At 65.2% G+C, this 454,387-nt stretch carries 426 protein-coding genes, 4 tRNA genes, 16 pseudogenes and 2 riboswitches (2 of these 448 running past the window's edge); of the genes and pseudogenes, 254 read left to right on the forward strand and 192 right to left on the reverse strand.

What is annotated here, in order from left to right; genetic code table 11:
• On the forward strand, nt 1-1,059 hold the 3' portion of the coding sequence (locus tag ACVWYO_RS13685; RefSeq protein ID WP_457351636.1) for a FecR family protein. 66 nt of this gene lie to the left of the window's left edge; the window shows 1,059 of its 1,125 coding nt (coding positions 67-1,125); its start codon lies beyond the left edge, outside the window; the stop codon is at nt 1,057-1,059.
• 121 nt (nt 1,060-1,180) lie between these two features.
• The gene (locus ACVWYO_RS13690) at nt 1,181-4,216 is read left to right on the forward strand and encodes a TonB-dependent receptor (RefSeq protein WP_457351638.1); all 3,036 of its coding nucleotides are present in this window, start codon (nt 1,181-1,183) and stop codon (nt 4,214-4,216) included.
• A 29-nt stretch (nt 4,217-4,245) separates the two neighbouring features.
• Here the strand turns inward: ACVWYO_RS13690 and ACVWYO_RS13695 are convergent, their stop codons facing one another.
• Nucleotides 4,246-4,620 carry a hypothetical protein gene (locus ACVWYO_RS13695; RefSeq protein ID WP_457351640.1) on the reverse strand — a complete coding sequence of 125 codons (375 nt, stop codon included), beginning with the start codon at nt 4,618-4,620 and terminating at the stop codon, nt 4,246-4,248.
• Nucleotides 4,621-5,081: 461 nt separating this feature from the next.
• Between ACVWYO_RS13695 and ACVWYO_RS13700 the strand changes: the two genes are divergently transcribed.
• The 7 genes from ACVWYO_RS13700 (at nt 5,082) to ACVWYO_RS13730 (ending at nt 13,991) form a co-directional block, all read left to right on the forward strand.
• Nucleotides 5,082-6,326: an HlyD family secretion protein gene (locus ACVWYO_RS13700; RefSeq protein ID WP_457351642.1), complete on the forward strand. Its 1,245-nt coding sequence runs from the start codon at nt 5,082-5,084 to the stop codon at nt 6,324-6,326.
• On the forward strand, nt 6,323-7,696 hold the full coding sequence (locus ACVWYO_RS13705) for an efflux transporter outer membrane subunit (protein WP_457351644.1): 1,374 nt from the start codon (nt 6,323-6,325) through the stop codon (nt 7,694-7,696). The genes ACVWYO_RS13700 and ACVWYO_RS13705 overlap by 4 nt, the downstream gene beginning before the upstream one ends.
• A gap of 433 nt (nt 7,697-8,129) precedes the next feature.
• Nucleotides 8,130-9,374: an NAD(P)/FAD-dependent oxidoreductase gene (locus ACVWYO_RS13710; protein ID WP_457351646.1), complete on the forward strand. Its 1,245-nt coding sequence runs from the start codon at nt 8,130-8,132 to the stop codon at nt 9,372-9,374.
• Nucleotides 9,375-9,881: 507 nt separating this feature from the next.
• The gene (locus ACVWYO_RS13715) at nt 9,882-10,916 is read left to right on the forward strand and encodes an NAD(P)-dependent alcohol dehydrogenase (protein ID WP_457351648.1); all 1,035 of its coding nucleotides are present in this window, start codon (nt 9,882-9,884) and stop codon (nt 10,914-10,916) included.
• 68 nt (nt 10,917-10,984) lie between these two features.
• Entirely contained in the window at nt 10,985-12,334 is a 1,350-nt protein-coding gene (locus tag ACVWYO_RS13720) for a Dyp-type peroxidase (protein ID WP_457351650.1), read from the forward strand.
• 55 nt (nt 12,335-12,389) lie between these two features.
• Complete coding sequence (locus tag ACVWYO_RS13725; RefSeq protein WP_457351652.1) at nt 12,390-12,911, forward strand: hypothetical protein; 522 nt, start codon at nt 12,390-12,392, stop codon at nt 12,909-12,911.
• A gap of 99 nt (nt 12,912-13,010) precedes the next feature.
• Nucleotides 13,011-13,991: a catalase family peroxidase gene (locus tag ACVWYO_RS13730; protein WP_457351654.1), complete on the forward strand. Its 981-nt coding sequence runs from the start codon at nt 13,011-13,013 to the stop codon at nt 13,989-13,991.
• 383 nt (nt 13,992-14,374) lie between these two features.
• On the opposite strand, the gene ACVWYO_RS13735 is transcribed toward ACVWYO_RS13730, so the two are convergent.
• Entirely contained in the window at nt 14,375-14,848 is a 474-nt protein-coding gene (locus ACVWYO_RS13735; protein WP_457351656.1) for a DUF6841 family protein, read from the reverse strand.
• A 686-nt stretch (nt 14,849-15,534) separates the two neighbouring features.
• On the opposite strand from ACVWYO_RS13735, the gene ACVWYO_RS13740 reads away from it, so the two are divergent.
• Nucleotides 15,535-16,455, forward strand: a complete 921-nt coding sequence (locus ACVWYO_RS13740) for a hypothetical protein (RefSeq protein WP_457351658.1) — start codon at nt 15,535-15,537, stop codon at nt 16,453-16,455.
• Between the two features lie 214 nt (nt 16,456-16,669).
• Here ACVWYO_RS13740 and ACVWYO_RS13745 read toward each other — a convergent pair whose 3' ends face one another.
• Nucleotides 16,670-17,404: a hypothetical protein gene (locus ACVWYO_RS13745; RefSeq protein WP_457351660.1), complete on the reverse strand. Its 735-nt coding sequence runs from the start codon at nt 17,402-17,404 to the stop codon at nt 16,670-16,672.
• A gap of 227 nt (nt 17,405-17,631) precedes the next feature.
• Between ACVWYO_RS13745 and ACVWYO_RS13750 the strand changes: the two genes are divergently transcribed.
• Entirely contained in the window at nt 17,632-17,919 is a 288-nt protein-coding gene (locus ACVWYO_RS13750; protein ID WP_457351662.1) for a hypothetical protein, read from the forward strand.
• A gap of 133 nt (nt 17,920-18,052) precedes the next feature.
• Here the strand turns inward: ACVWYO_RS13750 and ACVWYO_RS13755 are convergent, their stop codons facing one another.
• Together ACVWYO_RS13755 and ACVWYO_RS13760 are read right to left on the reverse strand one after the other, a co-directional pair.
• On the reverse strand, nt 18,053-21,067 hold the full coding sequence (locus tag ACVWYO_RS13755; protein WP_457351664.1) for a TonB-dependent receptor: 3,015 nt from the start codon (nt 21,065-21,067) through the stop codon (nt 18,053-18,055).
• A 210-nt stretch (nt 21,068-21,277) separates the two neighbouring features.
• Nucleotides 21,278-21,605 (reverse strand): annotated as a pseudogene (locus tag ACVWYO_RS13760) (integrase core domain-containing protein); the annotation flags it as partial.
• A gap of 232 nt (nt 21,606-21,837) precedes the next feature.
• Between ACVWYO_RS13760 and ACVWYO_RS13765 the strand changes: the two are divergent.
• Complete coding sequence (locus tag ACVWYO_RS13765; protein WP_457351666.1) at nt 21,838-22,593, forward strand: hypothetical protein; 756 nt, start codon at nt 21,838-21,840, stop codon at nt 22,591-22,593.
• A 190-nt stretch (nt 22,594-22,783) separates the two neighbouring features.
• On the opposite strand, the gene ACVWYO_RS13770 is transcribed toward ACVWYO_RS13765, so the two are convergent.
• Nucleotides 22,784-23,491, reverse strand: coding sequence for a hypothetical protein (locus tag ACVWYO_RS13770; protein WP_457351668.1), 708 nt, complete (start codon nt 23,489-23,491; stop codon nt 22,784-22,786).
• A gap of 426 nt (nt 23,492-23,917) precedes the next feature.
• Nucleotides 23,918-24,241, reverse strand: a complete 324-nt coding sequence (locus tag ACVWYO_RS13775; RefSeq protein ID WP_457351670.1) for a hypothetical protein — start codon at nt 24,239-24,241, stop codon at nt 23,918-23,920.
• A gap of 764 nt (nt 24,242-25,005) precedes the next feature.
• On the opposite strand from ACVWYO_RS13775, the gene ACVWYO_RS13780 reads away from it, so the two are divergent.
• From ACVWYO_RS13780 to ACVWYO_RS13795, 4 genes and pseudogenes are all read left to right on the forward strand, one after another.
• Nucleotides 25,006-25,419, forward strand: a complete 414-nt coding sequence (locus tag ACVWYO_RS13780; RefSeq protein WP_457351672.1) for an OmpA family protein — start codon at nt 25,006-25,008, stop codon at nt 25,417-25,419.
• A gap of 714 nt (nt 25,420-26,133) precedes the next feature.
• On the forward strand, nt 26,134-27,636 hold the full coding sequence (gene istA, locus ACVWYO_RS13785) for an IS21 family transposase (RefSeq protein WP_457351674.1): 1,503 nt from the start codon (nt 26,134-26,136) through the stop codon (nt 27,634-27,636).
• Nucleotides 27,637-27,641: 5 nt separating this feature from the next.
• Entirely contained in the window at nt 27,642-28,478 is an 837-nt protein-coding gene (gene istB / locus ACVWYO_RS13790; protein ID WP_457351676.1) for an IS21-like element helper ATPase IstB, read from the forward strand.
• Between the two features lie 104 nt (nt 28,479-28,582).
• Nucleotides 28,583-29,651 (forward strand): annotated as a pseudogene (locus ACVWYO_RS13795) (ISAs1 family transposase); the annotation flags it as partial.
• Here ACVWYO_RS13795 and ACVWYO_RS13800 read toward each other — a convergent pair.
• The gene (locus tag ACVWYO_RS13800; RefSeq protein WP_457351678.1) at nt 29,636-30,355 is read right to left on the reverse strand and encodes a nucleotidyltransferase and HEPN domain-containing protein; all 720 of its coding nucleotides are present in this window, start codon (nt 30,353-30,355) and stop codon (nt 29,636-29,638) included. The pseudogene ACVWYO_RS13795 and the gene ACVWYO_RS13800 overlap by 16 nt on opposite strands.
• 344 nt (nt 30,356-30,699) lie before the next feature.
• Between ACVWYO_RS13800 and ACVWYO_RS13805 the strand changes: the two genes are divergently transcribed.
• From ACVWYO_RS13805 to ACVWYO_RS13820, 4 genes are all read left to right on the forward strand, one after another.
• Entirely contained in the window at nt 30,700-31,218 is a 519-nt protein-coding gene (locus ACVWYO_RS13805) for a GntR family transcriptional regulator (protein ID WP_457351680.1), read from the forward strand.
• Between the two features lie 343 nt (nt 31,219-31,561).
• Complete coding sequence (locus ACVWYO_RS13810) at nt 31,562-31,684, forward strand: hypothetical protein (RefSeq protein ID WP_457351682.1); 123 nt, start codon at nt 31,562-31,564, stop codon at nt 31,682-31,684.
• An 83-nt stretch (nt 31,685-31,767) separates the two neighbouring features.
• Nucleotides 31,768-32,328, forward strand: coding sequence for a lasso peptide biosynthesis B2 protein (locus tag ACVWYO_RS13815; protein ID WP_457351684.1), 561 nt, complete (start codon nt 31,768-31,770; stop codon nt 32,326-32,328).
• Between the two features lies 1 nt (nt 32,329).
• Complete coding sequence (locus tag ACVWYO_RS13820; protein WP_457351686.1) at nt 32,330-34,075, forward strand: asparagine synthase-related protein; 1,746 nt, start codon at nt 32,330-32,332, stop codon at nt 34,073-34,075.
• Nucleotides 34,076-34,115: 40 nt separating this feature from the next.
• Here the strand turns inward: ACVWYO_RS13820 and ACVWYO_RS13825 are convergent.
• The 3 genes and pseudogenes from ACVWYO_RS13825 to ACVWYO_RS13835 form a co-directional block, all read right to left on the reverse strand.
• A pseudogene (locus tag ACVWYO_RS13825) lies at nt 34,116-35,960 on the reverse strand (prolyl oligopeptidase family serine peptidase); the annotation flags it as partial.
• Nucleotides 35,961-37,042: 1,082 nt separating this feature from the next.
• A complete protein-coding gene (locus ACVWYO_RS13830; protein WP_457351689.1) occupies nt 37,043-39,325 on the reverse strand; it encodes a type I restriction endonuclease subunit R, EcoR124 family in 2,283 nt (760 codons plus the stop codon).
• Between the two features lie 23 nt (nt 39,326-39,348).
• A complete protein-coding gene (locus tag ACVWYO_RS13835) occupies nt 39,349-40,281 on the reverse strand; it encodes an IS5 family transposase (RefSeq protein WP_457348219.1) in 933 nt (310 codons plus the stop codon).
• Between the two features lie 85 nt (nt 40,282-40,366).
• Between ACVWYO_RS13835 and ACVWYO_RS13840 the strand changes: the two genes are divergently transcribed.
• Together ACVWYO_RS13840 and lldD are read left to right on the forward strand one after the other, a co-directional pair.
• A complete protein-coding gene (locus ACVWYO_RS13840) occupies nt 40,367-41,080 on the forward strand; it encodes an NAD(P)-dependent oxidoreductase (RefSeq protein WP_457351691.1) in 714 nt (237 codons plus the stop codon).
• Nucleotides 41,081-41,318: 238 nt separating this feature from the next.
• Nucleotides 41,319-42,458, forward strand: a complete 1,140-nt coding sequence (gene lldD / locus ACVWYO_RS13845; protein ID WP_457351693.1) for an FMN-dependent L-lactate dehydrogenase LldD — start codon at nt 41,319-41,321, stop codon at nt 42,456-42,458.
• Nucleotides 42,459-42,501: 43 nt separating this feature from the next.
• On the opposite strand, the gene ACVWYO_RS13850 is transcribed toward lldD, so the two are convergent.
• From ACVWYO_RS13850 to ACVWYO_RS13880, 7 genes are all read right to left on the reverse strand, one after another.
• Nucleotides 42,502-44,811, reverse strand: a complete 2,310-nt coding sequence (locus ACVWYO_RS13850; RefSeq protein WP_457351695.1) for a molybdopterin cofactor-binding domain-containing protein — start codon at nt 44,809-44,811, stop codon at nt 42,502-42,504.
• Nucleotides 44,808-45,272 (reverse strand): (2Fe-2S)-binding protein, encoded by a 465-nt coding sequence (locus ACVWYO_RS13855; protein WP_457351697.1) that lies wholly within the window; start codon nt 45,270-45,272, stop codon nt 44,808-44,810. The genes ACVWYO_RS13850 and ACVWYO_RS13855 overlap by 4 nt, the downstream gene beginning before the upstream one ends.
• Nucleotides 45,269-46,561 carry a c-type cytochrome gene (locus ACVWYO_RS13860; RefSeq protein ID WP_457351699.1) on the reverse strand — a complete coding sequence of 431 codons (1,293 nt, stop codon included), beginning with the start codon at nt 46,559-46,561 and terminating at the stop codon, nt 45,269-45,271. Before ACVWYO_RS13860 ends, ACVWYO_RS13855 begins: the two co-directional genes overlap by 4 nt.
• A gap of 183 nt (nt 46,562-46,744) precedes the next feature.
• Nucleotides 46,745-46,948 (reverse strand): hypothetical protein, encoded by a 204-nt coding sequence (locus ACVWYO_RS13865; RefSeq protein ID WP_457351701.1) that lies wholly within the window; start codon nt 46,946-46,948, stop codon nt 46,745-46,747.
• A gap of 236 nt (nt 46,949-47,184) precedes the next feature.
• Nucleotides 47,185-47,261, reverse strand: a tRNA-Trp gene (locus tag ACVWYO_RS13870).
• 47 nt (nt 47,262-47,308) lie between these two features.
• The gene (locus tag ACVWYO_RS13875) at nt 47,309-49,669 is read right to left on the reverse strand and encodes a putative bifunctional diguanylate cyclase/phosphodiesterase (RefSeq protein ID WP_457351703.1); all 2,361 of its coding nucleotides are present in this window, start codon (nt 49,667-49,669) and stop codon (nt 47,309-47,311) included.
• A gap of 116 nt (nt 49,670-49,785) precedes the next feature.
• On the reverse strand, nt 49,786-51,567 hold the full coding sequence (locus ACVWYO_RS13880; RefSeq protein ID WP_457351705.1) for a fatty acyl-AMP ligase: 1,782 nt from the start codon (nt 51,565-51,567) through the stop codon (nt 49,786-49,788).
• Nucleotides 51,568-51,692: 125 nt separating this feature from the next.
• Here ACVWYO_RS13880 and ACVWYO_RS13885 point away from each other — a divergent pair, with 125 nt between their 5' ends.
• The 5 genes and pseudogenes from ACVWYO_RS13885 to ACVWYO_RS13905 all read left to right on the forward strand — a co-directional run.
• Nucleotides 51,693-52,244, forward strand: coding sequence for a regulatory protein RecX (locus ACVWYO_RS13885; RefSeq protein ID WP_457351707.1), 552 nt, complete (start codon nt 51,693-51,695; stop codon nt 52,242-52,244).
• A gap of 103 nt (nt 52,245-52,347) precedes the next feature.
• A complete protein-coding gene (locus ACVWYO_RS13890; protein WP_457351709.1) occupies nt 52,348-52,938 on the forward strand; it encodes a cold-shock protein in 591 nt (196 codons plus the stop codon).
• Between the two features lie 8 nt (nt 52,939-52,946).
• Nucleotides 52,947-53,438: a DUF192 domain-containing protein gene (locus ACVWYO_RS13895; protein ID WP_457351711.1), complete on the forward strand. Its 492-nt coding sequence runs from the start codon at nt 52,947-52,949 to the stop codon at nt 53,436-53,438.
• Nucleotides 53,439-53,480: 42 nt separating this feature from the next.
• Nucleotides 53,481-53,873: an NADH:ubiquinone oxidoreductase subunit NDUFA12 gene (locus ACVWYO_RS13900; protein WP_457351713.1), complete on the forward strand. Its 393-nt coding sequence runs from the start codon at nt 53,481-53,483 to the stop codon at nt 53,871-53,873.
• Between the two features lie 212 nt (nt 53,874-54,085).
• Nucleotides 54,086-54,301, forward strand: a pseudogene (locus ACVWYO_RS13905) (DUF2155 domain-containing protein); the annotation flags it as partial.
• Between the two features lie 35 nt (nt 54,302-54,336).
• On the opposite strand, the gene aat reads toward ACVWYO_RS13905, so the two are convergent.
• The 5 genes from aat to ACVWYO_RS13930 form a co-directional block, all read right to left on the reverse strand.
• Complete coding sequence (aat, locus tag ACVWYO_RS13910; RefSeq protein WP_457351715.1) at nt 54,337-55,077, reverse strand: leucyl/phenylalanyl-tRNA--protein transferase; 741 nt, start codon at nt 55,075-55,077, stop codon at nt 54,337-54,339.
• A complete protein-coding gene (locus ACVWYO_RS13915; RefSeq protein WP_457351717.1) occupies nt 55,074-55,799 on the reverse strand; it encodes a ParA family protein in 726 nt (241 codons plus the stop codon). Before ACVWYO_RS13915 ends, aat begins: the two co-directional genes overlap by 4 nt.
• A 192-nt stretch (nt 55,800-55,991) precedes the next feature.
• Nucleotides 55,992-56,369, reverse strand: a complete 378-nt coding sequence (locus tag ACVWYO_RS13920) for a hypothetical protein (protein WP_457351719.1) — start codon at nt 56,367-56,369, stop codon at nt 55,992-55,994.
• A gap of 101 nt (nt 56,370-56,470) precedes the next feature.
• Nucleotides 56,471-57,865: a Y-family DNA polymerase gene (locus ACVWYO_RS13925; protein ID WP_457351721.1), complete on the reverse strand. Its 1,395-nt coding sequence runs from the start codon at nt 57,863-57,865 to the stop codon at nt 56,471-56,473.
• Between the two features lie 70 nt (nt 57,866-57,935).
• Entirely contained in the window at nt 57,936-58,442 is a 507-nt protein-coding gene (locus tag ACVWYO_RS13930; protein ID WP_457351723.1) for a DUF1993 domain-containing protein, read from the reverse strand.
• 94 nt (nt 58,443-58,536) lie between these two features.
• Here ACVWYO_RS13930 and ACVWYO_RS13935 point away from each other — a divergent pair, with 94 nt between their 5' ends.
• The gene (locus ACVWYO_RS13935) at nt 58,537-58,863 is read left to right on the forward strand and encodes an Mpo1-like protein (protein ID WP_457351725.1); all 327 of its coding nucleotides are present in this window, start codon (nt 58,537-58,539) and stop codon (nt 58,861-58,863) included.
• On the opposite strand, the gene ACVWYO_RS13940 is transcribed toward ACVWYO_RS13935, so the two are convergent.
• Nucleotides 58,860-59,036: a hypothetical protein gene (locus ACVWYO_RS13940; RefSeq protein ID WP_457351727.1), complete on the reverse strand. Its 177-nt coding sequence runs from the start codon at nt 59,034-59,036 to the stop codon at nt 58,860-58,862. The genes ACVWYO_RS13935 and ACVWYO_RS13940 overlap by 4 nt on opposite strands.
• Before the next feature lie 37 nt (nt 59,037-59,073).
• Between ACVWYO_RS13940 and ACVWYO_RS13945 the strand changes: the two genes are divergently transcribed.
• The 20 genes from ACVWYO_RS13945 (at nt 59,074) to ACVWYO_RS14040 (ending at nt 83,259) form a co-directional block, all read left to right on the forward strand.
• Entirely contained in the window at nt 59,074-60,066 is a 993-nt protein-coding gene (locus ACVWYO_RS13945) for a cysteine synthase A (protein ID WP_457351729.1), read from the forward strand.
• Between the two features lie 50 nt (nt 60,067-60,116).
• Entirely contained in the window at nt 60,117-60,419 is a 303-nt protein-coding gene (locus ACVWYO_RS13950) for a hypothetical protein (protein WP_457351731.1), read from the forward strand.
• A 332-nt stretch (nt 60,420-60,751) separates the two neighbouring features.
• The gene (locus ACVWYO_RS13955) at nt 60,752-61,252 is read left to right on the forward strand and encodes a division/cell wall cluster transcriptional repressor MraZ (RefSeq protein ID WP_457351733.1); all 501 of its coding nucleotides are present in this window, start codon (nt 60,752-60,754) and stop codon (nt 61,250-61,252) included.
• Nucleotides 61,249-62,208, forward strand: a complete 960-nt coding sequence (rsmH, locus tag ACVWYO_RS13960) for a 16S rRNA (cytosine(1402)-N(4))-methyltransferase RsmH (protein ID WP_457351735.1) — start codon at nt 61,249-61,251, stop codon at nt 62,206-62,208. Before ACVWYO_RS13955 ends, rsmH begins: the two co-directional genes overlap by 4 nt.
• Nucleotides 62,208-62,822 carry a hypothetical protein gene (locus ACVWYO_RS13965; RefSeq protein ID WP_457351737.1) on the forward strand — a complete coding sequence of 205 codons (615 nt, stop codon included), beginning with the start codon at nt 62,208-62,210 and terminating at the stop codon, nt 62,820-62,822. The genes rsmH and ACVWYO_RS13965 overlap by 1 nt, the downstream gene beginning before the upstream one ends.
• Nucleotides 62,819-64,558, forward strand: a complete 1,740-nt coding sequence (locus ACVWYO_RS13970; protein ID WP_457351739.1) for a peptidoglycan D,D-transpeptidase FtsI family protein — start codon at nt 62,819-62,821, stop codon at nt 64,556-64,558. The genes ACVWYO_RS13965 and ACVWYO_RS13970 overlap by 4 nt, the downstream gene beginning before the upstream one ends.
• Nucleotides 64,555-65,970: a UDP-N-acetylmuramoyl-L-alanyl-D-glutamate--2,6-diaminopimelate ligase gene (locus ACVWYO_RS13975; RefSeq protein ID WP_457351741.1), complete on the forward strand. Its 1,416-nt coding sequence runs from the start codon at nt 64,555-64,557 to the stop codon at nt 65,968-65,970. Before ACVWYO_RS13970 ends, ACVWYO_RS13975 begins: the two co-directional genes overlap by 4 nt.
• A 118-nt stretch (nt 65,971-66,088) precedes the next feature.
• Nucleotides 66,089-67,489: a UDP-N-acetylmuramoyl-tripeptide--D-alanyl-D-alanine ligase gene (locus ACVWYO_RS13980; RefSeq protein WP_457351743.1), complete on the forward strand. Its 1,401-nt coding sequence runs from the start codon at nt 66,089-66,091 to the stop codon at nt 67,487-67,489.
• Nucleotides 67,489-68,559, forward strand: a complete 1,071-nt coding sequence (gene mraY, locus ACVWYO_RS13985) for a phospho-N-acetylmuramoyl-pentapeptide-transferase (protein WP_457351745.1) — start codon at nt 67,489-67,491, stop codon at nt 68,557-68,559. The genes ACVWYO_RS13980 and mraY overlap by 1 nt, the downstream gene beginning before the upstream one ends.
• Entirely contained in the window at nt 68,556-69,941 is a 1,386-nt protein-coding gene (murD, locus tag ACVWYO_RS13990) for a UDP-N-acetylmuramoyl-L-alanine--D-glutamate ligase (protein ID WP_457351747.1), read from the forward strand. The genes mraY and murD overlap by 4 nt, the downstream gene beginning before the upstream one ends.
• A complete protein-coding gene (locus ACVWYO_RS13995; protein WP_457351750.1) occupies nt 69,938-71,161 on the forward strand; it encodes an FtsW/RodA/SpoVE family cell cycle protein in 1,224 nt (407 codons plus the stop codon). Before murD ends, ACVWYO_RS13995 begins: the two co-directional genes overlap by 4 nt.
• The gene (murG, locus tag ACVWYO_RS14000) at nt 71,158-72,303 is read left to right on the forward strand and encodes an undecaprenyldiphospho-muramoylpentapeptide beta-N-acetylglucosaminyltransferase (RefSeq protein ID WP_457351752.1); all 1,146 of its coding nucleotides are present in this window, start codon (nt 71,158-71,160) and stop codon (nt 72,301-72,303) included. Before ACVWYO_RS13995 ends, murG begins: the two co-directional genes overlap by 4 nt.
• Nucleotides 72,300-73,718: a UDP-N-acetylmuramate--L-alanine ligase gene (gene murC, locus ACVWYO_RS14005; protein ID WP_457351754.1), complete on the forward strand. Its 1,419-nt coding sequence runs from the start codon at nt 72,300-72,302 to the stop codon at nt 73,716-73,718. Before murG ends, murC begins: the two co-directional genes overlap by 4 nt.
• A 122-nt stretch (nt 73,719-73,840) precedes the next feature.
• A complete protein-coding gene (murB, locus tag ACVWYO_RS14010) occupies nt 73,841-74,713 on the forward strand; it encodes a UDP-N-acetylmuramate dehydrogenase (protein WP_457355003.1) in 873 nt (290 codons plus the stop codon).
• Nucleotides 74,710-75,639 carry a D-alanine--D-alanine ligase gene (locus tag ACVWYO_RS14015; protein WP_457351756.1) on the forward strand — a complete coding sequence of 310 codons (930 nt, stop codon included), beginning with the start codon at nt 74,710-74,712 and terminating at the stop codon, nt 75,637-75,639. The genes murB and ACVWYO_RS14015 overlap by 4 nt, the downstream gene beginning before the upstream one ends.
• Nucleotides 75,636-76,619 (forward strand): cell division protein FtsQ/DivIB, encoded by a 984-nt coding sequence (locus ACVWYO_RS14020; protein ID WP_457351758.1) that lies wholly within the window; start codon nt 75,636-75,638, stop codon nt 76,617-76,619. Before ACVWYO_RS14015 ends, ACVWYO_RS14020 begins: the two co-directional genes overlap by 4 nt.
• A gap of 29 nt (nt 76,620-76,648) precedes the next feature.
• Nucleotides 76,649-77,911 (forward strand): cell division protein FtsA, encoded by a 1,263-nt coding sequence (gene ftsA, locus ACVWYO_RS14025; RefSeq protein WP_140850127.1) that lies wholly within the window; start codon nt 76,649-76,651, stop codon nt 77,909-77,911.
• A gap of 111 nt (nt 77,912-78,022) precedes the next feature.
• Nucleotides 78,023-79,480: a cell division protein FtsZ gene (gene ftsZ, locus ACVWYO_RS14030; RefSeq protein WP_457351760.1), complete on the forward strand. Its 1,458-nt coding sequence runs from the start codon at nt 78,023-78,025 to the stop codon at nt 79,478-79,480.
• A 124-nt stretch (nt 79,481-79,604) separates the two neighbouring features.
• The gene (locus tag ACVWYO_RS14035; RefSeq protein WP_457351762.1) at nt 79,605-82,058 is read left to right on the forward strand and encodes an SPOR domain-containing protein; all 2,454 of its coding nucleotides are present in this window, start codon (nt 79,605-79,607) and stop codon (nt 82,056-82,058) included.
• A 28-nt stretch (nt 82,059-82,086) separates the two neighbouring features.
• Nucleotides 82,087-83,259 carry a deoxyguanosinetriphosphate triphosphohydrolase gene (locus ACVWYO_RS14040; protein ID WP_457351764.1) on the forward strand — a complete coding sequence of 391 codons (1,173 nt, stop codon included), beginning with the start codon at nt 82,087-82,089 and terminating at the stop codon, nt 83,257-83,259.
• Nucleotides 83,260-83,317: 58 nt separating this feature from the next.
• Here ACVWYO_RS14040 and ACVWYO_RS14045 read toward each other — a convergent pair whose 3' ends face one another.
• A complete protein-coding gene (locus ACVWYO_RS14045) occupies nt 83,318-83,608 on the reverse strand; it encodes a hypothetical protein (RefSeq protein WP_457351767.1) in 291 nt (96 codons plus the stop codon).
• Between the two features lie 210 nt (nt 83,609-83,818).
• On the opposite strand from ACVWYO_RS14045, the gene ACVWYO_RS14050 reads away from it, so the two are divergent.
• Nucleotides 83,819-85,360, forward strand: a complete 1,542-nt coding sequence (locus ACVWYO_RS14050; RefSeq protein ID WP_457351769.1) for a DUF1800 domain-containing protein — start codon at nt 83,819-83,821, stop codon at nt 85,358-85,360.
• A 3-nt stretch (nt 85,361-85,363) separates the two neighbouring features.
• Complete coding sequence (locus ACVWYO_RS14055; protein ID WP_457351771.1) at nt 85,364-86,524, forward strand: DUF1501 domain-containing protein; 1,161 nt, start codon at nt 85,364-85,366, stop codon at nt 86,522-86,524.
• A 47-nt stretch (nt 86,525-86,571) separates the two neighbouring features.
• Here the strand turns inward: ACVWYO_RS14055 and ACVWYO_RS14060 are convergent, their stop codons facing one another.
• On the reverse strand, nt 86,572-88,488 hold the full coding sequence (locus ACVWYO_RS14060; RefSeq protein ID WP_457351773.1) for a CocE/NonD family hydrolase: 1,917 nt from the start codon (nt 88,486-88,488) through the stop codon (nt 86,572-86,574).
• A 149-nt stretch (nt 88,489-88,637) separates the two neighbouring features.
• Here ACVWYO_RS14060 and argS point away from each other — a divergent pair, with 149 nt between their 5' ends.
• From argS to tatC, 8 genes are all read left to right on the forward strand, one after another.
• On the forward strand, nt 88,638-90,362 hold the full coding sequence (gene argS / locus ACVWYO_RS14065; RefSeq protein ID WP_457351775.1) for an arginine--tRNA ligase: 1,725 nt from the start codon (nt 88,638-88,640) through the stop codon (nt 90,360-90,362).
• A complete protein-coding gene (locus ACVWYO_RS14070; protein ID WP_457351777.1) occupies nt 90,362-91,033 on the forward strand; it encodes an SPOR domain-containing protein in 672 nt (223 codons plus the stop codon). The genes argS and ACVWYO_RS14070 overlap by 1 nt, the downstream gene beginning before the upstream one ends.
• A 69-nt stretch (nt 91,034-91,102) precedes the next feature.
• Nucleotides 91,103-92,110 (forward strand): glycoside hydrolase family 3 N-terminal domain-containing protein, encoded by a 1,008-nt coding sequence (locus ACVWYO_RS14075; protein WP_457351779.1) that lies wholly within the window; start codon nt 91,103-91,105, stop codon nt 92,108-92,110.
• A 66-nt stretch (nt 92,111-92,176) separates the two neighbouring features.
• Nucleotides 92,177-92,920: a segregation and condensation protein A gene (locus ACVWYO_RS14080; RefSeq protein WP_457351781.1), complete on the forward strand. Its 744-nt coding sequence runs from the start codon at nt 92,177-92,179 to the stop codon at nt 92,918-92,920.
• Nucleotides 92,917-93,504 carry an SMC-Scp complex subunit ScpB gene (gene scpB / locus ACVWYO_RS14085; RefSeq protein ID WP_457351783.1) on the forward strand — a complete coding sequence of 196 codons (588 nt, stop codon included), beginning with the start codon at nt 92,917-92,919 and terminating at the stop codon, nt 93,502-93,504. Before ACVWYO_RS14080 ends, scpB begins: the two co-directional genes overlap by 4 nt.
• Nucleotides 93,505-93,530: 26 nt before the next feature.
• Entirely contained in the window at nt 93,531-93,767 is a 237-nt protein-coding gene (locus ACVWYO_RS14090) for a twin-arginine translocase TatA/TatE family subunit (protein ID WP_332794281.1), read from the forward strand.
• Between the two features lie 19 nt (nt 93,768-93,786).
• Complete coding sequence (gene tatB, locus ACVWYO_RS14095; protein ID WP_457351786.1) at nt 93,787-94,239, forward strand: Sec-independent protein translocase protein TatB; 453 nt, start codon at nt 93,787-93,789, stop codon at nt 94,237-94,239.
• Complete coding sequence (gene tatC / locus ACVWYO_RS14100; protein WP_457351788.1) at nt 94,236-95,015, forward strand: twin-arginine translocase subunit TatC; 780 nt, start codon at nt 94,236-94,238, stop codon at nt 95,013-95,015. Before tatB ends, tatC begins: the two co-directional genes overlap by 4 nt.
• A gap of 97 nt (nt 95,016-95,112) precedes the next feature.
• On the opposite strand, the gene ACVWYO_RS14105 is transcribed toward tatC, so the two are convergent.
• The 3 genes from ACVWYO_RS14105 to ACVWYO_RS14115 all read right to left on the reverse strand — a co-directional run bounded on the left by ACVWYO_RS14105 (nt 95,113) and on the right by ACVWYO_RS14115 (nt 97,336).
• Complete coding sequence (locus tag ACVWYO_RS14105; RefSeq protein ID WP_457351790.1) at nt 95,113-95,247, reverse strand: entericidin A/B family lipoprotein; 135 nt, start codon at nt 95,245-95,247, stop codon at nt 95,113-95,115.
• A 309-nt stretch (nt 95,248-95,556) separates the two neighbouring features.
• On the reverse strand, nt 95,557-97,152 hold the full coding sequence (locus ACVWYO_RS14110; RefSeq protein ID WP_457351792.1) for a sensor histidine kinase: 1,596 nt from the start codon (nt 97,150-97,152) through the stop codon (nt 95,557-95,559).
• A gap of 7 nt (nt 97,153-97,159) precedes the next feature.
• Nucleotides 97,160-97,336: a NepR family anti-sigma factor gene (locus ACVWYO_RS14115; protein WP_229839242.1), complete on the reverse strand. Its 177-nt coding sequence runs from the start codon at nt 97,334-97,336 to the stop codon at nt 97,160-97,162.
• A gap of 247 nt (nt 97,337-97,583) precedes the next feature.
• Here ACVWYO_RS14115 and ACVWYO_RS14120 point away from each other — a divergent pair, with 247 nt between their 5' ends.
• The 3 genes from ACVWYO_RS14120 to ACVWYO_RS14130 all read left to right on the forward strand — a co-directional run bounded on the left by ACVWYO_RS14120 (nt 97,584) and on the right by ACVWYO_RS14130 (nt 99,323).
• On the forward strand, nt 97,584-98,390 hold the full coding sequence (locus tag ACVWYO_RS14120; RefSeq protein ID WP_457351795.1) for a response regulator: 807 nt from the start codon (nt 97,584-97,586) through the stop codon (nt 98,388-98,390).
• A gap of 68 nt (nt 98,391-98,458) precedes the next feature.
• Nucleotides 98,459-98,602, forward strand: coding sequence for a hypothetical protein (locus tag ACVWYO_RS14125; RefSeq protein WP_170208011.1), 144 nt, complete (start codon nt 98,459-98,461; stop codon nt 98,600-98,602).
• 76 nt (nt 98,603-98,678) lie between these two features.
• Entirely contained in the window at nt 98,679-99,323 is a 645-nt protein-coding gene (locus ACVWYO_RS14130) for a sigma-70 family RNA polymerase sigma factor (RefSeq protein ID WP_457351797.1), read from the forward strand.
• Nucleotides 99,324-99,344: 21 nt separating this feature from the next.
• On the opposite strand, the gene ACVWYO_RS14135 is transcribed toward ACVWYO_RS14130, so the two are convergent.
• A complete protein-coding gene (locus ACVWYO_RS14135) occupies nt 99,345-99,503 on the reverse strand; it encodes a hypothetical protein (protein WP_457351799.1) in 159 nt (52 codons plus the stop codon).
• Between the two features lie 106 nt (nt 99,504-99,609).
• Here ACVWYO_RS14135 and ACVWYO_RS14140 point away from each other — a divergent pair, with 106 nt between their 5' ends.
• The 6 genes from ACVWYO_RS14140 (at nt 99,610) to ACVWYO_RS14165 (ending at nt 105,797) form a co-directional block, all read left to right on the forward strand.
• The gene (locus tag ACVWYO_RS14140; RefSeq protein ID WP_457351801.1) at nt 99,610-102,291 is read left to right on the forward strand and encodes a [protein-PII] uridylyltransferase family protein; all 2,682 of its coding nucleotides are present in this window, start codon (nt 99,610-99,612) and stop codon (nt 102,289-102,291) included.
• On the forward strand, nt 102,288-102,758 hold the full coding sequence (locus ACVWYO_RS14145) for a peroxiredoxin (RefSeq protein WP_457351803.1): 471 nt from the start codon (nt 102,288-102,290) through the stop codon (nt 102,756-102,758). Before ACVWYO_RS14140 ends, ACVWYO_RS14145 begins: the two co-directional genes overlap by 4 nt.
• Before the next feature lie 222 nt (nt 102,759-102,980).
• Complete coding sequence (locus tag ACVWYO_RS14150) at nt 102,981-104,174, forward strand: M23 family metallopeptidase (RefSeq protein ID WP_457351805.1); 1,194 nt, start codon at nt 102,981-102,983, stop codon at nt 104,172-104,174.
• A gap of 47 nt (nt 104,175-104,221) precedes the next feature.
• Nucleotides 104,222-104,560, forward strand: coding sequence for an iron-sulfur cluster insertion protein ErpA (gene erpA, locus ACVWYO_RS14155; RefSeq protein WP_133189958.1), 339 nt, complete (start codon nt 104,222-104,224; stop codon nt 104,558-104,560).
• A 30-nt stretch (nt 104,561-104,590) separates the two neighbouring features.
• On the forward strand, nt 104,591-105,361 hold the full coding sequence (gene xth / locus ACVWYO_RS14160; RefSeq protein ID WP_457351808.1) for an exodeoxyribonuclease III: 771 nt from the start codon (nt 104,591-104,593) through the stop codon (nt 105,359-105,361).
• Nucleotides 105,362-105,539: 178 nt separating this feature from the next.
• Nucleotides 105,540-105,797, forward strand: a complete 258-nt coding sequence (locus tag ACVWYO_RS14165; protein WP_457351810.1) for a hypothetical protein — start codon at nt 105,540-105,542, stop codon at nt 105,795-105,797.
• A 46-nt stretch (nt 105,798-105,843) separates the two neighbouring features.
• Here the strand turns inward: ACVWYO_RS14165 and ACVWYO_RS14170 are convergent, their stop codons facing one another.
• Nucleotides 105,844-107,001, reverse strand: a complete 1,158-nt coding sequence (locus ACVWYO_RS14170; protein WP_457351812.1) for an N-acetyltransferase — start codon at nt 106,999-107,001, stop codon at nt 105,844-105,846.
• A gap of 126 nt (nt 107,002-107,127) precedes the next feature.
• On the opposite strand from ACVWYO_RS14170, the gene ACVWYO_RS14175 reads away from it, so the two are divergent.
• The gene (locus tag ACVWYO_RS14175; protein WP_457351814.1) at nt 107,128-108,225 is read left to right on the forward strand and encodes a fatty acid desaturase family protein; all 1,098 of its coding nucleotides are present in this window, start codon (nt 107,128-107,130) and stop codon (nt 108,223-108,225) included.
• A gap of 281 nt (nt 108,226-108,506) precedes the next feature.
• On the opposite strand, the gene lptG is transcribed toward ACVWYO_RS14175, so the two are convergent.
• The 10 genes from lptG to ACVWYO_RS14225 all read right to left on the reverse strand — a co-directional run bounded on the left by lptG (nt 108,507) and on the right by ACVWYO_RS14225 (nt 118,831).
• Nucleotides 108,507-109,604 carry an LPS export ABC transporter permease LptG gene (gene lptG / locus ACVWYO_RS14180; protein ID WP_457351816.1) on the reverse strand — a complete coding sequence of 366 codons (1,098 nt, stop codon included), beginning with the start codon at nt 109,602-109,604 and terminating at the stop codon, nt 108,507-108,509.
• On the reverse strand, nt 109,601-110,800 hold the full coding sequence (gene lptF / locus ACVWYO_RS14185; protein ID WP_457351818.1) for an LPS export ABC transporter permease LptF: 1,200 nt from the start codon (nt 110,798-110,800) through the stop codon (nt 109,601-109,603). Before lptF ends, lptG begins: the two co-directional genes overlap by 4 nt.
• Before the next feature lie 90 nt (nt 110,801-110,890).
• A complete protein-coding gene (locus ACVWYO_RS14190) occupies nt 110,891-112,843 on the reverse strand; it encodes an ATP-binding protein (protein ID WP_457351820.1) in 1,953 nt (650 codons plus the stop codon).
• A gap of 50 nt (nt 112,844-112,893) precedes the next feature.
• Entirely contained in the window at nt 112,894-114,156 is a 1,263-nt protein-coding gene (spt, locus tag ACVWYO_RS14195) for a serine palmitoyltransferase (RefSeq protein WP_457351822.1), read from the reverse strand.
• A gap of 4 nt (nt 114,157-114,160) precedes the next feature.
• Nucleotides 114,161-114,403: an acyl carrier protein gene (locus tag ACVWYO_RS14200; protein ID WP_140850099.1), complete on the reverse strand. Its 243-nt coding sequence runs from the start codon at nt 114,401-114,403 to the stop codon at nt 114,161-114,163.
• Between the two features lie 61 nt (nt 114,404-114,464).
• Nucleotides 114,465-115,373 (reverse strand): NAD-dependent epimerase/dehydratase family protein, encoded by a 909-nt coding sequence (locus ACVWYO_RS14205; RefSeq protein WP_457351825.1) that lies wholly within the window; start codon nt 115,371-115,373, stop codon nt 114,465-114,467.
• A 43-nt stretch (nt 115,374-115,416) separates the two neighbouring features.
• Nucleotides 115,417-116,535 (reverse strand): glutamate 5-kinase, encoded by a 1,119-nt coding sequence (gene proB, locus ACVWYO_RS14210; protein ID WP_457351827.1) that lies wholly within the window; start codon nt 116,533-116,535, stop codon nt 115,417-115,419.
• Between the two features lie 42 nt (nt 116,536-116,577).
• On the reverse strand, nt 116,578-117,135 hold the full coding sequence (locus ACVWYO_RS14215; RefSeq protein WP_457351829.1) for a Uma2 family endonuclease: 558 nt from the start codon (nt 117,133-117,135) through the stop codon (nt 116,578-116,580).
• A gap of 30 nt (nt 117,136-117,165) precedes the next feature.
• The gene (gene obgE, locus ACVWYO_RS14220) at nt 117,166-118,206 is read right to left on the reverse strand and encodes a GTPase ObgE (protein ID WP_457351831.1); all 1,041 of its coding nucleotides are present in this window, start codon (nt 118,204-118,206) and stop codon (nt 117,166-117,168) included.
• A gap of 28 nt (nt 118,207-118,234) precedes the next feature.
• Nucleotides 118,235-118,831, reverse strand: a complete 597-nt coding sequence (locus tag ACVWYO_RS14225) for a TetR/AcrR family transcriptional regulator (RefSeq protein WP_457351833.1) — start codon at nt 118,829-118,831, stop codon at nt 118,235-118,237.
• 54 nt (nt 118,832-118,885) lie between these two features.
• Here ACVWYO_RS14225 and ACVWYO_RS14230 point away from each other — a divergent pair, with 54 nt between their 5' ends.
• Nucleotides 118,886-119,746: a metal-dependent hydrolase gene (locus tag ACVWYO_RS14230; protein ID WP_457351835.1), complete on the forward strand. Its 861-nt coding sequence runs from the start codon at nt 118,886-118,888 to the stop codon at nt 119,744-119,746.
• A gap of 146 nt (nt 119,747-119,892) precedes the next feature.
• Here the strand turns inward: ACVWYO_RS14230 and ACVWYO_RS14235 are convergent, their stop codons facing one another.
• The 3 genes from ACVWYO_RS14235 to rplU form a co-directional block, all read right to left on the reverse strand.
• Entirely contained in the window at nt 119,893-120,438 is a 546-nt protein-coding gene (locus tag ACVWYO_RS14235) for a GNAT family N-acetyltransferase (RefSeq protein WP_457351838.1), read from the reverse strand.
• 168 nt (nt 120,439-120,606) lie between these two features.
• Nucleotides 120,607-120,879, reverse strand: a complete 273-nt coding sequence (gene rpmA, locus ACVWYO_RS14240) for a 50S ribosomal protein L27 (protein ID WP_133189925.1) — start codon at nt 120,877-120,879, stop codon at nt 120,607-120,609.
• Between the two features lie 13 nt (nt 120,880-120,892).
• Nucleotides 120,893-121,252 carry a 50S ribosomal protein L21 gene (rplU, locus tag ACVWYO_RS14245; protein WP_457351840.1) on the reverse strand — a complete coding sequence of 120 codons (360 nt, stop codon included), beginning with the start codon at nt 121,250-121,252 and terminating at the stop codon, nt 120,893-120,895.
• 517 nt (nt 121,253-121,769) lie between these two features.
• Between rplU and ACVWYO_RS14250 the strand changes: the two genes are divergently transcribed.
• Complete coding sequence (locus ACVWYO_RS14250) at nt 121,770-124,319, forward strand: TonB-dependent receptor plug domain-containing protein (protein ID WP_457351843.1); 2,550 nt, start codon at nt 121,770-121,772, stop codon at nt 124,317-124,319.
• Between the two features lie 58 nt (nt 124,320-124,377).
• Here the strand turns inward: ACVWYO_RS14250 and hspQ are convergent, their stop codons facing one another.
• On the reverse strand, nt 124,378-124,758 hold the full coding sequence (gene hspQ, locus ACVWYO_RS14255) for a heat shock protein HspQ (protein ID WP_457351845.1): 381 nt from the start codon (nt 124,756-124,758) through the stop codon (nt 124,378-124,380).
• A 147-nt stretch (nt 124,759-124,905) separates the two neighbouring features.
• On the opposite strand from hspQ, the gene ACVWYO_RS14260 reads away from it, so the two are divergent.
• Nucleotides 124,906-124,995, forward strand: a tRNA-Ser gene (locus ACVWYO_RS14260).
• Nucleotides 124,996-125,151: 156 nt separating this feature from the next.
• Complete coding sequence (locus tag ACVWYO_RS14265; RefSeq protein WP_457351847.1) at nt 125,152-126,450, forward strand: tyrosine-type recombinase/integrase; 1,299 nt, start codon at nt 125,152-125,154, stop codon at nt 126,448-126,450.
• On the opposite strand, the gene ACVWYO_RS14270 is transcribed toward ACVWYO_RS14265, so the two are convergent.
• On the reverse strand, nt 126,447-126,869 hold the full coding sequence (locus tag ACVWYO_RS14270; protein WP_457351850.1) for an HIRAN domain-containing protein: 423 nt from the start codon (nt 126,867-126,869) through the stop codon (nt 126,447-126,449). The genes ACVWYO_RS14265 and ACVWYO_RS14270 overlap by 4 nt on opposite strands.
• A 48-nt stretch (nt 126,870-126,917) precedes the next feature.
• On the opposite strand from ACVWYO_RS14270, the gene ACVWYO_RS14275 reads away from it, so the two are divergent.
• The 3 genes from ACVWYO_RS14275 to ACVWYO_RS14285 are packed head-to-tail and all read left to right on the forward strand — an operon-like array spanning nt 126,918 to nt 127,814.
• Complete coding sequence (locus tag ACVWYO_RS14275) at nt 126,918-127,160, forward strand: hypothetical protein (RefSeq protein WP_457351852.1); 243 nt, start codon at nt 126,918-126,920, stop codon at nt 127,158-127,160.
• Nucleotides 127,161-127,185: 25 nt separating this feature from the next.
• On the forward strand, nt 127,186-127,575 hold the full coding sequence (locus ACVWYO_RS14280; RefSeq protein ID WP_457351854.1) for a hypothetical protein: 390 nt from the start codon (nt 127,186-127,188) through the stop codon (nt 127,573-127,575).
• A complete protein-coding gene (locus ACVWYO_RS14285) occupies nt 127,572-127,814 on the forward strand; it encodes a peptidase S24 (RefSeq protein ID WP_457351856.1) in 243 nt (80 codons plus the stop codon). The genes ACVWYO_RS14280 and ACVWYO_RS14285 overlap by 4 nt, the downstream gene beginning before the upstream one ends.
• Here ACVWYO_RS14285 and ACVWYO_RS14290 read toward each other — a convergent pair.
• Complete coding sequence (locus ACVWYO_RS14290) at nt 127,789-128,064, reverse strand: phage fiber-tail adaptor protein (protein ID WP_457351858.1); 276 nt, start codon at nt 128,062-128,064, stop codon at nt 127,789-127,791. The two genes, ACVWYO_RS14285 and ACVWYO_RS14290, sit on opposite strands and share 26 nt — an antisense overlap.
• 432 nt (nt 128,065-128,496) lie before the next feature.
• Between ACVWYO_RS14290 and ACVWYO_RS14295 the strand changes: the two genes are divergently transcribed.
• Nucleotides 128,497-128,784 (forward strand): hypothetical protein, encoded by a 288-nt coding sequence (locus ACVWYO_RS14295; protein WP_457351860.1) that lies wholly within the window; start codon nt 128,497-128,499, stop codon nt 128,782-128,784.
• A 37-nt stretch (nt 128,785-128,821) separates the two neighbouring features.
• Here the strand turns inward: ACVWYO_RS14295 and ACVWYO_RS14300 are convergent, their stop codons facing one another.
• Nucleotides 128,822-129,754 carry an IS5 family transposase gene (locus ACVWYO_RS14300; protein WP_457348219.1) on the reverse strand — a complete coding sequence of 311 codons (933 nt, stop codon included), beginning with the start codon at nt 129,752-129,754 and terminating at the stop codon, nt 128,822-128,824.
• Nucleotides 129,708-130,742, reverse strand: coding sequence for a hypothetical protein (locus ACVWYO_RS14305; protein WP_457351862.1), 1,035 nt, complete (start codon nt 130,740-130,742; stop codon nt 129,708-129,710). The genes ACVWYO_RS14300 and ACVWYO_RS14305 overlap by 47 nt, the downstream gene beginning before the upstream one ends.
• A gap of 131 nt (nt 130,743-130,873) precedes the next feature.
• On the opposite strand from ACVWYO_RS14305, the gene ACVWYO_RS14310 reads away from it, so the two are divergent.
• From ACVWYO_RS14310 to ACVWYO_RS14330, 5 genes are all read left to right on the forward strand, one after another.
• On the forward strand, nt 130,874-131,077 hold the full coding sequence (locus ACVWYO_RS14310) for a helix-turn-helix transcriptional regulator (RefSeq protein WP_457351864.1): 204 nt from the start codon (nt 130,874-130,876) through the stop codon (nt 131,075-131,077).
• A gap of 9 nt (nt 131,078-131,086) precedes the next feature.
• Nucleotides 131,087-131,596 (forward strand): hypothetical protein, encoded by a 510-nt coding sequence (locus ACVWYO_RS14315; RefSeq protein ID WP_457351866.1) that lies wholly within the window; start codon nt 131,087-131,089, stop codon nt 131,594-131,596.
• A 211-nt stretch (nt 131,597-131,807) separates the two neighbouring features.
• Nucleotides 131,808-132,140 (forward strand): DUF6481 family protein, encoded by a 333-nt coding sequence (locus tag ACVWYO_RS14320; RefSeq protein WP_457351868.1) that lies wholly within the window; start codon nt 131,808-131,810, stop codon nt 132,138-132,140.
• A gap of 148 nt (nt 132,141-132,288) precedes the next feature.
• Nucleotides 132,289-133,395 carry a PAS domain-containing protein gene (locus tag ACVWYO_RS14325; RefSeq protein ID WP_457351870.1) on the forward strand — a complete coding sequence of 369 codons (1,107 nt, stop codon included), beginning with the start codon at nt 132,289-132,291 and terminating at the stop codon, nt 133,393-133,395.
• Nucleotides 133,392-133,832 carry a response regulator gene (locus tag ACVWYO_RS14330; RefSeq protein WP_457351872.1) on the forward strand — a complete coding sequence of 147 codons (441 nt, stop codon included), beginning with the start codon at nt 133,392-133,394 and terminating at the stop codon, nt 133,830-133,832. Before ACVWYO_RS14325 ends, ACVWYO_RS14330 begins: the two co-directional genes overlap by 4 nt.
• A 116-nt stretch (nt 133,833-133,948) precedes the next feature.
• On the opposite strand, the gene ACVWYO_RS14335 is transcribed toward ACVWYO_RS14330, so the two are convergent.
• On the reverse strand, nt 133,949-136,000 hold the full coding sequence (locus ACVWYO_RS14335) for an NAD(+) synthase (protein WP_457351874.1): 2,052 nt from the start codon (nt 135,998-136,000) through the stop codon (nt 133,949-133,951).
• Between the two features lie 142 nt (nt 136,001-136,142).
• Between ACVWYO_RS14335 and ACVWYO_RS14340 the strand changes: the two genes are divergently transcribed.
• Nucleotides 136,143-136,529: a winged helix-turn-helix domain-containing protein gene (locus ACVWYO_RS14340; protein WP_457351875.1), complete on the forward strand. Its 387-nt coding sequence runs from the start codon at nt 136,143-136,145 to the stop codon at nt 136,527-136,529.
• Here ACVWYO_RS14340 and ACVWYO_RS14345 read toward each other — a convergent pair.
• From ACVWYO_RS14345 to hpnI, 7 genes are all read right to left on the reverse strand, one after another.
• Nucleotides 136,513-137,031, reverse strand: a complete 519-nt coding sequence (locus ACVWYO_RS14345) for a hypothetical protein (protein WP_457351877.1) — start codon at nt 137,029-137,031, stop codon at nt 136,513-136,515. The two genes, ACVWYO_RS14340 and ACVWYO_RS14345, sit on opposite strands and share 17 nt — an antisense overlap.
• Nucleotides 137,032-137,093: 62 nt before the next feature.
• The gene (locus ACVWYO_RS14350; RefSeq protein WP_457351879.1) at nt 137,094-138,068 is read right to left on the reverse strand and encodes a lysylphosphatidylglycerol synthase domain-containing protein; all 975 of its coding nucleotides are present in this window, start codon (nt 138,066-138,068) and stop codon (nt 137,094-137,096) included.
• Nucleotides 138,069-138,423: 355 nt separating this feature from the next.
• A complete protein-coding gene (locus ACVWYO_RS14355; RefSeq protein WP_457351881.1) occupies nt 138,424-139,326 on the reverse strand; it encodes a ferritin-like domain-containing protein in 903 nt (300 codons plus the stop codon).
• A 14-nt stretch (nt 139,327-139,340) separates the two neighbouring features.
• Complete coding sequence (hpnK, locus tag ACVWYO_RS14360; protein ID WP_457351883.1) at nt 139,341-140,165, reverse strand: hopanoid biosynthesis-associated protein HpnK; 825 nt, start codon at nt 140,163-140,165, stop codon at nt 139,341-139,343.
• On the reverse strand, nt 140,162-140,359 hold the full coding sequence (locus ACVWYO_RS14365) for a hypothetical protein (protein ID WP_457351885.1): 198 nt from the start codon (nt 140,357-140,359) through the stop codon (nt 140,162-140,164). The genes hpnK and ACVWYO_RS14365 overlap by 4 nt, the downstream gene beginning before the upstream one ends.
• Before the next feature lie 104 nt (nt 140,360-140,463).
• Nucleotides 140,464-141,888: a hopanoid biosynthesis associated radical SAM protein HpnJ gene (gene hpnJ, locus ACVWYO_RS14370; RefSeq protein WP_457351887.1), complete on the reverse strand. Its 1,425-nt coding sequence runs from the start codon at nt 141,886-141,888 to the stop codon at nt 140,464-140,466.
• Nucleotides 141,889-141,891: 3 nt separating this feature from the next.
• Nucleotides 141,892-143,049 carry a bacteriohopanetetrol glucosamine biosynthesis glycosyltransferase HpnI gene (gene hpnI, locus ACVWYO_RS14375; RefSeq protein WP_457351889.1) on the reverse strand — a complete coding sequence of 386 codons (1,158 nt, stop codon included), beginning with the start codon at nt 143,047-143,049 and terminating at the stop codon, nt 141,892-141,894.
• Nucleotides 143,050-143,285: 236 nt separating this feature from the next.
• On the opposite strand from hpnI, the gene hpnA reads away from it, so the two are divergent.
• From hpnA to ACVWYO_RS14410, 7 genes are read left to right on the forward strand one after another with little or no spacing between them, the layout of a single operon-like run.
• Nucleotides 143,286-144,281, forward strand: coding sequence for a hopanoid-associated sugar epimerase (gene hpnA / locus ACVWYO_RS14380; protein ID WP_457351891.1), 996 nt, complete (start codon nt 143,286-143,288; stop codon nt 144,279-144,281).
• Complete coding sequence (locus tag ACVWYO_RS14385; protein ID WP_457351893.1) at nt 144,278-145,564, forward strand: glycosyltransferase; 1,287 nt, start codon at nt 144,278-144,280, stop codon at nt 145,562-145,564. The genes hpnA and ACVWYO_RS14385 overlap by 4 nt, the downstream gene beginning before the upstream one ends.
• Entirely contained in the window at nt 145,561-146,403 is an 843-nt protein-coding gene (hpnC, locus tag ACVWYO_RS14390; RefSeq protein ID WP_457351895.1) for a squalene synthase HpnC, read from the forward strand. Before ACVWYO_RS14385 ends, hpnC begins: the two co-directional genes overlap by 4 nt.
• Nucleotides 146,400-147,239 (forward strand): presqualene diphosphate synthase HpnD, encoded by an 840-nt coding sequence (gene hpnD / locus ACVWYO_RS14395; RefSeq protein ID WP_457351897.1) that lies wholly within the window; start codon nt 146,400-146,402, stop codon nt 147,237-147,239. The genes hpnC and hpnD overlap by 4 nt, the downstream gene beginning before the upstream one ends.
• Nucleotides 147,236-148,489: a hydroxysqualene dehydroxylase HpnE gene (gene hpnE, locus ACVWYO_RS14400; RefSeq protein WP_457351899.1), complete on the forward strand. Its 1,254-nt coding sequence runs from the start codon at nt 147,236-147,238 to the stop codon at nt 148,487-148,489. The genes hpnD and hpnE overlap by 4 nt, the downstream gene beginning before the upstream one ends.
• Nucleotides 148,490-148,498: 9 nt before the next feature.
• On the forward strand, nt 148,499-150,448 hold the full coding sequence (gene shc, locus ACVWYO_RS14405) for a squalene--hopene cyclase (protein ID WP_457351901.1): 1,950 nt from the start codon (nt 148,499-148,501) through the stop codon (nt 150,446-150,448).
• Nucleotides 150,445-151,221 (forward strand): phosphorylase family protein, encoded by a 777-nt coding sequence (locus ACVWYO_RS14410; RefSeq protein WP_457351903.1) that lies wholly within the window; start codon nt 150,445-150,447, stop codon nt 151,219-151,221. Before shc ends, ACVWYO_RS14410 begins: the two co-directional genes overlap by 4 nt.
• Here ACVWYO_RS14410 and hpnH read toward each other — a convergent pair.
• Entirely contained in the window at nt 151,141-152,286 is a 1,146-nt protein-coding gene (gene hpnH, locus ACVWYO_RS14415; protein ID WP_457351905.1) for an adenosyl-hopene transferase HpnH, read from the reverse strand. The genes ACVWYO_RS14410 and hpnH overlap by 81 nt on opposite strands.
• A gap of 8 nt (nt 152,287-152,294) precedes the next feature.
• Nucleotides 152,295-153,251 carry a 4-hydroxy-3-methylbut-2-enyl diphosphate reductase gene (ispH, locus tag ACVWYO_RS14420; RefSeq protein WP_457351907.1) on the reverse strand — a complete coding sequence of 319 codons (957 nt, stop codon included), beginning with the start codon at nt 153,249-153,251 and terminating at the stop codon, nt 152,295-152,297.
• Between the two features lie 284 nt (nt 153,252-153,535).
• Between ispH (ACVWYO_RS14420) and ACVWYO_RS14425 the strand changes: the two genes are divergently transcribed.
• Together ACVWYO_RS14425 and ACVWYO_RS14430 are read left to right on the forward strand one after the other, a co-directional pair.
• Nucleotides 153,536-154,141, forward strand: coding sequence for an ABC transporter substrate-binding protein (locus ACVWYO_RS14425; RefSeq protein WP_457351909.1), 606 nt, complete (start codon nt 153,536-153,538; stop codon nt 154,139-154,141).
• 35 nt (nt 154,142-154,176) lie between these two features.
• Nucleotides 154,177-155,214 (forward strand): MlaA family lipoprotein, encoded by a 1,038-nt coding sequence (locus tag ACVWYO_RS14430; protein WP_457351911.1) that lies wholly within the window; start codon nt 154,177-154,179, stop codon nt 155,212-155,214.
• Between the two features lie 180 nt (nt 155,215-155,394).
• Here the strand turns inward: ACVWYO_RS14430 and hpnN are convergent, their stop codons facing one another.
• Nucleotides 155,395-157,989, reverse strand: coding sequence for a hopanoid transporter HpnN (hpnN, locus tag ACVWYO_RS14435; RefSeq protein WP_457351913.1), 2,595 nt, complete (start codon nt 157,987-157,989; stop codon nt 155,395-155,397).
• On the reverse strand, nt 157,986-158,456 hold the full coding sequence (locus tag ACVWYO_RS14440; RefSeq protein WP_457351915.1) for a DUF2141 domain-containing protein: 471 nt from the start codon (nt 158,454-158,456) through the stop codon (nt 157,986-157,988). The genes hpnN and ACVWYO_RS14440 overlap by 4 nt, the downstream gene beginning before the upstream one ends.
• Before the next feature lie 213 nt (nt 158,457-158,669).
• Between ACVWYO_RS14440 and ACVWYO_RS14445 the strand changes: the two genes are divergently transcribed.
• The 7 genes from ACVWYO_RS14445 to ACVWYO_RS14475 all read left to right on the forward strand — a co-directional run bounded on the left by ACVWYO_RS14445 (nt 158,670) and on the right by ACVWYO_RS14475 (nt 165,931).
• Complete coding sequence (locus ACVWYO_RS14445; RefSeq protein ID WP_457351917.1) at nt 158,670-159,350, forward strand: DUF4129 domain-containing protein; 681 nt, start codon at nt 158,670-158,672, stop codon at nt 159,348-159,350.
• Nucleotides 159,347-160,558, forward strand: coding sequence for a hypothetical protein (locus tag ACVWYO_RS14450; protein WP_457351919.1), 1,212 nt, complete (start codon nt 159,347-159,349; stop codon nt 160,556-160,558). Before ACVWYO_RS14445 ends, ACVWYO_RS14450 begins: the two co-directional genes overlap by 4 nt.
• Nucleotides 160,540-161,520 carry an AAA family ATPase gene (locus ACVWYO_RS14455; protein ID WP_457355005.1) on the forward strand — a complete coding sequence of 327 codons (981 nt, stop codon included), beginning with the start codon at nt 160,540-160,542 and terminating at the stop codon, nt 161,518-161,520. Before ACVWYO_RS14450 ends, ACVWYO_RS14455 begins: the two co-directional genes overlap by 19 nt.
• A 109-nt stretch (nt 161,521-161,629) precedes the next feature.
• The gene (locus tag ACVWYO_RS14460) at nt 161,630-162,940 is read left to right on the forward strand and encodes a DUF58 domain-containing protein (protein ID WP_457351922.1); all 1,311 of its coding nucleotides are present in this window, start codon (nt 161,630-161,632) and stop codon (nt 162,938-162,940) included.
• Complete coding sequence (locus ACVWYO_RS14465; RefSeq protein WP_457351924.1) at nt 162,940-163,965, forward strand: stage II sporulation protein M; 1,026 nt, start codon at nt 162,940-162,942, stop codon at nt 163,963-163,965. Before ACVWYO_RS14460 ends, ACVWYO_RS14465 begins: the two co-directional genes overlap by 1 nt.
• The gene (locus ACVWYO_RS14470; RefSeq protein WP_457351926.1) at nt 163,946-164,803 is read left to right on the forward strand and encodes an RDD family protein; all 858 of its coding nucleotides are present in this window, start codon (nt 163,946-163,948) and stop codon (nt 164,801-164,803) included. The genes ACVWYO_RS14465 and ACVWYO_RS14470 overlap by 20 nt, the downstream gene beginning before the upstream one ends.
• Before the next feature lie 123 nt (nt 164,804-164,926).
• Nucleotides 164,927-165,931: an MBL fold metallo-hydrolase gene (locus ACVWYO_RS14475; protein ID WP_457351928.1), complete on the forward strand. Its 1,005-nt coding sequence runs from the start codon at nt 164,927-164,929 to the stop codon at nt 165,929-165,931.
• 5 nt (nt 165,932-165,936) lie between these two features.
• Here ACVWYO_RS14475 and ACVWYO_RS14480 read toward each other — a convergent pair.
• Nucleotides 165,937-166,013: transfer RNA gene (locus ACVWYO_RS14480), tRNA-Arg, on the reverse strand.
• Nucleotides 166,014-166,094: 81 nt separating this feature from the next.
• On the opposite strand from ACVWYO_RS14480, the gene ACVWYO_RS14485 reads away from it, so the two are divergent.
• A complete protein-coding gene (locus ACVWYO_RS14485) occupies nt 166,095-166,859 on the forward strand; it encodes a queuosine precursor transporter (protein ID WP_457351930.1) in 765 nt (254 codons plus the stop codon).
• 43 nt (nt 166,860-166,902) lie between these two features.
• Here the strand turns inward: ACVWYO_RS14485 and purQ are convergent, their stop codons facing one another.
• The 7 genes from purQ to ACVWYO_RS14520 form a co-directional block, all read right to left on the reverse strand.
• On the reverse strand, nt 166,903-167,574 hold the full coding sequence (gene purQ / locus ACVWYO_RS14490; RefSeq protein WP_457351932.1) for a phosphoribosylformylglycinamidine synthase subunit PurQ: 672 nt from the start codon (nt 167,572-167,574) through the stop codon (nt 166,903-166,905).
• A complete protein-coding gene (gene purS, locus ACVWYO_RS14495; protein ID WP_010185224.1) occupies nt 167,571-167,801 on the reverse strand; it encodes a phosphoribosylformylglycinamidine synthase subunit PurS in 231 nt (76 codons plus the stop codon). The genes purQ and purS overlap by 4 nt, the downstream gene beginning before the upstream one ends.
• An 82-nt stretch (nt 167,802-167,883) precedes the next feature.
• Nucleotides 167,884-169,425, reverse strand: coding sequence for a hypothetical protein (locus ACVWYO_RS14500; protein WP_457351934.1), 1,542 nt, complete (start codon nt 169,423-169,425; stop codon nt 167,884-167,886).
• A 6-nt stretch (nt 169,426-169,431) separates the two neighbouring features.
• Nucleotides 169,432-170,211, reverse strand: a complete 780-nt coding sequence (gene purC / locus ACVWYO_RS14505; RefSeq protein WP_133189851.1) for a phosphoribosylaminoimidazolesuccinocarboxamide synthase — start codon at nt 170,209-170,211, stop codon at nt 169,432-169,434.
• Nucleotides 170,212-170,310: 99 nt separating this feature from the next.
• The gene (locus ACVWYO_RS14510; protein ID WP_457351937.1) at nt 170,311-171,168 is read right to left on the reverse strand and encodes a hypothetical protein; all 858 of its coding nucleotides are present in this window, start codon (nt 171,166-171,168) and stop codon (nt 170,311-170,313) included.
• A gap of 159 nt (nt 171,169-171,327) precedes the next feature.
• Nucleotides 171,328-172,542, reverse strand: coding sequence for a kynureninase (gene kynU / locus ACVWYO_RS14515; RefSeq protein ID WP_457351939.1), 1,215 nt, complete (start codon nt 172,540-172,542; stop codon nt 171,328-171,330).
• Between the two features lie 127 nt (nt 172,543-172,669).
• On the reverse strand, nt 172,670-173,530 hold the full coding sequence (locus ACVWYO_RS14520; protein ID WP_457351941.1) for an alpha/beta hydrolase family protein: 861 nt from the start codon (nt 173,528-173,530) through the stop codon (nt 172,670-172,672).
• 113 nt (nt 173,531-173,643) lie between these two features.
• Between ACVWYO_RS14520 and parC the strand changes: the two genes are divergently transcribed.
• Nucleotides 173,644-175,890 (forward strand): DNA topoisomerase IV subunit A, encoded by a 2,247-nt coding sequence (gene parC, locus ACVWYO_RS14525; protein WP_457351943.1) that lies wholly within the window; start codon nt 173,644-173,646, stop codon nt 175,888-175,890.
• Between the two features lie 110 nt (nt 175,891-176,000).
• Nucleotides 176,001-177,716, forward strand: coding sequence for a putative bifunctional diguanylate cyclase/phosphodiesterase (locus ACVWYO_RS14530; RefSeq protein WP_457351945.1), 1,716 nt, complete (start codon nt 176,001-176,003; stop codon nt 177,714-177,716).
• On the opposite strand, the gene ACVWYO_RS14535 is transcribed toward ACVWYO_RS14530, so the two are convergent.
• The 4 genes from ACVWYO_RS14535 to ACVWYO_RS14550 are packed head-to-tail and all read right to left on the reverse strand — an operon-like array spanning nt 177,686 to nt 180,614.
• A complete protein-coding gene (locus tag ACVWYO_RS14535; RefSeq protein WP_457351947.1) occupies nt 177,686-178,909 on the reverse strand; it encodes a CCA tRNA nucleotidyltransferase in 1,224 nt (407 codons plus the stop codon). The genes ACVWYO_RS14530 and ACVWYO_RS14535 overlap by 31 nt on opposite strands.
• On the reverse strand, nt 178,897-179,493 hold the full coding sequence (locus tag ACVWYO_RS14540) for a CoA pyrophosphatase (protein WP_457351949.1): 597 nt from the start codon (nt 179,491-179,493) through the stop codon (nt 178,897-178,899). Before ACVWYO_RS14540 ends, ACVWYO_RS14535 begins: the two co-directional genes overlap by 13 nt.
• The gene (locus ACVWYO_RS14545; protein ID WP_457351951.1) at nt 179,490-180,056 is read right to left on the reverse strand and encodes a DUF1285 domain-containing protein; all 567 of its coding nucleotides are present in this window, start codon (nt 180,054-180,056) and stop codon (nt 179,490-179,492) included. Before ACVWYO_RS14545 ends, ACVWYO_RS14540 begins: the two co-directional genes overlap by 4 nt.
• A gap of 45 nt (nt 180,057-180,101) precedes the next feature.
• Nucleotides 180,102-180,614, reverse strand: coding sequence for a GNAT family N-acetyltransferase (locus tag ACVWYO_RS14550; protein ID WP_457351953.1), 513 nt, complete (start codon nt 180,612-180,614; stop codon nt 180,102-180,104).
• 112 nt (nt 180,615-180,726) lie between these two features.
• Here ACVWYO_RS14550 and ACVWYO_RS14555 point away from each other — a divergent pair, with 112 nt between their 5' ends.
• Entirely contained in the window at nt 180,727-181,134 is a 408-nt protein-coding gene (locus ACVWYO_RS14555) for a dihydroneopterin aldolase (protein WP_457351955.1), read from the forward strand.
• Nucleotides 181,131-181,448: a Rossmann fold domain-containing protein gene (locus ACVWYO_RS14560; protein WP_457351957.1), complete on the forward strand. Its 318-nt coding sequence runs from the start codon at nt 181,131-181,133 to the stop codon at nt 181,446-181,448. Before ACVWYO_RS14555 ends, ACVWYO_RS14560 begins: the two co-directional genes overlap by 4 nt.
• A 129-nt stretch (nt 181,449-181,577) precedes the next feature.
• On the opposite strand, the gene ACVWYO_RS14565 is transcribed toward ACVWYO_RS14560, so the two are convergent.
• Nucleotides 181,578-182,429 carry a hypothetical protein gene (locus tag ACVWYO_RS14565; RefSeq protein ID WP_457351959.1) on the reverse strand — a complete coding sequence of 284 codons (852 nt, stop codon included), beginning with the start codon at nt 182,427-182,429 and terminating at the stop codon, nt 181,578-181,580.
• A gap of 221 nt (nt 182,430-182,650) precedes the next feature.
• Here ACVWYO_RS14565 and ACVWYO_RS14570 point away from each other — a divergent pair, with 221 nt between their 5' ends.
• The 4 genes from ACVWYO_RS14570 (at nt 182,651) to ACVWYO_RS14585 (ending at nt 185,232) form a co-directional block, all read left to right on the forward strand.
• A complete protein-coding gene (locus tag ACVWYO_RS14570; protein ID WP_457351961.1) occupies nt 182,651-183,319 on the forward strand; it encodes an energy transducer TonB in 669 nt (222 codons plus the stop codon).
• Nucleotides 183,320-183,385: 66 nt separating this feature from the next.
• Nucleotides 183,386-184,174 (forward strand): MotA/TolQ/ExbB proton channel family protein, encoded by a 789-nt coding sequence (locus tag ACVWYO_RS14575; RefSeq protein ID WP_457351963.1) that lies wholly within the window; start codon nt 183,386-183,388, stop codon nt 184,172-184,174.
• Between the two features lie 92 nt (nt 184,175-184,266).
• Entirely contained in the window at nt 184,267-184,749 is a 483-nt protein-coding gene (locus ACVWYO_RS14580; RefSeq protein WP_165954502.1) for an ExbD/TolR family protein, read from the forward strand.
• A gap of 54 nt (nt 184,750-184,803) precedes the next feature.
• Nucleotides 184,804-185,232 carry an ExbD/TolR family protein gene (locus ACVWYO_RS14585; RefSeq protein WP_332794201.1) on the forward strand — a complete coding sequence of 143 codons (429 nt, stop codon included), beginning with the start codon at nt 184,804-184,806 and terminating at the stop codon, nt 185,230-185,232.
• 269 nt (nt 185,233-185,501) lie between these two features.
• Here ACVWYO_RS14585 and ACVWYO_RS14590 read toward each other — a convergent pair whose 3' ends face one another.
• From ACVWYO_RS14590 to dcd, 6 genes are all read right to left on the reverse strand, one after another.
• On the reverse strand, nt 185,502-186,359 hold the full coding sequence (locus ACVWYO_RS14590; protein ID WP_457351966.1) for a Csu type fimbrial protein: 858 nt from the start codon (nt 186,357-186,359) through the stop codon (nt 185,502-185,504).
• Nucleotides 186,356-188,674 (reverse strand): fimbria/pilus outer membrane usher protein, encoded by a 2,319-nt coding sequence (locus ACVWYO_RS14595; RefSeq protein WP_457351968.1) that lies wholly within the window; start codon nt 188,672-188,674, stop codon nt 186,356-186,358. The genes ACVWYO_RS14590 and ACVWYO_RS14595 overlap by 4 nt, the downstream gene beginning before the upstream one ends.
• An 87-nt stretch (nt 188,675-188,761) precedes the next feature.
• Nucleotides 188,762-189,499 carry a fimbrial biogenesis chaperone gene (locus ACVWYO_RS14600; protein ID WP_457351970.1) on the reverse strand — a complete coding sequence of 246 codons (738 nt, stop codon included), beginning with the start codon at nt 189,497-189,499 and terminating at the stop codon, nt 188,762-188,764.
• A gap of 16 nt (nt 189,500-189,515) precedes the next feature.
• Nucleotides 189,516-190,070 carry a Csu type fimbrial protein gene (locus ACVWYO_RS14605; protein WP_457351972.1) on the reverse strand — a complete coding sequence of 185 codons (555 nt, stop codon included), beginning with the start codon at nt 190,068-190,070 and terminating at the stop codon, nt 189,516-189,518.
• Between the two features lie 315 nt (nt 190,071-190,385).
• A complete protein-coding gene (locus tag ACVWYO_RS14610) occupies nt 190,386-190,796 on the reverse strand; it encodes a cupin-like domain-containing protein (protein ID WP_457351974.1) in 411 nt (136 codons plus the stop codon).
• Between the two features lie 605 nt (nt 190,797-191,401).
• Entirely contained in the window at nt 191,402-191,956 is a 555-nt protein-coding gene (dcd, locus tag ACVWYO_RS14615; RefSeq protein WP_457351976.1) for a dCTP deaminase, read from the reverse strand.
• A gap of 117 nt (nt 191,957-192,073) precedes the next feature.
• On the opposite strand from dcd, the gene ACVWYO_RS14620 reads away from it, so the two are divergent.
• Entirely contained in the window at nt 192,074-192,745 is a 672-nt protein-coding gene (locus ACVWYO_RS14620) for a hypothetical protein (protein WP_457351978.1), read from the forward strand.
• 43 nt (nt 192,746-192,788) lie between these two features.
• On the opposite strand, the gene ACVWYO_RS14625 is transcribed toward ACVWYO_RS14620, so the two are convergent.
• From ACVWYO_RS14625 to ACVWYO_RS14635, 3 genes are read right to left on the reverse strand one after another with little or no spacing between them, the layout of a single operon-like run.
• Complete coding sequence (locus ACVWYO_RS14625) at nt 192,789-193,244, reverse strand: cytidine deaminase (protein ID WP_457351980.1); 456 nt, start codon at nt 193,242-193,244, stop codon at nt 192,789-192,791.
• A complete protein-coding gene (locus ACVWYO_RS14630; RefSeq protein ID WP_457351982.1) occupies nt 193,241-193,930 on the reverse strand; it encodes a GH25 family lysozyme in 690 nt (229 codons plus the stop codon). Before ACVWYO_RS14630 ends, ACVWYO_RS14625 begins: the two co-directional genes overlap by 4 nt.
• Before the next feature lie 19 nt (nt 193,931-193,949).
• Nucleotides 193,950-194,432, reverse strand: coding sequence for a UPF0262 family protein (locus tag ACVWYO_RS14635; RefSeq protein ID WP_140850035.1), 483 nt, complete (start codon nt 194,430-194,432; stop codon nt 193,950-193,952).
• Nucleotides 194,433-194,543: 111 nt separating this feature from the next.
• On the opposite strand from ACVWYO_RS14635, the gene ACVWYO_RS14640 reads away from it, so the two are divergent.
• Nucleotides 194,544-196,052 carry a replicative DNA helicase gene (locus tag ACVWYO_RS14640; RefSeq protein WP_457351985.1) on the forward strand — a complete coding sequence of 503 codons (1,509 nt, stop codon included), beginning with the start codon at nt 194,544-194,546 and terminating at the stop codon, nt 196,050-196,052.
• Nucleotides 196,053-196,062: 10 nt separating this feature from the next.
• Nucleotides 196,063-197,445, forward strand: coding sequence for an RNB domain-containing ribonuclease (locus ACVWYO_RS14645; RefSeq protein ID WP_457351987.1), 1,383 nt, complete (start codon nt 196,063-196,065; stop codon nt 197,443-197,445).
• Nucleotides 197,446-197,682: 237 nt separating this feature from the next.
• Here ACVWYO_RS14645 and ACVWYO_RS14650 read toward each other — a convergent pair whose 3' ends face one another.
• The 9 genes from ACVWYO_RS14650 to ACVWYO_RS14690 all read right to left on the reverse strand — a co-directional run bounded on the left by ACVWYO_RS14650 (nt 197,683) and on the right by ACVWYO_RS14690 (nt 205,431).
• Nucleotides 197,683-198,438: a phosphoadenylyl-sulfate reductase gene (locus ACVWYO_RS14650; RefSeq protein ID WP_189675401.1), complete on the reverse strand. Its 756-nt coding sequence runs from the start codon at nt 198,436-198,438 to the stop codon at nt 197,683-197,685.
• The gene (locus ACVWYO_RS14655) at nt 198,431-198,928 is read right to left on the reverse strand and encodes a DUF934 domain-containing protein (RefSeq protein ID WP_457351989.1); all 498 of its coding nucleotides are present in this window, start codon (nt 198,926-198,928) and stop codon (nt 198,431-198,433) included. The genes ACVWYO_RS14650 and ACVWYO_RS14655 overlap by 8 nt, the downstream gene beginning before the upstream one ends.
• On the reverse strand, nt 198,921-200,609 hold the full coding sequence (locus ACVWYO_RS14660; protein ID WP_457351991.1) for a nitrite/sulfite reductase: 1,689 nt from the start codon (nt 200,607-200,609) through the stop codon (nt 198,921-198,923). The genes ACVWYO_RS14655 and ACVWYO_RS14660 overlap by 8 nt, the downstream gene beginning before the upstream one ends.
• A gap of 1 nt (nt 200,610) precedes the next feature.
• Nucleotides 200,611-200,907, reverse strand: a complete 297-nt coding sequence (locus tag ACVWYO_RS14665) for a DUF2849 domain-containing protein (protein WP_133189805.1) — start codon at nt 200,905-200,907, stop codon at nt 200,611-200,613.
• On the reverse strand, nt 200,904-201,692 hold the full coding sequence (gene cobA / locus ACVWYO_RS14670) for a uroporphyrinogen-III C-methyltransferase (protein WP_457351994.1): 789 nt from the start codon (nt 201,690-201,692) through the stop codon (nt 200,904-200,906). Before cobA ends, ACVWYO_RS14665 begins: the two co-directional genes overlap by 4 nt.
• 92 nt (nt 201,693-201,784) lie before the next feature.
• The gene (locus ACVWYO_RS14675; protein ID WP_457351996.1) at nt 201,785-201,997 is read right to left on the reverse strand and encodes a hypothetical protein; all 213 of its coding nucleotides are present in this window, start codon (nt 201,995-201,997) and stop codon (nt 201,785-201,787) included.
• A gap of 23 nt (nt 201,998-202,020) precedes the next feature.
• Entirely contained in the window at nt 202,021-202,476 is a 456-nt protein-coding gene (locus tag ACVWYO_RS14680; protein ID WP_457351998.1) for a GAF domain-containing protein, read from the reverse strand.
• Nucleotides 202,469-203,881 carry a succinylglutamate-semialdehyde dehydrogenase gene (gene astD / locus ACVWYO_RS14685; RefSeq protein WP_457352000.1) on the reverse strand — a complete coding sequence of 471 codons (1,413 nt, stop codon included), beginning with the start codon at nt 203,879-203,881 and terminating at the stop codon, nt 202,469-202,471. The genes ACVWYO_RS14680 and astD overlap by 8 nt, the downstream gene beginning before the upstream one ends.
• A gap of 191 nt (nt 203,882-204,072) precedes the next feature.
• Nucleotides 204,073-205,431 carry a protein adenylyltransferase SelO family protein gene (locus ACVWYO_RS14690; RefSeq protein ID WP_457352002.1) on the reverse strand — a complete coding sequence of 453 codons (1,359 nt, stop codon included), beginning with the start codon at nt 205,429-205,431 and terminating at the stop codon, nt 204,073-204,075.
• A gap of 62 nt (nt 205,432-205,493) precedes the next feature.
• On the opposite strand from ACVWYO_RS14690, the gene ACVWYO_RS14695 reads away from it, so the two are divergent.
• The 8 genes from ACVWYO_RS14695 to ACVWYO_RS14730 all read left to right on the forward strand — a co-directional run bounded on the left by ACVWYO_RS14695 (nt 205,494) and on the right by ACVWYO_RS14730 (nt 213,603).
• Complete coding sequence (locus ACVWYO_RS14695) at nt 205,494-206,354, forward strand: alpha/beta fold hydrolase (RefSeq protein WP_457352004.1); 861 nt, start codon at nt 205,494-205,496, stop codon at nt 206,352-206,354.
• 171 nt (nt 206,355-206,525) lie between these two features.
• Nucleotides 206,526-207,287: an SDR family oxidoreductase gene (locus ACVWYO_RS14700; protein WP_457352006.1), complete on the forward strand. Its 762-nt coding sequence runs from the start codon at nt 206,526-206,528 to the stop codon at nt 207,285-207,287.
• On the forward strand, nt 207,284-208,399 hold the full coding sequence (locus ACVWYO_RS14705) for a glycoside hydrolase family 130 protein (RefSeq protein ID WP_457352008.1): 1,116 nt from the start codon (nt 207,284-207,286) through the stop codon (nt 208,397-208,399). Before ACVWYO_RS14700 ends, ACVWYO_RS14705 begins: the two co-directional genes overlap by 4 nt.
• A 46-nt stretch (nt 208,400-208,445) precedes the next feature.
• Nucleotides 208,446-209,033 (forward strand): NADPH-dependent FMN reductase, encoded by a 588-nt coding sequence (locus ACVWYO_RS14710; RefSeq protein WP_457352010.1) that lies wholly within the window; start codon nt 208,446-208,448, stop codon nt 209,031-209,033.
• 12 nt (nt 209,034-209,045) lie between these two features.
• The gene (locus ACVWYO_RS14715; protein WP_457352012.1) at nt 209,046-210,188 is read left to right on the forward strand and encodes a glycosyltransferase family 4 protein; all 1,143 of its coding nucleotides are present in this window, start codon (nt 209,046-209,048) and stop codon (nt 210,186-210,188) included.
• A gap of 64 nt (nt 210,189-210,252) precedes the next feature.
• A complete protein-coding gene (locus tag ACVWYO_RS14720; protein WP_457352014.1) occupies nt 210,253-211,656 on the forward strand; it encodes an NAD(P)H-dependent flavin oxidoreductase in 1,404 nt (467 codons plus the stop codon).
• A 73-nt stretch (nt 211,657-211,729) separates the two neighbouring features.
• On the forward strand, nt 211,730-212,686 hold the full coding sequence (locus ACVWYO_RS14725) for a polysaccharide deacetylase (RefSeq protein ID WP_457352016.1): 957 nt from the start codon (nt 211,730-211,732) through the stop codon (nt 212,684-212,686).
• Between the two features lie 20 nt (nt 212,687-212,706).
• Nucleotides 212,707-213,603, forward strand: a complete 897-nt coding sequence (locus tag ACVWYO_RS14730; protein WP_457352018.1) for a GNAT family N-acetyltransferase — start codon at nt 212,707-212,709, stop codon at nt 213,601-213,603.
• On the opposite strand, the gene ACVWYO_RS14735 is transcribed toward ACVWYO_RS14730, so the two are convergent.
• Nucleotides 213,600-214,625 (reverse strand): bile acid:sodium symporter family protein, encoded by a 1,026-nt coding sequence (locus ACVWYO_RS14735; protein ID WP_457352020.1) that lies wholly within the window; start codon nt 214,623-214,625, stop codon nt 213,600-213,602. The two genes, ACVWYO_RS14730 and ACVWYO_RS14735, sit on opposite strands and share 4 nt — an antisense overlap.
• A gap of 96 nt (nt 214,626-214,721) precedes the next feature.
• Between ACVWYO_RS14735 and ACVWYO_RS14740 the strand changes: the two genes are divergently transcribed.
• The 5 genes from ACVWYO_RS14740 (at nt 214,722) to ACVWYO_RS14760 (ending at nt 219,043) form a co-directional block, all read left to right on the forward strand.
• Nucleotides 214,722-215,576, forward strand: coding sequence for a LysR family transcriptional regulator (locus ACVWYO_RS14740; RefSeq protein WP_457352023.1), 855 nt, complete (start codon nt 214,722-214,724; stop codon nt 215,574-215,576).
• A 94-nt stretch (nt 215,577-215,670) separates the two neighbouring features.
• A complete protein-coding gene (locus ACVWYO_RS14745) occupies nt 215,671-216,114 on the forward strand; it encodes a hypothetical protein (protein ID WP_457352025.1) in 444 nt (147 codons plus the stop codon).
• 106 nt (nt 216,115-216,220) lie between these two features.
• Entirely contained in the window at nt 216,221-216,847 is a 627-nt protein-coding gene (gene recO / locus ACVWYO_RS14750) for a DNA repair protein RecO (RefSeq protein ID WP_457352027.1), read from the forward strand.
• Nucleotides 216,848-216,893: 46 nt separating this feature from the next.
• The gene (gene leuB / locus ACVWYO_RS14755) at nt 216,894-217,946 is read left to right on the forward strand and encodes a 3-isopropylmalate dehydrogenase (RefSeq protein WP_457352029.1); all 1,053 of its coding nucleotides are present in this window, start codon (nt 216,894-216,896) and stop codon (nt 217,944-217,946) included.
• Nucleotides 217,943-219,043 (forward strand): glycosyltransferase family 2 protein, encoded by a 1,101-nt coding sequence (locus tag ACVWYO_RS14760; protein ID WP_457352031.1) that lies wholly within the window; start codon nt 217,943-217,945, stop codon nt 219,041-219,043. Before leuB ends, ACVWYO_RS14760 begins: the two co-directional genes overlap by 4 nt.
• A 280-nt stretch (nt 219,044-219,323) precedes the next feature.
• Here the strand turns inward: ACVWYO_RS14760 and ACVWYO_RS14765 are convergent, their stop codons facing one another.
• On the reverse strand, nt 219,324-220,532 hold the full coding sequence (locus ACVWYO_RS14765) for a carbohydrate porin (RefSeq protein WP_457352033.1): 1,209 nt from the start codon (nt 220,530-220,532) through the stop codon (nt 219,324-219,326).
• A 72-nt stretch (nt 220,533-220,604) separates the two neighbouring features.
• Between ACVWYO_RS14765 and ACVWYO_RS14770 the strand changes: the two genes are divergently transcribed.
• Complete coding sequence (locus tag ACVWYO_RS14770; protein ID WP_457352035.1) at nt 220,605-222,497, forward strand: methyl-accepting chemotaxis protein; 1,893 nt, start codon at nt 220,605-220,607, stop codon at nt 222,495-222,497.
• Nucleotides 222,498-222,526: 29 nt separating this feature from the next.
• Here ACVWYO_RS14770 and ACVWYO_RS14775 read toward each other — a convergent pair whose 3' ends face one another.
• On the reverse strand, nt 222,527-223,861 hold the full coding sequence (locus ACVWYO_RS14775; RefSeq protein WP_457355007.1) for a phospholipid carrier-dependent glycosyltransferase: 1,335 nt from the start codon (nt 223,859-223,861) through the stop codon (nt 222,527-222,529).
• 66 nt (nt 223,862-223,927) lie between these two features.
• On the opposite strand from ACVWYO_RS14775, the gene ACVWYO_RS14780 reads away from it, so the two are divergent.
• The 5 genes from ACVWYO_RS14780 to ACVWYO_RS14800 are packed head-to-tail and all read left to right on the forward strand — an operon-like array spanning nt 223,928 to nt 227,162.
• A complete protein-coding gene (locus ACVWYO_RS14780) occupies nt 223,928-225,133 on the forward strand; it encodes a trans-sulfuration enzyme family protein (RefSeq protein ID WP_457352037.1) in 1,206 nt (401 codons plus the stop codon).
• Nucleotides 225,130-225,528: a Co2+/Mg2+ efflux protein ApaG gene (gene apaG / locus ACVWYO_RS14785; RefSeq protein ID WP_457352039.1), complete on the forward strand. Its 399-nt coding sequence runs from the start codon at nt 225,130-225,132 to the stop codon at nt 225,526-225,528. The genes ACVWYO_RS14780 and apaG overlap by 4 nt, the downstream gene beginning before the upstream one ends.
• Before the next feature lie 46 nt (nt 225,529-225,574).
• On the forward strand, nt 225,575-226,366 hold the full coding sequence (locus ACVWYO_RS14790) for a LysR family transcriptional regulator (RefSeq protein WP_457352041.1): 792 nt from the start codon (nt 225,575-225,577) through the stop codon (nt 226,364-226,366).
• The gene (locus tag ACVWYO_RS14795; protein WP_457352043.1) at nt 226,363-226,890 is read left to right on the forward strand and encodes a GNAT family N-acetyltransferase; all 528 of its coding nucleotides are present in this window, start codon (nt 226,363-226,365) and stop codon (nt 226,888-226,890) included. The genes ACVWYO_RS14790 and ACVWYO_RS14795 overlap by 4 nt, the downstream gene beginning before the upstream one ends.
• Complete coding sequence (locus tag ACVWYO_RS14800) at nt 226,887-227,162, forward strand: hypothetical protein (protein WP_457352045.1); 276 nt, start codon at nt 226,887-226,889, stop codon at nt 227,160-227,162. Before ACVWYO_RS14795 ends, ACVWYO_RS14800 begins: the two co-directional genes overlap by 4 nt.
• Nucleotides 227,163-227,168: 6 nt before the next feature.
• Here the strand turns inward: ACVWYO_RS14800 and ACVWYO_RS14805 are convergent, their stop codons facing one another.
• The 3 genes from ACVWYO_RS14805 to parE form a co-directional block, all read right to left on the reverse strand.
• Nucleotides 227,169-228,359, reverse strand: coding sequence for a hypothetical protein (locus ACVWYO_RS14805; protein ID WP_457352047.1), 1,191 nt, complete (start codon nt 228,357-228,359; stop codon nt 227,169-227,171).
• 94 nt (nt 228,360-228,453) lie between these two features.
• Complete coding sequence (locus ACVWYO_RS14810; protein WP_457352049.1) at nt 228,454-229,773, reverse strand: serine hydrolase; 1,320 nt, start codon at nt 229,771-229,773, stop codon at nt 228,454-228,456.
• Between the two features lie 68 nt (nt 229,774-229,841).
• The gene (gene parE / locus ACVWYO_RS14815; protein ID WP_457352051.1) at nt 229,842-231,824 is read right to left on the reverse strand and encodes a DNA topoisomerase IV subunit B; all 1,983 of its coding nucleotides are present in this window, start codon (nt 231,822-231,824) and stop codon (nt 229,842-229,844) included.
• 161 nt (nt 231,825-231,985) lie between these two features.
• Between parE and ACVWYO_RS14820 the strand changes: the two genes are divergently transcribed.
• Nucleotides 231,986-232,855: an outer membrane protein gene (locus ACVWYO_RS14820; RefSeq protein WP_457352053.1), complete on the forward strand. Its 870-nt coding sequence runs from the start codon at nt 231,986-231,988 to the stop codon at nt 232,853-232,855.
• A 159-nt stretch (nt 232,856-233,014) separates the two neighbouring features.
• Here the strand turns inward: ACVWYO_RS14820 and ACVWYO_RS14825 are convergent, their stop codons facing one another.
• Nucleotides 233,015-233,767, reverse strand: coding sequence for a GcrA family cell cycle regulator (locus ACVWYO_RS14825; protein ID WP_457352055.1), 753 nt, complete (start codon nt 233,765-233,767; stop codon nt 233,015-233,017).
• A 63-nt stretch (nt 233,768-233,830) separates the two neighbouring features.
• Here ACVWYO_RS14825 and ACVWYO_RS14830 point away from each other — a divergent pair, with 63 nt between their 5' ends.
• The 8 genes from ACVWYO_RS14830 to queE all read left to right on the forward strand — a co-directional run bounded on the left by ACVWYO_RS14830 (nt 233,831) and on the right by queE (nt 240,918).
• The gene (locus tag ACVWYO_RS14830; protein WP_457352057.1) at nt 233,831-234,679 is read left to right on the forward strand and encodes an ABC transporter permease; all 849 of its coding nucleotides are present in this window, start codon (nt 233,831-233,833) and stop codon (nt 234,677-234,679) included.
• 54 nt (nt 234,680-234,733) lie between these two features.
• Nucleotides 234,734-235,441: a hypothetical protein gene (locus ACVWYO_RS14835; RefSeq protein WP_457352059.1), complete on the forward strand. Its 708-nt coding sequence runs from the start codon at nt 234,734-234,736 to the stop codon at nt 235,439-235,441.
• Nucleotides 235,442-235,561: 120 nt separating this feature from the next.
• Nucleotides 235,562-236,761, forward strand: coding sequence for an acetylornithine transaminase (locus ACVWYO_RS14840; RefSeq protein WP_457352061.1), 1,200 nt, complete (start codon nt 235,562-235,564; stop codon nt 236,759-236,761).
• A 156-nt stretch (nt 236,762-236,917) separates the two neighbouring features.
• On the forward strand, nt 236,918-237,835 hold the full coding sequence (argF, locus tag ACVWYO_RS14845) for an ornithine carbamoyltransferase (RefSeq protein ID WP_457352063.1): 918 nt from the start codon (nt 236,918-236,920) through the stop codon (nt 237,833-237,835).
• 117 nt (nt 237,836-237,952) lie between these two features.
• On the forward strand, nt 237,953-238,867 hold the full coding sequence (gene hslO, locus ACVWYO_RS14850) for an Hsp33 family molecular chaperone HslO (protein WP_457352065.1): 915 nt from the start codon (nt 237,953-237,955) through the stop codon (nt 238,865-238,867).
• 91 nt (nt 238,868-238,958) lie between these two features.
• Entirely contained in the window at nt 238,959-239,390 is a 432-nt protein-coding gene (locus ACVWYO_RS14855; RefSeq protein ID WP_457352067.1) for a DUF3617 domain-containing protein, read from the forward strand.
• A gap of 180 nt (nt 239,391-239,570) precedes the next feature.
• Nucleotides 239,571-240,281, forward strand: a complete 711-nt coding sequence (gene queC / locus ACVWYO_RS14860) for a 7-cyano-7-deazaguanine synthase QueC (RefSeq protein WP_457352069.1) — start codon at nt 239,571-239,573, stop codon at nt 240,279-240,281.
• A gap of 4 nt (nt 240,282-240,285) precedes the next feature.
• Nucleotides 240,286-240,918 carry a 7-carboxy-7-deazaguanine synthase gene (queE, locus tag ACVWYO_RS14865; RefSeq protein WP_457352071.1) on the forward strand — a complete coding sequence of 211 codons (633 nt, stop codon included), beginning with the start codon at nt 240,286-240,288 and terminating at the stop codon, nt 240,916-240,918.
• Between the two features lie 21 nt (nt 240,919-240,939).
• Here queE and ACVWYO_RS14870 read toward each other — a convergent pair whose 3' ends face one another.
• Nucleotides 240,940-241,617: a hypothetical protein gene (locus ACVWYO_RS14870; RefSeq protein WP_457352073.1), complete on the reverse strand. Its 678-nt coding sequence runs from the start codon at nt 241,615-241,617 to the stop codon at nt 240,940-240,942.
• 38 nt (nt 241,618-241,655) lie between these two features.
• On the opposite strand from ACVWYO_RS14870, the gene ACVWYO_RS14875 reads away from it, so the two are divergent.
• Nucleotides 241,656-242,072, forward strand: a complete 417-nt coding sequence (locus tag ACVWYO_RS14875) for a hypothetical protein (protein ID WP_457352075.1) — start codon at nt 241,656-241,658, stop codon at nt 242,070-242,072.
• 69 nt (nt 242,073-242,141) lie between these two features.
• On the opposite strand, the gene lipB is transcribed toward ACVWYO_RS14875, so the two are convergent.
• Nucleotides 242,142-242,825, reverse strand: a complete 684-nt coding sequence (lipB, locus tag ACVWYO_RS14880) for a lipoyl(octanoyl) transferase LipB (protein ID WP_457352077.1) — start codon at nt 242,823-242,825, stop codon at nt 242,142-242,144.
• A 113-nt stretch (nt 242,826-242,938) separates the two neighbouring features.
• Between lipB and ACVWYO_RS14885 the strand changes: the two genes are divergently transcribed.
• Both ACVWYO_RS14885 and ACVWYO_RS14890 read left to right on the forward strand, forming a co-directional pair.
• Nucleotides 242,939-243,769 carry a hypothetical protein gene (locus ACVWYO_RS14885; protein ID WP_457352079.1) on the forward strand — a complete coding sequence of 277 codons (831 nt, stop codon included), beginning with the start codon at nt 242,939-242,941 and terminating at the stop codon, nt 243,767-243,769.
• Complete coding sequence (locus tag ACVWYO_RS14890) at nt 243,766-244,506, forward strand: hypothetical protein (RefSeq protein WP_457352081.1); 741 nt, start codon at nt 243,766-243,768, stop codon at nt 244,504-244,506. The genes ACVWYO_RS14885 and ACVWYO_RS14890 overlap by 4 nt, the downstream gene beginning before the upstream one ends.
• On the opposite strand, the gene ACVWYO_RS14895 is transcribed toward ACVWYO_RS14890, so the two are convergent.
• The 4 genes from ACVWYO_RS14895 to ACVWYO_RS14910 all read right to left on the reverse strand — a co-directional run bounded on the left by ACVWYO_RS14895 (nt 244,479) and on the right by ACVWYO_RS14910 (nt 247,447).
• The gene (locus ACVWYO_RS14895; protein ID WP_457352083.1) at nt 244,479-245,069 is read right to left on the reverse strand and encodes a GNAT family N-acetyltransferase; all 591 of its coding nucleotides are present in this window, start codon (nt 245,067-245,069) and stop codon (nt 244,479-244,481) included. The two genes, ACVWYO_RS14890 and ACVWYO_RS14895, sit on opposite strands and share 28 nt — an antisense overlap.
• Before the next feature lie 4 nt (nt 245,070-245,073).
• Nucleotides 245,074-245,913: an oxygen-dependent coproporphyrinogen oxidase gene (hemF, locus tag ACVWYO_RS14900; protein ID WP_457352085.1), complete on the reverse strand. Its 840-nt coding sequence runs from the start codon at nt 245,911-245,913 to the stop codon at nt 245,074-245,076.
• Between the two features lie 75 nt (nt 245,914-245,988).
• On the reverse strand, nt 245,989-246,438 hold the full coding sequence (locus tag ACVWYO_RS14905; protein WP_457352087.1) for a tRNA (cytidine(34)-2'-O)-methyltransferase: 450 nt from the start codon (nt 246,436-246,438) through the stop codon (nt 245,989-245,991).
• 76 nt (nt 246,439-246,514) lie between these two features.
• The gene (locus ACVWYO_RS14910) at nt 246,515-247,447 is read right to left on the reverse strand and encodes an IS5 family transposase (protein WP_457348219.1); all 933 of its coding nucleotides are present in this window, start codon (nt 247,445-247,447) and stop codon (nt 246,515-246,517) included.
• 236 nt (nt 247,448-247,683) lie between these two features.
• Here ACVWYO_RS14910 and petA point away from each other — a divergent pair, with 236 nt between their 5' ends.
• From petA to ACVWYO_RS14935, 5 genes are all read left to right on the forward strand, one after another.
• Nucleotides 247,684-248,256 carry a ubiquinol-cytochrome c reductase iron-sulfur subunit gene (petA, locus tag ACVWYO_RS14915; RefSeq protein WP_457352089.1) on the forward strand — a complete coding sequence of 191 codons (573 nt, stop codon included), beginning with the start codon at nt 247,684-247,686 and terminating at the stop codon, nt 248,254-248,256.
• Nucleotides 248,257-248,266: 10 nt separating this feature from the next.
• Complete coding sequence (locus ACVWYO_RS14920; protein WP_457352091.1) at nt 248,267-249,574, forward strand: cytochrome b; 1,308 nt, start codon at nt 248,267-248,269, stop codon at nt 249,572-249,574.
• A 15-nt stretch (nt 249,575-249,589) separates the two neighbouring features.
• Nucleotides 249,590-250,408: a cytochrome c1 gene (locus ACVWYO_RS14925; protein ID WP_457352093.1), complete on the forward strand. Its 819-nt coding sequence runs from the start codon at nt 249,590-249,592 to the stop codon at nt 250,406-250,408.
• Between the two features lie 109 nt (nt 250,409-250,517).
• Nucleotides 250,518-251,054 carry an adenine phosphoribosyltransferase gene (locus tag ACVWYO_RS14930; RefSeq protein WP_457352095.1) on the forward strand — a complete coding sequence of 179 codons (537 nt, stop codon included), beginning with the start codon at nt 250,518-250,520 and terminating at the stop codon, nt 251,052-251,054.
• Nucleotides 251,055-251,147: 93 nt separating this feature from the next.
• Complete coding sequence (locus ACVWYO_RS14935; protein WP_457352097.1) at nt 251,148-251,573, forward strand: hypothetical protein; 426 nt, start codon at nt 251,148-251,150, stop codon at nt 251,571-251,573.
• A 28-nt stretch (nt 251,574-251,601) separates the two neighbouring features.
• Here the strand turns inward: ACVWYO_RS14935 and ACVWYO_RS14940 are convergent, their stop codons facing one another.
• The 6 genes from ACVWYO_RS14940 to ychF form a co-directional block, all read right to left on the reverse strand.
• On the reverse strand, nt 251,602-252,048 hold the full coding sequence (locus ACVWYO_RS14940) for a MaoC family dehydratase (protein WP_457352099.1): 447 nt from the start codon (nt 252,046-252,048) through the stop codon (nt 251,602-251,604).
• A gap of 38 nt (nt 252,049-252,086) precedes the next feature.
• Complete coding sequence (locus ACVWYO_RS14945) at nt 252,087-253,361, reverse strand: alkaline phosphatase family protein (RefSeq protein ID WP_457352101.1); 1,275 nt, start codon at nt 253,359-253,361, stop codon at nt 252,087-252,089.
• 134 nt (nt 253,362-253,495) lie between these two features.
• The gene (locus ACVWYO_RS14950; protein WP_457352103.1) at nt 253,496-255,070 is read right to left on the reverse strand and encodes a hypothetical protein; all 1,575 of its coding nucleotides are present in this window, start codon (nt 255,068-255,070) and stop codon (nt 253,496-253,498) included.
• Nucleotides 255,071-255,119: 49 nt separating this feature from the next.
• The gene (locus ACVWYO_RS14955; RefSeq protein ID WP_457352105.1) at nt 255,120-255,440 is read right to left on the reverse strand and encodes a hypothetical protein; all 321 of its coding nucleotides are present in this window, start codon (nt 255,438-255,440) and stop codon (nt 255,120-255,122) included.
• 35 nt (nt 255,441-255,475) lie between these two features.
• Entirely contained in the window at nt 255,476-255,979 is a 504-nt protein-coding gene (locus tag ACVWYO_RS14960) for a GNAT family N-acetyltransferase (protein ID WP_457352107.1), read from the reverse strand.
• The gene (gene ychF / locus ACVWYO_RS14965) at nt 255,979-257,079 is read right to left on the reverse strand and encodes a redox-regulated ATPase YchF (protein ID WP_457352109.1); all 1,101 of its coding nucleotides are present in this window, start codon (nt 257,077-257,079) and stop codon (nt 255,979-255,981) included. The genes ACVWYO_RS14960 and ychF overlap by 1 nt, the downstream gene beginning before the upstream one ends.
• 184 nt (nt 257,080-257,263) lie before the next feature.
• On the opposite strand from ychF, the gene ACVWYO_RS14970 reads away from it, so the two are divergent.
• Entirely contained in the window at nt 257,264-257,914 is a 651-nt protein-coding gene (locus tag ACVWYO_RS14970; RefSeq protein ID WP_457352111.1) for a hypothetical protein, read from the forward strand.
• Between the two features lie 18 nt (nt 257,915-257,932).
• On the opposite strand, the gene ACVWYO_RS14975 is transcribed toward ACVWYO_RS14970, so the two are convergent.
• Entirely contained in the window at nt 257,933-258,547 is a 615-nt protein-coding gene (locus tag ACVWYO_RS14975) for a TIGR02466 family protein (RefSeq protein WP_457352113.1), read from the reverse strand.
• 65 nt (nt 258,548-258,612) lie between these two features.
• On the opposite strand from ACVWYO_RS14975, the gene ACVWYO_RS14980 reads away from it, so the two are divergent.
• Nucleotides 258,613-259,800, forward strand: coding sequence for a JmjC domain-containing protein (locus ACVWYO_RS14980; protein WP_457352115.1), 1,188 nt, complete (start codon nt 258,613-258,615; stop codon nt 259,798-259,800).
• A gap of 15 nt (nt 259,801-259,815) precedes the next feature.
• On the opposite strand, the gene pth is transcribed toward ACVWYO_RS14980, so the two are convergent.
• The 6 genes from pth to ACVWYO_RS15010 form a co-directional block, all read right to left on the reverse strand.
• The gene (pth, locus tag ACVWYO_RS14985) at nt 259,816-260,385 is read right to left on the reverse strand and encodes an aminoacyl-tRNA hydrolase (RefSeq protein ID WP_457352117.1); all 570 of its coding nucleotides are present in this window, start codon (nt 260,383-260,385) and stop codon (nt 259,816-259,818) included.
• Between the two features lie 107 nt (nt 260,386-260,492).
• Nucleotides 260,493-261,182, reverse strand: a complete 690-nt coding sequence (locus ACVWYO_RS14990) for a 50S ribosomal protein L25/general stress protein Ctc (protein ID WP_457352119.1) — start codon at nt 261,180-261,182, stop codon at nt 260,493-260,495.
• Nucleotides 261,183-261,475: 293 nt separating this feature from the next.
• Entirely contained in the window at nt 261,476-262,339 is an 864-nt protein-coding gene (locus ACVWYO_RS14995) for a TraB/GumN family protein (RefSeq protein ID WP_457352121.1), read from the reverse strand.
• Nucleotides 262,336-263,274: a TraB/GumN family protein gene (locus ACVWYO_RS15000; RefSeq protein WP_457352123.1), complete on the reverse strand. Its 939-nt coding sequence runs from the start codon at nt 263,272-263,274 to the stop codon at nt 262,336-262,338. The genes ACVWYO_RS14995 and ACVWYO_RS15000 overlap by 4 nt, the downstream gene beginning before the upstream one ends.
• Nucleotides 263,275-263,306: 32 nt before the next feature.
• Nucleotides 263,307-263,735, reverse strand: coding sequence for a hypothetical protein (locus ACVWYO_RS15005; RefSeq protein ID WP_457352125.1), 429 nt, complete (start codon nt 263,733-263,735; stop codon nt 263,307-263,309).
• Complete coding sequence (locus ACVWYO_RS15010) at nt 263,722-263,937, reverse strand: helix-turn-helix transcriptional regulator (protein WP_332794359.1); 216 nt, start codon at nt 263,935-263,937, stop codon at nt 263,722-263,724. The genes ACVWYO_RS15005 and ACVWYO_RS15010 overlap by 14 nt, the downstream gene beginning before the upstream one ends.
• A gap of 269 nt (nt 263,938-264,206) precedes the next feature.
• Here ACVWYO_RS15010 and ACVWYO_RS15015 point away from each other — a divergent pair, with 269 nt between their 5' ends.
• From ACVWYO_RS15015 to ppdK, 3 genes are all read left to right on the forward strand, one after another.
• On the forward strand, nt 264,207-265,076 hold the full coding sequence (locus ACVWYO_RS15015; RefSeq protein ID WP_457355008.1) for a glycine--tRNA ligase subunit alpha: 870 nt from the start codon (nt 264,207-264,209) through the stop codon (nt 265,074-265,076).
• Between the two features lie 148 nt (nt 265,077-265,224).
• Entirely contained in the window at nt 265,225-267,660 is a 2,436-nt protein-coding gene (gene glyS / locus ACVWYO_RS15020; protein WP_457352128.1) for a glycine--tRNA ligase subunit beta, read from the forward strand.
• A 78-nt stretch (nt 267,661-267,738) separates the two neighbouring features.
• Nucleotides 267,739-270,402, forward strand: coding sequence for a pyruvate, phosphate dikinase (gene ppdK / locus ACVWYO_RS15025; protein WP_457352130.1), 2,664 nt, complete (start codon nt 267,739-267,741; stop codon nt 270,400-270,402).
• Between the two features lie 42 nt (nt 270,403-270,444).
• Here ppdK and ACVWYO_RS15030 read toward each other — a convergent pair whose 3' ends face one another.
• The 8 genes from ACVWYO_RS15030 to ACVWYO_RS15065 all read right to left on the reverse strand — a co-directional run bounded on the left by ACVWYO_RS15030 (nt 270,445) and on the right by ACVWYO_RS15065 (nt 278,379).
• Nucleotides 270,445-271,068: a hypothetical protein gene (locus ACVWYO_RS15030; RefSeq protein WP_457352132.1), complete on the reverse strand. Its 624-nt coding sequence runs from the start codon at nt 271,066-271,068 to the stop codon at nt 270,445-270,447.
• 78 nt (nt 271,069-271,146) lie between these two features.
• Nucleotides 271,147-272,145, reverse strand: coding sequence for a type II secretion system F family protein (locus tag ACVWYO_RS15035; RefSeq protein WP_457352134.1), 999 nt, complete (start codon nt 272,143-272,145; stop codon nt 271,147-271,149).
• 4 nt (nt 272,146-272,149) lie between these two features.
• The gene (locus ACVWYO_RS15040; protein ID WP_457352137.1) at nt 272,150-273,124 is read right to left on the reverse strand and encodes a type II secretion system F family protein; all 975 of its coding nucleotides are present in this window, start codon (nt 273,122-273,124) and stop codon (nt 272,150-272,152) included.
• A 71-nt stretch (nt 273,125-273,195) separates the two neighbouring features.
• The gene (locus tag ACVWYO_RS15045) at nt 273,196-274,482 is read right to left on the reverse strand and encodes a pilus assembly protein CpaE (RefSeq protein WP_457352139.1); all 1,287 of its coding nucleotides are present in this window, start codon (nt 274,480-274,482) and stop codon (nt 273,196-273,198) included.
• Nucleotides 274,482-275,123 (reverse strand): CpaD family pilus assembly protein, encoded by a 642-nt coding sequence (locus tag ACVWYO_RS15050; RefSeq protein ID WP_457355010.1) that lies wholly within the window; start codon nt 275,121-275,123, stop codon nt 274,482-274,484. The genes ACVWYO_RS15045 and ACVWYO_RS15050 overlap by 1 nt, the downstream gene beginning before the upstream one ends.
• Nucleotides 275,124-275,141: 18 nt before the next feature.
• Nucleotides 275,142-276,836: a type II and III secretion system protein family protein gene (locus tag ACVWYO_RS15055; RefSeq protein ID WP_457352141.1), complete on the reverse strand. Its 1,695-nt coding sequence runs from the start codon at nt 276,834-276,836 to the stop codon at nt 275,142-275,144.
• On the reverse strand, nt 276,836-277,861 hold the full coding sequence (gene cpaB / locus ACVWYO_RS15060; RefSeq protein ID WP_457352143.1) for a Flp pilus assembly protein CpaB: 1,026 nt from the start codon (nt 277,859-277,861) through the stop codon (nt 276,836-276,838). Before cpaB ends, ACVWYO_RS15055 begins: the two co-directional genes overlap by 1 nt.
• A 35-nt stretch (nt 277,862-277,896) precedes the next feature.
• Entirely contained in the window at nt 277,897-278,379 is a 483-nt protein-coding gene (locus ACVWYO_RS15065; protein WP_457352145.1) for an A24 family peptidase, read from the reverse strand.
• A 48-nt stretch (nt 278,380-278,427) separates the two neighbouring features.
• Here ACVWYO_RS15065 and ACVWYO_RS15070 point away from each other — a divergent pair, with 48 nt between their 5' ends.
• From ACVWYO_RS15070 to ACVWYO_RS15080, 3 genes are read left to right on the forward strand one after another with little or no spacing between them, the layout of a single operon-like run.
• Nucleotides 278,428-279,396, forward strand: coding sequence for an alpha/beta fold hydrolase (locus tag ACVWYO_RS15070; RefSeq protein ID WP_457352147.1), 969 nt, complete (start codon nt 278,428-278,430; stop codon nt 279,394-279,396).
• Nucleotides 279,393-280,487, forward strand: coding sequence for an NAD(P)/FAD-dependent oxidoreductase (locus ACVWYO_RS15075; RefSeq protein WP_457352149.1), 1,095 nt, complete (start codon nt 279,393-279,395; stop codon nt 280,485-280,487). Before ACVWYO_RS15070 ends, ACVWYO_RS15075 begins: the two co-directional genes overlap by 4 nt.
• A 45-nt stretch (nt 280,488-280,532) precedes the next feature.
• Nucleotides 280,533-280,706 carry a YegP family protein gene (locus tag ACVWYO_RS15080; RefSeq protein WP_457352151.1) on the forward strand — a complete coding sequence of 58 codons (174 nt, stop codon included), beginning with the start codon at nt 280,533-280,535 and terminating at the stop codon, nt 280,704-280,706.
• On the opposite strand, the gene rnhA is transcribed toward ACVWYO_RS15080, so the two are convergent.
• From rnhA to ispH (ACVWYO_RS15095), 3 genes are read right to left on the reverse strand one after another with little or no spacing between them, the layout of a single operon-like run.
• Nucleotides 280,703-281,197, reverse strand: a complete 495-nt coding sequence (gene rnhA / locus ACVWYO_RS15085) for a ribonuclease HI (RefSeq protein ID WP_457352153.1) — start codon at nt 281,195-281,197, stop codon at nt 280,703-280,705. The genes ACVWYO_RS15080 and rnhA overlap by 4 nt on opposite strands.
• Nucleotides 281,194-282,144, reverse strand: coding sequence for a homoserine kinase (gene thrB, locus ACVWYO_RS15090; protein ID WP_457352155.1), 951 nt, complete (start codon nt 282,142-282,144; stop codon nt 281,194-281,196). The genes rnhA and thrB overlap by 4 nt, the downstream gene beginning before the upstream one ends.
• 3 nt (nt 282,145-282,147) lie before the next feature.
• Nucleotides 282,148-283,104, reverse strand: a complete 957-nt coding sequence (gene ispH, locus ACVWYO_RS15095; protein WP_457352157.1) for a 4-hydroxy-3-methylbut-2-enyl diphosphate reductase — start codon at nt 283,102-283,104, stop codon at nt 282,148-282,150.
• Between the two features lie 104 nt (nt 283,105-283,208).
• Here ispH (ACVWYO_RS15095) and ACVWYO_RS15100 point away from each other — a divergent pair, with 104 nt between their 5' ends.
• From ACVWYO_RS15100 to proS, 8 genes are all read left to right on the forward strand, one after another.
• Nucleotides 283,209-283,886: a hypothetical protein gene (locus ACVWYO_RS15100; RefSeq protein ID WP_457352159.1), complete on the forward strand. Its 678-nt coding sequence runs from the start codon at nt 283,209-283,211 to the stop codon at nt 283,884-283,886.
• A 65-nt stretch (nt 283,887-283,951) separates the two neighbouring features.
• Nucleotides 283,952-284,054: riboswitch (glycine riboswitch) on the forward strand.
• A 162-nt stretch (nt 284,055-284,216) separates the two neighbouring features.
• Complete coding sequence (gene gcvT, locus ACVWYO_RS15105) at nt 284,217-285,470, forward strand: glycine cleavage system aminomethyltransferase GcvT (RefSeq protein ID WP_457352161.1); 1,254 nt, start codon at nt 284,217-284,219, stop codon at nt 285,468-285,470.
• Nucleotides 285,467-285,838, forward strand: coding sequence for a glycine cleavage system protein GcvH (gene gcvH, locus ACVWYO_RS15110; protein WP_457352163.1), 372 nt, complete (start codon nt 285,467-285,469; stop codon nt 285,836-285,838). The genes gcvT and gcvH overlap by 4 nt, the downstream gene beginning before the upstream one ends.
• 126 nt (nt 285,839-285,964) lie before the next feature.
• A complete protein-coding gene (gene gcvPA / locus ACVWYO_RS15115) occupies nt 285,965-287,323 on the forward strand; it encodes an aminomethyl-transferring glycine dehydrogenase subunit GcvPA (RefSeq protein ID WP_457352165.1) in 1,359 nt (452 codons plus the stop codon).
• Complete coding sequence (gene gcvPB, locus ACVWYO_RS15120) at nt 287,320-288,888, forward strand: aminomethyl-transferring glycine dehydrogenase subunit GcvPB (protein WP_457352167.1); 1,569 nt, start codon at nt 287,320-287,322, stop codon at nt 288,886-288,888. Before gcvPA ends, gcvPB begins: the two co-directional genes overlap by 4 nt.
• A 9-nt stretch (nt 288,889-288,897) precedes the next feature.
• Complete coding sequence (locus ACVWYO_RS15125; RefSeq protein ID WP_457352169.1) at nt 288,898-289,401, forward strand: DUF1453 domain-containing protein; 504 nt, start codon at nt 288,898-288,900, stop codon at nt 289,399-289,401.
• A gap of 72 nt (nt 289,402-289,473) precedes the next feature.
• Nucleotides 289,474-290,022, forward strand: a complete 549-nt coding sequence (locus ACVWYO_RS15130; RefSeq protein ID WP_457352171.1) for a DUF938 domain-containing protein — start codon at nt 289,474-289,476, stop codon at nt 290,020-290,022.
• Nucleotides 290,023-290,071: 49 nt separating this feature from the next.
• The gene (gene proS / locus ACVWYO_RS15135; protein WP_457352173.1) at nt 290,072-291,604 is read left to right on the forward strand and encodes a proline--tRNA ligase; all 1,533 of its coding nucleotides are present in this window, start codon (nt 290,072-290,074) and stop codon (nt 291,602-291,604) included.
• 157 nt (nt 291,605-291,761) lie between these two features.
• Here the strand turns inward: proS and trhO are convergent, their stop codons facing one another.
• From trhO to glpD, 3 genes are all read right to left on the reverse strand, one after another.
• On the reverse strand, nt 291,762-292,694 hold the full coding sequence (gene trhO, locus ACVWYO_RS15140) for an oxygen-dependent tRNA uridine(34) hydroxylase TrhO (RefSeq protein WP_457352175.1): 933 nt from the start codon (nt 292,692-292,694) through the stop codon (nt 291,762-291,764).
• A 182-nt stretch (nt 292,695-292,876) separates the two neighbouring features.
• Nucleotides 292,877-293,941 (reverse strand): NAD(P)-dependent alcohol dehydrogenase, encoded by a 1,065-nt coding sequence (locus ACVWYO_RS15145; protein WP_457352177.1) that lies wholly within the window; start codon nt 293,939-293,941, stop codon nt 292,877-292,879.
• Nucleotides 293,942-294,007: 66 nt separating this feature from the next.
• Nucleotides 294,008-295,498: a glycerol-3-phosphate dehydrogenase gene (glpD, locus tag ACVWYO_RS15150; RefSeq protein WP_457352179.1), complete on the reverse strand. Its 1,491-nt coding sequence runs from the start codon at nt 295,496-295,498 to the stop codon at nt 294,008-294,010.
• A 262-nt stretch (nt 295,499-295,760) separates the two neighbouring features.
• Between glpD and rpsL the strand changes: the two genes are divergently transcribed.
• The 35 genes from rpsL to ACVWYO_RS15325 all read left to right on the forward strand — a co-directional run bounded on the left by rpsL (nt 295,761) and on the right by ACVWYO_RS15325 (nt 320,670).
• A complete protein-coding gene (gene rpsL / locus ACVWYO_RS15155) occupies nt 295,761-296,132 on the forward strand; it encodes a 30S ribosomal protein S12 (protein ID WP_019516007.1) in 372 nt (123 codons plus the stop codon).
• A 57-nt stretch (nt 296,133-296,189) separates the two neighbouring features.
• Complete coding sequence (gene rpsG / locus ACVWYO_RS15160; RefSeq protein WP_133189639.1) at nt 296,190-296,660, forward strand: 30S ribosomal protein S7; 471 nt, start codon at nt 296,190-296,192, stop codon at nt 296,658-296,660.
• An 80-nt stretch (nt 296,661-296,740) separates the two neighbouring features.
• The gene (fusA, locus tag ACVWYO_RS15165) at nt 296,741-298,837 is read left to right on the forward strand and encodes an elongation factor G (protein ID WP_189675332.1); all 2,097 of its coding nucleotides are present in this window, start codon (nt 296,741-296,743) and stop codon (nt 298,835-298,837) included.
• A gap of 118 nt (nt 298,838-298,955) precedes the next feature.
• Nucleotides 298,956-300,146, forward strand: coding sequence for an elongation factor Tu (gene tuf / locus ACVWYO_RS15170; protein WP_010185493.1), 1,191 nt, complete (start codon nt 298,956-298,958; stop codon nt 300,144-300,146).
• Between the two features lie 201 nt (nt 300,147-300,347).
• Nucleotides 300,348-300,656, forward strand: coding sequence for a 30S ribosomal protein S10 (gene rpsJ, locus ACVWYO_RS15175; RefSeq protein ID WP_007406109.1), 309 nt, complete (start codon nt 300,348-300,350; stop codon nt 300,654-300,656).
• 232 nt (nt 300,657-300,888) lie between these two features.
• A complete protein-coding gene (gene rplC, locus ACVWYO_RS15180) occupies nt 300,889-301,644 on the forward strand; it encodes a 50S ribosomal protein L3 (protein WP_010185494.1) in 756 nt (251 codons plus the stop codon).
• Between the two features lie 2 nt (nt 301,645-301,646).
• Complete coding sequence (gene rplD / locus ACVWYO_RS15185) at nt 301,647-302,273, forward strand: 50S ribosomal protein L4 (RefSeq protein ID WP_457352183.1); 627 nt, start codon at nt 301,647-301,649, stop codon at nt 302,271-302,273.
• Nucleotides 302,266-302,577: a 50S ribosomal protein L23 gene (locus ACVWYO_RS15190; protein WP_010185496.1), complete on the forward strand. Its 312-nt coding sequence runs from the start codon at nt 302,266-302,268 to the stop codon at nt 302,575-302,577. Before rplD ends, ACVWYO_RS15190 begins: the two co-directional genes overlap by 8 nt.
• 4 nt (nt 302,578-302,581) lie before the next feature.
• Nucleotides 302,582-303,436, forward strand: coding sequence for a 50S ribosomal protein L2 (gene rplB / locus ACVWYO_RS15195; RefSeq protein ID WP_457352185.1), 855 nt, complete (start codon nt 302,582-302,584; stop codon nt 303,434-303,436).
• Nucleotide 303,437: 1 nt separating this feature from the next.
• The gene (rpsS, locus tag ACVWYO_RS15200; RefSeq protein WP_010164582.1) at nt 303,438-303,713 is read left to right on the forward strand and encodes a 30S ribosomal protein S19; all 276 of its coding nucleotides are present in this window, start codon (nt 303,438-303,440) and stop codon (nt 303,711-303,713) included.
• Complete coding sequence (gene rplV / locus ACVWYO_RS15205) at nt 303,713-304,093, forward strand: 50S ribosomal protein L22 (protein WP_457352188.1); 381 nt, start codon at nt 303,713-303,715, stop codon at nt 304,091-304,093. Before rpsS ends, rplV begins: the two co-directional genes overlap by 1 nt.
• Complete coding sequence (rpsC, locus tag ACVWYO_RS15210) at nt 304,093-304,794, forward strand: 30S ribosomal protein S3 (RefSeq protein ID WP_010185499.1); 702 nt, start codon at nt 304,093-304,095, stop codon at nt 304,792-304,794. The genes rplV and rpsC overlap by 1 nt, the downstream gene beginning before the upstream one ends.
• Nucleotides 304,795-304,804: 10 nt before the next feature.
• Nucleotides 304,805-305,239: a 50S ribosomal protein L16 gene (gene rplP, locus ACVWYO_RS15215; RefSeq protein ID WP_010185500.1), complete on the forward strand. Its 435-nt coding sequence runs from the start codon at nt 304,805-304,807 to the stop codon at nt 305,237-305,239.
• 1 nt (nt 305,240) lies between these two features.
• Nucleotides 305,241-305,459, forward strand: a complete 219-nt coding sequence (gene rpmC, locus ACVWYO_RS15220; RefSeq protein ID WP_133189629.1) for a 50S ribosomal protein L29 — start codon at nt 305,241-305,243, stop codon at nt 305,457-305,459.
• 10 nt (nt 305,460-305,469) lie between these two features.
• Nucleotides 305,470-305,742 carry a 30S ribosomal protein S17 gene (gene rpsQ / locus ACVWYO_RS15225; RefSeq protein WP_010185503.1) on the forward strand — a complete coding sequence of 91 codons (273 nt, stop codon included), beginning with the start codon at nt 305,470-305,472 and terminating at the stop codon, nt 305,740-305,742.
• 145 nt (nt 305,743-305,887) lie between these two features.
• Nucleotides 305,888-306,256, forward strand: coding sequence for a 50S ribosomal protein L14 (rplN, locus tag ACVWYO_RS15230; RefSeq protein WP_010164574.1), 369 nt, complete (start codon nt 305,888-305,890; stop codon nt 306,254-306,256).
• Between the two features lies 1 nt (nt 306,257).
• Nucleotides 306,258-306,575: a 50S ribosomal protein L24 gene (gene rplX, locus ACVWYO_RS15235; RefSeq protein ID WP_332794720.1), complete on the forward strand. Its 318-nt coding sequence runs from the start codon at nt 306,258-306,260 to the stop codon at nt 306,573-306,575.
• Nucleotides 306,568-307,161, forward strand: coding sequence for a 50S ribosomal protein L5 (gene rplE, locus ACVWYO_RS15240; RefSeq protein ID WP_029625217.1), 594 nt, complete (start codon nt 306,568-306,570; stop codon nt 307,159-307,161). The genes rplX and rplE overlap by 8 nt, the downstream gene beginning before the upstream one ends.
• Before the next feature lies 1 nt (nt 307,162).
• Nucleotides 307,163-307,468 (forward strand): 30S ribosomal protein S14, encoded by a 306-nt coding sequence (gene rpsN / locus ACVWYO_RS15245; protein WP_010185506.1) that lies wholly within the window; start codon nt 307,163-307,165, stop codon nt 307,466-307,468.
• A 10-nt stretch (nt 307,469-307,478) separates the two neighbouring features.
• Nucleotides 307,479-307,874 (forward strand): 30S ribosomal protein S8, encoded by a 396-nt coding sequence (rpsH, locus tag ACVWYO_RS15250; RefSeq protein WP_010185507.1) that lies wholly within the window; start codon nt 307,479-307,481, stop codon nt 307,872-307,874.
• A 1-nt stretch (nt 307,875) separates the two neighbouring features.
• Nucleotides 307,876-308,409, forward strand: coding sequence for a 50S ribosomal protein L6 (gene rplF, locus ACVWYO_RS15255; protein ID WP_010185508.1), 534 nt, complete (start codon nt 307,876-307,878; stop codon nt 308,407-308,409).
• A complete protein-coding gene (rplR, locus tag ACVWYO_RS15260) occupies nt 308,409-308,768 on the forward strand; it encodes a 50S ribosomal protein L18 (protein ID WP_010185509.1) in 360 nt (119 codons plus the stop codon). The genes rplF and rplR overlap by 1 nt, the downstream gene beginning before the upstream one ends.
• A gap of 2 nt (nt 308,769-308,770) precedes the next feature.
• Nucleotides 308,771-309,517, forward strand: coding sequence for a 30S ribosomal protein S5 (gene rpsE, locus ACVWYO_RS15265; RefSeq protein WP_457352195.1), 747 nt, complete (start codon nt 308,771-308,773; stop codon nt 309,515-309,517).
• Nucleotides 309,518-309,522: 5 nt separating this feature from the next.
• Nucleotides 309,523-309,699: a 50S ribosomal protein L30 gene (gene rpmD / locus ACVWYO_RS15270; protein ID WP_010164564.1), complete on the forward strand. Its 177-nt coding sequence runs from the start codon at nt 309,523-309,525 to the stop codon at nt 309,697-309,699.
• Nucleotides 309,700-309,809: 110 nt separating this feature from the next.
• Nucleotides 309,810-310,352 (forward strand): 50S ribosomal protein L15, encoded by a 543-nt coding sequence (gene rplO, locus ACVWYO_RS15275; RefSeq protein ID WP_140849936.1) that lies wholly within the window; start codon nt 309,810-309,812, stop codon nt 310,350-310,352.
• Between the two features lie 313 nt (nt 310,353-310,665).
• Nucleotides 310,666-312,018 carry a preprotein translocase subunit SecY gene (secY, locus tag ACVWYO_RS15280; protein ID WP_457352198.1) on the forward strand — a complete coding sequence of 451 codons (1,353 nt, stop codon included), beginning with the start codon at nt 310,666-310,668 and terminating at the stop codon, nt 312,016-312,018.
• Nucleotides 312,019-312,046: 28 nt separating this feature from the next.
• Nucleotides 312,047-312,697, forward strand: coding sequence for an adenylate kinase (locus ACVWYO_RS15285; protein WP_457352200.1), 651 nt, complete (start codon nt 312,047-312,049; stop codon nt 312,695-312,697).
• 392 nt (nt 312,698-313,089) lie between these two features.
• Nucleotides 313,090-313,782: a response regulator transcription factor gene (locus ACVWYO_RS15290; protein WP_457352202.1), complete on the forward strand. Its 693-nt coding sequence runs from the start codon at nt 313,090-313,092 to the stop codon at nt 313,780-313,782.
• Nucleotides 313,779-315,134 (forward strand): ATP-binding protein, encoded by a 1,356-nt coding sequence (locus ACVWYO_RS15295; RefSeq protein ID WP_457352204.1) that lies wholly within the window; start codon nt 313,779-313,781, stop codon nt 315,132-315,134. Before ACVWYO_RS15290 ends, ACVWYO_RS15295 begins: the two co-directional genes overlap by 4 nt.
• Before the next feature lie 29 nt (nt 315,135-315,163).
• Entirely contained in the window at nt 315,164-315,748 is a 585-nt protein-coding gene (locus ACVWYO_RS15300) for a Uma2 family endonuclease (protein ID WP_457352206.1), read from the forward strand.
• Between the two features lie 152 nt (nt 315,749-315,900).
• Nucleotides 315,901-316,269 carry a 30S ribosomal protein S13 gene (gene rpsM, locus ACVWYO_RS15305; RefSeq protein ID WP_010185518.1) on the forward strand — a complete coding sequence of 123 codons (369 nt, stop codon included), beginning with the start codon at nt 315,901-315,903 and terminating at the stop codon, nt 316,267-316,269.
• A 55-nt stretch (nt 316,270-316,324) separates the two neighbouring features.
• On the forward strand, nt 316,325-316,714 hold the full coding sequence (rpsK, locus tag ACVWYO_RS15310) for a 30S ribosomal protein S11 (RefSeq protein ID WP_010164557.1): 390 nt from the start codon (nt 316,325-316,327) through the stop codon (nt 316,712-316,714).
• A 95-nt stretch (nt 316,715-316,809) separates the two neighbouring features.
• Complete coding sequence (locus ACVWYO_RS15315; protein ID WP_457352209.1) at nt 316,810-317,874, forward strand: DNA-directed RNA polymerase subunit alpha; 1,065 nt, start codon at nt 316,810-316,812, stop codon at nt 317,872-317,874.
• Nucleotides 317,875-318,043: 169 nt separating this feature from the next.
• Nucleotides 318,044-318,466: a 50S ribosomal protein L17 gene (rplQ, locus tag ACVWYO_RS15320; RefSeq protein WP_010185520.1), complete on the forward strand. Its 423-nt coding sequence runs from the start codon at nt 318,044-318,046 to the stop codon at nt 318,464-318,466.
• A 77-nt stretch (nt 318,467-318,543) separates the two neighbouring features.
• The gene (locus ACVWYO_RS15325; RefSeq protein ID WP_457352211.1) at nt 318,544-320,670 is read left to right on the forward strand and encodes a prolyl oligopeptidase family serine peptidase; all 2,127 of its coding nucleotides are present in this window, start codon (nt 318,544-318,546) and stop codon (nt 320,668-320,670) included.
• Between the two features lie 126 nt (nt 320,671-320,796).
• Here ACVWYO_RS15325 and ACVWYO_RS15330 read toward each other — a convergent pair whose 3' ends face one another.
• Nucleotides 320,797-321,927, reverse strand: a complete 1,131-nt coding sequence (locus ACVWYO_RS15330) for a 50S ribosomal protein L11 methyltransferase (protein ID WP_457352213.1) — start codon at nt 321,925-321,927, stop codon at nt 320,797-320,799.
• Between the two features lie 49 nt (nt 321,928-321,976).
• On the opposite strand from ACVWYO_RS15330, the gene guaA reads away from it, so the two are divergent.
• The 3 genes from guaA to ACVWYO_RS15345 all read left to right on the forward strand — a co-directional run bounded on the left by guaA (nt 321,977) and on the right by ACVWYO_RS15345 (nt 326,014).
• Complete coding sequence (gene guaA, locus ACVWYO_RS15335; RefSeq protein ID WP_457352215.1) at nt 321,977-323,533, forward strand: glutamine-hydrolyzing GMP synthase; 1,557 nt, start codon at nt 321,977-321,979, stop codon at nt 323,531-323,533.
• A gap of 122 nt (nt 323,534-323,655) precedes the next feature.
• The gene (locus tag ACVWYO_RS15340; RefSeq protein WP_457355012.1) at nt 323,656-325,005 is read left to right on the forward strand and encodes an amino acid permease; all 1,350 of its coding nucleotides are present in this window, start codon (nt 323,656-323,658) and stop codon (nt 325,003-325,005) included.
• A 58-nt stretch (nt 325,006-325,063) separates the two neighbouring features.
• Nucleotides 325,064-326,014 (forward strand): cation diffusion facilitator family transporter, encoded by a 951-nt coding sequence (locus tag ACVWYO_RS15345; RefSeq protein WP_457352217.1) that lies wholly within the window; start codon nt 325,064-325,066, stop codon nt 326,012-326,014.
• A 3-nt stretch (nt 326,015-326,017) separates the two neighbouring features.
• Here ACVWYO_RS15345 and ACVWYO_RS15350 read toward each other — a convergent pair whose 3' ends face one another.
• The 3 genes and pseudogenes from ACVWYO_RS15350 to ACVWYO_RS15360 all read right to left on the reverse strand — a co-directional run bounded on the left by ACVWYO_RS15350 (nt 326,018) and on the right by ACVWYO_RS15360 (nt 328,754).
• Entirely contained in the window at nt 326,018-326,695 is a 678-nt protein-coding gene (locus tag ACVWYO_RS15350; protein WP_457352219.1) for a DUF4893 domain-containing protein, read from the reverse strand.
• A 97-nt stretch (nt 326,696-326,792) separates the two neighbouring features.
• Nucleotides 326,793-327,578, reverse strand: coding sequence for a 3-hydroxybutyrate dehydrogenase (locus ACVWYO_RS15355; protein ID WP_457352221.1), 786 nt, complete (start codon nt 327,576-327,578; stop codon nt 326,793-326,795).
• 17 nt (nt 327,579-327,595) lie between these two features.
• A pseudogene (locus tag ACVWYO_RS15360) lies at nt 327,596-328,754 on the reverse strand (patatin-like phospholipase family protein).
• Between the two features lie 152 nt (nt 328,755-328,906).
• On the opposite strand from ACVWYO_RS15360, the gene ypfJ reads away from it, so the two are divergent.
• Entirely contained in the window at nt 328,907-329,833 is a 927-nt protein-coding gene (ypfJ, locus tag ACVWYO_RS15365) for a KPN_02809 family neutral zinc metallopeptidase (protein WP_457352223.1), read from the forward strand.
• A gap of 138 nt (nt 329,834-329,971) precedes the next feature.
• Here the strand turns inward: ypfJ and ACVWYO_RS15370 are convergent, their stop codons facing one another.
• A complete protein-coding gene (locus ACVWYO_RS15370; protein ID WP_457352225.1) occupies nt 329,972-330,988 on the reverse strand; it encodes a DUF2171 domain-containing protein in 1,017 nt (338 codons plus the stop codon).
• Between the two features lie 244 nt (nt 330,989-331,232).
• On the opposite strand from ACVWYO_RS15370, the gene ACVWYO_RS15375 reads away from it, so the two are divergent.
• A tRNA-Ala gene (locus ACVWYO_RS15375) sits at nt 331,233-331,308 on the forward strand.
• 528 nt (nt 331,309-331,836) lie between these two features.
• Here ACVWYO_RS15375 and ACVWYO_RS15380 read toward each other — a convergent pair.
• The gene (locus tag ACVWYO_RS15380) at nt 331,837-332,319 is read right to left on the reverse strand and encodes an NUDIX domain-containing protein (protein ID WP_457352227.1); all 483 of its coding nucleotides are present in this window, start codon (nt 332,317-332,319) and stop codon (nt 331,837-331,839) included.
• Between the two features lie 594 nt (nt 332,320-332,913).
• Between ACVWYO_RS15380 and ACVWYO_RS15385 the strand changes: the two genes are divergently transcribed.
• The 3 genes and pseudogenes from ACVWYO_RS15385 to ACVWYO_RS15395 all read left to right on the forward strand — a co-directional run.
• Nucleotides 332,914-333,828, forward strand: coding sequence for a phytanoyl-CoA dioxygenase family protein (locus ACVWYO_RS15385; protein WP_457352229.1), 915 nt, complete (start codon nt 332,914-332,916; stop codon nt 333,826-333,828).
• Between the two features lie 558 nt (nt 333,829-334,386).
• On the forward strand, nt 334,387-335,496 hold the full coding sequence (locus ACVWYO_RS15390; protein WP_457355014.1) for a glycosyltransferase: 1,110 nt from the start codon (nt 334,387-334,389) through the stop codon (nt 335,494-335,496).
• Nucleotides 335,497-335,606: 110 nt separating this feature from the next.
• Nucleotides 335,607-336,484: pseudogene (locus ACVWYO_RS15395) on the forward strand (IS3 family transposase); the annotation flags it as partial.
• Between the two features lie 63 nt (nt 336,485-336,547).
• Here the strand turns inward: ACVWYO_RS15395 and ACVWYO_RS15400 are convergent.
• Nucleotides 336,548-337,677, reverse strand: a protein-coding gene (locus ACVWYO_RS15400; RefSeq protein ID WP_457349017.1) for an IS3 family transposase whose coding sequence is annotated in 2 segments (ribosomal slippage) — nt 336,548-337,416 and nt 337,416-337,677 — 1,131 coding nt in all. Because the reading frame shifts where the segments join, the coding sequence is not laid out codon by codon here.
• 76 nt (nt 337,678-337,753) lie between these two features.
• Here ACVWYO_RS15400 and ACVWYO_RS15405 point away from each other — a divergent pair.
• Nucleotides 337,754-338,005 (forward strand): annotated as a pseudogene (locus ACVWYO_RS15405) (integrase core domain-containing protein); the annotation flags it as partial.
• Here the strand turns inward: ACVWYO_RS15405 and ACVWYO_RS15410 are convergent.
• Together ACVWYO_RS15410 and ACVWYO_RS15415 are read right to left on the reverse strand one after the other, a co-directional pair.
• Nucleotides 337,964-338,707, reverse strand: a complete 744-nt coding sequence (locus tag ACVWYO_RS15410) for a hypothetical protein (RefSeq protein WP_457352230.1) — start codon at nt 338,705-338,707, stop codon at nt 337,964-337,966. The pseudogene ACVWYO_RS15405 and the gene ACVWYO_RS15410 sit on opposite strands and share 42 nt — an antisense overlap.
• A 21-nt stretch (nt 338,708-338,728) precedes the next feature.
• A complete protein-coding gene (locus ACVWYO_RS15415) occupies nt 338,729-339,007 on the reverse strand; it encodes a glycosyltransferase (protein ID WP_457352232.1) in 279 nt (92 codons plus the stop codon).
• A 424-nt stretch (nt 339,008-339,431) separates the two neighbouring features.
• On the opposite strand from ACVWYO_RS15415, the gene ACVWYO_RS15420 reads away from it, so the two are divergent.
• Nucleotides 339,432-340,496, forward strand: a complete 1,065-nt coding sequence (locus ACVWYO_RS15420; RefSeq protein ID WP_457352234.1) for an acyltransferase family protein — start codon at nt 339,432-339,434, stop codon at nt 340,494-340,496.
• Nucleotides 340,497-340,509: 13 nt separating this feature from the next.
• Here ACVWYO_RS15420 and ACVWYO_RS15425 read toward each other — a convergent pair whose 3' ends face one another.
• Complete coding sequence (locus ACVWYO_RS15425; RefSeq protein WP_457352236.1) at nt 340,510-340,938, reverse strand: hypothetical protein; 429 nt, start codon at nt 340,936-340,938, stop codon at nt 340,510-340,512.
• Between the two features lie 786 nt (nt 340,939-341,724).
• On the opposite strand from ACVWYO_RS15425, the gene ACVWYO_RS15430 reads away from it, so the two are divergent.
• Complete coding sequence (locus tag ACVWYO_RS15430; protein ID WP_457352238.1) at nt 341,725-342,144, forward strand: hypothetical protein; 420 nt, start codon at nt 341,725-341,727, stop codon at nt 342,142-342,144.
• 43 nt (nt 342,145-342,187) lie between these two features.
• Here the strand turns inward: ACVWYO_RS15430 and ACVWYO_RS15435 are convergent, their stop codons facing one another.
• From ACVWYO_RS15435 to ACVWYO_RS15455, 5 genes are all read right to left on the reverse strand, one after another.
• The gene (locus ACVWYO_RS15435) at nt 342,188-343,045 is read right to left on the reverse strand and encodes a glycosyltransferase family 32 protein (protein WP_457352240.1); all 858 of its coding nucleotides are present in this window, start codon (nt 343,043-343,045) and stop codon (nt 342,188-342,190) included.
• Nucleotides 343,046-343,186: 141 nt separating this feature from the next.
• Nucleotides 343,187-344,782: a family 16 glycosylhydrolase gene (locus ACVWYO_RS15440; RefSeq protein WP_457352242.1), complete on the reverse strand. Its 1,596-nt coding sequence runs from the start codon at nt 344,780-344,782 to the stop codon at nt 343,187-343,189.
• 131 nt (nt 344,783-344,913) lie between these two features.
• Entirely contained in the window at nt 344,914-346,338 is a 1,425-nt protein-coding gene (locus ACVWYO_RS15445) for an alkaline phosphatase family protein (RefSeq protein WP_457352244.1), read from the reverse strand.
• A gap of 82 nt (nt 346,339-346,420) precedes the next feature.
• Nucleotides 346,421-348,649, reverse strand: coding sequence for a glycosyltransferase (locus ACVWYO_RS15450; RefSeq protein WP_457352246.1), 2,229 nt, complete (start codon nt 348,647-348,649; stop codon nt 346,421-346,423).
• A complete protein-coding gene (locus ACVWYO_RS15455; RefSeq protein ID WP_457352248.1) occupies nt 348,649-350,190 on the reverse strand; it encodes a lipopolysaccharide biosynthesis protein in 1,542 nt (513 codons plus the stop codon). The genes ACVWYO_RS15450 and ACVWYO_RS15455 overlap by 1 nt, the downstream gene beginning before the upstream one ends.
• 157 nt (nt 350,191-350,347) lie before the next feature.
• On the opposite strand from ACVWYO_RS15455, the gene ACVWYO_RS15460 reads away from it, so the two are divergent.
• Both ACVWYO_RS15460 and ACVWYO_RS15465 read left to right on the forward strand, forming a co-directional pair.
• Nucleotides 350,348-351,598, forward strand: a complete 1,251-nt coding sequence (locus ACVWYO_RS15460; protein ID WP_140849906.1) for a glycosyltransferase family 4 protein — start codon at nt 350,348-350,350, stop codon at nt 351,596-351,598.
• Nucleotides 351,599-351,714: 116 nt separating this feature from the next.
• Nucleotides 351,715-352,977, forward strand: a complete 1,263-nt coding sequence (locus ACVWYO_RS15465) for an O-antigen ligase family protein (RefSeq protein WP_457355016.1) — start codon at nt 351,715-351,717, stop codon at nt 352,975-352,977.
• Here ACVWYO_RS15465 and ACVWYO_RS15470 read toward each other — a convergent pair.
• From ACVWYO_RS15470 to ACVWYO_RS15480, 3 genes are all read right to left on the reverse strand, one after another.
• Nucleotides 352,960-354,186, reverse strand: a complete 1,227-nt coding sequence (locus tag ACVWYO_RS15470) for an acyltransferase family protein (protein WP_457352250.1) — start codon at nt 354,184-354,186, stop codon at nt 352,960-352,962. The genes ACVWYO_RS15465 and ACVWYO_RS15470 overlap by 18 nt on opposite strands.
• A 112-nt stretch (nt 354,187-354,298) precedes the next feature.
• The gene (locus ACVWYO_RS15475; RefSeq protein WP_457352252.1) at nt 354,299-355,309 is read right to left on the reverse strand and encodes a glycosyltransferase family 2 protein; all 1,011 of its coding nucleotides are present in this window, start codon (nt 355,307-355,309) and stop codon (nt 354,299-354,301) included.
• The gene (locus ACVWYO_RS15480) at nt 355,306-356,154 is read right to left on the reverse strand and encodes a glycosyltransferase (RefSeq protein ID WP_457352254.1); all 849 of its coding nucleotides are present in this window, start codon (nt 356,152-356,154) and stop codon (nt 355,306-355,308) included. Before ACVWYO_RS15480 ends, ACVWYO_RS15475 begins: the two co-directional genes overlap by 4 nt.
• On the opposite strand from ACVWYO_RS15480, the gene ACVWYO_RS15485 reads away from it, so the two are divergent.
• The 7 genes from ACVWYO_RS15485 (at nt 356,086) to ACVWYO_RS15515 (ending at nt 363,646) form a co-directional block, all read left to right on the forward strand.
• Entirely contained in the window at nt 356,086-356,463 is a 378-nt protein-coding gene (locus tag ACVWYO_RS15485; protein WP_457352256.1) for a hypothetical protein, read from the forward strand. The two genes, ACVWYO_RS15480 and ACVWYO_RS15485, sit on opposite strands and share 69 nt — an antisense overlap.
• 190 nt (nt 356,464-356,653) lie before the next feature.
• Entirely contained in the window at nt 356,654-358,819 is a 2,166-nt protein-coding gene (locus ACVWYO_RS15490; RefSeq protein ID WP_457352257.1) for a GumC family protein, read from the forward strand.
• 162 nt (nt 358,820-358,981) lie between these two features.
• Nucleotides 358,982-360,217 carry an outer membrane beta-barrel protein gene (locus tag ACVWYO_RS15495; RefSeq protein ID WP_457352259.1) on the forward strand — a complete coding sequence of 412 codons (1,236 nt, stop codon included), beginning with the start codon at nt 358,982-358,984 and terminating at the stop codon, nt 360,215-360,217.
• The gene (locus tag ACVWYO_RS15500) at nt 360,214-361,191 is read left to right on the forward strand and encodes a glycosyltransferase family 2 protein (protein WP_457352261.1); all 978 of its coding nucleotides are present in this window, start codon (nt 360,214-360,216) and stop codon (nt 361,189-361,191) included. The genes ACVWYO_RS15495 and ACVWYO_RS15500 overlap by 4 nt, the downstream gene beginning before the upstream one ends.
• A gap of 51 nt (nt 361,192-361,242) precedes the next feature.
• Nucleotides 361,243-361,818, forward strand: coding sequence for a polysaccharide biosynthesis/export family protein (locus ACVWYO_RS15505; protein ID WP_457352263.1), 576 nt, complete (start codon nt 361,243-361,245; stop codon nt 361,816-361,818).
• A gap of 167 nt (nt 361,819-361,985) precedes the next feature.
• Complete coding sequence (locus ACVWYO_RS15510) at nt 361,986-362,684, forward strand: metallophosphoesterase family protein (RefSeq protein ID WP_457352265.1); 699 nt, start codon at nt 361,986-361,988, stop codon at nt 362,682-362,684.
• Nucleotides 362,685-362,800: 116 nt separating this feature from the next.
• Nucleotides 362,801-363,646: a family 16 glycosylhydrolase gene (locus ACVWYO_RS15515; protein ID WP_457352267.1), complete on the forward strand. Its 846-nt coding sequence runs from the start codon at nt 362,801-362,803 to the stop codon at nt 363,644-363,646.
• A gap of 743 nt (nt 363,647-364,389) precedes the next feature.
• On the opposite strand, the gene ACVWYO_RS15520 is transcribed toward ACVWYO_RS15515, so the two are convergent.
• Entirely contained in the window at nt 364,390-364,866 is a 477-nt protein-coding gene (locus ACVWYO_RS15520) for a PilZ domain-containing protein (protein ID WP_457352269.1), read from the reverse strand.
• A 228-nt stretch (nt 364,867-365,094) separates the two neighbouring features.
• Here ACVWYO_RS15520 and ACVWYO_RS15525 point away from each other — a divergent pair.
• The 5 genes from ACVWYO_RS15525 (at nt 365,095) to ACVWYO_RS15545 (ending at nt 371,241) form a co-directional block, all read left to right on the forward strand.
• Nucleotides 365,095-366,212 (forward strand): IS3 family transposase gene (locus ACVWYO_RS15525; RefSeq protein ID WP_457352271.1). Its coding sequence is split into 2 segments (ribosomal slippage): nt 365,095-365,347 and nt 365,347-366,212, totalling 1,119 coding nucleotides; the frame shifts between segments, so codons are not numbered across the junction.
• A gap of 630 nt (nt 366,213-366,842) precedes the next feature.
• The gene (locus ACVWYO_RS15530) at nt 366,843-367,532 is read left to right on the forward strand and encodes a sugar transferase (protein WP_457352273.1); all 690 of its coding nucleotides are present in this window, start codon (nt 366,843-366,845) and stop codon (nt 367,530-367,532) included.
• A 1,118-nt stretch (nt 367,533-368,650) separates the two neighbouring features.
• Entirely contained in the window at nt 368,651-369,520 is an 870-nt protein-coding gene (gene galU / locus ACVWYO_RS15535) for a UTP--glucose-1-phosphate uridylyltransferase GalU (protein ID WP_457352275.1), read from the forward strand.
• A 129-nt stretch (nt 369,521-369,649) separates the two neighbouring features.
• Nucleotides 369,650-370,498: an oxygenase MpaB family protein gene (locus ACVWYO_RS15540; RefSeq protein WP_457352277.1), complete on the forward strand. Its 849-nt coding sequence runs from the start codon at nt 369,650-369,652 to the stop codon at nt 370,496-370,498.
• A complete protein-coding gene (locus ACVWYO_RS15545; protein ID WP_457352279.1) occupies nt 370,495-371,241 on the forward strand; it encodes an NUDIX hydrolase in 747 nt (248 codons plus the stop codon). Before ACVWYO_RS15540 ends, ACVWYO_RS15545 begins: the two co-directional genes overlap by 4 nt.
• A gap of 10 nt (nt 371,242-371,251) precedes the next feature.
• Here the strand turns inward: ACVWYO_RS15545 and ACVWYO_RS15550 are convergent, their stop codons facing one another.
• The 4 genes from ACVWYO_RS15550 to ACVWYO_RS15565 form a co-directional block, all read right to left on the reverse strand.
• Complete coding sequence (locus ACVWYO_RS15550) at nt 371,252-371,791, reverse strand: hypothetical protein (RefSeq protein WP_457352281.1); 540 nt, start codon at nt 371,789-371,791, stop codon at nt 371,252-371,254.
• A gap of 215 nt (nt 371,792-372,006) precedes the next feature.
• A complete protein-coding gene (locus ACVWYO_RS15555) occupies nt 372,007-372,312 on the reverse strand; it encodes a hypothetical protein (RefSeq protein WP_457352283.1) in 306 nt (101 codons plus the stop codon).
• Nucleotides 372,313-372,368: 56 nt separating this feature from the next.
• Nucleotides 372,369-373,148: a transglutaminase-like domain-containing protein gene (locus ACVWYO_RS15560; protein ID WP_457352284.1), complete on the reverse strand. Its 780-nt coding sequence runs from the start codon at nt 373,146-373,148 to the stop codon at nt 372,369-372,371.
• 75 nt (nt 373,149-373,223) lie between these two features.
• A complete protein-coding gene (locus ACVWYO_RS15565) occupies nt 373,224-373,958 on the reverse strand; it encodes a Bax inhibitor-1/YccA family protein (RefSeq protein WP_457352286.1) in 735 nt (244 codons plus the stop codon).
• 258 nt (nt 373,959-374,216) lie between these two features.
• On the opposite strand from ACVWYO_RS15565, the gene ACVWYO_RS15570 reads away from it, so the two are divergent.
• The gene (locus ACVWYO_RS15570; protein ID WP_457352288.1) at nt 374,217-375,776 is read left to right on the forward strand and encodes a spinster family MFS transporter; all 1,560 of its coding nucleotides are present in this window, start codon (nt 374,217-374,219) and stop codon (nt 375,774-375,776) included.
• Between the two features lie 4 nt (nt 375,777-375,780).
• Here the strand turns inward: ACVWYO_RS15570 and ACVWYO_RS15575 are convergent, their stop codons facing one another.
• The 4 genes from ACVWYO_RS15575 to ACVWYO_RS15590 form a co-directional block, all read right to left on the reverse strand.
• Nucleotides 375,781-376,314, reverse strand: coding sequence for a superoxide dismutase family protein (locus ACVWYO_RS15575; RefSeq protein WP_457352290.1), 534 nt, complete (start codon nt 376,312-376,314; stop codon nt 375,781-375,783).
• Nucleotides 376,315-376,443: 129 nt separating this feature from the next.
• Nucleotides 376,444-377,463, reverse strand: coding sequence for a ferritin-like domain-containing protein (locus tag ACVWYO_RS15580; protein ID WP_457352292.1), 1,020 nt, complete (start codon nt 377,461-377,463; stop codon nt 376,444-376,446).
• Nucleotides 377,464-377,495: 32 nt separating this feature from the next.
• On the reverse strand, nt 377,496-378,494 hold the full coding sequence (locus tag ACVWYO_RS15585) for a ferritin-like domain-containing protein (protein WP_457352294.1): 999 nt from the start codon (nt 378,492-378,494) through the stop codon (nt 377,496-377,498).
• Nucleotides 378,495-378,735: 241 nt separating this feature from the next.
• Nucleotides 378,736-380,484: an aspartyl protease family protein gene (locus ACVWYO_RS15590; protein ID WP_457352296.1), complete on the reverse strand. Its 1,749-nt coding sequence runs from the start codon at nt 380,482-380,484 to the stop codon at nt 378,736-378,738.
• A gap of 312 nt (nt 380,485-380,796) precedes the next feature.
• On the opposite strand from ACVWYO_RS15590, the gene acnA reads away from it, so the two are divergent.
• The 5 genes from acnA to ACVWYO_RS15615 all read left to right on the forward strand — a co-directional run bounded on the left by acnA (nt 380,797) and on the right by ACVWYO_RS15615 (nt 389,093).
• On the forward strand, nt 380,797-383,469 hold the full coding sequence (acnA, locus tag ACVWYO_RS15595; RefSeq protein WP_457352298.1) for an aconitate hydratase AcnA: 2,673 nt from the start codon (nt 380,797-380,799) through the stop codon (nt 383,467-383,469).
• Nucleotides 383,470-384,021: 552 nt separating this feature from the next.
• The gene (locus ACVWYO_RS15600) at nt 384,022-385,407 is read left to right on the forward strand and encodes a helix-turn-helix domain-containing protein (RefSeq protein WP_457352300.1); all 1,386 of its coding nucleotides are present in this window, start codon (nt 384,022-384,024) and stop codon (nt 385,405-385,407) included.
• A gap of 122 nt (nt 385,408-385,529) precedes the next feature.
• Complete coding sequence (locus ACVWYO_RS15605) at nt 385,530-386,342, forward strand: SDR family NAD(P)-dependent oxidoreductase (RefSeq protein WP_457352302.1); 813 nt, start codon at nt 385,530-385,532, stop codon at nt 386,340-386,342.
• Nucleotides 386,343-386,457: 115 nt separating this feature from the next.
• Complete coding sequence (locus tag ACVWYO_RS15610) at nt 386,458-388,053, forward strand: isocitrate lyase (RefSeq protein WP_457352304.1); 1,596 nt, start codon at nt 386,458-386,460, stop codon at nt 388,051-388,053.
• A gap of 173 nt (nt 388,054-388,226) precedes the next feature.
• The gene (locus ACVWYO_RS15615) at nt 388,227-389,093 is read left to right on the forward strand and encodes an ATP-grasp fold amidoligase family protein (protein WP_457352306.1); all 867 of its coding nucleotides are present in this window, start codon (nt 388,227-388,229) and stop codon (nt 389,091-389,093) included.
• 12 nt (nt 389,094-389,105) lie between these two features.
• On the opposite strand, the gene ACVWYO_RS15620 is transcribed toward ACVWYO_RS15615, so the two are convergent.
• Genes ACVWYO_RS15620 through ACVWYO_RS15630 form a run of 3 tightly spaced genes read right to left on the reverse strand, consistent with a single transcriptional unit; the run spans nt 389,106 to nt 390,564 of the window.
• Complete coding sequence (locus ACVWYO_RS15620) at nt 389,106-390,056, reverse strand: aldo/keto reductase (protein ID WP_457352308.1); 951 nt, start codon at nt 390,054-390,056, stop codon at nt 389,106-389,108.
• Nucleotides 390,053-390,262, reverse strand: coding sequence for a hypothetical protein (locus tag ACVWYO_RS15625; RefSeq protein WP_457352310.1), 210 nt, complete (start codon nt 390,260-390,262; stop codon nt 390,053-390,055). The genes ACVWYO_RS15620 and ACVWYO_RS15625 overlap by 4 nt, the downstream gene beginning before the upstream one ends.
• Entirely contained in the window at nt 390,262-390,564 is a 303-nt protein-coding gene (locus ACVWYO_RS15630) for a hypothetical protein (RefSeq protein WP_457352311.1), read from the reverse strand. Before ACVWYO_RS15630 ends, ACVWYO_RS15625 begins: the two co-directional genes overlap by 1 nt.
• A 156-nt stretch (nt 390,565-390,720) precedes the next feature.
• Here ACVWYO_RS15630 and ACVWYO_RS15635 point away from each other — a divergent pair, with 156 nt between their 5' ends.
• The 5 genes from ACVWYO_RS15635 (at nt 390,721) to ACVWYO_RS15655 (ending at nt 397,613) form a co-directional block, all read left to right on the forward strand.
• Complete coding sequence (locus tag ACVWYO_RS15635) at nt 390,721-391,680, forward strand: ArsR/SmtB family transcription factor (RefSeq protein ID WP_457352313.1); 960 nt, start codon at nt 390,721-390,723, stop codon at nt 391,678-391,680.
• The gene (gene metF / locus ACVWYO_RS15640) at nt 391,677-392,621 is read left to right on the forward strand and encodes a methylenetetrahydrofolate reductase [NAD(P)H] (protein ID WP_457352315.1); all 945 of its coding nucleotides are present in this window, start codon (nt 391,677-391,679) and stop codon (nt 392,619-392,621) included. The genes ACVWYO_RS15635 and metF overlap by 4 nt, the downstream gene beginning before the upstream one ends.
• A 114-nt stretch (nt 392,622-392,735) precedes the next feature.
• Nucleotides 392,736-393,782: a homocysteine S-methyltransferase family protein gene (locus ACVWYO_RS15645; protein WP_457352317.1), complete on the forward strand. Its 1,047-nt coding sequence runs from the start codon at nt 392,736-392,738 to the stop codon at nt 393,780-393,782.
• Nucleotides 393,783-393,923: 141 nt separating this feature from the next.
• Nucleotides 393,924-396,602 carry a methionine synthase gene (metH, locus tag ACVWYO_RS15650; RefSeq protein WP_457352319.1) on the forward strand — a complete coding sequence of 893 codons (2,679 nt, stop codon included), beginning with the start codon at nt 393,924-393,926 and terminating at the stop codon, nt 396,600-396,602.
• Between the two features lie 81 nt (nt 396,603-396,683).
• On the forward strand, nt 396,684-397,613 hold the full coding sequence (locus tag ACVWYO_RS15655; protein WP_457352320.1) for a right-handed parallel beta-helix repeat-containing protein: 930 nt from the start codon (nt 396,684-396,686) through the stop codon (nt 397,611-397,613).
• Nucleotides 397,614-397,816: 203 nt separating this feature from the next.
• On the opposite strand, the gene ACVWYO_RS15660 is transcribed toward ACVWYO_RS15655, so the two are convergent.
• Nucleotides 397,817-399,463, reverse strand: coding sequence for an alkaline phosphatase family protein (locus tag ACVWYO_RS15660; protein WP_457352322.1), 1,647 nt, complete (start codon nt 399,461-399,463; stop codon nt 397,817-397,819).
• A 75-nt stretch (nt 399,464-399,538) separates the two neighbouring features.
• Between ACVWYO_RS15660 and ACVWYO_RS15665 the strand changes: the two genes are divergently transcribed.
• From ACVWYO_RS15665 to ACVWYO_RS15685, 5 genes are all read left to right on the forward strand, one after another.
• Nucleotides 399,539-401,578 (forward strand): protein-disulfide reductase DsbD family protein, encoded by a 2,040-nt coding sequence (locus tag ACVWYO_RS15665; RefSeq protein WP_457352324.1) that lies wholly within the window; start codon nt 399,539-399,541, stop codon nt 401,576-401,578.
• Nucleotides 401,575-402,426, forward strand: coding sequence for a subclass B3 metallo-beta-lactamase (gene bla, locus ACVWYO_RS15670; protein ID WP_457352326.1), 852 nt, complete (start codon nt 401,575-401,577; stop codon nt 402,424-402,426). Before ACVWYO_RS15665 ends, bla begins: the two co-directional genes overlap by 4 nt.
• A gap of 89 nt (nt 402,427-402,515) precedes the next feature.
• Nucleotides 402,516-404,009, forward strand: coding sequence for a circularly permuted type 2 ATP-grasp protein (locus ACVWYO_RS15675; protein WP_457352328.1), 1,494 nt, complete (start codon nt 402,516-402,518; stop codon nt 404,007-404,009).
• A 40-nt stretch (nt 404,010-404,049) separates the two neighbouring features.
• Nucleotides 404,050-404,985 (forward strand): alpha-E domain-containing protein, encoded by a 936-nt coding sequence (locus ACVWYO_RS15680; protein ID WP_457352330.1) that lies wholly within the window; start codon nt 404,050-404,052, stop codon nt 404,983-404,985.
• Complete coding sequence (locus ACVWYO_RS15685) at nt 404,985-405,797, forward strand: transglutaminase family protein (RefSeq protein WP_457352331.1); 813 nt, start codon at nt 404,985-404,987, stop codon at nt 405,795-405,797. Before ACVWYO_RS15680 ends, ACVWYO_RS15685 begins: the two co-directional genes overlap by 1 nt.
• A gap of 13 nt (nt 405,798-405,810) precedes the next feature.
• On the opposite strand, the gene ACVWYO_RS15690 is transcribed toward ACVWYO_RS15685, so the two are convergent.
• Together ACVWYO_RS15690 and ACVWYO_RS15695 are read right to left on the reverse strand one after the other, a co-directional pair.
• Nucleotides 405,811-406,614 carry an arginyltransferase gene (locus ACVWYO_RS15690; RefSeq protein WP_457352333.1) on the reverse strand — a complete coding sequence of 268 codons (804 nt, stop codon included), beginning with the start codon at nt 406,612-406,614 and terminating at the stop codon, nt 405,811-405,813.
• Nucleotides 406,615-406,835: 221 nt separating this feature from the next.
• Complete coding sequence (locus ACVWYO_RS15695) at nt 406,836-408,074, reverse strand: threonine ammonia-lyase (protein ID WP_457352336.1); 1,239 nt, start codon at nt 408,072-408,074, stop codon at nt 406,836-406,838.
• A 54-nt stretch (nt 408,075-408,128) separates the two neighbouring features.
• On the opposite strand from ACVWYO_RS15695, the gene ACVWYO_RS15700 reads away from it, so the two are divergent.
• Nucleotides 408,129-409,790, forward strand: coding sequence for an amidohydrolase (locus ACVWYO_RS15700; RefSeq protein WP_457352339.1), 1,662 nt, complete (start codon nt 408,129-408,131; stop codon nt 409,788-409,790).
• Between the two features lie 73 nt (nt 409,791-409,863).
• On the opposite strand, the gene ctrA is transcribed toward ACVWYO_RS15700, so the two are convergent.
• The 3 genes from ctrA to ACVWYO_RS15715 form a co-directional block, all read right to left on the reverse strand.
• On the reverse strand, nt 409,864-410,568 hold the full coding sequence (gene ctrA / locus ACVWYO_RS15705) for a response regulator transcription factor CtrA (RefSeq protein WP_457352341.1): 705 nt from the start codon (nt 410,566-410,568) through the stop codon (nt 409,864-409,866).
• Between the two features lie 108 nt (nt 410,569-410,676).
• The gene (locus tag ACVWYO_RS15710; RefSeq protein ID WP_457352343.1) at nt 410,677-411,741 is read right to left on the reverse strand and encodes an AI-2E family transporter; all 1,065 of its coding nucleotides are present in this window, start codon (nt 411,739-411,741) and stop codon (nt 410,677-410,679) included.
• On the reverse strand, nt 411,738-412,643 hold the full coding sequence (locus ACVWYO_RS15715; protein ID WP_457352345.1) for a LysR substrate-binding domain-containing protein: 906 nt from the start codon (nt 412,641-412,643) through the stop codon (nt 411,738-411,740). The genes ACVWYO_RS15710 and ACVWYO_RS15715 overlap by 4 nt, the downstream gene beginning before the upstream one ends.
• Before the next feature lie 125 nt (nt 412,644-412,768).
• On the opposite strand from ACVWYO_RS15715, the gene ACVWYO_RS15720 reads away from it, so the two are divergent.
• Both ACVWYO_RS15720 and wrbA read left to right on the forward strand, forming a co-directional pair.
• Nucleotides 412,769-413,467 carry a pirin family protein gene (locus ACVWYO_RS15720; protein ID WP_457352346.1) on the forward strand — a complete coding sequence of 233 codons (699 nt, stop codon included), beginning with the start codon at nt 412,769-412,771 and terminating at the stop codon, nt 413,465-413,467.
• Between the two features lie 135 nt (nt 413,468-413,602).
• Nucleotides 413,603-414,205, forward strand: a complete 603-nt coding sequence (gene wrbA / locus ACVWYO_RS15725) for an NAD(P)H:quinone oxidoreductase (protein ID WP_457352348.1) — start codon at nt 413,603-413,605, stop codon at nt 414,203-414,205.
• Here wrbA and ACVWYO_RS15730 read toward each other — a convergent pair.
• Nucleotides 414,195-415,046 (reverse strand): M15 family metallopeptidase, encoded by an 852-nt coding sequence (locus tag ACVWYO_RS15730; RefSeq protein WP_457352350.1) that lies wholly within the window; start codon nt 415,044-415,046, stop codon nt 414,195-414,197. The two genes, wrbA and ACVWYO_RS15730, sit on opposite strands and share 11 nt — an antisense overlap.
• 45 nt (nt 415,047-415,091) lie before the next feature.
• On the opposite strand from ACVWYO_RS15730, the gene ACVWYO_RS15735 reads away from it, so the two are divergent.
• The 5 genes from ACVWYO_RS15735 to ACVWYO_RS15755 all read left to right on the forward strand — a co-directional run bounded on the left by ACVWYO_RS15735 (nt 415,092) and on the right by ACVWYO_RS15755 (nt 421,041).
• On the forward strand, nt 415,092-415,784 hold the full coding sequence (locus ACVWYO_RS15735; protein ID WP_457352352.1) for an RluA family pseudouridine synthase: 693 nt from the start codon (nt 415,092-415,094) through the stop codon (nt 415,782-415,784).
• 32 nt (nt 415,785-415,816) lie between these two features.
• Nucleotides 415,817-415,926: riboswitch (TPP riboswitch) on the forward strand.
• Between the two features lie 30 nt (nt 415,927-415,956).
• Entirely contained in the window at nt 415,957-418,266 is a 2,310-nt protein-coding gene (locus tag ACVWYO_RS15740; protein WP_457352354.1) for a TonB-dependent receptor, read from the forward strand.
• A 4-nt stretch (nt 418,267-418,270) separates the two neighbouring features.
• Nucleotides 418,271-419,413, forward strand: coding sequence for a phosphotransferase enzyme family protein (locus tag ACVWYO_RS15745; protein ID WP_457352356.1), 1,143 nt, complete (start codon nt 418,271-418,273; stop codon nt 419,411-419,413).
• Complete coding sequence (gene pnuC, locus ACVWYO_RS15750; protein WP_457352357.1) at nt 419,413-419,970, forward strand: nicotinamide riboside transporter PnuC; 558 nt, start codon at nt 419,413-419,415, stop codon at nt 419,968-419,970. Before ACVWYO_RS15745 ends, pnuC begins: the two co-directional genes overlap by 1 nt.
• 138 nt (nt 419,971-420,108) lie before the next feature.
• Entirely contained in the window at nt 420,109-421,041 is a 933-nt protein-coding gene (locus ACVWYO_RS15755) for an IS5 family transposase (protein ID WP_457348219.1), read from the forward strand.
• A 250-nt stretch (nt 421,042-421,291) separates the two neighbouring features.
• Here the strand turns inward: ACVWYO_RS15755 and ACVWYO_RS15760 are convergent.
• Nucleotides 421,292-421,594: pseudogene (locus ACVWYO_RS15760) on the reverse strand (integrase core domain-containing protein); the annotation flags it as partial.
• A gap of 65 nt (nt 421,595-421,659) precedes the next feature.
• Nucleotides 421,660-422,382, reverse strand: coding sequence for an IS6 family transposase (locus ACVWYO_RS15765; RefSeq protein ID WP_457352358.1), 723 nt, complete (start codon nt 422,380-422,382; stop codon nt 421,660-421,662).
• A gap of 379 nt (nt 422,383-422,761) precedes the next feature.
• Here ACVWYO_RS15765 and ACVWYO_RS15770 point away from each other — a divergent pair, with 379 nt between their 5' ends.
• Nucleotides 422,762-425,266 (forward strand): TonB-dependent receptor, encoded by a 2,505-nt coding sequence (locus ACVWYO_RS15770; RefSeq protein WP_457352360.1) that lies wholly within the window; start codon nt 422,762-422,764, stop codon nt 425,264-425,266.
• A 64-nt stretch (nt 425,267-425,330) separates the two neighbouring features.
• On the opposite strand, the gene ACVWYO_RS15775 is transcribed toward ACVWYO_RS15770, so the two are convergent.
• The 11 genes from ACVWYO_RS15775 to ACVWYO_RS15825 are packed head-to-tail and all read right to left on the reverse strand — an operon-like array spanning nt 425,331 to nt 438,381.
• Nucleotides 425,331-426,500 carry a DUF3089 domain-containing protein gene (locus ACVWYO_RS15775; protein ID WP_457352362.1) on the reverse strand — a complete coding sequence of 390 codons (1,170 nt, stop codon included), beginning with the start codon at nt 426,498-426,500 and terminating at the stop codon, nt 425,331-425,333.
• A gap of 10 nt (nt 426,501-426,510) precedes the next feature.
• The gene (purU, locus tag ACVWYO_RS15780; RefSeq protein ID WP_457352364.1) at nt 426,511-427,371 is read right to left on the reverse strand and encodes a formyltetrahydrofolate deformylase; all 861 of its coding nucleotides are present in this window, start codon (nt 427,369-427,371) and stop codon (nt 426,511-426,513) included.
• A complete protein-coding gene (locus tag ACVWYO_RS15785) occupies nt 427,371-428,717 on the reverse strand; it encodes a spinster family MFS transporter (RefSeq protein WP_457352365.1) in 1,347 nt (448 codons plus the stop codon). Before ACVWYO_RS15785 ends, purU begins: the two co-directional genes overlap by 1 nt.
• Nucleotides 428,718-428,751: 34 nt before the next feature.
• A complete protein-coding gene (locus ACVWYO_RS15790) occupies nt 428,752-429,183 on the reverse strand; it encodes a sarcosine oxidase subunit gamma (RefSeq protein ID WP_457352368.1) in 432 nt (143 codons plus the stop codon).
• Complete coding sequence (locus ACVWYO_RS15795; RefSeq protein ID WP_457352370.1) at nt 429,176-431,887, reverse strand: 2Fe-2S iron-sulfur cluster-binding protein; 2,712 nt, start codon at nt 431,885-431,887, stop codon at nt 429,176-429,178. Before ACVWYO_RS15795 ends, ACVWYO_RS15790 begins: the two co-directional genes overlap by 8 nt.
• Nucleotides 431,884-432,147, reverse strand: coding sequence for a sarcosine oxidase subunit delta (locus tag ACVWYO_RS15800; RefSeq protein WP_426265339.1), 264 nt, complete (start codon nt 432,145-432,147; stop codon nt 431,884-431,886). The genes ACVWYO_RS15795 and ACVWYO_RS15800 overlap by 4 nt, the downstream gene beginning before the upstream one ends.
• Nucleotides 432,147-433,403 (reverse strand): sarcosine oxidase subunit beta family protein, encoded by a 1,257-nt coding sequence (locus tag ACVWYO_RS15805; RefSeq protein WP_457352373.1) that lies wholly within the window; start codon nt 433,401-433,403, stop codon nt 432,147-432,149. The genes ACVWYO_RS15800 and ACVWYO_RS15805 overlap by 1 nt, the downstream gene beginning before the upstream one ends.
• A complete protein-coding gene (locus ACVWYO_RS15810) occupies nt 433,400-434,548 on the reverse strand; it encodes an NAD(P)/FAD-dependent oxidoreductase (RefSeq protein WP_457352375.1) in 1,149 nt (382 codons plus the stop codon). The genes ACVWYO_RS15805 and ACVWYO_RS15810 overlap by 4 nt, the downstream gene beginning before the upstream one ends.
• Nucleotides 434,541-435,950: an FAD/NAD(P)-dependent oxidoreductase gene (locus ACVWYO_RS15815; RefSeq protein ID WP_457352377.1), complete on the reverse strand. Its 1,410-nt coding sequence runs from the start codon at nt 435,948-435,950 to the stop codon at nt 434,541-434,543. Before ACVWYO_RS15815 ends, ACVWYO_RS15810 begins: the two co-directional genes overlap by 8 nt.
• A complete protein-coding gene (locus tag ACVWYO_RS15820; protein WP_457352379.1) occupies nt 435,947-437,206 on the reverse strand; it encodes a cystathionine gamma-synthase family protein in 1,260 nt (419 codons plus the stop codon). Before ACVWYO_RS15820 ends, ACVWYO_RS15815 begins: the two co-directional genes overlap by 4 nt.
• Nucleotides 437,203-438,381, reverse strand: coding sequence for an aromatic ring-hydroxylating oxygenase subunit alpha (locus ACVWYO_RS15825; RefSeq protein ID WP_457352381.1), 1,179 nt, complete (start codon nt 438,379-438,381; stop codon nt 437,203-437,205). The genes ACVWYO_RS15820 and ACVWYO_RS15825 overlap by 4 nt, the downstream gene beginning before the upstream one ends.
• A gap of 266 nt (nt 438,382-438,647) precedes the next feature.
• Here ACVWYO_RS15825 and ACVWYO_RS15830 point away from each other — a divergent pair, with 266 nt between their 5' ends.
• Both ACVWYO_RS15830 and ACVWYO_RS15835 read left to right on the forward strand, forming a co-directional pair.
• The gene (locus tag ACVWYO_RS15830; protein WP_457352383.1) at nt 438,648-439,538 is read left to right on the forward strand and encodes a LysR substrate-binding domain-containing protein; all 891 of its coding nucleotides are present in this window, start codon (nt 438,648-438,650) and stop codon (nt 439,536-439,538) included.
• A 63-nt stretch (nt 439,539-439,601) separates the two neighbouring features.
• Nucleotides 439,602-440,237 (forward strand): annotated as a pseudogene (locus tag ACVWYO_RS15835) (transketolase); the annotation flags it as partial.
• A 265-nt stretch (nt 440,238-440,502) separates the two neighbouring features.
• Here ACVWYO_RS15835 and ACVWYO_RS15840 read toward each other — a convergent pair.
• The 4 genes and pseudogenes from ACVWYO_RS15840 to ACVWYO_RS15855 all read right to left on the reverse strand — a co-directional run.
• Nucleotides 440,503-441,485 (reverse strand): annotated as a pseudogene (locus tag ACVWYO_RS15840) (IS256 family transposase); the annotation flags it as partial.
• A 68-nt stretch (nt 441,486-441,553) separates the two neighbouring features.
• Nucleotides 441,554-442,276 (reverse strand): IS6 family transposase, encoded by a 723-nt coding sequence (locus ACVWYO_RS15845; protein WP_457352385.1) that lies wholly within the window; start codon nt 442,274-442,276, stop codon nt 441,554-441,556.
• A gap of 51 nt (nt 442,277-442,327) precedes the next feature.
• Nucleotides 442,328-442,543: pseudogene (locus ACVWYO_RS15850) on the reverse strand (IS6 family transposase); the annotation flags it as partial.
• 70 nt (nt 442,544-442,613) lie between these two features.
• A pseudogene (locus tag ACVWYO_RS15855) lies at nt 442,614-442,872 on the reverse strand (IS6 family transposase); the annotation flags it as partial.
• A 126-nt stretch (nt 442,873-442,998) separates the two neighbouring features.
• Between ACVWYO_RS15855 and ACVWYO_RS15860 the strand changes: the two are divergent.
• A complete protein-coding gene (locus ACVWYO_RS15860; protein WP_457352387.1) occupies nt 442,999-443,703 on the forward strand; it encodes a TetR/AcrR family transcriptional regulator in 705 nt (234 codons plus the stop codon).
• Between the two features lie 59 nt (nt 443,704-443,762).
• A protein-coding gene (locus tag ACVWYO_RS15865) for an IS3 family transposase (RefSeq protein ID WP_457352390.1) occupies nt 443,763-444,883 on the forward strand; the annotation gives its coding sequence in 2 pieces (ribosomal slippage) (nt 443,763-444,012 and nt 444,012-444,883; 1,122 coding nt in all).
• Between the two features lie 18 nt (nt 444,884-444,901).
• On the opposite strand, the pseudogene ACVWYO_RS15870 reads toward ACVWYO_RS15865, so the two are convergent.
• A pseudogene (locus tag ACVWYO_RS15870) lies at nt 444,902-445,105 on the reverse strand (DDE-type integrase/transposase/recombinase); the annotation flags it as partial.
• 192 nt (nt 445,106-445,297) lie between these two features.
• Between ACVWYO_RS15870 and istA (ACVWYO_RS15875) the strand changes: the two are divergent.
• Together istA (ACVWYO_RS15875) and istB (ACVWYO_RS15880) are read left to right on the forward strand one after the other, a co-directional pair.
• Entirely contained in the window at nt 445,298-446,800 is a 1,503-nt protein-coding gene (istA, locus tag ACVWYO_RS15875) for an IS21 family transposase (protein ID WP_457352392.1), read from the forward strand.
• A 5-nt stretch (nt 446,801-446,805) separates the two neighbouring features.
• A complete protein-coding gene (gene istB / locus ACVWYO_RS15880; protein ID WP_457354858.1) occupies nt 446,806-447,642 on the forward strand; it encodes an IS21-like element helper ATPase IstB in 837 nt (278 codons plus the stop codon).
• Between the two features lie 99 nt (nt 447,643-447,741).
• Here istB (ACVWYO_RS15880) and ACVWYO_RS15885 read toward each other — a convergent pair.
• Nucleotides 447,742-447,990: pseudogene (locus ACVWYO_RS15885) on the reverse strand (IS6 family transposase); the annotation flags it as partial.
• 126 nt (nt 447,991-448,116) lie between these two features.
• Between ACVWYO_RS15885 and ACVWYO_RS15890 the strand changes: the two are divergent.
• Nucleotides 448,117-448,311, forward strand: coding sequence for a hypothetical protein (locus tag ACVWYO_RS15890; protein WP_457352394.1), 195 nt, complete (start codon nt 448,117-448,119; stop codon nt 448,309-448,311).
• 67 nt (nt 448,312-448,378) lie between these two features.
• Here ACVWYO_RS15890 and ACVWYO_RS15895 read toward each other — a convergent pair whose 3' ends face one another.
• The 4 genes and pseudogenes from ACVWYO_RS15895 to ACVWYO_RS15910 all read right to left on the reverse strand — a co-directional run.
• Nucleotides 448,379-449,359 (reverse strand): 2OG-Fe(II) oxygenase, encoded by a 981-nt coding sequence (locus ACVWYO_RS15895; protein WP_457352396.1) that lies wholly within the window; start codon nt 449,357-449,359, stop codon nt 448,379-448,381.
• Between the two features lie 72 nt (nt 449,360-449,431).
• Nucleotides 449,432-452,671, reverse strand: a complete 3,240-nt coding sequence (locus ACVWYO_RS15900) for a TonB-dependent receptor domain-containing protein (RefSeq protein ID WP_457352398.1) — start codon at nt 452,669-452,671, stop codon at nt 449,432-449,434.
• Between the two features lie 412 nt (nt 452,672-453,083).
• Nucleotides 453,084-454,183 (reverse strand): annotated as a pseudogene (locus ACVWYO_RS15905) (IS3 family transposase).
• Between the two features lie 77 nt (nt 454,184-454,260).
• A pseudogene (locus tag ACVWYO_RS15910) lies at nt 454,261-454,387 on the reverse strand (DDE-type integrase/transposase/recombinase); its annotated part runs 212 nt beyond the window's last position; the annotation flags it as partial.

Below are 454,387 nucleotides of genomic sequence, written 5' to 3' on the forward strand. Positions count from 1 at the left end.
CTTGTCGAACAATCGCGGCGCGAGGACCGTTCCGTCCAGGGCGCTTTGCTGGATCGGTGGCTATCGGCCAGCGAGGAGAACAGGCAAGCGTGGTCGGTGGTCATCGACGTCTGGGACGCTTACGACGGCACCGAAGAAAGCTCCGCGTTCGCAGGTATGCGGGTGGCAGCACTTAGCGCGCGGCCGGAGCGGCGCCGACCTGCGTGGATCCCCTACGCCGCCGCCGCTAGCCTGATCGCGTGCTTCGGGTCCGTCGCGCTGATAAAACTCGGACGATCGCCGAGCTCCGGCGGCAGCGCTGTCCTAGCCCAGCTTGGCGATCCCGCAGCGACCAAGTTCGGGAAGCCAGATTTCGCGACCGGGCGCCGGCAGACCGCGACTTACGCGATGCCCGATGGAAGCCGCGTAACGCTTTCGCCTAACAGCGCCGTCGACGTCGCCTATGCCGACGGACGGCGGCTCGCTCGACTTGTGAGAGGTCGCGCGGCCTTCGACGTCCGTCATGACCCGAGCTCCCCCTTCCAGGTCGCGGTCGGCGATCGCGTGGTGTCCGACGTCGGCACCTACTTCATCACCAGCCTCGACGGTTCTCAGGTCAGCGTTGCGCTCGTCCGCGGAAGCGTCACGGTCGCCAGGGGAAGCAGCCCTGAAGGCGGTTCCGAAAGCGCCGCGGTGACCCTCCAGCCGGGCCAGGAGTTCGTGGCCGGAAAAGGCGATGTGGGCCGGATCCAACCGATCGCATCGTCAAAGCCGCGCCCCACGATGGTGACGTTCGACGGCGAGCGGCTGTCTGACGCGGTCGCCCGGATCAATCTCTATTCTGCCGACAAGATGATCGTCGGAGATCCCAAAGCTGGGTCACTGCGCATCAGCGGCACCTTCAGAATCAACGATTCGGCAACGTTCGCACGGACGCTGTCTCAGCTCCTCCCCGTACGCATCGAGCCGCCTTGGCCCCCACAGCCTCCGCATCGCGTCATTGAACCAATAGCGGCAAGCGTCATTCGGCACAGTCGCGATTCGTGTTCGTGGGAATACGTCGCGAACCGACGTACCTGAGCGGCCGCTTTGCTGCGCCCCTGGTCGCAAGGGAGCATGGACAACAATACCAAACTGCGGATAGGGCGGGCTTTGCGCGGGGGAAGCCGTGATCGCGCGGAGGGCATAAGGGGGCGTCTCTATGGCTTGGACGCGACTGCTGCTTTTCCCGGCCGCGTTGACGGCCGTACTCGCTGCGCATCCGGGGCTGGCAAGGCCGCCAGGCTTCCATTCGAAGCCCGGGCCGCTCGCCGCCGCGCTTACCGAACTAGGGCGCGATGCAGCCGTCAGCCTGCTCTTCGCGCCGGGCGACGTCAGCGACCGTCAGACGTCAGGTATCAAGGGGCAGCCTACTGTCGAGGCCGCCCTCGAGCGTCTGCTAAAGGGCTCGGGCCTGACCTACGAACGGACGCCCGGCGGTTCATACCTGATTCACCGCGCGGCGCAGGTTTCGGCCGCGCAGCAGGCACTTCCGGACATTGTTGTGGTCGGCCGTCGAACCCAGAATGCCGACATCCGCCGCACTCAGAACGACATTCAACCCTATCGCGTCGCCACCGCCCGAGCAATCGTCGCATCGCACACCGATAACGCGGACGAATTCCTTCGGACTCGTGAAACGGGGAACACGACCACCGCGTCCGCAGCGCAGATGCCCGCAGCGACGTTTGCAAGCACCCGGTCTAACATCGATCTTCACGGTCTGGGTTTCGAGCAGACCTTGGTGCTCATCGACGGGCTGCGGATGCCCGGCCTCCCGAGCGCCAGCACCGCCTTCTTTCAGCCCGACCTCAACGCGATTCCGGTCGAGCGTATCGACAGGATCGAGACCCTGACCGCGACGGCGGGCGGCATCTACGGGCCCGGTGCGACTGGCGGAGTGGTGAACGTCGTGCTCAAGCGAGACTATCGGGGAGCGGACTTAACGCTCGACACGTCGCTGCCGGAAGGCGGGGGGGGCGCCCGTCGGCGCGTCGACGCGCGCTTCGGCTTCACGCCCGATGGTGGCGCGACCGACGTGATGGTTGCGGTCGGGCATCAGGTCCTGAGCGATCTCACCGCAGGCGAACGCAAGTTGACAGAGCGTGCCAACGAACTCGCCATCCGCAACAACCCAGCACTGTACGTCGAGAATTTTGGAACCTCGGACGCAGTTCTCGTCTCTGGCACGAACCTCCGCTTAACCAGCGCGTATGGCGGCGCGTCTTTAGGTGCCGACGTGACCTACCTGCCGATCGGAAGCTCAGGCACCCCCGCGTCGGTCGCGGCGCAACTCGTCAAGAATGCAGGAACGCTTCCGCCAGCGCTCTCGTCCGACGCGAATGGTCGCAATGGGAACTTGCTAAGCGCTTCCTCGACTACATCGGTGCTCGCGAGCATCCGCCATCGCTTCAGCCCGAGCATCGAGGCATTCGTCGATCTTGTCCATCTGGAGAATGACGGGCACGCTACCGCACCGGCGCAATATCAAAACGGCACTCTGCTTGCCGGTGCCCCCAATAACCCCTTCAACCAGTCGGTGACGATTACTTTTCCGCTGCCCGGTGTTGGGTTCGCGCTCGCGAATCGTGTCCGTCAGACCCGTGCAACGGCGGGACTACTCGCTAGCCTGCCCGGCGGTTGGCACGCCGATGCAAGCGTCGGTATCGGCCGCGCGAGCATGACCGAAGATGAAATCGGAACTGCTTTGGATATTCAGAACTTCACCCCGGCTCTCGGCCTTGGGGGAGCAATGGCAAGTGGCCTGCCAATTCCCGCACCATTAGGAGACTGGCAATCCTTCCTCGATGCGGTACTCGCCTACAGACTGCCCGAAACACAGCATGTAGCACTCACTAATCATTCCACCGATACTAACCTCCGCCTGGCGGGGCCGATCATCAGGATCGCGGGCGGCGACATTACAGCGACTCTGCTTTTGGAACATCGCCGCGAAGAAATTCCAAGCTCGATTGCCGTAATCGTGTCACCGACCTTGGGGCCCAACCTCTCGCAAGAACCTTTGCCGAACGTAATTGATAGCGTCGATTCCGCTTATGGTGAGGCGCGAGTGCCGCTCGTGAGCTTTGATACCGCCAGTCCTTTTCGCGGGCTCGAACTGCAAGGTGCGGTACGCTTCGATCATAGCCGGATCGATGCGCCAGCCTTTTTCGACGCATCGACGGGCGTTGGCGAGCAGGGAACCGGCCGATATAATACCGTAAGCTATACCGCAGGACTGCGAATGTTTCCGCTCAAGTGGCTCATGTTGCGCGCAAGTGTGGCCACTGGCGGCCTGCCGCCATCCCCCGGGGAGATTGGCACCGGACGCTTTCAAAGTGTAATCCAAGATCCTGCGCGCAACGATCGATATGCCGTGATCGAAGTTTTGGCCGGGGGATCGACGAAGCTAATCGCGGCGAACGGCCGCACCATTGCCGCCGGCGTAGTCCTCAATCCAAACGGCGGCCGGTGGCCGCGCTTGTCGATCGACTATGAGAGACTGGACCTAAGCCATGAAATCTCTTCGGCGTATGGCCTGAACTACTATCTCGCTCATCCGGACGCGTTTCCGGATCGTATCCAACGCGCACCGCTGACCGACGCCGACCGCGCTGCCGGCTTTAGCGTCGGCGAGATCCAGCAGATCGACACGACTGCGATGAACATCGGTCGCGCACGCGTGCAGGCGGTCGACGCGGCATTGGACTGGACGATGCGGTTCGGACTCAACGCAGTGAGGTTCCACGGCGCCGCGACTTGGGAACCGGAGGTCAGCCAGCAAGCTAGCCCCGATGCCCCGTCAGTCGAAACCGTGGGATATAACGGCGGCCCCCTAGAGTGGCGTGCCAATGGCGGCATCGAATGGACGGGCCGCGGTTTCGGCCTCGGTATCGACGGTCAATATTACGCTGGATACAAGGTTCAGGACCTTGCAAACGACCTGATCTACATCCCCGATCTCCAGGGATCGCCTATCATTCCTGCGCAGCTTTATTTCGACCTCGATGCCTCCTGGCATTTGCCACTGCACGGCCGAGTTGGTCCGTTACGCGACGCGATCCTGCGGTTCGGGGTCAGCAACGTCCTCAATCATGCCCCTCCGACCGTGGTTGGTCAGTTCGGCGGTCCTGGCTACAGCTTCTACGGCGACCCGCGCCTGCGGCGGATCAGCCTCAGTCTCACGTCGCGGCTGTGAATGGGAACGTAATACCCGAAGGCTGAGCCTTACGCCCGCACGATCCCGACGACGGATCTGATGCAGCTTTCCGACATTCCGGCCTGCCGCGCTTGGCTCACAGCATCTTCGATCTGGGCCGGCCGTGCGGCACGCAATCGGAACGCCAAACCTCGCAGAGCGTCGAGATGGGCGTCGGCAAATGCGTTCCTGGTTCGAAATCCGAAAAAATTAAAGAGGATGCTGCGCAACTTGCCAGGCATTGGTGCAAACCAGTGCGGGTCCGACATTCCGGTGCGCACCGCGATCGTCTCAAGATCGGAGAGCTTGCACAGCTCCGAAACGACCAGTGTCAGCCGAGGCGGCGGGCCGCCGGCGTACTGGACGGGGAAAGGGTCATACGCCTGTTTTGCTGCCTTAAGCATGCTGCCTCCGGGTCCCCTCCGGGGGGTGGCGGGCCGGCTGGGGGATGCCGGCCCGCCTCACGCCGTGCTAGGCGTGGACAGCGGAGCGGGGGGGGGGGGGGGCGGCTCCGGCTGCACATCCCTTTTCGACGATTGAGGCGGTCTGCGCCATAAGCCGTGCGGGTCGGTTGGCTCATACGAAAGGATGGTCGGAGTACCGGCTGGCCTGATCGATCTTCCATATCAGAACGGCGCATTGATTGTCCGTGGCCGACGCCTCCCGCGTCGGGTCCAGCACAGGAGGACGACAATGCGCACAACCCTTGGGATCCTTGGGCTTAGTCCCTTCGCCAGCTTGGCCCTGTCTCATTTCCTTGGTGACCTGACCATAAGCGTGGTTCTTGTTTTGACCATCGCCGTCAGTCTGCTCGGCATCACCTCGCCGGCAAATGCTAGGGCGGGTCACACCCACTGACATCTGATTGACCGACGACGTCTTTTCTTTGCCCGGCACGAGCGCCGCGCCTTCTTCATTCGAACTACCTTTTGGAGGACAGATGGGCACCGCAACAACAGTCGACGCGCAAGCGCAGGGTTCGACCTCGAATCGACCGGCAGCCGAGTCATCTGTTTCGGCCGAACCTCCGCCTGTGCCCGTCGCTGCTCCGGAAGCACCGCGCTGGCGGCCGGCGCCTCACTCGATAAGGTCCCTTGCGCTGATCATCTGCGTTACGCTGCTCGCCGTCGCTGCGATATTATATGCGTGGCGGCTCGCACCGTTCTCAGCGTCAGTGATCACAACGGAGAATGCCTATGTGCGCGGCCGTACGGCAACCGTGGCGCCTCAGGTCAGCGGCTACGTTACGCAAGTCCTGGTAAAAGACTATCAGGACGTCGAAGCGGGCCAAATTTTGGTGCGCATCGACGACGGCATCTACCAGGCGCGCCTTGCACAGGCGCATGCAAACCTCTCCGCACAGCTAGCAGCGCTCGCCAACAGCCGCCAGGCCCGTGCATCCCGTCAGGCAGGCGTGCAGTCGCAGAGCGCCGGCTTGGCCGGCGCGGAGGCGCAGCTTCTCAAAGCGCGCGCCGACATGGCGCGCGTTGATGATCTGGTCAGCGACGGCTCGGTTTCGCGCCGCGAGCGCGATCAGACTGCGGCCGCGCTGGCGCTCGCCGAAGCGCAGGTGCGCCAGTCAAAGGCCTCTGGTGACATCGCTCGCCAAGACGTGCGGACCGTAGACGTCGGACGCGGTGGACTTGAGGCTCAGGTCGAAGCCGCGCGGGCACAGCTAAGGCTCGCCGAGATCGACCTTGCGCACACCGTCATCCGCGCCGCGGAACCCGGCAGGCTGGGCGAGGTTGGGGTCCGCCTCGGACAATATGTGACCAACGGTTCCGCCCTGCTGTCGCTCGTTCCGCCCGAGCGCTGGGTGATCGCCAATTATAAGGAGGCCCAGACTGCGCGGATCGCCCAAGGCCAGCATGCACGCTTTACCGTGGACGCCCTTGGCGGCGCCACTCTTACCGGCCGAGTAGAGCGTCTTTCACCCGCGGCCGGGTCCGAGTTTGCGGTGCTGAAGCCTGACAACGCGACGGGCAACTTCGTCAAGGTGCCGCAGCGGATCGGTGTGCGGATCGCGGTTGATCCGCATCAGCCGCTGGCGGCGCGGCTGCGGCCGGGGATGTCGGTCGATATGGCCGTTGATACAGGAGGCGGACGATGAAGCGCTTTGCGACGCTCGCAGCGACCGTCTCCCTTCTTGCATCCTGCGCCGGCCCCCGGCCCCAGGCGCCGTCAAGTGCGGCGCTGGCTCCGCCGTCGGCCTGGCGGGACGCCCGGGACGCGGGCAGGGTGCCGGACGCGGCCTGGTGGACGGGGTTCGGCGACCCGGCGCTCGACGCGACCGTGGAGCAAGCCCTCCGCGCCAACGTCGACATCGCGATCGCTGCGTCGCGGGTTGAGGAGGCTCGGTTGCAATTCCGCCTGGCTGGCGCCCAGCGCCTTCCCGACCTGTCGCTCGGCATCGGGGGCGGCTACCAGCGCGATGTCGATGCTTTCGGCGTCGGCATCGACCAGCGCGTCGACAGCGTGCAGGCGACCTTGTCTTGGGACGCGGATCTCTTCGGCAGGCTTGCAAAGGCGAGCGACTCCGCCCGCGCTTCGCTCCTGGCCACCGAAGCTGCGCGCGACGGCGTCCGGTTGGCCGTCGCGGGAGCGGCGGCCAGCGGTTACGTTGGACTGCGGGCACTGGACGCGCGACTGGTGATCCTGCGCGAAACGCTGGCCGCCCGCAGCGAGGCGTTGAGGCTGGCGCGGCGGCGGTATGAGACCGGATATGCCGCCAGCCTCGACCTTAGCCAATCCGAGGCTGAATACCGAAACGCGGAGCAACTGATACCGGCAACCTTGCTGGCGATCCGGCGGCAAGAAGATGGACTGAGCGTCCTCATGGGCACCGCTCCCGGCGGGATCGCACGTGGCTCGGAACTGTCGGCGATCGCCTTCCCCACGTTGCCGAGCGACCTGCCGGCCAACCTGCTCCGTCGCCGACCGGACATCGTGCAAGCCGAACAGCAGCTCGTCGCCGCCGATGCGAGCCTCGACAGCGTGCGTGCGTCGTTCCTGCCGGACCTGCGCCTGTCGGCCTCCGGCGGCATGGTTGGTTCAAGCCTGATCCCGGATCCGATCAGCGTCTTCTCGCTGGGTGCCAGTCTGCTCGCCCCGATCTTCGACGCCGGCCGTCGGCGTGCGCAACAGGGGATCGCCGCTTCCCGGCGGGACGAGGCCGCCTTCGCATATCGACGAACTGCGCTCACGGCGTTCCGCGAAGTCGAGGACGCGATGGCAACCGTCGACCGATCGCGCGAACAGGAGGCCTCGCTGGTCGAGCAGCGCGCCGCACTCGATCGCGCGCTGACGACAGCGACGAAGCGGTATCGCGCAGGCTATTCGCCCTATCTTGACCAGATCGACGCGCAGCGGTCGCTACTTGGTGCCGAACTTGCGCTCGTGCAGGCACGCAACGACAGGTTGACCGGCCAAGTCGCACTTTATCAGGCGCTCGGCGGAGGCTGGAGACCGACTGGATCATAACCGAAAAGACGATCGAGGATCAGGTGCTCCTATCACGGCGGTTTTCTTCGGAACACGTCCAGATTCGATCCGTCGGCTCTGCGGCAGCTCCCGCTCGCACAGGGAACGGAGCGTCGCGTTGACCGCGATCCGTGGGACGCCAACACTGCCGTCTTGACCGCGGCTGCTGACCATCCTGCACTCAGGAGACACGCGACACGCTACACGCCGTCGCGCGCGAGCAAGTTTCACCGAATGGAGCTCTCCTCGAGGTCGGTCGCGTTTGATCTGACGGCACGATGCAGAGGTCGCAGCTAACGTAAGCTAACCTTTGCTCTGACGATTTCTCGTTCGTCTTCCTTACGACCGACCCGAGGACGAGGGTTCAACCTCGTTCAATTTTCGACGCGGGCCGGATGGATAAAGGCATGGCACCTCGAACTTAGGATTCGACATGGCACAGGCAAGGATAATCGTCGTTGGTGCAGGTTTTGCTGGTCTACAGCTAGTGAAGCGATTGCAGGGCGCGCGTGTGTCGATCACGCTGGTGGACCGTCGCAATCACCATCTCTTCCAACCGCTGCTCTATCAGGCGGCGACTTCCATTCTCTCTCCCGCCGAGGTCTCCTGGCCGATAAGGCAGATCCTGCGAGATCGCGGAGACGTCGAGGTCCTTCTAGGCCAAGTGGTCGCGGTCGATCGAAAAACGCGAAAGGTCGAGCTCGCGGACGGCGCGCGAATTCCGTTCGACGTCTTAGTGATCGCAACCGGGGTCGCCCACACCTACTTCGGGCACGACGAGTGGCGCGTTTTCGCGCCGGGTCTGAAGACGGGCGCCGACGCGACCGCGATCCGCAACCGCATTCTATCGTCCCTGGAACTGGCTGAGCGGGCCACCTCGGATGCGGAGCGAAGCCGGCTTATGACATTCGTGGTAATCGGCGGGGGCCCTACCGGCGTGGAACTCGCGGGCATCATCGCCGATCTGACGCATTCCGCGTTTCCCCGCGAATTCAGGCATATAGATACACGTGCTTCGCGCGTCGTCCTGGTAGAGGCCGGGCCCTCCGTCCTTCCTACTTTCGATAGGACGCTGTCCACTTACGCGGAGCAGGTTCTGGTCGCAAAGGGCGTTGAATTGCGGTTAGGCGCTCCGGTCGTGAATTGCGACGACGTCGGCGTCGTGATCGAGCAGGAACGGGTCGCCGCACGCACGATAATCTGGGCTGCGGGGGTGAGGGCGTCGCCGGCCGCCGAGTGGCTGGGTGTTGCAGCCGATCGGGCAGGGCGGGTATGCGTACGGTCGGACCTGTCGATCGAGGGCGATCAGGACATTTTCGTAATCGGCGACACGGCGGCCGTGCTTGGCGCAGGGGGAACTCCCGTTCCAGGTCTCGCGCCGGCAGCGAAGCAGCAGGGCGACTATGTCGCCCGAAGAATCATCGGGAATCTTTCGAAACGGCCGGTCGCGGCGCCCTTCCGCTACAAGCATCAAGGCAGCCTTGCGACGATCGGTCATCGTGCCGCCGTAGCCGACTTCGGGCGGATCAAGCTCAAGGGCTATCTCGCATGGTGGGTATGGGGCGTCGTCCATATCCTTTTTCTCGTCGGCGCACGAAGTCGTGTGGCCGTGACGTTGAATTGGCTTTGGACATATCTGAAGGGGCGTCCCAGCGCCCGCATCCTAGACGAACAATAGGCTGTGGTCCGTGCCTATATGCACTGTGCAGCGTCGTTCTGCCGTTTGCCGATACCTTTTGGCAAGCGTCCGTCCGTTCCTAAGTGGTCGAAGAGGACGCGATCGGCGACATCATAACCGAAGCAGCGCAGGCCGCGGGTAAGGAAGCGCTCCAAGGCTGACGGAAAGAACGTCGAACCGATCGCTGCCCTTTCGGCCGGCGCCGAGGCTCCCGCCCTTATCGAATACGGGAGCTCGTGCGCGCCCGAAGCTAGCGCGTAAACGGCGAGTCGGGCGTCGACTCTCATACTGCCAATGACCGCCCAGCCGCTTTTGGATTCCGATCTACGGCGGCGCAGGACCTTGTCGGGCGCATCTTCATTCAGGGCGTGCCGAGGCCGGGGAGAAAAGCGGCCGGCGAAGCGGGGGTTAGCTGCAATTTACTCCAAAGCCCTAACCCCCCCTCACGTCCCGACCGATCCGACCCCGTGTAGGAAGTCTGCACACACAGCTCAAAGGATAGGCTCGATGCTCGCATATCGGATGGTTCACTCGCAGCAGCCGCCGGAACTGATGGAGGTGCCGAAGCCGACGGCCGGTCCCGGTCAGATCCTCGTCAAGGTCGCGGCCTGTGGCCTGTGCCATACGGATCTAGGCTCGGTCCGAAACCGCACGGATGCCGAGTGGGGAGACCGCAAGCCGCCGTTCACGATGGGCCATGAGGTCGCCGGCTGGGTCTCGGAGATCGGCGATGGGGTCGCTGGCCTCGCGGTGGGCGAGGCTGTTGCCATCGTGCCAATCTGGGGAAGCTGCGGCAAATGTCCTCCATGCCGGCGCGGTGAGGAAAATTTCTGTCTCTATCTGAAGAAGATGATGGGCTGCGGCATCGGCTTCGACGGCGGCCTGGCCGAATTCATGGTCGTAGAGGCGCGCTACGCCGTTCCCATCGGAGACTTTGATCCAGTCCTTGCGGCGCCCCTCACCGACGCGGGGCTTACCACCTACACGGCCATCAAGCCGGTAATTCCGATGCTCGTGCCGGGCGCATCAGCGGTCGTGATCGGCGTCGGTGGGCTCGGGCTTCTGGCGGTGCAGTTGCTGACCCGACTTTCCGGCGCGCGCGTCATCGCCGTCGATAACGACCCCCGGCATCTGGATCTCGCCAAGGCGCATGGCGCCGACGACATCGTCATCAGCGACGCCGAAACGGCGGAACGGATCCGCGACATCACCGCCGGTGCCGGTGCGGCCTTCGTGCTCGACTGCGTAGGAACGGAGACGACCATGCGCACTGGCATAGCCGGTCTGGCACGTCAGGGTCGCCTGACGCTGGTCGGCGCGGCACGTCAGACCGTGCCGTTCGGCCTCCACGATATTCCGTGGGGCGCGCAGTTGGCCACCAGCCTTAACGGGGGCACCACCAATTTGCGCGAACTCGTAAATTTCGCGCGGCTCGGCCGCATCGAGTCGATCGTTGACCGGTATCCGTTGGCCCGCGTCGCAGATGCCTACGACGATCTCGAACACGGAAGACTGACGGGGCGGGCGGTGTGTCTGCCCTAAGTCGGCTGTACGCGATAGGGACCTGAATTTCGCTCAGATCGGTTCGGTAGTCCAACGGGAGATGTTTCATGGCGTCGGATGCACAAGCCTTCGTACCCACTGTAGAAATAGGCGACATCCAGGCGACGATTCTTCGGCCGCGTCCGTCCCCTTACAAGGGCGAATACGTCGTACTCAACGTAGCGGATCCGGTCCAGGGCCGCGACATGCTGCGTCGCATCCTGCCGCATGTGGCGCCGGCCGACAGTTCTTGGGCACCATCTTTGACGGGATGGCTCAGCGTGGCGTTCACCTTTAGTGGACTTCGCGCGATCGGCCTCTCGAACGATTGTCTTGAGTCCTTTCCATTGGAGTTTCGAGAAGGGATGGCGGCCCGGGCGACAGTTTTGGGCGACACCGGCGAAAATTCTCCTGATCGATGGGAATATCCGTTTGGTTCGACCGACGCGCATGTTCTGATTGCCATCTACGCCAAAGACGAAACCGGACTGGAGGCGATGCTAGAGAGAGCCCGGCAAAGCCACCACGACCTGCCTGCGATCGAGGTGCTGTATCGTTTGCCGTTCAGCGAGCTTCCGGACGGGCGCAATCCCTTCGGCTTTAAGGATGGTCTGCACAATCCTCGCGTCGAGGGTGCCTCTGGCGTAGGGCCGCTCGAGGACGGCCCCGTGCTTAAGGCAGGTGAAATCGTCCTCGGCTACCCGGACGAGGACGGTCGGACGGCAACGACTCCGTCGCCCGACATCCTGCGCCGAAACGGCGCCTACGTGGCGGTCCGTAAGTTTCACACGAAGGTTGCGGAATTTCGCCGCTACCTCCGCGAGAACTCGTCGTCTCCCGACGAAGAGGAACTGCTGGCCGCCAAGATGGTGGGTCGATGGCGGAGCGGAGCGCCGCTCGTCCTGGCCCCAGATCGGGACGACGCCGCTCTTGGCGCCGATCCCGAAAGAAATAATCGATTCGGCTACGCGAACGATGACAAGGGTTTGGCCTGTCCGTTCAGCGCGCATATCCGCCGCGTCAATCCTCGCGATGCTCTGAAGGACGATATCGTCGCCGTTGACCGCCACCAGTTCATCCGCCGCGGGACGAACTTCGGCGCACCCCTGCCAGAAGGCGTGACGCAGGACGATGGCGTCGATCGCGGTGGTGTTTTCCTGCTGATCGGCACCGATCTCGGTCGACAGTTCGAGTTCGTGCAGTCGCAATGGATCGCGAACGGCAACTTCATCGGACACGGCCAGGAGCAGGATCCGCTTCTAGGCAACTCCGCTCAGCCGGGTGACTTTACGATACCCCGTCGACCCATCCGCCGACGTCTACACGGTCTTCCACAGTTCGCAGCGGTTCGCGGTGGAGAATATTGCTTCATGCCCGGCCTTCGCGCGCTGCGATGGCTCTCGGAATTGTCGAGCTAACTGCCGTCCATACGCCTCGCTTTCACTTAGAATCGTTTAAACAAGGAGAAGTAAAATGACCGACGCTGCAAATCATAACTCCGCTTCCACCGGCTCGTCGCATTCCAGTCCCGCCGGGATGAACGACAAGGGTCGAGCGATGGGCCAGGCGCATGAGTTCTGTGCCATCTTCCCGCTGAACCCCGGCGGAGCCGAGCGGATCCAAATGCGGTTGGGCGACTACATTACAGCCGATGCTCCGCTTTTGGACAAGGTAGCTACGGTGCACGATCTGCGTTTCGTGCTTATTGACGGAGGTACACGGCTTTTGTTCGCCAGCACATACGACGGAGACTTCGAGCAGTATATCAAGGACTTCGCGACGATCATCCCCGATCACATCGACAAAGAGCTCGAGGATTGCGTAGGATTTCCTGGAGTTCGCAGCCCGGAGATCTGGAAATACCTCGCCGATCATCAAATTGGGTCTTTCGTATTCTACTCCGCCTACCCGAACGTGACGGTTCGCGACGTGTGGAAGGGGCAGAAGGTGATGAAGGCATTCGATCAGCTACTCGACGTAGCTCAAGGCGCCTGACGCCCGACCGGCAGGTTGCCCGGGCGATTTTGGTCGCTCGGGCGTGCTGTCCATACCTGCCCTGGCGAGGCTGATTGAACGAACGCAAGGAGACGGGACATGAATCACGGACAATTTTATTTGGCCACGAAGCTGGTCGACGCCATCCATCAGGATTTCGGCGGATTCCATCCAGGTTATCGCGACGTGCATGCATCGGGCCGCTATTACGCCGCCTCGTTCTGCGCGACTCCAGAAGCCAAAAAGGTAAGTCACGCGCTGCATTTTCAGGGAGACGCAGTTCCTGTCACTGTGCGTCATTCCAATTCAAGGTCCGGCAATCCGTTGGGGCCGGCGACGACGGTATCGATGTCTGTCAGGTTCTATTTGGCAGATGGCACTTCGACCGACCTCGTCGCCCTGGCTATCCCGCTCTTCGTTGCACGTACGCCGGATGAGACTCTGGACTTCCTCACCGCCATCAAACCCGATCCGACTACCGGCAAGCCCGATGGGGCCAAGGTGACAGCACTTCTGCAAGAACGTCCGTGGATCGCGCACGCTGTCAAACTCGCCAAGGGGCTTCCGTCCGCAGTCAGCTTCTCGCAGACGACATTCCACATGCTTCACGCCTTCAGGTTCGTGAACGACGAAGGCACATTTCGCTACGCCCGATATCACTGGGAGCCCGAAGTCGGCGGCCCAGGGCAGACCCTCGAAGAGTTACAGCGGCGTCCGCCTAACTATCTTTTCGAAGAGTATGAGGAAAGGCTGCGTTCGGCGCCGGTCGTCTTCAATCTCGTCCTGCAGTTTGCCGGAGAGGGCGATCCTCTCGATGATCCGAGCGCGCCTTGGCCGGACGACCGCGAACGGCTCGTCGTTGGCAAACTAACAGTTTCTCGCCCAACCTCGGTGGAAGAGATCGGCGACGCTGTCATGATGCACGACCCGACGAAGGTGACGGATGGCATCGAGTTGTCCGACGATCCCATACTGGCCGCCCGCCGGGGCATATATGAGCAGTCGGTCGCATACCGGACCGGCGGATGGAAAGGCCGCCAAGCCGCCTGGGAGCGTGGAGGTATCTGCCCGTTCGGGTAGTGCGAGTAGCGCGACCGGTAACATGCTGAGCTGCCTGCCACATCGGCGAGGATTGGATCGGTCCCGGACGGCACATGCGTAGGCACATTGCAACACATCGTCCGTCCTAGTCGACCCCCAGACACCGCAGGGTACGACACGAATCGAGCGTCGGAACGAGCCCGACTGCATTTACGTGGCGGGACTGATGGCACCTCGAATCGACTTCATATCCGCTCATTACTGCCGGATTGGCGACGGCGGCAGCATGAACCAAAGCTGCTTGCGTGCAACCTCCGCCGATAATGCGCCGCGTCGCGGCGCATTATCGGCGGCATTCGTCTTCGGCGTCCAGAGGTCGCCGCTGTTCATTTCAAACTTACGTCCGGTCAGGCCGTTTAGGCTCAGTCAACAGGAGCTATGGCGTCGATCCGCCAGCCCCTGGCTGTGCAGCAGAGCCCATAGGTCAGTGCGACTTCCAGATCGGCGACGTTTGCGCCGGATCTGATCCACACCGCATCGACCAACGCTAAGTATGAGGACGCATGGCGCACTTCGCATCGGTGCAGGGTCGTGGTCGAGTAGCCACCGTCTCGAAAACGATGCAATTCCCCGCCCAGGCCCAGCGGCCCGAGAAGGTCCTCCTCCGAAAGGAGAAGGATGGCGCGCTCGGCCGTCATCATGCGGAACGGTGCCGCATAGTAGTCAAGCAAACCGGCGATCGACGGACTTCGCGAATTCGCCAGGTCGGCGAACACACCGCCATATTCCTTCAGCACGCGAGCGAGTTCCTCTGATTGGCAACCCGATGATGGGCTGCGCCCGCTATCGTCATTGGCAATGGCCTCTTCGCCGGTCGTCGGTTTATCGCCACACACGGTCATTCTCCTCATTAATAAGCGGTTACGTGTCTGCGCTCGGCTTCGACGTCGCGGAAGTGAGCGGTCGTAAGCGCGTGGCTTGCGGCTCAAGCTGTTGAAGCGCCCGCGATCAAACGGCGCCCACGCGGGCATCGGCGATTCGTTCGCTCCCACAGGCACATTCGGCTCCGGGGCGGACGACCGCGGTCTACTGCTCGCCCGGCGCAAGGCCATTGGTCCTAAGCGCGCGGCAGCCGTCCGCCGTCCTGCGGCGCCTTGTCGAAGGCGTTAGCGACCGCGACGTAAGCGGAGCTCAGAGTGAGGCGCGGACGCCTCGTCGGTCATGCCTCTTTCGACACCACGAAGCCTTGCCATGGCTATGAGACTGCCAACGCCTCGCCGCCGCTGGTCGTGCAGGCTGGAAAGGTCGAACCGCTTTGGCCATAGTCCGCAGCTGACATCGGCTGCGGGCGGGCAGGGCCTCGCTTGCGCATCGTCGTCATTATCGACCGCACGGGCGTCAAGGTCACGTCATTCACGCCGTCCTGGCCGGCAATGACAACAGCCTCTTCGACGGCCGGCGGATCCCCCCATCGACAATTAAATCGGAAATGCGAACAAGAAGCGGTGTGGATCCTCACGTGGATGTCGTCTCGGCTAATGACCAGCGAAAGCGTCCGTGGTCGAACGGGGAACACAGCTTTATGAGACTCGAACTCGCCAGCACGGGACAGGCTGTAGGCAATCCTCGCCGTCAGGTGGGTTTAGGCCGAGCGGCATTCTCCGCGCCGATCTCCTCGGTCGCGGCAGCGCTTAAGAATCAGCCTACCGGATCTTCGCCGATATCGCCTGAAGCCGTGCGTGCTCAGCTCGACCGAGTCGGCCGGCGCGCGTTCGCAAGCTCCGCCAAGCTGTTCGCATTCTGCAGGTTCGTCGTCGAGGAAGCGCTCGAGGGGCGAGGGGATACCCTGAAGGAGCTCGTCATCGGCGATGCGCTCTACCGGGGCGCGCAGCCATACGATCCGCGGATCGATTCGACCGTTCGCGTCGAGGCGCGGCGCCTCCGCAAGAAGTTGGACGCCTACAACGAAGGTCCAGGTGCCGACGACGAGATCTGGATCTCCGTCCCGGTCGGCGCCTACGCGCCGCAATTCGCCGCGAACGGACGGTGGCGGCCGGTCGGTGCCCGCGCGCCGGCGCCGATAAAATCCGAAGGACCCTTGCGTGGCCGGATCGGCCTTGCCGTACTTCCCTTCGTCTCCCTGTCGCCGAGCGAAGTCGACGCTGCCTTCGCGCAGGGTCTCACGGACGAGATCATCTACGCGGCGGAGAATTCGTCTCGGTTCGACGCGACGTCACGTGCCGTAGTTTTCCAATACCGGGTTGGCCGGTTCACGCTTACGCAAGTCGCGTCCGAAACCGGAGCGGACCTCGTGGTGCATGGCACCATCCGTCGCTGCCAGACCATGCACCGGGTCACCATCGAGATGTCCGACCGAACTGGGTGCGTGATGTGGTCGCATCGAACCGACGTCTCGGGCGAATGCGATCTGCAGAGCCAGGAGCATCTCGCGACCGTCATTATGCAGCTGCTTCTAAAAGGGGTCGAGTGCCTCGGCATGTAATCGATTCCGGGTCGCGACAGCCGACGCGATCTAAGCCCATCTCGCTCGTAAATTTCTGTGCCGGGACAGCGCGGCTCGCGCACTCGCTTGAGACGATCGTTTCAACCGCGTCTCTCTGCCACTGCCCATGAAAAATCGGTGGGCGGCCAGTTCCATCGAGCGCCGCTCTTCAAGTGGAGGGGATCGGACCGAGATTCGCCTCGGCGGAGAAGCCTTAGTTGTGCCCGAAGCCGCCGAACGCCGTATACGAGGACAGCCGGGCCATGATCGATGCTTCAATCCTTTCCTGAAGTTCAAGACCGCAACCGCCGGCGATGTCGATGCGATCTGACCAAACGACGTCTCCGACGCGATCAGCTAGTTCGACTGAAATGCGGTGAAAGTCCGGCGTCCGCCTCATGGTGGCGTGGAGGAGAAGGTCGGAGTTCGTCGCGGCAGCGAATTCACCGAGCGAATAGCGCGCGCTTCGTAGCTGAAACATGAGCGCTCGTGAGACGACGCGGAACGGGGCGCCACATGCGGCGGCGTGTATAACTTTATCGGTCACGCCTTCCGCGAAGGCGCTTTCGACTTCGGCGGCGCCAAGGGAGGTGAACGGCAGAACCGCGAGCGACGGTAGGAAGGGGAGAACCGCACACGCCCCGCGTTCGGAGCGCTGCGTCCGGGGCGTGCTCTTAAGTTGGAAGAGGGGGGCGTAGCCGCCGGTTGGGATGAGTATGACGACCTCGTCTTCAGCGCCCATGCCGTCGTAGTAGGCGTCCAGCTTCGTTCGAAGGCGACGGGCCTCGACGCGAACGGTCGAGCCGATGCTAGGATCGTACGCTTGATTGCCGCCGTAGAGCGCGTCACCGATCACCAGCTCCTTTAGCGTGGACCCGCGGCCTTGAAGCGCCTCTTCGACGACGAAGCGGAGGAAGGCGAACAAGCCCGACCTGCCGGAGAGCATCAATGCACGTCCTCGAGCATGCTACGACGAGCCGCCGGCCCAACAGCAAGGCAATCCCAAAAGCTCGCTCCGAAAAATCGGCGAATGCGCGCATGTTCGTTTCGCGCAGGCTGCTTGTTAGTCCTTTCTAATGCAGACGGCGCAGACGCCGCGGAGACGCTGTGCCGGCCATCGCGCCTTCAGACCCGCGGGTCAGTCAAACATGACATCTCCGGCTGAGCTAGCTAGAGATGACACCGGAGGCGCTTGCTACTCTCGGCATAATTTTCGAGATCTTCACTCTCCGGGAGCAAGGGTTGGTCGACCCTGCCGTGTGGAACGTTTGGTGCCGAGACATGGACCGCTTCTTGCTTGCGCCGGCAATGCTTGCCGCGCGGGAGCAGATCGAGCTCGCCTTTGCCAGCGACGAGGCGTTCTTAGCTTGGATTGACGATCGTCAGCGCGACCTAAACAGCCCCGTTCAAGACAGCGCGGTTGACGGGATCAGCATCCAGAAAAAGCGTGGCGATCCGACGTGAAAACGGATTACGCTCGCGTTTTATACGAGATAACTGAGGCAGCGTGGACCTCGCCGGAAGGATAGTAAATAATGGAACTCTGAGCTAGCATAACTGGACCCCGCTTGCTGTTTCAAGTGAAGATGTCCCCGGATTAGAATTGCATCTGAATAACCAGACTGAAACGACGGAGCCGGGGATCGCCATAGTAGCTGTATCCCTGCGTGTTATCCCAGAAATCAAGATAGCGCGGTGGTGAACTGTCCAGCAGATTCAAAATGCCGGCCCGTATTAACAGTGATCCCGCTTCACCATGAATCCCTGTCAGTCCGAAGCGATAACTCACCGCGAGATCAAAATAGAGCTGACACGCTACCCACGGAGAACCCTGAAGTGAGAGAACGTCACCGGGCAGGGCGGATGTCGATTCTAAAACGCTATACCTCGAAAAATACTGTGCATTAAGATCAACTCTGGCTCGTCCGAGCCGCACTTCAATGCCCCCGTTCGCCTTCAAATTCGGCGGCCCATCGGCTAGACCGTTCAAGCGCACCCACGGTTGTCCTGGCGATCCCCGTCGACGTAGATCAAGCGTCCAGGTTGCCGACGTGTACAGCCGGACGCCAAACGTCCTAGCTAGCTCGACCTGCCACTCCGCGTCGGCCGCGAGGGTTTGCAAGACAGAGCGTCCGAGGTTCGCGTCGGTCGCATCGATCGAAACCACAGGCCCAGCGTCAAAGCCCTTGGCGACATCAGCGGATAAAAGAGGGCCGCGGATGACTCGTCCGGGAAAGTCGGCAACGTTCAACAACAAGAAGGTTGGGTCCTGAAGATCGTTCAAGGGGGCCACGATCTCATGGCGTTTAGTTATGCGAGTATAATCGACGGATACACGAGGGCCCCGATCATGTGAGAAGTCGAGAACCCCGCCCGTTGAGAGGGTCGTGGCCTGTTCTGAACGGAGTTTGGGTGAGCCGCCCACAAGTAACGGGACGCCGACCGAATATGTTCCCCCGAGGGATTCGCCCTTCCGAAGGGGATCGCTACCGAAGGCGATCGTCTGTATGGCAGCGATCTGATCGCCAGACGGTGGAAGGCTGCCAGTTGCTAAGCTTGCACGCAAGATCAGGTTGCGTGTGGGAAATGAACGTAGCCCAGCTGTTATGCTCGTTGTGCTGTTCGCATCGTCGCCGTAAACTGGCTCGGCCCCGTGTAGCGAGATAATCGCAGGACCCTCGACATATGTTCTGTCGCCGCGCACCGCGAATTGCGCTTCGAGCCCTCGCACTGCTCGAAATCCGTCGGCGCGAGAGAGGAAGGGTAGACGGAGTTCCGCATGTGCGGAAGTTACCCTCTGAAGTAAGTAGGGCTGAACTACAGGCCCACTAAAATAATCGGTATTGGTAGTCTTCGATGGAGGAACGCGCTCTACGCGTCGCTCGATCAAGATTGTGGCTGTCGCGTCACCACCTGCCAAACGGACGATAGGTCCCGCCAGTCTTGCACTTAGATCCGAAAACCGGTTGACAACATTAGAACTTATAGTGCTGGCCTGACTATAAGCTACGAGACCCTTACGAAAGAGGGTCCAGTCGCCAAAAGGATTCAAAGTTGGTCCGCCATCGGGGCTTGGCAAGCCCGTGCTCAGCCCGTCGAAACCTTCAGAAGATAGCTCGCGCCCCTGATTCGTTGTCTGGCTTTTTGCATACCCTAGCCCCGCATTGACATCGGCCGTCCAGCCGAGAGGAAGTCCAACGATCGTGCCCACCGTGAAGCGAAGAGTTTCGTTTCGCGTACGCAAAGCAATCGGAAAATCCGAGAAGGGAAACGCGACCACTATAGGTTGCTGGAATGGGTTTGTTGGCGCATCCGCGTTAATGACCCCGTAAGGGATACCGTACAGTGTCGTCGAGCGGCCAACGTCCGACAGGTAAATCAAGTCCGAAAAAAGTTCAATGTTCGACCCGAAACGGTGGCGGACGGTAGCAAGTAATGAGGTTGTTACGGCCTGGCTAAGAAGGCCACCAGCGGCCCCCCTCGCGTCAGAAGCGATCTGCGTAGGATTCTCGCCGGCGTTTCTGACCAGCTTGTCTGTGAGGTTCGAGGTAGACAGCTGTGCGCCAAGCGGCAAGTAAGTGGATGTCGATCCGAGTTGAACGCCCGAGAAAGCGGATTTCAGCGTCAGTTTTGAGTTGTCAGCGCTATAGATCGTCACTGCATTGAACGCGGGAAGAAGTTCAAGAAATGATGAGGGATTATTTGCAATCGCCGTAGAGACTGCCTGCTGGTAGAAATCTCGGCTTCCTCTCGCCAGACCGTCCACTTTCGATCGAGACGCTGCGACCATTATGTTCGTGCGTCCATCGTCGGGACTGAAGCCAAGGCGAGCGTCAATGCGGTATCCGGTGCCTCCTTGTAGCCCCGTTGTGCTGCCTGCGCTCACGTCGAAGCCGCGATACTCACGTTTCAGGATGAAATTTACGACACCGCCCGTCGCGCCAGGGCCGTAGATACCCCCCGCCGTTCCCGTCAACTCTTCGACCCTGGCGATCTCGCCAATCGGAAGCGCAGCGACGTCTGGTTGCAGAAACCCAACTGAAGAAGAGGGCAGGCTTGGCATCCTGAGCCCATCGACCAATACGAGAGTTTGCTTCGGCCCTAGCCCGTTCAAATTGATCTCTGAGCGCACACTGCCGCTCTCGCGAGACGGGTTCTGCGCAGGAGATAGGAGTTCGGCGTTCGACGGCGCCCTGGCCTTCAGATAGCTATCGGCATTATCCGCAAAGGAGCCGGCCAGATCCTCGGCGCTATACTCTCGATATGGCTGGATGTCGTTGCGGGTCCGTCGCATGTCCGCGTCTAGCGAGCGACGTGCGGTCACGATGATGTCGGGCACAGCCTGTTGCACAGGCGGTGCCGACGCTCGGCGGATCACGAAGCTGTCTGGTCCCACCTGCGCTGCGGCCAGACCAGAACCCGCGAGCAGCTTTTCTAAAGCGTCTTTGAAGTCTAATCGGGCCTTAAGTCCCGTAGTCACGCGTCCGGCCAAATCTTCCGAGACAAAGATGAGGTCTATTCCCCAGTCGGCCGCGAGTTTGTTAAGCGCCGTTGCCAGGGATCCTCGCTCAAGACGGACTGCTCGCGCCGCCGCATTGACAGGCGTAGGCAATGACGCCGCCAGCGTGAGCGCGACAAATACGAAGGCCCGAATAGCCGCTACCCCTTACGATGCTCCTTCGCCCAGTATCATAACAGCGGTCATTCAATTGTCATATCGGTCATTTGCGTGAACCAGGCTCGGCGACGTTTCCGTTTGTGCTAGCGCTGTCCGCGGACGTGAGCTGCTCCCGCCGAGTGGACCGTGTTGACTGCTTCAGGATTAAGGTCGCGGCGCCATATCCGGGCGGAGGTGGAGCGAAGCGGAACCGGAGTCCGGATAGGGCGGTGAAGCCGCTTTCGAGGGAGCCGTAGCCCAGGCTGCTGCGCGAACTTACCGTGTTTTAGTGCCGCCGCCATGCCCTGATCGACACCTTTGCTTCGGTGAGGCTGTATAGGATCTCGCCGTTGAGCAGTTCGTCGCGCAACGACCCGTTGAAGCTCTTACTACAGCCATTTTTGCATGCTGCTCGCGGTGCAATGTAGGGCGAGTTCGCCCCGATCTAGCCGGTCCATTTCTGAACCGCATTGGGGATAAACTCGGCGTCATTGCCACTGTGACTGAGGCAGCGCGGCTCTCGCTAGATGGATACGCAGAAATCCGCTTAGCGGGCAATCATACCTTGATGTCGTCCGTCATCCATGGGGGCGAGTGGCAACCACGTTTATCCGCAATATGAGGATGCGGTGCCGTGGAGTGGCCGCCGCGGCACCTATCGACTGCGCAACGGCAGGGCCGCGTTCGGCGGCACCGCATGGGGCGCGCGCTTCAAGGAACCGGGTATGACTGAAAATCCAAATGCTTTGACCGGCCCGGCCCTCCGCCGTTTCAAGTCCGACTTTCTCGTCCACATCGATGACGAGGAGCGAGCCGCCGCCTCTCGTATTATCGCTCGGGGATGCGCGGGCGACATAGAGGTCGTTTCAAAGACGCCCGTGGGCCGACACCCAAAATCCGGGGTGACTGCGATATTGTCGGACGACCAGCTTCGGCTTAGGAGATGGGATCCGCAACTCAAGCGACACATTGAATTGCGCCTCGCGGCGCGCCGGCCGAACGACAGCGTCGGCGCCGTGCTGACGTTCCTGCTTCGCGACTGGCAGCGTGCGCTGCAGGGCCCGAGCTCCGGTCGGGACCAGCCATTTCGTGTGGTCGCTGCCACGCGCGAGTCGGTTATCGTCACGGCCATCTTCGAGCGTTTCGCCGAAGGTTGGCGGTTCGCGACGATTCATCCCGGAACTACTTCGGAACCGCCTTCGGTGCACGTTTTGACCAAAGCTGAGGGCCTACTTGTGTTCGTCCCCAACGGGGTCGCGGGAAGGACTAGATCCTTGTCGCCATCCGCCGGCGCACTGCTCACAGACGGCGCGATGCGGCACGTCGTGGGCATCGGCCGCAGCATGTGCAGCTTGGCCATAAGACTCGGAGCGGCTCCGACAATCACCGTGCGCCGCGAGCGGATCGATCCAGCGGAGCGGTTGCGCCATGCAGCGGCCACTGCAAAGCTCGGTCCGTTGATAATTGACGCATTGGGCTGAAGGCGACGAGATCGGGGCGTCGGCCTCCGAGCACCGGACGGCTCGAAACCCGTCCCGACGGGCGAGGCGATGCACTCGCCGCTCCTTTGTTTTGATATAGCGCTACACATGCCAATGCCAAAAACGTTGCCGGCGCCATGCGCCGGGGATCTGTACATTGGTCTCCCTTGCAGGCTTCCTAAGCGAGGCTTCACGCCAGGATGTTGACTGCACGTGCGGCAACCAACGCGATGGTCAATAGCGACACGGCAGACTCAAACATCATCATAAGTTTGGCGCGGCGCGAAAGCGGCAAGGTGTCGGTTGGCGAGAAGGCCGTGGCGTTGGTAAAGGCGAGGTACAGATAATCGATGAAGCCGGGTTTCCATAGCGCAGCCTCTGGGCTGTTCATCGTCATATGCGGGAACAGGAAATCGCATTTGAAATTGTCGACCAGTCCATGAGAGGCCGGACCGCCGCGATCGATTGTCCAGAACCACAAGGCGAAGATTATGACGTTCGTGGCCCAGATATTAAGTGCGTCCAGCAGCAACGTCTGACCGATCTTGGAAGCGTGGCCGTGGAGGAGCGCCAGGACGAGTTCGATCAACGCCTCGAAGTTGATCAGCGTGATCAGCGCGGTCATGATCAGCGCAAGCGAGCGAATCCCACGTCGTGCTCTCGCCACGATCCGCCAATGCGCCTCAGTGCTGGCATCGCGTGCCGATATCTGCGTCCGCGCCGTCGCGACCGCTAGCGGGAGCAACAATCCTAGTTCGAGCCCTGGGGCAAGCCACCGCGGCCCGAGGGTCAAGTCATTGATCATGAGAAGCTGCAGAGACGCGACCACGACTACGGACAAGCGGGCGAGCCAGAAATCCAAAGCGTGGGTGTGGATCGCCTTGAGTGCCGTTGTCATGGATTTGCCTTTTTCATTCTTGCACGCCGCCTGCCGATGCGCCCGCGGCTATGTCGCAGGAGGTCGAAACGCCCGACCGAGGCCAAAGCCGGCAACTCGAAGCCAGCTGGGATCGATGTGAGCAACCCCAAACGCATCGGCGCGAGCGTCATCATTCAAACACCTAACGCCTGGACGCCGGTTGAATTGACGCAGTATGGCCTAGAACGTGGCATGAGATAGGCTTCGCAACTCGATATCGCCGTTGTGTTCATCGACCCCGAAACAGGAATTTGGATTTGCTATCTTCTCGGCCAATGGCGGTGAACGCAGACATCAAGGCTGTCAGGCCCCAACAAATCACCCACAGCTTCATAGCGCTGCGTAAAGGGCGAAGTCCTACATAGCGTCGCGGACGGCTATGAACCGAATGCATGGATACACGGCCTAATCGTCCCGCCCCGCTCCCAGGGGCTGTGCGTTTCGATCGCCCAGAGCGAGTGCGGCTCCGGTGACGATGCCACTGAAGATCAATGCCACGACGATGTCGCGGAACGCCCGGCCGCCATCGTCCCCAGCTTGGAGCGCATCTACGAGCAAATACGCCAAAAATACCACAGATGCGAAGAGCGCCGAGAGCTCCGCTGCGAGCCCGTGCTTCGAAATGATTTGACGGAGCGACTGCATATTTTGGTTCCTATGCCAATTGATGCGGGCACTGTCGCAATCGCTGAGATAAGGGTGAATCAGACGACCGGGTCGGGTCATCATACTTGGGTGTTAAGCGCACCGTCGCTTGTGCACCCCGTCGCATTGACGGTCGGCGCTCTGTGTCGCTAGCTCAGGATGTGCCCTGCATGACTTAGATCGCCTTCTGCAACGGCCGTTCGAAATGGACAGTCGCGAGACGAAAAGACCGGTGCGGCTGACACAAGCGCGGAGGACCTGCGACGCCTTGAAACTTTGCGGCGGTGGACCCCGATAACGTCGGTCAAATTGACAGCCATGATTAAGGCATGGGCGAGTGACGGATCAATCGGCTCCGAGAAAAGGTCGGGGCGCTGGCCCGCCTCACACTATTCCCGGTGCGCGCAGCAAAGCGGGGACGGCCTCCGTATGCATCTTCTCTTCGCCAATAAATCTCATTCTGACGGTTAATCTTGCGGTCGGTCTCATCATACAAAAGTGTGATCAAGACGGCACAGTGCCTAATCGATATTAGCAAATCGAGAGCGCATTGCTCGTGCACGGCCGACGCGTTTGGCGTCGCATGCAAATCGGAGGGCGACATGTGCTCATCTCTCGTAGTTTCGGGCGTCGCTCCCTTGGCGGAAGCAGTAATGCCTAGGGGCCGTGGGAATATTGATAAGGCCAGGATCTCAAAAGTCGGCTCCAGGCTGCCTAAAAGCGCTTTATGTGTTTTAACGGCGCTCGCGATCGTTGCAGTCCAAGGATGCGATAAATCCGCCCCACCTACTAAGCAGGGAGCAACCGGCGATGTGGATAGCATCGTAAGTCTACCAGGTACGGCAGTAATGATCGCGCCGAACGGAACCATAGGCCGCGAATTGATCGACTGGCTCGCGACGCACGACAGGCAACCGCGGCGCTTTGAGCTCGGGGGAAATGAGTTTGTGGGCCGAAAAGTCGAACCGACGATCGAGTCAAAAGCCCGAATAGAACGACTTGCGACAATGATGCAGGCCTATCCAGACGTTCGGCTCCATGTGATTGGATACACCGACGCCAGTGGAGACGATGTCGCAGATAAGGCCGTTTCGAGCGCGCGCGCGGAATGGATAGTGCAAGCATTGCATGACGCCGGCATCCTGAGGTCTCGGCTTAGTTCCGAAGGCCGCGGAGGGAACGAGCCGATAACACCCAATAATGATGCGGTTGGGCGCGCTAAGAATCAACGCGTGGCGATCGTTCTTTCGGTACACCAATGACGGCTCGCCGTGGCCTTCGCCAAAAGGGAACGGCTGTCAGAAACTTTCTTGCAACGACGCTTCATGTCGGTTTTGGCCCGCCTTCGCTCCGACGCTGAGACGCGGCCTTTCCACTGATCTGCGTTTCACAGACCCCTCGCACGAGTTGCGCCAGGATCGTGACGTGATCCACGATCCAGGAGAGTTCCTGGTCCGTGATCTTGAAGTGCGGTGAATATCGCGCTTCGACATAGGCCCGCCGAAGCAGTTCGAAGGCTCGCTGAGCGAAGCGCGTGTCCCGTGGCCAGGCTTCCATCAGCAAGGGCGCCAAGCCCTCCGCAGAGGACCGCAGGGCTGTTCAACGCTAATGGCATGATCAGCATGAGGTCGTTGTAGGACGGGATTTTTGAGGATTCCCAAGCAGATACTTTTCTGACTCAAGGGCGCGGCACTGATGAGGATTGCCTGCTCTTATGCTGCCGACGCTTTTATCGACTTTTGGCGAGATCCCGGACCCGCGTCGCGGGCAGGGCAAGATGTATCCGTGCGGCGCGGCGATCTGGATGAGAACGCGCCGTCAATCAGGATGAGGATCGCGAGGGGCTGCGGCGGCGCAGGGCGTAGCCCGGAGCCGACGTGGCCCCTCGCGATGGCGCGTTCCTAACGGGGCGTTGCCGCTGATGATCAAGGTCGGTCGGGTATCTCCAGCTTCCTCGCTCGCAGAGGAAGCCGCTGATGCCCGGTCGCCACATCAACGATCATCAGATGAGGCTCTATATGAAGTTCCGACACAGTGACGGCGTCGCGACCGCGGCTGCCAAGGCCGGGTTCAGCACGGCGACCGGATATCGCGTTGCTGGCGATCCGCGGTTACCATCGCAGAAGGAGGCGGTTCGGGGACGACGCCGCCCCGATCCCCTGGCCGATATTTTCGACGCCGAGGTCGTGCCGCTGCTGATAGAAGCGCCCGGCCTTCGCACCGTTGCGGTGTTCGAGGAGATGCTGCGCCGGCATCCCGATCTTGGCACTGGGATCCGGCGGACGCTGGAGCGGCGCATCCGCGACTGGCGAGCGGTCCATGGCGAGGAGCAGGAGGTGATCTTCCGCCAGACCCACGAGCCGGGCCGGATGGGACTGTCGGACTTCACCGATATGGCCGATCTCGACGTCACCGTTGCCGGCGTGCGCCTCGACCATCGGCTCTATCACTTCCGTCTCGTCTGGTCGGGGTTCGAGCATGCCCATGTAATCCTCGGCGGCGAGAGCTACGTCGCGCTCGCCCAAGGGCTGCAGAACGCGCTGTGGGCGCTCGGCGGGAGCCCGCTTGATCATCGCACCGACAGTCTATCGGCCGCGTTCCGTAACCTCGATGCTGACTCCAAGTCGGATCTGACCCGCCGCTATGATGCGCTGTGCGAGCATTACGGCATGACGCCGAGCCGCAACACCCGCGGCATCGCTCACGAGAACGGATCGATCGAGAGCGCACATGGTCACCTCAAGAAGACGATCCGCGACGCGCTGCTGATGCGCGGCAGTGCGGCGTTCGACGACCTTGCCGCCTATCGGCAGTTCATCGACGAGGTGATCGCCGCCAAGAACCGCCGGGCGGCAGCACGGATCGATGCCGAGCGCGTTCATCTTCAGCAGCTGCCCGACCGGCGGACCAGCGATTACGAGGAGGTGATCGTCACCGTGACCTCAAGCAGCGGCTTCACGTTGCGCAAGGTGTTCTACACCGTCCCCTCGCGGCTGATCGGGCACCGTCTGCGCGTTCGGCTATACGATGATCGGCTCGATGTCCTCCTTGGCGCGACCAGGCTGATGACGCTCCTGCGCGGGCGATCGGCCGGGAACGGCAAGCACGGTCACGTGATTGATTATCGTCATGTGATCCACTCGCTGCGGCGCAAGCCGATGGCGCTGATCGGCATCGTCTACCGCGAGCAGCTGTTCCCGCGCGAGGCGTATCGGCGGATGTTCGATCGTCTCCTCGAGCAACTGCCCGATCGTGTCGCCTGTCGCACGATGGTCGAGCTGCTCGCGCTCGCGCACGAGCGGGCCTGCGAGTCAGAACTTGCCGATATCCTGGCTGCCGATCTCGATGCCGGTCGGTTGCCGGACATGGCGGCACTGCGCCGGCGCTTCGCGCCGGATCCCGCAACACTCCCCGAGGTCGTCGTCACGCTGGCAGCGCTCAGCACATACGATATCCTGCTGAACGGAGCGGCGGCATGACCAGCATGACCCAGCCGATCGACGCGCAACGTCTGACCCTCATCCTCAACGATCTGCGCCTTCCCGCGATCAAGCACAACTGGCCCGAGATGGCCGCGCGCTCAGACAAGGAGGGTTGGCCCGCCGCCCGCTTCCTGGCCGCGCTCGCTGAACACGAGATCGCCGAACGCGATCGACGCCGCATCGAGCGGCACCTTGGCGAGGCCAAGCTCCCACCAGGCAAAACGCTCGACAGCTTCGCGTTCGATGCCGTGCCGATGATCTCGCGTGCCCAGGTCATGGCGATCTGCGCGGGCGACGGTTGGCTCGAACAGGGCGCCAACCTCATCCTGTTCGGCCCGCCGGGCGGCGGCAAGAGTCACCTGGCTGCCGCGATCGGCCTCGCACTCATCGAGAATGGCTGGCGCGTGCTGTTCACCCGCACATCCGATCTCGTCCAGCGCCTCCAGGTCGCGCGTCGCGAGCTGACGCTGGAGGCCGCCATCGCCAAGCTCGATAAATACCATCTGCTGATCCTCGATGACATGGCCTACGTCACCAAGGACCAGGCTGAGACCTCGGTACTCTTCGAACTCATCAGCGCCCGCTACGAACAACGCTCGATGCTCATCACCGCCAATCAGCCGTTCGGCGAATGGAACCGGATCTTCCCCGATCCCGCCATGACCCTCGCGGCCGTCGACCGCCTCGTCCACCACGCAACCATCTTCGAGATGAACGTCGAAAGCTACCGGCGTCGTACCGCCGTCCAGCGACATACCGGTGCTGGCAGACCGCCGACCTACGCGACAATCAAAACGGTCGAGCAGTCGATGCCCAGCGACAATCAGACCGCCACATAAATCTTGCCAGCGACAATCAGACGCGCCATCCCTGTCGCGCCGCGACAATCAGTTCTCATCCTGATTGACGCGCTTCGCATCCAGATTGTCGCGCTACATATCCGCTCGCTCCGATCCTGCTTTTCACGGTTTTGGCGATGCTGTCTGGCGCTGTGTCCTATCGTCAGGTTCACGCTTTTATCAAAACCCATCTCGACCGGCTGAACGCGGCTTTCGACCTGTCACTGAAGCGGGCGCCTGCCTATTCGTCGGTTCGCTTCATACTGCACGGCCTCGATGGCGCAGCTCTCGAGAGCGCGTTCCGCCGTCACGCAGCGACACTTGGCACTGGAGGGGTAGACGCCGGCGATGCTGCAAAACCAATCTGCGTGGCCATCGATGGCAAGACCCTGCGTGGCAGCTTCGACGCCTTCAACGATCGCAAGGCGGCCCATCTCATGAGCGCCTTTGCCCATGATGACCAGATCATCCTCGCTCATTTGGCAATCGACGAGAAAAGTAACGAAATCCCAGCCGTTCAAGACATGATAGCGACGCTGGGCCGGGACCTTGGGGGATTGAGCGGACGGCTGTTCACAGTCGACGCCATGCACGCACAAAAAAACATTCGCGGCGGCGTTGGCAACGGGCAATCATCTGGTTGCCCAGCTCAAGAAGAACCAGCGAACCCTGTTTGAAGCGGTCAGCACCGTCGCCGCCGGTAACGCCCCGCACGATACAGCCTCCACGCGCGAACTTGCACGCAATCGCCAAGAAGATCGCACCGTTGAAGTGTTCACTGTCGGCGACGCGCTGGCCCGCACCGACTGGCAACCGCTTATCAAGACCGTCGTTCGCGTTTCCAGGCGAACCTTGATCTTCAACACCGCCACCGGAGAATGGAAACCGCGAAGCGAGGTGGCCTGGTATATCACTTCGGCATCCGGCCTGTCAGCCAGTGATTGGCAAACCGTGATCCGGGGGCATTGGGGCATCGAAAACCGAAACCACTATGTCCGCGATGTATCATGCGGTGAGGACAAAAGCCGCATCCGAACCAATCCCGGTATCATGGCGCGAGCACGAAGTTGCGCCCTCAACATCCTGCGCCACAACGGCGTCTCTAACGTCGCCAAAGCCCTTTGGGCAGGCGCACTCGACCTCGATATCCCACTCAATTACAAAGGCCTGTAGTCAGCGTTGAACAACCCTGCAGAGGACCGCAGCCGATTAAGTTTGTGCGACTTCGGGCTGTAGAGTGTCATCACGAGCAACGTGCAATGATAAAGATGTTCGGCGGCTTGGTGCAGCAAGAAAGCAGCCTTATTGTTCAGGTTTTCGCCCTTCGCGAGCTTCGCGAGAAGCAGAAACTCCTCGGCATTGACGAACCACTGACGGAACGATGCATTTGCCTCCTCGATCGCGGCCTCATCCGATAGCGGTTTCGGCCGGTCGAACGGATGGTTCGGTGCTTCATACAGGGCGATCCCGTCGCGAAGGAGGTCGACGAAAAATGGCCGTCCACGCCGAAGCTGGGCATTCACGTCACTCAGGCTATGCACAATGAAATTCACTGATGTGTGGATCGTGCCCGTGATCGTCTGCTCGCGCACCAGATGATCCTCGGCCTGTGCCCAGTACTCCATAACGTCAGCCAGTCCGTCATGATTGACGACCACGAGGATGTCGAAGTCGGAGAAATATCCACCGACCGGATCATCTACCCAATCACCCCTAGCATGCGATCCGAACAGGATGATCTTCAGGATCCTTCCGGCCTTCCGGTGGGGCGCGTTCCGACCAGCCAGTGCGTCCTCGAACTCCGCGACGAGGATCCGAACCACATCTCCGAGTTCTCGCCGCTTGTCGGCCGGCAGGTGATCAAGATCGGTGCGCATCAGCCCCGGTCTAAACGAGATCGATCTAAACGCCAGTCCGACGGTCTTTCGAGCTGGCCGCCTCCGGCTATAAAAAATCACCTTTGACCTGTGACGGCTCCAGCCTAAAAATAGTAGGTGAAGCCACCGGACACTTCCTGCTCCAGCACTCCTTGCCGTCCGCCTGGGTATGTCTGGCCCGAAAGCCCTCTTGCGCTACAGGCGCGGCTAGCTTGCGGCGGCGGCGCAATGATCAAGCGCTGGCTTCGCGATCCTATTGGTCGTCGGTCATTATATTGCCGTCTACGGCGGCCCCAAGTTGGAATCCGTGCGCCCATCCAGTGTCAGCCGATGCATCGTACACGATGGTGACGAAGTCTCGTTTCTCAGGTGGTGCGCATGAGTATGCAGCTCAGTTCGTCCGTGAGGCTATCCGGGCGGGCAGGTGGACTGCCGGAGAAGCGATCGATGTGACCGCGCTCGCCGTCGAACTTCGTATCAGCCCAAGCCCTGTACGCGAGGCGTTGGCCCGCCTTCGCGGCGAGGGCATCCTCGGCACCCGCTACCGGGACGGTTATTCGCTCGTCCTTCTTCAAGCGCACGAATTGGCCGAAGAATACCGGTTCGTGGGGTTAACCGCCCAGGCATTGGCGACCCACCTCGTGCGGCCAGTCGATGTGATGAGGCCGCATCTTGAACGCTACGTTGCGCGGGTGGAGGCCGTGCTCATCTCGCTCGCACTGGCCTCGGACCTTCCTACCGCGGCTTTAAAATTCCATCAGTCGGCGCTCCGCATGAATTCCTATATCGCGGCCGAGCTTCAGGTCATTTCCGACGCCGAACGGAATTTGTCCCATATCGAGGAGCTTATCGGCCGTGGCTAGAAGGCAGAACTCGTCTCGGCCGTTGGGCGTCATTTCGCCGATTGCATTTCGGCAGCGCCTGCGATTGCCCGCCGTGTCTTCGAACACTCGAAGCGACACGAGCGGGCGTTCGAATAGTCGCTTTCCCGATTCGTCTATGTGGAGTCGTCGGCCTGTCCGCGAGCGCGCGAACTCTGCATGTGCCAGGCTGCACCTGACCGCGACGCGCCGTCCGCCTGACCGGTCAGGATCGCCCCATCTTCCGATTGCAAAAAGATTCGGAAAAGCACTCGAAGAGGTGCGGTGGAGGGCGCCCACTCCACCTGCAGCCAATCCCGCTGCGCGACAGAGGTGGAGTAAGCACATGAAGACACGTCAGAACGGTCGGGCCATCAAGCTCGGCAGCGCCCGCGAACTCACCAAGGCGATCGGAGGCACCGACACGCCGGAGCTCGAGAACCCGATGTTCCTTCGCAAGAACGTCTGACGGGACTTGGGGAGGCGTCATCGACGCTTCCCCATAAGCTCAATATGCATTCGCCCCGCTACCGCGCCGTAAACCTCGACGGCTTGACGATCGTCCTCGATCTCGCACGCGATGGATACCTGGCAATCCCGCACGATTCAGCCGTGGGCGATAGCGGAAAGCGGGATGTCGCCGACGTCTTGGGCACAATCGACGACGATGTCCGCTTCATCGATCCGCACGCGATCCGGCGCGGACGCAGAGATCTCGACACCTACGAGCATCGGACCAGCGATCGCCCGGGCTTGGTCGACTGGCTTTCACTGCTCACCGCCTTACCGATTGCGCTGTGGGCCCTTCGGATCGGGCGCCCAGCGAGCTGGATCCCCTACGAAGGCGGATGCGCTCCAGACGCAGACATTGAGACGATCGCGGCGGCCCGACGCTTTCGTTCCATGCGTCCCTTCATACCGAAGCTCTCGAGGTGCCTTCCCCATGCCCTGCTTCTGAGTTCCTACCTGAGCGGGCGCGGTCATCGAAGCGTGTTGGTGATCGCAATTCGTCAGTTCCCCTTTCAAGCCCATTGCTGGGTGCAGGTCGGGGACATCGTGCTCACCGACGATCTCGAACAGACCGCGGCGTTCACCCCGATCGCGGTTGGCTGACATGCGCAACCCGACCGCCATTGCGTTCAAAGCGCAGTCCGGCATGGACGATCGCGTTCAAGTCATCGTTCAGGCAGCGGAGCGATGCCTCGGCGCTACGGAGCGGCGCCAAGGCCAACCCTGTCCGGAGTTGTCGCGGACGATGTCCACGAATGATCCGGTTCTGGCGATCTGCACCGGCGCGCTCTCCATGCGTGTCTTCGGCAGGCTGCATTGTCGCGATCCCCGCCGGATCGAGGAGAAAGTGAAGGGGTGTCTTTCCGTAGTGGAGGCGGCGAGGTTGCTGGTCGATCAGGCGTGGGGAAGCTACGTCGCCTTCCTTGCCGATCCGGATGGCCTATACGCGCTTCGCGATCCTTCAGGAGCGGTGCCGCTTTTCGTGGCCCGCACCGGCGACGTGCAGATGGCATCGACACGGATCACCCAGGCTTTCCTCAAAGCTGTCGGATTGGACTGGAGGGTCGATCTGGACGCGGTCGGAAGGTTGCTTGCGAGCCCCGCGGCGCCCGCCTACCTCTCCGGGCTCGTTGACGTCGAGATCGTCGTGCCCGGTCAGCTGGTCGCCATCGCGCAGGAACCCGTCTCTCATACGATCTGGCATCCTGCGGAATTCGCCAGAGGATCCAAGGCGCTTGCGCCGGAGACATTGGCGGCGGCGGTCGACGACGTCATCGGGACATTGGCTGGAAGCGGGAGGGTTGGAGTCGAACTGTCCGGCGGCCTCGACTCGTCGATCGTCTTCTCGTCTCTTGCCCACCTCGGTCACCAGCCCAAGCCGTTCAACTTCGCAACGGCGGGCAAGGGTGGCGACGAGGCGCATTTCGCGGAGGACGTAGCGAACCGATGGAATATCCCGCTCTACCGGTGTGCAAGCGCTAGCGCTCTGCCCGAATATCGTGCCCTTGAGGGGCTGGAACATGGAGTACAGCCCACGGTGCACGGGCTCGACAGCGTGTTTGCGCAGGCGAGACAGGATCTGGTCGACCGTGAGCGGGTCGATATGATCATGACCGGGCAAGGCGGTGATTCGCTTTTCTTCAACATCCCGACACGGCTTGTCGCCGCGGATCGTCGCCGCGACCTTGGAATTGGCTCCCTACTCGCAGCGAGCACCCTCGATGATGCGAGAAGGGTGAAGGGTTCCATCTGGAGCGTGCTGGCCGCTGCATTTGGAAGGCGGATTGCGGATGATCAGGGCGATGGCAACTGGCTCACGCCGCATCTGCTTGGTCCGGCCGCGGCCGGTTTTCTCGGAGATCTTCCACCTGTCCACCCATGGCTCCAGGCCTGCTCGGAACTTTCGCCCGCAAAGATGCTGCACCTGACGGTGTTGACACATTGCCAGATATTTCACGGGGAACGCCTCTTCGCTCCGACCGTTCCGATGGTTCATCCGCTTCTAGCGCAGCCATTGGTCGAACTTGCGTTGGCGTGTCCCACATACGTGCTGCAAGCAGGGTCTCGCGACCGCGCCTTGGCGCGGGAGACGTTCAGGGAAAGACTTCCGCAGTCGGTTCTCCTGCGCCGCAACAAGGGCGAGGCCTCGGATCACTATGCACGAGCGATCCTGAGCAACCGGGATTGGCTGCGGAGCTACCTTCTCGACGGGAGACTTGTGAAAGCCGGTCTGCTGAATTCTGTAGCAGTCGAGAAGTCCATGGCTCCGGATGCCATTCGTCTCGGCACGGACTACCGCGCGTTCCTCCAGTACGCCAGCATGGAGAGCTGGTTGCGCCACTGGTCGTGACGGTGCCCTCGGTGGTGCCACGCGCCGGCATCTTGTCTTCGAGGAACTTGAGGATCGTCTGCCATTCCAGGCGGATGTTTCCCGGGTTCTGTTGGATGTGGCCATCGCCGTAGAGCCGCAGCAGTGTCACGTCCCGATCAAGGCGGCCAAGGCCGATGAACAGCTGCTCAGCCTGCTCCATTGGAAAGAAGTCGAGCTCAGCTGCTATCAGGAGCAGGGGGACGTGGATTCTATCGGCCTCGAAGAAGCTGCTGGCGCGCCGGTAGCGTTCCGGGGCGGACCAAGGCGCTGCGTCGAACCGGCCTTGCCCCGACTCGTACCAGGCGATGTTTCCGTCGACAGGAGGACCGCCCACGAAACTGATCTTCTGCGCAGGGCCCAGCGACCCGTAGGATCCTGCGAATTCGTTCACTCCGCTTGATGAGATGATCGCGCGATACCGGGTCGAGCGGGTTGCGATCGTCAAGGCGTTGACGCCGCCGTAGCTATGGCCATGGATCGCCATGCGAGAGGGGTCGATGAGCCGGGTGGCCAGCGCCGCGTCGACGGCGGCATTGAGGTCCGCAACGAGAGTCTCCTGTGGATGTCCGACGGGGCCCTCCGGTATGCTGGGCAGTAGGACCGCGTAGCCGTTGGAGGTCAGAATCTGAGGTTTGAAAACCGGAGATAGGTTCTCAGGTCGGGAGAGGGACGGTGGCTTCTCGCCGTACGTGATCCCTTGATAGGGAAAGATGACTGTTGGGAACGGCCCCGTGCCCGGCGGAAGGAGGAGCCAATCGATCAGGATGCTCTCTCCATGCTTCCGCTTTAACGAGATCATCCTCGGCGGAATCACATCGGCGAGACGTGCTGAGATCGTATCGATGAGCCCGGGCGGGGAAGCGGGCGAATTCAGCAGCAAGCGGCTGACCCCGTGGCTATCCGTGGAGAGGCTGACCACGTGCTCCTCGCGCGTCGAGACGGCAAGAACTTCGGCGCCGGCCGGAATTGCTACAGTAACCGGATGGCGGTCTCCAGTGCCAAGTCGGATGTGATCGAGATTGCGGCCGGAGCCTCGTAGGACGAGCACGTCCGGCTGCCGGAAACGGCGGCTTCCGGCGCTGGCGGCATCCTGGAGGTCAAGATCGATGACGCGGGAACGGTCGGTCGCGACCTTTGCCAGAGTGAGGCGCGGGGTGACACGCCACGCTCCGCTGCTATTTGAGAGCCAGACGACGCCGTGAGTCGTAGCGGCCAGCGAGTAGCGTCCAATGGCTGGCTGCGTCGTATCGAGTCCAACGTTGCTCACCAGCCAGCTTTGATCGGCCGATTGCGCTAAAAGATCTTCGTGCGACCACACGATCCTCTCAGGCTTGGATTGTGCGGCGCCCAGCGAAACGAGCCTCGTATCTCGAAGGACGTAGGGTCGGGCCGTCTTCCATGTAGCCCCGTCTCGCCGGGCGATCACCGCCAACTGGCCGCCGTTCGAGAACTCCACGGAAGCGTCCAGGAGATCGCAGTCACTACAGGGTTCAAAGTTTTGGCCGGTGACTATATCCAGCACGCGGAGTCGGCGCCTACGGCTTTGGTTCGAAAAGGTGATCAACTCGCCAGGGTCGGGAGCAACCGTTCCGCTCAGCGATATGACGGCGACATGGCGATGATCGCTCGAGACCTGGAACTCCGAAATCTCGTCGGTGAGGGATACCTTCTGATGGCCGCTGACGTCCACATACAGATACAATGCGTCGCCGACGACTAGCGGCGCCGGGTCGGCGGTAAACTTGTCGCGAAATAGGGGGTTGGATCCGGGCGCCGTGCAGCCGCTATCTGCGACGGCAGGCATTGCCAGCGCGACCGAAACCAACGCAAATGCTTCCGTCCCGATCCTAACCCTCACATGCATCTCCCGACCTGTATGGTCCTGGAAATACCCCGACTATTAGCCTCGTCAATGTCTCGTCTCGTCGATCGCTTATAGGTTCGAACCGCTATTGCCTCATTTTCATACCGTCGGGCCGGCGCTTCCAGCGGGCACTCCGTCTTACCGCGGTTGGTAATTTAGCATTCATGCTCGATGTAAGGATAGGGCGCTAGTCGCGGCCAGCCCGGCCCGGCGTGTATGTGCATTAGGTCGGTCACCACGACGGTCGTTACCTACGATCGGGTCCGGATCGTCCGTCAGCGGCGGCGAACGGCGTGTCATTGCAAAACACAGAAGCGCGTTCGTTGAAGGGGATGTCATGGGCCGACGCCCATCCGTGGCCGTCTAGCGTCCGTGCTAGGCGAGCTGTTCGTGAGAGAACGCGACGTTCTTCGGGGCGGCTTGCGCATGGCAGGGCCCCGCCGTCGGTAAACTTCAAACGCTCCACTACGTCGCGCCGGAGCCCGGACAGTTAGGCAACCGCGCAAGTGAACATGTTTCAGTGCAGGCTGCACGAAGGCAGGATCGACGGGCGACCATCCTATCGCGCGGTGATAGCCCGGTGATGGCCGGAGCGCAGCCCGCCCGTTTCTCAAACCGGGCGGGACAGGCTATCCCACTCTAAAAGCGGGGAAATCTGGTGCTGCCGGTGAGGATTGAACTCACGACCTCAGCCTTACCAAGGATGCGCTCTCTCGCCGCTTGCTTACGGCGGGATCACCGTTTCCGAAGACGCAGTATCTCTAGAATTTGATTGAACGAGCGCGCACATCTGCAAGCGAAAACGAGTTCTACAGCGGTCAAATCCTGTCCCCGATTTGAACCTGCGACACCCCCGTTGGCGAACCGCTTCGCTCATCCCGATACCTTATCAAGTAAGAGCAAGCAAAATTTCCCAATGATTTGAGTGCCCGCTCGGGTGGTGCATGGGGCACCACCTTCTTTATGGCGTTGTAGCAAGGACAAGCGGGCGGTGCCTTGCGGAAGGGCGTTCGGCTGGGTGGGGCGTTTGGGTCTTGCGTGGGGCGCTTTGGGTAGGTCTCTGCTGAGACTGCCGAGTTCTTTTACAATTGACCGCCCACGCCTTTGAATTTTGCGACAAAGTCGGAAACTTTTCGAAACACCGATCCCTTTTTTCCAAGGTAGCCCGGGTGCAAAGGACTCATCCTAGGGAGAATGTCCTTCAATTCGTTGCCGTTCTCGCTCGCATACTCTCGTCTGATGGAATTTGTGAGATAGCGCTTGGCGGCATCCCGATTCAGGCCCTCAGTTGCAACAAGCTCTTCGAACTCACGGCTCTGAACTTCCTGCGCGAATGCAAAGAATGCCTCAATCAAACTGTCTTTGCCATCAAAATCATCGAGGTTTGTTCGCTCAATAAAGTCGACAACCAAGCCTTCCTTCTCGCGATTACCCAAGCTCGCTCGAATTACGCGACGGGTTTCTTCAATCAGAGCCCCTTTGTCATTTGTGATTCGATTTTTCTCGAAAATTAGTTCAAGAATGTAATCGAGGTTGATCTCCTGCGACTTCAGAAGATCGACTTCAAAGACCACATCATCCCAATCAATGGAGGAGTCCTCGACTTCCTTCCCTTTTCGTTCGCGCCTAAGCCAATCACGAATATCGTTGTAGGCCGACTTGTAATCCTGAATTTTTCGCTCGGCTGGCAGAGACACCAAGGCCAATGCGGCAATGCCCGCATCGTCTAAGTGGTGCGCGTCCTTGAACGCCTCTAAAGCCGCCGTGTCAGTCTGGTCGATATTTTGAAAAGCCTTCAGCGCCACAAACTCGTCGAAATTTTGCAGGACATTTTCCGCTCGGAGATATTCGCCAAAGAGCTTTGCAAAATCCTTCTTGTCTGCCTCGGTGACGATTTTATTCGGATCAGAAAAGCGTTGATCCAATTCCGCCAAAATGTTCTTGAGTCCTCGGCTGGCAGTACCGGACACGATGTCCAAGAAGCCTTCCATATATTCCTTATAACTCTTTTCTAGAACCACGTTCTTGGTGTTACTCTCACCAAACAAGGTGATGGCATCGATTGTTGCCTGTTCCAAATCGCGGAATGCGATGATATTGCCAAAGGTCTTGGTCGCGTCAAAAATTCTATTGGTGCGGGAGTAGGCCTGAATCAGACCATGGTAGCGCAGGTTCTTATCGACAAAGAGCGTGTTGAGAGAAGGCGCGTCAAAGCCGGTGAGGAACATGCCGACCACGATCAATAGATCGACTTCCTTTGATTTCACCCGGTTGGCCAGGTCACGATAGTAGTTCTGAAAGCCGTTCCCATCAGTACTGAAACTCGTACCAAACAGTCGGTTGTAATCTATGATGACAGCGTCGAGAAACTCTTTGCCGCTGCTGTCCATCGCCGAGACATCGAAACTCTCGTCGTGGATATCGCCAATAGCATTTTGCTCTTCATTCGCAGCGAATGAAAATATCGTCGCGATCTTGAGCGATCTGTCGGAGTCTTTCTGGAGTTCGTTCAGTTTCTCGTAGTAGAGCTTTGCAGCATCCACGCTGCTGACCGCAAACATCGCATTGAACCCGCCACTGCCGAGATGCATGCGATGAGTCTTTTGACGGAAGTTCTGCAAAATATACCGCGATACCTCCTTGATCCGCTCGGGATGAAGTAAGGCTTTCCTGTTCTCAGCAGCATTTAGCTTGGCCTCATCCTGCTCAGTCTCGATAGGCCGGAATTGCGGGCGGACATCATTGTAGTCGACTTTGAACTTCAAAACCTTGTCGTCCCGGATCGCATCGGTAATCACATAGGCGTGAAGCTCGCTCCCAAATACGCTGGCAGTCGTTTCTGATCCAGACGCGTTCTCTGGAAAGATTGGCGTGCCCGTAAAACCAAATTGGTAGAAGCGCTTGAACTTTCGCTTCAGGTTCCTCTGCGCCTCGCCGAATTGGCTGCGATGACACTCATCAAAGATAAATACTACCTGCTGTGTATAAACCGGCAGGTCGGCCTCACTCTTCATCAGATTGTTGAGCTTCTGGATGGTAGTGACAATGATCTTATTGTCATCCTTGGCCAGATTGCGCTTGAGAGCAGCCGTACTTTCAGAGCCGTTCACACTATCTGGTGAGAAGCGCTGGTATTCTTTCATCGTTTGGTAGTCGAGGTCCTTGCGGTCGACCACGAAGAATACCTTGTCGATCAAATCCAGTTCGGTCGCCAGTCGCGCCGCCTTGAAGCTCGTCAGCGTCTTTCCTGAACCCGTCGTATGCCAGATGAAGCCGCCGCTCTCTGGCTTACTCCACTTCTTTGCGTTATAGGAACTCTTGATCTTCCACAGGATGGGCTTTGTTGCATAATTACGCGAGAGCATGACCGACGTTTTACTTGAAGATGTTATTGGATGCGGACGGTCACCGGCGTTCCTATTTCGGAGAACCGATTGAGAATTGCAGCACGGACTTTGAGCTCGGTAATCTGACGATCGAAGGTGCGGGCGACAACGCGCTGGCCCAGGAGTTTGAAGCAGTGCATTTTGGTCTCGACCAGACTGCGGCGATGATAGCCGCTCCACTTTTTCCAGATTGCGCGACCAAGCCGCTTTGTCGCGCGTAGCGCTCCATTGCGTGCATCGACGCCGGGACCGCCTTCTGCCCATGGTTGCCCGTTGCGGCGGACCGGGATGACCGCATCGGCACCGCGCCCGGCAATAGCGGCATGGCAGTCCCTGGTATCATAAGCGCCATCTCCGCCGACGCTGAGTATCCGCTCGTCTCCGGGAATTTGCGCCAGGAGAACGGGCAGCGTCGGTGCGTCACCAATGGCATTCGTCGTGACCTCAATGGCCCGGATATCCAGCGTCCCAGCATCAATCCCGAGATGCACCTTGCGCCACTGGCGACGGTAGGACGGTCCGTGTTTGCGCGTCTTCCACTCGCCTTCTCCCGTCATTTTGATCCCGGTGCTGTCGACCAGCAGGTGCAGTCCGCCCGAGCTGATCCGCCCGCCGAGGTTGACCTTCAACGTCTTCTGCCGTCGGCACAGCGTCGTATAATCCGGCACCGACCAATCCAGCCCCGCCATTTTGATCAGGCTCGAAACCAACCCCGTCACTTGCCGCAAAGGCAGGTTGAACAGCGTCTTCAGCGTCAGGCACAGCTCTATCGCGCTGTCTGAAAACCGCATCGGGCGACCAGGGCGACCACACGGCTTCGAAAGCCAGTGCATCTCCGGATCAAACCATATTTCCAGCGACCCACGCCGCTTCAGCGCCGCATTATACTCAGGCCAGTTCGTCGTACGATACACAGGTGCGGCAGGTTTGGGCATTACGCCTATCTATACCGCTCGATTCCCTGCGTGAATCCCCGCCATCAGTTTTGCAACAAAGCCCGTCGGCTATGACAATGTCGACGTGACGGCCGCGGCGGCGCGTGGGATCGTCGTCACCAACACGCCGGGTGTGCTCGACGCCGAGGTCGCCGACTTCGCGATCGGTCTGCTGCTGGCGACGATCCGGCGCCTGCCGCAGGCCGATCGCTTCTTGCGCGCCGGACAGTGGCCCGACGGCGCCTTTGCGCTGTCGCCGACGCTGCGCGGGAGGACGGTCGGGATCCTCGGGCTGGGCGGCATCGGCAAGCAAATCGCGCGACGGCTGGAGGGGTTCGACGTCGCCATCGCCTATCATGGCCGCACCAAACAGGCGGGGGTGCGCTATCCCTGGTATCCAAGCCCGATGGAGTTGGCGCAGGCGTGCGACACCCTGATCGCGATCGTGCCCGGCGGGGCGGCGACCCGGCATATCGTGAATGCTGAAGTGCTCGCGGCACTCGGTGCGAACGGGGTTCTCATCAATGTCGCGCGCGGCAGCGTCGTCGATGAGGGCGCACTGATCGCCGCGCTGCAGGATCGGACCATCCTCGCCGCCGGGCTCGACGTCTATGAAGACGAGCCGCATGTCCCGCCCGCCTTGCTCGACCTGCCCAACGCGGTGGTCATGCCGCATATCGCCTCGGCATCCGAGGCGACGCGCAGCGCCATGGCGCGGCTGGTCGCTGACAATCTCATCGCCTGGTTCGCCGACGGCCGGCCGCTGACCGCAGTTCCCGAAACGCCGGTCGCCAAGTGATCGTCTCCTCGACCGCGTAGGGCGCCTGGCATCGACGATCCAGCCGCGCTGCGACTCCCGCTGCGTGGCGCTGGCTGAGGCTGTGCGGTTTGCCACGTGCGGTCTTCGCAAGCGCCGGAACAAGCATTCCAATTCGGCGCTGCGGCTGCCGCACGCGTCACGTCGCGGACGGCGATGAAAGCTCCTAGCCGCGCTGCGGAGCACGATACGACGACGCCGCCACGAAGGACTGCGACAGATGAGCATCATTGCCTCGATCGACGATTATCGCGAGGCCGCGCGGCGCCGGCTGCCGCGCTTCCTGTTCGATTATGCCGATGGCGGCGCGCTCGGCGAGGAGACGATGCGGCGCAATGTCTCCGACCTTGCCGAGATCGCGCTCCGCCAGCGGGTGTTGCAGGATGTCGCGAGCATCGATCTGTCGACGCAGTGGTTCGGCAATCGCGTCCCGCTGCCGGTAGCGCTGGGGCCGATCGGGATCGGCGGCATGTTTCGCCGTCGCGGCGAGGTGCAGGCGGCGCGGGCGGCGGCGCGGCACGACATTCCGTTCACTCTGTCGACCGTCGGCATCTGTTCGCTCGACGAACTGCGCGTCGGCGTGCCCGACGCGCGCCTGTGGTTCCAGCTCTACATGGTGCGCGATCGCGGGTTCATGCGCGATCTCATCGCGCAGGCGCGCGAGAAGGGGGCCAAGGCGCTCGTCTTCACCGTCGACATGCCGACCCCCGGCATCCGCCGCCGCGATCCGCATTCGGGCATGTCGGGCCCGGGCGGCCCCGCCCGGCGCGCGGTGCAGGCGATCGGCAAGCCGAACTGGGCGTGGGACGTCGGCCTGCACGGTCGGCCGCACCAGCTCGGCAATCTCGTCCCCGTGCTCGGCGCGGACAGCGGGATGGACGATTACATCGCGTGGATGGCGAAGAATTTCGATCCGGGGATCCGCTGGGCCGATCTCGACTGGCTGCGTGCCGCCTGGGACGGTCCGTTGGTCATCAAGGGCATCCTCGACCCTGAGGATGCGCGCGACGCGGTGCGCTTCGGCGCGCAGGGGATCGTCGTGTCGAACCATGGCGGGCGTCAGCTCGACGGCGTGCTCTCGACCGCACGCGCGCTTCCGGCGATCGCCGATGCGGTCGGCGATGATGTGACGCTGTTCGCGGACGGCGGCGTGCGCTCTGGGCTCGACGTGGTGCGGCTGCTCGCGCTCGGCGCGCGCGGCGTGCTGCTTGGCCGGGCATGGCTGTGGGCGCTGGCGGCACGCGGCGAGGCGGGCGTCGACGAGATGCTGGCGATGCTGACGCACGAGATGCGCGTCGTGATGACGCTCGCGGGATGCAACCGGATCGAGACGCTCGACCGGACCAACCTCGCCGAATGAGCGCCGTATCGCGCGGCACCCGGCCGGGCGCCGCGCGATGGGGTCAGCGGGCGCGCAGCGCCGCCAGGACCGCAGCCGGCGTTATCGGGATGTGGCGCAGTCGCGCGCCCGTTGCCGCGTAGATCGCATTGCCGATCGCCGGGCCGACGACGGTCGTCGCGGGTTCGCCAAGCCCGACGGGCACCTCCGCGCTGTCGGCGAAGCTGATGTCGAGTTCGGGCACGTCGGCGATGCGGAGCGGCGTATAGGTGTTGAGGTTGGTGTCCTTCACCTGGCCCGCGGCGAATGCGGTGCCCTCGTGCAGCGCCATGCTCAATCCCCACAGCGCGCCGCCCTGCACCTGTGCCAGCGCGCCGTCGGGATCGACGATCGTCCCGGCATCGACCGTAAGGGTCAGCTTCTCGACCCGGACGATCCCGCTCGCGCGATCGACATGGACCTGTGCGACACAGGCGACCCAGGTCGGCATGTCGCGTTCCTGACCGAAGCTGGTCGCGATGCCTAGGCCGGTATCGGCGGGCAATGGGCGACCCCAGCCGGCTTTGGTCGCGGCCTGGCGCACCATCTCGGCCTGGCGCAACGCGCCGCCGACCGCGTTGGGCGCCGAGCCGGCGTTGCGGCCCTTGCCGGTCAGCAGCTTGAGCCGGAACGCCACCGGGTCGGTCTTGGTGTGGTGCGCCGCCTCGTCGATGAAGCTCTCGAGCGCCCAGTTGGTCCAGCCTGGTCCCACCGAGCGCAGCCAGCCCGGGCGGAAGGTGGCGTTGGCGAGATCGTTGGCGACTGCGCGGACCTTCTGGTGGCCGACATCGTACCAATGGTCCGCACCCGAGATCGCGAAGGGGTCGTATTGGCCGCCCTTCTTGGTCTTGGCGAGCAAGGTCGGGCCGGCGATCACCTGTGTCGGCCAGCCGGCGCAAGCGTGATGCTCCATCGCCTGGATCTGGCCGCTGCCGTCGAACTGCATCCGCAACCGCTGCACCGAGGGCGAGCGCACCGAATCGAAGCGCGCATCGTCCTCGCGCGTCAGGATCATCTTGACCGGGCGGCCGAGCGCCTTGGTCGCGAGCGCGGCGGGGATCGTATAGTCGCCGTTGAGCCGCCGCCCGAACCCGCCGCCGAGCAGATAGCTGCGCAGCACGACCTTGGTTTCGGCGACTCCCAAAGCCTTGGCGAGCGTCGGCAGGATCAGGCTCTGCCACTGGTTGCCGGTGTGGATCTCGAACACGCCGTCCTTCTCGAACGCGAGCGCGTTGAGCGGTTCGAGCTGGAAATGCAGCACGGTCGCGGTGGTGTAGATTTGCTCGATCGTGCTCGCCGCCGCCGCGCCGAAATTGGGCGTGCTGTCGTCGTCGGCGATGTCGAGCTGGATGCCACCATCGGCCTTGGCGACGAGCGCGCGAGCATGGTCCTGCAGCGTCTGCTCGGTCATGTCGGCGCCGGGACCGGCGGTCCAGGTGACCTCGAGGAGGTCGGTCGCCTTGAGCGCGGCGTAATAGGAGCTGGCGATCACCATCACCCAGCCGGGCACGGTATCCGACGGATCGTCGAGCACCAGATAGCGCAGATAGCCTTTGACCTTCTTGGCCGCGGCGTCGTCGACCGAGACGACCTTGGATCCGTTGCGCGTCGGCGGCAGCTTCGGGCGGGCGTAGACCATCCCCGGCAGCTTGGCGTCGATGCCGTAGACCGCGGTGCCGTTGGTCTTGGCGTCGATGTCGAGGCCATGCGTCTCGCGCCCGATCAGGCGGCGCTCCTTGACCGGCTTGATCGGCAGCGCCTTGAGCTCGTCAGGCGTGAATTGCCGCGCGACGGTGCCGCTCTTGGCGATGTCGCCATAGGACATGGAACGCCCGCCGGCATGGACCGCGCCACCCTTCGCGGTGCAGCCGGCGGGGTTGGCGCCCATCAGCTTGGCGCCCGCTTCGATCAGCGCGATCCGGCCCGCGGCGCCCGCCTGACTGAACACCGGGAAGGTCTGCCACACCGACCAGCTGCCGCCGGTGACCATCAGCCCCCATTTCGGATCGCTGTCGACATGGACGATGCGGACCTTGTCCCAATCCGCCTCGAGCTCGTCGGCGAGGATGCGCGCGAGCGCGGTGCCGACATGCTGGCCCATCTCGGCGCGGATGATGTTGACGGTGATGATCCCCGTCGCATCGATGCCGAACCAGATCGTCGGTTCGAACTGCGGACCGGTGGCGGCCGCTGGCACGCCGCCGGGCACTGCCGGGTCGATCGCCGCGAGCACGCGCGAGAAGCCGAAGGCGACGCCGGCCGCGCCGCTCGCGACGAGGAAGCTGCGGCGGCTGAACGGCGAGGCGGCGTCGGCGTGCGAGGCGAGGCGGCTCATGGCTTGGCTCCCATCGCGGCGGCGGCCTGCTTGATCGCCGCGCGGATGCGGACATAGGTCATGCAACGACACAGGCTGCCCGTCATCACCGCGTCGATCTCCGCGTCGCTGGGGGCGGGGAAATCCTGGAGCATCGCCGCCGCCTGCATGATCTGACCCGACTGGCAGTAGCCGCATTGCGGCACCTGCAGCGCGCGCCACGCCTGTTGCAGCGGATGGTTCGAGGCCGGGTCGAGGCCCTCGATCGTCGTGACGGCAGCACCCTCGACCGCGGCGAGCGGGGTGATGCACGAGCGCGTCGCGCGCCCGCCGACATGGACGGTGCAGGCGCCGCACATGCCGATCCCGCAGCCGAACTTGGTGCCGGTGAGGCCGATATGATCGCGGATCACCCACAGCAACGGAGTGTCGTCGTCGACGTCGGTGGTCACCGTGCGGCCATTGATGGTGAAGCTGGTCATTGTCCCTCGCCCTGCGCGCGGATGGTGGCGACTTTGCTTTCGAGATCGGTCCAGGCCGGCTTGGCCGTCCGGGTGCTCCGCAGATAGGCGGCGATCCGCGCGACGTCGGCGTTGGTGAAGCCGTGCGCGAAGCCCGGCATCACGATGCCCGGCGCCCCGTCGCGCGCGCTCACGCCGTACAGGATGACGCGGATCAGATTGGTCGGATCGGCGAGGTTGACCGCGCTGTTGAGCGCCAGGTCGGGGCGCAGCGGGTTCAGCTGGCGCCCGTTATAGTGGCATGATGCGCATGCGCTGGCATAGAGCCGGGCAGCGGGGTCGTAGCTCAGCCCGGTGCCGATCGAGTCGGCGGCGAGCGCGTGCGCGATGGCAGCCGTGTCGCGCGCACCCGCTTCCGCCGATCCGTTGCCGCTGGCGAAATAAGTGGCGATCGCGGCGATGTCGGACGCGGGGAGCTGCGACAGGCCGCGCGCCACTGCGCTCATCGGGCCGGCGGCGGTGCCGTGATAGCGGCTGACGCCGGTGCCGAGATAGGCGACGAGTTCGGCCTGCGTCCACGCCGCGGGCGAGGGGTTGGTCTTGCTCAGCGGCGGCGCGATCCAGCCGTCGATCGGCGCGCCGGCATACGCGCGATCCTTGAGCTCGGCGCCAAGCTTGCCGCGCGGGGTATGACAGGCGGCGCAATGGCTCAGCCCCTCGGCAAGATAGGCCCCGCGGTTCCACGCCGCACTCTGCGCGGGTTCGGGGCGGAAGCGACCGGGGGTGAAGAACAGCGTCTTCCACCCGGCCTGCAACAGACGGATGTTGAGCGGGAAGGGAACGGTGTTGGCGCTGGCCTCCTGGCGCACCGGCGGCCGCGTCATGACATAGGCATAGAGCGCGGCGACGTCGCCGTCGGTCAGCTTGGTAAAATGGTCGTAGGGGAAAGCGGGGAACAGATGCGCGCCGTCGCGCGCGACACCCTCGTGCATCGCGCGGCGGAAGGCGGGTTCGGACCATGCGCCGATCCCGGTCGCCGCGTCGGGGGTGATGTTGGTCGAATAGATCGTGCCGAACGGCGTCGCCATCGCATAGCCCCCGGCGAACGGCTTGCTGCCCTTGGCGGTGTGGCACGAGGCGCAATAGCCCGCGCTCGCCAGCACTTCGCCTTGCGCGATCAGCGCAGGCGCGAAGCTGGCGGGGGCGGGCGGGGCGATCTCGGCGATCGCCGGGCGCCAGGCGAAGATGCAGAGGGCGGCAAGCGCGACGGCAATACAGCCGACGATGCCGATCAGCACGCGCTTCAGCACGGCGAACACGATCCCATACACAGCCCTCTTGAATGGATGACGTCCACGGTGGCGTCATCGACCCGTATTCATCTCGCGTCCAGTGGTCCTTTGTAACTACGGGGTATCCGCAGAACCGCGGAGACGGCGGTGGGTCCGGAGCGCTGGGAGCACCGCTGTCGGGGCCATCAGAAGGTCGCGCCGTCATGCTCGAATCGGGCCCGCGTGGCGGTGCTTGCGCGCGTCATTACCCGGTCGCGGATTGCGCAGTGAGCCGAGGGTCTGAAGCCGCCCGCACGCGATCGGTTCGACCAGCCAATCGTCGCGGCCCCCCGATTCGACGTCGGCTGTCGCCTTGCTGCGCTCTTCGTCGCGGTGGTGGGCAGAGGCGACGGCGATCGTGCTCATGCGACCGAACCTAATGCCGCCACCGCAGCCTGCTCTCGCGCAGCCTCCAGCATCGTGCGACCCATGGGTCGACCAGACCCGAGTCAACGCGGGTCCGACGGCGTAGTGGGCTACCATTCTGCTATTTTGAACAGGCCATCCGCCGCTGGCCGACACGCTCGAATTCCGACGTGGGACCGAGGCTTTGTGCGTATCCCGAAGGATGACGCGGCCTAGAGCGAGGATCGCCAGGCGACTGGCAGGGGAGCTCGGACTCGAACCGAGGGCCTTCGGTTTTGGAGACCGACGCTCTAACCAACTGAGCTACACCCCTATCAGGTGGGCTCGTTTAGCGAGAGGTTGCCCGCGCTGCAAGCGTCCTCATGCAGCTTGGCGATCGTGCGCCGCACGTTGTGCCAAAACGCGCGCTTCCTCGACGGGGAGCGGACGGCCGAAATAATAGCCCTGGACCTTGGTGCACCCCAATTGCTGGACCATGACATGCTCGTCCTCGGTCTCGACCCCCTCGGCGGTCGTCGCCATGCCGAGGCTCTGCGCGAGCGCCACCACCGCGCGGATGATCGCGATCGCCTCAGGCACCTTCTTCGAAGCGCCGATGACGAAGCTGCGGTCGATCTTGATCGTCGAGAAGCGCGTGCGGCTGAGATAGCCGAGCGACGAATAGCCCGTCCCGAAATCGTCGAGGCTCAAGCGCACGCCGAGATCGAGGATCCGCTCGAGCACCTTCACCGCGCCGGTATCGTCGCGCATGAACACGCTTTCGGTCACTTCGAGCTCGAGCCGGCGGGCGGGCAGGCCGCTATTTGCCAGCGCCGAGGCGACGACCGCGACGAAGCCGGGGTTATGAAGCTGTTCGGGCGAGACGTTGACCGCGATGCGCGCATCGCCCGGCCATGTCGCCGCCTCGGCACAGGCCGAGCGCAGCACCCATTCGCCGATCGAGCCGATCAGCCGCGCATCCTCGGCGAGCGGGATGAACTTGACCGGTGAGATCGGGCCGAGTTCGGGATGGGTCCAGCGCACCAGCGCCTCGAACCCCGTCAGCAGCCCGCTGCCGGCATCGACGACGGGCTGATAGGTGAGGTGCAGCTCGTCGTTCGTCAGCGCCTTGCGCAGCGCCTGTTCGAGCACGCGGCGTTCCTCGGCGGCGACGTGGAGCTGCGGCTCGTAATGATGGAACTTGCCGCCGCCGGCGTCCTTCGAGCGGTAGAGCGCAAGGTCGGCCGAGCGGATCAGCATCTCGGTGGTGCGGCCGTCACGCGGGCCGGTGGCGACCCCGACGCTTGCGCCGGTGTAGAGCGTGTGATGATCGAGATCGTAGGGGCGGGCGAGCGCGTCGACGATCGTCTGCGCAAGCGTCTCGAGCCGCTGCGTATCGCTCGCGTCGCGCACGACGACCGCGAATTCGTCGCCGCCGAGTCTGCCGATGACCTCGTTTTCGGTCATCAGCGTCGCGAGCCGCTCGGCAACGCGGCCGAGCAGCCGGTCGCCGATCGGATGGCCGAGCGTGTCGTTGACCGCCTTGAAGCGATCGAGATCGATCATCATGAAGGCGCAGCGGCTGCCCCATTTCTCGGCATTGGCCATCGCGCGCGCCAGCGCCTCGTTGACGTGGAGGCGATTGGGCAAACCGGTGAGCGTGTCGAAGCGCGCCATGCGGTTGATCTTTTCCTCCGAGGCGCGCTGTTCGGTGACGTCCGCACCCACCCCGCGAAAGCCGAGGAAGGCGCCCTGTTCGTCATAGCGCGGATTCGCGGCGATCTCGTACCAGCGCTCCTGGTCGGCGACGCAAACCGGCAGGACGAGCCCGCGAAACGCCGCGCGGCCCTTGAGGTGTTCGGCAAGCGTACGCAGCGCGGGCGCGAAATTGCCCGCTTCCCAGGTCTTGCCGGCGAGCACTTCGAGCAGCGATTTGCCGTTGACCCCGGCGGGATCGAGCCCGACCGACAGCGCGAAGCGCGGCGAGGCGCGCAAGACGCGACGGGCCGCATCGGTTTCCCACAGCCAGTCGGCGCCATCCTCCTGCTTGGCCTCGCGCAGCAACAGGCTGACGGTTTCGTCGCGCTCGGCCAGCGCGATCTCGCCCGCGCGGACGATGACCAGCGCGCGTGCGCGGGTGAAGCAGCCGATCATCAGCAGCGTGGTGAACAGGGCTACCGACGCTGCGAGCACCGGCCCTGCGACGCGCAGCACCATCACCGACACAGCGAGGCCGAGGATCCCGAGAAAACTCAGCGTGGCGAGCGGCAGCGCCGCCATCGCCACCGCGGAGGCCGCCATCAGCACCGAGAGCACGATCCACAGCCCGAACGCGGTCCCGACATCGGAATGCGGCGCGAAGACCAGGGGCGGCACCGACCAGATCGCGGCGAGTGCGATGCCCTCGAGCACGGTGTCGCGCACATCGGCGAGCGTCGCGGCGCTGCTTGCGCGCTGCTTGGCGGCAAGCCGACGGAAGGTGATCGCCACCGCGATCGCGGCGACCACCGCACCCCAGCAGGCGAGCGCCCAGAGCGGTGCGATCGTGTCGAGGATCAGCGTCGCGAGCGCCGCGCCGACGAGATTGGTGGCGAGCAGGAACAGCGCCAATTGCCCGCCGCCATGGACCTGCGCCGCGCGGATCGGCGCCCAGTCTGTCGTGTCGGCCGGATCGTACAGCCCGAGCAACGCTCGCGCGTCGATATGCGGCTTGGCGAATTGCGATGTGTTTTCCGTGCTCACCGGCCGCCTATAGCCCGGCGAGCGTTACCGTAAGGTTAGGCGCGCATGCGGGGCGTTGCGGAGAGCGGTGACGCGCCGATAGGCGCGCCGTCCGCTCCCCGCGACCGACGCGATGCTTACGCCGCCAGGTCGTACGGCTTGATATCGCCGTTGAGGTAGAGGTTGCGCGCCTTGGCCCGGCTCAACTTGCCCGAGCTGGTGCGCGGCAGCGTGCGCGGCGGGATCAGTTCGATCACGCAGTTCATGCCGGTTACCGAGCGGACGCGCTCGCGGATTTCCTCGCGCAGGCGGACGCGCTCGGCATCGTCCGAGCTGCGGCACTGGACGAGCACGGCGGGGGTCTCTTCACCGCCCGGCGTGGTGATCGCGAAGGCGGCGATGTCGCCGGCCTTGAAGCCGGGGAGCTGCTCGACCGCCCATTCGATGTCCTGCGGCCAGTGGTTGCGGCCGTTGATGATGATCATGTCCTTGGCGCGACCGACGATGTAGACATAGCCGTCGCTGAGATACCCCATGTCGCCGGTGTCGAGCCAGCCATCGACGAGGCAGGCGTCGGTCGAAGCCTGGTCGCGGAAATAGCCGACCATCACCGAGGGACCCGAGCACCACAGCTTGCCGATCGCGCGCTCGGGAAGCGGCGTGCCGTCCTCCTCGCGGATCTCGACCTTCATGTCGCGCACCGGCCGGCCGCAATTGACGATCGCGCGGTAGCGTTGCGGGCGGTCCTCGCCGGCGGCAACGCCCGAGAGTTGGGTTTCCTCGACCAGTTCGACGCGGATCCCCTCGGCCGGGGGCATGATCGAGACCGCGAGCGTCGCTTCCGCCAGGCCATAGCTCGGCAGGAACGCGCTCGCCTTGAACCCGGCATCGGCGAAGGCATCGACGAAGCTTTGCATCACGTCGGGGCGGATCATGTCCGCGCCGTTGCCGGCGAGCCGCCAGCGCGCGAGGTCGAAGCGCTCGGACGCCTTGGTCTGGCTCGACATGCGTCGCGCGCAAATGTCATAGCCGAAGGTCGGCGAATAGCTGATCGAGGTGCCAGGGTTGCGGCTGATCATATCGAGCCACGCGAGCGGGCGCCGCGCGAAATCTTCGGTCTTGAGGTAATCGGTCGAAACCTGGTTGGCCACCGGCGACAGGAAGCAGCCGACCAGCCCCATGTCGTGATACCACGGCAACCACGAAATGCAGCGATCGCCTTCGATCAGCTGCATGCCATAAGCGTGCGCGGCGAGATTGTTGAGCAAGGCGTGGTGCGTGATCGCAACGCCGTGCGGGAAGCGCGTCGAACCGCTCGAATATTGCAGATAGGCGATGTCGTCGCCCTTGGCTTGCGGCAGCGCGACGTCGGGCGCGTCGCGTGTCGCGAGTTCGGACCAGTCGATGCCGGTGACACCCGCGACCTTGGCGGCATCGGCGCCCATCTGCGCGAGCTCCGGCGGGTAGATCAGCAGCACGGGATCGCAGCTGGCGAGCTGGACGCGGAGCTGTTCAATATAGGAGTCGCGGCCGCCGAACGAGGTCGGCAGCGGCAGCGGCACCGGCCAGGCGCCGGCATAGATGACGCCGAAGAAGAGCGCGGCGAATTCGGGGCTGGTCTCGGCAACGAGCGCGATCCGGTCTTCGGGCTTGATGCCCGAGGCGATCAGACGCCGCGCGGTCTGGAGCGCGTCGCCGCGCAATTCGGCGAACGGATAGGGGCGGGCGAGCGCACCGCGTGCATCGTGAAAATTCAGTCCGCGTTGCCCGCTTGCCGCATAATCGAGCGCTGCCCCCAGCGTTTCGAAATCGGCAAAGCGACGCGCAAGCGTGTCTTGGGTCGGTGTCGCATGCAGCGCAGGCGCTGCCGCCGCGTCCGTCCGCTCGCCCGCCTTAGTATCTATGGTCTTGAAATTCATTGGTCTTTGCGCCCTTGATCGCGGCATCCTGCTCTGGCCGCGCCTCTATGTCTCATCTTCAGCACGCACCCCTGCTTATGCCAAGCGTTCAAAATCGGGGCCGACTATGGCACAATGATGGCGTCATGCGTGAACCAGCCCCCAAACGACCCGCTCGCAAAGAGATACGCGTACCGCCGCCGTTAGATGCGGCGGCGCTCGAACGGCTCGCTTTGCGCTATGTCGAGCGCTTTGCGACGACCCGTGCGCGGTTGACGGCGTACCTCGTCCGCAAGATCCGCGAACGCGGCTGGGAAGGGACGGATGCTGCGCCCGAAGACCTTGCCGAGAAGCTCGCCGGCCTCGGCTATATCGACGATCGCGCCTTTGGCGAGGCGCGCGCGGCGGCGATGGGTCGGCGTGGCCTGGGCAAGCGCCGCGTCACCGGCGCGCTCCACCAGGACGGGCTCGACGAAGCCGATAGCGCCGCGATCGTCCCCGCGGTGGAGGATCGCGCGGTCGAGACCGCGCTGGCGTTCGCGCGCCGCAAGCGGATCGGGCCGTTCGCGCTCGTCGCCGCCGAACGGCCACTGCGCGAGAAGCACATCGCCGCGATGATTCGCGCCGGGCATGATTTCACGCTCGCCCGGAGAATCGCCACGATGGCACCAGGTGACATTTTTGATACGCTTAGTTAATGAACACTGTATAGTTTAAATAAATGTACCGGTTCGGCCCGAACAGCGGAAGACATTGCCTCCCGCACGGACCATGCTAATCATCGTGCCGGGGGTAGTGAAGATGCGAAACGAGACGATTCCGGCGCTTGGGGCACTGGATCGGAAAGAAGATGCGGCGCGCGATGAGGCGATGTCGGATGAGTTTGCGCGCGTCTATACTGGCGTGCTCAAATGGTTCGATATGACGCGCGGGTTCGGCTTTCTCGTCGCTGACGATGCGTCGGTCGGCGACATCCTGATCCATTTTTCGGTCCTGCGTGCGCACAACCGTCGCAGTCTGCCCGAGGGGGCGCGGCTCGAATGTCTCGCCGGGTTGCGCGACCGCGGCCTGCAGGCGACCGAAATCCTGTCGATCGACCTGACCAACGCGATCGAACCGCCGCAGCGCGCGCGCAGCGATTCGTTGCGGAGCGACGTGCTCGGCTTGCTTGACCAGGCCGGGCCGTTCGAGCCGGTGAGCGTGAAATGGTTCAATCGCCTCAAAGGCTATGGTTTCCTGATGCGCGACGGCGATACGGGCGATATCTTCGTCCATGTCGAGACGTTGCGCCGCGCCGGGTTTACCGAAGTCGAGCCCGGTCAGCGGCTCCGCGCGCGGATGATCGCGGGCGACAAGGGGCCGCTCGCCGTGGCGGTCGAAGAGGAAGGCTGAGCGTACCCATGTTGGTTTTGATCCCGCGCGCAGCGGCGCTCGCTTTGCTGCTGGCGACCGCGGGATGCGGCGCGGCGCCCTCCACCCCGGCGGCCGAGGCGGCCGCGGGGACGATCGCCCTGACGATCACCAGCAGCAACGGCGCCCACGCCTTCGCTGTCGAGGTCGCCAAGACCGAAGAGGCGCAGCAGCGCGGCTTGATGTTCCGTACCGACATTCCGCTCGATGGCGGGATGCTGTTCGCGCCCTATCCGCCCAAGGGCCCGCCGCGCGAAGCGAGCTTCTGGATGAAGAACACGCCGAGCCCGCTCGACATCCTGTTCATCCGCCCCGACGGGACGATCGCACGCATCGCCGAGAACACCGTTCCGCAATCCGAAACGCAGATCCCCTCGGGCGAGCCGGTGAGCGCCGTGCTCGAGCTGCGCGGTGGCCGCGCGCTCGATCTCGGGATCAGCGAAGGCGATCGTGTCAGCTGGCCCGGGCCCCCTGCGCAGTGATCGCGGTTGAAGGCGGCGCGAGCCCGCGCTAAGCGCTACGCCATGGGCATCAATCTCAATCCTTTCACCTGGTGGACCGGCGCGAGCTGGGGCACGGCCTTCGGTCTGCGCGGCAAGGCGCGTGTCGGCGAGGATTCGCTCGGCAACGTCTATTACGAAGGCGGCGCCGATACTGCGGGCAACCCGCGGCGCTGGGTGATCTATAACGGCGTCAACGATGCCAGCCGCGTGCCGCCCGAATGGTTCGGCTGGCTGCACCATCAGGTCGCCGATGTTCCCGCGCGCGCCTTGCCGGCGCCACGCGCCTGGCAGATCCCGGCCGAGCCTAATCTGACCGGTACGCTCGCCGCGTATCGGCCGAGCGGTGCGCTCGAAAAGGGCGGCGTGCGCGCCGCCGCGACGGGCGATTACGAAGCCTGGACCCCCGACGCGTGATTTGCCGCGCGCTGGCGGGCGCGCTGCTGGCGTCGATGGTGGCGCTCGCCGTGAGCGGTTGCGGCCCGACCAAGACCGCCGCACCGACGCAGCAGCCGACCCCCGAGACCGCGCTCGATGCCGATACGAGCGCTAGCAACATCGTTACGGTCGATGTCGCTGGCGGGGTCGACCCGAGCTTCGGTGCGACGCCGATGGCGCAGCGCGTCGCGATGCTGGGCCTGCTCAACAAACGGAACGGCGTGGCGCGTGACGTCGTGCTAAAGCCGGGAAATTCGGTGCGGGTCGGTGACGTCGTGATCCGCCTGCGCGCGTGCGAACAGACCGCCCCGTGGGAGCAGGAGCATTATACCGGCGCGTTCGTACAGCTCGACGTGCAAGGCACCGACAAGGTCTGGCGCCGCCCGTTCTCGGGCTGGCTGTTCAAGGAACGCCCGGCGCTGAACGTCGTGCCACATCCGATCTATGACGTGTGGGTCAAAAGCTGCGCGATGACCTTTCCCGAAGGCGGCCCCGACTCGGTTGCAGCGGGCGGGGCGGGCGATGCGAGCGGGAAGCCGCGGTCGAGCGCGAAGAAATCGGCGACGCCCGAGGACGATGCCGACGAACCGATCGCCGAGGATACCGCGGGCGACAGCAACGCCAGATAGGCATCGCGGCTGATCTCGATCGCGCCGAGCGAGGCGAGGTGATCGGTCATGAACTGGCAGTCGAGCAGGCTGAACCCGCCGACGCGCAGCCTTGCGACGAGCCAGGCGATTGCCACCTTCGAGGCGTCGCGCGCGCGGCTGACCATGCTCTCGCCGAAAAAAGCGTGGCCGAGAGCCAAGCCGTAGAGCCCGCCGACCAGCGTCTCGCCGTCCCACACCTCGATCGAATGCGCGAAGCCGAGCGTGTGGAGCGTGTTGAAGACCTGCTCGATCGGCCCGTTGATCCAGGTGTCGGGGCGGTCACCCACCGATTCGGCGCACAGCTGCAGGATCTGTCCGAAGGCCTGATCGGCGGTGACGCGGTAGCGCTCGGCGGCGATCGTCTTGCGCAGCGAATGCGAGAGATGAAACCCATCGAGCGGCAGGATCGCGCGATCATTGGGTTCGACCCAATAGACCTCATCAATGTCGCGCCCGTCGGCCATCGGGAAGACGCCGACCGAATAGGCGCCGAGCACGAGATTGGGGTCGAGCGGCGTAATGCGCGGCTTCACGCGGCGAGGCGGCGCTCGATCGCCTGCCACAATTGCGCAAACGCCTGCGCCCCCGCCGAGCCCGGCGCGAAGCTGCCGACCGCGGCGCGGCGGACGGTGACCTGCTCGACCTGGCTCGCCATCGGGATGACCGGCCAGTCGGGATGGCGCGCGAGCGCTTCGGCATGGAGCTTGCGCCGGCGGTCGACCATCGAATGGACCGGCATCAGTTGGACCTTGGTGCCGAGATGCTTGGTGACCTCGGCCAGCGCGCGTTCGGAGAGCGGGGAGGGGATGACGGGAACGACGATCAGGTCGGCGGCGCGCATTACCTGGTCGCTCGTCTCGGTCAGCCCGGGCGGGCAGTCGAGCAGCACGCGGTCGTAATTCTTGCGCAAGCCGACGAGCAGCTTCTGCAGCCGCTTCTTCTTGTCGAGTTCGTGGAAGAGCAGATCGAGCCCGCGCAGCGACGCATCGGCGGCGAGCAGGTCGAGCCGCGGGACCGCGGTCTGCTCGATCAGCTTTTCGGGTTCGACGTCCTTGGCGAACACCGATTGCGCCTGGTCGCGCACCTTGGTGCCGGCGGGCCGGTTCGACAGGAGGAAGCTCGAGGCGGCCTGCGGATCGAGATCCCAGAGCAGCGTGCGGCGCGACGACAGCGTTGCGGCGCACCAGGCGAGGTTCACCGTCAGCGTGGTTTTGCCGACGCCGCCCTTGAGGCTGTAGATCGCGATCGTCGCCATGAAGGGTCCTTATCGTATCGAACGACCCATCGTGGCCAATCGCCGCGGGAGAGGCAAGGTGTTGGGAGAGTTGAAGCCCCTCCCCTTTAGGGGAGGGGTTGGGGGTGGGGCGGTGTCTCACCGAGAATAACGGCTGCAGTCACTTCCCCACCCCAACCCCTCCCCTGAAGGGGAGGGGCTTAAGAAAGAAACTTACAGGTCGCAGAGCTGCGCAGGCTTGCCCGGCTGGGTGAGCGTGACGGCCTTGGGGTTGCCGGTCAGCACATAGCCATCGGCCTTGAGCGGATCGCCGGCCTTGTCGGCGGTGAGCTTGACCGGGGTCGCGTCGGCCTTGGACTTGACCAGCACCTGCTTGTCGCCTTCGAAGAAGGTGACGTAGACGAGGCTGTTGTCCTTGCAGCGCAGCGTCGCTTCGGACTTGATCGCGGGCGGGAGCTCGACCGGCGCCTTGTTGGCGAGCACCGACGCCATCGGGTCGGGCGTGACCGAGGTCACTTCGGTCGGCTTGCTGTCGCAGGCCGAAAGGGCAAGGAGCGCGAACGCGGCGGTGGGGAAGAGTCGATTGGTCATGCCAGAGGCTTCGCGCACGCAACATTGTGCGTCAAGAGGGTAGTGTTAGCGCGGCGTACACTTTCTTGCGTTGCAATAAATCGGTCATCTGAGGTTCATCTTCATTCATGGAATTCGTCGAGATCCGGGATTCTGCCAAAGGCGATCTTGGTCCCGATCCGGTCGATTCGCTCACCATGCTGGGGACCGAGGCTGACCGCGTTGCGTCCGAACCTCTCGTTGATTCGGTCCATCGCGCGGTTGAGCGCGAGCGTGCGCGTTTCGCGCGCGAGCGGGTCATCGGGGTCAAGCAAGCCGAACAGCGAGTCCTGCTCGCCCGAGACCGGCTCGATTTCGGCGAGCGTCACGCCGACCATGCGGATCTGGAAATCGCCCGGCCGCGTCCGCCCTGCCGCGATCAGCCGCGGGAAGAGCGATTCGAGCGCGGCGAGCACGACGAAACTGTCCTGCGTCGCGGGCAATTTGACCGAGGTGCGCCATGTCGACTTGTCGTCCTCGAAGCGTGCATGGAGCACCAATAGTCGAGCACGGCATTGCTTGCGGCGCAACCGGCTGGTCGCCTTGAAGGCGAGCCGGCGCGCGGTGAGACGAACGGGCACGACGCCGCGCTTGCCCGGAGAAAGGACGTGGCTGTGGCCGATGCTGCGACTTTGCGTGGCCTTTTCGGGCAGGTCGACACCGTGGAGCTGATACCAGAGCCGATCGCCATTGGTGCCGCCCCAGGCGGTGCCGGCGTCGCGCGGGCGGCGCTCGCAATATCGCCGGATGTCGTTGATCCCGTCCTGCGCGAGCCGTCGCTCCATCTTCGCGCCGATGCCGCTGATGTCGCGCAACTGGAGATTGTAGAGCCGCTGTGGCAGGGCGGCGGCTTCGAGCACGACGAGTCCGTCGGGCTTCTGCATGTCCGACGCGAGCTTGGCCAACAGGCGGTTGGGCGCGATGCCGACCGAGCTCGTCAGGCATTCGCCGACATTGGCCAGGATACCCGCCTTGATCCGCCGCGCCAGCGCGGTCGCAGCGGCGACGCTGTTTTCATTGTCGAGCAGGCGACACGCGACCTCGTCGATCGAACAGACCTTGGTGACCGGGATGTGCTTCCAGATCTCGGCGACGATCGCTTCGTGGAATTCGACATATTTGTCGTGGCGGGCGGGAACGACGATCAGCTCGCGGCAGAGCCTTTTCGCCTCCCACACCGGCGTGCCTGTGCGGATGCCGTAGCGCTTGGCCTGGATGCTGGCGGCGATCGCGACGGTGGTGTCGCTGTCGACCGGCGCGACGAGGATCGGCTTGCCGCGCAGTTCGGGCGCGAGCTGTTGCTCGACCGCGGCGAAATAGCTGTTGAGATCGAGGAAGAGCCAGCGCAGCGGGCGGGGCGGGAAGCTATGAAGATCGGCCGCCTGCGGGGCAGGGGCGGGCACGGGTTGGTCGCAATGTTCCGCGCCGTAGGAGGTGACGGCGCGATCGGCGGCCGACTCGGAATATGGCGAGAACATGTCGGGAACATAGCAGTGCTCGCCAGGACACGCCAGCGCTGCCGCCGGCGTGTCCTGGCGTCATCGCAGGTCAGATACCGCCGAGATAATCCAGCTTGCCAAGCGGAACGCCCTTCATCCGGAGCAGGCCGTAAGCCGTCGTCATGTGGAAATAGAAGTTCGGCAACACGAAGGTCTGGACGAAGCCGAGGCCGGTAAAGTCGAAGGTCTGACGCGGCGTCTGCAACGAAACCGCGGCGGCTTCCTTGCCGTCGATCGCATCGCGTGGGACTGTCTTCAGGAACTCGATCGTCTTGGCGATGCGTGCGTGGAGATCGGCGAAGCTCTTTTCCTCGTCGGCCATCACGACATTTTCGACCCCGCCGAGCCGTACGGCCGTGCCCTTGGCGCTGTCGCTGACGCGCTGGACCTGGCTGATCAGCGGCGCCATATCTTCGTACAAACGCGCTTCGAGCAGCTCGGACGGGTCGATGCCTTTCTCGGTGGCGAACGCTTCACCCTTGGCAAGGATCGCGTCGAGCGATTCGAGATTGCGGATGAAGATCGGGATTGTGAGATCGTAGAGCGACGTCGACATGGCATGGTCCCCTTGTGGTGCCGCCAAGATGGGGCGCCCAACGGGGCTTGCAACGGGGCTTGCAACGGGCGCGGGTCAGGATAGCATCGGCGGCATGGCGCATCCGATCACCCGCTTCGCCGATTTCTGGCATCACTATCTGCGCGAGCACGCCCGGCCCGAGACGCGTGCGCTGCATTATGCCGGCACCGCGCTGACCTTTCTGTTTCTCGCGCTCGCGCTGCAATGGGGCGGGTGGTGGTGGCTGGCGCTGCCCGTGGCGGGGTATGGCTTTGCCTGGGGCGCGCATTTCGGCGTCGAGAAGAACCGCCCGGCAACCTTCACCTATCCGCTCTGGTCGCTGGCGAGCGATTACCGGATGTTCTTCCTGTGGCTGAGCGGACGGCTCGGACCGCACCTGCGCGCGGCGGGAGTCGCCTAGCGCGCCGCGACCACGTCGGTGCGGGCGAAATCCTCGCCCGTGACGAGCAATCGCTGGAGTCGGGGGTGGCGGGATTCCGCGGGCTGCGGCCATGGCCGCTGAACCGTCATCGCCACCTCCAGCGCCCACGCCACGTCGCCCCGGCCGGATTTGTCGTCAGCCGGGTCGAGCATCCATTGCAGGGGCGGGCAGGCACGCTATGTCTGCGCGATGCACACCACGCCCACCACGCTCGCGCTCATCGGCAACACCCCGCTCGTCCTGTTGAAGGGGCCGAGCGAAGCGGCCGGCGCCGAAATCTACGGCAAATGCGAATTCGCCAACCCCGGCGCTTCGGTCAAGGACCGCGCCGCGCTCGGGATCGTCGAGGATGCCGAGGCGCGCGGGAGCATCGCGCCGGGCGGCACCTTCGTCGAGGGGACCGCGGGGAATACGGGGATCGGGCTCGCGCTGGTCGCCAATGCCAAGGGCTACAAGACGATCATCGTCATGCCCGAGACGCAGAGCCGCGAGAAGATGGACACGCTGCGCGCGCTCGGCGCCGAACTGGTGCTGGTGCCCGCGGCGCCCTATTCGAACCCGGCGCATTTCGTCCACACTTCGCGCCGGATCGCCGAGGAAACGCCAAACGCGGTCTGGGCCAACCAGTTCGACAACATTGCCAACCGCAAGGCGCACATCACCGGCACCGCCGAGGAAATCTGGGCGCAGATGGACGGGCGAATCGATGGTTTCACCTGTGCGGCGGGGACCGGCGGGACGATCGCGGGCGTCGGCATGGGGCTAAAGGCCAAAAACGAGGCGGTGTGCATCGCACTCAGCGACCCGCACGGCGCAGCGCTTTACGAATATTATGCGCATGGCGAATTGAAGTCGGAAGGATCGTCGGTCGCCGAAGGAATCGGGCAGGGGCGAATCACCGCCAATCTCGAGGGCGCGCCGATCGACACGCAGTTCCGCATTTCGGATGCCGAAGGGATGGAATGGGTGACTCGCCTGCTCGCCGAGGAAGGGCTGTGCCTCGGTCTTTCGTCGGGAATCAATGTCGCCGGGGCGGTTCGCCTCGCGCGTCATCTCGGCCCCGGCAGCCGAGTCGCAACCATCCTGTGCGACACCGGTTTCCGTTACCTCTCAACGCTCTATAACAGAACGTGGTTGGAGGCTAAGGGGCTCGTCGTTCCACCCTGGTTACGGCACGACTGATCGCGGGATCGACAACCGCGTCTTAACGCGTTACATTTATGCCACAGCTTATGAAATTCATCGCCCAGGATCCGGCTCAGACGAGCCAGCGCGCCAAGGTCGGCATGATCGGTCTCGCCGCCGTTTTGCTGCTTATCGGCCTCGCTTCGGCGATTTTCGCGACCGCCAACCATGATCGGCAGGTCGCGGCGATCGGCAGCGCGAGGCCCGACGTCGTTGCCAACATGGTTGCTGCAAACACCACGGATCCCAACGCGCCCAAGGAGCCGCTCGCCGAACTGGGTGTCGCGCCGAGCGCCGCCACACCCGACGGCAATACCACCGAAGCGCCACCCGCCGGCGCCGCGCGCTGAGCGTGGGAGGCGTGGGGATTTTACGGGAATATGCGCCGCAGCCGGGTTTCTGTGCGGGATATCTCGCGCATGTCGCGTCTTCTCTTCGAACACACCGAGAACGATCTGATTTGACCAGAAAAAGTTCGGGGCTGAATCGAAGCGATTGAGCCCGTTTCCCGGGAAATCCCCTCATTTCCCCTTGTGTCCCCGATGAGCCCCATGATACCTGTTCGGTACAGGGACAGATTCATCTCGCCTGCGCTTCATGCGCTGACACTGCAGGCACCGAAATTCGCGACAGATGCGTTTTTCGGTTCGGGAGAGGTTTGTCCGCCGTGTGCGGGGGAAGCGTGGAAGACCGGAGCGATTATCAGGGGGAGGGACTCGGTCTTGTCGACGACAAGGGCCGGGTCGCGATTCCTGCATCGCTGCGGCAGGCGCTCGCCGCCAACAGCCCGCGCGCCGACGGCAAGGACGGCGGCACCGTCATCATCGGCGTCCATCCCGAGCAGACCTGCCTGCGCGCCTATGATCCCGGCTATGTCCGCATCCTCAAGGCCGAGGTCGAGGATCTCCAGGCGCGTCACATCGCCGAACATGGCAAGCCCGATTTCAACCTGAAACGCCGCAACGCGAGCGGCGAGGCGGTGCCGTTCGATGGCTCGGGGCGCTTCATCATGCCCGGCTTTCCGCGCGATTACGCCCAGATCGGCGAGAACGCGTTCTTCTGGGGCACGTTCGACTGGATCGACATCTGGGATCCCAAGACGCTGCTCGACGCGGTCGGCGTCGACGACGCGATGCAGGCGGCGTGCCGCTATCATTGCAAGGCCAAGGGGATCGCGCTGTGAGCCTTGTGATCCACGACGATGCCCCGCACATCCCGGTGCTGATCGACGAAGTGCTCGACGCGCTCGCGATCGAAGCGGGCGAAACGCATGTCGACGCGACCTTCGGCGCGGGCGGCTACACGTCGGGTATGCTTGCGCTGGGGGCGCGCGTGTTCGCCTTCGATCGCGATCCCGCTGCGATCGCGGCGGGCGCGGCACTGGTCGAGGCCGCGGCTGGCGCACTGACCTTGGTGCCGGCGACCTTTTCGGCGCTCGACAGCGAACTCGCCGCGCGCGATGCTGTCCCGGTACAGGGCGTGACGATGGATATCGGCGTGTCATCGATGCAGCTCGATCAGGCCGAACGCGGCTTCTCGTTCCAGTCCGACGGCCCGCTCGACATGCGGATGAGCCAGGAGGGGGAGAGCGCCGCCGACTTCCTCAACACCGCCGACGAAGCCGAGATCGCGCGGGTCATCAAGGACTATGGCGAGGAGCCGCGCGCGCGTCGCGTCGCGCAGGCGATCGTCTACAACCGCCCGATCGCGCGCACCGGGGAACTCGCGCGGATCGTGCGCAAGGCGCTTGGTTACAAGCCGCACGACAAGAAGGATCCCGCGACGCGGACCTTCCAGGCGATCCGCATCCATATCAACCGCGAGCTGGGCGAGCTCGAAGACGGCCTCGCCGCCGCCGAACGCGCGCTCGCGCCCGGCGGTCGGCTCGCGATCGTGACCTTTCACAGCCTGGAAGATCGCATGGTCAAGCGCTTCCTGCGTGAGCGCTCGGGATCGCTGCCGTCGGGGTCGCGGCATCTGCCCGAGGTCGCGGCAAAGCACGCCCCCAGTTTCGAAGAGGTCGGTCGCCCGGTGAAGGCGAGCGAGGACGAGATCGCGCGCAATCCCCGCGCGCGGTCAGCAACACTGCGGACGGCACGACGGACCGGTGCCGCCGCATGGTCAGAAGGAAGTTTGTAATGCTGGGTCTTGCGGGCAAGAGTCTCGGTTGGTTCCTCGCCGGCGTCGCGGTGGCGCTCGGCTTCCTGCTGGTGCCGCTCCAGGTCGCGGCCGAGCGCAAGAAGCTCGACCGGACCGCCGCCGAGATCCTGCGCGCCAAGCGTGACATCCGTGCGCTCGAGACCGAGTTCGACACGCGCGCCAATCTTGCCCAGCTCGACAAATGGAATGCCGAGACCTTGGGGCTGGTCGCCCCGGCGGCGGACCAGTTCGTCGCCGACGAAGCGGCTTTGGCCTCGATCGAACCGACGCAGCGTGGCACGGCGCCGCAAATGGCCTCGTTCGTCCCTGCCGCGCCGTTCGCCGCGACGACCAGCCAGCAGCCGGTGATCCAGCCTGCGGTCGCGACCGCCGTCACCCCTGCCGCGCCGCGCGCCGCCGCCCCCGCGCAACGTGCCGCCCCAGCGCCGGTCACGCGTGCTGTTGCCGCACCCGCCGCCCGCACCGCGATGGCGTCGGTCAGCCGCGAACGACCCCGCGCCGCGGTCGCCTTGCTCGATCGCGCCTTGCTCGACGACAGCGTGATCGGTGATCTGCGCAGCAGCGCGCGCACCGAAAAACAGGGATCCCGATGAGCACGTTGGTCGCACGCCCGGTCCCGGCACGCCGGTCGAACGATCAGCGCCATGCGCTGGTCGCGGTGGCGCATGTGCGGCTGATGATGCTGATGCTGCTGATCGCTGCAGGGTTCTTGCTGGTGATCGGGCGGATCGCGCTGCTCGGGCTGTTCGGCGGCCCGGCGGGCGCGGCGACGCTCGCGATCAATCCGGTGGTGCGCGGCGACATTCTCGACCGCAACGGCCAGCCGCTCGCGCGCACGATCGAGGCATGGACGATCGGCGTACGTCCGGGCGACGTGCTCGGCGACCGGCAGGAACTGGCGGGGCGGCTCGCCGGACTGATGCCCGAGCATGATTCGGCCTGGTATCTCGACCGGCTGACGATGAAGGCCAAGTTCACCTATCTCGACAAGCACGCCTCGCCCGCGATGGTGAACCAGATCCATGCGCTCGGCGAACCCGGCATCGTCTTCGCGCGCGAGCCCGAGCGCCTGTACCCGCAATCGACGATGGCCGCGCACGTGCTCGGCTATATCGGGCCGACCGGCACCGATCCCAAGATCCTCGGTCGCGCCGGCGTCGAGCGCGCGTTCGAGCAGCGGCTGACCGACCCGACGCGGCGCGGCGACGCGATCGCGCTGTCGGTCGATGCGCGCGTACAGGGCGCGATGGAGAGCGAACTCAGCCGCGCCATGGTGATGTTCCAGGCGCGCGCGGCGACCGGGCTGGTGCTCGACGTGCATACCGGCGAGGTGATCGCGATGGCGTCGCTCCCGGTCTACAACCCCAACAAGCTGACCGGCACGAGCAGCGACGCGCTGCGCAACAACGTCACGCAGTCGGTCTACGAGCTCGGCTCGACCTTCAAGCCGATCACGATGGCGACCGCGATCCAGACCGGCACGATCACCTCGATGGCGCGGCGCTTCGATGCGACCGCCCCGCTCAAGGTCGGCAGCTATACGATCCATGACGAGCGCGGCGATCCCAAGCGCTGGCTCAACATCCCCGAAACGCTGATCTATTCGTCCAACGTCGCGACCGCGCGGATCGCCGACGAGATCGGCAAGGACAAGCTTTCGGCGATGTTCACCGCGATGGGCTTTGGCGAGCGCCCCTCGATCGAGCTGCGCGAGCGCGCCGGGCCGATCTGGCCGCGCTATTGGGGCCGCACCACGGTTATGACGACGGCGTACGGCCACGGCATCGCGGTGACGCCGCTGCATCTCGCCAATGCCTATGCGACGATGGTCAATGGCGGCATCTGGCGGCCGACGACCCTGCTCAAGGTCGCGCCGGGCAAAGCCGCGGGGGGGCGGCGCGTGCTGAGCGAACAGACCAGCGCGCGGATGCGCCAGTTGCTGCGGCTCGTCTGCCTCTACGGCACTGGCCGCAAGGGCGATGCGCCGGGCTACCGCGTCGGCGGCAAGACCGGCACCGCCGAGGCGGCGTCGAACGGCGGTTATGATCATCACCGCAACGTCGCGACCTTCGTCGCCGCCTTCCCGATGGATGCGCCGCGCTACGTCGTGCTGGCGATGCTCGATTCGCCGCAGGGCACCAAGGAAACCGGCGGCTGGAAGACCGCGGCGTGGAACGCGGCGCCCGTCGTCGGGCGCGTGATCGCGCGCACGGGGGCGATCCTTGGCGTGATGCCCGATACGCGGCGCGAAGTGAATCTCGCCGATCTGCGGCCGATGCTGAGCCTCGTCGCCGGCGCCACGCCGCCGACCGGCGGAGAAGAGCAATGAAGCTTTCGGCGCTGGTTCCCGGCGCCCCGGACTCGACGGTGACGGGCTTTGCGATCGACCATCGCAAGGTCGCGCCGGGCGTAGTGTTCGGTGCGTTTCAGGGCGCGGTCGTCAATGGCGAGGATTTCGTGCCAGCCGCGGTTGCCGGTGGCGCGATTGCAGTCGTCGCGCGGCCGGAGGCGGCGGTCGAAGGCGCACTGCATGTCGCCGATGCCGAGCCGCGGCGAAAGTTCGCCGAGCTGGCGGCGCGGTATTTCGCGCCCTTCCCTCAAACCGCGGTCGCGGTGACGGGAACCAATGGCAAGACCTCGACCGTCGAAATGGTGCGACAGGTGTGGCGGATGGCGGGCTTCCATGCTGCCTCGATCGGGACGCTGGGGGTGACGACGGGCGACGACCAGGTCTCGACCGGGCTGACCACGCCCGACGTGGTCACCTTCCTGTCGAACGTCGCCGGCCTCGCCCGCGAGGGGGTGAGCCATGTCGCGTTCGAGGCGTCGAGCCACGGGCTGTCGCAATATCGCACCGAGGGTTTGCGGGTTTCGGCGGCGGCGTTCACCAATCTCAGCCGCGATCATCTCGATTATCATGGCACGATGGAGGCGTATCTCGAGGCCAAGCTGCGGCTGTTCTCCGAGGTATTGGTCGAGGGCGGCGTCGCGGTGGTGTGGGCTGACGACCCCATGTCGGCGCGCGTCGTCGCGGTCGCGCGGTCGCGCGGGATCCGGGTGATCTCGGTCGGGGCGCGGGGCGGGACGCTCAAGCTCGTCGGGCGCGTGCCGACCTTGCTCGGGCAGGGGCTCGAGATCGCAGCCGAGGGCAAGACCTACACGATCAATCTGCCGCTGATCGGCGCGTATCAGGCGGCCAATGCGCTGGTCTCGGCCGGGCTGGTGATCGCGGCGGGCGGGGATGTGGCGACGACGCTTTCGGCGTTGTCGCGGCTGCAGCCGGTGCGCGGGCGGCTCGAGCGCGCGGTGATCGCGCAAAGCGGTGCGCCGGTCTATGTCGATTACGCCCATACCCCCGATGCGCTCGAGGCGGCGATCTCGGCGCTGAAACCGCATGCCGCGGGCAGGCTGATCGTGGTGATCGGCGCGGGCGGCGACCGTGACCAGGGCAAGCGCGCGCCGATGGGCGCGATCGCGGCGGCGATGGCGGACCAGGTGATCGTGACCGACGATAATCCGCGGTCGGAGGACCCGGCGGTCATCCGCGCGATGGTGCTCGCGGGCGCGCCGGGCGCGAGCGAGATCGGGTCGCGGCGCGAGGCGATCGGCGCGGCGATCGCAGCTGCGGGGCCGCAGGATATCGTCCTGATCACCGGCAAGGGTCATGAGCAGGGGCAGATCGTCGGCGATCTGGTGCTGCCGTTCGACGATGTCAGCGTCGCGCGGGAGATGGCGGCGTGAGGGGCGGGCAATTTCCTCCCCTCCCCTTCAGGGGAGGGGCCGGGGGTGGGGCCGTGTCTCACCGAGCGTGTCGCCCGTTACGGCCCCACCCCAACCCCTCCCCTGAAGGGGAGGGGCTATGAGCGTCCTCTGGACCTCCGCCGACATCGCCGCCGCCACCGGCGGCACGGCATCGACACCCTTCACCGCCACCGGCGTCACCTTCGATTCGCGCGAAGTCGGCCCCGGCGACCTGTTCATCGCGCTGACCGGCGAGGCGACCGACGGCCACCGCTTCCTCCCGCAAGCCTTTGCCCAGGGCGCTGCCGGCGCGATTGTCTCGCAGCCAGTCGAGCACCCCCACGTCCTCGTCCCCGACACGACCGCAGCCCTCGACGCGCTCGCCCGCGCCGCCCGCGCCCGCACCAGCGCAAAAATCATCGGCGTCACCGGATCGGTCGGCAAGACCGGCACCAAGGAAGCCCTCTACGCCGCGCTCGACCGCGGCGCGCGCGGGGCGGCGCATCGCTCGGTCAAGAGCTACAACAATCATACCGGTGTCCCGCTCAGCCTGTCGCGGATGCCGGCCGAAACGCGCTTCGGCGTATTTGAAATGGGCATGAACCATGCCGGCGAACTCGCGCAGCTGACGCAGCTTGTCCGCCCGCACGTCGCGATCGTCACGACGATCGCCCCGGCGCATACCGCTTTCTTCCGCGATGAAGCCGCGATCGCCGACGCCAAGGGCGAGATCTTCGCCGGGCTCGAGCCGGGTGGCGTCGCGATCATCCCGTACGACAGCCCGCAACGCGACCGCCTGATCGCCGCCGCCGCGCCGCACGCCGCGCGAACCGTGACGTTCGGGCTCGAGCGCGGCGCCGATGTCCGCGCGATCGAGTCGATGCGGCTTGCCAGTGGCGCGACCTTCGTCACCGCGGTGGTGGGGGAGCGCGAGCTCAGCTTCACCATCAGCCAGCCCGGGCAGCATTGGGTGTCGAACAGCCTCGCGGTGCTCGCCGCGGTCGATGCGGTCGGCGGGGATCTCGCCGCGGCGGGCCTCGCGCTGGCCGAACTGGGCGGGCTGGTCGGGCGTGGCGCGCGCTTCACGCTGCCGCTCGGCGAGGGCGAAGCGCTGATCATCGACGAGAGCTACAACGCCAACCCGTCGTCGATGCGCGCGACGCTCGCGGTGCTCGGGGCCGAGCGCGCGACCCGCAAGCTCGTCGTGCTCGGCGAGATGCGCGAATTGGGCGAGCGCTCCGACGGCTATCACGCGGCGTTGGTCGAGCCGATCCTGGCCGCCGGCGTCGAAGCGGGCATTCTGGTCGGTGAAGCGATGGCGCCGCTCGCGAACGCGCTTGAGACGAAGGGCGATTTCGTCCATGTCGCCGACGCCGCCGCGGCGCGCGCCATGCTGACCCAGATGCTGGCGCCGGGCGATGCGGTACTCATCAAGGGATCGAACGGCGTGGGGCTTTCGGCGATCGTCGCCGACCTGCGAAGCAGGATACCGGACACCCTGCGCAGCGGGACACTGTAATGCTCTATTTCATCGCCGACTATCTGGGCTTTCCGGGACTGCTCAACCTGATCCGCTATCAGAGCTTTCGCACCGGCGCGGCGGTTGCGACGTCGCTGTTCCTCGGCCTGCTGATCGGTCCGCGCTTCATCGGCTGGCTGCGGTTGCGCCAGGGCAAGGGGCAGCCGATCCGCAGCGATGGCCCGCAATCGCATCTCGCCAAGCGCGGCACGCCGACGATGGGCGGGCTGATGATCCTCACCTCGATGGTCGCCTCGATCCTGCTGTGGATGGATCTGTCGAGCCCGTATGTCTGGGCGTGTACCTTCGTGACGCTCGGGTTCGGCGCGATCGGGTTCCTCGACGACTATGACAAGGTGCGCAAGGCGAGCACGGCGGGCGTTTCGAGCCGGATGCGGCTGATCGGCGAGTTCGTCATTGCCGGGATCGCGGCGACGCTGATCGTCCACCAGAACGGCACGCATCTGTATCTGCCCTTCTATACCGGATCGGTGATCGATCTCGGCTATTTCTACATCGTCTTCGCGGCGTTCACGATTGTCGCGTTCGGCAATGCGGTGAATCTGACCGACGGGCTCGATGGCCTCGCAACGATGCCGGTGATCATCGCGAGCGTCGCGTTCATGGCGATCGTCTATCTCGTCGGGCGCGCCGATTTCGCGCATTATCTCGGCATTCCGCACGTGCCGCACGCTGGCGACCTCGCGATCTTCTGCGGCGCGATCGTCGGGGCTGGGCTTGCGTTCCTGTGGTTCAACGCGCCGCCCGCGGCCGTGTTCATGGGCGATACCGGGAGCCTTGCGCTCGGCGGAGCGCTCGGCGCGATTTCGGTCGTCGCGCATCACGAGATCGTGCTCGGCATCATCGGCGGGCTGTTCGTGGTCGAGGCGATGTCGGTCATCATCCAGGTGTTCTTCTACAAGCGCACCGGCAAGCGCGTCTTCAAGATGGCGCCGATCCACCACCATTTCGAACAGCTCGGCTGGAGCGAGCCGACCGTCGTGATCCGTTTCTGGATCATCGCGCTCGTGCTCGCGCTGGCCGGTCTCTCGACGTTGAAACTCCGGTGATCGTCTCGCCCCTCTGGCGCGGCAAGAGCTTCGCTGTGCTGGGGCTGGCACGCTCGGGCGCGGCGAGCGTGCGCGCGTTGCTGGCGGGCGACGGGCGGGTCGTTGCGTGGGATACCGATGCCGCCAAGCGCGACGGCATCGCCCTTCCCCTTCAGGGGACAGGTTGGGGTGGGGCCGCGCTGGACGCGAACGCTGCGGCTGCCGCAGACGTCCCCACCCCCAACTCTTCCCCTGAAGGGGAGGGGCTTTTGGCGTTTGCGGATCCTGAAACGACCGACCTTGCCGGTTTTGACGCGCTGGTCGTCTCGCCGGGCGTGCCGCTCAACCGGCATCCGGTCGCCGCGACGGCGCGCGGGGCGGGCATCCCGATCATCGGCGACATCGAACTCTTCGCCCAGGCACGTACCAGCCTTCCGTCGCACAAGGTCGTCGGCATCACCGGCACCAACGGCAAGTCGACCACCACCGCGCTCGTGCACCACATCCTGCAGACCGCAGGCGTGCCCAGCCTGATGGGCGGCAATATCGGGTTGCCGATCCTCGAGCAGGCCCCTCTGCCAGAAGGCGGCGTCTACGTGCTCGAACTGTCGAGCTATCAGATCGATCTGACCTTCAGCCTCGATTGCGACGTCGCGGTGCTGCTCAACCTCACGCCTGATCATCTCGATCGCTACGACGGTTTCGAAGGCTATGCCGCCGCGAAGGCGCGGCTGTTCGAGATGCAATCCGCGACGCACGCCGCGGTGATCGGGATCGGCGACACCCCCTCGGCGCTGATCGCGCGCAGCCTGTCGGCGCGTGGCGAGCATCTCACCAAGATCGCGCCCGGCGTGTGCATGGACCAGTCGCGCTGGCCGAGCCTGCAAGGCCCGCACAACGCTCAGAACGCGCTCGCCGCGATTGCCGTCGCCCAGGCACTGGGCGTGCCAGAGGCGATGATCGACCGGGGGCTTGAAAGCTTCGCGGGCCTGCCGCACCGCATGGAGCGTGTCGCCGTCCGGAACGGCGTGGCCTTCGTCAACGACAGCAAGGCGACCAACCCCGAATCGACTGCGCCCGCCCTGGCCGCGTTCCCGCGGATTCATTGGATCCTCGGCGGGAAGGCCAAGTCGGACGATCTCGACGCCTGCGCGCCGTCGTTCGGCCATGTCGTCCACGCCTATACGATCGGCGACGCTGCGAAGCCCTTCGCCGCGATCCTCGACGGCAAGCTCCCCGTGACGGTAAGCGGTGATCTCGCCACCGCCGTCGCGCAGGCCGCCGCCAACGCGCAGCCGGGCGACACCGTCTTGCTCTCGCCGGCCTGCGCCTCGTTCGACCAGTTCCGCGATTTCGAAGATCGTGGCGACCAGTTCCGCCGTGCCGTCGAGGCGCTGGCATGAGCGAACAGCGGACCCCGCCGCCCAAGCTTTGGAAGGGCATGAAACACCGCGGCGGACGCGGCGATCGTTCGGCGCTCGGCATGTGGTTCTGGGACATCGACCGGATGCTGCTGCTGCTGACCTTGCTGCTCGTCGCGGTCGGGCTGGTCGCGGTCGGCGCGGCATCGCCGGCCGCTGCAACCCGCTATTCGGATGGCAAGCATGTCGTGCCGCCGCTTTTCTATCTGTGGTGGCAGCTCGCCTGGGTCGGCGTGTCGCTGCCCGTCTTGCTCGTCGTGTCGATGCTGCCAGTGCCAGTCGCGCGGCGGATGGCGTTGATCGGCACCGTCGCGTGTCTCGTCTTGCTGATGCTGGTGCCGGTGATCGGCGTGCAGAAGAACGGCGCGACGCGCTGGCTCAACCTCGGCGTGTCGCTGCTTCAGCCGTCGGAATTCCTCAAGCCCTTCTTCATCGTCACCGCCGCCTGGGTGCTGTCGATGCGCGCACAGGATGAGGCGCTCCCGGTGGTGACGATCACCGGCGGGATGACCGCGCTCGTCGCGGTGCTGCTGATGCTCCAGCCCGATTTCGGGCAGACGGTCGTGTTCTGCGCGGTGTGGATGGCGTTGCTGATGATCTCGGGCACATCGCCCAAGGTGATCGGCGGGCTGATCGCGGCGGTGCCGGTCGGGCTCGGCGCGGCGTACATGTTCTACGGAACCGCGCGCGCGCGGATCAACGCCTTCCTGTTTCCCGACGCGGAAGGGATCGGCGCGGCCGACCATTTCCAGACCAACGCCGCGCACGACACGATCACCGCGGGCGGCTGGCGCGGGACGGGGCCGGGGGGCGGCGCGATGAAGTTCCGGCTGCCCGAGGGGCATACCGACTACATCTTCTCGGTGATCGGCGAGGAATTCGGGTTGATCGCGTGCGTCATCATCGCTTTGCTCTTCCTTGCGATCGTCGTTCGCGTGTTCGTCAAGCTGCTCGACGAGCAGGATGAATTCCGGCTGTTCGCAGCGGCCGGCCTCGCGACGCAGTTCGGCGTCCAGGCGCTGATCTCTATGGCGGTCAACACCGGGCTGGCACCGTCGAAGGGCATGACACTGCCGTTCATCAGCTATGGCGGGTCGTCGCTTGTTGCCTTGTCGATCGGGATGGGGTTGCTGCTGGCGTTTACCCGGCGCAATCCGTTCGTTACGCGATCCAAATATATCGCGCATCGGAGCGGCATATGACGGCAAAACATTTCGTATTGGCAGCGGGCGGCACCGGCGGGCACATGGTCCCGGCCGCAGCGCTCGCCGCCGAGCTGATCAAGCGCGGGCATCATGTCGCGCTCGTTAGCGATGAGCGCGGCGTGCGCTTTCCCGGGCTGTTCGAGGGGATCCAGACGCATATCCTCCCCGCCGGACGCCTCACCGGCGGGCCGGTCGGCTATCTGAAGGCGGCGCGCGCGATGCTCAACGGGCGCGCGATGGCGATCGAGCTCTACAAGAGCTTTCGCCCCGACGCGGTGATCGGCTTTGGGGGGTATCCGGCGCTGCCGGCGCTGCTCGGCGCGTTCAACCAGGGCATTCCGACTGCGGTGCACGAGCAGAATGCCGTGCTCGGCCGCGTCAACCGGCTCGTCGCGGGCAAGGTCGATGCGATTGCGACGTCCTACGCCGAAGTCGCGCGGCTCGCGCCGAAGCTGCAGGCAAAGACGCATCTCGTCGGCAATCCCGTGCGCGATGCGGTGCTCGCCTTGCGCGCCAAGCCGTATCCGCTGCTCGAGGAGGACGGCATCTTCCGCGTCCTCGTCACCGGCGGCAGCCAGGGCGCGAGCGTCCTGTCGCAGGTCGTCCCCGACGGCCTTTCGATGTTGCCCGTCGCCTTCCGGCGGCGGCTGCAAGTCACCCACCAGGCGCGGATCGAGGATATCGAGGCCTGCCGCGCCAAATATGCCGAGCTGTCGATTGCCGCTGACCTTGCCACGTATTTGCCCGACATGCCCGAACAGCTTGCCTGGGCGCATCTTGTGATCGCCCGCGCAGGCGCATCGACGCTCGCCGAACTGACCTGTGCCGGACGGCCGGCGATCCTCGTACCGCTGCCCTCGGCGACCGACGACCACCAGACCGCCAATGCGCGCGAGATGACGCTTGCCGGGGGGGCGCGGACGATCGACCAGCGCCACTTCACGCCGGTCGAGCTCGCCAAGCAGATGCAGAAGCTCGGGCTCGACCCCGAAGCGCTGCAGAACGCCGCCGGGCGCGCGCGCGCTTGCGGGCGGCCCGACGCCGTGCGCGATCTCGCCAATCTGGTCGAGAGCCTCGCCGATCCGCTCGGCGACATGCCGATCGGCAAGCCGCAGCCGGTCAAGGCGGCGTTCGCATGAGGGGCGTCGCAACCGATATCGGGACGATCCACTTCGTCGGCATTGGCGGCATCGGCATGTCGGGCATCGCCGAGGTGATGAAGAACCTCGGCTATGCGGTGCAGGGTTCCGACGTGGCCGAGGGCTATGTCGTCGAGGGCTTGCGCGCCAAGGGGATCAAGGTGCTGATCGGGCATCATGCCGACAATCTCGGTGATGCGGCGGTGATCGTGACGTCGACCGCGATCAAGCGCGGCAATCCGGAAGTCGAGGCGGCGCTCGAACGGCGCATCCCGGTGGTGCGGCGCGCGGAGATGCTCGCCGAGCTGATGCGGCTGAAATCGACGGTCGCGGTCGCGGGGACGCATGGCAAGACGACGACGACCTCGATGGTCGCGGCGCTGCTCGATGCCGGCGGGGTCGATCCGACCGTGATCAACGGCGGGATCATCAATTCCTACGGCTCGAACGCGCGATTGGGCGCGAGCGACTGGATGGTGGTCGAGGCCGACGAGAGCGACGGCAGCTTCCTGCGTCTGGACGGGACGATCGCGGTCGTCACCAACATCGATCCCGAGCATCTCGATCACTACGGCTCGTTCGACGCGGTCAAGGATGCGTTCGTCGAGTTCGTCGAGAACGTGCCCTTCTACGGCGCTGCCTTGCTCTGCCTCGATCATCCCGAAGTGCAGAACATCATCCCGCGCGTCCGCGACCGGCGGGTGGTGACCTATGGTTTCTCGGCGCAGTCCGACGTGCGCGGCGTCAACGTCACGCCGATCCCGGGCGGCAACCGCTTCGAGGTGATCGTCCGCCACCGTGACGGGACGAGCCGGTCGATCGAGGGGATCGAGATGCCGATGCCGGGGCGCCACAACGTCCAGAACGCGCTCGCCGCGATCGGCGTGGCGCTCGAACTCGGGATCGACGATGCGACGATCCAGCAGGGGTTCGCCAAGTTCGGCGGCGTGAAGCGGCGTTTCACGAAAGTTGGTGAAGTGGGGGTCGGCGAGACCGGCACCGTCACGATCATCGACGATTACGGGCATCACCCGGTCGAGATCCGCGCGGTGCTGTCGGCAGCGCGCGAGGGTGTCGAGAACCGCGTGATCGCGGTGGTGCAGCCGCATCGCTTCTCGCGATTGGGCGATCTGATGGAAGAATTCCAGGGCGCGTTCAACGATGCCGACATGGTGTTCGTGGCGCCGGTGTATGCGGCGGGCGAGGCGCCGGTCGAGGGGGTCGATGCCGAGGCGTTGGTCGAGGGCTTGAAGCGGCGTGGGCATCGCTCGGCGGCGACGATCGCCGGGCCGGAAGCGCTCGCGAGCGCGCTGGCGAAGGTGGTGCAGCCGGGGGATATGGTGGTGTGCCTGGGTGCTGGCGATATCACGAAGTGGGCGGCCGGCCTGGCGGCTGGCATCGAGGCGGCGAAGTGACCGTGCCCGCTTCTGCTTCCCCCCTCCCGCTTGCGCGAGGGGCTGGGGGTGAGCCTTCTTCAGGCGTCGCCCAAGCTTCCAGGTCATTCCCTCCCCTAACCCCTCCCGCAAGCGGGAGGGGGATTGAAGGGCGTGTTACCGAGTCCGCCCCGCTTGCCCCGCTCGTCTGGTTCAAGTCCGGCGGCGCCGCGCAGTGGCTGTTCGAACCCAAGGACGTGGCCGACCTCAGCGCGTTCCTCGCTGCGCTCGACCCCAGCGTGCCCGTCCTCCCCCTCGGCCTCGGCTCGAACATGATCGTCCGCGATGGCGGCGTTCCCGGCGTGGTGATCCGCCTCGGCAAGCCGTTTGCCAAGGTCGAGACGCGCGACGCGACGACGCTGCGCTGCGGCGGCGGCGCGAGCGGGATCCTCGTCTCGTCGAGCGCGCGCGATGCCAGCATCGGCGGGGTCGAATTCCTGCGGTCGATCCCCGGCACCGTCGGCGGGTTCGTACGGATGAACGGCGGCGCGTACGGGCGCGAGACCAAGGACGTACTGGTCGAGTGCGAAATCGTCCTGCGCTCGGGCGAGCAACAGACGCTCGCGGTCGAGGCGCTCGGCTACACCTATCGCCACTCGACGCTCCCCGCGGGCGCGGTCGTGGTGAGCGCGACCTTCCGCGGCCATCCTGAAGCGCCTGCCGTCATCCAGGCCGAGATGGACCGCATCGCCGCCGAGCGCGAGGCGTCGCAGCCGCTGCGCTCGAAGACCGGCGGCTCGACCTTCAAGAATCCGCCCGGCCACAAGGCGTGGGCGCTGATCGACGCCGCTGGCTGCCGCGGGCTGCGGCGCGGCGATGCGCAGGTCAGCGAGAAGCATTGCAACTTCTTGCTCAACCTTGGCGCGGCGACGAGCGCCGACATCGAGGCGCTCGGCGAGGACGTCATCGCGCGGGTGAAGGCGCAGTCCGGGGTGACGCTCGAATGGGAAATTCAGCGCGTGGGTGAAGAGTCGTGAGTTTGCATGTCGCAGTCCTGATGGGCGGCTGGTCGGCCGAGCGCGAAGTGTCGCTGATGTCGGGCGCGGGCGTCGCCGAGGCGCTCGAATCGCTCGGACACCGCGTGACGCGGATCGACATGGGGCATGACGTCGCCGCCAAGCTGACCGACGCCAAGCCCGATATCGTGTTCAACGCGCTCCACGGGACGCCCGGCGAGGACGGCTCGGTGCAGGGCATGCTCGACCTGATGGGGCTGACCTATACGCATTCGGGGCTCGCTACCTCGGTGATCGCGATCGACAAGCAACTGACCAAGCTGCTGCTCGTCCCCGCCGGCATCCCGATGCCGGGCGGGCGGATCGTCAAGTCGGAGATGCTGTACGACGCAGACCCGCTGCCGCGGCCGTATGTGCTGAAACCGGTCAACGAAGGCTCGTCGGTCGGCGTGGCGATCGTCACCGCCGAGGGCAACTATGGCAACCCGATAGCGCGCAGCACGCCCGGCCCGTGGTCCGAGTTCGACGAATTGCTCGCCGAACCGTATATCCGCGGCCGCGAGCTCACCACCGCGGTGCTCGGCGAAACCGCGCTCGGCGTGACCGAGCTCAAGCCCCTGAGCGGCTGGTACGATTACGAATCGAAATATACCGACGGCAAGACCGAGCACATCTTCCCCGCCGCGATCCCAGACGAGATCACCGCGGCGTGCAAGCAGATCGCGCTCGACGCGCATCGCCTGCTCGGTTGCAAGGGCGCGTCGCGCTCCGATTTCCGCTGGGACGACGAGGCCGGGGTCGACGGGCTGTTCCTGCTCGAGGTCAACACCCAGCCGGGCATGACCCCGCTCAGCCTGGTGCCCGAACAGGCGCGGCATTGCGGCATTTCCTATTCGCAGCTCGTCCAGGCGATCGTCGATGAAGCGCTGAAGGAAAAGGCGCCATGACCACCGGCACGATCAAGCGCGGCACTGCACGCCGCCCCGTCCAGCCCAAGCGGCGCAAGCCGCCCAAGGCGTCGACGGTCGACAAGCTCATCGCGATGCTGCCCGTCAGCGAGGCGACGCTGCACAAGATCGCGACCTGGTCGATCATGGGTGCGGTCGGCGCGGCGCTGCTTGGCGCGGCGACCTATCTCGGCGTGCCCGCGGCGATCGGCAGCGCGATCGGCGAGGGGATCGGCGATGCGGGGTTCCGGGTCACCAACATCCAGATCACCGGTCTCAAGCGGATGGACCACAACGTCATCTACAAGATCGCGGCGAACCAGCCGTCGATGGCGATGCCGCTCGTCAGCCTCGAGAAGATCCGCCAGGATCTGCTTGCGCATAGCGGCTGGATCGAGGACGCGCATGTCTCGCGGCGGCTGCCCGACACGCTGATGGTCAATGTCATCGAGCGCACGCCGAGCGCGATCTGGCAGAATAAGGGCCAGCTCGCGCTGATTTCGGCCAACGGCACCTGGCTCGAGCCGGTCAATCCCAAGGCGATGCCCGATCTGCCGCTGGTGATCGGCGCGCATGCCAACGAGCAGGAGCCGGCGTATCGGCAATTGCTGGATGTCGCGCCGGCGTTGCGCGGTCAGGTCAAGGCCGCGGCCTGGGTCGGCAACCGGCGCTGGACCCTGACCTTCGAAAGCGGCGAGACGCTCGCACTCCCCGAGGGCGACGCGGCGGCGGGCAAGGCGCTGGTCCGCTTCGCGCAGCTCGACGGGGTCAAGCCGCTCCTCGGCAAGGGCTGGCTCGGCTTCGACATGCGCGATCCGACGCGGCTGGTGGCGCGCAAACCGGGGCTGGTCGACAATAAGGCGATCACCGATCCCTCGGCGACGACGCCGGCCGGGACGCCGGTGACGGGGCAAGCGACGCCTGCGGGGAAATCGCACGTGATCGAAGCGAAACAATCGGGGCCAGCAGGCCAGGTTTAGCGTAAGCGGGCGGAACAGGGGACAAGCAGATGGCGAAGACAGCACCGGAAGGCCTCATCACCGCGCTCGACATCGGGTCGTCCAAGGTGTCGGCGATGATCGCGCAGAAGGGTGACGGCGGCGAGTTGATCGTGCTCGGCACCGGCCAGCGCGAAAGCCGTGGCGTCAAGCGCGGCTATATCGCCGATGCGGCCGCGACCGAAGTCGCGGTGCGCGAGGCGGTCGAGCAGGCCGAGCGGATCGCGGGCACCAATATCGAGAATGTGTGGGTCAGCTTTTCGGCCGGCGGGCTGGTGTCCGACGTCGCCTCGATCGAGTTCGAGCTCGGCGGCCACCGTGTCGAGCAGTCCGATATCGATGCGCTGCTCCAGGCTGGCCGGGACTCGATCGATCCGGCGGGGCGGATGGTGCTCCATGCGCAGCCCGCGCTCTATACGCTCGACGGCCTGACCGGGGTGAAGCGCCCGCTTGGGCTGCATGCCGATCGGCTCGGCGTTCACATCCATGTCGTCGCAGCCGACGGGTCACCGGTGCGCAACCTTGGTCTGTGCGTCGCCAATGCGCATCTCGAGGTGAAGTCGATCATCGCCTCGCCCGTTGCGACGGGTATGGCGTGCCTCAGCGACGAGGAGCGCGAACTCGGCGTCGCGTTGGTCGAGCTGGGCGCGGGGATCACCAACGTATCGCTTTTCGCCGGCGGGATGCTCGTCGGGCTGATGTCGATCCCGATCGGCGCGCAGGACATTACCGACGACATCGCCTCGGCCTTCGGCACGCGTCGTGCGCAGGCCGAGCGGATGAAATGCGTCCACGGCTCGGCGAACGCTTCCCCGCGCGACAATCACGAGATGATCGACGTCGCCCCGATCTCGGCCGAGGACGACGCGCATGACGGCACGCGCATCACCAAGGCGCAGCTCATTTCAGTGATCCGCCAGCGGCTCGACCATCTGATCGGCGAAGTCGGCAAGGCGCTGACCGAGCTCAAGTTCGAGGGCCCGGTCGGGCGTCAGGTCGTGCTGACCGGCGGCGGCGCCGAATTGAAGGGGATCGCCGATTATGCGCAGCAGGCGCTCGGCCGCTCGGTGCGGATCGGGCGCCCGCGCGGTCTGACCGCCTTGCCCGAGGCGCATGCCGGCCCGGCCTTCGCGACGCTCGCCGGGCTCGCTTTCTATGCCGCGGCCGATCCGGTCGATCTGCGCGCCTTGTCGGGCAAGCAGCAATTGGTGCATCGCCCGAAAGGTTTTGCGCTGTTCCGGCGCTTGATGGCGGCGGCCCGCGCGAATTATTAAAGATTTGCTACTCGATTGTGCGGTTCGCTCTGGAACGACCGCGAGCGATGGTGCAAGAATACACCCATATTAGTTTCGCGCCGGGGTGTGGGCGCGGTTTGGAGACCGGACATGAGCATCGAATTTTTGCCGCCAGAAGTCGATGAGCTCACGCCGCGCATCGCCGTAATCGGCGTTGGCGGCGCAGGCGGCAACGCGATCGCGAACATGATGCGTGCCGATGTGCAGGGCGTCGAGTTCCTCGTCGCCAACACCGATTCGCAGGCGCTCAAGCAGTCGACCGCGAGCCACAAGATTCAGCTCGGCGCGAAGATCACGCAAGGGCTCGGCGCCGGGTCGCGCCCCGAGATCGGGCGCGCTGCTGCCGAAGAGACGATCGAGCAGGTTACCAAGATGCTCGAAGGCTCGCACATGTGCTTCATCGCCGCCGGCATGGGCGGCGGCACCGGGACGGGTGCCGCACCGGTGATCGCCAAGGCGGCGCGGGACATGGGCATCCTGACGGTCGGCGTCGTCACCAAGCCGTTCGCCTTCGAAGGCACGCGTCGCGCCAAGAGCGCAGAGGCGGGCATCGAGGAACTGCAGAAGTATGTCGATACGCTGATCGTCATCCCCAACCAGAATCTGTTCCTCGTCGCCAATGCGAACACGACCTTCAAGGAAGCGTTCCAGATGGCCGACGAAGTCCTGCAGCAGGGCGTGCGCGGGATCACCGATCTGATGGTCATGCCCGGCCTCATCAACCTCGATTTCGCCGACGTCCGCTCGGTGATGCAGGAAATGGGCAAGGCGATGATGGGCACCGGCGAGGCCGAGGGCGACAATCGCGCGATCGAGGCGGCGTCGAAGGCGATCGCCAACCCGCTGCTCGACGGCGTCAGCATGAAGGGCGCCAAGGGCGTCATCGTGTCGATCACCGGCGGCGACGACATGCGCCTGCTCGAAGTCGATGAAGCTGCGAACCACATCCGCGAACTGGTCGACGAAGACGCCAACATCATCTGGGGTTCGGCGTTCAATCCCGACCTCGAGGGCAAGATCCGCGTCTCGGTGGTCGCCACCGGTATAGAGGCGGAAACCCGTCCCGTTCCCGTGGCGCCCCCGGTGTCGCGCGCGTTCAGCTTCTCGGGCACCAAGAAGACCGAGACCCCGGCCGATGCCGCGCCGGCAAGCGAGCCCGCGCCCGAGCCGGTCGCCGCTGAGGAAGACGAACTCGTGCTCGGCAGCGAGACCGTTGTCGCCCCCGAGCCAGCCGCGCCCGCGCCCGCACCGACGAAGGCCTTCGACGATACGGCGCCTGCTCCGTCGGCGCCGGCTGCCGACGACACCCCGGCCGAGGCGCCCACGCGCCGCCGCTGGCTGTCGCCGGGTGCGCCCGCCGCTGAGGAAGCGCCCGCCGCCCCGTCCGCTCCGGAGCCGGTCGCACCTGCGCCGCGCGTCAAGCTCGGTGGAACGCTGTTCGAGCGCATGTCGAGCGTCTCGCGCGGCGCCGCCCGCGACGAGGAGCCTGCCGCCGAAAAGGATCCGCTCGATATCCCGCGCTTCCTGCATCGGCAGAACAACCAGTAACGATCCCTGGCGGATCACGGCGAGCGGCATCGATGGGCCGCTCGCCGTCACTGTGTGTCGATTGGTCGCAGCGCGGCCGGGCGGTCGCTTGCCGCTTGCGCCATAAACCGCTTTAGGACTGATCATGCGCGCCGTTCGTCTCACCGTCTCTGTATCCGCGCTGACGCTGGCCGCCGCCGCGAGCGCGCAGACCAGCTATCCTTCGCCCTACACGGGCTCGCCCTATGCCAGCGCGCCGTCGCCTTATGCGGTGCAGCCGCTGTCGGATGCCGACCTGCTGGCGAGCCAGATCCGGCTGCTAGCTGCCAACCCGCAGGATCTGCAGGCGCTGGTGCGTGCAGGCGAGCTTGCGCTCAAGCTCGACGACGATACCGCTGCCGCCGCCTTCTTCGCGCGGGCCGAGCGGATCGATCCGCGCAATGCGCGGGTCAAGGCGGGCGAGGGGAGCCTGCTCGTTTCCGCCGAACGGCCGGGCGATGCGCTGCGGCACTTCGCCGAGGCCGAGCGGCTCGGCGGCGACCCGCGCAGTTTTGCGGCCGATCGCGGCCTCGCGTACGATCTTGTCGGCGAGCAGGATCGGGCCCAGCGCGATTACCGCCTCGCCTTGCGCACGGCCGCCAACGACGAGACGCAGCGACGCTACGCGCTCTCGCTCGGCATTTCGGGCAAGCGCGAGCTCGCGCTGACGCAGATCGACCCGCTGCTGCGCAAGAGCGACCGCGGCGCGTGGCGCGCGCGCGCCTTCATCCTCGCGATGGGCGGTGACAAGGCCGGCGCCGAGAAGATCGCGACGAGCATGATGCCGACCGGAATGGCGCAAGGGCTCCAGCCGTTCTTCGACATCCTGCCCAATTTGCGCCCTGCCGACCGCGCGTTCGCGGTGCATTTCGGCGAGGTGCGGCCGAGCATCGATCGCGTCAATGACGCACGGCTCGTTCCCCCGCTCGCAGCGCTCGGTCCCGATCCGACCGCGCCGGTGCAGGTCGCAGCGGTGGTCGCAGCGCCGGTCGTGATCGACGCGCGCGAGGCCCGGCGGCGTGCCAAGGAAGTGCGGCGCAACCGCGGCAAGGTCGAGATCGCGGCTGCCACGACCCCGCCGCCACCGCCGTTGCCGGCGCCACCCGCTTATGGCACGCTCGGGTCGCGCACTGCGCTGGCTGCGAACCTGCCGAGCGGATCGGCGGTGACCTATGTCCAGCGCGTACCGGGGACGTCGCCGACGTCGCCTTACGCGCAGCCGCAACGGGCGCCGACGAGCCCCTACGTTCAGCCGCTTCCGGCGACGCCCTATGGCCAACCGCTGCCCGCGCCGCGCTATGTGCCGAACGCGCCATTGACGAGCACGCAGGCCGCGAACCTTGCGGCATCGCGCTCGCCCGTTTTACCCGCGCCGAGCGTGAAGGTACCCGCGCGCTCTGGCCAGTTTGCCGCGGCGTCGAGCCCGGCTGCGTCCACGGCGCTCCCCGCAACCGCGCTTGCGGGGTCGCCGCTGCCATCCAGCGGATCTGTGGCCGCAGCATCGACTGCGGGGGCGACCGCGGCTCCGGTCGTTCTTGCTTCCTCGGCCAACCCGCTGCCGTTCGCCAACCGCAGCGCCGCGCCGCTTGCCACGCAGCTTGGCGTTAGACCCGTGACGCCGACGCCAGGCGCCGTCGTTGCGCCTCCGAGCGGTAGCGTCATCGGCGTGGGCGTTCCGGTGCAAACGCCGACACCACCGTCCGGCGGCACGCTCGCCGCGGCGGCGGAAAGCTCGACCGTCGTCGCCGCGACGCCGGCACCCGTGGTCGCAACGCCGGTAACGCCGACGTCGGGAACCGCCGCGCCCTTCACGCCCGCCCCCGTCACGCCCGCCCCCGTCACGCCCACCCCCGTCACGCCGACCCCCGTCACGCCGACCCCCGTCACCCCGACACCGGTGGGCAGCGAAGATACGATCCTCGCGGCGATCATCTCCGACATCAAGGTGCCCGCCACCGAGCAGCAGGCTGAGGCGCTGCCGGGCGTGCCGCCTACGCCGATCCAGCGCGCGCGCGCGTCGGCCCCGCTCGCGGATACGACGCGCGCGGATGCGCTTGCGGCCGAGAAGAAGCTGGCCGCCGAAAAGAAGCTCGCGGACAAGAAGGCCGCCGACCAAGCCGCGCTCGCCGAGGCGAAGAAGGTCGCCGCCGACAAGAAGCTCGCCGACACCAAGAAGGCGGCGGCCGACAAGAAGGTCGCCGACGCGAAGAAGGCTGTCGCCGACAAGAAGATCGCGGATGCCAAAAAGGCCGCCGAGGAAAAGCGCAAGAACGATCCCAAGCTGCTCGAGCCGTCGCGCGTGTGGGTCCAGGTGGCGGGCGGCGCGAACGAGAACGACCTGCCCAAGCAATGGTCGAAGCTGCGCAGCGGCAACAAGCAACTCGCCGGTCGCGGTGGCTGGACGACGCCGCTGCGCGCGACCAACCGTATCCTGACGGGTCCGTTCAAGACCGAGGACGAGGCGCAGGCGTTCGTCAACAAGATCGCCAAGGACGGCCAGTCGGGCTTCGTCTTCGTCAGCGATGCCGGCCAAAAGATCACCAAGCTCGGCGGCAAATGACCCTTCGATCGATGGAATACCGACCGTTATGACGCTGCTTGCGCCCTGGGCCTCTCACCCGGAGCGCAGCCGCGGTCGCCTCCATGAAGAACAAAAGGGGAGCGCGCCCGATTCTGCGCGAGGCCCGCGCGACGCCTTCCAGCGCGACCGTGACCGGATCATCCATTCGATCAGCTTTCGCCGGCTACGCCACAAGACGCAGGTCTTCATGGCGCCAGACGGCGATCATTTCCGCGTCCGGCTGACGCACAGCCTTGAGGTCGCGCAGATCGCGCGGACGGTCGCGCGCACGCTTGGCCTCAACGAGGATCTGACCGAGGCGCTGTCGCTCGCGCACGACATCGGCCATCCGCCGTTCGGTCACGCCGGCGAGGACGCGCTGGAAGCCGCACTCGCTGGGCAGGGCGGGTTCGACCACAATGGCAATACGCTGCGTGCGCTGATGACGATCGACAGCCCGTATCCGCGGTGGAACGGGCTCAATCTGACGTGGGAATCGCTTGAGGGGCTGGCCAAGCATAACGGACCCGTGAAGACGCCGCGCTGGGCGCTGGCCGAATGCGATGCGGCGTTTCCGCTCGATCTGCGCAGCTGGTCGAGCCTCGAGGCGCAGGTGGCGGCGATCGCCGACGACATCGCCTATGACAACCACGATATCGATGATGGCCTGCGCGCGGGGTTGCTGACGCTCGATCAGTTGCTCAGCGTTCCGTTGATCGCGCGCGGGTGGGATGCGGTGCGCGCGCGCTTTCCCGATGTCGCGCCGGCGCGACTGGTCGGCGAACTGATCCGCTCGCAGATCGGCGCGATGGTCAACGATCTGGTCGCCGAGACGCGTTCGCGGCTGGTCGGGATCGGCGATAACGCCGATGTGCGCGCGGCGGGGCGCTGCCTCGTCGGTTTCTCGCCCGAAATGCGCGAGGACGAGCGCATGCTGAAACGCTTCATGTACGCCAACCTCTACCATCACCCGCGCCAGATGGAGGCGGCACGTGCGGCCGAGGGGATCGTCACCGGGCTGTTCGGGGCATATCGCGCCGATGCGCGGCTGATGCCGGAGGATTGGGCGGAGCGGGTGCCGGCCGACGAGCCCTGGCGCAGCCGCAACATCGCCGACTTCATCGCCGGGATGACCGACCATTACGCGGTGTCGCGCTACCGCGAGGTGGTCGGGCCGATCGACTTGCCCGAAGGGTTCTGAACCCATTCGGCGAGGCTGTCCGGGCGTGTCGACACTACGACACGCCCGGTCGAATGGCTTAGCGCAGCGCGAGCGCGGTCGAGCTGAGCTTGGTCTGCGCGTTGGGAACCGAGAAGGAGACGGGCACGCCACCCGAAACGCCGGTCACCTGGTCACCGCGCACGTTGAGTTCGAACGCGCTGCCCGACTGGCGACGGCCGCTGATCAGGACGTGGTCGCCCTTGTCGATCGTCTTGTAGGTATAGGTCTCGCCGTCGCGCGTGAAGGTGTGGCTGGACGAATCCTTGGCGAGGGCGGGCGAAACCGTGGCAGCGAGGATGGCCGTTGCGGCGAAGATGGTCTTGAGCATGATCTTCCTTTCGAATTTCGAAGGCCGATTCCGCATCCTCTCCCCGAAGATGAATTGTGCTGATGCCCCTATCATATTGCACTGCAGCATGAGCCCAAGCGCAAAGAATGCGCGACCAGTTGCACGAAACGAACGCGTCGGACTTAACCGGGGATAATTTTGCGACAGGTTGGGTCCATACGGACGCACAACGCAAAGAAGGACGCGATCATGACAAAGGCAAGCATCGCGCTGAACCGGTTTGGTTTGGGCGCACGCGGCGACCAGCCGGTTCCGGTCGACCCGGTCGGATGGCTGACCGGACAGTTCGCGCGCTATGATCCGCATCCCGACGCGATCGCGGCGGCCGCAAGCAGCGCTGCGGTTGCGGCGGGACTTGCCGACTATTTCCGTCAGCAACGTGCCTTGCGGATGCAGCAGGGTGGCCGACCGGGAACCCCTCCCGCCGCGGTCGCACCGATGCCGATGGCCGGGTCGGCACCGGCTGGTCTGCAAATGGGTGCGCAATCGGTCCAGCAGCCGGGGATGACACCACCGATGGTCGCGGCGCCCGCCAAGCCGGTGCGTGACGATGCGATGAAGCAGGCACGCCAGTTCGCCGCGCGTACGGGTCGCGAGGATTATGCCGGCGCGGTCGGCGCGCGCACGACACAGGCGCTGATCACCGAAACGCCGTTCGTCGAACGTCTTGTCCATTTCTGGGCGAACCATTTCGCGGTGTCGGCCGACAAATTGCAGGTCGTCGGGTTGGCTGGCACGCTCGAGTTCGAGGCGATCCGCCCGCATGTGCTTGGCAGCTTCCACGACATGCTGGTCGCAGTCGAACAGCACCCGGCGATGCTGCTCTATCTCGACCAGGCGGTCTCGGTCGGTCCAAATTCGCCGCTCGGCCAGAAGATCGCGGCGCGCGGCAATCGCAAGGTCGGACTCAACGAGAATCTCGCGCGCGAGATTCTCGAACTGCACACGCTTGGCGTACGAACCGGCTACAGCCAGGCCGACGTCACCGAATTCGCGCGCGCAATGACGGGCTGGACCGTCGCCGGGATTGGACAGGGCCCGGGCGCACGCGCAGCGGGGACAGATGGTCTGCCGGGCGATTTCGTCTTTGCCGCGCCGCTGCACGAGCCGGGCGACCGCAGCGTGATGGGCAAGACCTATCCCGCCGGCGGGGTCGAGCAGGCCAGCGCAGTGCTCGCCGACGTAGGTGTATCGCCCGCAACGGCGAGCCACATCGCGACCAAGCTCGCGCGGCATTTCGCGGGCGACACCCCGCCGCCGGCGATGGTCGCGCGGTTGCAGGCGGCGTTCCTCAAATCGGGCGGCGACCTGCCGACGGTGTATCGCGCGCTGATCGCCTCGCCCGAGGCGTGGGTCGAGCAGCCGCTCAAGTTCAAGACACCGTGGGAATGGACGATCTCCTCGATGCGCGCGCTGAACGTCAAGACCGCCGATCCGCAGGCGATGGTCGGGCTGCTCAACCAACTCGGCCAACCGACGTGGAAGCCAGGCCAGCCGATCGGCTATGACGACATCGCGGGCAGCTGGGCCGGCCCCGATGCGGTGCTGCGCCGCGTCGAGGCGGCCGAGCGCTTCGCCTCGCGCGCCGCGGTGACGGACGCCCGCGCGCTCGCTCCCAAGATCCTGCCCGGCGCGGTGAGCCCCGGCACCACCACGGCGCTCGCCAATTGCGAAAGCCCGGCGCAAGCGCTCGCCTTGCTGCTGGTCGCGCCTGAATTCATGCGGAGATAGATCATGTACGCCCCTGTTTTTGATCGACGTTCCTTTATTGGTGCCGGCGCGATGGGCGCGCTGGCGCTTGCGCTGTCGCCGCGAATGGCCTTTGCCAAGGCCGAGACCGACAAGCGCTTCATCTTCATCATCCAGCGCGGCGCGGCCGACGGGATGGGGATCGTCGCGCCGGTCGGCGACCCCGCCTTTGCCGGCGCGCGTGGTGATCTGGCGGCGGATTTCACCACCGCGCCCAAGCTCGACGGCATGTTCGCGCTGCATCCGAGCATGGCGGCGCTGCACGGCCTGTACGGCCAGAAGCAGGCGCTGTTCGCGCATGCGGTCGCCTCGCCGTACCGCGACCGCTCGCATTTCGACGGGCAGAACGTGCTCGAGAGCGGCGGCCTCAACGCCTATCAGGTCAAGGATGGCTGGCTCAACCGGCTGCTCGGCGTGCTGCCGCCGACCCAGGCCAAGGCGATCGCGGTGTCGGCGACGGTGCCGCTCGCCTTGCGCGGCAAGATCGACGTGTCGTCCTATGCGCCCTCGAACCTGCCGCAGGCGTCGGACGACCTGATGCAGCGCGTGGCGATGCTCTATCAGGGCGACAGCCAGCTCCACGGCCTGTGGAGCGAGGCGATGAGCACGCGCCAGCTGACCAGCGATCTGGCGGCGGGCGGCGGCGCCAATGCGGTGGCGACCGGGGCGCTCGCGGCGCGGCTACTGGCGCCCGCCAATGGCGCGCGGATCGCGATGATCGAGACCGGCGGCTGGGACACACATACCCAGCAGCGCCAGCGGCTCGGCGCACAGTTGAAGGGGCTCGACGGGATGATCGGCGCGCTACAGGCCGGGCTGGGGCCGTTGTGGAGCGACACGATGGTGCTTGTCGCGACCGAATTCGGGCGGACCGTCGCGGTCAATGGCACCGGCGGGACCGATCACGGTACCGGCAGCTCGGCGATGCTGCTCGGCGGCGCGGTACGCGGCGGACGGGTGCTGGCGGACTGGCCGGGGCTCCAACAGGCGGCGCTGTTCGAGGGGCGCGACCTGAAGCCGACGCTGCAGCTGGATGCCTTCATCGCCGGCGCGGTGGCGGGCCATTTCGGCGTCGAGCCGGCGCGCGCGATGGCGGCGCTGTTCCCGCTGAGCAAGGGGACGAAGGCGGTCGACGGGCTGGTGTGAACGCCCCGTCACCCCGGCACAGGGCCGAGGTGACGGACATCATTGTCTTACTTCGCCACCACCGGCAGCAGCACCGCGCTCGCCCCCGCGGCACCATGCTCGATCGTTACCGTCGCCTTCTTGTAATCCGCGGGCTTCGCCAGGAAGATGTTGGGCACGAAGGTCTGCGGGTTGCGGTCATAGACCGGGAACAGCGACGACTGCACCTGCACCATGATCTTGTGCCCCGGCAGGAACTCATGGTTCACCGCTGGCAGACGGAAGCGATACTGCTGCGTCTTGCCAGCCGGGATCGCGCTGGGCTTGGCGAAGCTTTCGCGATACCGCCCGCGGAAGATGTCGAGGCTGATCGCCAGCTGATAGCCGCCCATCTTAGGGTTGCTCGCCACTTCGTCGGGATAGACGTCGATCAGCTTGACGACGATGTCGCCGTCGCTGCCGGTGGTCTTGGCGAAGATGTCGGCCCACGGCACGCCCGAGACCTTGACGGTCTTGGTCAGCACCGGCGTCGAATAGCTCATCACGTCGGTGCGGCCGTCGACCGAGCGCTGATCCGACACCAGCCATTCGCCCCAGCGACCATCGTCGAAATTGATCGGACGCGGGAGGTAGGGGACGGGGTTGGCGGGATCGGACACATAGCTGTCGCCGCCGCTCGCCGCGTGGTCGAAGCCGAGGCCCTTGTCGGCCTGGAGGTAGAGCGGGGTCAGCGGCGTATCGCAGCCGGTGTCGCACGACAGTGGCCATTTCGGGAAACTGTCCCAATGGTTCGCGCCGGTGTTGTAGATCGCGGCGGCGGGCAGCGTGACCGCAGGGCCGTCCTTCAGATACTGGTTGAAGAAGGGCAGCACCATGTCTTCGCGATATTGCTGCGCGGTGTCGCCGTTCCACGTCAGCGGGCCGAGCGTGCGCCCTTCGCGATTGACCTGGCTGTGCCGCCACGGGCCCATCACCAGATAGTTGTTCGACTGGTGGCCGGCCTTGACCAGCGCCTCGTAGCTGTGGATCCCGCCCCACATATCCTCGTGATCCCACAGGCCCTGTTCCCACAAGGTCGGGACATTCGACGGGCTCGCGGCGAGCAGCGTGTCGAGCGCCTGGCCCGACCAGAAGCTGTCATAGGCCGGATGCTGGACCATGCGGTTCCAATAGGGGAGCTGGTCGTAGCCCGACTTCTTGGCCCAATCGCCCGCCGAGATGTTCCGGAAATTGTCGTAATCGTCATAGCCGCCCGATGGCGGCGCTTTCCCTGCGCCCTTGTAGCCGGTCTGCGCGCCGAGCCAGCCGATATTGGGCAGGCGGAACGCGCCGTAATGGAACCAGTCGTCGCCCATCCAGCCGTCGATCATCGGGCTCTGCGGTGCGGCGACCTTGAGGGCAGGGTGCGGATGGAGCAGCGCCATCACCACGGTGAAGCCCTCGTACGACGATCCGATCATCCCGACCTTGCCGTTCGACTGCGGCAGGTTCGCCTTGTTCACCAGCCAGTCGATCGTGTCATAGGCGTCGGTCGTGTGGTCGACCTTGGTCTGGTTGAGCGGGCCGATGACGGGGCGGGTGACGACATAGTCGCCCTCCGAGCCGTATTTACCGCGGATGTCCTGATAGACGCGGATATAGCCGCCTTTCACGAACATCTCGTCGGCGAGCGGCAGCGTCGAGAGTTCGCTCGCGCTGTCGCTGCGGTTGGCGCGGCCCTTGGCGTTGTAGGGCGTGCGCGTCAGCACGATCGGTGCGTTGGTCAGCCCCTTGGCATAGACGATCACGGTGTAGAGCTTGGTCCCGTCGCGCATCGGGATCATCACCTCGCGCTTGACGTAATCGTTCTGCGCTTCGGGCGGGCTGAACTTGGCGGGGATGTCACCGCCGACCGCAGCCGCGGTCGGCGCCTTCTGCTGGGCATATACCGGCGTAAGCGCGATCGCGGCGGCGGTGGTGGCAAGCAGAAGGGCGTGGCGTTGCATAAGCGACCTTTCGGAAGGGAGATGGCGTGTCGTACGCTTACTCTTCGGCCGGGATCAACCGTGTCGTAGCAGGATCATACGCCAGGATTTGAAGCCGCCCCCCGTATCCGCTATGCGCCGCGCTCGCAGACACCACCGGACGTGCCCCAATGACCCTCTACACCCGTTTCGCCGCGCATATCGATGCGGTGCTCGATGCCCTTGAAGCCAGCGGCGACCTGCCGGCCGGGCTCAACCGCGCGAACATCACGGTCGAGCCGCCGCGCGACACGAGCCACGGCGATCTCGCCACCAACGCCGCGATGGTGCTCGCCAAGCCCGCGCAGACCAATCCGCGCGCGCTCGCCGAGAAGATCGTCGCGCAGCTGGGTGCCCTCGACGAAGTGGATACGGTGTCGATCGCTGGCCCGGGCTTCATCAACATGAGCCTGACCGACGACACCTGGCGCGCCGAACTCTCGGCGATCCGCGACGGCGGCGACGACTACGGTCGCTCGAACCGCGGTGCCGGCACGACCGTGAACATCGAATATGTCTCGGCCAATCCGACGGGGCCGATGCACATGGGGCATTGCCGCGGCGCGGTCGTCGGCGATGCGCTGGCGGCGTTGCTCGAGTTCGCGGGTCACAAAGTCATCCGCGAATATTATGTCAACGACGCCGGCGGTCAGGTCGACGTGCTCGCGCGTTCGGTTCACCTGCGCTACCGCGAAGCGCTCGGCGAGACCGTCGAGATCCCCGAGGGGCTGTATCCGGGCGACTATCTGATCCCGGTCGGCCAGGCGCTCGCTGCCGAATTCGGCGACGCCTATGTCGGCAAGCCCGAGGAAGCGTGGCTCGTGCTGTTCCGCACCAAGGGGGTCGCGGCGATGCTCGTGCTGATCAAGGCCGATCTTGCGTTGCTCGGCATCCATCACGACCTGTTCTCGTCCGAAGCCGAGCTGCAGGCAGCCGGCAAGCCCGAGGAGGCCGAGGCCGAATTGCGCTCGCGCGATCTGATTTACGACGGCGTGCTCGAAGCCCCGAAGGGCCAGGAGCTCGAAGATTGGGAGCCCGTCGTGCTGCCGCTGTTCCGGTCGACCCAGTTCGGCGACGATCAGGATCGCCCGATCAAGAAGTCGAACGGGCAGTGGACCTATTTCGGCGCCGATCTCGCGTATCATTTCCAGAAGGCGCAGTCGGCCGACGCGCTGATCGACATCTGGGGCGCCGACCATGCCGGGACGGTCAAGCGGATCGTCGCCGCGGTGCAGGCGCTGACCGGCGGCAAGACGCGCTTCGACGTCAAGCTCGTCCAGATGGTGCGGCTGATGCGCGCCGGCGAGCCGATCAAGATGTCGAAGCGCGCGGGCAATTTTGTGACACTTGCCGATGTCGTCAACGAGGTCGGCAAGGACGTCGTCCGCTTCACCATGCTGACGCGCAAGGCCGATGCGCAGATGGATTTCGACTTCGCCAAGGTAGTCGAGGCATCGAAGGACAACCCCGTTTTCTACGTCAACTACGCGCATGCGCGCATCGCTTCGCTCCATCGGCGCGCCGTTGAGGCCGGAATCGTGTGCGATTCGATCGACTTGTCCCAACTTGACACGGAGGATCTGGCGCTGGTGAAGTTCGCCGCGCAATTCCCGCGGATCGTCGACACCGCTGCCGCAGCGCGCGAGCCACATAGAATTGCGTTTTATCTCTATGACTTGGCTGCTACCCTCCACGCATTGTGGAATGTCGGCAACGACCGGCCAGACCGGCGCTTCCTGCTGCCCGATAATCCCGCGATGACGTGTGCGCGGCTTTTCATGGCGGATGCAATCGGGCAGATTATCCGTAACGGGTTGGCAATCATGGGCGTCCAGGCAGTCCAGGAGATGAACTGATGGCAGGCGAATACGAAATGCGCGATGAGGATCGCCTTCCCTGGCTCGAAACGGTCGAGGATGACTATGACGATGGCCCGTCGGTGGTGCGGATCATCGGGCTGATCGTCGCTGCGCTGCTCGTCGTCGCGGCGGTGATTTTTGGCTATCAATATTACAAGCTGCATCAGGGCAGCGACGGCAATGGCGCGCTGATCGCGGCGCAGGAGGGCGACTACAAGGTCAAGCCCGACGATCCCGGCGGGCTCAAGGTCGAGGGCGAGGGCGACAGCGCGATCGCGACGAGCAATGGCGCCGCGACCGGCAACGCTGCGATCGACATGAAGGCACTGCCGGAAGCGCCTGTCGCGGGCAAGAAGGCGCCGCCCGCCAAGGCCGACCCCGGCGCGAGCAAGGCGGTCGCCACGATCCCGTCGGCCGAAAAGGCCTCGGGCGGCGCGCTCGTCCAGCTCGGCTCGTTCGGCAGCGAGGCCGAGGCCGATACCAATTGGCGCACGATCGCAAGGAAGCATGCCGAACTCGCGCCGATGGGCAAGTCGGTGCAGGCGGCGCAGGTCGGCGGCAAGACCGTCTATCGGCTGCGCGTCAATGCCGGCAGCGCAGGGCAGGCGACGAGCCTGTGCGCGAAACTGGCGGCTGCCGGCCAGGCGTGTTTCGTGCCGCGGGGCTGATGCAATGTTCGCCCCTCCCCTTCAGGGGAGGGGCTTATTTTAGCGGCCGCTTGTTGCTAAGCGCGACCCATGAAGCCCGTCATCTTCGGCCTGTCCGGCCTCGACCTCACCGCCGCCGAGCGCAGCTTTTTCACCGCTGCCGATCCGGCTGGCTACATCCTCTTCAAGCGCAACATCGCGAACCGCACGCAGGTCCGCGCGCTGACCGACAGCCTGCGCGCGATCTCGGGTCGTGACGATCTGCCGATCCTGATCGACCAGGAAGGCGGCCGCGTCGCCCGGATGGGTCCTCCCGAATGGCCCGAATTCCCCGCTGGACCGGCATTCGACCGGCTCTACGACATCGCGCCGATCTCGGCGATCGAGGCAGCGCGCGCCAATGCCGAGGCGATCGCCTTGATGCTCGCCGAAGTCGGCATCACCGTCGATTGCCTGCCGCTGCTCGACGTTGCGCAACCCGACACGACCGAGGCGGTCTCGATCCGCACGCTCGGCTCGGAGCCGATGCGCGTCGCGGCGCTCGGCAAGGCGATCCTCGATGGGCTCCAGCGCGGCGGCGTGGTCGGGGTGGTCAAGCATATGCCGGGGCATGGCCGCGCCAGGCTCGACACGCATTATCATCTGCCGACCGTCACCGCCTCTGATGCCGAGCTCGAAGTGGATCTCCAGCCGTTCATGCGGCTCGCCGACGCGCCGATGGGGATGACCTCGCATATCGTCTATCAGGCGTGGGATCCGGCGCGGCCGGCGACGCTGTCGCCTGTGGTGATCGAGCAGATCATCCGCCAGCGGATCGGTTTCGACGGGCTGCTGATGACCGACGATATCGACATGAAGGCGCTGTCGGGCACGGCCGGGGACAAGGCCGCGGGGGCCATCGCGGCGGGGTGCGATCTGGTGCTCGATTGCTGGGCGCGGATGGAGGAAATGGAGGATATCGTCGGACGGCTCGGCGAGATCTCCGCGGTGTCGCGCGTGCGGCTTGATCGCGCGATGGCGAGCGTGGCCGGGGTGCGGGGCGGTGGCGACATGGAGGCACTGATCTCCAAGCGCGATGCGTTGCTGGCGCTCACGTAGAACCGCCCGCGTTCGGCGAGGATCTGAAGGGTGCGCGCCCTCAGCGTCTTTGCTACCGTCACCGCAATGACCGACGACCCCGCAACGCTGACGCTCGATCTCGATGGCTGGGAAGGCCCGCTCGACGTCCTGCTCGCGCTCGCGCGCAACCAGAAGGTCGATCTCAAGGCGATCTCGATCCTCGCGCTGGTCGATCAATACCTGCGCTTCGTCGAGCAGGCGCGTGCGATCAAGCTTGAGCTTGCCGCTGACTATCTCGTGATGGCGGCATGGCTCGCCTATCTCAAATCGGGCCTGCTGCTGCCGCGCGATCCCGAGGTCGAGCCCAATCCCGAAGACCTCGCGCTGCGGCTGCAGCTCCGCCTCGAGCGCCTCAGCGCGATGCGCGAGGCGGGGGCGCGGCTTGTCACGCGCGATCGGATCGGGCGCGACGTGTTCGCGCGGGGCGCGCCCGAGGGGCTGCGCACGCAGCGCAAGGCGGTGTGGCAGGCCGAGATCTACGATCTGATCGCCGCGTACGGCGTGATCACCGCACGGACGCGCCCCGTGATGCACGTCGTGGCGCAGCGCGAGGTGATGACGCTCGAGGCCGCGCTCGAACGCGTCGGGCGGTTGCTCGGCATCACGATGGAATGGCGGACGATCGAAACCTTCCTGCCGCCGGCGGCTGTGGGCCTGTTCCGCAAATCGGCGCTCGCTTCGAGCTTCGTCGCCGCGCTCGAGCTCGCCAAGCAGGGCAGGGCCGAACTTCGCCAGCAATCGCCCTTCGCGCCGTTATACCTGCGGACTCCCGTCGAGCCGCGCGCATGAGCGCGCCCGACCCGATCGTCCGCGCAGTCGAGGCCGTCCTGTTCGCCGCGACCGAGCCGATGACCGCCGATGCGATCCGCACGCATCTCGAGGGCGCCGAGGTCCGCGCCGCGCTCGCCACGCTGCAGGCCGATTATGCCGGGCGCGGGATCGAGCTTGTCCGCCGTGGCGAGCGCTGGCATTTCCAGACCGCGCCCGACATGGCGCACCTGCTGCGCCGAACGCACGAGGAACCGCGCAAGCTCAGCCGCGCCGGCATCGAGACGCTCGCGATCATCGCCTATCACGAGCCGACGACGCGCGCCGAAATCGAGGCGATTCGCGGGGTCGGCATCTCTAAGGGCACCTTGGACGTATTGATGGAAGCGGGCTGGATCAGGCCCGCCGGGCGGCGCGAGGTGCCGGGACGGCCGTTGCTCTATGCGACCACCCCTGAATTCCTCGCGCATTTCGGATTGGCGAGCCGGCGCGACCTGCCGGGAATCGACGATCTGCGCGCGGCGGGGCTGCTCGACCCGGTCGATCTCGCCTTCGAGCGGCTCGACTCGGAAGCGGAGGTGGAAGTTTCCGACGAGGACGACTAGATAGGGTGAAGGTTAGGAGATCGATCATGGGTGGTTTGAGTATTGTACACTGGCTGATCTTCGGCGGGATCGCGATCCTGGTCCTGGGCGGCGGCCGTTTCTCGAACATGATGGGTGATGTCGCCAAGGGCATCAAATCGTTCAAGAAGGGCATGGCCGAGGAAGACGAGCCCAAGCGCGAACCGAGCCGGATTGAAGCCAAGGCGGCAGCGGACCCCGTGTTCGACCGCGACGGCAATCGCATCCGCGATACCGAAGTCTGATAAGCGGCATCGCGCTGCCATGTTCGACGTCGCCTCGTCCGAAGTGATCCTGCTGGGCGTTGTCGCCCTGCTGGTGATCCCGCCCAAGGATCTGCCCAAGGCGATGCGCTTTGCCGGGCATTGGATGGGGAAGGTGCGCGGTGTCGCCAACCAGTTCCGTTCGGGCTTCGACACGATGGTGCGCGAGGCAGAATTGCAGGAAATGGAGAAGAAGTGGGCGGCGGAGAATGAGCGCATCATGCGCGAGCATCCGCCCGAGCCGTCGCAGCGTGCCGCGCTGTCCGGCCATCCTGACCATGGCCCGGAGCACCTCGCGGATGTCGGCTATGACGGCACAGAAGGCGATGCTCCGCCGATGATGGTCGAGACTCCGGCGCTGACTGCGCCGCCGGTCATTGCCGAACCTGCCGGCCCGGGCGCGCACGCCGGCGCGCCGCATCCCGCCGAGCCCGAAACCAAGGCGCATCCGTGAACGCACCCGTCGATGATCTCGAAGCCAGCCGCGCGCCGCTGCTCGATCACCTGGTCGAACTGCGCAAACGGCTGTTCTTCTGCCTCGTCGCGATCCTTTTGGTGTTCATCGGCACCTATGTCTTCTCGCGCGAGATTTTCACCGTTCTGGTGCATCCACTGCTGCTCGCCGGGCAGACCAAGCTGATCACCGTCGGCGTGTTCGACGGCTTTTTCGTCCAGCTCAAGGTGGCGCTGTTTGCCGCGCTGATGATCGCGTTTCCGGTCGTCGCGATGCAGTTATGGGCGTTCGTGTCGCCCGGCCTGTACATGAAGGAGAAACGCGCGCTGCTGCCCTTCCTGTTCGCGACGCCGGTACTGTTCATCATCGGCGCGACGATGGCCTATTTCGTCGCCATCCCTTCGGCCCTGCGCTTCTTCTACAGCTTCCAGGGCAACCTTGGTGGGGTGCAGCAGGAGGCGATGACTTCGGTCGCGTCCTATCTCGATTTCGTGATGCAGTTCCTGTTCGCGTTCGGGCTCGCGTTCCTGATGCCGATCCTGCTGATGCTGGTCGAGCGCGCCGGGCTCGTCACGCGCAAACAGCTGGTCAGCGGGCGCCGTTACGCGATCGTCGGTTGCTTCGCGCTGGCGCTCGTACTCGCGCCCCCAGACGCCGGGTCGATGATCATGCTCGCCGTGCCGTTGGTCGGCCTTTACGAGCTGGCTTTGATCGCGATCTGGTTCACCGAGCGAAAGCGCGTAAAGGTCGCATCGACGGAATTGGTCGAGAGCTGATTGCGCGGGGGGGGGGCGAACCGCCTGCCGCGGACATGAAAAAGGGCTGCTCCCGAACTTCGGGAGCAGCCCTTTGGCTGTGGCCTTGCGGCGAGGCTTACTTCGAGCTGTCGGCGGTCTTGGCGACCGTGTCGCCAGCCGAGCGCACGTCCTTGCCGACGCCTTCGACCGTGTTGCACGCGCCGACCAGCAGAGCGGCGGCGAGGACTGCGAACGTGGTGACCTTACGCATGGTGTAACTCCTGAAAGATGCCGGGCCCGGCCATGAGCCGGCTGCCTCAAGCGATCCAATGATCGACCTGTAAAATCGTTCCGCAACCCGAACGGGCAGGGCGGATGTTTCAACAGCAAATATGCGGGAAAGTAATTGGGCCCGGAAACGCCACCGGGGGGGAGGGTAGCGCGTCCGGGCCCATGTCTTGGATAGCGAGAGCGGGGGGGGGGGCATAAATTCGCTATCCGAATATCAAAACGGCCTTCGCGATAATCGGTTCCCAGAAAAAAACGCCGACATTGCATTTTTTCTGGGGGTCGCGGCGGATCAATCCCGCCCGGTCACCGCGACCGCGATTTCATAGGCGCCGACCATCGGGTCGTAATGCAGCTTCGAGCGCAACTGGCGCGACAGCCCCTCGATGACGCGGCCATAGCGCTCGGCGATCAGCGCGCGGATCCGGTCGTTATCGACCAGCGCGGGCGAATTGATGCGCAGCACGGCACGATCGGGAACGTCGGCGGCGGCGATCGAGATGCGCAGATTGGCGGTCGGGCTTACCGTCATCGCCAGTTCGACGATTTCGGTAATCAAAAAGGCGATCGCGATCGCGACGTCCTGATTGGCAAGATAGGGTGCGATATCGAGCTGAATCGCGATCGGCGCATCCTCGGGTGCGGTCGCCCGGATGTTTGCCGCCAGTTCGCCCAACACCGAGCGGAGCGATAGCCCGCGATTTTCCTCGAGCTCGGCGAAATGGTTGCGATGCACGACGGCAAGGGCGTCGACGCGGCGCTGGATCGAGGCATAGGCCTGCGTCGCCTCGATGCTGCGCGCAGCGCGGGCGTGGAAGTTGATCAGGCTCGAGATGACCTGAAGATTGTTCTTGACGCGATGGTGCACCTCGCGCGTCAGCTTGGTCTGGCGCACCAGCCCCTCAGCGAGCCCGGCTTCGTGCTCTGCGACGGTTCGGCTGATCGTACGGAAGGTCTCGCCAAGTTCGCGGATTTCCTGCGCGGGCAGCGCCTGCATCGTGCCGGGATCGATCTCCTCGCCCGGCACGAAGTTGGCGACGCGGGTGCGCAGCTGCCGCAACGAGCGGATCAGCAGCCGATCGACGACGAACCAGCTGATCCCGGCGGCGGCGGCCCACATGATGATCGGCAGCAACAAGGCGACGAGCACCGGTGAGGTGATTGGCGCGCTCTGGACTTCGGTCGTCAGCGTCAACGCCCCGATGCCGATAACGGTGTTGATCGTCGAACGGCGTTCCAGTGCAGTCCGCGGCGGCAGGGCGTGGAGCAGCAGCGAGTCGCGGTCCAGCACCAGCTGCGCTTCGTACGGTTGTGGTGCGTTGGTCGGCGACGCGGTCGTGGCGAGCACGCGCGTCGGGAAGAAGGCGGCGGCATGCGTATGCCCGGTGGTGCTCGTCGTGGAAAGCGTCAGGCCCTGCTCCGGAATGAGCCGCGCGGAGATCGCGGTGCCGGGCTGCGATACGCTGGGCGCTGTTGCGCGCGGCAGCGCCTCGCCACAAATCACGCGCCCGCTTGCATCGGTGATGACGAACCGCGTCCCGTTCGCAGTCTGAGGCGCGAACACGCCCTGCGCGCGCGCGCAACTTGGCGCGTCGCCGGGATCGATCTCGAGCGCGTTGAGCGAAACCCGCAGCGCGGTCATGTCGCCGACCAGCTCGATCGCAAGTTTTCGCGCGCTTTCGGTGGCGTTGACCTGCATTTGCGCACGCCTCGCCTCGTCGGCGAGCTGTGCGGTTCGAACTGTGGCGAAGAATGCGATGATCGCGAGCGGCAGCAAGCAGATGCCAAGGATCAGGAAAACCTTGGCACCGGTCGGGATCCGGTCGAACACGCCGCCGTGCCGCCCGGACTCAAGAGGGGGGGCGGTGTCGCCAGCGATGTCCGTCATGCAACGCTCAGTCTAATTTGCCCAGAAGGTCGAGCATCTCGGGCGGAATCGTTTCTTCGACGGTGCGTTGATACACCGTCCGCAACGCCGCGCCCATATCGCGGTCCTTGCTCTGAACCTTCGCACCAGGGTTCGACGCACGCGCCGCAACCGGCTTCTTTGAAGATTCGTCGCCCGAACGCAATGCAGTCCCCCTGGGTCACCGGATGACCCGGTAGAGTTGATGTGGTACCGTAACAAGCGGCTCGTAGAGCGACTGTCGGACAATCGCAACGATCGATGTTGCAGCATGAAACCAAATACAGCTTCGTTGGTTCCGGACCCGACGCGATTTAAATTCCGGTTTTTTTGGGTACGAAAACGCGTTGCATTGCCAGGGGGCCGCTTCCACAAGGTCCTCCGCTCATTACCTCAGGGAGACCCCGACAGTCATGTCGCTAGGACAGCAGCTTGCCCCCCATCTTCCGTTCCTGCGCCGCTACGGCCGCGCGCTGACCGGGAGCCAGACGCATGGCGACCGGTATGTACGCGCGACGCTCGAAGCGATCGTTGCCGCTCCCGACGAATTTCCACGCGAAGTCGATCCGCGCCTGGGGCTCTACCGCATGTTCCAGGCGATCTGGACCTCGACCAATTACGACGAGACGCCCGAGAATATGAGCGCGGGGGACCTCGACGGTCAGGAATCGATTGCGCGCGCGCGGCTCGCGCGGATGACGCCCCTGTCGCGTCAGGCGTTGCTGCTCACTGCGATGGAAGGCTTCACGCCCGAGGACGCGGCGTATCTGATCGATGTCGATACCAGCGAATTCGAAACGCTGGTGACCGAGGCACTCGCCGAGATCGAGAAGCAGACCCGCGCACGCGTGCTGATCATCGAGGACGAGCCGATCATCGCGATGGATATCGAGACGATCGTGCGCGATCTCGGCCATGACGTGACCGGCGTCGCCGTGACGCGGGACGAAGCCGTCGCCCTGGCGATGGAGGATCGTCCCGGTCTGGTGCTTGCCGACATCCAGTTGGCAGACGACAGTTCGGGAATCGATGCGGTGAAGGACATCCTCGCCGAATTCGAGGTCCCGGTGATCTTCATCACCGCCTTCCCCGAGCGACTGCTCACCGGCGAACGGCCCGAGCCGACCTTCTTGATCACCAAGCCGTTCCAGCGCTCGACCGTCAAGGCAGCGATCGCGCAGGCGCTGTTCTTCGACCAGGCGACCGTTCCCGTCGTCTAACGGAACCGATTCGCGCCCCTGGGTGTTGGGTTCCATACGATACGGAACCTCAACGACAGGGGGCGCGGATGGCCGACGACGAACAGATCGAGCTGAGCAAGCAAGACGCCCGCGCCGGCTCGACCCCCCATGTCACGCGGTACGTGCTGGGGATTTCGCTGGGCCTGATCATCGTGATCTTCGCGGTGTTGTTGCTTTTTTCTCAACGATAGAAGCGCTTAGCCGCGCGCGTTGGACATTGCTGTCCCGCGCCCCCATTTGTGCTTCGCATAGCCGAGACTGGATCACATGACCGACGCGATCGATCACGATGAAGATGACGCTCCCGAGGCCGTTGTAGAGCATGTCTCGCTCTCCGACCCCGAGTTCAAGGCGCAGCTTGCGCAAGTCATCCCGCACCTGCGGGCTTTCGGTCGATCGCTGTCGGGCAATCGCGATCTTGCGGACGACCTCGTCCAGGAAACGCTGATGAAGGCATGGGCGGCGCGGTTGCGCTTCCAGGCTGGGACCAACATGCGCGCCTGGACCTTCATCATCCTGCGCAACCTGTATCTGAGCCAGATGCGGCGGTCGCGCTTCAAGGGCGAGTGGGATGATCTGGTCGCGGACCGGATCCTTGCTGCGCCAGCGAGCCAGGATAAGCATGTGGAGCTGGGTGACATGCAGCGTGCGCTGCTGCATCTGCCGCAGCCGCAGCGCGAGGCCTTGATTCTCGTCGGCGCGGGCGGCTTCGCCTATGAGGAAGCCGCCGAAATCTGTGGTGTCGCAGTGGGCACGATCAAGAGCCGTGTCGCGCGCGGGCGCGTTGCGCTCGAAGCGGTGATGAACGACAATTCGCTCGCGTCGCGCCGCACGCACAGCAACGAACCCGGCATGTCGGCGCTCGACACGATCATGGGTGAAGTCGACGAGTTGAGCCGCGAGCGGCGCTGAGCGCTGCTACACGGGTGTCGTTCAACGCTGCGGCGTGATCACGTCGATCGTGTTGAGGATCTCGATCATGTCGGCGAACGTGCCACTGGTTTCGGGAGTGCCTGCATAGGCCGACCGCAATGTTGCCGACAGGACATCCGAGCGGTTCGGCGCCGCGACGGCGTAGGCAGCGGCTGGCATCGGGTCTCCGATCAAGGCAAGCGGTATTGACATATATTAACAACGGTCGAGGTCTGCGTTAGTTGCGTGTCATTTGGCCCAGGTTGGTCCAAACATGATCGCACCGATGAAAAAGCCTCTTCCCGATCAAGATGTTGTCGCGGCGGTCGAACGCGCCCGGCAATGGTCGCCATTTCTTGCGCTATTGCTCGAACGGGAGCCGGACTTGGCGCAGCAGCTCGCGGCGGGCGTGCTGCCAACGCTGTCCACGCTCGCGATCGAGGATGCGACGGTGCCGCCCGCGCGTCGGCTGAGGATCGAGCGACGGCGGCTCGCGCTGCGTGTCGCGATCGGCGATCTGTCGGGACGCGAGGATCTGACCGCTGTGACGCGCGCGCTATCGGACTTTGCCGATCGGGCGCTCCACACTGCGATCGTCACCGCGATCGCGGAGCGCACGCCGGGCGCCGCGCCGCTTGGCTTTACTGCGATCGCGCTCGGCAAGCAGGGCAGCCGCGAACTCAATTATTCCTCCGATATCGATCCGATCCTGCTGTTCGACCCCGCGACGCTGCCGCACCGCCCGCGCGAGGCACCCGAGGAAGCCGCGGTGCGGATCGCCAAGCGCGTCGTCGAGATCCTGCAGGCCCGCGATGGCGACGGCTATGTATTGCGGGTCGATCTGCGGCTGCGCCCGTCACCTGAAATCACGCCGATCGCGCTCTCGGTCGATGCGGCGATTTCCTATTACGAATCGCTCGCGCTGCCGTGGGAGCGGGCCGCCTTCATCCGCGCACGGGCAGCGGCGGGGGACGTCGCGCTGGGCGAGCGGTTTCTTGGCGCGGTGCAGCCGTTCGTGTGGCGCCGCGCGCTCGATTTCGGCGCGATCGGCGAGATTCGCGGTATTTCGCGAAGGATCCGCGATCATTATGCGCAGGGTCAGGCGTTCGGCCCGGGCTTCGATCTCAAACGCGGACGCGGCGGGATTCGCGAGGTCGAGTTCTTTGCGCAGATCCACCAGCTGATTCACGGCGGGCGCGATCCGGCACTGCGCCTCGGTAACACGCGCGAGGCGCTTGCCGCGCTGGCGGCGGCAGGATGGGTCGATCCTGCCGAAGCCGATGCGCTGTCCGAATCCTACACGCTGCTGCGCACGATCGAACACCGCGTCCAGATGATCGAGGATCGTCAGACGCACGCGCTGCCGACCGGCGAGGCGCTCGATGGCATGGCCAAGCTGCACGGGCTGGCGGATGCGGGGGCGTTGCTCGATCTGCTGCGCCCGGCAGTGGTGGCGACCGCGCGCAGCTACGACGCGCTCGATCCCGATGAGGGCGACGCCTTGTCGTTCGAGCCCGACCGGCTCGACACGCAATTGATCGAGGCCGGGTTCGGCGGCGAGAGCAAGCTTGCGGCACAGCGAATCGAGCAATGGCGCGGCGGCAGCTATCCCGCTTTGCGCAGTCCCGCCGCGCGTGCAGCACTCGAGGCGGTGTTGCCCGGGCTGATCGCCGCGCTCGGCGGCTCGCCCGATCCGCAGGGCGCGATCGTGCGGCTCGACCGGATGCTCGCGCGGCTGTCGAGCGCGGTCAATTTCTTCCGGCTGCTAGAGGCGCGACCGGCGCTTGCGCGGCTCTTGGGCCTGATCCTGAGCCATGCCGAGACGCTTGCCGAAGACCTTGCGCGGCGGCCCGAACTGATCGACGGGTTGATCGATGCGACCGCGCTCGATCCGGTCGGCGACAGTGCGACGCTCGCTGACGAGATGCGCGGCGGCGCCGATTATCAGCTTCAGCTCGACCATGTCCGCCGCGTCGTCGGCGAGAAGCGCTTTGCGCTCGGCACGCAGATCATCGCCGGCGTGTCCGATCCGCTCGATGTGTCGGCCGGCTATGCGCGGGTCGCCGAGGCGGCGATCACCGTGCTGGCCGCCGCGACGATCGCCGAATTCGCTGGCGTGCATGGCCGGGTTCCGGGCAGCGAACTGGTCATCCTCGCGCTCGGCCGGATGGGGGGCGGGGCGTTGACCCACGCGTCCGATCTCGACCTGATCTATCTCTTTACCGGCGACTATCTTGCCGAATCGGATGGCGCCAAGCCGCTCGGCGCGGTGCTCTATTACAATCGGTTGGCGCAACGAATCAGCGCCGCGCTGTCGGTGCCGACGGCGTCGGGACCGCTCTACGAGATCGACACGCGGTTGCGGCCGTCGGGCACGCAAGGGCCGCTCAGTGTCTCGCTCGACGGGTTCGCCCGCTATCAGCGCGAAAGCGCCTGGACCTGGGAGCATATGGCGCTCGCCCGTGCGCGTTGTGTGTTCGGGAGTGCGGAGGCCGAGGCGGCGGTTGCGGCGATCATCGACGCCGTGCTGCGCGGCGACCGGCCCAGGCGCGACGTCGTCGCCGAGGGCACGAAGATGCGCGCCGACATGGCGGCGCACAAGCCGCCGCTTGGGCCGCTCGATGCCAAGCTGCTGCCCGGCGGGCTCGTCGATCTCGAATTCGCGGTGCATATGGTCCAGCTGCAATGCGGGCAGGGGCTCGATCCCAATCTGCGCCGCGCGCTCGCGGCGCTTCTCGCGGCGGGTTTGGCGCCGCCCGCGGCGCTCCCGGCGCACGATCTGCTGACGCGCTTGCTCGTCACGCTGCGGCTGGTCGCCCCCGATGCCAGCGCGCCGGGCCCGGCGACGCAGGAGCTCGTCGCGCACGCGCTCGGCATGGCGGATTGGGCGGCGGTGGTTGCCTCGCTCGCGGCGACGCGGCAGGAGGTGTCCGCCTGGCTCAAGCAGGTGGAGGAACCGACGCGATGACGACGATCGAACAAGGCGCCACACTCCCCGATCTCGAGCTCGTCCTGCCCGACGGAACGCGGACGGCCCTGCGCGAGCGGATCGGGCGGGTCTTCATTCTGTATTTCTACCCCAAGGACGACACGAGCGGCTGCACGCGCGAAGCCCAGGATTTCAGCGCGCATCGCGCCGATTTCGACGCGCTCGGCGCCGAGCTGCTCGGCGTGTCGCGCGATACGCCCGCAAAACACCAGAAGTTCATCGCCAAATACGATCTGAGCGTGCCGCTGGCGAGCGACGAGGACGCGGTTGTGCTCGAGGCGTTCGGCGTGTGGGTTGAGAAGCAGATGTACGGCAAGACGTATATGGGAATCGAGCGCGCGACCTTCCTGTTCGATGCCAAAGGCGTGCTCGTCCGCGCCTGGCGCAAGGTGCGCGTGCCCGGCCATGTCGCCGAAGTGCTCGACGCCGTTCGCGCGATCGCGTGAAGGTTCCGGCCCATCTGCCGATTCTCTCAGTATAATTGCGGTACAATGAACGGTTCGCCGTGGCGATCAGCCGTTTGGCCGCTCCGGACCTGTCGAACGCTTGCGTGACAGCCGCGCTATCGACCACACACTGTCCGTCCGGGTGCAGGGGGTTGTACCCGGATCGAAAGTGGGGCGGGCGCTGGCATTCTCCGGCAAACGCAATTTGATCGCCGGGGTCCAATGAACCGAATTTCGATCGAGTCTGGTGTGCGACTGGCGTCGCGCCTGAAGGCCTATTTCAAGACTCGCGATTTCATCTTCCATGACGGACGTGATCTCAAGCGCTTCAGCCTGGGCGGTCGCGCACAGGCGATGATGGCCGGGGTCGCGGGCGTAACGCTCTGCTTCTCGGCCTATGGCGTGGCGCAGGCCGCGGTCGGCGCGGCGGCGATGAGCGGGATCGTCGATGCCCCGCTCTCGCCCGAAGCCAAGGTCGCCCAGATGCGCGTCCGCGTCAGCAAGATGCAGGCCGACGTCGCAACGATCAAGGCCGCCGCGCAGGCGCATGCCGCGCGGATCGACCAGCGCCAGGCGCTGCTCGTCGCGGTCGTCTCGGGCAAGGGCGATGTCGCGGCGCTGACCAAGCCGACCCCGACGATCGACCCCAAGGCCGATGCGCTTGCCGCCGATGTCGTCGCTCCGCTGAAGAAGGTCGAGCAGCAGCAGGTCGCGGTCGCGGTGCAGGCGCGCCGCGTTGTCGATCAGCGCTTCGCCAAGGCGGTCGCGCATGTCCGCAGCCTGGGTCTCAACCCGGCGCGGATCGTCGCACGGCAGCCCGCGATGGGTGGCCCGTTCGAGGCCGCTGACAGCGCCGCGACCGAAGCCGATCTGCGCGGCGACACGCAATTCCGTTCGCTGTTCATGACGTGGAAGAAGCTCGACACGCTCCAGCAGGGCGTCATCGCGATCCCCTCGGCGCAGCCCGTCGCGCATCTCAACTTCACCAGCAATTACGGCATCCGCTCCGATCCGTTCCGCGGCACCGCGGCGATGCATGCCGGCGTCGATATTCCGGGGCCAGTCGGCACGCCGGTCTATGCCACTGCCGACGGCCTGGTTGATCGCGCCGAGCGTGCAGGCGGCTATGGCAACATGGTCGAGCTCGATCATGGCAAGGGCATCCAGACGCGCTACGGCCATCTCTCCAAGATCCTGGTCGAATCGGGTACGCGCGTGCATCGCGGTCAGCTGATCGCGCTGATGGGATCGACCGGGCGCTCGACCGGCCCGCATCTGCATTATGAGGTCCGCATCGACGGCCATGCGGTCAACCCCGTGCCGTTCCTGCAGACCGCCGATTATCTGGTCGCAGCGCAGGATAAGTCGATCACGACGATCCCGGTTTCGGTCGGCGGGCCCGCCGCGGCGGACTGACCGCGGCGCTGGTTGCCGTTGTCGCTGCAAAGGCTTATCTTACCGGCATGGCCACACTCGCTCCAGAAATCGCGCTCACGCCCTCCGCAGCCGCTCGTGTTGCGATGATCGCAGGCAAGCAAGGCAAGCCGCCGATTCTCCGCCTGTCGGTTGATGGCGGCGGCTGCTCGGGGTTCCAGTACAAATTCGGTTTTGCCGATTCGGTCGATGCCGACGATGCCGTCGCCGAGCAGGACGGCGTGCGGCTGGTCGTCGACTCGATCAGCCTCGATCTCGTCCGCGGGGCTGCGGTCGATTATGTCGAGGAACTCGGCGGCGCGGCGTTCAAGGTGACCAACCCGCAGGCCGCGTCGGGTTGCGGTTGCGGTTCCAGCTTCTCGGTGTAACGTCCGGCCCCAACCAAGGGGCTGCATCACGTGAAGATCGTTACCTTCAACATCAACGGCATCAAGGCGCGGCTGCCGCGCCTGCTCGAATATCTCGCCGAGCAGCAGCCCGACATCGTCTGCCTGCAGGAACTCAAGACCAGCGACGAGACCTTTCCTGAGGCCGACATTCGGACCGCCGGTTACGGCGTGGTGTGGCACGGCCAGAAGAGCTGGAACGGCGTTGCCATCCTGGCGAAAGGCCAGGACCCGGTCGAGCGCCAGCGCGGCCTTGAGGGCGAGCCCGAGGATGAGCATAGCCGCTATCTCGAGGCCGAGGTCGACGGACTGGTGGTCGCTTCGATCTACCTCCCTAACGGCAACCCGCGGCCGGGGCCCAAATTCGACTACAAGCTGCGCTGGATAGATCGCCTTGCGGCGCGTGCGCGCGTCTTGCTTGCCGGGGAACTGCCCGTCGTGCTCGCGGGCGATTACAACGTCATTCCCAATGACGATGACACCTATTCGGTCCGTGCGATGCAGGACGATGCGCTGATGCAGCCCGAGAGCCGCGCTGGCTTCCGCACGCTGGTGGCGCAAGGGTGGACCGATGCGCTGCGCACGCGTCACCCGGGCGGCGGCGTGTGGACCTTCTGGGACTATCAGGCGGGCGCATGGCAGCGCGACGCTGGGTTCCGCATCGATCACCTCCTGCTTAGCCCGATGGCTGCCGATCGGCTGATCGATGCGGGTGTCGACAAGGACTATCGGGCGCGGGAGAAGGCAAGTGATCATGCTCCCACCTGGGCGATACTCCGCTGAGGTTCGTCACCGAGAATCGGTAATATGCACCTGACCTTGGTACGGAAGGCCATTCATCTGGCAGAAATAATCGAAAAATAAGGGGTAAATACAGTAGTTTAAGTGTTTGGCATGACTAGTGCAGTAGCACAGTTGCGGGCCGCATGGCGGAACCCGCGAACTTTGCGGAGGACTGACCATGACAATCTTTTTGCTTCTCGCCACCAGCGCCCTGAGCATCGCCACTGCCCCCATCGCTGCCGGCGAGGCGCGCCCTGCTGCTGCCGCGACGTCGCAGTTGATCGAGGCTGGCGCGCGTGCCCCGACGGCGCAACGGGTAACGCGCTATTGCGTCGTCAATCAGGTCACCGGTTCGCGCATTCCGCGCCGGACCTGCAAGACGCGCGCCGACTGGCTTGCCGACGAAGGGGTCGATCCGCTTGCCAAGGACGACTGACCGATCGGATGGCGCCGCGAGCCTCGCGGCGCCATCGACCGCGACGTTACAGCGTCTTTTCGAAGATCCAGTAGCGCTTGTTGATCGTGCACTGGATCGCATCGGCGATCGACCGCATCCCCTGATTGTCTTCGAGGATCCAGCCGATCTCGCCACGCGTCGCGCCATAATGCTCGACCGAGGCATCCTTGATGTACTGGATCAGCATGAAGGCGAGCTGGCTGGCGAGCCGGGAAGACTGCAACTCCTTGAGCACGCCCATCAACGGCACGCGCACCGTGCGCACCTTGGGCTTGCGCAGCCATAGCAGGATCTTGGCCCAGCCGAAGGGGAGCAGATTGCCCTTGAGCGGCTTGATCAGCTCGTTGAGGTCGGGAAGGTCGATCATGAACGCGACGGGGCGCCCGTCGACCTCGGCGATGCGGATCAGATCGTTGAACACGATCGGCTTGAGCTTGACGCCGACATCCTTGATCTCGGGGGGGGTGAGCGGCACGAACCCCCAATTGTCGGCCCAGGCATCGTTGAGGATCGCGAGGATGATCGCGGCTTCTTCCTCGAACTTGGTCTTGTCGACGTTGCGGATGCGGATCCGCGGGTTCTTTTCGCCCGACGCGATGATCCGCTGGAGCAGCGGAGGAAAGTCCTTCGTGATGTCGAGGTCGTAGGTCAGCAATTCCTTGACCTTGTGATAGCCCGCCGCCTCGATCCAGCCGCGATATTCGGGTTTGGCGTGGCCCATCATGATCGTCGGGGGATGATCGAAGCCCTCGACCAGCAGGCCCGGCTCTTCCCAGATCGACATGCTGATCGGCCCAAGCGCACGCGTCATGCCCTGCTCGCGCAGCCAGCCCTCGGCCGCCGAGATCAGCGCCGCCGCGATCGTCGAATCCTCGGCGTCGAACAGCCCCCATTGCCCGCACCCCGGGCCGAAGCCCTTGGCCGGATCCATCGTCAGCGCGAGCGTGTCGATATGCGCCGAGATCCGCCCAACCACCTTGCCGCCCCGCTCGGCGAGGAAAAGCTGTGCGATCGCATGGCTGAACCAGCCATTCTTCTCGGGCGTGATCAGCCCGAGCGCCTCGCCCTTGAGCGGCGGCACCCAATTGGGATCGTTGGCGTAAAGCCGGAACGGCAGATCGACGAAGCGCTTGCGATCGGCCTTGCTGTCGATCGGCCGGATGGTTAGCGGGGCAGGGGCCATGAGCGGTTCACCTTGAGGAGATCGCGCCGAGCCCTTCCCGGTCCGGCGGGCCGCTGTCAAGCAATCGCTCGGCTCCCCCCTGTTTTGCCACCATCTAGCCACTATCTTCTTGCAATGGCTCCCTCCATGAACGCTTCGATTTCCCTGGACCTGCGCGCTGCGGCGCCAACCGTGGCCCCGCGTGTAGCGCTGTCGAGCATCGCCGACGACCGCGCGATGCTGCGCACGGTGGCCGAGTTGACGCGCGATCTCAACGCGCCGCGCCCGCTCGTCTATTGGACCGACTTCCTGCTCTCGGCCGGGATCGGTTATGCCGGGTTGGCGATCGCGATGACGACCCTGTCGCTTGGCATCGGGCTCGTCGCGGCTTTGGTCGCGATCCTTGCCTTGTACCGCGCGGGCAGCTTCATCCATGAAATCACGCATATGCGCCATGCGTCGGTGCCGGGCTTCCGGCTCGGCTGGAACATGATCGCAGGGGTGCCGCTGCTGGTGCCGAGCTTCATGTATGAAGGCGTGCACAACCTCCACCATGCGCGCACGCGCTACGGCACGGTCGAGGATCCCGAATATCTGCCGCTTGCGCTGATGAAGCCGTGGACTCTGCCGGTGTTCATCCTGACGGCACTGCTCGCGCCGATCGCGTTGCTGGTCCGCTTCGGCGTGCTGAGCCCCTTGTCGCTGGTCGTGCCGGGGCTGCGCCGGACGCTGATCGAGCGGTATTCGTCGCTGTCGATCAACCCGTCGTTCCGCCGGCGCATGCCCGAGGGCGAAATCGCACAGCAGATGCCGCGGCTCGAAATCGCGTGCAGCGTGTGGGCGATCGTCCTGATCGGCGTGATCGCGACGGGGGTGCTGCCGCTGCACCAGGCTCTGATCTTCGGCGGCATCTTGTCGGTCACCTACGTTCTCAATCAGGTCCGCACGCTGGTCGCGCATCTGTGGGAGAATGAAGGGGAGACGATGACCGTCACCGCGCAATATCTCGACACGGTCAATGTCCCGCCGCCTGCCTTGCTGCCGGTGCTGTGGGCCCCGGTCGGCCTGCGCTATCATGCGCTGCATCATCTCATTCCCGGTGTGCCCTATCATGGGCTAGCCGAGGCGCATCGTCGCCTGTCGGCTGCGCTGGCGCCTGAGTCGCCGTATCACAAGGCGAGCTATAAGGGCCTGCCGGGGCTGGTCTCGCGGCTGGTGCGTAGCACGATGGGACGCCGCGCCTGATACGCCGTGTCGTTCAGGCATCTGACGCACGATCAGGCTGAGCGTGTCGATTCCCTGTTCTTGCAGACAGCGCAGCCGCTAAACGGGCTCGAGGCGAGCGGGGTGGGGAGCGCTCGATAGCGCGTCTGACACGGTTGAAGCGGTCTGATTACCGCGCCCCACGACCGACCTATCCTGCCGCGTGGCATGGCTGACCGCGGCAGCAGGCGGCAGGTCACGCCTGAAACGCCGACCGGCGACCGAAACGCCGGGTCTCGTCGTGCTCCGCAATCGGTGTGCGCCTATTCCTCGGTCCGGATCAACACCGCTTCGCCGATCATCAGGAACAGCAAAAACGGCGCCCATGCCGCAAGGAAGGGCGGGTAGGCGCCAAGATTTCCCATCGCCAGCGCGAAATTGTCGGCGACGAAGTAGAAGAAGCCGAGCATCATCCCGATCACCGCGCGGACGAACAGCTTGCCCGAGCGCGCCAGTCCGAACGCCGCAACCGCTCCCAGAAGCGGCATCAGCATCGACGAGAGCGGCCCCGACAGCTTGTGCCACATCGCACCCTCGAGCGCCTTGGTCGGGCGTCCACCCGCCTTGAGATCGGCGATCGCGGCATGGAGGCCGCCGAACGACAGGCCGTTGGCGTCGATCGTCGCGAGCGTGAACTGATCGGGCCGCACGTCGCGGCCGATGACGAGCGAGGGAAGGCGGGTCAGCTTGCCGCTTGCCACGTCGAAGCGCGTCGCCGGGCCGACCTTCCAGCCATCGGACACGCGCACGCCCGTCTTGGCCGAGACGACCGCGACGAGGCTGCCGCCCTCGCGGTCGAACAGCGTGATCCCGCCAAGCTTGGCGGCATCGCCATGCCCGCGCACCTGCTCGACTTGGATCAGATCGTCGCCGTCGCGCACCCAGACATTGGCGCGGTCGCCGCGGTCAATCGGCATCGGGCCGTAATCGACCTTCTGCCATTGATTCAGCGTGGCGGTCGCGCGGCTGACGATGCGGTCGTTGAAGCTGAACGAGATGATCGCGACGCCAAGGCTTGCCACGAGCAAGGGGGCGAGAATCTGGTGCGCCGACAGGCCCGATGCTTTCAGCGCGATGACTTCGCTGTTCTGGTTGAGCGTCGACAGCGTGATGATCGTGCCGAGCAGCACCGAGAAGGGCAGGAAGGTCGCGATGATCTCTGGGATGCGCAGCGTCAGGTAGCGCGTGATCTCGGCTTGGCCGTTGCCGGCATACGCGAGAATGTGGCCGCTCTCGCTGAGCAGGTCGAGCGCCTGGAGGACGAGCACGAACATCGCCAGCACCGCGAAGGTGCGGATCAGGAACATCTTGCCCATGTAGAGCGAAACGGTGCGCGACGGGAACAGCTCGAACGAGATCATGCCTTGGCGCCCTTATCGCGACGACCGGGGAGCAGCGTGCGGACGACTTTGCCGAGCTTCGAGAAGACGCGTTCAAGCGCGCCGATCGGTTGCCCGCCGGGGACATAGGCGATCGTGTAGAACATCCACAGCGTCAGCCCCGCAAACACCGTGAACGGGATCCAGATTGCCAGCACCGGATCGATCTTGCCGAGCCCGCCGACCGCCTGCGCATATTCGTTCACCTTGTGATAGGCGACGATCATGATGATCGCGAGGAACACGCCGAGCGCCGAGGTCGAGCGCTTCGGCGGGATGCCGAGCGCGAGCGCGAGCAGCGGCAACAGCAGGATCGACAGCACTTCGGCAGTGCGGAAGTGGAAGGCGGCGCGGCTGGTGTCGCGCAATTCCTTGTCGGCCTTGCGGTCACTGCCGATTCGCGCGAGCTCGGGCAGCGTGCGCTCGAGATTCTCGCCGCCGCGGACACGGAAATTCTCGGTCTTGGGCAGCGGGATCGGCAGGTCGTTGCTGCTGAAGCGCAGCACGCGCGGCGTCGCCACGTTGGCCTCGGTGCGGACCAGCGTCCCGTTGGTCAGTCGGAAGATGATCTCATCGGGATTGTCGGTCGCGAAGAATTGGCCGGTTTCCGCCGTCACCGCGATCGAGCCGCCTTTGTTGTCGTCCTTGCGCAGGAATATCCCCGACAGGCGGCGGCCATTGTCATGGCTCTGTTCAATCCGAAGCGTCATGCCGTTGCCGAAATGTGTGAATTCGCCAACCTTGATCGACGCGCCGAGCGCGCCGGTGCGCAGCTCGAAGCGCAGCTTCTCGTAATTGTACCGCGCGTCGGGCTGGACGAAGCCGACGATCGCGAAATTCAGCAGGCAAAGCGCCACCGCGTACATGTAGGGGACGCGCAACATCCGCGGATAGCTCATCCCGACCGCCCGCATCACGTCGAGCTCGGATGAGGTCGCCAGTTTGCGGAACGCGAGCAGCGTGCCGAGCAGCAGCCCGACCGGGATACCGAGCCCGAAATATTCGGGCAGCAGATTGGCGAGCATCCGCCACACCACGCTTACCGGGCCGCCCTCGGTCGCGACGAAATCGAACAGCCGCAGCATGCGATCGAGCACGAGCAGCATCGCGAAGATGACCAGCGTCGCAAACAGCGGCACCGCGATCAATCGCACCAGATAGCGGTCGATGGATTTCATGAGCTGGGGCGAAAGGCTTCTGGCCGGAGGGAAGGGAACACCCGCATCGCGCGGCTATATCGAGCCGCAGTCGCCGCGTCAGCTACCAAATCACTCTGCTGCGACACGCTCGGCCGTGGGCGCAGGACGCGCGGTGATCGCCGCCGCGACGGCGCGCTCGAGGGCGATGAGCGTGAAGGGCTTGCGCAGCACGTGATGCCCGCCGAACTCGGCCTCGCCGCCCGCTTCGCCAGCATAGCCGGTGACGAACAGGATCGCGAGCTCGGCGTGGTTTGGCAGCAGCGCAGCGACCATTTCTGGGCCGGTCTGCCCCGGCATCAGCACGTCCGAAACGAGCAGGTCGACATGCCCGGCTTGCGCGAGCATCGCCGGCGCGGCGAGCGGATCGTCGCACGCGATCGGGCGATGGCCGAGTTCTTCGAGCGCGCCCATCGTCGCGGCGAGCACGCGAGGGTCGTCCTCGACCACCAGAATGTCGAGCGCGGGCTGCTCGACGGCGGCGACGGGCTTGGCCTCCGGGCGCGGCGCGGCGGCCGCGTCGGCGTGATAGCGCGGGAGGTAGATCGTCACGGTCGTCCCTTCCCCAACGACCGATTCGAGACCGACCTGGCCATCGGCCTGGCGCACGAAGGCAAAGACCTGGCTCAAGCCCAGCCCCGTGCCCTTGCCGGCAGGCTTGGTGGTGAAGAACGGCTCGAACACGCGTTCGAGCAGATCGGCGCTCATCCCGCAGCCCGTGTCGGCGACGCGCAGCGCGACATAGTCGCCGGCATGGCACGTTCCGACTGCGCCCTCGGTCAGCGTAACGCCCGCCGCGGTGATCGTCAGCGTGCCGCGACCGTTCATCGCGTCGCGCGCGTTGACCGCAAGGTTGAGCACGGCGTTTTCGAGCTGGTGCCGATCCGAGCGCACCAGCCAGGCGGCGTCCTGCGCGGCATCGACCGCGACCGAGACCCCGTCGCCGAGCGTGCGGTCGAGCAGGTCCGACATGCCGAGCACCAACGCGACCGGCTCGATCGGTTCGGTGCGCAGCGCCTCCTCGCGCGAGAAAGCGAGCAACTGGCGCGTCAGTGCGGCGGCGCGATTGGCGCCCTCGGTGGCATTGTCGATATGGCGGCGCGCAGCGTTCGAATCGGCCCCGAGCTGGCGCTTGGCCAGTTCGAGTCCGCCGAGCACGACCGCCAGCATATTGTTGAAATCATGCGCGATGCCGCCGGTGAGCTGGCCCACCGCTTCCATCTTCTGCACTTGGCGCAGCTTGCTTTCCTGCGCGAGCAGTACCGCCGACGCGCGTTCGACCGCCGCCTCGAGTTCGATCGCGCGGTCGCGCTCGGCATCGGCCTCGTCGCGCGCGATTGCGCGCTGGCCGAGCGCGGTGACCGTCAGCCAGCCGAGCGCCACCGCGCCGACAAGCAGCAGGATGCCGAGCACCGACAGCGTGCTGGCAAGTCCGCTCGACCGCGCGACCGATCGCATCGCGTCGCCGGTGCGCTCAGCCAGCAGCGCGCGCTCCTGCGTCCCGATCTTGTCGAGCAGATCGTCGATCTCGGTGAGCGATGCAGACTGGCGCGCCCTGTAATATAGCGGGATCGCCTGGCCGTTGCGCTTGTAGAAGGTGTTGAGCGCAATCGTCGACAGCTCGGCGCCGCGCGCATCGAAGGCGCGACGCAGCGGGGTGATCAGCGCTTGCTGTTCGCGATTGTCGCGCGTGATCCGGTCGAGCCGCGCCAGTTGCTGCCCGGCCAATTGCCAATCGGCCGAATAGGTCTGTCCGAGATTGGTATCCGCGCTGATGACATAACGCCCGAGCGACGCCTCGGCGCGCGCGATCGTTCCCGACACGTTCGCGGAAAGGATCATCACCTCGTAGCTGTGCGTCTGAAGTTTGAGCGCGCGGTCGCGCTGGCGATTGGCATCGCCGAGCGTCAGGATCAGCGCGACGAGCACGAAAACGCCCAGCGCCGCCACCACCACCAGCGTGATGGTGCGCCAGATCGACCGCGACGAATCCTCGTCGCTCGCTTCGCCCGCTGTCCCGCTCATCGGACCAGTCTAACCTATGGCAAGACTCGTGGATAGGCTCGGGCGGGGGTTCAGCCGATCACACCCAGGCTTCGGCCCGCTGCCTCGAACATCTTGAGCACGGTGGTGATCTGTGCGGGCGTATGCTCGGCGCAGAGCGAGCAGCGCAGCAGGAAGGTGCCGGCAGGCGTCGCCGGCGGGCGCGCCATGTTGACGTAGAGCCCGCCGTCGAGCAGCGCCTGCCACATCGCGACGGCGCGTTCCTGATCGTCGAGGATGATCGCGATAATCGCGCTGTCGGGATTTTCGGTGCCGAGCTGGAAGCCGAGCGCCTTGAGACCGCCATGCAACGAGCGCGCATTGTCCCACAACTGCGCGCGCTTCTTGTGCGCATGCTTCAATTTGCGGATCGAGGTCGCTGCGGTCGCGACGACCGACGGCGGCAGCGATGCCGTGAAGATGTACGGACGGCAGGCGAGGCGGATCGCCTCGAACTTGGGGTGGTTCGACACGCAGAAGCCGCCGACCGTGCCGACCGACTTGGAGAAAGTGCCGATGATGAAATCGACATCGGCCTCGCAGCCCTGGTCCTCATACACGCCGCGACCGTTGGGGCCGTAAAAGCCCATCGAGTGCGCCTCGTCGCTCAGCACCATGGCGCCGTGCTTCTTGGCGACCGCGACCATTTCCTTGAGCGGGGCGATATCGCCGAGCATCGAGTACACGCCTTCGAGGATGACGAGCTTGCCGGCGTCCTTGGGCAGGCGCCCGAGGCGCTTGTCGAGATCGGCGACGTCGTTGTGGCGGAAGCGGACGATCTCGGCATTGCCCTGCTTGCAGCCGTCATAGATCGACGCGTGGCTGTCGGCGTCGAGAATGACGTACTCGCCCTTGCCGGCGAGCGTCGAGATCATCCCGAGATTGGCCATGTACCCGGTCGAGAAGACGATCGCGCCCGACACGTCGTAGAAATCGCGCAGCGCGTCTTCGACCTCGATATGGTCGCGGAAGGTGCCGTTGAGCATCCGGCTGCCGTTGGTGCCCGAACCGAACTGATCGAGCGCGTCCTTACCCGCCTGGATCACCTCGGCGTCGAAGGTCATGCCCATGTAATTGTAGGTGCCGAGCAGGATCGTGTCCTTGCCGGCGATCACCGCCTCGGTCGGCGACTTCACCAGCTCCATCACGATCGCGAACGGATCGGTGACGCCGGTGTCGATCAGCGCCTGGCGTTCGGCGATCAGCGCGTCGAATTTCGACATCAGGTCGCGTTCCGGCGCGATCTCGACGGGATCGACGGGCAGCTTCTCTGCGACAAGGCCGGCATCGGTCATCGAATCACCCCTTCAACTTGGCAACGGCATCGACGAGCTGGCCGACGGTTTCGATCTCGGCCTGCATGTTCATCGTGATGATGATCTCGAATTCGTCCTCGATCGCGGCGACGAAATCCATCACGGTCAGGCTGTCCCATTCGAGGTCGCCCTGGAAGGTCGTCGCGTCGCTCAGCGTCACGCCCTTTTTGTTGAAGGGTTCGATCTGTGCCGTGACGGTGTCGTAAATGGCCTGGCGGTCGCTCATGGTCGGTCCTTGATAACTCATCTCATCGATGCCGCATAAATACGGCAGCTTTGCAGCAGGCCTATAGCAAGCCGCTCGCGCGATACCATGCCACCGTCTCGGCAAAGCCGGTGGCGGTATCGACCTTGGGGCGCCACAAAGCGGGATCGGCGCGTTTGGCAGGATCGGCGACCCAGTCCGGATGCGACAGATAGCCGACGCGGTCCAAGGTGAGCTTCGCGCCCTTGCCGCGCAAGGCGCCGTCGATCTTCGCGCCGAGCATCAGGACCGCCTTGGGCAAAGCGATCGGCATGACGCTACGGCGTCCGGCAGCGATGCCCATTGCGCGGACCATTTCGGCGTGGCTCCAGCCGTGCGGGCGGCCGTCATCGGGCTCGATGATGAGCCGTGGGGTCGCATGCGTGGCGAGCACGATCAGCAGATCGGCGATATCGTCCGCAGCGATCAATGAGGTCCTGCCGCCCGGGGGCAGCAGGGCGATGCCGCGTGACGCCATGCGGAACAGGTCGCGCATTTCCATGTCGCCCGGGCCGTAGATCGCGGGCGGACGGACCACCACCCAGTCGAGGGTCGAGGCAGCGAGGACGCGTTCCGATTCGGCTTTCGACCAGCCGTAATTGGACAACAAGGGTTCGCGCCCGGCGATCGACGAGACATGGACGAAACGGCGAACGCCCGCCTGTGTCGCCGCGTCGATCATCGCCTGTGTGCCGGCGATGTTGCCCGCGGCGAAGCCGGCGCGGTCAGGCGCGTTGACCACGCCGGCGATGTGGACGACCGCATCCGACCCCATGACGAGGCGGTCGAGCGCATCGGGCGTGTCGAGCGCTCCTTCGATCCAGGTCACGCCCGCGCGCGGAGGTTGCGGGCGGCGGGTGAGCGCGCGGACGTCGTGCCCCGCCGCGAGCGCAAGCGTGATCGCGTGCGATCCGACGAAGCCGGTGCCGCCGGTGATGGCCAGGACGCTCACGAAATCGGGTCTCCCTGGCCGATATCGGCCGAGTCGCGAAGGCTCACAGCAGCGCCATGTGGTTGCGATGGATCAGCGCCGTGCGAGGGGCATAGCCGAGGATCGCGGCATGCTCGGCACTGCGCTTGCCGGTGATGGCGGCTGCGTCGGCCATGTCATATTCGCTCAACCCGCGCGCGAGCGTGCGCCCGTCGGGGCCGACCACGGTGACCAGATCGCCGCGCGCGAAGCTGCCCGACACCGTCGTCGCGCCCGCCGCGAGCAAGCTCTTTCCGCCGACCAGGGCGGCGGCGGCACCGGCATCGATCACGATTTCACCCTTGGCCGTCAGCCCGCCCGCGAGCCACGCCTTGCGCGCAGGTGCAGCTTTCTCCGCGACGAACACCGTGCCGCGCCCGCTCGTGTCATAGGCGGCGAGGGGATGGTCGATATGCCCCGACACGATCGCGAGATGCGCGCCGGCCGCGGTCGCGATCCGCGCCGCGGCGATCTTCGAGACCATGCCGCCCGACCCCATGCCCGAGCCCGACCCGCCATCGGCCATCGACTCGATCCGCGCGTCGATCCGCTCGACGCGCGGGATCAGTATCGCGTGCGGGTTGGTGTTGGGGTTGGCATCGTACAGCCCGTCAATGTCCGACAGCAGGATCACGCCCTGCGCGCCCGCCGCCTGCGCGACGCGCGCGGCGAGCCGGTCATTGTCGCCGAAGCGGATCTCGGCGGTGGCGACGCTGTCATTCTCGTTGATCACCGGCACGACGCCGAGCGACAGCAACCGTCCGAGCGTCGCCGAGGCATTGAGATAGCGGCGGCGATCCTCGAGATCGTCGAGCGTGACGAGCATTTGCGCCGCGGTCAGGCCCTCGGCGCCGAGCAGTTCGGCCCAGACCTGCGACAGCGCGATCTGCCCGGTTGCGGCGGCCGCCTGTGCATCCTCGAGGCTGGCGCGACCGCCCTTGGGGAGCTTCAAGCGCCGCGCACCGAGCGCGATCGCGCCCGAGGAGACCACCGCGATCTCCTGCCCCGCGCGGGCGCGCGCGGCGATGTCGGCGACGAGGCTCGCGAGCCAAGCGCGCCGCACCGTGCCATCGGGCGCGACGAGCAGCGACGAGCCGACCTTGACGATCAGGCGCGGCGCGGAGGTGGGGGAGAAAGCGGACATTGCGCTTGCGTTAGCGCGTGGCGGCGCGCGCGCCAATCGCGTTCAGTCGCGCGCAAAGATCTCGTCGTGCGGGATCGTCAGACCGAGCGCGGGCAGCGGGAGGTCGATCGCGAGGTCATGGGTCACGTCGTTCCACCCGCCTGGCCCTGTCCGCTGAACGATCCGCAGGCGTTCGACACCGATGTCGACAAACACGATCGTGTCGATGCTCGGCAGCGCCATATATTCGTTCAGCTTGACGCGCAGATCTGTCCGAGACGTTCCATCGGACAGAACTTCGAATACCACCCGCGGGTCATCGAAGGCGGTGTCACGGTCGTTGGATGGGTCGCCTCGTCCGCAATAGACGCTTACGTCAGGATATCGCACCGACCTGTCGTGCGTCCGCGCCGCCATGTCCGATGCATAGGCGCTGCACCCGCTGCCCCGCAAACCCACGCGAAGTGCTGCGCCAATATTCACTTGCACCTGGGCATGACGGGCTGTCCCGCCCGCCATCATCCGGATCACACCGTTGTCGAGTTCGGCCTTCTGATCGCCGAAGTCGATCTCGAGGAATTGCTCGGCAGTCAGCAGCGGGTAGACGGGTTGCGTGCCCATAGTCGTCTTATACCAGACCCCGCACCCGGTTCAAACAGGCGACCATTCCCCCGGCGTGTCATCGTCACGCGCGGGCGCGCCCTCGGGCGGGCCGATTTCCTCGATCAGCCGCTCGACCACCGCCTCGATACCCGTGCCGCCTGCGCCCGACATCGGCAGGACATCGGCCTTGCTCGCACGCTTCAGCTTGGTGACGAGCTTCTTGACCTCGGCGGGTTCCAAGGCGTCGATCTTGTTGAGGCCGATCACCTGCGGCTTATCCACAAGTCCCGCACCGTACGCGTCGAGTTCTCCACGCACGATCCGGTAGTTACCCACAGGGTCTTCCTCGGTCGCATCGACCAGGTGGAGCAGCACCTTGCAGCGCTCGATATGCCCGAGGAAGCGGTCGCCGATCCCCGCGCCGTCGGCCGCGCCCTCGATCAGGCCGGGAATGTCGGCGATCACGAATTCGCGATTGTGGCGGCTCACCACGCCCAATTGCGGGCGCACGGTGGTGAAGGGATAGGCGCCGACCTTGGCCTGCGCGTTGGTCACCGCGTTGATGAAGGTCGACTTGCCGGCGTTCGGCAGCCCGACGAGACCCGCATCGGCGAGCAGCTTCAGGCGGAGCCAGATCCACATCTCTTCATACGGCCAGCCGGTGCCATGCTGGCGTGGCGCGCGATTGGTCGAGGTTTTGTAGGTCGCGTTGCCGCGCCCGCCATCGCCGCCGCGCAGGAAGACGACTCGCTCGCCCGGCACGGTGAAGTCGGCGAGCACCTCTTCCTTGTCCTCGCTCAGCACCTGCGTGCCGACGGGCACGCGGATGAGGAGGTCGTCGCCGCCAGCGCCGGTGCGATTCGAACCCGACCCGCCGTGGCCGCGCGGGGCCCGGAAATGCTGCGTGTAGCGGAAGTCGATCAGCGTGTTGAGACCGGGGACGGCCTCGAAAATGATGTCGCCGCCCTTGCCGCCATTGCCGCCGTCGGGGCCGCCATATTCCATGAACTTTTCGCGGCGGAAGCTGACGGCGCCCTGGCCACCCGCGCCCGACCGGACGAAGATCTTTGCTTGGTCTAGAAAATGCATCGGCGGCCCTTAGCCGAAGATGCGATTTTTAGCCAGTCGCCGCGAGAGCCGGTGCGCGCGCCGAGATGAGCTGTTCGAGCGCGAGCTCGCGCGCGGTCCCGAGCGGCAGGCCAAGCGCCTTCGCCATCGGCCCGCCGAGCAGCGAATCGCCGAGCGCCATCAGCACCAGTTGCAGGGTTTCCTCATGGATCGGCTTGCCCCCCACCATGTCGGGATCGGCGGCGAGATCGTCGACCAGCCGGTGGATCGCCTCGAGGATCGGGTCGAGCGCATCCTCGTTGCCGGTCAGGATCATCCAGCTCGCCATCGCGCCCGCGCCCTGCGCGAAGGCGTCGAAGGTCATGTCGACCACGACGCGGGGATCCTGCTCCCCGGCGCGGGCGCGCTTGGCCGCAGCCCCAATCTGCGTGGTGATCGTGTCGGCGAGGTGGGTGATCAGTGCCTTTTGCAGATCGGCTGCCGAGCCGAAATGGTGGAGCAGATTCGCGTGCGTCCGCCCGATTCGCGCAGCGACGGCTTTGAGCGTCACGGCTTGCGGACCTTGTTCGACGAGCAAGGCACGGGCGGCTTCGATCGCGGCATCGCGCGATTCTTCGGGGCTAAGGCGTTTGCGGACTATTGACACTGGTGTAAGTAACGCTTAATTCGAGACCTGTTGTCCTGCTGTTTGGAGGTTTTCGTGGCGAAAGCAACCAGTCCCGCCGATCTGACCATCACTCCGCGCGACCTGCGCTTCGGCCGCGGGGTCCAGATGCGTCGCTGGTGGCTCAACGACGATCCGTTCGCGACCGCTTTCTACAACGCGCTGTCGGTGACCTTTCCGAAGGGCGAGGGCTTCTTCGTCGACAGCGTCCGCACTTTCCGCGAGGGCACGCCGCCGCGACTCCACGCGGAGATCCAGGCCTTCATCAAGCAGGAAGTGATCCACACGCGCGAGCATGTCGCGTTCAACCGCCATGTCACCGACCAGGGATATGACACCAAGCTGCTCGAACAGCATATCGACCAAGCGCTTGCGCTGACCAAGGGGCGTCCACCGATCGCGAGCCTTGCCGCGACGATGGCGCTCGAACATTTTACCGCGATGCTGGCGCACGAGCTGATCGCCGATCCGCGCCATCTCGCCGGCGGGGACGAGCAGGCCGCGGCTTTGTGGCGCTGGCACGCTGCCGAGGAGATCGAGCACAAGGGCGTCGCCTACGACACTTGGCTGCATGCGACGCGCGAGTGGAGCCGTGGCAAGCGCTGGAAGATCAAGGCGCTGGTGATGATCGGCACGACGCAGAAGTTCTTCGCCGGACGCTACAAGGGAATGCTCGAACTGCTACGGCAGGACGGGATCACCGGCTGGCGCGCGCATCGCGGTATCGTCTGGTACGCGCTCGGTAAGCCGGGCATGGCGCGCAAGATCCTCGGCGCATGGCTGGCGTTCTTCCTGCCGGGCTTCCACCCGTGGAAGCATGACGATCGAGCGCTGATTGCGCTCGCCGAGAGCGACTATGCCGCTGCGGTGCTGCCACGCCTAGCGGTCGCGGCCTGAGTCGGCGCGCGCAAATTTTCCACCGTTCGGTCTGACCCTGTCGAAACATGCTCTCCCCCCGCGACGCCGCTATGCGTGGAGGGTAGGGCTTCGACGGACTCAGCCCGAACGGGGAATGGTGCGTGGGCCTTGGTTCATGGTTGCGCTCAGGCCGCCAAGCTAAAAACCGGCGTTCGTGCCGCTATTGCAAGGTCGAGCTCCAGTGTCGCGCAGGGCACGGCGTGGCCGCGCGCGACGCTATGGCGCATTTCCTCGCCGGTCCGCTCGAAGCCGAGCTTGGCCAGAACCCTGCCCGAGGCGGGATTGTCGAGGAAATAGCCCGACTGCAGCCGCTTCAGCCCCAGCGCGTGGCGCGCCATGCCCAGCATCGCCTCGCCCGCCTCGGTCGCATAGCCGCGACCCCAGGCGTCGGGCGTCAGCCAATAGCCGAGTTCGTGCCCGTCCGCGCGCCCTTCGATCGACATCGCCCCGATCACCGTCGGGTAGGCGCCGTCATGGCTCAGGATCAGGCAGGTCGCGTCGGTGGGGGTGCGGGGGAAGGCGAGCCACTCCGCGGCGTCGGCCTCGGTATAGGGCCAGGGCAGCCGCGCCAGCTTCATCGCCACGCTCTCATGTGCGATCGCGCGCGTCAGCGCAGGCGCGTCCTCCGGCCAAGGGGGGCGCAGCGTCAGTCTCGGGGTCCGAGCGAACATGTATACTCTCCTCGTCGCCGCCCTTTGCCCGTCTTGCGTGACGAACAGAGGACAATGGGTGGGGGAGGGAGCATGAAAAAAGGGAGCCGGGGCGACCCGTCTCCCTTGTTCGGTCCGCTTGCGCGGTCCCGGGTCGCCCTGGTGGGCAACCCGTCCGGTTACCCGATGTTATTCAGCTGCAATCGCTGCCGGCATTTCTACCGAGCAGAATTTGCGACCGAGCTTGCCCTGGTGGAAGGTCACGCGACCTTCGGTCAGCGCGAACAGGGTGTGGTCCTTGCCGATGCCGACATTGACGCCCGGGTAGAATTTGGTGCCGCGCTGACGCACGAGAATGTTGCCCGGAATGACGGCTTCGCCACCGAACTTCTTGACGCCAAGGCGACGGCCGGCCGAATCGCGACCGTTGCGCGAAGAGCCGCCTGCTTTCTTATGTGCCATCTGGGATTACTCCTTACGCCTGAGCGGCCGGGGCTTCTGCGCCCGTCGCTGCGGTGGACTTCTGCTCGGCCTTGTGGTCGCCGATCGCGGTGATGCGCAGGATCGTGTGACGCTGGCGATGACCGTTCTTGCGACGATAGTTGTGGCGACGACGCTTCTTGAAGACGATGACCTTATCGGCCTTCGCCTGCGCGATGATCTCGGCCGTGACCGTCAGGCCTTCGAGCGATGCCATCTCCGAGCCTTCGCCCGCCAGCAGAATGTCTGCGAGCGTAATCGACGCCCCAGCTTCACCGTCGAGCTTCTCGACGACGATCTTGTCTCCGGCGGCAACGCGATACTGCTTGCCGCCTGTGCGCACGATTGCGAACATGGCCCTCATCACTTTCAAAAATACCTGTGCCCCACGCTCGGCACGCCGGGCGCGGGAAAGAAGCGCCAGCTATGCGAGACGGCGCGCGCTGTCAACCGCGCAGACGATGGGGGGCACATTCGAAACGTTGCCGAAACGCCATAGTAGGTCCGGAATCGTACCAATCGGACGCGGTGTCGGCGCGATCCGTGAACTTTATGTTGCAATGCGAAACGACCTATGGCGTCATCTGCCAAGGTAGAAAAACCGTCCATGATTCCCGGGATCGTGAAGGTCCCGGTATGATGACGGCATGACTACCCGACAGGCGGAGAGCAGATGCGTACCACGGTGTTCGCGGAAATGGCGGCGCGTGAACGATATGGCTTCGAAGTATAGTGTACTGTCGCGATTAGCGGCAGGCGAAACTGCGTTCGTCATTGTGAGGCGGCGTCTTGAGGTGCGTATTGATTTGAAAGCATAAAAAGTATTGGGAGCGGATGACTGGGAGCCACCGACTTTTGGGGGACTCACACTCATGCACAAGACATCGATTTCGCTCTTGGCGCTGGCCGTTGCTAGTGCAACCGCGGCGCCTGCTTTTGCCGCCTCCGACAAGCCCGACGCACTTGCGCCGGCTGCCCCCGATTCGGTGGCGCCGGGGCCAGAGGAACCATCCGACATCATCGTGACCGGAACGCGCCGGACCGGCACGACCGCGGCCGAAAGCGCGACTCCGATCAAGGTGCTCGGGTCCGACGAGCTTGGCCGAGTCGGTCAGCCCAATCTCAACCAGGTGCTGACCCAGTTGGTACCGTCGTTCACCGCGCAGGCCTTTGGCGGAGATACCGCCAATCTCACGCTGTCGGCGCGGTTGCGCGGGTTGAGCCCCAATCACACGCTCGTCCTGGTCAACGGCAAACGCCGTCACGGCACGGCAAATCTTGCAGTCCTCGGCGGACCCTATCAGGGCGCGGCAACCGCCGATCTCGATCTGATTTCGCCTGGCGCGATCGCGCGAATCGAAGTGCTCGAGGATGGCGCTGCCGCGCAATATGGCTCGGATGCGATCGCCGGCGTCATCAACATCATCCTCAAGGACGATTCGAGCGGTGGCTCGGGCTCGGCTACTGCGGGCAAGAATTACGACGTGGGCGGCACGACCTATGCCGGTACGCTGCACCTCGCCTCCAAGATTGGCGAGGATGGCTTCGTGAACGTGACGCTGTTCCATCGCTTCCACGATTTCACGCAGTCCGGGGGACTCGACCGCCGCGTTACCGATGCGAGCGGCACGCTGCTGACCACCACCACCAGCCCTGCGCTCAGCGCAGCGCAACAGGCGTTGTACCGCACGATTCCGGGCTTCCCCTATGTCAACAAGATCAACGGCGACGCCAAATCGTGGCTGACCAACGCGCAATACAATGCCGGCTACAATTTCGGCGACGTAACCGCCTACAGCTTCGGCACGTTCAGCAAGCGGATCGCCAGCGCCTATGAAAATCTGCGCGTGCCCGATCGCGTCATTGCCTCACCCGTACTGGGCGTTGCCGGAACGCTCGCGACGCCGGGAGAATTGATCCCCTTCCCGAACGGCTTCAACCCGCGCGAAGGAGTTCGCGAGGAGGACTTTGCCGTCACCGGCGGCCTGAAGGGACACATGGGAGCGGTCAAGTTCGATCTCAGCACCACCTACGGCCAAGACAAGAACCTCATCTACACGCTCGATTCGTACAATCGCTCGCTGTTCATCGATACGCACTTCTCGCCGACGACCTTCTACGACGGATCGTTCAAGGCCACCGAACTGACGGCGAATGCGGACTTCTCGACCGATCTCGATGTCGGGATCGCGACCCCGCTCAACATCGCCTTCGGTGGGGAATATCGCAGGAACACCTATGCGATCGGATCGGGCGATGCCGCGTCGATCTACAAGGAGGGCGGGCAATCCTATCCCGGCTTCCGCCCATCGGATGCCGGCAAGCATTCGCGCGAGAACCAGTCGCTGTATCTCGACGTATCGGCCTCGCCGGTCGAGGCGCTGAAGCTCGATGGCGCGGTCCGGTACGAACATTATTCGGACTTCGGCAGCAAGGTCATCTTCAAGGGGACGGGGCGCTACGATTTCAGCCACGCCTTTGCCCTGCGCGGAACGGTATCGACCGGCTTCCGCGCCCCCACGCTCGCCGAATCCTATTATTCGGCGACCAACGTCTCGCCGACCTCGGCGTTCGTGCAGTTGCCCGCCAATTCGGCGGCGGCCAAGCTGATCGGTTTCCAGAACCTCAAGCCCGAGAAATCGACCAACCTCAGCGCCGGCGCGGTGTTCCGCACGGGCAAGCTGACCGTCACGCTCGATGCCTATCAGGTGACGATCAAGGATCGCATCCTCGGCACCGGATCGATCTTCGGCAGCGGCGGCGCGACCAATTTCGCGGTGGTGCGGCAGGCGATCGTCGCCAATGGCAACGTGCTTGACCCGACCGTGACGCAGACCGGCATCAACATCTTCACCAACGGCGCAGACACGCGCACCCGCGGACTTGAACTGACGGCCAGCATTCCGAGCGATTTCGGCAGCGCGGGGAGGGTCAATTGGAGCCTGTCGGGCAATTACAACGAGACCAAGGCGACCAAGATCCTCGCCGCCCCGGCCTCGCTCGGCACCACGGCCTTGTTCGACAAGGGCGCGTTGAGCTTCCTCGAGACCGCATCGCCCAAGTTCAAGGCAATCGCCTCGGGCTTCTACACGCTCGGCCGCTTCTCGGCGACCGCACGCGGCACACTCTATGGCAAGACTTCGGCCTATTACAGCCCGGACGGCGGCACCTTCTACAAGCAGACGGTCGGCACCGCGGTGATCGCCGACCTCGAACTGTCCTATAAGCTGCTTACCGGGATCGAACTGACCTTCGGTGCGAACAATCTGTTCAACAAGCGCCCCCCGACGGTCTCGCTCGTTCCGGGTACGACCAACACCACGCTCGTCAACGGCGGCAACGTGATCGACGCGCCGCTGTCGTTCAGCCCCTATGGCATCAACGGCGGCTATTATTACGGGAAGATCGGCTTCAAATTCTGATCGATTCGCCAGCACGGAAAGGGGGCCGAACTGGCCCCCTTTCTACGTCAGCGGTCGATCAATGGCGGTGTTCGCGCCGCAGCGGGTATTTCCCGTCCTCATACTCGCCGAACAGACCCGAGATCGCGGGATGATCGACCGGCTCGTCGAGATCGTCGGGTACCAGATTCTGCTGGCTGACATAGGCGACGTAGCTCGACTCCATGTTCTCGGCGAGCAGGTGGTAAAAGGGCTGGTCCTTGCGCGGCCGGATGTTCTCGGGGATCGCCTCATACCATTCGTCGCTGTTGGCGAAGACCGGATCGACATCGAACACCACGCCGCGGAAATCGAACATGCGGTGGCGCACGACGTCGCCGATGGCGAAGCGCGCATGGCTGATCGGCGCGAGCGGAATCTCGGCGGAAAAGGGCGGGGAGGTAATCGGGGTGCGGTGCATGGGTATAACTTAGGCCCTGTTCCGCGCTGCACAAGAGAATGCTGCGGCAAACGCTTGCGCTCCCCGAGCGACTGCGTTAGTGGCCCCCGCTCACCGACCGGTGCCGCTTCGTGGGTCTCCCTCACAGACGGCATCATATGACCTCGCGGAGAGGTGGCAGAGTGGTCGAATGTACCGCACTCGAAATGCGGCGTGCCCTCACGGGTACCGTGGGTTCGAATCCCACCCTCTCCGCCAATTTCCCTTTCCAAGTGGTTCGGGACGGTCCCTTAGGGGCTGATTTCTGCCGTTGTTCCTGTTATAGTCTGTCCCAATCAAGCGCGACCAGAACCGGCCAAAACCGGGGTACGGTGGAGCATTTTACGGGGTACGAGATATGCAGGTCGGGGTATCATGCTGACGGACGCGGCGGTGCGGAAGGCCGAGCTGCGAGACAAACCTTACAAGATCACCGACGGTGGCGGCTTATTCCTCTATGTGGCCCCGACCGGGCTCAAGTCCTGGCGCATGAAGTTCCAGCTTCATGGTAAGGAGAAGCTGCTGACGTTCGGGCCATACCCCGACGTTAAGCTCTCCGAGGCGCGCGATCGACGCGACGTCGCGCGCCGCCAGCTGCGCGAGCATCAGGACCCGTCAGGTGTGCGCAAGCGCGCGCAGGAGGAGAGGGAGCGCGAGAAAGCGGAGCTGGCTAAGCTCGTCACATTTGAGCAGGCGGCGCGCGATTGGTACGCCTTGCAGAAGGTGCGCTGGGTGCCGGTCCATGCGGAGGACGTGATTACCAGCCTCGAGCGCGACGTCTTCCCTATCCTGGGCGGCAAGCCCCTCGAGAAGATCGATGCACAGGCCGTTCTTGCAGCCCTGCGGCTGGTAGAGGACCGCGGCGCGATCGAGACGGCGAAACGCCTCAGACAGCGGATATCAGCGGTGTTCGCTTACGCGATATCCGAGGGCATCCCGACCAACGACCCCGCCGCTTCCCTTGCGGCAGCGCTGAAGCCGCTTCCGAAGAAGGGAAAGCAGCCGGCGCTCGTTGACGTTGACGACGCCCGGGGCGTGCTCATTGCAGCTGAGGCTTCGGCCGCATCGCCGGTCACCAAGCTGGCGTCGCGTCTGCTGGCGCTGACACAATCGCGTCCCGGCATGGTCCGTGGAGCTACCTGGGCGGAGTTCGAAAACATTGATTTCACCGGCATGTCGCATGGCCCGTTCCTGCCGATCTGGCGGGTGCCGGCGGACCGTATGAAGCTGACCGCTGATCTGAAGGACGAAGCTGCATTTGAGCATATTATCCCGCTCTCATGGCAGGCCGTGGAGGTGCTCCTCGCAGTCCACCGTCTGACCGGCCGAAACCGGCTCGTCTTTCCCGGCGAGCGCCACAGCCACCGTCCGCTGAGCGAGAACGCGATCGGCTATCTCTACAATCGGGTCGGCTATCACGGTCGGCACGTTCCGCACGGCTGGCGTTCGTCATTCTCGACCACGATGAACGCGCTTGCGGTCAAGCTTAGGCGCCCCGAGGATCCGCCGATTATCGAAATGATGCTAGCTCACGTCCCGGAGAACAAGGTCAAGGCGGCCTACGACCGGGCCGGGCACATGGAACGGCGCCGGGAGCTAGGGCAGGAATGGTCGGATATGCTCATGAAGGGTATGGGAAAGGCGAACGATTTATTGGCGGGCGCGCGGCGCTAAGCTCCCCATTCGTCGGGCTCGGGATCTGGATAGAACTCTTCTCCCACGTGCCCGCTCTCGTCGGACGATTGGCGCACCGGCCGGGGCGAGGGCAGGGTGGGCGCACCGCCGCCGAACCGCACGCGGATCACAGCCGCCATCACGCCCGGCTGCTGATAGATCGCCACATACTCCTCGCCAGCCAGGATCTTGCCGCCGATCCACGGCGCCCGCTCGGCGGTCAGGTAGCCCAGCTGCGTACCACGCTCGGTGAAGACCGCGACCGCGTGCTTGTCGTGCTTGTTCTTCGGCTCGCGCCGCAGCTCGATCGGATCGCCCGGCGCGCATAGCATCATCTCAAAACGACGGTCGCCTTTCGATTTGCGATCGTTGTCGTAGCCGATACCGACCACCGCTAGGCTCAATTCTCGCTCGTCCATGATGCTGCTATATCGTCAGCTTCGACCGCAAGCGAATCGGAGCACCTGATGCCAGGATACGACCATGTTGAGGATCGCCTGCCCGATCGCGAGCCTTTCGGCCGGTGGCTCCTCGCTCAGAAAGACCGCGGCGACTGGATCGACGAACTCGCATTCGCTGCGCGCGGCGATCGAACCTTTCCCAAGGATGGAGACCCTGAGACCGTTCGCGCCCATCTACGTTCGCAGCAGGCCGATGGTGACGTATTCCAAGCCGTTGACGACGCCGAGAGTGAGTGGCTGAGCGTGTGATCCCCAACGGTTTCGGAATGGAAGCATGAGATCCAGTCGATGGTCTGCTGAAGAAGATGCAGAATTGCTACGGCTCGTCGAGAGCGGCACTAAAAATCCAGGGATTGCACGAGACCTCGACCGAACTCAGATGGCCGTGTCCGCACGCATGGCCACGCTAGGCATTTATCGTGGAGAGAAAAATCGAAAAGTGTCTGGCGTGGCTGCCGAACATATCCGGATTGTTGAGCGCCGTTCGGTGAAGGCTGACGAAAAGATCGTGGCGAGCAATCCAGTAAAGCGCGGAAGAGGCCGCCCGCTCGGTTCGAAAAATAAGGGCGCTAGAGTGAAGGTCGCACTTGATCGCTTTGGAGCCGACGGACCCGACCGAGAGGGGCGCATCAACGCCGTTTTGCAGAAGGCTGAGGGGTTGTGAAACCCGGCCCGATCGGCACGCCCGGCGAAGTGCTCGAGCGGTTAGCAAAAGACCATGGGCAGAGCTTGGCAGCGCTCTCGCGCATGCTCCGCCGGCGCGACGGTTATCTGGCCACGTTCGTTCGTGAGGGATACCCGGCCCTGCTGGCGAAACCCGACCGGGCGCTCCTCGGCGCGTTCTTCCGCGTGCCGGAGTGGTGGTTCGGCGAAGATCCTATCGAGGTCGAACCGGACAAATGACGTTCTCGCCGAGTGTCTCCCCGAGCGCGGTCGTCGCACTCAGATCGAGCCGCGCCCACGATCGCCCAGCGATGCCACCGCGGACCCGATAGGTGGTCACCGGGCTTACAGTGACGATCTGGTCGACGATCAGGCCGTCAGTTGGGACGATCTGGGCAGAGATGACGGTATCGCCTTCGATCAGTGCCGGTGCCCAATCGTGCGATGCGAACAGCACCTCATCGGGATATTTCGTGGAGATGCTCAGCATGGTTCCGACCTCGTGGTGCGAATGCGCTTTGGGGAAATGGTGCGGTTGCGAGCAAGCGGGATCGGCACTGCGATGACCGCGCCGCTCGCCCTGCCAGCCAGGGCATAGGCCGTCTGCGTCGGAAGGGCACCGATCGCCGTTGCCGGTCCCGCCGCGCGCCCCGCCACCGGGTTGATCGTTGCAGTCACAAATGATCCGGCGGCGCTTCCCGTTGCCGCGACCGACGCAATAGGCGGGGAGGCGGCTACGCTTGGCAGTGCGCCGGCCGCGACTGCCCCGGATGCCGCCGCCGCCGACCCGGCGGGCGGATAGGCAACAGCCACCGCAAACGATCCGGCGGGCGCCGCGCTACCGCTTACCGTAGCCGCGGGGGACGACGAGGCGGCGCTACCCAGCGCGCCGGACGCTCCTGCGCCACCGCCCGCGCCGCCGATGAGAGGCGAGGTCGTCGCACCAGCCATTGGCGCTGCCGCCACGGTCCCGCTCGCTGCGGTGGCGGTCGGCGGAGAGGCGGTGGCGCCCGGCATTGCCGCGCGGCGCCACCGCCTGCCGATCCGGACGCCGCGCCAGCGGTCTGGTTGGCAAAGGTCCCGGCTGCACCCGACGATCCTGATACGGCAGCCGCTGGCGCCAGCGCCGCGCTGGATGGCAGAGCGCCAGCCGCGCTGCCCCCCGCTGCGGCGCTCGCTGCTATCGGTGTTGAAGGGCTTTGTTGCATAATTACGCGAGAGCATGACCGACGTTTTACTTGAAGATGTTATTGGATGCGGACGGTCACCGGCGTTCCTATTTCGGAGAACCGATTGAGAATTGCAGCACGGACTTTGAGCTCGGTAATCTGACGATCGAAGGTGCGGGCGACAACGCGCTGGCCCAGGAGTTTGAAGCAGTGCATTTTGGTCTCGACCAGACTGCGGCGATGATAGCCGCTCCACTTTTTCCAGATTGCGCGACCAAGCCGCTTTGTCGCGCGTAGCGCTCCATTGCGTGCATCGACGCCGGGACCGCCTTCTGCCCATGGTTGCCCGTTGCGGCGGACCGGGATGACCGCATCGGCACCGCGCCCGGCAATAGCGGCATGGCAGTCCCTGGTATCATAAGCGCCATCTCCGCCGACGCTGAGTATCCGCTCGTCTCCGGGAATTTGCGCCAGGAGAACGGGCAGCGTCGGTGCGTCACCAATGGCATTCGTCGTGACCTCAATGGCCCGGATATCCAGCGTCCCAGCATCAATCCCGAGATGCACCTTGCGCCACTGGCGACGGTAGGACGGTCCGTGTTTGCGCGTCTTCCACTCGCCTTCTCCCGTCATTTTGATCCCGGTGCTGTCGACCAGCAGGTGCAGTCCGCCCGAGCTGATCCGCCCGCCGAGGTTGACCTTCAACGTCTTCTGCCGTCGGCACAGCGTCGTATAATCCGGCACCGACCAATCCAGCCCCGCCATTTTGATCAGGCTCGAAACCAACCCCGTCACTTGCCGCAAAGGCAGGTTGAACAGCGTCTTCAGCGTCAGGCACAGCTCTATCGCGCTGTCTGAAAACCGCATCGGGCGACCAGGGCGACCACACGGCTTCGAAAGCCAGTGCATCTCCGGATCAAACCATATTTCCAGCGACCCACGCCGCTTCAGCGCCGCATTATACTCAGGCCAGTTCGTCGTACGATACACAGGTGCGGCAGGTTTGGGCATTACGCCTATCTATACCGCTCGATTCCCTGCGTGAATCCCCGCCATCAGTTTTGCAACAAAGCCGTGTTGAAGTGCTGGTCGGGATCGCGCCGCTGATAGTCGCGCCCGCCATGGCAATCGCCAGGATCGCCGATGCCACTGCTGCGGCGAAACCGCCCTGTGCCGAAGCATTCGAGGATGCGGAGGTGACGGCCGTCGTCATGCCGCGCGGCTCGATCGCGGCCCAGGTCGGCGTGCGCGTCTCGCTCGTCGTGTTCGGCTCGGCCGGCGCGTTGAGATAGCTGTCGTCGGCAAGCCATGCGCTATACCCGGCGTCGGTACCGAATGCGGCCTTATAGGCGCGACCGGACCACCCGCACGCATTGTCGCCGGCCGCCCAGGTCACCGAGCTGTGCGCGACGCGTACCGTGTTCGGCGCGACCAGGGTGGCGCCGGTGATCGCCGTAGGGGTGAACCCGTCATTGCGCTCGCTGCCGGCGGTATAGGCGTTGTACGTCAGGGTGAGGCTGTCGATCGTCGCGGTGAAGACCGAGGTGGCATTGCGCGCGATCTCAAACCCGCGGGCTGGCATGCTGGCCGGCAGGATCAGCGTCGTCGCGTTCGGCGGCAGGTCGAACACGAAGTCGGTGTAGGCCTTCCCCGCGGTCGCCACGATGCGGTTGAGCTTCGCGCCTTGCCAATAGGCGACGGCGCTGTCTTGTACCCCCTTCGCCTTCAGGATGCCGAGCATGCGTCGGGCGATGTGCCGATCTTCGCCGACATAACCGACGGCGCTTTGATGCGGGCTGTTCGACGGATTGCTGTTGGCCTGGAACACCGCGAACGGGCTGTCGACCGCGAGCGCGAAGCGCGTCGGCATCTGCTCGGCCGCCGCGATCTGCGCCATGCGGATCAGGTCGCCGGAAAAGCCGACGCTTGGCCCGGTGAGCACGTAGAGCCCGAGCACCGACGCATTGCCGATCGAGCGCAGATAGGTGTTCTCGCGCACAAGGCGTACCCTGCGATCTCGTATCCTGGCCTCGAGCCCGGGCGGCAAGACGGCGACAACTTCCGCACGAACCAAATCACGACCGTGTCGATGGAACGACATAGCGACGCGATAGGGGAGGGCTTCGTGCAATGACTGATCGCAGCAGAGACAACCTGATGCGCCTGCGCGACGTGCTGACGCGCACGAAGCTTTCCCGAACGACCATCTACCGAAAAATCGCCGCGGGCACGTTTCCGCCGTCCACGCCGATCAGCGAAGGGCTGGTAGCGTGGTACGAAAGCGATATTAATGCTTGGGTGTCGAACCCAATGGGGTGGAGCGTCATCGCTTAGGAGACTGAAATGGCATTTTTTACAGATCGTTACGGCTACCAATATCAGGTTGCGAACGTAACGCGCATTGCCCGGCTGAACGAAGCAAGAGACCCGACTAAGACGGCGCAATTGCGATATCATCAGGTCATGATGAGCGACGGAGAAAGCATAGAAGTCGATGAGTTCACCGTTGACGAGATCACCAAAGCACCGATCCATATCATTCCCGCGATACCGGGCACCTTCATTCTTGGAGGCATCGACGACAACGACAACGACCCGTCTTCCGTGTGGCAGGTCCCGGTCATTGCGTGGTCATTTGGGCAGGACAATGAGGTAAAACCTTGGACGGCTGATGGGCCCGATGACGGGTTATCACAGCCAGGGCCTCTACTGTTGCCAAACGGCCTGGTGATTGAGCAGGGCAACCGTAGCTACCGGTCCATCGAAGAATGGTTCGAGGTGGAGAAAAAGCACCAAGCAGAACTGGCAGCCAGAAAGGCGGCGCCGCCATCGATAGCTGATGACGGCGAGTGAAATAGCCGAGGTTGCGAATCAGACCCCAGTGTGACAGAGGGACCCGCGTTCTGATCCCGCGATGGTACAAAATCGGGTAGGGGTACAGGTTGGGGTATCGCATTAACGCACCGCCCTAATATCCACGCAGAACTGCCGTTTATTCGCTCTGGTGGGGCGGGCACCCTCTCCGCCATTTCCTTATCTGCAAGACAAGGCTAAAGCCCGCCACATGGCATCCTACAAAGAACCTTCCTTCAAAGACCGCGCCGCCCTGTCGGCCGACGCCAAGCAGCGCGCCCTCGAGAAGTTGAAGGCCAAGCCGCCTGTCGACCCCGCCGTCGTCGCCGCCCGCGCGGCTGCGCGCGAAGCGAAGGAAGCCGCCGAAGCCAAGAAGCGCGAAGAGAAGAAGGCCGCGCTCGAGCATGCCCGGCTCGACAAGCTCGCCAAGGCCGCTGCTGCCGAGCAGGCGATCAAGGATGCCGAGCAGGCCGCGATCCAGGCCGAGATCGACAAGAAGGCAGCGCGGGATGCGCGGTACGCTGCGCGGAAAAGCCGCAAGTAAGCGCGGGTTGAAAGCCGCGCGCTCGGTTCTCCGCGCGAACGGCACGCGCCGCGCGCCGGCCGTCGTGCGTGCCAGCGGCAGGAACGCTTTTTCTTAACCGACGTTACATTTCGGCGCGAAGCCATCCGGGCCTACGCCGGAGGCAGCTTTGAAACAACGCGACGACTGGCATCTTACCGACGCGCTCGATTACGAACATGGCAGGGGCGATCCCTTCGCCGCCGCGGTCCGCGCTACCCGGATGCCGATGGTCATCACCGACCCGGCACAGCCCGACAATCCGATCGTCTTCTGCAACGTCGCGTTCCAGCGGCTGACGGGCTATGCCCGCGAGGAAATCGTCGGACGCAATTGTCGCTTCCTGCAGGGGCCCGACACCGACCCCGCCAAGATCACCGCGATTCGCGAAGCGATCAGGGCAGGGCACGCGATCGATGTCGATCTGCTCAACTATCGCAAGGACGGCACGACCTTCTGGAACGCGCTGTATTTGTCCCCGGTGCGCGACTCGGATGGGGTCGTGCGGTTCTTTTTCGCATCGCAGTTCGACGTGACCGACCGGGTCGAGGCGCAGAACATCATCAACGATCAAAAGCTGCTGGTCGAGCGCGAAGTCGAGCGCCGCACTGCCGACCTGCGCGCCGCGCTCGACGCGAAGACGTTGCTGCTCCACGAAGTCGACCACCGCGTCAAAAACAATCTGACGATGATCGGATCGCTGCTGCGGCTGCAGGTGCGAACGATCGATGACCCGTCGGTCGCGGCCAAGCTCGATTCGATGCTCGAACGCGTCGATGCGCTCGCGGTGGTGCATCGCCAGCTCTATCAATCCTCCGACATCGCGCGGTTCGACATCGGCAGTTTCGCCGAGAGCTTGGTGTCCGATGTCGTCGGCTCGAGCGGACGAGGCGGCATTGTCCTCGATATCAAACCGCAGCCGCTGTTCATCGACGCCGAGAACGCGTCGGCGCTTGGCCTTATCCTCAATGAAATCCTCACGAACGCCGTCAAGCACGCCTTCGCCGAAGGGCGGGCGGGGCATCTCAGCCTCAGGGTCGAGGGCGAGGACGACCATGGGATCATCAAGATCTGCGATGATGGCCCGGGCATGCCGTCGGCGCAGCGGAGCAGGAGCATCGGCACGTCGCTGATCACCCGGCTCGCGCGTCAGGCGCGCGCCGAGGCGACGTGGAGCGACAACCAGCCGGGCACCTGTGTGACGATCACCTTTCCCCGCAGCGAGACACCGTCATGAGCAACGTCATGGAAGTCCTGATCGTCGAGGACGAGATGCTCCTCGCGATGGATATTGAGGCGATGATCGAGGACAGCGGGCATCACGTGCTGGCCGAGGCGGCGAGTTTGCAGGACGTCGAGGCGCTGCCCGAGTCGCTCAATCCGCAGCTCGCCTTCGTCGACATCCATCTCGCGCAGAATTCGAACGGCCTCGATGTCTGCGCCTATATCCGCAGCCACTGGCCCGATGCGCTGATCGTTTTGGTCACAGCGAACGTCGCGAAGATCCCCGCCGATTTTTCGGGGGCGCATGGCGTCATTGCGAAGCCGTTTTCTCATGCCGGCGTGGTCAATGCGATCAAATATCTGGCCGCGGGGGTGTTCGATCCGCCGCCCAGCATCCCGCGCCCCACCAGCCTTCTCGCATCGCCGCATCTCAAGGCGCGCTGGGGGTAGCGCACGGTCTTCCCGATGGAGCGGACGGGGTTTGTGATGTCGGTCGAGTGACGCCGTTTCACACCGCTTGCACGCGTATTCCATCGCCGCGCGCACTCCGGAGGACGGGCCAGACTTTACGGCAATCCGCGCGCCAGTTCGTCGAGCCACACCCGCGCCGCGCCATCCGACGGTGCGCGCCAGTCGCCGCGCGGGCTGAGCGCCCCGCTTGACGAGACCTTCGGGCCGTTGGGGATCGCGGAGCGCTTGAACTGGCTCGTCGCGAAGAAGCGGTGGAGGAATTTCTCGAGCCAGCCGGCGATCGTCGGCAGATCATAAGCGACGCGCCCCGCCGCGGGGAAATCGCGCGGCCAGCGGCCTGCGCTCGCATCGCGCCAGGCGTGGAGCGCGAGGAAGGCGATCTTCGACGGCGCCAACCCGTGGCGCACGACGTGATGCAGGAAGAAATCGTTGAGCGCATACGGCCCGATTCGCGCTTCGGTGCTCTGGATCGCGCCGTCGGCGCCGGCCGGCACGAGTTCGGGCGAAATCTCGGTGGCGAGGATCGCCGCGAGGATCGCGTCGGTCGCGCCGTCATACTGATTCGTGCGGATGCACCAGCGGATCAGGAACTGGATCAGTGTCTTGGGGACGCCGGCATTGACCGCATAATGGCTCATCTGGTCGCCGACGCCGTAGGTGCACCAGCCCAAAGCGAGCTCGGACAGGTCGCCGGTGCCGACTACCAGCCCGCCGCGCTGGTTGGCGAGGCGGAAGAGGTAATCGGTGCGCAGGCCCGCCTGGACGTTCTCGAAGGTCACGTCATAGGTCGGTTCGCCGTCCGCGAACGGGTGTCCCATGTCGCCGAGCATCTGGCGCGCGGCGGGGCGGATGTCGATCTCGGCACCCGTGACACCAAGCGCGCGCATCAGCGCCCAGGCGTTTTCCTTGGTGCCGTCGCTGGTCGCGAAGCCCGGCATGGTGAAGCCGAGGATATGGTCGCGCGGGCGGCCCAGGCGGTCCATCGCCTTGGCGGCGACGATCAGCGCGTGGGTCGAATCGAGCCCGCCCGACACGCCGATGACGAGGCGTTCCGCGCGGGCAGCTTCGAAGCGCTTGAGGATGCCTTCGACCTGGATGTTGAAGGCCTCGTAGCAATCCTCGTCGAGCTTTTCAGGCGTGTTGGGCACGAACGGGAAGCGGCGCTGTTCGCGCAACAGGCCGATGTCGGCGAAATCGGGCTGGTGGGTGAAGCCGATCCGGCGGAAGCGCGTCTCGGGATCGCCGGCGAGCCGCGCCGAATCGTTGAAGGTCCCGACGCGCATCCGCTCCTGCGCGATCCGCCCGACGTCGACGTCTGCCAGTACGAGTTCCGAGTCGCGCCCGAAGCGCGTCGATTCGGCGAGCAGGTCGCCGAGTTCGTGGACCATGCCCTGGCCGTCCCAGGCGAGATCGGTCGTGCTCTCGCCCGAACCGGCGGCGGAGAAGACATAGGCGCACACCGCGCGCGCGGATTGCGAAGCGCAGAGCATCGCGCGTTCGCGCGCCTTGCCGACGACGATGTTCGATGCCGACAGATTGCAGCAGATCAGCGCGCCGGCGAGCGCGCCCATCGTCGAGGGCGGGGTCGGCGCCCAATAATCCTCGCAGATTTCGGCGTGGAGCACGAAATCGGCGAGATCGTCGGCGGCGAAGAGCAGGTCGGTGCCGAACGGAACAGTCTGCCCGGCGAGCGTGATGTCGCTGATCGGCAGGTCGGCGCCGCTCGCGAACCAGCGCTTCTCGTAATATTCGCGGTAATTGGGCAGGAAGGTCTTGGGCACGACGCCGAGGATCCGCCCGCGCGCCATCACCACCGCGCAATTGTAGAGCCGGCCGTTGCGGACCAGCGCGGCGCCGAGCACGAGGATCGGGCGTAAAGCTGCGGTCGCCTCCGCAACCGTGGCGATCGCCGCCTCGGTCGCGCGCTGCTGCGCGGTCTGCAAATGCAAATCGTCGATTGCGTAGGAGGTGATGTTGAGTTCGGGGAAGACGAGCAGGTCGGCGCCTTGCGCATGGCCTTGCTCGGCGAGCGTGATTGTCGCTGCGGCATTGGCAGCGCAATCGCCGACGGTTGCGCGCGGGGTCGCCGCGCCGACGCGGATCAGCCCGTGGCTGTGGATCGAATGGAACGGGTGCGCCTTCTCCATGACGACAGCGCTTAACGGGCTTTGCTTTTGAAAGCGACACCCTGCACGGTCGGTTGGCCATGACCGAGAAAGCCGACCATGCAGAGCAGTGCGCACCCCCCTCGCCGAAAGATCGTCACGGCGCGCGAGACGTGATCGGCGAATGAGCCGGATCGGCCGCCTCAAGATCAAGGCGCAGCTCTATTGCGGCGACGAGCTGGCGATGGGGCCAGGCAAGGCCGACCTGCTCGACGCGATCGCGCGCGAAGGGTCGATCTCGGCGGCGGCGCGCGCGATGGGGATGAGCTATCGGCGCAGCTGGTTGCTGGTCGACAGCATGAACCGCTGCTTCGTCGAGCGGTTGGTCGAAACCGTTGCCGGTGGCGGGGCAGGGCGCGGGGCTTCGCTCACGCCGACAGGGGCGGCGGTGCTCGTCGCCTATCGCGCATTGGAGGCGGCGCTTGCCGAATCGGCGGGGCGCGGGGCGTTGGCCGAGCTCGATGCGTTGCTCAGGATCGTGCCGCTGCCGCCGGTCAGGGACGACGCGTGATGAGCACCGGCGCGGCGGCAGCCTTGCTGCCTGCGATCTGGAGCGTGTAGCGGCCCGGCGCGAGCTTGAAATCGACCATCTTGGCGATGCCGCTGCACGCCGCGCCATGCGCATGCGCGAGCGCGGTCTGCGCCGTGCGGCCCTTGACCACGTCGATCCACCCCGGAGTGCCGAGCAGCACGCGGTAGGTGCCAGTGCGTGCGATGGTGAAGCTCGCCATGCCGCCGAGGCTGGTCGGCTCGCCCGGCTTGGACGGCGTGAACGGGTAACGGACGGTGTCGCTCGGCGCGAGCATCAGCTCGCTGCGGCGGCCGATCGTCAGGCGCGTGCGGACGAGCGTGTTGCGGTCGGTCGCAGCGGCAAGGCTCGGCCCGGTCTTCCACGCCGCGAGATCGGCGGGCAGCGGCGCGGCGGGGCTGGGGCACGTCTCGGGCGCGTGGTGAATCGGTGCCGCCTGCGCGGCGACGAGGACGGGGGCGAACAGCAGGAACAGGGAACGCATCGGGTGGTCGCCTTGGCCGGAGGATCGCCCGGGCTATACGATCGCCCGAGAAGCCAAGCAATTCACGAGACGACGCGTCGCGCCTCGCCGACCTGCCAAGCGAGCAACGCCGGCACCGCGATGATCACGTCGCGCGCACGCTTGAGCAGCGACAGCGCGAGTGCGGTCGCGGGCGGGAGGCCGACGAGCGGGCCGATCAGCACATAGGCTGCCTCCTGCACGCCGATCGCGCCGGGAATCGCGAAGGCGACGCTGCGCAGCGTGAAGATCAGCGCCTCGATCATCAGCACCGCCCACAGCGGGACGTGCGAGCCCATGAACTGCAGCGCGATCCATGCACCGGCAGCACTCGCCAGCCAGGCGGCGAGGTTGAAAACGAAGGCGGTAAGGACGCGACGGGGCTCGCGATAGATCGCATCGAGCTGGTCGCGCACCGCCGCCATCGCTGCCACCGATCCCGGGAGCATCCGCGCGCCGAGCGAGCCGGCCAGCCGCAGTACCGGCTTCTGCGCGAACACGAACAGCGCCATCAGCGCGACCATCGCCGCCACCCCGCCGAGCGCGAGCGGCACGAGCCCCTGCTGCACCGGGGCATGCGACAGGATCATCAGCAATACCGCGACCCCGCCGAGTGTGAAGATCAGCTGTGCGGCCATCTCGGTCGTCATGTCGGCGATCATCGAGGCGTAGATCACCGGCTGCGGCACCCCGAAAGCGGCGAGCGTACGTGCGCCGACGACGAGGCCGCCGAGCTGCGAGAAGGGGAGGATGTCGGTTGCCGCCTCGCGCGTGGTCCGCGCCCAGACGAACAGCCACAGCCGATCGCTCGGCTGGTCGGTCGCGACCGCGAGCCAGGCCATGCCGAGCAGACCGAGCACGCCGCCTGACCAGATCACGAAGGTCGCCATGCCGATCCAGCCGATCGACGCCATCGCGGCCAGGACTTGCCCGATCCCGACGGTTCCGACGGTCCCGGCGGCAACCGCGAGACCGACGATCGTCGCGAGCAGAAGGCCGATGCGGGCGGACCGGTTCATGGCGTGCCCGATACTGGTGCGCGGCTACCTTCGTCACCCCGGGCTTGTCCCGGGGTCCACCGGGATGCGCGGCCTGCAGGCTCAGCGGGCGCGGCACGGTGGACCCCGGCACGCGGCCGGGGTGACGAGTTTTGGGGGGCGGGGGCGCAGTCTTTCGGGCGGCCCGCATGGGCTGGCCGGGCAAGGGTTCGCGCAGCGGCGCAGAGGCGCAGAGAGGGTGTGTGTGCGTTGCGCGGAGCGCTTTCCTTCAGGCCGGAAAGGGCAAGGTCGCTCCGCGAAACGCGCGACCCCTCTGCGCCTCTGCGCCGCTGCGCGAACCCTTCAACCCAAGCCACGTATCGCCACCTCGAAAGATTTAAGCCGCTGTGGCAGCTTTCTTCTTTCCCATAAAGCGCAACACCAGTCGAATCGCACCCGGAACGAACTTCGGACGGATGAGCCGCGCGTCATAGACCGACAAGCGCCGGTCGTTCTCGGCAAGGCAGATCGCCGCGAGCTCGGGGAATTCGATCTCGACGCCCAGCTCCTTCGAGCCGTTGAGCGTGAAATTGTTCTCCTGTGCCTTGGTATTGTCCTCACCCATGCCCTTGGCCATGTCGATCCGTTCCCAGATCAGCGCGATCCACACCGCCCAGACTTTCAGCTCGAACCACGGGCGCCGCCACAGCGGCATGGTGCGGCGATGCCACGCGACCCAATTGACGAAGAACAGGATGTGCCGCCCTTCCTCGCGCATCACCGGCTCGAACGTCTCGACCAGTTCGTCGGGGAAGAAGCCGGTGTCCTTGGCGACCTTGAACAGGCCGAAGCCGAAGAAGCTGTCGATGCATTCGGAAAAGCCCGTGCGCATGAAGGCGAATTCGGCGTCGCGCGGGACCTTATACTCTTCCTCGGGCTGGAGAACGATGCCGTAGAAGGTGACCATGTCGGCGAGCACGATCTTGTGGCGGCTCTCCTCGTACGCGTTCATGTCGATCGCATCGCGCAGCAGCGGGTCGTGGATCTGCTGGCTGTACGTCTTGACGTTCATGCCGGCACGGCCCTCGGTCGCGACCGCGATGTCCCAGATCGGCAGCGAGACGATGCGTTGGCGCGTCTCCTCGTCGATCACCGGCCAGTCGATCAGCGCGGGGCGATACGGATCGTGCGTGTCGAGCATCGTGCGGCAGAACAGAGTCTTGTGCGCATCGCTGCCGAGCGGGACGCGCGCGCCGGGGGCGGGGCCGGCGGGGGCCATGGATTTGGGGATGAAGTTCATCGGGTATCTCCCGGTTACAGATCGGCAAAACGCGCCAGAGTGATGTTACGCCGTGCGACGATCGCGCGGGCTTCGGGGTCGAGCAGAGCAGCGAGCTCGGCCTCATATTGGTAGCCCGGTGCCGACAGCGGATACGGCCCTGTCGCCGGGTGAAGATAGATCTCGCTCACCCCATCGGGAAGATGGTCGAGCACGCCGCGCAGCCGCTCGGCATGCATCGCGCCCGACCAGGCAAGCCCGAAGACGCGGTCGGGGACCTTCACGCCACGCTTGCGCGCCGCGACCTGGACAAGCTGCGCGAAGGGCCGCGCGATGTCGAAGCCGGTGACGGGCTCGAACTTGGCCAGCGTCGTGCGATCCTCGACCGGCGCGCGCATCGCCGTCATGCCGTGGCGCAGGCCGACCTCGAGCAGCACGCCGACGATCACCGGGTGCAGATGCATGTGCTTGTGCGTGTTGACGTGGTCGAGCGGGAGGCCGGTGGCCTCGAACAACGCGAATTGCGCTTCGATCTCCGCCTCGAGCTGGCGGCGAACCGATTTGAGGCCGACAAGTTTCAGCGCGACGGGGAGCGACTCGATCCGGAACTTGCCGTGCGCATCGACCAGGTCGGGGATCTGCGCTGGCGGCAGTGCGGGTGGCGTCTCGGCGAGCGCGACGTGCAGTCCCACCCCGAGCGTCGGCGTACGGCGTGCCCGCTCGACGGCATCGGCCGCACCTGCGCCCGTCACCATCAGGCTGGTGACGGTCAGCACGCCCTCGCGGTGCGCCTGCTCTACTGCGGCGTTGACCTCGGTCGACACACCGAAATCGTCGGCGGTGACGATTGCGGTCTTCACGCCGGAGCGAACCCGTAGAACGCCGGGTCGGCGAGCACTGCGTCGGCGACGTTCTGCGGATTGGGCACCGCGATACGGCGCAGCACCGCGATCATCGCGGTACGGTCGCGTGCGCGGACCGCGTCTTCCCACAGCTCGGTCCGGCCCGTCGCGGCAAGCCGCTCGTTGACCGTCATGCCTGCCAGTGTCGTCATACCCAAAACCACAATCTACTCTGCGGAAGACCCGTCTTTGTCGGCCTCGAACGGGGGCTTCGACAGGCTCAGCCCGAACGGGGCGGGGATTGTCCCCGCCCGCGTTATGCGGGCTCTTTGCGCCGACGCAGGAAGTCGAAGAATTCGACGCCTTCGCGCAGGCGGCGCTTCATCATCTGCCAGTCGGTCAGCATCTCGCGGACGATGTCCCAGATCTTCGACGGGCGGAAATAGAAGCGCTTGTAGAATTCCCCGACCTTGTCGAAGATCAGCGCCGACGGAAGGTGCGGATAGGACAGCTGCGCGATCTGCGTGCCGCCGTCGGTCAGCAGGTGGTCGCCACCGTCGAACCAATTGTTTTCGACCGCCTGCTTGTACAGGAACGTGCCCGGATAGGGTGCCGCCAGCGACACCTGGATCGTGTGCGGATCGATCTCCTTGGCGTAGTTGATCGTCTCCTCGATCGTCTCTTCGGTCTCGCCCGGGAGCCCGAGGATGAAGGTGCCGTGGATGACGATGCCGAGTTCGTGGCAATCCTTGGTGAACTGCCGCGCGACGTCGACGCGCAGACCCTTCTTGATGTTGTGCAGGATCTGCTGGTTGCCGCTCTCGTAGCCGACGAGCAGCAGGCGCAGGCCGTTTTCCTTCAAGATCTTGAGCGTCTTGTACGGCACGTTGGCCTTGGCGTTGCACGACCAGGTCACGCCGAGCTTGCCGAGCTCGATCGCGAGCTCCTCGACGCGCGGGAGGTTGTCGGTCAGCGTGTCGTCGTCGAAGAAGATTTCCTTGTTCTGCGGGAAAGTCTCCATCACGTACTTCACTTCCGCGATCACATGGCCGATCGAGCGCGTGCGGTAGTTATGCCCGCCGACGGTCTGCGGCCACAGGCAGAAGGTGCAGCGGCTCTTGCAGCCGCGGCCGGTGTAGAACGAGACGTACGGGTGGAGCAGATAGCCGCCGAAATACTTCTCCATCTGCAGATCGCGCTTGTAGATCGGCGAGACGAAGGGGAGGCTGTCCATGTCCTCGATGACCTTGCGGTCCTTGTTGTGGATGATCGCGCCGTCGTCGTCGCGCCAGCTGATCCCTTCCACTTCGCGCAGCGGCATGCCGTTGGCGACATCGACGATCGTGAAATCGAACTCGTTGCGCGCGACGAAGTCGATCGCGGTCGAGGTCTCGAGCACCTTGGTCGATTCGACCGCGGCCTTGGCGCCGATGAAACCGATCTTGATCCGCGGGTTGCGCTGCTTGATCAGCTCGGCGGTGTGGACGTCCTGGCGGAAGCTCGGCGTCGAGGTGTGGAGGATGACGAGGTCGCGCTCGTCCATCTCGTGCGCGATGTCGTCCCACGACTGGTCGTGCGCGGGGGCGTCGATCAGCTTCGAGCCCTCGACCATCGCGGCCGGCTGGGCGAGCCAGGTCGGGTACCAGAACGACTTCACTTCGCGCTTCATCTGGTAGCGCGCACCCGCGCCGCCATCATAACCGTCGAACGAGGGAGCCTGGAGAAAAAGGGTCCGCAACATGTCTTAGTGCTCCGTGGCCGCTGCGATGCGGCCGTCCTGCTTCATTGTAAGGGTCGCCCCGCGCCAATCAACCGACCGGACGAAGAAGCTGGTGATATAGACCGCAAAAGCGGCGAAATCATGCAGCAACGCCATTCCGAACGACGCGACCCGCGTCCCTACCGCTGCATCGACACTTCGCACAACCACCCAGCGCGCGAAAATTGCTGCGAGTGCGAGGATCAGCCCGGCGGCGGGCCAATAGAGGGCGGCGAGCAAGGCAAGCGGGAGCGGAAGGCCGACCACGCTGCCGACATAGGGCCAGAAGGTGAGATCGCGCACCGTCGCGGCCCAGCGCAGCTCGTGACGCCATACGGCGCCGAAGCTGGCCTCGTCGCAGGCGTGTGCGACGAGGAGCGGCGGCACTCCAACGGTGAGGCCAAGCGCGCGGACGCTTGCGCCGATCGCATAATCGTCGGCGAGCACGTCGGCGAAGCGCGCGAAGCCGCCGATCGCGTCGAGCGTCTCGCGCCGCAGCGCGATCGTCGAGCCCATGCACGGCGTGGCAAGCTGCTTGGCGACGCCGAAGGTCGCGCCGATCAGGAACTGGTAGCTCACACCGGCGGCCGCCATGCGCGACCAGCAGCCGGCATCGCCGCGCCCGTGATAGAGGCAGGTGACCGCGCCGACCCCGGGGGCGTGGAGCGCCGCGAGGACTTGCGCGACATAATCCGGCGCGACGGCGATGTCGCTGTCGCTGAGGATGACGATCGGGTGGCGCGCGACGCGGTCCATGTTGATGAGGTTCGACAGCTTGCCGCTCGCGCCGTGGCTGGTGGCGTCGATGACGAGGTCGATCGCGGCGTGCGGGTGCGCGGCTTGCAGCGCTGCGACGACCGCGATGGCGGGATCGTCGGCGCGCTGGATGCCGAGGACGAGCTGGAGCGGGCCGTCGTGGGTTTGCGCGAGGAAGGTCGCGAGGTTTTCGAACAGGCGTGGTTCGGCGCCGTACAGCGGCTTGAGCAAGGTGACGGCTTCGCGGCGCACTGATGCTGGGCGCGCAGCGGCGAAAAAGCGGCGGAGTGCGCGCGCGGCGGCGAGCAGGAAGCCGACCCCGCAGGCGGCCAGCAGGACCGCCAACCAGCCAAGCGCTGCGCCGAAAAGGATCAGGAAAGGCTGCACAAGGATGGCCCTTACGCTGGTCGATAAGAGCGGGCTAGGCGGGGCGGGTGAAAAGCGCGTCATGGATTCGCGGTCCGCTGCGTCTCTCGCTGCCGTCTCTTCGGCGTTCGCAGCTGTCACTCTGGCACAAGGCCGGGGTGATGGCCGGATTAGGGACGAGTCCGCAGGTCACGGTGCTCCGGGGTAACGGGGCGCGGCCCATTGCGGCGCCCTACGGCCACTCGTAAAGCGCGCGGATGGACAGCGACATCACACTGGTAACAGGCGTTTCCGGCTTCGTCGGCTCGGCGGTCGCGCTCAAGCTTGCGGCCTCGGGTGCGCGCGTGCGCGGGCTGGTGCGCGCGAGCAGTGCGCGGACCAACCTTGCCAACTTTCCCGGCGAGCTGGTCGAGGGCGATGCGCGCGATCCCGTAGCGATGGCGCGGGCGATGGCAGGCGTGCGGCAGCTGTATCACGTCGCTGCCGATTATCGCATCTGGGCGCGCGATCCCGAGGAGATCGTTCGTAACAACCGCGCGAGCGCCGCGACGGTGATGGAGGCAGCGCTTGCCGCCGGCGTCGAGCGGATCGTTTACACAAGCAGCGTCGCCACGCTGCTGCCGGATCATGGCCGCCCGTCGGACGAGACGCGTCCCGCAACGCCCGAGCAGGCAGTCGGCGCATACAAGCGCAGCAAGGTGGTCGCCGAGCGGCTGGTCGAGGCGATGGTCGCTGAGCAGGGGCTGCCCGCAGTGATCGTCAATCCCTCGACCCCGATCGGCCCGCGCGACGCGCGGCCTACGCCGACGGGGCGGATCATCGTCGAGGCGGCGAGCGGGCGGATGCCGGCGTTCGTCGAGAGCGGGCTCAACCTCGTCCATGTCGACGACGTCGCCGAGGGGCATATCGCGGCGATGGCGCGTGGTCGGATCGGCGAGCGCTATGTGCTGGGCGGGCAGGATGTCGCCTTGCGCGAGATGCTCGCGACGGTGGCCGGGATCGTCGGCCGAAAGCCGCCGACCGTGCGCATTCCGCGTGCCCCCCTGTTTCCGCTGGCATGGGTCAACGAGCAGGTCGCGCGGGTGACGGGGAAGGACCCGTTCCTGACGCTCGATTCGCTGCGGATGGCGGCGCATGACATGTATTATTCGAGCGCCAAGGCCGAGGCTGAGCTCGGCTATCGCGCGCGGCCTCATCAGGAGGCGCTGGCCGAGGCGATCGCGTGGTTCGCGCAGGCGGGGATGCTGGCGTGAGTGTGCTGGGGGTGGCGCTGCTGTCGCTCGCGATCTGGCTGGTGCTGGTGTTTGCGCGGGACGGGTTCTGGCTGACGCGCGAGCGGGACAGCCTTCCTCCCCTCCCGGGAAGCGCGTCAGGTGAACAGCGCCCAGCGCTGTTCAGGTCAGGCCGGGGGCCTGACCGACCTGATGCTGGGCCGGGGGTGGGTTGGCCTAATGCGGGCGTCGACCTCTCCACGGGCCGGCCCACCCCCAGCCCCTCCCTTCCAGGGGGGGGCGGAGCATCGGCTTGGCCATCGGTCACGGCGATCGTTCCCGCACGCGACGAGGCGGAGGTGATTGCCCGGTCGATCGGCAGCCTCGTCGCGCAGGACTATCCGGGCGATTTCCGCATCGTGCTGGTCGATGATTCGAGCAGCGACGGCACCGCCGACATCGCGCGCGCGCTGGGGTCGGAGCGGGTGAGCGTCGTCCCCGGCGCACCGCTCGCGCCCGGCTGGACCGGCAAACTATGGGCCGTATCGCAAGGCATCGCCGCCGCCGGCGACACGGCCGATTACCTCCTCCTCACCGATGCCGACATCGCGCACGCGCCCGACACGCTGCGCAGCCTCGCCGCGCGTGCGGTCGAGGATGACCGCGTGCTCGTCTCGTTGATGGCACGGTTGCGCTGCGAGAGCGTGGCCGAGCGCGCGCTGATCCCGGCGTTCGTGTGGTTCTTCCAGATGCTCTACCCCTTCGCCGAGGTGAACCGCCGCGGCCGCGTACAGGGTGCGGCAGCGGGCGGGGTGATGCTCGTCGAACGCCGCGCGCTCGAGGCGGCAGGCGGCATCGCCGCGGTGCGCGCGGCGCTGATCGACGATTGCGCGTTCGGCGCGCTGCTCAAGACGCAAGGCGCGGTCTGGCTCGGACTGACCGACCGCGCGGTCAGCATCCGGCGCTACGATACATGGGGCTCGGTCGCGGCGATGATCTCGCGCTCGGCCTATGCCCAGCTGCACTATTCGCCGCTGTTGCTTGCGGGCACGACGCTCGGTCTCGCGCTGACCTACCTCGCGCCACCGGTGCTGGCGATTGCAGCGCGCGGGCCGGCGCAATATGCTGCGATCGCCGCGTGGGCGCTGATGGCGCTGGCGTTTCAGCCGATGTTGCGCTTCTACCGCCGCTCGCCGATCTGGGGACTGCTTTTGCCGGCCATTGCCACTTTCTATGCGGGCTGCACGCTGCTCTCGGCGTGGCAGCATGTCCGCGGGCGCGGCGGGCTGTGGAAGGGCCGCGTCCAGGCGGATCTCGCGGCATGACGCAGGCGGCCGAACTCGCCTCGGGCAAGGGGCATAAGGACGAGAATTTCCCGGTCGCCTCGGTGCTGCTCAAGCCCGAGCATCGCGCGCCCGTAATGGCCTTCTACCGCTTCGCGCGCGGCGCGGACGACGTTGCCGACAATCCGGCGGTCTCGGCGGACGCGAAGCTCGCGCTGCTCGGCGCCATGCGCGCGACGATCCTGGGCCAGAGCGATGCCGACGCCGCTTCGGTCGCTCTGCGCACGACGATGGAGTTGCACCGGATCAGCCCGCAGCACGCGCTCGACTTGCTCACCGCGTTCGAGCGCGATTGCACCGTGAACCGCTGCGCCGACTGGGCGGCGCTGATCGACTATTGCCGCTATTCGGCGATGCCGGTCGGGCGCTACGTGCTCGACGTCCATGGCGAGGACCATGCGACCTGGCCCGCGTCCGATGCGCTGTGCGCGGCGTTGCAGGTGATCAACCACACGCAGGACTGCGCGAAGGATTATCGCGCGATCGGGCGGGTCTACCTGCCGCTCGACCTGATGGCGCAGCACGGCGCGCGGCTTGAAGACCTCGAAAAGCCTGTCGCCACACCGGGCCTGCTGGCGACGATTCGCGACCTGGCTGCGCGCAGCGATGCGTTGCTCGACGAATCGGCGGGGTTCGCCGGGCAGATTCACGATCGCCGCCTCGCGGTCGAGGTCGCGATCATCCACCGGCTCGCGGTGAGCCTGACGCAGCGGCTGAAGACGCGCGATCCGCTGTCGCAGCGCGTCCACCACCGCCCGTACGAGGCACTCGGTCTCGCGGCGTTGGCGGCGGCATCACAAATGGTTAAGGGGCGGGCATGAACCCCAAGGCGACCCCCGCGCAGCTCCAGGCGCAAGTCTCGGGCAGCTCCTTCTACGCCGGCATGCGCGTGCTGCCCAAAGTGCAGCGCGAGGCGATGTACGCCGTCTATGGGTTCTGTCGCGAGGTCGACGATATCGCCGATGACGAGGTCGGCGACCGGCCCGAGCGCGCCGCCGCGCTCGATGCGTGGCGTGCCGATATCGAGTCGCTCTATGCCGGCGGCAATCCCGGGCGGGCGGTTCTGGTCGCCGAGGCGGTGCGCCGCTTCGCGCTCGACAAGGCCGATTTCCTCGCGGTGATCGACGGCATGGCGATGGATGTCGAACGCGACGTCCGTTGGCCGCCGATGGCCGAGCTCGAACTCTATTGCGACCGGGTCGCCTCGGCGGTCGGGCGGCTGTCAGTCAAGATCTTCGGGATGGAGGACGCGGTCGGCATCGCACTGGCGCATCATCTCGGGCTCGCGCTGCAATTCACCAACATTTTGCGCGACGTGGACGAGGATGCGGCGATCGGGCGCGTCTATCTGCCGCGCGAGGCGTTGGTCGGGGCGGGGATCGAGTTGCTCGATCCGATTACCGTGGTCGGCGATCCGCGCGTCGATGCGGCGGCGCGCGTGCTCGCCGCCAAGGCGCACACCCATTTCGCCGCGGCGCAGGCGATCCTTGCGCAGCGTCCGCGCGGGCATCTCATCGCGCCGCGGCTGATGGCGGCCGTCTATGCCCCGATCCTGACGCGGATGGAGGCCGAGGGCTGGGCTCCGCCGCGCACCCGGATCAAGGTCAACAAGCCCGCGCTGATCTTCACCGTCCTGCGGTTGATGCTGTTCCGTTGAGCGCGCGCGTTCGCATCATCGGCGCGGGGATGGCGGGGCTCGGCGCCGCGGTCGATCTCGCGCGCGCCGGCATCGCCGCCGAGCTGATCGACGGGGCGGCGCAGGCTGGCGGGCGCTGCCGCTCGTATCACGATCCGCAACTCGGCCGCACGATCGACAATGGCAACCATCTCGTCCTGTCGGGCAATCGCGCGGTGAACGAGTACCTCGCGGCGATCGGCGCGAGCGATCGGCTGAGCGGTCCGCTCCATGCGGATTTCGCGTTTGTCGATCGCCAGACGGGCGCGCGCTGGGCGGTTCGCGTCAATGACGGGCGGCTGCCGTGGTGGATCTTCCGCGACGGCCGGCGCGTGCCGGGGACGCGGGCGGGGGACTATCTGCGGTTCGGCGGGCTGCTCGGCGGTGGGACGAGTGAGACCGTCGCCGATCGCGTCGCGCTGCGCGGCGCGGTATGGGACAAGTTGATCGAGCCGATCCTGCTCGCGGTGCTCAATACGGCGGCGGCGGACGGCTCGGCGCGGTTGACCGCGGCGGTGATGCGCGAATCGCTCGCGATGGGCGGACGCGCGAGCCGGCCGCGGATCGCCGAACCGACGCTGGCGGCGGCGTTCGTCGATCCCGCGCTGGCGTGGCTTGAGGGGCAGGGGACTTCGCTGACACTTGGACGGCGGCTGCGCGCGTTGAAGTTCGCCGACGACCGCGTCGTCGCGCTCGATTTCGGCGCGGGCGAGGAGCCGCTGGCATCGGGCGACTCGGTGATCCTCGCGGTGCCGCCCTGGGTTGCCGAGTCGCTGGTGCCGGGTCTCGTCGTGCCCGATGCCTTCCGGTCGATCGTCAACGCGCACTTCGCCTACACCCCCCCGGCGGGGGTCGCGCCGATGCTCGGGGTGATCGGCGGGATGGCGGAATGGATCTTCGCGTTTCCTGACCGGTTGTCGGTCACGGTCAGCGCCGCGGACCATCTCGTCGATACCGATCGCGCCGAACTGGCCGCGACCTTCTGGGCGGATATCGCCGCGATCCACGGGCTCCCCGCAACGTTGCCGCCATGGCAGATTGTCAAGGAAAAGCGCGCGACCTTCGCCGCCACTCCCGAGCAGGATGCCAAGCGCCCGCCCGCGCAAACGCGCTGGCGCAATCTCTTCCTCGCGGGCGACTGGACGCAGACCGGGCTGCCCGCGACGATCGAGGGCGCTTTGCGATCGGGCGAAACCGCTGCCCGCTTGGCGCGTGGGCACGCTCTCGGCTAAGGGCGGGGCATGACTATCGAGACGATCGACCGCGCGAGCCTGGTGAACGAGGCGGACGCCACCGCGAACCGTGCCGCGGCGGCTTTGGGCGAGCTGCAGCGCGCAGACGGGCATTGGGTGTTCGAGCTCGAGGCCGATGCGACGATCCCGGCCGAATATGTGTTGCTGAAGCATTATCTGGGCGAGCCGCGCGACGCCGAGATCGAGCGCAAGATTGGCAACTATCTGCGCCGCATCCAGTCGGCGAGCCATCACGGCTGGGGGCTGTTCCACGGCGGGTCGTTCGACGTGAGCGCGAGCGTAAAGGCGTACTTCGCCCTGAAGATGATCGGCGATCCGGTCGATGCGCCGCACATGGTGCAGGCGCGCGCCGCCATCCACAAGGCGGGCGGCGCGGCGGCGGTCAACGTGTTCACGCGGATCCAGCTCGCGCTGTTCGACTGCGCCGATTGGAAGACCGTGCCGACGCTCCCGGTCGAGCTGATCCTGCTGCCGCGCTGGTTCCCGGTGCATCTGTCGAAGATGTCGTATTGGGCGCGCACGGTGATCGTACCGTTGCTCGTGCTCGCAGCGAAGAAGCCGGTCGCGCGCAACGTGTCTGGTGTACGAGTCGACGAGCTCTACACCCACAAGCGTGTGCCGCTGGAGAGCCGGGCGGCGGGGACCAAGCGCGCCTGGACGGCGTTTTTCGGCGGGGTCGATGTCGTGCTCAAGGCGGTCGAGCCGCTCTGGCCCAAGCGGACGCGGCGGCGCGCGATCCGGGCGTGCCTGACCTTCGTGACCGAGCGGCTCAACGGCGAGGACGGATTGGGCGCGATCTATCCGGCGATGGCGAACAGCGTGATGATGCTCGAGTGCCTCGGCTGCCCGGCCGATGATCGTATGCGAATGATCGCGCGCGAGTCGGTCGAGCGCTTGCTCGTGATCAAGGACGACGAGGCCTATTGCCAGCCGTGCGTATCGCCGGTGTGGGATACCGCACTTGCCGCGCATGCGATGCTCGAGGCGGGCGGGGATGAGGCCGAGGCGCGGGCGATGGCGGGGCTGGCCTGGCTCAAGCCGCTGCAGGTGCTCGACGTGAAGGGCGATTGGGCGGAGGAAAAGCCCGACGTCCGTCCCGGGGGCTGGGCGTTCCAGTACAACAACGCGCATTATCCCGATCTCGACGACACCGCTGTCGTGGTGATGGCGATGGACCGCGCGAAGGATCGCGGCGGCTTGCCCTATGACGAGCCGATCGCGCGCGGGGTTGAATGGACCGTGGGGCTGCAGAGCAAGGATGGCGGCTGGGGCGCGTTCGATGCCGACAACAGCTATCATTACCTCAACAACATCCCGTTCGCCGATCACGGCGCGCTGCTCGACCCGCCGACGAGCGACGTCACCGCGCGCGTCGTGTCGATGCTGGCGCAGCTGGGCGAGACCGATTCGCCGCGGATGAAGGCGGCGTTGGCGTTCCTCGAAAAGGAGCAGATGGCGGACGGCAGCTGGTTCGGGCGCTGGGGGGTGAATTACATCTACGGCACCTGGTCGGTGCTGTGCGCGCTCAATGCAGCGGGGCTCGATGCGAAGCATCCGATGATGCGCAAGGGCGCCGACTGGTTGCTCCACATCCAGAACCTCGACGGCGGCTGGGGCGAGGATTGCGAGAGCTATGCGCTCGATTACAAGGGCTATACGCCTGCGCCCTCGACCGCGTCGCAGACGGGGTGGGCGCTGCTAGCGCTGATGGCGGCGGGGAAGGTCGATCATCCCGCGGTCGAGCGCGGCGTGCGGCATCTGATCGCGACGCAGGCGGCGGATGGGCTGTGGGGGCAGGAGAAGTATACCGGCGGCGGTTTCCCGCGGGTGTTCTACCTGCGCTATCACGGGTATCCGGCGTATTTCCCGCTGTGGGCGGTGGCGCGGTATCGGAATCTGAAGCGCTCAAATGCGGGCCGGCCGGCGTTCGGGATGTGAGCCTGCTCGTCGCCTGCGGGCTGCACCGCGAGGCGGCGATTGTTGCGCGGCCGGGTGTCGTGGTGGTCGCTGGTGGCGGGGACTCGGCGCGGTTGGAGCGCGAGTTGGAGGCTGCTGTTGCTGGGGCGACCGCGATCCTGTCCTGCGGCGTCGCGGGCGCGCTCGACCCGGCGTTGCGCGCGGGGGATGTGGTCGTAGGCCCCCTCCACGACAGCCGTCACCCCGGACCTGTTCCGAGGTCCACCGTGCCGCAAGATTTACCGCCCGAGCACGCGCGACACGGTGGACCCCGGGACGAGCCCGGGGTGACGGAGAGGGGGGCTGGGTGCGAATTCATCGGATGGTTGGCGCGCCATCTTCCCGAGGCGCAAGCTGGCACAATCATCGGTGCCGATACGATCATCGCTTCCGCCGCCGAAAAAGCCGCGCTCTATGCGCAAACCGGCGCGATCGCCGTCGACATGGAATCGCACATCGCAGCCCGTGTGGCGGCGCGGCACAACCTGCCTTTCGCGATCCTGCGCACCATTTCCGACAGCGCCGACCACGCGCTCCCGCCGGCAGCGCTCGTCGGCATGAGCCCCGATGGCAGCGTCGCGCTCGGCGCCATCCTCAAGTCGCTGGCGAAAAACCCCGGGCAACTCCCCGCGCTCCTCCGCACCGGCCGCGATGCCGGTGCGGCGTTCCGCAGTTTAGGCCGCGCGCTGGGTGCGCTTGAAGCCGTCGGGATCGGCCGCCTTGATCTTCGCGAGCTCGGCCTCGACATGCGTTGAGTGGACGTCCTCGGCCTTGCGCGCATGGCTGAGGTCGATGTCGGGCGCCATCGGACCCTCGGTGCGGATGCCCTTGCGGCCGACGGTGAACATCTTGAGCGGGTTGCGCACGGCATCCGCCGCAGCGGTGCCCTCGAAGCCGCAATGCACCATGCAGTTCGAGCACTTTTCATACTTGCCGACGCCGTACTGATCCCAGTCGGTGCCTTCCATCAGCTCGGCGAACGTCGGCACATAGCCCTCGCCGACGAGGTAGCACGGCTTCTGCCAGCCGAAGACGGTGCGCAGCGGCATCGACCACGGCGTGCACTCATAGGTCTGGTTGCCCGCGAGAAAATCGAGGAACAGCGGCGAGTTGGTGAAGCTCCACGCGCGTGCGCCATCGCCGCGCGCGAAGACGTCGCGGAAGAAGTTCTTGGTGCGCTCGCGCGTCAGAAAATGCTCCTGGTCGGCGGCGCGCTCGTAGGAATAGCCCGGCGAGATGGTGATCTCGACGCCGAGCTCTTCCATGATGTCGAAGAACCCGGCGAGCCGCTCGGCGGAAGCGCCCTCGAACACGGTGCAATTGACCTGGACGCGGAAGCCCTTCGACTTGGCGAGCTTGATCGCGTCGATCGCGATCTCGTACGTCCCGTCCTGGTCGACGGCGTGATCGTGCATGCCCTTGTCGCCATCGAGATGGATCGACCAGGTGAAGTAGGGCGACGGCTTGTAGTCGTCGATCTTCTTCTTGAGCAGCAGCGCGTTGGTGCAGAAGATCACGAACTTCTTCTTCGCAATGTAACCCTCGACGATGCGCGGCATGTCGCGGTGGAGCAAAGGCTCGCCGCCCGCGATCGACACGGCGGGCGCGCCGCAATCGTCGATCGCTTCCATGCACTGCTCGTACGACAGGCGCTGGTTCAGGATCGCGTCGGGATAGTCGATCTTGCCGCAGCCGGGGCAGGCGAGGTTGCAGCGCAGCAGCGGCTCGAGCATCAGCACGAGCGGGTATTTGCCGCCCTTGATCTGGTTCTTGAGCGTGTAGGCGCCAATGCGCATCAGCGGAGCGAGGGGAAGCGTCATGGCTGTTCCTATGCGCCGACGGCGGCGCGTTTGGTAGGGGCAGGGTCGCGCAGTTCGCGCGGCAGGCCGAATTCGAGCGATTCGACCACGCCCGAAAGTTGCGTCACCTCGACCGGGCCGAGCTTGCGCAACGCCGCGATCACGCTTTCGACGAGCTCGTCGGGGGCGGATGCGCCTGCCGTCAGGCCAACGCGCTCGACGCCTTCGAACCAGGCCGGATCGATCGCGCTGCCATCGGCGACGAGATAGCTCGGCAGGCCTTCGTCAGCCCCGAGATCGCGCAGCCGGCTCGAGTTCGAGCTGTTTTCGGAACCGACGACGAGGATCAGGTCGGCGACCTTGCACAGATCGCGCACCGCGCTCTGGCGGTTCTGGGTCGCGTAGCAGATCTCCGACACGTCGGGGCCGATGAGATTGGAGAACCGCTCGCCGAGCGAGGCGATGACGCTCTTGGTATCATCGACGCTGAGCGTGGTCTGGGTGATATAGGCCATCGGCGTATCGGTCGGCAGGTCGAGCGCGGCGACATCGGCCTCGGTCGAGACGAGATGCACCGGCGCATCGACCTGGCCGCGCGTGCCGACGACTTCGGCATGGCCTTCATGGCCGATCATCACCAGCGTGCGGCCATCCTTGGCGTAGCGGCGGCCCTGCAGGTGCACCTTGGTGACGAGCGGGCAGGTCGCGTCGAACACCGGCAGCTTGCGCGCCTTGGCTTCGTCCTCGACCGACCGCGCGACGCCGTGCGCCGAGAAGACCGTCATCGCGCCCTCGGGCACGTCGGACAATTCCTCGACGAACACCGCGCCCTTCGCGCGCAGCGTATCGACGACGTGGCGGTTATGGACGATCTCGTGGCGGACATAGACGGGCGCGCCGTAGCGATCGATCGCCCGCTCGACGATTTCGATAGCCCGTACGACCCCAGCGCAAAAACCGCGTGGGTTGGCGAGAATGACCTGCAAACATCGTTCCTTCCGTCCGCTCGAATGCCGAACCGGGCACGAACGCCCTACAGCATTCGCGCGAATTCGTCATCTATGCCTCCCAGATAGCGATCTTAGCCGCGTTGCAACATGAGGGGAACGGAAAAAAGCCGTCGATGCGGGGCGTTGGTCCGACGAACGCGGTGCAACCGGTCCGCAATGCGGCGCGTTCATCGGCGCTACAGCCGTTTGTGCTAGCGACGGGTCGGTGCTACCGGCGCTCCCCGAGCGGGCCTTCCGGAATTTTCCAACAGGAGCTTTCGATGACGACTTTCCTGCGCATGATCGTGCCTGCCGCGGTGCTGGCGATCGCCGCACCGCTTTCCGCCCAGGCCGGTGACCCGGCACGCGCTTCGGTGCAAACGCTCGACGACGGGCTGCTCGCGATCATGAAGGGCGGGAAGGCGCTCGGCGCGGCGGGGCGCGCCGCACGCATCGCGCCGGTGGTCGACCAGACGTTCGATGTGCCGCTGATCACGCGGCTGTCGGTCGGCGCCGACTGGCTGAAAGTCGCGCCCGCCGACCAGACCGCGCTCGTTGCGGCGATGCGGCGGCTGACGGTCGCCCAATATGCGGCCAACTTCGACAGCTATGGCGGCGAGGCCTTCACGATCAATCCCACGGTTGAGATGCGCGCCGGCGACAAGGTCGTGCGCACGACGCTCGCCGCGCCGAAGGGCGATGCGGTCCCGATCGACTACCGGATGCGGCAGAGCGGCAGCAGCTGGCGGATCATCGACGTCTATTACAAGAACGGCATCAGCCAGCTCGCCACGCGCCGCGCCGATTTCGCGAGCATCTTCGCCAAGGGCGGTGCGAAGGCGCTGATCAGCCATCTCAACGCGCTCTCGGCCAAGGGCGGACGCTGAACTTGCGGCTGGGGGGCTCGAGCAGCGCGGTAGCGATGGCGATCATGCTGTTCGCCGCACCCGCGGCAATGGCGCAGGCCGTCGCCGCACCGGTGTCGGTGGCGTCTGCAAGCGCCGGTACGGCAGCGAAGCCCGCCGTGGCGCCCGAGGCGCATTCGCGGCATCACCGGACCAAGGGCGATCCGCTCGAGGGTTTCAACCGGACGATGTTCTCGATCCACCAGTTCCTCGATCGGATCGCGTTCCGGCCGATCGCGATGGTCTACAAGGCAGTGTTCCCCAAGCCGCTCCGCGCCGGCATCCGCCATGTCTTCTCGAATATCGGCGAGCCGTTGGTGTTCGCGAACGATGTGCTGCAGCTGAAGCCGAAGCGCGCGATCAAGACGGTTGGGCGTTTCGTGGTCAATTCGACGATCGGGATCGGCGGGCTGCTCGATGTCGCGAAGACGTCCGAATTCAAATTGCCGCATCACGACAACAGCTTTGGTACCACGCTCGGCCACTATGGCTTGGGGCCGGGGCCGTATATCTTTCTGCCGCTGGTCGGACCGAGCGATTTTCGCGATTTCGGCGCCGGCATCGCGCAGGGGCAGACCTATGCCTTCACGATCGGCACGCCGTTCGACTATGCCGAATATCGCGTTTCGGAAGCGGTGCTGACCGGGCTCGACATGCGCGTCGAGGCGGATGGTGCGCTCAAGGCGTTGCTCGGCAGCGCGATCGACCCGTATGCGACGCTGCGCTCGGCCTATCTGCAGGATCGCGCGGTGAGCATCGCCGAAACGCACGGCGCCAAGGCGACGGCGGCGAAGGCGCTCGACGATCCGCTGACCGACCCGGCGGCGGATCCGCTGACGGATCCGGCAGCAGGGGCTGCGCCCGCGGGGGCGACTCCGGCGGGCAAGCCCGCGGGGGACGATTTCCCTGCCGATCCGGCGGCGCCGACGGCTAACCCTGCGCCGCCGGCTGCAGATAAGCCGGCGGTCGACGATTTTCCGGCTGATCCCGCAGCGCCGGTGAGACCGACGCCGTCGGTTTCCGCCACCCCGGCGACGGCTGTCACCCAGCAGTAGCGCCACCGCGTTTCGTGCGCGGCCGCCAGCCCCAAAGCCCCTCTCCTGCTTGCGGGGGGCTAGGGGAGGGGCGTGCCGCGGGCGCAGCGCAAAGGATCCAGATCGTTCGCCCCCCCCAGCCCGTCGCGCCTGCGGGGAGGAGGGTCGGGCCTTCACCTGGAGCGGTAAAGGGCGCCCCGGCTACGCCTTCTTTGCCCGCGGCGGGCCGAGCAGCGCGGGTTCGAAGATCAGCGCGCAGACCAACGTCCAGGCCAGCGAGATCATCAAGATCTTGCCCATGCTCGCCGTCCCCGGATGGTGCGACAACCACAGGCTGCCGAACGCGCTGCCGGTGGCAAGCGCGCTGAACAGCACCGCGCGCGCAAGGCTCGACTGCAGCAGATCGGTCGCGCCGGCGCGCCACGCCATCACGAAATAGATGTGGAACGCGACGCCCACGCCGAACAGCAAGGGGAAGGCGATGATGTTGGCGAAGTTGATCGGCTGCCCGATCAGCACGCAGCTCCCGAGCGTCAGGAAGCCCGACAGCACGACCGGGGCGAGCGTGAAGGCCACCTCCTTCACGTCGCGCAGCACGACGAACAGCAGGCCGCTGACAAGTACGAGCGCGAGGATCCCCGCCTCGACGAACGCCCAGGCGACGGTGCCGGCAGCTTCCTGCGTCGCCACCGGCAGACCGCTCGCGGTCGGCGCGACCGCACGCACCGCCGTGGTGAAGCGGCGCAGCACGGCATTGTCGTTGCTATTGCCCTTGGGGAACACCTGCACGAGCGCGCGGCCGTCCTTCGACACCCAATCGCCCGCGATTTCCGGCGGCAGCGTCGCGCGCGTCACCGGCTCGGCCTGCAGCATCGCGCGGATCTGGTCGAGCATCGTGCCGAGCGGGGTGACGAGCAGCGCGGTCGCCTTCGTCCGCTCGGGCGGCGCGGCGCGCGCCAGGCGATCGAACGCCGTGGCGAGCCGGCGCGCATCGGCGGCGGCGCTCCCTGGATGCGCGGTCGCGCTCGCGCGCAATTCGCCCGCGGTCTTCATCAGCGCGCCGATCGAGTCGACATCGCTCGGCGGGGGCGTCACATCGAACGGGTTGACCGTCGTGTCGAGCAGCAATGCGGCATCCTGGATCACTGCGAGCTTGGCCGCTTGGTCCTCCGGCACGAATCCATCGACCGACACAGCCTCGGCGACCTCGGGCAGTGCGCTGAGCTTCGCCGCAAGCGCCTTCGCCGCATCGGCGTTGGGCGCGAGCACGTTGATCGTGTTGGGCGTGCGCAGCGGATCGCGCATCAGGTCGGTCAGCGCGAGCATCGCCGGGCCGTCCTTGGCGCACAGGTGGAGCGGGTTGAAGTCGAACTGGACGAAGGGGAGCAAAGCGATGCTTCCCGCCATCGACGCGGCAAACGCCCACAGCACCGTCTTGCGATGCGTATGCAGCCAGCGGTCGAGCGGGGCTGCCTCGCTGAAGCCGACCTCGCGCCGCGGCGTACCGGGCTTGAGCAGCATCAGCATCGCGGGCAGCAGCGTGACGCTCGCCACGAGCGCGACGACCATCCCGAGCCCGGCGATGATCCCGAGTTCGGCAATGCCGATATAATCGGTCGGCAGGAACGCGCCGAAGCCAAGGAACACCGCGCCAGCCGCAAGCGCCAGCGGCGCGCCGAGCGCGGTCGCGGCGCGCTGAAGCGCGGCGCCGGTATCGGCGCCGTCGAGCCGCTCGGCATTGAAACGCACCGAGATCTGGATGCCGAAATCGACGCCGAGCCCGACGAACAAGGGAATGAACGCCACCGAAATCAGATTGAGCGCGCCGACCGCGAGCAGCCCGAGCGCGGTCGTCAGCACGAGCCCCGCGACGATCGTCACGACGATCCCTGCGACGATCTTCACCGATCGCGTCGCGAACCACAGCGTCAGCAGCATCGCGGCGGCCATCACCAGCCCGACGAACCCGATATTCTCCTCGAGCGTCGCGAACTCCTCGTCGGCGAGCGGGACCTCGCCGGTCGTGCGCACGGTCACGCCATGCGCGGGGTCGAGCCCGAGCTTGCTGGCTTCCGCGACGATCGCGGCGACGGCGTCTTCGCCGGGCTGCAGCGCGCCGTAATCGAGCTTGGGTTGCGCAAGGATCAGCCGGCGGCGCGGCGGCGTGGCGCCGGCGTCCGGCTCGGCGAACAGTTCCTGCCACGAGAAATAGGCGGGCTTGCCTGCCGCCGAGGCGTCGAGTGCCGCAGCCATCGTCCGCATCGGCCGTGCGATCCGCGACAGCGGCACGTCGCCGCGATCGACCCCGCTGAGCATCGTCGAGAAAGCGCTCGCGATTCCGCGCAGCGAGGGATCGCTCGCGAGCGGACCGAGCAGCGGCTGCGCGCCGATCAGCGCCTTGGTCGAGGCCTGGACCTCGGCGGTCGAGCCGAACAACAGCCCCTCGCGGTCGAAAAAGGCGCCGCCATCGGGGCGCTGGACGCGGCGGAAATGCGTCGTGTCCGCGGCCAGCGCGGCGGCGAGCTTGGCGGTGGCCGCTTCGGCGAGTTCGGGCGTCTTGCCATCGACGATCACCAGCAGCACGTCGGACAGCTGCGGGAACGCGGTCTCGACCGCCTTCTCGTTTTGCCGCCACGCGATCTTGGGCGAGATCAGCGCTGCGGTGTCGGTGGTCATCGCGAAATGACCCGCGGCATAGACCGCCGCGCCTGCGACGAGCGCGAGGCACAGGCCGAGCACCGCGAACGGACGCCGCACGCCAAGCGCGACGAGCTGCTGGAGCAAGCGGGCGATCACTTGGCGGGCGCGTCCGGGCCCATGAAATAGCGCAGCTTCAGCCGGATCGTCCGATCCTGCCCGTCATAGTCGAACACGGCTTCCTCCCATTTCGGCGCAGCAAGCTTGATCTTCGCATCGTTGGAGAAGCCCACGCCTTCCTTCGGCACGCCGAACAAGGCGCGGTCGAGCTTGTTGTTTCCATTCTGGTCGTAAAACACTTCGGCAGCATAGCGCCCCGGCTTGAGACCGCTCACCGTGACGACGGTCTCACCGACATGCGCCGGCGCTTCGCCCGAGATCGGGCAATCCTTGAGATACTGTGCCTGGGTGCAGAGATCGACATGGACGCGACCGGTACGCGCGCGGATGTTGTCGACCGCAATGTGGAGCTGCCCGCTCGACCCCTGGCCGGCGGTCAGCGCGAACAACGGCAGCGTGGCGATCAGGAGTTTCCGGAGGCGCGGTAGCGAAGAGATAGGATGCATGGCGGCCCTTTAGACCAGATTGAGACCGGAATGGAACCGGCCGGACACGGTCGTCTGGTGGAGGCGCGCTGAACCCCGGCTTAAGCCGCGCTGCGCCGCAACATAACGAGGCGCGCGGCGGCGATTGGCGATTGCGCGGCGGTCGGGTTGCTCTACTCTTGGGCGGCGCACCGTTGCGGCCAGGGGATTGAGGTGAGGGAAGGGATATCGCAGGTGGCGCCCGCCCCCGATCGCTTTGCCGCCGCCCATGCCGCGCTCAAGGCCGATCCCGCGGTCCAGTTCACGCTCCAGCGCGCGCCGCCGCCGCCCCAGCCGCCCGAGTGGCTGGTGCAGTTCGGCAAATGGCTCGGCAAGCTGTTCGAACCTGTCGGGCGCGCGCTGCTGTGGCTCGCTGGTCGCATGCCGCCTTGGCCTTATGCACGGATCCTGTTGTGGGGTGTGCTGGGGCTGGTCGCGATGGCGATCCTGTGGGCGGTGTATCAGCGCGTGCGGCATGGCGAATGGCGCTGGCCGCGCATCGTGCGGCGGTGTCCTACCCCATCGCAGCCCGTCGAAAGTGCGTGGGCGCCCGACGAAGCGCCAGTCCATGAATGGCTGCGCGAGGCCGATCTGCTCGCGGCGGAAGGGCGTTATGCCGAGGCGGTGCATCATTTGCTGCGCCGCTCGGTCGACGATATCGCGCGGCGTCGCCCACAGCTTGTCCGTCCGGCGTTGACCAGCCGCGAGTTGAGCGCATCGAGCGCGCTCCCGCTTTCGGCGCGCGACCTGTTTGCGGGGATCGCGCGGCTGGTCGAGCGCAGCCTGTTCGGCGGGCGCCCGGTCGACGCGTCGGACTGGACGCAGGCGCGCGCCGCCTATCGCGACTTCGCGCTGCCGGGAGCATGGCGCGGATGAGTGACGTGACCATCGGCGGGGCAAGCGGGACGGGCGCGTTCAGCGTGCGGACGGTCGCGATCCTGCTCGCGGTCGGCATCCTCGCGTTCATCGGGATGCTCGTGCTTGGCGCTTATGCGCCTGATCTGCGCTCGGGCCGCGACGGGCGCGCGCATGCGCTTTCGAACGCCGCGATCGGCTATAGCGGGATCGTGCGGCTCGCCGAGGCGACCGGACGCAACCCGGAGATCGTCCGCAATCCGCGGCAGCTGGCGGGCGAGGATCTCGTCGTGCTGACGCCCGAATCGGGCGCGACCGACATGACCAAGGCGCTTGCCGCGCGCGGCACCAAGCCGACGCTCGTCATCCTGCCGAAATGGCGCACGTCGGTCGATCCGACGCATCCCGGCTGGGCGCGCTTCGTCGATTTCCGCGATGTCGATGATGTCCAGCGCGTCCTCGCGCCGCAATACAAGCTCAAGGTCACGCGCTATGCGAGCGGCGGGCACCCGCTGCGCGCCCTGTCGTGGATGCCCGGAACGATTGCGTTTGCCGCGCCGCGCCCGGTGCAGACGATCGCCGGCGCCGACCTGCGCCCGATCCTGACCGACGCCGAGGGGCATATCGTGCTGGGCCAGATCGGCGGCGGGCCGCTCTATGTGCTCGCCGATCCCGATCTGCTGTCGAACATCGGCATGCGCAATGCAGCGCAAGCGCGCGCGGCGCTCGACCTGCTCGACTGGCTCAATGCGACCGGCGCGACGACGATCACCTTCGATGTCACGCTCAACGGCTTCGGCGCGACGCCGAGCCCGCTCAAGCTGCTGTTCGATCCGCCGTTCCTCGCGATGACGCTGACGCTCGCGGCGGCGGTGCTGCTCGCCGCGATCCAGGCGACCGCGCGCTTCGGCCCGGCGCGGCGGCGCGCGCGCGCGATGGCGTTCGGCAAGACCGCATTGATCGACAATGCCGCCGCGCTCGTCCGCAAGGCCGGGCGGCAGGGGCGGCTCGGCCCGCGCTATGTCGATCTGGTGCGCGAGCGCGCAGGCGGGGTGTTCGGCGTGCCGACGCGGCTGCAGGGCGCGGCGGTCGACGCCTATCTCGACGGCCTGCGCGGGCGGGCGCGCTTCAGCGCGCTGACGGCAGAGGCACAGGCGGCGCGCGATCCGCGCGCGATGCTCGCGGCGGCGCAAGCGCTGCATCATTGGTTATGGGAGAAGACGCGGTGACATTCGAAACGGTCGAAGACGTGGCGGCGCTCGGCGTGGCGATCCGCGACGAAATCGGCAAGGCAGTGGTCGGGCAGGAACAGACCGTCGAGATCCTGCTCGTCGCGTTGTTCGCGGGCGGGCACGTGCTGCTCGAAGGCCCGCCTGGGACTGCCAAGACGCTGCTCGCGCGCAGTTTCGCAAGGGTGGTCGGGCTCGATTACGGGCGGATCCAGTTCACGCCGGATCTGATGCCGGGCGACATTATCGGCGCGAACCTGTTCAACTTCCAGACGAGCAGCTTCACGCTGACGCGCGGGCCGATCTTCACCGATCTGCTGCTGGCGGACGAGATCAACCGCACCCCGCCCAAGACGCAGGCGGCTCTGCTCGAGGCGATGCAAGAGCGCACCGTGACGATCGACGGGCAAAGCCTGTCGCTCGGCGAGCGCTTCATGGTTGTCGCGACGCAGAATCCGATCGAGCAGCAGGGTGTGTACCCGCTGCCCGAGGCGCAGCTCGATCGCTTCCTGTTCAAGCAGACGGTCGATTATCCGAGTGCTGCCGAGGAGCGCCGGATCATCGCCGCGCACGGCAGCGCTGCGCACGCGATGGAGCCCGCGGAATGGGGTGTCGCGCGCGTATCCGATGCGGGCGTGATCGGTGCGGCGGTCGCGGTGGTCGGACAGGTGCGGCTCGCCGACGAGGTGATCGACTACATCACTGCGCTGATCCGGGGTACGCGCGACGTTGCCGATCTCGAGAGCGGCGCGTCGCCGCGCGCGGGCGCGATGCTGGCGGGCGCGGCACGCGCGCGGGCGGCGCTCGACGGGCGCGATTTCGTGATCCCCGACGATGTGAAGGCGCTTGCGCCGGCATTGCTGCGGCACCGGCTGATCCTGTCGCCCGCCGCCGAGATCGACGGTCGCGCGATCGAGGACGTCGTGAGCCACATCATCGAGACGATCGAAGCCCCGCGGTGATCCTGCGCGCCGTACCTGTCCGCCACCAACCTTCGGCGTGCGAGATCCCCCCGTGTGCAGGGATGACGGATGGGGTGCGCCGTTTTGCCGTGTGTCGGGCAATCGCGCGGTGATCTACCCCACACGCACCGCGGTCCTCGCCGCAGCAGCCGGCGCGCCCGTGACGTTGCTGATCGCCGTCGCCCTGCCCGGTCGCTGGTATGTCGGGCTCGCCTGGCCGATCGCGGTGTTGCTGCTCACCGCATTCGATGCCTTGCGTGCCCGGCGCACCGGGACTGCCAGCCTCTCGGTGCCGACGACCGCTCCGGTCGGCGCCACCGTCGATGCGACGATCCGCGTCGCGATTACGGGCGGGCGTCCGCCGCGCAGCGCCGAGGTGGCGCTCGATGGCGGACCGTTGCTCGCGCTCGAGAATGACGGGCGCCTCTGGCTCACGCTGCACGACGGCCGCGGCGAAGCGCTGCTCCCGCTCACCACGCTGCGGCGCGGCACCGCGCGGATCGACCGGATCTGGCTGCGGTGGCGCGGGTCCTTCGGGCTGGCGTGGCAGCAGCGGATTCTCCCGACCGACGTGACGCTCCCGATCCTCCCCGACATTCGCGCGCTCCACGACCGCGGCGCGCAGATCTTCCAGCGTCACGCGCTGTCGGGGCTGCTCGCGCAGATCGACCGCGGCGACGGCACCGACTTCGATGCGCTGGTCGAGTTCCGCTCGGGAATGGACCGCCGTTCGATCGACTGGAAACAGTCGGCGCGGCAGACCAAGCTCCACGCCAAGGAATATCGCAGCGAGCGCAACAACCAGATCGTCTTCGCGATCGATGCCGGACGGCAGATGTCCGAGCCCGTCGCCGGCCTGCCGCGCGTCGATCGCGCGGTATCGGCGATGCTGCTGACCGCGTGGATCGCGTTGAAGCTCGGCGACCGCGTGTCGCTCCACGCGTTCGATTCGCGCCCGCGCATCGCCAGCGGGCTGGTATCGGGGATGCCCGCCTTCGCCAATCTCCAGCGGCTCGCCGCGGCGATCGATTATAGCGGCGAGGAAACCAATTACAGCTTCGCGCTGACCACGCTCGCCGCGCGGCTGACGCGGCGCTCGATGATCGTTTTGTTCACCGAATTCACCGATCTGACCTCGGCTGACTTCCTCGTGCGCGCCGCCGCGCGGTTGCTCGACGGGCATCTCCTGATGGTCGTCGTGCTGCGCGACGAGGAGGTCGAGCGGCTGGTCGATGCGGCGCCGGCGAACCCCGACGACGTGACGCGCGCGGTGACCGCCGCCGCGTTGCTGTGCGATCGCAAGCTCGTGCTCACCCGGCTGCAGCATCTCGGCGTGCATGTGATCGAAAGCGCGCATGACCGCGTCGGCGAGGAGCTGGTCGCGGGCTATGTCGCGCTGAAACGCAGGAACCTGCTCTGATGGCCACCGCTCTCCTCGCCGGGCAACCCGCCTTAGTCAACGCCAGCCGCTTCCGCGCAGCGCATGATGCCGACTGGCAGCGGCTCGAGACGCTGGTCACGCGGATCGAGAAACGCTCGATCCGGGTGCTGAGCGACGACGATCTGCTGACGCTTCCCGTGCTGTACCGCACCGCGCTGTCGTCGTTGTCGATCGCGCGCGAGACCTCGCTCGACCGTGCCCTGGTGGTCTATCTCGAGCAGCTGTGCACGCGCGCTTATTTCCAGCTGTATGGCGTGCCGACCTCGGCGGTGCGGCAATTGGGCGTTTTCTTCACGCAGACATGGCCCGCCGCGGTCCGCGCGCTGTGGCGCGAGACGCTCGTCTCGCTGCTGCTGACGGTGGCGGGCGCGGTCGTCGGCTATCTGCTGGTGCGGTCCGATCCCGGCTGGTTCTTCGGGCTGGTCGGCCAGGGCATGGCGAGCGGGCGCGATCCGTCGGCCTCGGTCGAGACGCTGCGGGGTACGCTCTACGGCAAGCACAACGACATGCTGACGATCTTCGCCGCGTACCTCTTCACGCACAATGCGCAGATCGCGATCTTCTCGTTCGCGCTGGGTTTCGCCTTTGCGGTGCCGACCGCGCTGCTGATCGCGTATAACGGCCTGATGCTCGGTGCTTTCCTTGCAGTGTTCGTGCCCAAAGGGCTCGGGTTCGGCTTTGCCGGCTGGATCCTGATCCACGGCACGACCGAATTGTTCGCGATCATCCTGTCGGGCGCGGCGGGGTTCCGCATCGGCACCGCGATCGCCTTTCCCGGGCGCGCGACGCGGGGCGACGCGGCGGTGCAGGCGGGGAAGACCGGCGCGACGGTGATGGGCGGGGCGGTCGTGATGCTGCTCGTCGCAGGGCTGCTCGAAGGGATCGGGCGGCAGACGGTGACGAACGATCTCGCGCGCTATGCGATCGGCTTGGTGATGCTCGTCGGCTGGCTGCTCTATTTCTACCTGCCGAGGAGTCGCCGCGATGGCGTGGTTCCGGCGTAACGCGCGCAAGGCGCCGCTGTCGCTGCGGCGCAGCTTCGTCACGCCCGAGGGTGTCGATCTGCGGATCGAACTCGGCAGCGCGGGCGAGCGCGCGGGGGCTTTCGTGATCGATGTGTTGGCGATTCTCGTCGTGCTGATCGTCGCGACGATCGCGATCGCCTATCTCGCCTGGTCGAGCCGTCAGAGCGCGTTCGCGGTGCTGTGGCTGCTCGGCTTCTTCGTGCTGCGCAACGGCTGGTTCGCGCTGTTCGAGCTGAGCGGGAGCGGCGCGACGCCGGGCAAACGCCTGCTCGGCCTGCGGGTCGTCGCGCGCGACGGGGCGCGGCTGACCGGCGGCGCGGTGATCGCGCGCAACGCGATGCGCGAGATCGAACTGTTCCTGCCGCTCAGCTTTCTCGGCAGCCAGGCGGCGCACGGCTGGGCCGATGGGGCGATGACGCTGTTCGCGCTTGGCTGGAGCGGCATCTTCCTGTTCTTTCCGCTGTTCAACCGCGACCGGCTGCGTGTCGGCGATCTGCTCGCGGGCACGTGGGTGGTGCATACGGTGCGTGGCAAGCTGGGTTCCGATCTCGTCGTCCCGGTCGAGCGCGAGCGGCGCGTGTTCAGCGAGGCGGCGCTCGGGTTGTACGGTGTGTACGAGCTGCAAATGCTCGAGGAGGTGCTGCGCGGCGGGAGCGAGGAGGCGATCGTCACCGTCGCCGCGACGATCCGGCGCAAGGCGGGGCTGCCCGATGACCGCGACGACCGCGGCTTCCTGACCGATTATTATGCGGCGCTGTGCGGGCGGCTGGAGCGCGGGCTGCTCGTCGGGCGACGTCGGGCGGACAAGTTCGCGTGACCCGACCCCTTTCGTCACCCCGGCCTCGTGCAGCGGCCTAACGTGCCGCGGGCGCGTGCCCGTGGCCCCTGGAACACGCCCGGGGTGACAGAGCCGTGTTGAACCCTGATCGAGGCGTACATCTTGCCCCGTAACCGATACTATTCCGGCCCGCCGAGCGACCATTTCGACGGCGTGCGCTTCTTCAACCCCGGACAGCCGTCGAGCGATGCCGGGCTCGGCGCGGTGCTGCGCTGGAAGCTGGCGAACGGCGTGGCGCGCTGGCCGGCGTCGGTGCCGGTGGTCGCTTCCAAACCGGTCGCGCGGCACGACGGTCTGCGCGTCACGATGGTCGGGCACGCGTCGCTGCTGATCCAGGCGGCGGGGGTCAATATCCTGACCGACCCGGTGTGGTCGGAGCGCGCGAGCCCCTTCTCGTTCCTTGGCCCCAAGCGCGTCACCGCGCCGGCGATCGCATTCGAGGATCTGCCGCCGATCCACATCGTGCTGCTCAGCCACTGCCATTACGACCATCTCGACCTCGCCACGCTGCGCCGGCTCCACGCCACCCACGCGCCGCTGATGGCGATGCCGCTCGGCACCGATGCCATCGTCCGCGCAGCGATTCCCGACGCGCGCTGCGTCGTCGGCGACTGGTGGGACGGCCTCGCGCTCGGCGATGGCCTCGCGACGACGCTGACCCCGGCGCGGCACTGGGCGAATCGCTGGCCGACCGACGTGCGGATGGCGCTGTGGGCGGGGCATTACGTCACGACGCCCGTCGGGACGGTGTGGTTCGTCGGCGACACGGGCTATGGCGACGGCGCGATCTTTCGCGCGATCCGCGAGCGGCTCGGCGCGCCCGACGTCGCGTTGATCCCGATCGGCGCGTACGAGCCGCGCTGGTTCATGGCCGAGCAGCATGTCGATCCGGCCGAAGCGGTGCGGATCTTTCAGGATGTGGAAGCGGGGCAGGCGCTCGGCATCCATTGGGGCACGTTCCAACTCACCGACGAAGCGCGCGATGCGCCGCGGCTGGCGCTGGGCGCAGAGCTTTCGACTGCGGGGATTGCGGCATCCCGTTTCGTCGCGGCGGAACCGGGCGGCGTGTACGACATGGATCGACGGGGGAGCGGCTCGGCCGCCTGAGGCTTTGGCGCGCCCGGAGGGAGTCGAACCCCCGACCGAGGAGGTAGAAGCTCCTTGCTCTATCCAACTGAGCTACGGGCGCGCGCTGGCTTCGCCATTAGCGCGGATTGCGCGCGCGCGAAACCGGCTTCATAGCTTCGGTTCGATCAGGGGGCGAAACGACATGGCCGGTTTGAAGACGATTACCGCCGACGAAACGCGCGGTCGCGAATTCCGCTATTTCGATTTCGTGATGGTCGCGTTCGTCGTCATCCTGCTGCTGTCGAACGTCGTCGGCGCGGGCAAACGCTCGGTGATCGACCTGCCCTGGATCGGGCCGTGGCCGTTCGGCGCAGGCATCTTGTTTTTCCCGGTCAGCTACGTGATCGGCGACATCCTGACCGAGGTGTACGGCTATGCCCGCGCGCGGCGTTGCGTCTGGGCCGGGTTCGGCGCGCTGATCTTCCTTGCGCTGATGGAGCAGATCGTCGTTGCGCTGCCACCCGCGGGGGCGTGGAACGGGCAGGCGGCGTATGAATATGTCTTCGGCCGCTCGATCTTCGTCGATCCTGCCGCGGCGACGGGGCTGCGCATCATCCTCGCCTCGGTCACCGCCTTCTGGGTTGGCGAATTCGCCAACAGCTTCGTGCTCGCCAAGCTGAAGATCCTGACCGAGGGTCGGATGCTGTGGACGCGGACGATCGGGTCGACCGTCGTGGCGCAGGGGTTCGACAGCCTGATCTTCTATCCGCTGGCTTTCTACGGCGCGCCCGATTGGCCGGTCGAAGCGATGCTGGCGGTGATGGTCAGCCAGTTCGTGCTCAAGGTGTCGTGGGAGGTGCTGCTCACGCCCTTCACCTACCTCGTCGTCGGCTTCTTGAAGCGCGGCGAGGGCGTCGACGTGTACGACCGCGGGACCGACTTCTCGCCGTTTCGGGCGCGGGTGTAGCAGGCGTGCGGCCCGCTCCCTTTGGGGGGAGCGGGGAAGTGGCTTACGCTCCGACGGTCTCGAACAGCCCCTCGAACATACGCCGACCGTCATTGCCGCCATGCGCTGCGGTTTCGATACGGCGCTCGGGGTGCGGCATCAGGCCGAGCACGTTACCCGCCGCGCTGAGCACGCCGGCGATGCTGCGCGCCGATCCGTTGACCGGACCGGCATAGCGGAACGCCACCCGCCCTTCGCCCTCGAGGCGGTCGAGCGTTTCGTCGTCGGCCGAGTAATTGCCGTCGTGATGCGCGACCGGATAGATGATCTGCTCGCCGGCAGCATAGCGGCTGGTGAAGACGCTCTGGCTCGTGCCGACCGTCAGCGTGACCTCGCGGCAGACGAAATCGAGTCCGGCATTGCGCATCAGCGCGCCCGGCAGCAGGCCCGCTTCGGTAAGGATCTGGAAGCCGTTGCAGATGCCGAGCACCGGCACGCCGCGCCCCGCCGCCGCGCTTACCGCGCGCATGATCGGCGACCGAGCGCCGATCGCGCCCGAGCGGAGATAGTCGCCATAGGAAAAGCCGCCGGGGACGGCGACAAGGCCGATGTTGTCGGGCAGCTCGGTCTCGGCGTGCCACACCATGGTCGGCGCGGTGCCGCTGACCTGCTCGAGCGCAGTCGCGATGTCGCGGTCGCAGTTCGAGCCGGGGAAGACGAGGACCGCGGTCTTCATACGCGCTCGACGCGATAGTTTTCGATCACGGTGTTGGCGAGCAGCTCGCGGCACATCGCATCGACGCGCTCGTCGGTGGTGTCGTCGGCGACGTCGAGTTCGATCAGCTTGCCCGCGCGGACGTCGTTGACGCCGGCGAAACCAAGGGTGCCGAGCGCCTTGTGGATCGCGCGGCCCTGCGGATCGAGCACGCCGGGCTTCAGCGTGACGAAAATGCGGAGCTTCATGGGGCTTGTCCTGGCTACGATCGGTGAGCGCGCAAGCCTATGGCGACCTGCGGCCCGTGTCGCAAGCTTTCAAGCGCGGCGTTTACTCGGCGTTGGGCACGGCCGGTGCACCGCTGAACCAGTGCGGCAGGCCGATCGTCGTGGCGATTCCGTAGCGGGCGAGCGCGGGCTTGGGCCACGGGCCGGTCAGATAGAGCGGCGCGAACCCGCCATCATCCTTGCCCGCGAGCAAGGCACGGACATGCGCGTCACCGAGCCAGCGTTCGTCGCCGGTGAAGGGACGGCGCAGCGCGACCGCATGGACCCGGCCGGAGACGAGGATCTGGTGATAGTCGAACGAATTGCGCAGCTCGCCCGTCGTGTCGGCCATCCACGCGGTGGCGAAATAGGTCGGTGTCCACTCGGCGCCATTGGGGGCGGGGAAGATCACCATCCGGGCGGGGGCGCTCGGCCCGACTCGGACGGGTTCGAGCCGGATCGTCAACGCAAGCATTACGGGTGCGAGCGCGATCAGGAGGACCGGGCGGCGGCGGGCGTCGAGCAGGAAGCGCAGCGCGAACAGGCCGAACAGCGGCAAGACCCATTTGAAATAGTGGAGATTGTTGAAGCGCCACAGACCGGTCGGCAGTAGGTCGACATAAGCGAGCATCAGCACGCTGTAGATCGCCCCCGCAGCGGCGACGGTGAGCGTGACCGGTCGTCGCGCGGGCGGCGTCGCGACGCAGGCGGCGACCAGCCCCGCGCCACCGAGCAGCAGCCACGGCGCATATTCGAGCAACCCCATCCCCTCGCCGAACCAGCCGCGCGGATCGACCAGCACGACATAGGCCTTCCAGCCGAGCCAGGCGAAGTTGAAGCCGTATTGCGCCGAGTAGAGCATGTAGGGACTGGGTCCGACGCCGTAGATCCGGACGTAGAGCGTGGCGACGAGGCCAAAGGCGATCGCGAAGCTGGCGGCCGCGATGCCAGCCGCGCGCCAGTTGCGCGAGCGGTAGAGCGCTGCCGCCGCCGAGAGTGCGATGATCGCGCCGATGATCGCGTCGCCAGGTCGCGCGAATGGGATCAGGCCGAGCGCGATGCCAAGGATGGCGGCGGGCCAGCGCGAGGACAGCACCGCGGCTTCGCCAGTGCCCGGAAAACCTCCCCACAACTGCGCCATCGCGCCGAGCCCGAGCCACAGCAATGCCGCCGACGGTGTCGTCGTCCAGGGCTCGATCCACAGCTTCGCGATGCCGAATTGGGCGAGCGTCGTCGCGGCAAACAGCAGTGCCGCCCCCCAGGTGGGCACGCCGAATGCGCGCGCAACGCTCCTGAAACCGGCAAAGGCGAGCAGATAGCAGGCCAGATCGATCAAGAAGAACGGCTGGCTCGGCCACACCGACAGGAACGGCATGCCGAGCAGCGGGTAGAGCAGGGGATAATAATGCACCGCAGGGTCGAAATTCCCCGCCGGCAGCGCGCTCGCCGAGCGCACATACAGCGCCTGGTCCTGCCAGTCGTGCCAGTAGAGCAAGGCCGGGTCGCGCAGGCCAGGAAGCCCGACCACGCGCCACACCGTCAGCAGATACGCCAGCGCGAGCGCAGCGAACGGCCAGACCGCCCGCGCCAACGCCCGCGCGCGCATCCGCGCTTACTTGCCCTTGTTCAGACGATGCTGCTCGAGATCGAGCACTGCACCGTCGGTCTCCTCGGTCAGCAGGCCGAGCCGGCGCGCGACTTCCTGATAGGCCTCGACTTCGCCACCGAGATCGCGACGGAAACGATCCTTGTCGAGCTTCTCGTTGGTGGTCATGTCCCACAGGCGGCAGCCATCGGGGCTGATCTCGTCGGCGAGCAGGATGCGCGGATAGTCGTTGTCCCACACGCGCCCGAATTCGAGCTTGAAGTCGACCAGCCGGATGCCGATCCCGGCGAACAGCCCGCACAGGAAATCGTTGATGCGGATCGCGAGGTCGGCGATGTCGTGCATCTCCTCCTGGCCCGCCCAGCCGAACGCGGCGATATGCTCGTCGGTGATCATCGGATCGCCGAGCGCGTCGTCCTTGTAATAATATTCGATGATCGTGCGCGGCAGCTGCGTGCCTTCCTCGATCCCGAGGCGAGTCGAGATCGAGCCCGCTGCCACGTTGCGCACGACGACTTCGATCGGGATGATCTCGACCTGGCGGATCAGTTGCTCGCGCATGTTGAGCCGGCGGATGAAGTGCGTCGGCACGCCGATCAGCCCGAGCAGCGTGAAGATGTGCTCGGAAATCCGGTTGTTGAGCACGCCCTTGCCGCTGATCGTGCCCTTTTTCTGGGCGTTGAAGGCGGTGGCGTCGTCCTTGAAGTATTGGATCAGCGTACCCGGCTCTGGACCCTCGTAGAGGATCTTGGCCTTGCCTTCGTAAATCTGGCGGCGACGTGCCATAAATGCAGCAACCCTCAAATGAGCGGCCCCGGCGACGCGGGCAAACGCGGGCCGGGGCGATAAGCTGCAGCCCATACCGGAACGCAGCGGAGCACGCAATCAATCGCTGACCGGCACGATCTTTCGCGGCCGCGGCCGCCAGCGGCGCCACACCAGCACGGCGACGATGGCCACCAGCCCGGGCGGGCCGAGCAAAGCGAGCAAACCGAGCAGCACCGCAAGCGTGAACTGCGCCGATCCGATCGCGGTGTCGGCGGCGCTGGTCAGCGGCGCGCTCGGGTCGAAGCCGCGGACGGCGGGGCCGGCGCCATAGTCGAACACCATCGGCGTTACCGCGAGGCTCTCCTGCTGCGCGGCCTTGGTGTCGCGTGTCGCGGCTGCACTCTGGTCGAGTTCGGCCTGCCGGGTGAGCAGGTCGCTGCGCTGCTCCGGCTTGAGCTTGGAATTGCCGAGCAGCGCCTCGTTCTGCTTGCGCTGGTCGGCGAGTCGCGCCGCGTCGGTCTCGAGCCGTTTGATCGCTTCGCTGGCATCGGTGCCGCTGATCTCGACATCGACCAGCTTGCCCGATTCAGCCGTGACACTCGTGATGGCGTCCCGTCCGAAGCCGCGCGCGAGACCGGGATCGAGCTTGAACGCCAGCATCGCCTCGACATTGTTCTCGCCGAGCAAACGATAGCGCATGCCGGTGATGCGGCAGCGTGACGGGCCAAGCTTCTCGCATGCCTGCGCATGCGCTTCCTGGGCGCGCGCGATCTTTGCGGCCGGCATGCGGAAGGCATAGCGATAGGCGAACGCCACCCCGGGGGCGGCGGTGAGGACGATGCCCGGTGCCGATGGTTCGGGCGGCGAGGTGACGTCGGCGGTTATCACCGCCTCGGATCGTTGCTCGCGCGACTCGGGTTTTTGGGAGCAGGCTGCCAGACCCAGGCACAAGGTTACCGCCGCCAGCTTCCGCATCGTCGCTCTCCCATGATTTCGATACACCATCACATTAGGCGGAAATACGGTCAAGCATTTTGCCACATTCTCGCCACATTTCGGCGCGGCACAGCGCCGTAGCTGCCGCGACAACGGTTGCTGCGGACTGGGAGAGAGCGGGGTGAGTCCAGATGGAGGTCAGGTGACGGCGGCGCGCGTCGCGAACCGGGGATTGTCGGCGGCGCCACTTTCCAACACCGCGCGCAGGATCTCGCCCGCCTGCCAGATATCCTCGAAGCCGAGGTACAGTGGGGTCAGCCCGAAGCGGACGACGTCGGGGGCGCGGAAGTCGCCGATCACGCCGCGTTCGATCAGCGCCTGGCACAGCGCATAGGCCTTGGGGTGGCGGAAGCTGATATGGCTGCCGCGCGCGCTCGGGTCGGCGGGCGAGACGCATTCGAGGCCGAGGCTTGCACCGATCGCGGCGAGCGCGTCGAACAAGGCGGCGCTCTTGGCGGCGACCTGCTGCTGGTCGACGTCGCGCCACAGGTCGATCCCGGCCTCGAGCCCGGTCATCGCCAGCATCGAGGGGGTGCCGGCGAGCCAGCGCTTGATGCCGGGAGCTGGGCTGTAGGCGTCGCCGAACTCGAACGGCGCGGCATGGCCCATCCAGCCCGACAGCGGGCTGGCGAGCTGCTCCTGCAGTCGACGCGAGACGAACAGGAAGGCGGGCGCGCCGGGGCCGCCGTTCAGATATTTATAGCCGCAACCGATCGCGAGATCGGCGCCCGCACCGCCCAGATCGAGCGGAATCGCGCCGACGCTGTGGCTGAGGTCCCACAAAGCGAGCGCACCCGCGTCGTGGGCGCGCGCCGTCCAGGCCGTCATGTCGAAGCGTTCGGTGGTCGTGTAGTGGACGTGGGTCAGCATCAGCAGCGCGGTGTCGCCGTTGATCGCTGCCGGAAGATCGGCGCGTGCGACCGCGTTGAGGCGCGCGCCGGAGACGCAGCCCGCCGCGCCTTCGGCGATGTGGAGATCGGTCGGAAAATTGCCCGTCTCGCTGACGATCGTCGTGCGGGGCGCCGCGTGGCGGAGTGCGGCGACGAGCAGTTTGAACAGGTTGACCGAGGTCGAATCGGCGACGATCACTTCGTCGGGCTCGGCACCGATCAGCGCGGCGATCTTGCCGCCGATGCGCTGCGGCGCGTCGATCCAGCCTTCGTTCCAGCTGCGGATGAGACGCTCGCCCCATTGCCGCTGCGCCATGTCGGCGAGCGCCGGCGCTGTGACGCGGGGGAGGGGGCCGAGGGAGTTGCCGTCGAGATAGATCACGCCCTCGGGGAGCGCGAAGCGGTCGCGATAGGGGCGGAGCGGGTCGGCGGCGTCGAGCGCGCGGGCTTCGTCGCGGGTCATGCAGGGGCCTTGCTGGAGGGGTGGTGTTCGAAGGCGATCGCCGAGGCGGAGCGCAACCGACTCCCCTCCTTTTCGGGGAGGGGAGGCGCGATGCGGTAGGCGGCTCGAATCGTGAGGCGCAGCATGCTCACGTCTTCAGCCCCGCCTTGATCAGCGCCTTCGCCCGCGCCCAGGCGGTGCTTTCGGGCGCGACCAGTTCGACATGCCCAGTCCGCTCGACCAGATGCAGCGTCGCCTGATCTCCCTTGGCCTGCGCCTGCGCGACATAGGCGCTCCCGAACCGCAGCGGGACGATCCGGTCCTCGCGCCCGTTGACCAGATCCTGCGGCACGCCGAGCGGCAGCAGCCGCGGAACCGAGGTGTCGGCATAGACGTCCGTCCGCGCGCCCGGCTGGCCGACGAGCCGCGCCACCACTTCGACGCCGCAGCCATTGTCCGGGCTCGCCGCGGTCGCCTCGAGATCGGGCAATCCGCCCAGGCCGACGACATGCGCGATCGCCAGCGGGTGCGCGGTATGCAGCGGGCTCGTCGGCGCGATCCGCGATCGCGCCGCCAGCCACAGCGCGAGATGCCCACCCGCCGAATGGCCGACGCCGACGATCCGCCTGGTCTCGAACGCGAAGTCCGTCGCATGCGCCCGCAACGCATCTGCTGCCGCACCCGCATCGAGGAAGGTCCCCGGATATCCGCCACCCGGCCGATCGACGCCGCGATATTCGATGTTCCACACGCCGATCCCGTCGCGCCGGAGATCGTCGGCGATCCAGTTCATCAGCGTCCGGTCCGCGATGCTCGTGGTCCAGCAGCCGCCATGCACCATTACCACGACCGGATGCGGGCCCGGCCCGGCGGGGCGCCAGACATCGACGATCTGCAGCGCATCGGGGCCGTAGGCGATCGTCGCATCGGGCACGGGCCGCGCGCGCCCGATCAGATCGGGCCAGGTCAGCAGCGGGCCGGCGGCATCGGGTGGCTGGGTCTCGGACATCGCGCCGGTCTATAGCCGCGGCAAAGCGAGCGGAAGACACCGCTGCATGCCTCCGCCGGTAAACGCCGCGCTGGCATCTCGCCACCGGCGAATAGCGCTGCTATCGCCGGAGGATGCCAACCGATGTGACCGATCCCTTCAACGCCATCGTCGACGCGCCGTTCGATAGCGCGCTGAGCGATCGCTATCTCGTCTATGCGCTGTCGACGATCACCGCGCGCTCGCTGCCCGACGTGCGCGACGGGATGAAGCCGGTGCACCGCCGTCTGCTGTGGGCGATGCGCCAGCTCCGGATGGACCCGAGCACGCCGTACAAGAAATCGGCGCGCGTCGTCGGCGAGGTGATCGGCAAATACCATCCGCACGGGGATTCGTCGGTCTATGACGCGATGGTCCGCCTCGCGCAGGACTTCTCGGTTCGCTATCCTTTGGTCGAAGGCCAGGGCAATTTCGGCAATATCGACGGCGATGGCGCGGCCGCTTTCCGCTACACCGAGGCGCGGCTGACGCAGGTCGCGATGGATCTGATGGCGGGCCTCGACGAGGACGCGGTCAACTACAAACCGACCTACAACAACGAAGAGCAGGAGCCCGAGCTTTTCCCCGGCGCCTTCCCCAATCTGCTCGCCAATGGCGCGGCGGGGATCGCGGTCGGCATGGCGACCAACATCCCGCCGCACAACGTGGCCGAACTCTACGACGCGGCGATCATGCTGATCGATCAGCCCGAGGCCGACAATGCCGCAATGCTGCAGCATATCCAGGGTCCCGACTTCCCGACCGGCGGGCTCGTCGTCGATTCGCCCGCGGCGATCGCCGAGGCCTATGCGACAGGGCGCGGCGGCTTCCGGCTGCGCGCGCGCTGGAGCATCGAGAAGGAGAAGGGCGGCGGCTGGAACGCGATCGTCACCGAGATCCCGTACGGCGTCCAGAAGGGCAAATTGATCGAGCAGATCGCCGGGCTGATCAATGACAAGAAGCTGCCGATCCTCGCCGACGTCCGCGACGAATCGGATTCGGAAATCCGCGTCGTGATCGAGCCGCGCAGCCGCTCGGTCGAGCCCGACATGCTGATGGAGAGCCTGTTCAAGATGACGGACCTCGAGGTCCGCTTCAGCATGAACCTCAATCTGCTCGACGCCGACCGCACCCCGCGCGTGATGAGCCTGCGCGAGGCGCTGCTCGCGTGGATCGCGCACCAGTTCATCGTGCTCCAGCGCCGCACCGCGCACCGGCTCGACAAGATCCGCGACCGGATCGAGCTGCTCGACGGCTATATCATCGCCTATCTCAATCTCGACCGCGTGATCGAGATCATCCGCACCGTGGACGAGCCCAAGCCGGTCATGATGGCCGAGTTCGAGCTCAATGACCGCCAGGTCGAGGCAATCCTCAACATGCGGCTGCGGAGCTTGCGCCGGCTCGAGGAAATGGAGCTGCGCAAGGAGCGCGACGGGCTCGAGAACGAGCGCTCGGGGCTCGAGGCGCTGCTCGGCAGCGAGGCGCGCCAGCGCACGCGGCTCAAGAAGGATTTCGGCAAGCTGCGCGAGCGCTACGGTCCCGAGACCAAGCTCGGTCGGCGTCGCACCACCGTCGCCGAGGCGGCGCCGGCGCGCGATATCCCATTGGAGGCGATGATCGAGCGCGAGCCGATCACCGTGATCCTGTCGCAGCGCGGCTGGATCCGCGCGATGAAGGGGCATCTCGATGCCGCCGGCGTGGCGGCGGTGAAGTTCAAGGACGGCGATGCCGCGGCGTTCGACTTCACCGCGCAGACCACCGACAAGATCATGATCGCCGCCGAGAACGGCCGCTTCTACACGCTCGCGGCCGATCGCCTGCCGGGCGGGCGTGGCTTTGGCGAGCCGGTGCGCCTGATGATCGACCTCGATGGTGATGTCGGCATCGTCCACATCTTCCGCGCGAGCATCGCCGAGAAACTGCTCGTCGCGGCGACCGACGGGCGCGGCTTCCTGGTGCGCATCGCCGACATCGTCGCCGAGACGCGCAAGGGCAAGACGGTCGTCACGCCGCGTCTCGGCGCGAAACTGAAGCTTGTTCGCCCGGTCGACCCGGCGCACGATTATGTCGCGGCGATCGGCGACAATCGCCGGCTGCTCGTCTTCCCCTTGAGCGAGCTTGCCGAATTGGCGCGCGGACAGGGCGTCCAGCTGATGCGCTTCCGCGACGGCGGCCTGTCCGACGCGATCACTTTCGTCTTCGCCGAGGGGCTGAGCTGGCCGATGGGCGGCGAGAGCGGGCGCACGCGGACCGAGACCGATCTCGGACCGTGGCGCGCGGCGCGCGGCGCCGCCGGACGGATGCCGCCCAACGGGTTCCCGCGCGACAACCGCTTCTAGATTGCTGCCCGGATACATCGCGTTGCAAATCTTCGGCTTTTTTGACGCAAGTGCCTGAAAACTGTCGCGGATAAGAGGGATATTAACGAATCGACCCTATCGCCGGGACAATGGCGCCGACATCCCAATCCGTGCTGACACATCCCACTCCGCCGGTGCTCCCGGCGGCGCTGGACCCCTATCCGACCTCGGTCGCGATGGCGGCGCGGATGATCGACCTGCTGCCGATCCCGGCGGCGATGGTCGCGCTCGGCGATTCGGGGGTCGTCGTCCAAATCGCCAATCGCGCGTACGAGATAGCCGGCCTCGGCATGAACGACCGGCGGCGCTCGCTCGTCGCGCAGATCGAAGCGCAGATCGTTGCGTTTATCGAGGGCGATACGCTGCGCAGCGAATTCCCGATCGAGTTCGGCGACAAGGTCGATTGCCACTATTACCACGTGACACTTGCGCGGCTCGAGCGGAACCCGCTGCACCGCTGCATGCTCGCTCTGGTCGACCAGACCGCCGAACTTCGTACCGAACATAATCTCCGGCGCGAGATGCTGACCGACAGCCTGACCGGTCTGCCCAACCGCGCCGGGTTCAGCGACCGACTCGAGATGCTGCTCGAGGATCCAACCTCGCGTGAGACCTACGCCGTGCTGGTGATCGACCTCGATCGGTTCAGTCGGGTCAATGCTTGCCTCGGGTCGATGGCGGGCGACGAACTGCTCATCACTGTCGCGCGGCGCCTGAAGGGCGCCTTGCGCGCGCAGGACGTGCTCGCGCGCACCGGCGGCGATGAATTCGGCATCCTGCTCACGCTGGAGGATGGGATCGGCGATGCCGAGCGCGTCGCGCGGCGGATCCAGGGCGCACTGGCGACGCCGTTCCGACTGTCCGATTTCGAGATCCGCGTCGCCTGCTCGATCGGCATCTCGTTCGGCGCGGTCGAAATCGAAGATGCCGAGGAATTGATCCGTCACGCACAATTCGCGGTCAAGCGCTCGAAGGCGACGGGCAAGACCGAAGCCTATCAGACGCAGGCGTTCGACATCGCGCGCGAACAGTTCGGCATGGAAACCGCGCTGCGCCGCGCGATCGAGCGCGGCCAGATGCGGCTGACCTACCAGCCGATCCGCGATCTCTCGACCGGGCAGCTCGTCGCATTCGAATCGCTCGCGCGCTGGCGCGACGAGGCGGGGATCGAATATTCGCCCAACGATTTCATCCCGGTCGCTGAAGAATCAGGACTGATCGTGCCGCTCGGTCGCTGGGCGATCCAGGAAGCCGCAGCGACGCTTGCCGGATGGGATGCGCGCTGTGGTGGCCATTGCGGCGTGCGCCTTGCGGTCAACCTCTCGGCGATCCAGCTCCAGCGCGATACGATCGCGCCGGTCGTCGAGGCCGCGCTGCAAACGTACGGCCTCGAGGGATCGCGCTTCACGCTAGAACTGACCGAAAGTGCGCTGGTCACCGACCCCGACCGGATCGCGGGGATCATGCACGCGCTGAAGCGACTCGGTACGACGATCGCGATGGACGATTTCGGGACCGGCTATTCCAACCTCGCCTATCTCCAAAAGCTGCCGATCGACGTGCTCAAGATCGACCGCAGCTTCGTCACGGGGATGCTCGCGGATCGCGACAAGATTGCCATCGTCCGTGCGATTCTGTCGCTGGCACAGGCGCTCGGCATGAAGACGACGGCAGAGGGGGTCGAAACCAACGAGCTGGCACAGACGCTCGCCGCGTTGGGCTGTACCTTCGGGCAAGGCTATCTCTACGCCCGGCCGCTCGAGGCTGAAGATGCCTATGCGATGCTGGTCGACAGCCGCCACTGAGCGACCGCTGCATCGGCGATCGCGTCCGCCCGGGCCGCGTCAGGGAAATTCTCGGCGACCCACTGATCCTCGACCAGCTTGAGCAAGCGCGCCACGTCGGGCCCCTTGCCGACGCCGCGCTGAACCAGCGCACCCCCGGTCAGCGGGAAGCTCGGGATCGGCCACGCCATGATATCGCGCGCGCCGATCACCGCATCGAAGGGTTCTTCCACCGTCAGCAGCCAGCGATCGATCGCGCCGTCGCGGCCGAGCCGATAGGCGAGCGGGTGTGGCGATCCGGTCGGGTCGGTCAGCGCCGAGACGATCCGCTTGCGCTGCGCGTTCGACAGTTTGAGCCGCGCCCCGACATTTTCGCCAAGCGCGGGATCGCGGGGCAGGACGGCCGCCAGACGGCGGAGCGGATCTGGCGCGAGTTCGGCCTGCGCCTCGGTGGCGGCGACGCGCGCGAGCCGTGCGACTCCGGTCGCGTCGATCTCGGGCAGCACCGGCCGCAGAATGCCGCGCGCGATCATCAGCTCGAGCGTCGCGACGGCGTTGGGCGCGACGAGCAGTTTGAGAAATTCCGCCGCGATCCGCTCGCGCGACAGCGCCATCAGATCGTTGGTGCGCTGCGTGCAGGCGTCGAGCGCCGCCGCATCGGGCGTGTCGCCGAAGCGGGCATGGAAGCGGAAGAAGCGCAGGATCCGCAAATGATCCTCGGCGATACGCTGCAGGGGATCGCCGATGAAGCGCACGCGCCGCGCCGCGAGATCGTCGAGCCCGCCGAAATAGTCGAAGATCTCGCCGGTCGCCGGGTCGGCATAAAGCGCGTTGATCGTGAAATCGCGCCGCGCCGCATCCTCACGCCAATCGTCGGTGAAGGCGACCGTCGCGTGGCGGCCATCGGTTGCGGTGTCGCGGCGCAGCGTCGTCACTTCGATCGGAACGCCATCGGCGAGCACCGCGGTGATCGTGCCGTGCGCAAGGCCGGTCGGGACCGCCTTGATCCGAGCCCGCGCAAGCAGGTCGACCACGTCCTCGGGGGCGTGAGCGGTCGCCAGGTCGACGTCGGAAACGTCGCTGCCGAGCAGCGTATCGCGCACCGCGCCGCCGACATAGCGCGTCTCGCCGCGTGCCGCGCCGAGCACGGCGCACAGGTCCGAAAGGCCCGCCCGCGTCCGCCACGCGGCGTCGGGCAGCGTCACCCGTTCCATCGCAACCGGCGCGACAGATTGACGATCATCGCCGCGGTCGCGCCCCAGATCCGGTGGCCGTCCCAGTGGATCTCGTAGAAATGGCGGTTGCGGCCCTGCCACTCGACGCTTGCCTCGGTGTGGTTGCCCGAATCGAGCAGGAAACCGAGCGGCACTTCGAACACTTCGGCAACTTCGGCAGCCGCGGGGGTGAAGACGAGATCGGGCGGCACGACGCCGATCACGGGGGTCACCTCGAACCCGGTGACGGTGCGATAGCGATCCGCCTCGCCGACGATCGTGACGCGGTCGCGCGGCAGCGCGATCTCCTCCTCGGCCTCGCGCAAGGCGGCGGCGATCGCATCGGCATCGCCCGAATCGACGCGGCCACCCGGGAAGGCGACCTGTCCGGCGTGGCGCGACAGCGTATCGGTGCGCCGCGTCAGGATCACGCCGGGTTCGGCGCGATCGGTCACTGGAACGAGCACTGCGGCCTGGGCGAGCGGGGTGGCGATCGACTCGACGTCGACATGATCGCCGGTCAGCAGCACGGTGTCGGCATGGCCGACCGCCATCGCCTGGCGGAGGCGTTCGACGAGCGTCATGCCGTCGGCTCCAAGGCGAAGAACGAGCCCGAACTCCAAACCCCTGGTGGTGCGTCACCGCCGTCGATCGCGCGCTGGGCGAGTTCGTAATAGACCGTGCGCGCGACCACCGCGTCGAGCCCGCCGCGGACATGAAGATAGGGACGGGGACCGTCGTCGCGCGGTTCGAAGCGCAGCGGATGCTCGGCATCGGCGGTGACGAGGTCGCCGGTATTGAGCCGGAAGGTCAGCATCGCGGTGGGGCCTTCGCCCGATGCCTTGAGTTCGACCGCGACGAACGGCGCATCCTCGACCTCGATATCGAGCTTCTCGACCGGGGTGACGAGGACATAGCTGCCATCGCTCTCGCGCCGCAGGATCGTCGAGAACAGGCGGACCATCGCCGCGCGTCCGATCGGCGATCCCTGGTGGAACCAGGTCCCGTCGCGCGCGATGCGCATTTCACTGTCGCCGCAATGGGTCGGGTTCCAGCGCTCGACCGGCGGGAGCTTCTGCTCCTCGGCAAGGCGGGCGATGTCGGCGAGCGACAAAGCGGAAAGGTCGGGGATCGGCTCCATGGGCATGGGCGCGCGGTAGGACAGGTGCGCGGTCGCGTAAAGCCGCCAGCGTCAGACCAAAGCGGCGATCCGGGGCGCGAGCACGCCCGAGCCGACCGGAACGTTCGCGCCGCGCGCGAGCAGGCGGTGCCGCTCGACCGGTCCGGGGACGCGCCAGTCCGCGGTGCGCGAAGCGTCGAAGCCGAAGAAGCGGCTGTAATATTCGGGATCGCCGATCAGAGTGAGCGCATCGCCGAGTCCCGCAGCGTCCGCCGCCGCCAGCGCGCGCGTCGTCAGGGTCCGGCCGATGCCGGCCTGCTGCCGGTCGGGCGCAACCGCGACGGGGCCGATCTGCACCATCGCGACGTCATGGCCATCATCGCCTGCAAAGCGAATCGGCCAGCACTGGATCGTGCCGATCAGCGCACCCTCTTCGAGCGCCGCGAAGCTCAGCGCCGGGATCGCGCGCATCCCCTCGCGGATCTTGTACGCGGTGCGGCCATGGCGGTCAGTCCCGAAGGCGCGGTCGAGCAATTGCTCGACGGCGGCGGGCGCGACAGCGGCAATCGGCAAGACCTCGATCACGGGCGTTGATCCTTCAAGACCCGGGCACCGGGCGGTCGGGCGCTTTACCCGCGATCGGCCGGAACGCAAGCGGCATGACGGGGCAAAGCTTCCTTGGACGGCGACATCTGCTATGGCGCGCCGCGATACGACCAGGATTGGGATCGATTTGACCGACCGTTTGACGCTCAACGTGCACGACCTCGAAGTGATGGTGCTGACCGGCATCTATTCCGAAGAGACGCATCTGCCGCAGCCGCTGCGCATCTCGCTGACGGTCGACCTGACGGTGCCCGATCGCTTCGACCCCGAGACGCCGCTGAGCGAATCGAAGAACTATCTCGATCTCAAGCACGCCGCGACGACCGCGCTGCCGCAGGGGGTTCATTTCAAGCTGGTCGAGGCGGTTGCCGACCATATCTGCGAGACGCTGTTCCTGCAGGACACCCGCGTAACCCGTGTCGAGGTCGCGATCGTCAAGCTCGCCATCGCCGAGGCGGGCGAATCGATCGGCATCACCTTGGTGCGAAACCGCCGGTGAGGGCGGCGCTCGCGGCGGCGCTCGCGGGACGGGCAGCGGTAATTTTCGGCGACGATCTTGGCGCGGTCGCGGCGGTGCGTTCGGCGCCGCGCGATTCGGGGATGGTCCTGCTGGTGATCGACGGCCGCGTCGCGGCGCTCGATCGCGCGATGTTGCGCGCAGCGGTCGCGCCGCTCGCGGTCGAGCTGGCGCCGGCAACGCGGCTTGCGGCGCTCGATGTGGGCGCGAATGCCACCCGTACCGCGGTCGCGGCCGCGGCGGACTATCTCGTCAGTGCGCGATCGACGACCGGGCAGGTGCTCGAGATCCGCTAGCGGTTGACGAAACCCCCAACCGGGGCTCGCCGCAAACCGCCTCCGGCCTGCTCAGACGGTGCGGCACGATGGGCCCCGAAACCCGGCATGTGTGCCGAAAAGGGACTGGCTCTCTTGTCAGGTCAGACCCTAACGCCGCCCCCCGCGATCGCACGCGCCCAGCTCCCGCACGACCAGCGCATAGTCCTCGCGCGCGATCGTCGCATCGTCGCCGCTTTGCGGAACCGAGGTGTCGGGCAAGGTCGCCGGCAGCGTGCAGGCGAGGCGATACCATAACAACGTGTCGCGCGCCGGTGGCGGGGCGGATTGGTCGACCACTTCGCTCAGCGCGATCACCCAATGCGGCGGCTGATCGGGCTTGCGCTCGATGTCGAACGAGATCGGGCGGCTGTCGGCGGTCGTCAGGAAGATCTGCGTCTGGCCCGAACCGGGCAGGTCGCCAGGCGTGTGGACCGCATTGCCGATTCCGGTAATGGTCGGTGGCGCGTCGGCGGCAAGCACCTCGCGGACGATTCGGCGGGTGAGGGCGTCGCCCGCCGGGGTCCAGCTGCGCTGCCCGTCTGGGCGGACGAGCTGCACCTGCCCGGCATTCGCCGAGACACCGCGCGCGAACAGCAGGACGCGCGCCTTTCGATAGCTCGGTACGCGGCCGCGCGCATCGAGCGGCAAGTCGAGCGTGTAGCCGAGCCGCGGCGGGACCGCATTCGTGCCGCGAATCAGGGCAGTGACATCGGCCTCGACATAAAGTCGGACAATATTCGGCGGAAGATTCGGCGCGTCGACGGGTTTGAGCCGCAGCTGGCTGCGGACCGTCGCATCGACGATCACCGGCGCTGCTACGGTCAAGTCGGCGTAATCGGCGTAGAATAGTGCCGGGGCCGCAACATCCGTCGGTTTTGCGCGGGTTTGCTGGCCGGCGCAAAGCGTTGCCGGCAGGCCGAGCAGGGCGGCCGAAAGCGTGATTTTGAGCATATTTCGCATGGCGCGGGACTAGCCGTTAACAAGTTTTTTAAACAGAAATAATTCTGCCACGGTGAGGTTGTACGTTTGTTGCGTGAGACAAAGCGTTTGCGTCGTGGTTTTTGGCGCGATAGAGGTTGTGGTCTGTCCAGGATACACTAGCCCATGACAGGCCGGATAACGAGCGGACGTTACGGATCGGCTTGGACCGTCGTGCCGGAATAGAGGAGTTTCGTTTCTGAATGGCATACGCTGATCGCAATACGAGTGGCAGCAAAGTGGTGTCGATCGTGATCGTTTCGGTCATTGTCGCGCTGTTCGCGTGGGGTTTCGTGAACGGGCTGACCTTCAAGTACATCAAAAAGGTGACCGAGAAGCTTAACACCTTCGACGTCGTCGAACCGCCGCCCCCTCCACCAGACAAGCCGCCCCCCCCGCCGCCCGAACAGCCGCAGCTGCAGACCCCACCGGTCGTGTCGCCGCCGCCGATCGTCCGCGTCCAGTCGCCGCCGCCGCCGATCGCTACGGTCGTCACGCCGCCGCCGGCTGCGCCGATCACCGTTCGCGCTGCTGCGCCTGCTCCTGTCCCGGTCGCGGCACCCCCCGCACCCGTGGTCAGCAAGGCCGCGGGCCCCAAGGGCGATCCGTCGCAGTGGGTGACCACCGACGATTATCCTTCCGACGCGCTGAGCGCAGAGGCGCAGGGTACCAGCAAGATCAAGTGGGAAATCAATACCGCCGGTCGTGTTGAGAACTGCGTCGTCACCGCCTCCAGCGGCAACTCGTCGCTCGATCGCGCTGCCTGCTCGAACATCACCCGTCGCGGGCGCTATTCGCCGGCGATGGACCAGAGCGGCAACCCGATCCGTTCCGCTTCGTCGCGCAACGTCGTGTGGCGCTTGCCCGAATAAACCAACCTAGCCGTGTGGCCCCGCGGAGGGGCCCATGGTCATCTTGTCGAGAAGGAAGTCCCCCCAATGTCCACCATCATCCTTACTGCCGGTGCCTCTGCCGCCGACAATTTCGGCTTCTTGAACGCCATGAAGCAGGGCGGCCCCGTCACCTGGACGACCGCTGCGATCCTCACGATCTTCCTGTTCTTCACGCTCTACATCTTGTTCACCAAGATCTTCGAGCAGCAGAAGATCATCAACCAGGGCCGTCGCGTCCGTGCGACCTTCTGGGCGTCGAACTCGCTGCGCGAAGGCGCTGCCAAGCTCGAGAAGAACTCGGCCTACAAGCAGATCGTCGACGACGGCATCGAAGCCCAGGAGCAGCATTCGCGTCTGACCGATCCGGTCGAAGCGCATGACTGGCTGCACGGCTCGCTCGCTCGCTCGGAAGCGATCATCAACTCGCAGCTCGGTGGCGGTCTCGCCTTCCTCGCAACGGTCGGCGCAACCGCACCGTTCGTCGGTCTGTTCGGTACGGTTCTCGGTATTTACCGCGCCCTGATCGGCATCGGCCAGGCTGGCCAGGCATCGATCGACAAGGTCGCAGGCCCGGTCGGTGAGTCGCTGATCATGACCGCCTTCGGTCTGGTCGTCGCGGTTCCGGCCGTGCTCGCCTTCAACTGGCTGCAGCGTCGCAACAAGGCGATCGCCGAGCATCTCTCGGCCTTCTCGAACGACGTGCTGGGCTATCTCGCTTCGAACGGTGCGGTTCGTCCGCAGGCGCCGGGCAAGAAGGCTCCGGTTGCTGCAGCGAAGCCCGCTGTGACCACCACGACGGCTGGCCAGGCCGGCGGCGTGCAGACCCGCGTCTAAGAGTACCGAACGGGGCCGCCGCTCGGCGGCCCCGCTTCCTTCGCCGCCCGGTATGTAGGGCGGCCTGACCGATACGAATAGGATGGCCTTTCATGGCGATTAGTACAGGTGGCGGCGGCGATGACGCCCCGATGTCCGACATCAATACGACGCCGCTCGTCGACGTCATGCTGGTGTTGCTCATCATCTTCCTCATCACGATCCCGGCGATCGTGCAGACCGTCAAGCTGAAGCTCCCGGACGTGCGCTACGATCCGACCGTGACAAAGCCCGAGAACGTGTCGCTGTCGATCACGCGCAAGCCAGACGGCAGCTGCGCGGTGTTCTGGGGCCAGACTCCGGTGACGCATGAGGAACTGCTCAAGCGTGCGACCGACAAGCTCAAGGAAATCGTCGACAAGGCCGGCGGCGCCGCGAACTTGACGACCGACGACCTTCCCGAAGCGCATATTCGCGGCGACGTCGAGACTCCGTATCGCTGCATTGGCGGTGCGATCTACACGATGCAGTCCGCAGGGTTCGCCAAGGTCGGCTTCATTTCGGAACCCCCTCCCACGGGCGGTCCGTCTTCGTGATCGCTGCGGTAGCAGCCCTAGTGACTGGCGGCCTCGCCGCAGGGAGTATTTGACATGGCAATGAGCGCAGGCCGTGGTGACGACCAGCCGATGATGGACATGAACACGACGCCGTTGATCGACGTCATGCTCGTGCTCCTCATCATGTTCATCATCACCATCCCGATCCAGACGCACGCGGTGAAGGTCGATCTTCCGATCAATGACCCCAACCAGACCAAGCCCTTGATCGATCCGCAAAAGAACAAGATCGTGATCCAGCCCGACGGCGTCGTGCTGTGGAACGGTGCGGCGACCGACCCGGCGACGCTGCAGCAGTATCTGACGCAGACGACGCAGCTGAACCCCGAGCCCGAGCTGCACTTCCAGCCCGATCCGGCGGCGAAGTACGAGAAGGTCGACCAGATCCTCGCGATCATCAAGCGGTCGAACGTCTCGAAGCTCGGCTTCATCGGCAACGAGCAGTATCGCAACGACTTCTAAGTCGCTTGCCGTGCGGTTTGAACGCAATCAGGGCGGTCCTTCGGGGCCGCCTTTTTTTTGGGGCGCGCTTCTGGCCTGCGTGCCCGGCGTTGAACCGCGGGTGCGATCCGACCGGAACGCGCATTCCCGGTCCTGCTCGGCGTCGCTCGATGCGACCCACTCGCTCATCCCGGTGTCGCTGGCCCGTCGGTCGCTGCCCAGCGGGGGGTGTTGCAGCGTCCTCGACCGGCTCGCCCATACGCTGGCAAAGGCCGAGGCGGACGCCCAAATCAATAGCTCACGGTTGCAATGATGACGTCGCTATAGGAACCGGGTCGCACGGACTGGCTGCTCGGTATGCGCGCGTAGATGGAAAGGCCCTGAGCGCTTCCCGTTCCCGTCGCGGCCCTGGTGTCGGAGCCCACCGTATTCCCCCAATTGGTCGTCCTCCCGCTATTCTGGAAAAGCTGATATTTGAGCGTGGCAGACGCAGGTCCGGTCATGCGGCGGGTGGTGATCGTCGCGCGGCTGCCGTTGCCGATGCTCAAGCCAAGATTGTAGCTGGTCGTGTTGGTGCAGGTGACCGTCACCACGGCGATGCTGTCGGCCTGTATGCCCGTATAGGTTCCAAAGCTCAGGCTTTGCGACGCGACCGTACAGGCGGCCCGGACGATGGCGGTAATGGTGAACGTCGTCGTCAGGGTCGACGTGCTCGAGACGCGCGCCGTTATCTTATCGGTATAGGTGCCGGGCGCGACGAACTGGCCTGTGGACACCCTGGGGTAGATATTGAGGATCTGCTTGTTGGCCGTTCCGATCCCCGTTTCCGAATTGGTGCCGCTGGTGTTGCCCCAGACGATCGAGCGCCCGGCGTCCTGAAACAGTTTATAGGCCAGCACGGCACCGCCGGGTCCGGTCAGCTTGCGGGTCGTGACCGTCGCGCCCTGTCCCATGCCCGCGCTCAACCCGACATCATAGGCTTCGCCCGAAGCGCAATTGACCGTGACCGGCACCGCGCCCGGGTCGAGCGAGGCGCTCGAATAGGTGCCGAAATTCGCCGAGACCGCCGAGATCGCGCACGCCGCATCGGCCGTCCCTGGAAGCGCTGCCAGGATAATCACGGCAGCAAGCGTTCGAAACCACATCATGGTGTTTGCACCTTGCAGAGGAGCGGGCCGATCGTCGGGAGGTCGCCCGCATTCGCGCGATAGTCGAACGACAGCGAGCAGCTCGATCCATCGGCCAGGCGCACGTCGATGACATTGTGCGGCTGCAGCCCAGTGACATAGCTTTCGCCGTCATATCCGACCGGGACGATCGCGCCGGTCCGTCGCAGCGTCGCCGTGCTGCCGACCGGGATGGCGACGCCGGCCGTATCCACGAGAACGAGCAACGCCCCGTGGCTGACGCTTGCGGAAAACTTGACGCGCACGCCCGCGTGATCCGGCGGTCGTACGGTGCGCGCATCGGTTTCGATCGTGATATCGGGGGGGATATCGGTGGCTTCGATGCCGATATGGTTGAGATCGAACGCGCGCAGGTCGGGGACCAGCAGCAGGCCATGCGCATTGGTCCGGCCGACGGCGCGATTTTCGTGGAAGACGCGGATGTTGGGCAAGCCGTCGGTGTCGACCACCGCGAAGCTGTCGTCGATCGCATTCGCGGCAAATACCGCACCGTCGACCAGCGAAAGCGACCCGCGCAGCTCGCCACGCAGCGACGTCTGCCCGGCGATGTGATCCACGCCTGCAGTCACCAAGGCCCATGGCGCCTCATATTGCAGCTGCCCGAATTGATGCGGCGTACTGCCGACCGATGCAAAGGCACGATAGCCCCAGTCACCGATCGTGACGGGCGAGCGCGAGGCGTCGAATTGGCCAGAGCGATCCCCACTGCTCGCGCCGGCGCTGACGCTGGCGGTGCTGCGCCGGCCGAGCGGAATCGTCAGCCCCGCGATCACGCCCCGCGTGCGACGATCGCGCAGGTCGCCATAGGCGGTCGCATACAGCGCGATCCGCCCCAGTTGGACCGAATAGCTGGCAGACATCGTGCGCGTCCGTTGGACGGGCAAGTCGAAGCTGTTGCAGTCGGGCGCCAGCGTGGTCGCCACGCATGTCTGGTCGAGGCTGGCATAGGCATCGCGGTTGACGGCGACAAAGGCGACCCCCAGCGATCCCAGCCTGCCCAGGGTCAGCCCCATACTGGCGTTGACCTGCAACCGGGCGACGGGATCGCCCGCTACCGCTGCAATATCGCGGAAGCGGCGGTCGGCCAGCGTCGCCGATGCGGCGAAGCTGAACACCGGCCCGACGCACTGGAGCCCGGCCGTGACCTTCGTTCCCGTGCCGGTGCCGCCGGTACTGGCGGCACCCACGACTTTCAGGATCGCGATCTGGGCCAGGTTGAGCACCAGACCGGCACCGCCCATCACGGCGCCGTGCGTGGCCTCGACGCTTGCCTCGACGGTCGCCAGTGCGGAGAGGCCGCGGCGCCACGTTCCGCTGCCGGCGAGCCCGGCATAGTCGTTGCTCTTCACGCCCCAATTCTTGCGAACCGCGCCGGCCTGCAGCGAAAACGTCTGCAACCCCGGCGCGAGCAAGGTCGCGCTGGCGTAAAAGGGTTGGGTCACCGTCACCTGGCGGCCAAGCGCGTCGCGGACCGTGATCGAAAGCATCCCCGCGCCGGTGATGACGGGGAGTTGCGGCACCTCGAACGGTCCGGCAGCGATATTTCGCGAGAACAGTCGGCTGCCATTCTCGAGGATATCGACCGTCGAGGGGACAGCGGCAGCGCCGCGCAGCGAGGGCAGCGGAAAGGTGATCAGGTCGGGCCGGGTCGAGAAATCCGCGGTCATCTGGGCGCCGCCCATCCGGACCGGACGAGTCCAGCTCAGCCCGCCGGTGATGAAGTCGCCGATGCGGTAGCGTCTCAGCGCCGTGCGATCCGAATAGCTGTAAACGGTATCGAGCCGGATCGCCGAGATCTGTCGCGGGATGTCGCTGCCGTCGACCATTCTGGCGAGCAGGCCCGAACTGACGTTGCCCCACGGCGAGAATAGCCGCGCGTCGAACAGCCCGTTGGCCAGTCGGGCTGTCCCGGCCGCGGTCGCATCGAGATCGTAGTTGAGCGTGATCCCGGTACTGCTCGGCGACAGCCCTTCGTCTTCGGCCGCGGTGTCGCTCAACACCGTGGGCACCAGTAGCGCCGTTGGAGCGGTGATCGACAAACTTTGGCGCGATCCGTCGAAGACCCAGGCGACACCCGGCAGATCGGCGAGACCGAGCAGGTCGTCAGCGCTCGACGTGGCTGACGTCGGCGGCGTGACGCCAAGGTCGCGCCATTCCGCGCGGCGTGCGCGCAGGACCCCTTCGTCAAGGACGAACGCGCCGATCTTGTCGATCGGATAGCCGTTGATCGAAACATCGAGCAGTAGCGTCTGCCGGGCAGGCGCCGGCGTTGGCACCGATGCTTGCGGTGTTGCCGTCGATCCCGGTCCGGGCGTGGTCAGCGCCATGGTTCCCCACAGCAGAAGCCACGCCCCGGCCATCGCTTAGGGTCGAAACGCGACCGGCAGCTGCTTCAGAACCCCGGTCTCGGTCGATGCGGTCAGCAGGAAGGGGAACGTGGCGCCGGCAAGCGCCGCGTCGGGCGCGATGTGCCAGCGCCGCGTCGCGCCCGCCAATATGTAGGGAAGCTGCGTGTCTTCCAGTCTCAACGCCGTGCCGTTCGCGGTCGACAGCGTCAGATCGCGAATGGCGTCGTGGCGCGCTCCGTCATTGAGCCCGACGAGATAGCTGCCCGTGGCATCGCGCTCGACATGGAACGAGACCTTCGGGGCGATCCGCGTCGTAGGTTGCGCGAACACCGGCATCGACATCCGTAGCGCAACGCGCACGACGCCGGCTTCGGCCGCGGGCGGGATCTGGTCGAGCAGGATACGGTAGGTCCCCTCCTGGCCGACGATGGGCTTGCGCAGAACGAGCCGGACGATCTGCGTGGCACCGGGCGCGATCCGGGCGAGCGGCGGACTCGCGACGACGTCATCGGAAGGCGTGAGCTGGTCGATCCCGTCCTTCTGGCTCCAGACGAATGCGCGGATCTGGACCGCGGTTTCGGCCTGGCCCTGATTGATAACGGTCAGGAGCGTGGCCATCTGGCCGGGCGCCATCAGCACGTTGACCGGTTTTACCGCCAGCGACTGCGCCTGTGCGGCGGGCGAAAGGGACAGCAAGGCTGCGGCAAGCGCGCCGGTGGCGACGCCACCGCGCAGGATCGACGGACGGGTCATCGCAGAGATCTCCATGTCAAAAGGTCACGGTCGCGGTGATCGTGTCGGTATAGGCGCCGGGCGTGACGAACTGGCTGGCGGGGATGCGGCCATAGACCGTGAGCGCCTGCGACGCGCCGGTGCCGACGCCGGCGAGCGTATCGGTGCTGACGGTGCTGCCCCAATTGACCGTGCGTGCCGTGTCCGAGAAGAGCGAATAGCTCAGCACCGCCGATGTCGGGCCGGTCATCTTGCGCGTCGTCACCGTGGCGGACGTTGCCAGACCGGCATTGAGGCCGACATTATAGGGGGTGGTATTGGTGCAGGTGACCGACACGGTCGATGTCGCATCGACCTGCACGCCGGCATAGGTGCCGAACGCGAGGCTCGTCGCCGAGACGAGACACGTCGCCTGGACCGTCGCGGTGACGGCCACGGTAGTCGTGACGGTCGCGGCCGATGCCGATGATGCGGTGGCGATGCCGGCTAAGCCCAAGCCCAGTCCCAGCAGTGCCGATCGCAGGACGCCGCGCCCGGAATTGTGCCTTGGGGCCGGAACCCAGCTGGTGGAGACGTCTCGAAATTCGGTCATTGTGAAGCTCCTGCCTCAGACCAGAATTCCTCCTCCGAAATCAATCTACCTGGCTGGTGCAATGGCGCGTGACGATCGGAATATAGAATTGCGGAATGATGGGTCCGTGAACAACGGCTCATGCAACACATCGAACATGGGTCGTTGCAGGGCTTCTGAACTCGACCTTAACCGGCAACAAGATTCGGCATCTGCATAAACGTGTGAAAAAGGTATTTCGAATTTCGATTTCGAGCATGGCGATATTATGCGTTAGGCGTATGAAGCGCTGCGTGAAACATCCCGGATCGTGACCTAGTTTGACCGGCCGTTGCCTCACCCAGCGGGATAGGAGGCATACGCATCGTTGGCCCAGCGGAAGTTGGTGAAGGTCAGCGTTATACTGAAATCCAGCGACTTGACCTGATGCCACCATCCGAGCGGCATGAACAGAATCTCGCCGGGCTCGAGGATCACGTCATATTGGGTCGCGTCGGCGAGCGCGGGATACCGAACCGCAGAGTGCTGTCCGGCCGGTCGATATCGTGTGAGCGAGGTCGTCAGCGCGGTGCGGGCGTGTCGACGATGCTCCGCAACCATAGTCCCCAAGTGTTGAAAAGCGCGCCTGAAACCAGGCCGACCACATCGGCGTCGCCGTTGATACCGCAGAAGGCGAAACCGGGGAGCGCCTGAGCCAGAGGACGGCGGTGGCAGCCCCGATCGCCACAAAGGCGACAGCAAACGCATCGGAAACGCGCGAGAAGTCTAAGGGGGTGATGATGTCGATGGGAGTCTCCCTCGCATTGATCCGCGGCACGGGCGCGCCGGGTGGGCTCGATTCAGAATCTCGCCCAACCCTGTTGAGACGGCGGTGTATCTCCCGAATATGTCGCCACAGCAGTGTCAGATGGCCGAGGGTCAGCCTGACCGCACACCGAATGGCTAAAGGCGCACGGCACCTCGGCTGTGGCGACACCGCAGGCTTAGACTGGAGCGGAGGTGCCGCCTATACCGGCTTTGTGCTGTACCGAGATCGTACGCCGGACAGGCTGGCCGCGACGGCGATGCGGGCGAGGTCGGCCGTGGTCTGCAGATCGACCCAACCCAACAGGATAACGCGGTGCATCCTGACGGTCATTTCCACCCAATGAAGCTCGGCTGCGATCTGCTTATTGAGCAGCCGCGCTCGGCACGACCGCTCCGGTCGATTCCCCGAGTCCGCTATACCTTCGCCACCAGAGAGGAACCGTTGGCGTCCGCACCTGGCCACACCATCGTCCACACCATCGGCGGCGGCTTTGGATGTCGGAGACCGATCGCCAGAGGGTCACTGCCTGATGGGCCGATGCGTCCTACAGCCGGGGCAACGTCACCCCGCGCTGGCCCATATATTTGCCCGCGCGGTCGGCATAGCTCGTCTCGCACGGTTCGTTGCCCTCGAGGAACAGGAACTGGCACGCGCCTTCATTGGCGTAGATCTTGGCGGGCAGGGGCGTCGTGTTCGAGAATTCGAGCGTGACATGCCCCTCCCAGCCGGGCTCGAGCGGGGTGACGTTCACGATGATCCCGCAGCGCGCATAGGTCGATTTGCCGAGGCAGATCACCAGCACGTCACGGGGAACCCGGAAATATTCGACCGTGCGCGCGAGCGCGAAGCTGTTGGGCGGGATGATGCAGCAATCGGTCTTGCGATCGACGAAGCTGTTCGACGCGAAATCCTTCGGATCGACGATTACGCTGTCGATATTGGTGAAGACCTTGAACTCGTCGGACACGCGCGCGTCATAGCCATAGGAGGACAGGCCGTAGCTGATGCAGCCGTCGCGCTTCTGGCCGTCGACGAATGGTTCGATCATCCCGGTGGTCAGCGCCTGCTCGCGAATCCAGCGGTCGGACATGATCGACATGTGAAGGCTCCCTCTTGGTTGCCGCCAGCCTGTTGCCGGAATCGCCAAAGCCGGCAAGCGCTGTTGCGAGGATATTAGTGTGCTGCTACCATAGTACACAACTTGGGAGGCTGATCGATGCGACGGTGGCATGCTCTTTTCAACCGCGCGCTTCTGCTCCTCGGCGTGGCGCTCGGAACCGTTGTGCTCGCGCCCGAGGTGCTGGCGTTCCCGCATCGCCAACGTATCGGCGACACCGCGGTGTATTCCGAGCAGGCGCTGCCTGCGACCATGCCGCAGCTCTTGGCGCGATCCGATGCGTTGCTGAAGAAGAGCGCGATCCACGGCGCCGGCTATGGACGGCGGATCTTCCTGACCGATGGCGGCTGGCGCTGGCGGGTCCTCGCCCTGCAGGCGTCCGGCGCCTTCGCGCTCTCACGCGGGTTGGGCGAGACGATCGTCGTCAACCGCAGCGATCCCGCGCGCGACGTCGCGTTCAACGGCGGGTCGATCGCCGGACAGCGCAGCCTGTCCGGCGTGATCGCCCACGAACGCACGCACGGCCTGATCCGCGCGCGCTATGGCGTGCTTGCCGACATGACCTATCCGGGGTGGCTGCGCGAGGGATATTGCGACCTCGTTGCGGGCGGGGGGAGTTTGTCGGACCACGATGCGGCATTGCTCAAGGCGCAGCACCGGAGGGTGCCCGCGTTGCTGTATTACGATGGCCGCAAGCGGGTGGAGGCGGCGTTGCGCGCGAATGGCGGATCAGTCGATGCGCTGTTCGCGACGGCGTTGAAGGGCGACTGACGCCGCGTTCCCCGGCCTTCGCCGGGGAGTCGCGATTTCGGGGTTAGCGCTCCGGCCCCAACCCCAGATCCGCGGGCCCGAAAGCGTGCGGCAACAATTCGCTCAGCAGGTAGCGCTCGACCGCATCGCCCTCGGCGGCGCCGCACCATACGATGATATCGCGGCCGCCGATCTGCGCGGCCTCGTTGATCACCTGGCGGCAGCGGCCGCAGGGGCCGACCGGCGCAGTGCCGGTCGGGCGCCCCTCCGCGTCCATCGCGCCGCCGATCACGCCGATCTCGACCACGTCGCGGAAATCGCCTGCGCTGTTGACCGTGGCGAGCGCGACCGTCTCGGCGCAGAGCGACAGACCATAGCTCGCATTCTCGAAATTCGCGCCGGTGACGATCCGCCCGTCGGCAAGCAGCACCGCCGCGCCAACCGCGAAGCGCGAATAGGGGGCGTGCGCGTTGAGCGCCGCCATGCGCGCCGCCGCGATCAAAGTTTGTTGCATCGTCATGGTGCCACTACGTCCCAATGTACCGGCCCATCGACCCCGTCGATGCGCCGCATGTCGCTTGCCTGCCACATCCGCCAGCGCCTTGCCGGATAATCGGGCGGGAAGAAATCCTGCATTGCCCACACAGGACGCGCAATCGCCAGCGTCACGCCGTACGCCGCATCGAAGCGCTTGCTGACCTTGAGCAGCACGGGTTTGCCGGTGTGCGATTCGACCATCGCAATGAACCGGCGCAGTTCGTCGAGCACGATCGGCGCGGTCGGCCGCGCGGTGCAATCGTCGCTGAAATCGAGCTCGACCGCCGCTGGCAGCGCGCCGTCGTCGCGCGCGACCATCGTGTTGAAGGCGTTCGCCTGGTCGGCGGCGAGCCGGCAGAGCGAATAGGCATGGCTCGCACCGCGGCGCATGCCCGTCTCGGCGACCGCAGCCCAATTGGCTTCGAAGCGTGGGTCACGCTGGTCGGCGGTGGTCGCGCGGATATAGGCGAAATCCGCGCCGCCGCGCTTGACCGCCCACCAGTCGATCTCGCCATTCGCGGCGGACACGTCGAGCCCCTGGAATGCGAAGCGGTCGGTCGGGCGCCAGCTCAGCGCGAGAACCCAGAGGATGATGGCAGCAAGGACAAGAATGCCGGTGATCGTGGCGTACAGCCCGACCCGGATGCCCCACAGGCGATATTTTACCACGATAGTCCCGTTTGGGCGGTCAGCCCTTGATATGAAGTACGCAGATCAGCGTGAACAGCCGGCGGGCGGTGTCGAAGTCGATCTCGATCTTGCCCTCCAGCCGCTCTTTCAGCAGCTCCGCCGCCTCGTTGTGGATGCCGCGCCGCGCCATGTCCACCGTCTCGATCTGCGCCGGTGTCGCGTTTCGGATCGCCTGATAATAGCTGTCGCAGATCGCGAAATAGTCTTTGATCGGGCGGCGGAAGCGCCCCATGCCGAGCACATAGGTCTCGAGATGGCTGCCATCCTCGCGGTGCAGCGCCAGCCCGAGCCGGCCTTCCTCGACCGTCAGCTCGATCTTGTAGGGGCCGGCATAGCCGTCGGGATAGGTCTTTTGCGGGGCGAAATGATTGCCCTCGATCAGGTCGAAGATCGCGATGCGGCGCTCTTGCTCGATATCGGCCGACCGCCACAGGATCGTGCGTTCGTCGAGAGTCACGGCAATGATGCGTGGATCGGCCATGATCACGCCGTAGCGGGGGCGGGGCCATGCGACAACATCCGCCCACGGGATTCACACCCGGGTGAGCGCAATCCGCTTGAGTGGGCAGGCGGCGAGTGGAATGAGAGCGCCATGGCCACAGCATTCCTTCCCACACCGCCCGTTCCCGAAACCGTCTCGCTCCCGCAGAACGTCGAAGCCGAAGCTGCAATGCTCGGCGCGATGATGATCGACAACCGCCTTGCCGACGATCTGATCGACCGACTCGACGCGGAACATTTCTTCGAGCCGCTCCACGGCCGCATCTTCAGCGCAATCAAGACGCTGCGCGGCAATGACATGCTCGCCAGCCCCGTCACGCTGCGCCCGATGTTCGAACAGGACGCCGGGATGCGCGAGCTGGGCGGCCCGGCCTATCTCGCGCAGCTCACCGGCTCGGGCGCCGGGCTGATCGGCGCGCGGCAGTTCGCCAAGCAGATCTATGATCTGGCGATGCTGCGCACGCTGGTTACAGTGGGGCGTGGCCTCGTTGATCGCGCGATGGATACGTCGGAGGAGGTCAATCCCCGCGCGCAGATCGAGGCGGCCGAGGAGGAGCTCTACAAGGTCGCGTCGGACGGCGCGACCGAGAGCCAGACCAAGAGCTTCCTGCAGGCCGCCAAGACGACGCTCAAGATGGCCGAGGTGGCGCTCAACTCGGGCGGGCACATCTCGGGCATCACCACGGGCATCGAGAGCATCAACACCAAGATCGGCGGCATGCACCGTTCCGACTTGATGATCCTCGCCGGGCGTCCGGGCATGGGCAAGACCTCGCTCGCCACCAATATCGCGTTCAACGCGGCGCAGCGCTGGATGCGCGACATGGCCGACGGGATCGACCCCGAGCGCTCGCTCGGGGCGAAGGTCGCGTTCTTCAGCCTGGAAATGTCGGCCGATCAGCTGGCGGGGCGCGTGCTGTCCGAGCAGGCGCGGATCAATTCGGACGTGCTGCGATCGGGCAAGATCAGCCGGCATGAATTCCAGGCGCTCGCGACGACCGCAGCCGAGCTCGAAAATCTCCCGCTGTTCATCGACGATACCGCCAATTTGTCGATCGCCTCGCTTCACACCCGCGCGCGGCGCTTGCAGCGGCGGCACAACAACCAGCTCGGGCTGATCATCGTCGATTACCTTCAGCTGCTGTCGGGCTCGGCCAAGGCGTCGGGCGACGGGCGCGTGCAGGAAATCTCGGAGATCAGCCGTGGCCTCAAGGGCGTCGCGAAGGATCTCAACGTCCCGGTGATGGCGCTGTCGCAGCTCAGCCGCGCGGTCGAGCAGCGTGAGGACAAGCGGCCGTTGCTGTCGGATCTGCGCGAATCGGGATCGATCGAGCAGGACGCCGACATGGTGATGTTCGTCTATCGCGAGGATTATTATCTCAACATGGCGCAGCCCGAGATCCCGAGCGCGAACAGCCCGGCGGGCGTGCAGGACAAGCATGCGCAATGGTCCGAGCATCTCTCACGCGTCGATGGCCTGGCGGAACTCATCATCGCCAAGCAGCGCCACGGCTCGACCGGCAAGGTGATGCTCAAGTTCGAGCCGCACATCACGCGCTTCAGCGACGTCGTGGTCGGCGGTGGCGGCGGCGGATATTGAGGGTGCGCGGTTGAAGACGCTCGTCGATTCGAACGCGGTGCTGGCCGCTGGCCTGCCGCTGATCCGGACGCAGTTCGGCGTGCCCGAGTCGTTTCCGCCGCAGGTGCTTGCGGCAGCGGAGGCGGCGGCCAAGCGCGTGCCGAATGCGCATGTCGATCGGACGGCCGTGGCGTTCGTCACGCTCGACCCGGCGAGTTCGACCGATCTCGACCAGGCGTTTGCGATCGAGCGCAGCGGGGCGGACCTCTTGCTGCATTATGCGATCGCGGATGTCGCGTGGTTCGTCGACGATGGCGGGGTGATCGACGCTGAAGCGTGGAAGCGCGGTACGACGCTGTATCAGCCCGACGGCAAGGCCGGGCTCTATCCGCCGGTGCTTGCCGAGGGGGCTGCCAGTCTGTTGCCAAGCGGGCCGCGGCCGGCGGTGGTCTTTACCGTGCGCGTTGCGTCCGATGGCACGCCCACATTCGACGGGGCCGAGCGCGCGATCATCCGCAGTCGGGCCAAGCTTGCGTATGACAGCGTAACCGATGCCGATCTACCGCCCGATTTCGCGGACCTCGCGAACCGGATCGCGGCCGCCGAGGATGCGCGTGGCGCGAGCCGCGTCGACCCTCCGCAGCAGGATGTGATCGCCGACGGGAAGGGCGGGTATCGGCTCGCGTTCGAACCGCGGTTGCGCTCCGAAGACCGCAATGCCGCGCTGTCGTTGGCGACCAATCTTGCGGTCGCTGCACTGCTGCAGGCGCATCATACCGGGCTGTTCCGCGTGATGGCCGGGCCCGACGATCATGCCGTTCAGCGGCTGCGCAATGTCGCACTCGGGCTTGGGTTGGAATGGTCCGAAGCGCTGTCGCTGTCGCAATTCGTGGCGACGCTGTGCGCCGCCGTCCCGGCACAGGCAGCCTTCATGATCGCCGAACGCCGCAGCGGGGGCGGGGCGACCTACATGCCGTACCGCGATGGCGTGGTCCCGTGGCACGCGGCAATGGCGGCGACTTATGCGCACGCGACCGCGCCGCTGCGGCGGCTGGCCGACCGCTATGTCGTGCGCGCGGCGCTCGCGATCGCCAATGGGCAGCCGGTGCCGGATGTGGTGACGCAGGCGTTCGGGACGCTCCCGCCGGTGATGGCGCGCGCCGATGCGATCGGCGGGCGGATCGACCGCGCGGTGATCGATCTTGCCGAGACGGCGGTGCTGCACGGGCGCGAGGGTGAGGTTTTCGCCGCGGTGATCGTCGATGCGGATGCGCATGGCGCGCGGATTCAGCTTTGCGATCTCGCGGTGCTGACCAGCGTCAAGACCGCAGGCAAGCCGGGCGAGGCGATCACGGTGCGGCTGGTGGCGGCGGATACGACGGCGCGGACTTTGAGCTTCGAGCGGGTCTCGTAAGGCGAATTACCGCCGAAATGCGTCGAAGCATGGACCTGGTTCACGCAAGCTGAAAGCCGCGGTGCGCGGCGTCGCTCCTCCCCTCCCTGGAAGGGAGGGGGCGGGGGTGGGGCGGCCCGTGGCAGGCGTGACGTTCCCATTGAGAGCAACCCACCCCCAGCCCCTCCCTTCCAGGGAGGGGAGGCATCACTGCAGTCTCGCGGAGCCGTGTGCAGTCAATGCAATCGGGTCGGACGCCTAAAAAACCGGCTCCTCGCCCGGTTTCTCGGGCACGTGAATACCGCACTCGACCTTCTCCCACCCGCGCCAGCGGCCCGAGCGGGGGTCTTCGCCGGGGAGTACCTTGCTCGTGCACGGCGCGCAGCCGATCGAGGGATAGCCTTCGGCTTCCAGCGGATGACGCGGAAGCTTGTGCTCTTCGAAATAGGCGTCAAGCTTGGCCTTGTCCCACGCCGCGAGGGGATTGAGCTTCAGCCGGCCCTCATCCTCCTCGAAGCGCGGCATCGCCTGGCGGGTGCCCGCCTGGAAGCCCTTGCGGCCCGAGATCCAGGCATCGAATGGTGCCAAAGCTCGGCGCAGCGGCTCGACCTTGCGCAGGTCGCAGCAGCCGTCGGGGTCGTAATTCCAGCGCAGGCCCGTCGCGTCCTTCGCCGCGAGCAGCCGCGGGTCGGGGCGGAAGACGCGCAGGTCGGTGAAGCCGAGCGTCTCCGACAGCTCGTCGCGGTACGCGAGCGTCGCACCGAAAATCTTTTGCGTGTTGAGGAAGATGACCGGAATGTCCTTGTCGACCTGCGAGATCAGGTGGAGCAGGACCGCGCTCTCCGCGCCGAACGACGAGACCGCCGCAACGCGCCCCTTGAGCTCGCCGGTGAGCAGCTCGCCGAGCATGTCGCGCGTGTCGACGCCGGCGAAGCGTGCCTCCATCGCCGCGGCATCGGCGGGGGAGAAGGGGGCGACGTCGATCAGGTCGAGCTTGCGCAGCGCGTTACCCATGCCGCAGCGCCCAGATCGGCACGCGCCCGTCGGCGGCCTTCTGATAGACGTTCTCGTAGCGCTTGAGCGATGCCTCGAGCGTTGCGGGATCGACCTCGGATTCGGGCGCGAAGCTGTCGAAGCCGCAGCGTTGCATCAGCGGCATCTGATCGACCAGTACATCGCCCTGCGCGCGCAGTTCGCCGGTATAGCCGGCCTCGCGCAGGATCCGCGCCGACGAATAGCCGCGCCCGTCGCGGAAGCTCGGGAAGCTCACCTCGATCAGCGCGATCCGGTCGAGATACGGCAGCAGCGCGCGCGCATCGTCGCCCGCCTCAAGCCGCACCGCGGTCGCGTTGGTTTGCGCATCGAGAAACGCGTCGAGCGTGACGGCTGGCTCGTCGAAACTCGCGTCGCCCCGGCGCAGGCCGGGGCCGCCCTGCGGCTGGGCCTCCGCGTCCAACGCAGCGGCCCCGGCCTGCGCCGGGGCGACGGTGATGGGCTTATCCATAAAGCGCTTCCTTGAACGGCTCCATGCCGATGCGGCGATAGGTATCGAGGAAGCGTTCGCCGCCCTCGCGCTGCGCCAGATAGACGTCGGTGACCTTCTCGACGGCATCGACCACGCCGTCCTCATCGAATCCGGGCCCGGTGATCTTGGCGAGGCTGACATCCTCCGCGCCCGACCCGCCGAGCGAGAGTTGGTAATTTTCGACGCCCTTCTTGTCGACGCCGAGAATGCCGATGTGCCCGGCATGATGATGCCCACAGGCGTTGATGCAGCCGCTGATCTTGAGCTTCAACTCGCCGATGTCGCGCTGGCGCGCGGGGTCGGCGAAGCGCTCGGTGATCTTCTGCGCGAGCGGGATCGAGCGCGCATTGGCGAGGCTGCAATAATCGAGGCCGGGGCAGGCGATGATGTCGCTGATCAGGTCAAGATTGGCGGGCGCGAGGCCGGCCGCGTCGAGCTGCTGCCAGATCGTATAGAGATCGGCCTTGCGGACATGCGGCAGGACGATGTTCTGCGCATGCGTCACACGCAGCTCGTCGAAGGAATAGCGCTCACCGAGATCGGCCATCAGGTCAATCTGCGCCGAGGTCGCATCGCCCGGGATGCCGCCGGTCGGCTTGAGGCTGATCGTGACGATCGCGTAGCCCGGCTGCTTGTGCGCGGCGGTGTTCTGGTCGACCCAGAGCAGGAAGTCCGGATCATCCGTCGCCCCGGCGGAGGCCGGGGCCGCTGCGTTTGGGGCACCCGCGGCGTCCGACATTCCAGCGGCCCCGGCCTCCGCCGGGGCGACGAACGGAGGATCGGCGAAGAAGGCGGTGATCCGGTCGAACTCGGCCTTGGGCGGATCGAGCCCGAGCGCCTTGACCGCGACGAACTCCTCCTCGACCTGGCGGCGATATTCATCGGGACCAATCTCGTGGAGCAGGATCTTGATCCGCGCCTTGTAGATATTGTCGCGCCGGCCGTAGCGATTGTAGACGCGCAGGCACGCCTCGAGATAGCTCAGCAGATCGTCGCTGCCGACGAAGTCGCGGATCTCGTGGCTGATCATCGGCGTGCGGCCCATGCCGCCACCAACGAAGATCTTGCCGCCGAGCTCGCCGTCGCGGCGGACCATCTGGATGCCGATGTCGTGCAGCCGCATCGCGGCGCGATCCTCGTCGGCACCGATCACCGCGATCTTGAACTTGCGCGGCAGGTAGGTGAATTCGGGATGGAAGGTGCTCCACTGGCGCAGCAGTTCGGCCCAGATGCGCGGATCGGTCACTTCGTCGGCGGCGGCGCCGGCATATTGGTCCGACGAGATGTTGCGGATGCAATTGCCGCTCGTCTGGATCGCATGCATCTCGACCGTGGCGAGCTCGGCGAGGATGTCGGGCGCGTCCTCGAGCTTGATCCAGTTGAACTGGAGGTTCTGCCGCGTGGTGAAATGCCCATAGTCGCGGTCATATTTGCGCGCGATGTGCGCGAGCATGCGCATCTGGCGGCTGTCGAGCGTGCCATAGGGAATCGCGACGCGCAGCATATAGGCGTGGAGCTGCAGGTAGAGGCCGTTCATCAGCCGCAGCGGCTTGAACTGGTCCTCGGTGATCTGGCCGGCGAGGCGGCGCTTCACCTGGTCGCGGAATTCCTCGACGCGGGTGTCGACGATCTGCTGGTCGTATTGGTCGTATTTGTACATCTCAGATTACCCAGCTTCCAGCCATCGGATCGGCCGGCTTCAACGTCAGATCGGCGCGCACCGTAGGACCGAGCGCGCGGATGCGGTCCTTGATGTGCGCGGGGCGGGGGCCGTCTGCGGTGAGCGTCGCGTCGATCACATAGGGGACGTTGACGCGGCGCGCGCCCTGCTCGGCATGCGCGATGCTCTCGCCCTGGTCGGCGACGTCGCACGCATCCTCGATGTGGCGCGACCAGCCCGAGCCGGTCCACCACACCACGTCGCCTGTCGGCAGATCATTCCCGGTCAACACTCTCACGCAACGGACTCCGCAATCTTGGCCCAGGCGCCGAGCTTATCCTCGGCGTCCGACAATTCGACGACTTCGCCGACGACGATGATCGCCGGGCTCGCCACTGCCTCGCGTTCGACCATATGGCCGAGATCGGCGAGCAACGTCCGGATCGCGCGCGCGCCGCTGAGCGTCCCGCGCTCGAGCACCGCGACCGGCATTTCGGGGGCAACGCCATCGCGCATCAACTTGTCGGCGATGTCGTTGGCGGTGGCGACGCCCATATAGATGACGAGCGTGCGGCCCTTGCCCGCTAACCCCGACCAGTCCTGGTCGGAAAGCCCCTTGCACTGCCCGGCGACGAAGCTAACCGCGCTTGCGTAATTGCGGTGGGTAAGCGGCAACATCGCCTCGGCCGCACAGCCGAGCGCTGCCGAGACGCCGGGGATCACTTCGACCGGCAGGCCGGCGGCGCGCACGGCTTCGACTTCCTCGCCGCCGCGCCCGAAGATGAACGGATCGCCGCCCTTCAGCCGCACGACGATCGCGCCGGTCTTCACATGCGCGACGATCAGCGCGTTGATCGCCTCTTGCGGCAGCGTGTGGCGCGCGCGTCGCTTGGCGACCGAGATGCGCTGTGCGGTAGCCGGCGCGAGGTCGAGCACACGCGGGTCGATCAGCCCGTCATGCACCACGACATCGGCCTGGCCGAGCGCGGCGACCGCGCGCACGGTCAGCAAACCGGGGTCGCCGGGACCGGCGCCAACGAGGATGACGCGCCCGCGCGCGGTAGGATCGAGCAATGTGGCCATCGTTGTCAGATGGGCTGGACCAGCGCGCGCTTCAATTCAAGCTTGCTTGGGGGCGGGGTAGCCAAACTTTTGCCGACTCCTCCGCTGGGGGATCACGCTTTGTCGTGCAACTCCTTGACGCGGCGCGCGAGTTTGGCGGCTTCGTCGATCAGCATTGCGGCGACTTCGGGCTCGCGTTCGCGGATCGCGATGGCCAGGCAGTTGTCCGACTCGAGTTTCAACTTGCGCGCGCGGGGAGTGGGGCCATCGGCCACTTTGTCGTGTTTCACGCCAGGCCCAAAGCATTGGAACGCCAGCGGTTCCATGTGTTTGCGACCAAAGGTGCCGCTCAGGCCAGCAACGCCCCGATTTCCGCGGCGAAGCGTTCGAACAGGATCGCGATGGCGGGCGTGCCGATCGGCCGCGCCTGCGGATCGATCGCGCACAGCGTCCCGAAGAACGCGCCATCGGGCAGGCGAATCGGAAAGGAGATATAGCTTTCGAACCCGTACAGGATCGGTGTCGGGTGCGTCCGCCAGTCGGGATTGCCCGATACGGTGTCGATGATGACGGCTTGCCCGCTTTGGCGGATTTCGTCGCAGATCGTGGTCTTCAGCGCGAGTTCGTCGCCCGCCTCGAGCCCGAATTCGATCCGATCGAGGACCTGGCAGGCGATCCAATGGCTGTCGGTCACGCGCGCGACGGCGGCAAAGCCCATCGTCGAGATGTCGCAAATCCGCTCCAGCATCGCCGTGACCGCGGGATCCGCCCGCAACCGTTCGACGCGGGATGCGTCTTCACCCATCGCGTAACCCCACCCCGATGCTTGCCCGTGCCTGATCGGCCTCGCTCGATACCACAGGATAGGCGCAATAGTCCGCCGCATAATAGGCGCTCGGACGGTGGTTGCCCGACCAGCCGATGCCGCCGAACGGCGCCTTGGACGAGGCGCCGTTGGTCGGCTTGTTCCAGTTGATGATCCCTGCGCGCGCATTCGCCCAGAACTGGTCGTACAGCGCCGGATCCTGGCTGAGCAGCGACGCCGACAGGCCGTAACGCGTGTTGTTCGCCTCGGTGATCGCATCGGCGAAGCTGGTCTTGCGGATCACCTGGAGGATCGGACCGAACAGTTCGATATCGGGCCGGTCATTGAGGTCGGTCGTGTCGATCAACGCGGGACGCAGGAACGGGCGGTTGGCGATCGGGCGCTCGAGATGCTGGATCGGGCGGCCGCCGCGCATCATCAGTTCGAGGAAGCTTTCGGACAGCAGGTCGGCGCTGTCATTGTCGATCACCGGTCCCATGAACGGTGCGGGGCTGGCGTGCGGCTCATCGACGATGATCCGTTTCACGATCTTGATGATCTCCGCCATCAGCGGATCGTAGAGCTTCTGGTCGACGATCAGCCGGCGCGCGGCGGTGCAGCGCTGGCCCGCCGAGGTGAACGCCGATTGCACGACGACGACCGCAGCAGCGTGGAGATCAGGCGAATCCCACACGATGATCGGGTTGTTGCCACCCATTTCGAGCGCAAGGATCTTCTCGGGCCGCGTCGCAAACGCGCGGTTCAGCGCGATGCCGGTATGTGCCGATCCGGTGAACAGCAGTCCGTCGATCCCGTCATGCGCGGCGAGCGCCTTCCCCTCGGCTGCGCCGCCGATCAGCAGGCGCAGGCAGCCCTCGGGCACGCCGCCGGCGTGGAAGCAGCCGACGAGAAACTCGCCCGTCGCCGGGGTCTTTTCGGACGGCTTGAAAACCACGGCATTGCCCGCGAGCAGGGCTGGGACGATGTGGCCGTTCGGCAGATGCGCCGGGAAATTATAGGGCCCGAGCACCGCCAGCACGCCGTGCGGTTTGTGGCGCAGCGCCATGCGGCTGCCCATCTGCGCTTCGAGCCGGCGCTGCGGGGTGCGCTCGGCATAGGCCGTTACCGAGATATCGACCTTCGCGATGACCGAGTCGACCTCGGTATGCGCTTCCCACAGCGGCTTGCCGGTTTCCCGAGCGATGATGTCAGCAAAGGCGTCGGCGCGCGCGCGCACGACATTGGCGACGCGGCGCAGCGCCTCGACGCGATAGGCGAGCGGTTGGGCCGCCCAGCCTGCCCAGCTCGCGCGGGCGGCGGCGACTTCGGCGTCGACATCGCCGATCGCGCCGCGCCAAAGCTCGGCACCGGTGGCGGGTTCGTAGGAGAGAAGTTCGGACGACATTTACTCGGTCCTTGCCTTAGATCGCGACGGGAATCCACTACTCTCCCTTTCCCCTTGTGGGAGAGAGAAGGGGCCCGCTCGCGTAGCGAGGGGGAAGGGTGAGGGGGACGTCGATGGCGCAACCGCCGCCACATCCCCTCACCCTTCCGCGCGTGCGGCGCTCCCTCCTTCTTCCACAGGGGGAGAGGGGTTTAGGCCAGCGCGTCGCCCATGGTTCGGATTTGCGCGATCTTGGCGTCGAAGGACGTCCAGTCGTCGCGCTGGTCGATCACCGCCCAGATGGCCTCGACCTCGTCGATCAGCATCGCGCACGGTTCGCCGTGCCAATAGGCATGATCGCGGGCTTTGCGGGGCGCATAGGGTTCCAGCGCCGCGCGAAGCTCGTCGAACGCCGCGCCCTCGGGCGCGACGCCGCCGAACGCGTCGAAATAGAAGCGGTCGATTCCCAGGCCGCTGGTGCGCAACCCGCGCTCGATCGCCTGGACCAGCGCCCGGTCGCTCGTCGGATCGCGCGGGGCGACGCCGAGCCGCCACAGGATCGCCGCCGAGACAGCGTTCTGATAGCGCTCGGCAAACGTATCGAGCACCGCGATCAACGGCTCGGCCTCAACCAAGGCGCGCAGCGAGATCGCGAGCTGGGTCGCGTTCCAGTGGATCGCCTCCGGCTGGCGCCCGAAGGCGTAGAGTCCGGCATGGTCGAAATACGCGGCGGTGAAGGCCGGGTCCCAGGTCGGCGCAAACCGCCATGGGCCGTAATCGAAACTCTCGCCGGTGACGTTGATATTGTCGGTATTGAGCACGCCGTGGACAAAGCCTGCCGCCATGTAGCTGGCGGCGAGGGTCGCGGTGCGATCGACCACCAGGTCGAGCAAGCGGACCGGCGCATCGGCCCCGGGTTCCTCGCCATACAGGTTGCGCAGGACGTACCCGACGAGCCGCTCCATCGCCTCGGCATCGCGCAGATAGGCGAGCCGCTGGAAGGTGCCGATGCGGATATGCCCGTGGCTGAGCCGCACCATCGCCGCCGAACGAGTCGGAGAGGGCTCGTCGCCGCGTTCGAGCGCTTCGCCCGTCTCGATCAACGAGAAGGTCCGCGATGTGTTGACGCCCAAAGCCTGCAGCATCTCGGTCGCGAGGACTTCGCGCATCCCGCCCTTGAGCGTGAGGCGCCCGTCGCCGAAGCGGCTCCACGGCGTCGTGCCCGATCCCTTGGTGCCGAGGTCCATCAACCGACCGCGCTCATCGCGCAGCTGCGCGAACAGGAAGCCGCGGCCGTCGCCGATCTCGGGATTGTAGTTGCGGAACTGGTGGCCGTGATAGCGCAGGGCGAGCGGCTGCTCGAGGCTGCCGGGCAGCGGATCGAACCGGCCGAAATGGCGCAGCCAGTCGGTGTCGCTTATCCCGTCGAGCCCGACTTCGGCCGCCGCGCGATCGTTGCGGAAGCGAAGGACGGTCTGCGGAAAGTCGGCGGCGGCGACCGGATCGTAGAAGCCGTCCCCCAGTTCGAGGATGCTCGTTTCGGGGCGACAGCCTTGCGGGGAAATGCTCATGCGTGGATATGGAGGGCGCCCGTAGCGCGGCGCAACCCCAGGATCCGGCGCAGGACTCGACAATGTCGCCTTATGAAAATCGATATTGGTGGTCCAAGGACGGCGTCCGGCTGCATTACCGTGACTATCCCGGACCCGCCGATCGTCCGCCGATCCTCTGCCTGCCCGGCCTCACGCGCAACGCCCGCGATTATGACGATCTCGCCCGCCGCCTCTCGTCCGAATGGCGCGTGATCGCGATCGATCTGCGCGGGCGCGGCGAGAGCGGCTATGCCAAGGATCCGATGAGCTATGTCCCGCTCAGCTACGTCCAGGACGTCGAGGCGTTGCTCGGTGAGCTTGGCGTCGATCGGTACGTCGCGTTCGGCACGTCGCTCGGCGGGATCGTGACGATACTGCTCGCCGGCACGGCGCACGAGAGTGTCGCTGGCGTGCTGCTCAACGATGTCGGGCCCGACATCATGGCCGAGGGTCTGTCGCGGATCCGCGGCTATGTCGGCAAGTCGAACACCTGGCCGACCTGGCTCCACGCCGCGCGCGCCGTCGCCGAGGTGAATGGCGACGTCTATCCCGCTTTCACGCTCGAGGATTGGCTGGCGATGGCGAAGCGGCTGTACCGTCTCAACAGCGCGGGCCGCGTCGTGCTCGATTACGACATGAAGATCGCAGAACCGTTCCGCGTGCCGGGCAACGAGGCCGGGCCCGACATGTGGCGCGCGCTCGACGTGCTGAAAACCGTGCCGACGCTGATCGTGCGCGGCGCGACGTCGGATGTCCTGTCGGCCGCGACTGCCGAGAAGATGGTCGCCGCGCTCGACCATGGCGAGCTTGTCACGATCGACCAAGTCGGCCATGCCCCGACCCTGAGCGAACCCGCTGCGGTGGCGGGGATCGAGCGTCTATTGTCTCGAATTGCGATCTAGTTTTCCTCCCCTCCCTGGAAGGGAGGGGCTGGGGGTGGGTCGGCCTGAAGAGAGGGCTGCCGCCGCCACGGGCCGACCCACCCCCGACCCCTCCCTTCCAGGGAGGGGAAAAGAAGAGGCGGAACCGCGCTTACCCCGGCGCGTCTCCATACAACATAACAGGAGCCCTGCATGAAGACCGTTACCGACGCGCATACCGCAATGACGAGCCTCAAGGGCAAGCGCGTCGCCATCACCGGTGGCACCACCGGGATCGGCCGCGCGATCGCCGTATTGCTCGCGGCCGAGGGCGCCAAAGTGTTCATCTGCGGGCGCAATCCAGAATATCTCGACGATGCCCTTGAGCGCATCCGCGAAGTCGGTGGCGAGGCCGAGGGGATCACCACCGAGCTGTCCGATCCCGAGAACGTGCTGAGCTTCTTCAAACAGGCGAGCGATTATCTCGGCGGGATGGACTGCGCTGTGATCAACGCTGCGGTCGCCGCGGGCGGCCTGACGCAGATGAGCGAGCCCGAATTGCGCTATGCGATCGCGGTCGACTTCACTGCCTATCTGCTCAGCGCGCATGCTGCGGTCGATGCCTTGCAGGGGCATGGCGACATCATCCTGATCGGCTCGATGAGCGCGCACGTGCTCGGGCCGAGCTCGACCGTCTATGCCGGGATCAAGGCGGGCATCGCCGCTTTCTCGGAAGCATTGCGCCGTGAGCTTGGCCCCAAGGGCATCAAGGTCGGCCTGATCGAGCCCGGCAAGACCGGCTCGAACATGCAACTTCCCGACATCACGTCCGAGGAGCAGCGCAAGATGATCCACGAGGAAACCTCGCTTCGCGCCGAGGACATTGCGGTCGGCGTACATTATATGCTGACCCAGCCACGGCGGACCGTGATCCAACAGCTCGTGATTTCCCCGCGGGCGCAGGAGGGTGAATGACCTTTTCGCATGATGCCTTGATCTTCTCGCCCGGCGACGTCGATCTTTCCCGCTCGCCGCTGGCGGGGAAGGTCGATGCCGAGACCTATGTGCTCGGCGCGTTCAACCCGGGCATGACGCGGCTGCCGAATGGCAATCTGTTGCTGATGGTGCGCGTCGCCGAGGCGCTCAAGACGCCGATCCACGATCAGCATATCCACGCGATCCGCTGGACCGAGCATAGCTACGCGCTCGATGCCTGGCCGCTCGAATATGTCGACACCGCCGACCCGCGCAAATTCATGATGCGCGGCGGCGGGTGGAAGGTGATGGCGCTGACCTCGCTGTCGTGGCTGCTGCCGGTCGAGCTCAATGCCGATGGGACCAAGGTCGAGCAGGTCCACTACGACAAGGCGATCGCGCCGCAGGCACCGTATCAATGCTACGGCGTCGAGGATGCGCGGATCAGCAAGGTCGGGCACCGCTATCTGATGACGACCTGTTCGGTCAGCCCCGAGCGGCATTCGACGACGCTGTACAGCTCGGCCGACGCGCTCGACTGGAAGCTCGAGGGGATCGTGCTCGATCACCAGAACAAGGACATGCTGATCTTCGAAGGGCTGATCGGCGACAAATATTATGCGCAGACGCGCCCGCTCGGCGATCTGTACTTTGCCTATCCGCCAGGGAGCGAGTGGCGTTCGGGGCCGTCGATCAACCTTGCGAGTTCGCCTGATGCGCTCCACTGGAAGCCGTACGACAAGCCCGGCATCCGCCCGCACGCGAAGACGATGGCGACCGCGCGGATGGGCGGCGGCGCGCCGCCGATCCTGACCGATGCGGGTTGGCTGACGCTGTGGCACGGCGTCGAGCCGATGGGCGTGGTCGGCGTGTACCGCACCTATTGGTCGGTGCTCGACCGCGACGATCCGAGCGTGGTGTTGCGCACCTGCCACGATCCGCTGATCGAGGCCAATCCCGCGCTGACCGAGCCGATCAAGAACCTGATGTATCTCCACAATGTCGTGTTCACGACCGGGATCGCAGATGCTGGAGATCACTATGTCGTGGCGAGCGGCGAGGCCGATCTCGGGTGCCGCATCACGCACATTGCGAAGAGCGCGTTCGCCTAACCTCATCCCCCTCCCGCAAGCGGGAGGGGAGTATTAAGGCAAGCGCATGACTCAGACTTCCCCAACGCTCGTCATCGCCGGCAGCCTCCGCCCGACGCGCATCTCCCCCAAGATCGCCGCCTGGATCGCCACGCTCGCCCGCGAAACCACCCACACGGCCTTCGAAACCGTCGATCTTACCGACTGGCCGCTCCCGATGGACGACGAACCCGGGATGCCGCAGGCCGGCCATTACGCTCACGACCACACCCGCGCCTGGAGTGCCAAGATCGCCGCAGCCTCCGGCTTCGTGTTCGTCATGCCGCAATATAATGGTGGCTATCCGGCGCCGCTCAAGAACGCGATCGACCATCTCTATCGCGAATGGGCCGGCAAGCCCGCGCTGATCGTCACCTATGGCGGCCACGGCGGTGGGCGCGGTGGCGAGCAACTCGCGCAGGTGTGCAGCTTTGTGAAGATGAAGCCGCTTGAAACCCGCCCCGCGCTGTCGCTGCCGCGCGAACGGATCGAAGCGAATGACGGGCAGATCGACCCGGCGGTCGACTTCGCTGCGGAGCGCGACACCCTATGTTCCGCCTTGGCGGAATATGCCGTGGCGCTTGCGACAGATGACGCCGCTGTCATTTCGCGCTAACGCCGCGCGCAAATGAGCCGGCCTGTCAACATTCTGCACTTGCACTCGACCTTCTCGCTCGGCGGCAAGGAAGCGCGCGCGGTGCGTCTGATGAACGCGTTCGGCGACCGTGCACGCCACACGATCGTGTCGAGCATGGACGGCCAATACGGCGCGCGCGATGCCATCGCCAAGGGCATCGACTATGAGATTGCGCAGGATCCGCCGCCGCTGACCGGGTCGCCCTCGGTCAAGCGCTACGAGGCGATCGCGGCGTATATGCGCCGCTTCGATCTGGTGCTGACCTATAATTGGGGCGCGATCGACGGGGCGATGGCGCGGCGCGTCTCGTCCAAGGGCGTGCCGCCGCTGGTCCATCACGAGGACGGTTTCAACGCCGACGAGGCGAAAGGCCTCAAGGCCGAGCGCAACATCTATCGCCGTTTCGCGCTGACCAAGGCGGCGGCGCTGGTCGTGCCGTCCGAGACGCTCGAAGGCATTGCGCTGAAAACCTGGAAGCAGCCGCACGAGCGCGTCCACCGGATCGCCAACGGCATCGACACTGCGCGCTACGCGATCCCGCCCAAGCCCAATGCGATCCCGGGCTTCAAACGCAAGCCTGGCGAAGTGGTGATCGGCACGCTGGCGGGTCTGCGCGAGGTCAAGAACCTCCCGCTGCTGGTGCGCGCGTTCGGCGGCATGTCGAGCCGCGCGCGGCTGATCATCGTGGGGGAGGGGCCCGAGCGCCAGGCCATCCTCGATGCCGCCGAGCGGATGGGGGTGGCGGACCAGGTGCTGCTCCCCGGCTTCCTGCCCAACCCGCAGGCTTATATCGGGCTGTTCGACATCATGGCGCTGTCGTCGAAGTCCGAGCAATTCCCGATCTGCGTGCTCGAGGGAATGGCGGCGGGGCTGCCGATCGTCTCGACCCCGGTTGGCGACGTGCTCAAGATGGTCGTGCCTGAGAATTCCAGTTTCATCGAACGGCGCGATCAGGAAGTGTTGATCCGCGACGCGCTCGAGTCGCTGGCGCAGGCGACGCCCGAAGCGCGTAAAGGGCTGGGCGAACTCAACCGGCGCAAGGCGGTCGCCGAATATGACGAAGCGACGATGATCGGACGCTATGCCCGGCTGTACGGCAGCGTTATCGATCGCCCCGCTGCATTCGCGGAATAGAGATTTGCCCGGGTGGGCATCCAGAGCGTATAACAGAACGTAAGTTAAGTCGGAGGCCGTCACGTTGTTCAAAGGTTTGAAGCCCATCGTCTATGGCGGCCGCGAGGTCTGGCCGCTCGTCGAGGGCGGCAAGGGCGTCGCCGCGACGAATCATGCGAGCGCGGGCGCCTGGGCGGCGGCCGGCGGTATCGGCACGGTGTCGGCGGTCAATGCCGATAGCTATGACCCCGAAGGCAAGATCATACCGCAGGTCTATAAGGCGCTGACGCGGCGCGAGCGCCACGAAGAGCTGATCGAATATGCGATCGAGGGCGCTGTCCAGCAGGTGCGCCGCGCGTTCGACATTGCCGGCGGCAAGGGCGCGATCAACATCAACGTGCTGTGGGAAATGGGCGGCGCCCAGCGGATTCTCCACGGCGTGCTCGAGCGCACGCGCGGGCTGGTCGCGGGCGTGACCTGCGGCGCGGGGATGCCGTACAAGCTGTCCGAGATCGCGGCGTCGTACGAGGTCAGCTACCTCCCGATCGTCAGTTCGGGCCGCGCCTTCCGTGCGCTGTGGAAGCGTGCATACTCGAAGGCGGCCGACTGGCTGTCGGCGGTGGTCTATGAGGATCCGTGGCTTGCTGGCGGGCATAACGGCCTGTCGAACGCCGAAGACCCGCTGATGCCGCAGGACCCGTATCCGCGGGTGAAGGCGTTGCGCGAGACGATGCGCGAGGGCGGGATTTCCGACAGCGTGCCGATCGTGATGGCGGGCGGCGTGTGGTATCTGCGCGACTGGTCGAACTGGATCGACAATCCCGAGCTCGGCACGATCGCCTTCCAGTTCGGCACGCGGCCGCTGCTGACGCAGGAGAGCCCGATTCCCGATGACTGGAAAGCGCGGCTGACCAACATCCAGGAAGGCGAAGTGCTGCTGCATCGCTTCTCGCCGACCGGTTTCTATTCGAGCGCGGTGCTCAATCCGTTCCTGCGTCACCTGCAGGCGCGTTCAGAGCGCCAGATCGCGTTTTCGACGCAGAGCGCTGGCGATCACACCTATCAGCTCGACGTCGGCGTCAAGGGCAAGAACTTCTGGGTCACGCGCAACGACCTGCTGCGCGCGCGCCAGTGGTTCGGCGAGGGCTTCACCGATGCGCTCAAGACGCCCGACAACACGCTCGTCTTCGTCACGCCGATCGACAAGGGCGTGATCCGCAAGGACCAGGCCGATTGCATGGGCTGCCTCAGCCAGTGCGCCTTCTCGTCCTGGTCGGACACCGAGACAAATTCGACTGGCCGGCTTGCTGATCCGCGCAGTTTCTGCATCCAAAAGACTCTGCAGGACATCGCGCATGGCGGCGATGTCGAGCAGAATCTGATGTTTGCCGGGCACGGCGCGTATCAGTTCAAGCGCGATCCGTTCTATTCGAACGGCTTCGTCCCGACCGTCAAGCAGCTGGTCGATCGCATTCTGACCGGGGATTGAGTCCCGGCAGCAACAAAATGCAACGGAGCGACTTTGCCAATTGTTTACGCCCGTCCGGCTATCGCTGGACGGGATGACAACGCCCGTTTTCCTGACGATCGACACCGAGGTGATGTGGCGGCACCACAGCGACGGGCTGGCGAGTGCCGAGATCTTCGCGCGCTCGCTCGAACCCGCCGGGGTCGGCGTCAGCTACAAGCTCGAGATGCTTGCGCAGCATGGATTGAAGGCATGCTTTTTCGTCGATCCGATGCCGGCGATGACCTTCGGGATCGCGCCGCTGCGCGCGATCGTCGGGAAGATCCTCGCGGCGGGGCAGGAGGTGCAGCTCCACCTCCACCCGAACTGGACGAGCGCAGTGTCGGGCGATGGCGGGGCGAGCGCCTCGCGTTTCGAACTCGCCGAATATAGTTTTGCCGAACAGCGCGCGTTGATCGCCGGTGCGACCGATTTGCTCGTCGCGACCGGCGCGCCGCATCCGATCGCGTTTCGTGCCGGGTCGTACAGCGCCAATGACGACACGCTGCGCGCGCTCGCCGAGCTCGGTTTCGCCTATGATGCCAGTCACAATGGCGGCGAGCATCCCTGGCCGAGCGCGATCGATTTGCCCGCACGGCACATCTCGCCGGTAAGCCGCGACGGGCTGATCGAAGTGCCGGTCACGGTGATCGAGGAACGGCCGGGCGCTTTGCGCAATTTCCAGATCTGCGCGCTGTCGGTCGGCGAGATGCGCGCTGCGCTCGACCATGCCGAGATGTCCCGCCACGCCGCGGTGAGCATCGTCAGCCACGGCTTCGAACTCGCCAATCGCGCGGGAACGCGGCCCAATACGGTGCACGTGCGGCGCTTCGAAGCGCTGTGCGCCTTGCTCGCCGAGCGGGCCGAGACGATGCCGACGGTGCGTTTTGCGGATCGCCCCAGGCTCCGGCTTGAGCAGAACGATGTGCCGCTCGGCCCCGATCCGCTGCGCACGCGCTGGCGGCAGGCCGAGCAATTATGGTCGAACATGGTGGCCGAGCGCGTGGCGTGACGCCGCCTGGTGCGGAACCGTTGCCGCTGCGCTTTCAGATCGGTGCGCGGACCTTGGGGGCGATCGAGCGGCGGCTGGTGCGCGTTTCGCTCTCGCTCGACGCGATCGTCGCGGGGGCTCCGTCGACGCTGCCGTCGCTCGGGCGCGGCGATGACGGCTATCGCGTGACCTCGCTCCCCGCCGCGGGGCTCGACGCGCTCCTGGGCAGCGCAGGCGGTATGATCGGCTATGTCCGGCAGCGCTATCCGCGGCATTATGCCGATCTGACGATCGGCTTTGCGGCGTATCAGGCGTCGCTGTCGGGCAACACCCGCTCGGGGCTCAAGCGCAAGACGAAGCGCGTGATCGACCTTTCGGGTGGCGCTCTCGATGTCCGGCGCTTTCGCACGCCCGCTGAACTCGGCGATTTTCACGCGATCGCGCGGGGGATTTCGCAGCGGACCTATCAGGAGCGCCTGCTCGGCGGCGGCTTGCCCGACGATGCGGCCTTCGTACGCACCATGACCGAGCAGGCGGCCGCAGGGCAGGTGCGCGCCTGGCTGCTCTACGTCGCGGGCGAGCCGGCGGCGTATCTCTATTGCCCGATCGCGGGCGGGACGGTGCGCTACGATCATGTCGGGCACGACCCGGCGTTCAACGATGTGTCCCCCGGCGGCGTGCTGATGCTCGAGGCAATGCGCGACCTGTATGTCGAGCCGGGACTCACGCGGTTCGACTTCACTGAGGGCGACGGTCAGCACAAGCGCAGCTTCGCGACCGATGGCGTGGCGTGCGTCGACGTTCTGCTGCTCCGCCCGACGATCGCCAACCGGGCGACGATCGCCGCGCTTCGCGCCTTCACCCGGGCCGCACAGTCGGCCAAGGGCGCGGTGACGCGGCTCGGGCTCGAGCGGATCGCGCGCAAGCTGCGGCGCTAGCGCACGGCAGCGGCCACCGGAACGATGTCCGCGGGTTCTGGCGAACGGTCCGCGCGGCCGGCATAGCGCCGCGCCAGCATCGCACAGACGAACAGTTGCGCCTGGTGGAACAGCATCAACGGCAACACGATCAGGCCGACGGCATGCCCTGGGAAAAGAATCGCCGCCATCGGAATGCCGCCCGCCATGCTCTTCTTCGAGCCGCAGAAGACGATCGCGATCTCATCCTCGGTCGAAAAGCCGAGGCTGCGGCTGGCGAAGGTCGTGGCGAACAGCACGAACGCCAGCATCGCCAGATCGATTGCGACCAGCGCGGCCAGGTTGAACACCGACAGCTGGTGCCAGATGCCCGCGATCATGCCCGCGCTGAACGCGGCATAAACGACGACCAGCACCGAGCCGCGATCAACGATCGACGTCGGCAGGGGATGGCGCAGCAGCCAAGCGCCGATCCACGGCCGCAGGATCTGGCCGACCACGAACGGCAGCAGGATCTGCGTAGCGATGTCTTCGAGCGCGGAGAGCGAGAAACCGCCGCTCGCCGCCGGCAACAGCTGCGAAACGAGGATCGGGGTGAGCACCACGCCCAATACGTTCGACAGCGACGCCGCGCACAGCGCACCCGGAACGTTCCCGCGCGCGATCGAGGTGAAGGCGATCGACGACTGCACGGTCGACGGCAGCAGGCACAGGAACATCAGGCCGGTCAGCACGTCGCCCGGGACATGCCCGCGCAGCAGCAGCGTGACGACCACACCGAGGATCGGGAACAGCATGTACGTGCTGACGAAGATCAGCGCCTGCAAGCGCCAGTGCGATAGCCCCCGCCAGATCGCAGCGGGCGCGAGGCGGGCACCATAGAGGAAGAACAGCAAGGCGACCGCGAAGACGACCAGATGCGCGACCCAGTCCGCCGCCGCGCCGCGCGCCGGAAACAACGCTGCGAGCGCGACCGTCGCGATCAGCAACAGCAAATAGCGATCGATCCGCAGCAGGATCGCGCTGATTCTCGAAAGGGGCATGATCGGCGTCCTTATTGGCTGGCTACGATGTACGGGCTGACCGGCGACCGACAATCCCGATAGCCACGATAACGGTCATCATGTATCGTGATGACCATGGACCGTATTCCCGTCGATCTGCTCGAAGCGTTCGTCGCGGTCGTGGAGGCGGGCAGCTTCACCGGCGCGGCGCGAATGCTCGGAGTTCGGCAGTCGACCGTCAGCCAGAAGATCGCGCGTCTCGAAGCAGCGGCGCGGCGGCGGCTGCTCGACCGCGACACACATAGCCTGGCGCTTACCGTTCAGGGCGAACGCTTGCTCGAACAGGCGCGCAGCGTGATCGAGGCGCATCTGCGGCTCGAGCGCAGCCTCGCCGACACGCCGCTGCGTGGCCGGTTGCGGCTCGGCGCGTCGGAAGACTTCGTGCTGTCGGCGCTGCCGGATGTCCTCGCCACCTTCGCGCGCCGCCATCCCGAGGTCGATCTCGAACTGCGCGCCGGGCTGAGCGAGGATCTGTACGGCGAATTCGATGCGGGGCGGCTCGACGTGATCTTCGTCAAGCAACGCCAGGGCGACCGGCGCGGGACGCTGGTGTGGCGCGAGGCGATCCGCTGGGTTGGGCAGGGCGATCTGCGGATCGACCCGAGCGAACCCTTGCCGCTGTTGCTCTATCCGCCGCCCAGCGTGACGCGCGCCCGTGCGCTCGAAACGCTCGATGCGGCCGACCGGCACTGGCGCGTCGCCTTCACCAGCGCGAGTCTCACCGGGCTGACCGCGGCGGCGCGCGCGGGGCTCGGCGTGATGCCGCATTCGGCGCGGCTGATGCCGGCCGGGCTCGCGGTGCTCGATCCCGATCCGGGGCTGCCGCCGCTCCCGGAAATGGCGTTCGTCATCCTCGGGCCCGGCGGCCATCAGCCGGTCGCGGATGCGCTGATCGCCGCGGTGCTGCACTGGGCGGCGATTGCGCGGTGACGGAGCTGGCCGACGATGCTCGCCGACGTGACACCGCTCTAACGTATCTGCGCATCGAAGCTCTGACGTTCGCCGCCCGCACCGGGAGCGAAGCATGCTTTTCGAAGCCCTTATGGCCGTCGCCGCCCTGGTCGTGCCGCAGACGCAAGCGCAAAGAGCCGCGCCCGTCACCGCCGAGGGCATTTTCCGCGAGGGATTGATGCATTGGGCCGACTCGACCACCGATGCGGTGGTCGTGACGGTCATCGACCGAACGACCGGGGCCGCGACCGAGGTTTGCGTCGGAGCCAAAACCTTGGTTTTCGCGGTTGCGGGGGACGGGTGGGTACGCGTTGGCCGCGATAGCGCTCACGCCATCACCGACTGGATACTTGCAAGCAAGGACCACCTTCTCGAAGCCGGCAGCATTGGCGGTCGTCGCCAGTGCGCTTGGACGGCCGGACGTCGAAAAGGAGGTGGCGGCTACATCCGGCGCGGGGTGTACGCGTTCCGAAGCGATCGGCCGGCAATCCTCTTCGTCGGCCAAGTGCGCGACTGACGTCCTTGGGCAAAGGTCCGATCTGGCCTAGGCAGCATCACAGCCAGACGCCTGCCCGGCCACCCCGACCCTCTGGCGAATCCCTCAACCCACGCTACACCGCGGAATGCATCTGCGTGTCGAAGCCTTAATCCTCGCGATCCGTCATCACGGCGAGCACGGCGCGATCGTGCGTGCGCTGACCGCCGAGCATGGGCTCCAGGCGGGTTATGTCCGCGGCGGGCGCTCGACGCGGATCCGGCCGATCCTGCAGCCCGCCAACCGCGTGATCGGCGAATGGCGGTCGCGCACCGACGATCAGCTCGCGAGCCTGACGGTCGAGCTCGTCACCAGCCGTGCGCCGCTGTTCGCCGAGCCGCTGCCCGCGCTCGCGCTCGAATGGGTGACGACGCTCACCGCCGCGGCGTTGCCAGAGGCGCAGCCCTATCCGCGGCTCTATGCCGCGCTCGACGGGACGATCGGGGTGATCGAGGCGGCACCCGCGGCGCGCGGCTGGGCGCTGGCACTCGCGCGCTACGAACTGCTGCTGCTCGCCGAGCTCGGCTATGGGCTGGAGCGCGAAACACTGCCGCCGGCGCTGACGAGTGGGCACGCGGCCGAATGGGACGAAAATTTCGATGCGCTGGCGATGACCGGCGGCGCGCTCGAGGCCTCGATCCTCATCGATCGCCGCGCGGTGACGCTTCCCGCGCGCGCTCGCCTGGTGGATCGGCTGAAAAGGGCGGTTGCGTGACGCGTCGCGGCTCGGCATTGGCGGGGCAATTGAAGGGAACTGCACCTTGGCACTGATCGCGATCCTCGCCGGCGACGGCATCGGCCCCGAAGTCACCACGCAAGCGCGCCGCGTGCTCGACGCCCTGGGGCTCGACCACCAGTTCGAAGACGGCCTGGTCGGCGGCGCCGCCTATCGCGCGCTCGGCCATCCGCTCCCGCCGCAGACGCTCGAGCTGGCGCACCGCGCCGATGCGATCCTGTTCGGCGCGGTCGGCGACCCCGAGATGGACGGGCTCGAACGCACGCTGCGCCCCGAACAGGCGATTCTGGGCTTGCGCAAGGCGCTCGGCCTGTTCGCCAATCTGCGCCCCGCGACGATGTTCCCCGGGCTCGAGAATGCCTCCGCGCTACGCCCCGAAGTCGCGCGCTCGATCGACATGGTGATCGTCCGCGAACTCACCGGCGACGTCTATTTCGGCGACAAGGGCCGCGGCCATACCAAGATGGGCCTGCGCGAAGGCCATGACATGATGCGCTATGACGAGGCCGAGGTCGCGCGCATCGCCCGCGTCGGCTTCGAGATGGCCAAGCGCCGCAAGAAGATCCTGACCTCGGTCGACAAGGCCAACGTGCTCGAAACCTCGCAGCTGTGGCGCGAGATCGTCAACGAGGTCGCGCTCGATTATCCCGAGGTCAAGCTCACCCACATGTATGTCGACAACGCCGCGATGCAGCTGGTGCGCAATCCCGGCGCGTTCGACGTGGTGGTGACGGGCAATCTGTTCGGCGACATCCTGTCCGACCAGGCGAGCATGTGCGTCGGCTCGATCGGGATGCTGCCCTCGGCGTCGCTCAACGAATGGACCGGCACGTGCGGGCTGTACGAGCCGATCCACGGCTCGGCGCCCGACATTGCCGGGCAGGGCAAGGCGAACCCGTGCGCGGCGATCCTGTCGGCGGCGATGCTGCTGCGGCATTCGCTGTCGGACGAAGCGTCGGCACAGCGGATCGAGGCGGCGGTGATCGCGGCGATCGGCAGCGGCGCGCGGACGCCCGATCTCGGCGGCAGCCATTCGACGACGGCGATGGGCGATGCGGTGCTGGCCGCCCTGCAATGATCCCACGCCTCGAGCTCGCGGTCGTCATCCCGACGTTCAACGAGCTGCGCAACGTTCCGCTGCTGATCGCCAAGCTCGACGCGGCGCTCGCGGGGCGCGCGTGGGAGGCGATCTTCGTCGATGACGACAGCCCCGACGGCACCGCGCAGGCGGCGCGCGAGCTTGGTCTGACCGACCCGCGCGTCCGCGTGATCCAGCGCTTCGGGCGGCGCGGCCTGTCCTCGGCGTGCATCGAGGGGATGTGCGCGACCGCCGCGCCGGTGGTGGCGGTGATCGACGGCGACCTCCAGCATGACGAGACGATCCTGCCGGCGATGCTCGACGCGCTCAACGCGGATCCAGCGCTCGACGTGGTGATCGGCTCGCGCTTCGTCGAAGGTGGCGGGACGGGCGATTGGGACCAGGACCGCGTCAACAAATCGGCGCTGGCCACGCGGCTGTCGCGGCGCGTGCTCAAGGCCGATCTCAGCGATCCGATGAGCGGCTTCTTCATGATGCGCACGCAGATCGCGCGCGACCTGATCCCGCATCTCTCCGCGATCGGCTTCAAGATCCTGCTCGACATCATGACCGCGAGCCCGCGGCCGCTGAACTCTCTCGAGCTGCCCTATACCTTCCGCCTGCGCACCGAGGGCGAGAGCAAGCTCGATTATGTCGTCGCGATGGAATTCCTGATCGCCATCTATGATCGGCTGTTCGGCCGGATCGTGCCGGTGCGCTTCGTGATGTTTTCGGGCATCGGGGCGCTCGGTGCACTGGTGCATCTCACGGTACTCTACGCGCTGTTCCGCAAGGAAGCGGTCAATTTCGTCGGCGCGACGATCATCGCGACTGTCGTGGCGATGACTTTCAACTTCTTCCTCAACAACGCGCTTACCTATCGCGAGCGGCGGCTCAAGGGCACGCGCGCGCTGTTCGACGGGTGGATCTCGTTCTGCTTGGTGTGCGGCATCGGCGCGGCGGCGAATGTCGGCGTGGCGTCGTTCCTGTACGAGATGGAGCACGGCACCTGGGCGATATCGGCAATGGCGGGGCTGATGGTCGCGGCGGTGTGGAATTACGCGCTGTCGTCGCGGTTCGTGTGGGGGCGGTACTAAGCGGGTACGCCTCCGCACACTGGCCGCGCGCCCCTCGCTGCGATCAGATCGCCGCGAAAGTCTCAACGCCTAGATAGTCGGTCAAGATGCAGACGGAGACCCCGTCTCTGAGCGGTGCGTTGCACACAGTCCTCGTTGGACACCAATTTCGGGGCATCGGATCCGGTCGATGCCGCCGACCTGACCGTCACCTATTGAGCGCTCGACCCCGCTCGAAAACCGTCCGCCCTGCACGCCGTCGGTGGTACCCGCCGCGCTACCATGTCGCTTTCCGCGGCCGTCACCGGCGCGCGAACGCCGCGATGATCCGCAACCCGAAAACCAGCGTGCCGCGCGCGGTGCCCGAGCCATGGGCCCGGCGGATATATTGCACGTCGGGCTGGACCGACAGGAAGGGTGTCACGCGGTCCTGATAGGTCAGTTCGAGTCCGGTTTCGCCCGCGCCCGGACGATCGCCCGCGTCGCGCAACTGCGCCCTCATGCCCGAGGACAGCAGCGCGTGAGCCACGCCAAGGGAGAGTTGCCCGTCGGGCCGCCCCCGGATGATCCCGTGCGCGAGCAGACCTGCCTGGAACCCGCCGCGGAACGGCGTCGTCGCACCGTCGGACAGGCCGGCCCGCACGAACATCGAGAGGCCCCGCGTGTCGTTCCTCACGAGGCGCTGATCGAGCAGGACATAGGCACCGCGCGCGATCCGGCGGAGCGGGGCGCCGGTCGGATCGACCGCGTACAGATCGTCCTGTCGCCGCGTATATTGCCACAGCCCGAGCGCGAGCTTGCCGCCGCCGCGCGTGCTGCCGCCCTCGGCGATCAGCAACGCGCCTTCGCGCAGCGTCAGATCGACGCCGCCGTCGTCCCCGAGGACGCCGGCGCGCGCATCGACGACGGCGGCGCGCAGATAGGCGGACGGCGTTACCGCGATATTGAGCCGGGCGGTGAGCGCCGTCGACGGGAAGATCGACGGTCCATTCGGGCCGGTCGCCGCGAATTCCGAACCGATCCCGAACGCCGGAGCGATCAACAGTCCGGCGGCGTCGTTCTGGTAGAAATCGGCGTTGAGATCCGACAGGCCGACCAGCAGCGAGAGCCGATCGTTCGCGAAGCCCTGCTCGATCCACGCTTCGTACAGCTTGGTGCGGCCGTCGGCGACTTCGATATTGTCGATGCCCTGCAACGTGCCCGCAAGGTCGTTGATCGCGCGCCCGTGATTGCTCAGCAGGTGGACGTGCATGCGGGCGCCCCGCCAGCCGACCAGACGACTCAAATCGCCCTCGGCGGTCAGCTCGATATTGCCCAGCGCTCCCGCGCCCCGCGTGTCGCCGCCGGCCGCCACGCCGATGACATCGAAGACATAGCGACCGTCGAGCGTGATCGCGCGCGGTGGCGGAGTGGTTTCCGTCGCGGGGGATTGGGCAAGCGCGGGGCCCGTCCAGCCGCCAACCGCAGCGAGAAAGTGCCAGAAAACCAAAGTCCTATAGGCTATCTTCATCATTAATCGCTCGATTGGGGTAGTTCGTCCTATTATAGGATGAATTCCACCTTGGACGGAGTGCGCGGGTCGATGACTTCCTCAACGATGATGCAGGTACGCAGCCAGATGTCGCTCAGCCGAGCGATCCGGCTGTCCGGCGCCGCCTTATTGGCCTTGATGGTCGTGTGCGGTGGCACCGGAATCGGCGCTGCATGGTTGCAATCGAGTGCCTTCGCCCGACAGGATGAAGCGGCATCGCTGCTCGCCAACCACGAATTGGCCGACATGATGCACGATGCCGTCCGCTCCGACATTCTGGCGATCCTGCAGGCGGCGGATCCGCAAAGCGGGCTCAAGCGCAAGGACATCCAGGCCGATTTCGATGACCATGTGAAAGAGCTCCGCAAGGGGATCGCGGCCGATTCGGCGTATCGCGGTTCGGCCGACGTCGAGGCGGTGACATCGCAGCTTGCCGCGCCGATGGAGACCTATGCCAACGCGGCGGCGCGCATCTTCACGGAGTCCGAAAACGATCCAGCGGGGGCGAAGCGCGACCTGCCATCCTTCTTCGTCCAATTCCGCATCCTCGAAACCTCGATGGGCAAGGCATCCGACGCGATCGTCGCGCATGCCCAGCAAACATCCGCCAACGCCAGGATGCTCGGCACCTATGCGATGGTTCTGCTCGTGATCGTCCTGGCGGTCGGGATCGCGGGAACCTTCGCTTTTGTGCGGATGGCGACGAGTCGGGTCGTTCGCCCGATCGAAATCCTCGCCGGTACGATGCGCGAGTTGGGGAGCGGGAACCTCGACGTCGCAGTCGCCGGTGCCGATCGCGGCGACGAACTGGGCGACATGGCCAAGGCGATGCTGGCGTTCCGCGATCAGCTGCAGGCGGCCGAGGCGTCAAAACGCGCGCAAGCGCAGCTCATCGTCGAAAGCCTCGGCACCGCGCTGACCGCGCTGGCCGAGGGCGACCTGACCGCGACGGTCGATGCAGACCTTCAGCACCCGTTCACTGGGCTCAAGGACAATTTCAACAGCGCGGTCGGCACGTTGCGGACGCTGATCGGTTCGGTCGCCGAAAGCGCTGCGACGATCCGGACGGGCTCCGACGAGATCGCGCATGCGAGCGAGGATCTGGCGCGGAGGACCGAGAATACTGCCGCAAGTCTCGAGGAGACGGCGGCGGCGATCGCCCAGATGGACAAGCGCTTGCAGGCGACCGCGAGCGCTGCTGCGCGAACCGTCGATCGCGCCGATGGCGCGATGACGACCGTCGCAAGCGGTCGCGCGGTGACCGACGAGTCGGTCCAGGCGATGATGCGGGTCAGCGAAAGCGCGAAGGGAATCGACGACGTGATCGAGGGGCTCGACAAGATCGCCTTCCAGACGCGCGTCCTCGCGATGAACGCCGCGGTCGAGGCCGGGCGTGCGGGCGATGCCGGGCGCGGCTTCGCGGTCGTTGCCGATCTCGTCTCGGCGCTGGCGATGCGCGCCGAGGAAGAAGCCGGGCATGCGCGCGAACAGCTCACCGCGACCCAGGCCGAAATCGGCACCGCGGTCAGCCGCGTCCAGCAAGTCGACGGCGCGCTGTCGGACATCTCCAACGATGTGGGCGAAGTCCACAAGCTGCTGGCCGACATCGCTGCCGACAATCTGGCGCAGTCGACCAGCGTCACGGAGGTGACCACGGCGGTCAATTCGATGGATCGGGCGACGCAGCAAAATGCCGCGATGGTCGAACAGGCATCGGCCTCGGCCCGAAACCTCGCGTCCGAAGCCGTCGGGCTTGCGCAGCAGACCGCAAAATTCACGATTGGCCGCGCCGGGCACCAGCCCAATCGTGCGCCTGCGGGGCACGCGACCGGGCACGCGACCGGGCGCGCGTCCAAGCCGTCGCGTCCGGCGAGCGCACCGGCGCGAGCCGTGCCGGCGATGGCGGTCTCCGCTGGTGGCGGCGACGACTGGACTTCGTTCTGATGATGCGCGCCGAGCTGGAGACGGGCTGGCTAGACCCAGCTCGGAAACCACGTCCACACCTGGAACGCCTTCGGGCCCCATAACGGCACCGCCGAGAGGATCGGATAAAAGACCGCGAACAGCGCGACCGCGGCGCCGAGCACCGCCATGTCCCACTGCCGCCCCCGGCGGAATTGGTCGAGCGCGACCGCGAGCGCGACGCACAGGAAGATGCTCGGCAGATAGTAATAATAAAAGAAGCCGAGCGACTTGGGGATGACGATCCACACGACATAGCTGCCGATCCACAGCCCCGCCGCCGCCAGCAGGCGCAGATCGCGCGCGCGCGCGCCGCGATACAGGCACGCCGCGACTGCCACGAGCCCGCCCCACAGGATGGCAAGGTTGCCGATCATCAGCACGCCGCGCTGCGCGCCGTCGGTCCGTTCGTAGAGATACCAGATCGGGCGAAGCATCACCGGCCAGCTCCACCAGCGCGACTGATAGGTATGCGGCGGCAGCACCTGCGTTTGCTGCCCGTACATCGTCAGCTGGAAGGGGAGCAGCGTGCGCAGCGTCAGCGGCTCGATCGTGTAGAAGAAGGCGGGCGCGAAGGTCGCGAAATACGTCGCGATGCTCACGACCGCTAGCACGAGGATCGCCGGGATCGCCGCCATGCCCGGCCAGTGGCGGTGCCGCCCGCGCGCGGGTCGCGCGTTGAGCGCGGCGTAGACCGAGCGGCCGGTGCGGTGCGCCTCGGCGAGCCGCACGACGACGAAACCCATCGCGGCATAGGCCACGAACGGGGCTGCGATCCACTTCGCCGCGACAGCCAGGCCGAGCAGCACGCTCCCCACGATCCAGCGCCCCCACGCGCTGTGCGCGGTTTCCGCGCGCATCGCCCAGAACAGGCTGGCGACGCCGAGCAGCGTGAACGCCGCCATGAAGCCGTCGAGCATCGCGATTCGCGCCTGGATGAAGACGGTGAAGTTGAACAGCGCAAACAGCGCACCGAACACGGCGGGACGAACGCGCCCGAGCATCAGCCATACGATCGCGAATACGCCGAGCACCGTCGCGGTGCCGGCGAGCGTCGAGAAGAAGCGCCACCCCAGGCTGTTGTCGCCGAGCAGCAGGATGCCGCCCGCGATGATCTCCTTGGCGAGCAGGGGATGCTCGATGTTGCGCGGCCCCGACAGCGCGATCAGCATCCGCGCGGCGGGGACGTAATGCACCTCGTCGAACATCAGTTTCGACGGGACCGTCAGACGATAGCTGAACAGCATCTGCGCCAGCAAGGCGATCAGCGCGGCTGCGCGATACGGGCTGGTCGCGGCTTTGGGGGAGAGGGCGCTCACCCGCCTTTCTATCCAGCCGAACAGCATGGCTTTCAAGCGCGTAGACGCGCACCCCATTGACGCGCCACCCTCGCCCCCGGCAAAGCAACGCCCATGAAACGTCGCACCGGCCAGGACCAGAGCATCACGCGCCAATGGCGCCCCGCTACGCAAGCCGTGCGCGGCGGCACCGCCCGCAGCGAATGGGGCGAGACGTCCGAGGCGTTGTTCCTCACCTCGGGCTATGCGTACGATTGCGCCGCCGACGCCGCCGCGCGGTTCGCCGGCGAGCAGCAGGGCATGACCTATTCGCGGTTGCAGAACCCGACGGTCGAGATGCTCGAGGGGCGCATCGCCTTGCTCGAGGGGGCGGAAGCCTGCCGCACGATGACGACGGGCATGGCGGCGATGACCGCGGTGCTGCTATGTCAGCTGCAGGCCGGCGACCATGTCGTCGCGGGCCGTGCGGCGTTCGGCTCGTGCCGTTGGCTGGTCGATACGCTGCTCCCGAAGTTCGGCATCGAGACGACCGTCGTCGACGCGCGCGACCCCCAGCAATTCGAGGATGCTGCGAAGCCCAACACAAAGGTGTTCTTCTTCGAAACGCCTGCGAACCCGACGATGGATATCGTTGATCTCAAGGCGGTCTGTGACATCGCGCGCGCGCGCGGCATCACCTCGGTGGTCGACAATGCGTTTGCCACACCCGCGCTCCAGCGACCGATGGAGTTCGGCGCCGACGTCACCGCCTATAGCGCGACCAAGATGATGGACGGGCAGGGGCGCGTGCTTGCGGGTGCGGTGTGCGGGACCGAGGATTTCATCACCAACACGCTGCTGCCCTTCACGCGCAACACCGGCCCGACGCTCAGCGCGTTCAACGCGTGGGTCGTGCTCAAGGGACTCGAGACGCTCGACCTGCGCATCCGCCGGCAGAGCGAGAACAGCCTCAAGGTCGGCGCTTTCCTCGAAGCCCGCGTGCCGCGCATGCTGCACCCCGGCCTCGCCAGCCATCCGCAGCATACTCTCGCAATGTCGCAGATGGAGGCGTGCGGGCCGATCTTCGCGTTCGAAGTGGCCGATCGCAAACAGGCGCACGGGCTGCTCGACGGACTCAACCTCGTCGACATCTCGAACAACATCGGCGATTCGCGCTCGCTGATGACGCACCCGGCGTCGACCACGCATTACGGCGTCGCTGAGGACAAGCGCCTTGAAATGGGGGTGACCGAAGGGCTGTTGCGGCTCAATGTCGGGCTCGAGGATGCGCAGGACGTGATCGACGATCTCGACCAGGCGCTGACGGCGGTCGGCCTGTGAAGGCGCTGTTCCCGTACGTTGCAGAGACGCGCGGCGTGATCGTCCGCGTCGCGGTCAGTTTCCTGCCCGAACAGTCCGAGCCGGCGCGCGGGCGCTGGTTCTGGGCCTATCACATCCGCATCGAGAATGCCGGCGCGCTGGGCGTGCAGCTGCTGACGCGCAACTGGATCATCACCGATGGGCGCGGCGCGCGCCATTCGGTCGAGGGCGAGGGTGTGATCGGCGAACAGCCGATGATCGCACCGGGCGAGAGCTTCGATTACGTCTCGGGCTGCCCGCTCTCGACGCCGACCGGCTCGATGCTGGGCAGCTATCGCATGATCGCCGAGGACGGTTCGGCCTTCGACGTCGATATCCCGAAATTCGCGTTGCTCGCGCCGGCGGTGGGGGCGTGAGGGCGTTCTCATTTCTTCCCTCCGGCAAGCGGGAGGCGCGTAAGACATGAAGCGCACCCACCTCCCGCTCAACGGCCTGCGCGTGCTCGACGCCGCCGCGCGCCACCTGAGCTTCACGCGCGCCGCCGACGAGCTCGCGGTCACCCCCGCCGCGGTCGGGCAGCAGATCCGCGCGCTCGAGGATACGCTCGGCGTCGTGCTGTTCCGCCGTACCACCAAGGGACTGGAGCTGACCCCGGAAGGCGAGGCGGGGCTCGCGCCGCTGCGCCACGGCTTCCTGCAGTTCGAGGAAGCCGTTCGCGCGATGCAGGCAGGTCAGACGAGCAAGTCGCTGACGATCGCCGCGCCGCGTGACCTGACCGAGAAATGGCTGATGCCGCGCCTCGCCGATATCGCGCGCGCCGATGGCGAATTGCGCTTCGTGCTGATCTCGGCCGATGAAACCATCGACTTTACCGAGGCCAATCTCGATCTCGCGATCCGCTGGGGCGATGGCCCGGGCGGGCATGAGGGCGAGGCGATCGCCTCGGCCGGGATGGTGACGGTAGAGCGCGCCGCGGGCGGGGTCGATACGCGGATCGCCTGGCCCGGCTGTATCGACGACGAGTCGTCGTCGCTGGTGCGCGTCGGCGATGCCGGGCTCGCGCTCGATGCCGCGGCACAAGGGCTGGGGCGCGCGACCGTGCCTGAACTGCTCGCCGCCGCCGATCTCGCGAGCGGGCGCGTCGTCGCGCTGGGCGAGGCCAAGGCCTACCGGCTCGGCTATTGGCTCGTCGCGCCGACCCCCCAGTGGCGCCAGAAGAAGGTCAAGACGCTCGTCGCTTCGCTGACGACATGAGCAGCATCCCGGTCCTCGAAACCGCGCGGCTGCGGTTGCGCCAGCGCACCGCGGATGACGCCGACGCGCTGTTTCCCAGCTTCTCCGACCCCGGCCTGATGACCTATTGGTCGCACGGCCCACACGAGTCGGTCGCGCAGACCCGCGCGAAATTTGCCGAGCCGTTCGATGTGTGGCGCGGCTGGGCGATCACCCTGCACGGCGACGATCGCGTGATCGGCTTCGTCGCGGCAGGCGCGAAGCGGCCGGGCGTCTCGGAGATCGGCTATATGCTGGCGCGCGACCAGTGGGGCCGCGGGATCGCGCGCGAGGCGGTGAGCGCAGTGCTCGACCAGGTGTTCCGCGTCGAGCAGCAGCGCCGGGTGTTCGCCGATACCGACCCCGACAACGCGGCCTCCAACGCATTGCTCGAAACGCTCGGCTTCCGGCGCGAGGGGCGCCTGCGCGCCGAGTGGGAAACGCATATCGGGGTCCGCGACACGATCCTGTGGGGACTCCTCGCCAGCGAATGGACCGATCGATGACCAAAGACACGGCCGCTGCACCGCCGCCCGACCTCAACGACCCCGTACAGCGTGCCGCCTACAAGGCCGAGTTGCGCATGGTTGCGCGGCCGATCCGCTGGATGGGCGTCGCGCTCGCCGTCGCGGGCGCGCTGCTCGCAGCGCTGCGCGCGCGCTATTGGCCACAAGTGCCGATGATCCTGCCGCTGTTCCTGCTCGGCGTTGCCGCACTGCATCTCCTTGCGGGCATCATCGTCCGCGCGAAATATCATCAGGCGCGGATGCGGCGGTAGCGCGCGTCAGGAAGCGACCGGCGCGGGATCGCGCGTCAAGTCGAGGACTTCGATCTTGGGGACGGGGCGACGCGCCCGGATCCGCGAACCGGTCTCGAACTCCCACTTCGCGGTATAGGTATAGCGCTCGACCCGCGACGTGCCTGGCCCCGTAGCGTTTGGTGCATACCGCCTGCCCCGGATCGCAGCCACCACGGGTTGCGCCCATTTGCCGGAATATTGTGGGCTCTGGCGGAGCACTTCGGCCTCGTCGACGGTGCCGTCGGACGCGATGCTGAAGCCGATGTCGACCCATTGATCCGCAAAATTGTGGTCGCCTCCCTTCATCGCCTCACCGTCCGGAAATTCGAGATAGGCCAGGAGCGGACGATCGATCGTCGGTGCATAGAGCAGCACCGGCTTGGTCGCCCCGTTCGCAAGCGTGCGATAGGTCGCGACAAGCTGACCCACCGCGCCGGGATCGCCGGCCTTTACCGCGAGCTTTGCCTTGAGCACGGTGGCGGCGGCACCGAACGGCGCGATCGCGGGGTCGGTCGCGGCGCGAACGGCGTCGCACGCTTTCAGCGCCGCTGCATAATAGCCGTCGTTGCGGACGCGCGAGGCGGCGACATAGGCGTTGGCGATGCTGAGCAGCGCCATGCCTTCCGCCCGGCCAAGGTGCAGCTCGTGCGCGCGCCGCGCGACGCTGCGGTAGAGGCCGACCGCATCCTCGAACCGTCCGGTCTTGAAGTACGCGTCCCCCAATTCGATCTTCGCGCCGAGCACACGCCAATCGTCGTCCGGGAAGCCGGCCTTGAGCGTGCTGACCACGTCGAGCGCGCTACCGAAATAGGCGCCATCCTCGCCAAGATGCGCCGCGACGCGCGAATGCGCGCGATAGAGGTCGGACACGGGCTCGGGATAAGTCTTGGCGAAGCGCCGGTTGCGATCGATCGACTTGAGCATCGTCGCGCGCGCATCGCGGTATTGGCCGGCGACGAACTGCGCCTCCGCCACCGCCAGCGTGGCGTCGATGTCCTTGTCGGGCGGGCAATGCTGGTCAAGACACCGCGCCAGCGCAGTGCGCAGATCCTTGAGGGGGGTTCCCGTGACGACGATGTCCCGGCCACCGGTCGAAGGTGCCGGAAGCGGCTGCTGGGCGGGTGCTGCGGCGGTGGTGAGCAGCGCGACCAAGGCAAACGACGTCGTTCGAAACATGGCAACACTCCAGGCTGCTATAGTTGCCGGGAAAGATATGCTTCAAAAGGATATCTGTCGATTCCAAAGTTGTTTGAAGTAATCGACGCCGAGATCACGGGTTTGCCGCAACGAGATCCACCGCCCTGCTCACCAAGGCCACGAAGCGCGCATCGTCCACCGCCGCCGCTGGATTGTTCCAGCTCGCCGCGAGCGCATACCAGACGCCCGCCTTGGACTGCAGCAGCAGCGTCATCTCGATCACGCCCGGCTCCGACCCGCCCTTGTAGCCGACATAGCCCCAGTGCGCCGCCTGGAGCGGGCCGACGCCGGGGTTGATCGCGAGGATTGCGCGCGCCTCGGCACCGGGGCCGGTCTCGGTGTTGCGGCGAATCCAGTCCATCGTTCGGATCAGGTCGGCGGGGCTGGCGAACCATTCGATGTCGAGCATCACGGGCACGCCGCGCCGGAACATCGCCGGATCGATCGCGCTCAGCGGCGTCGCGGCGACCTCCTTCGCAAGCAGCGCGCGGCGGCCGCTTTCGTCGAGCGTCAGCCAGCGCTTGCCGAGCGCGCCATCCGGCGTGCCCTTGAGCTTGAAGACGTCGAGCGTGCTAAGAAAGGGGCGGTTGCGGGCAGCGTCGCGCCAGCCGATCACCGGCAGCATCGCCTCGACCTTCGCGCGGCCGAGCGCGGCGAGCAGGATGTCGGTCGCGCTATTGTCGCTGACCGAGATCATCTTCTGCGCGAGTTCGCGCAGCGTGACCTTGGTGCCCGCCGGCTGCTGCGTATAAAACCCGCCGGGAAGCGGCGCGCCATCGAGCGTGACGAGATCGTCCCACCGCCGTTCGCCCACATTGGTCGCGCGGATCGCCTCCGACAGGATGGCGAGCTTGAACGCCGAGCCGATCGCAAAGTCGGTGTCGGACTTGGCCGCATGCAGCACGCTCGGCGCGCCGTCGCCGAGGCGCGCGAGCGCGAATCCCGCGACCCCCGGCAGCGTGCCGATCGTCGCGACGATCTGGTCGAGCGAGGCCTCGCCCGAGGCCGTGCCAGTGACGAGCAGCCCGACGATGCGATGCGCCGCGCTCGGCTCGACCGTCATCGTCATCGCCACGCTTCCGCGCGCATAGCGGACGTTGAGACTTGCTCTCTGCGGGGTCGCGGCCGTCAGTGACTCGATCGCCAGCGGCGCGCCGAAGGCGTCCGACAATTGCCTGGCGATCGTTCGGATCTTTGCGTCGGGGATTTGCGCGAGGAAGATCGGATCGAACTCCGCCGCAGTGTCGCCGCCGCCGCCAAGGATCCCGAGCAGCGCCTGCGCGCGCGTGCGGAGCGGGTCGCTCGCCACGGCCGCGGCCGTCGGCGGGTTTTGTGCGACGGCAGGCGCGACGAGCCCCAATAGCGAGACGAGCAAAACGACCCTGCAAATCACCGTGCGTCCCCCGTCACCTAGCCTGCATCGCAGCGTATCGCAGTGGTGCGGCGTCCGAAAGCCGCGGTTCAGGCGTCGATCGCCGCCTCGTCGAGCCGCGCGGCATTCTCCTGGATGAAGGCGAAGCGGTGCGCGGGGTTGGTGCCCATCAGCCGGTCGACCAGATCCTTGGTGACGGCGCGGCCCTCATATTCCTGCGGCAGCGTGATCCGCAGCATCGCGCGCGATTTGGGGTCCATCGTCGTTTCGCGCAGCTGCATCGGGTTCATCTCGCCGAGACCCTTGAAGCGCCCGATCTCGACCTTCTTGCCCTTGAACTCGGTCTTTTCGAGCAGCTCGCGGTGCGCGTCGTCCATCGCGTAGAGGCTCTTGGTGCCCGAGGTGAGGCGATAGAGCGGCGGCTGTGCGAGATAGACGTGCCCCGCGCGGACGATCTCGGGCATTTCCTGGAAGAAAAAGGTCATCAGCAGCGTCGCGATATGCGCGCCGTCGACGTCGGCATCGGTCATGATGACGACGCGTTCGTAGCGCAGGTTTTCGGCCACGCAGGTTTTCCGCGTGCCACAGCCGAGCGCCTGGATCAGATCGGCGATTTCCGAATTGCCGGCGATCTTCGCCATCGTCGCGGAGGCGACGTTGAGGATCTTGCCGCGGATCGGCAGGATCGCCTGCGTCTTGCGATCGCGCGCCTGCTTGGCCGAGCCACCGGCCGAATCCCCCTCGACGATGAAGATCTCGGTGCCCTCGGGGCCGGCCGAGGCGCAATCGGTGAGCTTGCCCGGCAGGCGGAGTTTCCGCGCCGACGTCGCGGTCTTGCGCTTGACCTCGCGCTCGGCCTTGCGCGCGAGCCGCTCGTCCATCCGCTCGATGACATAGGTCAGCAGCGCCTTGCCGCGCTCCATATTGTTGCTGAGAAAATGGTCGAAATGGTCGCGGACCGCTTTCTCGACCAAGGGAGTCGCCTCGGGGCTCGAGAGCCGATCCTTGGTCTGGCTCTGGAATTGCGGCTCGCGGATGAAGACCGAGAGCATCAACTCGCTGCCGGTCATGATGTCCTCGGCCGAGATGTCCTTGGCCTTCTTCTGCCCGACCAATTCGCCGAACGCGCGGATGCCCTTGACCAAAGCGTTGCGCAGGCCCGCCTCGTGCGTGCCGCCGTCGGGGGTGGGGATGGTGTTGCAATACCAGGAGTAGGAGCCGTCGCTCCACAGCGGCCAGGCGACCGCGCATTCGACGCGGCCGGCGCTGCCGGGGAAATCCTGGCGGGTGACGAAGAAATCGGTCGTCGCGCATTCGCGCGTGCCGATCTGCTCGCGCAGATGGTCGGCGAGGCCGCCGGGGAACTGGAACACCGCCTCGGCCGGCGTGTCGTCGGTGATGAGTTCAGGCGCGCATTTCCAGCGCAGCTCGACGCCGGCGAAGAGATAGGCCTTGGAGCGTGCCAGTTTGTAGAGCCGCGCCGGCTTGAAGTGCATCTCGGGCCCGAAGATCTGCTCGTCGGGAACGAAGCTGACCGAGGTGCCGCGCCGATTGGGGGCTGCGCCGACATGCTCGAGCGGCCCGAGCGTATCGCCACGCGAGAAACGCTGGCGGTAGAGTTCGCGGTTGCGCGCGACCTCGACCACCGTGTCGCTCGACAGCGCGTTGACCACGCTGACGCCGACACCGTGGAGGCCGCCCGAGGTGGCATAGGCCTTGCCCTCGAACTTGCCGCCCGAATGGAGCATCGACATGATCACTTCGAGCGCCGACTTGCCGGGAAACTTCGGATGCGGGTCGACCGGCATGCCGCGGCCATTGTCGACGATGACCAGTTTGTTGCCGACATGGAGTTCGATCTCGATCCGCGTCGCATGCCCCGCGACCGCTTCGTCCATCGCGTTGTCGAGCACTTCGGCGGCGAGATGGTGATAGGCGCGCTCGTCGGTGCCGCCGATATACATGCCCGGGCGACGGCGGACCGGCTCCAACCCCTCGAGCACCTCGATCGAGGAGGCGTCATAATCGGTCGGCTGATGTTTCGGGGTGGCGGCGAACAGGTCTTCGGACATGCCACCGCTATAGGGCCGCGGTGGCGCTGCTGCCAACCACTGCGTCGTCAGCTACCGGTGTGATATATTAACATCAACATGACAGAATGTTCATGTTGATGCGGCCAACGGTCCCGCTCGGACGTCTCTCCTGCGCTGAGTCAGCAACTCCAGGAGTTTCTATGCGTACAAAATCTCTTCTTTCCGCCGCGACCACGCTGGTTGCCGGCCTGACGTTTGCGGTTCCGGCGATGGCGCAGGAGGCCGATCCCAAGCCGTTCGACGGCCTGTATGTCGGTGGCACCGTCGGCTTCGACGCGCAGCCCAACGATACGCGCTCGGCGATCCTGTTCGACCGCAACCTCGACGGCGCGTTCACCGAGTCCGTCACCACCGCGACCGGCGCGGACGCCTTCGTTGCGACCGCTGCCCAGCCGGGCGCTGGCTTCTGCAACGGTCGCGCGACCAGCAGCGGCAAGCTGACAGGCTGCACCAACGACAAGGACAATATCAGCTATTCGGGCCGTATCGGCTTCGACAAGCAGTATGGCCATCTCGTGTTCGGTGTCGTCGGCGAGTTCGGCAAGAGCGAAGTGCGCGATAGCGTTTCGGCGTTCAGCACCACGCCCGCCAGCTACACGATGACGCGCAAGATCGACTTCAACGCTAACGCTCGCCTGCGCGCCGGCTATGCGTTCGACAAGACGCTGTTCTACGCAACCGGCGGCGGCGCATATGCGAAGACCAAGTCGAGCTTCGCCACGAGCAACACCGCCAATACCTTTACCGACAACGGCAGCAAGCATGACGCGTGGGGCTTTGTCGCAGGCGGCGGCATCGAGCAGAAGCTCGGTCGTCACTTCTCGGTCGGTCTCGAGTATCTGTACAACCAGTACAACGACAAGGATTACCGCGTCCGCGTGACGCGCGGGGCCGCGCCGGCGACCAACCCGTTCGTGCTGGCGCCCAACACCACGGGCACCGACTTCCGTCGCAATGATCCGAAGTTCCGCTGGAGCAGTGTTCGCGCGACCGCGAACTTCCGCTTCTAGGACGCGGGCGTCATCCTCTCCCGTCGATGACGGGAGAGGAACGGGTGAGGGTCTTCTCCGAATTCGGACAGCGGAAGACCCTCATCCCTTTAAAGCATCGCCGCGGTCACGCCGCGACCCGCCGCCCCCCACCCGATCGGCGCGGGCGGCATCGCGCGATCACCGTGCGCGCGGGCCGCCGAACGGGAGTGGCGGCGCAGGACGGCGATCGCGGCGCGGAAGCTGCGCCTGATACGCATGGCCGCAATGCCCGACGCAATACGGGAAACCGGGGTTCACCTTGTCGCCGCAGAAGTGGAAGTCGGGCTCGCCCGGGTGACCGATCGGCCATTTGCAGATCTTGTCGTTGAGATCGAGCAAGGTCGTCTTGCCCGCCATCTCGGGCGAAGGCTTTGCCGGCACGAGACGACGCGGCGGCGCGGGCGTGATCGGCGCCTGCTGCTCGCCGGGTGCCTGGCGCAGGAAGCCGCCAGGGCCGACCGACCGCAGGATCGGGGGCGCGGGACGTACGACGACGGGGGCGGCGTCGGCCTCGTCGGTGTCGTCGTCGCTATCGGCCTCGACCGCGATTTCCTCTTCTTCCTCGTCCTCGACCTCAGCGACCGGGGGCGCTGCGACGACCGCGGGACGCGGGGCAGGGGGCGCTGGCTTGGGCGCCGGTGCCGGTGCGGGCGGTGCTGCGGCCTTGGGCGGCGCTGTCGGCGCGGGTGCTGGCGTTGGAGCAGCGGCGGCAGCTGCCGCAGGCTCGTTCGGCTTCACCGGCGAGGGGCGCGACTGCAGGCCGAGGCGATGCGCCTTGCCGATGACGGCGTTGCGGCTGACGCCGCCCAGTTCCTCGGCGATCTGGCTTGCGGTCTGTCCCGCTTCCCAGCGCTTGCGCAGCGTATCGATGCGTTCGTCGGTCCAGCTCATTCAATTTTCCCAATCGTCTTGCCGGGGTTGCGGGCGGCGGCGGCAGTCTTTAGCGACACCCCCATGAGCAGCCAGCCCCCAATCGGCGAAATTCGTCCAATGATGAACGCTCCCGGCGTTCCGGTCATCCGGAATGTCAATTGGGGCGGTCTTCGAACGCTCTATATCAAGGAGGTGCGCCGTTTCTTCAAGGTGCAGCTGCAGACGATCTGGGCGCCGGCGATTACGACCCTGCTGTTTCTGATCATTTTCACGGTCGCGACCGGCGGAAAACGCCCCGTGATGGTCGGTGGGGTCGCGGTTCCCTTCGCCGACTTCATCGCGCCCGGGCTGATCGTGATGGGGATGCTGCAGAACGCGTTTGCCAATGCGAGCTTCTCGCTGCTGGTCGGCAAGATCCAGGGCACCATCGTCGACTATCTGATGCCGCCGCTGTCGACCGCCGAATTGCTCGTCGCGATGGTCGGCGGTGCGGTGACGCGCGCGATCTGCGTCGGGCTCGCCGTTTCGGTTGCAATGGCCTTGTGGCCCGGTGTCCACCTCGTGCCGCACCATCCGCTCGCGATCCTGTGGTTCGGGCTGCTCGGCGCGGCGTTCCTCGCGTTGGTCGGTGTGCTGACCTCGATCTGGGCGGAGAAGTTCGACCATGCGGCGGCCGTGCAGAATTTCGTGATCGCGCCGCTGACGTTGTTGTCGGGCACCTTCTATTCGGTCGACACGCTCGCGCCCGCCTTCCGCGCGTTCAGCCATGTAAATCCGTTCTTCTACATCATCTCGGGCTTCCGGTACGGCTTTCTCGGCACCGCCGATTCGCCCGTGCTGGTCGGCGGCGTGGTGATCCTCGCGATCGACGTTGCGCTCGGCATCCTGTGCTACGCGCTGCTGCGCTCGGGCTGGAAGATCAAGAACTAAGGGGCGTTTCTTTCGCAGGCGAATCGCGTATCGGCCGGTGAAGAGGAGTCGGTGATGCGGATTTGGATCGGACTTGGAACGGGCTTGCTCGTCGCTGCGTGCGGCACGCCGGCGCCGCGCCAGTCAGCGGCCGCGCAAACGCCTCAGGCCCCACAAGCCCCGCAGGTCCGCATCGCGCAAGTCGGCGGCACCGTCTTTGCGGCTACCGTCACCGGGCCGGGCAAGGTCGTCGCACGCTCTGCGGAGGCCATTCCCGGGCGCGCAGTCCCGACTGCGAGGGGCGCGCCCAACGGCTTCAGCCTGATCGCCACGCTGCCGGCCGATTCCGCAGCGCGGGTGACGCTCGGCGCGACGGCGCAGGTCCGTTTCCCGGCCTTTGCGGACGACGTCGTCGTCGGCCGCGTCGTGAAGGTCGCACCAGCGAAGGACGCGACGTCCGCGGTCGAAGTCACCTTGCCGCGCGATTCGCGCTTCGCCGCCGGCCAGTCGGCGAGCGCGCGGATCGTCGCCACGGGTGCCGGCACGACGATGCTCGCGGTCCCGCCAAGCGCGATTCTCGGCCCGCATAGCGGCGCGGCGGCGGTCTATGTCGTCGATCTGGCGAGCGCGCGGGTGCAGCGGCGCGCGGTGACGCTCGGAGAACAGACGCCCGACGGCATCGGCGTCAGCGCCGGGCTGCAGAAGGGCGAATGGGTCGCGCTGACGCGAGTCGATCAACTCCACGACGGCATGAAGATCGCACCGGTCGGCCCGTCGCAATAGCCCCGTCCGTGCCTATAACCCGCGGGGTGCCGCACGGTGTTGCGCTTGCGGCGGCATCTTCGTAAAACGGGACTCGGGCGACCGGTTGGGTCGCCCTTTTGCTTTTTCAGGAGACGGCCCGTGTCGACCCCCGCTTTGATGCCTGTGTACCCGCGGTGCGGCGTACGCCCGGTGCGAGGCGAAGGCTGCTATCTGTACGGCGAGCAAGGCGAGCAATATCTCGATTTCGCCGCCGGAATCGCGGTCAACGCGCTCGGCCACGGCCACCCCAAATTGGTCGAGGCGATTGCCAAGCAGGCGGCAACGCTGATGCACGTGTCGAACCTCTATGGCAGCCCGCAGGGCGAGCATCTCGCGCAGCGGATCGTCGAGAATTCGTTTGCCGACACGGTGTTCTTCACCAATTCGGGGACCGAAGCGGTCGAATGCGCGATCAAGACCGCGCGGCGCTATCATTTCGTCACCGGAAATCCGCAGCGCACCACGCTGATCACCTTCAACAATGCCTTTCACGGGCGGACGATGGGGGCGATCTCGGCGACCAACCAGCCCAAGATGCGTGACGGCTTCGAGCCGCTGTTGCCGGGCTTCGCTTACGCGCCGTTCAACGATCTCGAGGCGGCGCTCGCGCTGATCGACGATACGACGGCGGGCTTCATGGTCGAGACGATCCAGGGCGAGGGCGGCGTCTCGGCGGCGACGACCGAATTCCTGCAGGGTTTGCGCAAGGCGTGCGACGAGCACGGCCTGCTGCTCGTGCTCGACGAAGTCCAGTGCGGCTATGGCCGGACCGGCAAGATGTGGGCGTATGAGCATTACGGCGTCACCCCGGACATCCTGTCCTCGGCCAAGGGCATTGCCGGCGGTTTCCCGCTCGGCGCGTGCCTCGCGACCGAGGAAGCGGCCAAGGGCATGGTGTTCGGCACCCACGGCTCGACCTATGGTGGCAACCCGCTGGCGATGGCGGCGGGCGAGGCGATTCTCGACGTCATGCTCGAGCCGGGCTTTCTCGACCATGTCACCGCGATGGGCGAACGGTTGCGCGCCTCGGTCGAGCAGATGATGCCGAATTACGACCAGATCTTCGACAGCCTGCGCGGAAAGGGGCTGATGTTCGGGATCAAGCTCAAGGACGCGATCGTCGCGCGCGATTTCGTGGCGCATCTGCGCGACCATCACGGGTTGCTGACGGTGTCGGCGGGCGAGAATGTCGTCCGCGTGCTGCCGCCGCTGGTGATCGAGGACGCGCATATCGCCGAGTTCGTCCAGAAACTGAGCGACGGCGCGCGCAGTTTCGCGCCCGTGGCGGTGGCGGCATAAAGCAAACTCCCTCTCCCTTTGGGAGAGGGAAGGGGCCCGCTCGGCGCAGCCGAGTGGGAAGGGTGGGGGCAGCGCACGCCAACACCCTGTCCTCACCCTTCCGGGGTTTCGCCGCTCCCTCCCTCTCCCAGAGGGAGAGGGAATTAAGGATTTAGGATGCGTAACTTCCTCTCGCTTTCCGATGCCGCTCCCGATGGCGTGGCCGCGATGCTCGCCGATGCGCTCGACCGCAAGGCGGCGCGCGCCGGCTGGCCCAAGGGCAAGCCCGATGCCGACGCCCCGCTCGCGGGCCACACGCTCGCGATGGTGTTCGAGAAGAGCTCGACCCGTACACGCGTCAGTTTCGACATGGCGATCCGCCAACTCGGCGGCAGCTCGGTGATCCTCGATTCGGGCACCACCCAGCTCGGCCGTGGCGAAACCGTCGCCGATACCGCACGCGTGCTGTCGGGCTATTGCGACGCGATCATGCTGCGCACCGATGATCACGCCAAGCTCGAGGAAATGGCGCATTATGCGACCATCCCCGTGATCAACGGCCTGACCGACGATTCGCATCCGTGCCAGATCATGGCCGACCTGCTGACCATCCTCGAAGCGGGCAAGCCGCTGCCGGGTCTCAAGGTCGCCTGGCTCGGCGACGGCAACAACGTGCTCGCCTCGATCGTCGAGGCCGCCGGGCTGATGCAGTTCGACGTCGTCGCGGCGTGCCCGCAGGGCTTCCAGCCCGACGACGCGGTGATCGGCCACGGCTCGGGTCGCGCGCGTGTCGTCTCGAACCCGGCCGAGGCGGTGGCGGGCGCCGATGTCGTCATCACCGATACGTGGATCTCGATGGGGCAGGCGCATGCCGACACCAAGCTCAAGGCGATGCTGCCGTATCAGGTCGATGCCGCGCTGATGGCGCAGGCCAATCCCGCGGCGGTGTTCCTCCACTGCCTGCCCGCGCATCGCGGCGAGGAAGTAACGCCCGAGGTGATCGACGGCCCGCAGTCGCTGATCTGGCCCGAGGCGGAGAATCGGTTGCATGCGCAGAAATCGGTGCTGCGCTGGTGCTTCGAGCAGATCGGTTGAACCCAGACTCAAAGTCCACGATATCCGTCATCCCGGCGAAGGCCGGGATCTCCTGGCTGTAGGGCGCTCCCGAGCCCCATGAGACCCCAGCGTTCGCTGGGGTGACGAAAGTTTGCGATGACCGATCCGATCACCACCGACACCGACCGCGCGCTCGGCTTCACCATCCCGCAGCGCCACGCGCGCGGTCGGATCGTCCGGCTGGGTCCGGTGCTCGACACCATCCTCGCCGCGCACGCCTATCCGCCCGCGATCGAGGCGCTGCTCGCCGAGGCGCTGACGCTCGCCGCGCTGATCGGCTCGACGCTCAAGGATGCCGGCGGCCAGCTGACGATGCAGGCGCAGACGCAGAGCGGGATCGTCACCTTGCTGGTGTGCGATTATCGCGGCGGCGAACTGCGCGGCTATGTCCAATACGACGCCGACCGCCTCGCCGCGGGGCCGGAAGATCCCAGCCTGTTCGCTCTATTCGGCGCAGGCTATCTCGCGATCACCTTCGACCAGGCGACGACGGGCGAGCGCTATCAGGGCATCGTCCCGCTCGACGGCACGTCGCTGAGCGAAGCGGCCGAGCATTATTTCCTGCAGTCTGAGCAGATCCCGACCCTGGTCCGCGTCGGTGTCGGCCGCGCGGCTGACGGCAAGCGCGTCGCGGGCGGGCTGTTGCTCCAGCATCTCCCCGAGGGTGAGGATGGCCGCGAGCGGCTCCACACGCGGCTCGACCATCCCGAGTGGGAGCATGTCGCGATTCTGGGCGGCACGATGGCGGCCGACGAGCTTGCCGATCCGGCGCTGCCGCTCGAGACGCTCGTCTGGCGGCTGTTCAACGAGGAGGAGGAAGTGCGCCTCCACGGCGAGACCGCGTTCGCGCGCGGCTGCCGTTGCTCGCCCGATTACATCGCGCAGGTGCTCGGCAAATTCCCGCCGTCAGAGCAACAGGCGATGGCGGACGAAAATGGCGTGATCTTCGTCGATTGCGCCTTCTGCGCGACCAAATTCCCGGTTCCCGCCGCGCGCGAGATCGTTACGTAAACGCATTGTAACAGCACGGGTGTATCCCCAGATACGGGTCTGGAATCAGCCCGGCCGCGCATTGGCGCGCCGCCGGACGGGGATCGATACAATGCAAGTGCGGAATGTGGTGCGCGGGATGATTGCGGTCTTTGCGGCGACGGGCGGTCTGGCCGCCGCAGCGCCTGCTGGGGCGCCGACGCTGGCCGCGCTCGCGCGGATCGAGCCAGGCGAGTGGCAGTTCAAGGCGGTCGATGGCGACGTGCCGCCGCGGTTGATCTGCATCGGCGATGCGCGTCCGCTGATCCAGTTCGGTCATGGCAACGCGCAATGTCAGCACACCGTCCTGGTCGATGACGCCAATGTCGCGCGGGTGACCTATGTCTGCCCCGGCACCGGCCATGGCCAGACAAGTGTGAAGGTCGCGACGCAGCGCAACTTCAATCTCGAGACGCAGGGCATTCTCGGCGGCGCGCCGTTCGACGAGCAATATGAGGCGCGCCGGGTCGGTGACTGCGCGGCGGGTACGATGCGGCTTAAGTGATCGCGTTAAGGGTCTTTTTAATCTTTGGTGGCTAGACCGGCGTGTGCACTTCTTTCTACCGCACGCTTTTTCTCCCAATCGCCCAGAGATGGGCACCCCCTGGGCCGCCTAAGGGCGGCCCGTTTTTCTAGGGGGGCTGCGCTTGCGTAATGCGAAAGCGGGGGGTACCCGCGGGATATTATGACAAACCAACCTGTTTCAGCAGCGCCTGCGGGCGTCGCGCCGCTTGCCGTCGTCCTGGTGTCGGGCGGTCTCGATTCGATGGTCGCCGCGGCCTTTGCGCGCGAGGCGGGCTATCGCCTGCTCGCATTGTCGGTCGATTATAACCAGCGGCACCGGCTCGAGCTCGCCTCGGCGCGGCGCATCGCGCATGTGCTGGGAGCCGAGCGGCACGTCGTTCTGCCGCTCGATCTCGCGGCGTTCGGCGGATCGGCGCTGACTGCGGACATCGACGTGCCCAAGGACGGCGTGCAGCCCGGCATCCCGGTGACCTATGTGCCCGCGCGCAATACGATTTTCCTTAGCCTCGCGCTCGGCTGGGCCGAGGCGGCGGGTGCGCGCGATCTGTTCATCGGCGTCAATGCGCTCGATTATTCGGGCTATCCCGATTGCCGCCCCGAATTCATCGCCGCGTTCGAGGGCCTCGCCGAGCTCGCCACCAAGGCGGGTGTGGAGGGCAGCCCGTTCCGCATCCATGCGCCGCTGCAGGATATGACCAAGGCCGACATCGTCCGCGAAGCGGCGCGGCTGAACATCGATCCGGCGCTCAGCTGGTCGTGCTACGATCCGGCGCCGGGCGGTCTGCATTGCGGCGCGTGCGACAGCTGCCGGTTGCGCAAGAAGGGCTTCGAGGAAGCCGGCCTGCCTGATCCCACCGCCTACGCGGTCTGAGCCGGTGTCCTACGCGGTCAAGGAAATGTTCCTCACGCTGCAAGGCGAGGGGGTGCAGGCCGGGCGGCGCGCGGTGTTCGTGCGTTTTGCCGGGTGCAATCTGTGGTCGGGGCGCGAGCAGGACCGCGCGAGCGCGATCTGCCAGTTCTGCGACACCGATTTCGTCGGGACCGATGGTGCGGGCGGTGCGAAGTTCGCCGATGCGGCGGAGCTGGTCGCGGCGGTTGCAGACTTCTGGGGCGCGGACCCGGCGCATCGGTTCGTCGTGCTGACCGGCGGGGAGCCGATGCTGCAAGTCGACGATGCGCTCGTGGATACGCTCCACGCCGCCGGTTTCGAGATCGCGATCGAGAGCAACGGCACGCTCGCGGTGCATCCCGGCATCGATTGGGTGTGCATCAGCCCGAAGGCCGGCAGCCAGGTCGTGCAGCGTCAAGGCGACGAACTGAAGCTCGTCTGGCCGCAGCCGGGAAGCGACGTCGCCGAGATCGAGACCTGGGACTTCGCGCATTATCTGATCCAGCCGCTCGACAGCGCCGTGGCCGAGGCCAATCACGCCGCCGCGATCGACCTCGTCATGGCGCGCCCGCAGTGGCGGCTGACGCTGCAGGCGCATAAGGCGCTCGGCCTGCGCTGAGGCAGGCCAGACCCGTCCGCTTTAGCGAAACGTCGTCGAGAACTGCCCGCACTTGCGCGAAACCCACGTGCCGCGCTTATCCCAGCACGCGTCGTCGAGCCGCGCCAGCGACAGCCGCGTATCGACGCGGACACGGCGCGAAAACCGCTCCTCGCCAAACGGGATGAGCGCATTGCGCAGCGAGCTCATGTCGCGCGCAGCGACCTTGTACAGCTCGCCGCGCGGGGCGTAGGCGGCGTCGGTCGCGACCGCTGCCGCGGTCTGGCAGAAGCCCAGCTGCGCGTTGACCGTGGTGAAGGCCGAATAGGTCTTCGTACCGTAGCGATCCATCGCGGCCTGGCCCGGCTTGAGGCCCTTGTTTACGCGGGTGAAATATTTGGTCAGGATGTCGAGCGACTTCTTGAACTCGTCCTTATGGTTGATCAGCGAGATGTTGTAATTCTCGACCGTCAGCAGGCTCGGCTCGAACTGGCACTGCAGCGCGGCGACGTTGAGCGCCGAACGCATGTTCCACACCAGGTTCGCACGGACTTCCTCGTCGGTCGCGCCCGGCAACGTCGGCAGACCAGGCTCGTCACCGCGGATCGGTGGGCCGCTGAAGTCATGCGGTTTGAAAAAGAACTGCGCCGACGCAGGGGTAACGGCGAGGGCGGCGCCCGCGATTGCGGTGATCGCAGCCAGTTTACGCAACACGGTCATTGAAAGCCTCTCATTAACGATGCTGCGATTACGGCGTTTTGTCGCGCAACCCAACTCTTTTCGTTTCGTCGCGCGGAGGGTTCGGCGCGATCTGCGACGGAATGGAGTGGGGCGGAATCGAAAAGGGCCGCCCGGTTGCCCGGGCGGCCCTCGCTATAATCATTCCCGAACGGGAAGATTACATTGCGTTCGTGGTCGTGGTCGTGGTGTTCGAAGTCATCATGGTGTCGTTTGCCATCATGCCTTCGTTGCCAGCAGCGTCCGTCGACGTCATCGTGTCGTTGGTCGTCGCGCCCATCGTGTCGGTCGAGTTCATGTCGGTGACCATCGTGTTGTCGGTCGTCGTCGTCTCGGTCTTCGGGGTGCATGCCGAAATCGCGATCGCTGCAACAGCGATCATCGAACCAGCAGCGACCTTGGAAATGAATGCACGCATTGGAAAGCTCCCTAGATAAATGGTTGGTTGGCCTCGAGACCTTTAATACCCAAACCGTGGTGGACATTAGTCCGGAAACGCCTGGCCCTCAAGCCCAGTTTTGTCGGCTGATAGAATGAGTTTCCAGGAACGCTGCTAGGCGCAACGCCAAGGCCGCGTCGAAAGTTGCATAATCGGTCGGCCGGCCAAGCATTTCGGCACTCGTTACCGCGAAGTCCGGGAGCCCGCACGGCACAATTCCGCCGAAATGCGCGAGGTTAGGCGACAGATTGACTGAGAAGCCGTGGAGCGTCACCCAGCGCCGCACGCGTACCCCGATCGCCCCGATCTTGGCTTCGGCCGGCGCGCCACCGAGCGGGGCGGGGAGATGCGTCCAGATGCCGACGCGCCATGGCGCGCGGAACGCGGTGATGCCGAGATCGCCGAGCGTATCGATCACCCAGCCTTCGAGACCGTGGACGAACTGGCGTATGTCGCGTCCGCGCTTGTTGAGATCGAGCACGATATAGCCGATCCGCTGTCCGGGGCCGTGATAGGTATAGCGCCCGCCGCGCCCGGTCTGCACCACCGGGAATTGCGGGTCGCGCAGTTCGCTCGGATCGGCGCTTGTCCCGCCGGTATAGACCGCGGGGTGTTCGAGCAGCCACACCAGTTCGCGCGCACGCCCTTCGGCGACCGCGGTTGCGCGCGCCTCCATCTCGGCAAGCGCCTCGGCGTAGGGGACGGGCGCGGGGGCAATGCGCCATTCGATGTCGTCGTGAAGATCGGTCACCTGCGTGATGTGGCCCGGCTGCCAGCCGGACGCAAGAGATTGGCAAGCCGCGCGGCGTCGGGCTAATAGCGGGCGCTCGGGGCGGGCCATGTGCGGAACCGGGGAGAGACGACATGACCGTGACGATGAGCACCGTGTGGGATCGCACCAGCGAATGCCTGGGCGAGCGCCTTCGCGTGATGGCGCCGATCGTGGAGTTGGGGCTGTTCGTGCCGCTGGCGCTGCTCGGCATATGCATGCAGTTGATGGGATCGAGCGGGCCCACTGTCGACCTTGTCCTCGGCATCATCGTGCTGCTTTCGTCGCTGCTGACAAGCTGGGCAGGGCTCGCGATCACCGCGCTCGCGCTCGACCCGGCAATTTCGCGCGCCGACGCGGTACAGGCGGCGAATCGTCGTTTCCTGCCCGTGCTCGGGATCGGGCTGGTGACGCTCGCGGTGGTGCTTGTGCTTGCGGAGCCGATCGGGATCGCGCTCAACCTCAGCGGAACCAACATGGCCGCGCTCGCCGCGGGCACGCTCCAGCCGGGCGACGTCAATGGCGGCGCGATGGCGTTTGCCTCGCTGTACAGTCTCGTACTGGTCGTCGTGCTGTTCTGGGCCTATGCGCGCTGCGTGGTGCTGGTGACCCCGATCCTGCTCGAGGAGCGGCGCGGCTTGGGGGTCTATCGCCGGAGTTTCGAATTGACGCGGCATATCGCGTGGAAGGTGATCGGCGTGGTGTTTCTGTACGGCGTGGTTTCGTGGGTCGCCTCGGCGGCGGCCAAGAGCGTGTTCGGGACGGTGTTTCTGCTGATGTTCGGCGGCGAGGGGCGGGTGACGCTGGCCGGCCTCCTGACGCAGGTCATCGTCGCGAACGTCTCGACGCTGTTTTCGCTGCTCGCAGTGGTGTTCCTGGCCAAGCTCTATCTCGCCGCCCGCGAGGCGAACGTCGCGCGCTCATGAAACTCGATGCTGCTGCCGTGCTGCGCGATGCCTGGGCGATGGCGAAACGCGATCGCGATCTGTTGATCGGGGTCGGCGGCGTGTTCCTGCTGGTGCCCAAGGTGGCGCAGGTGATGTTCGTCGACCCGACCCCGCCGTTGCCCGCGTCGAGCTCGGACCCGGTCGCGCTGCAGGCGTGGCTCGATGCGGTCGCTGTGTGGTCGAAGCAGAACGACCTGCTCGTGCTCGCGCTGACGCTGGCGTCGCTGTTCGGAACGCTGACGCTGTTCCTGCTCTACACCGATCGCGACCGTCCCGATGTCGCGACAGCGCTGCGCCAGGCGCTGCCGCTGCTGCCGCGCTACCTTCTGCTGGCGCTGCTGGTGACCTTTCCGGTCAACATCGCGTCGCTGCTGCTGATCCCGGGCCTGTATCTCAAGGGCCGACTGATGCCGATCGGCCCGGCGTTCGTCGCCGAGCGCCCGCTCGGCGTGATCGCGGCATGGCGGCGCAGCTTCGCGCTGACGCGTGGCCATGGTCTGACGCTGATGGCGTTTGCCTGCGTGCCGTTGATCGCGGGCGACCTGCTCGCGCTGCCGTTCGAGCTGCTCGGCAGTGCGTTGAACGGCGCACCGATGGCCAATCTGGTGGTCGCCGCGGTGCTCGATGTCGGCAATGGCGCCGCGCGGACGATCGCGACGCTCGCCGCGATCCTGATCGAGATCGCGCTCTATCGGCGGCTCAAGAGCGGGATCTGAGGGGCCGTCTCGGGCGGCAGATGGCCGGTGACGCGCGGATCGGGAAAGGTTTCGATCGTCCGCTTGATCGCGGTGAACCCTTGCGCGCGGTAGAAATTGAGCGCGCTTGGATGATCGAGCGTGCAGGTGTGCAGCCAGACGCGCTCGATCCCCTTGCTCCAGGCGCGCGCGAGCGTTTCGGCCATCAGCCAGCGGCCGAGGCCCTGGCCGGCCAGTTCGGGGATCAGCGCGAAATAGGAGATTTCGCACGTTGCCGGGGTGCGGAAGTCGAGCTCGACCATGCCGACTTCGATCCCCGCGGGATCGACCGCCGCATAGATCGCGACGGCCGGATCGTGGATGATCGCGACGAGCGCCGCCTCGTCGATCACGAGGCGCGAGAACCACAGCCACGGCGCGCCGACGCGGCGGAACAGCGCGCGGTAGCGATCGGGCGTCGGCGCCTCCCAGCGTACCAGCCGCAGCCGCGAAGCGGGCAGGGGGCGCAGCGGGGGCTTCTGCCGCATTTCGAGCGTGGTCACGATCGCGGCGACCGCGTCGTCGCGGACCGGGGTCAGCCCCATCGGCTCACGACCAGGTCGCGAGCGGCGGCAGGCTCATCAGGATCGCATCGATATTGCCGCCGGTCTTGAGCCCGAACAGCGTCCCGCGATCATAGACCAGGTTGAATTCGGCATAGCGCCCGCGCCATTCGAGCATCTGCGCGGTGTCGGCCGGGGTGAAGGGCAGCTTCATCCGCCGCCGCACGATCCGCGGGTAGACGTCGAGGAACGCGCGGCCGAGATCCTGGATGAAGGCGAAATTGGCGGCGAAATCGCCCTCGAGGTGATCGCAGAAGATGCCGCCGACGCCGCGATGCACCTTGCGGTGCGGAATGTAGAAATAGTCCTCGGCCCATTTCGAATAGCGCTCGTAATAGTCCGCGCCGTGCGGGTCGCACGCGGCCTGCATCGCGGCATGGAACTCGGCGGTGTCGTCCGGATACGGCAGCGGCGGGTTGAGATCGGCGCCGCCGCCGAACCAGCGCTTGGTGGTGACGAGGAAGCGGCAGTTCATGTGGACCGCGGGAACGTGCGGATTGGCCATGTGCGCGACGAGGCTGATGCCGGTCGCGAAGAAACTCGGGTCTTCGGCCGCGCCGTGGATCGATTTGGCGAACTCGCCCTCGAAGGCGCCGCCGACGGTCGAGACGTTGACGCCGACCTTCTCGAACACCTGGCCCTTCATCACGCCGCGCACCCCGCCGCCGCCATCGCCGCCGCTCGGGTCGGTGCGGTCCCACGGGGTGTAGTCGAAATCGGCGTCCGATCCGGCTTCGCGCTCGATCGCGACGAATTCGGCGCAGATCTGGTCGCGAAGCGCCTCGAACCAGGTGCGGGCGGTGGTTTGTTCGGGGTCGAGTTGCATTGTGCCGTTGTGCCGAGGGATCGCACGCAAGTCGAGATGGCTTTCCACATCCGCCCGCGCGCCGCGGGGGAGGATTTAGGTGGGCCAGCCGCCCGTCTGGCGCAGCGCTTCGCTCAGCGCGATTCCCGCCGCCACCGCGATATTCAGCGAGCGCATTCCCTCGACCAAAGGAATCCGCACGGCCAGATCGGCCTGGTCATGCACCGCATCGGGCACGCCGCTCCCCTCCGATCCCATCAGCAGCACATCGTCGGCGCGGAATGCGGCGGCATCGATCCGCACCCCGCCGCGCGTCGACAACAACACGATTCGCCCCGGCACGGTCGCGACGAAGGCGTCCCAGTCGACGTGCCGCCGCACCTCGACCAGTTCGGCATAGTCCATCCCCGAGCGCGCGAGCGCCTTCTCGCTCCAGGTGAAGCCGGTCGGCTCGATCACGTCGACCCCGACGCCGAGGCAGGCGCCGAGCCGGAAGATGGCGCCGACATTGCCGGCCATGTCGGGTTGATAAAGGGCGATGCGCATTTGCGCCCGCTCATAGTCTCTAAAGGCTTTGTTGCATAATTACGCGAGAGCATGACCGACGTTTTACTTGAAGATGTTATTGGATGCGGACGGTCACCGGCGTTCCTATTTCGGAGAACCGATTGAGAATTGCAGCACGGACTTTGAGCTCGGTAATCTGACGATCGAAGGTGCGGGCGACAACGCGCTGGCCCAGGAGTTTGAAGCAGTGCATTTTGGTCTCGACCAGACTGCGGCGATGATAGCCGCTCCACTTTTTCCAGATTGCGCGACCAAGCCGCTTTGTCGCGCGTAGCGCTCCATTGCGTGCATCGACGCCGGGACCGCCTTCTGCCCATGGTTGCCCGTTGCGGCGGACCGGGATGACCGCATCGGCACCGCGCCCGGCAATAGCGGCATGGCAGTCCCTGGTATCATAAGCGCCATCTCCGCCGACGCTGAGTATCCGCTCGTCTCCGGGAATTTGCGCCAGGAGAACGGGCAGCGTCGGTGCGTCACCAATGGCATTCGTCGTGACCTCAATGGCCCGGATATCCAGCGTCCCAGCATCAATCCCGAGATGCACCTTGCGCCACTGGCGACGGTAGGACGGTCCGTGTTTGCGCGTCTTCCACTCGCCTTCTCCCGTCATTTTGATCCCGGTGCTGTCGACCAGCAGGTGCAGTCCGCCCGAGCTGATCCGCCCGCCGAGGTTGACCTTCAACGTCTTCTGCCGTCGGCACAGCGTCGTATAATCCGGCACCGACCAATCCAGCCCCGCCATTTTGATCAGGCTCGAAACCAACCCCGTCACTTGCCGCAAAGGCAGGTTGAACAGCGTCTTCAGCGTCAGGCACAGCTCTATCGCGCTGTCTGAAAACCGCATCGGGCGACCAGGGCGACCACACGGCTTCGAAAGCCAGTGCATCTCCGGATCAAACCATATTTCCAGCGACCCACGCCGCTTCAGCGCCGCATTATACTCAGGCCAGTTCGTCGTACGATACACAGGTGCGGCAGGTTTGGGCATTACGCCTATCTATACCGCTCGATTCCCTGCGTGAATCCCCGCCATCAGTTTTGCAACAAAGCCGTCTCTAAAATGCTATTGGCAAAAGCTTGCGACGCCGTCTAACACGACACCCAAGAGTCCCCATACGAGGGAAGCGTTCTGGTGTGCCTGTCGATCGAAGCGCAGGGCGCCGCGTTAAAATAGGTCGTTGATCCGCGCGCTGCCGCGGACCGACGAAAGATAAGGGCGAGTGGATGGCAAGCGGAAACACCCTGGAAGTTCCCCTGCACGAGGGACCACACCATGACGGGGAGCCGCGCCGTCGCGATTTCCTCAGCATTGCCGCGGTCTCGGTCGCCGGCGTGGGCGCGATCGCCATCGTCGTCCCTTTGATCAACCAGATGAACCCGTCGGCCGACGTGCTCGCGCTCGCCACGACCGAAGTCGATCTCAGCAAGATCGAGGCCGGTCAGGGCGTCGTCGTCTCGTTCCGCAAGCAGCCGCTGTTCGTGCGCAACCTTACGCCGGTCGAGATCGCCGAGGCCGACAAGGTCGACGTCAAGTCGCTGCGCGACCCCGAGACGCTCGAGCAGCGTACGCGCGGCAAGAAGAACTGGCTGATCACGCTGGGCGTCTGCACGCATCTCGGCTGCATCCCGCAGGGCATCACCAGCGGTGAGGATCGCGGCCAGTTCGGCGGCTATTTCTGCCCGTGCCACGGCTCGCAATACGACACGGCCGCGCGCATCCGGAAGGGTCCGGCGCCGAAGAACCTGTTCGTGCCGGATTATACATTCACGTCGCCGTCGACGGTCGTGGTGGGTTGAGGATAGAGACATGAGCTTTCCCTGGGCCAAGCATTACGAACCCAAGAGCGGGTTCACCAAATGGATCGACGAGCGCCTGCCGCTCCCGCGCCTCGTCTACGGCGCGGTCGGTGCGGGGTACCCCGTGCCGCGCAACCTCAACTATTTCTGGAACTTCGGCGTGCTCGCCGGCGCCGCGCTGGCCATCCAGATCGTCACCGGCATCGTGCTCGCGATGCATTACGCGGCCAATGGCGGCGTGGCGTTCGATTCGGTCGAGCACATCATGCGCGACGTCAATGGCGGCTGGTTCCTGCGCTATGCGCACGCCAACGGTGCCTCGATGTTCTTCGTCGTGGTCTATATCCACATCTTCCGCGGCCTCTTCTACGGATCGTACAAGGCGCCGCGCGAGATGATCTGGCTGCTCGGCGTCACGATCTTCCTGCTGATGATGGCAACCGCCTTCATGGGCTATGTCCTCCCCTGGGGGCAGATGAGCTTCTGGGGCGCGCAGGTCATCACCGGCTTCTTCTCGGCGATCCCCATGGTCGGCGACACGATCCGGATCTGGCTGCTCGGCGGATATGCGCCTGACGACGCCGCGCTCAACCGCTTCTTCTCGCTCCACTATCTGCTGCCGTTCGTGATCGCAGGCGTCATCATCCTGCACATCTGGGCGCTGCACATTCCGGGCTCGAACAACCCGACCGGCGTCGACGTGAAGGGCGAGCAGGACACCGTCCCGTTCCATCCTTACTACACCGCCAAGGACGGCTTCGGGCTCGGCGTGTTCCTCCTGATCTTCGCGTCGCTGCTGTTCTTCGCACCCAACAGCCTCGGCCATCCGGACAATTATATCCCGGCCAACGCGCTGCAGACCCCCGCACACATCGTCCCCGAATGGTATTTCTGGCCGTTCTACGCGATCCTGCGTTCGTTCACCGCCGACTTCCTGTTCATTCCGGCCAAGCTGCTCGGCGTGCTGGCGATGTTCGGCTCGATCCTGCTGCTGTTCTTCCTGCCATGGCTCGACAGCTCGCCGGTGCGCTCGTCCAACTATCGCCCGCTGTACCGGATCTTCTTCTGGGTGCTGGTGCTCGACGTGCTGGTGCTCGGCTGGGTCGGCGGGTCGGAGATCTCGCCGTTCAAGGTCGCCCTGGGGCAGATCACCGCGGCCTATTATTTCGCGCACTTCCTGATCATCCTGCCGATCGTCTCGCGCGCCGAGCGGCCGCAGCCATTGCCGAGCTCGATCACCGCGGCGGTACTGGCGAAAAAGGGTGGCACCAGTCCGGCTCATACCGCGCTCAGCGGTAGCCCGGTTCCGGCCGAATAAGGGGCAATCAGACTAATGGTTCGCGCAATCGCAATCCTCATCGGCGCCGGTATCGTCGCCTGCCTCGCCTGGGCGCTGTTCGGCACCGTCTACGGTGCCGTCACCGATCCGGCGCCGCCGACTGCGGTCGAGGAATTTCATCGCCATCCCAAGGACGTGGCCCTTGCCTCGAACGGGCTGCTCGGCACGTTCGACGAGCGCCAGCTCCAGCGCGGGCTGCAGGTCTACAAGGAAGTCTGCTCGAACTGCCATTCGCTCAAGCACGTCGCCTTCCGTGACCTGACGCAGCTCGGCTATTCGGCGGGTCAGGTGAAGAAGTTCGCTGCCGACTGGGCGGTCAAGGCCAAGCAGTTCGACCCCAAGTCGGGCGACACGACCGACCGACCGAACACGCCCGCCGATTATTTCCCGGCGGTCTATTATCCCGGCACGGGCAACCCGCCAGACCTGTCGCTGATCACCAAGGCGCGGCATGAAGGCCCAGCCTATGTGTACTCGCTGCTGACGGGGTATCAGGATAAGCCGGCTGCCTTGCTCAAGCACTTCCCCGACGCCAAGGTGCCGGACGGCCTCTACTACAACCCGTATTTCGCGAACCTCAACCTCGCGATGCCGCCGCCGCTGACGCAGGACGGGCAGGTCACCTATCTCGACGGCACGAAGTCGACCGTCGACCAGAATGCCAAGGACGTCTCCGCGTTCCTGACCTGGGCGGCCGAGCCAAACCTTCCGGCGCGGCACGGTTACGGCCTGGCAGTGCTTGGTTTCCTGCTGCTGTTCTGCGTGCTGTCCTACGGCGCGTACCAGAACATCTGGCGCGACATTAAGCACTGATCCATAGACGTCGCCCCGGCGAAGGCCGGGGCCGCTACGTTGTCTGCGGGACAGTCGTTTCGCAGCGCGGCATAACGGCCCCGGCCTTCGCCGGGGCGACGAGGATCTTATGGCTGACAATGACGATCTCAAGGCGCTGATCCGGACGATCCCGGACTTCCCCAAACCCGGCATCCAATTTCGCGACATCACGACGCTGCTGCTCGATGCCCACGGCTTCGCACAGACGATCACGCGGATGGCGGCGATCACGCTCGGTCCGATCGATCTCGTCGCCGGGATCGAGGCGCGCGGCTTCCTTTTCGCGGCCGCCCTGGCCCGCCCGCTCAACGCCGGCGTGCTGCTGATCCGCAAGGACGGCAAGCTGCCCGGCGCGGCGATCGCCGAGGATTACGCCCTCGAATATGGCACCGACCGGATCGCGATGCATGCCGATGCGCTGGCGCCGGGCAAGCGTGTGCTGCTGGTCGACGATCTGATCGCCACCGGCGGCACCGCGCGCGCCGCGCTGCGGCTGTTGCGCAAGGCCGGCGCCGTCGTCGAACAGGCGCAATTCCTGGTCGATCTCCCTGATCTCGGCGGCGCCGCTGCATTGCGGTCCGATGGCATCACGGTCGATTCGCTGATCGCCTTCCCCGGGCACTGAGCGCCGGAAAGGAACCAAGCACGGGGCGCCGGGTTGAGGATCTAACCCCGCGCCCCGCATGATGTCTGGCGCGTCGTCCAGCAGGAACCCGCCATGTCGATTTTCAAGCTCACTCTCGCCGCAGCAGCGCTCGTCACCGTTGGCGGCTTGTCAGGCTGTGTCGATGATTACGGCTATGGCGGCGTCCAGGTAGGGTACGGCGCGAGCGCGTGGGATCCCTATTATGGCGGCTACAGCGCCGATCCGTATTGGGGCTGGCAGGGCGACTATTATTATCCCGGCTCGGGCTATTACGTCTACGACCGCAACAATTACCGCCATCGCTGGAACGATCAGCAGCGCGGCTATTGGCAGGGCCGTTCGCAGGGCTGGCGCGGCGCACATCGCGAGATTCGCCCGATGTGGCGCGATTACGGCGTCCAGGGGCGGCCGGGTCGTGGGATCCCGGGCGGCATCAACCGCGGTGGTGGCAATCGTGGCGGTGGCGGCCAGCGCGGCGGTGGCGGGCGGCATCGCTGATCGCGTGGGCTGACGCCGACGCCGCGGCTCAGGCGGGGCGCGTCCGGATGAGGCCGATCGAGACGAACGTCATCACCGCGACGTTGTCTTGGTTGAGCACCGTCATCCGGCTGCGATAGCTTCCCATCTCCGGGCGACTCTGCGACGCGCGCTTGTCGAGGATCTCGGTCTCGCACCGAAGCGTGTCGCCGGGATAGACGGGTTTGAGCCAGCGCAGCTCGTCGATCCCGGGCGACCCGAGCCCGGCCTGGTCGTTGGCCTTTAGGTTCTCGACCACCATCGCCATCGTCATCGCGCAGGTATGCCAGCCGCTCGCCGACAGCCGCCCGAAATGTGTCTCGGCAGCGGCGGCGTCCGAGAGGTGGAACGGCTGCGGATCATAGGCTTTGGCGAAGGTGACGACCTCGTCGTGCAGCACCGCATAATGGCCGAACGACGCGGTGGTGCCGACCACGATATCTTCGAAATATTGCATCGCGCGAGTGTCTAGCGCCCCCGCTGCGAAGGCAAGCGCTACTTGACGAGCGCAGCCCGGAACGGCGTATCGTCGCCATCGAGCCCGCTCCCGGCGGGCAGCCCGAGCAGGTCGCGGATCAGCGGCGCGACGTCGACATTGTCGAACCCGGGCAGCGTGCCGAGCGGCGTGATCGCTGGGCCGGCGGCGATGAACAGCGCCGCCATTTCAGGCGCGGCATTGTCGAAGCCGTGATTGCCGCCCGGCTTGGCATCGGGCTTCGGTTTGCTGGCAGTGAGCGACCAGCCCGTCTCGGCGAGGCAGAAATAGGGCGGGATCCGCGGGTTGGTTCCATAGTGCAGCCGGGGCGGGATCTCGCTCTTGCGCCAGCAATCGTAATGCGCGTGATGTCCGAGCAGGGCCTTTTCGAGCGCGGCCTCATGCCCTGGTACGGCGTAGAGGCTGGCGAACGGCCCCGATTCGAACAGGCGATAGTCCGCCGGGTTGGCGATGCTGTCGATCGCGATGGTGCGCGCCGGGCTGGTCGCCGCCATGCCGTGGTCGGCGACGATGACGAGATTCGCGGGCTGGCCGAGCGCGCGAAGCCCCGACACGAGCGCGCCGATCGTCGCATCGACTTGCTTGACCGCTTCGGTCGTCTCGGGCGCATCGGGACCGAAGCTGTGCCCGGCGCTGTCGACGGTATCGAAATAGAGCGTGACGAAGCGCGGGCGCTGCGCGGCCGGACGCCGCAGCCAGTCGATCACGCCGGCGATGCGCTGTTCGCCGGGCACCGCCTGGTCGAATGGCCACCAATCCTCGGGGCGCACCCCGCCGCTGGTCGCGCCGTGGCCCTTGAGCGTGCCGCCCCAGGCGACGTTCGATCCCGGCCAGAACATCGTCGCGCTGCGGACCCCGCCGCGCTCGGCGGTGACCCAGAGCGGCTCGGCCGCGTTCCACCAGAAGGGGTCCTTCGAATCCTCCATGGTGAACTTGTCGCCGGGGCGCGCGACGTCTTCCATCGCGTTCGAGACGATGCCGTTGCGGTCTGGCCGCAGTCCCGTGACCAGCGTCCAGTGATTGGGGAAGGTCTTGGACGGGAAAGACGGCCGCATCGCCGCGCTGATCCCGCTTGCGGCGAGCGCATCAAGGTTTGGGGTCACGCCGCGCGCGCGGTAATCGGGGCGGAAACCGTCGATCGAGACGAGGATCGTGACGGGGGCACGCGCTTCCTCGCGGACCGCGGTGGGGCGTGGTCCGGGGGTAGGCGCAGTGACACAGGCTTGCAGCGCGGCGCACAAGGCGGCGGCAACGATCTTGGTGGTAAAACGCATGTGCGATCCCCTGCGACACGATTGCGTCGGGGCTATGACAGGGTCGTGGCTGGCGGGCTAGCCATTGGCTTGCTTCGTCACCCCGGGACGAGCCCCGGGGTGACATATTGCGAAGGGGTGGCCGGCCGGTTTCGCTATCCCCCCAGCGACACCTTGGCGAACAGGCTGAAGCTCACCGGCAGCTTGCCATACGCCGCGTCGAGCGCCGCCGGCTTGGCATAGACCCCGACCGACCCGCCGAGCGCGAGATCGAACGGGCCGACGAAGGGCAGGCGATAGGCATAGCCGCCCTCGAGTTTCCCGACACGGAACTTGCGGTCGTGGAGCGGGTCGGTCCGGTCGGGGAACAGCTCGTCATTCGCCACGTCCTCGCCGCGGGCGAACAGCGTGTGGTGCCGGTCGATGTCCCAGTTCGCCTCGGCCAGCCACGCGGTCAGCGTGCGCCCCGGGAGCAGATGCTTGTTCGAGAAAGCGAGCAGCGCCGAGACGCCGTGCTGCGCATATTGCACGCTCGCGGTGGTGCGTGCCTCGTCGCGGTCTGGCTCGAGTTGCTCGGGGCTCTTGAGCCGGCCGTGGCTGACCTGCACCGCCCAGGCGGGCGAGGGGGTCCAGGTCGCGCGCACGCTCCACGAATCGAGGCTCGGCCGCTCGATGTTCCAGCGATACTGGTCGGGCTCGCGCCCGCGGAACGCCGAGGCCTCGAGCTGCCAGCGCGGCGCAGCATAGCCGAGCGTCACCACGCCGTAGCTGATGTGCGTGCTGTCGAACCAATGGTGCGTGATCGGCGAGAGCGGCTGATACGTCGCCGAGGCGCGATGCATGAACGCCGACGGCCCGAGTGCGGGTTCGGCGACCGGGCCGCCATAGACGAACACGCTGCCGGGCCCCGCGTCGACATCGAGCCGCGCCGACAGTTCGATGAACAGATCGTGCGGGTGCTGGCGGTCGGTCAGCTGGAGCTTGCCGTCGGCGGTCTCGCCGGTGGCGAAGAGGTTCGGGTAGCCCTTTGCGCCCATCGCCGGCTCGAGGCTCATCATCGAGCGCAGCTGCAGCCGCGTCGCCCCGAAATCGCGCGCGGCGGATAGCATCGCCATCGAGGTGACGAAGGCTTCGTTTTCGCCGCGCGGCCCGCCCTGGTCGGTATAGACGCCCCAGGCATAGCCGTGGAGCATCAGCATCCAGTCGCCCGCCATGAAGTGCGCCCCGCGCATCGCACCGTCATTGCCGGGGTTGCGCGCGGTGCCCGATCCTTCGGCGTACGAGCCGTCGGGCGGGCCCATCGTCATTCCGGGCATCGTCATGCCGGGCATGGTGGCCATGTCGTGGGCGGTGTGCCCGGCCTGCGCTGGCGGCATCGCCATTGCGGGCATGGCGTCGGATGTCGGGTCTGTGGCTTCCTCTCCTATTTGCTTCCCCGGCGAAGGCCGGGGCCCAGGCGTGGAGGTGGTGGTTGGCGCGTCCTGCGCGTGATCGTCGGCCGCTCGCTCCTGGCCCCCGGCCTTCGCCGGGGAAGCAGGGATAGGCGAAGCGGGCGTATGCGCAGGCGAAGCGCCGTGCTTGTGCACCGGCGCCGCGCGCTTCGCGGGTTTCGCTTGGGGTTTCGCCGGCATCGGCATGTCCATCTTCATGCCGGGCATCATCTGCGCGAGCGCGCCCGTCGGCAGCAACGCCGCCACGGCACAGCCCGCGATCCTCATCGATCGAGTCATTGTCGGTCCTCCCGAACGTAAAAAGCCAGGCGGGCACGCGGCCCGCGGTTCAGGCTTTCGCGCGCGGAGGGGGAAGGGCAGGCGGCGTCCCCGAAGCCGGATCGAACGCCGCAGCAACGATGCGCCGCGTTGGCGCGTCGGGCGATAGCGGCGCAGTCACGCCGCGTGCGGCCAGGCTCGCCGGCGGAATGCAGCCGATGCACATGTGCGGAACGGTGGCATGGTCTTCGCGCACCGGCGCGGCGTGGCCGTCATGATGCATCGCGGCCATCATCGGTGCGGGCGTGGGCGCATCATGGCACGGCGCGCTCGCAAAAGCCGGAAAGGCAAAGGCTGCAAGCAGCAGCGCAAGGATCAGTCGGGCGAACACGGTCTCGCTCTACGACGTGCCGCGGCGAGGGGCAATCACGCGGCGCCGCCAAGCGTCAGCCGGTAGAATTTGGTGTCGAGCGGCATCCGCGGGAAGGACGGCGGCAGCGTATCCAGGGAAATCTCGACGAAGCCGTTCTTCTCATAGAAGCGATGCGCGCCGACAAAAGCGGCGGTGGTGCCCAGCATCACCGTCTCGAGCCCGACCGCGCGCGCATGCGCCAGCAGCTGCGCGAGCAACGCCGCCCCGACGCCATGCGCGCGCCCGCGCCATGCGGGCGCGACGAACATCTTCCGCAAAGCACCCAACCCGCCGCCGCAATCGCGCAACGCGATCGTGCCGACGATCTCCCCGCCCGCCACCGCGGTCCAGAACCCGCCCGCGCCCGACTGGTAGAAGCCGGGGATGTCGGCAAGGTCGGGCTGGTCGGCGGCGGTGATCGGGATCCCGAATTCGCCGGCCTGAATCCCCACGATCAGCGCAACCACGTCCGCTTCGGACCCGGCGCTGAATGCGGTGATCGCGACCGGTGACGCCATCAGACGTTGAAGCGGAAGTTCAGCACGTCACCGTCATGCACGACATAGTCCTTGCCCTCCTGGCGCAGCTTGCCGGCATCGCGCGCGCCGGTTTCGCCGCCGAGCGCGACATAGTCGTCATAGGCGATCGTCTCGGCGCGGATGAAGCCGCGCTCGAAATCGGTGTGGATTTCGCCTGCGGCCTGCGGTGCCTTGGCGCCGGCATGGACGGTCCAGGCGCGCGCTTCCTTCGGGCCGACGGTGAAGAAGGTGAACAGCTTGAGCAAGCGGTAGCCCGCGACGATCACGCGCGTCAGGCCGGTCTCGCTCAGGCCGAGCTCGGCGAGGAACTCGCCGCGCTCTTCGGCCGCCATCGTCGCGATCTCCGCCTCGATCGCGGCGGAGACGACGACGGCTTCGGCGCCCTCGGCCTTGGCCTTCTCGAACACGCGTGCCGACTGGCTGTTGCCGTTCGCGGCGCTCGCTTCCTCGACGTTGCAGACATAGAGGACGGGCTTGGCGGTGAGTAGCTGCGCCTGGCTGAAGGCGCGCGTCTCGTCCTCGTCCTTGGGCAGGGTCAGCCGGGCCGGCTTGCCCTCGCGCAGCAGCTCAAGTGCCTGGCCGAGCACCGAGGCGGCGACCTTCGCCTCCTTGTCGCCCTGCGTCGCCTTCTTGAGCAAATTGGGGACGCGCTTCTCGAGGCTCTCGAGATCCGACAGCATCAGCTCGGTTTCGACGGTCTCGGCATCGGCGATCGGATCGACCTTGCCCTCGACATGCGTGACGTCGTCATCCTCGAAGCAGCGCAGCACATGGACGATCGCGTCGACTTCGCGGATGTTGCCGAGGAACTGGTTGCCGAGACCCTCGCCCTTCGACGCGCCGCGGACGAGCCCGGCAATGTCGACGAAGCCGAGCTGCGTCTCGATGATCTTCGCCGAGCCCGCCACCGCGGCGAGCTTGTCGAGCCGCGGATCGGGCACTGCGACGTTGCCGACGTTCGGCTCGATCGTGCAGAACGGATAGTTCGCCGCCTGCGCCGCCGCGGTCTGCGTCAGCGCGTTGAAGAGGGTGGACTTGCCGACATTGGGCAGCCCGACGATGCCACAGCGAAAACCCATGATATTCCTTGGTGTGCGATGATGTGCGTGAAGCCCGCCCGATACGGCTTTGCGCCGCGAAAGACCAGCCTGTCACGGTAGGAAGGCCCTTGCCGGGAACCCGCAAAGGCATAGGCTGTTGATTCTGGATCAAGTCGCTCGGTCGCCGAGTCGTACGTCGGAGTTTCTTGCTGGGGTCAATGCGATGCGCCGAAAGTGTCTGCAGAGCTGCTGTGTCACCATCCTGCTTTCAGGCGCGGCGCCAGGCGTCGCTGATGCCGCCGATTTCGAATCGCGCATCGTTTCGCTGGAAGATCCCGCGACCTCGCAAGATCCCGCGGTCCCGCACGGCACGACCGCTCGCGCTCTCGTATCGGTGCTTCCGCATGCCGAAACGGGTGCTCAGCCCGCGGTGTCATACGATCTGCGGGTGGCGCGTGGCTATCAGGCGAACGCGGTGACGGCGCTCAAACAGAATTTGCGCGCGCGCGGTACCGGTATGACCGACGCCTATGCCCATGGCGATCACGGTCTGCGGGTGTCGGTCGGATCGAGCTATCACATGCGCTACCGCGCTTCGGATGCCGGGCCGGGCGCGGCGGCGGGTAGGGCCGCATTGATGCGGCTTCCGGTCGGCGCGGTGAACCTGCGCGACGGCTATGAGAGTTACGCGCCCGTTGCGATGCTGGGATATGACGCGGCGGTCAGCGAACGGATGAAGATCGGGGTGGAGGGCGGCATGATGGTCGGGCGCTCTACCGCGATGTACGCCGACGAAACGCTACCTGGCATGCGCGACGACAGCCATTCCGCGCGCAATCCCGTCGCCGATCTGGTGATGACCTACGCGTTCTGACGCCGCGTCGCCCCGCGCCTACCAGCGATAGTTGAAGCTGATGCTCACACGCTCGGTCTTGGCAGTGCCGGGCGCGACTTCGTGGCGCAGCCAGCTTTCCCACAGCAGCACGCTGCCTGCCTGCGGCTCGACATAGACGAAGGTCTTGAGCGCATCGGCGACATCGTCACGGCGGCGCGGGGCCGCCATCATCATCGGCAGCCGCGGATCCTCGAACTTGATCGCGCCGGCACCCGGCGGGGCGGCGATGTAGACCGTTCCCGAGATCACGCTGTGCGGGTGGATATGCCCGGAATGCGCGCCGCCCGGTTTCATCACATTGACCCACAGGCTGTCGAGCTTGAGCTTGCCGCCGTCGAGCTCGAAGCCGCACGCCTCGGCGAAGGCGGCGACATGCTTGTTGAGCAGCTTGACCAGATCGGCGAACGCCGGGTCGCGCATCGGCAGGTCGTTGAGCGAGGCGTAGGAAGTGTAGCCACGATAGCCATTCGCCTTCGACCAGCTGCGTCCGGCGCGATCATCCTCGGCGAGCGCGTGGCACGAGCGTTCGAGGTCGGCGACCAGCGCCGCGTTCTTGAGCTTCGCTTCATAGAGCGGGGTAGCGAACAGCGAGCGGGTCGAGGCATTCTTCATGCTGCGGCCTATCCTCCAGTGCGACGCCGTTGCCAAGGTGTCGGATGCGAGTCTAGGTTTCGCGCGTGAACTTTGCAGATCTCGTCGCGCCGCTCGATAGCGCAGTTTTCCGGTCGACCTATTGGGGCGTGCAGCCCGTGCATATTCCCGCGCCGCCGGGTGGGCGGGGCGCTCTGCTCGATTGGCCGCGCTTTTCCGAACTGCTCGGCGTCGGCGCGCACTGGACCGCGTCCAATCTCAAGCTGATCCTCAACAGCCGGCCGATCGTTCCCGATTTCTATCTCGACGGCGATGCGACGATGTCGCTCGAGACCCGCCGGGCCGATCCGGCGCGAGTCGATGTGTTTCTCGGGATGGGCGCCAGCCTGGTTGCGAACGATATCGAACGCATCGCGCCAGAGATTCGCGACTGGACGCAGATGCTGGGCGACCATTTCGCCGCGCTGACCAACGCGAACGTCTATTGCTCGTTCAAGGGCGTCCAGGCGTTCGCCACCCATTTCGACGTGCACGACGTCTTCGCGGTCCAGTGCGAGGGCGAGAAGATCTGGCGCGTCTATCAGAATCGTGCCGACACGCCGCTCGCTGCGCCGCATGGTGGCGAAGAGGTGCAGCGCCAGATCGACGCGGCGCGCGGGCCGCTGCTCGCCGAGGTGCGGATGCGGCGTGGCGACGTGCTGTATCTGCCGCGCGGCTGCTACCATGATGCCTTGGCGCAGGATGGCGCGTCGCTGCACGTGACCTTCGCGGTCGCCCCGCTGACGGGCATGACGCTGTTGCGCGTGCTCGAGACCGAGGCGCGACGCGATCCGCAGTTTCGCGCGTATCTGGCGGATGCGCGGGTCGATGCGGGCGCGCCGCTCGAGGCGCAGTTGCGCGCGCTGGCGACGCGGCTGGGCGAACTCGCCGCCAGCCCGTTGGTGCGCGACGCGGTGATCGACGCGCAACGCGCACGGACGCGCCCCACGCACGCCCTCACGCTGCCGCAGCGGCCCGCGCTGGCTTCCTATGCGCGGACCCAGCGCCCTGCGCGGATCGATTGGCGCGATGCCGGGATGATGCTGCTAACGCAGAGCGGCACGCATCCGCTCGGGACGTTCGGGGCGGTGGCCGAATATGCGCTGTCGCGGCCGGCGTTCTCGGCGCAGGAGTTGCGCGCGCGGTTCGCGCACGTGCCGTTGGCCGAGCATCAGGCGCTGATCGCCCTGCTGGTGCGCGAACGGCTGTTCGAACGCTACACGCCCGAGGTATGACCGCGCGGCGGGCGTTCAGCCCGCGAGGCGCACCGCGACGTCGCTCATGAACCGCCCATCGTCGCCACCCGCCAGCCACGGCGCTTCGGCCGCGACTGCGCCAAGCATGTCGGCGAGCGAGTCCATTTCGGCCTTGGCGTAATTCCCGAGCACGTAGGGGCTGACCTTGTCCTTGTGGCCGGGGTGGCCGATGCCGAGGCGAACGCGCCGAAAGGCGTTGCCGATATGCGCTTCGGTCGAGCGCAGGCCGTTATGCCCCGCGGTGCCGCCGCCGGTCTTCACTTTCACGCGGAACGGGTCGAGGTCGAGCTCGTCGTGGAAGACGGTAACGTCGCCCTCGGCGAGCTTGTAGAACCGCATCGCCTCGCCGACGCTGCGACCGCTTTCGTTCATGAAGGTGGCGGGTTTCAGGAGCAGGATCTTTTGCGCGCCGATGCGGCCTTCCTGCGTCCAGCCCTGGAACGCCTTCTTGACCGCGCCGAAGCCATGCATCTCGGCGATCGTGTCGAGGACCATGAAGCCGACATTGTGCCGATTGAGCGCATATTGCGCGCCGGGATTGCCCAGGCCGACCCAGATTTGCACGGCGAAAGCCTACCTTTTCAAACAAACGGGGCTCAAACGAACGGGCAGCGAAAGCGTCTGCTTCCGCTGCCCCGATTGTGCGCATCCCGCAAGGGGACGGCAGCGGCTTACTCTGCCTTGTCGCCTTCGGCGTCGTCGGCAGCGGCTTCGGCTTCTGCCTCGGCTTCCGATTCAGCCGATTGGGCTTCGGCGACCGCAGCCTCGAGCTCTTCGTCCTCGACGGTCGGGACCGTCGGCGGAACGATCGTCGCGATCGCGAAGTCGCGGTCGGTGATCGCCGGCGTCACGCCCTTGGGCAGCTTGACGTCCGAGATGTGGATCGAGGCACCGACGTCGAGACCTGCCAGCGAGATCGTGATCTCGGTGGGGATGTCGGCTGCGTCGCACACCAGCTCGAGCTCGTGGCGGGTGATGTTGAGCACGCCGCCAGCCTTGGCGATACCGGGGGCATCGTCCTCGTCAGCGAACACGATCGGCACGTTGACATGCACGGTGGTGTGCGCGCCGATGCGCAGGAAGTCGACATGCGTCGGACGATCGGTGACGGCGTCGAACGAGACGTCCTTCGGCAGGGTGCGGATCTGCTGGCCACCGGCGTCGACCATGACGACCGAATTCATGAAGTGACCCGTCATGAGGAGACGCATCAGCGCCTTTTCCTCGACATGGATCGAGAGGGGTTCTTGCTTGTTGCCGTAGATCACGGCGGGGACGCGGCCTTCGCGACGAAGCAAACGGGAGGCTCCCTTGCCAACCTGTTCGCGCGTCTCGGCTGCGAGCTCCAATTGGTCGCTCATTGCATTACTCCGAAATACGGTTGTGGTGTTTCCGGCCAAGCCTCCAGGGATGACCCTGGCCGAAGCTCGGCGCTATAGGGGAGAGAGGCGGGAAGCGCAATATCGCAACTCCCTCTCCCATCGGGAGAGGAGTTTCGGGTCGGCCAAGCCCCGCATGGCCTGAACAGCGCGGGGCGCTGTTCATCCGAAACTGGGCCCGCGCCGCAGGCGGGGGAAGGGTGAGGGCGAAGCGGAACACCCAGCCACCCTCATCCGGCGCTTCGCCCCACCGTCTCCCAGAGGGAGAAGGATCTTCACTCGACCCGTTCGACCTTCAGCCCCTGCGCCTGCAGCATCGTAACGACCGAACCCGGCCCAACCAGATGCCCGGCGCCAACGGCAACGAACACCCGCCCAGGCCGCGCCAGCCGGCGCCCGATCGCGCTCGCCCAGCGGGCGTTGCGATCGATCACCAGCGCCGCCCCCATCGCCGGATCGCGCCGCAACGGCGCGACATCGGCGGCAAGCCCCGCCGCATCGCCGGCTTTCCACGCAGTGAGCAGCGCGGCATCGCCCTTCGCCGCCGATAATGCGTCGCGCGCCGCGGCGATCAGCAGCGTGCGCTGCGACTCGGTTGGGAGGCGGTCGAACATCCGCAACTGCCCGTCGCGGCTTTCCAGCGCCCCGATCGCCTTGCCCGCGAACGCCTGCGTCAGCACAGCTTCGACGCCGTTGGCGGCAGCGGCATCGGCGATATGACCGGCCCCTGCGCTGATCGTCAGCGCCGCCGCCCAGGTCTTCAAGCCATCGAGCGTTTCCGGCGATTGGCCCGCGACCGCCATGCCACGCGACAGCACCCCGCGATCAGACGGGGCCACCCGCTCGAGCAACGGCGGCAAGCCCGGGTGCTCCGCCAGCGCCAGGAACTGCGCGCGTGCGGCGCCATCGTCGGCGGGCGGTACTTCGAGGATCAGCGTGTCCGCCGCCGCGATCGCGCCGGCCACCGCGGGCGTCTGCCACGCGACGCGGGGCGGTAGCGCGTGGATCGACCCGAACAGCCAGATCGTCGTATCGCCATCCGCCACGCGCCACAGCGCCGGATGCGCCGGAATCTCCGGCGCCTGCCCGCACCCGCCCAGCGCAAGCGCCAGCCCGATCGCCAGGCCCGCGCGGCTCAATAGCGGATCCGCGTCGCGACGATGCGATGCTTGGCGAGCTGCACCTGCACGCTGTCCTTGCCCGCCAGATGCCCCGCGCCGACCGCGATGAACACCGTGCCCGGCGTCTTCAGCCGCGTGTCGATCCAGTCCGCCCAGCGCGCGTTGCGATCGACCAGCAGCACCTTGTAAAGGGTCTTCTGCCCGGTCAGGTCCTCGTTCATCAGCTTGCTCAACCCCTCGGCGTCGCCGGCTTTCCATTTGTCGACCATCGCGTTGATCGTCGTATCGAACTTGTCGATGTCCTTCACGCTTTCGAGCAGGAAGGCGATCTGGTCGGCTTGCGGCAAGTCGTGGAAATACCCGAGCTGCTGTTCGAGCGTCTCGAGCCCTGTGACCGGCTTGCCCGACGCCTTGGCGGCAGCGTCGAGCGCCATCTCTGCACCATCAGCGGCGCTGAAGCCCGCCTTTTGCAGCGAGATCTGCGACATCGTTACCGCGGCAAACCACGGCTCGAAACGATCGAGCGCCGCGGCGGGAACGCCGAGCTTGGCGAGCGCAGCGGCGTACGCCGCGCGGCTCTTTTCGGGCAGCTTCTGCGTCAGCGTGGGGCCGGTCGGGTCCATCGCGAGCGGTCCGATCACTTTCTTGGCCTGCTCGGGCGTCGGCAAAGGGATTTCGAGCACGAGCTGGCCGCTCGCGTCGAACGCCTTGCGCACCGCCGAATCGAACCAGCTGAGGTTCGGCCTAAGTGCATGGACCGTGCCGAACAGATAGATCGTCGTGTCCTTGTCCTTCACCACCCACAGCGCTGGGTCGGCGGGGACGGAGGCGATGGGCGCGGGCGCGGGCGCAGCGGGTGCCGGGGCAGGCGCGGCAGTTTGCGGCGCGCTGTTGGCGGCCAGCAGCAGCGCGGCGAGCGTGACCACCGTCTGCCCGAAATCGAGCGTCTTCATGTTCCGATCCTTCTCAAAAAAGTGTGTCGAGGTCAGCGCAGCTTGCGCCAGGCATAAGCGAGGCCGGTCGAGACCAGCACCGCGAGATACAGCGTCATCGCATCGGGGGCGGGGACGAGCCCGCCCTTCCACAGGATCAGCCAGACCGGATAGGCGATCAGCAGCACGTTGGCACCGATCGTCGCGGCCCAGTAATTGTCGAGTCGCTGGAGCTCGTCCATCGTACGGTGATAGACGATGCTCCCCGCAGTCACCGCACCGATCATCAGCAGCGCGGCAAGGATCGCGAACCACGCCGGCAGCGAACCGCCGGTGGTGAGCGACGCCTCGCGCGGCTCGATCAGCGCGACGGTGAAACCGACCGCGCCGCCGAGCAGGCCGAGCACGGCAAACATGATCAGTGTACGGCGCGAGCGCGCCCGATCGGCGGCTTCGCCGGGGCCGATGTCATTCTGCGTCATGGGTATTTCCGGTCTGATCATCGAAAATCTCCTCGATCGGCATTTCGAACAGGCGCGCCAGCTTGAACGCCAGCGGCAGCGACGGATCGTATTTGCCGGTTTCAATCGCGTTGACCGCCTGCCGCGACACGCCGAGCCGGCCGCCAAGTTCGGCCTGGCTCCAGTCGCGTTCGGCGCGCAGCACCTTCAGGCGGTTCTTCATATCGGTTTCCATCGGAGTCGCATCGTCAGTCGAGTGGCGACGTCTGGCTTGCTGGATAATCGCGCATTGGTCTCTCCATCATGCGACACTGACACTATGTCAGCTGTCCATGACTAAATGACAGTGAGTCGTGTCTATGTCAAGAACCCCTGACAAAAGGTCAGTGCAGGCTGACGGACACGCGGACTGCCCCACGCGCGCAGTTGAAATTCCGCGCGCCCTGCGCCAAAGCCCGCGGCGTGACCGACAGACCGCTCAGCTTCCAGGGCATGATCCTAAAGCTCCACGAATACTGGAGCCAGCATGGCTGCCTCATCCTCCAGGCCTATGACATGGAGATGGGGGCGGGGACGTTCCACACCGCCACCACGCTGCGCGCGCTCGGGCCCAAGCCGTGGAACGCCGCCTTCGTCCAGCCGTGCCGCCGCCCGACCGATGGCCGCTATGGCGAGAACCCCAACCGGCTGCAGCATTATTACCAGTATCAGGTGATCCTCAAGCCGAGCCCGCCGAACCTGCAGGAGCTGTATCTCGGCAGCCTCGCGGCGATCGGCATCGATCCGCTGGTCCACGACATCCGCTTCGTCGAGGACGATTGGGAAAGCCCGACGCTCGGCGCGTGGGGCCTGGGCTGGGAAGTGTGGTGCGACGGGATGGAAGTCACCCAGTTCACCTATTTCCAGCAGATGGGCGGCTTCGACATGAAGCCCGTCGCGGGCGAGCTCACCTATGGGTTGGAGCGGCTCGCGATGTACGTGCAGAATGTCGACAATGTATACGACCTGGCGTTCAACGATGCCGGCGTGACGTACGGCGAGGTGTTCCACGAGAATGAGGTCGAGATGTCGACCTGGAACTTCGAGGTCGCCGACACCGACAGCCTGTTCGACGCCTTCCGCAAGCATGTCGCCGAGTGCGAGAACAGCCTCGCCGCCAAGCTGCCGATCCCGGCCTACGAGCAGGCGATCAAGGCGAGCCACGTCTTCAACCTGCTCCAGGCGCGGGGTGTGATCTCGGTCGCCGAGCGGCAGGCCTATATGGGCCGCGTGCGCGATCTCGCGAAGGGCAGTTGCCAGGCGTGGATGGACAAGAATGCCGAAGGCTGGAAGGCGGAGTATCCGACATGGAGCGCGGCGTGATGGCGACGGACTTCTCCCTCTCCCTGTGGGAGAGGGAAGGGGCCCGCTCGGCGCAGCCGAGTGGGAAGGGTGAGGACCGTTACCGCGCGTCTGCCCTCACCCTTCCGGCGCTTTGCGCCTCCCTTCCTCTCCCACAGGGAGAGGGATTGTGACGGACTTCTTGCTGGAGCTGCGCTCCGAGGAAATCCCTGCGCGGATGCAGGATCGCGCGCGCGAGGATCTCGCCAAGCTGTTCGCAGCCGAGCTCGCCAAGGCCGGCCTTCAGCCAGGCGACCTGCAGACCTACGCCACCCCGCGCCGCCTAGTGCTGATCGCCCGCGATCTGCCCGCGCAGACCGATGCTGTGTCGGAAGAGACCAAGGGCCCCAAGGTGAGCGCACCGCCACAGGCGCTCGAAGGCTTCCTGCGCAAGACCGGCCTGACGCGCGAGCAACTCGTCGAGCGTGACGGCATCCTGTTCGCGGTGATCGGCAAGCCCGGCCGCGCCACCGCCGACGTGCTGGCGGCCGCGATCCCCGCGATCGTCCGCGCGTTCCCGTGGCCCAAGGCGATGCGCTGGGGCGCTGCCTCGACCACGATGGAATCGCTGCGCTGGGTCCGCCCGCTGCAGGGGATCGTCGCCTTGTTCGGCGACGAGGTGATCGATTGCAAGATCGCCGGCATCACCAGCGGCGCCGCGACCGTCGGGCATCGCTTCCACCATCCGCACGTCATCACGATCGGCAACGCCAACGACTATGTCGAGAAGCTGCGCGCTTGCCATGTGATCGTCGACCAGGCCGAACGCCGCCAGATCATCGCGCTCGGCGCGACGATGGCCGCGCGCAAGGCCGGGCTCGAGCTGGTGCAGGACGAGGGGCTGCTGACCGAGAATGCCGGCCTCACCGAATGGCCGGTGCCGCTGCTGGGGCGGTTCGACGAGGCGTTCCTGGAAGTGCCGCCCGAGGTGATCCAGCTCACCGCGCGCGTGAACCAGAAGTATTTCGTGTGCCGCTCGGCCGACGGCGCGCTGGCGAACGCGTTCATCTGCACCGCCAACATCGACGCGGCCGATGGCGGCGCGAAGATCGTCGAGGGCAACCGCAAGGTGCTCGCGGCGCGGCTGTCCGACGCGAAATTCTTCTACGAGACCGATCTCAAGGTGCCGCTCGAGGAGCAGGCCGCCAAGCTCGACCGGATCGTGTTCCACGAAAAGCTCGGCACGGTGGCCGACAAGGTAGACCGCGTCGCGAAACTCGCGCGCTGGCTGGTGGAAGAGGGCATCGTAAAGCCCCTCCCCTTCAGGGGAGGGGTTGGGGGTGGGGCCGTGCCTCAAATCCCCAACGACGAAATCGCGGCACGGCCCCACCCCAACCCCTCCCCTGAAGGGGAGGGGCTTAAGGAACTGGCCGACCTCGCAGACCGCGCGGCACGCCTGTGCAAGGCCGATCTCGTCACCGGCATGGTCGGCGAATTCCCCGAGCTGCAGGGCCTGATGGGCGGCTATTACGCCGAGCGCCAAGGCGAACACCCCGCCGTCGCCGCGGCGATCCGCGATCACTACAAGCCGGTCGGGCAGGGCGATGATGTGCCGAGCGATCCGGTGACGGTGGCGGTGAGCTTGGCGGACAAGCTGGATACGCTCAGCGGCTTTTTCCTTGTCAATGAGCTTCCCACAGGGTCGCGCGATCCCTTCGCACTGCGACGTGCCGCGCTCGGCGTTATCGCTCTCATTCTCCAGAACGGTTTGCGCCTATCGTTAGGATCAGTGCTGCAAAAATGCGAGAATGACCATTTGCTGTCGGACTTGGTTCGTACAGCAGACGCCATCTCGGATTTGGGGCTTCAGGAATATAAAGATCGCAATTTCAATTTCATTCTCGAGGATGGAAGGCGATACCTTTACTACGGCGATCGTTTGATCGACGTCAGCCTGTGGCTAAACAAGTCAGCGGTTTATGACGAGGTTGATTGGGACTTGACCAATTTGCCTCTGCTTCTCGACTTCTTCGCTGACCGCCTCAAAGTCCAGCAACGCGAAGCCGGTGTCCGGCACGACCTGATCGACGCGGTGTTCGCGCTCGGTGGGGAGGACGATCTCGTCCGCCTGCTCGCGCGCGTGCGGGCGTTGCAGGGGTTTGTCGGGACCGAGGATGGGGCGAATTTGCTCGCCGGCTACAAGCGGGCGGCGAATATCCTGAAGAAGGAGGGCTTTTCTGCGCCTCCCCTCCCTGAAAGGGAGGGGCTGGGGGTGGGTCGGCCCGTGGCTGCCGACGCGCTCTCCGCGGGCCAACCCACCCCCGCCCCCTCCCTTCCAGGGAGGGGAGGAGAAACCCCGCCGGCGTACACGCCAGAATCCGCAGAGACGGCGCTCGCCGCCGCGCTCGACGCTGCCGAACCCGCCGCCTCCGCCGCGATCGAACGCGAGGATTTCGAAGCGGCGATGGCCGCGCTCGCGACGCTGCGCGCCCCGATCGACGCCTTCTTCGAGGGTGTCATCGTCAACGACCCCGAACCCGCCAAGCGCACGGCGCGACTCGGGCTGCTTGATCGCGTTCGTGCTGCGGTGCACAATGTGGCCGACTTCTCGAAGATCGAGGGCTAGCCCCGCGATGGTGTGACTTTACTGCGACTTTTGCCGACGCCTCCCCAGCGAAAACCAGGCACTAGGTAGGGATACTCCATGACGTACGTATATCGGTTCGGCGGCGGCGTTTCGGACGGGGGCAAGGGCGACCGGAACTTGCTGGGGGGCAAGGGCGCGAATCTTGCCGAAATGGCGTCGATCGGCCTGCCGGTCCCGCCGGGGTTCACGATCTCGACCGATTTCTGCGCGGTCTATTACGACGAGGGCGGGCAGTTCCCGGAAGGCCTGCGCGACGAGGTCGCCACCGGGATCGCGCATATCGAGGGCATCACCGGCAAGGCCTTCGGCGACGCCGCCGACCCGTTGCTCGTCTCGGTCCGCAGCGGCGCGCGCGCCTCGATGCCGGGCATGATGGACACCGTGCTCAACCTCGGCCTCAACGACCAGACCGTCGAGGGTCTCGCCGCCACGAGCGGCGACGCGCGCTTCGCGTGGGACAGCTATCGCCGCTTCATCCAGATGTATTCGGACGTCGTGCTCGAGCTCGATCATGGCGCGTTCGAGGAAGCGCTCGAGATCGCCAAGGAAGACCGCGGTTACTTCCTCGACACCGATCTCACCGCCGAAGATCTGCGCGCGCTCGTCGCCGAATACAAAGGCCTGGTCGAGAAGCAGTGGGGCAAGCCCTTCCCGCAGGACGTCCACGACCAGCTGTGGGGCGCGGTCGGCGCGGTGTTCGGATCGTGGCAGTCCGAGCGCGCGAAGGTCTATCGGCGCCTCAACGACATCCCCGCGTCGTGGGGCACCGCGGTCAACATCCAGGCGATGGTGTTCGGCAACATGGGCGACACTTCGGCGACGGGCGTGGCGTTCACGCGCGACCCCGCCAAGGGCGACCGCGCCTATTACGGTGAGTTCCTGATCAATGCGCAGGGCGAGGACGTCGTCGCCGGCATCCGCACCCCGCAATACCTCACCACCGCCGCGCGCGAGGCGGCGGGCGCCAAGCCGCTGTCGATGGAAGAGGCGATGCCCGTCGTGTTCGCCGAACTGGCGAAGGTGTTCGACCTGCTCGAGACGCATTACCGCGACATGCAGGACATCGAGTTCACCGTGCAGCAGGGCAAGCTCTGGATGCTCCAGACGCGCTCGGGCAAGCGCACCGCCAAGGCCGCGCTGAAGATCGCGGTCGACATGGCCGAAGAGGGGCTCATCAGCCGCGAAGAGGCGGTCGCGCGGATCGATCCGGCCGCGCTCGATCAGCTGCTCCACCCGACGCTCGACCCCAAGGCGCCGCGCGACGTACTGACCAAGGGCCTGCCCGCCTCGCCCGGCGCGGCCTCGGGCTTCGCGGTGTTCGACAGCGATACCGCCGAGAAGCGCGCCAATGCGGGCGATTCGGTGATCCTGATCCGCACCGAGACTTCGCCCGAAGACATTCACGGCATGCACGCCGCCCGCGGCATCCTGACGGCACGCGGCGGGATGACGAGCCACGCCGCCGTGGTCGCACGCGGCATGGGCCGTCCGTGCGTCTCGGGCGCGGGCTCGATCTCGATCGACGCCAAGGCCGGCGTGATGAAGGTCGGCGAGCGCACGATCCGCGAAGGCGATCTCGTCACGATCGACGGCACCACCGGCGAAGTGATGGCGGGCGAAGTGCCGACCGTGCAGCCCGAACTGTCGGGCGATTTCGCTGCATTGATGGTCTGGGCCGACGGCGTGCGTCGCCTGAAAGTCCGCGCCAATGCCGAGACCCCGCTCGACGCCAAGGTCGCGCGCGAATTCGGCGCCGAGGGCATCGGCCTGTGCCGTACCGAGCACATGTTCTTCGATGCGCAGCGCATCACCGACGTGCGCCAGATGATTCTCGCCGAGGACGAAGCAGGCCGTCGCACCGCGCTCGACAAACTGCTTCCCGAGCAGCGCTCGGACTTCGTGCAGCTGTTCGAGGTGATGGCGGGCCTGCCCGTCACGATCCGCCTGCTCGATCCGCCGCTCCACGAATTCCTGCCGCACGAGGAAACCGAATTCGCCGAGGTCGCGCGCTCGGCCGGGATCGACATCGCGGTGCTCAAGCGCCGTGCGGCCGAGCTGCACGAGTTCAACCCGATGCTCGGCCATCGCGGGTGCCGCCTCGGCGTGACCTATCCCGAAATCTACGAGATGCAGGCGCGCGCGATCTTCGAGGCGGCGATCGAGGTCGCGGTCAAGTCGGGCGCAGCACCTATTCCCGAGGTGATGATCCCGCTCGTCGGCACCGCGCGCGAGCTCGAGCTGATGAAGGCCGTGGTCGACAAGGCGGCCGAGGCTGTCTTCGCCGACAAGGGAAGCCGGGTCGAATATCTCGTCGGCACGATGATCGAGCTGCCGCGCGCCTGCCTGATGGCGGGCGAAATCGCCGAGATCGGCGAGTTCTTCTCGTTCGGCACAAACGATCTGACGCAGACCACGCTCGGCGTCAGCCGCGACGATGCGGCACGCTTCCTGACCACCTATGTCGAACGCGGCATCTATGCGCGGGATCCGTTCGTTTCGCTCGACGTCGAGGGCGTAGGGCAGCTGATCGGCATGGCGGCGGAGCGGGGGCGGGCAGCACGTCCCGGTATCAAGCTTGGCATCTGCGGCGAACATGGCGGCGATCCGGCGAGCATCGCCTTTTGCGAGACAACCGGTCTCGATTACGTTTCAGCCTCGCCCTACCGCGTGCCAATCGCGCGATTGGCGGCGGCGCAGGCGGCGCTGGCGAAGCGAGGCTGAACGGCGGTGGGGGTCGGGGTGTGGCCGCAGGGCAAGGCGCGGCTACCCCATCAGGCCTTCCGTATCGGCGTCTGCCGGCGCTGACCGCAGCGACGCCACTTCGCTGCGCCACCGGTTCCGCGCGATATACCCCGCAGGCAGGTCGAGTCGCGGCTCGAGCGCCAGTTCGTCCTGTGCCGAGAGCGACTCGATATCTTCGAAGCGCACCAGGCCGAGGCTGAACAGCCGCATCGCGAGCATCGCATCGATCCCGCTGATTCGCTTCAGATCGTCACGCGGACGGCCGTTCGGCGCGGGTGAGGGCAGCGCGGGCGCTGGCGGCGCGGGAGTGGCCGGAGACGGGGTGGCGAGGGACTCGGCGGTCGCGGCCGCTGCCACGCCTGCGCCGCTCGCAGCGGCATCCGCGCGCAGCCGCGCGATCGTCCGTTCGGCATCGGCATGGTCGGCGTGCAGCACCGTCAGCGCGTCGTTCAGGTCGGACGCGCGCTGCTGCGCGGCGCGCAACCGGTCCTCGACATCGCGGTGATAGCTGGCAAAGCGCGCGGCCTGCCCCCGCGCGCGCCGCTTCCATCTGGCGTCGCGGGGCGCGCTCGCCAGACCGAGCAGCCATCCGGCGAACAACCCGACCGCCAGCAGGACGAACTGCTCGGCTGGAGCGAACTGCATGGCATCATCCCCCGACACAATATCGTGGAATAAAATGCCGTTAACCACGCCCCGCTGCAAGAGCGCTTGCGGTCGGGCTTAGTGGCTGAACGCGTCGGAGATCGAGCAGGCGGCGGGCCCGAGAATGACGACGAACAGCGTCGGCAGGATGAACAGGATCAGCGGGATCGTCATGATCGCGGGCAGCCGCGCGGCCTTTTCCTCGGCGCGCATCATGCGTTCATTGCGGAACTCGCCCGACAGCACGCGGAGCGCGGAGGCCAGCGGCGTTCCGTACTTTTCGGTCTGGATCATCGTCGTGACGACGCCCTTGACCGCGTCCAATTTGACCCGCTGGGCGAGGTTCTCGAACGCCTGCCGGCGCTCCGAGAGAAAGCCGAGCTCGATCGCGGTGAGCGTGAATTCGTCGCCGAGTTCGGGGTAGGCGCGGCCAAGTTCGCGCGCGACGCGCTGGAACGCGGCATCGACCGTGAGTCCCGCTTCGGCACAGATCACCAGCAGGTCGAGCGCGTCGGGCAAACCCTTCTGGATCGCGGTCGAGCGCTTGGTGACGAGGTTGTTGAGATAGATATCGGGCGCCTTGTACGACAGCACGAAGTTCATCGCGACGAGCGCATACGCCTTCCACGGCGTCCATCCGGCGAACATCGACGTGCCGTATACGACATAGACGCCGAACACGCCCCAGGTGAGCGGGAGCATGAGGCGGCCGAAGATCACCGCGACGGCATATTCCTTCGATCGGATGCCGGCCTGCATCAGCTTGATCTGCGCTGCCTTGACCTGACTGTCCTGCAGCACCTTGAGGTTCGACAGCAGTGCCTTGATCCGGTCGGTCGTCTCGTTCTTGGTGACGAGCTTGGCGCGGCGCTTGGTCGAGGCGGTGATGCCCGCTTTCAGCTGTTCGCGTCGGTCGTTGAGCGCCTTGACGCGCTTGGTCATCGGGTCGCGCGCGGTGGTCGCGGCATAGACCGCGAGCAGCACCATCAACGCGGCGACGCCGGCAAGGAGGGTGGCGACGGTGTAGACGTCGATCCCGAGGACGTGCGGGCCGGTGGGCGAGCTGACTGGATTCATCGCATCAAATCTCGAAATTGACCATGCGGCTCATGATGAACGCGCCGAGGCCCATCCAGATCAGCCCGCCACCACCGACGACCATCAGCCGCTGATCGACGAAGAAGTTCTGCATGTAGCTGCCGTTGATCATCCAGATCATGCCGAACACGATGAACGGCAGCGACCCGACGATATAGGCCGAGGCCTTCGATTCCGACGACATCGCCTTGATCTTGAGCTTCATCTGGGTGCGCATCCGCAGCACGTTGGCGAGGTTGGCGAGCGTCTCGGCGAGGTTGCCGCCGGTCTCGCGCTGGATCGCGATGGTGATGACGAAGAACTGAAATTCGGGCGTGCCGAGCCGGTCGGCGGTTTCCTGAAGGGCTGCGTCCATCGTCCGGCCGATCTTCATCTTGTCGGTGATGTTCTTGAACTCGACGCCGACCGGGCCATCGACCTCGGCGCCGACCACCGCGATCGTCTCGGTGATCGGCAGGCCCGAGCGCAGGCCGCGGACGAGCAGCTCGATCGCGTCGGGGAATTTGGCGGTGAACTTGGCGATCCGGCGCTTGATGAAGAAGCCGACGACGATGTGCGGGATGCCCGCGCCAACGACGATGCCGAGCAGCAGCCCGAGCAACACCGGCAGGCCAAGGATCGACAGCAGGATCGTGACCGTCATCGCGATGCCGATCGTCGCCATGCCATATTGGCCGACGGTCCAGGTCTTGCCGGTCATTGCCAGGCGCTTCTTGAGCAGGGCCGGGCGCGGCAGGAAGCGCGCGGCGGCGGCATCCATCTTGGTGCCTTGCATCGCCGAGATGCGGCGCAGCTGCGCATCGGCGAGCGTGTTCGCCGACTCGCTGTGCCGCGCGCGCAGCGCCGCGACCCGGCGTGTGCGGGCACGTTCGGGCGAGGGGCCGGCGAAGGCGAACGCGATCATCATCAGCATGATCAGCGCGCCGCCACCCAGCGAAAGAACGGGCATCAAGTCCATTGGCCTATCAAGCGCTCCGCTTCGTTACGACGGCGTTTACGGCGCCCCCAAAACTCGTCATTGGCGTGCAATCACGCCTTTTTCTTGCGCGACACCATCGCCTTGAAGTCGAACTTGCCGACAAGCGAGGGGCCCTTGCCCGCGGGCTTCTTCTTTTCCGCGCTGTCGATCGGCTCGGCCGAATCGCCGACCGCCATCAATTTTGTCGCGAGCTCGACGATCGGCAGGACCGTCTTCGAGCCCTTGCCGGCCTCGGCGAAGGGCTTGCCGAGCTTGGCGGATTGCGCCGCGAGCTTTTGGTCGAACACGACGCTGATATCGATCTTGCGCTCGATCGACCCTTCGAAATCCTTGCGGCTGATCTCGAGCTGCGCGGTCGGCTGGACGCGGTTGGCGACGACCACGACCTGCGTCTGCGGCGCGTTCGACTTCATCCACGACAGCAATCGGATCGTGTCGCGCGCGGCGGCGAGCGTCAGCTCGGTGACGATTACCGCGACCTGGATGTCCGAGATGAGATGCGGATGCTGCACCAGCATGCCGCGCGGCAGATCGACCACGGTGCATTCGAACGCGGCGCGCATCTCCTCCTGCAACTGGTAAAAGGCCGATCCGTCGGTCATCAGCGGCGAATTGATCGGCGCCTCGGCCGACAGCACCGACAGCCGCTCGCTCGATTTGACCATCGCGCGTTCGATGAACAGCCCGTCAATGCGGCTGGGATTCTCGATCGCGTCGGTCAGGCCGCGGCCGGGCTCGAGATCGAGCGACAGCGCGCCAGTGCCGAAATGCACGTCGAGATCGAGCAAGGCGGTGGTCCGCGCGCCCTTCTCGCTCAGCACCCAGGCGACCGAGGTCGCCATGCTCGACGCGCCGACACCGCCGCGCGCGCCGATGAACGCGGTCGAGATATGCGGCCGCTCGGTCGATGCCTCGACCGCCTTGGGGGCGTTGAGGATCGCCTGCGCGTTGGTGAACGCCTCGCGCAGCATATCGGGGTTGAGGGGTTTCAGCAGATAATCCTGGATTCCGCTGACGACCAAGTCGCGGTAGAGCCGGACATCGTTGACCTGGCCTGCCGCGATCACCACCGTGCCGGGCTCGCACACTTCGGCGAGCGCGTTGATGTCGTTGAGCGGATCGCCGCTCTCCGAAAGATCGACGAACAGAATCTGCGGCGAGGCCGAGACCGACAGCGACTGGACCGCGTTGCGCAGGCCGCCCTTGTTCACCTTTTCGGGCGCCCAGCCCATTTCGATCGCGATCGGCCGCAGCGTCTCGGCCGTGGTCTCGTCGCAGACATAGGCGGAGAAGGGGTCGCGCAGACCCGTCCGGCCTGGATTGAACGGTGCGTTCATTATTTGCCCCCGGCGCTTTCGGCCTTGATGGTGGTGCCGCCCGCGCCACTCGGCGCAGCCTTGCGGAAGCTGTCGATCGCCTTGGCCGATGCGGCCTGATCGGCGACGCCGGTCCCGGTCTGGCCGAGCACGAAATCGGCCGGATTGGCGATCATGGCGGCAAGCGTCGCGTTGCTCGAGCAGCCGTAATTGGACGAGGTGTTCGATTCGAAATCGGTCGAGCTGTTGCGGCTGTAATCGGGGCAGCCGGGGACGCGCGCCTTCATCCGTGTGACGACAACGCGGATCGTGCCCGGCTGGACCGGCGCATTGGTGACCGGTGCATCGTCGGACACGAGCAGCCCGAAATGCGCGACCTGCCGCGCGACCGCGTCGCGCACGCCGGGGCCGTACGGGGCAGGGTCGTCGATCGCGACGCGGTCGCCATAGCCGACGCGCAGCGAGCTCATCCAGCCGGCGAGGCGCTGTTCCTCACCCGATGCGAGGTCGCCGCCGCTCGTCGCGACGTCGAGCGCGTAATCGGTGCGGCTGACGACCGGCTGGTGAACCGATTCGAGCCCGCGATTCTGCGTCCCCGCGCATGCCGTGACGAGCAAGGCGGGGAGCAGGGCGGATGCGATCAACAAGGTGCGCTTGACCATGGTCATGTTCCTCCGGCCTTAATTGCTGAAACCGGGCGCTGCGGTGGCGCCCTTTTTGGGGGTGCGCGCCGGGGCGGGCAGCGCCGGGAGCGGCGCGGCTGTCGCCCGCTCGCCCGGCGCTATCGGCGCGCGCATGGGCGGGGCGGATGCCGCGTTGCCAAAGCCCTGCGGCAGCGCGTCGACCGGCGCCATCGTCGGCTTGGGACGGTCGCCGCCATTGGTGCCGCCGCCGAGCTGCCCCATGATGACACGGCCGAGATCGGTCGGGGCCTTATAGCCATCGGTCGGCAGGACGATGTCGGCCGCATTGACCGGCTTGACCAGATACGGCGTGATCACGATCACCAACTCGGTCTCGTTGCGCTGGAAATTGTTCGAGCGGAACAGTGCGCCGAGGACGGGCATGTCACCAAGTGCCGGCGCTTTGTCGATCGAGTTGTTGTGGTTGTTCGACAGCAGCCCGGCGATCATCATGCTCTGGCCCGAGCCGAGCTCGACCGTCGTTTCGGCACGGCGTGTCGTCAGCGCCGGGATGTTGGTGCCCGAAAGCGTGACCGCGCCTTGCGACGAGAGCTGTGAGACTTCGGGCCGGACGTGCAGCGAAATCCGTCCGTCGGACAGCACGGTCGGAGTGTAGGAGAGGCTGACGCCATATTGCTTGTAATCGACCGACACCGCGCCGAGCCCCTGGGAGATCGGGATCGGGAATTCGCCGCCTGCCAGGAACGAGCCGGTTTCGCCCGAAATCACGGTGATATTCGGGTTGGCGAGGGTCGAGACTTGGCCGTCGGTCTCGCCCAGATCGAGCGAGGACAGCAGGTCCATTCCGAGCAGATGCCCGGCGACCCCGAGAGTGGTGCCGATGCCGCTTGCGGCGGGCTGGGTGAAGACGGTCTGGCCCGGAAGGGAACCGTCGGAATTGATCACACCGCTGCCGATCGTGCCCGGCGCAGTGGTGATCGTGCCTTGGCGCCCCTGACTGATGCCGAACAGCGTGCTGCCGGTGCCGCGGCTCGTCAGATTGACGCCGATCTTCTTGACGAAGCTGCGGCTGACTTCGGCGATGCGTACCTGCAGATTGACCTGCAGCGGCGTCGCCGCGCGCAGCCGGTTGATCACGCCGATCTTGAGGCCGGTCTCGCTCCCCGGCGCGGAGCCAGGGTTGAGCAGGCCGCTGACGAGCCGTTGCGCCGCCGCGCTGTCCTCGGGCGAGACGACGGTGCCGGTCAGCACCGCGATCTGGCCGACCGTGGTGACGCGGATGTCGCTGTCTGGCATGGCGAGCTTCACCATCCGGTCGATCGACGTCAGGTTCTGGCTGACGCGGACGTTGGCCGAATAGATCACAGCGCCGTTCGACGAGGTCGCGAAGAGCGTCGATTCGCCGAAATCCTTGCCGAACAGATGGATCTGGCGCGGGTTGCTGACATAGACGTCGGCGACCCCCGGGTTCGAGATCCACACGTCGCTGACATTGCCGGGCAGATTGATCAGCTCGCCCTGGCCGGTCGACAGCGTGACCTCGTTGGTCGGCCGCACCGTGCCCACGGGTGCCGATCCGATATGCGTTACGGCGTGGCTGGCCGGGCGGGCGGGCGAACCGCGCCGCGGCGGCTTGGCGCCCGCGGCCAGCGCCGAGATCGGCGCGCTGGCGACCAGCGCCGTCAGAACCGTCGCCGAAACGGCGCGGTGCAGAAAGCTGAGGGTGCGCATTACTTCTTCCCTTCGACGGCGACGTCGGTCACCGCATTGCCGCGAACGATATGGACCATCGGTCCGGCGGACACCGCACCCCCCCCGGGGAAACTGCCGGCAGCGGGCATCGAAGCCCCGCCCACCAAGCCGCCCTGGGCCGCCTTTCCAGGCACTGTGCTGCGCTGGAAGCGCGACACGTCGGCGCCAGTCGCCATCGTGCCGCTGCCCGCCGAGGGCGAGCTCGCAATGCGCGTCAGCATCGCCTTTTCGGCCTTGGGATCATCGGGCATGGTGACGTTGCCGCTGGCGATCGCCTGTTCGAGATCGCTGTTATTGTCGGCGATCGAGCGCAGCGACAGCGAGAGCGAGCCGAGCGTCTGTGCGACCGCAATCTGTTCGGCGATCTTGGGCGTCGCCTCGATCGTCACGTTGGAGAAGGTGCGGACGACCGACTTGCCATCCTCGCCGACGCCATTGTCGGTGCGCTGATCGGTGGCGAGCACGCGCAGGTTGCGCATGATCGTCTCGGCCGCCTTGAGGGGCGGGCCATCGCCGCCGCCGGGGACGGCTTGCGTCAGGATCAGGTCGATCCGGTCGCCGGGAAACACGAAGCCCGCGACGCTCGTCTGGGTCTGGACCGGAACGGTGACGGCGCGCATGCCTGGCCCGAGGGCTGCGGCGAGGAACCCGCGGTCGCCCGGCTTGACCAGGGCGCCCTGTGTCAGCGGCTGTCCGGCGGTGATCGCGTTGCGCACCACGGTGCCGATCAGCGTGCGCTGATCGAAGCCGTCCTTCCTGATGAAATAGGCGTTCTCGACGAGTTCCTTGGGCCAGGGCTGATACTTCAGCGCGGTGGCATCGAGGATCGTGCCGACGGGCAGCGCCTTGGTCGCGACGAGCACTTCGGGCCCGTTGATGGGCGGGGCGACCATGGCGGCGGCCTGCGGTGCCGCACTGCCGACGATCAGCGATCGCGCCATGAACGCGGTGATCGCAGCGACGATCAGCGCTCCCACCAGCAATAGGACCTTGCGACTATCCATCTCGAACCTTTCGAACGTGGGCGGTTGAGCCCGCGTTAAGCAATCACACCGAAGTGGTTAAAAAGCGGTTCACGAAGCGCGACCAGCGCGGCAATCGCGATCGCGACTCCGTAGGGAATCTCGATTTGCGTGGTGCGTCGGCGTAGGCGATGGTCGATCATCAGCAGTGCCGTCAGCACCCCGCCGACCAGCGACATCACGATCAGCATCCACACCAAGGGCACCAGTGGCAGCCAGAGCGCGAGCGCGCCGATCATCTTGACGTCGCCGCCGCCCATCCAGCCGAACTGGAACGCCGCGACGAACAGCGCGAACACGACCAGCGCTATCCCGAACTGGGATGCCATGTCGGGCCAGACCGCGAGCCCGCATGCCCACCAATAGAAGGGCGCGAGCACTGCGATCGCGGCGTTCTTCCAATTGGCGATCTCGCGCGTGCGCGCATCCTGGATCCCGGCCGAAACCAGAAGCAGCGCCAGCATGGCGAGCAGCACCGTTGCAAGAGAGTCCCCACTCATGTGGGAAAGCCCTAGACGACAGGCCTTTCAAAACCGTAACCACGATCCATGGTTTCCCCCCAGCTGTATCGACGCGCGATTCCCGCTGCGGCGCGGATCACGCGCTGGACCGCGCCCGATGGTTGGGTGCTGCGGCGGTTTGACTGGCCGGCAAACGGCACCCCGCGCGGGCGGATGCTGTTCCAGGGCGGGCGCGGCGATATCTTCGAGAAATATCTCGAGGCGTTCGCGCATTGGCAGGCGCAAGGCTGGTCGATCACCTCGTTCGACTGGCGCGGGCAGGGCGGATCGGGCCGGCTCTCGCCCAATCCGCATGTCGGCCATGTCGAGGATTTCCAGCACTATATCGACGATTTTCGGGCGTTTTGGGCGGGGTGGATCGCCGAAGGCGGCACTGGACCGCATGTCGCGATCGGGCATTCGATGGGCGGGCATCTGCTGCTGCGCGCACTTGTCGAGGGCGCGGTGGCGCCCGCTGCGGCGGTGCTGGTCGCACCGATGCTCGGGCTGCACAGCCCGCTTGGTGCGACGCTTGGCGAGCAATTGGCAGGGATGCTTGCCGGGATCGGCGACGCCGCGCGGCCGGCATGGCGCGGCAATGAGAAGCCTGCCACGACCGAGACGCGACAGGCGCTGCTGACGCACGATCAGCAGCGGTATGAGGACGAGATCTTCTGGCAATCGAGCAAGCCCGACCTGCTGCTCGGTCCGCCGAGCTGGCGCTGGGTGGCCGAAGCCTTCCGCTCGACCCGGCGGCTGCGCGCCGATTCGCGGCTGAATACGCTCGCCGTGCCGCTGCTGTTCGTGGTCCCCGACAATGACAAATTGGTCGCGCCGAAGGCGGCCTACGGCGTGGCCGCCAAGCTGCCCGATGCGCAGGTCGCGCGCTTTGGCAAGGAAGCGGCGCATGAAATCCTGCGCGAGGTCGATGCGGTGCGCACCTGCGCGATCGGCGCGATCGACGGCTTTCTCGCCGAACGCGCGCCGGTGAACCGCGTGCCGGGGAAACGGACATGACCCACTACGACGTCGCGATCGTCGGGGCGGGGATTGCGGGCGCGAGCCTTGCCGCTGCGGTCGCGCCGCACGCCTCGGTGGTGTTGCTGGAGGCCGAGGATTTGCCGGGCTATCATGCCACCGGACGATCGGCGGCGTTCTGGTCCGAGACCTATGGCGGACCGGGGATCCAGCCGCTGACCACCGCATCGGGGCCGGCGCTGCGCGCGGGTGGGTTCCTACAGGATCTCGGTTCGCTCCATATCGGCCGCGCCGAGGATGCTGCGGCGATCGACGCGTTTATCGCCGCCTTTGCAGGCAGCGGCGTTGCGCTCGAGCGCGTCGATCCGCACGCTTACGTGGCGGGCCTGCGTCCTGAATGGAGCCTCGGCATCTTCGAGGCGAGCAGCACCTATATCGACGTCGCCGCGCTCCACGCGCACTATCTCGCCCAGGCCAAGCGCGCGGGCGCGACGCTGCTCGTGTCGGCGCCGCTGCAAGGTGCCGCGCGCCGCGCTGCGCGCTGGGACGTGCAGACCGGCGCCGGGAGCGTCAGCGCAACGATCCTCGTCAATGCCGCTGGCGCCTGGGCCGATCAGGTCGCGCGAATCGCTGGCGTCGTGCCGATCGGCATCACCGCCTATCGCCGGACCGTCGTGCAACTCGCGACCGACCCGGCGGCACCCGACACGCTGCCGCACGTCGCCGACATTTCGGGCAACTTCTACTTCAAGCCCGAGGCGAACGGGCGTTTGTGGCTGAGCCCGCATGACGAGACCGAGGCGGCGCCCGGCGATGCCCAGCCCGAGGAGCTCGACGTGGCGATCGCGATCGACCGGTTCGAGCATGTCGTCGATTGGACGATCACGCGTGTCGAGCGGCGCTGGGCGGGATTGCGCAGTTTCGCGCCGGATCGCTTGCCGGTGTATGGCTTTGCGCCCGAATCGCCGGGCTTTTTCTGGTTCGCCGGGCAGGGCGGTTTCGGCATCCAGACGGCGCCAGCTGCCGCCGCGTTGGCCGCAGCGCTGCTGCTCGGCACAGCCCCTGATCTAAGCGTCGCGGCGATCGATCCCGCGCGCTACGCCCCCGATCGGTTCGTCACGGTGGCGTAACGACCCGATTCGCGCTATCATCGGTGCGTAGCGGGGAGGGCGACCATGGCGCACACATTCGTGATCGAGCAGAACAAGGCCGGCGAATATGTCGCCAAGTTCAAATACAATGCCGAGCTGATCTGGTGGACCGAGGGCTATTCGAGCAAGGCCGGCGCGAGGAACGCGATCGAATCGGTGCTCAAGAATGGCCCCGGCGCGCCGATCGAAGACGCCTAACCGCGACGCCCCGCCAGCACCGCGGAATCGCTCGCCAGCCGGTCGGCGCGTTCGTTGTCGGGGTGGCCCGCATGGCCCTTGACCCAGGTCCATTCGATCCGGTGTGGCTTGGCGGCGGCGAGCAGCGCCTGCCACAGATCGGCATTCTTGACCGGCTGCTTCGCGGCGGTCTTCCAGCCGTTTTTCTGCCAGCCTTTGATCCACTTGGTCAGGCCGTCCATGACATAGCGGCTGTCGGTCGAGAGGGTCACGCGGCAGGGGCGCTTGAGCGCGTTGAGCCCCTCGATCGCCGCCATCAATTCCATGCGGTTGTTGGTCGTCGGATTTTCGCCGCCCGACAGCTCCTTCTCGGTCCCGCCCGAACGAATCAGCGCGCCCCAGCCTCCGGGGCCGGGGTTGCCCTTGCAGGCGCCGTCGGTCGCGATCTCGACCTTGGTCATCTCGGCGGGTGTCATTTCGGCGGCGGTCATTTCAGCGGCAGTGTCGGTCATGTAAACAGGTCGTCCGTGGCATAGGTTTGGTAGCGGCGCAGATAGGCCAGCGGATCCTTGCGTGTCACCAGCGCATCGGCCGGCGTGTTGAGCCAGTCCCACGCACGCGACAGGAAGAAGCGCAGGCAAGCGCCCTTGGCGAGCGTACCGAGCTGCGCGCGTTCGGCGCCAGACAGGCCGAACGTCGCATCATAGCCCTCGATCAGCGCATCGCCGACGGCACGGTCGATCGATCGACCTTCGGCGTCGAACGACCAGGCGGTGTGCAGGATCGTGACGTCGAACGCGCGGATGTCGGTGCAGGCGAAATAGAAGTCGATCAGCCCGCTGACCTGATCCCCCCGCATCAGCACATTGTCGGGAAACAGATCGGCATGGATCGTCGCGGTCGGCAAATCGCGCGGCCAGTCGCGCAGCACGGTGTCGAGCATCGCGCTTGCTTCGGCGTGGAGCCCAGGCGCGATCGTGTCGAGATCGGCCCCGCAGCGCTCGAGCAGCGGCTGCCATGTCGCCACCCCCATCGAATTCGCGCGAACGGCCTCGAAATCCGCGAGCGCGGCGTGCATTCGGCCCATCGCCTGCCCGGCGGCGAACGCCTGCGCCGGGGTCGGGTGCGTCACCGAAACGCCGGGCAGGAACTGGATCAGGCAGGCGGGCCGTCCTTCGAGCATCTGGATCGCGACGCCGTCGCGGTCCTTGATCGCGGGCGGCACCGGATTGCCACGCGCGGCGAGATGATCGAGCAGATCCATGAAATAGGGCAGGTCGCCACCCTCTACGCGCTTTTCGTAGAGCGTCAGGATGAAGCGGTCGGTGGTCGTGTCGACGAGATAGTTGGTGTTCTCGACCCCTTCGGCGATCCCTTTCGAAGAGACGAGCTCGCCGACGGCATAGCGTGCGAGGAAGGCGGCCAGCAGCTCGGCCGAGACGGGCGTGTAGACGGCCATCGCTCAGGCAGCGGCGTCGAGTTCGCGCGGCAGCTTGAAGACGATCGTCTCGCGCTTGGTCTCGACCTCCTGCTCGCTCACCGCGTAATGTTGCCCGAGCAGGTCGACAAGTTCGCGCACCAGCACTTCGGGTGCCGACGCGCCCGCGGTGACGCCGAGCGTCTTGACGCCGTCGAGAAAGGCGAAATCGAGCTCGGCGGCGCGCTGGATGAGCAGTGCCGGGGTGCCTTCGCGTTCGGCGACTTCGACCAGTCGGACCGAATTCGACGAATTGGGCGCGCCGATCACGAGCACCGCGTCGCACGCATGCGCGATCGCCTTGACCGCGCTCTGGCGATTCGAGGTGGCGTAACAAATATCCTCGCCGCGCGGCGCGAGCATCGCAGGGAACCGCCGCTGCAGCGTCGCAACCACTGCGGCCGTGTCGTCGATCGACAGCGTGGTCTGCGTCAGGAAAGCGAGGCGGTCGGGGTCGGCGGGGGCATAGGCCTCGGCATCGGCGACGGTTTCGATCAGCGACATCGATCCTTCGGGAACCTGCCCGAAGGTGCCGACCACCTCGGGATGTCCGGCATGGCCGATAAACACGATGTGCCGCCCCGCCTCGACGAGTCGCTCGGCCTGGCGATGGACGCGCGAGACGAGCGGGCAGGTCGCGTCGAGGAAGACGAGGCCGCGCTCGGTCGCCTTGTCGGGAACCGCCTTGGGCACGCCGTGTGCCGAAAAAACGACGGGAACGCCCTCGGGGACCTCGTCGAGCTCCTCGACGAACACCGCGCCCTTGCCGCGCAGCATGTCGACGACGAAGCGGTTGTGGACGATCTCGTGCCGCACATAGACCGGCGCGCCATATTTCTCGATCGTCAACTCGACGATCTGGATTGCGCGATCGACCCCGGCACAAAAGCCGCGCGGCGCCGCGATGATCAAATCGAGTCTGGGCTTGGAAGCGGTCACCATCAGGGCATGAGCCTACGCGATTGCTTGCGCGGGCGGAAGGCGGTTCCTATGGTGCGCGTGCCATCTGCGCCGAAAAACCTCCTCGGTCAGCGGATTCCTTTTGCATGAATAAGGTGCGTGCCCCCGTGACAGTCCGGAAATCGACCATCGCCGCTCCAGTGCTCCTGCTGTCGGCGTTTTCCCTGCTCGGCGGCTGCGCACATACCGGCGACTTTGACGAGAGCGGCGGGATCACCGCGGTCCGCAGCGCCTGCCCGAGCGTCGAGGTGCCCGCGCACACCGGCGACGTCACGCTGTTCGACTCCGCCACGAGCCGCGACTCGAGCGCGATCGACGTCACCGCGGTGCTCACCAACGTCCGCTCGACCTGCGACGATACCGGCGCCGACGTGCTGACCAACGTCACCTTCTCGGTCGAGGGGCGCCGTGTCCGCACCGAGGGGCCGCGCGACGTGACGCTGCCCTATTTCGTGACGGTCGTGCAGGGTGGCAACGCCGTCGTCGCCAAGCGCGTCGGGCGTGCGGTGCTCCATTTCGAGGCCGGCCAGGCGCGGGCGGTGGTGCAGGGTACCGGTACCGCGACGGTCTCGCGCGCCGCGGCGACGCTGCCCGACGACGTCCGCAAGAGGCTGACCGAGAAGCGCAAGGCCGGCGGCGACGATGCCGCGATCGATCCGCTGAGCCGCCCCGAAGTGCGCCAGGCCGTGCTGCGCGCGACCTTCGAGGCGCTGGTCGGTTTCCAGCTTACCGACGACCAGCTGAAATATAACGCGACGCGCTGATATGCCGCGTTGACTCGCTTGCTGCAGCGCGTCAAACCGAATTGGTCGATGGAGGGGAACCTTCATAGGCACGCGCGGGAGAGTGTCCGGGGATCCGCAAGGGTCAACCGGGCCGCCGAAGGAGCAACCGCCCCGGAATCTCTCAGGCAACCGGACCGCGCGGGCTAACGACACTCTGGAAAGCGCTTCCGCCGCGTTGGTGGAGCCACCGAAGGGGTAAGCCTGCAACACGCAGGTCAAAGCTCTCAGGTATCCGTGACAGAGGGGGCGGTGTGAGATTCGGCGCTGGTGCGTCGAGCTGCGCCGTAGTCCCAGCACGGAAGGCCTGACATGAGCGACACCGAGATTTCCGACGAGATCGCCCCGACCGAAGTTCCGACGCAGGTGCTGCCGCTCGACGGCTGGCACCGCGCGCAGGGCGGGCGGATGGTCGAGTTTGCCGGCTATCACATGCCCGTGCAGTATGAAGGCATCATGGCCGAGCATCTGTGGGTGCGCGAATCGGCCGGGCTGTTCGACGTCAGCCATATGGGGCAGCTCGTCTTCCGCGCCGAGGGCGGTGCCGACGTCGTCGCTGCGCTTGAGGCGCTGCTTCCGGCCGACATTGCCGGGCTGGGCGAGAATAAGCAGCGCTATTCGCTGCTGCTCGCGGAGAATGGCGGCATTCTCGACGATCTGATGGTCACGCATCTGCCGCGCGAGAGCCCGTTCGCGGCTGTCGAAGAGGCGGGCGTACCCGCCGAGCCCGCGGGCTGGTCGCCGCTCGACGCGTCGCCGACCGATCCCGACGCGCCGCTCTTCTACATGGTCGTCAACGGCGCGACCAAGATCGACGATATCGCGCATCTGCTCGAATTCCTGCCGGACGGCATCGCGATCAACCATCTCGAGGAGCAGGCATTGCTCGCGCTGCAAGGGCCCAAGGCGGTCGATGCGCTCGCGCGGCTGGTGCCCGGCGTCGAGCAGCTGGTCTTCATGACTGCGGACGCGTTCGACTGGAACGGCGTGCCGCTGTGGATCAGTCGTTCGGGCTATACCGGTGAGGACGGTTTCGAGATTTCGGTGCCCGGCGAGCATGTCGTCGCGCTCGCCGACGCGCTGACCGCCGAGCCCGAGGTCAAGCCGATCGGTCTGGGTGCGCGCGATTCGCTCCGGCTCGAGGCGGGGTTGCCGCTTTATGGGCACGATCTCGATCCCGAGACGACGCCGGTTCAGGCCGATCTCGGCTTCGCGCTGTCGAAGCGCCGCCGCGAGGCGGGCGACTTCATGGGTGCCGAACCGATCCTCGCCGAGCGCGCCGCCGGTGCGGCGACCAAGCGCGTCGGCCTGCTGATCGCCGGTCGCCAGCCGGTCCGTGAGGGCGCCACCGTCGTCGATGGCAGCGGCGCCGACATCGGCCGCGTCACCAGCGGCGGCTTCGCGCCGAGCGTCGGTGCGGCGATCGCGATGGCCTATGTTCCGGCCGAGTTCGCCACGCCGGGCACCATTGTTACTTTGTCGCAGCGCGGGAAGGTCCACACCGCGACCGTCACCGCAATGCCCTTCATTCCCCACCGCTACGTCCGTGCAGGAGGTCCAAAATGAGCCGCTATTTCACCGAAGACCATGAGTGGGTCGATGTCGATGGCGATGTCGGCACCGTCGGTATCTCCGAATATGCGCAGAGCCAGCTCGGCGACATCGTGTTCGTCGATGTCCCCGAAGAGGGAAAGGAGCTGACCAAGGGCGACGAAGCCGCAGTGGTCGAATCGGTCAAGGCGGCATCCGACGTCTATTCGCCGGTGTCGGGCACCGTGCTCGAGGGCAACCCCGCGCTCACCGAGACGCCAGGCCTCGTCAACGAGGAGCCCGAGGGCGACGGCTGGTTCTTCAAGCTGACGCTGTCCGATCCGGAAGAGCTGAGCGGCCTGATGGACGAGATCGCCTACGCGGCGTTCGTCGAGAAGCTCTGAGCCTTCTAACCCCCCTCCCGCTCGCGGGAGGGGCTGGGGGAGGGCCTATAACAAGACCCGCCGCCGACCCTTTCGACATTCCCTCCCCCAGCCCCTCCCGCAAGCCGGGAGGGGGGAGTATCCGAAATGCGCTACCTGCCCCTGACCCAAATCGATCGCGACGCGATGCTCGGCGTGATCGGCGTTGCGACGATCGACGATCTGTTCGTCGACGTGCCCGAAGCCGCCCGCCTCGACGGCCCGATCCATGGCCTGCCGATGCACGCGAGCGAGATGGCGGTCGAACGTCACATGACCGCGCTGTCGCGCAAGAACCTCACCGCGGGGGACGTGCCGTTCTTCCTCGGCTGCGGCGCATACAAGCATCATGTGCCAGCCTCGGTCGATCATCTGATCCAGCGCGGCGAGTTCCTCACCGCCTACACGCCGTACCAGCCCGAGATCGCGCAGGGCACGCTGCAGATGCTGTTCGAGTTCCAGACGCAGGTCGCGCGCCTGCTCGGCACCGATGTCGCCAACGCCTCGATGTACGACGGCTCGACCGCCTGCTGGGAGGCGATCGGCATGGCGCGGCGCATCACCAAGCGCGGCAAGGCGATCCTGTCGTCGGGGCTCCACCCGCATTACGTCTCGGTCGCGAGGACGATGGCGAAGTTCACCGGCGACGCGCTCGAGACTTCGGCGCCGACGCTCGGACCGGACACCGATGTCGAGACGCTGATCGCGGCGATCGACAAGGATACGTCCTGCGTCGTGGTGCAATATCCTGATATTCTCGGCCGCATCGCCGATCTGCAGCCGCTTGCCGATGCGTGCCATGCCAACAAGGCGCTGCTGATCGCCGTCGTGACCGAGCCGGTCGCTTTGGGTGCGATCAAGGCGCCGGGCGAGATGGACGCCGATATCGTGGTGGGCGAGGGGCAGTCGCTCGGCGTCGGGCTGCAGTTCGGCGGCCCTTACGTTGGCCTGTTCGGCTGCAAGGAAAAGTACGTCCGCCAGATGCCGGGCCGACTGTGCGGCGAGACGCTCGATGCAGACGGCCGCCGCGGCTTTGTGCTGACGCTCAGCACGCGCGAGCAGCATATCCGCCGCGAGAAGGCGACGTCGAACATCTGCACTAACAGCGGGCTGTGTGCGCTGGCCTTCTCGATCCACATGACCTTGCTCGGCGAGGCTGGCCTGCGTCAGCTTGCGGCGATCAACCATGCGGGTGCGGTGGCGGCGGCCGAGCGGCTGTCGCAGGTGCCGGGTGTCGAGCTGGTGACGACGCGCTTCTTCAACGAATTCACGCTCAAGCTGCCGGTCGAGGCGCGCCCGATCGTACGCACGCTCGCCGATCGCGGGATCCTCGCGGGGGTTTCGCTCGGGCGGCTCTATCCGGGCGAGGATGCGCTGGCGAACGGCCTTGTCGTCGCCGTGACCGAGACGACGACCGCGGAGGACGTCGAAACGCTTGCCGCCGCGCTTCAGGAGGTACTGGCATGAGCATCAACGCAAGCGGATGGCGCCCCGAAGCGCCGATCTCGGGCGGGAAGGCTAGCCCGACGACCACTGGCAACAAGGCGCTGATACTCGAAGAAGCGCTGATCTTCGAGATCGGTGACACGACGACCACCGGCGTCGACCTTGTCGAGCCCGTCGCCGCAACTTCGCGGCTGGGCGACCTCGCCCGCACTGCGCCGATCGGCCTTCCGGGCCTGTCCGAGCCCGAGACCGTCCGCCACTATACCCGCCTGTCGCGCCAGAATTACGGGATCGACCTCGGCTTCTTCCCGCTCGGCTCGTGCACGATGAAGCACAATCCGCGGCTCAACGAGAAGATGGCGCGGCTTCCCGGTTTCGCCGACATCCATCCGCTTGCACCGGTGCAGACCGTCCAGGGCGCGCTCGAGGTGATCCAGCAGCTCGCGCATTGGCTGGTGACGCTCACTGGCATGGACTCGGTCGCGATGAGCCCGAAGGCCGGCGCACACGGCGAGCTGTGCGGCGTGCTCGCGATCCGCGCGGCGCTCGAAGCGCGCGGCGAGGGACACCGGAAAATCATCCTCGTCCCCGAAAGCGCGCACGGCACCAACCCGGCGACCGCGGCGTTCGCCGGCTATAGCGTCGAGGATATCCCCGCGACCGCCGACGGCCGCGTCGACACCGAGAAGCTGATCGCGCGACTCGGGCCCGACGTCGCGGGCGTGATGATCACCAACCCCAACACCTGCGGCCTGTTCGAGCGCGACATGCGCGTGATCTCGGACGCGGTGCATGCGGCGGGCGGGCTCGTCTATTGCGACGGCGCGAACTTCAACGCGATCGTCGGGCGCGTGCGGCCGGGTGATCTCGGCATCGACGCGATGCACATCAACCTCCACAAGACCTTCTCGACGCCGCATGGCGGCGGCGGGCCGGGTTCGGGGCCGGTGGTGTTCTCGAAGGCGCTCAGCCCCTTCGCACCGCTGCCGTTCGTCGAGAAGACCGACGACGGCTTCCACCTCGTCGAGGAGGAAACCGCGGGCGAGCATCATGCCGCCGCGTTCGGCCGGATGGTCGCGTTCCACGGGCAGATGGGCATGTTCACGCGCGCGCTGACCTACATCCTCAGCCACGGCGCCGATGGGCTGCGGCAGGTATCGGAGGATGCCGTGCTCAACGCCAACTACATCCTGCGCAGCCTCGACAAGACGCTCGAGGCGCCGTTCGGTGGCGCGGGGCCGTGCATGCACGAGGCGTTGTTCTCGGACAACGGACTTGCCGACGGCTTCTCGACGATCGACGTCGCCAAGGGGCTGATCGACGAGGGCTTCCACCCGATGACGATGTACTTCCCGCTCGTCGTTCACGGCGCGATGCTGATCGAGCCAACCGAGACCGAATCGAAGGCTGCACTCGACCAGTTTATCGTGGCCCTGCGCTCGGTCGCCGAGCGGGCCAAGGCGGGTGACGTCAGTCTCAAGTCTGCACCGCATTTCGCACCGCGCAGCCGGCTTGACGAAACGCTGGCCGCACGCAAGCCGATACTGGTATGGAAGGACCCGGAACTCGCGCAAGCCGCGGAATAAGGGGGAAATATGCAGGTGCATCAGGTTCAGGCCGGATGGCAGCAATATGCCATCCTGGCCGTGGTCTTCGTCATCGTCTTTGCGATCCGCGGACGGAGCCTGATGCGCGTGCGACCGCTCAAGGTCGAGCAATTGTGGATCGTGCCCGCGGTCTATGCACTGGTCGTCGCTTATCTGTTCGTGCGCTTCCCGCCGACGCCTCTCGGCTGGGGCGTCGCGCTGCTCGGTTTGGTGATCGGCGGGGCGATCGGCTGGCAGCGCGGCAAGACGATGCGGATCCATATCGACCCCGCGACCGGGCTGCTGATGCAGAAGGGCTCGATCTGGGCGCTGGCGATTATCGTCGTGCTGATTGCGGTCAAGACGATCGCGCAGGCCGAGGGGCAGGCGCTGCACTTCGACGTCAATCTGCTGCTCGATGGCTTGGCGGCGCTGTCGCTCGGCATCTTCGCGGTGCAGCGGCTCGAAATGTATCTGCGCGCGAAGCGTCTGCTCGAAGGCGTACCCGCGTGACCGAGCCGTGGATCCCGGCCGAGGCAGGCGTCGAGGCGCGGCGGCCATGCGCCCGCGACGCTGCGCAACCGCATGGCGATCGCGGACACGCTGCGCGGCGTGTTGCCCTTGTCGGGAACGGTGCTCGAGATCGCCAGCGGATCGGGCGAGCATGCCGCCTATTTCGCGGGCGAATTTCCGGCGCTCGACTGGCAGCCGAGCGATCCGGACCCGGCCGCGCGCGTGTCGATCGCGGCGTGGTGCGAGGGTATCGACAATGTCCTGCCGCCACTCGAGATCGATGCCGCGGCCGCTACCTGGCCCGTCGATCGCGCCGATGCGGTGCTGTGCATCAACATGGTGCATATCAGCCCGTGGGAGGCGACGCTCGGGCTCATGGCTGGCGCGGCACGGCTGCTTCCAGCGGGAGCGCCGCTGATCCTCTACGGCCCGTTCCTGCAATACGATGTGCCGACAGCACAGAGTAATCTGGAGTTCGATGAGTCGCTTCGCGCGCGCGATCCGCGCTGGGGGATCCGCTCGGTCGATGCGGTGCGGGAAGCGGCGGTAGGGTTCGTGCTGGAGGCGACGATCGCGATGCCGGCGAACAATCTGCTGCTGGTGTTTCGCCGCACGGCGTAGCGCGCGCCCGGGGGTGACGCCGCCGCTTCTCCGCGCTATCCGCGCCAGCATGATCAAGCATGCACTCCCCGTCACCCGCGAGGCCGATTTCTCCGCCTGGTACCAGTCCGTCATCGCGGAGGCCGATCTCGCCGAGGAATCGGGCGTACGCGGGTGCATGGTCATCCGGCCGTGGGGCTATGGCATCTGGGAGCGCATCCAGCGCCTGCTCGATGATCGGATCAAGGCGACCGGCCACGAGAATTGCTATTTCCCGCTGTTCATTCCGCTCTCCTATTTCGAGAAGGAGGCGGATCACGTCGAGGGCTTCGCCAAGGAGATGGCGGTCGTCACGCATCACCGGCTGGTGAGCGACGGCAAGGGCGGACTTATGCCCGATCCGACCGCGAAGCTCGAGGAGCCGCTCGTCGTGCGCCCGACCTCGGAGACGGTGATCGGCGCGGCGTTCGCGCGCTGGGTGCAGTCGTGGCGCGATCTGCCGGTGCTGATCAACCAATGGGCCAATGTCGTCCGCTGGGAAATGCGCACGCGGATGTTCCTGCGCACCAGCGAGTTCCTCTGGCAGGAGGGGCACACCGCCCACGCCACGGCCGAGGAGGCGCGCGAAGAGACGCTCAAGATGCTCGAAGTCTATCGGTCGTTTGCCGAGGATTGTCTCGCCCTGCCGGTGGTGGCGGGCGAGAAGCCCGAGAACGAGCGTTTTCCCGGTGCGGTCTCGACCTACAGCATCGAGGCCATGATGCAGGACGGCAAGGCGCTCCAGGCGGGTACTTCGCACTTCCTCGGCACCAACTTCGCGCAGGCGCAGGACATCAAGTTCCAAAATTCGGAAGGCGTGTTCGAGCTTGCCAACACGACGAGCTGGGGTGTGTCGACGCGGATGATCGGCGGCGTGATCATGGTCCATGGCGACGACGACGGCCTGCGCGTGCCGCCGCGGATCGCACCGTGGCAGGTGGTGATCGTGCCGATGCTGCGCGATGGGCCCGAGGACGCTGCGGTCGTCGATTATTGCAAGGCGCTGCAGGCCGACCTGGCGCAGCAATCGGCATTGGGCGAGCCAGTGCGGGCGTTGCTCGACCTAAAGTTCGGCAAGGCTGCCACCAAGCGCTGGGGCTGGGTCAAGAAGGGCGCGCCGATCGTGATCGAAGTCGGCGGACGTGATGTCGCCGGCGGCAACGTCTCGGTGATCCGCCGCGACCGGCTGTACCGCGCCGATGGCAAGCTCGACAGCGCGGTTGTCGCGCAGGGTGATTTCGTCGCTGCCGTCTCGGCGACGCTTGAGGAGATCCAGGGATCGCTCCACAGCGAGGCGCGTGCGCGGCTCGAGGCGAGCATTGTTCCGGGTGCCGATTTCGCAGCGCTCGAAACGCATTTCGCCGAGGGCGTGAAGAACCCCGGCTGGCTCGAAGTGCAATGGTCGAAGCCGAGCGGCGAAGCGCTCGAGGGTGTCGTGGAGCGGCTCAAGAAACTCAAGCTCACCATCCGCAACGCACCAATGGCGCAGGCGGTAGTCGATGGGCCGTGCGTGTTCACCGGCGAGCCCGCGGTCGAGCGCGTGCTGATCGGGCGGTCATACTGAGGCTGCTTCGCGCGGCTCAGCCATGAACAGCGCTTCCCCGGCGAAGGCCGGGGCCCAGTCGTGATGGACAATGGGATCACGCGCAACGCGAGCCTCTGACCGCGCGCGATTGGGCCCGGCCTTCGCCGGGGAAGCGACCGCTCTACGGCGAGTCGCGTCAGCCCTTGTCGAACGCGGCTCCGACATGCGCCTCGCCGCGGGCTTCGGCGAGCTTGACCTGACGATGGCGCTCGGCGTCAGCGGTGCGCTTGGTGGCATCGATCGTGTCCGCGCAGGCGGGGCAGGCGACGCCTTCCTCGTACAGCGGCGAAGCGCGTTCCTCGCGGCTGACCGGCATCCGGCAGCCGCGACACAGTTCGTGCGTGCCCGGCGCCAGCCCGTGCCGGACCGCGACGCGCTCGTCGAAGACGAAGCATTCGCCCTGCCAGCGGCTCTCGGCCTCGGGTACTTCCTCGAGATATTTCAGGATGCCGCCGTCGAGGTGATAAACCTCGTCGAGCCCCTCGGCCTTGAGGAAGGCGGTGGACTTCTCGCAGCGGATGCCGCCGGTGCAGAACATTGCGATCTTCTTGCCTTCGAGCTCGGCGCGGTGCGCGCGGGCCCAGGCGGGGAAGTCACTGAAGCGCGCCGTCTCGGGGTCGATCGCGCCGGCAAAGGTGCCGACCTTCACTTCATACGCGTTGCGCGTGTCGATCACGATCGTGTCGGGCGACTCGATCAGCGCGTTCCACTCGGCGGGTTTGACATAGGTGCCGACGCCGCCGAGCGGATCGATCGCGGGTTCGCCCATCGTCACGATCTCGCGCCTGAGGCGGACCTTGAGGCGGTGGAACGGCATCGTGTCCGCATGGCTGTATTTGGGGGTGAGCGCGGCACAGTCGGGCAGGGTGCGAATGTGGGCGACGACCGTGGCGATACCGGCTTCAGGGGCGGCGATCGTGCCGTTGATGCCTTCCTGCGCCAGCAGTAGCGTGCCGCGCACGCCGTTCGCGGTGCAGAGATCGAGCAGCGGCTGGCGGAGCGCTGCCGGGTCGGGGAAGCGGGCGAAGCGGTAGAGCGCGGCGACGGTGATGGGGGAGGGGGCTGTCATGACTTCGCCCCTGTAGATGGTTTGCAGCTGCGGTAAAATACACCGGCCGTCACCCCGGCCTTGTGCCGGGGGCCACCTCTCCACAACCGCTGTCGCGGACGCTGCACGGTGGACCCCGGCACAAGGCCGGGGTGACGTGGTGAGGTGTGGCGGGCGGCGCGCTGACGCCGCCCGCCCCCGAGTTAAGCCGCCTTCAGCGACTCCATGTCGATGACGAAGCGATACTTCACATCGCTCTTCACCATCCGGTCATAGGCGGTGTCGATGTTCTGAATGTCGATCATCTCGATATCCGCGGTCAGGCCGTGCTTCACGCAGAAATCGAGCATTTCCTGCGTCTCCTGGATCCCGCCGATCAGCGAGCCCGCGATCGAGCGCCGCTTGAACACCATCGCGCCGACGCTCGGCGAGGGATGCGGCGTCTCGGGAACGCCGACCAGCGTCATCGTGCCGTCGCGCTTGAGCAGGTTGAGGAACGGGTCGAGATCGTGGCTCGCCGCGACGGTGTTGAGGATGAAGTCGAAGCTGTTGGCGTGTTCGGCCATCGCGGCTTCGTCCTTCGACACGATCAGGTCGGTCGCGCCGAGCCGCTTGGCGTCCTCACGCTTGTTCGGCGACGTGCTGAAGACATAGACGTCGGCGCCCATCGCCTTGGCGATCTTGACGCCCATATGGCCGAGCCCGCCCAGGCCGACTATACCGACCTTCTGGCCCGGACCGACGTTCCAGTGATGCAGCGGCGAATAGGTGGTGATGCCCGCGCACAGCAGGGGGGCGACCGCGGCGAGATCGGCCTCGTCATGCCCGACCTTGAGCACGAAATCCTGCTTCACGACGATATGGTCGGAATAGCCGCCGAAGGTGTAGCCGCCCGAGCGCGTATCGGGTGCGTCATAGGTGCCGACGAAACCGGTGGTCTCGCAATACTGCTCCTCGCCGTCGGTGCACGACGGGCAATGGCCGCAGCTGTCGACCATGCAGCCGACGCCGGCGAGATCGCCGACCGCGAACTTGGTGACGTCGCTGCCGACCGCCGAAACGCGGCCGACGATTTCATGGCCGGGGACGCACGGATAATTGGTCGGGCCCCACTCACCGCGCGCGGTGTGGAGATCGGAATGGCAGACCCCGCAGAACAGGATGTCGATCGCGACGTCGTCGGCGAGCAGATCGCGGCGCTCGAACGAGAAAGGCGCGAAGGGCGCGTCGGCGGAAGGCGCCGCGAAGGCGTTGGCGGTGGTTGTCATTTGGGGGGTACCTCGGCTTTGGAGACAGAATGTCGAGGCACCCCAGATCGGGTTGTGTACCGCCCGTTACAAGGCGTCTTGCTGCACTGCGGCAGAAAAGAGCGCGGCCCAATGCTCGGCAAAACGCGCCTGCGCGGCGTCGGAGAGGTGCAGGCTGAGCTTGCTGCGGCGCTTGAGCACATCGTCCGGCGTGCGCGCCCATTCGCGGTCGTGGAGCCAGCGCGCCTCGACTTCGGTGAGGCCGCCGCCGAGGTCGGGGCCGAGATCGTCGGCGCTCTTCACATCGCGCAGCATCTCGGCCAGCATCGAGCCATAGGCGTGCGCCATCCGCTCTGCGCGCGCATCCCCGAGGAACGGCCAGGTCGCGCGGATGCTGGCGAGAAAAGTCTCGAAGTCGGCGATCGCGCCGCCGGGGAAGATGCGCGCGCGGCTCACGGGGTGGGCGGTGAAGCCGATCGGCGTCGCGAGCTTCTCCATCGCCTCCTCGGCGAGATGGCGCGCCGTGGTAATCTTGCCGCCGAAGATCGACAGCAGGGGCGGGCCGTTGGTGTCGAGCTCGAGCACGTAATCGCGCGTCACCGCCTTCGCCTCGCTCGCGCCATCGTCGTAGAGCGGGCGCACGCCCGACCAGGTCGAGGTGACGTCGGCGGGGGAGATCTGCTGCGTGAAGTGCAGATTCACCGCATCGCAGAGATAGGCGATCTCGGCATCGTCGATCTTCGCGTCCTCGGGCGCGTCGACCGGGATGTCGGTCGTGCCGATCTCGGTGAAGTCGCCCTGATAGGGGATCGCGAAGACGATGCGGCGGTCGGGCTGCTGGAGGATGTAGGAATGCGTCCCCTCGAACAGCTTGGGGACGACGATATGGCTGCCCTTGACGAGTCGCACGCCCGAGGCGGCGTTGACGCCGAGCTTGCCGAGCATCTGGTGGACCCACGGGCCCGCCGCGTTGACCATCGCGCGGGCGCTCACCGTGCTGCCGTCGGAAAGCGCGGCCTGCCACAGGCCATCCTCGCGCCGCGCCGACCCGACTGCGGTACCGACTCGCACATCGGCGCCATTGGCTGCGGCATCGATCGCGTTGAGGACGGTCAGCCGCGCGTCGTCGACGAACGCGTCCGAATAGACGAAGCCCGACGCCGCGCCCTTCAGCGGCGCGCGATAGGCGGTGTCGGTCTTCCGCAGGCCGCGCGAGCGCGCGAGCGTCATCTTGCCGCCGAGGAAATCGTAGAGATACAGCCCGAGCCGCACCATCCACCACGGCCGCACCGCATTGGTCTGCGGCAGGACGAATCGCATCGGGTGAATGATGTGCGGCGCCGCCTTTACCAGCCGCTCGCGCTCGCGCAGCGCCTCGGCGACGAGTTTGAACTCGTAATATTCGAGATAGCGCAGGCCACCATGGATCAGCTTGGTCGAGGCCGATGAGGTATGCGCCGCCAGATCGTCGCGCTCGACCAGCAGGACGGTGAGCCCGAGCAGCGATGCCTCGCGCGCGATCGCGCAGCCGTTGATCCCGCCGCCGATGATGAGCAGGTCATAGGGTTTAATTGTCATGAACTGGCCTTACCAGCTAGGGGGAGGCATCGGAAGCACCGAAGATTGGTAGAGCGCGCGGTTGACCCAAACCGAGTCGCATTGTATGCGCACCCCCGCTCGACCGGAGTTTTGCTCCGGGACGGTGCTTGAACATTGCTGGATGCATTCCAGGGCCCGGTGGCCGTTTCGCTGCCAACGGCCCTTTTTGTATTCCCCGAATTGTTCTGGGGGGGCGTCAAGGCTCCAGCAAAGTAACCAACAGTCAAGGTGAAGAGATTCAATGCCGACAATCAACCAGCTGGTCCGCAAGGGCCGCGATCCGCAGAAGGCCAAGTCCAAGGTCCCTGCAATGGAGCAGAACCCGCAGAAGCGCGGCGTTTGCACCCGCGTCTACACGACGACCCCGAAGAAGCCGAACTCGGCTCTGCGCAAGGTGGCCAAGGTTCGCCTGACCAACCAGCGCGAAGTCATCAGCTACATCCCGGGCGAGGGTCACAACCTGCAGGAGCACTCGGTCGTGCTGATCCGCGGCGGTCGCGTTCGCGATCTTCCCGGCGTGCGCTACCATGTCCTGCGCGGTGTCCTCGATACACAGGGTGTCAAGGATCGTCGCCAGTCGCGTTCCAAGTACGGCGCCAAGCGTCCGAAGTAAGCCGGTCGGCTCGATAGCCGATCCTCGTATGGCTGAAGTTTAGAAGGAAGAATTTAAATGGCACGTCGTCGTCGCCCAGAAAAGCGTATCATCCTCCCCGATCCTAAGTACGGTGATGAGGTCCTCTCGAAGTTCATGAATTCGGTTATGCTCGACGGTAAGAAGTCGGTTGCAGAACTGATCGTGTACGGCGCGATGGAAACCGTCGAAGCCCGTGCGAAGAAGGATCCTGTCGCGGTGTTCCATGACGCGCTCACCAACGTGAAGCCCGGCATCGAAGTCCGCAGCCGCCGTGTCGGTGGTGCGACCTACCAGGTCCCGGTCGAAGTGCGCCCCGAGCGCGCCCAGGCTCTGGCGATTCGCTGGTTGATCTCGGCTGCCCGTGCGCGCAGCGAGAACACCATGTCGGCCCGCCTTTCGGGCGAGCTGATGGACGCCGCCAACAACCGCGGCAACGCGGTCAAGAAGCGCGAAGACACGCACCGCATGGCCGAGGCCAACCGCGCGTTCTCGCACTACCGCTGGTAAGCTAGCGCTCGCTGCAATCGTAACCTATATAGTGGGGAGCTGGACCATCCGGCTCCCCACATCGCTAAGGAAGCACTGACATGGCCCGCAGCCATCCGCTCGAACGCTATCGCAACATCGGCATCATGGCGCACATCGACGCCGGCAAGACGACGACGACCGAGCGTATCCTCTATTACACCGGCAAGTCCTACAAGATCGGCGAAGTGCATGAAGGCACCGCGACGATGGATTGGATGGAGCAGGAGCAGGAGCGCGGGATCACGATCACGTCGGCTGCGACGACCTGCAAGTGGCGCGCCAGCGAAGGCAAGGGCGAAGAGCACCTGATCAACATCATCGACACCCCCGGGCACGTCGACTTCACGATCGAAGTCGAGCGTTCGCTCCGCGTGCTCGATGGCGCGGTTGCGTGCTTCGACGGCGTTGCCGGCGTCGAGCCGCAGTCCGAAACCGTGTGGCGTCAGGCTGAAAAGTACAAAGTGCCGCGGATGTGCTTCGTCAACAAGCTCGACCGTACCGGTGCCGATTTCTATTTCTGCGTCCAGTCGATCATCGATCGCCTCGGTGCGCGTCCGGCCGTGCTGTATCTCCCGATCGGCATGGAAGGCGGCTTCAAGGGCCTCGTCGACCTCGTCGAGAACCGTGCGATCATCTGGCTCGAAGAGAGCCTCGGCGCGAAGTTCGAATATGCCGAGATCCCCGAGGATCTCGCCGAGAAGGCAGCGAAGTATCGCAGCGACCTGATCGAAATGGCCGTCGAGCAGGACGACGCACTGATGGAAGCGTATCTCGAGGGCAACGAGCCTTCGACTGCCGACCTGAAGAAGCTGATCCGCAAGGGCACGCTCAATTTCTCGTTCGTGCCGGTCGTCTGCGGTTCGGCGTTCAAGAACAAGGGCGTTCAGCCGTTGCTCGACGCCGTCGTCGACTATCTGCCGTCGCCGCTCGACGTTCCGGCCATCCAGGGCCTCAAGCTCGACGGCACGACCGTCGACGAGCGTCCTTCGTCGGACGAAGCGCCGTTCTCGGCGCTCGCGTTCAAGATCATGAACGATCCGTTCGTGGGTACGCTGACCTTCGCGCGCATCTACTCGGGCAAGCTCGAGACTGCGTCGCAGGTCACGAACTCGGTCAAGGACAAGAAGGAAAAGGTCGGTCGCATGCTGCTGATGCATGCGAACGAGCGCGAGGACATCCAGGTGGCCTATGCAGGCGACATCGTTGCTCTGGCGGGCCTCAAGGACACCACGACCGGCGACACGCTCTGCGCGATGAACGCTCCGATCATCCTCGAGCGGATGGAATTCCCCGAGCCCGTGATCGAGCTCTCGGTCGAGCCCAAGACCAAGGCCGACCAGGAGAAGATGGGCGTCGCGCTCAATCGTCTCGCACGCGAAGATCCGTCGTTCCGCGTTTCGTCGGACGCCGAGTCGGGCCAGACCATCATCAAGGGCATGGGCGAGCTCCATCTCGAGATCCTGGTCGACCGCATGAAGCGCGAGTTCAAGGTCGAGGCCAATGTCGGCGCGCCGCAGGTGGCGTACCGTGAGTATCTCGGCAAGCCGGTCGACGTCGACTACACGCACAAGAAGCAGTCGGGTGGTACCGGCCAGTTCGGGCGCGTGAAGGTCAAGGTCACGCCGGGCGAGCGCGGTTCGGGCATCGTCTTCAAGGACGAGATCAAGGGCGGTAACATTCCGAAGGAATATATCCCGGCGATCGAAAAGGGCTTCCGCGAGACGGCGGCTACCGGTTCGCTGGTCGGCTTCCCGATCATCGATTTCGAGATCCTCGTCTATGACGGCGCCTACCATGACGTCGACTCGTCGGCGCTGGCGTTCGAAATCTGTGCCCGTGGCGCGATGCGTGAAGTCGCGCAGAAGGCCGGCATCAAGCTGCTCGAGCCGATCATGAAGGTCGAAGTCGTGACCCCGGAAGATTATCTGGGCGACGTCATCGGCGACATGAACAGCCGTCGTGGCCAGATCCAGGGCACTGATACGCGCGGCAACGCGCAGTCGGTGGACGCGATGGTCCCGCTGGCGAACATGTTCGGCTATGTGAACGCGCTGCGCTCGTTCACCCAGGGCCGCGCGAACTACTCGATGCAGTTCTCGCATTACGAAGAAGTCCCGGCGAACGTCGCGGACGAGGTCAAGGCAAAGCTGGCGTAATTGCAAGCCCTGGCGCCCGGTTGGGCGCTAGGGCTAGCGTATCCCGAAATAGGTCGCTATGGGCCCGCGTTCGCGTGGAGCTCTGAAGGCCGCGAGCGAATCAATAAGGTAGGAAATCATGGCGAAAGCAAAGTTCGAGCGGAACAAGCCGCATCTCAACATCGGCACGATCGGCCATGTCGATCATGGCAAGACGTCGCTCACGGCTGCGATCACCAAGGTGCTCGCCGAGACCGGTGGCGCCACCTTCACCAGCTATGCCAACATCGACAAGGCTCCCGAAGAGCGCGAGCGCGGCATCACCATCTCGACCGCACACGTCGAGTATGAGACGCTTGCCCGTCACTACGCGCACGTCGATTGCCCGGGCCACGCCGATTATGTGAAGAACATGATCACCGGCGCAGCACAGATGGACGGCGCGATCCTCGTCGTTTCGGCGACCGACGGCCCGATGCCGCAGACCCGCGAGCACATCCTGCTCGCACGCCAGGTCGGCGTGCCGACGATGGTCGTGTTCATGAACAAGGTCGATCTCGTCGACGACGAGGAAATCCTCGAGCTCGTCGAGATGGAAATCCGCGAGCTTCTCTCGAAGTACGATTTCGACGGCGACAACATCCCCGTCATCCGCGGTTCGGCTGTTGCAGCGCTCAACGACACCACGCCTGAGATCGGCCATGACGCCGTCCTCAAGCTTATGGAAGCTGTCGACACGTACCTGCCGCAGCCCGAGCGTCCGCTCGACAAGCCGTTCATGATGCCGATCGAGGACGTCTTCTCGATCTCGGGTCGTGGTACGGTTGTCACTGGCCGCGTCGAGACCGGCATCGTCAAGGTTGGCGAGGAAGTCGAGATCGTCGGCATCAACGACACGCGCAAGACCACGGTCACGGGCGTCGAAATGTTCCGCAAGCTGCTCGACTCGGGCCAGGCTGGCGACAACATCGGCGCGCTGATCCGCGGCGTTGGTCGTGAAGAAGTAGAGCGTGGCCAGGTTCTCTGCAAGCCCGGCTCGATCAAGCCGCACACGGCGTTCTCGTCGGAAGTCTACGTGCTGTCGAAGGACGAGGGTGGCCGTCACACGCCGTTCTTCGCCAACTACCGCCCGCAGTTCTACTTCCGCACGACCGACGTCACCGGCACCGTCGAGCTGCCTGAGGGCACCGAAATGGTCATGCCTGGCGACAACATCGCGCTCGGCGTCAAGCTGATCGCACCGATCGCCATGGACGTCGGCCAGCGCTTCACGATCCGCGAAGGCGGCCGTACCGTTGGTTCGGGCATCGTCTCGGGCATTTCGGCCTAAATTTTCTAGCAATAGAAAAAAGTGCAGCCCGCGCCTCGATGAGAGGCGCGGGCTGTTGCTTTTTATGGAAGGGCCCTGTAGTGGCCCGCCTCCAGTTTTGGTTTTAATCAGTAGAGGCGGCCATTCAGCCGTCATCCCCGGCGCGAGATGCCGGGATGACGAGTGGGTGAGTTGCCCCGCTCTTTCGCATCGGTAGGGACTATGGACAGCAATATCCGCATTCGTCTGAAGGCATTCGATCATCGCGTGCTCGACCAGGCTACCGGCGACATCGCCGACACTGCCCGCCGCACCGGCGCGCTCATCCGTGGCCCCATTCCGCTGCCGACGCGCATCGAGAAGTTCACGGTCAACCGCGGCCCGCACATCGACAAGAAGTCGCGCGAGCAGTTCGAGGTCCGTACCTACAAGCGCATGCTCGACATCGTTCAGCCGACCCCGCAGACGGTCGATGCGCTGATGAAGCTCGACCTCGCCGCAGGCGTTGACGTCGAGATCAAGCTCGCGTAATAGCGCGCCTCCACGAGATTCGGTGAAGCCTTCGGGCGGCACCAGATAGACGGGATACCGCCGGACCCCCTTATTAAAGGTGTGGTCCGGGTCTGCGTCCCCCGACACGCTCCACCGCCGACGCGGGGAGCACCAGCCCGGGTCGGGGCCGCAGTATAAAATGAGTTTGGGCTGAGTACGCACCCTTCGGAATGGTCCGAGGGGTGCCTCTGCATTGTATGGAGCATTGATCATGCGCACTGGCGTGATCGCGAAAAAGATGGGGATGACCCGCTGGTTCCAGGACGACGGGCGCCATGTGCCCGTGACCGTTCTGGCACTGGAAAATCTTCAAGTTGTGGCCGTTCGCGAGGCCGATCGAGATGGGTATGTTGCAGTCCAGCTGGGCGCAGGTACCGCAAAAGCAAAGAATGTCGCCAAGCCGCAGCGCGGCCACTTCGGCAAGGCCGAAGTCGAGCCCAAGGCGAAGCTGGCGGAATTCCGCGTGAGCGATGATGCCGTGCTCGAAGTCGGCGCGACCATCTCTGCCGATCATTATGTTTCCGGCCAGATCGTCGATATCCAGGGCGTGACCCAGGGTAAGGGCTTTCAGGGCGGCATGAAGCGTTGGGGCTTCGGCGGTCTGCGCGCGACCCACGGCGTTTCGGTCTCGCACCGTTCGCTCGGTTCGACCGGTCAGCGCCAGGATCCGGGCAAGGTCTTCAAGAACAAGAAGATGGCCGGTCACATGGGCGACAAGAACCGCACCCAGCAGAACCTCGAAATCGTCTCGACCGACGTCGAGCGTGGCCTCATCTTCGTCAAGGGTTCGGTCCCTGGCTCGAAGGGCGGCTGGTTGCTGGTCAAGGATTCGGTCAAGGTCGCGCGTCACGCCGATGCGCCGTACCCCGCCGGCCTCCGCCAGGTTGCCAACACCAACGACACCGCTCCCGCCGAGACGCCTGCTGACGTCGCGACCGTGGACGCGACCGACGGCCAGGAGGGCTGATCATGAAGGTTACATCTCAGTCTTTCGACGGCGCAGCCGGCACGGAATTCGAGCTCAACGACGAGGTCTTCGGTCTCGATCCGCGCGCCGACATCCTGCACCGCGTCGTCACCTGGCAGCTCGAGAAGCGCCGTGCGACCGCAAGCGGCACGCGTGAGCGTTCCGACGTTGCACGTACCGGCAAGAAGTTCGGTCGCCAGAAGGGCGGCGGTACGGCACGTCACGGCGATCGCCGTGCTCCGATCTTCGTCGGTGGTGGTAAGGCGCACGGTCAGCGGACCCGCGACTTCAACCCTGGCCTGAACAAGAAGATCCGCGCACTCGGTCTCAAGATGGCGCTGTCGACGCATGCACAGGCCGGTACGCTGGTCGTCATGGACAGCCTTGGCGTTGCCGAGAACAAGACCAAGACGCTGATCGCGGATTGGGCCAAGCTCGGCACCGGCAAGACCGCGCTCGTCATCGACGGCGACATGGTCGACACCAGCTTCGCACTGGCTGCGGGCAACCTGCACACGATCAACGTGATGCCGGCCGCCGGCGCCAACGTCTATGACATCCTGAAGCACGACACGCTGGTCCTGACCCGCGCTGCCGTCGAAATGCTGGAGGCGCGCTTCAATGGCTAAGCCAAAAACCGGGATCGACGCACGTCATTACGACGTGATCGTTGCTCCGCACATCACCGAAAAGGCCACGTTGCTCTCCGAGCACAATGCGGTCGTGTTCAAGGTCACCAACGACGCCACCAAGCCGCAGATCAAGGCTGCTGTGGAAGCGCTGTTCGACGTGACCGTTCTGGGGGTCAACACGATCGTCCAGAAGGGCAAGACCAAGAAGTGGAAGGGTGCGCCCTACACGCGGTCCGACATCAAGAAGGCGATCGTGACGTTGAAGGACGGCCAGTCCATCGACGTGACGACGGGGATCTGATCCGATGGCACTGAAGCATTATAACCCGACGAGCCCGGCACGACGCGGGCTCATCCTCGTCGACCGTTCGGCACTGCACAAGGGCGGCCCCGTCAAGGCGCTGACCGAAGGCAAGCGCAAGACCGGTGGCCGTAACAACAAGGGTCACATCACGTCGCGCGGCATCGCCGGCGGTCACAAGCAGCGCTACCGCATCATCGACTTCAAGCGCCGTAACTGGGGCGTCGATGGCGTGGTCGAGCGGATCGAATATGATCCCAACCGCACCGCGTTCATCGCGCTGATCAATTATGGTCAGACCTCCGATGGCAAGGAAAACGTTGCCTACATCATCGCGCCGCAGCGCTTGGCCGTCGGTGACAAGGTCATCGCGGACAAGAAGACCGACGTGAAGCCGGGCAACGCGATGGAACTGGGCCAGATGCCGGTCGGCACGATCGTCCACAACGTCGAGATGAAGCCGGGCAAGGGCGGTCAGATCGCACGTTCGGCCGGCACGTACGTGCAGGTCGTTGGTCGCGACAAGGGCATGGTCATGGTCCGCCTCAACTCGGGCGAGCAGCGCTACCTCCATGCGAACTGCATGGCCACGGTCGGCGCCGTGTCGAACCCCGACAACGGCAACACCAACCTCGCCAAGGCAGGCCGCAGCCGCTGGTTGGGCATCCGCCCGCTGACGCGTGGTGTCGCCAAGAACCCGGTCGACCATCCGCACGGCGGTGGTGAAGGCCGTACCTCGGGTGGCCGTCATCCGGTTACGCCATGGGGCAAGCCGACCAAGGGTGCGCGCACCCGTCACAATAAGTCGACGGATAAGATGATCATCCGTTCGCGTCATTCGACGAAGAGGAAGGGCTAAGATGGCTCGCTCAGTCTGGAAGGGTCCCTTCGTGGACCTCCACCTGCTCAAGAAGGCAGAAACCGCGCAGGAAACCAATGCGCGCGGTGCGATCAAGACCTGGTCGCGTCGCTCGACGATCCTGCCGCAGTTCGTGGGCCTCACGTTCAGCGTCTATAACGGCCGCAAGTTCGTGCCGGTCTCGGTCAATGAGGACATGGTGGGCATGAAGCTCGGCGAGTTCGCGCCCACTCGGTATTTCCCCGGCCACGCCGCGGACAAGAAGGGCAAGCGCTAATGTCTAAGGCGAAATCCCCCCGCAAGGTCGGCGAGAAGGAAGCCCTCTCGGTCGGCACGCAGATCCGTGGTTCGGCGCAGAAGCTGGGTCTCGTTGCAGCGCTCATCCGCAACAAGCCGGTTGGCCAGGCGATGAACATCTTGCAGTTCTCGACCAAGGGCATGGCGATCGAAGCGCGCAAGGTGCTGGCCTCGGCCATCGCCAACGCCGAGAACAACCATAACCTCGACGTCGACTCGCTCGTCGTTCATGAGGCATCGGTCGGCAAGTCGATCGTCATGAAGCGGTTCGCCACGCGCGGCCGCGGCAAGTCGACCCGCATCCTGAAGCCCTTCAGCCGCCTGCGCATCGTCGTTCGCGAAATGGAAGAAGAAGCGTAATGGGTCAGAAATCGAACCCCATCGGTCTGCGCCTGCAGATCAACCGCACCTGGGACAGCCGCTGGTATGCCGAGGGCGCCGATTACGGTCGTCTTCTGCTCGAAGATCTTAAGATGCGTGCGTTCATCATGAAGACGCTGCCGCAGGCAGCGATCTCCAAGGTCGTGATCGACCGTCCGGCCAAGCTGTGCCGCGTCTCGATCTTTGCAGCACGCCCCGGCGTGATCATCGGCAAGAAGGGCGCAGACATTGAAAAGCTGCGCCGCCTGCTCGGCAAGATGACCACGTCCGACGTGAGCCTCAACATCGTCGAAATCCGCAAGCCGGAAGTCGATTCGAAGCTCGTCGCACAGGGCATTGCCGATCAGCTCGAGCGTCGTATCGCTTTCCGCCGCGCCATGAAGCGTGCGGTGCAGTCGGCGATGCGTCTCGGCGCAGAGGGCATCCGGATCAACTGCGGCGGCCGTCTCGGCGGTGCTGAAATCGCGCGTTCGGAATGGTATCGCGAAGGTCGCGTTCCGCTCCACACGCTGCGCGCCAACGTCGATTATGCCGAAGCGACTGCACACACCGCCTACGGCGTGTGCGGCGTGAAGGTCTGGATCTTCAAGGGCGAAATCCTGGGTCATGACCCGATGGCGACCGACCGGCTGATGATGGAAGCACAGACTTCCGGCGTCCGGCCTGATCCGCGCCGCTAAGGAATAGATCATGCTGCAACCGAAAAAGACCAAGTTTCGCAAGGCCTTCAAGGGCCGCATCCATGGCGACGCCAAGTCCGGCACGACCCTCAACTTCGGCTCGTACGGGCTGAAGGCAATGGAGCCGGACCGGATCACCGCACGTCAGATCGAGGCGGCTCGCCGCGCTATCACGCGTCACATCAAGCGCCAGGGGCGTTTGTGGATCCGCGTTTTCCCGGATCTTCCCGTCTCGGGCAAGCCTGCCGAAGTCCGCATGGGTAAGGGCAAGGGTTCGCCGGAATATTGGGCAGCTCGCGTCAAGCCGGGCCGCATCCTGTTCGAACTGGATGGCGTTCCGGGTGACATCGCCGCTATGGCGTTCAGCCGCGCAGCGATGAAGCTGCCGATCAAGGTGAAGGTCGTTGCCCGTCTCGGCGACACCTCGCATCTGGGAGTTGCATAAGATGGCAAAGCTCGACACGCGTCGTTCCGACCTGGTCGCCAAGACCGAAGACCAGCTGGGCGAAGAGCTCGGCAACCTGAAGCGTGAGGCGTTCAACCTCCGCTTCCAGGCGGCGACCAACCAGCTCGAAAAGTCGAGCCGGGTGAAGGAAGTCCGTCGCGACATCGCTCGCATCAAGACCCTGCAGTCGACGCGTTCGCGCGACGCTGCGGCAAAGTAAGGATTTAGACATGCCAAAGCGCGTGCTGACGGGGCTGATCGTCTCCGACAAGGGCGACAAGACGGTGGTCGTGAACGTGGAGCGCAAGGTCAAGCACGCGCTCTACGGCAAGATCATCCGTCGTACGAAGAAGTATCATGCCCACGATGAGGGCAATGAGTTCAAGCAGGGCGAAACCGTGCGGATCGAAGAGACCGCACCGATCTCCAAGCTGAAGACCTGGAAGGTGATCGATCGGGTTAACACCCATGCGACGCCTGAGCGGGTCGACGTCGACGCCTGACACCTCCGTCGCGGTACCCCGGTGAAAGCCGGGGCCGCATGGAAAGGGTCAGGCAATAGTCGTGCTACCCCGGTATTGGGGTGACGACTGAGTTTAGGCGGCACCGGTCGGAATCGGTGCCTGGAATGAGAAGGAAGCGGATCCAATGATCCAGATGCAATCCAATCTCGAGGTCGCTGACAACAGCGGCGCGAAGCGGGTTATGTGCATCAAGGTGCTTGGGGGTTCCAAGCGTCGTGTTGCAGGCGTGGGCGACATCATCGTCGTCAGCGTCAAGGAAGCTGCCCCCCGTGGCCGCGTGAAGAAGGGCGACGTGCACCGTGCCGTCATCGTGCGTACGGCGAAGGACATTCGCCGGGCCGATGGCACCGTGATCCGCTTCGATTCGAACGCAGCCGTGCTGGTCAACAAGAACGAAGAGCCGATCGGCACGCGTATCTTTGGCCCAGTGGTGCGCGAGCTCCGCGGCAAGAAGCACATGAAGATCATCTCGCTCGCACCGGAGGTGCTGTAAAATGGCCGCCGCTAAGATCAAGAAGGGCGATCGCGTCATCGTCCTGTCGGGCCGCGACAAGGGCAAGACCGGCGAAGTGACGACCTCGTTCCCCAAGGACGGCAAGGTCATCGTTTCGGGCGTCAACGTCGCCGTGCGCCACACCAAGCCGAGCCAGGGCGACCCCGAGGGTGGCCTGAAGCGTTCGGAAGCACCGATGCACATTTCCAAGGTTGCGCATGTGACCGCCGACGGCAAGCCGACGCGCGTTCGCTTCGAGACCCAGGACGGCAAGAAGGTCCGCGTTGCGGTCAAGACCGGGGAGAAGATCAGTGGCTGATGCTGCAACCAAGCCCCGGATGAAGGGCATGTACGACGACAAGATCGTCGCTGCGATGACCGAGAAGTTCGGCTACAAGAACGCGATGGAAGTTCCGCGCATCGACAAGATCGTCCTGAACATGGGCGTTGGCGAAGCGACGCAGGACAAGAAGAAAGTCGACCAGGCAGCCCAGGAAATGGAGCTGATCGCCGGCCAGAAGCCCGTCGTGACCAAGGCCAAGAAGTCGATCGCCCAGTTCAAGCTGCGCGAAGGCATGCCGATCGGCGTGAAGGTTACCCTTCGCCGCGAGCGCATGTACGAATTCCTCGACCGTTTCATCACGATCGCGCTCCCGCGCGTTCGCGATTTCCGCGGGCTCAACCCCAAGTCGTTCGACGGACGCGGCAACTATGCCTGCGGCCTGAAGGAGCAGCTGGTGTTCCCGGAAATCAGCTACGACCGGATCGACAAGATCCGCGGCATGGACGTGATCGTCACGACCACGGCACGGACCGACGACGAAGCGCGCGAGCTGCTCCGCCTGTTCGGCTTTCCGTTCCCGCCGGAAGTCACTGAAGACGCGACCGAAAAGAAGGCGGCATAAGATGGCGAAGGTAAGTTCTGTCAACAAGAACGAGCGTCGCAAGATGCTCGTCAAGAAGTACGCCCCGAAGTACGCGGCGCTCAAGGCAATCGCTGGCGATAATTCGCTGAGCGATGGCGAGCGGATCGAAGCCCGTCTGAAGATGGCCGAGATTCCCCGCAACGGGAACCCGACGCGCATCCGCAACCGCTGCGAGCTGACGGGTCGTCCGCGCGCTTATTATCGCAAGTTCCGCCTCTGCCGTATTCAGTTGCGCGATCTGGCCAACAAGGGCCTGATCCCGGGCGTTACGAAGTCGAGCTGGTAAGGATCAACAGATGGCATTGACCGATCCCCTGGGTGATATGCTCACCCGCATCCGCAACGGCCAGCGCGCGCGCAAGGACTCCGTCCTGACGCCGGGCTCCAAGCTGCGGGCCCGCGTTCTCGACGTTCTCCAGCGTGAAGGCTACATCCGTGGCTATAGCGAAGAGCAGATGGGCCCCGCGGCCGGCATCCGCATCGAGCTGAAGTATTTCGAGGGCCAGCCTGCGATCAAGCACGTTGCCCGCGTTTCGAAGCCTGGCCGTCGCGTCTATTCGGCTTCGACCGAACTGCCGCGCGTCATGAACGGCCTCGGCATCACCATCGTCTCGACGCCTCGCGGTGTTCTGTCCGACGCCGAAGCGCGCGAACAGAATGTCGGCGGCGAAGTCCTCGCGGAGGTGTTCTGATATGAGCCGCATCGGTAAAAAGCCGGTCGCGATCCCCAGCGGCGTGACCGCGACGATCGAAGGCCAGCAGCTCACCGTGAAGGGGCCCAAGGGCACCCTCGCGATGCCGCTGCGCGAAGAGATCAGCTATGTGCTCGAAGAGGGTGGCGTTTCGGTCAACCCCGCAAACGAGACCAAGCGCGCTCGCGCGTTCTGGGGCATGCAGCGCACCCTCGTGCAGAACCTGATCACCGGCGTGTCGGACGGCTTCACCAAGAAGCTGCTGATCAACGGCGTTGGCTATCGTGCTGCGGCGCAGGGCAAGAACCTGAACCTCAAGCTCGGCTACAGCCACGACGTCAACATCGACGTGCCGGAGGGGATCGAAGTCAAGACCCCCGACAACACGACGATCGAGATCTCGGGTTCGGACAAGCAGAAGGTCGGCCAGCTGGCAGCTGAAATCCGTCGTTGGCGCAAGCCCGAGCCTTACAAGGGCAAGGGCATCAAGTACGACGGCGAGTTCATCTTCCGCAAGGAAGGGAAGAAGAAGTAATGTCGACCAAGGGTATGTCTCTCTTCGAGAAGCGGCGCCGCCGCAACCGCACCGCGCTTCGTGCACGGGGTTCGGGCCGTCCGCGGCTGTCGATCCACCGCTCGGGCCGCCACATCTATGCGCAGATCATCGACGACGCCAAGGGCGTGACGATCGCTGCTGCTTCGACGCTGGAAAAGGACGTGCGCGACACGTCCGGCGCCAACCTCGACGCAGCGACCGGTGTCGGCACGCGCATCGCCGAAGCCTGCAAGGCTGCTGGCGTGACGCAGGTCGTGTTCGATCGCGGTGGCTTCCTGTTCCACGGCCGGGTCAAGGCGCTGGCGACTGCCGCGCGTGAAGCCGGATTGGAGTTCTAATTATGGCTGACGACAACATTCCAAACGAAATCGCAGCGTCGCCCGACGGCGCACCGGTTCCGCAGCAGGAAGCGCCGCGCGGTCGCGGTGGTCCTGGCGGCAACCGTGGCGGCCCTGGCGGCGGTCGTGGTCCTGGCGGCGGTGCGAACCGTGGCGGCCGTGACAACCGTGGCGGTCGCGACAATCGCGGTCGTGGTGGCCCCGGTGCCGATGATGGCGGCGAAGAGCTGATCGAGAAGCTGGTTCACATCAACCGCGTCTCGAAGACGGTCAAGGGCGGCAAGCGATTCGGCTTTGCAGCACTGGTCGTCGTCGGCGACGGCAAGGGCCGGGTCGGCTTCGGTCATGGCAAGGCGCGCGAAGTGCCTGAAGCCATCTCGAAGGCGACGGCTGCTGCCAAGAAGGCAATGGTCCGCGTTCCTTTGAAGGAAGGCCGCACGCTGCATCATGACGGTCGCGGTCACTTCGGTGCCGGTCTCGTCACGCTGCGCTCGGCACCTGCGGGTACCGGCATCATCGCCGGCGGCCCGATGCGCGCCGTTTTCGAATCGCTGGGCGTTGCAGACGTCGTGACCAAGTCGGTCGGCACGTCGAACCCCTACAACATGATCCGTGCGACCTTCGAGGCACTGACCGAGCAGGTCTCGCCGAAGTCGGTCGCGCAGCGTCGCGGCAAGAAGATCGCCGATCTTCTCGGCCGTGGTGGATCCGAAACTGCCGAGGCCGATGCGGCCGCGGTTGTGGAGTAAGATAGATGGCCACCATCAAGATCACGCAGACCGGTTCGCCGATCCGCCGCGAAGCCGACCAGCGCGCAACGCTGATCGGCCTCGGCCTCAACAAGATGCACAAGACGCGTGAGCTCGAGGATACCCCCGAAGTCCGGGGCATGATCCGCAAGGTCGCGCACATGGTGAAGATCGAGGCGTAAGCCTCGATCGCCTCTCCTCATCGGAGAGGGATATGGACAAAGGCGGGGCAGGGGGCTAACGGCCCCCTTCCTCATTTATCAGCGCGACAAAAGCGAAAGCGAGTGCACTCATGAAACTCAATGAAATCCGCGACAATCAGGGCGCGCGTAAATCCAAGATGCGGGTCGGCCGTGGTATCGGTTCGGGCAAGGGCAAGACTGCCGGTCGTGGCCAGAAGGGCCAGAAGAGCCGTGAAGGCGTCTCGATCGCAGGCTTCGAGGGCGGCCAGATGCCGCTCCACATGCGTCTGCCGAAGCGCGGCTTCAACAACATCTTCGCCAAGGACTATGCCGAGGTGAACCTCGGTGCGATCCAGGCTGCGGTCGACGCAGGCAAGATCGAAGCCGGCGCGACGCTCGACCACAATGCGCTCAAGGCCGCTGGCCTGGCGCGTGGCGGCAAGGACGGCGTCCGTCTGCTCGCCAAGGGCGAGATGACGGCCGTTCTCAGCTTCACGGTCGCTGGCGCGTCGAAGGGCGCGATCGAGGCAGTCGAGAAGCTCGGCGGCAAGGTCGACGTGATCCACGTCGTTCCGGCTGCGGAAAAGGCTGCCGCCAAGAAGGGCGTCAAGTATCGCGAGCGCAAGGCCCACAAGGAATCGTTCAAGGCGTAAGCCTGGCGATCCAAACATCCATTGTCCCGAGCAGCGACCCCGCTGCTCGGGACAAATTGTTTCAGGGCAGCCCCGATTGTTTGCGAGATCACCTCGCTCCCTTCGTTTCGTGCGGAGGCGAGAAACAGGTGTCACGCGCGGCGCAGGGCTTCTCGACTAGGCCAGAAACGAACGGATAGGGGCGTGCCGGGGCGATCTCTTCGCGCTAGGCATTAGACAAGCCCGACCGGGCCCCTATATGAGCGGCGGGGCGGTAAAACGTTTCCCGCCGTTTTTGTTTCCGCCGCTACTGCATCCAGGACGATAGACGCACATGGCATCCGCAGCCGACCAGATGGCTTCCAGCATCAGCCTGTCGAAATTCGCACAGGCGACCGACCTCAAGAAGCGGCTGTGGTTCACCATCGGCGCGCTGATCGTGTTCCGCCTGCTCAGCTACGTGCCGCTGCCGGGGATCGACCCGACCGCGCTGACCGAGCTGGCGAATCGCACCAGCGGCGGCGTGCTCGATTTCTTCAACGCCTTCTCGGGTGGGTCGCTCAAGCGCGCCAGCCTGATCGCGCTCGGCGTGACCCCCTACATCACCGCCTCGATCGTGGTGCAGCTCGCGACCTCGCTGTCGCCGACGCTTGCCGCGATCAAGAAGGAAGGCGAGAGCGGGCGCAAGAAGCTCAACCAGTACACGCGCTACGGCACCGTCGCGCTGACGATCATCCAGGGCTATTTCCTCGCGCTCGGCTTCGAGAGTCAGGGCGTCGTGGTCGATCCCGGCTTCATGTTCGTCGCGGGCTCGATCGTCAGCCTGGTCGGCGGCACGATGTTCCTGATGTGGATCGGCGAGCAGATCACGGCACGCGGGATCGGCAACGGCATGTCGCTGATCATCATGGCGGGCATCGTCGCGAACTTGCCGACAACGATCTACAATCTTGCCCAAGGCGGCCGCGCCGGCAACCTCAACGGCTTCACGATCGTCGCGATCGCGGTTGCCGTCGCAGGGCTGATCCTGTTCATCTGCTTCATGGAGCGCGCGCAGCGCCGCATCCTGATCCAGTATCCCAAGCGCCAGACGCAGCGCGGCATGCAGTCGGACCGCAGCCATTTGCCGCTCAAGATCAACACCGCGGGCGTGATCCCGCCGATCTTCGCCTCGTCGCTGCTCCTGATGCCGCTGACGGTGATGCAGCTCGCAGGCAAGCAGACGACCGGTGCCAAGGAAACCTGGTACGGTGACCTGGTCATCACGCTCAACCAGTACCTCCAGCACGGTAGCCTGGTGTACATGCTGCTCTATGGTGCCGGCATCGTGTTCTTCTCGTTTTTCTACACCGCGGTGGTGTTCAATCCGGAAGAGACCGCCGACAATCTCAAGCGCCATGGCGGATTCATTCCCGGCATTCGCCCGGGCAAGAACACCGAGAATTATTTCGACTATGTGCTGACGCGCATTACCGTGATCGGCGCTGGCTACCTCGCGATCATTTGCCTCTTGCCCGAATATCTGGTGTCGGCGCTGGCGATCCCGTTCTACCTTGGTGGCACTAGCCTCCTGATCGTGGTCAACGTAACGATGGATACGGTGACGCAGATCCAGAGCCATTTGCTTGCGCATCAATACGGCGATCTGATCAAGAAGGCGAAGCTGAAGGGCGGACGTCTCCGCTAAGAGAGACGGTTCGGAAGGGGATTGTGGCGTGAACATCATTCTTTTGGGGCCTCCGGGCGCGGGCAAGGGCACCCAGGCGAGCCACCTCGAGGCGACGCGCGGGATGATCCAGCTCTCGACCGGCGACATGCTGCGCGCGGCAGTCAAGTCGGGTAGCCCGGTGGGGTTGCAGGCCAAGGCCGTGATGGAAGCGGGCGAACTCGTTTCCGACGCGATCGTCTCGGGCATCATCGACGAGAAGCTGGCGTCGCTTGATCCAGCGCAAGGCGTGATCTTCGACGGCTACCCGCGAACCGCAGCGCAGGCAGAGCAGCTCGACACGATCCTCGAAGGCCGTGGGCGAACGCTCGACAAGGTGATCGAGCTCGAGGTCAACGAGGACAAGCTCGTCGCGCGGATCGTCGGGCGTTACACCTGCGCGGTGTGCGGCGCGGGCTATCACGACCATTTCAAGCAGCCCAAGGTCGCCGATACCTGCGACGTCTGCGGCAGCCACGACTTCAAGCGCCGGCCCGACGACAATGAAGAGACGGTGCGCACGCGGATGACCGAATATCGCGCCAAGACCGAGCCGATCATCCCGATCTACCAGGGCCGCGGCCTGCTGGCGCGCGTCGACGGCATGGGCGAGATCGGTGTCGTGACCAAGGCGATCGAAGCGATCCTCGACGCCATCTGATCGCGCTTCGGCGCACCGCTAGTCTCTTTCCGGTTGCCGCTGGGCCTGTTGCAGGACGGTCCTTTATGGCGCTGGAAAGAGCAGAGCTTCGTCACATGCAACTTGAACGGCGGCTCACGGCCAAGCTGCGCGGGAACAGGCGCTCTCGTGGCTCGCGCGATGTGTTGTCGGGCGCGCCGTCATTTTATCGCAAATGACGCTTTCGTCACGTCGCTGTCACCGCCGTGGCAGCCGGAGCGCTGCATAAGGCCCCCGACGCCGCGTGCATGCGGCGGGAAAACTGCACGAGATCGGCACTCGCACTCCCGGGAGTGTCGTTGGCTGGCGGAAGGCTTGCTTTCCGCCAGCCTCATTTCATTCTAGGCACGAGGAAACCGCCCGGAATGCCACCTATGTCCCGCAAGATTCTGATCGTCGAAGACGATGCCTCGACCGCCGCCTACCTCGCCAAGGGGCTGGGGGAGGCGGGCTATGTCGTCCAGACCTGTGCCGACGGCCGCGACGGCCTGTTCCTCGCGAGCGAAGGCATTTTCGACCTGATCGTCGCGGACCGTATGCTGCCGGGCCTCAACGGGCTGGCGATGCTTGGCGCGATCCGCGCCGCGGGCGTTGCGACCCCCGCTTTGGTCCTGTCCGCGCTCGGTACGGTTGACGACCGGATTGACGGACTCAACGCCGGCGCCGACGATTATCTCGTCAAACCCTTCTCGTTCGCCGAGCTTACCGCGCGGATCGACGCGATCTTCCGCCGCGTCGATCGTGGCGGCGCCGAGGGGCAGCCGACCAAGCTGTCGGTCGGCGATCTCGAGATCGATCTGCTCGCGCGCACCGTCGTCCGGCAGGGCCGCGCGATCTCGCTCGGCGCGCGCGAGTTCAACTTGCTCGAATATCTCGCGCGCCACGCCGGGCAGGTGGTGACGCGCACGATGATGCTCGAGAAGATCTGGAACTATCATTTCGATCCGGGATCGAACGTCGTCGACGTCCATATCGGGCGGTTGCGCCGCAAGCTCGAGGAGGGCTTTGCCGCGCCGATCCTGCACACCGTGCGCGGCGCGGGGTATCGGCTGTCGACCGAGCCTTGATCCGGCTTTCGGTCACCGCGCGGATCGCCCTGCTCGCGATCGGGCTGGCGTTGATCTCCAACCTCGTGCTCGTCGGGTTCGTGTGGAAGCTCGTCCATGACGATGCGATCGATGCGGTCCGGCGCGATACGATCGAGGAATCGGACGCGCTGGTCGCGGTCTATCGCACCGGCGGGCTGGCCGCGCTCAGTCGTGCGATCGAGGATGCACAGGCACCGAGCGATCCGACCCGTATCGTGATGGTCGTCGGTCCCGATGGTCGTCGGCTGGCGCAGGTCGGGCCCGCGATCGGGCAAGCCGGGCAGGCGCCGTCGATCGGCTTTCATATCGGTCAGGTCGGCGATTCGCGTCCGTGGTCCGAGCGCGAGGCTGGCTATGCGGTGCGGCAGATCGGGCCCAACCGTCTCGTCAGCGGGCACCTGCTCGACGATTGGGAAGAGGAGCAGCGCGGCATCGAGCGCGCGCTCGCCGCGGCGACCTTGCTGTCGCTGGCGCTCGGGATCGGCGGCGGGTTGGTCGTGACGCGCTATGTCGGGCAGCGGCTCAACCGCGTGACCGACGTGATCGAGGGCGTCGCCGAGGGCGATCTGTCGCGGCGCGTCCCCAATGCGGCGAGCGCCGGGGACGCGTTCGATCGCCTCGCGCTGCGGCTCAACGCGATGCTCGACAAGACCGAGCGACTGATGACCGAGTTGCGGATCGTCACCGATGGCCTCGCACACGACCTGCGCTCGCCGCTCGCGCGGCTCCGCGCCAAGGCCGAAGCTGCGGTCTTGCAGGCCGACCCGGCGCAACGCGAGGCGGCGATGGGCGGGCTGTTGATCGAGACCGATCTCGTGATGCGGATGCTCTCGACGATGATCGAGATCACCCGCGCCGAATCGGTGCCGCGCGACCGTCTCGCGCCGATCGATCCCGCGACGTTGATGGAGGAGATTGCCGAACTCTACGCGCCGGTCGTCGAGGACGTGGGGATGCGCTTCGAGGCGGTGATCGAGGCCGGCGCGCCGCGCATCGTGCTGCACCGCGAATTGCTGACACAAGCGATCGCCAATCTGATCGACAATGCACTGCGTCATGCCGGGGCGGGCGGGGCGATCACCTTGCGGCTGGCGATCGCGGGCGGCGAGGCGCGCTTCCAGGTCGAGGATCGCGGACCCGGCATCGCCGAGGCCGACCGCGCGCAGGCGTTGCGCCGCTTCGGCCGGCTCGACAGCGCGCGGAGCTTGCCTGGGGCAGGGCTGGGGATGGCGCTGGTCGAGGCGGTCGCGCGGTTGCACGACGGACGGATTGAGTTGGGGGACAATGCGCCGGGGCTGGTGGCGGCGATCGTTGTGCCGGTGACGTTGTAGATCGGCGCTTAAAAGCGTAAGGTTACCGCATGAATGTCCTGGCCCACGTGATCCCGGAGCATCTGATCGAACCCCGCAAGCTGCAGCTCCGCGTGGAGGATTTCATCGTGCTTCAAGAGAGCGGGGCGCTCGACGCGTTCGCGAAGTCTGAGTTGATCGACGGAGACATCTACACCGTGAACGCGATCTATCGACCGCACGCGGGTATTCTGGCGGATATCAACGCCGATCTCGTCTACGCTGTGCGCGCATCGGGACTCGCCCTCAAGGTCTATACGCCCGTCTCGATCCGGCTGGACGAACACAATCTGCCAGAGCCGGATCTGGTGATCGCGACGATCGAACCGGAAGATTTCGTGTCGGGGCGCTCCGTTCGGCTCGCCGTCGAGGTGTCTGCGAGCTCGCTCGATTTCGACCTTGGCAAAAAAGCACAGCTTTACGCTCGAAACAACATTCCCGAATACTGGGTCGTTGATGTGGCGGGGCGGAAGATCCTCCAGATGACAGCGCCAGTCGACGGGGCTTATAGCGTTGTCGGCGAGTTCCGGTTCGGTGATCGCATTGCTGCGATCACTATCCCGCAGATCGCGATCGATACCACAGCCCTCGCTTGACACCAACCGAGTCGGCCGTTACCGAGCCTCTATTCCGAAACACCGGTCTCCGGCGGCGCTGTTTGCGTGCGCCGGTGTCGTGCGTTACGGTATTCAACGCGTCGAGATGGGGTCTGCAGCCATGCAGCCCCGTGGAGCAGGAGAAAAAGTTCATGGCACGTATCGCCGGGGTCAATATCCCGACCAACAAGCGCGTCGTTATCGCGCTCACCTACATTCATGGCATTGGCAACACCAAGGCCAAGGAAATCGTCACCAAGCTGAACATCCCGATGACGGCGCGTGTGCAGGACCTGACCGATCAGGAAGTGCTCCACATCCGTGAGGCGATCGACGCCGATTACACCGTCGAAGGCGATCTGCGTCGCCAGGTCGCGATGAACATCAAGCGTCTGATGGATCTCGCCTGCTATCGCGGCCTGCGCCATCGCAAGGGCCTGCCGGTTCGTGGCCAGCGCACGCATACCAATGCGCGCACCCGCAAGGGCAAGGCTAAGCCGATCGCCGGTAAGAAGAAGTGAGCTTGAGCCGCGGGTGACCGCGGCTCGCTCCTCGTTCAGGATTTAGGATTTCAAAATGGCACGTGAACCACAGCGCATTAAGCGGCGCGAGCGCAAGAACATCACCTCGGGCGTCGCCCATGTGAACGCAAGCTTCAACAACACCATGATCACGATCACCGATGCCCAGGGCAACGCGATCTCGTGGTCGTCGGCCGGCGCAATGGGCTTCAAGGGCTCGCGCAAGTCGACTCCGTACGCAGCACAGGTCGCTGCCGAAGACGCCGGCAAGAAGGCCGCCGAGCACGGCGTCCGCACGCTCGAAGTCGAAGTGAAGGGTCCGGGTTCGGGCCGTGAGTCGGCGCTTCGTGCGCTGCAGGCGGTCGGTTTCCAGATCACTTCGATCCGCGACGTGACCTCGATCCCGCACAACGGCGTGCGCCCTTCGAAGCGTCGTCGCGTCTGATTTCTCTCGGGCGTGCGCGGTTGATCGCGCTGCACGCCCGAGATTCCGAACTGGTCGGCATCGCGCCGTGCCGACCCAAAACCAAGGGATAGCCTATGTCCGTCAATGCAAAGAACTGGCAGGAACTCAAGAAGCCGTCCGGCCTCGAAAAGAAGTCCGGTGATGGCAAGCGCAAGGCAACCTTCGTTGCCGAGCCGCTGGAGCGTGGTTTCGGCCTGACGCTCGGCAACGCGCTGCGCCGCGTGCTGCTGTCGTCGCTGCAGGGGGCTGCCGTCACCTCGATCAAGATCGAGAACGTGCTGCACGAATTCTCGTCGCTTGCCGGCGTTCGCGAAGACGTGACCGACATCGTGCTCAACGTGAAGCAGATCGCTTTGCGCATGCAGGGCGAGGGGCCCAAGCGCCTCCAGCTCTCGGCAACGGGTCCGGGCGAAGTCAAGGCGGGCGACATCGCGGTGTCGGGCGACATCGAAGTGATGAACCCCAACCTCGTGCTGTGCCACCTCGACGAGGGCGCGACGCTCAACATGGAATTCACCGCTGACGTCGGCAAGGGCTATGTCGCTGCCGTCGCCAACCGTCCGGCCGACGCGCCGATCGGGCTGATCCCGGTCGACGCGCTGTATTCGCCGGTCAAGCAGGTGAGCTACAAGGTCGAGAACACCCGCGTCGGGCAAGAGCTCGATTACGACAAGCTCACGCTGACGATCGAGACCGACGGCACGATCACCCCTGAGGACGCTGTCGGCTATGCCGGTCGCATCCTGCAGGACCAGCTCGCGCTGTTCGTCCACTTCGACGATTCGTCGGCTACCCGGTCGGCACCGATCGGTCATGCCGCTCCGGCTGCTTCGGCAGGCGAAGTGTCGGGCGACACGCAGCAGATCAACCGCTACCTGCTCAAGAAGGTCGACGAGCTCGAGCTTTCGGTGCGCAGCGCCAACTGCCTCAAGAACGACAACATCATCTACATCGGCGATCTGGTCCAGAAGACCGAAGCCGAGATGCTGCGCACGCCGAACTTCGGCCGCAAGTCGCTCAACGAGATCAAGGAAGTGCTGTCGTCGATGGGGCTCCGCCTCGGGATGGAAATCCCGGGTTGGCCGCCTGAGAACATCGAAGAGATGGCCAAGAAGCTCGAGCAGGAGATTATGGGTTAAAGCACGTCGCCCCGGCGCAGGCCGGGGCCGCCTCGCAAGTGTGCGAAGCGAGTGCCCCATAGCTAACGGCCCCGGCCTCCGCTGGGGCGACGGTAATTTGGGTGGGCGAACCGTCCCCACCTGGTCTGGGGTACCTCACACGGCCCCCTAACGAACGAAGGAAATCACCATGCGTCATCGCGTAGGCGGTCGTAAACTGCAGCGTACCTCGGCACATCGCATTGCGCTGTTCCGCAACATGTCCGCTGCCCTCATCAAGCACGAGCAGATCACCACCACCGTCGCCAAGGCGAAGGAACTGCGCCCCTATATCGAAAAGCTGATCACGCTCGCCAAGAAGGGTGGTCTCAGCAACCGCCGCCTGGCGCACGCCCGGCTGCTCGACGACGCGCAGCTGATCAAGCTGTTCGACGTCCTGGCGACGCGTTATGCCGATCGCAACGGCGGCTACACCCGCGTGATCAAGGCCGGCATCCGCATGTCGGACGCCTCGCCGATGGCCGTCATCGAATTCGTCGACCGCGACGTGAGCGCCAAGGGCCAGGATTCGGGCCCGGTGATCATCGACGGCGAGTATGACGAGGCCGCATAAGCCGTAACCGCTTTGCAGGTTGAGAAAGGAGTCGCGCTCGGTAGAGTGCGGCTCCTTTTTTCGTTTCGGAGCCTTACATGCGCTTTACCTTGCCGCTGATCGCTCTCGTTCTCGCGGCTCCCGCGCAACTACAGGCCCAAAGCATGAAATATCCCGAGACCCGCCGTGTCCCCCAGGTGGACGAACAGTTCGGCGTCAAGGTCGCCGATCCGTATCGCTGGCTCGAGAATGACGTGCGGACCGACGCCGAGGTGGCGAAGTGGGTCGCCGACGAAAATGCGGTCACCAACGCGTATCTGGCGACGTTGCCCGGGCGCGACATCTTCGCCGCGCGGTTGAAGCAGTTGCTCGACTATGAGCGCTTCGGGGTGCCGGTGAAGAAGGGCGGGCGCTATTTCTACACGCGCAACGCGGGGCTGCAGAACCAGGCGGTGCTGAATGTCCGCGACAGCGTGAACGGCGAAGGCCGCGTGCTCGTCGACCCCAACGGCTGGTCGAAGGACGGCGCGACCGCGCTCGCCGAGTGGACGCCGTCGGAGGACGGCCACAAGCTGCTCTATGCGGTGCAGGACGGCGGCACCGACTGGCGGACGGTGAAGGTGCTTGACGTCGCCAGCGGCGCGATCAGCGATCAGATCGACTGGGTGAAGTTCTCGAGCCTGTCCTGGGCGAAGGATGGCTCGGGCTTCTATTATTCGCGCTTCGCAGCCCCCGCCGAGGGCGCCAAGTTCCAGGCGCTCAACGAGAACCAGCAGGTCTATTTCCACAAGCTCGGCACGCCGCAGAGCGCCGACCCGCTGATCTACGCGACCCCCGACCGCCCGAAGATGGGCCACAATGCGCAGGTCACCGACGACGGCAAGTGGCTCGTCATCACGACGCACGAGGGCACCGACAATCGCTACGAGATCACCGTGATCGATCTCACCGCGCCCAAGCCCGCCCCGCGCACGATCTTCAAGGGGCTGCAGAACCAGTGGACCTTCGCGGGCAATGTCGGCGGCAACTTCTACTGGGTTACCAACAAGGACGCGCCGCGGCTGCGGATCGTTGCGACCAACCTCTATGCGCGCTCGGCCGAAGTACCCGAGCATGAGGTGGTGCCGCAGGGCAAGGACGTGCTCGACGGCGCCTCGATCGTCGGCGGCAAGCTGCTGCTGTCCTATCTCGCCGACGTGAAGAGCGAAGTCCGCCGCTACACGCTCGACGGCAAGCCCGATGGTGTCGTGCCGCTGCCGGGGATCGGCGATGTCGGCGGCTTCGGCGGGGACCAGGACGACCCCGAGACCTTCTATGCCTTCACCAGCTTCGCCACACCAACGACGATCTATCGCTACGATGTCAGCACGGGCAAGGCGACGCCGTGGGCGGCCCCCAAGGTCGCGTTCGATCCGTCGCGTTACACGGTCGAGCAGCGTTTCTATGCGTCGAAGGACGGCACCAAGGTTCCGATGTTCGTCGTCAAGCGCAAGGACGTGACCGGCCCGGCGCCAACGTTGCTCTATGCCTATGGCGGCTTCAACATCTCGGTGACGCCCGCGTTTTCGGCGACACGGATCGCGTGGCTCGAGCAGGGCGGGGTGTTCGCGGTCGCCAACATTCGCGGCGGCGGGGAATATGGCAAGCCGTGGCACGACGGCGGCCGGCTCGCCAACAAGCAGAACGTGTTCGACGATTTCATCGCGGCGGGCGAGTATCTGAAGGCGCAGCACATCACCGGGGCGGATCAACTCGTCATCCAGGGCGGGTCGAACGGCGGCCTGCTCGTCGGCGCGGTGACCAACCAGCGGCCCGACCTGTTCGCCGCGGCGCTGCCGGCGGTGGGCGTGATGGACATGCTGCGCTTCGATCGCTTTACGGCGGGGCGCTATTGGGTCGACGATTACGGCTATCCGGCGAAGGAGGCCGATTTCAAGACGCTCTACGCCTACTCGCCGTACCACAATATCCGGCCGGGCAAGCCCTATCCGGCGATCCTGGCCGAGACCGCGGATACCGACGACCGCGTCGTGCCGGGGCATACGTTCAAGTACACCGCTGCGCTGCAGGCCGCCGATCTCGGGCCGAAACCGCGGCTGGTGCGGATCGAAACGCGCGCGGGGCATGGATCGGGCAAGCCGACCGACAAGGTGATTGCGGAGACGGCGGATGCGTGGGCGTTCGCGGCGAAGTGGACCGGGTTGAGCGTGAAGCCGGTCGAATAAGCTCCTAGCCCCTCCCCTTTAGGAGTGTCAGGTGAACCACGCCCCGCGTGGTTCAGGTCAGGCCGGGGGCCTGACCGACCTGACACTGGGTTGGGGTGGGGAAGTGCCGGGTAAAGGCTGTGCCCGTTACAGCCCCACCCCCAACCCCTCCCCTGAAGGGGAGGGGAGCTCGGTCGCGCCCGCGTCTTCGCGCCACACCAATAGCTGATGCCCGTCATGCACTCCCACGACCCGCAGCTCAGTTCCCGGAGCCAGATCAAGCGGTACATCGAACGGGTAATATTGCGCCCCCCAATGCGATTTCGCATCCGGGCCAGGCCGGTTCTCGTAATCGATCACATCGTCGAGCTGCAGCCGGATCCACTGCACGATCCCGCCGATCGGCCCGCCCTGCGCGACGAGCGTCGCCGTGCCATGGTGCGGCTCGCGTGCGGCCTCTCCGGTGAAGTCGAACGACAGCAACGCCGCCGGCTCGCTTTGCAGCGTCAGCGTCGCATCGCTCACCGCAACGTTGCGCGGGACCTGCGTCAGCGCGTTGAAGCCGCCGAGATCGAACCCTGCCACCATCGTCATCCGGTGGTCCTCGGCCGCCGACCAGGTGCCGAGCGCAATCATCACATCGCCGCCCGCCGGGATCATCTGCCCGCCCGGCGCGAGCAGCCGCGTCGCCGCATCGGCAAGCGTCTTGAGCACGCCCTCGGCAAGCAGATTGTTCGAGACGATCTCCGAGACGATCACGTCGGCTGGCCCCTCAAGGTCGGATTCGACATCGAGGTCGGTCGAATTGCCCGTCACCACGCGCACGCGATCGGCAAACCCATTCGTCGAGACAATCTGACGCGCCATGTCGGCGATCGCGGGATTTTCCTCGCATGCCACGACGCGCCCGGCACCGGCGCGCGCCGCCATCATCGACAGCAAGCCGCTCCCCGCGCCGATGTCGAGCACATGCGTGCCCGGCGTCACGGCACGGCGGATCGCGGCGTCGAACGCAGCATTGCGGGGTTCGTCGCGCAACATGTTGAAATGCCAGCGCGGAACGCTCTGGCCAATCAGTTGCTGGGTGCGCGCCGCGACCTCGACATCGTCGGGTTCGTGCGTGCGCGCTGCCATCGCCAGCGAATAGACGCGCCCGCCCAGGCCGATCTTGGCGGCGAGTCCGGCGAGGCCTGCCAGTCTGCGCCCATCGCCCGCTGCGGCGGTGACCATCGGTTCGAAACCGGCGCGCGCGGCGGCTTTCATATACTTGTCGTGCATTCGGCCCCCAAAGCTCTTCCCCCGCCGCGCTCTTCTGCTATCTGGCGGCATGACCCATCCGACCGACTCCATTCTCATCGTCGATTTCGGCAGCCAAGTGACGCAATTGATCGCACGGCGCGTGCGAGAGGCTGGCGTCTACAGCGAGATCGCCCCGTTCACCACCGCAGAAGCGGCCTTTACGCGAATGGCGCCCAAGGGCGTGATCCTGTCGGGCAGCCCGGCCTCGGTGCTCGACGAGGGGAGCCCGCGGATTCCACCGGCGATCCTAGACAGCGGTGTGCCGATCATGGGCATTTGCTACGGCCAGCAAGTGCTGATGCAGCAGCTCGGCGGCAACGTCACGCTCGGCGAGAGCGGCGAGTTTGGCCATGCCGTGATCGAGATTACGGACGACTGCGTCCTCTTCGACGGCGTGTGGAAGACCGGCGATACCCACACCGTGTGGATGAGCCACGGCGACAAGGTCAGCGCGCTCGCCCCCGGATTCCGCCCGGTCGCGGTCAGCCCCGGCTCGCCGATCGCCGTCGTTGCCGACGACGCGCGCAAATATTACGCGACGCAGTTCCACATGGAAGTCGCGCACACGCCCGATGGCGCCAAGCTGATCGCCAATTTCGCGCGCCACGTCTGTGGCCTCACCGGCGACTGGACGATGGCGGAGTTCCGCGCCGCCAAGGTCGCCGAAATCCGCGCCCAGGTCGGCAGCGGTCGGGTGATCTGCGGCCTGTCGGGCGGCGTCGACAGCGCGGTCGCGGCCGTGCTGATCCACGAAGCGATCGGCGAGCAGCTCACCTGCGTGTTCGTCGACCACGGCCTGATGCGCACCGGCGAGGCCGAACAGGTCGTCAGCCTGTTCCGCAATAGCTACAACATCCCGCTCGTCCATGTGAACGCCGAGGAAACCTTCCTCGCTGGCCTCGCGGGCGAGACCGACCCCGAAAAGAAGCGCAAGTTCATCGGCGGGGCGTTCATCGATCTGTTCGAGGAAGAGGCGCACAAGGTCGGCGGCGCCGATTTTCTCGCGCAGGGGACGCTTTACCCCGACGTGATCGAGAGCGTCAGCTTCACCGGCGGGCCGTCGGTGACGATCAAGAGCCACCACAATGTCGGCGGCCTGCCCGAGCGGATGAACATGCAGCTCGTCGAACCCTTGCGCGAGCTGTTCAAGGACGAAGTCCGCGTGCTCGGCATCGAGCTCGGTCTGCCGCAGGCGTTCGTCGGCCGCCACCCGTTCCCGGGGCCGGGCCTCGCCATCCGCATTCCGGGCGAAGTGACCAAGGAACGCTGCGACATCCTGCGCAAGGCTGACGCGATCTATCTCGAGGAGATCCGCGCGGCGGGGCTGTACGACACGATCTGGCAGGCGTTCGCGGTGCTGCTGCCGGTGCGTAGCGTCGGCGTGATGGGCGATGGCCGCACGTACGACAACGTGCTCGCCCTGCGCGCCGTTACCTCGACCGACGGCATGACCGCCGAGGCGTTCCAGTTCCCCGGCGACTTCCTGCCGCGCGTCGCAACGCGGATCGTCAACGAGGTCAAGGGCATCAACCGCGTAACCTACGACTATACGAGCAAGCCGCCTGGCACGATCGAGTGGGAATGAGTCTCCGCAGTTGAGGGGTTTTGACCGCGCGATCGTGTCGCGGTCCGGGGGGAAGCATTTTGACCGGCCTGTTTCGCAAGAAGATCATCCTCCACGGTGACGACCAGCCGGTCGAAGAGCGCATGGCGCGCACGCTGTCCTGGCCGCATCTCGTCGCGCTCGGCGTCGGCGCGATCGTCGGCACCGGTATCCTGACGCTGATCGGCGTGGGCGCCGATCGCGCCGGGCCCGCAGTGTTGCTGAGCTTCGCGATCGCGGGCGCGATCTGTGCATGTGCCGCGCTCTGCTATGCCGAGATGGCGACGATGATCCCCGCCTCGGGCAGCGCCTACACCTATAGCTATGCCGTGCTTGGCGAGGTGGTTGCCTGGGTCGTCGGGTGGAGTCTGATCCTCGAATATTCGCTCGTCGTGTCGACCGTCGCGGTCGGCTGGTCGGGCTATGCAGTGGGCTTTCTGCATGGCCTCGGCATCGATTTGCCGGACTGGGCCACGCACGGGCCGAGCATCGGCGGCGCGTTCGGAATCAATCTGCCCGCAGTGTTCATCATCGCCGTCGTCGCCGGCCTGCTCACGCTCGGCACGCGGGAGAGCGCGCGAATCAATGCGGCGCTCGTGCTCGTCAAGATCGTCACGCTCGCGCTGTTCGTCGCGGTCGCGCTGCCGCATTTCGACCCGGCGAACCTCCATCCGTTCGCGCCGTACGGCTATGGCAGCGTCGCGGGCGATGGCGGGGTGAAGTACGGCGTGATGGGCGCTGCCGCGATCATCTTCTTCGCGTTCTACGGCTTCGACGCGATCTCGACCGCCGCCGAGGAAACCCGCAACCCCGAGCGCGACCTGGCGATCGGCATCATCGGATCGATGGTCGCGTGCACCGCGATCTACATGATCGTCGCCGCGGTCGCGGTCGGCGCGGTGCATTTCTCGGTGTTTGGCAAGAGCAGCGAGCCGCTCGCGCTGATCCTGCGCCAGATCGGGCAGGGCGGCGTCGCGACGATCGTCGCCGCCGCCGCGGCGATCGCGCTGCCGACGGTGCTGCTCGGTTTTCTCTACGGGCAGAGCCGGATCTTCCTCGTCATGGCGCGCGACGGCTTCCTGCCACCTGCGCTGGCGCGGCTCTCGATACGCGGCACGCCGGCGCGGATCACGCTCGTCACCGCGGTGTTCGTCAGCGTGATCGCCGCGCTGACCCCGCTCGACGTGATCGCCAGCCTCGCCAATGCGGGAACGCTGTGCGCGTTCGTCGCGGTCGCGGCGTGCGTGCTCGTGCTGCGGCGGCGTGATCCCGGCGCGCGGCGCCCGTTCCGCACCCCGCTCGCCTGGCTCGTCGCGCCGCTCGCGATCCTCGGCTGCCTCTATCTGTTCACGAGCCTGCAGGTCGTGACGCAGGCGTCGTTCCTGCTGTGGAACGCAATCGGGCTGGCGGTATACTTCGCCTATGGCCGCGCGCGCGCGACGGTCGCGCAGTAACGCGGACTGGTCAGCGCCCGGCGGCGCGCTTATGTCGCGCTCAAAGGGAGCTTCCATCATGTCCGCGACCAAAGAAGGTGGCTCGAACTTCGTCGTCATCGCAGCGCTCGTCGCCAATCTCGGGATTGCGGTCGCCAAGTTCGTCGCGGCGGCGCTGACGGGATCGTCGTCGATGCTGACCGAGGGCTTCCACTCCGTGGTCGACAGCTTCAACCAACTGCTGCTCCTCTATGGCCAGCACCGCGGTAAGCGCCCGCCCGACGAAGCGCATCCGTTCGGATATGGCCGCGAACTCTATTTCTGGAGCTTCGTAGTCGCGATCCTGATCTTCGGGGTCGGCGCGGGCGTCTCGATCTATGAAGGCTGGGAGCATTACAAGCATCCCGAACCGTTGCGCGATCCGCTGGTCAATTACATCGTGCTCGGCGTGTCGTTCGTGCTTGAGGGCGGGTCCTGGTTCTTCGCGATCCGCGAATTCGCCGCAGCCAATCGCGGTGTGAACTGGTGGAAGGCGGTGCGCCGGTCGAAGGACCCGGCAGGCTTCATCGTGCTGTTCGAGGATTCGGCGGCGATTGCCGGCCTGATCGTCGCCGGTGCCGGCGTGTTCCTGAGCCATGCCTATGCCGATCCGCGAATCGACGGCATCGCATCGATCGTCATCGGCGTGTTGCTCGGCGTGGTCGCAGCCTTGCTCGCGCGCGAGGCCAAGGGCCTGCTGATCGGCGAGGGCGCCGACCGCGAGATCGTCGCCAAGGTCCACGCGATCGTCGATCGCCGGCCGCAGATCACCGCGGTCAACCATGTCCGCTCGATCCATACCGCGCCCGAAAGCATATTCCTCGCGATTAGCGCCGATTTCGAGGATTCGCTGACGATGGGCGAGGCCGAATTGCTGATCGAGGACATCGAGACCGAATTGAAGGCGGCCGAACCCAAATTGTCGTCGATCTATATCCGGCCCGAACGCAAGGAAGACGCCGCGCGCTTGCCGGCGCCGCCGGTGGACTGAGGCTCAGCGCGGCGCCGGGACGATCTCGACCACGTCGAGCAAGGATTCGAAGCGCGGCCGTGGCAGCACCAGGCGCCAGCGCTGCTCGCCGATCCGCTCGACATAGCCGGCGAGATCGCGATTGACGTCCTGTCCGTAATTGAGCGGGCGGGTCTCGTCGCCGATCACCATCGTGCCGAGAAACACAGCGCGCGAGGCGGATTCGGGAAAGAGCAGGCCGACCGGGCGCTGCGGTCCCGACACTTTGTAGAGGCTCGACATCGCGCCATCGCGCGTCACGTGGCAATCGACCTCGGGATAGGTCGTGACATTGCGCATCGCGGTGCCGTTGGCGCCGAGCTTGAACACCCGGCAGCGATATGCACCCGGCGGTGGGGTCGCGCCGGGCAGCGCGCGGTCGGGGTCGAACAGCAACGGGTCGGCGGTCAGCGTCCCGGCATTGGCGCTGGCCGAGGCCTTGGCGAGCGCGGCGATCCACGTCTGGCGCCAGCCGCGCAGTCGCTCGCGGTCGTTGGGCGTGGCGACGCGGCGCCAGTCGGTCGTGTCGCTCGACACGCCGATCACCGACCGCGGTTCGATCCGGACTTCGATCGTCTTATGGGCCTCGGCACCGCATTGACCGAACAGCGCGAACGGAAGCGTACACAGCGTAGACCCCAAACCCCGGGCAAATCTCTTCAAGACGATCCTTCTTTCGTTGCGACCGGTATACGCAAGCACAACTAACCACGGCAGTGCTAGGTTGCCAACCGCGCACCGCCGCGGCCAAAAAGCCTGATCAGGCGGCGGTCCAGCCGCCATCGACCGAGAGATTGGCGCCGGTGATCGATTTCGCCTCGTCGCGGCACAGGAACAGCGCGAGCGCGGCGACCTGATCGACGGTGACGAATTCCTTGGTCGGCTGCGCCTCGAGCAGGACGTCGTTCATCACCTGCTCCTTGGTCATGCCGCGCGCCTTCATCGTATCGGGGATCTGCGCCTCGACCAAAGGTGTCCAGACATAGCCGGGCGAGATACAATTCACGGTGATGCCGTAGGTCGCCGTTTCGAGCGCGATCGTCTTGGTCAGGCCGGCAAGGCCGTGCTTGGCCATCACATAGGCCGATTTGTTGGGGCTCGCGACGAGACTGTGCGCCGAGGCGGTCGAGATGATCCGGCCCCATTTCTTCGCTTTCATCAGCGGGACAGCAGCCTGCATCATGTACCAGGCCGAGTTGAGATTAATTTTGATGATCGCCTCGAACTTGTTGGCGGGGAAATCCTCGATCTTGGCAACGTGCTGGATGCCGGCGTTGTTGACGATGATGTCGGGGCCGCCGAGTTCGGCATGGCAGCGCGCGACCATCGCGGCGATCTCGTTGGGCTTGGTCATGTCGGCAGCGTCATACAGCGCCTTGGCGCCGCTCGCCGCCTCGAGCTTGGCGCGCTCGGTCTCGATCGCGGCGGCATCGCCGAAACCGTTGATGACGACGCTCGCGCCCTCGGCCGCAAACAGCTTGGCATATTCGAGCCCGATGCCCGAGGTCGAGCCGGTGACGATGGCGGTCTTGCCCTTGAGGAACATGCGTATCTCCGTTTCGGTCAGGGTAGGGGCGTGCGGTGGACGGTCAGATCGAACGCGGCGCTCTTGCCGGTCTCGATATTCTCGGCGACGAGCCGGGCATTCGCCATCGTCTCGGCAACGGCTTGCTGGCCCGCTTCCCAATGCTCGCGCATCGTGCGCGCCGAAAATTCGAAATCGCGGCTGCCGCCCTCCCACGTGTTGGCGCGGTAGATCAGGTGGACCAGGTTGACGGGATCCTCGCTCGATTGCTTGCGCAGCGCAACGACATCGGGGTCTTCGGCCAGTTCGGGCGGCAGCTTGGCCAGCACTCGCCGCGCGAGTTCGCGATCCTTGCGGATGCGCATCACCTGGTCGGAGACCTGGCGGCGTGCGGCTCGAAAAGCGGATTTCCTTTTCGCGCGCCATCACGTCCATGATGGTGCGCGGGCGTTCGGTCGCAGCGGAGAAGAGATCGACCTGGAAGGCGAGCAGCGCGCCTTGCTGGTGATCGAGCACGTGCGTCAGCGGTGTGTTCGAGACGAGGCCGCCGTCCCACCAGAGCCGCCCGTCGATCTCGACCGGCGGCAGACCGGGCGGCAGCGCGCCCGACGCCATGATGTGGCGCGCGTCGATCATGGTCTCGGTCGTGTCGAAATAGCTGAAATTGCCGCTCTCCACATCGACCGCGCCAACCGACAGTCGCACTGGCCCGTGGTTGAGCAGATCCCAGTCGATCAGCGCGTCGAGAAGGTCCTTGAGCGGCGCCGAGTCATAGAAGCTCAGCGCGCCAGGCGTACCGGGTACGGCGAAGGCCGGCGAGAGCAAGCGCGGCTTGAAGAAACCCGGCACCCCCGCCGCGAGCACGATGCCCGCCGACCATTCGTGGAGAAACTCACGGATTCGATCGTCGGGGAAGATGGGGAAGCTCGGCAGTGCCGAGGTCACCTTGTCCCAGAAGATATTGAGTCGCTCCACGCGGCGATCGGGCGGGTTGCCCGCGACGATCGCGGCGTTGATCGCCCCGATCGAGATGCCCGCGACCCAATCGATCTCGATCCCGCTCGCCGCCAGGCCCTCGATCACGCCCGCCTGGTAGCTCCCCAGTGCGCCGCCGCCCTGCAGGACGAGCGCGACGCAATCGGGGAGGGGAAGCGCCTTGGCGTGACGTTTCGGACGGACTGTGCCTGCATCTGCCATGCGGCTCGACATGCGCGAGTTGCCGTAGCGGATCAACGACAGTTTGATGAAACCCGTGTCATCCGGCGGCGGATCGGAGGCAACAGCGGCTTGCAACAAGCGGGCGCGCGAAGCATTCAGCAGAAAGCGGCAACGACCCCGGGACTGATCCAATGCGCCTCGACGATTTCGACCCCAACATCAATGTCGAGGACCAACGCGGTCAGGGCGGCAGCGGCTTTGGCGGCTTTGGTGGCGGAGGCGGTGGCGGCGGCTTGCTGCTCGGCCTGCTGCCGATGGTGTTCAGCCGCTTCGGTTGCGGCGGCGTCGCAATTCTGCTCGCGGTGCTGTTCTTCTTCGGCGGCGGGCTCGGGATGCTCGGCGGTGGCGGGACCAGCCAGCGCTCCGCGCCGACCGAACAGGTCGGGCAGCCAAGCTTGGGAAAGAGTGTCACCGCAAGCTGCACCGCCGATGCGGCAAGCAAGGTGGCGTGCAACGCGTTCAGCTCGGCCGACAAGACCTGGGCGTCGATCTTCCAGCGCGAGGGCAAGACCTTCCAGCGGCCGAAGCTCGTCTTCTATGGCGGCAGCGGTCGTTCGGGCTGCGGCGCGGCGCAGAGCGCGATGGGGCCATTCTATTGCCCGCGTGATCAGGGCGTCTATCTCGACACGAGCTTCTTCGACGAACTCGGCACCCGCTTCGGCGCGAAGGGCGATTTTGCGCAGGACTATGTCGTCGCGCATGAATTCGGCCATCACATCCAGAATCTGCTCGGCACGTCGGACCAGGTCGCCGCGATCCAGCAGCGTGGCAGCGAAGTCGAGGGCAACCAGGCCTCGGTCAAGCTCGAGCTGCAGGCGGATTGCTATGCCGGCGTCTGGGCCGCGCAAAACAAGGACCGGCTCGATGCCGGTGACGTCGAGGAAGGCATGACGGCAGCGCAGGCGATCGGCGACGATACGCTGCAGAAGCAGTCGCAGGGCCGCGTCGTTCCCGACAGCTTCACCCACGGCACTTCGGCGCAGCGCATGGCGTGGCTGCGCAAGGGCATGGACAGCGGCGACCCCGCGCAGTGCGACACCTTCTCGGGCGCACTGTAAGCCCAGGTCAACAAAAAGCCCCTCTCCCGGTGGGAGAGGGGCCGAGGAGCGGCGCGACGGAAGGGGGGCGGGCTTCCGTACTCTGCGCCACCTTTCGCGCGGCTGGCCCCGCTCCCGCCGGGAGCAGGGCGCCTCGCGTCAATAGGTCCGCGTATTCTGGCCGAAACCCTGCGTCCCGGTCGCGGTCTTGTCGTCGCTCTTCTCGTTCCGGTGCGTGCCGTCGTCGTTGAAGAACGCCTGATTGCGCTCCTCGTCACGCCAGTGCGCCTTTGCGTCCTCGGCCGTCTTCGATATCGTCACCTTGTCGGCGACCGACTGGAGCCAGCGCGACGGGATCGAGTGATGCCGGCCACCGGCATCCGCGTCGGTCTTCGTCAAGATGATGCGGTCGCCACGCACCTTGTCGACCGTGCCGACATGCGCGCCGTCCGACCCGACGACTTCCATATGCTCGGTAACCTGGCCGAGCGAGCCGCGCTGCGTCTGGCGCTGGGAACGCCATGAGCCGAATTCGCTGTCGAACTTGGTCCGGTTTTCCTGGCGATACTCGTGATAGTCGCGGTCGAGCGCGTCGATCTGCGAACGGCGCCAGTCGCTATAATGGTCATCGCTGGGGTGGCCGGAGCGCTGCTCGTCGTAGCGGGCGTCGAGATCACGGCGGCGATTGGCGTCCTCGTCGCCGAACCACGAGCGAACCTCGTCGCCGGCACGGTCGAAGAAGCCGCGATCGTCATAATCATAGCCCTGCGGCTGGCGACCATAGCCCTGTTGGGCACGATCCTGGCGACCGCGATCCTGCTGGAAGCGATCATTGGTGGTGCCGCGGTACATGTCGGAGCGACCATAATCGCGCGCGCCGTAGCGATCGTTTTGGCCGCCGCTTTGGGGGTAGCCATCGCGGCCATAATTGCCCTGGCCCTGATAGCCATGGTCGCGGTTCGAGCGCTGCTGGCGGTCCTGCTGATCGTCGGCATTATAGCGGTCGCGCTGGCCGAACTCGTCATACGCGCCCCATGGCTGGGACTCGCGGCTACCATAGGAATCGCGGTGCGAGCCGTAGGAATCGCGGTTGCTCGAATCTCGCCCATAACCCTGGCGCTGGTCGCGATCGTCATATCCACCCGAGTTGCTGCGGGGATAACGTTCATAAGCCATGATATCGTCCTCCTGAGACGGTGACGCCGCGCCGCACGATCTGCCCGTGTCGGCGGGGCTGTGGGTACAAGCGCAGGAGATCGCCAAGCGTTCCGGGGCTCGGGCGCAACGCGGCGGCATATCATCGCACGGCGGCTACGCTTCGTCGCAAGCCGGTTATCGTGGCGGAAAATCCGGGAGTTGCATCGCCCGAAAAGCCCCGCTAAGGCGGCATTCCGCCTACAGGCTGGGCCGGGCGTGGTGCGGGGCTGTAGCTCAGATGGGAGAGCGCTGCAATCGCACTGCAGAGGCCAGCGGTTCGATTCCGCTCAGCTCCACCACGCCAAGCCAAGCCAATCCAAGCTTTGAAGTTGAGGATACTGTCCGCCTAGTGCGGATCGATTGAAGTCTCATTGCGGTAAACGCAATGTAGTACATGCTTCCAGTTTGAATTGCGCCGCGGGGATCAGCTTTTGTGCCTAACTGGTCATTAAAATGCCAAACCGTCCTGTCTCGGCCGCGGCGTTTAGAAAATCGCTAGCGAATCGCCCGGATACGAAAGGCCGAAAGCCTAAACGCTAAATTGACAATATTCGGCTATTGCGGTCGGCTCGATGGACGCCACGAGAGGGTCGTAATGTGTTAGGGTGGCTCTGTCGCTTCGATATCCACCGTTGGCTTCGGAAGTCGGCAACAGCGCGGCCGCTAACTATCGTCGCGCGATGTGTCCGCTGTGGCAAGGTGCGAGTTACGCGGACCAAGCGGTAGCGCTCGCGAAGGTTGATCGGCAGGGCGCATCCGGCAATCGACGTTCCCGGAACAGTGGGGCCAGTTACCCCATCGCTATCGCGCGTCGCCGCCCAGTCGCGTCAGGGCGAAAAAGCCGCCTTCTCTGCGGGATGCAAGAGGCCGACGACTGTGAGTACGGTGATAGCCCAAGGGTTGAGGTCCGCGGGCAATGCAGCAGGAGCGAAAGACGATACCGCTTCGACTTCGAGGTTTCGTCTGAACGCAAATGTTACGTCGCTCACGATCACGACGTCGGTCGCGACCGGTACACCGGAGAAGGGGCGATGAATGGTTGTACGCCACTGCGTCTCACCCCAGCCGAACAGTCCGATCTCTTCGCGCAATTCACGTAACGCCGCCGCAATGGGCTCCTCCGTCGCCCGACGCCCGCCCCCCGGCAGGCACCAACCGTCGGTATAGGTCTGCCTGACGAAGAGCAGCTCGCCGTCGGGGGTATAGGCCAGCGCCGCCGTGGCAAGCCGAGGGCGGCCTCGCCACCGCCAATACCGCTGCCGTACCCCATCGGCAGTTTGCATCATCAATCTCAAAAGGCCAGCCAGCATTGGCTGACCCTAACGCTGCAAAAAACCTGGTGCAACACACCGCACCAGGCTGAGCCTCTCGGCTGGAAAGATGACCAAACGGCCCTGCTTCATTGTACGACGAAGTGGCTAAGCCGACCGTCTTTTGTGGGTACGAGACGAGAGAGCTTCGGTGAGGATGTACGTGCGGCGGCATGGATGCCATTGGGTTCATGTCGACGATGCCACCCAAATCTGTAGCGACCAATCTGTTTCGATCCAAACGACACTACCCCGCGTAAGATGGCAATCCGCGCGCTCCGGCAAGCGACCATATGCCCTTCTCCCTTGGTTCGCTTCCGCAATTGTAACCCCGGTATGTGGCGGCGCCAGATCCTTTGACGGCTTTCCCACTTGCCTACTTTGTTATCCAAACTTCGATTTATATGGATCTAATAAATAAGGATAAAATGAAAAATTATGCAAATAGAAACCCAGGTACAGCGTTTTAGGCTGAAGCTTCATTCTGTAACATTAAAAATTTTTCATCTCTTATGCCTCATAATAGCTTTGCCGATATCGGGTCACTTCGATAATACTATCGCTTGATAGTGCGTGTGTCCAAAGGCTATAACGATGCTTGCTTCAGCTAGGCGTATAGCGGTCCGCGCGCCTTCGTATGCGACATATGCACGAGAGCGGCCCGGATGGGTTTTCCTCATCGTGTTCGGGCGATTGAAATGGGCGCGTTGGATCGAGCGCAAGCTGCGGACGAAGCCTACGCTGCAAACGCCGTTGCCAGCTAGCAGCGACGTCGATTCTCCGGACGCCGATATCGTCACGCGCCGCTTGCACAGCGATGGCGTCTGCGAGGGCTTCTCGCTGTCCGCGGCGACATTTGAGGAAATCCGGACGTTCGCCAATGAAAATCGCTGCTCCTCACGGGACGCAGACGGTATGAGCTTCCTGCCTCAAGACGTTGCCGGGGCCAATCACGAGCGCTCCAACGACATCCTCGCCGGCTACTATTTCTCGGCGGTCGAACGCTCCGACGCTGTCAATAGACTGTTGGTCGATCCGCGTCTTCTCGCCGTAGCGCGCAATTATCTTGGTCAGCACGCAAAGAATATTCGGGTCCGGCTATGGTGGAGTTTCCCGGCGAGGCGCTTCGACGACGGTGATCTGCGCAGAGCCGCCCAGGACCGTTTCCACTTCGATTTGAACGATTGGCGAACGCTCAAATTCTTCTTCTACCTTACAGACGTCGATGAGGTCTCCGGGCCGCATCTCTATATTCGCGGCAGCCACCGGCATCGCGGCCTGCGCCACCAATACACGCTTTTTCATGGGCAGGAGCGGGGTGCCCTCGAATCCTATTATGGGCTCGACATGTTTACATCGATTACAGGGCCTGCCGGCAGCGGCTTCTCGGAGGATCCTTTTGTCTTCCACACCGGCACGGTCGCACGGTCGAGCCCGAGGCTCATTCTCGAACTCGAATTCGGCCCCTATGATCCGAGTCCCAGTTACCGCTATGGCGTGCTCGGCTGATTTGCACGATCGGGCAGATGTGACGGCCCTCAAGCAGCCGATACGCCGTCGATGGGTGTGTCCGCACTGCAGCGCGAGCTGTTCGGGGCTTTGCCGATCTGGCAGTCCGCACATTGACGCAAAAAGGGCGCAGCAGTCGGATAGGATCCAGCCAATCAAGGCGCACGAGTTGGATCCGCGTCGCGTTTTGCTAGTCGTGCGAAAACGCCTGCGCGTCGAACCTGTGCATTTGCAAGACCATGCCGACACGACCGCCATGCGCTAAGACACCGCGCACCTGACGGTCGATCGACGCAGCGAAGGCATTCCCGTCCAGGACATTGCTAGCTGCACTCATCGGGGATCTGCGATCCGAGCGGGGACGACACGCCCGGCCTTCATCACTTCCTGGGGGCGCAGTGGCCTAGCACGCTCCGCGGGCTTGAGGTATCGATGGTTCGACCGCAGGGCGTCGGGCGACGGATGGTTCGAAGGAGTGACGTCAACGTGATCGAGATCGAGCCGCGAGCGGTCACGATGCGGTTTTGAATCCTATACGACTGTCTATATCCCCGGACAATCGGCGGCGGAGAACGCTGGTATCGCAACCTGGCGCTGGCGCTGGCGCGCGCTGGCCACGACGTCACCTATCTTACGCTCACACAGTGGGACGCGGGCAACGCGCCCGATCTGCCCGGGGTCCGCGTGGTAGCGGTCGGACCGCGCATGCCGCTATATCGCAACGGCAAGCGCCGCATCTGGCCCCCAATCCGCTTCGGGATTGGCGTGTTCTTCCATCTACTGCGCCACGGCCGCCGCTACGACCGCGTCCATACGGCATCGTTCCCCTTTTTCTCGCTGTTGGCCGCAGCGGTGTTGCGCCCCATCGGCCGGTTCACGATCGCGGTCGACTGGCTCGAGGTCTGGAGTAGGGGCTATTGGGACGAATATCTCGGTAGGCTCGGCGCGGTGGGCTGGTGCATCCAGCGGCTGTGCGCCAAGGTGCCGCAGACTGCCTACAGCTTTAGCGCACTGCATCGTTCACGACTCAGTGAGATCGGTCTGGAAAGCGTTGCTGTCTTGCTGACCGGCCTGCACACGAGCAGTAACTACCGCAGCCAATCAGAAGCCGCGACGCCCGCGACTATCGTCTATGCAGGGCGGTTCATCCCCGAAAAGCGGCTATCGCTTCTGATCGACGCGCTGGCCGTGGCGATGGAACGGCACCCGGCCCTTCGCGCCACCTTGTTCGGGCAGGGGCCTGATCACGCCGCGATCTCCGCAAAGATCGCCCGGCTCGGCCTCAGCGAATGGATCGCGCTGCCTGGGTTCGTCGACCAGTCGGTCGTTGAGGACGGCATGGCCGGGGCAACCGCGATCGTCCAGCCGTCGGCGCGCGAGAGCTATGGCATGGGCGTGGTCGAAGCGAGCGCGCGAGGCGTTCCGGTCGTCGTCGTCGTCGGGCCAGACAACGCCGCGGTCGAGCTCGTCGAGCCCGGCGAGAACGGGTTCGTCGCGGCGGACGATACGCCCGCAGCGCTTGCCGAAGCGATCATGGCCTGCGACCGGGGCGGGCCGGCGCTGCGCGCGGCGACGCGCGAATCGTATGCGCGCAACCAAACCCGGCTTTCGATCGAAGCCTCGACCGAAAGAGTCCTTGCCGACGCGGTGGCGGCGTTCCAATCCTAGCGCCGCCCCGTGACGAGCAGGCAGGATTGCTGACCTGCTGCCCGTTTCCTGGACCGTTTTGAGCTGGAAAATTCCAGTTTAGGATTGAGGGTCAGTCGATGGAGTGAGCGATGAAAAGATCGAAGTTCAGCGAGGCGCAGATCGCGTTTGTGTTGAAGCAGGCCGAGGACGGCACGACGATCGGCGAGGTGTGCCGCAAAGCCGGGATCAGCGATGCGACATTCTATGCCTGGCGCAAGAAATACGCCGGTTTGATGTCATCGGAGATGCGGCGATTACGCCAACTCGAGGATGAGAATGCGAAGCTCAAGCGGTTGGTGGCCGACCTGAGTCTCGACAAGGCGATGTTGCAGGATGTCGTCTCGCGAAAGCTCTGAGGCCTGATCGGCGGCGTCAGCTCGTCGACGACATCCGGGGCATCTGGTCCGTCAGTATCCGACGGGCGTGCAGCGTGCTTCGGGCGGAGCGATCGAGCTACCACTATCGTGGACGCCGCGCGGATCAGGCCGACCTAAAGAAGCGGATGCAGGAGATCGCTGAAACGCGCGTGCGTTACGGCTATCGCCGGATCCATGTGCTGCTCCGGCGGGAGGGTTGGGACGTGAACGCGAAACGTGTTTATCGGCTTTACAAGGAGTTGGGGCTGCAGCTGCGACAAAAGCCACCGAAGCGCCGGGTGAAAGCGAAGCTAAGAGAAGGACGCTGCGCGGCGTCGTGTTCGAATGAAGTATGGGCCATGGACTTCGTCCATGACCAACTCGCCACGGGATCGAAGCTACGTATCCTGACGGTGATCGACACGTTCAGCCGGTTCTCGCCAGCAGTAGTGCCACGGTTCAGCTTCCGGGCGCCTGACGTGATCGCCGTGCTGGACCGGGTCTGCGGCGAGGTCGGCTATCCAGCCTCCATCCGGGTGGATCAGGGCAGCGAGTTCATCTCCCGAGACCTCGACCTGTGGGCGTACATGCGGGGTGTCGTACTGGACTTCTAGAGGTGGCTCCGCTTGTCTGAACAGGCTCGCGGTCTGGATAAGTGGACTACCGCGGGTTGATCATGCCGCTGCGAGAAGCGGCTGGTCGAAGTATACCTGGTCCGGTGTTCTGGCGCCAAGGGCTGAATGTGGCCGGACGCCGTTATAAAATGCGAGATATCGACCGATGCCGGCGCGGGCTTCGGGAACCGAGGCGTAGGCATTGAGGTACACCTCTTCGTATTTCACCGAGCGCCACAGGCGCTCAACAAACACGTTGTCCCGCCAGCACCCTTTGCCATCCATGCTTATTGCTATCTCTTCGCGGTGCAGGACGGCGGTGAAGGCCACACTGGTGAATTGCGAGCCTTGGTCGCTATTGAAAATGGAAGGCTTGCCGTACCGTGCGAGCGCTTCCTCCAACGCAGCGACGCAGAACGCGACATCCATCGAAATCGACACTCGCCAGGCCAGCACCCGTCGGGTGAACCAATCGACGATAGCCACCAGATAGACGAAACCGCGAGCCATTGGGATGTACGTGATATCCGTCGCCCAGACCTGGTTCGGCCGGATCACTGCCAGCTTGCGCAGCAGGTACGGATAGATCTTGTGCCCCGTCGCCGGTTTCGACGTGTTCGGACGGCGGTAGATCGCCTCGAGCCCCATTCGCTTCATCAGCGTCGCGACATGCCGTCGCCCGATGACCACGCCTTCCTGCCGGAGCAGATCGCGCAGCATCCGGCTGCCGGCGAACGGATAGAGCAGATGAAGCTCATCGATCCGCCGCATGATCAACAGGTCGGCCGGCGAGACAGGCCGCGGGAGATAGTAGATGCTGCCGCGGCTGATCTTGAGCTGCTGCGCTTGACGGGCCAGCGGCAGCTCATGGTCACGGTCGATCATCGCTTTGCGCTCGGCAACAGACCGGCCTTCCCGAGCGCACCGGCCAAAAAATCGTTCGCCAGCGTCAGCTCGCCAATCTTTGCGTGCAGCACCGTTATATCGACCGCTGGTTCGCTCGCTGCCGGCACCGCTCCGAACACGTCTGACGCCCCCTCCAGCAGCTTGGACCGCCACTGATTAATGAGGTTCGGGTGCACCTCATACTCCTGCGCCAGTTCGGCCAGCGTCTTCTCGCCTCCCACGGCAGCCAGCGCCACCTTGGCCTTGAATGCCGGGCTGTGGTTCCGGCGGGGTCGCTTGCTCATCTTGCCTCCTCTTCGCGGCCAGCATGGCCGCTCTCAGATCGGCAATCCACTTATCCCCGCTGTTCAGATTCCTAGAACCACCTCTTTCTCGCGGCCTGGCACGCCGACGGACAATGCGTTCATCGAGAGCTTCAACGGCAAGTTCCGGGCGGAGTGCCTGAACCAGCACTGGTTCATGAGCCTCGACGACGCGGTCGGAAAATGCGAGACTTGGCGTAGAGACTATAACGAGGTGCGACCACATAGCGCGATCGGCAATAAGCCGCCGATATCGCTGGTGAACCGGTCAGCGGCACATGGCCCGCCCTGGCCGGCAGGAACTGGATGACGCCCAGCCGGGTGGTCCAAGAATGGGTAGCAGCTCACTTCGGGGTCGGACTCTAGCTTCAACTGGACGAAAAAAGGGGGTCACGTCAACGCGACCCAAGGGTCGATAGCTCTGACGCACGCTCGACAGGTGAGTGGCAAGCGCGAGGATCGCCGATAGATGGCCAGTCGTGAACAAGAAGCCCGCCGCGATCGTCCAGCTTGTGCCGAACGGCGTCTCGCCGTGCATCATACCCAGCAGATGCGCGAGCGCGACAAGCAGCACGACGCCCGCGAGCGCCATCGCCGCTCCCCCCGGTAAGGCAAACAGCCAGGTCGGGCTTAGCATGAAGAGATAGCGCAGATGTCGCCAACCGTCGCGCCACGGCCGGAGATGCGGCGGCCGGTCGCGCAGGTCGGCGAGCAGTCTGGCGGGTGCTTGGGTGATCCTCAGCCGTTTTAGCGCGGCCTCGATCACCATTTCGCTGGCGAATTCCATGCCGGTACCAGTAAGCCCCAAGCGCAAGAACGCATCTTTGCGGATCGCGCGCAAACCGCAATGCGCATCGTCGATCCTTGCGCGGAACAGGAAGTTAAGAAGGCCCGTAAGTAAAGGATTGCCGATATGGCGGTTCTTCCACGGCATCGCACCGGGCGCGATCCCGCCCAGGAAGCGCGATCCCATGCACAGATCAGCGCTGTCCTGATGGAGCGAGCGGATCATCGCCACGCCGTCAGTGAAGTCTTAGCTGCCGTCCGCGTCGCCCATCAATACGTAGCCGCCAAAGGCCGCGCTCGCGCCGCCGTTGAGCGCGGCGCCGTAGCCGCGTTCAATGACTGCGACGACGCGGGCGCCGAGACCCACGGCAAGCGTCTGGCTGCCGTCGGTCGACCCGTTGTCGGCGATAACGATCTCACCCAGCAGGCCGAGTTCGTTTTCAATCGCCGCGAGAGCGACTCGCGCATTGGCGATGCAATGCGCAAGGCAGTCTACCTCGTTGAGACACGGCATCACGATCGTCACGTCGATCGTACGATTTGCCATGATTGCCGCTTCGAAATCCGCTGTTCGTTCGCTGCGCATTCGCGTTATCCCGGCTGAAGACGGACCCGCTCTAGGCAACGGACGCTAAGGGATGGTTAACGATATTTCAGAAGTCGGCGCCGCACCGCGGTTAGAGACATACCCGCGCCCGGGCGCCGCCTAGCGCGGTGCGAGCGCACCAGCCCGCTCGTGCTGCTGAATCGGCTGCCAGTCTGGTCGGCGGCGCGAAGGGCTGGCCTATCTAAGATTGCGGCGTCGAAGTAAGCTCGTACGTACTCTTCCGCCTCACTAATCACACGCTCATCGCAGACCGATGTAATTGTATTTGCCGTTTCAAGGGCTTCCCGCCATAAGCGCCGATCGAACGCCAGCTTAAGAGACCGCGTCGACAGGGGAAGATCGGATGTCGGCGCGTCGCGAAACGTTTGAATTGCTGGATGGGCTGCGCGGGATCGCAGCGATCGCAGTCGTTATCATGCATACGAGCGATCAGTACGGTTTGGTATACGCTATTCCGCATGCCTATATGGCGGTGCCGTTCTTCTTTATGCTGAGCGGGATCGTGATCGCGCACGCTTACGAAAACCGCATTATGCGCACCAGTTCGCCGTTTGCGTTTCTGGCTATTCGGATCGAGCGGCTGTACCCGCTGCTGCTCCTTGGCTTGGCAGTATCGCTCGGTATTCGGATTGGCTTTGGCGATGGGGCTATCAACCACGAGATATGGTTGATGCTGCTTGCGGCGATTTGCCTTATTCCGTGGCCCGGCAGTTCGGTGTTCCCCCTGCTTGCCCCTCAATGGTCGCTTGCAATCGAGATATGGGGGAATCTCGTACACCGTTTGATCCTCGGCCGTTTGAGCGATCGCAACCTGATGCTGCTGGTCGGGTTGGGCGGGTTTGCGATGGCGGCATGCGGCGTGTACTTCGGTGGGCTCAACATCGGCTGGTCGTTTGACACGCTGGTTGGCGGCGTAGCGATCTTCGCCTTTTGCTACCCCTGTGGCATCCTGTTGTACCGGATGCGCGTTCAGTTTCGACTACCACAGATTACAGCGCCGCTTTGGCTCGTCGTTCTGGCGTTGCTTGCCACGATTTGTATCCCGACGCCGCTTCTCACGACCGTCAACGGGCTGCGCGATTTAGCCTGCGCTATTCTGGTCTTTCCGCTGTTGCTGACCGCTGCGATGAACGAGCGGCCGAGCGGGTTCGTGCAACGGATATCGCGGTGGCTCGGTTTGTTGTCCTATCCGCTTTACATCGTTCATTACCCGATTGTGATCAAGGCGGCGAGCCTACTGAACCGGACCGGCCCGTCGCGAATTGTCGAGTATATTTCGGTTCCGATCATCGTGGCGCTAGCGATCGTGATCGCCTGCCTGTGCCTCGCTATCGATATGGCGTTGCGGCGTCGCCTAAAGGCGATCCGCGGCAATCGGGCGATCGCTCAACCTGCTGCCGCACCGTAACATCGTCAGGCGCTCAGCGTGGTGGGTTCTGAACGGGTATGGCGGCCGAGTTCGCCTTTCGTGTAGCCTCGGCGTCGGCGATGATAGCATGCCGCAGCGCTTCCCCTTCGAGGTGGACTGCCGGTGCTCCATCACGTGGCACGTCGGTGTAATCGACCATCTGCGAGTTCGTTTCATGCGCCAAGGTTTCACGCGCTAAGCGCTCCCGATTTTCGCGATACAACGCGATTGCTGCCCAATTCGGCCGTTTCGGTGAGGAGCGCGGTGCTGTCATTGCAGGCACAGCGGACGTAACGACGGCTGGCGCGGTCGGCACCGCAAGGCTTTGTGCGACGATCGAGCGCGCAGAGGCAGGCATCGCAAGCGACCGATGTCGCAATATGCCATCGCCCATCTGCTGCGAAACGACGAGTGCGGTGGCGCCACCAACGCCGAAGGCCAAAGCGATCAGGGTCGAGACTAGACCCTTGCGATTAAATAGAATTGAGCGTTTTGTAGCGGGCCGGGGCCGGGGCTGTGATGAAGGCGGGGGCGCCGTGTAAGATCCCAGAACACGCTCGATCAATAGGTCCCGGGCAAGGCGTTGCTCGTCGGCCTCTTGTGATCCTGGTGGCAACGCAACCTCCTAATACTGAATCCGCATACGCGTTCTTCGTATTGGGAAGACCGAATGCGTATAATGATCGTCTGGCAACAGGCCTGCATACTGCAACGATACCATGATTAAGCATCGGCGTCGCGCGTATTGCGTCGAGGGAGATAGTTGTCTGTTCGCAACCGGTAGGCGAATATCGGGTAAGGCCGGCTGATGCGCCGCCCGTCTTTCCAACCTTAAATGTTCGCAATAGCGCTGGTGAGGCCAGACGTTAGCGGCTACGGAACCGCGCATGTCGACCGGATTTGCGTTGCGAAATGCCCTTATCTTTTCCGCAGCCGGTGCGACCGTCCGGGTTTCTGTTGCGAGACGTGGAGACACGCTGGCAAATCGTCGCCTTCTGGTCTGCGATTGTCATCTACGAACTGTTGATCCGGCCTGCCGTCGGGAAGCCCGTTTCGATCCGATCGACGATGGCGAGCCTCGTCGCCGTAACCATCGCGATCGTCGCCATGAAAGTTGCGCTTGAGGGCAAGATAACCCATTGAGTAACGGCTCGACGGTGGGGCGGCCAGACGCGTCTGCGGCGATCAAATGATTGCTTAAGCGTTGTGCGTCGCGTATCACCAACCGATGAGCACAATACGTATGCGCTTCGTCGCAAAGACGCTTTTGGCGGCCGTGGCGCTGTCGATGGGCGGCGCCGCATTGGCCGACGGATGTCGGGACGGGCAGGGCCGTCTCGTTTATTGCGACGATGCTGGGCGAGATACCCAAAACTGCATCGACAAGCGCGGGTTTACGGTAAGCTGTGGCTTGCCAGGCGCGCGATACAGGAATTCGCGTGCGGCTCGAGACAATCGCATCGTCGTCGCGAATCGGATGGCCGCCGATGTCACCGTTCGCAGCCTGATCCGAGGTACGCCAGCCGAAATCCCCGAACAGGATTTGGTCTCCGCCGGTAAGCGTCGCGCGGCAGCCGCCAAGCGGGGCAGGGCCGGGGCGAATGCAACGCAGCGCGGTGCGAGATCCGGCGAGCCTGCGGGCAATTAGCCCGACGGGCAACGCATACGACGTGCGGCCCAATTCCCTGTGCTTATCGCTTGATGATGCGGCGTCCGAAATCTCTCACCGTGAGATATCCCCGCTTCGCCATGAGATAGGATGCATAAGCGGCTTGGCCGACCGGGCCTTGGTCGATCAGCGGCATTTTTTGCAAAGAATAATGCGGCGGCAGATACTGTTGGTAAGTCACCCCGCCCAACGCGTTATAGACCAATGACAGATGTGTTTCGTCGGCGACTAAGCGGTGCGGATAGTGCGCTAGCAGCGGTTCGATCGCCAGCGTGTACGGAACCGGCCCGGTCACGTTGAGCACTGCCACCTTTCCTGCCCCGTCTCGCCAGGGATTGTAATGCTCGATGCTTTCAAGCACGCGTTCGGCTACCGCGCGAAGAAAAGGGTGCCCCTTTACCGCGATAACATGCCATTGCTGAAACTCGCCGGTCTCGCGATGAGCGAGTTTGGGATGGATGCCATAGCCGGAGAATTCCGCACCTGCAGACTGATCCCAACTGCTCAGGATATATTCGTCATCCGTGTGCAGCACTTCATCGAGCGGTTTGCTAAAAGTGCTCTTGATGTCGATGTACACGCCGCCGACCTTGTAAATCAGGAGATAGCGCCAGAAATCGATCCGAGCGGCGCCATAGCGCTCATCGATCCGCAGGAATGCCTTCAGCATTTTCGGGCCGTATTCGCGTCGGATGAATTCGCGGATATCGTCATGGTCGTAGAGGCGATGCTCCCAAGTCGGATTGTTGGCGCAAAGCTCATCGATCAGGGCGCGCACCGGGGCCGGGAGGTTTTTCGTGGGAAACGCCTGGTGGATGATCCGCGGGATTGTCTCGCCTTTCGGCACGATTGGGATATCGGACATCGGCGAGGAAGGCATCGTGAGCTCCTGAAATAATGGTCGTTCGCCGCGATTGGCTGGGGATAGAGCAGGTCGGTATCAGGACAAGGGCGCCCGACCACTAGGATCGACGCATTTCCCCCGCTTCGTGAACAGGCTAAGCGTAGAGGGGGCAGCGACTCAGCGCGCATCGCTTCGGCTTGCGCTGACGACGCTCAGTCGCTGTGCTCCCGCACCGGTAAGGGGCGTCTTTACGCCATGTACGCTCCGACTGACCGTCTCGGCATTCGCATAGACCCGCAAATAGTCGATCTTGAACGCCCCGATACCCGTGCTTGAATCGACCTTGCCCGCCCAGGCGTTGCCGATCGCCAAGTTGATAATGACGTAGAATTCCTGGCGGAAAGTGGCCGGTGCGGGTTGCTGCGCCACTTCCATTTCATCGACGTACCAAGTCAGCTTTTCCTTGGTCCAATTCAGGCCATAGGTGTGCATCCGTTCAGTATGATCGAAATACGCGGCGGAACCCTTTCGGACGCCGCCGATGTCGTGCATCGTCATGTAAACCATGCCTGGATCGCGGCCGAGTGACTCCATGACGTCGATCTCGGGTGGCCATCCGCCCGTAGCGGGCATCAGCCAGAATTCGGGTAGGAATCCCTGGCCTTTCGGCAATGCGGCTCGAATTTCGAAATAGCCATATTGTTGTGAGAAACCGGTCTTGCTGCTCAGCAGGCCCGAACTGTAAGCGGCGCGCCCAAGCGCCGCGGCGTTGGCCTTTTCGATCGGGGCTGCAATGATGGAAAGGACGCCGTCGGGGCTGACCGCAAACGGATTGATGCCGAGCGGGTTGGTCGCACTCCCGGCATAACCGGCGTCGACATAAACTTGCTGTTCGTCGACATGACCATGGTCGGTCATGCCGCCTTCCGCTAGATTGGGGATCCAGATGCCGCCCTGGGCCCGCAAGCGAAGCGTCGAAAATTCGTCGGTGAACGACAATCTGAGCTTCGACATGTCGATCGGTAGCTGAAAATCCCCGGCTGTAAGCGTTTTTGCAGAAACGCCGCGCAAGATGAGCTTCTCGGTCTTGTCGAGCCTGATTACGGTGTCCGCGCCGACCTGTCGCATCGTGGCGCGGACCTTGTCGAAGCTGTTGATCGTGTAGCCACCAAGCCGGACCTTGTCGGTGCCCTGCGTAAAGTCGATGATCGCATCGCTTCCATTGCCCGCGCGAATTTGGAAGATGTCGGGGCCCCGACCACCGACAAGGACGTCATTGCCGCCACCGCCGTCGAGCGTTGCGCCGGTATCGCCGGCGGTGATGATGTTATCGAGGGCGTTGCCCCCCGCATGGTTCGACCGGTCGCCTTTCAGCGTCAGATTTTCTACGTTGTCGGCGAGCACGGTTGCGCCATTGCTATAGCTTTCGACTGTGTCGACGCCTTCGCCGGGACTCTCGACGACGAGGTTGCCGGTATCCCACAAGGTGTAGGTATCGTCTCCTTGGCCACCAATCAGCACGTCACCGCCGACGCCGTGAAACTGGTCCTTCAGCGACGTGCCGTGCTGGGTTTCCTTCGCTGGACTGTTGACGATCCAACTGTCGACCGATTTGGAATAAGGGAGCTCGACCCCGACCGCGTTGAACCGCGACGTTACCGGGCCGCTTCGCTCTGCGCGATACAACACTACCGCCGCGGTCAGCGCTGCTCCCGCGAGCAATGCGAGCGCGACCCGGGCCCAGGTCTGATAATCATTGCCGAATCTTATCATTCGGCTACGGCCGGACGACCGAGCAGGCTTGAGTATGACCTGTGGCATCGCACGGCCGGGTGTCGCCCGCAGCCTGCTCGGGCAAGACGAGCACTGTGGCCGGCGGCGGTCATCCTATCGCTCGTTTCTGATCAGGCCGCCTTGCGTTCGACAGACTTAGCCCATTCGAGTTCCGGCATCGCCGGACAGGCGAACGCGTGACGGGGCGCGATGTCGGTCAGCGCCAACAGAGTCGGAGCAACTTCGCGAAGGGATACGCGGCGATCGATCTTGGCATGGACGTGCTCGGGCGTGCGGATCCACAACATGCCATCTGGATGATGCATCCCGCTGCGCACAGCCTCGACCGGGTAGAACATTGCGTTGAATGCCGGCGCCTCATTCGACGCGGTCGATAAGATCGTCGCGCCAGCGGCGGGATGCGCGACGAGATCGCAACCGGCAAAGACCCGATCACCCTCGTTCCGCGCCATCATGACCTGCGTACCGTCGCGCAGCTTGACGCCACGAAGCCGCTCGGCCGCTTCACCTGCTGCCGCTTCGGAATCGAAGATCAGATGGAATTGCTCCGCCATAACCGGCGCATAGGTGTAACCTTCGGGCACGCCCGCAAAGGCAAAGAACGCGGCGGCGTCGTGCATCTTGAAGATCTGCTTGCCGCCGATGTCCTCGTGATCGAGCATCGGTTGCTGGCTGAGCGCGGTGCACAGGACGATCGAGGTTTGCGGCCCTGCAAGCGCCAAGGCTTCGCCAATGATCTCGTCCATCTTCTCATACCCGTACGGGATGGCGTCGGCATATTTTTGCTGCGTCTCGGAATCGGACGTGACTGCGAAGGCATCCGGATCAAGGTTGCGCCAGAAATAGTGCTGGAAATGGGCGGTGCTGTTGAGGAAGAACGTCGAGAGCACCGGACGCTCGCTCCGGTAAAATTTTCGGAAGATGTCCCATTGCAGACGATCCAGGATCGTCGCACGCCGCCACTGGATCGGCTGACTCAACTCGCCGACCAATTGGCGCATCGCCTGGAATATCGTCCGGGTTGACAGGCCGTTCGTCGCCATGAAGCGGGCGAAACGGATCATCGTCGCCTTGCTGACGTTCGGGCGGCTGGTAGTGTATTCCTGCACATAGGTTCGCACCAAGTCGAGATAGGGCTCAAAGAGCCCAGCCGGCTGCGATTTGACGTCGGTGGCCCACGGGTCCGGAAGCACCAACCCGTTGAACCGGTCACCTTGTACCGCCGCGTTCATACTGCCGCAGATCCACGCCTTTTCACCCGCGTCGGATACCATGTCCCAGATACGCGGTTCAGAAAGTTTCGGACCATCACCCAGGTCGAAGACCTTGTGTTCTGCGTACGACAGGCCGGTATGGACCGTAACCCATTGAATCCAGGGCTCTAGCGCCGGTGGCGCCTCCTCGGCGTCAGTTACGGCAACGAGCGACTCCTGCCTCAGCCTCGCGAAATTGGGCAGCTTGCCCATCTTGATGAATCTATCGACAAGCGACGGCGTCAGCTCGTTGAATTCCAAGACAATGACATCTTTTGTCATTCAATCTTCCCAAAGATTTTGATGCGCGCCGGTGTCGACAGCACCATGTGAATACCATGAGTTTATTACCGAAGTAACCCGTTCATTCGTCCCGCTTTGGGCTAAGCCAAGAAATGAGGGGGCCGTAACACGTTTCCGCCGAGAAGGTGGACCGTGCGACCGTGAGGGCTTGCTCGGCTCGACGGGCACGTTCTGCCGGATCGCGCAAGAGCGCGACGATCGCGTCGGCAAAGCCAGCATCATCGTCGACCCGTATCACCGCGGGTCCGGCCTGGCGCTCGACGCCTTGTAGAGTAACCGATGTGGCGACGATCGCCTTGCCTTGCGCCAGCGCGTCGATCAGCTTGATCTTTAGGCCCGAACCGACCGTGAGGGGCGAGATAACGACCCCTGCGTCGCGGTAGAGCGGTGCGAGATCAGGCACCATGCCGCAGAATTCGATGCCTTGGCCGCGCCAGTCCCCCTGCGTCTCTGGGAACGCCGCGGATACCGAGCCCGCGATGACCAATCGCACGTTAGGAATCGCCGCGCGAACGCGATTCCACACGCCCGACAGGAGCCACTCGATCGCGATTACGTTGGGCGATGTGTTGCTACCGACGAATAAGACGTCGCGGTCGTTTCCAGGCTGGGCGGCCGGAACCGGATACGCGGCCATCGGCGCTGTGAAGACCTGGACGCCGGAAACGTGGCGGCGCACCCATTCGGCCTCCTGCTCTTGAATTGCGATGATGGCTGCTGCCTGACGCATCAATGCGACTTCCTGATCGGCATCCAGCATCGCGACCGAATCACGCGAAGCGTCGTCGCCGAAGCTTCCGGCACGTTCGGCATACAGATCGTGCATGACGATCGCGTTCGGAGCATCCGGGCGTAGTAATAACGGGATCGCCTCGGCTTGAAAGACATAGTCGGCAAGGATGGCATCGGCGTATCTGCGGCCGTGGCGTGCGACGAACAACCGGTCGGCGTCGGTCCAGGGCACTGTGATCGTGTGGGGATATGGCGTGTCGGTCAGGTCCAGGCGAACCCCCAGCCGTTTCACGAGACGCGCTGCAATACCGCGCAACGCGTCGCTCCATACGCGCAAGTCGCGCGACACGATCACCGAACCATATTTCCATACGCCGCGCACCTCGTGCGTCTCGAACACGGCAAGATCGGGGCTCAGCCGCAGCACCGGCCGTCGTCCAGTCACCGATGGTGCGGGCTGCAACAGATGCGGCGTCAGCCCAGCAGCGCGCACCGCTGCAGCGATATCGAGAAGATAGGTCGAACTGCCGTTGGTCCGCCCGACGATCCGCTGACGACTTACGAAGAGCACGTGTCGGCCATCGGTCCGATCAGGCACCGCATGATCTCGCTTGCGTCGGCGCAGGCGTGCCGCGAGCGGCAGCCGCAGCAGACGGGCCGCAGACGGGCGTTTGGCCAGCGCGCCAAGTGCGGCGGGAACGCGGCGTGCCTTCGCAGCGTCAAGGAAGTGTTGGAAAGCCAGCGCGTCGCGCGTCGCGGCGACTCGGTTCGAGATTGCATTTGCCGTCGCGCGATCGGCATTGGGGAACAACCCTGCGATCCGATTCGACGCGACGACCATTGCGTTCAGGTCGGCGATCGATGTCCGGTGCGAAATCGACCGCGAATGTTTGCGATAGAAATAGGTCAGCGACGGAACGATCCAATAGCGCAGACCCGCCGCCAGCGCTCTGATCACGATATCGTCATCCTCGGCGATCCGCAGGCGTTCGTCGTAGCGTATGCCCGCCGCGACCAACGCTGCGCGGCGAAAGACGGGCTTTAGGAAACCGAGATTGGGCTTGCGCCCATACATGACGGTCTGCGCGAAATATCGCTCGGGCGTCAGGGCGAAGGGGCCGTCGCTTTCTGGCCGTTCGAGGAAACGCCCGATCGCGCCGCCGACTTGATCGTCGAATACGAGCAGATCGTCCGCAACGATATCCGCTCCACGATGCTCGGCCGCCGCGATCAGCTTTTCAAGCCGCGACGGGTGCATCAGATCGTCGCTATCAAGGACGGCGATCCAGTCGCCGCGTGCAACCGCGATCGCGCGGTTTCGCGCGCCGGCGGGCCCGGTGTTACGCTTGGCGGTGAGGAAGCGGATGCGCGGATCCGCCGCGGCGAGCTCTTGCGCTATTGCCGGGCTCGCGTCGCTCGACAAGTCGTCGGCGACCAGGATCTCGAGGTCGGATACCGTTTGTCGCGCAGCGGACTGAACCGCCGCAGCAAGATCACGCGCGCCATTGTAATTGGCGATGACGACGGACACACGCGGCGCCGCATGGGGCTGTCGCATCACGCGGCCGTCGCGCGTCGGCGAAACCGCAAACCTGCCGCACGCCGGACCAGCATGACGAGCTGACCGATCGTCTCGCGACCGCCCGGCATCAATGCGATGACCAGCCACGAGATGGCATAGCCGATAGTGCCCCCCAGGATCAGTGCCGGGATCGCGTCGAGTGCGGTTAGGTGACGGAAGAGCATCAACGCGCCCGCCGCGACGCAGGCGGCGACGGCATGCGAACTCGCCAGGCTCGCGAGATCCCAGGTCGACACGGGCCCCGATCGACCGACATACCAGATCATCAGCGGTAGCCCGACAAACAGATCAACCAGCGCGAACGATGCCGCAACCCCAGTCACCCCGAATTGCAGGCCGGCAATAAAGGCCGCGACGCAGACGATGGTGTGCAACGTCGTCACGGTCGAAAGGTCGCGTGTGCGCTGCTGGCTGACGAGCAGCCACGGTAACGTCTGCGTGAGCGGCATGTAGATCCCAGCCAGTCCCAGCCAGCGGAAGATCGGCACGACGTTGACCCACTGCTTCCCCATCGCCAGCGGGATCAGTTGGTCGGCCATGACCACTAGCACCACCATGCCCGGAATCGCGACCAGCATGATTTGGTTGGCAGCGCGGCGATATGCCGAACGATAGCGCGGCGCGTCATCGGCGAGTTGCGATAGAATCGGCACCACCGTCCGCGACAGCGGGCTGACGATCTGCATAAGCGGGAACAGCAGCAGCTTGTATGCCCGGTCGTAGAAGCCGAGCTGTTGGGCGCCAAGATATCGGCCGATCAGGATATTGTCGGCATTGCGCGCGATGAAGTTTGCGATGTTGGCGCCGGCAATGCCACCCCCGAAGGCGAGGAGGTGGCGCACCTCCGAAAGTCGAGCCGGGCGTACCGGCCGCCACCCAGTTGCGACCCAACCGCACACCAGCCCGATCGCCATATTACCGATCACAGAAGCAACGAGCGCCCACGGGCTGGGATAAATCACTGCGATCGCGATTGAAGCCGCAAGACCGCCGACCGCTCCCCCGATCTCCGCAACCATCATCGCGCCGAAGCGTAAATCGCGGGCGAGAATCGCGAACTGCAAGGTTGCAAGCCCGGAAAGAACGATCGTCCCCGCCAGCGCGATCGCCAGCGGCACTACTGCCGGCGCATTGTAGAAATCGCTGATCAGCGGCGACGCCACGGCCAACGCTAGGGCGAGCACGACCGACAAGCCAACGTTAATCAGGAAAAGCGTGGTTTCGTGTGCCCGGGTCACGTTGCGAACGGTGATCACCGCGTTAGAAAGGCCGAAATCCTGGATCATCATCACGAACCAGACGAGCGGCATCAACATCGCAAACAAGCCGAAATCGGTTGGTGCTAGCAATCTTGACAAGATAACGGTCGATGCCAGTTGGCACAGAAACTTCACGCCCTGAGCGGACCCGAGCATCAACGCGCCACCCATGGCGCGGTGTGAAAAGCCCTCTGGGCTGGTCGGTGAATCTTCGGGGTTTGCCGGAACTTCGGTATCGGCAGCGGCATCGGTCGGCATCGTTACTCCTCGACGTTTACGCCACGGCCTGCATTTCTACTGATTCAGCGGGTAGCATCATTCGCGCGATCTCTGACGATTTTTTCTGCGCCGCAATAGATTAGTTATTGTTCTGCACTAAGGACGGATGTGCCATGCCGGTACCTGACCCCTCCCAATGCCCTTTCGCGCCGGCTCAGGTCGCTTGCGTTGCAATGCAGCTTGCCCTGCATTACCGCTGCAAGGCAGCATCGGTCGAGCAGGCCGCAGATGCATTGCCCTCAAGAATGCGAGGCTCACCCGTGATCCGCGGTTATCGATCGAAAGTCCGGCGAGCAAAGCTCAGGCAATGATAGCAGGCAAACAGGTGAGGTGCGCTGTTGTCGTTGGGAACGGCGACTTTAGTGCGTATTTGGCAGGGACGGCGGGTCGCGACGAGCCCCGCATCGAGTTTATCGAGATCGCACGGGCGACCGGTGGCGATTGCCTGTCTTACACGTCGGGTGCGGCTAAGCACGGAGGCTGGTTTTGTCGCCTTTTTGCAAAGCGGCCGAATCTTGGATCTGCGGTACATGCCGCCTGCGTCGCGCACCGGTACGATGCTATCTATGTGACGGGGGAAGATGTCGGCATGCCGCTTGCGTTGCTGCTTCGCTTGCGCGGCTGGCGCGGTCGGCTTGTTTGCCTCGCACATTATATAACCCCGCGTCGCGCACGGATATTCAAGCGGATCGGTGCCGGTGCCTTCCATCGGGTCATTACCGTGTCGCAGGCGCAAGCTGCCAGCTTGGTCACTCTGGCCGGATTTCCAGCCACGCGCGTTCGCGCGTTGCACAATTGGGTCGACGATCGCTTTTTCGATCCGGCGCTTGTCGACAAGATCCCGGATGTCGGTTTTGTCGCGTGCGGCGCCGAGAACCGTGACTATGCCGGGCTACGCCGCGCGTTTGCGGAGACGCCGCAGCATGTCATGCGCATATTCGGCCATGGTTTCTTCGGGACCGGCGTTGCCGGGGCGGAGCGTCACAAGGACGGTCCGAGCAATGTCGTCGCCATGCCGCGGGTGAGCTTTGCCGAATTGCGCAATTATTACGGCAGTGCTGAAGCGGTGGTCGTTCCGCTGAACGGCGTGACCTATGCGGCCGGGGTGACGGGTGCGGTCGAAGCGATGGCGTGCGGTCGTCCGGTGATCGCAACCGAGACGACCGGGATCGCGGAGTATCTTGGCCAGATCGATCCCCGGCTGCGCGTGCCCCCCGGCGATGCGCATCGCATGGCGGAGGCCGTGCAACTCCTGGCCGACACCGACCTGGAAACCCGCGCCGCATGGGGCCAGCGCAATCGTGACTGGGTGGTGCAGCATTGTAGCCTCGATCGATACGTTGCGATCATCCGCGGCGAGATGATCGATCGCGACGACGTGGATTGATCTTGATGGGTTCGACAAACTTTATGATACAAGCGTCAGACGATTTCCCCTCGGTCAGATTACCCCAGTCGTCAGCAGGCCCTGCGCTTTCTCCGGCGTGGCAGTCGTTTTTGTTGATGTGGTCGTGCGAAGGGGCGCTGCTGTTTGCGTCAGTCGGCAGTCGCCTATGTATCGTCGCCTTCATCCTGATAGCGACATTGTGGATCACCGCGAAACCTGATGCGAGCATAGCGGCCCTGCGCCGAAACGCCATCCTGTTTGCCCTGCCGCTCTTTTATTTCGTCTCTTCGACCTGGTCAATCTTCCCCTTCAAGACCTTGTATTCCGACGCAGCTTTGGTTGCCACGTTCGTTCTAGCGATCGCCATCGCCGCCGCGCCGGATCGCCGCTCGGCGGCCACCGGCGTCTGGGCGGCCTATGCCACCTTCACGCTCTTCTCGCTGATATTCGGGGGGCGCGTTTATTGGGAAGCCGAGGGGCTGACCGCCTTTGCGGGATTAGGCGGCGGCAAGAACGTGTTCGGCCACACCTCGGCGTTGACGGCGATCACATCGCTCTGCCTGCTTAGCTGGGTCTGGGATGGGAAGCGCCCGCTTGCGATGCGCACGATGGCCCTCGCAGTCTTTTTCGGGATCTATCTGATAAGCGCCTACGCGGTCGTAATCGCCCGTGCCAGCGGTTCCATTATCGCACTCGGGCTCGCAACGCTTACGTTTTTCATCGCATTGCTCTCCGGTCGCGCGTCGGGGAGCATCCGCTTTCTTATTCTTTTTGCGGCCGTCAGCATTGTCTTGCTGTACGTATTGTTTGGCGAAGCGATCAAAGAAAGCGTTACCGGGCTTATTCTCCAGACGTTCCACAAAACGCCGGCGCTGAGTGGGCGGCTCTATTTTTGGGCGACCGCGGACAAGATCATCGCCGACCATCCGCTCCTCGGTATCGGCTACGACGCCTTTTGGACTCACGGTAATCCAGCCGCCGAAGGGCTTTGGCAGCTTTATAACATTCCAGGCCGGTCGGGCATCAATTTCCACAACACCAGTCGAGAGATCCTCGTCGCCGGCGGAATTGTTGGAATGGTCGTGGTCGTCACGACGATCGGTACGCTGATCGTGAAGCAATTGATACGGACCGTGTTGCACGGCAACCCGGTCGACGCGTTAGGCGTGGCGATTACCGCTTACTATGTTTCACGGATTTTCACCGAGAGCGTTGATCTCGGGCTCTGGCAGCCCGACACGATCATCATGCTCTTCTTTCTGAGCGCGCCCGCTCGTATGTCGCGCGGTGCTATGTCAACAGAAATCAAGGACAATCTGATCGTCCCGAAGGTCCGAGCGGGTCAGCGCTCCTATCCGAATTCACCGCGACGACTCTAGAGGCGTGGTTCGACGGAATATCGACAGCGGATCGCCAAGCTGGAACGGGCGTTCGACCAGCCCATAGAATATCAAACCTGCAAGCACGATAATCGGCGTCTCGACCAGCAGGAGGAGACAATAGAGTCCGCCGACGGAATGTGCGCCGATGACCTTGACCAGCACGGTTGTCATGATCTGGACGATCTGAAGGTGTACGAGATAGAAGGAGTAGCAGGCGCTGCCGAGGAACGCGATGGGGCGGATCGAGAACAGTCTGCGGAAGAACTGGCCCCTGATTGCTGCAAAGAAGACGAGCAGGACGGCCAGCATCCTGGCAACTTCGACCGCCGCGACGACATTCCAGCTCGAAATGAAGTGAGTGAGCGTTCCGAGCGCGCCCAGCAGCGTCAAGCCGAGCAGCCCTAGGACATCGATCACACCGAAGGCGGCGGGACGGTCGGTGACGGCGTCCGGATAGAGATCCGCCAGCCATAGCCCGATCCAGAAGAAACCCAGGAATTTCGGAAAAGCAAAATAATAGCGTCCGACTTCGCCGAAGACATATTGGCCGGCGACCATCCAGCAAGCGAAGAGGATCGTGGTTATCACGCCGGAGATGATCTCTCGGCCACGGGGCCGAAATCGGAAATATGAGAAGAACAAGAAGGGCGCGACCAGATAAAACTGCACCTCTATCTCAAGCGACCAGCCTGGGGGGAAGCCACGCGGCAACTCGCCGAACACGATGCCGTGGACGTACAGCACGCTGGCAACGAGATGGGGAAAGAAATCGCCGCCGCTGGCCTTTGAAAGGCTCGGTGCAATGAGAATGGCGATATTGCCGAGGACCAGGACGACCAGATAGGGAGGGGCGATCCGCACCAACCTTCGGTGAAAATACGCTCCATAAGCGAGCCGCTCTTTGCGGAGCCAGCGCCGCTTGAACTGTGCGGCGAGAATATAGCCGCTGATAGCAAAGAAAAGCAGCACGCCGGTCTGGGCCGCTGGCAGGAGACGGGCAAGCAGATCTTCCGATGCAGTAAGAGCGCGCGCGCGGCCGACTTCATGGACGACATGCTCCATCAGGTGGCCGACAATCACGAAGGCGATTGCGAGGAACCGCAACCCGTCGACTTCGGGGCGATACGAGCCGTGGATCACGACGCGATGCAGCGCTCGGAACCAAGCCGTTATTTTTGATTCCGGCCGGGTTGATGCGATCGACATGATTGATCCTATGATCGTTTGCTCGGGCTTGATGCAGTATCTTCGGCAATGGTGGCGGATGCCCTATCCGATAGTTTTGCGGATAGACACGCGCCCTAAGAAAACGGCGGGTTTAGGGATGCTCCATGGCCGGCCAGGCGGTCGGCGAGGCGCCGGGGGGGCGGCCGAACAGGCGCTGATGCAGATATCCGAACGCCCATGCGCTATGCATGATCATCGCCGCAATTCCCCCCCATGCGACGCAACCGCTGCGCGCGCGGATGCCAAGATACAGACCAAACGCGATCGACGCCCCAGCCCAGCCGACAAAGGGCAGGGCAAAGCCTACCCAGACTGGGATCAGCAGCAACAGGAGGATGGCCGGCACGACGACCAGCGGCGCGAGCTGACGTGGCTTGATCGGCATCTTATGGCGCTGCTGATTTCGCGCGCGTCCCTGGCCGTATTTTCGATACTGCCGGAACAACGAAGCCGGATCGCCACGCGGATAATATATGATCGACAGCGATGGTTCGAGCCAGATCTTGCCGCCGTTCAAGCCGATCCGATGATCGAGTTCGGCGTCCTCATTGTGTGTAAAGCTTTCGCAATATCCCCCGGCTTCCCGAAATGCATCGATCCGCATCAAGGCGTGATGGCCATGATCGACAAAGCGGCCTTCGCCGCCGTGACGATGCGCCGACCCACCGGTTCCCAGCACCGAATTCTGCGCGGCCGCGACGGCGCGTTGAAAGCATCCGATCCCGCGCGTTTCCATCGAGACAACGACTGAGGATACGCCAAGCGCAGTAGCGCGCGATACCAATGTCGAGACATAAGCCTGTGGATAGTCGGCATGCGCATCTATGCGCGCGAGCCATTGCCGCTCGGCGCCGTATCGTTTGACTGCCAAGTTGATGCCGGGGCCCTGCGCCCGGGCGGGATTTTCAAGCAGGATGACGTTGGGGTGTTCGACTGCAACCGCAGCCACGATCGCGCGGCTTCGATCGGTGCTGCCGCCGTCGGCGACGATGATTGTTGCGGAGCCGACGTCGTCAAGCAACTGCCCGAGCAACCGAGGAAGATGAGCCTCTTCGTTGAGGCAGGGGATGACGACCAGCACGTCGCTCAGATCGGGCTTCATGCGCCGTTCTCCATGCCGGTCGTGCCGAGAAGGGTCGAGACGATCCGCAACGATTCGCCTTGGACGAAGCGCGTCTTTTCGGCCGGCAACGCCGCGACCGCTTCGCGCATAGAGGCGTACGCGGTCGGTTCCAGCCCCATCAGGAACGGCATAACTTCTGCTTCCAAGTCATCGAAGGTGCGCCCAACACGTGTCCGGTCGAGCCAGCATCCGACCTCGACAGCGCAGAGCGCGAGGGGGGGGACGCCCGCCGCCAGGCTTTCATACAGTCGGTTCGGCAGCAGCCATTTCGAGTTCAGTCCTTCTTCGTAAAAGTCCACGGCCCAGGCAAAATCGACCGACGCGTATAACGAAGGCAATTGCTCGAGTCGGTAGGGGCCGGTGAAGCGAAACCCCGGCGACGCCGCAACGATCGCGTCGAAATCGGGGATCTCGGTCAGGTTTGGACGACCGGCGATCAGCACTTCCACGCGCCCAGCGGACGCCGCTGCAAAGCTCGCCAGTATCATCAGGCTCTTCCGGCATCGAATGATCCCGAACCAGCCGATCTGCCAGGGATGGCCGTGCGCCGGTCGTACCGCGGGAAGTGCCGTGGGCGCGTCGCGGGGCACCTTATTCTCGACTAAGAGAATGGGCTTGCGATACCCTTGAACAGAATGGAAATATTTCTCGATATAGGCAGGTGAACTGGTCACGATCATCGCGACGTCGGCGAGCAACCTGCGCTCTATCTTACGCAGCAGCTTCCCGACGGTGCCGTCCGACAGCAAGAGCCGGTGAAGGTCGAGGCATTCATAGACAAGCCTTTGCTCAGGTTTGCGGATCCGTACAGCGATCGCCAGCATCTCCAGATTGCGCGCTACGATGACATCGGCGCCGACCACGACGCGGCGCGCGTCAGCTGGCTTGGCGAGGTTCGCCATGATCGCCTTGATCCGCTGCACGAGGCGCATGTCGCGGGTCACGCCCAGATCGATCACACAGTCTGCGGCTCCGACGGTATCAGGCAGCGCCCGGCGTCGAAATCCGCCTACGCGCACCCGCGCGCCGCCTTCGACGAACAAGCCGACGCGTCGTTCGACGGCCGCATCGTTCAGGTCGTGAACGAGATACCCAACGGTCCGATCCATGCCGGTTTCGCCGCTCATTTATAGGGCGCTACGCTAGGGCCGTGCGGGCCCAATATCGAGCACGAACTTATCGGTCCCATTTTCAAACGCTCGATCCTTCATCGCCTCTTAAACTGATTGCCTTAAAGCCGATGTACTGCAAAGAGGTTATATAAATGCGTTGGGGTGGGGCCATCACAACCAAAGAAGACCTCGCTACATAAGGGTTGGGCTGGTGAATACACAATCGATCGACGCGAACGAGCCGTCTGCGGAGCGTGCGTCCGACAGCAGGTCCTTGTTTCCCGATCCCAGAACAATTCTCGCTGTTTTTCGGCGTAGAATCTGGTGGTTCCTTATCCCAGTGCTGCTCGCCGCAGCCGCTCTTACCGTCTATCTGTTGCTGGTGCATCCGCGTTATGCGGCCGAGGCGTCAGTTGTTATCGAGCCGCGTAAAACTGAATTTATCACAAGCAATCCGAACACGGCGCCGATCGCTGATTCTCCCCCGGGCAACGACGAGATGGACACGGAAGTCCAAATCCTCACCTCGACCGCGATGGCGGGTCGCGTCGCTGAGGCGTTGCACCTCGAGCAATATGCCGAATATCGCAGCGCAGTCCCTCTCGTCTACAATCACAAGGTTCCGAGCCAAAACCCGCTTGCTCGCAAGCTACTGCAGCACATGCTGATCCAGCGTGTCGGCCTGACCTTCGTTATTACGGTCTCCGCGAAATCAAAGGATCCAGCGCTCGCAGCGCGAATCGCTAACGAATATGTGCAGCAATATATCGCTGCTGGGCTCGACCGGAAAAACTCCGCAGCTGAAACAACCGGTGATTTTTTGCAAAGCCGGCTCGACGAGCTGCGTAACGGGGCTGTCGCGGCAGATGCCGCCGTCCAGCGCTACAAGGTTCAGCATGGACTGATGAGTGCCGAGGGCGCAACGATGGCGGAGCAGGAAGTTTCGTCGTTGAACGAAGAGATCGCCAAGGCGCGTGCGGACTCTGCTGAGAAGCTCGGCCGTCTAAATTCGGCGCGTTCGCTTGCCGGTCAGGGCGGCGGGCAGGATCTTCAAACCGCGCTGCAATCCCCCACGATCGCAGATCTTCGCAGTAAGGAAGCGGAAGCCAGCCGCCGCCTCGCGGATTTGACGGCGCATTACGGCAATCTCTACCCCGAAGTCGTTCGCACGCAAAAGGAGCTGAGCGACATCCGGACCCAGATCAGCCGCGAACTGCAACGGATCGTCGCCAGCCTTAGCGGCGAAGCACAGATTGCTGGATCGCGCTTGTCGTCGCTGATACAAAGCCAAGCGCAAGCCCATGGCCAGCTTGCTTCCAACGGCGTGTCGCAGATCGAATTGCTCGAACTGCAGCGCAAGGCCGAAGGCGCGAGCGCGATTTACGCGGCGTACCTTAACCGCTCCAAGGAAATGATCTCGCGCAAGGGCCTGAATACGACCGACGCGCGGATCGGGACTCTCTCAGGCGTTCCCACGACACCCGTTTCGCCCAACATCCCGCTTGCGGTTCTTGTTGCGATCCTGGCCGGCATCGGCTTTGGCTGCGCCGGCGTATTTGTCGCCGAATATCTCGACAGCGGGGTGAGCACCAAGTCGGACGTGGAGCGGCGCTTGCGCGTTCGCTATGCTGGGGCGGTGCCGGAGCTCAAATCGACGCTGGACGGCATGCGCAACATGCAGAGCCCGCAGGATTATTTGATCGATCATCCGAATTCGGCCTTTGCCGAAGCGTTCCGGAGTCTGCGGGCCATCCTGATGCTGCGCGGCGGCAGCGGGGCGCGTGTTATAGCGATCACCTCCGCCATGCCGCGCGAGGGCAAATCGACCACATCGATCTGTCTAGCCCGGACTTTCGTCTCGTCAAACATGCGGACTGTGCTCGTCGATTGCGATGTCCGGCGCCGTTCAAGCAGCGACGCGCTGTTGGCGGAAGGCTCGCAGGGCTTGCTGCAATATTTCCGCGGCGAAACCTCGATGCAGGACTCGCTCGTGAAGGACAAGGACACCGACCTAGTCATCCTTGGTACGACACTTGCCCCCGATGTTGGTCACGACGTCATGACCCAGGCGAACATCGATCGCATGCTCCAAGATCTGCGGCCGCTCTTCGACGTCATCCTGCTCGATACCGCGCCGGTGCTGGCGCTCGCCGAGACCCGGGATCTGGCAGCCGCTGCTGACTCCGTGTTGATCGTGACGCGCTGGCGCAAGAGTTCGCGCAAGGCGGTCGACGCGGCGATCGAGCTGCTGCTTCATGCTGGCGCTCGCTTGCGTGGTCTCGCGCTCTCGCGCGTCGACGTCAAGAAGTTTGCCAGCACCGGGCCGGAAGATACCTTCAGCTATCATAAGAAGTTTGCCGGTTACTACGTGAATTGAGAGCGATCTCGCTCCGGTCAACGGAGCGGTTTGAGCGGGTCATTTGCCTACAGATACTATTACCGCCGTCTGCGATCGCAGCGCGGGCCTGTGGCCGAGCAAGAAATAAGGTGGAAAGGGGTGACATTGTCCATACGTAAATACCGCCTGCTTGCAGGCATCATGAGCGTAGGGGCTTTTGCCGCGACGGCGTCGCCGGCCGCCGCACAGATCACCGAGGCCTATCGGCCAGTCAATCCAGATCAGACCGATGATGACGTCCTGACCCGGCGGCAGCCAGAATTCGACCCGGTCGGCGGACGCCTCGGCAGCTTTTTCCTTTACCCACGTTTCACCGTCAGCACGGGGTATAGCGACAACGTCTTGGGTACGCCGACCGCGGCGAAGAGCGATGGTTTCTCGACCGCGCGTGCCGATGTCCAGCTTGTGTCCGACTGGGGTCGTCATCAGCTCGAATTCCTCGCTTACGGTCAGGCCCGGCGCTATTATCGATTGAGCACGGAAAACACCGAAGCCTATGGCGCGTTGGTCAACGGTCGGTACGACATCAGCCACGATACGGCTGTCTCGGCCAACTTCCGCGCAGACCATCAGCCGGAGGATCGCTTCAGCGTCGACAATCTGGCCTTCACGCTTAAGCCGGTCGAAACGTTGATGCTGAACGGCAATGTACGTGCGGACAAACGCTTCGGCGCGTTCGCCGTACGGGGCGGTATTCAAGTGGTCGATTCCTCTTATGAGAACGCCAGGACACTGGCGGGACCAATCAACGAAACCGACCGCAACAACCTGCGCGTGTTGTACCAGGGATCCGTCCGGTATGACGTTACGCACAATGCAGCGCTGATTCTTGCCGGCCAATACGACACGATCAACTATGGCAGATCGCTGTTCGGCGATCGCGACACGACCGGCTATCGCCTCGAGGCGGGTGTGGGGTTGGCGATCACGCATCAGCTCGTCGGCGACATACGGGTCGGATATCTGCATCGCGACAATGCCAACCCGCTCCTACGCAACCTCAGCGGAATTTCGTTCTTCGCAAACGTAAGTTGGTCGCTGACACGTCTGCTATCCATCCGCCTGACGGCCAATCGCGATATCGAGAATTCGGCGACGCTGGCAAGCCCGGGCAACCTGCGCTCGACGGGGCAGCTCAGCGCTAGCTACGAAGTGTTGCGCCCATTGATCATCACGCCCGCGATCCGCGTGTCGCGGATCGATGCGATCGGGATCGAAGGTTCGAACTTCGAAAAGGAAGCCACGTTCGACGCGATCTACCGGCTCAACCGGCAATTCTCGATTTCGGCCAACCTTCGCCATTTCGACCGAAACGCAGGCATTTTCCAGCCCGTCAACGGGAACACCGCCCGGGTCGGGGTCGCATTGACGCTGTGAGCATCGTTGACGATCCTTCGCGGCGCACCGATCCGATACGGACGGTCGATATCGTAATCGCCGCATACAATGCGGCCGCGACGATCGGCGAAACGATAAAGTCGGCGTTGGCTCAACCCGAGACCGCATCCGTCATCGTCGTCGACGATTCATCCCGCGACGATACCGTCGCGGTGGCGACCGCCCGTGATGACGGGACGGGACGGCTCCAGGTCTTGCGCCAGGACCGCAACGGTGGTCCCTCGCGCGCGCGCAACCGGGGAATCGCAGTATGTTCGGCGCCCTGGTTCACCGTACTTGATGCCGACGACGTGTTCCTTCCCGGCCGGCTCGCGGCGTTGCTACAGCATGCCGACGAAGCCGATCTCATTGCCGATGATCTGCTCGTCCGCGACGAAGGGGCGGCCGAGACACGCCCGATGTTTTTCCCGCCGGTGGACCGTCCGCAAGCGCTCGATGCCGCGGCATTCATAAACGGAAATATCAGCCATGGTGCGAAGGGGCGCCGTGATTTAGGTTTCATCAAGCCGCTGATACGGCGAGAGCTGCTGGTTCGGCACGCGGTTCGGTTCGACGATGCGCTCTGGCTTGGTGAGGATTACGAGCTCTATACGCGGGCGCTGTTGCTCGGTGGCCGGCTGTTGCTCGTTCCGGCGGCGGGATATGTTTATACCGTGAGGCCAACGTCGCTGAGCGGTGAGCATACGATTGATGCGCTGCGGATGCTGCGTGATTGTGACCGAGATCTTGCCACCATTCCTGGCCTGACGACCGCGCAAAGAAAAGCGCTCGATGATCATTATCAGAGCGTTGATCGGCGTTTGCAGTGGCGCCTCCTGATCGAAGCGGTCAAGCGACGTGACGCCAAGGCGGCAGTCGCTACATTTTCGCGTTCAGGTGCCGTTTCGGTTTTTTTGGTAGGCATGCTTCTGCAGGAAGCAGTGCGCCGTGTCAGACTAGCGCTGCCTTCGTGAATCGTTCAAGAGAAATGCACAGCTTTGGCTGTGCTGTTGGGGAGGAACCACATGAATCGCGTGTTTGGGGCGATCATATTGATTGCCATGACTGGTTTCGTCGGCACGGCAAACGCCCAGACCGCGATGGGCGTGCCCGCCAAGATGACCACTGCAACGATGATCGATGATTATAAGCTGGCATCGGGCGACAAGGTTCGGATCATCGTTTACGGCGAAGACGCGATGACTGGCGAATACAGCGTGACGGATGCGGGCTTCATCGACTTCCCGCTTGTCGGCAAGGTGCCTGCCGGCGGCCTGTCGCTAAAGGACGTCACGTCGGTGATTACGCGGCGCTTGGCCGAGGGGTATATCAAGGATCCGCGGGTTAGCGCGGAAGTGGTCGATTATCGTCCGTTCTATATCCTTGGCGAAGTTCAGAAGCCTGGCAAATACCCGTTCGCGACCAGCCTTACGCTGCAGCAGGCGGTCGCCGCGGCGGGTGGCTTCACGTACCGGGCCAATCTCAAGAAGATCTATCTGAGGCGGCAGGGTCAGGATACGGAGGTTGTTGTGAATGCTAAGGCCGGCCCTATCAATATCATGCCCGGTGATACCATCCGCGTTAGCGAACGTTTCTTCTGACCCCCGGATCAGCGGTGCTCTGATTTCAGCAAGGCATAAGCATGGCTAGGTCCGGGCCACGGAAGGGCCTGTTGGAACGAGTGTGGGCGCTGTTCGGGCGACGATCGCGGACGCTCTCGTTTCCAAGTTATGATGGCGAACGACCATCGGCGATCCCCCCGGGACGCTTGGTTTACGCCATTGGCGATATTCACGCGCGCGCCGACTTGTTCTGGGCATTGCTTGATCGGATCGCCGACGACACGACCGCTCGAATGGGGCGTGCAGTGACGATGATCGTGCTCGGTGATATTATCGACCGGGGCCCAGACTCTGAAAAGATGCTGCGTACGATGCATCAGCTCAGTCTGACCCGCGATAACGTCATCGTTATTCGTGGGAATCACGAACAGATGCTGCTCGACGTGCTCGATGGAAGCTATGATGCACTTGCCCTATGGCTGCGCCATGGTGGGCGTGAGTTCCTAGGCAGCTTCGCTATCGACGAGGCGCTGATGGATCCCGATCGGATGAGGGAGTTGATTGCTGCGTTGCAGCAGGCGATCGCGCCACCGATCGTAGCGTGGTTGCGATCGCTACCGCTCAAGGTTCGCATCGGCGACTACCTCTTCGTACATGCCGGCATCCGACCCGGGGTCGCAATCGAAAAACAGGAAGATACGGACTTATTGTGGATCCGCGACGCGTTCCTCGACTATGATGGGCCCCATCAGGCCGTCATAGTCCATGGTCATACGATCGTCGAATCAGGCCCTGAAATGCTCAGATATCGGATCGGGGTCGATACCGGTGCGTACCGAACGGGCATTTTGACCGCAGTGGGGTTGGCGGGCGAAGATCGCTGGATCATCCAGACCACCGACTAGGCAGGCGTTTTGTGCGGTTTCGGCACAAAAATCCGGAAAAGTCATATAATTTTAAGCACACCCTCGGAAGGTGAACCCCTCGCTACGGGGTGTGTGTGATGAGCGTTAGTAGACCAATGTCCTTTTTGTCCTCGTTCGCTTTGACCTTGTCCGCATGCGGTGGCGGAGATGCGTCGGCGAGCGCTCCGGCGATCAGTGTGGTGCCCGCAGCGGCGACTGCGACGCCAACTCCGGCACCATTGCAAACTCCGGCCCCCACACCGACACCCACCGCAGCGGCTAGTTCGGCGTCGGCGGCTTCTGTTGCGATGGCGACTCTCCCGGCACTCGACATGCGCGGCAATGTATTGTGGAACTGGTCGGCGCCTTGGCTCGCCTCCGAATGGGGTAGCGTCTTGGGTGTCGTGCCATGGAAATTCGACCACGTAACGACGGCTGGCACTGATGTCGTACTCACGATGAATCAGTCGGGTGCAGCGCAACTGCAGGCACAGGGCGCGACGCCTGCATATAGCCAAGGACTGTGGGAAGCGGATGTGTCGATCCCGACGCTCCGATCGGGCGTAGATGTCGCGGCTTTCTATTTATATTCGAATGATACTAAGGACGAGGTAGATTTCGAGTTCTTTGGTACGCTTGGTTTGTTCGCGACGCTACATTCGGGCGGGAAGTCATCGGATTCGATCAAAGTCGCGGAAGCCGCCGATTTCAATGGCCGTCGCGCGCGGCTGGGGATCAAGATCGATCAGTCGAACGGCTATATCGCGATGATGATCGATGGTCGCGAAGTCCATCGTTTTCAGCGTGCAACGACTCCGGTATTCCCAGCGTCAGCGATGAAGCCTTTTTTCGATCTCCAGCCGGGCACACCCGCACAGGATAGCTGGCTGGGCCATTGGAACGGATTTTCCTCGCAGGCCGATCAGATGCAGTTGATCATTCATGGCTATCGGTACAGTTAGTCCGATCGCCCCGCCGCTGATCGCTTACGCGCGGCATAAGAGACCCGGCGTCTGCGCAAAGGCGCGCCTGGTCTGTTGCGATATAAAGCGCAGTTCCAGACCGGCTGTGTGCTGAGTTGAACCGAAGATTTCCGGGGAGAGGATTTTTTTGATTTAAGATGACTGCTGGACAGGGAGGCCAGCAGTCATGCCGAAAGCCTGTTCGAACGATTTGCGCGAGCGTGTGGTGAAGGCAGTGGTGTCGGGGGCTTCGGCCCGGTCGACGGCGCTGCGCGCTGGGGTTGCCAGTCGAGCGCGATCAAGTGGATGGCGCGGTATCGAGAACGCGGTGATGTATCACCAGCGTCGCAGCTGGGGCGTGTGCGCTCGCCGCTGCATGCGCATCGCTCGAACGCTTCCCACCAGCAGAATGCGCCTACTATCTGCGCAATGCTAGATATGTCGCTATCTAACCTGAAAACGCTCTAGGCGGTAGGGGGCCGGGGAAGCGTATCTCCAGATCGCGCGTTCGTATGGAATATATGCTCTTGAAAGCGCTTGCAAAAAAAGGTGAGGCTTTCGGCGCGGTCAGCCGCCACACATCGGCACAACCTTACTTCGCCGCAATTTGGTAGACCGGCGGATGAGGGCCTGATGGTCGTCGCGCATTTCGAGCCCGTGCCGGTGCTTTAGCCTTATTGAGCCTCCATGCGCGTCGTTCAAAGGCGTTAGGTCGTTAGCCTCACTGCTTGGTGCAGACGCGTTTACAGCAGCGCAATGATCCCGATGACGGTAAGCCAGCCAGCGACCCCGAGCCCACCGACCACCAGCAAGCGCTGGCCTCGCGAAAGGCGTTCGACTTCTGGAGGGGTTTGGCGCGACCATTCGCGTACCATCGCCTGATCGAGTTGCCCGCCGAAATCAACTTCTACAACCGATCGCGCGTTTGCCGGCGCGGACACCAATTGTGGATCGATCGGTTCGAGGAATTCACAGCCAAATCCATCACCAGTCTGACGAACGATATATGCAGTACGTTGACCGATGCCGGGAATTCCGACCGTCACCTTTTCGTGAAGATCAAGACCGACTTCTGTCCGCACGCGAAAGCCCGTTACAGACAGATCCTCAACGACTACGTCGATCGGCCCGTTGCGCACGTGCCGCAATGTTCCGGCGACATCGAGAGTCTCGCGTTCTGCTCCGCGACTGTCTCTAACAAGCTTTGCGATCAGTGCCATAATCTAGTCCTGCTAAGATACGTCCCATCTAGGAATAAAGCGATAAAATAAAGTTAACATAGGACTGTTTGCCCATAGCGTTCGAAAGCGGGTGGGCCGCCGCGATGTGAATGATAGGTCGACCGTCATAGTCTCAACCCCAAAAGGGCTGACCTGCTGCCCGTTTCCTGGACCGTTTGAGCTGGAAAATTCCAGTTTAGGATTGAGGGTCAGGCGATGGAGTGAGCGATGAAAAGATCGAAGTTCAGCGAGGCGCAGATCGCGTTTGTGTTGGAGCAGGCCGAGGACGGCACGACGATCGGCGAGGTGTGCCGCAAAGCCGGGATCAGCGATGCGACATTCTATGCCTGGCGCAAGAAATACGCCGGTTTGATGTCATCGGAGATGCGGCGATTACGCCAACTCGAGGATGAGAATGCGAAGCTCAAGCGGTTGGTGGCCGACCTGAGTCTCGACAAGGCGATGTTGCAGGATGTCGTCTCGCGAAAGCTCTGAGGCCTGATCGGCGGCGTCAGCTCGTCGACGACATCCGGGGCATCTGGTCCGTCAGTATCCGACGGGCGTGCAGCGTGCTTCGGGCGGAGCGATCGAGCTACCACTATCGTGGACGCCGCGCGGATCAGGCCGACCTAAAGAAGCGGATGCAGGAGATCGCTGAAACGCGCGTGCGTTACGGCTATCGCCGGATCCATGTGCTGCTCCGGCGGGAGGGTTGGGACGTGAACGCGAAACGTGTTTATCGGCTTTACAAGGAGTTGGGGCTGCAGCTGCGACAAAAGCCACCGAAGCGCCGGGTGAAAGCGAAGCTAAGAGAAGGACGCTGCGCGGCGTCGTGTTCGAATGAAGTATGGGCCATGGACTTCGTCCATGACCAACTCGCCACGGGATCGAAGCTACGTATCCTGACGGTGATCGACACGTTCAGCCGGTTCTCGCCAGCAGTAGTGCCACGGTTCAGCTTCCGGGCGCCTGACGTGATCGCCGTGCTGGACCGGGTCTGCGGCGAGGTCGGCTATCCAGCCTCGATCCGGGTGGATCAGGGCAGCGAGTTCATCTCCCGAGACCTCGACCTGTGGGCGTACATGCGGGGTGTCGTACTGGACTTCTCGCGGCCTGGCACGCCGACGGACAATGCGTTCATCGAGAGCTTCAACGGCAAGTTCCGGGCGGAGTGCCTGAACCAGCACTGGTTCATGAGCCTCGACGACGCGGTCGGAAAATGCGAGACTTGGCGTAGAGACTATAACGAGGTGCGACCACATAGCGCGATCGGCAATAAGCCGCCGATATCGCTGGTGAACCGGTCAGCGGCACATGGCCCGCCCTGGCCGGCAGGAACTGGATGACGCCCAGCCGGGTGGTCCAAGAATGGGTAGCAGCTCATATGAGCGACGAAGCTAAGGTATCAGCGGCCTGAAAATGGGGAGCACGTCAGGGCGGCTCAATCTAAGCGGCAAGCTTAAGTCGGAGAATACAAAACGCCAGTTTCGTGTGGTCGGGGTCGTATTCGGTCGAGGTAGAACGACTTTGAAAGCGCGCCCGCGGATCGCACATCAGGGAGCAAGTTTACCCTCGTTGCGGGAATATGGTGCTATGAAAACGGACCGAATTAGCCGGGCGAAAAGTGATGAAAAGTAAGGTAGAAATCGATCGCTTCACCTGGCGATCCGCGACTATGCGAGGGAAATGTAGAGCATTCGTTACTCCGCCTCGGAAAAGGTTTGCGAGCGGCGATACGGCGGCCCTTCATCAACCGACGGATCGCAAGGCGGGGCGGCAAGCTCGCCAGTGTCTGTTACTGGCACCTTCGCGACTATGGCGCAGACGGTTGCAGCCAGCCTGTACGGCTGTTGATATAACCGATTTCAATTAAATAAATGATCTTGTAACGTTTCGACACTAGGTTATTGATTCATCCTGAATAGCCATGCCGTTTGTATGGATCGGATGTCCATTTATTGGTGTGAGATAGGCATGTGAGTTGGCCGGAACGTGTAAAGCAGGACAAGCCGGTCGGCGTTCCACGATATGAGCAACCTGTATCGTCGACTCGATTTGATCTGGCTGTGATTCGTTGGCTCGATGTATCTCTGGCCGGGCTAGGGCTACTGTTCCTGTTGCCGCTGATGATTGTCCTGATCATCGTGACATGGCTAGGAGATCCCGGCCCGGTTTTTTTCGGCCATGTGCGAATTGGCAAGGGCGGTCGCGCCTTTCATTGCCTTAAGTTTCGCACGATGGTCGCTGATGCTGAAGAGCGCTTGCTCCGGTTGCTGCAATCCGATCCAGACGCTCGGGCGGAGTGGGAGCGCGATCGCAAGCTTACGAACGACCCCCGCATAACCGGAATTGGGCGTTTCATGCGCAAAACGAGTCTCGACGAATTACCGCAGCTCTGGAATGTCGTGCGCGGGGAAATGAGCCTTATCGGTCCGCGCCCCATCGTACAGGCTGAGGTTCCGCGATACGGCCGGTATATCGCCGATTACATGAGCACCCGGCCGGGCATTAGCGGTCTGTGGCAAATCAGCGGTCGAAACAATGTCAGCTACAGGCGCCGCGTCGCCTTGGACGTAGCATTCGCGCGCTCACGTTCGCTTAAATTGTATCTCAGAATTTTGGTTCTCACCTTGCCGGCCGTAATTTTACAGCGTGGTTCGTACTGATCAGGTATGTCATATCGCTTCGCCTATGTTGGCGAGGGAACGGAAAATAAAAGTGCACTCATACTTTGTGTAAGCCAGCCTAAAAGACCAAAGTTGTCACAAGCTGTATATCCGCTCCCCGAGCAATCAGCTCGATCAGCGCAGAAAAGTTCTATCGGTTCGTCCCGAATCAAAATCGAGCACAGTAGGACAATGGCGCGATTCAATCACTTACCCTGCCCTCGGTAACGAAACTAACGCCCTAACCCGACTGATGCATACAGCGCGGGTTCAAAGGCTAACAGCGGCTATCAAAGCTACCCAAATTATACCGGACACACCGAACGCCAGGAAAATACTGCGTGGTACGTCGATCGGACGTGATCGATGCGCAATAACTTCGCTATTATTTGTAGGTATCCGCATGAGGGACGGCATCGTGTGAATGCAATGGTGGCGGATACGTACCCGCGTTACGATATGCTCTTTCATAACCTCTCCGTATGTCCTTCAGTTAACGTTCTGCTATTCCCGTAGTTCCGCGCCAAACCGGATCGGCCGCTACCAACCATTGAACCTGACGCTTGTTCGTGCTTCTTACGGCTTCAAAAGGGCGCGTCCGGCGCACTTGATCTGTTCCTAAATTCGGCGGCGTAGGGTGCCATACCGGCGATCTGGCAACGCATTCCGTGCGGTGGAGGGGATAAACAACGCTTCCACCCTTGTTCGCCAACTGAACATGGGCGCGAATCGTAGTGCTATCAATGATCTAAGGTGTAGTTCCAAGATTATTTACCGAGGCACCAAACCTTGTCAGGGTATCGGTATATCGGGGTATCGGCAGTCAGACGACCCGGATCGCTATCATCTGAGTGGGCTGACCAAGGTTGATCGATCGAGCGTTCAATTTCGGAAGTGTGCGTTTCGCTCGATTCCGCCAATACGGAGCCCCCCGCGATCGGACTAATTCTTTAAGGCAATTCCTGAACTAGACCCAAGTTAATAACGCTACCCGCACGAGCAATCGACTGGTATGTCCGATGTGGACCCAGCGCGTGGATAAGATGCGAACGGCGCACTCGTCGACGTCGGTGCAGGGTCTCGAACTGACTGAGCCGCTTGTCGGGAAAGAGGTACCAATGACGATCACGCGAGTACGCAAGGCCGTGTTTCCCGTTGCGGGGCTCGGCACGCGATTTCTTCCGGCAACCAAGGCGATGCCGAAGGAAATGCTCACGGTGGTCGACAAGCCGCTGATCCAATATGCCGTCGAGGAGGCGCTCGAGGCGGGGATCGAGCAGATCATTTTCGTCACCGGGCGTGGAAAGGGCGCGCTCGAGGATCATTTCGACATTTCCTACGAGCTCGAGGACACGATGCGCTCGCGCGGCAAGTCGCTGAGCGCGATCGAGGTGATCCGCCAGAAGCCGGGATCGCCCGTCTATGTGCGGCAGCAGCGGCCGCTCGGCCTTGGCCACGCCGTTTGGTGCGCCCGCGATATCGTCGGCGATGAGCCGTTTGCCGTGTTGCTCCCCGACGAGCTGATGGTCGGCACGCCGGGGTTCCTCGCGCAGATGGTCGAGGCCTATAACCAGGTCGGCGGCAACATTGTCGGCGCGCTGGAAGTGGCGGACGACGAAACCGACAAATACGGCATCATCTCGCCAGGGGCCATCGATGGCCGTTTGACCGAGGTCAAAGCGCTCGTCGAAAAGCCGAAACTCGGCAGCGCTCCATCCAATCTGATGATCCCCGGGCGGTATATCCTCCAGCCTGCGGTGATGCGGATCCTCGAGAACCAGGAGAAGGGAGCGGGTGGCGAGATCCAGCTGACGGACGCGATGGCGCAATTGATCGGCAATCAGCCGTTTCATGGCTTCACGTTCGATGGACAACGGTTCGATTGCGGCGACAAGGCCGGCTATATCCAGGCCAATCTTGCGCTCGCGATGGCGCGTGAGGATATCGGGCCGGCCGTGCGAAACTTTGCGCGCCGTCTGCTCGACTAGGTCTGCCGAGTAGAACGGGCGCCGCGCGCCGTGGTTAGGGCCCTGACCGGTTTCGCGAGGCTGCTCGACGAATGCCGCGCGCACCGCGGACCCTATCGGCGTTCCATCCATTCAGGCACGATGCGCAGCATGTCCCCCGGCCATCGCCTGACCCGCCCGCTGAAAGGCTTGATCGTCGGTCAGGTGCGCGCCGTGTTCAACGATACGGCGCGTGGCGAAAAGCCCGTGCAGCGCAATCCACAGGCGCTGTTCCCGCCGGGTTCGGTCGCATGGCGCGTTCATGGCGACGTCACGACGATGCTGATCGGCGGCATCGCCGCGTTGTTGCTGCAGATGCTGCATCCCAAGGTGCTCGCCGGCGTGTGGGATCATTCGGGCTTTCGCGACGATATGCAGGGGCGGCTGCGCCGAACCGCGCGCTTCATCGCGGTGACGACCTTCGGCGCGCCGGCCGATGCGCATGCGGTGATCGCACGCGTCCGCCAGATCCACGACCTTATCGGCGGCACGTTGCCCGACGGGACGCCGTACCGCGCTAACGATCCCGCGCTGCTGGCGTGGGTGCATATCAGCGAGGTGCTGAGCTTTCTCGACGGCTGGATCCGCTATGGCGAGCCGACCATGTCGCGGCGCGACCAGGACCGCTACGTCGCCGAGATGGCCCGCATCGCCACGCCGCTTGGCGTCGATCCGGTGCCGCACAGTCGTGCCGAGGCCGAGGCGATCATGGCGGCGATGCGACCCGAGCTTTTGGTCGATGCGCGCACCCGCGATGTGGCCAGCGTGCTGCTCGACCAGCCGGCGCCGTCGATCGCTGCCGGGCCGTTCGCGGCGATGACCTTGCAAGCGGGGGTCGATCTGCTCCCTGGCTGGGCGCGCGCGATGCATGGCCTCACGCAGCCCAGTCTCGGCGTACCCCTGTTGCGGGCCGGGACGTTCGGCGTGGCTAGCACGCTGCGCTGGGCATTTCGCGCATGAGCCCGCCGATCCCCGCCGCGACCCTGGTGCTGTTTCGCGAAACCGGCGGCGGGGCGCCTGAATTGCTGTTCGTCGAGCGGTCGCGCGCGATGGTCTTTGCGGGCGGTGCGCTGGTCTTTCCCGGTGGGCGGGTCGATCCGGGCGATTACGCCCTAGCCAGCACACTCGACGGCGACCCCGACGAGCTCGCGGCGCGGATCGCCGCGATCCGCGAGACGATCGAGGAGGTCGGCGTGGCGGTCGGCGTTTCGTCGATGACCGATGCGACGCTGCAGCAACTGCGCTGCGCGCTTCATGACGGCATGGCGTTCGGCAGCGTGTTGCATGACCTGTCGCTGACGATCGATCCCGCGGCGCTGACGGCGTTTGCGCGCTGGCTTCCCGCGCATGCGGCGAGCCGGATCTTCGATACCCGCTTCTATCTGGCGCGCCTGCCCGAAAGGGCAAGGGCGGCAGTCGTCGACGCTACCGAGAATGTCCGTGCCTTCTGGTCGAGTGCGCAGGCGGTACTGGACGACGCCGATGCCAGCCGGGCGACGATCATCTTCCCGACGCGCCGCAATATCGAGCGCCTGGCGCGCTTCCCGGATTTCGATGCCGCGGTAACGGATGCCGAACGCCACGAAATCTGCACCGTGACGCCGTGGACCGAAACCCGCGACGGCGTCGACCATCTCTGTATCCCCGACGACCTCGGCTATCCCGTAACTGCCGAGCCGCTGAGTGCGGCGGTTCGGGGATAGCAATAGCCGCTCAGTTGGGGAGCGCGGTCGTTTCGACCTTTTCGACCCATTTGGGGTAGAAAGCGGGCTGGCGGTTCGACCATCCCGATGCGGTCGCTGCGGCTTCACTGATCGATTGCAGTAGCTTGCGCCGCAGATCGGGGTGGAGATGCGGCAGCGCCGCTGCCGAGCAGAACGCCGCCGGCAGCCATGGCCGCACTTCGGCGCCGATCAGGCGTTCGTAGAGGAAACGATAGGCGGCGAAGGTAGTGAGCCGACCCTGGCCCAGATCGAACGCCGTCACGGTCATCAGCGGGGCAAGGAAGGGTTCGATCGCCTCGAGCCCGGTATCGTCGGGGAGCATCGCGCGAATTGCAGGGAGCCGTACGTAGAGCCGGGCCTGGGCGCGGATGCTTGCCGTCTCGACTCCGTCGCGCGACCAGCGTTCGATCGCGTCGGCGCGGTCGAGCCCGATATCGAGCGAGCGCCGAACATACCGCTGAGTCGCCGATGCGAAGGTCGCAAATTCCTTGATTTCCGACAGCGTCATCGCGCCATTGGCCGGTTTCATTCGAGAACCCATTCCGTCACCCCACTATCAAGTGCAGTCCGGCAATGCTGCGCCCTAACGCCTTTCGGCATGGTTAACGTCACAACATCCGCCGTCGCCAAGCGACCACGTTTCTTGATGCAACGCAACATAGCTTGTGAGGCTTTCGCGGCGAACGCGCGAAAATTTCGGAACATGCGGCGATGGCGCAACATTTGCGCCATCGCCGCGGATGCTCAGTCGTGGTCGGTCGAACGCTTCGCTTCGGCGTCGGCATCGTATCCAGACGATTTCGGTGCGTCGCTATTGCCGCCGGGTTGCGTGTTCGAGGGGGGATCGGACGCGTCCATCGATTCGTCGAGCGCATTGTCGAGCGCCGCATCGGGGCTCGCCGGATCGCGTTCGAGCCGCTTGGCGATCGATTCATCCTGGCCGGCATTCTGGCGCGGATGGTGGATCTGCTCATTCTCTTCGGGGCTGCCGGGCGCGACCGACAGGCTGTCGAGCGCCTTTTGATCAACCAGTTTGGTGTCTTCGGTCATCGTGGCTCTCCTGAATACCAGAAAGCCCCAACACTTGAACGCGCTGCGGTGTTCCGTCAGGGAAGTTTCGTAACCGCAACATTTTGCCAGTTGAGCGTGGCGGATCCGAAAACCGTCATGAAGGCGATGTCGGTGGCATCGCGTCCGACCGCAACGCGCACGAGGTCTGCACAGGCTGCCATCCGGGTGGCGTCGATCAGATGCCAGCCCCCGCCGATCCACAGTTCGGCGACCGCGTGGAAGTCGGGCGGATCGACGCCGGGCGCATAGGCCGACACGCAGCGCGCCGGAATGCCGCCGGCGCGTGCAAGCGCGACGAGCAGGTGCGCATAATCGCGACACACCCCGCGGCGTTCGGCGAACGTCATCATCGCCGTCGTCGTGCCGGTCGAGGTGCCACACGCATAGGTGAGGTGGTCGCTCACCCAATCGGTCAGGGCGACCGCGAGCGGACCCGCGGTCAATTCGGCGAATTTCTGCTGAACGAAGCCCTCGAGCCGATCCGATTCGCAATAGCGGCTGGGGAGCAGATAGGGGATCGTCTCGGGCGGCATCAGCCGGATCTGCGTATCGCCAAGCATTGCGAGATCGACCGGCGAGCGCACGATCTCGACGATCGCACGATATTCGGCGCGGAACGGGCCGTCGCCGCGCGCCCAGCAGCGCTGACCGATGCCGTCTTCGCCGGGCACCGCACGGATCGGGTCGTTCGAATAGACGCGCAGATCCTGCAGTTCGAGGCGCTGGTCGGTGCCCTTGGCCGCCTCGACCAGCAGCAGCACATCGGCCGCGCCATCGATCGTATAATCGAGCGTCACATCGATTCCGAGCCGCATGCTGGTCTTTCGCGCAAAAGAAAGGGCCCGACGGAGCGGTCCGCCGGGCCCTGTAAGATGGTATCCCTGATACGCTTAGTTGCGGTTGCCGAACAAGCGCAGGATGAACAGGAACATGTTGATGAAGTCGAGATAGAGGCTGAGTGCCGACATGATCGTCACGCGCTGCTCGTCCGACGTTCCGGCGACCTGGGCGTAGAGGCTCTTGGTACGCTGCGTGTCGTAGGCGGTGAGGCCTGCGAACAGCAGCACGCCGACCAGGCTGATCACGAAGCCGAGCGGACCCGACTGCAGGAACATGTTGAGGATGCTCGCGACGAACAGGCCAACGACGCCCATGATGAGGAAGGTGCCGAATGCCGAGAGGTCCCGCTTCGTCGTGTAGCCGTACAGGCTCAGCGCGCCGAACGACGCGGCGGTGGCGAAGAACGCCTGGGCGATGGCGACCGGCGAGTAGACCAGGAAGATCGTCGAGAGCGAAAGGCCCATCGCGACCGCGAAGCCCCAGAACATCGCCTGCAGCGTGCCGTTCGTCATACGCGCCTGGCCGAAGCTCATGCCGAACACGAAGCCGAGCGGGGCGAGCGAGATGACCCACTTCAGGATGCCGGGGCCGGTGAAGACCTGCGCGGCATAGCCACTGGCGACGAAGCCGAGCGCGACGATACCCGTCAGCAGCACGGCCGATGCCATGTAGTTGTAGACCGATAGCATGTAGCGCCGCAGACCCGCGTCATACGCGTCGGTGCGCGTGGTCCCGGCCGTCTGGAATGCCGAGGCATTCGAACGGGGATCAGACCAGTTTGCCATTGCGAAAAGCTCCTAATGACCGGCCAAGTGCCGGATAGCTGCAATATCGGACTTGGCAGGGGGCATTTCAAGCGAATCCGCGTGGCGGGCGCGGTGGCACTCGGTGGCAGCAGCACTTTGTTACAAAAGCCATGCCGCAGGGGGGCGAGCGGCCGGGTCGGGAATGGTGCGGTGAGCGGGAGCGGAAATCGCTTTCGTATTTCGGGTATGGTCTGCTACGCCGGTCGGCAGAGCAGAAACTGCCGAGAGGAAAGAGTGATGGCCACCCCTGCGGGTTCCGCCCCGACGCGCGCGCCAGCGTACGCCTGGTATGTGCTCGGCATCCTCTTCCTTGTGTATGTCCTGAATTTCGTCGATCGGCAGATCATCTCGATCCTCGCCGAGGACATCAAACGCGACCTGCATTTGAAGGACGAGGATCTCGGCTTTCTCTATGGCACGGCGTTTGGCGTGTTCTATTCGTTGTTCGGGATTCCGCTGGGACGGCTCGCCGACAATTGGCACCGCGTCCGCTTGATGACGCTGGGGCTGGCTTTGTGGTCGGCGATGACCGCGTTTTCGGGAATGGCGCGCAGTGGCGGGATGCTCGCGACCGCGCGGATCGGCGTGGGCGTCGGCGAGGCGACCGCGAGCCCGTCGGCCTATTCGTTGATTTCGGACTATTTCCCCAAGCGGCTGCGCGCGACCGCGCTCGCGATCTATTCCTCGGGCCTGTATGTCGGCGGCGGGCTTTCGCTCGGTATTGGCGGGTTGATCGTCCAGCGCTGGAACCATGCCTATCCCGATGGCGGACCGTTCGGGCTGCACGGGTGGCAGGCGGCGTTCATGATCGTCGGGATTCCGGGGCTCGCGCTCGCTTTGGTGATCGCGACCTTGCGTGAGCCGATCCGCGGCGCGGTGGAAGGTCTCCCGGAGCCGTCGGCGCATCCCGCGCCGTTCAAGGAGTTCCTCGCCGAGCTCGTCACGATCCTGCCGCCGCTGACGCTGATCGGTGCGGCGATGGGTGGGGGCAGGGCGCTGCTCGTCAACCTGCTCGGGCTCGGCATCGTGGTTGGCTGCGTCACACTCCTGCTCGCGTTCGGCGAACCGTGGCCGCAATGGGTCGCGATCGGGATCGGCGCCTATGCGGTGTTTTCCTGGGCCTGCGCGCTGAAGCGTCGCGATCCGCCGACCTTCCGTCTGATCGTCGGCAACCCGGCCTTCCTGTGCGTCGTGATCGCCTATGGGCTCAACGCGTTCGTGAGCTATGGAGTGAGCTTCTGGGCGTCGCCCTACGTGTTGCGCACGCTCCATGAAACGCCGGCGTTGGCGGGGCTGATGGTCGGCTCGAGCGGGGCGCTGGGCGGGTTCTTCGGCGTTACGCTCGGCGGAATCGCCGCCGATCGCTTGCGGCGGCGCAATCCGGCGGGGCGGCTGCTGGTCGTGCTGTTCGGGGCGACCGTTCCGATCCCGTTCGTGATCCTGGCGTTCACCGCGACCTCGACCTTGGTCTTCTATCCCGCGGTGTTCCTCGCCGGGATCTGCGCGAGCACTGCGCTCGGCGCGGCGGGCGCAACGATGCAGGACCTCGTCCTGCCGCGGATGCGCGGGACGGCGACGGGGACGTTCTTCATCGGAACGACGCTGCTCGGCCTGGCGATGGGGCCATATCTCGCCGGGCGGATATCGACGCTCTCGGGAAGTCTCTCGACCGGAATGCTGTCGCTGCTGCTCGCGTCGCCGATCACGATCGCGGCGGGGATCGCTGCGTACAAGCTCGTCCCGCGCGCCGAGGCCAATCGTGAGGCCTGGGCGCGCGAGGCAGGGGAGCCGATCTAACAAATCAGCTTGCGGCAAATACCCCGCAGGCGATCCGCCCGCCGCTATTGCCGGACGGATCGGTCATCAGATCGTCGGCCTTGTCGTGGATGACGATCGCGGCGCCATCGGCATCGAGCAGACCCGCCATCGTCGCGCCGGGCAGCACCGCGCCAATCGTGCCGCGGCCGTTCGCGCCGACGATCAGGTTGGGCATGTCGCCCTCATGCGGCCCTTGCGGGTTCATCGAGCCGTGCTTGGCACCGGCCGGGTTCCAATGGCCGCCAGCGGTGGCGAAATCGGGCGCGTCGCACTGGCCGACGGTGTGGATATGCGCACCGTGCGTACCTGCCGGCAGTCCGTGCAGGTCGAGCGTCACGCGCAGGCCACCCGACACTTCGGTGACGGTGGCGCGGCCGAGATCGGCGCCGTCGGCGGTGCGCAGCATCGCCGTGGCGTGCGCGCCTTGCGCGATCGGCGCGCCGATGGCGGCGGGATGCCCGGTGTTGCAGGCTGCCAGGCCCAATAGCGCTGTCGTCGCGATCATCACCTTACGCATAGGATCCTCCGTGTTTTGAGCGTGCTTGCTGCGCGCGAACGCTGCGTCGCGCAACCGTACAACCCGTCAGACATGAAAAAGGCCCGCGCGACCGAAGTCGCGCGGGCCAAGATCGACCGGTCGCGCGCTTTAGTTCGCTGCGCTCGTCCGGATATTGCCGTTGATGCCGTTCGGGAAGAACCCGCCGCCGACCAATGCCGACTTCGACAGGTAGACGATGTTGAGCACCTGGCCCGTCGTCCGGCTGTACGCGATGCCGTTCGCATCGGTCGGCACGATGTTCGACTGCGATGCATCGGGGCCGGCAATGCCCTGATCGTCGTCGCTTGCACCATCGAGGCTGTCGCGCGCGTCGCTGATCTTGCCCGCCGCGGTGACGATCGACGGAGTCGCCAGACCCTTGGCATAGAGCACCGTGCGGACGAGGCCCGCATGGTAAGCTTCGGCCGCGAGGATGCCGGCGGCCGCCTCGAGATAGGTCTTGTTGGTGATCAATGTCGATGCGCCCTTATAGGCCGACACGCCGACGTCTTCGAAGATGAAGGCGCCGAGCAGGAAGTTGATGTCGTTGGCGTACGGATCGAACGTGCCCGCGACATTGTCGATCGCCCCGCTCGCATTGGTCGCGATCCCGGCAGCGCGTGCTGCCATGGTGAACGCGCCGGTGGCACCGCCGTCGATGTTGATCGCCGGCTGCGCGACCGCCGCCGACCCGAGCGCCGAGCGCAGAAAGTTGACGTGCGCTGCTTCGTCCGCCGCGATTTCCCGCGCATATTGCGCGACGACGGGATCGGTGAAGGTCACCTGCCGGCCGCCGGTGACGGCGCCCTGCGTGCCTGTTCCGGTCAGCGCGGCGGCCGGAAGACCTTGGCCGTACACCGCGTTCACGTAGAATTGCGCCTCGAGATATTCGAGGTTCAACGCGAAGTTGAGCACGTCGAGATCGGTCTGCTGGCTCGCCGAGGTCGTCGGGGCGGGCGTTGGCGTCGGGGTCGGTGCGGAGGTGTTATCGTCGTTGCACGCTGCCAGCAACGACAGCCCGCCAACCGCGATCGAAGCGGTCGCGGCGGTCCGCATGAACTGACGGCGCTCGTGGCGACGGCGTTCGCCGGCCTCAAGGACCTGCGTAAGGATGGTCTGATCGGTCATGTCGGTATCTCCCCAAATGGGAACGGCGCGGCTTAGTTCGCGGCGCTCGTCTTGATGTTGCCATTCACGCCAGCCGGGAAGAACCCGCCCATCGTGACCGAAGCATTGTTCAGATAGACGATGTTGAGCACTTGGCCCGTCGTCCGGCTGAAGGCGATGCCGTTATTGTCGAGCGGCACGATGTTCGACGCAGTCACGCCGTTGATCGTCGTGGGGGAGATGCCCTGATCGAGATCGGTCGCCCCGTCGAGCGAGTCGCGGGCGTTCGAAATCGCATCGGCCGAGGTCCGCAGCGACGGCGTCTGGACACCGCGCGAATAGAGCGCGGTGCGCACCAACGCGGCGTGATACGCCTCGACCGCGAGGATGCCGGCGGCGGCCTCGAGATAGGTCTTGTTGGTGATCAGCGGCGCGGCGCCTTTGTATGCGGTCACGCCGACGTCTTCGAAGATGAAGGCGCCGAGGAGGAAATTGTTGTCGTTCAGATACGGGTCGAAAACGGTCGACTGCGCGGTACCGGCGGGTGCCGAAGCGATCAGGCCAGCGGCGCGTGCGGCCGAGCTGAACGCGCCGGTCGGCGAGATGCCGATGTCGATCGTCGGCTGGGCGACGGCCGAGGTGCCGAGCGCTGTGCGCAGGAAGGTGACGTGCGTGACTTCGTCCGCGGCGATTTCCTTGGCATAGGCGGCGACGAGCGGATCGGTGAAGACGACCTTGCGGCCACCGGTTGCGGCGCCCTGCGTGCCAGTGCCGGTCAGGACAGAGGCCGCGAGACCCGTGCCGTTGACGGCGACGCTGTAGAATTGCGCCTCGAGATATTCGAGGTTGAGTGCGAAGTTGAGCACGTCGGCGTCGGTCGGTGTCGTTGGATCGGCTGCCGACGCGCGGCTGCCCATCGTCATCGCGCCGATGCCTGCACCTGCGACGGCGGCTGCGCCAAAGGCGGTCTTGAAGAAATCGCGGCGTTCGTTGCGGCGTTCGACGCGCCGGTCCAGAACGTCGATCATCTGCTTGCTTGTATCGTCGGTCATCGGTTCAGACCTCCCCTGGTGATGGTTAATCGTTCAAACCCTGACCGCGGTTTTCGTTCCGAATCGGACCTGGTTCGACGATCGCACCACTTCGCCTACACACGACATGACGTTGGCCGCAGCGGGACTGCTTCGGCTCACCATGTCGCGACAGGTACGAGGAGAACGCCGTCTAGGACGCACCATCTATAAACAAATATTGCAGAATATTTCGAAGAGGGGGGCCGCGCCGGTCGGCTGACTACAGTCCGATCTTGCGCGCCCGGTCGATGACCTTGGGTTCCAGGCTCAGCGCGAGCGCGCGGTCGTGGTCGGATCCCGCGATGTTCCCGCTCTTCGCTTCGACCAGGCTACGCATGTAGAGTGTCCAGGCGCTTTTGGGGGCGATCGCCAGCGCCGCGTCATAATCGGCGAGCGCCTCGCGCAGTTCGCCGCGCCGCAGCCGGATCAGGCCACGGCTGTCGAGGAACGACGGGTTCTTGGGTTCGATCCGGAGCGCGGCGTTGCAGTCCGCCAGTGCCTTGTCGGGATCGCGCCCCAGCAGGCCGCGCGCCCAGCATCGGCCGTTGAGCGCGCTTGCGCGGGCGCTGTCCTCCGGATGGCTGGCGAGCCACAGATCGTAATTGACGAGCGCGGCTTCGGGCACGTCGAGCCGGTCGTAGAGGCTCGCCACCGCCAGCCGCTTTTCCGACGAGGGCGCGAGGGCATGGTCGGCGACCTTGACGTCGTCGAGCGCGTCGGCTGCAGCACTGCCCGACACGGTCAGCCAGGCGCGTGCGATCCGCGCGTCGGGATCGCCCGGGGCGAGCTGGATCGATTCGGCCAGATCGCCGATCGCCGCGTCGCGCTGGCGGTTGGCGAGCCGCGCCATCGCGCGCTGGTAGAAATAGCGTCCCTCGGTCGGGGCCAGCGTGCAGGCCTTGGTGAAATCGAGCAGCGCCTCGGTGATGCGGTGGTTGGAAAACGACACCGCGCCGCGCCGGCTGAATTCCTCTGCGGTGGTCGGCTCGGGGGCGGTGTTCGAAAGGTCGAGCGCTTTGCCCTCGGCCGACATCGCACCCTTCGGCGACAGGTTGAACACCGGGCCGCCCTCATAGGTGATGAACAGCGCGCGGTTGGCGTTCGAAACGAACAGACGATGCGTCAGGAAGAAATCGGCGCCGACCAGCATGTCGATATCGTCCATCCCGATCTCGGAAATGGTGAGGCGCGGGCGGCGGATCGCTTCGCCGCCGATGTCGATGGAATCGAACGGTGCGAGCCACGATGCCACCTTGCGGGCGCCGATTCCGGAACTGAAGCCGGTGCGGATCACGCCCGGTGAGTCCGGTGTCACGCCGGCGCGTTTGGCGGCGGCGAGCGACACCAGCGAGCCTTGCGCGCCGCTGTCGAACATCGCGCGGATCTTGACGCCATTGAGCAGGATCGTGCCGATCGTATGGGGCTTCCACGGCCCTGGGCCAGGCGCGGCGAGCGGCACCATCGTGACGGGCTTGTCGCCCGCCCAATAGGCAAGGCTGAGCTTTGCGCAGCCGGTTGTTTTCATCAGCCGGACAGCGCCGTGCGGCAGATCATATTCGACGTCGCCGATCCCGAGCACGTTCTGGCCGAGCAGTCCGGCGGTGCCGGTATCGCTGCCGGCGACGACGAAATCGGCCTTGGGGATCGCGATCCCGCCGATCGAGAAGTCTTTTGCCGTGATGAAGCCCGCGGTCGAATCCCCGCCAATCCCCCGGACCCGAAAATAGCTCGGCAGGGCCATGACATGCTCGCCGAATTCGGCAGCATTGGCGCGCGAGATCGTACTGTAGAAGGCGCCGCTGTCGAGGATGAAGCGCGCCTCCTTGGTGCCGAATTTGGCGAGGACCATCGGCGATCGACCGTTCATCGTGACGGGAAGCTCGAGCATTTTTGCGATCTGACATCCCGCCATGGCCGGCACGGGCGCGGCCAGCGCCAATGCAGGAAGGATCAGGCGCAGCATCCGCATCGCAATTCCCCGTTTCGAAACCGTCTTGCCACCGATCCACCCCTTCAAAACGGGAGCGATATCAACGCCAACCGCAGCGGCTCGGTGGGCCGGGCATAGCCGAACGGGCGGGGCGTCGCATATCGAAATGTTGCTGCAGCGGCAGGAATGACCGTGCGGGGGCGGTGTGGCGGTCGCGTGCCCTTCCCCAAGGCGCACCTCGCTGCTATCGGCCTCCCGACTCTCGCATTCGCATAGTCGGTCGCGCCCGCGCGGAACCTGTGGTTTCGCCTCCCCGCCGCGGCCAGACGCAAAGGGAAGGACCCGCTGCTTATGACCGCCATCGGCCAGGATACACTCGGTACCCGCACCACGCTCGACGTGGGCGGCACGTCGTACGACTATTACAGCCTCGCCACCGCCGCCGAGAAGCTGGGCGACATCAGCCGCCTGCCGTTCTCGATGAAGGTGCTGCTCGAGAATCTGCTGCGCTTCGAGGACGGCAAGACCGTCACCACCGAGGATCTCCAGGCGATCATCGACTGGCAGCAGGAGCGCAAGTCCGACCGCGAGGTCCAGTATCGCCCCGCGCGCGTGCTGATGCAGGATTTCACCGGCGTTCCCTGCGTCGTCGATCTCGCGGCGATGCGCGATGCGATCACCAAGCTCGGTGGTGACGCCGCCAAGATCAACCCGCTGGTGCCGGTCCATCTCGTGATTGATCACTCGGTGATGGTCGACGAATTCGGCACGCCCAAGGCGTTCGAGGATAACGTCGAGCTCGAGTACCAGCGCAACAACGAGCGCTACGAGTTCCTCAAATGGGGGTCGAAGGCGCTCGACAACTTCAAGGTCGTGCCCCCCGGCACCGGCATCTGCCACCAGGTCAATCTCGAGAACCTCGCGCAGACGGTGTGGTCTTCGGTCGCGCCCGACGGCAAGACGATCGCATACCCCGACACCTGCGTCGGCACCGACAGCCACACGACGATGGTCAACGGCCTCGGCGTGCTCGGCTGGGGCGTCGGCGGGATCGAGGCCGAAGCCGCGATGCTCGGCCAGCCCGTCTCGATGCTGATCCCCGAAGTCGTCGGCTTCAAGCTGCACGGTAGCCTCGCCGAGGGCATCACGGCCACGGATCTCGTGCTTACCGTCACGCAGATGCTGCGCGCCAAGGGCGTCGTCGGCCGCTTCGTCGAGTTCTACGGTCCTGGCCTCGATGCGCTGTCGCTCGCCGATCGCGCGACGATCGCCAACATGGCGCCGGAATATGGCGCGACCTGCGGCTTCTTCCCGATCGATGACGCGACGCTCACCTATCTGCGCCTCACGGGCCGCAGCGAAGAGAACATCGCGCTCGTCGAGGCCTATGCCAAGGCGCAGGGCATGTGGCGTCTGGCCGACGCGCCCGACCCCGTGTTCACCGACACGCTCGAGCTCGACATGGCGAATGTCGTGCCGTCGCTCGCCGGCCCGAAGCGTCCGCAGGACAAGGTCATCCTCACCGAGGTCGACGACACCTTCAACGCCGATCTCGCCAAGGTCTATCATCACGCCACCGCCAAGCGCGTTGCGGTCGAAGGCCATGACCATGACATCGGCGACGGCGACGTCGTGATCGCGGCGATCACGAGCTGCACCAACACCTCGAACCCGTCGGTGCTGGTCGCCGCCGGGCTCGTGGCGCGGAAAGCCAATGCGTTCGGCCTCAAGCCCAAGCCGTGGGTCAAGACCTCGCTCGCGCCGGGTTCGCAGGTCGTCACTGACTATCTTGACAAGGCGGGCCTGACCGAAGACCTCAACGCGGTCGGCTTCAACCTCGTCGGCTATGGCTGCACCACCTGCATCGGCAATTCGGGGCCGCTCGCGCCCGCCATCTCGGCGGCGATCAACGGCAACGACATCGTCGCTGCCTCGGTCCTGTCGGGCAACCGCAACTTCGAGGGCCGCGTATCGCCCGACGTGCGCGCCAACTTCCTCGCTTCGCCGCCGCTCGTCGTTGCGTACGCCCTCAAGGGCACGGTGACCGAAGACTTCACCACCACCCCGATCGGCCAGGCGACCGACGGCACCGACGTCTATCTCAAGGACATCTGGCCTTCGAACGCCGAAGTCCGCGACGTGATGGACGCGAACATCGACCGCGGCATGTTCCAGTCGCGCTATGCGAGCGTGTTCCTCGGGGACACCAAGTGGCAGGCGATCGCGATCGAAGGGTCGGACACCTATGCCTGGCCGCCGGCATCGACCTACATCGCCAACCCGCCCTATTTCGACGGCATGTCGATGACCCCGGCGCCAGTGCAGGACATCATCGAGGCGCGTCCGCTCGCGATCCTCGGCGATTCGATCACCACCGACCACATCTCGCCGGCCGGTTCGATCAAGGCCGACAGCCCCGCGGGTGCGTGGCTGATGGAGCGGCAGGTCAATCGCGCCGACTTCAACTCCTACGGCGCACGTCGCGGCAACGATAACGTGATGGTCCGCGGCACCTTTGCCAACATCCGCATCAAGAACGAGATGGTCCCCGGCGTCGAGGGCGGCATGTCTTCGTACAAGGGCGAGACCATGCCGATCTATGACGCGGCGATGCGCTTCAAGGCGGACGGCGTTCCGCTGATCGTCATCGCCGGCAAGGAATATGGCACTGGCTCGTCGCGCGACTGGGCGGCGAAGGGAACCAATCTGCTCGGCGTGCGTGTCGTCATCACCGAGAGCTTCGAGCGCATCCATCGCTCGAACCTGGTCGGCATGGGCGTGCTGCCGCTGCAGTTCGCGGAAGGGACCGATCGCAAGACGCTGGGCCTCGACGGGTCGGAGAGCTTCACGATCATGAAGGTCTCGGAAATCCGTCCGCGGCAGGATGTCGAAGTCGTGATGACGCGCGCCGACGGCACGGTCGAGACGTTCCTGACGAAGTGCCGGATCGATACCGTCAACGAGCTGGAATATTTCCTCAACGGCGGGATCCTGCAGTACGTGCTGCGCAAGCTCGCGGCCTGATCTGATCGGTCTGAAAGGGGGACGGGCGGCGCCGCTGCCCGTCCCTTTTGGTGTCTGGGGTGTAAAAACGCCCGCTCCCTGCGAGAGAGGCGCGTCGGGTCGTCCATTCCCCCGGCATGGACTGAACAGCGCGGGGCGCTGTTCACCCGACGCTGGGCTCGCTCGGCGAAGCCAAGTGGGAAGGGTGAGGGTAGCGCGATTCGGTGGCGCTGCGCTGCCCTCACCCGACCTCGCTGCGCTCGGCCACCCTCTCCCGATGGGAGGGGGGATAAAACAGGAAATGCCCGCCGCGCACGAAGCGCGACGGGCATCCTTTCCTCCCCAGGAAACTCTCAAAGCCATTCGATCTGTGGCACTTTTTACAAGCTGCCGACCGGTCGTTGCGCCACTACGGGCGAAGGCCGGTCGCCGCCTAGCGAAATTCGACAGGAGGGTCGGTAAAGGCGTGACTAATCTAGATGTAATACAGCGTGATCTTGTAAAGATGTGACAGATAGGGTCATGCTGCGCCCGCGACTCCGGTGGAGCGCGTAGCAGATCCGAGGACGAGTCATGGCCGATCGCAAACTCTTCGCTGGCCACGCCATCCGCCGCTTGCGGCGTCAGGCCGGGTTGACCCAGGCGGCGATGGCGGAAGTTTTGACGATCTCGCCCAGCTATCTCAACCTCGTCGAAAAGAACCAGCGTCCGCTCTCGGGCTCGCTGATCGTCAAGCTTGCCGAGAGTTTCGACTTCGACCCGCGTGCGCTGGCTGCGGGTGAGCCGGGCGGGGGCGAGACCGCGCTGCGGCGGCGGCTTGCCGACCCGATGTTCGCCGATCTCGAGATCGACCGCAACGAGCTCGAGGAATGGCTCGCGGCGGCACCCGGCGGCGCCGAGGCCTTTGCCCGCGCCTTCGATCGGATCGGCGCCGGTGGAGCGGTGGCGCCCGGCGCGCTCGACTCGGTCGGCGAGGTGCGGCGCGAGATCGAGCGCTGGCGCGGCTATTTCTCCGACCTCGACACCATCGCCGAGAAGCTCGCCGACGAGCTGCGCCTCGGCGCCGGTGACCTGTACGGCGCGATCGCCGAGCGGCTGCGGGTCAAGCATCAGCTGACCATCCGCGTACTGCCGGTCGACGTCATGCCCGATCTGCTGCGGCGCACCGATCTGCATGCGCGCCAGGTCCAGGTGTCGGAAATGCTCGACCCCGCGTCGCGCACCTTCGCCGTTGCCTATCAGCTCGCCGAGATCGAGGCGCGCAGCGAGATTGACGGGTTGGTCAAGGGCGCAGGCTTCACCGATCGCGCCGCCGAGCGCCTCTATCGCCGCCACCTCGCGAGCTATTTCGCCGCGGCGGTGATGATGCCTTACGCGCGCTTCCTGCGGGCGTGCGAGGCGACCGGCTATGACATCGAATTGCTCCAGCGCCGCTTCGGCGCGGGGTTCGAGCAGGTCGCGCACCGCTTGACGACGTTGCAGCGCGTCGGCGCGCGCGGGCTGTCGTTCTTCCTCGTGCGACTCGACCGGGCAGGGCAGGCGTCGAAGCGCTTCTCGGGTGCGAGCGCGTCGCCTCTGGCGGAGGCCGATGGCCGGTGCCCGCTCTGGCAGATCCATGCCGCGTTCGATCGTCCGGGCAAGCTCGTCGCGCAGTTGGTCGAGCTCGAGGATGGCGCGCGCTGGTTCACGATCGGACGCACGGTCGCGCCGCAGGGACGGCGGTTCGGCGCGGTGACCGCCGAGTTCGTCGTCGGGCTGGGCGTCGCGGCGGAGCATGGCGGCGCACTGGCAATGGCGCGCGGCGTCGATCTCAAGGGCGAGGCGATGCCGATCGGTCTGGGATGTCGCGCCTGCGGGCGGGGCCATTGTCCGCAGCGCTCGCTCCCCCCGGCGGGACGCGCGCTGGTGTTCAACGAGCGTGAGCGCGGCGTCAGCGCCTTTACTTTCGGGGGGGATTGAGGGCAGACTTGGGTGTGCTTGGCGCTCGACCGCGCACGACCGGAGTGAGATCGATCAACACGCAGCCGACTGCCTGACCATCCCGCCGCGACATCGCGGCTTCTCAGCTCTGGGATTTTACCGTGAAACGATTGGAAGACAAACTGTGCGTCGTGACCGGCGCAGGGCGCGGCATCGGTGCGGCGATCGCGCGGGCGTTCGTTGCCGAAGGTGCGCGCGTGGTGGTGACCGACAAGGACGCGGAGAGTGCGCTGCGGCTAGGGGCGGATCTCGGCCAGAGCGCGGCGACGCTCGACGTCGCGGTCGAGCAAGACTGGGCCCGGTTCGCGGAGGCGTGGCCGGAGATCGACGTGCTCGTCAACAATGCCGGCATCACCGGGTTCGAGAAGGGCGCGGTGCCGCATGATCCCGAACATGCCACGCTGCACGACTGGCGCGCGGTCCACCGCGTCAACCTCGACGGGACCTTTCTCGGCTGTCGCTATGCGATCGCCGCGATGCGCGCCAAGCGGGCGGGGTCGATCATCAACATCTCGTCGCGATCGGGGATGATCGGGATCCCGGCGGCGGCGGCCTATGCGTCGTCGAAGGCCGCGGTGCGCAATCATAGCAAGACCGTTGCGCTTTATTGCGCGCAGCAGGGGCTAGCGATCCGCTGCAACGCGATCCACCCCGCGGCGATCCTGACGCCGATGTGGGAGCCGATGCTGGGCGATGGGTCCGATCGCGCGGCGCGCGAGGCGTTGCTTGTTGCCGACACTCCATTGCGACGCTTCGGCACGGTGGAGGAAGTCGCGGCGGTCGCGGTGCTGCTGGCAAGCGACGAGGCGCGCTACATGACGGGATCGGAGCTGACGATCGACGGCGGAATCCTCGCAGGGTCAGCTGCAAGTCCAACGCGCAGCGAAAATCAGGGGTGTCACAAATTTACATAGTGACATTCCGATCGCCGCGTGTTTGACATCGAGACCCCAGAGTTGGGCGGTCGTTGGCTGTCGCGAATGTAAATTCGTGTACTTATCCTGCTATTGCGACAGCGAGGGTGCCAGCATGACCTACCAGACCGACATCGCCCAGACCAAGAACCTGATCCAGCGCTACAACGGCACCTGGGACGGCATCGACGCCGAAAGCGTCGCGCGGATGCGGGTGCAGAACCGCTTCCAGAGCGGGCTCGACATCGCGCGCTACACCGCCGCGATCATGCGCAAGGACATGGCGGCGTATGACGCCGACCCTTCGGCCTACACCCAGTCGCTCGGCTGCTGGCACGGTTTCATCGGCCAGCAGAAGATGATCAGCATCAAGAAGCATTTCGGCTCGACCGAGCGCCGCTATCTCTACCTCTCGGGCTGGATGATCGCTGCGCTGCGCTCCGAATTCGGCCCGCTGCCCGACCAGTCGATGCACGAGAAGACGAGCGTTCCCGCGCTGATCGAGGAACTCTACACCTTCCTGCGCCAGGCCGATGCGCGCGAGCTCGGCATGATGTTCCGCGATCTCGATGCGGCGCGCGCAAGCGGCAACGCCATCGAGGAGCAGCGCCTGCTCAACGCGATCGACAATTATCAGACGCATGTCGTGCCGATCATCGCCGATATCGATGCGGGCTTCGGCAATGCCGAGGCGACCTATCTGCTCGCCAAGAAGATGATCGAGGCGGGCGCTTGCGCGCTGCAGATCGAGAATCAGGTCTCGGATGAAAAGCAGTGCGGCCATCAGGACGGCAAGGTCACGGTCCCGCACGAAGACTTCCTCGCGAAGGTCCGTGCGTGCCGCTATGCCTTTCTCGAGCTGGGGGTCGAGGACGGGATCATCGTCACGCGCACCGACTCGCTCGGCGCGGGGCTCACCAAGCAGATCGCGGTGTCGAAAGAGCCGGGCGATCTCGGCGACCAGTATAACAGCTACCTCGATTGCGAGGAGATCGACCCCGCCACCGCGCGCAACGGCGACGTCATCCTCAACCGCGACGGCAAGCTGCTGCGCCCCAAGCGGCTCGCCTCGAACCTGTTCCAGTTCCGCGCCGGCACCGGCGAGGACCGCTGCGTGATGGACTGCATCGCCAGCCTGCAGAACGGCGCCGACCTGTTGTGGATCGAGACCGAAAAGCCGCATATCGAGCAGATCGCGGGCATGGTCGATCGCGTGCGCGCGGTCATTCCCAACGCCAAGCTCGTCTACAACAATTCGCCCAGCTTCAACTGGACGCTCAATTTCCGCCAGCAGGTCTATGATGCCTGGGTGATCGAGGGACGCGATGTGTCGGCCTATGAGCGGGCGCGGCTGATGTCGGTCGACTATGATGGCACCGAGTTGGGCGACGAGGCCGATGAGCGGATCCGCACCTTCCAGAAGGACGCGGCGGCGCGCGCCGGGATCTTCCATCACCTGATCACGCTGCCGACCTATCACACCGCGGCGCTCTCGACCGACAATCTCGCCAGGGAGTATTTCGGCGACGCAGGGATGCTCGGCTATGTGAAGGGCGTCCAGCGCAAGGAAATCCGTGAGGGGATCGCTTGCGTGAAGCACCAGAACATGTCGGGCTCGGACATTGGCGACGACCACAAGGAGTATTTTGCGGGCGAGGCGGCCCTCAAGGCCGGCGGCGCGCACAATACGATGAACCAGTTCGCGGCCTGACGCCCAAGCCCGAGCAACTCTCGGGCGCGGGAAACGCGGCAGGCCCGGCCGGCGGGGCCTGCAGCCCCGTCCGACAACGCAGCTTCGCCGCGGCGGAGCCCGCAAACACCCTGAACCGGTTACACCATCCGGCCGATTCGGAACCAACAGCATCCATCGCGGCTTGTGCGGCGATGGATGCTGCGTTCCCGGCCTTTGCGCCTCGACTTGCCAGGGTGCGCGCACGGTGGCGGATCATTTTGACCTATTGGTGGCGGCACGGACGCTGGCCGCAGCTCGATGATCCGCGGACGTTCACCGAGCTGGTTCAGGCGCGCAAGTTGGCCGGCGCTGACTCCGCGATGGTGCGGATGGCGGACAAGCTCGTCGTAAAGCGGATCGTGGCTGAGCAGCTGGGCATCGACTGGATCATCCCGACGCTGTGGCACGGGACCGCGCTGCCCCCGGTGCCGGCATGGCCTGTGCCGTTCGTCGTCAAGGCGCGTCATGGCTGCAACCAGACGGCGTTCGTCTTCGACGACGGCGCCGACTGGGCTAACATCCGCCGGTGCGCAGCTGGCTGGATGCGGTCGGCCTACGGCTATTGGCTCGACGAGGATCTCTACGCCGGTATTCCGCGGGGGCTGATGGTCGAGCCGTTTGTGGGAACGCCGCCGGTGCTGCCGATCGACTATAAATTCTACGTGTTCGGTGGGCGCGTCCGCTACGTCCAGGTCCATCTCGGTCGCGGCGGACGGCATCGGTGGATCCTGTTCGACCGCCAGTGGCAGCGCGTGTCGTCGGCAACCGCTGATCCCGACCCGGCGCCGCCGGTCACGCTCCGCGAGATGATCATCGCCGCCGAGCGCCTCTCCGACGGCCGCGATTTCGTGCGGGTCGATCTCTACGAGATCGACGGGCGACCGCTGTTCGGCGAAATGACCTTCTATCCGGGCTCGGGGCTCGACCCGTTCAGCCCCGTCTCGCTCGACGCCGAGTTCGGCGCGCTCTGGCTGCGCGCCAGGCTCGCCTTGCTCGAGCCGTTCCGCGCGGTTGCCTGATGCCCGGGGGCCTCAGGCGCCCGCGACGGACAGTCGGTCGATCTGCTCCGCACTCAGCGCGAGATCCATCGCGCCAAGCAATTCCTCGACCTGCGCGACGCTAGTCGCGCTCGCTATCGGCGCGGTGATCGCGGGCTGTTCGGCCAGCCATTTGAGTGCGATCTGCGCCAGGCTCGCGCCGGTCTCCTCGGCGATCTGGTCCATCGCGGCGAGCACGGCCGGACCCGTGCCATCGAGAAACGCCTGCATCCGCCCGCCGCGCACGCTTTTCCCGAAATCGTCGGCGCTGCGATATTTGCCCGTCAGGAAGCCCGAAGCGAGGCCGTAATAGGGGACCACGCCGATATTGTGCTCGACGCAATAATCCTGAAGCTGACCCTCGAACTTGTGACGGCTGACAAGATTATATTCGGGCTGGAGTACGTGATAATGCGGCAGGTCGTGCGCCTTGGCGGCATCGTTTGCCGACTTCAGGCGTGCAGCATGGAAGTTCGACGCGCCGAGCGCGCGGATCTTGCCGGCCTCGATCAGCTTGCCGAACGCGGCGAGCACCTCTTCCTGCACGACGGCATCGTCGTCCTGATGCGCGAAATAGAGGTCGATAGTCTCGATCCCGAGCCGCCTGAGCGAGGCGTCGCACGCCGCCGCGATCCGCGCGGGTGCCAGCTTCTCGCCACCGTCGCCCGGCAGCATCCCGACCTTGGTCGCGATCTGCACCTGGTCGCGCTTGCCCGATTGCTTGAGCCACGCGCCGATCACGCGCTCGGACTCGCCGCCCTTATGCCCGGGGGCCCATGCCGAATAGGAGTCGGCGGTATCGATCATCGTTCCGCCACCAGCGACGAAGGCGTCGAGCACCGCGAAACTGGTCGCCTCATCTGCGGTCCAGCCGAAGACGTTGCCGCCCAGCACCAGGGGCGCGATGTGCAGGTCGGTGGCGCCCAGGCGGCGGAGGGTGGTCATTGCGGCTGGTCCTCGTTGCCGGGTACATCGTCGTCGACGATCACCGCGGCGTTGGTGTCGGAAGAATTGGCGTCGAGCGACGCGGCAGCCTCGTCAAGCGCCTGGTCCTCGCCCGGCGACGCGCCGGTCGAGGAGCTGCCGCCCGAACAGGCGGCGAGCAGCAGCAAGGGAAGGAGCAGCGCGCGCCGCTGAGACTCGACGCGCATCAGTCGCGGATGTCGTTGCCGAAATCGGAAATCGCGGCGCCGGCACGATCGGCTGCGCGGTCGGCCTTGTCAGAAAGCCGATCGGCCTTGTTGTCGAGCACGGCGCCGGCGTTGTCGAGCCGCGTTTCGGCAGCGCCGAGCGCGGCGTCGGTATCGTCGACCGCCTTGGCGCCGGTGGCATTGGCATCGGCCGCGACGCTGTTGGCGGCTTCGCTGATGTCGTTCTGCGCCTTCGGGCTGCACGCGGCGAGGCCGATTGCGGCGAGCACGGTGAGCGGCAGGAGAATGCGGGTCTTGATCATGGCGGGTCCTTGGCTCCCAGAAGTGGGTGCAACGCTAGAGGATGGGGTCGGGGGCTTCAACTCCGGCTGCGCCAGGTTGTTGCGCGTCGATCGCAGATTATGGACGTTCGAACCGCGTTGACCTCATATAAAGATATCTTTATATGAGGTCGCACAATGACCATTGCCCTGGATATCTTCCGCGCGCTCGCCGACGCGACGCGGCTGCGGATCGTCGCCTTGTTGCGCACGATGGAACTGTCGGTCGGCGAACTCGCGCAGGTCCTCGGGCAGAGTCAGCCGCGTGTCTCGCGTCATGTGAAGATCCTGTGCGACGCGGGCATTGCCGAGCGGCGCAAGGAAGGCAGCTGGGTGTTCGTCGCGCTCGGCAGCGGCGCGACGGTCGCGCCGGTGATCACCGCCCTCGATGCCTGGTCGGCGATCGAGCCCGATCATTGGGCGGTGGCGGACGCGGCGCGGCTGGCGGCGGTGCGTGCCGATCGCGCGGCGTCGGCGGCGAGCTGGTTCGAGTCCAATGCCGGGCAATGGGATGCGATCCGCTCGCTCCACATCGCTGAGAGCGAGGTCGAGGCGGCGATGTCGGCGGTGCTCGGCGATGCGCCGATCGGCCAGCTGATCGATATCGGAACCGGCACCGGGCGGATGCTCGAACTGTTCGGCGGGCGGGCAGGGCAGGCGCTCGGGATCGATCGCAGCTCTGAAATGCTCCGCCTTGCGCGCGCAAAACTGTCCGAGCGCGGGCTCGCCAATGCCGAGTTGCGCCAGGCCGATCTCTATGCGCTGCCGCTCGGCGACGACGCTGCGGACGTTGCGATCGTCCACCACGTGCTGCACTTCGCGCAGCAGCCCGGCGCGGCGATCGCCGAGGCGGCGCGCGTGTTGAAGCCCGGCGGGCGACTGCTGATCGCGGACTTCGCGGCGCATGATCGCGAGGACCTGCGCGCCAAGGATGCGCATACCCGCCTCGGGTTTGCCGACGACCAGATGGCGACGTGGTTTGCCGCGGCCGGGCTCGCCCCGGCCCGGATCGAGACGCTCGAGGGCGGCGAATTGACGGTGAAACTGTGGCTCGCTCGCAAGGTCGGGCAAAGCGTATCAAAGGTGAAGGCGGCATGACGGTTTCGGTAGCGCAGATGCAGGAAGCGCGGCTCGCTCTGGCGACGCCGCTGTTCGCGGACCTCGCGGGCGACGCGCGGGTGAGCTTCGAATTCTTTCCGCCCAAGACCGAAAAGATGGAAGAGACGCTGTGGGCGTCGGTCCAGACGCTCGCGCCGCTCGGCCCGCGCTTCGTTTCGGTGACCTACGGCGCGGGCGGCACGACGCGCGAGCGCACCCACGCAACGGTGGCGCGAATTGCGCGTGAGACCGACATTCCGGCGGCGGCGCATCTCACCTGCGTCGATGCGACGCGCGAGGAGATCGACGCGATCGCCGACGAATATTGGAAGGCCGGGGTCCGCCACATCGTCGCGCTGCGCGGGGATTCGCCGGTCGCGGGGCAAAAGTTCGTCTCGCCGGTGGGCGGTTACGAGAATGCCGCGGCGTTGGTCGCGGGGCTGCGCCGGCTGCACCCATTTGAGATTTCGGTCTCGGCTTACCCCGAATGCCATCCCGATTCGCAGAGCGAGGCGGCCGATCTCGACAATCTCAAGCGGAAGCTCGATGCCGGTGCGAGCCGCGCGATCACGCAGTTCTTCCATGAGGCGGAAACCTTCTTCCGCTTCCGCGACGCCGCCGCCAAGGCCGGGATCGACGCTGAGATCGTGCCCGGAATCATGCCGGTGATGAACTTCGGCGCGGTCCAGCGCATGTCGGCGATGTGCGGGACGGTGGTGCCGCCGTGGATGGGCACGCTGTTCGAGGGCCTCGACGATCGCCCAGCCGCGCGCCAGCTGGTGTCGGCGACGATCGCGGCCGAGCTGTGCCGGCGGCTGTATGCGGGCGGCGTGCGCGATTTTCATTTCTACACGCTCAACCGTGCCGAGTTGAGCTACGCGATCTGCCACCTGCTCGGCATTCGCGCGCAGCCGGCGCTGGTCGCGGCGCAAGCGGCGTAACAAATTCCCCTCCCGCTTGCGGGAGGGGCTAGGGGAGGGGCTGTCATAGGCGTCTCCCGCGACATTCCCTCCCCCAACCCCTCCCGCAAGCGGGAGGGGAGAAGGAATAAGATCATGACCACCCGCCAGACCTTCCTCGCCGAAGCCGCCAAGCGCATCCTCATCACCGACGGCGCGTTCGGCACCGAGATCCAGAACTGGAAGCTCTCCGAGGCCGATTATGCCGGCACGCTCGGCCTCGCCAAGGACCAGAAGGGCAACAACGACATCCTGGCGCTCACCAAGCCCGAGGTGCCCGAGGCGATCCACCGCGCCTATTTCGAAGCCGGCGCCGATATCGCCGAGACGAACACCTTCTCGGCCAACCGGATCAGCCAGGCCGATTACGCCGCCGAGCATCTCGTGGGCGAGATCAACGTCGAGAGCGCCAGGCTCGCGCGGCGGCTGGCGGACGAATTCCAGGCCAAGGACGGCCGCCCGCGCTTCGTCGCGGGCGCGGTCGGGCCGACCAACAAGACGCTGTCGCTTAGTCCGGACGTCAACGATCCGGGCTTCCGCGAGATCGACTTCGATTATCTGAAGGACGTCTATCGCGAGCAGGTCGATGCGCTGCTCGAAGGCGGGGCCGATTTCATCCTGATCGAGACGGTGTTCGATACGCTGAACGCCAAGGCTGGGATCATGGCGGTGCTCGAGGCCGCCGACGCGCTTGGCCGCGATGTCCCTATAATGTTGTCGATGACGCTGACCGATCTCTCCGGGCGGAATCTCTCCGGCCACACTGTCGAGGCGTTCTGGCATGCGGTGCGGCATGCCAAGCCGGTGACGATCGGGCTCAACTGCTCGTTCGGTGCCGAGCAGTTGCGCCCGCATGTGCGGACGCTGTCGGACATCTGCGACACGCTGATCATGGTCTATCCCAACGCGGGACTGCCCAACGAGCTCGGCGAATATGACGAGCAGCCGTCGACCACGGCGGGCTTGGTGCGTGAATGGGCGGCCAACGCGCAGGTCAACGTGCTCGGCGGCTGCTGTGGATCGACCCCGGCGCATATCGCGGCGATCGCCAAGGCGGTCGGCGGGCTGACCCCGCGCGCGCTGCCGGTGCCACCGGTGGTGACGCGGCTCGCCGGGCTGGAGCCGATGACCATGGCGGCGTGAATCTCCCTCTCCCCGCTTGCGGGGAGAGGGCAAGCGAGCGAAGCGAAGCGGGGGAGAGGGGCAGTAATCGGGGATAGCGCCCGGCACTCCGCTCTCCCTGACCCTCTCCCCGCAAGCGGGGGAAAGGGAGAAGGAAATCCAATGACCTCGAACTCCTCGACCAATTTCGTCAACATCGGCGAGCGCACCAACGTCACCGGATCGGCGCGCTTCAAGAAGCTCATCATGGCGGGCGATTACCCCGCCGCAGTCGAAGTCGCGCGCCAGCAGGTCGAGAGCGGCGCGCAGGTGCTCGACGTCAACATGGACGAGGGCCTGCTCGACGCCGAATATGCGATGACGACCTTCCTCAAGCTGATCGCCGCCGAGCCCGACATCGCGCGCATCCCCTTCATGGTCGACAGCTCGAAATGGTCGGTGATCGAGGCGGGGCTCAAGTGCGTCTCGGGCAAGCCGATCGTCAATTCGATCAGCATGAAGGAAGGCGAATATCAGTTCCTCGCCCAGGCGCGCAAGGTGATGAACTACGGGGCTGCCGTGGTGGTGATGGCGTTCGACACCGTCGGCCAGGCCGACACGCGCGCGCGGAAACTCGAGATCTGCGGTCGCGCGTATGATTTGCTGATGAGCATCGGCTTCCCGCCCGAGGACATCATCTTCGATCCCAACATCTTCGCGGTCGCGACGGGGATCGAGGAGCACAACAATTACGCGGTCGATTTCATCGAAGCGTGCCGCGACATCAAGGCGCGCTGCCCGCACGCGCATATCTCGGGTGGTCTCTCGAACCTGTCGTTCAGCTTCCGCGGCAATGAGCCGGTGCGGCGCGCGATGCACTCGGTGTTCCTCTATTATGCGATCCCCGCCGGCCTCGACATGGCGATCGTCAATGCGGGGCAGCTCGACATTTACGACGCGATCGACCCCAAGCTGCGCCAGGCATGCGAGGACGTCATCCTCAACGCCGACGACGGCGCGACCGAGCGGCTGATCGCGATGGCCGAGAGCTTCAAGGGCACCGATGCGGTGGCCGAGAAGGCCGCCGCCGAATGGCGCAGCCTCGATGTCGGCAAGCGGCTCGAATATGCGCTGGTCAAGGGCATCGACGCGCATGTCGTCGAGGATACCGAGGAATGCCGCCAGTTGTTCGCGCGCCCGATCGAAGTGATCGAGGGACCGCTGATGGACGGGATGAACGTCGTCGGCGACCTGTTCGGATCAGGCAAGATGTTCCTGCCGCAGGTGGTGAAGTCGGCGCGCGTGATGAAGAAGGCGGTGGCGCATCTGCTGCCCTTCATCGAGGCGGCCAAGGAGCCCGGCGCGCGCGGCAAGGGCAAGATCATCATGGCGACCGTCAAGGGCGACGTGCACGATATCGGCAAGAACATCGTCGGCGTCGTGCTCCAGTGCAACGGCTTCGACGTGGTCGATATGGGCGTGATGGTGCCGTGGTCGGACATCCTGAAATCGGCCAAGGAGAATGACGCCGACATGATCGGCTTGTCGGGGCTGATCACCCCGTCGCTCGACGAGATGGTCACCGTCGCTGAGGAGATGAAGCGGGCAGGGATGACAATGCCGCTGCTGATCGGTGGTGCGACGACCTCGAAGGTGCATACCGCGCTGCGCATCGCGCCGGCGTATGACGGCCCGGTCGTGCACGTGCTCGATGCGAGCCGCGCGGTTGGGGTCGCCTCGACCTTGGTCAGCGACACGATCCGCGACGATTTCGTCCAGAAGACCGCCGACGAATATGAAGCGGTGCGGATCGCGCGCGCCAATAAGGGGCAGAGCGAGCTCATCCCGATCGAGGCAGCACGCGCCAATGCGTTCCCGGCCGACATGGCGCTGAAGCCCGAAGCACCGAAGCAGCCGGGCGTGCATGTGTTCGAGGATTGGGACTTGGCCGATCTGCGCGAGTTGATCGACTGGACGCCGTTCTTCCGCGCATGGGAACTGGCGGGCAACTACCCGGCGATCCTGACCGATTCGGTTGTGGGGGAGAGCGCGACGTCGCTGTTCGCCGATGCGCAGAAGATGCTCGACCAGATCATCGCCGAGAAATGGCTGACCGCCAAGGGTGTGGCCGGCCTGTGGCCGTGCCACCGCGATGGCGACGACGTGTTCATCTATACCAGCCACGCCGACGCGCAGCGCAGCCCCGACGGTGCGAGCTTCCCGGCCGATCTCCACACCCCCAATCTCGATCGCACGCACGAGGCGAGCGTCCGCATGCCGTTCCTGCGCCAGCAGATCGCCAAGCGCGAGGGGCGCGCCAACATGTGTCTCGCCGATTTCATCGATTCCGAAAGCGATTGGATGGGCGGCTTCGCGGTCACTGCGGGCCACGGCATCGACGCGCACCTCGCGCGCTTCAAGGCCGACAATGACGACTATTCCGACATTCTGCTTAAAGCGCTCGCCGACCGCCTCGCCGAGGCCTTCGCCGAGCGTCTGCACCAGCATGTCCGCACCGAATTGTGGGGCTATGCCGAGGGCGAGCAGCTCACCAACGAGGCGCTGATCCGCGAGCAGTATCGTGGTATTCGCCCGGCACCGGGCTATCCGGCCTGCCCCGATCACAGCGAGAAGCCGATGCTGTTCGAGCTGCTCGGCGCGACGCAAGCGACCGGTATAACGCTGACCGAGAGCTTTGCGATGCTGCCGACCGCGGCGGTCTCGGGCTTCTACTTCGGCCATCCACAGGCGGAGTATTTCGGCGTGGCACGCGTCGGCCCCGACCAGCTCGAGGAATATGCGACGCGGCGCGGGGTCGATCTGGCGACCGCGACCCGCTGGTTGCGTCCCAATCTGGACTGAGGCGCGTGAAGGGTTAACCCTCAATTAGCCTTCTCACCGGGCCTTTGCGCGGGCATCGTCGCGCGCAAAGGAGCCAGCCTCATGCGTCGCATTCTACCCCTGCTCGCCATCGCGATCGCCGCCCCCGCCGCCGCGCAGCAGCGCGCGCCCTTCACGATCGAGGGGACGGGCCAGGGCTTCCAGACGATCGACGAGGCGGTCCAGTCGATCCGCATGGGCACCGCGACGATCCTGATCGCGCCCGGCATCTATCACCAGTGCACGATCCAGTCGGGCGGGCACATTACCTTCAAGGCGGTGACGCCGGGCACCGCGATCTTCGAGGGCACCGCGTGCGAGGACAAGGCGGCGTTCGTGCTGCGCGGGCAGAGCTCGGTGGTCGACGGCATCGTCTTCCGCAAGATCGCGGTCGGCGACGGCAACGGTGCCGGGATCCGCAGCGAAGTCGGCGACCTCGTCGTGCGCAACTCGATGTTCCTCGACAATCAAGAGGGTATTCTGGGTGGCCAGCCTAATGGCCAGAAGATCACGATCGACCATTCGACCTTCGCCGGGCTCGGCCAGTGCGACATCACGCCGAGCTGCTCGCACAGCATCTATCTCGCCAATCTCGGATCGGTGACCGTCACCAATTCGCGCTTCGAACGCGGCACCGGCGGGCATTACGTCAAGCTGCGCACGCCGCACGTGACGATCACCGACAACAGCTTCGACGACACCAGGGGCAGCAAGACCAACTACATGATCGACCTGTCGCAAGGCGCGACCGGGCTGATCGCGCGCAACACCTTCGTGCAGGGTGCGCACAAGGAAAACCATAGCGGGCTGATCGTCGTATCGGCCGAGGCGAAGACGTATAGCGCGTCTGGTTTGCGGATCGAGGACAACGACGCGAGCCTGGCGCCGGGTGCGCCCACCAATCCGGCGTTCATCGCCAATATGAGCGGGGATCAACTTGCGATCGGCGCGAACCGGCTTGGGGCTGGGATTCGGTCGTACGAGGTGCGGTAAAACTCCCTCTCCCATAGGGAGAGGGAAGGGGCCCGCTCGGCGGAGCCGAGTGGGAAGGGTGAGGGCGGCACACCTTACCAGCGTGTGCTTCCCTCACCCGACCTCGCTACGCTCGGCCACCAGCATCGGGTAAACAGCGCCCCGCGCTGTTTAGGTCATGCCGGGGGCATGACCGACCCGATGCTCCCAAAGGGAGAGGGATTTCAGCGACACGGCGCTCCGCCGGCATTCAAATCCAGGCACCGTCCATCCATCTTCGGCGCCGTGAGCGGCAGCGCGATCTGGTGCGCGAGCGTCGGCGCGATATCGACCGTTTCGACGCCGGCGGCATGTTCGAACCCCGTCATCCCCTTGCCCCAGAACAGGATCGGCACGCGGCGATCGTAATCGTACGGGCTGCCATGCGTCGCGACATAGCCGCCCGTCGCGCTCGGGATCGGCGTCACGCGCGGCTTGAGGAACACGACGAAGTCGCCCGAGCGCCCGGTCAGGAACGACGCCCGCGCACGCTCGAGCATGGTCCACTTTTCGGGCGGTCCCTTGGGGCTCGGCGTCGCGCGGATCTGCGCCGCGGTGAACACCTCGGCTACCTGCGGCGCGGCCTTGTAATAGGCGATTGCCGCGGCCTCGACCGCCTTGTGCTGCGCGCTCGTCAGGTCCTTGGCGATGTAGACGTCGCCATTGGGGATGTCGCCGAACAGCACCGGCTTGGCGATGCCGAGCTTGCCCGCGATCTCCTTCCCCGCAACCGCAGGGGCCAGCATCAGCTTCGCGCGCTGGGCCGCAGGCAGCCCGGCATCGACCTCGCGCTCGGGAAGGTCGTTGCCGCCGTGATCGGCGGTGAGCACGACCTCATAATCGACGCCCGTCGAATCGAGCACCTGGAAGAACGAACCCAGCGTTGCATCGAGTTGCTGCAGCTGGATGCACATCTCGGCGCCCTCCGTGCCATAAGTATGCCCGATATAATCGGTTGCCGAGGCGCCGACGTCGATGATGTCGGTGGTCGGCCCTTGGCCGAGCTTCATGTCCTGCACGAGCCCTGCTGCGAGCGCGACGATCGCGCCGTCGAACGCGGGCGAGGCGCGGAAACCCGAGGCGCTGCCGCCGGCACGCTCGAAATGCCCCGCGCCGACGGTCTTGCCGCCACCGAGCTCAACCGCGCGGTCGTGCGGCTTGCAAACTTCGGGCACGTCGAGCGCGGCTTGTGGCGCGGCGATCCTGGCGGCGGTAGCGGCGTTGGCGCGCGCGACGACGGCGGGGGTGGCGCGGCCGGCATAGCTGACGAACGCCTTGCCGTTCCACCACCAGAGCTCGTCGACGTTATGCCCGCCCATCATCACCGCGGCGCGATCCTTGCCCGCGACCGAGACCACGCGGATCGCCGGATTGGCCGCCTTCATCCGCTCGCCGAGCGTGGGGACGAGCAGATGCTTGTCGGACACGGTGTACTGGCCGTCATGCGTCGTGCCGGGGACGGTCTCGTCCTCGGCGCAATAGACCACCTTGTCGGCCCGCGCGACGCCGAGGTCGGTCCAGTTGTTGGCGATGATTCCGGTATGCTCGGGGCGGAAGCCGGTCAGGATCGTCGAATGGCCGGGGCAGGTTTCGGTCGCGGCATGGCTCTGATAGCCGCTTGGGAAGACACCGCCCTGCTGCAGCCGCGCGAAACCGCCGGTGAAGGACTTGCGATATTCGGCGAACAGGTCGGCGGAGAATTGATCGACCGAGATGACGACGATCAGCTTGGGCGCGCTGGCGGGCGGGGTGAACGGTGCGGCTTGCTGGGCTGACAGCGGGGTCGACAGCAGCGCGAGCGCCATCGCCAAGAGGGAAGCCTGTCGTTTCATCGGTGATCTCCGCGCCATATACTTGACCCCGCGCGAGCTATGCCCTTGGTGCGCGCGACCTACAAGGATGTGCGGATGCGCTGGTTTCATTTCGGCTTGATGACGGTTCTGGCGTTGTTGACGGCAAGCGCCGCGCACGCCGATGGCGGCCCGATCGGGGCGCCGGGCGCCCATCACCTCGCGATCACGCTGGTGTCCGAGAGCGCGACCCCGGTGGCCGGGTCGACCGTGACGGTCGCGCTGGCGACGGTGCCCGAGGCGGGGTGGCACGGCTATTGGGAAAATCCCGGCGATGCCGGCTTTCCCGCCAAGCTCGACTGGAACTTGCCCAAGGGCGTGATCGCGAGCGAGCCGGTCTATCCCGTCCCGGGGCGGCTCGTCGTTGCCGACCTGATGAACTATGTGTTCGAAAAGCCCTATGCGCCGCTGGTCACGCTGAAGCTGCCGGCCGGCCTTGCCGCCGGGGCTGCGCTGCCGATCAAGCTGCACATGACCTATCTCGTCTGCTCCGCGACGGTGTGCGTGCCGGAAGCGGCGGATCTGTCGCTCGCGCTCACCGTCGGCGACGGCGCGATTGCGCCCGATACGCAGGCGCGCTTCGATGCGTGGCGCCGGGCCGTGCCAAAGCCGCTCGATGCGAAGGGAATCTTCCAGGCAAGCGACGGCCGCATCCGCATCGCGCTCCCGTACCCGGCGGGTGCGGCGCTCAAGGATGCCTATTTCTATCCGGTCACGACCGGGCTGCTCGACTATAACGCGGCGCAGACGGTGACGCAGGATGGCGACCGGCTGGTGGTCGAGACCAAGGCGGGCGCAACCGGCGCGGCAGGGCCGCTCGTCGGCGTGCTGCAGATCGGCGCGCAGCAGGGCCTGCGCGTCACGGCCACTGCAGGGACCGTTGCTGCGACGACGGCCACATCGACGGCGCCTGCGGGGGGCGTTCTGCTCGCGACGCTGGTCGCCTTTGCCGGCGCGATGTTCGGCGGGTTGATCCTCAACATCATGCCATGCGTCTTCCCGATCCTCAGCCTCAAGGCGCTGAGCCTTGCCCGCGGGCATCTCGACGAGGGCGCGGCGCGGCGTGAGGCGTTGGCCTACACCGCCGGCGTCGTCGCGGTGTGCGTCGGCCTGGGCGCGGCGATCCTCGCATTGCGCGCCGGTGGCACCGCGGTCGGTTGGGCGTTTCAGCTGCAGGATCCGCGCGCGATCGTCGTGCTGCTGCTGCTCACGGTGGCGCTGTCGCTCAACCTGGGCGGGCTGTTCGAGATTCCGACGCCGCAATTCGTCAACCGCTCGGGCGGGGCGGGTGGCGCGTTCGCGACCGGCGCGCTCGCGGCGTTCATCGCGACGCCGTGCACCGGGCCGTTCATGGGCGCGGCGCTCGGCGCGGCGCTGGTGCTGCCGTGGCCGGCGGCGCTTGCCGTGTTCGCCGGGCTGGGGCTCGGCCTTGCCATCCCGTTCCTTGCGCTCGGCTTCGTGCCGGCGTTGCGCAAGCGGCTGCCCAAGCCCGGCGCGTGGATGGAGACTTTCCGCCACATCCTGTCGGTGCCGATGTGGCTGACCGCGCTCGCGCTCGCCTGGGTGCTGGGGCGTCAGGCCGGGGTCAACGGGCTGACGCTCGGCCTCGGCGCGGCGTTGTTCGCCGGTTTCGCGCTGTGGATCGGCGGTCGTCGCCAGGCGCGCGGGCTGGCGTTCGGGTGGGGCGCGCTGATCGCCTTGCTGTTCGTCACGATCGGCGGCGCGGCGCTCGTCTCGCGCGCGCCGGCGCAGGCGGCGGTCGCCGAGGCGGGCAGCGAGCCCTTCACCGAGGCGCGGCTCGATGCGCTGCGCAAGGCGGGGTGGCCGGTGTTCGTCTATTTCACCGCCGACTGGTGCCTGACGTGCAAGGTCAACGAGAAGGCCGCGATCGAGACCGATGCGACGCGCAAGGCCTTTGCCGATCACAAGGTCGCGGTGCTGCTCGGCGACTGGACCAATGGCGACGCGACGATGGGCCGCTTCATCGAGGCGCATAACCGCGCCGGCGTGCCGCTGTACCTGTACTATGCGCCCGGCGCGGCCGAACCGCGGGTCTTGCCACAGGTGCTGACTCCGGGGATGCTGGCGGCGCTATGATCGCCCGCATCCTCGCCGCACTCGCCGCGCTGTTCGTCGGAATTTCTTCGGCGGGTGCGCAGTCCTCGCCCGCATGGTCGCGACCAACCGCGCCGTTCCATATCGCTGGACCGATCTGGTATGTCGGGACAGAGGGGCTGGGTGTCTATGCGGTGGTCTCGCGCGAGGGCACGATCCTCGTCAGCGGGCCGCTCGCGCAGAGCGCCGGGCTGATCGAACGCAATCTCGCGACGATCGGGGTGCGCCCGCACCAGATCACGTGGATCCTCAATTCGCACGCGCATTTCGACCATGCCGCGGCATTCGCCGAGCTGCGCCGCTGGAGCGGCGCAAAGCTTGTCGCCTCGGCCCGCGACGCCGCTGCGCTGCGCCGCGGCCGGCACGAGGCCGACAATGAAAACGGCCATACCCGCTTCGCGCCGGTACCCGTCGACCGCATCGTCCGCGATGGCGAGCAGGTGCGGGTCGGCGATGTGGCACTGACCGCGGTGCTGACGCCGGGGCATACGCCGGGCTGCACGACCTGGACGATGTCGGTCGTCGAACGCGGCCGGTCGTTGCGCGTGGTGTTCCCGTGCAGCGTGACGGTCGCGGGCAATCGCCTGATCGGCAATCGCGCCTATCCGGGGATCGTCGCCGATTATCACGGCAGCTTCGATCGCCTGGCGACGCTGCCCGCCGACATCGTGCTGCCGATGCACCCCGATCTGGTCGATCTGCTCGGGCAAGCCAAGCGTCGCGATGCGGGGGTGGCGGACGCATTCGTCGATCCCGCTGTGCTGCCGCATCTGGTGGCGGAAGCGCGGCGCGACTTCTCAAGCGCGCTTGCACGTGAAAGCAAGCGCTAGACGCCAGATTTCTTTTCAGCAGCGCTTGTGCGGCGCAACAATCCATCGCAGCATGGAACCCAAGATGTATCTGGGGGCTTATCATCTCGATGGGGACACGACCGGCGTTTGACGAAATCATGGGACGGGCGGGGTCGACGACCCCGCGGGACGAACTTGCCGCCTTGGGCGCCTGGATCGAGACCACGCCGGATGCCGAACTCCGCCGACGCCAACAGTCGGCCGAAGCAACCTTCCGCCAATTGGGCATCACCTTCGCGGTGTATGGCGAGAGCGATGCAAGCGAGCGGATCATTCCGTTCGACATCGTCCCGCGCATCTTCCTCGCCGACGAATGGGAGCGCCTGTCGGCCGGCCTCGTCCAGCGGGTCGAGGCGATCAACGCGTTCCTCCACGACATTTACGGCGAGCGCCGGATCCTTGCCGAAGGCGTGCTGCCGCCCGACCTGATCTTCGGCAATCCGCAATTCCGCCCCGAGATTGCCGGTATCCGCCCGCCGCACGACATCTGGGCGCATATCTGCGGGATCGATCTGGTGCGCACCGGGCCCGACGATTTCTTCGTGCTCGAGGACAATGCCCGGACCCCGTCGGGGGTGAGCTACATGCTCGAAAATCGCGAGGCGATGCTGCGGCTGTGCCCCGAACTGTTCCGCGAATTCCACGTCGCGGCGGTCGATTCCTATCCCGATCGCCTGCTCGAAACGATGAAGTCGGTCGCGCCGGTCGGCGTCGCCGCGCCGGTTTGCGTCGTGCTGACGCCTGGGCACTATAACTCGGCCTATTACGAGCACAGCTTCCTCGCCGATTCGATGGGGATCGAACTGGTCGAGGCGGCCGACCTCGTCGTCGATGACGATGTGGTGTGGATGCGCACGATCGCCGGCCGCGTGAAGGTCGATGTGATCTACCGCCGGATCGACGATGACTATCTCGACCCGCTCGTGTTCCGGCCCGATTCGATGCTCGGCGTGCCCGGGCTGATCGCCGCCTATGCCGCGGGCAATGTCGCGCTGCTCAATGCGCCGGGCAACGGGATCGCCGACGACAAGGCGATCTATTCGTACATGCCAGAGATCGTGAAATTCTATTCGGGCGGCGACCCCAAGCTGCCCAATGTCGAAACCTGGCGCTGCCGCGAACCGCAGGCGCTGAAATATGTGCTCGATCGGCTGCCCGAGCTGGTGGTGAAGCTGGTCGATGGCTCGGGGGGATATGGCATGCTCGTCGGCCCGACCGCGACCAAGGCCGAGATCGAGAGCTTCCGCGCCGCGTTGATCGCCGAGCCGCACCGCTACATCGCGCAACCCACGCTCGCCCTGTCGACCGTGCCGACGCTCGCCGCGGCAGGCCTGGCGCCGCGGCATGTCGATTTCCGGCCGTTCGTGCTGACCGGGTCGAAGGGCGTGCAGGTCGTGCCCGGCGGGTTGACGCGCGTCGCGCTCAAGGAGGGATCGCTGGTGGTAAATTCCTCGCAGGGCGGTGGCACCAAGGACAGTTTCGTCCTCATGGACAATGGCGCGGGAGGCCAACCCGTGGGTCAGCTGCACTCGCAGACGCAATCGCAGGAGCAGGTTTCGTGAGCGCGCTCGCCGCCTTTTCCGCACACCGGGGCGATCGGCAATGCTGAGCCGTACCGCATCGTCGCTCTACTGGCTCGGCCGCTATGTCGAGCGGACCGATTTCATTGCGCGGCTCGTCGAGGCGACCGTCCGGCTCGACGTCCTCTCGCCGCGCCCGGCGGGCGAGGCGGCGTGGGCCTCGGCGTTGGCCGTCACCGAAACCGACGCCGCTTTCGCGAAGACCGGCCAGAGCATCTCGCAAAACCCCGTCGCGCGCTTCCTGACGGTCGATTCGAGCCACCCAGGGTCGATCGTCCGCGCGCTCGACATGGCGCGCAACAACGCGCGCGCGGTACGTACCGCGCTGACCAAGGAAGCCTGGACCGGGATCAACCGCGCCTGGCTGATCTTCGACAACCGCTCGAGCCCGGGCGGTGCGATGGCGACGCTCAATCTGGTCGAGGCGGTCAAGGCCGAGACACGTGGGTTCGAGGGCGCGGTCCACCGCATGCTGCGCAACCAGACGACATGGTTCATCCGCCTGGGCCAGGCGATCGAACGCGCGGACAACACCGCACGGTTGCTCGACGTCAAATATCATATCCTGCTGCCCAAGGGCGAGTCGGTCGGCGGCGTGGTCGATCGCGACCAATGGACGACGATCCTGCAGACCGTGTCGGCGGTGACCGCCTATCGCTGGCTCTATTCGGAAGGGTTGAAGCCGGCGAACGTCATCGACCTGCTGATTGCGCGCTCCGAACTGCCGCGCAGCCTTGCCGCATCGGTCGAGGAAGCGGTCGAGATCCTCAACCTGCTCGCCAAGCGAACCGGGCTGCACGGCGAAGCCGACCGGATGGCGCGCAACCGGCACCAGCGCCTGTCGCGTACCAAATCGGGCGAGGTGATCACGAAGGGGCTGCACCAATATCTGCAGGGTTTCATCGCCGAGAATGATAATCTCCACATGGCGGTCGGCCGCCAGTTCAAGTTCACCTGATGCGGCTCGCGATCGATCACCGCACGACGTATCGCTTCACCAGCCCGCAGGCGCGGCTGACGCAATTGCTGCGGCTGACTCCGGAGGACACGCACGACCAGTCGGTCGCTGGCTGGAACCTCCATGTCGATTGCGACGCGCGGCTGCGCTACGGACGCGACGGCTTCGGCAATCGCACGACGATGCTCTATGTCGAGGGACCGATCGACAGCATCGAGATCCATGTATCGGGTGAAGTGCTCACCAACCGCTCGCACGGGATCGTGCATGGCGGGCACGAGCCGTTGCCGCCTGAATTGTTCCTGCGCGAGACAATGCTGACCAAGCCCAATGGCGAGATCGCCGGCTTCGCGCGCGCGATCGGCGAAAGCGATCCGGTGGCGCGCCTGCATGCGCTGAACCTCGCGGTGCACCGTCGCTTCGCGCTGTGTCGCGGGCGCCCGGTTGCGGGCCGCACCGCGATCGAGGCATTTGCCGAAGGGGAGGCGAGCGCGCGCGATCTGGCGCAGGTGTTCGTCACCGCGGCCCGGACGCTCGGCGTTCCGGCGCGCTACGTCTCGGGCTACAGCCCGGCGTGCATCGACGTCGCCGATGCGCGCCCCGCACCGCATGGCTGGGCCGAGGCGCATGTGCCGGGACTCGGCTGGGTGGCGTTCGATCCGTGTACCGGACTGTGCGCCGACGAAGCCTATGCGCGCGTTGCCGTCGCGCTTGATTCCGCCGGAGCCGCGCCGGTCGCGGGGTCGCGGCTCGGCGAGGGCGAGGAATTGCTCGACGTCGATCTGCACGTCGATCGCACGTCGGGGCAGTAAATCCAGATCCAGATCAGCGCGTCGTCACCAACTGTTCGGCCATGATCGCGTATTTTTCGGCGGGCGGCGAATAGACCGCATCCTCATCGACCAGCACGTTCCAGCCCTGCGGGCCAAGAACTTCGATCGGGCGATAGCGGATCTTGTAGGCCATCCGCGGCGATCCCTTCACCCAATAGCCGAGATAGACGTAGGGCAGTCCGACCGAGCGGGCGCGCAGGATGTGGTCCATGATGATCATGTTGCCGAGCCCGGGGCGATCCGCGCTATCGGCGTCGAAGAAGCTGTAGATCATCGACAGGCCATCGGCATGCTGGTCGGTCAGGCACGCGCCGATGAGCTTGCCGCGCTCGCCATGAAGCGAGGGTTCGCGATATTCGACGATGAAGCTGTTGACCGGCGAGTGCTCGACCATGTCGGCATAATCGCCCTCGTCCATCTCGGCCATGCCGCCGCCGGGATGGCGCGAGGCGAGGTAGCGGCGCAGCAGCTGGAACTGTTCGTCGGTTGCCCAGGGGCGACACGCCGAGACTTCGAGATCGGCATTTTTGCGCAGCTGCTTGCGCTGCGTGGCATTCGCCTCGAAGTCCGACACGACGACGCGAACCGAAACGCACGCGGTACAGCCCGAGCAGCTCGGGCGATACGCGACCGACTGGCTGCGGCGAAACCCGATCCGGCCGAGCGCATCGTTAAGATCGCTCGCTTGCTCTCCGCGCAATTCGGTAAACACCTTCCGCTCCTGGCGGCCGGGCAGATACGGGCAGGGCGACGGGCTGGTGACGAAAAATCGTGGAAAGCGGAATGGCGCTGTCACCGCGTAAGGTCCCTTGAAAAAGCGTGTCTTGCCGCCCCCAGCGGCCAGCTCGCATCGCCGTTATGAATCGTCGCGAACGTGATGAAAAGCGGCTTTACCAACAATAGTGGTTAATGCCGCATTTGCTGAATCGATTCAGCGCGCTGGCAATAAAATGCACCGATCCGGGCCCCTGCGATAGAGTCGCGGGACTCGGTTGGCCGCACGCCAGATTCGTTTCGTCACGCGAGTTCGACGGTACTCACTTCATAGCCTCCGGCGCGCAGCGCGGCCATCAGGCGGTCGAGATGCGCGCGGTCGCGCGTCTCGCATTCGACATCGGTGATCAGGCCCTTGGCGGGCAGCGTGGTGAAGACGCGCTGATGATAGATTTCGATGATGTTGACGCGCTCGGCATCGAAGATCCGCGCGACGTTGAACAGCGCGCCGGGCTGATCCTGGAGCCGGATCCGCAGCCGCGCGAGGCGGCCCGAGCGCGCCAGATCGCGCAGCAGGACGTTGGCAAGCAGCCGCGTGTCGATATTGCCGCCACACAGCACCACGCCGACGGTCTTGCCGGCGAAGCGCTCGGGATGCTGGAGCAGCGCCGCGAGTCCGGCCGCGCCCGCGCCCTCGACCACGGTCTTCTCGATCTGCAGCAACAGGCTGACCGCGCGTTCGAGATTGCGCTCGCTGACCAGCACGATGTCGTCGACCAGCGCCTTGACCATGCCCGAGGTGATCCCGCCCGGCTCCTTCACCGCGATGCCCTCGGCGAGCGTATCGCCCGCACACGGCATGTCGGTGCCGTTGATGCGGTTGTACATCGAGGGGAACAGCTCGGCTTCGACGCCGATCACCTCGACCGGATGGTCGGCAGCGGCCGCGACGACCGCCATGCCCGAGATCAGCCCGCCACCGCCGATCGGGGTGAGGAAGGTGTCGATGCTCGGCACGTCCTGCAGCATTTCGATCGCACAGGTGCCCTGGCCGGCAATCACACGGACATCGTCGAACGGATGGACGAAGGTCAGCCCGCATTCGGCCTCGAGCTCGCGCGCATGCGCGTATGCCGCATCGAACGTGTCGCCGAACAGCACGACGGTCGCGCCGTGGCCCTCGGTCTGCGTCACCTTCACGGTCGGCGTGTTGGTCGGCATCACGATCGTCGCCGGGATGCCGAGCCGGTTGGCGTGATAGGCAAGACCCTGCGCATGGTTGCCGGCCGAAGCCGCGATCACGCCGCTCGTCCCCGCGGGCAGCTGCAGCAGCGTGTTGAGCGCGCCGCGTTCCTTGTACGCCGCGGTGAATTGCAGGTTCTCGAACTTGAGATAGACCGTCGCGCCGGTCAGCTCGGACAGCGTCTTGCTGATGAAGGTCGGCGTTCGCACGATCTGGTCGGCAATCCGCGCGTGCGCAGCCTGGACGTCGGCGAGGGTGACGGGAAGGGTTTCGGGCGCGGGGCGGGGATGTGTAGCCATGCCGCCGCCTAGACCATCTGGCGCGACGAAGGAACATTGCTTATCGCCGTAACGATGCAGACCCGATCCTTCGCCCGTCGCGCCGCGCTAGTCCTCGCCGCGCTTTCGCTTCCGACTGCCGCTCTGGCCGATGGGCTGATCGACAACGTCACCGGTATCACGCTCGACAAGGACGGCAAGGTACTGCGCTTCACAGGCCTGCTGGTCTCGCCCGAGGGTAAGGTCGTCAAGCTGCTCGCCGACAATGAGAAGCGTCCGGTCAAGCTCGACTGGAGGGCCGACGAACACGGCAAGGTGCTGCTCCCCGGATTCATCGACGCGCACGGGCACGTCATGGAACTGGGCTTCCGCGCGCTCGAGCTCGATCTGTCGGGCACCAAGTCGCTCGACGAGGCCAAGGCGCGGATCGCGGCCTATGCCGCCGCTAACCCTGAGAAGAAGTGGATCATCGGCGGCGGCTGGAACCAGGAAGTGTGGAATCTCGGCCGCTTCCCGACTGCAGCCGAGCTCGACACCGTGGTCAGCGACCGTCCGGTCTGGCTCGCGCGCGCCGACGGCCATGCCAGCTGGGGCAACAGCGCGGCGCTGAAGGCCGCGGGCATTTCGCCGAAGTCCGTCTCGCCGGCCGGTGGGCGGATCGAGAAGACCGGCACGCAGCCGAGCGGCGTGTTCGTCGATGCGGCGCAGTCGCTGGTCGAGAAGGTCGTGCCGCAGCCGCAGCCCAAGGAGCGCGATGTCGCCTTCCTCAAGGCGCAGGAGATCCTGCTCGGCTACGGCATCACCGCGACCGCCGACATGGGCACGAGCATGGACGACTGGCTGGCGTATCGCCGCACCGGCGATGCGGGCAATCTGCGCGTGCGGATCATGAGCTATGGCATGGGGGTCGATACCGCGGTGCGGATCGGCGGCGCCGGGCCGACGCCGTGGTTGTATGACGACAAGCTCCGGATGGGCGGGGTCAAGCTTTATGCCGATGGCGCGCTCGGCTCGCGTGGCGCGTGGCTAAAGAAGCCGTATAGCGATGCACCCGGCCAGTCAGGTGCTGGGTTCATGTCCGACGACGTGATCCGCAATTACATGAGCGGCGCCGCGCTCGATCATTATCAGGTCGCGGTCCATGCGATCGGCGACCGCGCCAATGCCGAGGTCCTCTCCGCGATCGAGGATATGGCCGATACCTATAAGGGCGATCGCCGCTGGCGGATCGAGCATGCGCAGATCGTCGATCCGGTCGATCTGCCGCGCTTCGGCAAGAATGGCATCATCGCCTCGATGCAGCCGACGCACCAGACGAGCGACCGCGCAATGGCCGAAGCGCGGCTCGGGCCCGATCGGCTGGTCGGCGCCTATGCGTGGAACGCGATGCTGAAGAACGGCGCTACGCTTGCTTTCGGGTCGGATTATCCGGTTGAGAAGCCCGATCCGTTCGCGGGATGGGCTGCGGCGTTCACGCGGCAGGACGCCGATGGACAGCCGTTCGGCGGCTGGCGTCCGGAAGAGCGTATCACGCGCGAACAGGCATGGTGGGCGTTCACCGGTGCGGCGGCCTATGCCGGCTTTGCCGAGGACAAGTTCGGACGCCTCGGCGTTGGGCAGCGCGCCGACTTCATCATCGTCGATCGTGATCCGCTGCTCGCCTCGCCGACGGAACTCCGCGCGACCAAGATCGAACAGACCTGGATCGGCGGCGCGAAAGCGTGGAGCCGCAAGTAACAAAAAAGGCCGCGACGTCCCCCGATGTCGCGGCCTGTCTCCCGCCGCAGCGGGAGCGGTAAACCTTAGAGCCTCAGGCGACCGCCGCTGGGGTCATCATTTCGTCGGCCTCGCGCAGCACATAGCCGCGGCCCCAGACGGTCTCGATGTAATTCTCACCCTCGCAGGCGAGCGACAGCTTCTTGCGCAGCTTGCAGATGAAGACGTCGATGATCTTGAGCTCGGGCTCGTCCATCCCGCCATACAGGTGGTTGAGGAACATTTCCTTGGTCAGCGTCGTGCCCTTGCGCAGCGACAGCAGCTCGAGCATCGCATATTCCTTGCCGGTCAGGTGAACGCGGCTGCCATCGACCTCGACCGTCTTGGCGTCGAGATTGACCGCGAGCTTGCCGGTGCGGATGACCGACTGGCTATGGCCCTTCGAGCGGCGGACGACGGCGTGGATGCGGGCGGTGAGCTCTTCGCGGTGGAACGGCTTGGTGACGTAATCGTCGGCGCCGAAGCCGAAGCTGCGGACCTTGCTGTCCATCTCGTTGATCCCCGACAGGATCAGCACCGGCGTCTGGACGCGCGCGACGCGGAGCTTTTTCAGCACGTCGTAGCCGTGCATGTCGGGCAGGTTCAGGTCGAGCAGGATGATGTCGTAATCATACAGCTTGCCGAGATCCAAGCCTTCCTCGCCGAGGTCGGTCTTGTAGACGTTGAAGCCTTCGGCCGTCAGCATGAGCTCGATCGCCTTTGCGGTCGTCGGCTCGTCCTCGATCAACAATACGCGCATCTGGGCGGTCCCCGTTTCTCTTCAGACGTTCGGAGCCCCCTGCGGCCCGATCTGCCTGACACAAACCATTAACCTGATCAGTGATGAAGGCAAAAGGTTAATTTCGCATTAATCGGCCTGAATCCGCGAGTCGCGGGGCGATTCGGTATCGCCGGTCAGGTCCTCGCCAAGCACGTCACGGAGATAGAGGCTGCGCACGAGCGAAAATCCGACGACCAGCAGCCCGGCCGAGAAGAACAATCCGAACAGCCCGAACACGAAGCCGATCGCGATGATCGCGAACACCGTGATCGCGGGCGGGATGTCGATCACGCGGCTCTGCACATAGGGTGTGACGAAATTGGTCTGGATCACGCGGACGATCGCATAGGTGATCAGCGTGCCCATCAGCGGCGTCGTCCCCGCGGTCGCTGCAAGCCCGAGCGCGGGCAGCATCGCCGCGGTCGGCCCGACATAGGGAATGAATTCGCTGAGCCCCGCGAGCAATCCGAGCGCCCAGGCCGACGGCACCCCCGCGATCCACAGCCCGGTGCCGACGAGTAGCCCCATCGACGTCATGCCGATCAGCTCGGCGCGCAGCCAGAGACGCAGCGTGGTGCCGACATCGACCAGGGCATCGGCAAAGGCGGGCCGGACCGACGGCGGGACGAGCAGCAGCGCGCCGCGCTGATAGATTTCCGGGTCGGCCGAGAAGAACAGCGCGCCGACGAGCAGCAGGATGCAATTGAGCATGAGCTCGCCGCCGTCACTCAGCAGCCCGCCAATATCGCGCGCGACGCGCGACCCGGCGAACGCCGCCTTGACCGCCTCGACGATCTTGGCGCCGACCGGGGATTGCGACATCCAGCGCGACAGCTGGTCGAGCAGATGGGGAAGCTGCGTGACGAGCTCGTTGATCTGCTGCGCGAATTGCACGCCGAACAGCCAGCCGAGAAAGCCGATCACCGCCAGCACCGTGGTCACCGCGAGCGGCATCGTCGCGCGCTGCGGGACGACGCGGCCGTACAGCTCGGCGATCGCGCGGATCGCGACCGCGCCGAGCATCGAGCCGAATGCGAGGATCAGCAGATTGCCCGCGCGCCACACCACCGCAGTGAGCGCGACGATGAGGATCACGATCAGGACGCGACGGATGAAGCGGGCATCGTCGGCATCGGGGGCGAGGCGCTTCACGTTTCGGTGACGCAGGGATTGCGGACTTTTTCCGTCAGAAAATGCATCAACGCCTCGACGCGTGCCGGGCGCAGCGCGCTAGGCGGTGTCATCAGGTGCAGCGCGATCGGCGGGCCGTGCCAGTCGGCGAGCACGACTTCGAGCGTTCCAGCAGCAATGTCCGGGCCGACGATGAAATCGGGCAGCAATCCGATGCCGAGCCCGGCCCGTAGCGCCGGGAGCAGCGCATCGCCGCTGTTCGATGAAAGCGGGCCACTCGGCCGCACCGCCGCCTCGGCGCCGTCGGGGCCGAAGAAGCGCCATGGTCCGGTGACGTTGGTGTAGCCGAAACAGGCATGTTCGCCGAGTTGGGCCGGGTGGGTCGGCCGGCCGTGTCGCGCAAAATACGCGGGAGACCCGACGACATGGATGGCGATCGGTCCAAGTCGGCGCGCGCGCAGCGAACTGTCGGGCAGATCGGCGATGCGCAGCGCGATATCGAACCCCTCGGCGACGATGTCGACCTTGGCGTCGGACAGGATCAGCTCGATCTCGATGCCGGGATGAAGGTGCAGAAACTCTGCCACGAGCGGGGCGACGATGGCGAGGCCCAGCGTCATTGGCGCGCTAAGCCGGACCAGCCCGGTCGGCGTCGTCGCGGCATCGTGCGCGGCCTCCTCGGCGGCAACGGCTTCGGCCAGAATGCGCGCGGCGTGCTCGGCGAGGCCCTTGCCGGTCTCGGTCAGCGTCAGCCGGCGTGAGGTGCGATGGAACAGCGATTGCCCGAGATGTGCCTCGAGCCGCGTCACGGCTTTCGACACCGTCGCCTTCGATACGCCGATCGAATCGGCGGCGCCGCTGAACGAGCGATGTTCGACAACACTGGCGAAGATCGCCCAGGCTTCGAGATCGGGAAGACGCATTCGGTGGCAAGCTCCAAACAATGCGTTCTCTTATATGTCGAAACGATCGGTTTCCAGTGTTTCCATTTACCGCGCAATCCAAATGCCTATCTTGGTTTCAACGCAATTCCTTCGGGAGACCAACGATGATCGAGAAACGTTCGTTCGAAAGCCTCGGCCATGCCGAGCATGGCTGGCTCAATGCGCGCCACCATTTTTCCTTCGCCAATTACTACGAACCCGCCCGCATGGGCTGGGGCGCGATCCGCGTGTGGAATGACGACGAGATCGCCGCGAACAGCGGCTTTCCACCGCATCCGCACCGCGACATGGAAATCGTCACCTATGTCCGCAAGGGCGCGATCACGCACAAGGATTCGATGGGCAATGAAGGCCGCACCGGGGCGGGCGACGTCCAGGTGATGAGCGCCGGGACCGGCGTGCGCCATGCCGAGTACAATCTCGAATCGGAGCAGACGACGATCTTCCAGATCTGGATCGAGCCGAGCCGCAAGGGCGGATCGCCGAGCTGGGGCGCCAAGCCTTTCCCGAAGGACGATCGCTCAGGGCAGTTCGTGACGCTCGCGAGTGGCTTTGCCGAGGATACCGACGCACTGCCGATCCGTGCCGAGGCGCGCGTGCTGGCCGCGCTGGTGCGCGCTGGCGAGACGATAACGCATGAGGTTGGTCCCGGGCGGCATGCCTATCTGGTGCCGGCGACAGGATCGGTCGAGATTGACGGCCAGACCTTCAAGGCGCGCGATGGCGCCGCGATGGATGGCGGCCAGACCGTCACGATCACCGCGCTCGAAGACGCCGAACTGGTGCTGGTCGACAGTCAGTAATGTGAGCAATCCCCCTCCCGCTTGCGGGAGGGGTTAGGGGAGGGGCGTGCCGCAGGCACTAACCTCGCCCATTCAGACTTCCCTCCCCCAGCCCCTCCCGCAAGCGGGAGGGGCGCCAAGAAGAAGGATTTTTCCATGACCAAAGTTCTCGTGCTCTATTACTCGTCCTACGGCCATATCGAGCAGATGGCCGATGCCGTCGCCGAAGGCGCGCGCGCCGGTGGTGCCGAGGTCGACATCCGCCGCGTCGCCGAAACCGCGCCGCAAGCGGTGATCGAGGCCGCACATTTCAAGACCGATACCGCGCATGCCGTGATCGAGAGCCCCGATGCGCTTGCCGACTATGACGCGATCATCGTCGGCGCACCGACGCGCTTCGGACGGATGCCAAGCCAGATGGCGTCGTTCTGGGACACGACCGGTGGCCTGTGGTTCGGCGGCAAGCTGATTGGCAAGGTCGGCGGCGCCTTCACCTCGACCGCGAGCCAGCATGGCGGGCAGGAGACGACGCTCTTCTCGATCATCACCAACCTGATGCATCACGGCATGACGATCGTCGGCCTCGATTACGGCTTCAAGGGCATGACCGGCGTCCAGGAAGTGCTCGGCGGATCGCCGTATGGCGCGACGACGATCGCCGATGGTGACGGCAGCCGGCAGCCGCATGCCGAAGAGCTCGCCGCGGCGCGCTATCAGGGCAAGCGGATCGCCGAGACCGCCGCCAAGCTCACAGCCTGAACAACCTGCGCCTCCGTCGCTCGACCGGAGCGATGATCGGCGGAGGCAGCAGTTGCGGCAGTACGACCGGCGGCGGCACCGAGGGTGGCTTGAGCCAGATGTCCGACACGTCGGTCACCCGCGGGCTTGCCGGATAGGTCGCGCGCGCGCGGGCTACCGCCAGGCGAGCTCGCGCCGCACCCATCACGTTGACGTTGGCGCCGACCCAGCGCCAGTGCCACGGCTCCCACGTTACGCCCTGCGCATTGCCCATCGGAAACGACAGTTCGAAGCCGAACTCGGGCGCATGGCTGATCAACCAGCGCCCGGCCGCGGTCGTCGCCATGCACGTGTCGACATCGGCGCAGCCCGCCGACGGGCGAATTCCGAAATCGATCGCATAGCCCGTCGCGTGCTCGCTGAAACCCGGCGGCCCAACCGAGCGCGCGCGCATTGCCGGGTCGCCGCACCGGCCGGGACGGCCATTGTGGCAGAACACCGCGCGCTGATGCGCGATCGAGCGGAAGCAGGAAATACCGCGCAGCGTCGCGCCGACGCCGGGCGTCAGCGTGGCGGCGGTCAGCATGCGCGCGAGATCTGGCGCGGCGTCGCGGTGAACCATGCACGGCTGACCGAGCGCGAACCCGGGGGGCGCTGCGACCAATTCGGTCCGCGCGGTTTCGGGATACGGCAAGTGGCCAAGCATGCGCCCATCGGCCATCGCTGCGGGCAAGTCGCCGGCATAGACGCCGGGCGGAAGACTCGTCGGGGCCGGCGGGGAATTCGCGGTCTGTGCGAGCGTTGGCGGCGCAGCCCACAGCGCCAGCGCGATCCCCATCGCCCAAGTTCCGGTCCGTCGCACGGCGCGCCTCTGGCATGTCGGCGCTTGCGGTGGCAAGGGGGGGACATGCTAGCCAATCATGTTCTTTTTCTCGACGGCGAGGCGCTCGTCATCGACAAGCCCGCCGGTCTTCCGGTCGACCGTCCGCGCGATGGGTCGCTCAGCCTCGAAAACCATCTCGACGGGCTGACCTTCGCCTTCAAGCGCTGGCCGGTGCCGGTGCATCGGCTCGATCGCGATACGTCGGGCTGCCTCTTGCTGTCGCGCAATCCCAAGGCGCACGCCAGGCTGCAACAGGCCTTCGAGCAGGGGCTGGTGCGCAAGCGCTATCTTGCGGTCCTCGAGGGCGTGGTCGAGGGCGAAAGCGGGCTGATCGACCTGGCGCTCGCCAAGGTCAGCACGGCCGAGACGGGCTGGCGGATGGTCGGCGATCCGCTCGGCGCCAAGGGCAGCAAGGCGTCGCGCACCGCATGGCGCGTGCTGTCGATCAAGGACGGGCGCAGCTTCGTCGAGTTCATTCCCGAGACGGGCCGCACGCACCAGATCCGCGTCCATGCTGCCGAAGCGCTCGGCGCGGCGGTGGTCGGCGATCCGATCTATGGGAACGGCACCAAGGCGGCTGGCAGCGCGACGCTGCTCCATGCAGCGGAACTGACCGTGCCGCGCGCTGGCAAGGAACCGATCATTGCCAAGGCGCCGCTGCCCGAGCGCTTCATCGCGGCGGGGTTCACCGAGGCCGACGCGGCGGCGCAGGAATAGCGCTTTCCTCGCGTGACCTGACCGACTAAGCCCCGCGCTCCCCGGGGGGCCGCTGATGCGCGGCTGAGAGGTGGGCTGCAGCCCACGACCCGCTGAACCTGATCCGGTTGATACCGGCGTAGGGAGGGCTGGCGGCAGACTCCGTTATCCCTCCGTGTAGGAGTGACGACGGATGACGCGCAGGCTTTCCAGAATCGACGGTGGCTGTGTCGCGCGCGGGGCGCTCGCGCTCGCCATGCTGTCGGCCGCATTGGCCGCAGTGCCGGCGCTTGCCGAGGACAAGGACCAGCCTGGCGATATCGTCGTCACCGGCCATCCCGATCCCGAAGGGCTGCTGCCCGACCAGCACGCGCCGAAAGCGCAAAGCGCGATCTCGGCCGATTTCATCACCAAGCAGGCGCCGACGCTCAACGCGTTCCAGCTGGTCGGCCTGTTGCCCGGCGCCAACGTCTCGTCGAGCGACCCGTACGGCCTTTCGACCAGCTCGAGCCTGACGCTGCGCGGGCTCGGTCAGGACGAGATCGGGGTGCTGCTTGAGGGCGCGCCGCAGAACGACATCGGTTATTACTACGCCTATCCCGCGCAATTCGCCGATGCCGAGAACCTTAAGCAGATCACGCTCGCGCAAGGCGCGGTCGATATCGACTCGCCGACCGTCGGCGGGGCGGGGGGGCTGTTGTCGCTGACGCTCGACGATCCCAAGGCGAACCCGCAGGCGCTGGTCAATCTCTCGCTCGGGTCGTACGCCGCGCGGCGTGCCTTCGTGCGGGTCGATACCGGCACGATCGGACAGACCGGGCTCAAGGCGTTCCTGTCCTATTCGAACATCCGCGCCGACAATTGGCGCGGGGCGGGGTTTGATACGCGCCAGCATGTCGACGCCAAGCTCCTCAACGAATGGGGCAACGGCAACCGCGCGAGCCTTGCCGTGTCGTTCAACGACGCCAATTCCTCGACCTATCCCAGCCCGACGCTCGCCGACTGGAAGGCCGCGGGGCGCGGGTTCAATTACGATCGCGACTACAGCGCGGGAAACACCAATTACTGGCGGCTGTACCGCGCGCCGTTCCGCAACGTCTATGTCGCGGCGCCGCTCCATCTGGCGCTCAATGACCGGCTGACGCTCGACACGACGAGCTATCTCCAGTTCGGCTACGGCAATTCGCCCTATGGCACTGCGCTTGCCACCACCGGCAATTATCTCGGCACCGAGGCGCTGGGGCCGGTCGCGCTGCCCGGCGCGGTCGATGGCGAGGCGACCGTGCTCGGCAATTACACCGGCGAGCAGTTTCGCGGCGGCACCGTTGCCAAGCTCACGCTGGCCGCCGGGGCGCATCGGATCACCGCTGGCCTGTGGTTCGATTACGGCAAGGACCGCGTGCTGCAGACCTACGGCGCGGTGCGCGCGGATGGGCGTCCGGTCGACCCGTGGGGCTATCAGGAGAATGCGATCCGCACCGCCGATGGTCGCTTGCTCGCTTATGAGGATCAGCGCACCGTCACGGTAACCAAGGGCTTCTTCCTCGCCGACAGCATTACGCTGACGCCGCGGCTGAGCGTCGACGTCGGGTTTAAGGGCGTCGACCTGCTGCGCAACGGGCGCAACTATCTGCCCGGTCCGCAATCCGCGGTGCGTCGCGACAGCTTCGCGGCGCTCCCGCGCGCAGCGGTCCATTATCGGCTCGACGACCGGCAACAATTGTTCGCTAACATCACAACCAACTTCCGCGGGCCCAATGAGTTCACGCTCTACAACAGCTATGATGGCGGCGAGCTCAGCACGCAGGGAACCAACGCGCTCAAGACCGAATATTCGGTCTCGCAGGAGCTCGGCTATCGCTATATCGACCCAAGCCTGTCGGCGTCGGTGACCGCCTTCCATTACCATTTCCGCAATCGGCAGCTCGGCACGCTGGTCGATGTCGGCGGCGCGCAGGTCAATTCGACGCTCAATGCGGGCAGTCAGACCTCCTACGGCGTCGATGGCGAGATCGATTACCGCCCCGCCGCCGGCGTGAGCCTTTATGTCTCGGGCGAATATCTGCGCGCGCGGCTCGACAATGACCTGCAGGTCGGCGCGGATTTCCTGCCGACGCGTGGCAAGCATGCGGTGTCGAGCCCCACCTTCCAGGCAGGGCTCGGCGGGACCTATGACGACGGCCTCTTCTTCGGCAGCAGCGCGCTGAAATATGTCGCGCGGCAGTACGCCACCTTCGTCAATGACGAGAGCATTCCCGGCTATGCGACGCTCGATCTGTCGGTCGGCGTGCATCTGGCGGCGTGGCTCGACGGCAAGCGCACCGACCTGCGGCTCAATGCGATCAACGTGACCAATCCGCGCGTGCTGTCGGGCGTCGCGGCGGTCACCCCCAACGCGCAGGACACGATCGGGCGCGGCGCGAGCGTCATCGCCGGGGCGGCGCCGGCCTATTATGTCGGGAGCGGCGCGGCGCTGATCGCGACGCTGTCGCGCGTGTTCTGAGCGCATGGCCGCAAGCGCTCCGCATCTCGTGCACGGCATGGGCACCACGCTCGAGCCGCCGACCTGGCCCGCCATCACGCAGGCCGAAGCCGCGGCGGCACTCGCGCGTTTCCCTGCGGCCGGGCAGCTAGAGGCGCTCGAATGGCATTCTCCGCGGCCGTTCTCGGCGGCGGCGCGGGTGCGCACGACACGCGGCGTGTTCGTGCTCAAGCGACACCACCCGGCGGTGCGGACGCCTGCGGGGCTTACGGAGGAGCATGCCTTCATCGCGCATCTCGCGGCGGGCGGGGTGCCGGTGTCCGAGATCCTGCTGACCGACGAGGGGACAAGCGCGATAGCGGTCGGGGATTGGACCTATGAGCTCCATCGCCAGGGCGCGGGGCTCGACCTGTACCGCGAACGGCTTTCCTGGACGCCGTTTTTCTCCGTCTCGCACGCGCATGCGGCAGGCGCGTCGCTTGCCCGGCTGCACGCGGCCTCGCGCGGTTTCGCGGCGCCGGCGCGCGCGGTGCAGCCCTTGGTCGCGAGCTTCTCCATTCTTCCCAGCAACGACCCGGTGGCGGCGGCCGATGCGTATGTCGCCGCACGGCCGGCGCTTGCTGCCTTTCTCGAACCGCGCGACTGGCGGCCGGCGGTCGCGCGACTGTTCGCCGAGCTCGGCCAAGGTGTGTCGGACGCATTGGCGGTGCGCGAAGAGGTGTGGACGCATAACGACTGGCACCCTTCGAACGTCCTATGGAGCGCGGACGGGCAGGTGGAGACGGTGTTCGACTTCGGTCTCGCCGACCGCACCTGCGCGGTGCACGACCTCGCCACCGCGATCGAGCGCACCGCGATCGACTGGTTGGCGTTGGGGCAGGGGGCAGACGCGACGATCGGCCATCCCGAAACCGCGCAAGCGCTGCTCGCGGGCTACGCCACGGTCCGCCCGCTCGATCGCGGCGAGGTGGAGGTGGTGCTGCGCGTGCTCCCGCTCGTCCATCTCGAATTCGCGCTGTCCGAGATCGACTATTTCGCGGGCGTCGTCGGCGATGCCGCGCAGGCGAGCGTAGCGTGGGAGCAGTATCTGCTCGGCCACGCCGACTGGTTCCTCGCGCCACACGGACAAGCCTTCCTGCACGCGATCGAACGCGGGGTTCCCGGCTGATGTCCGCGCTCGAGATCGTCGCCGTCATCGTCAGTTTTCTGGGGATCTGGCTGACCGCCGCGCGGCGGATGCTGTGCTGGCCGATCAACCTGCTGGCCTGCGCGCTCTACTTCAAGCTGTTCCTCGACGTGCGGCTCTATGCCGACATGGTGCTGCAGGCGCTGTTCGGGATCGCCATCCTCTATGGCTGGATCATCTGGGCGCGCGGCAAAGAGGATAGCGGCGCGGTCGTGGTCGAGCCGCTCCGCGCGGTGCCGGCGGCACTCGCGCTGGCGGCGGGGGCGATTGGCGCGGTGACGATCGGGTGGGGCACCAGCCACTATACCGACGCGGCGCTTCCATGGATCGACGCCGCGCTGAGCAGCTTCAGCCTCGTCGCGCAATATTGGACCGCGCGCCGCCACCGCGCGAGCTGGCTGCTGTGGATTGCGGTCGACATCATTTATGTCGGCATGTTCGGGGTCAAGGGCCTGATGCTCACCGCGGGGCTCTATGCCGCGATGATCGTCCTCGCGGTCCTGGGGTATCGCCGCTGGCGCAGCGCGCAGCAGGTCTAGGCACCGCCCGACCACCGCTCTGGTACTTCTTGGTCAGCAACTGGTGCAAAGATACTAGGAACTGCACATCGACTGGGCTTTGTTGCAAAACTGATGGCGGGGATTCACGCAGGGAATCGAGCGGTATAGATAGGCGTAATGCCCAAACCTGCCGCACCTGTGTATCGTACGACGAACTGGCCTGAGTATAATGCGGCGCTGAAGCGGCGTGGGTCGCTGGAAATATGGTTTGATCCGGAGATGCACTGGCTTTCGAAGCCGTGTGGTCGCCCTGGTCGCCCGATGCGGTTTTCAGACAGCGCGATAGAGCTGTGCCTGACGCTGAAGACGCTGTTCAACCTGCCTTTGCGGCAAGTGACGGGGTTGGTTTCGAGCCTGATCAAAATGGCGGGGCTGGATTGGTCGGTGCCGGATTATACGACGCTGTGCCGACGGCAGAAGACGTTGAAGGTCAACCTCGGCGGGCGGATCAGCTCGGGCGGACTGCACCTGCTGGTCGACAGCACCGGGATCAAAATGACGGGAGAAGGCGAGTGGAAGACGCGCAAACACGGACCGTCCTACCGTCGCCAGTGGCGCAAGGTGCATCTCGGGATTGATGCTGGGACGCTGGATATCCGGGCCATTGAGGTCACGACGAATGCCATTGGTGACGCACCGACGCTGCCCGTTCTCCTGGCGCAAATTCCCGGAGACGAGCGGATACTCAGCGTCGGCGGAGATGGCGCTTATGATACCAGGGACTGCCATGCCGCTATTGCCGGGCGCGGTGCCGATGCGGTCATCCCGGTCCGCCGCAACGGGCAACCATGGGCAGAAGGCGGTCCCGGCGTCGATGCACGCAATGGAGCGCTACGCGCGACAAAGCGGCTTGGTCGCGCAATCTGGAAAAAGTGGAGCGGCTATCATCGCCGCAGTCTGGTCGAGACCAAAATGCACTGCTTCAAACTCCTGGGCCAGCGCGTTGTCGCCCGCACCTTCGATCGTCAGATTACCGAGCTCAAAGTCCGTGCTGCAATTCTCAATCGGTTCTCCGAAATAGGAACGCCGGTGACCGTCCGCATCCAATAACATCTTCAAGTAAAACGTCGGTCATGCTCTCGCGTAATTATGCAACAAAGCCAACCGAAACCGAGATTGCTTCGCTTACCAATGTCGAGTTGATGGCAGCGTGCCAGCGCACCGATGGCCAGCTAGCACCGGCATGACTGTGCGAGTGGCATTGCTGACCCTCGCTTGGCACATGTTGAGAAATGAAGAAGTGCACGCCGATTGAGCGTATTCAGCTGACCTGCCCCCGTCGAGTGGACCGGGTTGACTGTTAGTGGATTATGCTCGCCGCCGCCATATCCGGGCGGAGGTGGAGCGAAGCGGAACCGGAGGCCGGATATGGCGGTGAAGCCGTTTCCGGGGCCGGCGGTCGGTAGCCGAGGCTGCTGTGTGGGCGGACCGTGTTGTAATGTCGGCGCCATGCCTCGATCAGCACCCTTGCCTCGGCGAGGCTGTAAAAGATTTCGCCATTGAGCAGTTCGTCGCGAAGCGACCCATTGAAGCTCTCATTGTAGCCATTCTCCCATGGTGATCCCGGCGCGATGTAGAGCGTCTTCACTCCGATCTGTCCGAGCGGTGCTGTCAGTCTAACGCGAACCGCTCTCTCCAAGATGCATTTCGGACTTTGTGATTGGGCAACTAGCCCATGACCGATTGCCACTCGGCCTGTGCGGCTGAGCGGCGTTCCTTGTAGGTCTTGCGGTCGACGAGATGGCGTTCGAGGTTGAAGTGATTGTGGATGTTGGCGTGCACGTTGGCGAACTTTTGTAGGGTCTTCATCTGCCTGAATCTGAGCATCGCCCGCTCTCGTCGTCGGAAGGGCAGGTGGCTGTTTTCCACCCGGTTATTGGCCCAGCGAGCGACCTCCTGCTTCTCCTCGTTCCCAAGGTCCCTCATCGCTGCGCGATAGGAGCGAAGGCCGTCGGTCGCGATCGACTCCGGCGAGCCATGGCGCTTCAGCGTCTTTTTCATGAAGGTCAGCGCGGCGGCTTTGTCACGCGTCCTGGTGACGAAGCTTTCGAGGATCTCGCCTTCGTGATCGACCGCGCGCCAGAGGTAAACCATCTCGCCGTTGAGCTTCACGTACATCTCGTCGAGATGCCAGCGCCAGTGTCGGAAGCCGCGCATCCGGTTGGCGCGCTGCCGCCGGATGTCGCCGGCGAAGATCGGGCCGAACCGCCCACACCATTGCCGCACTGTCTCATGGCAAATGTCGATCCCGCGCTCGAACAAGAGATCCTCGACGTTTCGAAGCGATAGCGGGAACCGCACATACATCATCACGACCAGCCGGATCACCTCGGGTGACGAGTTGAAGCGGCGGAACGGGCTCGGGGGCAGGGCTCTCGATTTGCGGCTCATTGGGCCACGGTAGCGAACGCCTCGTTGGTCTGACAGAGCCTACTCAGGCCAGTTCGTCGTGCGATACACAGGTGCCGCAGGTTTGGGCATCACGCCCAGCTATCCCGCTCGATTCCCTACGCGAGGCCCCAACGTCAGTTTTGCAACAAAGCCGCTCGAACGGCTTATCCGTACGCTGGCACCGGTTGCATGCTACGTCCCCGATCTCTCCTGATGCCAATATTGCATGCCCCTATTCGATAATTTCACTTCCCGCTTCGGGGGAATCAGGTGAGCTTCTTATTCAGGGGGCGATAGCAACGCCGCTTCAGGAAACGAGCCAAAACAGGCCGCTGCATGGAATGACGATATCGACGGGGTATTTCTACAAGGGGGAATAATGACGAAGGTTCACGATCGCACGTGCCATTCAGATCGCCGCGCACATTCGCTCGCCATGCTGCTCGCCTCCGGCACAGGGCTGGCGCTCATGGCGCCCGGGATCGCTTTCGCCGCTACCCCCGAACCTGTTGCAGCGCAATCTGCCGCAGCGCAGGTGCCAAAGGCGACCAGCGACGACCAGCTTGGCGACATCGTTGTCACGGCAAACCGCTCGGGCGCCGAATCGCTCCAGAAAGTACCGATCGCGGTGTCGGTCGTGAACGTCGATCAGATCACCAAGTCAGGCCAGGGCAATTTGTCCGACCTTGCCAAATTCACCCCTTCGCTTTCGATCACGGAGAGCGCGCCCGGCTTCAATAAGTTCAATATGCGCGGGCTTTCGACCGGTGGTTACGCGACGTCGGACACGTCGGACCGCTCGCTCGTCGCCGTATATCTCGATGATACGCCGATCTCGGTGCAGGGGCAGACGCCGGATCTGAAGGTGTATGATCTGGAGCGCGTCGAAATCCTGCGCGGGCCGCAGGGCACGCTGTACGGCGCCGGCTCGATGGCGGGTACGATCCGCTTCGTCACCGCCAAGCCGCAGATGAACAAGGTGTTCGGTACCGCCGAAGCGGGCGTCGCAACGACCGAACACGGCGATGCGAGTTACAATTTCCGCGGCATGCTTAACGTGCCGCTCGTCACCGATGCTCTGGCGCTGCGCGCGAACTTCTATGTCGGGCGCGATGGCGGCTACATCGACAATATCGGGGCGTATAATAAGAACAACGTCAACTCCAACCGCACGTATCAGGGGCGTGTCGCGCTGCGCTGGACTCCGTCACCGGACCTTACGGTCGATGCCAGCATGACGTACGAGCGCAGCATCGCTAACGGACTGAGCCAGGGGCTTAGCGGTCTTGCACCCTACACCGTCTCCACCAATGGACCGGAGGGAACAGACGACCGCTTCCGCCTCTATCAGTTGGGCGCTGATTATGACGCGGGCTTCGCGAATGTCGTGGTGACAGGTGCCTATACCGACCGTGCGATCGGCTTCGATGCCAGCCCGGAACCGCAGATCGGCTATTTCTTCCAGGATTATCGCAGCGGAAAACCGGTCAGCAACACGACCTATCCGCTGTTCCAGGCGCCGAACTCGTACAACCAGGCGATCACTAACAAAATCCCAGCCGAACTGTATCAAATCGACCAGAAGTTGAAGGACGTGATGGGCGAGGCGCGCCTCGTGTCCAAGCCGGGCGGTCCGGTCAATTGGACCGTCGGTGTGTTCTACGAACAGCAGAACCGCCATTTGCGGCAGGACATCCCGACGCCGGGTTTTGATACCCTGTCGTACATGAATTACTTCTACGGCCCGTTCAACACACCGGGCGGCCTGTATGATTCGAAGGCGGTCGACGGCGCGTTCCAGTCGAATGATATCTTCTCAGGTCTCCAGGACGTCAACGAGCACCAGTTCGCCGCCTATGCCGACGGCACTTGGCACGTGACCCCCAAGCTCGATCTGACGGCAGGCCTGCGCTATTTCAACTTCAGCGAGAAATATTACCTGTACGAAGGCGGCGTATACGGCGTCATCAACCACGTGCCGCTCACCACCAATGCGCGACTGAAGTCCAACGGGGTCAACCCACGCGGCAACATCTCGTACAAGGTGACGGACGACTTCATGGTGTACGGTGAGGTCGCCAAGGGCTTCCGTTATGGTGGCGGCAACCAGCCGGTGCCGCTCGGTTCGACCGGCGTTGCCGGGCAATGCACGCAAAACCTTGCCGCTTATGGCTATGCCCAGGCGCCCCTAACCTTCGGCCCGGACAAGCTTTGGAACTATACCATCGGCGAAAAGGCCAAGCTGGCCGGCGGCCGGGTAACCATCAATGCCAGCGCCTATTACATCGATTGGTCGGATGTGCAGACGCGGCTGCGGCTGGATTGCTCATATTTCTTCACCGACAATAAGGGCAAGATCACGAGCAAGGGCATCGAGCTGGAAACGACCTTCAAACTCAGCCCGCAGATCACCGTGTCGGCGAGCGGATCCTATAACAGTTCCAAGGCGAACGGCAACATCCCGACGGTTGGCGCGTTCGACGGCGACCAGACGCCTTATTATCCAGCGTGGACGGGTGCTGCGACGATCTTCTACGACACGAATATCGGATCCGGTAGCGTGCATCTGCAGGGCAGCTACCAGTACCAGTCGCAGCAATACACGACCTTCAACAGCTTCGCGACGACCATCACGGGCGGCAAGCTGACCGCGACCGGTCCAAGCTCAAGCTATGCCGTCATCCCCGAGACGCACAGTCTCAGCGCCTCGATCGCTTACGATACCGGGCCGTTCGAGTTCGGCATTTACGGCAACAATCTCGCGGACGGCGTGAAGGTGACCAACGTCGGGCGGGCGACCTATTACAAGGTCTATCAGGCAGGCGACCGCATCACCCTGGCCCGCCCGCGCACGGTGGGTGCGCGCGTAAAGTACAAGTTCTGACCCGTTCGGATTTGGAATCGTGCGAAGGGGCGCGGGCGACCGCTCCCCGTTTCGTCCCCGGCGACTATCGCGTACGCGACCGGCGCGCCCAGGCCACACTCTGGCGGTAAATCAGCGTTGCGAGATCGCCCTCGACCACCGCCATGTCGACGACGTGGAATCCCCAGTCTGGCCACGCCGCATCGCCGACCGCGACCGGGCCGATCGTCGCCGCGATCAAATCGGTCGCAGCGCCCGGCGCGACCTTTACCGCAAGGTAGGTGAATCCGCGGCGCACGACGCATTCGCCCGAGAGCAGACCCGGCATCTTCACGAAGCGCGTCGTCACCGGTTTGCCCGATGCGGTCCAGACCTTGGGTTGCTGGAAGGTCGCAACGCCGCCTTTCCACCATGGAAAGCCAAGCAGTGGATCGAGCGGGGCAGGGCCACCCTCCAAGCGCGCCGGATTGGTGCAACCCGCGACGAGATCGTCCGATGCCGTCGCACCGATCGTGACGGCGCGGCCGAACAAGCCGATCACTGGCGGCGGATTGGTGTAGCGGTACGTGGCCCAGGTCACGACGCACTCGGTCTGCGCGGCGGCGCGGCACAGAGGCGTCGCCTTGAGATCGCCGCCGACATCCTTGCCACGCGGCACCATGATCGACGTGCCGGGCAGGATCGCGGAGAGCATCTGCCGCGCGATCGGCTTGCCGTCGATTTCATCCACCAGCAATTGCTTCAGCATCGCCGAACCCTGGCTATGGCCGACCAGCACGAATGGCCGGCCATGATTGTCATGCACCAGATAGTCGCGCCACGCCGCCAGCACATCGGCATAGGGGAGCGCAAAATCCGCCGCCGTTAGCTTCGTCCCCTTGCTCATCGCCAAACGTAGCGCGGGCAGCGTCACCTGGCGGTAGAGCGGCGCGAACACGCAACACGCGCTCCGTAAGGGTGCCGCCTGCGACACGACCATCCCGCGCTCGGCGTCGCCCGCGATCATGTCGCTATGCGGGGCGGGATCCATCGAGGTGGTGGGGTAGAGGTAGAAGCAATCGGCTTTGGGCGTCGCGGCGCGCCTGGCCGGTTCGACCCGCATCACGCCGTCCGGCGTCACCACCGTCGCGGCGAGATCGCTGCCGCACAGATCGGAATGGCCCGGTCGGCACAGCCATGTCTCGGGCTGGCGATAAGTGTTCGCCGCATCTGCTGGGCCTGCAACGAGAGCGGCAAGGATCAGCAAGGCGCTCATGGTCGCTCCCTCAATCGCGGAAGACGATGGTCCGCGCGCCATTGGCAAGTACGCGCCCACTCAGGTGAAGACCCACCGCACGTGACAGCACCCGTCGCTCGATATCGCGGCCCTTGCGAACGAGATCGTCCGCGCTGTCGGCATGGCTGATGCGCTCGACGTCCTGCTCGATGATCGGCCCTTCATCGAGATCGCCGGTCACGTAATGCGCCGTCGCGCCGATCACTTTTACACCGCGCCGATGGGCCTGATGGTATGGCTTGGCGCCCTTGAAACCGGGCAGGAAGCTGTGATGGATGTTGATGCAGCGATGCTCGAACTTCGCCGAAAGGTCATCCGACAAGATCTGCATGTAGCGCGCCAGCACGACGAGATCGGTGTAGGTCGATTGGTGGATTTCCCAGATCCGCGCCTCCTGTTGTGCCTTGGTCGCAGGCGTGATCGGCAAGTGATGGAAGGGGATGCCCGCCAGATCGAGCGCGCCGAACGCCTCGATCGGATGGTTGGAGATAATACCCACCACATCCATATCCAACTCGCCGATCCTTCGGCGGTAGAGCAGATCGACCAGGCAATGGTCGAACTTCGAGACGAGGATCAGTACCTTCTGCCGTTCGGCCGCCGGGCGCAGCGTGAGCGTCATACCGTAGCGCGTTGCGAGGCTTTCGAAGCCGGAGCGCAGCACGCCTGCATCGGCATCTTCGGGTATGGCGAAGGCCGTGCGCATGAAGAAGCCGCCCGAATCCGCATCGTTATATTGGCTCGAATCGGTGATGTTGCCATGACACACAAAGATGTGCGCTGAGACCGCAGCGACGATACCGGAACGGTCCTGACAGGACAGCGTCAGGATGAAGGATTGGGTTGGCATCAAGGCTCCGTGATCGTGGCGTCGGGCTTGCCGAAGTTGCGCACGCGCGCATCGTCGGCGGTATAAGATCGGACGCTCGTCCAATAATGGTAGGCGGCCCAGAAGCCGGTAAGCGACAGCGCCATCAGCGCGTAGCGCAGCGATTCCGCATTGCCCATCCGGCCCGCAAGCGCGTCGCTGATCCAGCCGACGATGCTTGGCGCGATGATCAAATTGGCGACGTTTGCGGTGAGCAGGCTGATCGCCATGCCCTGAGCGCGCATCGAGGGCGGCAAAAAGTTAAGCAGCAGCGCCATGGTTGGCCCGACATAGAGATAAGCGGTCGGCACCACGAGCCACAACATCGCCGTCGCCACGCCGAGCGAGTGGGTATGATAGGCGATGAACGACGGGATGGTGGAGAACGTCACCAGCCCGGCGAGCATCCATGCCGCGCGCTTGGGATCCTGCATCGAGGGATGGGCAAGGATCAGCCCGGTCGCGATCGTCGCGCCGCTGCCTGCCCAGAAATAAATGGTGCCGAGCCGCTCGCCCGCCTGCGCGGTGGTCAGGCCATATTCGCGCTCGAAATAGGTTTGCGTCCACCACAACAGACCCCAGCCCCACAGGCAGATCACGGTACCTGCGGCGTTGATGTGCCAGGCCGACCTTTGCGTCCACAGGAAGTTGCACGTCTCGAGGAAGGTCGCGGCGGGGGCGCTGCTCTCGTTTATATATTCGAAGCGCCCGCGCACCGGTTCGCGCACGGTCAGCAGAATGAGAATACCGAAGATGACACCGGGAATGCCGAGTGCGATGAACGCCGCGCGCCAACTGTGGAAATAGTCGACCACCCAGCCCGCTACGGTCGAGCCGAGCCAGGCGCCTAGCGGCAAGCCCAGCGCATAGATGGTGAGCACGAATGCCCGCCGTCCACGCGGAAAATTGTCGGCGATGATCGAGGTGGAGGGCGGCGTACCGCCTGCCTCGCCGATGCCGACGCCGATCCGCGCGACGAGGAACTGCCAGTAATTTTGTGTGAGACCGAGCAACGCGGTCATGGCCGACCAAACAATCATCGCACCCGCCACGATGTTGCGGCGGTTTGCGCGGTCCGCGACTTTCGCGATCGGCAACCCGACCGAGATGTAAAAGAATGCCAGCGCCACCCCGGTCAGCCAGGCAACACCGGTGTCGGAAAGATGGAATTCCTTACGGATCGGTTCCAGCACAGTCGACACGACATAACGGTCGGCGATGTTCAGCGCATAGACTAGCCCAAGGACAATAACGACGTACCAGCGCGCCCTTGCCAGTGCTGGTTGGGCAAGCTCCGGCTGGGCCAGGTTCGGTGTGCCAGATGTCATCGTGTGCCCCCCAATTTTGCTTACAACCCCAGCCTCATGGCGTGCCGATCGCATCGTTCCACAGATCTTCCAGACTGGCTGTGTAACTGCCGGGCAGATATACCTCGCAGGATTCGTCGCCAGCTGGTGCGATCCAGACCGGTACGTGGTGGATCGTGCTGGCTGCGATGTGTCCGGGAGCCAAAACGGGGCTTTCGGTGTCGAGCCAACCGCTGACCGAGAGCAACCAGCGCCAGCCTGCGCCGGTGAACGTCGCCCGCATCAGGCCGCCGCCGACCGGCACGAGCGCGCCGCTTCCGGCTAGGTCGATGGCATCGGTCCCGGCATCGATCAGCCACCAGCGGCACGGTTCGACCTGCAAGGCGCGGATCGCTGGCGGGAGGGCAGGCAGAGTGCCCTCCCACAGATCCAGCACGACGACATCGTCCGCAGCGGTGATCGTGAACGAGACGGGCGCGTCAGTCACGATAGCGCGTTCCTTCGGTGTCGTAGAAAACCGGTGTGGTCACGAGTACACGCGCCGATCGCCCGCGGGTGGGCGAGGCGGCGAGCAACGTTTCCCCGATCCGCGCCCGCCCGCCGGCGAGCAGACCGAGCGCGACCGCGCCGGCGCCAATCACACGACCAGTGGCGGATGTGACATGACCTTGGACTGGCGCACCTTCGGCGGCGATGAGCATTGCGCCTTCGGGGATGGGCGTCTCGCTGGTCAGGCCGATCAACTGCACTCGATTTTCGGCCGACAACGCCATGCGGTGCAGACCCGAAGCGCCTATAAAGCCGCCATTCTTGCGCACCATCCTCTCCAGTTGCAGATCGTGCGGTGTGGTGCGACCGTCCGCCTCCGCGCCAATCACGATATGGCCTTTCTCGATACGCAGAAATTCGAGCGCTTCCAGACCGTAAGGACAGCCGCCATGTTTGCGCGTGGAGTCCTCCAGCGCGTCCCAGACCGGGCCTGCCGCGTGTCCGGTCGCATAGATTTCGAACGCCCGCTCGCCGCTATAGCTCGCTGCCAGGATCAGGACCGGCAACCCCGCGATCGCACCGTGGGTGATGCCCATATGCGCGGGCATCTCCAGCCCGGTAAGGTCGGTAAGGATTTCGCGCGCTAGCGGCCCCGCCAGCGCGATACCTGCGAGATGCTCCTGCTGCGCGACGACCGAAACTTTCAGATGCGGCGCCAGCACAGCGCGCGCATAGCTGAGGTGCGACTCCATCCGGTCCGCACCACCGGTCGAACTGGTCAGGAGATAGCGCTGTTCCTCGATCCGCCAGACGGTGCCGTCGTCCATCACCATGCCGTCCTCGCGCAGCATGAAGGTGTAGCGCCCGCGCCCGACCGCGAGCTTGGCTACGCCCGTTGCGCAGACGATTTCCAGGAATGCTGCGGCATCCGGCCCGGTGACCGAGAACTTCGCCAGCGTGGACACGTCGACGATGCCGGCGGCGGTGCGAACTGCGCGCGCCTCGCGCATCGCGGCTTGATGCAGCGTCTCGTCCTTCACCGGATAGGCACGCGGGCGGTGCCAGTAACCGAGCGGTTGCCACAATGGGGCGAGCCGCTGATGCTGAGTGTACAAGGCAAGCCGCCGCGATGGCGCGGCATGACCGCCACCATCCGCGCCCGCCATCGCGCCCAGTGTCAGCGGCGTGAACGGCGCGCGGAAGGTGGTAAGGCCCGCCTGGGGGATGGTCACGCCCGCCGCGCCCGCGAGGCGCGCGAGAGCAGCCATGTTGCTCGTCTTGCCCTGATCGGTCGCCATACCGAGCGTCGTATAGCGTTTGAGATGCTCGACCGAGCGGTAGCCTTCCTGCCACGCCAAATCGACGTCGGCGGCGGTCACGTCGTTCTGGAAGTCGATGAAGCTGTGCTTGGGATCGGGCAGGTCGGCGGGCATGGGCGCAATAGGAGCCACGTCTCCGGCGGCGGCGCCCACGCTGGTGACCGCCTGCCGCGAAGCGCCGGGAACGAATGCCTGCACATCCTCGCGCCACTCGAGCTTGCCGCCGGCCTGGCTGTGGAGATGCACCACAGGTGTGAACCCGCCCGACATGGCGAGCACGTCGGCGTCGAAGTGGCGGATCGTGCCGCCGATCCGCGCCGCGACAGAAGCGAGGTGGTGCTTGCGGCCCGTGGTCGAGAACGGCACGGCGTCGGTGAAAACCGGGAAGCGGGCAGCAGGCGCGGTCGCGCGGCTATCGAGGATGGCGACGACGTCGCCACCCGCCGCGGCGACCGCCGCGGCCGTCGCGTAGGCGTCATCGTTGTTGGTCGCGATTACTACGCGCTGGCCTGGCAGCACGGCGTGGCGCGCGATATAGGTCCGCACCGCCTGCGATAGCATGACCCCGGGGCGGTCGTTCCCGGCAAAAGTCAGCGGCCGCTCGATCGCGCCGGTAGCCAGCACGATACGCTTGGCGCGGACATGCCAGATGCGTTGCACAGGAGTGCCTGGGGCGGGGGGCTCGCCCGGCTCGACCAGTCGCTCGGCCAGCGTGACAAAGCCGTGGTCCCATATGCCCGATGCGGTGGTGCGCGTGAGGATGTGCGCGCCTTCGACCGGGCCGGTAATCTTGCGATCCTGCTCAACCAGCAATACGCGCTCACCTGCCGCCACGGCGTCGCGAGCGGCGACGATACCAGCCGCACCGCCCCCCACTACCAGAACGTCGCAGAAGGCGGCGCGATGCTCGTAGCGATCGGGATCGATCTCGCTCGGGGCGGCGCCCAATCCAGCGGCGCGACGGATGAACCGTTCATAGACCATCCAGCGCGAAGGCGGCCCGAAAAAGGTCTTGTAATAGAAGCCCGCCGTCAGGAAGCGTGCCGCCAGACCGTTCACGGCCCCGACGTCGAAGGTCAGGTTCGGCCAGCGATTCTGGCTCCGCGCGACAAGGCCATCATAGACGTAAAGGTCGGTAGCACGCGTATTCGGCTCGGTGCGCCCACCTTCGCCGACCGTGACGAGGGCGTTCGGTTCCTCGACACCCGCCGCCAGGATCCCGCGCGGGCGATGATATTTGAAGCTCCGCGCGACGAGGCCTACGCCGTTCGCGAGCAAAGCCGCTGCCAACGTATCGCCGGCCCGCGCGCGATATTCCACACCGTCGAAGGTGAAGCGCAGCGTAGCCTCCGCGCCGCCCGCGATGCGCGCGGGACCGCTCACAGATGCACCGCCGGATCAAATGCCGTGACGGATCCGATCTCATGCGTAACCCGGTGGCGCCGCAACACCAGCCATTGCCGACAGCCGAAGCCGTGCCGCCAGAGTTCATCATCCTCCCCGCGCGGATTGGCGCGGGCGTAGAGGCGTTGAACCGCCTCTTGGGCGGACATGTTCAGTGTCACCACCGAATCCAGCGTGCGCTCATATGCGAACTCGACTTGCGCGCGCGGGCCGCAATGTGGGCAATCGATCTGCATCATCAGCGCAAGTGCGGCATAAAGCCGACCCCCGCTTCGTCGATGGTCGCGCCGCGCTCGAACCGGTCGAAGGCAAAGGGCTTGGCGAGACCATGACTCTCGCCGGTCGCCAACAGATGCGCGTAGCACCAGCCCGATCCCGGCGTCGCCTTGAACCCGCCATAGCACCACCCGCCATTGAGATAGAGCCCGTCCACCGGCAACGCGGAGATGATCGGTGATCCGTCGAAACTCATGTCGGTCGTGCCCGCCCAGCATCGCACCATCCGCAATCGGGAAAGGGCGGGAACCAGCGCGATGGCTTCGGCGGCCGCCTTCTCGACCCGCACGGGCAGGCCACGCTGGGCATAGCTGGGGAACTGGTCCGGGTCGCCCCCGAGCAAGATGCCGCCTTTGTCCGACTGGCTGATGTAGCAATGGAGCGATTGCGACATCACCACGGTGTCGATCATCGGCTTGACCGGCTCGGTCACGAATGCCTGTAGCGTCTGCGCCTCGATTGGTAGTTTTAGCCCGGCCAGCGCCGCGACCGGTCCGCTATTGCCCGCGACGCAAATGCCGACCCGGCCCGCGCCGATCGCCCCGCGCGTCGTTTGTACGCTGGTAATGCGGCCGCCTTCCATGGTGAAGCCGGTGACCTCGCAATTCTGGATGACGTCGACGCCCAGCGCATCGGCGGCGCGGGCATAGCCCCAAGCGACGGCATCGTGCCGCGCCGTACCGCCACGCTTCTGGATCATGCCGCCATGGACCGGGAAACGAGCGTGCTCCGACATGTCCAGCAACGGCACCAGTTTGCGCACCTGTTCGCGGCTCAGCAGATCCGCGTCGATCCCGTCGCACCGCAAGGCATCGCCGCGCTGCGCCAACATCGTCATGTCGCTGTCCGAATGACCGAGGAACAGCGCGCCGCGCGGGGAAAACATCACGTTGTAATTGAGGTCGTCGCTCATCCCCTCCCACAGGTTGAGCGCGAAATCGAAAAGGTCGTGCAGCGGCTTCTGACGGTAGTTGGAGCGCACGATCGTTGTGTTGCGCCCCGTATTGCCGCCGCCGATCCAGCCTTTTTCCAGCACCGCGACGCGACGGATGCCGTGCACCTTGGCAAGGTAGTAAGCGGTGGAAAGGCCATGCCCGCCGCCGCCGATGATGATGACGTCGTACTGCTTTTGCGGTTCCGGGTCGCGCCACGCACGGTCCCACCCGCGTTGTCCGGTTAGCCCGGCTTTCAGCAATGCGAGTGCGGAATAACGCTTCACGCCGCCCACCCGCGATGCTCGCGCCAATCGGGTACCAGACCCTCGAATCGGGCGAGACCGAGCTTGCCGATCTCCGCGAAGGAGCACGTGCCCTCGATGACGAGGTCTCGGATCGCATGACCGCTTGCGGGAGAAAGTCCGAAGCCAACGCCGGACATGGTCGCGACGGTCAGGTTGCCCGGGTCGCTCGGCCGGTCGAGGATCGGGCGGCCATCGGGCGTGTTCTCGATCACGCCGGCCCAGGAGCGGATGACGTTGAGGTTCGCGGCCTTCGGGAACATCTCCGCTACGCGGCGTGCGAGGTTGCGCACCAGCGGCGAGGTGGGGCGGCACTGCGGACCTTCGGGCGCAGTGGAAATCCACTCATGCGGTCCGCCCCCGAAAGCGAGATTACCGCGCAGGGTCTGCCGTCCGTACAGCCCATTGCCGTCGACGCCACCGATCTTCATCAGGGGGGCGGGTTCGGTCACGATCATCTCTGCGCGTGCTGCCGCGAGCGGGACGTGAATGCCGATCGGGGCAAGTAGTGCCTGTGTTTGCGGTCCGGCCGCGACGACCAGGGCATCGCATGCGATCCGCCCGCGCGGAGTGTGCACCGCCACGACTTTGCCGCCGGCGGTCTCGACCGAAAGGGCAGGGCAATGCTGCAAGATGCGCCCGCCCAGATCCTGCAGTGCCCAGGCATAGGCCTGCACCGTGCGCTGTGGATTGGCGTGCCCGCCGAAGCGTAGATGGATGCCGCCGAGGCAGGTTGCATCGGTCAGCGGTACCATCTCCTGCGCCTGCTTCGCGTCCAGATCGTCGACCCGATATCCCATCGCGCTGCACATCCGCCCGACTGCACGGTAATGATCGAGCAGTTCGGGGTCTCGCTGGATGATGATGCGCTCGCGGACATATTCGGTCGGGTATCCGAGCAGATCGTCCATCTGCGGCCACATCCGCTGCTCTTCGGCGAAGAGCGGGCTTTGGTAATGCGATGCGCCGCCGCCGTTCCGGCCCGAAGCTTCCCAGCCGACGATGCCTTTGTCGATCGCCACGACATCGAGCCCGGAGCGCGCGAGCCACCATGCGGCGGACAGGCCGGTCACGCCCGCGCCGATCACGACGACGGATGCGCCCTTCGGAGGGGCGACCTCAAACATGCATGTTGCCGCCGAGGCCAGCGACATGCTCTGCCTCTTGTGGAGTACCGATCACGGCATAAGGCGTCCACTGCGTCGGAATGCCGAACCACACATCCCAGCCGCGCGCCATGGCGTCGTTTTCCTGCCAATCGGCGAGGATGGAAAGTTGAACGGGGCGTACCGGCGCCCGAAAGCTGGCGATGGGCACTGATTCGAGCGGCACCTTCTGATGCTCGGCGAGCAGGCACGCGACCTGATCACGGCAACGGCGACCCTGACACGGGCCCATGCCGGCGCGGGTAAGGCGCTTGATCTGGTCGGGGTGTGCCGGACCATCGTTGAGCAGCGAGGAGAGCGAACGCTGTGCCATCTTTTCGGGCCGCGTGAGATATTGCGGTGGCTGCACGCCAAGCAAATCGGCGCGGGTAACGTCCTCGCACTGGCACACGACAGTATCGGGCGTCGCGCCGCGGCCGAGCGCGGCGGACCACGCTTGCAGATAGGCGGCTTCGGGGCGCGTCACGGTGGCGGCATCGCCAATCAGGGTGATGGTGTCGCCGGCTGTGGTCCCGGCTGCGTCGAGCAGTTCCGTTGCGGCAGTCGCGCCGATCGCCAGAACGATCGTGTCGCAGGCAATTTCGTTCGGTGCTTCGTTTTCTGACAAGAGAATGATGCTCTCGACGCCGTCAATCCCGCCGCGCGCTTCCGCCACCGTGTGTCCGAGGAGCACCGATATGCCCGCTGCCTGCACCTGTTCCAACAGTGCAGCCGGACCTTGTACCACCTCCGCGACCTCAACCAACGCCGCCACTTCGATTCCGCGCGACACGGCCAGCAGCGCGGTGACCAACGCGAGCATATTGGAACCGAGGATCACCACGCGGCGGCTCGCCAGCGCATCGTAGCGGGTCAGCAACGCGGCGAACCCTTGCGCGCCCATCACGCCAGGCTGGTTCCAGCCGTTGAAGCCGAGCACCAGATCGCGTGCGCCCGTCGCGAGCACCAGCCGATCGAAGCCGATCATCGCAGCGGTTTGGCCATCGGCAATGCCGAGCAGCGGCTCGGGCAAGGCGCGCATCGCTGGGCCATTGACGTACAGCCCCCAGGCGCAAGTGCCGAGCCGCACGTCCACGCCCGCCTCGAACGCCGCTGCCAGTAGCGGATTGCTGGCGAATACCTGCTCAAGCATCCGTTCCGGATGCTGCACCGCCGCCGTCATCCGGCCACCGAAGAAATACGGCACGTCGGTGCCGATCAGCGCCCCGGGAAAGGGATTTTCATCCAGTAGCAGTACCGACGCTCCGCCCTCCGCTGCCGCAATCGCAGCGGCTGTACCGGATGCGCCGGCGCCGACAACGACGACGTCGAAACTGGTATCAGGTGCAGCAATTTTCCCGTCGATGGCGTGGATGTCGATCATACCGCGGCCAGCGCCTGTGCCAGATCCACCAGCAGATCATCGATATGCTCGATCCCAACCGAGAGGCGCAGCGTCGCATCGGTGATGCCGCCCGCCGCCCGTTCTTGCTGCGAGATCGCATAATGCGTCGTCGTCGCGGGGTGGGTGATGAGCGTTTCCGATCCGCCCAGGCTCACCGCGAAGCGCAGCAACCGTAACCCGTCGAGAAAGCGGAATGCCTCCGCCTCGCCACCGACCACCGCGAAGGAGAAGGTCGAACCCGCCGCTTTGCACTGGCGGTCGTACACCGCGCGTTGCGGGGTGCCTTGGGCGAGGAAGCCGAGATAGGTAATGCCCGCGACCTTGGGATGATCCTGTAGGAATTCCGCGACCGTGCGTGCATTGGTCATCGCGCGTTCGACTCGCAGATGCACCGTCTCCATCGAGCGCAGCATTAGCCAGCTCGTATAAGGATCGAGATGGCTGCCAAGCGTGGTGCGCAGCAATCGGAGCGGGGCGATGAGCTTTTCCTTGCCCGAGACGCCCCCTGCCAGCAGATCGCTATGCCCGCCGCAATATTTGGTGAGGCTGGTCATGCACAGGTCCGCGCCGAGTTCGATCGGGCGCTGCATCAGTGGGCCGAGCAGTGTATTGTCCACCACCACCAGCGGTCGCAGGCCGGTTTGCCCGCCGACTGTAGCGGCGATCTGCACCACCAAGGCGATGTCGACGATCGCGGCGGTGGGGTTGGCGGGCGTCTCAATCACGATCAGCTTGAGCGGACCCTGCGCGAGCGCCTCGTCCACCGCGGTCTGGATACTCGCACGGTCGCAGCCATCGCAGAATTCGGCATGGCCGACGCCGAATTCGGGCATCAGTCCGGTGTAGAGTCCGTTCGTCCCACCATAGATTGGGCGGCTGAACACCACACTGTCACCGGGCCGTACATGGGCGAGGGCGATAGCGGTATGCGCGGCCATGCCGGAGTTGAACACCGCCGCACCCTCGGCCCCGTCGAGCGCCGCGAGCCGCGCCTCGACCATGTCGAGCCCTGGATGGCCGAGCCGCGAATAGATGTGTCCCGGCCGCCCGACTTCCGGGCCGGTGCCGTCGAAATACGCCTCGTGAATCGCCTTTGCCTGTCGCGCCGAGGCGTAGGCAAAGGTCGAGGTCATATAGATCGGCGGCTTGGCGGAATTGCCCGCGCTGGCGGGATCGTATCCGGCGCGAACGGCAAGGGTTTCGGGCTGCCAGTTCGGCACGTCCTCGGCCGTCATGCCGCGCGCTGCTCGAGATAGGTCGCGGCCTTGGCGCAATACCAATCGACAAAGCGCAGCGTCAGCGATTCCGCAGCGGGGCTATACGGACCTGGCGTGTACCCCGGCGAATTTACGCCCAACTGGTTGTTCTCGGCGAATTCCTTGTCCTGCAGATTGGTCTGCGTCCACAGATGCGTCAGCGTATCCAGATCGTAATCGACCCCCTCAACCGCATCCTCATGCACTAGCCATTTGGATACGACATGGGTTTCGGTCGGCGAGACCGGGATAGCGGTAAAGGCAAAGGTATATTCGCTGGTCGAATGGCAGAAATTGTTCGGCTCGATCGCCCAGCGCAGTGATCCGGTATTGCCGCCGCCAAGGTCGCACATCAGCTTGTTTACGCTGAACTGCCCGCTGGTGCTCATCGCGACGGTGCCGTCGTTCAGCGGGAAGCGCACCGCCTGCCACCAGTCCTCGCCGGCCGGACCGATCGGAATGCCGAGATCGGCCATGCGCGCTTCGTAGCGCGCGGCGGTGTCATCCTCGAAATCGAAATAGGCCGAAGCGTTGATCGGGAAGGAGGCCGAGAGTTCCGGATGGCCGGAAGCACAATGATAGCATTCACGGCCATTCTCCATCACCAGCTTCCAATTGGCGTTTTCGACTAGGGTAGATTGATAGGCGAGCTTTGCATGCTGCAGATCGTGCGGCGCGAGCAGCGGTGTCAGATCGCTCCGCATCACGGAAATGTCGGGTGGCGTACCGGCAAGGCAGATGAAGATCGCGCCGGCGATCCGTTCGAGATGCACCGGCTTCAGGCCGTGCTCGTTCTTCTGGAAATCCTCCGGCATCCGGCTCGCGGCAAGCAAGCGGCCGTCCAGCCCGTATGTCCAGCTATGATAGGGGCACACGAGGCGGGTGACATGGCCTTCGCCCGGCTTGCACAGGATCGAGCCTCGGTGGCGGCAGCTGTTATGGAACGCGCGCAACTCCCCGTCGCGACCGTGCAGGATGATGACGGGCCAGCGCCCGACCATGAAGGATAAGTAATCACCTGGTTTCTTGATCTCCGCTTCGAAGCCCGCGAACAACCAGGAATTGCCGAAGATCGCAGCCAGGTCGAATTCGAACGCCGCGGCGCCGGTATACAGGCCCTGTGGAAGCGAGTGGCCGGCCGGGCGTGCACGCAATAGCGCCGAAATGTCCCCCAGGTCCAAAGCGTGATCTCCAATTGCTCGGGCACGTGACTGACATGCCGGACAGGTGGAGTGAAAATCGCATTTGTGCATGACGACATGCGAAAAGCTGAAAGCGCGGCAGACCGGCCGCACTGCCCGTTGCATCAGGAGATAAAACGCGCTTGGTATCGGAAAAGAGCATGAGCTCGCAGTTCTGAAGGGGGGCTTCCATAGCACGCACGTCGCCTGTCAACAGACGCTGGTTACCGCTCAACGCATTGCGAGCGTTCGATGCGGTGGGACAGCGGCTGAGCTTCACCGCCGGTGCGCAGGCGCTCAACGTCTCACAGAGTGCGGTGAGCCGACATGTCATCAGCCTGGAGGAATTGCTCGGTCACAAACTGTTCGACCGCTCGGGCCAGACGCTGGCGCTGACAGCGGCGGGCCGGGCGCTGCTGCCTGAGGTGAGCAAATCGTTCGATCGGCTCGAGCAGACGATGAACGCGATCTGTTCAAACCCCAATGCCAGCCGCCCGATCCGCTTGCACATCCCGCCTTCCTTACTCCAGCATGTCGTGATGCCGATGATCCAGGCGTTTCATGTCGAGCACCCCGATATCCGCATCGACATTTCGAGTTCCGGTGTCACCGGCCTGCCGGCGCGCGAGACCGACATGGCGATCGTGTTCGACCGGCCCAATATCGACGACCGCGTGACCGATCTGTTGTGGATGGTGCGTGTCGCCCCGCTGTGTTCACCCGAAACGGCGAAGCGCAGTACGGGCAAGTCGCTCGAGCAGTTTCTCGCCGATACCGACCTGCTTCACGTCAAGCTCGACGGAGAGCCGCGAGGTCTTTTGTGGAGCCTCTATGCGCGCCAGACACGAATTGCACTCGACGTCGACCGGGGGCTGGCGTTCGACACCGCGTCGCTCGCCGTCGGTTACGCGATGGCGGGGAGCGGAGTGGCGCTCAACGACATCGACATGTTCGCGCCTGAAATCGCGACCGGCCGGCTTGTCGTGCCTTATGACACGGTGAGTAACGACGGCTTCGGCTATTACCTCAAACTGCGGCCCGAGGATCTTGCCGACCCGACGATCAGCCTGGTACGCTCCTGGTTGATCGCTCGGTTCGCCGCGCGCGAGGAAGAGCGCGTCGCAGCGTGATGACCCCATGACCAGATTGGCGTCGCGCATCGCCACCAATCAGATATGCTCGGACGCATGGACATGACCACGCTTTCCCCCGAACGCCGGCCCGATCCGGAAAACGTCGCCGTGCTGGAGACGATCGAGACGCGGCTGCGCTGGCTGTCGTCCTGGACGATCCACAATGCAAATCACCTGCGGGAGAGTCGCGACGGGCTGAAGGTCGGCGGGCATCAAACGAGCTGCGCGTCGATCACCGCGATCATGACGGCGCTCTATTTTGGCGCGCTGCGCCCGCAGGACAAGGTCGCGGTGAAGCCCCATGTCGGGCCGGTGCTGCATGCAATCCATTACCTGCTCGGCCAGCAATAGCTCGAGGCGCTGCAACGCTATCGCGGCTATGGCGGGGGACAAAGCTATCCGAGCCGGACCAAGGATTCGATCCCTGTGGATTTCTCGACCGGTTCGGTCGGGCTGGGGGTAGCGATTACCGCTTTTGCCAGCCTGATTCAGGACTATCTCATCGCACATGGCGAAATAGACGAGGCGGATGCGGGCCGGATGATCGCGCTGATGGGTGATGCCGATCTGGACGAGGGCGACATCTACGAATGCCTGATTGAGGCGTACAAGCACGACATCCGTAATTGCTGGTTGTGGATTGGCGCCGAAAACGGGACCCCGGTAGTTCCTCGCCAAGCTATTGAATCGGCGTCGAAGCCTTACATAACCGGGGGTCCAATCGGCGCGGATCGGGACCCCTTGATAACCCATACTTTCAAAGGATTACAGGTAGTTGCTCCACTCCGGCCGGGGTCTCGCTTTCGACGCCGATCCACAAGTTCGTAATAAATTGCTTGTGGGACGGGAGAGCGGGTCGCGGACGCCACGCTCGAGAGCCTCGTCCAAGGAGATCGTGTCCCACCGCGTGGTGTAGCTTCGGCGGCGTAGCCGCTTTGATCTCCGGTTATGACCGGGTCGATCACGCCGCCATGGACGACAACGTGACGACGGGATCATCGCTCAATTGCGAAACGCTTTCCAGTGTCATGTAGCGGCCCCGCTGGACGGCCCACTCGTCGTTCTGCTCGAGCAGCAAGGCGCCGACGAGACGGGTGATGGCACCTCATTGGGGACGATGCCGACGACACCGGTGCGCCGCTTGATCTCGCCGTTCAGGCGTTCGAGCGGATTGGTCGAGTGCAGCTTGGTGCGATGCTGCGGTGGAAACGACATGTAGGCCAGCACGTCCTCCTCGGCGGTATCCATTATTTCTGGCGAGTTTGGGGACGCTGGGGCGCAGCTGGTCGGCGACTTTGCGCCATTGCCCCTTGGCCGCCTCGGGCGTTTCCTGCGCATAGGCCGTGGCGATGAAGGCCGAGACGAGGCGGCGCCCGCTCTTGCCCGCATGGGCCATGGCGTTGCGCGCGAAGTGAAACCGGCAGCGCTGCCAGGTGGCGCTGAACACGCGCGAAACGGCGGCCTTGATGCCCTCATGCGCGTCCGAGATGGTGAGCTTCACACCGCGCAGGCCGCGCCGCGCGAGGCTCCGCAGGAAATCGGTCCAGAACGTTTTTGCCTCCGACGCACCGATCGCCATGCCGAGGACTTCGCGCCGGCCGTCACCGTTCACGCCGACCGCGATGGTGACCGCGACTGAAACGATGCGTCCGGCTTGCCGCACTTTGAGGTACGTCGCATCGACCCAGACATACGGCCAGTCCCCCTCGATAGGGCGGTCGAGGAATGCCTTCACGCGGACGTCGATCTCCTCGCACAGCCGGCTCACCTGGCTTTTCGAGATGCCGGTCATCCCATCGCCTTGACCAGATCATCGACTGAGCGGGTCGAGATGCCCTGGATGTATGCCTCCTCCACGACCGCGGTCAGCGCCTTCTCGGCAAGACGCCGGGGTTCGAGGAATGCTGGGAAATAATTGCCGGTTCTAAGCTTGGGGATACGCAGTGCGAGGTGCTGTCAGTCTAACGGGAACCGCTCTCTCCACGATACAGGTTGGGCTTTCTTAAGCGGCGTTATTCCATGACTGACTGCCACTCAGCTTGGGCGGCTGAGCGGCGTTCCTTATAAGTCTTGCGGTCGACGAGGTGACGTTCGAGGTTAAAGTGATTGTGAACATTGGCATGGACCGAGGCGAATTTCTGGAGGGTCTTTATTCGCCTGAATCTGAGCATCGCACGCTCTCGTCGTCGGAAGGGCAGGTGGCTATTCTCTACCCGGTTGTTGGCCCATCGACCGACCTCCTGTCTGTCCTCATTCCCGAGTTCTTTCATCGCTGCACGGTAGGAGCGGAGGCCATCAGTTGTGATTGCCTCAGGCGAACCATGGCGTTTCAGCGCCTTCTTCATGAACGTCAACGCCGCGCCCTTGTCCCGTGTCTTGGCGACAAAGCTTTCGAGGATCTCGCCTTCTTGATCGACCGCGCGCCAGAGGTAAACCATCTCGCCGTTCAGCTTCACGTACATCTCATCGAGGTGCCACCGCCAGTGCGGGAAACTTCGCATCCGGTTAACCCGCTGCCGCCGCACGTCGCCGGCGAGGATCGGACCAAACCGCCCCCCACCACTGCCGCACTGTCTCGTGGCAAATGTCGATCCGCGCTCGAACAGCAGGTCTTCGACGTTTCGTAGCGACAGCGGAAAGCGAACGTACATCATCAACACCAGACGGATCACCTCGGGCGACGAGTTGAAACGGCGGAACGGACTAGGCGGCAGCGCTCTCGATTTTCGGCTCATCGACCACGGCTATCACCAACAGGACACTGCTGCGACGTTGGTCTGACAGAGCCGGATGTCGCCGGCAAAGATCGCGCCGACCCCCCCCCACCATTGCCGCACAGTCTCATGGCAACTGTCGATCCCGCGCTCGAACCGCAGATCCTCGACGTTGCGAAGCGACAGCGGGAACCGGACGTACATCATAACGACCAGTCGGATCACCTCGGGTGACGAGTTGAAGCGGCGGAACGGACTGGAGGGCAGGGCTCTCGATTTGCCGCTCATTGGACCTCGGTAGCGAACGCCTCGTTAATCTGACAGAGCCTCTTGAAGTGATGCCCATCGTTGCACGGTGACGACGTCGTCGGAATCCGCGCATGCGGTTGACCCAGCGACGCCGAATTTCGCCGACAAACGACGGTCCAAACTGCCCCTAACCAATGCCGTACCGTTTCATGGCAGATGTCGATGCCGCGCTCGAATAGCAGATCCTCCACGTTCCGCACTGAAAGTGGGAACCGCACGTACATGATGACGACAAGGCGGATCGCCTCGGGTGACGAGTTGAAGAGGCAAAATAGGGAAGGGGGAAGCGCCCTTGATCTTCGCTTCATGTCCCCTCGGTATCAGGTACCACATTTGTCTGACAGAACCGGTCTGAGCCATAGCTTGCCATTAACGCACGCTTGTTCGATTCCGACACCGGACACTTCGACAATGCTAAACTCAATTGATTTGCATTGTTCAAGCTTATTCTGGACAAGGCGATCGTGACGACGAACGAACCCAAACGCGCCGCCGGACGGCCGCGCGATACCGAAAAGACCCGCGCGATCCTTGAGGCCGCATGGGCGCTGTTTCTCGAACGCGGAGTTGGCGCGGTGTCGATCGAAGCGATCGCAGCGTGCGCCGGCGTGTCAAAGGTCACCGTCTATCGCCAGTTCGGCGACAAGCTCGCGATTTTCGAGGAGGTGATGCGGCAGGAGATGCTCAAAATCGAGGCTGCGCAGCAGGTCAAAGCTCCGTTCGATCCGACCGTCGGGCTAGAGTCCGCGCTACGAGTGTTCGGTATCGGCATGCTGTCGTTTCTGACAACTGTCCCGGCGATCGACTTCTACAAAGTCCTGTCGGGGGAATCGCGTCGTCACCCCGAACTGGCGCGGACGTTCTACGACCTCGGGCCGGGTCGCACGATCGCCAATCTGGCTGCGCTGCTTGCACGAGGCGACCCGCGCCTGTTGATACCAGACCCGCATGCCGCCGCCGAGGAGCTGTTCGGACTGTGGCAGGGGTTGAGCAATTACCAGATTGCGCTGGGGATCGACGTGGACTCATACGTCCCGTCAATCCCCACGCGTGTCTCGCGCGGGATTAGGTTGTTTATCCGAAGCTATGCCTGTGAACACGCTGTGGATGGCATCCAATATGCAGAGTCGACCGATTAGTGACGTGCTCCCCAGAAATCATGCCACTGGTAAGTTAGCTCGTCAGATGGAGACGAGTGATGCGGCGAGGCCGATTTACCGAGGATCAGATCATTGGAGTGCTGCGCGAGCATGAAGCTGGCGTGAAGACGGCGGATCTGTGCCGCAAGCACGGGATCAGCGACGCGACGTTCTACAACTGGAAGGCGAAGTATGGCGGCATGACCGTGTCGGAGGCGGCGCGGTTGCGAACGCTGGAGGACGAGAACCGACGACTGAAGAAGCTGCTGGCGGAGTCGATGCTCGACGTGTCGGCGCTGAAGGATCTGCTGGGAAAAAACTGACCCGGTCTGCGGAGCGCTACGCTGCGGTGGAGAAGCTGATGGCCGATCACGGCTTCTCCGAGCGTCGCGCCTGCAGGCTGATCGGGGTCAATCGGTCGGCATGGCAATATGAGCCGCTTCGCGGGCAGGACGATGCTGTCCGCGAGCGGATGCGCGAGATCGCGAACGAGCGACGCCGGTTCGGCTATCGACGGCTGGCGATCCTGCTCAAGCGTGAGGGCAAGGGCATGAACCTGAAGAAGGTCTATCGGCTATATCGCGAGGAGCGGCTGACGGTGCGCAAGCGTGGCGGCCGGAAGCGCGCGCTGGGCACGCGGGCACCGATGTCGATCCCGCAGGAACCCAACCAGCGCTGGTCGCTGGACTTCGTGTCGGACTCGTTGGCCTGCGGCCGGCGGTTCCGCCTGCTCAACGTCATCGACGATTACAGCCGGGAATGCCTGGCGTGCATCGTCGATACCTCTTTGTCGGGCCGGCGGGTCGTTCGCGAGCTGGGCGCCATCGCCGAACGTCGCGGGCTGCCGTGCACGGTGGTCAGCGACAATGGCACCGAGCTCACCAGTCACGCCGTCCTCGCCTGGTGCCAGGAGACCGGGGTCGAATGGCATTACATCGCGCCGGGCAAGCCGCAGCAGAACGGCTTCGTCGAAAGCTTTAATGGTCGCTTGCGCGACGAGTGCTTAAACGAGCACCTGTTCTCATCGCTGGCTGCGGCGAGACGGATCATCGGGGCATGGCGGACGGACTACAACAATGTGCGTCCGCACAGCAGCCTTGGCGGGTTGGCACCCGCCGAGTTTACCAACCGCCCCCGCCAAGGGCATATGGACACCGAAGCTAAGGTATCAGCGGCCTGAAAATGGGGAGCACGTCACTGCGCAATAGGAGTGAAGGCCATCAGTCGTGATCGCGTCCGGCGAGCCATGGCACTTCAGCTTCTTTTTCATGAAGGTCAGCGCCGCGTCTTTGTCACCCCTCCTGATGACGAAGCTTTCGAGGGTCTCGCCTTCGTGATCGACCGCGCGCCAGAGGTAGACCATCCCGCCATTCAGCTTTACGTACATCTCGTCGAGATGCCAGTTGCGGCGCGGCGATCAGGATGAGCAAAGCGCGACAAACAGGATGAGGATCGCGAGGGGCTGCGGCGGCGCAGGGCGTAGCCCGGAGCCGACGTAGCCCCTCGCGATGGCGCGTTCCTGATGGGGCGTTGCCGCTGATGATCACGGTCGGTCGGGTATTCCCGGCTTCCTCGCTCGCAGGGGAAGCCGCAGATGCCCGGTCGCCACATCAACGATCATCAGATGAGGCTCTATATGAAGTTCCGACACAGTGACGGCGTCGCGACCGCGGCTGCCAAGGCCGGGTTCAGCACGGCGAGCGGATATCGGATCGCTGGCGATCCGCGGCTGCCCTCGCAAAAGGAGGCTGTTCGGGGACGACGCCGTCCCGATCCTCTGGCCGATATCTTCGACGCCGAGGTCGTGCCGCTGCTTCGTGAAGCACCCGGCCTGCGCTCGGTCGCGGTATTCGAGGAGATGCTGCGACGCCATCCCGATCTTGGCACCGGGGTCCGGCGTACGCTCGAACGACGGATCCGCGACTGGCGGGCGCTTCATGGCGAGGAGCAGGAGGTCATCTTCCGCCAGACCCACGAACCAGGCCGGATGGGACTGTCGGACTTCACCGATATGGCCGATCTCGCGGTTACGGTCGCCGGCGTTCCCCTCGATCACCGGCTCTGTCACTTTCGTCTCGTCTGGTCGGGGTTCGAGCATGCCCATGTGATCCTCGGCGGCGAGAGCTATGCCGCACTGGCCCAAGGACTGCAGAACGCGCTGTGGGCGCTCGGCGGCAGCCCGCTCGATCATCGCACCGACAGCTTGTCGGCTGCGTTCCGCAACCTCGATGCCGACGCCCGGTCCGATCTGACCCGTCGCTATGATGCGCTGTGCGAGCATTACGGCATGACGCCGAGCCGCAACAACCGCGGCGTCGCGCACGAGAACGGATCGGTCGAGAGCGCGCACGGACATCTCAAGAAGACGATCCGCGACGCACTGCTGATGCGCGGCAGCGCCGCGTTCGACGACTTGGCCGCCTATCGGCGGTTCATCGACGAGGTGATCGCGGCCAAGAACCGCCGGGCGGCAGCACGGATCGATGCCGAGCGCGTCCACCTCAAGCTGCTACCCGACCGGCGAACCAGCGATTACGAAGAGGTGATCGTCACCGTCACCTCAAGCAGCGGCTTCACGTTGCGCAAGGTGTTCTACACCGTTCCCTCGCGGCTGATCGGGCACCGCCTGCGCGTCCGGCTCTATGACGATCTGCTCGACGTCTTCCTTGGCGCGACCAGGCTGATGACGCTTCTGCGCGGCAGGTCAGTCGGGAACGGTAAGCACGGTCACGTGGTCGACTATCGGCACGTGATCCACTCGCTGCGGCGTAAGCCGATGGCGCTCATCGGCATCGTCTACCGCGAGCAGCTGTTCCCGCGCGAGGCGTATCGGCGGATGTTCGACCGGCTCCTCGAGCAACTGCCCGACCGCATCGCCTGTCGCACGATGGTCGAGCTGCTCGCGCTTGCGCACGAGCGAGCCTGCGAGGCAGAGCTCGCCGACATCCTCGCAACCGATCTCGATGCTGGTCGGTTGCCGGACATGGCGGCGCTGCGCCGACGCTTCGCGCCGGATCCCGCAACACTCCCCGAGGTCGTCGTCACGCTGGCACCGCTCAGCACATACGATATCCTGCTGAACGGAGTGGCGGCATGACCAACATGACCCAACCGATCGACGCGCAGCGTCTGACGCTCATCCTCAATGACCTGCGTCTTCCCGCGATCAAGCACCACTGGCCCGCGATGGCCGCGCGCTCGGACAAGGAGGGCTGGCCCGCTGCCCGCTTCCTGGCCGCGCTCGCAGAGCACGAGATCGCCGAACGCGATCGACGCCGCATCGAGCGGCACCTTGGCGAGGCCAAGCTCCCACCGGGCAAAACGCTCGACAGCTTCGCGTTCGATGCCGTGCCGATGATCTCGCGTGCCCAGGTCATGGCGATCTGCGCGGGCGACGGCTGGCTCGAACAGGGCGCCAACCTCATCCTGTTCGGCCCGCCGGGCGGCGGCAAGAGTCACCTGGCTGCCGCGATCGGCCTGGCGCTCATCGAGAATGGCTGGCGCGTGCTCTTCACCCGGACCTCAGATCTCGTCCAGCGCCTCCAGGTCGCGCGTCGCGAGCTGACGCTGGAGGCCGCCATCGCCAAGCTCGATAAATACCATCTGCTGATCCTCGACGACATGGCCTACGTCACCAAGGACCAGGCTGAGACCTCGGTCCTCTTCGAACTCATCAGCGCGCGCTACGAACAACGCTCGATGCTCATCACCGCCAATCAGCCGTTCGGCGAATGGAACCGGATCTTCCCCGATCCCGCCATGACACTCGCGGCCGTCGACCGCCTTGTCCACCACGCAACCATCTTCGAGATGAACGTCGAAAGCTACCGGCGTCGTACCGCCGTCCAGCGACGTACCGGTGCTGGCAGACCGCCGACCTACGCGACAATCAAGACGGTCGAGCAATCGACGCCCAGCGACAATCAAAGCACCACATAAATCTTGCCAGCGACAAACAGACGCGCCATCCCTGTCGCGCCGCGACAATCAGTTCTCATCCTGATTGACGCGCTTCTCAACCAGATCGTCGCGCTACAGCCAGTCCCATTGCCAGAAGCCGCGCATCTGCTTAACCCGCTGCCGCCGGAAATCGTCGTTGAAGATTGGGCCGAACCGCCCACCATTGCCGCACTGTCTCATGGCAAATGTCGATCCCGCGCTCAAAACTTAGATTTTGGACGTTTCGCAGCGAGAGCGGGAACGGACATACATCATCACGACTAGTCGGATCACCTCGGGTGACGAGTTGAACCGGCGGAACGGGCTGGGGGGCAGGGCTCTCGATATGCGGCTGATTGGGCCTCGGTAGCGAACGCCCCGTTGGTCTGACATAACCGCTTTACGAACTGCTGCCTTGGAACCGGCGACTACACCCATGACTGCTCAAGGCTACGTAAACGCGGTCCTCAGTGAATGCTTACCTATTGGCGGAGCGTCAGCAATGCCGGCGTGGCGGGCGCGGGCTATGCAGCGCTGCCGGTGCTCGGCCGCGTGTCATTGGACCTGACCGCGATCTTGGTCGAGGCGACGCAGGGCTCGTGGGAGGGCTATTGGGCTATTGGGTGTCGCTCGACTATGCGTTGCCGCTTGCCGCCGCCGAAGCGCTAATTTCGCAATATGAATTGCTGACGGGGCTGGGCGGCGCATCGAGCGGGTCTGGCGATAGTCCGCGCCGTTAGGGGCGCGGCGGGTTCCAAGGGTCATAGGGCCGGGCGCGGATCCAGCGCGTCGCGAGCCGCTTGACGCCCTGCGTGACGGGCAGCCCGGCATGGATCGCGCGCTGATCGATGCGTCCGTCGGGCAGCACGTTCGAAAAGACGATCGCATCGCCGAGCCGGGGCGCGATCTTCAATCCGGTGGCGGTGAAGACCGTTTCCCCGCCGCGAAATCCCTCGTTGAGATACACTAGCACCGTCAGCACGCGCTGATTGGGCGTGCCGGTGATGGTGTCGAGGTGAGGGCGATATTGCTGGCCGGGGGCATAGCGCAGCACCGCGAGCGGCTCGCCCTGCTGGGTCTGCGTCCCGCTCGCGGCGGCAAGACGACGGGTGATCGCATGAATCGCGAGCGATTCGCGGGCAGGGCTGATCACCGCGCCGTCTGAGGTCCGGATCGGATGCTGGAGCGTCCGGCCGGTGCGCGGGTCGATCACGACTGCAGGTTGAAGCTGGGCCTCGGTCCAATCGATGATGTGCGTGCATTCGGCCGGGCTGAGCAGCGCGGGGTATCGCCGGACATCGATCGTCGCGCCGAGGGGCTCGGCTTCGGGGAGGGACAAGGGGTCGCCGGTTTCGCTCAGCGACATCGCGGCCACCAGCGCTTCGTGCTGCGCGGCGACAGGATCGGTCCTCGCCGATTGCGCCAGCAAAGCGAGCGCCTTGCGCCAGTCTGCCGGCGCTCCGGCCCCGGTCGCGGTCAGCGCGATCTCGATAATTGCCGCATTGCAGTGCCCGGTCGCGACACAGCGCTTCAGCACCGCCCGCGCGCGCGGAAGGTCGCGCGGCGTCGGGTCGCCCGCGAGAAGCCAGATCGCCAGCGTGAACAGCGCGTCGCTCTGCCCTGCGGCGGCGGCCTGCTCGATGATCGAGATGGCGCTCGAACGATTGCCGGTTGCCAGAAGTGCGTTGGCCTGGCCTACGCTATCGAAGGCGCTCATCGACGTTCGCTAGCACAAAAAAAGGGCCGGCGAAACATCGCCGGCCCCGTGTCGAGGTTGATCGGGATCCGATCAGAACTTCGCGGTGAAGCCCGCATAGAAGCGACGGCCAATCGATTCGAAGATGCCCGAACCCCCGCCTATGCCGGTCGAACCCAGCGGCGGCGCCTGGTTGGTCAGGTTATCGACGCCGAAGTAGAAGTTCGAACCGCCCTTAATGTTGAAGCCCAGGCGAGCGTTCATGTAAACGACGTCGGGGTAGAACGCGGTCGTGAAATCGTCGAGGTTCTGCGGCTGACGGCCCTGAAACGTCTCGTGATTTTCGATCGCGCCGACCGCCTGCTTCGACAGGTAGCGGATCTCGTAGCTCGCGAAGATCGGGCCGGTTTCGCCCGTCAGCGTCAGGTTGGCCGCATCGCGCGGTGTTCCGAGTTCACCCAGTGTGGTGTCGGCAAAGCCGGGCTGGGTCGGATCGGTGTACGAGTTGTTCTGCGTCGAATGCGTGTACACCGCATGTGCGCCAAGCGTCGTACCCCCGAAACGATGCGAATAGGCGACATCGACGTCGATACCGCTCACCGCGAGCTTGGCGTAGTTCAGCACGGTCTGCTGCAGGCTGCCTTCGATGATCCGGAACGGATTGCCGGTTACCGTGCCCGACGAATTGTCACGCGTGAACAGGGCGCAGAACTGGTTGTTCGTCGTCGGCGAATCGTAGCAGCTGTTGGCGATCCCCTGTGCGCTCGGCGCGGTGATCACGTTGTTCACCCGGATCTTATAGTAATCGACCGAGATCGTCAGGCCCGGCACAATGCGCGGCTTGAGCACCACGCCGTACGTGTACGAGTCCGACGTTTCCGGAGTCAGATCGGGGTTGCCGCCGCTGACAATCTCCAGCGACTGCGAATACTGGAAGTTGTACGGGTTCGCACCGCCGGTCGGGATGCCGGCCGCTGCGCAATTGGCGGCGCGATATTGCGTCCCACTTGCGATATTCACGGCCGAGCACGGATCGGCGAAGCCCGGCGCGAAGTTTTGCCCCTGAGGCGAGTAGAGATCCGATAGGTTCGGGGCACGGACCGCGCGCGCATAGTTCACGCGGAAGCGGATGTCGCGGATCGGCGCCCAGTCCCCGCCCACGTTGTAGGTGTAGGTCGTGCCGGCCGAACCCTTATAGTTCGAGATACGACCCGCCGCATTGATTTCAAACGTGTTGGCGAAGGGCAGGTCCTTCAGGACCGGCAAGCGAAGCTCACCGTAAGCTTCCTTCACTTCGAACGACGGCGGGTTGAACACCGGAATCGAGTTATAGAAGGTGTAACCCGCCTCGACCAACGGATCCTGACGGTAGAACGCCGTCTCGCGACGATATTCGCCACCGATCGCAAAGCCGATAGGGCCGCCCGGCAGGTTGAAGAACTGACCGGTATTGCCGCCGACAAAGGCGTTGATGTCGAGCTGCGTAATCTTGCCAGCCGAAATCGTGTCCTGGAGGATGTAGTTCTTGGCGGCCTGCGACGGGCTGCCAACGCCGAACGGGTTCAGCGGCTGGCAGGCGGCGATGTCGGCGTTGAGAATCGACTGGTTCGGCACGTTGCCGAAATCCTCGGCGCGGGCCGGATTGAGCTGTGCGGCGCAGACGATCTGCCCCGATGCGTTGCGCGTAGTGTCGAGGGCGAGGAGTTCGCGCTGGACGTTGACGTTGCCGAGCACCTTGGTCTTCTCGTCGAACTCGCCATAGTTGACCGAGACTTCGTAGTTCCAGTCCTTGTTGAACACGCCCTTGACGCCGCCGACGAAGCGATACGTCTCTCGCTTAGCCTGCTCGGACCTAACCCCGAAATCGGTCAGGTTCTTGCGGAGGATAAAGCGATAGCTGCCGCTGTTGACCTGCGCGAGCAGAGTTGCCGCCTGCGCCGGGGTTATCGCGGCGCCCGTGGTGGGGTTCTGCCCATTGTTGATCGACGCGATCGCCTGCGCCGAAATGACGCCGCGCGCCTGTGCGCTCAGATACGGGTTGTCTAGCCGCGGACGCTCATACAGCGCGTCGAGCGTCGAACCGGTGAAGAATGCCGGGCCACTGCTGCCCTGGCCGTACGAGTCGGTGCGGACGTACTTGGCCTCGACGAACGGCACGAACGCGTCTGAAATATCGAAATGGCCGATCAGGTTCGCCGAATAACGGCTGAGGGCTGGCGTGATCTGGACGAGATCGCCCTCGCGGCGGGTGTTGCCGTTGCCGCCGATGAAGCTGCCGGCCGGCGTTGCGCTTGGAGCGGTTGCGCTGCCGCCCGAAATACCGACACGGGTGCCGGTCTGCGAAACAAGTGTGCCGTCAGGCTGGAACAGGAAGTTGCAGGTGAAGGCACGGCCGTCCTTGTCGCGGCCGCATGGTGCGATTGCTGTCGAGCTGAGCGGGCCGGCGAAGGTGACGAGGCCGCCATCGCTGATGCTCGAGCTGCGGATGTCGTGAAAGAACGACGCATCCGGGTTGCCGTCATTGTTGATCGTCAGGTTTGGCTGCGTCGTGCCGAGGCCGGCCTGATCGGTGTCGACCGTCAGGAAGCCCGAGGCGGTGCGCAGGCGCGTGCGGTCCGACGCATACAGGATGTTCTGCCGCGCATATTCGAGATCAACCGCGATATTGCCGCGGCCGCCGGCGAAATTCTTGCCGGCAAGGATGCTGCCATAATACGTGCCGGCGTCGCTATATTGCGAGATGCCGCCCTGGCCGCGAACCTGAACGCCCTGGTAGTGATCCTTCAGTACGAAGTTGACGACGCCCGCGAGCGCGTCCGAGCCGTACACGGCCGAGTTGCCGCCGGTGACCACGTCGACGCGTTCGATCAGGTCGGTCGGGAAGGTGTTGGTGTCGGGCGACACCGCGTTGTTGAGAATGTCCGAGCCGACGTGGCGACGTCCGTTGACGAGCACGAGCGTACGCTGCGTGCCAAGGCCGCGCAGATCGAGCAGGTTGAGGCCCGACGTGCCGAGGAAGCGTGTCGAGTTCGACTGGCTGAAGGTGCTCTGCAGCTGCGGAAGGTCGTTCAGCACGTCACCGATCGAGACCTGTGCGGTCTGGCGCAGTTCCTGGGCGCTGACGCTGCTGATCGGAATCGTCGAATTGTCGTTCGGCCGCGTGATGCGCGAACCCGTCACGACGATTTCCTTGTTCGATGCCTCATCCTGATCATCGGCCTGGCCGGCGTCGGCCGGTGATCCGATCGGAGCCGTCTGCGCCATGGCGGCCAGCGGGAAGCCCGCCAGAACGCCAACGAGCGCAGTCGCACCCAAGAGCTTCTTGATATTCATATAAAACGCCCCACTTGTTTCGGCTTGTTCGCCTTCGACTGGGGCAGTGAAACTTTTTTGCGCTCGGCATGCAAGGCTACATGAACGCCAGATGACTGCTCCGTTCAGAATGTAACTAAATGTTGCAGGATTGTCACATAATCGGGTTCGGTTCACAGCGCTCACACGCTTATCGGTGGACGCACAGCGCGGTTCCCATCCCTCTGTAATACAAGGCGTTGTAAGGTTTTTTACGTCGCGCTTTCCCATCTCGTAGGCCAGGGTGATGAGCACGCGCACGCCTTAAGCGTCGATCGGGAGGCCGATCGCGACTGATCTACCCTCCGCTGAGTGGTCCAGAGCCTATGATAGTCTGGACAGCGAAAGAGGGTTCTACGGTTTCTCATCCGGTTCGAAGGTGAGTTTCCGGCGTTCATTCGGCCGCGATCTTGGCCGCGGCAGCAGCATATTCGATCGGCGTCAGCCAGCCAAGCGATGTGTGAGGACGGGCTCTCGTTATAATCCCGCCGCCAGGCGTCGATCTTGGCTCGTGCGTCTTCCAGCGATAAAAACCAATGCGTGTTGAGGCACTCGTCGCGCAGGCGGCCATTAACCGGTTCCACGAACGCATTGTCCGTCGGCTTGCCCGGACGGCTGAAGTCGAGCGTGACGCCGTTCTCATATGCCCAGCGATCGAGCGCCTTCGAGATGAACTCAGAAGCATTGTCCATCCGAATAGTCCTGGGCGCACCACGCGACAGCGTGATGCGCGTCATCGCCTCGACCACCTGCTCGCCTTTAATGCCCTGACCCACATCGATCGCCAGCGCCTCGCGTGTGAAGGCGTCCACCACCGTCAGTGCGCGCAGCCGACGCCCGTTGAACAGCGCGTCCGAGACGAAGTCCATCGACCACATCTCGTTCGCCGCCAAAGCCGCGGGTTGTCGCTCGCGGTTGGCAGCGCTGACGTTCCGCCGGGGTCGCTTGAGCCGAAGGCTCAGAGCATCGTCCCGGTAAAGCCGGTAGACACGCGTGTGGTTAACCAACCATCCTTCCCCGCGCAGCATGATGTAGATCCTGAAGTAGCCGTACCGCGTCCGCGTCGCTGCAAGATCACGGAAGCGCAGCAGCAGCGGTGCCTGATCGGGCCGGTGCGACTGGTATCGAACCGACGACCGATCAACGCTCAGCGCCAGACAACTGCGCCGTTCGCTCACACCATGAGACGCCTGAACGTGCGCGACCACTTCGCGCCGCCGCCCAGGCGTCAGAGCTTTTTTGACAAACGTCCTGCAGGATATGCTTGTCGAGGCCGAGGTCCGCGACCAGCTGCTTGAGCTTGCGGTTCTCCTCCTCGAGCAACTTCAGGCGCCGCAACTCACCCACGCCGAGCCCCCCATAGACCTTCTCCCAGCGTTAAAACGTCTGCTCCGAAATCCCCATCCGACGCATCAGCTCCGCCACCGGCGTACCCGTCTCCGCCTGCTTCAGCGCGAACGCGGTCTGCTCGTCAGTATACTTCGACTTCTTCATATCCAGCTCCTCGCCCGCAGGCTCTACAGGGCCGGAAAACTCTCGCTCAAACTCGAGGAAAAAATAGGGGGGGCGTCAATCTCGCCTTCGTGATCGACGGCGCGCCAAAGGCAAACCATCTCGCCATTGAGCTTCACGTACATCTCGACGAGATGCCAGCGCCAGTGTCGAAAGCCGCGCATCCGGTCGACTCGCTGCCGCCGG

It is taken from the genome of Sphingomonas sp. UYP23 (assembly GCF_054059235.1).

Coding starts and splice junctions, on each gene's coding strand:
- ACVWYO_RS14215 (WP_457351829.1), bottom strand. CDS start 117,135: ATGGGCACGCAACCCGTCTACCCGCTGCTGACTGCCGAGCAATTCCTC.
- ACVWYO_RS14140 (WP_457351801.1), top strand. CDS start 99,610: ATGAAAAAGCCTCTTCCCGATCAAGATGTTGTCGCGGCGGTCGAACGC.
- ACVWYO_RS15495 (WP_457352259.1), top strand. CDS start 358,982: ATGAGCGTAGGGGCTTTTGCCGCGACGGCGTCGCCGGCCGCCGCACAG.
- purQ (WP_457351932.1), bottom strand. CDS start 167,574: ATGAAGACCGCGGTCCTCGTCTTCCCCGGCTCGAACTGCGACCGCGAC.
- ACVWYO_RS14440 (WP_457351915.1), bottom strand. CDS start 158,456: ATGCATCCTATCTCTTCGCTACCGCGCCTCCGGAAACTCCTGATCGCC.
- thrB (WP_457352155.1), bottom strand. CDS start 282,144: ATGGCCGTCTACACGCCCGTCTCGGCCGAGCTGCTGGCCGCCTTCCTC.
- rplV (WP_457352188.1), top strand. CDS start 303,713: ATGTCTAAGGCGAAATCCCCCCGCAAGGTCGGCGAGAAGGAAGCCCTC.
- ACVWYO_RS15745 (WP_457352356.1), top strand. CDS start 418,271: ATGGCCGCAAGCGCTCCGCATCTCGTGCACGGCATGGGCACCACGCTC.
- rplQ (WP_010185520.1), top strand. CDS start 318,044: ATGCGTCATCGCGTAGGCGGTCGTAAACTGCAGCGTACCTCGGCACAT.
- ACVWYO_RS15505 (WP_457352263.1), top strand. CDS start 361,243: ATGAATCGCGTGTTTGGGGCGATCATATTGATTGCCATGACTGGTTTC.
- ACVWYO_RS15355 (WP_457352221.1), bottom strand. CDS start 327,578: ATGTTCCTCAAGGGCAAGACCGCCATCGTCACCGGCTCGACCTCGGGC.
- ACVWYO_RS14315 (WP_457351866.1), top strand. CDS start 131,087: ATGGCATTTTTTACAGATCGTTACGGCTACCAATATCAGGTTGCGAAC.
- ACVWYO_RS14830 (WP_457352057.1), top strand. CDS start 233,831: ATGAGCAGCCAGCCCCCAATCGGCGAAATTCGTCCAATGATGAACGCT.
- ACVWYO_RS13835 (WP_457348219.1), bottom strand. CDS start 40,281: ATGCCCAAACCTGCCGCACCTGTGTATCGTACGACGAACTGGCCTGAG.
- trhO (WP_457352175.1), bottom strand. CDS start 292,694: ATGACAGCCCCCTCCCCCATCACCGTCGCCGCGCTCTACCGCTTCGCC.
- ACVWYO_RS14320 (WP_457351868.1), top strand. CDS start 131,808: ATGGCATCCTACAAAGAACCTTCCTTCAAAGACCGCGCCGCCCTGTCG.
- ACVWYO_RS13855 (WP_457351697.1), bottom strand. CDS start 45,272: ATGACCAGCTTCACCATCAATGGCCGCACGGTGACCACCGACGTCGAC.
- ACVWYO_RS14545 (WP_457351951.1), bottom strand. CDS start 180,056: ATGCCCATGGAGCCGATCCCCGACCTTTCCGCTTTGTCGCTCGCCGAC.
- ACVWYO_RS14905 (WP_457352087.1), bottom strand. CDS start 246,438: ATGCGCATCGCCCTTTATCAACCCGACATGGCCGGCAATGTCGGCGCC.
- ACVWYO_RS15655 (WP_457352320.1), top strand. CDS start 396,684: ATGCGTCGCATTCTACCCCTGCTCGCCATCGCGATCGCCGCCCCCGCC.
- ACVWYO_RS15315 (WP_457352209.1), top strand. CDS start 316,810: ATGTCCGTCAATGCAAAGAACTGGCAGGAACTCAAGAAGCCGTCCGGC.
- rplC (WP_010185494.1), top strand. CDS start 300,889: ATGCGCACTGGCGTGATCGCGAAAAAGATGGGGATGACCCGCTGGTTC.
- ACVWYO_RS15585 (WP_457352294.1), bottom strand. CDS start 378,494: ATGACCGACGATACAAGCAAGCAGATGATCGACGTTCTGGACCGGCGC.
- ACVWYO_RS14680 (WP_457351998.1), bottom strand. CDS start 202,476: ATGGGTGAAGACGCATCCCGCGTCGAACGGTTGCGGGCGGATCCCGCG.
- ACVWYO_RS14780 (WP_457352037.1), top strand. CDS start 223,928: ATGAAACGTCGCACCGGCCAGGACCAGAGCATCACGCGCCAATGGCGC.
- ACVWYO_RS14265 (WP_457351847.1), top strand. CDS start 125,152: ATGCTGACGGACGCGGCGGTGCGGAAGGCCGAGCTGCGAGACAAACCT.
- ACVWYO_RS14555 (WP_457351955.1), top strand. CDS start 180,727: ATGGCGCGCCGCGATACGACCAGGATTGGGATCGATTTGACCGACCGT.
- ACVWYO_RS14540 (WP_457351949.1), bottom strand. CDS start 179,493: ATGACGCTCGTCGAACGCCTCCGCCAGGCGATGGCGGTCGGCCATGCC.
- ACVWYO_RS15455 (WP_457352248.1), bottom strand. CDS start 350,190: ATGCCGACCGATGCCGCTGCCGATACCGAAGTTCCGGCAAACCCCGAA.
- queC (WP_457352069.1), top strand. CDS start 239,571: ATGACAAACCAACCTGTTTCAGCAGCGCCTGCGGGCGTCGCGCCGCTT.
- lldD (WP_457351693.1), top strand. CDS start 41,319: ATGAGCATCATTGCCTCGATCGACGATTATCGCGAGGCCGCGCGGCGC.
- wrbA (WP_457352348.1), top strand. CDS start 413,603: ATGACCAAAGTTCTCGTGCTCTATTACTCGTCCTACGGCCATATCGAG.
- acnA (WP_457352298.1), top strand. CDS start 380,797: ATGACCGCCATCGGCCAGGATACACTCGGTACCCGCACCACGCTCGAC.
- ACVWYO_RS14485 (WP_457351930.1), top strand. CDS start 166,095: ATGGCCGGTTTGAAGACGATTACCGCCGACGAAACGCGCGGTCGCGAA.
- ACVWYO_RS15810 (WP_457352375.1), bottom strand. CDS start 434,548: ATGTTTGAGGTCGCCCCTCCGAAGGGCGCATCCGTCGTCGTGATCGGC.
- bla (WP_457352326.1), top strand. CDS start 401,575: ATGATCGCCCGCATCCTCGCCGCACTCGCCGCGCTGTTCGTCGGAATT.
- ACVWYO_RS15645 (WP_457352317.1), top strand. CDS start 392,736: ATGACCACCCGCCAGACCTTCCTCGCCGAAGCCGCCAAGCGCATCCTC.
- ACVWYO_RS14450 (WP_457351919.1), top strand. CDS start 159,347: ATGAGTGACGTGACCATCGGCGGGGCAAGCGGGACGGGCGCGTTCAGC.
- ACVWYO_RS14270 (WP_457351850.1), bottom strand. CDS start 126,869: ATGGACGAGCGAGAATTGAGCCTAGCGGTGGTCGGTATCGGCTACGAC.
- ftsZ (WP_457351760.1), top strand. CDS start 78,023: ATGAGCATCGAATTTTTGCCGCCAGAAGTCGATGAGCTCACGCCGCGC.
- ACVWYO_RS15480 (WP_457352254.1), bottom strand. CDS start 356,154: ATGCTGGCGATCGCTGTACGGATCCGCAAACCTGAGCAAAGGCTTGTC.
- ACVWYO_RS15125 (WP_457352169.1), top strand. CDS start 288,898: ATGCAGGTGCATCAGGTTCAGGCCGGATGGCAGCAATATGCCATCCTG.
- ACVWYO_RS15005 (WP_457352125.1), bottom strand. CDS start 263,735: ATGACGCAGAATGACATCGGCCCCGGCGAAGCCGCCGATCGGGCGCGC.
- ACVWYO_RS15765 (WP_457352358.1), bottom strand. CDS start 422,382: ATGAGCCGCAAATCGAGAGCCCTGCCCCCGAGCCCGTTCCGCCGCTTC.
- ppdK (WP_457352130.1), top strand. CDS start 267,739: ATGACGTACGTATATCGGTTCGGCGGCGGCGTTTCGGACGGGGGCAAG.
- ACVWYO_RS14080 (WP_457351781.1), top strand. CDS start 92,177: ATGACCGACGACCCCGCAACGCTGACGCTCGATCTCGATGGCTGGGAA.
- gcvT (WP_457352161.1), top strand. CDS start 284,217: ATGAGCGACACCGAGATTTCCGACGAGATCGCCCCGACCGAAGTTCCG.
- ACVWYO_RS15570 (WP_457352288.1), top strand. CDS start 374,217: ATGGCCACCCCTGCGGGTTCCGCCCCGACGCGCGCGCCAGCGTACGCC.
- ACVWYO_RS14800 (WP_457352045.1), top strand. CDS start 226,887: ATGACCAAAGACACGGCCGCTGCACCGCCGCCCGACCTCAACGACCCC.
- ACVWYO_RS15055 (WP_457352141.1), bottom strand. CDS start 276,836: ATGCGCACCCTCAGCTTTCTGCACCGCGCCGTTTCGGCGACGGTTCTG.
- guaA (WP_457352215.1), top strand. CDS start 321,977: ATGACCCATCCGACCGACTCCATTCTCATCGTCGATTTCGGCAGCCAA.
- rpsK (WP_010164557.1), top strand. CDS start 316,325: ATGGCACGTGAACCACAGCGCATTAAGCGGCGCGAGCGCAAGAACATC.
- ACVWYO_RS13975 (WP_457351741.1), top strand. CDS start 64,555: ATGAAGCTTTCGGCGCTGGTTCCCGGCGCCCCGGACTCGACGGTGACG.
- ACVWYO_RS14740 (WP_457352023.1), top strand. CDS start 214,722: ATGGACCGTATTCCCGTCGATCTGCTCGAAGCGTTCGTCGCGGTCGTG.
- ispH (WP_457352157.1), bottom strand. CDS start 283,104: ATGGTGACCGCTTCCAAGCCCAGACTCGATTTGATCATCGCGGCGCCG.
- gcvH (WP_457352163.1), top strand. CDS start 285,467: ATGAGCCGCTATTTCACCGAAGACCATGAGTGGGTCGATGTCGATGGC.
- hpnD (WP_457351897.1), top strand. CDS start 146,400: ATGAACCCCAAGGCGACCCCCGCGCAGCTCCAGGCGCAAGTCTCGGGC.
- ACVWYO_RS14070 (WP_457351777.1), top strand. CDS start 90,362: ATGGCAGGCGAATACGAAATGCGCGATGAGGATCGCCTTCCCTGGCTC.
- hpnJ (WP_457351887.1), bottom strand. CDS start 141,888: ATGTTGCGGACCCTTTTTCTCCAGGCTCCCTCGTTCGACGGTTATGAT.
- parC (WP_457351943.1), top strand. CDS start 173,644: ATGCCAACCGATGTGACCGATCCCTTCAACGCCATCGTCGACGCGCCG.
- ACVWYO_RS13900 (WP_457351713.1), top strand. CDS start 53,481: ATGGGCATCAATCTCAATCCTTTCACCTGGTGGACCGGCGCGAGCTGG.
- ACVWYO_RS14090 (WP_332794281.1), top strand. CDS start 93,531: ATGGGTGGTTTGAGTATTGTACACTGGCTGATCTTCGGCGGGATCGCG.
- ACVWYO_RS13780 (WP_457351672.1), top strand. CDS start 25,006: ATGATCGCGCCGAACGGAACCATAGGCCGCGAATTGATCGACTGGCTC.
- ACVWYO_RS15770 (WP_457352360.1), top strand. CDS start 422,762: ATGACGAAGGTTCACGATCGCACGTGCCATTCAGATCGCCGCGCACAT.
- ACVWYO_RS14105 (WP_457351790.1), bottom strand. CDS start 95,247: ATGCGTAAGGTCACCACGTTCGCAGTCCTCGCCGCCGCTCTGCTGGTC.
- ACVWYO_RS15820 (WP_457352379.1), bottom strand. CDS start 437,206: ATGACGGCCGAGGACGTGCCGAACTGGCAGCCCGAAACCCTTGCCGTT.
- rplD (WP_457352183.1), top strand. CDS start 301,647: ATGAAGGTTACATCTCAGTCTTTCGACGGCGCAGCCGGCACGGAATTC.
- ACVWYO_RS14990 (WP_457352119.1), bottom strand. CDS start 261,182: ATGAGCGACCAATTGGAGCTCGCAGCCGAGACGCGCGAACAGGTTGGC.
- astD (WP_457352000.1), bottom strand. CDS start 203,881: ATGTCGTCCGAACTTCTCTCCTACGAACCCGCCACCGGTGCCGAGCTT.
- ACVWYO_RS14190 (WP_457351820.1), bottom strand. CDS start 112,843: ATGAGCGGGACAGCGGGCGAAGCGAGCGACGAGGATTCGTCGCGGTCG.
- ACVWYO_RS14330 (WP_457351872.1), top strand. CDS start 133,392: ATGAGCAACGTCATGGAAGTCCTGATCGTCGAGGACGAGATGCTCCTC.
- ACVWYO_RS13730 (WP_457351654.1), top strand. CDS start 13,011: ATGAATCACGGACAATTTTATTTGGCCACGAAGCTGGTCGACGCCATC.
- ACVWYO_RS13820 (WP_457351686.1), top strand. CDS start 32,330: ATGCGCAACCCGACCGCCATTGCGTTCAAAGCGCAGTCCGGCATGGAC.
- hpnH (WP_457351905.1), bottom strand. CDS start 152,286: ATGACGCTTCCCCTCGCTCCGCTGATGCGCATTGGCGCCTACACGCTC.
- ACVWYO_RS15325 (WP_457352211.1), top strand. CDS start 318,544: ATGCGCTTTACCTTGCCGCTGATCGCTCTCGTTCTCGCGGCTCCCGCG.
- ACVWYO_RS14135 (WP_457351799.1), bottom strand. CDS start 99,503: ATGCCAGCCGCTGCCTACGCCGTCGCGGCGCCGAACCGCTCGGATGTC.
- ACVWYO_RS15290 (WP_457352202.1), top strand. CDS start 313,090: ATGTCCCGCAAGATTCTGATCGTCGAAGACGATGCCTCGACCGCCGCC.
- proB (WP_457351827.1), bottom strand. CDS start 116,535: ATGTCCGCTTTCTCCCCCACCTCCGCGCCGCGCCTGATCGTCAAGGTC.
- ACVWYO_RS15775 (WP_457352362.1), bottom strand. CDS start 426,500: ATGAGCGCCTTGCTGATCCTTGCCGCTCTCGTTGCAGGCCCAGCAGAT.
- ACVWYO_RS15740 (WP_457352354.1), top strand. CDS start 415,957: ATGACGCGCAGGCTTTCCAGAATCGACGGTGGCTGTGTCGCGCGCGGG.
- ACVWYO_RS14250 (WP_457351843.1), top strand. CDS start 121,770: ATGCACAAGACATCGATTTCGCTCTTGGCGCTGGCCGTTGCTAGTGCA.
- ACVWYO_RS15565 (WP_457352286.1), bottom strand. CDS start 373,958: ATGGCAAACTGGTCTGATCCCCGTTCGAATGCCTCGGCATTCCAGACG.
- ACVWYO_RS13705 (WP_457351644.1), top strand. CDS start 6,323: ATGAAGCGCTTTGCGACGCTCGCAGCGACCGTCTCCCTTCTTGCATCC.
- ACVWYO_RS14710 (WP_457352010.1), top strand. CDS start 208,446: ATGACTCAGACTTCCCCAACGCTCGTCATCGCCGGCAGCCTCCGCCCG.
- ACVWYO_RS15440 (WP_457352242.1), bottom strand. CDS start 344,782: ATGATAAGATTCGGCAATGATTATCAGACCTGGGCCCGGGTCGCGCTC.
- ACVWYO_RS14910 (WP_457348219.1), bottom strand. CDS start 247,447: ATGCCCAAACCTGCCGCACCTGTGTATCGTACGACGAACTGGCCTGAG.
- rpsE (WP_457352195.1), top strand. CDS start 308,771: ATGGCTGACGACAACATTCCAAACGAAATCGCAGCGTCGCCCGACGGC.
- ACVWYO_RS15540 (WP_457352277.1), top strand. CDS start 369,650: ATGTCCCCCGGCCATCGCCTGACCCGCCCGCTGAAAGGCTTGATCGTC.
- ACVWYO_RS14345 (WP_457351877.1), bottom strand. CDS start 137,031: ATGCGTTCCCTGTTCCTGCTGTTCGCCCCCGTCCTCGTCGCCGCGCAG.
- ACVWYO_RS14920 (WP_457352091.1), top strand. CDS start 248,267: ATGAGCTTTCCCTGGGCCAAGCATTACGAACCCAAGAGCGGGTTCACC.
- ACVWYO_RS13980 (WP_457351743.1), top strand. CDS start 66,089: ATGAGCGTCCTCTGGACCTCCGCCGACATCGCCGCCGCCACCGGCGGC.
- istB (WP_457354858.1), top strand. CDS start 446,806: ATGACCCAACCGATCGACGCGCAGCGTCTGACGCTCATCCTCAATGAC.
- ACVWYO_RS15755 (WP_457348219.1), top strand. CDS start 420,109: ATGCCCAAACCTGCCGCACCTGTGTATCGTACGACGAACTGGCCTGAG.
- ACVWYO_RS15445 (WP_457352244.1), bottom strand. CDS start 346,338: ATGACAAAAGATGTCATTGTCTTGGAATTCAACGAGCTGACGCCGTCG.
- ACVWYO_RS15555 (WP_457352283.1), bottom strand. CDS start 372,312: ATGACCGAAGACACCAAACTGGTTGATCAAAAGGCGCTCGACAGCCTG.
- ACVWYO_RS14825 (WP_457352055.1), bottom strand. CDS start 233,767: ATGAGCTGGACCGACGAACGCATCGATACGCTGCGCAAGCGCTGGGAA.
- ACVWYO_RS15520 (WP_457352269.1), bottom strand. CDS start 364,866: ATGGCACTGATCGCAAAGCTTGTTAGAGACAGTCGCGGAGCAGAACGC.
- rpsG (WP_133189639.1), top strand. CDS start 296,190: ATGGCACGTCGTCGTCGCCCAGAAAAGCGTATCATCCTCCCCGATCCT.
- ACVWYO_RS13765 (WP_457351666.1), top strand. CDS start 21,838: ATGACTGAAAATCCAAATGCTTTGACCGGCCCGGCCCTCCGCCGTTTC.
- ACVWYO_RS15735 (WP_457352352.1), top strand. CDS start 415,092: ATGCTAGCCAATCATGTTCTTTTTCTCGACGGCGAGGCGCTCGTCATC.
- ACVWYO_RS13925 (WP_457351721.1), bottom strand. CDS start 57,865: ATGTTCTCGCCATATTCCGAGTCGGCCGCCGATCGCGCCGTCACCTCC.
- ACVWYO_RS15465 (WP_457355016.1), top strand. CDS start 351,715: ATGTGGTCGTGCGAAGGGGCGCTGCTGTTTGCGTCAGTCGGCAGTCGC.
- ACVWYO_RS14110 (WP_457351792.1), bottom strand. CDS start 97,152: ATGACGGACATCGCTGGCGACACCGCCCCCCCTCTTGAGTCCGGGCGG.
- rplX (WP_332794720.1), top strand. CDS start 306,258: ATGGCCGCCGCTAAGATCAAGAAGGGCGATCGCGTCATCGTCCTGTCG.
- ACVWYO_RS15450 (WP_457352246.1), bottom strand. CDS start 348,649: ATGCGACAGCCCCATGCGGCGCCGCGTGTGTCCGTCGTCATCGCCAAT.
- ACVWYO_RS15015 (WP_457355008.1), top strand. CDS start 264,207: ATGATCCTAAAGCTCCACGAATACTGGAGCCAGCATGGCTGCCTCATC.
- rpsL (WP_019516007.1), top strand. CDS start 295,761: ATGCCGACAATCAACCAGCTGGTCCGCAAGGGCCGCGATCCGCAGAAG.
- ACVWYO_RS14145 (WP_457351803.1), top strand. CDS start 102,288: ATGACGACGATCGAACAAGGCGCCACACTCCCCGATCTCGAGCTCGTC.
- glpD (WP_457352179.1), bottom strand. CDS start 295,498: ATGACAATTAAACCCTATGACCTGCTCATCATCGGCGGCGGGATCAAC.
- ACVWYO_RS14600 (WP_457351970.1), bottom strand. CDS start 189,499: ATGACCCGTCCGTCGATCCTGCGCGGTGGCGTCGCCACCGGCGCGCTT.
- rpsJ (WP_007406109.1), top strand. CDS start 300,348: ATGGACAGCAATATCCGCATTCGTCTGAAGGCATTCGATCATCGCGTG.
- ACVWYO_RS15515 (WP_457352267.1), top strand. CDS start 362,801: ATGTCCTTTTTGTCCTCGTTCGCTTTGACCTTGTCCGCATGCGGTGGC.
- ACVWYO_RS14055 (WP_457351771.1), top strand. CDS start 85,364: ATGTACGCCCCTGTTTTTGATCGACGTTCCTTTATTGGTGCCGGCGCG.
- ACVWYO_RS14950 (WP_457352103.1), bottom strand. CDS start 255,070: ATGACTCGATCGATGAGGATCGCGGGCTGTGCCGTGGCGGCGTTGCTG.
- ACVWYO_RS14175 (WP_457351814.1), top strand. CDS start 107,128: ATGAACGCTTCGATTTCCCTGGACCTGCGCGCTGCGGCGCCAACCGTG.
- istA (WP_457351674.1), top strand. CDS start 26,134: ATGCCCGGTCGCCACATCAACGATCATCAGATGAGGCTCTATATGAAG.
- ACVWYO_RS13720 (WP_457351650.1), top strand. CDS start 10,985: ATGGCGTCGGATGCACAAGCCTTCGTACCCACTGTAGAAATAGGCGAC.
- ACVWYO_RS14625 (WP_457351980.1), bottom strand. CDS start 193,244: ATGACGATGCAACAAACTTTGATCGCGGCGGCGCGCATGGCGGCGCTC.
- ACVWYO_RS15660 (WP_457352322.1), bottom strand. CDS start 399,463: ATGAAACGACAGGCTTCCCTCTTGGCGATGGCGCTCGCGCTGCTGTCG.
- ACVWYO_RS14770 (WP_457352035.1), top strand. CDS start 220,605: ATGACTTCCTCAACGATGATGCAGGTACGCAGCCAGATGTCGCTCAGC.
- ACVWYO_RS14075 (WP_457351779.1), top strand. CDS start 91,103: ATGAAGCCCGTCATCTTCGGCCTGTCCGGCCTCGACCTCACCGCCGCC.
- ACVWYO_RS15845 (WP_457352385.1), bottom strand. CDS start 442,276: ATGAGCCGAAAATCGAGAGCGCTGCCGCCTAGTCCGTTCCGCCGTTTC.
- ACVWYO_RS14745 (WP_457352025.1), top strand. CDS start 215,671: ATGCTTTTCGAAGCCCTTATGGCCGTCGCCGCCCTGGTCGTGCCGCAG.
- ACVWYO_RS14610 (WP_457351974.1), bottom strand. CDS start 190,796: ATGCGTTTGCTGTCGCCTTTGTGGCGATCGGGGCTGCCACCGCCGTCC.
- ACVWYO_RS15635 (WP_457352313.1), top strand. CDS start 390,721: ATGACCATTGCCCTGGATATCTTCCGCGCGCTCGCCGACGCGACGCGG.
- ACVWYO_RS14925 (WP_457352093.1), top strand. CDS start 249,590: ATGGTTCGCGCAATCGCAATCCTCATCGGCGCCGGTATCGTCGCCTGC.
- ACVWYO_RS15380 (WP_457352227.1), bottom strand. CDS start 332,319: ATGCTGGCTGGCCTTTTGAGATTGATGATGCAAACTGCCGATGGGGTA.
- ftsA (WP_140850127.1), top strand. CDS start 76,649: ATGGCGAAGACAGCACCGGAAGGCCTCATCACCGCGCTCGACATCGGG.
- ACVWYO_RS13750 (WP_457351662.1), top strand. CDS start 17,632: ATGACACCGGAGGCGCTTGCTACTCTCGGCATAATTTTCGAGATCTTC.
- rpsH (WP_010185507.1), top strand. CDS start 307,479: ATGGCATTGACCGATCCCCTGGGTGATATGCTCACCCGCATCCGCAAC.
- ACVWYO_RS15065 (WP_457352145.1), bottom strand. CDS start 278,379: ATGAGTGGGGACTCTCTTGCAACGGTGCTGCTCGCCATGCTGGCGCTG.
- ACVWYO_RS15030 (WP_457352132.1), bottom strand. CDS start 271,068: ATGCAGTTCGCTCCAGCCGAGCAGTTCGTCCTGCTGGCGGTCGGGTTG.
- ACVWYO_RS15435 (WP_457352240.1), bottom strand. CDS start 343,045: ATGCCTTCCTCGCCGATGTCCGATATCCCAATCGTGCCGAAAGGCGAG.
- ACVWYO_RS14940 (WP_457352099.1), bottom strand. CDS start 252,048: ATGCAATATTTCGAAGATATCGTGGTCGGCACCACCGCGTCGTTCGGC.
- istA (WP_457352392.1), top strand. CDS start 445,298: ATGCCCGGTCGCCACATCAACGATCATCAGATGAGGCTCTATATGAAG.
- ACVWYO_RS14675 (WP_457351996.1), bottom strand. CDS start 201,997: ATGGAACCGCTGGCGTTCCAATGCTTTGGGCCTGGCGTGAAACACGAC.
- ACVWYO_RS14565 (WP_457351959.1), bottom strand. CDS start 182,429: ATGCGAAATATGCTCAAAATCACGCTTTCGGCCGCCCTGCTCGGCCTG.
- ACVWYO_RS15695 (WP_457352336.1), bottom strand. CDS start 408,074: ATGGCTACACATCCCCGCCCCGCGCCCGAAACCCTTCCCGTCACCCTC.
- ACVWYO_RS14945 (WP_457352101.1), bottom strand. CDS start 253,361: ATGCGTTTTACCACCAAGATCGTTGCCGCCGCCTTGTGCGCCGCGCTG.
- ACVWYO_RS15685 (WP_457352331.1), top strand. CDS start 404,985: ATGCGGCTCGCGATCGATCACCGCACGACGTATCGCTTCACCAGCCCG.
- ACVWYO_RS14690 (WP_457352002.1), bottom strand. CDS start 205,431: ATGAGCATTTCCCCGCAAGGCTGTCGCCCCGAAACGAGCATCCTCGAA.
- ACVWYO_RS15900 (WP_457352398.1), bottom strand. CDS start 452,671: ATGAATATCAAGAAGCTCTTGGGTGCGACTGCGCTCGTTGGCGTTCTG.
- ACVWYO_RS14040 (WP_457351764.1), top strand. CDS start 82,087: ATGACGCTGCTTGCGCCCTGGGCCTCTCACCCGGAGCGCAGCCGCGGT.
- ACVWYO_RS13805 (WP_457351680.1), top strand. CDS start 30,700: ATGGTGACGAAGTCTCGTTTCTCAGGTGGTGCGCATGAGTATGCAGCT.
- ACVWYO_RS14620 (WP_457351978.1), top strand. CDS start 192,074: ATGCGACGGTGGCATGCTCTTTTCAACCGCGCGCTTCTGCTCCTCGGC.
- ACVWYO_RS14170 (WP_457351812.1), bottom strand. CDS start 107,001: ATGGCCCCTGCCCCGCTAACCATCCGGCCGATCGACAGCAAGGCCGAT.
- hslO (WP_457352065.1), top strand. CDS start 237,953: ATGACCGATCCGATCACCACCGACACCGACCGCGCGCTCGGCTTCACC.
- ACVWYO_RS14580 (WP_165954502.1), top strand. CDS start 184,267: ATGGCGATTAGTACAGGTGGCGGCGGCGATGACGCCCCGATGTCCGAC.
- ACVWYO_RS15045 (WP_457352139.1), bottom strand. CDS start 274,482: ATGAACGCACCGTTCAATCCAGGCCGGACGGGTCTGCGCGACCCCTTC.
- ACVWYO_RS15610 (WP_457352304.1), top strand. CDS start 386,458: ATGACCTACCAGACCGACATCGCCCAGACCAAGAACCTGATCCAGCGC.
- ACVWYO_RS14805 (WP_457352047.1), bottom strand. CDS start 228,359: ATGTTTCGAACGACGTCGTTTGCCTTGGTCGCGCTGCTCACCACCGCC.
- ACVWYO_RS14520 (WP_457351941.1), bottom strand. CDS start 173,530: ATGTCCGAGACCCAGCCACCCGATGCCGCCGGCCCGCTGCTGACCTGG.
- rpmD (WP_010164564.1), top strand. CDS start 309,523: ATGGCCACCATCAAGATCACGCAGACCGGTTCGCCGATCCGCCGCGAA.
- ACVWYO_RS13715 (WP_457351648.1), top strand. CDS start 9,882: ATGCTCGCATATCGGATGGTTCACTCGCAGCAGCCGCCGGAACTGATG.
- ACVWYO_RS13930 (WP_457351723.1), bottom strand. CDS start 58,442: ATGTCGACGTCGCTCTACGATCTCACAATCCCGATCTTCATCCGCAAT.
- ACVWYO_RS13690 (WP_457351638.1), top strand. CDS start 1,181: ATGGCTTGGACGCGACTGCTGCTTTTCCCGGCCGCGTTGACGGCCGTA.
- ACVWYO_RS13725 (WP_457351652.1), top strand. CDS start 12,390: ATGACCGACGCTGCAAATCATAACTCCGCTTCCACCGGCTCGTCGCAT.
- ACVWYO_RS14870 (WP_457352073.1), bottom strand. CDS start 241,617: ATGACCGTGTTGCGTAAACTGGCTGCGATCACCGCAATCGCGGGCGCC.
- ACVWYO_RS13935 (WP_457351725.1), top strand. CDS start 58,537: ATGGCGCATCCGATCACCCGCTTCGCCGATTTCTGGCATCACTATCTG.
- cobA (WP_457351994.1), bottom strand. CDS start 201,692: ATGGCCACATTGCTCGATCCTACCGCGCGCGGGCGCGTCATCCTCGTT.
- rpmA (WP_133189925.1), bottom strand. CDS start 120,879: ATGGCACATAAGAAAGCAGGCGGCTCTTCGCGCAACGGTCGCGATTCG.
- ACVWYO_RS15680 (WP_457352330.1), top strand. CDS start 404,050: ATGCTGAGCCGTACCGCATCGTCGCTCTACTGGCTCGGCCGCTATGTC.
- argF (WP_457352063.1), top strand. CDS start 236,918: ATGCGTAACTTCCTCTCGCTTTCCGATGCCGCTCCCGATGGCGTGGCC.
- ACVWYO_RS13885 (WP_457351707.1), top strand. CDS start 51,693: ATGCGTGAACCAGCCCCCAAACGACCCGCTCGCAAAGAGATACGCGTA.
- ACVWYO_RS14635 (WP_140850035.1), bottom strand. CDS start 194,432: ATGGCCGATCCACGCATCATTGCCGTGACTCTCGACGAACGCACGATC.
- ACVWYO_RS15385 (WP_457352229.1), top strand. CDS start 332,914: ATGCTTGCTTCAGCTAGGCGTATAGCGGTCCGCGCGCCTTCGTATGCG.
- ACVWYO_RS13775 (WP_457351670.1), bottom strand. CDS start 24,241: ATGATGACCCGACCCGGTCGTCTGATTCACCCTTATCTCAGCGATTGC.
- rpsQ (WP_010185503.1), top strand. CDS start 305,470: ATGCCAAAGCGCGTGCTGACGGGGCTGATCGTCTCCGACAAGGGCGAC.
- ACVWYO_RS14605 (WP_457351972.1), bottom strand. CDS start 190,070: ATGACCGAATTTCGAGACGTCTCCACCAGCTGGGTTCCGGCCCCAAGG.
- rplU (WP_457351840.1), bottom strand. CDS start 121,252: ATGTTCGCAATCGTGCGCACAGGCGGCAAGCAGTATCGCGTTGCCGCC.
- rpsS (WP_010164582.1), top strand. CDS start 303,438: ATGGCTCGCTCAGTCTGGAAGGGTCCCTTCGTGGACCTCCACCTGCTC.
- lptG (WP_457351816.1), bottom strand. CDS start 109,604: ATGATCTCGTTCGAGCTGTTCCCGTCGCGCACCGTTTCGCTCTACATG.
- ACVWYO_RS14715 (WP_457352012.1), top strand. CDS start 209,046: ATGAGCCGGCCTGTCAACATTCTGCACTTGCACTCGACCTTCTCGCTC.
- pnuC (WP_457352357.1), top strand. CDS start 419,413: ATGTCCGCGCTCGAGATCGTCGCCGTCATCGTCAGTTTTCTGGGGATC.
- purC (WP_133189851.1), bottom strand. CDS start 170,211: ATGGCACGTCGCCGCCAGATTTACGAAGGCAAGGCCAAGATCCTCTAC.
- ACVWYO_RS14790 (WP_457352041.1), top strand. CDS start 225,575: ATGAAGCGCACCCACCTCCCGCTCAACGGCCTGCGCGTGCTCGACGCC.
- rplP (WP_010185500.1), top strand. CDS start 304,805: ATGCTGCAACCGAAAAAGACCAAGTTTCGCAAGGCCTTCAAGGGCCGC.
- ACVWYO_RS14425 (WP_457351909.1), top strand. CDS start 153,536: ATGACGACTTTCCTGCGCATGATCGTGCCTGCCGCGGTGCTGGCGATC.
- ACVWYO_RS14470 (WP_457351926.1), top strand. CDS start 163,946: ATGGCGTGGTTCCGGCGTAACGCGCGCAAGGCGCCGCTGTCGCTGCGG.
- hpnA (WP_457351891.1), top strand. CDS start 143,286: ATGGACAGCGACATCACACTGGTAACAGGCGTTTCCGGCTTCGTCGGC.
- ACVWYO_RS15720 (WP_457352346.1), top strand. CDS start 412,769: ATGATCGAGAAACGTTCGTTCGAAAGCCTCGGCCATGCCGAGCATGGC.
- ACVWYO_RS14895 (WP_457352083.1), bottom strand. CDS start 245,069: ATGGGGCTGACCCCGGTCCGCGACGACGCGGTCGCCGCGATCGTGACC.
- ACVWYO_RS14575 (WP_457351963.1), top strand. CDS start 183,386: ATGTCCACCATCATCCTTACTGCCGGTGCCTCTGCCGCCGACAATTTC.
- recO (WP_457352027.1), top strand. CDS start 216,221: ATGCATCTGCGTGTCGAAGCCTTAATCCTCGCGATCCGTCATCACGGC.
- ACVWYO_RS15560 (WP_457352284.1), bottom strand. CDS start 373,148: ATGCGGCTCGGAATCGATGTGACGCTCGATTATACGATCGATGGCGCG.
- ACVWYO_RS15625 (WP_457352310.1), bottom strand. CDS start 390,262: ATGCGCGTCGAGTCTCAGCGGCGCGCGCTGCTCCTTCCCTTGCTGCTG.
- ACVWYO_RS14280 (WP_457351854.1), top strand. CDS start 127,186: ATGAGATCCAGTCGATGGTCTGCTGAAGAAGATGCAGAATTGCTACGG.
- rpmC (WP_133189629.1), top strand. CDS start 305,241: ATGGCAAAGCTCGACACGCGTCGTTCCGACCTGGTCGCCAAGACCGAA.
- rplR (WP_010185509.1), top strand. CDS start 308,409: ATGTCGACCAAGGGTATGTCTCTCTTCGAGAAGCGGCGCCGCCGCAAC.
- ACVWYO_RS15040 (WP_457352137.1), bottom strand. CDS start 273,124: ATGGACTTGATGCCCGTTCTTTCGCTGGGTGGCGGCGCGCTGATCATG.
- gcvPA (WP_457352165.1), top strand. CDS start 285,965: ATGCGCTACCTGCCCCTGACCCAAATCGATCGCGACGCGATGCTCGGC.
- murC (WP_457351754.1), top strand. CDS start 72,300: ATGAGGGGCGTCGCAACCGATATCGGGACGATCCACTTCGTCGGCATT.
- tuf (WP_010185493.1), top strand. CDS start 298,956: ATGGCGAAAGCAAAGTTCGAGCGGAACAAGCCGCATCTCAACATCGGC.
- erpA (WP_133189958.1), top strand. CDS start 104,222: ATGGCCACACTCGCTCCAGAAATCGCGCTCACGCCCTCCGCAGCCGCT.
- ACVWYO_RS15815 (WP_457352377.1), bottom strand. CDS start 435,950: ATGATCGACATCCACGCCATCGACGGGAAAATTGCTGCACCTGATACC.
- rplO (WP_140849936.1), top strand. CDS start 309,810: ATGAAACTCAATGAAATCCGCGACAATCAGGGCGCGCGTAAATCCAAG.
- ACVWYO_RS14890 (WP_457352081.1), top strand. CDS start 243,766: ATGAAACTCGATGCTGCTGCCGTGCTGCGCGATGCCTGGGCGATGGCG.
- ACVWYO_RS15300 (WP_457352206.1), top strand. CDS start 315,164: ATGAATGTCCTGGCCCACGTGATCCCGGAGCATCTGATCGAACCCCGC.
- purS (WP_010185224.1), bottom strand. CDS start 167,801: ATGAAGCTCCGCATTTTCGTCACGCTGAAGCCCGGCGTGCTCGATCCG.
- ACVWYO_RS15330 (WP_457352213.1), bottom strand. CDS start 321,927: ATGCACGACAAGTATATGAAAGCCGCCGCGCGCGCCGGTTTCGAACCG.
- rplF (WP_010185508.1), top strand. CDS start 307,876: ATGAGCCGCATCGGTAAAAAGCCGGTCGCGATCCCCAGCGGCGTGACC.
- ACVWYO_RS13800 (WP_457351678.1), bottom strand. CDS start 30,355: ATGCGCACCGATCTTGATCACCTGCCGGCCGACAAGCGGCGAGAACTC.
- ACVWYO_RS14775 (WP_457355007.1), bottom strand. CDS start 223,861: ATGCTGTTCGGCTGGATAGAAAGGCGGGTGAGCGCCCTCTCCCCCAAA.
- ACVWYO_RS15050 (WP_457355010.1), bottom strand. CDS start 275,123: ATGGTCAAGCGCACCTTGTTGATCGCATCCGCCCTGCTCCCCGCCTTG.
- ACVWYO_RS15345 (WP_457352217.1), top strand. CDS start 325,064: ATGTCCGCGACCAAAGAAGGTGGCTCGAACTTCGTCGTCATCGCAGCG.
- ACVWYO_RS15590 (WP_457352296.1), bottom strand. CDS start 380,484: ATGCGGATGCTGCGCCTGATCCTTCCTGCATTGGCGCTGGCCGCGCCC.
- ACVWYO_RS14050 (WP_457351769.1), top strand. CDS start 83,819: ATGACAAAGGCAAGCATCGCGCTGAACCGGTTTGGTTTGGGCGCACGC.
- ACVWYO_RS14660 (WP_457351991.1), bottom strand. CDS start 200,609: ATGTACAAATACGACCAATACGACCAGCAGATCGTCGACACCCGCGTC.
- ACVWYO_RS14835 (WP_457352059.1), top strand. CDS start 234,734: ATGCGGATTTGGATCGGACTTGGAACGGGCTTGCTCGTCGCTGCGTGC.
- ACVWYO_RS14125 (WP_170208011.1), top strand. CDS start 98,459: ATGGCCGACGACGAACAGATCGAGCTGAGCAAGCAAGACGCCCGCGCC.
- secY (WP_457352198.1), top strand. CDS start 310,666: ATGGCATCCGCAGCCGACCAGATGGCTTCCAGCATCAGCCTGTCGAAA.
- ACVWYO_RS14535 (WP_457351947.1), bottom strand. CDS start 178,909: ATGGAACGGGTGACGCTGCCCGACGCCGCGTGGCGGACGCGGGCGGGC.
- ACVWYO_RS14310 (WP_457351864.1), top strand. CDS start 130,874: ATGACTGATCGCAGCAGAGACAACCTGATGCGCCTGCGCGACGTGCTG.
- spt (WP_457351822.1), bottom strand. CDS start 114,156: ATGACCGATGCCGGCCTTGTCGCAGAGAAGCTGCCCGTCGATCCCGTC.
- ACVWYO_RS14960 (WP_457352107.1), bottom strand. CDS start 255,979: ATGGCGTCACCGGTCGCGATCACCGCATTCAGCGCCGGGTCCGAAGCG.
- ACVWYO_RS13920 (WP_457351719.1), bottom strand. CDS start 56,369: ATGACCAATCGACTCTTCCCCACCGCCGCGTTCGCGCTCCTTGCCCTT.
- ACVWYO_RS13915 (WP_457351717.1), bottom strand. CDS start 55,799: ATGGCGACGATCGCGATCTACAGCCTCAAGGGCGGCGTCGGCAAAACC.
- ACVWYO_RS13810 (WP_457351682.1), top strand. CDS start 31,562: ATGAAGACACGTCAGAACGGTCGGGCCATCAAGCTCGGCAGCGCCCGC.
- ACVWYO_RS15800 (WP_426265339.1), bottom strand. CDS start 432,147: ATGATGCAGATCGATTGCCCACATTGCGGCCCGCGCGCGCAAGTCGAG.
- ACVWYO_RS13945 (WP_457351729.1), top strand. CDS start 59,074: ATGCACACCACGCCCACCACGCTCGCGCTCATCGGCAACACCCCGCTC.
- ACVWYO_RS15620 (WP_457352308.1), bottom strand. CDS start 390,056: ATGACCACCCTCCGCCGCCTGGGCGCCACCGACCTGCACATCGCGCCC.
- rpsC (WP_010185499.1), top strand. CDS start 304,093: ATGGGTCAGAAATCGAACCCCATCGGTCTGCGCCTGCAGATCAACCGC.
- galU (WP_457352275.1), top strand. CDS start 368,651: ATGACGATCACGCGAGTACGCAAGGCCGTGTTTCCCGTTGCGGGGCTC.
- ACVWYO_RS13895 (WP_457351711.1), top strand. CDS start 52,947: ATGTTGGTTTTGATCCCGCGCGCAGCGGCGCTCGCTTTGCTGCTGGCG.
- ACVWYO_RS15575 (WP_457352290.1), bottom strand. CDS start 376,314: ATGCGTAAGGTGATGATCGCGACGACAGCGCTATTGGGCCTGGCAGCC.
- ACVWYO_RS15715 (WP_457352345.1), bottom strand. CDS start 412,643: ATGCGTCTTCCCGATCTCGAAGCCTGGGCGATCTTCGCCAGTGTTGTC.
- ACVWYO_RS15675 (WP_457352328.1), top strand. CDS start 402,516: ATGGGGACACGACCGGCGTTTGACGAAATCATGGGACGGGCGGGGTCG.
- ACVWYO_RS13965 (WP_457351737.1), top strand. CDS start 62,208: ATGCTGGGTCTTGCGGGCAAGAGTCTCGGTTGGTTCCTCGCCGGCGTC.
- ACVWYO_RS14430 (WP_457351911.1), top strand. CDS start 154,177: ATGGCGATCATGCTGTTCGCCGCACCCGCGGCAATGGCGCAGGCCGTC.
- ACVWYO_RS14350 (WP_457351879.1), bottom strand. CDS start 138,068: ATGAACCGGTCCGCCCGCATCGGCCTTCTGCTCGCGACGATCGTCGGT.
- purU (WP_457352364.1), bottom strand. CDS start 427,371: ATGCCAACCCAATCCTTCATCCTGACGCTGTCCTGTCAGGACCGTTCC.
- ACVWYO_RS14590 (WP_457351966.1), bottom strand. CDS start 186,359: ATGATGTGGTTTCGAACGCTTGCTGCCGTGATTATCCTGGCAGCGCTT.
- ACVWYO_RS14695 (WP_457352004.1), top strand. CDS start 205,494: ATGTCGCCTTATGAAAATCGATATTGGTGGTCCAAGGACGGCGTCCGG.
- ACVWYO_RS14275 (WP_457351852.1), top strand. CDS start 126,918: ATGCCAGGATACGACCATGTTGAGGATCGCCTGCCCGATCGCGAGCCT.
- rpsN (WP_010185506.1), top strand. CDS start 307,163: ATGGCGAAGGTAAGTTCTGTCAACAAGAACGAGCGTCGCAAGATGCTC.
- ACVWYO_RS14020 (WP_457351758.1), top strand. CDS start 75,636: ATGACCACCGGCACGATCAAGCGCGGCACTGCACGCCGCCCCGTCCAG.
- ACVWYO_RS15145 (WP_457352177.1), bottom strand. CDS start 293,941: ATGACAACCACCGCCAACGCCTTCGCGGCGCCTTCCGCCGACGCGCCC.
- ACVWYO_RS13770 (WP_457351668.1), bottom strand. CDS start 23,491: ATGACAACGGCACTCAAGGCGATCCACACCCACGCTTTGGATTTCTGG.
- ACVWYO_RS13970 (WP_457351739.1), top strand. CDS start 62,819: ATGAGCACGTTGGTCGCACGCCCGGTCCCGGCACGCCGGTCGAACGAT.
- ACVWYO_RS14585 (WP_332794201.1), top strand. CDS start 184,804: ATGGCAATGAGCGCAGGCCGTGGTGACGACCAGCCGATGATGGACATG.
- ACVWYO_RS14130 (WP_457351797.1), top strand. CDS start 98,679: ATGACCGACGCGATCGATCACGATGAAGATGACGCTCCCGAGGCCGTT.
- ACVWYO_RS14650 (WP_189675401.1), bottom strand. CDS start 198,438: ATGGGTAACGCGCTGCGCAAGCTCGACCTGATCGACGTCGCCCCCTTC.
- ACVWYO_RS14455 (WP_457355005.1), top strand. CDS start 160,540: ATGGGAGAAGACGCGGTGACATTCGAAACGGTCGAAGACGTGGCGGCG.
- ypfJ (WP_457352223.1), top strand. CDS start 328,907: ATGCGCCTCGACGATTTCGACCCCAACATCAATGTCGAGGACCAACGC.
- ctrA (WP_457352341.1), bottom strand. CDS start 410,568: ATGCGCGTATTGTTGATCGAGGACGAGCCGACGACCGCAAAGGCGATC.
- ACVWYO_RS14935 (WP_457352097.1), top strand. CDS start 251,148: ATGTCGATTTTCAAGCTCACTCTCGCCGCAGCAGCGCTCGTCACCGTT.
- ACVWYO_RS14930 (WP_457352095.1), top strand. CDS start 250,518: ATGGCTGACAATGACGATCTCAAGGCGCTGATCCGGACGATCCCGGAC.
- gcvPB (WP_457352167.1), top strand. CDS start 287,320: ATGAGCATCAACGCAAGCGGATGGCGCCCCGAAGCGCCGATCTCGGGC.
- hemF (WP_457352085.1), bottom strand. CDS start 245,913: ATGCAACTCGACCCCGAACAAACCACCGCCCGCACCTGGTTCGAGGCG.
- ACVWYO_RS13865 (WP_457351701.1), bottom strand. CDS start 46,948: ATGAGCACGATCGCCGTCGCCTCTGCCCACCACCGCGACGAAGAGCGC.
- ACVWYO_RS15420 (WP_457352234.1), top strand. CDS start 339,432: ATGTCGGCGCGTCGCGAAACGTTTGAATTGCTGGATGGGCTGCGCGGG.
- ACVWYO_RS15340 (WP_457355012.1), top strand. CDS start 323,656: ATGGCGCGCACGCTGTCCTGGCCGCATCTCGTCGCGCTCGGCGTCGGC.
- ACVWYO_RS14795 (WP_457352043.1), top strand. CDS start 226,363: ATGAGCAGCATCCCGGTCCTCGAAACCGCGCGGCTGCGGTTGCGCCAG.
- rpsM (WP_010185518.1), top strand. CDS start 315,901: ATGGCACGTATCGCCGGGGTCAATATCCCGACCAACAAGCGCGTCGTT.
- ACVWYO_RS15890 (WP_457352394.1), top strand. CDS start 448,117: ATGCTTACCTATTGGCGGAGCGTCAGCAATGCCGGCGTGGCGGGCGCG.
- ACVWYO_RS13880 (WP_457351705.1), bottom strand. CDS start 51,567: ATGAATTTCAAGACCATAGATACTAAGGCGGGCGAGCGGACGGACGCG.
- kynU (WP_457351939.1), bottom strand. CDS start 172,542: ATGACCCGCGACGAAGCCCGCGCGCTCGACGCCGCCGACCCGCTCCGC.
- ACVWYO_RS15615 (WP_457352306.1), top strand. CDS start 388,227: ATGGATGCTGCGTTCCCGGCCTTTGCGCCTCGACTTGCCAGGGTGCGC.
- ACVWYO_RS15410 (WP_457352230.1), bottom strand. CDS start 338,707: ATGATCCGCTCGCTCCATCAGGACAGCGCTGATCTGTGCATGGGATCG.
- ACVWYO_RS15190 (WP_010185496.1), top strand. CDS start 302,266: ATGGCTAAGCCAAAAACCGGGATCGACGCACGTCATTACGACGTGATC.
- murG (WP_457351752.1), top strand. CDS start 71,158: ATGACGGCAAAACATTTCGTATTGGCAGCGGGCGGCACCGGCGGGCAC.
- lptF (WP_457351818.1), bottom strand. CDS start 110,800: ATGAAATCCATCGACCGCTATCTGGTGCGATTGATCGCGGTGCCGCTG.
- ACVWYO_RS14235 (WP_457351838.1), bottom strand. CDS start 120,438: ATGTTCGCTCGGACCCCGAGACTGACGCTGCGCCCCCCTTGGCCGGAG.
- tatB (WP_457351786.1), top strand. CDS start 93,787: ATGTTCGACGTCGCCTCGTCCGAAGTGATCCTGCTGGGCGTTGTCGCC.
- ACVWYO_RS13695 (WP_457351640.1), bottom strand. CDS start 4,620: ATGCTTAAGGCAGCAAAACAGGCGTATGACCCTTTCCCCGTCCAGTAC.
- argS (WP_457351775.1), top strand. CDS start 88,638: ATGACCCTCTACACCCGTTTCGCCGCGCATATCGATGCGGTGCTCGAT.
- ACVWYO_RS14045 (WP_457351767.1), bottom strand. CDS start 83,608: ATGCTCAAGACCATCTTCGCCGCAACGGCCATCCTCGCTGCCACGGTT.
- hspQ (WP_457351845.1), bottom strand. CDS start 124,758: ATGCACCGCACCCCGATTACCTCCCCGCCCTTTTCCGCCGAGATTCCG.
- ACVWYO_RS15545 (WP_457352279.1), top strand. CDS start 370,495: ATGAGCCCGCCGATCCCCGCCGCGACCCTGGTGCTGTTTCGCGAAACC.
- ACVWYO_RS14510 (WP_457351937.1), bottom strand. CDS start 171,168: ATGCGGAAGCTGGCGGCGGTAACCTTGTGCCTGGGTCTGGCAGCCTGC.
- ACVWYO_RS13710 (WP_457351646.1), top strand. CDS start 8,130: ATGGCACAGGCAAGGATAATCGTCGTTGGTGCAGGTTTTGCTGGTCTA.
- ACVWYO_RS15070 (WP_457352147.1), top strand. CDS start 278,428: ATGGTTTCCCCCCAGCTGTATCGACGCGCGATTCCCGCTGCGGCGCGG.
- ACVWYO_RS15035 (WP_457352134.1), bottom strand. CDS start 272,145: ATGAATCCAGTCAGCTCGCCCACCGGCCCGCACGTCCTCGGGATCGAC.
- ACVWYO_RS15460 (WP_140849906.1), top strand. CDS start 350,348: ATGCCCTTTCGCGCCGGCTCAGGTCGCTTGCGTTGCAATGCAGCTTGC.
- ACVWYO_RS14760 (WP_457352031.1), top strand. CDS start 217,943: ATGATCCCACGCCTCGAGCTCGCGGTCGTCATCCCGACGTTCAACGAG.
- proS (WP_457352173.1), top strand. CDS start 290,072: ATGATCAAGCATGCACTCCCCGTCACCCGCGAGGCCGATTTCTCCGCC.
- petA (WP_457352089.1), top strand. CDS start 247,684: ATGGCAAGCGGAAACACCCTGGAAGTTCCCCTGCACGAGGGACCACAC.
- obgE (WP_457351831.1), bottom strand. CDS start 118,206: ATGCATTTTCTAGACCAAGCAAAGATCTTCGTCCGGTCGGGCGCGGGT.
- ACVWYO_RS14035 (WP_457351762.1), top strand. CDS start 79,605: ATGCGCGCCGTTCGTCTCACCGTCTCTGTATCCGCGCTGACGCTGGCC.
- ACVWYO_RS15630 (WP_457352311.1), bottom strand. CDS start 390,564: ATGATCAAGACCCGCATTCTCCTGCCGCTCACCGTGCTCGCCGCAATC.
- ACVWYO_RS14165 (WP_457351810.1), top strand. CDS start 105,540: ATGACAATCTTTTTGCTTCTCGCCACCAGCGCCCTGAGCATCGCCACT.
- ACVWYO_RS14335 (WP_457351874.1), bottom strand. CDS start 136,000: ATGGAGAAGGCGCACCCGTTCCATTCGATCCACAGCCACGGGCTGATC.
- ACVWYO_RS14150 (WP_457351805.1), top strand. CDS start 102,981: ATGAACCGAATTTCGATCGAGTCTGGTGTGCGACTGGCGTCGCGCCTG.
- ACVWYO_RS15895 (WP_457352396.1), bottom strand. CDS start 449,359: ATGAGCGCCTTCGATAGCGTAGGCCAGGCCAACGCACTTCTGGCAACC.
- cpaB (WP_457352143.1), bottom strand. CDS start 277,861: ATGGATAGTCGCAAGGTCCTATTGCTGGTGGGAGCGCTGATCGTCGCT.
- rplB (WP_457352185.1), top strand. CDS start 302,582: ATGGCACTGAAGCATTATAACCCGACGAGCCCGGCACGACGCGGGCTC.
- ACVWYO_RS14765 (WP_457352033.1), bottom strand. CDS start 220,532: ATGAAGATAGCCTATAGGACTTTGGTTTTCTGGCACTTTCTCGCTGCG.
- ACVWYO_RS15470 (WP_457352250.1), bottom strand. CDS start 354,186: ATGTCGATCGCATCAACCCGGCCGGAATCAAAAATAACGGCTTGGTTC.
- ACVWYO_RS15075 (WP_457352149.1), top strand. CDS start 279,393: ATGACCCACTACGACGTCGCGATCGTCGGGGCGGGGATTGCGGGCGCG.
- ACVWYO_RS14705 (WP_457352008.1), top strand. CDS start 207,284: ATGACCTTTTCGCATGATGCCTTGATCTTCTCGCCCGGCGACGTCGAT.
- ACVWYO_RS15665 (WP_457352324.1), top strand. CDS start 399,539: ATGCGCTGGTTTCATTTCGGCTTGATGACGGTTCTGGCGTTGTTGACG.
- ACVWYO_RS14120 (WP_457351795.1), top strand. CDS start 97,584: ATGTCGCTAGGACAGCAGCTTGCCCCCCATCTTCCGTTCCTGCGCCGC.
- ACVWYO_RS14530 (WP_457351945.1), top strand. CDS start 176,001: ATGGCGCCGACATCCCAATCCGTGCTGACACATCCCACTCCGCCGGTG.
- ACVWYO_RS14060 (WP_457351773.1), bottom strand. CDS start 88,488: ATGCAACGCCACGCCCTTCTGCTTGCCACCACCGCCGCCGCGATCGCG.
- metH (WP_457352319.1), top strand. CDS start 393,924: ATGACCTCGAACTCCTCGACCAATTTCGTCAACATCGGCGAGCGCACC.
- ACVWYO_RS15370 (WP_457352225.1), bottom strand. CDS start 330,988: ATGGCTTATGAACGTTATCCCCGCAGCAACTCGGGTGGATATGACGAT.
- ACVWYO_RS14355 (WP_457351881.1), bottom strand. CDS start 139,326: ATGAACTTCATCCCCAAATCCATGGCCCCCGCCGGCCCCGCCCCCGGC.
- ACVWYO_RS14500 (WP_457351934.1), bottom strand. CDS start 169,425: ATGCGCGCGCGGGCGTTGGCGCGGGCGGTCTGGCCGTTCGCTGCGCTC.
- ACVWYO_RS15600 (WP_457352300.1), top strand. CDS start 384,022: ATGGCCGATCGCAAACTCTTCGCTGGCCACGCCATCCGCCGCTTGCGG.
- ACVWYO_RS14290 (WP_457351858.1), bottom strand. CDS start 128,064: ATGCTGAGCATCTCCACGAAATATCCCGATGAGGTGCTGTTCGCATCG.
- ACVWYO_RS13950 (WP_457351731.1), top strand. CDS start 60,117: ATGAAATTCATCGCCCAGGATCCGGCTCAGACGAGCCAGCGCGCCAAG.
- ACVWYO_RS15700 (WP_457352339.1), top strand. CDS start 408,129: ATGCAGACCCGATCCTTCGCCCGTCGCGCCGCGCTAGTCCTCGCCGCG.
- ACVWYO_RS14970 (WP_457352111.1), top strand. CDS start 257,264: ATGCGCCGAAAGTGTCTGCAGAGCTGCTGTGTCACCATCCTGCTTTCA.
- ACVWYO_RS13995 (WP_457351750.1), top strand. CDS start 69,938: ATGAGCGAACAGCGGACCCCGCCGCCCAAGCTTTGGAAGGGCATGAAA.
- ACVWYO_RS14700 (WP_457352006.1), top strand. CDS start 206,526: ATGAAGACCGTTACCGACGCGCATACCGCAATGACGAGCCTCAAGGGC.
- ACVWYO_RS15580 (WP_457352292.1), bottom strand. CDS start 377,463: ATGACCGATCAGACCATCCTTACGCAGGTCCTTGAGGCCGGCGAACGC.
- ACVWYO_RS14855 (WP_457352067.1), top strand. CDS start 238,959: ATGCAAGTGCGGAATGTGGTGCGCGGGATGATTGCGGTCTTTGCGGCG.
- ACVWYO_RS14340 (WP_457351875.1), top strand. CDS start 136,143: ATGAGCCGGATCGGCCGCCTCAAGATCAAGGCGCAGCTCTATTGCGGC.
- mraY (WP_457351745.1), top strand. CDS start 67,489: ATGCTCTATTTCATCGCCGACTATCTGGGCTTTCCGGGACTGCTCAAC.
- ACVWYO_RS14820 (WP_457352053.1), top strand. CDS start 231,986: ATGCGTACAAAATCTCTTCTTTCCGCCGCGACCACGCTGGTTGCCGGC.
- ACVWYO_RS14655 (WP_457351989.1), bottom strand. CDS start 198,928: ATGGATAAGCCCATCACCGTCGCCCCGGCGCAGGCCGGGGCCGCTGCG.
- ACVWYO_RS15785 (WP_457352365.1), bottom strand. CDS start 428,717: ATGACATCTGGCACACCGAACCTGGCCCAGCCGGAGCTTGCCCAACCA.
- ACVWYO_RS14300 (WP_457348219.1), bottom strand. CDS start 129,754: ATGCCCAAACCTGCCGCACCTGTGTATCGTACGACGAACTGGCCTGAG.
- ACVWYO_RS15010 (WP_332794359.1), bottom strand. CDS start 263,937: ATGAAGAACCGCCTGAAGGTGCTGCGCGCCGAACGCGACTGGAGCCAG.
- ACVWYO_RS14200 (WP_140850099.1), bottom strand. CDS start 114,403: ATGAGCGACCGCCAGGCCATTTACGACACCGTCACGGCACAGATCGAA.
- ACVWYO_RS15550 (WP_457352281.1), bottom strand. CDS start 371,791: ATGAAACCGGCCAATGGCGCGATGACGCTGTCGGAAATCAAGGAATTT.
- ACVWYO_RS14570 (WP_457351961.1), top strand. CDS start 182,651: ATGGCATACGCTGATCGCAATACGAGTGGCAGCAAAGTGGTGTCGATC.
- ACVWYO_RS15000 (WP_457352123.1), bottom strand. CDS start 263,274: ATGAAGACGCTCGATTTCGGGCAGACGGTGGTCACGCTCGCCGCGCTG.
- ACVWYO_RS14465 (WP_457351924.1), top strand. CDS start 162,940: ATGGCCACCGCTCTCCTCGCCGGGCAACCCGCCTTAGTCAACGCCAGC.
- ACVWYO_RS14725 (WP_457352016.1), top strand. CDS start 211,730: ATGACAACGCCCGTTTTCCTGACGATCGACACCGAGGTGATGTGGCGG.
- fusA (WP_189675332.1), top strand. CDS start 296,741: ATGGCCCGCAGCCATCCGCTCGAACGCTATCGCAACATCGGCATCATG.
- ACVWYO_RS14295 (WP_457351860.1), top strand. CDS start 128,497: ATGAGAGGCGAGGTCGTCGCACCAGCCATTGGCGCTGCCGCCACGGTC.
- ACVWYO_RS14365 (WP_457351885.1), bottom strand. CDS start 140,359: ATGACGACACTGGCAGGCATGACGGTCAACGAGCGGCTTGCCGCGACG.
- parE (WP_457352051.1), bottom strand. CDS start 231,824: ATGTCCGAAGACCTGTTCGCCGCCACCCCGAAACATCAGCCGACCGAT.
- ychF (WP_457352109.1), bottom strand. CDS start 257,079: ATGGGTTTTCGCTGTGGCATCGTCGGGCTGCCCAATGTCGGCAAGTCC.
- dcd (WP_457351976.1), bottom strand. CDS start 191,956: ATGTCGATCATGTCCGACCGCTGGATTCGCGAGCAGGCGCTGACCACC.
- rnhA (WP_457352153.1), bottom strand. CDS start 281,197: ATGACCGACACTGCCGCTGAAATGACCGCCGCCGAAATGACACCCGCC.
- ACVWYO_RS15130 (WP_457352171.1), top strand. CDS start 289,474: ATGGCGATCGCGGACACGCTGCGCGGCGTGTTGCCCTTGTCGGGAACG.
- hpnC (WP_457351895.1), top strand. CDS start 145,561: ATGACGCAGGCGGCCGAACTCGCCTCGGGCAAGGGGCATAAGGACGAG.
- ACVWYO_RS13850 (WP_457351695.1), bottom strand. CDS start 44,811: ATGAGCCGCCTCGCCTCGCACGCCGACGCCGCCTCGCCGTTCAGCCGC.
- ACVWYO_RS15430 (WP_457352238.1), top strand. CDS start 341,725: ATGAGCACAATACGTATGCGCTTCGTCGCAAAGACGCTTTTGGCGGCC.
- shc (WP_457351901.1), top strand. CDS start 148,499: ATGACTATCGAGACGATCGACCGCGCGAGCCTGGTGAACGAGGCGGAC.
- ACVWYO_RS13940 (WP_457351727.1), bottom strand. CDS start 59,036: ATGCTCGACCCGGCTGACGACAAATCCGGCCGGGGCGACGTGGCGTGG.
- rplN (WP_010164574.1), top strand. CDS start 305,888: ATGATCCAGATGCAATCCAATCTCGAGGTCGCTGACAACAGCGGCGCG.
- ACVWYO_RS15475 (WP_457352252.1), bottom strand. CDS start 355,309: ATGAAGCCCGATCTGAGCGACGTGCTGGTCGTCATCCCCTGCCTCAAC.
- ACVWYO_RS13890 (WP_457351709.1), top strand. CDS start 52,348: ATGCGAAACGAGACGATTCCGGCGCTTGGGGCACTGGATCGGAAAGAA.
- ACVWYO_RS15080 (WP_457352151.1), top strand. CDS start 280,533: ATGGCGCACACATTCGTGATCGAGCAGAACAAGGCCGGCGAATATGTC.
- ACVWYO_RS13740 (WP_457351658.1), top strand. CDS start 15,535: ATGAGACTCGAACTCGCCAGCACGGGACAGGCTGTAGGCAATCCTCGC.
- istB (WP_457351676.1), top strand. CDS start 27,642: ATGACCCAGCCGATCGACGCGCAACGTCTGACCCTCATCCTCAACGAT.
- ACVWYO_RS13830 (WP_457351689.1), bottom strand. CDS start 39,325: ATGCTCTCGCGTAATTATGCAACAAAGCCCATCCTGTGGAAGATCAAG.
- metF (WP_457352315.1), top strand. CDS start 391,677: ATGACGGTTTCGGTAGCGCAGATGCAGGAAGCGCGGCTCGCTCTGGCG.
- ACVWYO_RS14735 (WP_457352020.1), bottom strand. CDS start 214,625: ATGCCCCTTTCGAGAATCAGCGCGATCCTGCTGCGGATCGATCGCTAT.
- ACVWYO_RS15100 (WP_457352159.1), top strand. CDS start 283,209: ATGAATAAGGTGCGTGCCCCCGTGACAGTCCGGAAATCGACCATCGCC.
- ACVWYO_RS14975 (WP_457352113.1), bottom strand. CDS start 258,547: ATGAAGAATGCCTCGACCCGCTCGCTGTTCGCTACCCCGCTCTATGAA.
- ACVWYO_RS14640 (WP_457351985.1), top strand. CDS start 194,544: ATGGCCACAGCATTCCTTCCCACACCGCCCGTTCCCGAAACCGTCTCG.
- ACVWYO_RS14885 (WP_457352079.1), top strand. CDS start 242,939: ATGACCGTGACGATGAGCACCGTGTGGGATCGCACCAGCGAATGCCTG.
- scpB (WP_457351783.1), top strand. CDS start 92,917: ATGAGCGCGCCCGACCCGATCGTCCGCGCAGTCGAGGCCGTCCTGTTC.